This window comes from Sorangium sp. So ce1504 (genome assembly GCF_051521635.1).
Taxonomy (GTDB): domain Bacteria; phylum Myxococcota_A; class Polyangia; order Polyangiales; family Polyangiaceae; genus Sorangium; species Sorangium cellulosum_B.
In genome coordinates this window covers 5,424,455-5,840,000 of sequence record NZ_CP150365.1, presented here as the reverse complement: position 1 = coordinate 5,840,000, position 415,546 = coordinate 5,424,455, and the positions used below count along the sequence as shown (strand labels likewise).

Genomic DNA, 415,546 nt, shown 5'->3' with positions numbered 1-415,546 from the left:
CCGGAGTCGCTCTACCTCCTGCTCACCGCGGCCGCGCGCGATCGGCTGCGCGCCGTCGAGACCGTCATCATCGACGAGATCCACGCGCTCGTCGCGACGAAGCGCGGAGCGCACCTGGGCCTGTCCCTCGAGCGGCTCGAGGCGCTGCGATCCGCGCCGCGGCCGATGCAGCGCATCGGCCTGTCCGCCACGCAGCGGCCGCTCGACGAGGTCGCGCGGCTGCTCGGCGGCGGCGAGACCGACAGCGCCGGCGGGCGCTTCGCGCCGCGGCCGGTAACCCTCGTCGACGCGAGCGCCCCGAAGGCCCTGGAGCTCCGCATCGAGGTGCCCGTCGAGGACATGACCAAGCTCGGCGAGGCCGCCCGCGCGGGCGAGGGCCCGAGGGGGGCGCCCGCCGAGCCGGCGCAGCGCTCGATCTGGCCGAGCATCCACCCGCGCCTCGTCGAGCTCGTCCGCGCCCACCGCACCACGATGATCTTCGTGAACAGCCGGCGCCTCGCCGAGCGCCTCGCCGCAGCGCTCAACGACACCGCCGGCGCCGAGATCGCGCTCGCGCACCACGGATCGATCGCCCGCGAGCAGCGGCAGCAGATCGAGGAGCGGCTCAAGGCGGGCCTCCTGCCGTGCATCGTCGCGACCTCGTCGCTGGAGCTCGGCCTCGACCTCGGCTCCGTCGACCTCGTGATCCAGCTCGAGGCGCCGCCCTCTGTCGCGGCCGGGCTCCAGCGCGTCGGGCGCGCGGGGCACGAGGTCTCCGGCACGTCGCGCGGCGTCGTCTTCCCGAAGCACCGCGGCGATCTGCTCGCGTGCGCCGCCGCCGCGTCCCGCATGCGCGAAGGCAAGGTCGAGGCGACCCTGTACCCGAGGAACCCGCTCGACGTCCTCGCCCAGCAGATCGTCGCCATCGCCTCGATGGACACCCTCCACGTCGACGCGCTCTTCTCGCTCGTCCGCCGGGCGGCGCCCTTCGCCGAGCTGCCCCGCGCGAGCTTCGAGGGCGTGCTCGACATGCTCTCCGGCCGCTACCCGTCCGACGAGTTCGCCGAGCTCCGGCCCCGCATCGTCTGGGACCGGGTGGGCGGCGCCGTGCGCGCCAGGAAGGGCGCGAAGCGCCTCGCCGTCGTCAACGCCGGCACCATCCCCGACCGCGGCCTCTATGGGGTCTTCCTGGACACCGGCGGCGACGCCGCGCGCCCGGGCCGGCGCGTCGGGGAGCTCGACGAGGAGATGGTCTTCGAGGCCCGCGAGGGCGAGGTCTTCCTCCTCGGCGCCTCGTCGTGGCGGATCACCGACATCACCCACGACCGCGTCCTCGTCGTCCCCGCCCCGGGCGAGCCGGGCAAGATGCCGTTCTGGCGCGGCGACCAGGCCGGGCGCAACGCCGAGCTGGGCGCCTCCATCGGCGCCCTCGCGCGGCGCCTCGCCGCGCTGCCCGACGGCGAGGCCGAGCGCACGCTCGCGGACGAGCACGGCCTCGACGAGCGCGCGGCCTCGAACCTCGTCCGGTACGTGCGCGACCAGGCCGCGGCCACGGGCGACGTCCCGAGCGACCGCACCCTCGTGATCGAGCGGTTCATCGACGAGGTCGGCGACCACCGCATCTGCCTCCTCTCGCCGTTCGGCGGCCGCGTCCACGCGCCGCTCGCGACCTGCATCGCCGAGCGGTGCCGCCTCGAGCTCGGCCTCGCGGTCGACACCGTGTGGACCGACGACGGCATCGTCCTGCGGCTGCCCGAGTCGGAGTCGCCCCCCGACGCGAAGCAGCTCCTGCCGCAGGCCGATCAGGTGGAGGATCTGCTCGTCCGCGGCCTCGGAGACACCGCCCTCTTCGCCTCGCGTTTCCGCGAGTGCGCGGGCCGGGCGCTGCTCCTGCCGCGCAAGTTCCCCGGCAAGCGCTCGCCGCTCTGGGCCCAGCGCAAGCGCGCCGCCGACCTGCTCGCCGTCGCGTCGCGCTACGGCTCGTTCCCCATCCTGCTCGAGACCTACCGCGAGTGCCTGCGCGACGTCTTCGACCTCACGGCGCTCGAGGATCTCCTCCGGCAGATCGCCGCCCGAAAGGTCCGCGTGGTCACGGTCGACGTCCGCGCGCCCTCGCCGTTCGCGGCCACGCTGCTCTTCACCTACGCCGGCAACTTCATCTACGAGGGCGATCTGCCGCTCGCCGAGCGAAGGGCGCAGGTGCTCACCATCGATCACAGCCGCCTGCGCGAGCTGCTCGGCGAGGCCGAGCTGCGCGAGCTGTTCGACGCGGACGCCGTGCTGGCCCTCGAGGCGTCGCTCCAGCGCCTCGACGGCCGAGCGCCGCTCAAGCACGAGGACCAGGCGCACGATCTCCTGCTCTCGCTCGGTGATCTCACGCGCGACGAGATCGCCCGGCGTGCGGCCGGCCACGACGCGCCGCCCGAAGCGGCCCGCGAGCGCGCCGCCGCGTGGATCGACGAGCTCCTCCGGGATCGGCGCGCCATCGAGGTCCAGATCGGCGGCGAGCGCCGCGTCGCCGCCGCCGAGGACGCGGGCCGGCTGCGCGACGCCCTCGGCGTGGTGCCGCCGCTCGGCCTGCCGATCGCGTTCCTCGATCCCGTCGCGGACCCGCTCGGCGAGCTGGTTGCGCGCTACGCGCGCACGCACGGGCCCTTCCGCGCGGACGACGTGGCCCGGCGCTTCGGCCTCGGCCCTGCGCCGGTGCTGGCCGCGCTCGCGCGCCTCGCCGAGCGAGGCCGCGTGGTCGAGGGCGAGTTCCTCCCGGGCGGCCGCGGCCAGGAGTTCTGCGACGCCGAGGTGCTGCGCTCGCTGAAGCGCCGCTCGCTGGCCCGGCTGCGCGCCGAGGTCGAGCCGGTCCCGCCGGAGGCCTACGCCCGCTTCCTCGCAGACTGGCACGGCCTGCACCGCCGCCGGCGCGGCCTCGACGGCTTGCTCGCGGCGCTCGAGCAGCTCCAGGGCGCGCCCCTCTCGGCCTCCGCCCTGGAGTCCGAGATCCTGCCCGCCCGCGTCGAGGGCTACCGGCCCGGCGATCTCGACGCGCTCTGCGCGGCCGGCGAGGTCCTCTGGCGCGGCGTCGAGCCGGTCGGCGACGACGACGGCCGCGTCGCGCTCTACCTCGCCGAGGCCTTTCCGTACCTCGCCCCGCCGCCTGGCCGCGCCGAGGGGGCGCTCGCCGAGGGCATCCGCGCCGCGCTCGCGCGCCGCGGCGCGCTCTTCTTCTCCGACCTGTCGCGCGAGACGGGCGCCTTCGGCGCGGACCTGCTCGCCGCGCTCTGGGATCTCGTGTGGACCGGCGAGGTCACGAACGACACGCTCGCCCCGCTGCGCGCGCTCGGCCGCGCGTCCGGCTCGAGCGGCCGACGGCGCGACCGCGACCGCGCTGCGTCCAGCCGCGGCCTCGCGGCGCTGCGGGCGCGCCGGATCGGCCCGCCGGGGAGCGAGGGGCGCTGGTCGCTGCTGTCGTCGTCTCCCGGCGCGTCCTCCGGCGCGCCTGGCGAGACCGAGCGACGCGCGGCGCTCGCCCGCGCGCTGCTCGAGCGCCACGGGGTGCTCACGCGCGAGGCGGCGGCGGTCGAGGGGCTCGCCGGCGGCTTCTCCGCCGTCTACGACGTGCTCCGCGCCATGGAGGAGGCCGGTCAGGCGCGGCGCGGCTATTTCGTCGCCGGGCTGGGCGCCGCGCAGTTCGCGGTGCCGGGCGCCGACGATCGCCTCCGGGCCTGCCGCGAGCCGTCCGACGATCCGCGGACGCTCGTCCTCGCGGCCACGGATCCGGCGAGCCCCTGGGGCGCCGCCGTCCGCTGGCCCGAGCTCCCCGCGCCTGTTGACGGCGGCACCGAAGGCGCCGTCCGCGGCCCGGTCCGGCCGCAACGGGCCGCGGGCGCCCTGGTGATCCTGCACGACGGCCGGCTGCTCGCCTGGATGGGCCGCACCGAGCGGAGCCTCACCACGTTCCTGCCGGAGGCCGAGCCGGAGCGCGGCGACGCGATCCGGGCCATCGCGTCGGCGCTCGGGGCGCTCGTCGACGAGGGGCGGCGGCGCGCCGTGCTCGTGGCCACGATCGACGGCGAGCCTGCGCACAGCTCCCCCCTCGCGCGCGCGCTTTCCGACGCGGGCTTCACCTCCGGAGCGCACGGCTACCTCAAGCGGGCCATCACGCCCGAGGGGGGCGGGTGGCGGCCGCGGCACGTGCCGCCCGCGAACGCGCCCGACTGGGCTCGCCGCGCGGCGGCGGCGGGCCTCGATGCGCCGGAGGACGAGGCAGATGGCTTCAGGCCGCCGCCCGGGCTCCGCGCGTGGCCCTCCGGGCCTCCGACCGGTGGATGGAGGATGTCGCCCGCCGGCGCGACCGAGGGCGGCGCGCAGGCGGCGGACGGCGGCGCGCCGGACGAGAGCGACCTCGACGACGACGACCCGGCGATGTTCGAGGACGGCGCAGGGATCGACGACGGCTCGGAGTAGCCATCGGTCGGGGGCTGGAGTGGCCCTCTCCGAACCGGTGATTCCGCGTCCTGGCGTCTGCGTTCCAGTCATCACCCACCGTCGCCCGCGCGGCGGGCGCGGCGGAGGGAGCGCTGCGGCGTCGCGTGTCGACAGCGCCAAGAAGGACCGCCGAGCAACCGTGAAAGGGCGATACCTTTCGTGGTTCCTCGGCGGCTCTTCGTGGTCCTCGCGCCCTAGGGGGATCCCGAGCGGCGCGCCGGGACGGTTCAGCCCTGCTGGGTGTGCTCGTCCGCCTTCACATGTTGCTCATGGCTTCCGCCGCGGCCCTTCCGGCTCCGGCCCTCGCCGTTCGTCGCCAGACTCCGCGCCTCGGCGCCCTTGCGCCCGATCTCGGCCATGTGCTCGCGGTTCTGACTGACAGCCTCGCCGCCCTTGCGGCCCGCTGCGCGCGCCTCCTCGGACGTGAACTCGTGCGCCGTGCCCTTCTCATGAGCCGCCTTGCCGCCCTGACTCGCGATCTGGCGCTGCTGCTCCGCGTTCATCGCTGCGAAGCCTCGCTTGCTCTCGCTGGTCTGTCCCATGAATCACTCCTCGGATGGATTGCCTCGTGAACGCCACTCGACGACCGTGGCTACCTGCTGCTGCTTGGCCACATCAGGCCGGCGGTGCCGGCGACGCCGGGGCCATGCTGCAACGCGGGTGCCAGGCCGGGGAGCTCGGACGAATCTGCCGATGCGTCGAGGCCGGACAATTGATGACCATCAGGTCACCAGGGGTGCCGCCACGAGGGTTCGCTGTGGCAAATTGCCTCACTGTGCGCTCCGCCGTGTCTGGTCGCCCCAGTCTGCGGGCTCCGTCGTGACAGGCTCACTGGACGCGACCGGTCGTCCGGATCGTCTTCTGCCTCTGTCCTCTGACTCGAACGAACCAGCGAGATGACTGCCATCATCGCGCAACACAAGAGCTCACGGTGGCCCTTTCAGGGTTCACCTGCGCGGCCGCCGCTGCTCACGATCGAGCGCCCAGCACCTCCGATGGCTCCCTTGCGCTCTGTCCACTCAGGCGGATCCGCTGGATTCTCGTGTGGTTGTTATTTTGCTGTGACATGGCTGAATCTGGATGGCCGAGGGGCCACCTTGACGGTCTTGTGACGGCAGCCTTCAGGCGGGGCGTCGAAGGGCTGCGGCGCTGGCGCGTCGCGTCTTGACAACACGGTGCCGCTGCCGCTCTCGTTGCACTGCATCATCACCTTCAGCGCCCGGCCCGACGACGAGGCTTCCGGGCGGCCGGGGTGACGACATTGCAGGAGATTCACATGGCGCTTGCTATCCAGGGGGCTCGTCTCGATGGGGGCCAGCTCTGCCCACCGAACATGACATCATGGCCGCACCGCGCGCGCGGCCGCGCGCCGGGCTACGCGCGTGGCGCGGGCCTGGTCGCGCTCTCGCTGGCGCTCCTCGCGGGCTGCGGCGGCACCAGCGGCGCGGCGCCCGCGGAGAGCCCTGCGCCCGCGCCCGCGCCCGCGGCGAAGGAGCCTTTCGACATCGAGGAGGCGCTCGCCCGCGAGACAGGCGAGCTGCCCGCCCGGGAGCTCCGCGCCGCGGCCTGGTCGGCGCGCGCGTTCGGGGCGGGGGAGGCGAAGATCGAGCCGAAGGAGAAGCTCGTCGCGATCTCCATCCCCATCGGCACGGACACCCATGTCGAGTGCTTCGTCTACAACACGATGCTCGACTCGGGCGAGGTGATAAGGAACTTCATCGAGTTGCTCGACCCTGCGAAGGTGGAGGTCGCTCGCGTCGTTCCCTGGGAGGTGAGCGTGCACCGGGAGAGCCCCGCGGTGTTCGTGCAGGCCCTCTACCTCGTCCCGACCGCCGGCGGGAAGGCGGCCGGCCTGCTCAAGATCGCGCTGCACGCGGACAGGGCGCGCCCCATCGCCTGTCTGCATGACGAGGTCGGGTATGTCCGCACGTTCGAGCGGCTCGCCAAGGCGCTCTTCGACTCGTTCGAGTCGAAGAGCGCCGCGCCGAAGCCCGAGTACACGGACACCGTCATCCTGCGCCTCGACAAGCTCCCTGTCGGCTTCGAGACGAGCGATCTGCTCAAGGACGAGGGCGGCCAGCGGCGATGGTTCTCCCGCTCGGCCACCTTCGTGCCGCGTGACCCCAAATCGCTGCACATCGAGGATGAGGCGTCGAACGTGCTCATCGATCCTCAGGGGCAGATCAAGGAAGGCGTCTGGATCGAGACGTCGGGAGGCAAGGCGAACCACCGTATCGAGCTGTCCCAGAAGAAGAACTTCGAGTACGAGTACTCGGGAGAGGTCGAGGGCAAGAAGGTCCAAGGGACGTTCACGCCGGCGGCCAAGGCGTGGCTCGCCTCGCCCGTCGCCACCGCCTCGGCGCTCGCCCGGCTCCTCAAGAAGAAAGGCTCCTTCGACCTGAAGCAGCAGGAGTACATGCCCAGCGTCGATCCGACGAAGCCCGTCGACGTCCAGTACCTCCGCGACGCCTCGGGCGCCGTCACGGTCTCTCTGAAGACGATGCGCCTCGTCGGCAGCCTCGCTCCGGACGGCCGTCCGGAAGCGTTCGAGATCTCCGCCGGTCCTCCCAAGCTGACGATCCAGCGAGCCTACGTCAGGGGCAAGCTGTAAAACCGCCCGCGGATGCGCTTCCGGGCCTGTCCGGGAGCGCCAAGGCGCTCGCCGACGGCCATGCGCGGTGGGGCCTTGCTGCTCGGACACCATCGAGCGCAATCGCCAGCCGGCACCGTCGAGGGGGGGGCTTTTCTGTGAAATTGGAAAATTCCCGCGTCGACGAAACGTTGTCGGGTGTGCTGGATGGCTGCAGCGCTTGAGTCTCGTCGTCATTTTTATTGATTCACGACGATTTGGTGATCCTGCCCCGCTCAGATCAGGTTATATATCCTCGCGGTCGGCCGAACGACTCTTCGCTGGAACAAAGAATCATTTTTTCGAGCGGAAGGAGCTCTCAATGCGCTCTGTGAGATCGCGTAGATCGCGTGTCTGCGGCTCGGCCAGCTTCAAGCTTGGCGTAATGACCGCGGGTGTATTCGCGCTTACGGCCTGCGTGTCGGATCTCGAGGACGAGCCGGTCGAGGACGTCGGCGGTGGCCAGGAAAGCTTCGAGGCGTTCGAGAGGGCCGCGTTCCGCGAGCCTGACTCTGGTGTCTACATTGTCGATGGGGACACGCCCGTCGCGGACATCAAGCATCTCCGGGAGTTCTGGGAGACGTACGTACGGGATGGCGCCCTCATCGTGCAACGCAGCGGCGGCAGCGATGTCGTCTGGTCGGCGGCCCAGAAGAAGAGCATCACCTACTGCGTGAGCACGACCTTCGGCGCGCGCCATGCCGCCGTCGTGGCGGCCATGGCTGCCGCCACGGCTTCCTGGGAGAGCGCCGCGGATGTCGATTACATCTACCAGAGCGCTCAGGACGCGAGCTGCACTGCCGCCAACAGCAACGTCGTCTTCGACGTGAGGCCGAAGAACTCCGGCGGCCAGTACATCGCGCGGGCGTTCTTCCCCAACGATGCGCGATCGGTGCGGAACGTGCTGATCGACTTCAACGAGCTCGAGGTATCCGGCGTCGCGCTCGAGGCAGCCCTGCGGCACGAGCTCGGCCACACGCTCGGCTTTCGGCACGAGCACACGCGCCCCGAGGCGGGCGTCTGCTTCGAGGACAACGCGTGGCGCGCGCTGACCACCTATGACTCGGATTCCGTCATGCACTATCCCCAGTGCAACGGCACCGGCGACTGGGACTTCGTGCTGACCGCAAGAGACATCCAGGGCGCCCAGGCGCTCTACGGCCCGCCTGGTGGCGCCGGCGGTAGCGGCGGTAACGGCGGCGCTGGTGGCAGCGGCGGCGCTGGTGGCGGTAGCGGCGGCAGCGGCGGCGCTGGTGGCGGCAGCGGCGGCAGCAAGACAGTGACCGAGAACTTCAGCAGCAGCGTCAACGCAGGTGCGTTCGTGGACATCGGACCGAGCGCCGGTTTCGCCATCACGCCGGGGACGAGCCTCACGGTGGTGATGACCGGCACCGGCGATCCCGACCTCTACGTGGAGTTCGGATCGGCGCCGACGACGGCCTCGTACAGCTGCCGCCCGTACCTCTCCGGGGCATCCGAGACTTGCACGTTGACCGTGCCGACAGGGCAAACCAAGGCGTACGTCAAGGTCAGAGGGTACTCCGCGGCCACCTGCAACGTGGCGGTGACCTATACCCGACCGAGCGGCACCAGCAGCGGCGGCGGCACGGCCACGTCGGCCACCTTCAGCGGCAGCCTCGCGGCGGGCGCATCGGCGCCGCACGGGCCCCTCCCGGTGGTTCCTGGCACGAGCCTCCGGCTTGTGATGACCGGCAGCGGCGACCCTGATCTCTATGTGAGGTTCGGCGCCGCGCCGACCCTCACCTCGTACGACTGCCGTCCGTATCTGGACGGCGCCGCGGAGACCTGCAATCTGACGGTCCCGGCGGGGCAGACGCAGGCCTTCCTCTCGGTGAACGGCTTCGCGGCCAGCACATATCAGCTCAGCGCGACCTACACGGCTCCTTAAGAGCGGGGCCCGCTGACGCGCCGAGCCATCCGAGGGAATGGATTGGTCGAATGGTCGCCCAACCGGGTGTGCTCGCACCCATCGAGGGCGTCATTTCGACGTGACGCGACGCGCCTCTGCTGGCGGCAGCCTGGACACCACCGCAGACGAACCCTCGATACGGGGAGGTGGGTATCAGGCGCAGGATGAGCAGAGTACGGAGCGCCCGTCGTCCAAGCTGCGAGCGACATCTCGCACAAAAATCGTCGCCGAAAACTGGGCACCTCTAGCGAACCCTTCTTAGGGTGCTCTCATGGACAAGAAAATTTTAGCCGCAACTCTCCTGCAGGCTCTGGCCATGGCTCAACGCGAAGGACGCTCCGAGACACTCGACTCGCTGGTCGAGAGGCTGCGCGTTCGCCGCCGGGATATTCGCGGCACGCTGACCCTGCTCCACCGCCAAGGCATGCTGGACGTGCTCCACATGCGACTCACGCTCTCCGGGTTCGCCATCGGCTCGGCGCTCATCGGAAAGACGCTGCCGGCGCTCCGGGCGGCTCCGCGGGCTTCCACCGCGGCGGCGTGAGCCAGCGCTGCGCTGCACGCCGCGCGCGGTGAGGGCGGTGAGCGAGCTTCCAGCGCTCGCCAGGCGCTCCCGCGCGACGGCGCCGCCTAGGCCTCGACGAGGCCCGCTCGCACCGCGAGGCGGGTCAGGTCGGCCACGCTGTGCGTCGCCACCTTCGCGCAGAGGCGCGCCCGGTGCGTCTCGACCGTCTTCACGCTGATCGAGAGCTGGACGGCGACCTCCTTGGCCGAGAGGCCCATCGCGAGCAGCCGGAGCACCTGCCGCTCCCGGTCGCTCAGCGCGGCCACCACGTCGCCCCTGGCGGCGGCGTCGCGCCGCTGGAGCGCGCGCACCATCGCGGCGCTCACGTCCGGCGATACGGCCGTGCGCCCCCGGACGACGGTGCGCAGCGCCTCCACGAGATCGGCGAGCCGGCTCTGCTTCGACAGATATCCATCGGCGCCAGCCCGCATCGCCTCGGCTACCCGGAACTCGTCGCGGTGCATCGAGAGCACGATGACGCGGAGCTCCGCGATGCCCTTGAGATTCCGGATGAGGTCGACCCCGCTGCGATCAGCGAGGCCGAGCTCGATCACCGCCACCTGACAGCGGTGGATCTCCTGCGCTCGGAGCGCCTCCTGCCCACTTCCAGCCTGAACGACCTCGCTCACCCCCGGCTGCGACGTCAGCGCGTACGCCAGCGCTTCCCGGACGACGTTCTGGTCATCGACGAGCAGGATATTCATGTCGAAGGCCCCCCTTATCCAAGGGCCTTGTAACAGACTACTTTGAGCTCCATGAACCTGTTTTCTCGGTAAGGATTCGCCTGGCGACGGCGATTCGGTTCCTGTGATGCTGGACTGGGCTCCTCGCAAAGCGCCTTGGACGAGCGCAGGAGAGACATCGACGTCGGGACGATGGCGCTGGAACGTCGTTTCATCCGAGCGGGGCGTTGTGCCTCGGTGGGGGCGCACGCGCTCCAGGAGCCCGCAGCCCGCGCGTCTCGTGACGAGCCCTCGGCGGGCTTCGCCAGGGCGGCGCGGGGGCCGCGCTCGATGCCTCTCCCTCGGCCGTTATGTTTGCGGTAGATAGGCTGCCTGATGCCTCGCCCGCGCGGAGCGCTCTTCTCCGGTCTACGCCATGACTCGGCCTTCTGGCGCCGCGCCCTCGCCGCGGGCGTCAAGCGCGGGCCGGAGCCCTGGGTGCGCCATAGCCCTCCGGTCTTCGGCGTGCTCTTCGCGGCCGCGCTCCCCGAGCTGCGCCGGCGCGTCGAGCAGAACCTCCGCCGCGTCCGCGGGCCGCGGTCGCGCCTCGTCGACCTGCTCGACAGCAGCGCGGTGTTCGCCGCCTACGGAAGCTGCATCGCCGAGGCGCTGCTGCTCGCGAGCGATCGCGGTTACACGGTGGTGCGGCGCTCCCGGGGCGTCGAGCACTACCACGCGTGCGCTGCAGCAGGCCGGGGGGTCATCATCGTCACCGCGCACACCGGGGGCTGGGACATCGCCGGCCAGATCCTCGGCGCGGTGCATCCGGCGGGCGTCATGCTAGCGATGCAGCGGGAACGGGACGCCGAGGCGCGCGCGATCCAGGATGCGGCGCGGCAGCGCGCTGGTGTCCAGGTGGTGCACATCGGCGATGGGCCGCTGGACGCCCTGCCGCTCCTCAAGCACCTGCAGCGAGGCGGCGTGGTCGCGATGCAGATCGATCGCGCGCCGCCCGGGATGCGCAGCCGGGAGGTCACCTTTCTCGGCGGCCGCTGGCGAGCGCCCGAGGGGCCGATCGCGCTCGCCGCGATGAGCGGCGCGCCGATCTTGCCCGTGTTCACGCACCGCCTGGGCTTCCTCGACTACGAGGCGGTCGTGGCGCCGCCGATCCGGCTCGCCCGCCGGGCGACCGAGGAGGAGCGGGACGCGGCCGCGGCCGAGATGATGGGCGCCCTGGAGCGCTTCGTCCGGGCTCACCCGACTCAGTGGTTCCACTTCACCGGCGACGGCCCGGTCGCGCCGGCGGAGGACGGGACGGGTTGAGCTGAACAGCGGAGAAGACCGCAAGTGGGCCGATCAGCGCAAAGGCGGAGAGGCGGAGGCGAGCCGAAAGAACGCCGGAGACATCGAGAGCAGAGATTTCTCTCCGTGTCCTCTTGGCGTCTTTGTTTCTTGTTCCAGGGCGCCTTGCGCGGCGCGGCGCCGCTCTACAGCGGCCCTTCGGTCAGCCCGTGGACGAATTGCCTCACGCGCGGGTCGTCGCTCGCCTTCGCTTCTGCGGTGGTGCCGTCGAAGATGAGCCGTCCGCGGTAGAGCATCCCCACCCGGTCCGTGACCGTGAGCAGCCGGTCGAGATCGCTCGAGACCATCACCACGGTCGCGTTCATCGCCCTCTGCTCGGCGCGGAGCAGGTCGAAGATGCGCTGCGACGTGACCGGGTCGAGGCCGGCCGCGGGCTCGTCGTAGAGGACGATCTCGCCGCGAGCGATCGTGGCGCGGGCGACGCCCACGCGCTTCTTCTGGCCGCCGGACAGCCCCGCCGGCGTCCGTCCCTCGAAGCCCGCGAGAGACACCGCGCGGAGCCGCTCCGCGACCCGCTCCTCGATCTCGTCCTCGCTGAGATCGTAGAGCCGGCGCAGAGGGAACGCGATGTTCTCCCCGACGGTCATGTAGTCGAACAGCGCGTTGTTCTGGAACAGCATCCCGAACTTGAGACGGAACGTCTGGAGCTCGAGCTCGCTGAGCGCGTGGACGTCCTTCCCATCGACGAGCACGTGCCCGCGATCCGGCCGCAGGAGCCCGGTGATCATCTTGAGCAGCACGCTCTTGCCCGAGGCGCCCGGCCCGATGAGCCCGTAGAGGCAGCCTGCAGGCACGTCGAGGTCGACACCCCGGAGTACCGGCATGCCCCCGAAGCTCTTCGTCAGCTGCTCGATCTGGATCATCGGTCGCGTGGACACGGTCGACGGGGAGGGGCGCGCCGGCCTTGTGGCTCGGCGGGGAGGGGCGCGCCGGCCTCCTTTACTTGAACGTCGTCCGGGCGACGTCGAGCCGCGGGTGGGACGGGAACGACATCCCGCGGATTTGCCCGGAGATGCACGAAGCGACGCTCGGGTTCGACGGGCTCGTCGTGACGGTGACCCCCACGGCGCGGCCGTTCTGCACCGCGGCGCAGACGTTCACCTCCATGCTCGAGGGCACGTTGCACGCATTCAGGTACGTGCCGCGGTTCAGCACGTTGCCGTAGGCGCCCGCCGTGAGGTCGGCCGGGCCGTTGTTGCCCATCTTGTACTCCTCGACATAGCGCGCCTGCGCCGCCTCACAGCTCAGGCCAGCGCCGAGCGTCGGGTAGCTGCCGCCGCCGCTCGGCCGCGCCCCGCTCCCGGCGCGCCCGGTCTTGCCGCTGCCGAGGCCGGCGTCGACCTCGATCGCGACGCGGTCGGTGGCGCCCTGCACCGCGAGCTCCTGCTCCTTGTGGCTGCGCTCGCGGTACCACCAGCCCGCGCCCGCGGCGAGGATGACGCCCATCAGGGCGAGACCGAGGAGCGCCTTGTACTGCGTGCCCTGCTTCTCGGCCGACACGACAGCGTCGAGCGCGCGCTTCTCCTGCACGATGTCCCGATTCAGCTTCGCCTGCTCGGCGAACGGGGCGAACTCCTCCCAGTCCTGGATCGCGCGCTCCTCCGCGGAGAACGTGTCGCGCAGCACCTGATCCCCTGTGAAGGAGCCGGACGCGATCTGCTGGAGCAGCTCCACGGACGAGAACGGCCCATGGTCCATGCCGTCCTTGATGACGACGTACCGCGGCCGCGGATCGGACTCGAGCGCGGCCTTGAGATCCGCGAGCTTGCGGGTCGGATCGTTGCCGTGCAGGCGCTGCGGCTGGTTGACCGGGATGGCGACCGCGAACGGTCCATCCCCGGAGACCGCCTGGATCCTCGGCACGGACGGCGCCGACGGGACGCGCGCTTCCTCCTGGTGCCCGGTCGGCGGCATCATCGAGAGGTTGACGTCGACCTCGAACTCGCCGTCGGCATCGAGGTGCGACGTGTCGGCGCTCGGCGGCATCGACGAGGCGCTCGGGACGATCTGGTAGAGCGCCTGCGCGAGGGCGGCGAGATCCGCCGGGCGGTGCTTCGGATCGGCCACGAGCGACTTGCCGAGCACCGTTTCCAGCGCGGGCGGCAGGTCCGGGATCACGTCCGCCGGACGCCGCATCCCCGGGCCGACGCTGCTGTTCGTGAGCATCTCGTAGAGGATGGCCCCCACCGCGAAGACGCTCGCGCGCGCGTCGCCTTCGTTGCCCTTGCGCTCCTCGGGCGCCAGGCAGGCGCGGTCGCGCGGGAGCAGAGGAGGGGTGTGGGCGAGCTCCTCGATCAGCTGGATCGTGCCGTTGGCGTCGTGACCGAGGCACGAGGGGTGCACGAACATGGTCCGCCCCTGCGCGTGCAGCTCGTGCAGCTGGGTGCAGAGCGGCACGGCGAGGCCGATGGCCTCACGGATGTCGAAGCGGCGACCGGTCGCGCGGCGCGACTCCATCTCGGCGCGGAGCGTGCCGGCGGGGATGGACATGCCGGCCGGCAAGGGGGTGAGCAGGGGCTGGACCTGAGCGGACATCGGGGACGAACACTACGACAACACGCCGGGTCCGCTCAACGCCGCACCGCAACGTTGCAGTGTCGACGTGCGGCGAAGCCAGGTGCACACGTGGGACGAGCAGTGCGGGCGTGCGCTTGCGGCGTCAGCGTTCGTCAGCGCGCCTTCAGCGTTCGTCAGCGCGCCTTCAGCGCGTTTGCGCTGGTCTGCGCCCCCTGGTGTCGGTCTGCGTCCGTGCGCGTCCGCCAGCGCGCGTTCGCGCTGGTCTGCGTCCGGGTGCGTCGGCCGGCGTCCGTCAGCGCGTGTTGGTGCCGGTCTGCGTCCGCGGTCGCTCAGCGGTCTCGGCCGCGGCGGCGTCCGCGCCGAGCGCCAGGACGTGGCCTGCGAAGAAGCGGAGCAGGTCGGTCTCGCGCGACTTCGGCCAGCGGGCGTGGTTGATGGCGCCCTTCTTGGCGGAGCAGCGGTTCCGGAGCGCGCAGTGGGGCTCGTCCCTGCCGGCCTCGTCGAGGCGCAGGAACGAGGTGTGCGCGGAGAGCGCGTCGCGCGCGCGCAGCCATCGCTCGACCGATTCACACGGGAACGTGTCGTCGCACGCGCGGTAGACCGCCATCGCGGGCGGGGGAGGGCCGGGGCACGCCCACTCGGCGGGCGGCGCGTTGCTGCCGAACGTGGCGAACGCCGCGACGCGGTCCGCGCGCATCATGGCGTACGTCGCCGCCATGTGGCCGCCGTAGGAGCCGCCGAGCGCGTAGATGCGCCGCCGGTCGACGAGCTTCTTCTCGAGCAGCTGGTCGACGAAGGCGTCGGTGGTCGCGACGTCGACGTTGCCCTCGCCGGTGAACTCGACGTCGAACGGCGCGGTCGGCGTGTACATCTTCGTGCCGCGCTCGCGCTCGGCCTGGCTCGGCGTCTTGAAGGCGCGGCCCTGGGGCGCGAGGACGATGAAGCCCGCGTGGGCCGGGTCGCCGGTCAGGTTCCACGTGGCGCCGAGCTTGCGCAGGCCCGTCTCCTTGTCGACGCTCGTCGGGTTGTCGCCGTCGGCGTGGAAGAAGACGATGAGCGGCAGCGGCGCCCGCGTCTCCACGCCGCTCGGCGCGATCACGCAGGCGTAGCGGGGCGACCCCTCGGCGTCGCGCGTCTCCAGAACCTGGGCGCCGCGGCACGGCGGCCTGCCGAGCGTCTTGCGGAGCTCCCGCCCGGGGCGTCCCTGCTCGGCGACGCAGCTCCCTTCGCTGGGAAGCCTGGCCTCGGGCGGCTTCGTCGGCGGCGCGGCCGCGCTGGCCGGACCGGCCGCGCGGGCGCCCGCGTCCTGCCGGGCCGCCGAAGGCCGCGGCTGCCCGCCGTCGGCCGCGGCTGCGCCGGCGTCCTGCTCGAAGACGCCGAGCAGGTCACCGCCGTCGACCCCCGACGACGGCGTGGAGCACGCGGCCGCGAGCCACGCTGCGCCGCCGGCGAGCGCGGCGGCGAGCAGGGCGCGGCCGCGCCGGAGGCCGGGAAGGTCCAGCGTCGAGGTTCGGTGCGGGCGGCGCCGGGGCTGGGGTCGAGGCACGCGCGCACTGTAGTACGTACAGCTGTCGCGCTGAACCAGCCCGGCATGGCTCGACGGGTCGAGCCGGGCGCGAGCCGAGGTACACCGGACACCTCATGGCGCATCCCGCGGCTCACAGCTGGGTTCGGTAGAGCCGATTCCATCCCGAAGACCGGTGTCGCGGGCATCGAGCGCCTCATCGAGCTGGCCTCGCGCCTGCAAAACAATCGATATCGTGGTTCCCTGGCACCACGAAGAACCGCTCTTTCGGCGCGTGGAGCCGTCCGCGTGTCGCTTCCACGAACTCCGTCGCTGGCCCGTACTCCTCCCGGGTCCCGTGGTCGGCGACATCACTCGTGGAGCAGACGAGATCGATCGGTATCCCATCCTTCGCGAGAGCATCGAGGTTCCTGGCCCGTTGTCTGGATACGCTCAGAAGGAGCAGGCCGCGGGTCGCAGCGGAGGCAGGAAGTGCCACTGGAGGCGATCGGAGCGAGCTGGAACACGGCGCGGTGCCCCGCGGCGGCGAGCGAAGTAAGGTGTCTTACTATCGAGCGCGAGCGGGAGGCGATCGGAGCGAGCTGGGATGCGGCAAGTCGCCCCCGTCCGCCGGTGCGTCGGCTCCGTGCCCGCCGGGGACGAAAACGCTACGGCGGACGCCGCTGCCTTGCGGGGAGGCCCTTCATGGCTAGGCTGTCCGCGGCCCACCCATGACGCTCTTCGATATCCTCGTCGGCGCCGCGCTCGCGGCGGTCCTTGCTTTCCAGGTCTACGTCACCGTGCGCGTCTTCCGGAGCCGCGTCTACGAGCCCAAGCAGAAGGTCTGGCAAGCGCAGCTCGTCTGGCTCTTGCCAATCATCGGCGCCGGGCTTGTGTTCTCGATCCTCCAGGAGGAGGACCGGGCCCACCGCGACGCCTCCTCGCACCTCCGGAGCTGAGCCGTCGCCTCCCGCGCGGCCGCCTTGCGGCCACGTGCGGTCACGTTGAACGGTCGACCTCGCTCCCTTCTCCGTCCTCTACGCCCATCTGGTCACCCCGGCGCCTCTGATAACCCGGTGGACCTGGGACGATCGAACAGGAAAATTCGGTTTCACCCTTCGGTCCAGCGGCGCCGTGCGCTATGGCTCAGGGAGCATGGCGGACGACGTCTTCGGCATCGTCGGGACCACGCAGGCGGGTAATTTCCACGTCGAGCAGGTGGTCGCGGAGGGAGGGTTCGGCGTGGTGTACCGCGCGCTCCACGCCGGCTTCCGCGCGCCTGTCGCCTTGAAATGCCTGAAGGTGTCCGAGGCGAAGACCCCGCGCGAGCGGCAGCTCTTCCTCGAGAAGTTCCGCGAGGAGGCCCAGCTGCTCTTCCGGCTCTCGGCCTCGATCCCGGAGGTCGTCCGCCCGCTCCACGTCGACGTGCTGCACCTGAAGCGAGGGGAGTTCGTCCCCTTCCTGGCCCTCGAGTGGCTGGAGGGCGAGTCGCTCGACAAGGTCATCGATCGACGGAGGCTCAAGGGAGAGCCGCCGATCCCGCTCCACAGGCTGATGAAGATGATGCGCCCCATCGCGCAGGCGATCGCGCGTGCGCACCGCTTCCCGAGCCCGAACGGCACGGTGTCGATCATCCACCGCGACCTCAAACCCGAGAACATCTTCATCACGACGCAGGAGGGGACGGAGCGGCTCAAGATCCTCGACTACGGCATCGCGCAGGCGAAGACGCTGGCCGAGCAGGCCGTCGGACGGGTGACGAACGGCGACCCGCTGAACGCGTTCTCCCCGGCGTACGGCGCCCCGGAGCAGTGGGCGCCGAAGCGGTTCGGGCAGGCGGGAACTTGGACCGACGTCTGGGGTCTCGCGCTCACCATGGTCGAGGCGCTCGTGGGGCGGCAGGTGATCGATGGCGAGGCGCAGGCGATGATGGGGACGGCGCTCGACGTGACGCGCCGGCCCACGCCCCGGGCCGAGGGCGCCAACATCCCGCCGGAGGTCGACGCGGTGTTCGAGCGCGCGCTCGCGGTGAGCCCGCGCGACCGCACGCGCGACATCGAGGCCTTCTGGACGGAGCTGGAGGCGGCGATGGGGCTCCCGGCCACCTTCGGGCGGACCTCCGCGCAGGACGATGCGTACTCCGTTCCGCCGCCTCCGTCGTCGTCGATGCGTGCAGCTCCGCAGGTCAAGCGCGCCGCGCACGTGTGGCTCGACACGCCCAGCGACGCCGGGTCGCTCGAGCTCGATCTCGACGTGGCTCCGGCCTCGATGCGCTCGCCGAGGGGAGGGCGCCGGGACGGCCCTGCGAGCAGCGTGCGCCCGCCGCCGCCCTCGGATTCGGCCGGTCTCGAGATGGACCTCCCCGAGGCGCCGCAGAGCGCGCGGGGCAGAGGCATGGGCGCGCTCGTCCCGGAGAGCGTGCCGACGAGCGCGCGAGGCCGCGGCGGCTTCGCGGAGGCGACGCCCGTGGGCGCGCTCCCGCGCGGCGGCGGGATGGAGAGCGCCCCGCCGAGCATGCTCGCGCGCGGGGGCGGGATGATGGAGAGCTCGCCGCCGCTGGAGATGGCGCTCAGCGTGGCGCCGCGCACGACGTCGGTGGTGCCGGCCGCGGTGCGCGCGCTGTCGGACATGCCGTCGAGCAGGTACCGGCCGACGGCGCGTCCGCCGGCGGACGTGCGGCCGCGCCCGCCGGACCCGAAGCCGCTCGGCGGGCCGACGCTCCTCCAGCAGCTCGGGCTGCCCGTGGCCTGCATCGTGTTCGCGTGCGTGGTCACGGTGGCCGACCTCATCATGAAGCAATCGGGCGAGGCGCTGAGCTTCGGCCCGGTGCGCTCGTTCTGGGTCGCCGGCGTGCTGCTCCTGTTCGGCGTCGGGCTGTTCTTCTGGCGCATGCTCGGAGATGCTGGAGATGCCTGATCTGACGCACGGGAGCGCCGCCGCGGGCGAGCGCGCCGATCAGAGCGTGTCGGCCCGCTTCACGCGGCTGATGAACGCGTCGACCTCGCGGTGGGGCGTGCTCACCGATCCCCCGCTCGTGGCGCTCGCCTCCGGCGTCTTCCTGCTCGTCTTCCTCGGGGCGCTCGGCCGCGACGCGGGCCCTGAGGTCGCGCGCGCGCTCGGGGTCCTCGTGTTCGCGCCGATCTCGGTCGCGCTCGCCGTCAGCGTGGCGCTGCGCGGCGCGCGTCGCGCCGTCGTCGCGTGGCTCGCGCGCCAGCCGTTCCCGGTGGAGAACCTGAACGCCGTGCTGAACGGCCTGGGCGAGGCGCTGGAGGTCACCTTCGTCGGCGCGGCACCGGAGGCGACGGAGCTCAACGTCGAGCTCGACAAGGTGCACCCGGATGCGTTCGTGACGGGGGGCGTCGAGGACGCGCGCACGCTGGACATCCGCATCGGCGTCGTCGACTCGAAGCGCAATCCGGCCGCGACGAACCACCAGCGCTACGCGCGCGTCCGCGAGCTCGTCGAGCGCGTGCTCGTGCCGCTCGCGGAGCGCTATCCGATCCAGGTCGTCCGCGTGAAGTGAGCGCGCGCCGGACGCGCGCATCCAGACGGCGGGGCGTCGTGCGGTCGTCGCGCGCCTCGCGCGGGCGCTTGCCATGTCGCCCCGTTCCCCTGCTATCGTCGCGGCCCATGACCGCCTCGACCTCCGAGAAGCTCCTCTCCGATCTGGAAGCGCGGGGCATCACCCGCGCCAAGATCGGCGGCTTTGACATCGACGGCATCCTCCGCGGGAAGTACGTCTCCATCGAGAAGCTGAAGAGCGCGCTCAAGAGCGGCTTCGGCTTCTGCGACGTCATCTTCGGCTGGGACATCGCCGACGTCCTCTACGACAACGCGAAGGTGACCGGCTGGCACACCGGCTACCCGGACGCGCACGCCGTCCTGGACCCGAGCACGCTGCGCGACATCCCGTGGGAGCCTGGGACCGTCGCGATGCTCGCCGACTTCCGCGACGAGCGCGGCGGCCCGCACCCCGCGTGCCCGCGCTCGCTCCTCCGGAGCGTCATCGCGAAGGGCGAGCGGATGGGGTTCTCGGCGAAGTTCTCGTGCGAGTTCGAGTTCTTTCTCTTCGAGGAGACGCCGCGCTCGCTGCACGAGAAGCGGTTCGCCGGCCTGACGCCGCTCAGCCCCGGCATGTTCGGCTACTCGTGGGTCCGGGAGGGGCAGAACAAGAAGCTAATGGCCGCCATCCTCGATCAGATGCAGGCCTTCGACGTCGAGATCGAGGGCCTTCACACCGAGACCGGCCCGGGCGTGTACGAGGCGGCGATCCGCTACGACGACGTGCTCCGGGCCGCGGACAAGGCCGCGCTCTTCAAGGTCGCCATGAAGCAGATCGCCCACGAGCACGGCCTGTCGGTCACGTTCATGGCGAAGTGGAACGCCGATCTCCCCGGCTCGAGCGGCCACCTGCACCAGAGCCTCTGGAAGGACGGCCGGAACGTCTTCGAGGACGGGTCGTCGCCCGACCGGATCCCTCCGGCGCTGCGCCACTACGTCGGCGGTCAGATCGCTCTGATGCCCGAGCTCACGGCGCTCTACTCGCCGACGATCAACGCCTACAAGCGGTACGTGCCCGGCGTCTGGGCCCCGCTCACCGCCAGCTGGGGCGTCGAGAACCGCACGGCCGCGATCCGCCTCATCGGCCTCGGCACGCCCGGCGCGCGCGTCGAGTACCGGCAGACGGCGGCGGACATCAACCCGTACACCGCCATGGCCGCGTGCCTCGGCGCGGGGCTCTACGGCATCGAGAACGGCGTCGAGCCGCCGACGCAGGCCGCCGGGGACGCGTCGTCCGCCGAGTCCTCGCGCCTGTCGCTGCCCCGTACGCTCTCCGACGCGACCCGGATGCTCGCGGGTAGCAAGATGGCCCGCGAGATCCTCGGCGAGAGATTCGTCGAACACTATGTCCTGACGCGCGACTGGGAGGTGCGGCAGTACGAGCGCGCGGTCACGGATTGGGAGCTGAAGCGTTACTTCGAGGCGGTGTGATCATGAGCCAGTTCACGGTTTGGAGCTTTCCCACACGCATCCTCTTCGGCGCCGGCGTCGTCGAGCAGACAGGCGCCGAGGCGCGCCGGCTCGGCGCGGCGAGGGCGCTCGTCGTCACGGACAAGGGCGTCGTCCGCTCGGGGCTGCTCGAGCCCGTCGCCGCTTCGCTGCGGAAGGAGGGCCTCGAGGTGGCCGTCTTCGACGACGTGCTCGGCAACCCCATCGAGAAGAACGTGCACGATGGCGTCGCCGCGTTCCGCGCGGCCCGCGCCGATCTCGTCGTCGCCCTCGGGGGCGGCTCGCCGCTCGACGTCGGCAAGCTCGTGCGCCTCGGCGTGAACCACGATCGGCCGCTCGTCGACTACGACGACGCCACGGGCGGCGATCGCTTCATCACGCCCGACGTCCCGCCGATGCTCGCGATCCCCACGACGGCCGGGACCGGCAGCGAGGTCGGCCGCTCGGGCGTCGTGACGCTCGACGTGAACCACCGGAAGACGGTGATCTTCTCGCCGCACCTGCTCGCGAACGCTGCGCTGCTCGATCCGGTGATGACGCGGTCGATGCCGGCGTTCCTCACGGCGGCGACGGGCTTCGACGCGCTCACCCACTGTATCGAGGCGTACGTCGCGAAGGGCGATCACCCAATGGCCGACGGCATCGCGCTCGAGGGGATCCGCCTCGCCGCCGCGCACCTCTCGCGGGCGGTCACGCACGGCGACGATCTAGAGGCGCGGGGCGGCATGATGAAGGCGGCGATGATGGGCGCGGTCGCGTTCCAGAAGGGGCTCGGCGCGTGTCACTCGCTCGCGCACCCGCTCTCGAGCGAGTGCGGCCTGCACCACGGCCTCGCGAACGCCCTCTGCCTCCCGCCGGTCGTCGAGTTCAACGTCGTCGCGGCCGCGCCGCGCCTGGCGCGCGTCGCGGCCCTGCTCGGCGCTCCCGAGGACGCCGCCGCGTGCGCCGACGCCATCCGCGCCCTGCGCGCCCGGATCGGGCTCGCGGCCGGCCTCGAGAAGGCAGGCGTCCCCCGCGACAAGCTCGACGCGTTGGCCGACCTCGCCGCCCAGGACGCGTGCCACACGAGCAACCCGCGCCCCTGCTCGCGCGACGATCTCCGCCATCTCTACGAGGCGTCCTTCGCGAGCTGATCGCGCGCGCCTGCCCCGGGCCGGGCGCGCCACGGGGCTCGCGGCGGACGCCGGGCCGACGCGAACGCGTCGCCGCCACGGAAGGTTCGCGCCGGCGAGCGCCTGCCGTGACGGGATCATGGTCATTTCCCGGTGTCCAGCGGGCCGTTGGGCGCCGGCCTACCGCTGGCCGACAATGGATAAATGCGGTACCAGGGGTGCACGATGACCGTCACCTCCACCGAGCGCACCGCGCGTCCAGCGACATGCCAAATGTTCGAGACGCCGCTCATCGAGCGGTTTTCGCGGATCCATCCGATCACGCCGTTCGTCTTCTGGCTGCCGGTCTACGGCTATCTGGGCGTGCGCGCCGCCCGGCATGGTGTCGGCCTCCTGACCGGGCTCGGGCTCGTGCTGGTCGGCCTGTTTCTATGGACGCTCGCCGAGTATGTCCTGCACCGATACGTGTTTCACTACGTCGGGCCGCGCCTGTGGCAGCGCCGGATGCATTTCGTTCTCCACGGGGTGCACCATGATTTTCCGCAAGATGCCGACCGGCTGGTGATGCCGCTCGGCGCGAGCATCCCCCTCGGCATCGCGTTCTACACGCTGTTTCGCGTCGTCTTTGGCCCTGTTCCGGCGGATCCGCTGTTCATCGGCTTCGGCCTCGGATACCTGGCGTACGACGGTACGCACTATGCCATTCATCACTTCCGGATGAGCTCGCGCTGGGGGAAGTGGATCAAGCGCCATCACATGGTCCATCACCACACGGGAGAAAATGCCCGGTGGGGCGTGTCGTCGCCGCTCTGGGACTGGGTCTTCGGCACAATGGGCACGTCGCAGGCGGGAAAAGGCAGCTGAGCGGGACAGCGGCGCGCTCTGGAGCGCGCCGGCGCTGATCGTCGACAGGGGGGAATGGGCCCGGAGCGCGGCGGGTTGAGGGGCCATGAAGCGGTCGCGCCCGGACGCTCGTGCTTGCGCGGGAGATGCTGCGCAGCAGCGCCGCGCGGGGCGGTGCGGCCGCGACCGCACGGCGCCTGCCCAGGCTCAGGCGCGCGGCGGATGGATCTGCTCGACGCGCGGACCGAGGAGGTCGCGGCGCATCGTGGGCCTCACGGCGAGGAGGTGGTGCCGGGAGGAACGAGCCCTGCCGCAGGCGGTGCGCTCGCCGCAGGCAGCCGCCTCATGGCGCCCGCATCGAAGGTGCGGAGCGTGTTGCGCCCGCAGTAGGGGCACAACCACGCCACGTCGAACCGCTCGAGGTGAGCGTTGATGCTGTGCGCCGGCGCGAGCTCCTTGTCGGCTTCACCGGCGGCCGACCGGCCGCGGGGACTCCGGGTGGCCCACCCGGCGGTGACGTGCCGGTGCTCGTCCAGGGTGGCTGACAGGCTTGCCTGGCACTCGCAAGGAGTGGAGATGAGAAACCGACTCATGCGTGACCGTCCTTCGTAGATGTTTCCGTAGACCTTGCTGGCATGCCGCGTCGCGGCGTGCTTGCGGGCGCCGCGGCTGCGAACCGAGAACCGAGACGAACGAGAACCGACGAACGAGAACCGAGACGAACGAGAACGAACGAGAACCGAGAACCGGCGACGAGGAAAGAAGCGCGCCCTCATATAAAGGTTGGTCAGTTTGAGCTCAAGGGGTGTTAGCCTGGGACACGGTTGCCTTGGTGTAGCTGAGGAAGGGGAGTCCATGACCGTTCGACGTGCACCTCGTGAGTGCGAGACGCCGCCCTCGGGCAGGTTGCAGGTCGTCGAGGCCCGCCGGCCTGGGCCGCGCTCTGTGCGCGGCTTCAGGATCCTGCTTGCGCACGACGCCCGCGCCGCGACCTGCGACGCGCTCGCCCGCGCGATCGAGGGGGCGCTGACGAACGTCGAGATCGTGGACGCCTCGTCGATCGACGACGCCCTGCTCGCGTCGGCGACCGAACGGTTCGACGCGTGCCTCGTCTGCCTGGATCTTCCGCCGGCCCCGCTCGGCGGCGCGCGCCTCGCGAGCGAGCTCGTGGACAGCAACCACCCGGTCGTGCTCGTCACGCGGAGCCTGCGCTGGCTGCCGCCGGACAGGCCCATCCTGCACCAGCTGCCCTGGATCCCGCCGGACGCGGGCACGAACGAGATCTCCAGCGCGATCGCGGCGGCGACCAGCGACTGCGACAGCGCCATCCGCGCGCGCTCGCCGCTGCCGGGCGAGACGCTCGGCGCGCCGGCGCTCCGCGCGCGCCGGTAGCGGCGCGGCTGGGCCGGTGGCGGCGCGGCTGGGCCGGTAGCGGCGCGGCTGGGCCGGTAGCGGCGCGGCTTGGAGAGGGCGCCGAGTCCCGCCTCCGGTCGAACCGGTCGAACCGGGCGGAGACGTGAAGACGTGAAGACGTCGGGATCGAAAACGAAATGAAGGGGTTGCGAAGCGGCCCCGGATTCGGTAGAAGCTTCCTCCACCTCGCGCGGGACTAGCTCAGTTGGTAGAGCATCAGCTTCCCAAGCTGAGGGTCGCGGGTTCGAATCCCGTGTCCCGCTCCGAGGATCGCCGACCCCCTTTTTGCGCTGGCGATCCTCCTGCACCTCGGGTGCTTCGAGGTTGAGGGACGTCTCGCGTTGGAGCGCCTTTTCAAATGGCGCTTCGTGCTCGAGCGGCATCTCGGACGGCACGTCGCGCTGAGCTCGGGCTACGGCGCTCGCTGAGCGAGCGCCTGCGCTCGCGCCACCGGGCAGCGTTCGCTGCGCGAGACGGACGCGCTCTGGGGGCGCACGACGCTCGAATCGGGGCCGGTCCCGCTGCGCGGACGGCGGTGCCCGACAGCATGGGGACACCGGGAGGTGTTCATGAAGGATGGCCGGCGCATCGCGCTGAACGCGGCGCTGATGCTCCTGAAGCAGGCGATCATGGCCGTCCTTGGCGTCGTGTTCGTCGGCTATCTCGCGCGGAAGGTGGGGGTCGCCGCCTGGGGGGAGTTCCAGGCGTCGCTCGCGATCGCGGGGATCGTCACGATCGCCGCCGGCGTCGGGGTGAGGGGATACCTGGCCCGGGAGGTCGCCGTGAAGCCCGAGCTCGGGCCGCGTCACCTCGGCGCAGCGCTCGCCATCCGGGGCGTGACCGGGACGGTGGTGCTCGGCGCGACCGTGGCCGTCGTGCTGGCGACGCGCTCGGGGCTCGGCGCGCAGCTCATCGTGCTCGCCGCGGCTTCCCAGCTGGCGACGCTGCTCTACTCGACCATGTGGCTCTCGTTCGAGGCCCACGAGCGGTTCCAGTACATCCTGTACGCGGAGCTCGGCGCGCGGCTGTTCGTCATCGCGCTCTCGGCGGCCTTGCTCGCGCTCGGCTTCGGCGTCGTCGCCGCGGCCGTGGCGTTCCTGCTCGGCAACGTGCTGGAGCTCGCCATCACCTCGCACTATCTCCGCGCCCGCCTCTACCGGCCCGAGCTCACGACGCCGCCCGCCGAGCTCTGGCAGATCGCGAAGCGCAGCCTGCCGATCGGCGCGCTCGGGGCGCTCTCGAGCGCGCTGCTCCAGATCGACCGCGTCATGCTCCGCGCCCTCTGCGACGAGGAAGCCGTCGGGGTCTACAGCGCCGCCTTGGTGCTGAGCGAGAACTTCAGGATGCTCCCCGACGTCCTGCTCGGCGCCGCCTTCGCGGCGGGCATGCGCCTCTACGCCCAGGATCGCGACGCGTTCGGGCGCCTCTACGGCGGTTGCATGCTCGTCGCCGCGCTCTTCGGGCTGCCCGTCGCCGCCGGCATCTTCCTGCTCGCGCCGGACGTCATCCAGCTCGTCTACGGAGGGGCGGGCGACTACGCCCCGGCGGCCGACGTCCTCCGGATCCTCGCGTGCGGCGTCCCCGTGACGTTCGCGTTCCAGGTCGTGACGCTGCCGCTGCTCGCGGCGAAGCGCGAGGTCGCGATGGTGAAGCTGCTCGCGCTGGCGCTCGTCGCCGACGTCGCGCTGAACCTGCTCCTCCTGCCGCGCTACCGCGCCATGGGCGCCGCGTGCGCGACGCTGGCCGTGAGCGCCGGCGCGCTGATCGCGTCGTGGGGCATCTCCGCGCGCTGGGCCCACGTCGTGGAGCTCGGCCGCATCCTCGCGGTCCTCGCCGCGACGGCGGTCATGGTCACCGCGGCCTACGTCGCCCGCGTCCTCGCCGGCATGTGGGCGTCGATCGCGGTGGGCGTCGCCGTCTACGCCGTCCTCCTCCTCGCGTTGCGCGTCGTCTCCTTCCGCGAGCTGCGCGCGCTGCTCGCGCGCCGCGTCCGCGCCTCACCCGCCACCGTGGCTTGACCTGCGTTCCATCGCGGGCGGGCCCGGCGCTGCGCGCTCTTCTGCGCCGCTGTGGGGAACACGGGGCCATCGAGTTTTCCGCATTTTCCGCCGGGAGCAGCGCTCGCCGTGGGTCTCTGCGGCTGCCGACATGCGCTCTCATCCGGCGGGATCCACGCAGAACCGCGCGATGCCCATGGCTCGGAGGTGACGCTGCCGCGGCACTTTCCGTGGCATGCAGCGTGAATAGCGAAGGCGCGATGTGGCGGCGCGGGCAAGTCCGGGGGCTGGCCGGGGTGGGGCGACTCCGGCAGTGGATGGCGCGGCGGCCGTCCTCTCTTCGCGCGTTCGGGATGCCGGCGCGAAGCGAGGGGGGCGCGGCAGGGCTGCCGTGGAGCTATCGAGAGATGGACCTGCCCATGGGCGACGGCGGCTATGCGTTGCTCGCGCGCCTGTCGGCAGGCGGCATGGCGGAGCTGTTCCTCGCGTGCCGGCGCGGGCCGGCAGGTATCGCCCACCCCGTCGTCGTGAAGCGTCTTCGCCCCGAGGCGAGGCGAGATCCGTCGATCGTGCGGATGTTCCTCTGGGAGGCCTGGATCAGCGCCCGGCTCCAGCACCCCAACGTGATCCGGTTCCACGACTTCGTCGTTCACGAAGGACGCCATCACCTCGTGATCGAGTACGTCCCGGGCTGCGATCTGGCCGCCGCCGCGCGCTCTCTCTTCGCGGAGGGGCGGCCGTTCCCGCTCGAGGCGGCCATCGAGATCGGCCTGGGCGTGCTGCGGGCGCTCGGGCACGCGCACGGGCTCCGCGACGACGGCGGGAAGCTCGTCGGCCTCGTGCACCGCGACGTGAGCCCGCAGAACGTGCTCCTCTCGCTCGAGGGGGAGATCAAGCTCATCGACTTCGGCGTCGCGCAGATGACGGGGATGAGCGGCATGGAGGAGGCCGGCCCCTTCGGCTCCCCGTGCTCGTCCGACGACGCGGCCCCGTCGAGCGACGGCGGCACGGTGAAGGGAAAGCTCGGCTATGTGGCGCCCGAGCAGCTGCGCGGGCAGAGGGTCGACGCGCGGGCCGATCTCTTCGCGGTCGGCGTGATCCTCTTCGAGCTGCTGACGGCGCGTCGCCTCTTCCACCGCAAGGACGACGGCGCGACGATGGGCGCGGTGCTCTCCGGCGAGGTGCCGGCGATCGCGCCGCTCCGCCCCGCGTGCCCGGCGCTGCTCGAGGAGGCGATCCGGCGCGCGCTCGCGCGCGATCCCGAGGGCCGCTTCGAGACCGCGGCGCAGATGGAAGAGGCGCTCGCCGAGGTGCTCGCCTCGTTGCGCCGAGCGCCGAGCGGCGGCGACGAGCCGAGCTCGAGCGAACGCGGGCTGCTCGCGGGTCAGGAGATCGCCGCGCTCGTGCGCGAGGTTGCGAGCGGGCGCGATCGGCACCGGTCGCTGCTCGTGCGGGGCTGTCGGAGATCCGCCGGGTCTCGCGGGCGCACGGGCCCGCGGCGGATCGCCGCGGGCCGCTCCGGGGACGATCGCGGCGAGGTGACGCCAACGCTGCGCGGGACAGACGCACGCCCCTCTGCGCAGGAAGAAGGGGGCGAGCGCAGCGAGGCCAGGAGCGCCGTCACGCCGGACTGGAGGGACGCGCGCCCGCTGAGGCGCGTTCGACTCCTGCCCTGGCTCGTGATCGCGGCGGTGACCATCGCCGCAGGGGCGCTCGCCGGCAGGGCGATCGGCGCGTTCGACGGCGGCGTTGCGCCGGCGAGCCGCGGCGCGCCCCGCGACTGACGAGCGCTCCAGCGCCGGCGCCGCGGCGCGGAGAGCCGCGAGACCTGGGAGATCTCCATTCGGCGCCGCGGTCGTGAGGCGTCGAACGCGAACGGCCGTTGGTGTTGGCGCGGATAGCGACGGGCTCGCTAGCCTTGTCCGGCCTGATGCCCGTCCGGAATCTCCTGAGCCGTTCCCTCCCGATCGCTGCGCTGGCTGTCCCCCTCCTCGCGAGCTTCACAAGCAGGAGCGCGCTGCCGTGCCCGGTCGCCGGTGCGCCGGCGGAGCCGACGGAGCTCGGCGCGGCCATCGAGCGGCAGCCGATCTGTGTCGGATCGACGGTCGCGAGCGCGGGCGAGCTCGGCGACGTCCTGTACTACCGCAGCTCGGTCGGAGAGCACGGCGAGGTCTCCGTCGGTTATTACGCGTTCTTCTCGGAGGAACGGCCGTGGGGCAACAACTGGCTGACCTGGACCGTGCTGCCCGCGCTCGCGGTGGACCTCGTCTACACGCACGCGCTGCTCTTCGCTCCGGGAGTCCAGCGCGCCGTCTACGGCAAGGGCGATGTCGAGGGGTTCAGGATCGTCTACAGCGTTGGCGAGGGGGGCCGGCTCACCGCCAAGCACGGCGCAGCGGACCGCGATGATCACGGCGAGGTGCAGCTCGAGCGCTCGGATCTGCTCTCGATCGATCCCGAACGCCCTACCGTCTACTCGCGGTGGTGGAGCCACCAGCTCGGCGGGCGGGGCGCGGGGCCGGGCGATCTCGTCTATCACCGCTGCTTTGGCGCGGGCGCCATCCGGCCGCTGCCGCCGGACGTCGCGCTCGATTTCCGCCTGGATCGGCGCGCCGCGCCGGCCCGCGTGGTGCCTGCCGCCGCGCTGCTCGGGCAGCTCTCTGCCTCGCGGCGGGGCGAGCCCGTCGATGGCGGGAGCGCTCAGGGCCTCGTCGCTCGCCGGCCGATCGTCGCGTTGTAGATGGCGAGGATGACGATGGCGCCCAGGATCGACGTGAAGAAGCCGCCGCTCGACTGATACGACGGATAGAGCCCCAGCGCCCGGCCGACGAAGCCGCCGAGCAAGGAGCCGGCCACGCCCAGCAGCGCTGTGACCACGAAGCCAGCCGGGTCGCGGCCAGGGGTCAGCAGCTTGGCGATGACGCCGACGATGAGGCCAAACAGGATCCACAACAGCACGGACATGGTTCGCTCCTCTCGACACCGCGTGACGCCGAGGCCCGTCCTCCCGCGTCGATGTGGAGGCCAGCGTCCAGCGTTTCGTCCGGCTCAGCGTCTGCAGACGACGTGCCGCGCGCGGTGAGCTCCGTTCGCACCGCCATGAAGCGGAGACCCGGTGGCCAGCGTGAACTGCGTCGCCATCGGGCGCGCTGCGCTGGGCATCGGCTGTACATCGGCGCGCAGCGGCGCGCGCGAGATCGAGGATCGTGGCGCGCTCGGCGCGCTCGGGGCGCGGGGTGCGCGCTTCGTTCGCACCGCGCGCGCCTCAGCCCTCGCCGTCGGTCTGCTTGTTGTCGTTCCTCGATCGCACCGAGCTCGATCCGGGCGTCGCGTGGACAGGCGCTGGCGCGTCGCCCGGGCCCGTTGGCCCGCCGTGTCCCGCTGCGTACCCGCGCCCGCAACGCGCGCACACGAGCAGCGCCGCGGATCCGGCGTGCGGCCCGGCTGGGGCGTTCACCGTGGCGGTCTCGCAGGGCACGTGGGGTCCGGCTCCGGGGCGCGCGCCGGCCATGCGCGCCCCTCGGCGGTAGGGGGCGCCTCGCCGTCGCGCTCTGGGGATGGCGAGGTCAGCGTGGCGAGCGCGGCGCTTGCAGCGTTGAAGAGCAGGCACAGCGATCCGCCGAGCACCGTGGCAGCGACGGTGCCGATCACGACCGGAGCGAGACGCCCGCGCCGGCGTCGGCGCAGCGCGACCAGGCTCCGCGATCCGCTGGATCGGTGCGCTCGAAGCAAGAAGAGGGGCTCGAGCGCCGGACTGCGCTGGGCGCTGGCCGGAGCGTGCGCGGGAGGCGACGCCTCGGCGGGCGGGGGTGCCGCGTCCGCCGGCGGCGCGCCATCCGGCGCCGGGGGTGAGGCCGCCTCGACGAGCGCAGCCGGGGGGCAAGGCGTGGAGCGATGGCCGACCCACGTTGGAGCGGACGAGTCGTCTCGCCGCGTGGTCGGCGGAGAGCAGGGCCGATCGAGGTGCGCGCTCTCCGGCAGAGACGGCGAGCGATAGCCCACCCATGTCGAGGCTCCCGCGGAGCGCGCCGCGGCGGCGTCCTCCGCGGAGGACCTCCAGCGCGACGAGGACGCCGTCGCTGGGCGCGCGCTCTCCGAGGGGCGCGGAGAGCGGCTGAGCGCGGCGTGCTCGTCGGAGGCGGAGCGCGCCCGGCGAAGCGCGATGTGCCCGAGCGCCTCGCGCAGCGCGCGCGCGCTCTGCGGGCGATCCTCTGGATTTTTGCGCAGGCACTGGAGGATCAGCGCCTCCAGATCCGGATCGAACGCCGGATGGAGCGCGCTCGGTCGGGGCGGCGGAGACTCGACGTGCGCGGCGGCGAGCGCGACGGGCGTCGGGCGCTCGAAGGGGAGCCGCCCCGTCGCCATCTCGAAGAGCAGCACGCCGCACGCGTAGACGTCGCTCCGCGCGTCGACACGCTGCCCTGCGGCTTGCTCCGGGCTCATGTAGGCGGGGGTTCCGATGACGAGCCTGCCGCCGTCCTCGTCGGGCGCGGGGAGCAGGGGCGAGCCGCCGAACGCGCCGGACCGGTCGTCGTGGAGCAGCTTCGCCGTCCCGAAGTCGAGGAGCTTCACCTGCTCGAACGGCGCCCCGTCGTCGTCGATGCGGGGCACCAGGCGGATGTTCTCGGGCTTGACGTCCCGGTGGATGACGCCCGCGTCGTGCGCGTGCTGCAGCGCGGAGCACAGCTGGCGCATGATCGAGACGATGCGCTCCGGGGGCAGGATCGGCGCGGCGTTCAGGAGGTCGATGAGGTCCTCGCCGTCGAGGTGCTCGGTGACCAGGTACCACAGGCTGGGCGGGGTCGCCTCGTGTCCGTCAGCGCTCGCGCCGAGCGCGCCGTGTAGACTCACCGGCTCGCAGCCGAAGTCGAGGACGCGCACGATGTTCGGGTGATCGAGCCGGCTCGCCGCCAGCGCTTCGACATGGAACCTCAGCACCGCGTCTCCGGCGCGGACGCCGCCGGAGCGCGACCGCTCGTCGGAGCGCGACCTCTCGCTCACGCCGCTCGAGCCTCGGTGGACGGCGCCCTCTCCGCGCGGCGACGCGGCGACGCGCGTCGTGCAGACGCGGTGGCTCGCTCTTCGGCCCACGCGCGGCGCGGCGACGCGCTCGTGGATGACCTTCACCGCGCACGCGCGCCCGAGCCCGAGGTGCCGCGCGCGGTAGACGCGCCCCATCGCGCCGGCGCCGATCATCTGCTCGACGAGGTACCGCCCCCCGAGAAGGCGTCCCCTGAGGAATCGCTCCGAGGACGGGAGTCCCGCGTCGAGGGGCGCGGAGGCGCGGAGGCAATCCATGGCGCGTTCCACGCAGCAGAATGGGTGCCATCGCGCTGTGCGGACGGTTCACAGCGGCCGCGACACGGAGCGTCGGGCGCGGCCGCGCCGCGGGCGCCCAGCGCCGGCGCTCGCGGCGCGGCTCCGAGCGGCCCGCGCGCCGCGCGCATTTCGCCCAGGAAAACCCCGCCTCCGCCCGGGCAGCGGCGCCGCGAGGGCTGATTTGTTCCGTTGTCGACGGCGTGTGATAGCGTGGCGCGCGAGGAGGCCTGAGTGCTCTTGAGACGATGCGTTCCGTTCGCTGCGGCGCTGTTCCTGCTGCTCCCGACAGGCGAGGTACTTGCGCAGTCGGACCAGGACAGAGCAGCGGCCCGGTCGCTGGCCACGCAGGGCGCCGAAGCGTTCACGTCCGGCCGCTTCGAGGAGGCGATCGATCTGTTGGGTCGCGCCGAGGCGCTCGTGCACGCTCCGACGCACCTCCTGCTGATGGCGCGCGCACAGGTGCGCCTCGGTCGTCTCGTCGCTGCGAAGGAGACCTACCTGAGGATCGTCCGTGAGGAGCTCCCGCCCACCGCGCCGTCTCCCTTCAAGAGGGCGCAGCAGGACGCGAGGGAGGAGCTCGCCGGGATCGAGCCCAGGATCGCGTCGCTGCGCATCGCGCTGGAGGGCTCCGCCGGCCGGAAGATCGGCGTGAAGCTGGACGGCCAGCCGGTCGCGGACGCGCTGCTCGGCGTGCATCGCCCGATCGATCCGGGGAATCACGTGGTCGTCGTGGTTCCGCCGGGCCTCGCGCCGATCGAGCAGGGGGTGACCATCGGCGACGGCGAGCGGAAGGAGCTGAAGATCCCGGTCCCGGAAGGCCCGGCCGTGGTCCCCCCGCCGGGAGGCTCGGTCGAAGGGCAGGGCACCTGGGGCGGTGGGCAGACCGAGGTCCCCCCTGTCGCCCCGCCTGGCACCCCGGAGCGAAAGACGAACGCGGTGATGCTGGGTGGAGGCATCGCGGCCACGGCGCTCGGGCTCGGCGGTGTCGTGGTGGGCTCGGTGTTCCTGGCCAAGAGCAGCGGGACGCAGAAAGAAGCGAACGACCTCAGCGCCGCGCGTGGGTGCGAATCGCAGAGCATTGCCGGCGCGGAGTGCGGCCCGGCGATCCAGGCCCAGATCAAATCGCTCGACGCCGATGCTGCGTCACAGCAGACGATCGGTGTGGTCGGTCTCGTCGGGGGCGGCGTGCTGCTCGCCGGCGGCGTGACGCTGCTCGTACTGGAGCTGACGTCCAAGCCGGAGCCCTCGAGCTCCGCCTGGATCGCCCCCTACGTAACGCCGACCGGGCTCGGGGTGCGCGGCGCGTTCTGATCCGAGCGCTCTGCGTGGCGCCGGTGTCAGTAGCCGAAGTCGCCCGGTACCCCCGGCTTTTGCGGCTTCTGGGGCGACGTGCTCGGCTTCGTCGACGGCGTCGTCTGCGGCGGCTTCGTGACGGGCAACGGCTTCGTCTGAGGAGGCTGTGGGCGCGGCGGGAGCGGCTTCACCTGGGCCGAGGAGGCCGTCGGCGCCGCGACGGGCTCGGCGGTGACGGGCGGAGCGGGCCCTGCGGCCGTGGCGCTCGCGGTGACGATCGGCTCGGACGGCGGGGCGGTCGGCGGTGCGGGCGGAGGGGGCGAGGGCGCCGGGATGGCGGTCGCGCTGACCGCGCTCGGATCCGCGGTCGCCGCGCCCGTCATCCCGCTGTGTCCGAAGGCGAGCCAGACGGCGACGCCCGCGCCGAACAAGCTGGCCGCCCCGGCGATCGCGGCGAGGAGCGGCATCCTGGACGGCGGGCGCGTCGAGCGGCCCGTGACCCCTGACGAGGCGCCCCACGAGTTCGCGGTCAGCTGCGGCGTCTGGCCCATGCCGGGCACGGCCGGCGCATTCTGGCCACCCCACGGCGGCTCGGTGCGGGTGGGCGGAGGGGTGGCCGTCTCGGGCTGGGACGGCAGCGACAGCCGGGGGAAGGACGTCCGTCCCGTGGTCAGCAAGGCCAGGCTGGGCCGCGCTGCGGCCCAGGCGAGGAGCGCGTTCTTGAACTCCGCGCAGCTCTGGAAGCGGCCCCCCGGCTCGCGCGCCATCGCCTTCTGGATGATGCCGGAGAACTCGGCGTCGAGGTCGGGCACGAGCTGCTGGGGCAGGGGGGCCGGCTCGAGCACGATCTTGAAGAGCAGCTCGTTGAAGGTCGCCGCATCGAACGGCACCTGACCGGTCGTCGCCTGAAAGAGCAGAACGCCCATGGCGTAGATGTCGGTCCGCTGATCCACTGGGCTGGAGCCGCGCGCCTGCTCGGGCGACATGTAGTACGGCGTCCCGACCACCGCGCCCGTGCGCGTCATGCTCATCTCCGCGCCGGCGAGCGGCGAGAACTTCGAGACGCCGAAATCGAGCACCTTCACGAAGTTGCTGAGGCCGGCCTTCGACGGGATGACGAAGATGTTGTCGGGCTTGAGATCGCGGTGGATGATCCCCGCGGCGTGCGCGGCGCCGAGCGCCTCGAGCACCTGCACCATGATCGGCACGGTGATCTCGGGCCCGAGCCGCCCCATCCGCTCGATCTTGGCCCCGAGGGTCTCTCCCTCGAGGTACTCCATGACCATGTACCGCGTGCCGTCCGGCAGCACGCCGAGGTCGAGCACCTCGCAGATGTGATCGGAGCCGATGCGCGCCGCGGCCTGGGCTTCGCGCTCGAAGCGCGCGACGGACTCGGCCTGGCTCGAGATGTTCGCGTGCAGCAGCTTGATGGCGACGCGGCGCCGGATGCGCACGTTCTCGCCCTCGAAGACCGCGCCCATGCCCCCCTGGCCGAGCAGCCGGACGATCCGGTACTTGCCGTCGATGATCTCGCCGACCAACGGATTCATGACAGCGTTCCCGGTCCGGAGAAGCAAATCACGCCGCCAGGCTAGCACGGTCGCCCGAGGCCGGCCTACGCCCTCGCAGGGCGACGACGGGCGTCGCCTTCACCGGCCGCCGTGCGGCGTGGACGCCCCACACGAGGATCGATGGTGTGGGCGCGCGGCCGCCCGAGCGCCTGAGCGCCTGAGCGCCTGAGCGCCGGACAACGAACGCTCCGCTCCCGCGATCCCCGGGCCGGCGCAGGGGATCTTCGTGATAATGTCGCCCACGTATGCCGGTTTACGAGCTGTCCGTCGATGGTGCGCTGGTTCGCGAGGCGGAGAAGATCGTCTCCCTCGAGGGCCGCGCGTTCCCGACGCTCGTCATGCGCTGGGAATCGCGCCTCTTCGACCAACCTTGGCTCACGACGCTGGTGCTCGATTACGTGATCGCGTTACCGCCGCTCATCGTCGGGCAGGCGACGTTCAACGAGGTCAGGATTGCCGCCTTCACCGGGGGCGCCGGCACGAAGTTCATGTACTTCGGCACCGAGATGAGCGCGAGCGTGCCTCGCATCGCGCCCGAGATGGAGAACACGATCGCCCCGACCGCGCTCTACCAGGAGTTCCGCCTGGACGAGCAGGCTTGCCCGATCCCCTATCTGAAGCTGATCCAGGTCAGTCCGCGCATCTACGGTGAAGGGCTCCAGAACTACTACTCGCCGCCGATCAAGGTCGAGCGCTACGACGGGGTGGCCTCGTCGGAGCACATCGCGGACTTCTTCCCGAAGGTCGTGGCGAACCTCGAGCCGGTGAAGGGGACGACGCTGGTCGATCCCGCGCAGGGCTTCTGGACCGGCGCGCGCTTCCTCGGCGCGACGTCCATCGCCATCCTACGACAGGGCCGTGTGGTCGGGCTGCACCGCCGCACTGGAAAGACCGACAAGGACCCGATCCCGCCCGAGGTGAAGCGGCGCGATCCGCGGCTCGACGTGCGCGCCGACTGGGTCGCCGTGGACGTCGGCGCGGCGTCGACGGTCGTCGCCGTCCGGGGCGAGCGCGGGGGCGCCGAGTTCGTCCGGATCGGCGCCGACGCGCCGCTCCGGGTGTCTGCCGACAACGAGAACCCGAGCGAGGTGGCGTTCGAGGCGCTGGCCCGGACGACGAAGGCCTGGCGCGATCGGGTGATCCTGCCCATGACGCGCTGGGGCGACGTGCTCGTCGGGCACGCAGCGCGCGACATGCGCCTCCGGCCGGGCGCCGACGTCCACGAGCGCGCCGCGGCCTCCCTGCCGGCCCTCCCGCTCCTGCGCGAGCGGACCGAGCGCGGCGAGCCGTTCCGCCTCCGGGGCAGGAGCGACCCCGACACGACGGAGGCGCTGAAGAAGCCGGCGCCGCCCATCATCGACGAGGAAGGGATCGGCGCGCACGACCCGTTCGATCCGCTGGAGCTCTACGCGTACTACGTCGGCCTGCACCTGAACCAGCGCTCGCGGGGGCTCTCCACGCGCTACGCGATCACGATGCCGACGGGCTGGTCGCCCGAGCGCCGCGAGAGCGTGCTCGTCGCCTTCCGCCGCGGCATGTTCCGGAGCCTGCCCGCGGGCCTCTGCGAGTACCACGACCTGGACGGCCTGCAGGTCGTCGACGGGGGGCCGTCCGCGATCGCCTATGCGGTCCAGGCGTTCCGCATGTTCGGGATCCAGCCGCGGGACGGCGGCGTCCCGTTCTGCGTCATCGACGCCGGGGCCAGCGAGGCGGGGCTCGCCTTCGGCATCCTGCGGAGCGCGAAGGCGCACGAGGCCGCTCAGGGGCTGGAGCGGATGGTCGAGTACCTCGAGCCGACGGCGATCCCCTGGCTCGGGGGCGAGCGGCTCCTCCACCGGATCGCCTACAGGGTGTACTCGTCCAGCCAGGCCGCGATGCGCGATCGCCGGATCCCCTTCGAGCGCCCGCCCGAGGAGGAGCCGATCGACGGCGCGGAAGATCTGCTCGCTCCGTCCCCCGATGGGCGCGCCAATGCGTGGGCGCTCAAGGAGCTGCTGCGGCCTCTCCTCGAGGGGGGGCCGAGCGCGCCGGTCGCGGATCGGCTCTCGCTGGTCGGGCTCGACGGGGAGCCGGTCGTCGTGCCGCTCTCGATCGATCGCGGCGAGCTGGGCGGCGCGATCGACGCGTGGTTCCGGGACGGGGTCGAGGTGGTCCGCCGGCACCTCGAGGGCGCGGTGGCGAAGATCGGGCGGGAGCCGGATCCTTACCAGGGGCTCAGGATCCTGCTCGGCGGGCGCCTCGGGATGAACCAGCGCTTCGCGGAGCTGCTCGCCGGCGTGCTGCCGGCGGGCGTGCAGGTGCACCGCTTCAAGGAGCCGGACAAGGCCAACCTGGGCGCGCCCACCGTGAAGATGGCGGCCGCGCTCGGCGCGCTGTCGCTCCGGTTCGATCGGATCGGGGCCACGCTCCGCGCGGAGAAGCGCGACGCGTTCCGCTACCGCGTCGGGCGCGCGCGCCACGGGCAGCTCGCCGACGTCCTGGATCCGTCCGTCGACTACGACGTCTGGCGGGAGGTCGGCGCTTGCTTGAAGCCCGAGGTCGAGCTCCTGTTCATGGTCGCCGACGACGAGGGGGAGGTCGCGGCGGACGATCCACGCGTGCGCCGCGCGGTCTGCGCGCTCGGGCGCGGCGCCGTCGGACAGCGGCTCTATGTCCGGGCCGTCGGGCCGGCCCGCGCGGAGATCAGCGTGGGGCCGCCCGGCGGTGAGCCGGCCTCCGGCGCCGTCTGCTGGACGGTCCACCTCGAGAGCGGCGCCGCAGAGAAGACCGGCGGCTGAGCGCATGGGGGCTCCGCGGCTTCACGTGCCACACGACGATCTCGATCCCGAGGGACAGGTCCACGCCGGTGCAGCGCCAGGCGGCCTGGCCGAGGTCCATCAGGCCGAGGCCCGGCTGGCCGCGCACCTCGCGACGACGAGCGCGCTGTGCGAGGCGGCCTCGCTCGCGGAGGCTGCTCCGCGCGTGCTCGCCGCGCTGATCGACCACCTCGGCTGGGACGTCGCCGCGCTCTGGCTCGCGGAGCCGGAGCCGAGCGCCGCGGGCGACGCGCCGCGGTCCGCGGCGAGAGCGAGCGCGCTCCGCTGCGTCGAGGCCCGGTCGGCGGCGCACGGCGATCGCGAGGCGCTCGCGGAGGTGCTCCGCCAGGGGCCGACCCTCGCCGCCGAGTCCGATCTCGTCGGCGAGGCCTTCCAGCGCGGCGCGCCGGTGTTCCGCGCCAGCGTGGGCGGCGTCGTCGACGACGTCGACGAGCATGCCGCGCGCGCGCCGGGCTGGGAGCGCGCGGCGTGCGCCGTCCCGATCCCGTGCGGCCCCCGCGTCGCCGGGGTGATCGAGCTGAGGAGCCGCGCCCCGCACCGCGGCGACGAGCAGCTGCTCCGCGTCCTTGCGTCCGTGGGCAGCCAGATCGGGCAGAGCATCGAGCGGTGGCGCGCCGAGCGGGAGAGCGCGCGCGCCACGGGCGAGCTCCGCGCGCTATTTCACGCCATCCCCGATCTCTGCTTCCGCCTCGACGCCGAGATGCAGATCGTCGACTACAACCAGCCGCGGCTCTCCGAGCTCCACGTCGCGGCAGAGGCGCTGTCGGGCAAGCGCATGACCGAGGTGCTCCCCCTCGAGCTCGGGGAGCGGCTCGAGCGCGCGAGCCAGGAGGCTCACGAGGCGGGCGCCGTGGTCGCGCTCGAGCACGCCGTCGCGAGCGCCGGCGGAGAGCGGCACGTCGAGGCGCGGGTGATGCCGTTCCTCGAGGGGCACGTCCTCGTCCTCGTCCGCGACATCACCGAGCGGCGGCGCACCGAGGAGGCGCTCCGGCAGCGCGAGGAGCGCTCGCGCGAGTCGCAGAAGATGGAGGCGCTCGGCCGGCTGGCCGGCGGCATCGCGCATGACTTCAACAACATGCTCATGGTGATGCTCGGCTACGGCGAGCTCCTCATCCGCCGCCTCGGGCCCGACAGCGCGCTGCGGCGCGACGCCCTCCAGGTCACGAAGGCCGGGGAGCGCGCCGCGGCGCTCACGCGGCAGCTCCTCGCGATGAGCCGCCGCAAGGCGCTGCAGCGCGAGGTGCTCGACATCAACGCGGTGGTGCTCGACATGCAGACGATGCTGCAGCGCCTCATCGGCGAGGACATCGACCTGCAGACGAACGTCGGCCGGGATCTCGGCTCGATCAAGGTCGACAAGAGCCAGCTGGAGCAGGTCGTCCTGAACCTCGTCGTGAACGCGCGCGACGCGATGCCGAGGGGCGGCAAGCTCGTCGTCGAGACCTCCCTGGGCGAGCCTGGCGAGAGCCCAGCGGCGAGGTCCTTCGCGCCAGCGGAGCGGGACGACGACGACGCGCCCGCCGCTGGAGGCCCCCCCTACGTCGTGCTCTCGGTGACCGACAGCGGCAACGGGATGGATCACGACACGCTCTCGCACCTGTTCGAGCCGTTCTTCACGACGAAGGCGCGAGGCAAGGGCACGGGGCTGGGCCTCGCCACGGTGTACGGGATCGTGAGCCAGAGCGGCGGGCTCATCGAGGTCGAGAGCGAGCTCGGGCGCGGCACGACGTTCCGCGTCTACCTCCCGCGCGTCGAGGAGCGCGCCGAGGTGGCGCCCGCTCGCGCGCGGCCGTCCCCCGTGGGCGGCGACGAGACGGTGCTCGTCGTCGAGGACGACGACGCCGTCCGCAAGCTCATCGTCGATGTGCTCGAGCGGCGCGGCTACGGCGTGCTCTCGGCCGCGAGCGGTGAGGAGGCGCTGGCGATGCTCGCGCGGGAGGGGGAAGACGCGGTGGATCTCCTGCTCACCGATCTCGTGATGCCGGGCATGAACGGCCGCGAGCTCGCCGAGCGCGCCGTCGCGATCCACCCGCGCGCCCGCGTGCTGTACATCTCCGGCTATGCCGAGGACGTCCTCGCGGGCGCCGAGCCCGATCGCGAGCTCGCGCTGCTGCAGAAGCCGTTCACCCCCGAGACCCTCGCGCAGCGCCTGCGCGACCTGCTCGATCGCCGTTAGCGACGCGCGCTCTTCCGGGCGCGGCGAGGGCCGGTGGTCACCGCCCGCCGCGCTCGAGGACGTCGCTTTCGGGCGCCGGATCGGCGATCCCGAGCGGCGCCGACGGCCGACGGCGTCGCAGGTAGAAGAAGTCGCGCTGCGCCGGCTCCGCGACGTACTCCTCGGGCTTGAACTGCACGTCCGGGATCAGCGCCGAGCTGGCGCGCGGACCCGCGCCGTCCGCGCCGCGAGCGTACAGGAGGAAGCGCGGGTAGGCGTGGTTGACGTCGAGCTCCGCCACGTCGTGCGCGCCCGCGGCCTTCATCCCGCGGGCGAGGCTGCGGGCCGTGACGGCCTCGCCGAGCCCGTAGAAGAGCAGCTTGCCCGTCGCGTCGACGCCGAGCGCCGAGCGCCGGATCACCGTCTCGCCGCTCACCGTCGCGCCCCAGTCCCGGTTCGAGTCGTACAGCGCATGGTGGAGCTCGCCCTGCTCGACCAGGCAAGGCGGCGTCTGCCGGTACGCGGCCATGCGGGCCTCGCCGTCGCGCAGCTCGGGCCAGGTTCGGATCCGCACCGCGCCGCTGCGGTAGAGCGCGATCGTGCACGCCCTGTCGCGCGGCGGCAGGAACGTGTCGCCGTCGAGCATCATCCCGTAGTGGCCGTGCATCGCCTTGAAGCCCCCGTTGAAGGCGGCGACGAGCTCCGCGGCGTCGCCTCCTGGCACGAGGCCAGGGCGCCGCTCTGCCGGGATGTCCGGCGAGAACGGCTCCTTCGTGCCCGCGACCAGCCGGAGGTCGACGCGCCCGAGATCGATCGCCACCACGGCGATGGCCGCGAACACGCGCTTCGGGTCGGGGTGCACGACGCTCTTCCAGAGCACCTGCGCCTCGCCGGGCCGGGCGGCGCTGTCGGCGATCGGCGTCCAGACGCCGTCACCCGTGGCCGCGACCTCGGGGAAGGGCGGCTGGAACGAGGCGGGCGACGTGACCGTCTCCGCCTCCGGGCCCTCGGCGCTCTTCACGGCCTCCGCGGCGGCGGGCGGGGGCTCCCAGAAGGTCTTCGGGGCCGCATGGCGGTAGATGGTCCGGTTCAGCCGATCGGCGACGCCGTAGGCCACGTCCTCGGCCCACGCGACAGGCGCAGGGCCGACCACGGCGCGTACGCCGTCGGCGAGGGCCGGGCCGAAGCCGCGGACCTCGTGGATGCCGTACCAGAGCGCCTCGACGGCGATCGCGCAGATCGCCACGCAACGCAGCGCGCGCTCGGGCAAGCGAGCGCGGGATCGCCGCCTGCGCAGGGACCCGCTCGCAGAAGGGGGCGAAGGGTTGTCCAAGGCGATACCGAGGCTACCCGATCGCGCGGGCAGCCCCAAATTTCGGGCTTCGAGCGAGCGCGGCGGCGCTCGTTACGGCTGCCCGTGCGCCATCGTCCGAGGGCCATCCTTGAACAGGATCTCGATCTTGCCCCGATCGATGACCTTCGCGACCACGCCGTCGCCGAACTTGCTGTGGTGGATCAGCTCGCCCTCGCCGAAGGTCAGCGTGACGCGGTACGGCTTGAACGCCCCGGACGGCTTCCCCGCGATGGCGCGCTCCCACGCGAGCGTCTGATCGCGCTCGGCGCGCTGGGCGGCCGTGAGGCGCTCCGTGCCGCCGCGCGGCGAGCTCGACGCCGCCCGCGGCTCGCTGCTGCTCCGAGCGGAGGCGCGCGCCGCCGCGCGGTTCTCCCGCTCGCTCTTCGGCTGGCGGTAGAGGTGGTGCGACATGCATGTCTTGCACTCGACCTTCTTCACCACGTCGCCGACCATCGCGATGATCCGATGGGTAAGATCGAGGCGGCACTTGGTGCACCAGGCGTCGACTTCTCCGCCCGTCCTAAGCTTTTTCGTCGTCACTTCTCCTCACGGCGCCGGTCTCGCCCGGTCTCTTTGCTTCGGTCTTTGACGTTCACCTGAGCGGTGACCTCCGGCTTCGGCAACCCGGTCCTCGGCTCGTCCTGGCTGTCGTCTCTCTTGGCCGCTTCGTTGGGAATGAAGCGGATCTCGGTCTTGATCTCGAAGGAGAGCTTCGTCAGCACCTTCGTGATCTCGTCCGCGAACTGGGTGTGCTCGAGCACATCCCGGATCTCCTTCGCGACGACCCGGTAGAGACCGTTCTTGGTCTCGTCGATCTGGGTATAGAGGTAGTGGAGGACCTCTTTGGGCAGCTTGAGGTCGCCCACGAAGTGTCGGAGGTTCTCGGGCCCCTCGCTGAGCTTGTCGATGCCGCTCTCGACGGCCCGCTCGACCACGCGCTTGAAGATCTCCGGGATAGCGCGCTCGAAGAGGCGTTTCTTCTCGCCTTCGCCTTCCACCTTGTCCCCTTCGTCCTCGCGGAGCGGCTCGGTGTCGTCGGCCATGGCTCGGGCTCCCCTAGCGGGACGGGGCGGCCACGTCAATGCAGGGGTGCGTGCAGGGTGCCGGCGTCGCGCCATGGTCCATGGATCTGCCGGATTTTGATGACGATGGGGAGCCTTTCGCGCGCGTCCGGCAGACGAGAGAGCTCTGCCCTCGATCTCTCGGCAGCGGACACTGCAGTGACCCGGACGGAAGCCGTGGCGCCCGCGATGTCCGTGGATCGGGCGATGGTCGAGGCGGCGCCAGCTCAGAGCTCCTCGTAGGCGTCCGTCTCGTTGTTCATTTCGTACGTCTCGTCCTCTCCCGCTTCTGCTTCCGCTTCCGTGCCAGCGTCGCCTTGGCGCGCTCGTTTGTAGGATTTCAGCATCCAGACCTCCGCTGCGAACCGGCCACTGCCGCGGCGGGCGCTGATCTCCACGGTGGCGTTGTCGTCCTCGAGCGGGCAGAAGGGCCGATCCGGCTGGACGATCGGCCATGCGTCCTCGGTGCCGTCGCTGGCGATCATCGCCCCGCGGCTGCTCCGCACGGCGACGTCCAGGTTGAGGACCCCCGGTCCGCCGACGGCGAACACCCGGTAACATGCGCCCCGAACCGCCTGCAGCTTCTCCGTGACGATCGCGCCGCCTTCGGCCACCTGCCCTTCGATAGGCTTCGGCGAGATCCGGCGCATGCCGTTCTCCGGGCCGCAGAGCAGCGACAGGCGCGTCACGTCCTTCAGCGGATCGCCGCTGATCCTGAAGTTCCCATAGCAGCGTACCCAGGGACCGCCGACGCGCACCGGGAGGACCGGCAGATCGAGATCCGTGCGCGCTCCGGCGTCGCCGTCGCCCTGCCCCGCGTCGACGTCCGCGAGCCCGCCGGTCCCGATCGTCGCGGCTGGGTGCGGCGGCGCTGCCGAGAGCACGACCGCGGGGCCTGGCTTGCCCTCCCAGGGGCGCGGCTCGTCGCGGCACCCAGGCGCGACGAGCCCGAGGAGCAGCGCGGCGCAGAGGCGCGCTGCCCGAGGGAGCAGCTGGGGTGGGCAGGGGCGCCGGGACGACACCGCGGTCGGCTCTTGCGCTAGAGTCCCGCGCGATGGAAGCGTTTTCTGAGCACCGCGAGCGGCAGCCGCGCAACCTCGGCGATCCGTGCGACCTCGGTGATCCGCGTGGACAGCGCAGAGGCAGGGCCTTGTACGCGTGAGCACGACGTCCCGGCCGCCCGCGCGCAGCCGTGCGAGCGCAGACCAGCAACCCGCGCGCAGCCGTGCGAGCGCGGGCGAGGATGATCAGGCGCGGCAGCGCTCCCCGCGCCGCCGCTCCTCGTCCGGTGAGCAGGGCGCTGGCGCCCCTCCGCCCGCAGCGCCGGACCCGGGCGAGCGCGACCGGGAGATCGCGGCCGCCCTCGAGGCCTGGTTCGGCCGTGTTGCGCGCGACCTGCCGTGGCGGAGGACGCGCGACCCCTACGCGATCTGGCTGAGCGAGGTGATGCTCCAGCAGACCCGCGTCGAGACGGTGATCCCGTACTACGAGCGCTTCCTCGCCCGCTACCCGACGGTCTTCGCCCTGGCCTCCGCCGAGATCGACGACGTGCTCTCGCTCTGGAGCGGCCTCGGTTACTACCGCCGCGCCCGCGTGCTCCACCTCGCCGCGCGCGAGGTGACCGCGCGCCACGACGGCGCGCTCCCTCGCGACGTCTCCGCGCTGCTCGCCCTGCCCGGCGTCGGCGCGTACACCGCGGGCGCGATCGCGAGCATCGCGTACGATCAGCCGGTGCCGCTCGTCGACGGCAACGTCGCCCGGGTGCTCTCCCGCATCGAGGGCATCGACGATGACATCCGCAGCGCCTCGGGCACGCGCAAGCTCTGGTCCACGGCCGAACGCCTCGTGCGGGGCTCGGCGGACAGCGTCCATCCCGGACGCTTCAACCAGGCCTTGATGGAGCTCGGCGCCACCGTGTGCACGCCCCGGAATCCCCGCTGCGATGCCTGCCCCGTCGACGGCGCGTGCGTCGCGCGCGCCACGGGGCGGCAGGCGGAGCTGCCGGTGATCGCCCCGAAACGCGACGTCCCGGCGGTCGCGATGGTCGCCGCCGTGGTGCGGTCAGGCGATCGCGTGCTCTTCGTCCGGCGCGCCGAGGGAGGTCTCTTCGGCGGGCTCTGGGAGCCGCCCATGGTCGAGGCGCGCTCGCTCGCGGACGCCCGCGCGCTCCTGGAGCTCGTGGGCGTCGCGCGTGACGCGGCGCTCCGCGAGGTCGGCCGCGTGCGCCACATCCTCACGCACCGGCGCCTCGACGTGACGGTGGCGCGCGCCGAGGTGGCGGCCCCCTGGCGCTTCCGGGCAAAGCTTGCCTCCCCTTACGAGAAGGCGGCATGGCTCGATCCGGGCGCGCTGGATATCGGCGTTTCCAAGCTCGCGCGAAAGGTCCTGTCCGCGGCATCGGCGCCGGACGCCGGAACGGCGCGAAGACCGCGATGACCGCGCGCGGGCGGGCTGAACGCCTGCGTGCCTCGGCCGTCGGCGAGGCCGGAGACGGCTCGAAATCGAGGTGTTGCGGTGCTCCGGGCGCGCCGCGCTCCGCTGCGGGCGGGGAGCGGCGCCGCTTGCGGCTGAGCCGCAGCGACGCAGCGGCGCGGGCCAGGGCGAAAGCCATATGTCGCCGTGGAACGCCGCGGGCTCCGGCGCTGCTGCGCCAACGTCGTGGCATGGAAGGCGCTTGGTGAGATGACGGGCAGGCCCTCTAGCCTCGCGGCGCCGGCGGTGGCCGGAGCTCGATTCAAGCCTGGGAGCTCAAGCGACATGGATGCGCGACGACGGACCACAGAGACGCTGCCCACGGCGAGCGCACCTGTGCGATCCATGACGGTGATGGCGGACGACGGAGCGCTGTACGTGCTGCCGCTGTGCGAGCGGATCGTGCTCGATGTGCTGGCCTACGAGGACGAAGGCCTGCTGGCGTTCATCCGCATCGACGGAGAGGTGGTGGCGGAGCTGCCCGTGCTCGGTCAGGCGTGACCGGGCCAGACCTCGTCGCGCGCCGTGCGTGACGGCGCGCCGCGACCTCGCGCCGTCACGCACGGCGCGCGCTGCCTGTCAGCCCGCGTGCCGCCGCATCCGCTGGGTCACCGGTTGCTCGTCCTCTGCTTCGGCGTCCGGCTCTACGGACTCGACGTCCTCGTCTTCCAGGAGATAGGGCAGATCGCCGTCGTCGTCGTCGTGCGACATCACGACGTCGCTGACGTCCTGGCCCCTCGTCGCGCCTTCCAGGAACTCCGCTCCGAGGTCGCTCGCCAGATCGGCGGCGGCGTCGGCGGCGTCGGGGTTCACCTCGAACTCGGTGCTGCCGGCGTCGTTCGGGTGGTGGTGGTAGCCGCGGACCTCGTCGTCGAGCGTCGGGATCACGTCGCTGATCTCGCTGCGCGGGTTCACCTTGCCCCGCAGCGGCGGCGCCGCCGCGGCGTCGAGCATGTCGACGAACGGCTCGTCCAGCTCGCCCGCGCCGGCCCACATCGCGGCTTCATGGGCCGGCTTGAGCGGCCTTCCCGGTTCGCTGGGATCTTCTCGTTCTCGACGCCGCGTCGTGCTGGCGCGCGGCGCGCGCAGCGCCGACGGCTGTGCGGCGGTGCCTTGCCTGCCTCGGGTGCTTGAATTGCTCACGGTGGTCTCGCCATGCAGGGTCCGGTCCGCAGGTGAAGCGGGCGGATACGCAGCGGAGGCGAGCGCCGTGCCGGAGGCGCGCGGCGCCGTCGCCGCCGTCGCCGGGCGGCGATGCCGCGGAGAGGCTCGCGCGGCGCGCGGCCGGGACGCAATTGAGCGTGCCAGCGGGCGCTGCCTCGGGGTAGAAGGCTCGTGGCCATGCTGGAACTCCGGACCGGGCTCGCGCTGGTGGCGGTTCTGCTCGGGGCATCCTCGGGGCGCGCCGCCGCGGCCCAGCCCGCCGCAGACCGCGGCGCCGAGGGGGCTGCGGCGCCGCTGCCCGGCGAGGATCGCGGCGGCGCCGAGCTCGATGCGTACCGCGCGCTCGCGCGGCCACCGGCGACGGCGGGGCGGGTCGTGTCGACCGTCGCGATGGGGAAGGGGATCCGGTTCAACAACCCCTACCGCCTGCAGACGCAGCTCGGCGAGACGGCGGAGTCGCTCTCGCTCACCGCGGGGTACCTCGATCTCGGGGTCGCGCTCGCGCTGGGGCCGGCCGACGGCGTTCAGCACGGCGGGGCGCTGCGCTTCTCGGTCGCCGTCGGCGGCGTCCCGCAGGAGTCGCTCACGCCGAGCTACTTCGTCGCTTACCGCGGCCTCTCGCGTGTGCTCGGGTACGGGCGGCTCGGGGCGGCGATCCTGATCGAGCCCGACGTGAACGTCGGAGGCGAGCTCGCCCTGGGGCTAGGGTATTCCCTGCTCGCGGGCGTCGCGCTCTCGGGCGAGATCGTCGGGGATCTCTTCTATGGCGCCGCGACGTACGACGCGGCGTACACCGTCTACCCCGTCGTCTCGGCGCAGCTCGGGCTCATGATCGATCACGAGCTCCTGCCATGAGCTTGCCGGAGCGCGAGCGTCGAGGCGGGCGCCCCCGGGCGAAGGAGATCGCCGGCGTGGCGGCGCTGCTGCTCTTCGTGGGCATCGCGCCGGTGGTCGGCGACATCGGCAGCTGCGGGCAGGCGCCGGAGGAGCTCGACCCCTACAAGTTCTTCGCCCTGAAGGCGCAGATCGACTGCGCCCGGTGCGACGAGTGCGGCCTGCGCACGCGCGCCTGCGACGCCGCCTGCGCCTTCGAGGCTGCACCGGAGCTCCCGGCCGGCTGCTATCCGCTGGTCCACGACGGCGAGGTGTGCCTGCACAAGCTCAAGTTCGCGAGCTGCGACGAGTACCGCGGCCACATGGCCGACGAAGGCGCGTCGACCCCGACCGAGTGCAATTTTTGCCCACTGGAAGAGGCGCCATGAGCGGGCGTGGCGCAGTCGCTTCCCGCCGACGCCTTGCGACTTCCGCTCGGAACTTCTCGTTCGCGGCGCTCGTCGCGGTCCTGTCCGGGTGCGCCTCGAAGCCGGCGCTCCTGGCGAGCTACGACGACTACGCGGCGTACCGGGCGACGCGCGTGTCGAGGACCCTCGAGGGGCGGCTCTCGGCGGCGTCGGCCTACCTGGAGCGCCATCCGCGCGGGGCCTTCGCCGGCGAGGTGCGCGCGTACCTCACGCGGGCCGAGCCGATCTATTACGCAGCGAAGCGCAGGACGGCCGCGGGCCTCACCGCGTACCTCGCGACGTTGCCCAGGGGCGCGTTCCGCGATGAGGCGACCCACCGGCTGCGCGAGCTCGTCCGCGAGCGCAGCGCCGGCGACGTCCTCTCGCGCGCCGCTCAGGAGACGGAGGCGCAGCTCGCGACGCAGCGCGCGGATCGCGCGCGGGTCGGCGAGGAGGTCACCGCGTGGCTGCGCCGGTTCCTGGACAGGCGGGCCTGGGGGCGGCCCCTCGCAGAGGCGCCGGCGGAGGTGATCGTCCCGTTCAGCCTGGCGCTGCCGCCTCCCCGCTGCGCGCCCGCCGACGAGCGCGCCGGCCCGGGCGCAGCGGTCTGCGCGAAGCGGATCCCGCTCTGGTTCGTCGTGACGGCCGAGGGCGAGAGCGCGCCCCGGCAGGCGGAGATCGAGGTCGCCGTCCTCGAGGACGCGGCGGGCCGCCCGATCGAGGTCGCGATCCGCGGGCCTGCGCTCTTCACGCGCCTCGAGGAGGCGCGCTCGGCGCGCGAGGTCGCCCCGGACGACGCGATGGGCCGCATCGGAGGCATCGCCCTGGCGGTCGAGCTCGCGCGCAGCGCCTTTGCGGCGCGCGTCTCGGGCGATCCGTCGTGCGGCCGCCAGGCGGTGGCGCCCGTCGTGCTCCACCTCGAGTGCGAAGGCGCCCGCCTCGTGGCGCGCGCCGGGATCGAGGCGGGCGAGGACGACGTCCTGACGCTCACCGTCGCCCCGACGGCGCGCTAGCGCTGGCCCTCGGCGGTGCCAGCGCGCGGCGCTCCGCTCCGCGCGCTAGCACCGCTTGTTGCTCTTCTTCCCCTTGAGCTTCGCCGTGTTCTTCGGGCACACGTCCTTGATGGCCGCGGAGCGCTCCTTGTAGAGCGCCTTCATCTCCTCGAAGACCGGCGCCTGCGTTCGCTTGAGATCCTTCGTCTCCCCCGGATCCGCGACGAGGTCGAAGAGGTCGAACGCGTCGTCGTCGCCGTACGCGATGAGCTTGTACTGCCCGTGGATGAGCGCCCTGCGCCGGTCGTTGTCGCTCGTGCGCGGAAGATCGACGATGACGTCGCGCGGCTCCGGCGTCGCGCCGTGGAGCTCGGGCACCAGGCTCTTGCCCGGGAAGGACGGCTCTGCCGGCGCGCCGGTCAGCTCCAGGATCGTCGGCGCCAGGTCGATCGAGCTGCGAGGCACGTCGATCCGGCGCGGGGTGATCCCGGGCGCCTGGATCATCAGCGGCACGTGGGTGAGCACGTCCCACACCTCGAAGCCGTGGCGGAACATCTTGTGCTCGCCGAACGCCTCGCCGTGGTCCGCGGTCACGATGATCGCCGTGTCCTTGGCCCACGGCTGCTGCGCGACGAAGTCCAGCAGCTTGCCGACGTGCATGTCGGTGAACCTGACCTCCCCGTCGTACTTGTCGCGGGCGCGCTTGCCGAACGTCGGGATCCCCTCGTGCGTCATGTACACGTCGTGCGGATCGAGGAAATGGAAGTACGCGAAGAAGGTGCCCGAGGTGTTCGCCTTGTCGGAGAGCATCTTCATCGCGAGCTCGAGGTGCCCCGGGCTCGTGACGTTCCGGTCGGTCGTGTTGTCGGCCGAGAGCCCCGGCACGATCTCGTACACGTCGAAGCCCTGACGGAAGCCCGCCTTCTGGTCGAAGTAGAAGTGCGCGTGCGCGCTCATCGTCCGCACCCCGGCCCTCTGCAGGAGCTCCGGGAACATGAGGACGCTGTCGGGGTAGTTGCCGAAGAAGTAGCCGCTGCGATCGACCTCGCTCGGGTACCGGCCGGCGAGGAAGCCGCCGACGCTCATCGAGGTGTACGACGAGATCGCGTAGTGGCGCGTGTAGCTGACGGACTTCTTTTCGAACGCGGTGAGCACGGGCGCGATGTCGCGTTCGTAACCGTTCCACGGCATGTCCGCGCGCAGGCTGTCGATCGAGACCACGAGGACGTTCAACCTCTCGCGCTGCCCTGTCGGCGCCCCGGCGGTGCCGTCCTTCCTGTCCGTCGCGGCGGTCGTCCCGGCGCTCTCTGCCGTGGCGGCCGGCGCCGCCGCCGCGGGCTCCTGCCGTGCCGCGGGCTCCGGCGTGCGCGCGGGCGGTGGCTGGCCGTCGCCGTCGCGAGAGCAGCCCGCCCCGGCGCTGGCAAGCGTGAGCGCGAGCGCCGCCGCGAGGCGACGGCGGGCCAGGCGCGGGGGCGCCATGGACGAGAGGGCCGGCGAGGACGGCGCCCGTGGGCCTTCCGGTCCCCAGGCGCGCATGGGTGAAGCGAGCGTGTGCATGGCCGCGTGCATGGCCGCCGTCTTACTCCGACTCGCGCCGCTCCGCCAAAACCGCACACCACGGGCGAGTTCCGCTATGCTGTCGGGTCATGGCCCCGGTCCCTCGGAACCCTCCGCCGCTGCCGCCCTCGGGCCGATCGCAACCGGGGGGGAGGCCGGCGCACGAGCCGCCGAGGCCGCTCCCGCCCGACGCGCCGCGGCGCGTCGGCGAGCACGTCAGCCAGGCGCTGAAAGACCACATCACCGAGATGGCGCTCGGCCTGCTCGAGGAGCAGATGCAGGCCCGCATCGTCCACTACCGCGCCGATCTCGAGACCAACCCCGAGCTCGACGCGGTCACCGCGCAGGTCGTCGCCCAGCTGAAGGTGATCCAGGCGTCGGCGGGCGCCGGGGATCGCGGGGCGAAGAACCGCGACGCGATCCGTGACGCGCACGAGAAGACGCTCTGCGCCCTGCTCGAGCGGGTCATCCGCGAGGACGGCATCTCGCTGCTCGTCGAGCGGCGGCTCAAGAAGATCCACAGGAACCTCGCCCGCCTGTTCTTCCAGTCCGAGCTCCACGAGAAGACGCGCGGCCGCGACGGCGCGCCGAAGCTGATCCACCACGGCGAGCAGGCGCTCTTCTACGTGCTGACCCGCTACAAGAACCGGATCGAGGCCGAGCTCGACGGCTTCGAGTTCGCGTCGGAGGACGCGCGGGAGCAGTCGTTCGAGCTGCTCGCGAAGCTGACGAAGGACATGCAGGACGCCTTCCTCGCGCGCCGATCCAGCGAGCTCAGGCGCATCGTCTCGGTGGTCCACGCCGTGCTCGTCGACTTCTTCAGCGTGCAGCTCGCCCAGAGCCTCGGCGAGATCTCCGCGCGAGTCGTGCAGGACGCGCGTACGTTCGAGGGCAGGGCGTACGCGTACAAGCTGACGAGCGAGGCGTTCCCTCGCTTCCGCGCCGCGTTCGAGCGCCACCTCATGGTGATGCTCGTCGGCTTCGCCGAGGACGAGCTGGTCGCCCAGCTCGCCGACACCGCGGGCGCCGAGCGCGACGAGACGATCCTCTTCATCACCGATCCCCACCTCTTCAGCATGATCTGCGGCGAGGTCTGTGAGGGGCTCTACGAGTTCCTCTGCAACGAGGGCTTTCTCGACCTGCCGCCCGACTGGCGTCGCGCCTCGACGGCGCCCTCCGACAGCTGACGCAAGCGAAACCCAGGGACATTCATGAGACGGTACGACGTCGCGCGAGCGGGCTCCGGCCTGCTCCTCGCTCTCACGCTGCTCGCCGGTTGCGCGCGTGGCCCCGACATAGACGCCTCGGGGCTCGCGCTGCGGCGCGTGGTCATCTACAGGAACGGCGTCGCGTATTTCGAGCGCCGAGGGCTCATCGACGCCGATCAGGTGACCTTCCGGATCCGCAAGGAGAAGGTCGGCGACTTCCTCGCGACGCTCGCGGTCATCGAGGCCGGCGGCAGCAGCGTCCGGAGCGCGTCGTTCCCTGTCGAGGTCGACGACGGATCTGGCGAGGACGAGGCCCCGCCGGAGCCTGGGCCCGAGGTGACGCCGATGCCGCCGCCGAAGGGCAAGGGCGCGGCGGCGCGGGAGAAGAAGCGCGACGACGACCACGAGACGGTCAAGCTCACCCTCGACGGGCGGGAGCACGATCTCGTGATCGGCTACGTGGCGGAGACGCCGGTGTGGAGGCCGTCGTACCGGCTCGTGATGGGGGCGGGCGGGGCGCAGGGCGCAGCGCCGCGCGCGGACTCGAAGCAGGCGCACCTTCAGGCGTGGGGCATCGTGCAAAACCTCTCGGGCGAGGACTGGAAGGGGGTGAAACTGTCGCTCGTGGCGGGCGCGCCGCTCGCGTTCCAGGCGACGCTCGACCAGGCGGCGATCCCGCCGCGCCCTGTCGTCAGCGATCAGGGCGAGGTGATCGCGTCCGTGCCGACGAGCGAAACGACGCTGGCCACCGAGGCCGCGCCGCCGCCACCGCCGCCCGTCGCGCCGGCGCCCATGGCGCCGGGCGACGCCGCCGAGGAGTACGCGTCCGCAGACGAGGCCGAGGCCGAAATGGAGAAGGGCGGCGGCGGCAGGCTGCGGTCCGCGAGGCGGGGAGCGGTTGCCACGGTCCCCGCCGCGAAGCCGAGCGTGAGGCTGAGCGACCGCGAAGACGCGCGCGCCGGCGGGCAACACGCGGGGCCGCAGTGGAAGCGGTCAGCGCCGGCGGCGGCGCCGGCACCGCCGCCCATGGCGATGAACCCCTCTCCGCCGCGCAACATGAGCGCCCTCGCCGCGGTCGCGATGGAGGCGGGCACGACCCGCTACGACATCCCGTTCCCGGTCGACATCCCCGACAAGAGCGCGACGATGGTCCTGCTCCTGGCCAGGCAGGTCCCCGGCGAGTCGATCTTCCTGTTCGCGCCCGACGGCGGCGTGCCCGCGTCGAGCTCTCACCCGTTCCGGGTGGCGCGCTTCACGAACGACACGAAGGGGCTGCTGGAGCGCGGCCCCATCGCCGTCTTCGAGAACGGCGCGTTCCTGGGCCAGGGCATGGTCGAGCCGCTGCCGCCGGGGGCCACGACGACGGTGCCGTTCGCGCTGGAGCGGGGCCTCGCCGTCGACACGACGCGCGAGGAGAGCGCGGAGGGCGCGCGCATCGCGAAGATCGAGGGCGGCGCGCTCGAGATCGAGCGCGACTGGGTCACGCACACGAAGTACGCCGTCCGCAACGGCGCCGACCTCGCGGCGAGGACGCTCGTGAAGCACCCCCGCTTGCACGGGACGCGCCTGCACGCGCCCCCGAAGGGCACGGAGGACAACGTCGGCACGGGCAGCGCGCTCGTGCCGATCGACGTGCCGCGCCGGGGGACGGCGGTGCTCGACGTCGACGAGCGGCGGCTCTTCCGGCAGCAGATCGACTGGCTCGACCAGCTCGCCGACGACGCGGTGCAAGGCTACCTGAAGGACCCGCGCGCCGACGCGGCCGTGGCCAAGCAGCTCGGTCAGGCCTGGGACATCCGGGGCAAGCTCCGCCCGGCGATCGACGAGCGCGACAGGATCCTCGCCGAGCAGCAGCGCCTCGAGCAGCAGAGCCACGAGCTCCGCCAGAACCTCAGGGCCATCGAGAAGAACAAGACAGCCGACGAGCTCCGCCGCGACCTCACGGATCGGCTCGCGAAGGCGTCGGCGCGCCTCGACGAGATCACGAAGCGCGTCATCGTCCTCGAGATGCAGATCAACGAGCAGCAGATCCGCTTCCGCGATCTCACGAACGAGATCAAGCTCCTCGCCCCGCTGGCCCCCGTGCGCGCGGCTCCCTGAGCGCTGCTGTCCGGCTCCCCGGTTCCCGGTGGAAGGCGGCTCCCCGCTCCTGTGGGAGGCGGCCTCGCCACCGGGATCTCGGCCCGGCTACCTCGCTGGTTTGCCCGCGCTGGGCGGCTGCCGCACGGTGCCTGCGTGGGTCCAGCTCCGCTCCATGCCGGTCGCGAGCCAGGCCACCTCGACGCGCTCGCTCCCGAAGATCGCCGCGACGCGATCGCCCCACTGCGCAGGGGCGGGGAGCTCCACGCTCTTCTGGTCCTTGATGCTGCCGAGGGCCTCCGTGCCGACGAGGAACGTGGCGATCCCCTCGCTCGCGAACGCCGACACCGCGGTGCTCGGGACGAAGGGCGCGACCACCGCGCGCACCGTCGAGAGATCGGTCGCGCGCTCCGCGACCGCCCGCACCTCGTCGAGCGTCGACAGGACGAGCGCCACGCCGCCGGCTGGCTTGGCCTCCGCCGGCGCGGCCTGCCCCTGCTGGTCCGCGGCGGCCTCCGCGACCGGCGCAGGGGCGGCGCGCCCGCGCGCCCCGACCGCCGCGTGCCCGTTCACCTTCGGCACGCCGGCGAGCACGTCGAGCGTCAGCGGCCCCTTCCACGGCACCGCCGCGGGCGCTGGCGGCGGCTTCTTCGTGCTCACCTGCTCCCCCTTCTTGTCGCGGAGGATCAGCACGTCGTCGGTCGGCAGCGCCCGCGGCACCGTCACCCGCACCGGACGTTTGAACGACCGCGGATCGCCGACCGCGCCCGTGGCCACCGCGTAGGCCAGGGTCTCCGCAGAGGCCACGACGAACGACGGCGCCCCGGCGATGCGCGGCTCCGGATCCGCGGTGCGCAGCGAGAGGCTGCCGGGCGGCGGCGGGTAGATCTCCGACGTGACGACGCGCCTGTCCGGCTCGACGATGCGCGCGCCCGTCGCGACGAGATCGACGAGCGCGCCCGACTGCGCGAGCACCTCGAGCACCTGCCGCGACGGCGGCGCGACGAGCAGGTCGAGCCGCGACGGGACGCGCTTCGACTTGAGCAGCAGCGCCGCCGCGAGCATGTCGCGCAACGTCACGCCGGAGTCGCCCCCGAGGACGACCTGCGCCACGGGCTTGCCGGCGAGATCGCGGACGGGCCGGACCACGCCCTCCTCGTCCATGAGGAGCGGATCGACCGTGCCGAGATCGATCGAGACGACCTCCTCGCAAGGCGCGCCCGGGTCCGGCACGAGCGCGCGGTGGGCCTTCGACCTGCGCTGATCGCGGAGGAAGACCTCCGTCTTCTCGTCGCTCACGAACAGCGCCGCCGCCGCGCCGACCTGCGGCGCGATGCCGCAGAGCACCGCGCGGTCGCCCACGGAGAGGAGCCGCGCGCTCGGCCCGGCGAACTCGAGGATCACCGGCGCGTGGTGCTCGCCTTCGATGCGGCGCACCACCTCGTCGAGGTTCCTGCGGAGCAGCTCGAGGGCGACGTCCCGCGCGCAGACGAAGGGCCGCACCCTGCCCGAGAGGTGGATCTGCACGCTGCGGGGCGGCCGGAGCCAGACCGAGCCCGTGGCGAGCGCCTGCCCGAGCTGGCTCGGCGAGACGACGAGCGACAGCATGCCGATGCCGCCGACGGTCGTGAGGCGCGGGTCGTCCGTGAGGGCGAGCCGCGCCGGCGCCGCGAAGCGCTCCAGGTGAACGGGCGCAGGGAAGCCGATGCCGGGCCGCGCGATCGGGATGTTGTAGGTCGGGAACTCGGGCGACACCGAGTGCGGGCTGCCCTCGTCGATATCCGCGAGCGAGCTCGCGTCGGCCACGCAGGTGCCGTCGTAGGCGACGGCGACCTCGACCGGCGTCTTCTTCATGCCCGTGGCGATGGCCTCGGCCAGCGCGCGCGACGGCGCCCTGGAGAGGATCACCTGGTCGACCTTGACCTGGACGAGATCACCGCGCAGCTGAGGATCCGTCGCCCGCCCGGCGAGGATCTTCTGGGGCATCGTGCGGGGGGGATCCCCGGCTCGAGCACGCATAGATGTTGGGCCGTCCTTGTTTTTCTTGATGAGATGGCGGGTACGGCGCACGCCGCTCCCGACCACGTTTGACGTCGGCCCCCCGGCGAGACGCGCCGGTGGGATCCGCCTCCGGGCCTTGCCGCGAGGCGAAAGAACGGCCGCACGTTAGCCGCTCGCCTGGACGAGGGTCAAGGCGTGCTTTGGAGCGGGCCCCCAGGGGCGGGAATCGCCCGGCTGGGACCAGGATGCAAGAGGCAAAGCGCCCGCCCGGTCCAACGTTCCGCCGCGCTTCGCCTGTCGCGTCGTGTTGCGTCTGTTGCGCCTGTTGCGCCTGTTGCGCCTGTTGCGCTGGTTCACGATGGCAGGCGGCCGGTACGAGCTTTCGCGGCGCTGCCGCGCAGTGCCATCTGTCGTCAACGCCGTGCGCGCCCGTCTGCCATCGGCCTGGCCGCGCGCGGCCGAGCGGGTCGGGCGACGATGAGGAGCGCCGGCTCTCCCGGGCCGCGGCGCGAGATGCCGGGCCAGGTTCGTTTGTTTTCCCGATCGTGCCGCGCTTGGGTAATCTCGGCGCATGTTCCAGGCCGTGCTGAAGGAAGTCGTAGAGAACACCGAGGGCGGCATCGCGACCCTTCTCATGGATTTCGAGGGGATCCCGGTCGACAGCTACTCCAAGCCGGGGGCCGCGTTCGACATCACCACCATCGGCGCGGAGTTCAGCGTCGTGTTGAAGTCGATCCAGCGCGCCGCCGAGATGCTCGACGCGGGCAACGCCGCCGAGATCGCGATCCAGGCGGAGAAGGTCACGACCCTGATCCGCGTCGTGAACAACTCGTACTTCGTGGCCTTCTCGATGACGCCCGACGCGAACATCGGCAAGGCCCGGTACCTCCTGCGCACCAAGGTGCCGGTGCTGCTGAAGGAGCTCGCCTGAGCGGCTTCAGCATCTCGGTCATCTCCGGGCCGAACCTCGATCGACTGGGCAAGCGCGAGCCAGCGATCTACGGCACGGCCACGCTGGATGACGTTCACCGCGCCGTCGAGGAGGCCGCGAAGGCCCGCGGCGCCTCGGTGTCGTGTATGCAATCGAACTGCGAGGGAGAGCTCGTGACCGCGATCAGCCACGCTGGCGATCGCGGCTTCCACGGCATCCTCCTCAACGCCGGTGCGTACACGCACACCTCCATCGCGCTCTATGACGCGATCCGCGCGAGCGCGCTTCCTACCGTCGAGGTGCACATCTCCAACCCGGACGGCCGTGAGCCGTTCCGCCGTCGCTCCCGCATCGCGCCTGCGTGCATGGCGCGCGTCGCGGGTTTCGGTCCGAGCTCGTACGTCCTTGGGCTGATCGGGCTGCTCGGGCATCTGGAGAAGCTGCGATCCGACGAAAGAGGTTGAACATGCGCCGTCACTCTGGTTGAAAGGCGGCAAACATCGATGGCCGAACGTCCTTCCATGAACATCAACCTCAAGCAGTTGCGGGCGCTGGTACGCATCTTAGAGAAGCGCAACGTGAGCGACTTCGAGTTCGAGGACGAACACGTTCGCATTCGCCTCACGCGCGGAGGCGTTGTCCCGCAGGGCGCGGCGCCGCATCTCGCGCCCGCCGCCTTCCAGATCCACAGCGCGCCGGTCGCGCCGCCCGCGGCGGCGCCTGCGCCGGCCGCCGCGCCCGCGGCCCCTGCCGCGCCGGCGGCGGCGAGCGACGAGGGGATCTCCTATGTGACGTCGCCGTTCGTCGGCACGTTCTACCGATCGCCGTCGCCCGATGCGCCCCCGTTCGTCGATGTGGGCAGCGCGATCCGCGTGGGTCAGGCGCTCTGCATCATCGAGGCGATGAAGCTGATGAACGAGATCGAGGCGGACTCTCCGGGCACGATCGTCGAGATCCTCGTCGACAACGGCAAGCCGGTCGAGTTCGGGCAGCGTCTCTTCAAGGTGCGGAGCAGCTAGCGCTGCCCGGGCGAGGGTGCCGTGTTCCAGAAGATCCTGATCGCCAATCGCGGCGAGATCGCGATGCGTGTCATCCGCGCCTGCCGCCTGCTCGGCATCCGCACGGTAGCCATCCACTCCGAGGCGGACGCCGCGGCGCTGCACGTCCGGTTCGCGGACGAGGCCGTGTGTGTCGGTCCGGCCGAGGCGTCGAAGAGCTACCTCAACATCCCGCAGATCATCGCGGCGGCGGAGGTCACGGGCGCCGACGCGATCCATCCAGGCTACGGGTTCCTCTCGGAGAACGCGAAGTTCGCCGAGCTTTGCAAGAAGTGCCGCCTCACCTTCATCGGGCCGACCGCGGAGGCGATGCGGACCTGGGGCGACAAGGTGTCCGCGCGCGAGGTCGCCAAGCGCTTCGGCATCCCCATGCTCAGCGGCACGGGCGTGCTCAAGAGCGCGGCGGACGCGGCCGAGCAGGCCGAGCGCGTCGGCTATCCGGTGATCCTGAAGGCCTCCGGCGGCGGCGGGGGCAGGGGCATGCGCATCGTCCGCGAGGCCAGCGAGGTGCAGCGCTCGTTCGAGATCGCGACGCAGGAGGCCCTGAGCGGCTTCAAGAACCCGGACGTCTACCTCGAGCGCTACGTCGAGGCGCCGCGCCACATCGAGTTCCAGGTGCTCGCGGATCAGCACGGAGGCGTGTGGACGCTCGGCGAGCGCGAGTGCTCGCTCCAGCGCCGGCACCAGAAGGTGATGGAGGAGTCGCCCAGCCCGGCGATGGACAACGAGAAGCGCTCCCGGATGGGCGACATCCTCCGGGGTGCGATCCTCGAGACCGGCTACACCGGCCTGGGCACGCTCGAGTTCCTGATGGATGAGCGAGGCGAGCTCTTCTTCATGGAGATGAACACCCGGGTCCAGGTCGAGCACCCCGTCACCGAGATGGTGACCGGCGTCGATCTGGTCGCGCAGCAGATCCTCGCCGCTGCAGGCGAGCGCCTCTCGCTGCCCGACACGCGGCCCTGGAGCTTCCGGGGCCATGCCATCGAGTGCCGGATCAACGCCGAGGATGCGCGCTCGTTCGTGCCGTGGCCGGGCCTCATCACCGAGTACCACTCGCCCGGCGGCGTCGGGATCCGCGTCGATTCCGGCGTGTACGGCGGTTTTCGCGTTCCCAGCTCCTACGATTCACTGGTGGCCAAGGTGATCGCGCACGGCGCGAACCGGGCCGAGGCGATCGCCAGGCTCCGGTGCGCGCTCGACGAGTTCATCATCGGCGGCATCCGCACGAACATCCCGCTGCACCAGGCGCTGCTGCGAGATCCGGAGGTCGTCGCGGGCAACATCTCGACGCACACGATCGAGCGCGTCGTCTCGCAGGGGTTCTGACGCGATGCGCTGCCGGCTGCTCCGTCGAGGCCAGCGTCTCGGGGAGCCCGAGCGGGCCGGCGTCGTGCGGATGGCCGCTGCGGGGTGACTCCGCGGCGGCTGCTCGTGGAAGCGAGCGGTGCTCGATGGAGATCGCCGTGGAGCACGCAGCCGTTGCGCGTTCGCCGCGCTGGCAAACGCAATCCGATTGCGATGATTGTTGCCCGAGCGACAGGTCGAAGGTGCGGCCTGGTGCTACTTTACGTCGCTCTCACGGCCGCGTGGGCAGGCCATCGTCGGGCGAGCGACCCCCTTGAAATAGAAAGCATTTGCCGCGGGTATGGAAGCGAACGCTGGAGTGCAGGCTGACTTCTCTTCGTGGGTGCAGGCGACCTCCGATGCCTCCGAGCTCGAGCTCGGGCTCCCTGGTTTCGGCTACGCCGATCTCTTCGACCCCGCGAAGCTCGCCGAGCTGACGGAGCGCTTCGAGGAGTATTTTCACGCAGCGGACGAGGGCGCCTACGCGCGCTTCGACGCGTACCGGGCCTCGCTGCGCGCGGCGCAGGCGGAGGCCTCCGGCGCCGAGGGCGGCGGCGCGGGCCGGCCCGCGCTCACGCCGGAGCAGGTCTCCGAGGCGCTCCTCGCGGCCGCGCCCCACGTCGGCCGCTTCGTGGCGATGCTCTTCCGGGTCGAGCGGGAAACGCAGGCGCAGATCGACGCGACCCTCGAGCGGAGCGCGCTCTGGGACTTCAAGCGCGAGTTCTCGAAGAAGCGCCTGTTCAAGCCGAACCCCGGGAAGGCGTGGCGGGGCACGCACGTCGAGGCGGCGCACGCGGCGCGGCGGTCGCTCGCGGCCATGGGCGCGCCTGCGAGCGCGCTCGACGGCGGCTCCGCCGCGGAGGAGCTCGCGATCGCGCGCGCGACGCTCGCCCTGATCGAGGTCGACGAGATCGCGCGCAAGGCAGCGAAGGCCGGCGGCGCGAAGTGGACGGACGAGCTCCGCGAGCGGGCGGCGAAGGTGCGCGTGGCGCTGCGGGAGGACCCGGCGCTCGCCGAGGGTGTGGCGCCGGCGGCGGCGGTCGCTGGCGCGGAGCCGACGGAGGCCGAGGACGGGGCGGTCGTGGCGCTCGCGCTCGACGCCGTCGAGGCGTGGCTCGCGGCGCGCCGCGCGGACGAGCACGATCCGGCGCGGCGGTGGCCGACGCTGAAGGCGCCGCGCACGCTCGACTACCAGGAGCTCGTCCAGCTGCAGAGGAAGGGCGCGAACGGCAGCCCGGGCTCCGCCGAGCTCCTCGTCGGCCCCGAGCACGAGCGGAGGGATCGCGACGGCTTCGCGCTGACGGACCGCCGCGCGCCGCCCCGCGAGGTCGAGAGCCAGGTCGACTACTGCCTCTTCTGCCACGATCGCGACAAGGACTCGTGCTCGAAGGGCCTGCGCGACAACAAGACCGGGGTGATCAAGGCGAACCCGCTCGGCGTCGAGCTGAACGGCTGCCCGCTCGACGAGAAGATCAGCGAGATGCACACCATGCGGGGGCGGGGCGAGTCGATCGCCGCGCTCGCGCTCGTCTGCGTCGACAACCCGATGTGCCCCGGCACCGGTCACCGCATCTGCAACGACTGCATGAAGGCGTGCGTCTTCCAGAAGCAGGAGCCGGTGGACATCCCGCAGATCGAGACCGCGGCGCTCACGGACGTGCTGTCGCTCCCGTGGGGCCTCGAGATCTACGGGTTCCTCACGCGCTGGAACCCGCTCGACGCGCTGCGGCCGCACGCGCTCCCGTACAACGGCAAGAACGTGCTCGTCGTCGGCCTCGGCCCGGCCGGCTACACGCTGTCGCACCACCTCACGCGGCAGGGCTTCGCGTGCGTGGCGATCGACGGGCTGAAGATCGAGCCGCTGCCGGTCGAGCTCACGGGCGACGAGTCGCGCCCGCCGCGCCCGGTCAAGGATTTCAAGCGGCTCTACACAGAGCTCGACGAGCGCGTCCTCCTCGGCTTCGGCGGGGTGAGCGAGTACGGGATCACGGTGCGATGGGACAAGAACTTCCTCACCGTCCTGTACGTCACGCTGGCCCGGCAGCGGCTGCTCCGGATCTACGGCGGCGTGCGGTTCGGCGGGACGATCGATCTCGACGACGCCTTCCGGCTCGGGTTCCACCACGTCGCGATCGCGGCGGGCGCGGGGCGCCCGACGATCATCCCGCTCAAGAACAACCTCGCGCGCGGCATCCGCAAGGCGTCGGACTTCCTGATGGCGCTGCAGCTGGCCGGGGCCTACAAGCGCTCGGCGCTCGCGAACCTCCAGGTGCGCCTGCCGGCGGTGGTGATCGGCGGCGGCCTGACGGCGATCGACACCGCGACGGAGCTCGCCGCGTACTACGTCGTGCAGGCCGAGAAGACGGCCGACCGGCTCGACGCGCTGGTCGCGGAGCGCGGAGAGGCCGCCGTCCTCGCGATGTTCGACGAGGAGGAGCGGGAGTTCGTTGTCGAGCAGCGGCGCCACGCGGAGGAGATCCGCGACGAGCGCGCGCGCGCCGCGCGCGAGGGGCGCCCGCCGCGCTTCCAGGGCCTGATCGACGCGTGGGGAGGCGTCTCGCTGGTCTACCGGAAGCGGCTCATCGACTCGCCGGCGTACCGGCTGAACCACGAGGAGGTCGCCAAGTCGCTCGAGGAAGGGATCCGCTACGTCGAGAACCTCGCCCCGGTCGAGGCGGTGCTCGACGAGCGCGGGTGCGTCTCCTCGCTCGTCTTCGATCGGCAGGAGATCGTGGACGGCAAGTGGCGGAGCGCGGGGCAGGCGGTCTCGATCCCCGCCCGCACCGTGTGCGTCGCGGCCGGGACGAGCCCCAACGTCACGTACGAGAAGGAGCGCCCGGGCTCGTTCGTGTTCGACAAGTGGCGGCAGTTCTTCCAGCCGCACCGCGCGTACGTCGATGAGGGCGGAGCGCTCCAGGTGGAGCCGGCCAAGGCGAGGGAGGGCTTCTTCACGAGCTACAACGACGGCGAGCACGCGGTGAGCTTCTACGGCGACAACCACCCCCACTACGCGGGGAGCGTCGTGAAGGCGATGGCGAGCGCCAAGGACGCGTACCCGTCCGTCGTCGCGCTGTTCCGCCACGACATCGCCCGGCTCGGGGAGGAGCCGCAGGCCGCGCGCGACGCGCGTCGGCGCGACCTCTTCGCCCGCCTCGATCACGACCTCTGCGCGGTCGTCGAGCGGGTCCAGCGGCTCACGCCGACGATCGTCGAGGTGGTCGTGCGCGCGCCCGCGGCGGCGCGGAAGTTCGAGCCCGGGCAGTTCTACCGCCTGCAGAACTACGAGGTGCGCTCGCCCGTGATCCGCGGCACGCGGCTCGCGATGGAGGGCCTCGCGCTCACGGGCGCGTGGGTCGACAAGGAGAAGGGGCTGCTGTCGCTCATCGCGCTCGAGATGGGCGCGTCCTCCCGCCTGCTCGCCGCGCTGCGCCCGGGCGAGGAGGTCGTCGTGATGGGGCCGACCGGGACGCCCACGGACATCCCCGAGGGGGAGACCGTGCTGCTCGCCGGCGGCGGGCTCGGCAACGCCGTCCTGTTCTCGATCGCGAAGGCCCTGAAGGCGCGCGGCGACCGCGTGATCTACTTCGCCGGCTACCGGCGAGGCGAGGATCTCTTCAAGCAGGACGAGATCGAGGTCGCGACCGACCAGGTCGTCTGGTGCACCGACGGCGGCGCCGAGATCCCCCCGCGGCGCGCGACCGACCACCACTTCCGCGGCAACATCGTCCAGGCGATGAGGGCCTACGCCGAGCGCCAGCTCGGCGGCGAGCTGGCGGCCCTCTCGGAGGTCCGTCGCATCATCGCGATCGGCTCGGACAAGATGATGAACGCCGTGCGCGAGGCGCGGCACGGCGTGCTGGCGCCGCACCTGGATCCGAAGCACGTGGGCATCGCGAGCATCAACTCGCCGATGCAGTGCATGATGAAGGAGGTCTGCGCGCAGTGCCTCCAGCGGCACGTGGACCCGGAGACGGGCAAGGAGACGCTGGTCTTCTCGTGCTTCAACCAGGACCAGCTCATCGATCACGTCGACTTCAAGAACCTCGCCGCGAGGCTCCGGGCCAACACGGTGCAGGAGAAGCTGTCGAACGCCTGGCTCGATCACCTGCTGGCCGAGCGCCCCACGCTCCGGCACGTGTGACGCTGGCTCGGGCCTCGGCGATCCGAGGCCTCACCGCCGCGAAACGTGCGAAGGCGGCCTCGGCAGCGCCTCGTCGGATCGAGGCGCCCGAGGCCGCGCATGGTGGGATGCGCGGCCGCGCGCGCGTTCGCGATCAGCTGCCCGCGGGCAGCTTGATCTTCGGCTCCTTGGGGTGGCGCCGGTACAGCAGGATCGTCCGCCCCAGCGTCTGCGCGACGGCGGCTCGGAGCCGCTCGGAGAGGGTGTCGGCGACGTCGTCCAGCTCGTCCGGGCACTCGGTGCCCAGGCGTACCTTCACGAGCTCGTGCCGCTCCAGGGCGACGTCGACGGCCGCGACGACGCCGTCGGTCAGGCCGGCCTTGCCGAGCTGCACGACCGGGTCGAGGTGATGCCCCAGCGCGCGGAGGTGGCGGCGCTGCTTTCCTGTCAGATCCAAAGCGTTCGGCCTTTCTTGAGGCGGTCGCGCGATTCAGGCGCTCGATGGTCGAGGGGACGTCCCTGTCGCGGTCGCGCGCGCGGTCATACTGGCCTCCGGGCCAAGCGAAAAGGGCGCGCCGCTCGATCTCTTCGCACAACGCGTGAATCGCTCAAGCTCCAGCGCCGGCAAACCGGAGCATGTGGCATGTGAGGGGTGAACGTGTGTTTTCATGGGTAAATGTGAGATGATGGCCAGCGCGGCGCAAGCGGGCGGAGCTCACCAGGGGCCCGGGCGCTCTGGGTTTTGCTTGACGTGGCCGTGCAACAGGCATCCCCTTGATCTAGCGGCCGGCAGCTCGACGGGGGGCTCGAGCGCTCGGATCGACACCGACATGGGCTCATCGAGCGAGCGAGATGCGGTAGCGGGGCAGGACGCCGAGCTCCCTCGGCTGGATGAGGGAGCGGACCCGATCGAGCTCACGGTCCATGACGAGGTGAGCCCCTGTCCGTACCTGCCTGAAGCCGAGGCGCGGATGCCGCTGCGCGTGCCCATCCGTCCGCTCACGCGTGCGGAGTTCGACAAGCGGCTCGTCGGGGGCAACCGCCGCCATGGCAAGCTGCTCTACCGCACCCAGTGCCCCTCCTGCCGCGCGTGCGAGCCGATCCGGATCGTCGTTCGTGACTTCGTCCCCGGCCGCACGCAACGCCGGGTGCTCCGCCGCGGCGAGCGGGTGGTGGACGTCGAGATCGGCCCGCCCGTGACCACCCGAGAGAAGATCATCCTGTACAACCGGCACAAGCACGGCCGGGGGTTGATGCGCGATGACGGTCCGCTCGGCGCCGAGGGGTACGAGGCGTTCCTCGTGGACAGCTGCTGCGAGACGTTCGAGATGCGCTATCGGGTCGGCGGCCGTCTCGTCGGGGTCGCCGTCGTGGATCGGGGGCAGGATTCGCTGTCCGCGGTCTACTCCTTCTATGAGCCCGAGCTGGAGCCGCTGAGCCCCGGTGTCTTCTCGATCCTGAAGCAGCTCGAGCTGTGCCGTTCCTGGGGCCTCCGGTACCTGTACCTCGGCCTTTACGTCGAGCGCTGCTCGCGGCTCGTCTACAAGGCCCAGTACCTGCCGCACGAGCGGCTCATCGATGGCCGCTGGCGGCGCTTCGAGCGGCAGCCGCCTGCGGCGCCATGACAGGAGCACGCCGCTGGATTTCGCGAGCGCGCCGCTCGGCGTCTCGTGGCAAGGACGTACCCATGTGGAATCGCGCTCTCGCTTTCACCTCGTGCGCTGTGCTCTGGGCTCTGCTCGTCGTCGCGTGCGGCGACACGAGGCCGATCTTCGACACCGCCGCCGGGGGCGCCGGGGGCGCCGGCTCGTCGGCAGGCGGGGAGGGCGGAGCAGGCGGCGGTGAGGCCGGCGGCGGCGCGGCCGGCGGCGATGGCACGGCCGGCGGCGACGGTACGGCCGGCGGTGGCGGCACGGCGGGCGGCGGGGCGGGGTAGGCAGGCCGGCGCCGCATTGCCCGCGGGCCGGTTGTGTTCCGGCATCGCCGGGCCTAAGCCGCTCGCGTGCATCCGCTCGCAGACAAGGTCCTCGCCCGCGACATGCGCGCGACGGCGCGGGCCTGCCGGCTCGTCGACGACCGCGTCGGCGATTATGCCGCGATCCTGAAGGATCTCTTCCCCCATACCGGCCGCGCCTGGGTCCTCGGCGTGACGGGGAACCCGGGGGCAGGCAAGAGCACGCTCACCGATCGGCTGATCAGCGTGTTCCGGGGGCAGGGTCGCCGGGTCGCCGTGGTGGCGGTCGATCCCACGAGCCCGTTCACCGGCGGCGCGATCCTCGGCGACCGCATCCGCATGCAGGCCCATTTCGGCGATCCCGACGTGTTCATCCGGTCGCTGGCGACCCGGGGCGCGCTCGGCGGGCTGTCGCGCTCGGTGGTGGACGTCGTGCGGGTGCTCGACGCCTGGGGCGCGGACGTCGTGGTGGTCGAGACCGTCGGCGTCGGGCAGGACGAGCTCGAGATCACCCGGATGGCGCACACCACCCTGGTCGTCGCCGCGCCGGGGATGGGCGACGAGGTGCAGGCGATCAAGGCGGGCATCCTGGAGTGCGCCGACGTCTTCGCCGTGAACAAGGCCGACCGGGACGGGGCCGACGTGGCGGTGCGCGATCTGGAGCTCATGATCGCGCTCGGCGGCGAGGTGGCTGCGGCCTCTGGACGGGCGCGCGGGCACAGCGCCGCGGCGCTCCACGCCCGCGCGCAGAGGGCGCCCTCTCCAGGTGGCGAGCCCGTCGAAGGTCCGTGGGAGCCCGTGATCGCGCGGACCGTGGCCACACGTAACGAGGGCGTGGCGGCGCTCGTGGACAAGCTGGAGGGGCACCGGGTGTGGCTGTTCGGGACCGAGGCCGGCGCTGCGCGCCGAGAGGAGCGCCTGCGCGAGGCGATGCACGTGCAGCTCCGCGACGCGCTCACCGACGCCGCCGTCGCTGCGCTCGGTCCCGCGCTCGAGGCCGCGGTGCATGCCGTCGCGCGGCGCGAGGTCGACCCCTACACGGCGTCGGAGCGGCTCGTCGCGGTCTTCCGCAGCGCAGGCGCCGTCACGGCTGGCGCCGCCGTCGCGCCCGGCGGCGGGACTTGAGCGGAGGCCGGGCGGCCGGCTCAGGTCGACCGCGCGGCAGCGCTAGTCGATGCAGCGATCCAGCGCGTCTTTCTCGTATTTACAGGACGTACTCCACTTATCGTCGCGGTTGCAAATCCCGGTGTCGTCCTCGCACTCCAGGAGAGCGTCGTACTGGTCGACGCAGCCGCGGCGGTCGGCGTCTACGTACCTGTCATCGTAGCGATCGAGGCAGTCGCCGTACTCGCGGTCGCTGCACCCCTCGCAGTCGCACTTGTAGTCGCAGAGATCGTCCTCCAGAGGGCTGCACGCAGCGGTGAAGAGGCAGGCAAGGGTGAGGATCATGTGCGAAGCCTTCATTGGCCCAAGGTTATCCCGCGTCCTCGGCTCCAGCGCGATAAACAGCTCGCTGGGCGCCGAGCGACGATGAGCCGCGTTCGCCTGCTTCCCACCTCCCGCCGCTGCGCTCGACACCCACTTTGCGCAGCGCGGCTTGCGCTCATGGCGCGGCGCCGCGGCGCCGCGGCGGCTTGCGCCCCACGTTCTCTGCGCGGAACGCGCTCGGGCACGCGTCGCTGACCCCGCAACCTCCGCACGCTGGCTTCCTCGCGAAGCAGATCCGGCGGCCGTGGAAGATCAGCGTGTGGGACAGCATATCCCAGTCGCGCCGCGGGAAGAGCGCGACGAGGTCGCGCTCGATCTGCTCTGGCTTGTCGCTGGTCGTCCACCCGAGCCGCTGCGACAGGCGCTGCACGTGGGTATCGACCACGACGCCCTCCGGCGCTCCGAAGGCGACGCCGAGCACCACATTCGCCGTCTTGCGCCCGACGCCAGGCAGCTTCACGAGCTCGGCGAGCGTCCTCGGCACCTCGCCGCCGTGCCGCTCGATGAGGCCTCGCGCGAGCCCCACGATGTTCTTCCCCTTCTGGTTGAACATGCCCATCCCGAGCCGCTTGAGGAGCGCGCCCACCTCGGCGGCATCGGCGCTGGCGAGGGCGCGGGCGTCGGGATACGCGCCGAACAGGTGGGGTGTCACCTTGTTGACCAGCACGTCCGTCGTCTGGGCGCTGAGCACCGTCGCGACGAGGAGCTCGAACGAGGATCGATGATCCAGCTCGCAGTGGGCGTCCGGGTGCAACGCGCGCAGCCGCGCGAAGGTGGCCGGAGGCGTGCTCGGCGCTGCGCGTGCCGGCGTCGGACGAGCCGCGTCGGCGGCCGCTGCCGCCTTCCTGGGCCTCGGCTCGCGCGTCTTCGCCGCCATGGAAGCTCCCTTGCGAGCCGCCTTGTCCGGCCGCTTCACCGGTGGTGCGACGCCCTCGTCTCGATGTTGGTCTGCGGGATCGACAGCGACGGACGCGGGCGGTCGGCGCGCGCCTCGCCCAGTCGGGACGAGGTCTCGCGCGCGACCGCCCTCTGCCGTTTCAGCTGACGAAGGCGCGCTTCCGCGTCTCATGCTCATCGAGGAGCTTCTCGACGCTCGCGAGCGCGTTTTCCACCGACTCTTGCACCATCTGCAGCACCGTCGTCGCCGAGCCCTTCAGCGCCTCGTAGTAGCGCTGCCGCTCGGTCGAGTGGATGATCGACGGAGGCAGGCCCGTGCGGAGCAGCAGCATGTTCATGAACAGCCTCGCGACCTTGCCGCTGTCGTTCGGGAACGGGTAGACCCGCAGCAGATCGTAGTGCGCGCGCGCAGCGATCCGGATGCCGTTCCGCGTCTTCCGCGTCTCGGGGTCGTTCAGCCAGTCGACGATCTGACGCACCTTGTAGGCGATCTTGTCCGGCGGAGCGTACTCGTGGAAGTAGAGCCGGTGCTGGGGGATGTCCTTGCGGTATTTCACCGTCTTGAGATCCCCCTCCTCCGGATGGAGGATCAGGTACAGCTTCTTCATGCAGTCGAGCGTGAGCGGGGCCCGCTTGTTCTCGCCCTGCTCGCGCACGTACGCGATGGCCTCCTTGTGCCGCCGGATGTCATCGTACGTCGGCTGAAGGCTGGAGTCCGTCACGAGCGGCGCCGGGCCGGCGAGGGCCGCGCGCAGCTCGTCGAACGTGTAGACCACCCCTTCGAGCGCGCTGTCGTGGTAAATCCACGACATATCGAGGCTGTCGATGTAGCGCCGCCGGAAGTCCTCCGACTGCGCGCTCAACCGCTGCTCGATGATCGCGCTGCGCTCCTCGATGGTGGCGCGCCGAGGCGGCGGCAGCATCGGCAGGGGCAGGGTGACCACCCGCGGCGCCTCCCGGAGCGGGACGCGACCCGGACGGCGCTCGATCGACGCCCCCGCGCTCTTCCCCTTCGCAACGCCCGGCCGCGCGCTCTTCTTGTCGACGACCGGCTTCTCGCTCGTGCGCGACGGCCTGTCGCTCGTGCGCGACGGCCTGTCGCTCGCCCGGCGCGGTCGCTCGGCCTCGCCCGGCGCGGCCTGCTCCCTGACGTCCTTGAGCTTCAGCTTCTCCTTGAGCTTCAGCTTCTCCTTGGGCTTCGGCTGGTCGTCGAGCCTCAGCTTCAGCTTCTTGCGGAGCTTCGTCGGCTCAGCCGCCGGCGCCGCGATCGTCCGCTCGGAGCGCGCCGCGATCTTTCTCCTGACGAGCCTCGGCTTGGCGGCCTTGACCCGCACGAGCCTCGGCTTGGTGGCCTTGACCCGCGCGACCTTCGTCTTCGCGGCCTTCGCCTTCCGCGCCCGCCCGGCGACCGCCCTGGTCTTCGCGGTCCTGGCCTTCGCGGCCCTCGGCTTTGCGGCCCTGGCGCGGGTCACCCTGGCCTTCGTGGCCTTGGCCCTCGCCGTCTTCGCCCGCGTCGCCTTGGCCTTCGCCGCCCTCGCCTTGACCTTCGTCGCCCTGGCCTTCGCCCTGGCCTTGGTGGTCCTGAGCTTGGCGGCGGCGCGCGTCGACCTGGCCTTCGTCCTGGCCGCGGCCTTCTTTGCCTTGGAAGCGCTCGTTCGCTTCGCGGCCGCGCGGGTGGCCTTCTTCGCCCTCCCGACCGCCGCTTTCTTCCTCGCGCCCGTACGGGTTGCCCGCGCCGGTGCGCGCGCCGCCTTGCGCCGCGCCGGGGCCGCCGACTTGCGGGCGGTCGCCCGTTTTGTCGTGGTTTTCCGGCGCTTTGCCGCCTTTACGGCAGCGGTGCGTCGCGCAGCAGGACGAGAGGACGCGGCCTTCCGCTTCGGCTTGCGCGCGGCTGAGCGGGCGGCAGGCTTTGCCTTCCGCGTCCGCGCTGTCGAGGCTGCTCGCCTCGAGCTTGCCGCGCTGGCCTTGGTCGCTCTCTTCCGGTCTTTTTTCGAAGTTTTTCGGGTCTTCTTTGCCGCCATGGGCGTGCTTTCACACAATCGCTCAGGCTGCCCGCTGCCACGCTGCGGCGAGCTAACATACGATCGAAAAGGCCTAATGCCGGCCAGCAGCCTAGCAATTTGGGGATTTATCCGTCAACCAGTCCGGTGCGGAAGTGGGCAGGAAGCGACATCCTGCAGCTGGATCGTCGATGATCCAGTTGACCCGCCCTGCCAGATTGCGCCCGCGATCCTGGCAGGCGTAGCTCGAGGCCGGGCGCGAGCGCTCCGCGACCGAGGCGCCGGCCCTCAGCTGTCGATGTTGATGCCGAGCCGTTGCCGGATGGCGAAATACTCCTCGCTGGCCGCGTAGAGCGTGAGCTCCTTGAGCCTCTCCTTGTGGGGGAGGGCGGCGCTCGCCTCGTCGGTCGCCTTGATCATCTCCTGCGCCAGCTCGAGGTCGTTGGCGAGGAGGAAGCCCGCGCGGTCGGCCGTCAGGTCGACGCCGGACACCCAGCGCTTCAGGTCGATGGCGCCGGCCTGGAGCAGCTTCGTCACGGCGCTCGCGAGCTGATCGCGCGCCGGCCCGACGAGGATGGGCTCCAGGACCGCCAGGTCGTCCATCACCGGCCCCTCCAGCTCCTTCGTGATCGGGAACGTGGGCGAGATCAGCTTGATCGCCGCGAACAGCCAGGCGCGCAGGCCGGTGCCCGTCGGCACCAGGTGCCGGAGGTACATGCCCGGCCGGTAGTAGGTGAGGTGGCGGGCCGCGATGAACGCGGCGGCCTGCGTGGGCAGGTCCATCTGGAGCGCCGCGGCGCCGAGCACGATCGCCGGGACGTGCGCGTGGAGGAACGAGACGCCGCCGCCGTCGTTCGGATCCTGGAACGTGAGCGGCGGCGCGAGGCCCAGGACACCCGCCGCGTAGTAGAGCGTCTGCGACATCGGGTAGGGGTGGCGCGATAGATCGAGCTGGTAGGCGAGCTGGTAACCGAGCTCCTCCAGCGGCCGCCCGTTCTTCCTGAGCACGGCCGGCTCGATGACGCCGAAGACCGCGGTCAGGAGCGGATCCGCGTCGGGGTGGACGAGCGCGGCCGCCCACGCGTGGTCGTCGAGCGGCTGCTGCGCCGCCGCGGCCGTGTCGGGGCGCAGGCGCCGGAAGAAGCGCTCCTCGTCCGGCTCGGCGGCGCTGAGGCAGCAGAGCACCTGGCACAGGCAGAAGGCCGCGTCGGCGCGCTTCGCCTCGGTGTACATCTTCCGGAGCAGCCGGTACGCGTCCGGCTTGTACGGGTTGCGCCGCAGGATCGGGGCCTGCGCGGCCACCGCCTTGTCCAGGTACTCCGCCGGGTTGCTCGCGTAGAGGTTCGCCAGGAGCTCGTTCCGCGCCTCGCTGTCCGGATCGAGCGTCTGCGCCGCCTCGTAGGCGTCGATCGCCTCGCTCATCCAGCCGAGCTTGTCCTTGTAGAGGGCGCCCAGCCGGTCGAACGTCTCGAGCATCTTCGCCGTGTCGTTCCCATCGGTCGCCCGGTCGAGCTCGACCTTGAGCAGGCGCTCCACCTCCTCGTGGTCACCCTTCTCGCCGCGGAGGTCGATCGCCTCCGCGAGCGCGCGGGTGAGTGACGGGTCGAGCGCCAGCACCTCGTCGTAGAACGTGGCGGCCCGGTCGAGATCGCCGAGCTGCCGCGCGCTCACGATCGCCGCCGTGTGCAGGTACTTCGCCTTCTGCCGGCTGTCGTCGATCTTGGCGGCGAGCTTGAGGACGATGTCGACGAGCTTCGACCAGTCCTTCTCCTCGCTGTAGAGCTGCATCAGCTTGGTGAGGATCTTCCGGTCGTCCGGGCGCTCGTCCAGCGCCGCCACGTAGCTCTTCGCCGCCCGCGCCCGGTCGTGGAGGTGCGCCGCGAACAGGTCGCCGATCTCGAGAAGGAGCGCGCTCCGCTCCTCGCCGGTCACCACGTCGAGCCGCCGGTGCTTGACGAGCACGACCTCCCCCCAGTCCCCCTTGGCTTCGAAGACCCTGGAGAGCAGGGCGAGCGGGGCAGGGGACTCCGGGAGGAGATCGGCGGCGCCGTTCAGCGCGGCCACCGCGCCGTCCGGGTCGCCGGCCGCGAGCCTCGCCTCGCCGAGCCCGAGGAGCGCCTCCGCCCGATCGCGCTCGGGCAGGCCGGCGCCGAAGCGGTCCACGAGGCGGCCGTAGAGCTCCGCGGCCTCCTTCGCCCTGCCCGCGTCGAGGTTGACCCTGGCGGCCCGCGAGAGCGCCGCCGGATCGTCCGGCGCGAGCGCGAGCAGCGCCTTCACCGTGCCGATCGCCTTGCCGCTCGAGCCGCTCTTGCCGAGCGCGTCGACATAGCGAAGCAGGAGCTTGAGCCCCTGCTCCTTCGGCAGGACGTCGACCCGGCTCGCCAGGAGCTCGTAGTGCCGCGCCGCCTCGAGGAAGCGGCCCGCCTCGAACGCGAGATCGCCCGAGATCATGAGCCCGAGCACGCCCGTCGGATCGAGGTCGACCGCCCTCGTCGCCGCCTCCGCGGCGCGCTCGTCGTCCTTGAGGCGCTCCCGGAGGAGCAGCGCCATCTCGCCGTACAGGCGGCCCTTGGCGAGGTTGCCCTCCGCGACCTCGGCCTCGCGCGCGATGAGCTCGACGGCGCTCGTCGCGTCGCCCCGGGCGAGGTAGGCCGCGCGAAGCGCCAAGGACGCGCCCGCGTTTTGCGGCTGCGCGTCGAGGGCCATCTTGTAGCGCTCGATCGCCCCGTCCCGATCGCCCTTCTCCTCGAGCAGCTTCGCCGCGCGGATCCAGAGATCGGCCCTGCTCTCCGCGGTCTTCGCCGTCGCCGCGAGCGACTCGATCGCGCTCAGCGCCGCCGCGGCGTCGCCCGTCGCGGCCCGCACGTGCGCGAGCGACTCCAGGGCCCCGGCGTGGTGGGGATCGATCGCGAGCACCCGCTCGTAAGCCTTGCGGGCGCGCTCGGGCGAGCCGACCTGATCGAGGAGCACGCGCCCCATCGCGAGCAGCAGCTCCTCCCGGCGCTTGTCGTCGGACACGATGCCGAGCTGCCGCTCGTAGAGCGACACCACGTCCTCCCAGCGCTCGAGGGCGCGGTAGTGCCGCCCGAGCGCGGCGAGCGAGCCCTCGTGCGCGCTGTCGATCCTGAGGATCGCCTCGAGGGCCTCGGCCGCCTTCGCGTGATCGAGGAACTCCTCGTCGTGGATGCCGGCGATCCGCTCGTAGAGGTTGATCTTCTGGCGCGGCGTCGCGCTGACGTCGATCTGTCGCGCCAGGTTCTGGAGGAGCGCCACGTAGCTTCCGGCGCGGCTGTGGATGCGATCGAGCCCGCGCAGGGCGGTCAGGCTGGCCGGATCGAGCTCGAGCGCCGCCTCGTAGCGGCGCGTCGCCTCGCCCAGGTCGCCGAGCCGGTCCTCGTAGAGCTCGGCGAGCTTGCACATCGTGTCGACGCGCTCCTCGCCCCGCAGCGCCTCCGCGCGCCGCTCGAGGATCCTGGCGTAGCCCGCGTGATCCTCGGCGCGCCGGTAAATCCTGAGCAGCGCCTCGCACGTCCTCGTGTGCCCGGGGTCCTCGGTGAAGATCTGCTCGTAGAGATCGCGCGCGCGGCCCGCGTCGCTCAGCTTCGTCTCGAGGAGCTCGGCCGCCGCGGCGCGGAGGTCGCGCGCCTCCCCCGGGGTCGCGGCGCGATCGGCCCGCGAGAGCAGCACCTGGACGAGCTCCTGCCACTGCTGGGCGCGGCGGTAGACCTGCGAGAGCCCCTCCAGCGCCTCCTCGTTCGCGGGGTCGAGCCCGAGCACGAACTGGAAGCACGGGATCCCGAGGTCCGCCCGCGCGACCTTCTCCGCATACCAGGGCCCGAGCCGGTTGAAGAGCGCGAGCTTCGCCTCGGCGGGCATCGCCTCGTCGGTGCTCGCCTGGCTCAGGATCTGGAGCGCCTCGGACCAGACCTTCATGTCGCTGCCGGCCGCGCGCTCCAGGTCGACGGCGTACGCGTCCTGCTCCGGATCCTGGGCGAGCGCCTGGGCGAAGGCGAACACCCCCTGGTCCTTGTCGTCGAGCTCCCGCACGTAGAGGTGCCCGATCTCGTTGAGCGCCCGGGCGCGCTCGCCGGCGGTCTCGGCGCGCTCGCTCCGCTGGAGGAGCATCTCCACGAGCTCCTCGTGCTTGCCCAGCGCCTTGCGGAGCTCCTCGAGCGCGGTGAAGGCGATGTCGTCGCCCGGGGCGAGCTCGAGGAGGCGCAGGTAGACCGCCTCCGCCTTGTCGTGCAGCCTCCCCTTCTCGTAGATCCTGGCCGCCCGGAAGTGCAGGAGCTTCTTCGCCGCGACCGCCTGGTCGTCGCCCTGGCCGGGCGCCGAGCCCGCGTCGATCTGCTCCGAGGCCATCACGAGCGCCTCGGCCACGCGCCCCGGGTCCGCTCCCCGATCGACGGCCGCCTCGACGCCGAGCGCGAGCTCCGTGTCCGTGGGGCTGGCGACGAGCCGATCGATGAGGTCGTTCAGCTGCGCGCCCTCGATCGTCGCCTCGTGCTGCTGCGGCTTGCCGAGCGGCTCGATCGCGTCGAGCACCGCGCGCGTCCCCCTCGGCCGGGCGTCCTGCGCTTTCGCGAGCAGGCGCCCCGAGAGCTCGTCGATGTCCTTGCCCACCCAGCCGCGCGGCGCGACCGCGCTCGGCGGCGGCGGCGGCTCGATGAGGTGGGCGACGGCGATGTCGACCGCGGCGGCGCCCGAGAACACGGGCTTGCCCGTGAGGAGCTCGAAGAGCAGCGCGCCGAAGGCGTAGAGATCGCTCGCGGGGCCGACGTTCTCGCCGCGCAGCTGCTCGGGGCTGGCCGCCTCGACGAGCTCCAGGCTGGACCACCCGGCGCCGAGCCGATCGCCGCCGACGTCGACGAGGATCGGGAGCGGCTCCCCGTCCTCGCCGCGGGCCACGACGACGTTCTCGAGCTTGAGCGCGCCGTGGACCAGGCGCTGCTCGTGGAGCGCGGCGAGGCCGCTGAGGATCCCGCGGAGCAGCGGCTTCGCCTCGTTGATGTGGAGCGGCCCCGAGCGCGCGAGGCGCGCCGAGAGCGGCAGCCCGTCGACGTGCGTGTACGCCACGAACGCCCGGCCGCCCACGATCCCCGCGTCGACGCCGCTCGCCAGGTTCTCGTGGTGCACCTGCGCGGCCAGGCGGACGTGGGTGAGGTACCTGCGCACCGCCCGGCTGTCCCGGGTCGCCTCGCGCCGGAGCACCTTGAGCGTCCGCGGCTCGGTCCCCCGGGTCGCCGCGTAGACCAGGCCCCGGGGGCCCTCGCCGATTTTTCTCGTGATGATGTAGTCGCCGAACGCCTCGCCGGGCCCGATCTCCTCGAGCAGGCCGAGCCCATGCGCGCCGAGGGCGCGGACGCGCGCATCTACCTCTGCGCGCGAGGCGATGACGGCATCGATCAACGCGTCGATGGCGTCGAGCTCCACACAATGATCCGTGAGGGCGCGCGCGAAGGAAGCCTTGGAGGCGCTGCCCCCGATCTCGGCCGGGCTGAAGCCGAGGAGGTCGGACGACAGGGCCATCATTTCATCGAGCGAAAAGAGGCGCTCGAGCTCGCCTCGGACGATATCAATGGACATGGGACTCCTCGGGCCGAGCCCTCGTGCCGGCGTTGCGCGCGCAGCGGACCTGCCGGACGGCGGGGGACGTGGGGCATGCTAGCGAAGCTTGGGGCTCCATGCGACATCCGACGAACGCCTGTTTTGCAGGGCGATTCCGCGGCGCGCGGCGCGACGGCGGCGCTCGACGTGGGCACAATCGACGTAGATCGACGTGGCGCGTGGGGTCGTGCTCACCGCGCCTGCCCCGCCGAGAGGCCGGGTAGCCGGGTAAAAGGTAGCCGGGTAAAAGATAACGCGGAGTTGCAGGAACCCTGGAGGAAAGTTGACAGGAACGCGGAGGACGTGCGAGCGGATGTCTGTGCGTCGAATAGCGCAGTTCCTGGAGCGGACCCTCCCCATCGCGGTGCTCATCGTCGCCGTCGTGGGCGCACCGATCATGATCTTCTCGCCGCAGGGGCTGCCTCGCCTGCGGGAGCTCGAGAGAGAGCTCGCCGACGTCGAGGAGGAGAATGCCGAGCTCGGGCGGCAAATCGAGGCGCTCCGCGGCAAGGTGGCGCGCCTGCGCGACGACCCGACCGCCGTGGAGAGGATCGCGCGCGACAACCTGGGTCTCGTGCGGCAGAGCGAGGTGGTCTTTCAGTTCTCCCGCTGAGGACTCCGGGTCTCGGCCCTCCCCAGGCCTGTTGTCCTATCGGCCACAGGGCTCCGCCGCGGAAGCGCTGGACGTGAGGACGTGCGCCGCGCTCGGCGCCAGGACGTGAGCCAGCGCTCGGCGCGAGCGCATGAGCTCGCCTGGCTCGCTCCCTCGCCCCGCGCGCGCCACCCCGCCGCCTGGGGCGGCGAGGGAGCGGGCCCGCTGCCCGCTCGCCGCCCGTCCAGAAGGAGCAGCATCCGTCGTGACCGGATGCGGGGCGCTGCACGCTGGCAGCGTCCTTTCTGGTATTGTGCAGCCAGTGTCGCTAGACCTGGGCCGCCTCCTCATCGCCGCCGGCGCCGTCTCCAAGGCTGAGGTCGAAGCCGCCCTCTTCGTGGCGGTCCTGCGGGGCATCCCGTTCCCTCGCGCCCTCATCGACCGCGCCGCCCTCAGCGAGCGCGCCCTGGAGGAGGAGCTCGATCGCCACGGCGGCCTCGCGCTCCGGCAGGTCGTCGGCGCCCGCGATCTCGTCGCGCGCTTGCCGCGCGCCATGTGCCGCCGCCTCGGCGCCGTGCCGATCCGCATCGATCCCGGCGTCGGCACCATCGACGTCGCGGCGGCCGACCCGCTCGATCGCCACATCGCCGACGAGTTCAGCTTCCACCTCGGCGCGCCGGTGCGCATCTTCCGCGCGCCGATCACGGCGATCGAGGAGGCCATCCGCGCCCTCGATCTCGACGAGCGGGAGCAGGTCCCCTCCCGCGCGCGGCGCGCGACCCCGGCGTTTCCGCACGGCGCGCCCCAGTCGACCATCCCGCCGCCGCCGTCGTCCGAGGTGCCCATCCCGCTGATCCGTCGCGCCTCGGTACCCTCGTTCGACGAGGTGAGCCTGGTCGAGGCGCCGAGCGGCAAGCATGGCCACCGCGGAGCGGCGCACAACGGTCATGCTCAGCGCGCGGACACGCCGGCGGGGCACGAGGACGCGATCCTGCCGCTCCGCCACGCCAAGGCGGCCCCCGGCGCGCGCGGCTCTCCCTCGAGCCCTCGCCGCTCAGCGGACGCCGAACGCGGCGCTGGCGGGAGGGCGACCGGGCGTCAGGCGACCCTGCGTGCGGCGGGGGTCGAGCCGCCGGCCGTCTCCTTTCCGCCGCCTCCGCCCGTGGAGATCTCGCCGCCCTTCAAGCTGCTCGCCTCGATCCTGCCCCAGGCCTTGCCTGGCCCCGACCGCGCGCCGGACAGCGCCGGGCGGGAGCCGGCCCCCTCGACGCGGCGCCTCGGCCGGCTGCCGCTCGACGCGCCCTCCGGCCTCGCGCCGCGCTCGCGCCGCCGCTCCGTCGATGCGGAGGCCCCGCCGCCTGGAAGCGGCAGGGCTCGCCCGGAGAGCGCCGCGCCGCCGTCGAGCAGGCGCTCCGGGCGGCTCCCGGCGCTGCCCCCCGCGCCCGAGCCGGAGCTCGGCGATCCCCTCGACGACGATCCGCCGCCGCAGCCCTTCGTCGATCTGAGCGACGTCATCGACGCGCTTTACCTCGCGCGCACGCGCGACGACGTCATCCGGCTCGCGCTCCGGGGGCTGCGGCTGTTCGCCGGGCGTGTCGCCATCTTCGCCGCGCACCGCGGGGTCTTTCGTGGGTTCGCGTGCAACGCGGAGTTCGGCGACCAGGAGGCGCTGCGCAAGCTCTCCCTCCCGATGGATCAGCCGAGCGTGCTCGCCACGGCCGTGGCGACCCACCTCTACGTCGGCCCGATCCCCGGCACTCCCACCCACGCGCCGCTGCTCGACGTCATGGTCAACCCGAGCCTCGACGTCGCCGCCGTCGCCGTGCAGGTCGTCGGCCGGCCCGCGATGATCCTGGTCGCCGATCGGATCCTCGACACCTCGAGCGGCTCGCGCCGGATGGTCGAGCTCGCGCGCGCCGTCGGCGAGGCCTTCAGCCGGATCCTGTCGGCGCGCGGGTGAGCGCCCGCCGTCGTCCCGCGCGACGGGCGCTGCGCGCCGTCCCGACGCTGCCCTGAAGCATCGCGCCGCGCTCGGCGCCCGCGGAGATGCCCGCGCGCTGGCGGCTGCCGCGGCGCTCGCAGCTGCGCCCGCACGCGCCGCGTTGCAGCCGTCGCGTTGCATGCGTGCGTTCCGCGCCTTTCATCGGCGCAACGGAGGCAGGAGGATCCCGATGCCTGTCCTGGTGCAAGTACGCGTCGCTCGATCTCAAGATGTGTTGTTTTCCAGTGTGTCTGTCCGACCCGATCTGTTCGCTTCGCGTGTTGCAGGAATTTTCCTGTGACATGGGAACCATGTCCGCTCTCTTCGAAATTTTTTACAATCCTGAACCCTTTTTATGAACGGCGGTCAGATTTGGCTATCCGACTGAGGGTCAAATCGGGTTAAGGCATTTGGGTCTCATCGAGTTCGCGTGGACAGCGTGATTCGCCTCCCCCGAAAGGAGCTCCAAATGCATCCTGCAAAGCCGCACGAGAGCAATGTGATCGCCCGTAAGCTCGTTCTGGTGATCGCTGGTTTGACCGCTGCCGCGGCCGGTTGTTCGGCAGACGTCGGCGGCGCCGACATCGAGGAAGTCGGCAAGAATCAGCTGGGATTTGAGCGATTCGAGCGGACGGTGTTCCGGGAGCCTGACACCGGCATCTACATTGTTAACGGGGACACGCCGGTCGTAGATATCAAGCATCTGCGCGAGTTCTGGGAGGCGCATGTGCGCGATGGTGCGCTGATCGTCAACCAGGAAGGCGGGGAAGACGTCATCTGGACGGCGGAGCAGCGGCACAACCTCTCGTACTGCGTGAGCACGAGATTCGGGGACAAGTACGAGGAGGTCGTGACGGCGATGGCGGATGCCGTCAAGGCATGGGAGGACGTCGCGGACGTCGACTTCATCCATGTCGAGTCTTCCGACTCGCGCTGCACCTCGAGCACCAGCGAGGTCCTGTTCGACGTGAACCCCGTCAGCGCCGGCGGCCAGTACCTGGCGCGCGCCTTCTTCCCCGGCCAGTCGAGGTACTCGCGGAACGTGCTGATCGACAGGACCGCTTTCGACAGCACGCGGCCCACGATCACGGGCATTCTCCGCCACGAGCTAGGCCACACCCTTGGCTTCCGTCACGAGCACACCCGTCCTGAGTCGGGCACCTGCTTCGAGGACGACAACTGGCGTGCCCTCACCGAGTACGACGGCGCGTCCGTCATGCACTATCCCCAGTGCAACGGCACAGGCGACAGCACGCTCGTCCTCACGGAGAAGGACATCGCGGGCGTCCAGTCGCTCTATGGCACGCCGAGCGGAGATGGCGGAGATGGCGGAGGCGGCGGAGGCGGCGGAGGCGGTGGAGGCGGCGGGGAGCCGCCGACCGGGGAGCCGCCGGCCGGGGAGCCGACCACCGAGAACTTCAGCGGCCGCCTCGCCCGGGGAGCCTTCGATGCGGTCGGGCCCGCCGAGGGGTTCGAGGTCGTGGCCGGGACGACCCTCACCGTCGTCATGACCGGGACCGGAGACCCCGATCTCTTCGTGAAGTTCGGTGATGCGCCGACGGCGAGATCGTTCGATTGCCGGCCCTACCTCAGCGACGCCAACGAGACCTGCACGCTCGATGTGCCCGAGGGCCAGACGAGGGCCTTCGTCAAGGTGCACGGCTTCACGGCCTCGACCTACGACATCGAGGTGCGCTACTCCGCGCCGAAGGCGCCCGGAGGCGAGCCCGGAGGTGAGCCCGGAGGCGGCGGCACCGAGACGTCGACGAGCTTCGACGGCAGCGTCTCGCGGCGCGAGACGGCGTCCCACGGGCCGATCTCGGTGGTCCCGGGCACGACCTTCCGGGCCGTGATGAGCGGCACCGGGGATCCCGATCTCTACGTACGGTTCGGGGAGCAGCCCACCCTGAGCGCTTTCGACTGCCGGCCTTACCTCGACGGCGCGGACGAGACGTGCGAGCTGACGGTCCCGGAAGGGCAGTCGGAGGCCTTCCTCCTCGTGCAGGGGTACGCGGAGAGCACGTACACGGTAAAGGTCGACCACACGACGCCGTGACGCGGCGGACCCTCGGCCCGCAAAGGCGGAGAGGGCACCAGACGCAACCTGCGTAGAAGAAGTCGACGCGGCGGAGAGGCACCGAGGTGCACGGGCTCAACCCCACTCTCCGCCGCGCGTCGTTCTTCCATCATGCTCGCTTCGCCTCTCATGGGCCGACCCGCCCGCGCGGGCGGCGCGAACGCCGCCGACGCGGGCGCGGGCGCGGTTGCCCGCGCGCGGGCAACCGCGCCCGCGGGGGGAACTGAAGCGGGCGGCGGGCGGCGGGCGGCAGCGATGCGAGCCTGCGGCGCGAGGCGCTGCGAGGAAGTCGACCCCCGCGCCCCGGTGAATGATAGGCTGCTGGCCCGGATCCTCTCCTGGCGCCGCCGCTTGCCCATGCCGAACGAGACCCCTCACGCCCTTCGCTTCACCTGGCTGTTGGCCGCGCTGCTCGTGGAGTCCGTCACGCTCGCCGGATGCATCGGAGAGCCCTTTCAGCTCGGCAGCAGCGGCGGCGGCGAACCGATCGGCGGTGGCGGCAGCGAGCCGATCGGCGGCGGCGGCAGCGAGCCGATCGGCGGCGGGGGCGGCGGGGGAGGGACCGGCGGCGGAGGGCCGCCGCCCGTGCCGGTGACATGGCCGGACTCGCCGACCACGCGCTGCTCGAACGGGACCACCGTGCTGGAGGCGTGCCCAGGGCCCTCGGCGCCCTTCTTCGGACAGGACGGGAACTACGAGATCGCCGTCCCCTCCTACACAGAAACCGACGGCGCGGTAGAAGACTCGGTGACCGGGCTCACCTGGGAAAAGGTGGCGGAGAACGGGATGTTCACGCTGGTCGGCGCGCAGGAGCACTGCGCGGCGCTCAGCGCCCAGGGGATCGGCGGCCTCTCGGACTGGCGCCTGCCGACGCGGATCGAGCTCGTCTCCATCCTGGATTTCGGCCATCCCACGGCGTTTCCCGATATCTTCTTCACGTCCACCCAGGACAGCTTCTACTGGTCCGCGACCGACGTCGCCGCAGACAGCTCGTTCGCCTGGGGGGTGCTGGCCAGCGATGCGTCCCTCGGCTTCTTCGCGAAGGACGACACGGCCGGCGCGCGGGCGCTGTGCGTCGGAGGTGTGAAGGGGATCGCGCCGGCCGATCTCTCGCCCGGCGAGGACTGGGTGCTCGATCGCTCGAAGGGGCTCGTCTGGCAGCGCCACGCCTCCCAGACCCGGTTCATCTGGAGCGACGCGCTCGCGCACTGCGAAGACATCGACCTCGCCGGGAAGGGCGACTGGCGGCTGCCGAGCGCGAAGGAGCTGCTCTCGATCGTCGATGATCGGCGGTCCGGGCCGGCGATCGACCTGGAGGCCTTCCCGGGGACGCCGTCCGACGTCTTCTGGTCGTCGACGCCCGCCATCGGCAGCGCGGAGAAGGCCGTCCTCGTCAACTTCACGAACGGCGCATCGCAGGACCACACGGTCCGCGATCGGCGGCTCGTGCGCTGCGTTCGCTCCGACGGGTGAGCGCCGCCCATGCGCCGAGGGGCGGCTCCGATGGCGGATGGCATGCGCCGCCGCCGCTCACCCGCTTCCCGCGATGAGCCCAGGCCGCCGCGGCGGCTCAGCCCCCTGGCTTGACGAACTTCAGGACGAAGCGGTCGCTCGTACCCCGCTTGTCGCCCGCCACCATCGGCGAGGCGTTCCAGTCGCGCGTGTCCGCGGGGCTCCGGAGGAAGGTCGCCTCGGCCGCGAGCCGGAAGCCGGCCCGCTCGATCTCCTCGCGCACGATCTTCTCCTCGATGCGGTGGAGCGTCTTCACCTCGGTGACGCCCGTCCCGGCGCGCCCGGCATGATCGACGATCGCGAACACGCCGCCGGGCTTGAGCGCGCGGAAGACCGCGCGGTTCATCGCGGCCCGGTCCGCCTCCATCCACACCGTGTCGTGGTAGAAGAGCACGAGGAACACGGCGTCGAGATCCCGCGCCTCGGGCGGCAACGGGTCGTCGAGCTCGCGATCGACCCGGACCACCGGCTTCATCACGGGCTTCTTGAGCCGCTCGCTCCACGGCTTCTCGGCGAAGCGCTCGAGGACGAAGCGGTTGTTCTGTGCATAGACCACCCCTCCCGGCCCGACCGCCCGCGCCAGGAGCTCGGCCGAGTAGCCGCCCCCCGCCGCGAGCTCCGCGACCTTCATCCCCGGCTGAATGCCGAAGAATGTGAGCGTCTCCGCAGGCTTACGGCCGGCGTCGAGCGCCCGGTCGGCGTCCGCGCGATCGGCGGCGTCGACGACGGCGCGCAGGGCAGCAGGCACCTCGACCGAGGCGACCGATAACGGCGCCGGGGCGACCACGTCGCCCGGGGCGGGGGCCGCCGCAGCGGGCGGCGCGTCGGGCTGAGCCGGGGGCGCAGCCGTCGGAGGCGGCGGAGCTGCGGGCGGCGAGGCGCTACAGCCGGCGAGCGCGGTCAGGGCGAGGGCGAGGAGAACGTGAGGGCGTCGCATGCCGCGCTGCTAACCGAGCGGACCGAGCGCCGCAAGCGATGCGACTCACGGGGTGTCCGCGGCGGGGGCGGTGACCGCGGCCGGCGCAGCGCCCGCCGTGGTGCCCGCGGCCGGCGCGGCACCTGCGGTAGAGCCCGCGGCCGGCGCAGCGCCCTCGGCGGGGCTCGCAGGGGAAGGAGCTCTTCGCAGGGGCAACAGCGCGGCCTGCACGGCGGCGGTGATCTGCGGCTGCACTGCCCGAACGGCGCGCTGCACGGCCGCGGGGGAGGCTGCGCTCGGTCCGCCGCGGCCGACGCGCACGCTGGCGACCGCGATCCCCGCCAGCGCGGCGCAGGCGATCGCCCCCGCGAGCAGGCGCTGCCGCGTCGCCCCGGCCGGCGGAAGGACCGCGCCCGGCGCCGAGGACGGCGGCCGCGCCTCGTCGCGCGGCCTCGGCGTCAAGGAGACCGCCCCCCTCGGGCTCGACGCCTGGAGCGGATCGAGCGAGCTCTCCTCGCCGGACGCCGGCGCCACGACGTGGAACCCGCCGCTCACCGGGGCGCTCGACGGCGCCGGGAGCGCCGCGTCGATGCCATCGAGCGCATCGAGCGCCTCGGCCTCGCCGCCGAGCACCTGCGACGATGGGCCGGGGCGCCGCGTCGCGCGCAGGGTGAAGGGGCTGTCCGCGTCGGCGCGCGTCAGCTCGCCCCCCTCCAGGTCGTCTTCGTCCTCGGGGAGCTCGGGCGTGTGGGGGCCCGGCGGACGCGACTCCGGCGACTCCTTCAGCGCCGCGCTCACGAGCGCCCCGAGGTCCTCCGGCGCGCCGATCTCGTGGCCTGCCTCGCGCAGCGCCTCGATCGCCTCCAGCATCGCGCGCGCGTCGGGGAAGCGGTCGTCCCGGCGCGGCGCGAGCGCGCGCGAGAGGATCGCCTCCAGCGCGGGGCTCACCTCGGGGCGCAGCTCGCTCGCCCGCAACATCTGCCCCTCGCGCGCCGCCGCCATCCGCGAGGCGGCGCTGCTCCCGGGGAAGGGCCGCGTCCCGGTGAGCATCTGGAACAGGACCACCCCGAGGGCAAACACGTCGGCGCGCGCGTCGACGCGCTCGCCGTCGAACTGCTCGGGCGGCATGTAGCTCGGCTTCCCGACCAGGTCGCGCCTGGCGGCGTCCCCCACGTCGCCCCGCGTGGCGATCGCCACGCCGAAGTCCGCGATCTTCACGGCGCCGCTCAGCGAGATGAGCACGTTTCCAGGGCTCACGTCGCGGTGCACCATCAGCCGCCCCTCGGCGGCCGAGCGCTCGTGCGCGTAGCCCAGCCCCTCGAGCACCTGGGCGGCGACGAAGAGCGCGATCGGCACCGGGACGGACTCCCCGCGCGCCCAGAGCCCCTTGCAGAGTCGCCCGAGATCCGTCCCGGACACGAGCTCGAGCACGAGGTAGAAGTCGCCCGCTTCGTCGACGCCGAAGTCGAGCACCTCATCGATGTTGGGGTGCTTGAGGCGGGTCATCATGCTCGCCTCGGCGATGAAGAGCTGCCTGAGATCGTCGCTGCCGGCGTGCATCGGGACGATTCGCTTGATGGCGACCGGGACCTCCTCGCCGTCCGGCCCGAGCGCGACCGCGCGAAACACCTCGCCCATCCCGCCGCGCGCCATCCGCGGTCCAATGGCGTAACGCCCCAGAACAACCCCCCTCGATGGCGCGCTCTCCACGGTGCCCCGACTCTAGATTGCACCGAGGGGCGGGGTAAAGGGGCGACAGCGCTCGATCTCCAGAGACGCTGCGGTCGATTGCACAAATCGACTCGTGGTGTTCCCCTCCGCGCCGAAACATGGCTGTCACGATCGCCAGCGCGGGCGGCGGCGACACGTCCACGACGAGCGCCCAGCGCGAGCGTGGTAGGGGCTCAGGGGCGCAGAGCGAGGTGGATGTCGCTGGATCTGCGTGGGTCTGGTCGCCGTCCGCTCGGGACATGATGCGCGGCGCGCCGCGGCGAGCGCCCGGAGGCGCTCGCCGCCGGGCTCATGCCTGGTGGAGCAAGATCGCGAGGAGCCCGAGCGACGCGCGCTTGCGCTTCGCGTCGATGGTCTCCGTGGCGCCGACGCAGAGCGGACAGCCGGCCTCGTCGCAGCGGCAGCCGGCGATGAGCTGCCGCGTGCGCGCGAGGAGCTCGTCGCGCTGCTCGTAGATGCGCTCGGAGAGCCCGACGCCGCCTGGCACGTTGTCGAACAGGAACAGCGTCGGATCGAAGACCCCGCCCGCCTCTCCGCCGGCCGGGACCTCCCGCGCCTCGCTCCCGTCCTCGAGCGTCTGGCCGATGTCGCGCGGATCGCACATGAGCGAGAGCGTCGCGACCGTCTCCAGCGCCCGCGCGATCCCGCGCAGGCCGTCGATGGCGGTCGCGCGGCCGAGGCCGAGCTCCTCGCAGAGCGGCTCGGGCACGGTGAGCCAGAACGAGGTCGTGTGCATCTGGATGTCGGGCAAGCGCACGTCGCCGTATCCCGTGTTCTCGTGCGTGTAGAACTTGATCTTCTTGTACCCGACCACCTTCTCCACGATGCTCACCTCGCCGAAGGCGGCGGTCGCCCGGCCGAGCGGGGCGGCCGCGCTCTCGTCGAGGATGCTCACCTTCCGGTGGGTGAGCGCGGTCGTGAAATAGTCGGGGACGACCTTCGTCACGAAGGCTTTGTGGTTCTCGTAATCGAGCCGCTCGACCTGGTACTGCTCGCCGTCGTGCTGGTAGATGGCCTGCTCGTGGAGCATCGTCGGCGCCGCGCGCCAGTCGAGCTCCGCGAGCGTCTTGCCAAGGGCCTTGTCGATGATGACGAAGTTGTCCCAGCCCACCGAGCGCAGGCTCACGTGGTTCGCCGGATACGCGTCGGACGCCCAGTGGAAGCGATCGTTCGACTCGTGCACGACCCCGTTGTCCTGCAGGAAGCGCAGCGCCGCCACGGTGTCGTCCGGCGGCATCGCCGCGTAGGGCTCCCCCTTGAGGAACGGCAGCTCGAACGCCGCGCACTTGAGGTGCTGCACGAGGATCTCGGTGTTCTGCGGATCGATCCGGGCCGACTCGGCCCCGCGCTCCAGCAGGTAACCCGGGTTCCTCGCGAGGTACTGGTCGAGCGCCGCGCTGGTGGCGCACAGGACCGCGATGCTCGTCTTGCCGCGCCGGCCCGCCCGGCCGAAGCGCTGCCACGTCTCGGCGACCGACCCGGGGTAGCCGGCGCAGATCACCGCGTCGAGCTCGCCGATGTCGATGCCGAGCTCGAGGGCGTTCGTGGCCACGACGCACAGGATCTCGCCCTCGCGCAGCCCCCGCTCGACCCGCCGGCGCGTCTCCGGGAGGTAGCCGCCGCGGTACGCCATGATCGCGTCCTCCGCCCCGATCTCCTTGCCGACGCCCTCGCGCAGGTACTTCAGCATGATCTCGACCGAGTTGCGCGACTGGCCGAACACCAGCGTCGGCACGCGGGCGCGCGCGAGATCCCCGGCGAGGCGCACCGCGCTCTTCAGGGTGCTGGCGCGCACCCCGAGCTCCGCGTTCACCACCGGCGGGTTGTACAGGAAGAAGCGCCGCGGCCCCCGCGGGGCGCCTGACTCGTCGATGAGCTCGAGCTCGTCCTCGGCGACGCCCAGCAGGCGCGCGGCGTGCGCCCGCGGGTTGCCGATCGTCGCCGTCGCGCAGAGGAAGGTCGGGCTCGATCCGTGGAACGCGGCGACACGGCGCAGCCGGGCGAGGACGTGGGCGACGTGCGACCCGAACACGCCGCGGTAGGTGTGGAGCTCGTCCAGCACGACGTAGCGCAGGCGCTGGAACGTCCGCGCCCAGTGCGCGTGGTGCGGCAGGATCCCCGCGTGGAGCATGTCGGGGTTGGTCATCACGATGGGGCTGCGCTCGCGCGCCGCCCGCCGGGCGTCGCCCGGCGTGTCCCCGTCGTACACGATCGCCGGGATCGTGAGCCCCGCCTCGCGGATGAGCGCGTGCAGGCCGGCCTCCTGGTCCCGGGCGAGCGCCTTGGTGGGGTACAGGTAGATCGCGCTGCCGCCCTGGCCCGACGCGGCGCCCTCGGCGAGCGCGTCGAGCACCGGGAGATGGAAGCAGAGGCTCTTGCCGCTGGCGGTGGGCGTCGCGACGACCACGTGCCGCCCCGCCCGCGCCGGCTCCGCCGCGGCGCTCGGGCCCGCCGGCGTCGCGCGGGCCGCCGCGAAGGCCCGCGCCTGGTGGTCGTAGAGCCGATCGATGCCGCGCCGCTCCAGGGCGCCGCGGAGCGCCGGCGAGAGCGCGTCGGGCATCGGTGCGGTGCGCGCGTCGGCCGGCGGAAGCTCGCGATCCGCGGTGAAACAAGGGCGGACGTAGCCGGAGGCAAGCCACGACGAGATGACGGTCTCGACGCCGGTCTCGATCTTCCAGGGGGGCGACGGCATGGCGCAGGTATACTAAACAGATGCGCCGTGTCACTCAACCGGATCGGGCGCGACGCACACGTCGGCCGCCGTGACGCTGCGCTGGCCTGCGCGGCCGGGATCTCGGAGGGCGGCGCGCGGGTGAGGGGAGGGCGGCGCGCGGGTGAGGGGAGGACGGCGCGCGGGTGAAGGGCTGGCGCGGCGGATCGGCGCGGCAGGCGGGCGTGGCGGGCCGGCGCGGAACGCGGTCGCGGCGGGCTGCCGCGGCAGGCGGGCGTACAGCGGAGAGGGGGCCTCTCCCGTCCTCGAACGAGATCCGGTGTCTGCGGCTCTCCTGTGGTCCAGTCGCCGCAAGCGACGCACACGGGGGCTCCGGCGAATGGCTCGTTTGCGCGCAACCGATGGGAAGCGCGGATACGGCGCGTGAGGCGATGTCTCAGCGTCGTCGTGATTCCTTCTGCACCGACGGACGCAGGGCGGCGCTTCTCGTGTGCGCGCTCAGGCGCCGCCCCGAGGTCGTCGGCCCTGGTGTGCTGGTTGCCTGAGGACGAGCCGATCGACGACGGAGATCCGGAGTCGATGATCCCATCCGCTCTCTCACCCGCCTTCTCCGGGCGACATCTCGTCCGGGGCTGGCAACGAGGTGTCGCACATGAAAAATGCAGTGTTCTTGACGCTCTTCGGCGCGTCGATGGCGGGGTGCGCCGCGTACGCTCCAAGCTTCAGCGAGCGGCTCGGCGCTTCGGAGGCGATGATTCGAGCCGCCGAGGAGGTCGGAGCCGACGAGGACCCGCGGGCGGAAGCCCACCTCCGCCTCGCCCGGGAGCAGGTGCAGCGGGCGACGAGGCTGTCGGCCGACGGCGTGCCCGATCGGGCGCAGCGCATGCTCCTGCGCGCGCAGGCGGACGCGGAGCTCGCGCTCGCCCTCACGCGCGAGGCGCAGGCCCAGGCCCGCACGCACGAGGCGCTCGAGGAGGTCGGATCCATCCAGCGGCAGCTCCGCTAGGGCTCGCGGACAGGAGGCGCGGAATCATGCGAACCAATCACGGGACAGTGGCCATTCTGCTCGTCGGCGGTCTCCTGGGGTGCGCGAGCGCCCCGCTCCCGCCGAAGGAGCTCATCGAGGCGAGGAAGAGCTACGAGCGCGCCCGGGCGGGCGCGGCGGCAGAGCTCGCGCCCGCGGACCTGCGCGGCGCCACCGAGGCGATGGAGCGCGCGGAGCAGGCGTTCGCCGGGGGGAGCGAGCTCGCCGAGGCGAGGGATCTCGCGTACCTCGCGGGGCGCCGGGCGCAGCTGGCCGAGTCGCTGGGGCGCGCGGCGGCCACGGAGCGGCAGCGCGGCGCGGCCCTCCAGGCGTACGGCGAGGTGCACCTCGCGCTGCGAAGGAGGGAGGCGCCGGCGGTCGACCCGGCCGGTCCGACCGATCCTCCCGGACGGGAAAAGGCGCCGGTGCGATCGCGCGCCCCGGAGCGTCCGGTGGTGATCCTGAACCAACGGTGAACCGGCGCGGCGATCGGCGGAGGAGGCGCGGGCGAGAGCGGAAGACGGAACCGGAAGGCGCGAGGGGGGCAAACGGACGAACGGACGAACGGACGAACGGACGAACGGACGAACGGACGAACGGACGAACGGACGAACGGACGAACGGACGAACGGAAGAGCAGAAGACGACCGCCGCCGGGCATCGCTCTGCTCGAGGCTGTTTGCTCCGTGCCACGCCATCGCGTAGAAGCGAGGACGATGTCCTCGGACGCACCGCAAGCGTCGCCCGTCGCGCACCTTCCCGACGACCTCCCCAGCGAGGAGCGCGCCTCGCTCCGCTTCTTGGCCGTCGTGGCGCTCGTCTCGTGCGCCGCCGACCTGGTGACGAAGGGGTGGGCGCACGCGCGCCTCACCGGGTTCGACCCGAAGCGGTCGGGCGCGAAGGTCCTCACGATCATCCCGGACCACCTCGATTTCATCTTCGCGCAGAACCCCGGCGGCGCCTGGAGCTTCCTGCGCGGCCTCCCGGACGGTCTGCGGCGGCCGTTTTTCCTGTTCGTCTCCGCCGCGGCGATGGTCTTCATCTTCTCGATCTACCGGCGCGTCCACAGGGACCAGACGGGGATGAAGTGGGGGCTCGCGCTGGCGCTCGGCGGCGCGATGGGCAACCTGGTCGACCGGATCCGCTACGGCTGGGTGATCGACTTCATCGACATGTACGTGATCCGCGGCGGTCGGGAGTATCACTGGCCGACGTTCAACGTGGCGGACATCGCGATCGTCGCGGGGGTCATCCTGATGTCCAAGGACATGATCGTCGCGACCCGCAGCGCGAGCGCGCCGTCTCCAGACGCGCGCGGCGCCTCGGAGGGCCCGGCGGGCGGCGACCCCACCCCTCCGCTATCGACGGAAGCGCCTCCGCCTGTGCCGCCGGCCAGCTGAAGGATGCGAGCGGGCGGCTCGGCCGGAGCAGACGGCGCGTGGGGCGGCGCGGCGCGGCGCGGCGCGCCGCGGCGCGCGCAAGTCACGCACGTCACGTGACACGCGCAAGGCGTGAAAGACGCGCGCGGCGGCGCCTGCGGAGGGAAGCCTTTGCCGGAGCGCTCGGTTTGTCGTAGAGGAACGCGCTCCGCATGACTGAAGACGCGACGCCGCGAGACGCTCCCGTTGAGACCGAAGGTACCCATGCGGAGTCGCATCGCTCCGCGCCCCTGAACGCGCCGGCCGGCGAGCCGCCGGCCTCTGCCGGTGAACGCGACCACGAGGGGCGCGGCTCCTCGCAGGAAGGGGACGCCGACGACGTGGTCGCGCCGACGAAGCCCGCCTACCGGCCGTCGTACGTGTTCCTCATCGTCGTCTCGGCGATCACCCTGGCCGCCGATCTCGGCACGAAGTGGTGGGCCAAGGACCGGCTGGAGCCGCAGGCGCTCACGGACCTCACCGCCGCGCCGCGGCCGCTCTCGTTCCGGAAGATCGAGGTGATCAAGGATCACCTGAACATGATCTTCGCGAAGAACCACGGCGGGGCGTGGGGCATCCTGGGCGACGAGAGCGAGGCGATCCGCCGCCCGTTCTTCCTCCTGGTCTCGTTCGGGGCGATCGTCTTCATCGTCGCGCTGTACCGCAAGCTCCACCCCTCCCAGATCGCGCTCAGGTGGGGGCTGCCGCTCGTGCTCGGCGGTGCGCTCGGGAACCTGGTCGACCGCATCCGTTACGGGTACGTCATCGACTTCATCCAGGTCCGGCTCACCTCGACGTTCGTGTGGCCGACGTTCAACGTGGCCGACATCGCGATCGTCGCGGGCGTCGGGCTGATGGCGATCGACATGTTCTCCCCCCACCGCCCCGAGCTCGCAGGGAAGGCGTCCGGCGCGAAGGCGTCCGCGGGCTGATCATGCGGCCCGAGCTGTTCCGCCTGCTCGACGTCGCGTTCCCTGCCTACTTCCTGCTGCTCCTGACCGGCTTCCTCTTCGCGACGGCCATCGGCGCGCTGTGGGCGCGGCGGATCGGCGAGAACCCGGATGTGATCGTCGACCTGGGGCTCGCCTGCCTGCTCGCGGGCGTCGTCGGCGGCAGGCTCCTCCACGTCGTCGCCGACGGATACTTCTGGGATTACGTGCACCTGTGCACCGACCCGTCGCTTGTCGACTGGAAGGTCGAGCAGGCGCTCTGCGCGTCGCGGTACCACGGCGTGTGGGACGCGGCGAAGGGGGTCTGCCACCCGGTCGAGCGCGATTGCCTGGCGTGGGCGAAGTTCTGGGCGGGCGGCCTGACGTACTACGGCGGCTTCGTGGGCGCGTCGGCGATGGCGTACTGGCTGCTCAAGCGCGATCGGTTCCCGTTCTGGAAGGCGGCGGACATGGCGGGCTTCGCCGTCCCGCTGGGCCTCGGGTTCGGCCGGATGGGCTGCCTGCTCGCCGGCTGCTGCTTCGGCCTGCGCACCGACGGGGCGTTCGGGCTCTCGTTCCCGCCGAACAGCCCCGCGAGCGACGCGCAGTTCAAGCTGCTCGAGCTCACGAGCCCGCGCCTGCCGTCGCACCCGGTGCACCCGACGCAGATCTACGAGTCGGCGATGTCGTTCGCCATCGCGGCGATCTGCCTGCTCTACGTGCACGGGCGGAAGCGGTACGACGGGCAGGTCTTCGCGACGTTCCTCGGCCTCTACGCGCTCGGGCGCTTCGTGCTCGAGTTCGTGCGCGCCGACGATCGCGGGGGCTTCGTTGGCCTGTCCACGTCGCAGCTCATCGGGCTCGCGATGGCCGGCGCCGCGGTCGCGATCCACATGGCGCGGAGCCGGAAGGCCGCGCCCGCGGCGGCCGCGCCCGCCGCCTGACTGCGCCGCCGCGGAGGACGGCGCGCGCGGAAGGAGCAGCGCAGCGGTCTGCCGTGGGCGACGCCGCGCGGAGGACGGCGGGCGGAAGGAGCAGCGCAGCGGTCTGCCGTGCGCGACGCCGCGCGGAGGACGGCGCACGGACGACGCAGCGCAGGCGGCCCGGCCGGCGCTGCGCCGCCCGTCAGCCCTTGGTGACTTCCTTCTCCTTGCGCGCCTTGTACGCCGCGCGCTGGGCGTCGGTCGGCGGCTTGCCGAAGAGGTACGCGAGGCCGATCGAGAGCACGTAGAGCAGGCACATCGGCACGGCCATGACGAGCTGGCTCGTGATGTCCGGCGGCGTCAGGATGGCGGCGAGGATGAAGGCGCCGAACACGAACCAGCGGCCGAACAGGATGAGCTGGATGTAGTTGATGATGCCGGCGATGGAGAGGAAGAGCACGATGAGCGGGATCTCGAAGATGATCCCGAAGCCGAGCAGGAGCTGGGCGACGAAGTCGAGGTAGTCGCCCATCATCACGGTCGGCGTGATCGTCACCCCGTCGCCGCCGACCGTGCCGGCCAGGCTGAGGAAGTAACCGAACGAGATCGGGAAGGCCGCTCGCCAGCCGAACCAGCCGCCGCCGACGAACAGGATCGTCGAGAACAGGACGAACGGGATGACGTAGCGCTTCTCCTTGGCGTAGAGGCCGGGCGCGACGAACGCCCACAGCTGGTAGAAGATGAACGGCGAGGCCATCGCCGCGCCGCCGATCATCGACAGCTTGAAGTAAGCGACGAACGCGGCCGCGGGCGCGCCGAAGTGGAGCGAGGGGTTGCCGGCCAGGCTCTGCTCCCGCCACGCCTGCACGAACGGGACGGTCAGGAAGTGCAAGAGCTCCTCGCGCACCTCCCACCCCACGACGCAGGCCGCGAAGAAGACAAGGAGGCTCCGGACGAGCCGCTTTCTCAGCTCGTCGAGGTGCTCCCAGAACGACATCGGCTTGTCTTCGCCCGGATCCTCCGCGGCGTCGCTCGGCGCGCCCTCCGCCCCCGGGGAGCCGCTCTTCACCGCCGCCTGCTCCTGGCTCATCACGTCGCTCCGTTTCCGGTCGCCACGCCCTGCGTCGCCGCGGCGGTCTCTGCCGCCGCGGGCGCTATCGCCGCGGTGGTCTCTGCGGTCGCGGTCGCTGTCGCCGCGGTGGTCTCTACGGCCACGGGCGCTGTCGCCGCGGTGGTCTCTGCGGCCACGGGCGCTGTCGCCGCGGCGGTCTCTGCGGCCACGGGCGCTGTCGCCGCGGCGGCCTCGACGTCGACCGTGGCGTCCGCCGCGCTAGCCGTGGCATCTGCGCCGACCACACCGGTCGTGGCGTCCGCCGCCTTCGCGGTCTCCGTGGGGGCTGCGCTTTCCGGTGCGACCGGCAGGCCGGCGGCGCCGTCCGGGGCCGCGTCCAGCGTCACTCCGTAGGCGTCGCAGCCGAGGACGGGGTACTCGCGCTCGCGGGGCGGCTGCACGACGGGCGGCGGCGGCGGCTCGGGATCCGGCGGCCTCACGCGCGGCGTGGACGAGGCGATCGCACCGGCGGTCACGGCGCCGACGACGGGGTTCACCAGCGTCTCGATCACGTTGACCCGCGACAGGGCGCGGAGCTCGCGGAGCTCGCGCTCGAGCCCCTCCTGGCGGATCAGATCGTCGATGCCGCTCTGCGTCCGGAGCTCCGTGCTCAAGCGGCGGAGCTTGGCGATCCAGCTCCCCGCCGACCGCATCATCGCAGGCAACCGCCGGGGACCGACCACGATGATGCCCACGATGGCGAGCACCATGATTTCGCCGAAGCTGAAGCCGAACACGCGCGCAAGCTAGCGCGCGTGGGAGCAGGGATCCATAGCGACGCTCATGCTGGCCTGGGCGGCGCGCTCGGCCCGACGTCGGCCGCGCCCACGGTCGCCCCGGCGCGGGGCGGCGCCCGGCGGCCGCCCGGCCGCGGCGCCTCCGCCGAAGGCCGCGCTAGCTGCCCGCACGCCGCGCCGACGTCGCCCCCGCCCGAGTAGCGCACGATCGAGCCGACGCCGGCGGCGGAGAGGACCGCGCGGAAGGCGTCGAGCCGCGCCGAGCGCACGAACGGATCGGCCGACGCGCCGCGTTCATCGCCGCCGTCCGGCGAGGGCAGGGGATCGCCGGGCGCGCCGATCGCGTTGTAGGGGATGAGGCTGAGCCGGGGAGAGATGCCGTGCTGCGCCGCGAAGCCGCGGGCGAGCGCGGCCAGGCACGCGGCGTCCTCGTCCGTGTCGTTCCGGTCCGCGAGGAGCGTGTACGCCCACATCGGCGCGTGCCCGCTCGCGCGCGCGTGCTCGCCCACGGCCGCGAGGACCTCCTCGAGCGGGTGCGCGCCGTCGATCGGCATGAGCAGGCGCCGCTTGCCGGGGCGCACCGAGCCGAGCGACAGGCCGAGCCGGACCGCGGGGACCTCGGCCGCGAGCCGCCGGATGCCGGACGGGAGCCCCGCCGTACAGACGGTGATGTTGCGCATGTCGATGGCCTGCGCGCTCGGCTCGGAGAGCACCCGGATCGCCTGGATGACCCGGTCGGCGTTGGCGAGCGGCTCGCCCATGCCCTGGAACAGCACTCCATGGACGCGCGCGCCGCCGCCTACGGTGGCGTCGAGATCGCGGCGGATGAGCCGCACCTGCTCGACGATCTCCCAGGCCTCCAGGTTGCGCGTGAGGCCCATGCGTCCGGTGGCGCAGAACGCGCACGCGAGCGCGCAGCCGACCTGCGAGCTCACGCACGCCGAGTACCGGCCTGGCCGCTCGAGCGGGATGCGCACCGACTCGACCGTCGCGCCGTCCTCGAGGCGGAAGGCGTACTTCACGAACGGATCCTCGGCGCTCGCGCGCCGCTCGACGAGCGCGAGCGTCCTGATCTCGCCCGCCGAGCGCGCCGCGTCGAGCGCGGCGCGCCGGACGGTCGCGGGCGCGCGGGCGGGCAGCTCGCCGAGGCGGTGCGCCAGGGAGACGATGCGGCGCGCGTCGGTGAGGTCGATGCCGCACGCGCCGGCGAGCTCCTCCGGCAGCACGGCCTGGAGCGCGAGGCGGGGGCGGCGTTCGTCCGGGCTGCTTCGAGGGCTGGGATCCACGACGGATACCGACTAGCGCGCCAGGGCGGCCCAGTCTACGGCCGCGCGCGCATGTTTCGCGGGATCCGCCGGAGGGGGCGCGGGTTCGCACCGCTCCCTTACCGCGGGGCTCGCCCTCGCGCAGGGCGGCGCGGCGCAGGCGTCGCCGGAGGCCGGGCCGACGGGACGATGCTGAACCTGGGAGCGACGGTGACGGCGGCGTTCTGAGGCGGCGATGCGATGCCGTGGTCGCCGCCGGCGTCGCGCCCGCCGACGCCACGCTCCCGCCCCTCTCACGCGGTGAGCGCGAGCGGAGAGCGCCTCTGGCCCGACGCCTTGCCCCTCTCGCGAGCGCCTCGAGCGAGCCGAAAAACTTGCGTCCGGCCGCCCGCGACGAAACATAGGGGAGAGTGCCCGCCAGGACCACGGCGCCTCTTCCCTCAGCCTGACGAGCTCTCGCCAGAGAGGCGGACCATGGCGTTCAAAAGCGCAGTCATCGGACACACGACGCAGACAACCAGCAGGATCTTGGCCGTCTTCGAGAGGCCCAAGGGGAGGGCGAGGCTGGCGTTCGCGGACGACAACGGCGTTCGCACGCTCGACGTGCCGATCAGCAGCGCGCCGCCGTTCGGGCTCGCCACGTTCGAGCTGAGCGGGCTGAGCGGCGAGAGGGTTCGTTATGGCATCGTGGAGCACGACGCAGGAGATCCGCTCCCCACACCCGCGGACAACCTGAGCATCAACGGCTCCGCCTTCCGCACCGTCACGAACGGGCCGATTCGAATCGGCCTCGTGAGCTGCAACGACATCGACAACCACGAGTTTCCCAAGGAGCGGCGCGGGGCGATGTGGCGGGCGCTCAAGGCCCTCGTGGACGAAGGGAAGGTGAACCTCCTGGTTCACGCCGGTGACCAGATCTACGGCGACGGCGATCCCACGGGCTGGTCGGCCTCGGAGGGGCGCACCGCCGCGTACCGCAGGCACTACGTGCACACGTGGTCGCACCCTGACGTGGCGGCGGTCCTCGGGAGCTGTCCGAACGTCATGATGTGGGACGACCACGAGATCTACGATGGGTGGGGGTCGAACAACAACGACGGCTCCCCGCCGGCCGTGGAGCGCTACAGGGCCGCGGAGCAGGCGTTCAAGGAGTTTCAGGCGGCGCTGAGCCCGAGGGACCGCGTGAGCAGCTCGGGGTTCGGCTGGATCGCGAAGCACGGCGACGTCGCCATCCTCGCGGTCGATGGGCGGTCGCAGCGCTCGTGGAAGAACGGGACGATCCTCGGCAAGCAACAGCTCGACGACCTCGAGCTCAGGCTCAACGAGCTCGCGGCGCTCGATCTAAGGCACCTCTTCGTCGTGGTCGGCACGCCCGTCGTCTACCTGCCGCTCGCAGCCGCGGAGGCGCTCACGAACACGTTCAACATGGCCTCCGTCGATGACATCCGGGACGGCTGGGCTGCCTCCAACAACCAGAACGAATGCAGGCGTTTCCTGATGTCTCTCATGAATTTCGCCGGCTTCAGCCCTCGCACCCAGGTGACGCTCATGGGCGGCGACATCCACGTGGGCACGATGGCGCACATCGACACGGTCCTCGGGTTCGGGCAGCCGCGCTCGCGACCGCGCCTCTATCAGGTGACCGCGTCCGGCATCGCGCGCCCTGCCCCCAAGGGGATGTCCCGCATCATCCTCTCGCTGCTGACGAACGGCGGCAGTCAGAACCTGTTCAACGGCGACATCAAGGGGTTCCTCCGGGAGATCTCGGGGTCAGAACACAGGTACTGCGTCACGCATCGCAACTTTGCGATCCTCGATCCGAGCGACGGAGCAGACGACTGGGACAAGAACAACAACCTGGTGGTCCGCTTCCACGTGGAGAAGGACAACGGCGGCGTCGGCGTCCTCGAGCAAGTCCTCCCGAGAGTGCACACGTAAGAGCCGAGCGGCCATGCGCCGGCCTTTCGCCGGCGCCGGTACCCTGCTTCCGCAGGCCGGCGCCGGTACCTTGCTCCTGGCGCAGAGGGGTGAGTCGCCGCTTCAGAGGCTCAGGACCATGACGTCGATCCGGCGGTTCTGCGCGCGTCCGCCGGCGGTGTCGTTCGACGCCACCGGTTGCTCGGCGCCCATCCCGGCCACCTCGATGCGATGGGGAGCGATCTGTCGCGCGGTGAGCTCGTTGCGCACCGCCTGGGCTCGCGCCAGCGACAGCGATCTGTTCCCCTCGGCGCCGCCCACGGCGTCGGTGTGCCCTTCGATGCGCACCCGCGCGGAGGGATAGGCGCTGAGGATGACGGCCAGCGCTTCGAGCTTCGGCCGCGAAGCTTCGGTCAACTCCGTGGTCCCGAAGCGGAAGTTCACGCCTTCCATCGAGAAGCGCTTGGGGCCATCCGCGGCTCCGGCGTCGAGGTACCGCGCGATCTCCGCCTCGGAGCCGTGCTCGTCGACGGAGAGGACCTTGCCGCCCGGGAGCGTCATCTCTCCGGCCGTGATCCTGAGCTGCTCGACGATCTCCGGCGCGCTGGGGGGCGCCTCGCCGGGCGCGGCGGCCGTGGGCGCCTCGGCGCGCGGCGGCTCGACCTGCGGCGGCGGCGCGGCGGGCTGAGCGAGATCGTCCCTCGGAGCCGCCGCGATCGGCGCTTCGTGCGTGGGCTCGGCGGCGGTGCGCTCCGGCCTGCGTTCGCGGACGAACGCCCAGAGGCCTCCGAGGACCGCCGCTGCCAGCAAGGTCGGGAGCAGCCATTCTCGCGTCTGACGTTGACGGGCAGGCCCTTCACGCGAGGGAAGCGGGGTTGACGACTCCGTCGTTCGGGACGGGACGGGTGATACCGCATCATGCGGCCGTTCGCGCGCCGCCGCCGCGACGAAAGGAGCGCTCGCCGCCATGGAGGGAGCGAGGAATCCAGCGAGGCCCGCCGGGGCGCGTGGATCGTCCTTGAAGGCTTGCGTGTGATGAGAGAGCAGATCGGCGAGCCCTCGCGCGGTCAGCCCTCTCGACCTCACCTCGCGGCCGAGCACGCACGCGACGATCGGAGCGACCAGGCCGAGCATCGCGGTCGAGCACCGCTGCTCCACGCCGGAGGAGCGGGAGATGAGATCGATCATCCCGCTCGCGCGGTCGCCGAACAAGCGGGCGATCATCGACTGCCCATGGTGCGAGAGCGCCTCGGCCTGCTCGGCGCGGAGGGGCCCTGCTCTCCCGAGCAGACCTTCGTAGTCCCGCTCGGTGATCATCCTGAACAGCTGCGCTGCGCCGCTCTCCGAAGAGGCGACCTGAGCCATCCCGGCGAGCAGCGTCGGCACCGAGCTCTCCGCGGCGCCGCGCACGTTCGTCGGCGATTCATCGCTCAGGCCCAGCCCCTTCGTTGCGGCCGAGATGAGCTCGGGCGTCAAGAAGCCCCTGGTGGTGTCCAGCAACGACATGGTTCCGATCCCTCCGGGAAGTGGTCATCGGCGCGGGCGAAGCAGCGTCATCGCGCACGCGACCCTGCCCGCATGAGCGTCGATCCCGTGTCTGTCTTCCGTTGACTCCGCGCGATGCGAGCGACGTGCCGGCACGCCCGCGCGTCGCGCGCTGTGCCGCGGCTGCACACGGCCTGCCCCTGCCGCGTCCTGCCCCTCGCGCTCGGCGAGGCGAGCCGGCGCGATGGCGCGCGGCGCTCAGCGTCGTGCGAGCGCGGCCGTGCGGGCCTCGGCCGTCAGCGCGGCGAAGGCGTCCGTGCGCGTATAAACGTGGTTGCCAGCCGCGGTGCACCCCGCGCCTCGCGACGTGATGCCCACCACGTCGCCGCGGTCGGCGTCGATCACCGGACCTCCCGAGTCGCCGGCCCAGGTCGCCCCCTCGATCTCGAACTCGCGCGGACCGAGGACCTTGCCGGTCGCCGGATCGGCGCGGGGCCCGACGGCGGCGACGAGGCGCGGACCGCGCGCGGCGCGGACGCCGAGCCGGCTTACCGCTCCGCCGCCGTACCCGACGGCGACCACGCTGTCGCCTGGATCGAGCGCCCCGACCTCGCGCATCCGCAGGGGCGCCACGTCGGTGAGGGGCCGATCGAGCACCAGATAGGCAATGTCCGCATCGCAGAGGACGCGCTCTTTCCCGTGCAGCGTGGCCACGGCGCGCGCCCGCGCGGCGTCGCGGGAGACATCGATATGGTCCCCGGTGTAAATGGCGATCTCGGAAGGATCGATGTCTCCGCCGACGTGATCGCCGTTGTGCGACCTGCCCGAGCGATCGCAGCGAGGGGCCGCGGTCAGGTTGCGCGAGATGCAGTGACGCGCCGTCAAGACGAGGTTCGGCTCGACGAGCGCGCCGCTGCACAGGCTCACGCGTCGCTCGCCGCCCCGGGGATCGCGATGCGAGACGGCCACGGCGACGACGGAGCGCGCGGCGCCGTCGATGAGGGGCTCAGGCGCGCCCTTCGCGCGGGGCGGAACCTCTGTGATCGGCGCGACGGCCGCGACCGGAGGAGGCGAGGCTTCGGCCGGGATGACGGCGACGACGATGCGCGGGACGAGGGCCGCGACGAGGCAGCCAAGGCATCCCGCGAGGCGCGGGACGAGAGACGGGGACACCATGGATGAGGTCACCGACAAAGAGCATGTGAAGAGCGGCCGTGCAAGCCGACCCCTGGAGCTTTTCTCCAGCATCAGAAGGGGAGGTGCCCCCGATGGGTTGTTGTTCCCACCGAGGGGAATCGGAGATGGAAACCAGGTCAGCCAGGTGAGGGGCGCCCAGATGGAGGCGCGCTCTCTGGACTCCCGCGCTCGTCGACTAGCCCCGGCCCTCCAGCGCGCGCGCAGCGCCGGCGCTGCTCGACGCGCCGAGGGCGAGGTGTCGCTCGATCAGGAAGATCAAGCACGACGACGCGAGCGTGAAGGCGATCGCCAGCGCGGCCACGGCGCCCATGCCGTCGAGGCGCTGGTCGGGGAGCTCGTGCAGCATCCTGGCCGCGAGGAACGCGGCGAGCGCCGACGAGAGGTGATCCACGGCCGACTGGATGGATCCGAAGCGCGCCCGCTCGGAGGGGAGCGGGACCTTCGAGGCGAGCGTGCTGTGGGAGATGTTGCGGATCGCCGTCCCGGTCATGAAGGCGACGAAGACGACGAGCACGGGCAGCCCCGGCACGTACGAGTGGAACCCGCCATAGAGGACGGCCACGAGCATCGCCGCCCCGACCAGGCTCGTGCGGAACGCGCCGACGCGATCGATCAGCGCGCCCGCGGTGCGCATCACGACGAAGGTGAGCGCGCCGCCCACGAGGTAGAGCAGGCCGAGCCGCTCGCGCGGATAGCCGAGGTTGTGCTGCACGTAGGCCGAGATGTTCGGGATGACGAGGAACGACGCCATCGTCATGACTGCCGTCGTCGAGTACGAGAGCAGCACGAGCGGGCGGCCGACGAGCGCGCGGAGCTCGCGCAGGGCGGTCCCGGGCGCCCGCGCCCCGGCGAGGTGGCCGCGCATCGAGGGGAGCAGCAGCAGCGCGAGCCCCGCGACGGTGAGCCCGAGCGCCGCGACGGCAAAGAACGGCGCCTGGAAGCCGCCGCGCCGCGCGAGCTCGAGGCCGGCCGGCACCCCGAGCACCGCGGCCAGGGAGTAGGCGCCCATCACGACGCCCATCGCCTTGCCGCGCCGCTCCGGCGGGATCGCGTCCGCGACGAGGGAGAACGCGATCGAGGTCGCGGGCCCCCCGAAGGCCCCGGCGAGCACGCGCGCCGCGAGGAGGCTCGGCAGGCCGGTAGCGAGGCCGCCAGCGGCCGTGCCGAGGACGAGGCCGAGCATCGCGACGGCGAGCGCGCTGCGCCGGTCGAAGCGGTCCAGGAAGAACGCGCCGGCGACCCCCGAGACCGCCGCCGCCGCGGTGTAGCTGCCGCCGATCAGGCCGATGTCGGACATCGGGATGCCGAGCGCGACCGCGAAGTCCGGCCCGAGCGGCATGACGACCATGAAGTCGAGCAGGTTGACGAACTGGACCGCGGCGATGAGGAACAGGAGGGTCCGTTCGGAGCGAGCGTTCTGCACGACCGTGGGCTCAGCTCTGGGCCTTCGCGCCCGCGCCGCGCTCGATCACGCCGCGGCTCGCCAGCTCGAGCAGCGCGTCGTGCGCCGCGTCGATCGTGTGATCGATCTGCGCCTCGGTGTGCGCGCCGCAGAGGAAGTTGACGTCGCGCCGCAGCAGGACGCCGCGCCTCGCCATCGCGCCGACGAACGGCTCCATGCGCTTCGTGTGGACGGCCAGATCCTCGGCCATGAGGAAGAAGGGGATCGCGTCGTACCCCACGACGCGCAGCGGGAAGCCGCCCTGCTCCGCGCGCCGGTTGATGCCCTCGCGGAGCCGCTTCCCGAGCGCGGCGACCTTCGCGATGGTGTCGGTCTCGCGGTACTCGCGCAGCGCCGCCCTGCAGACCTCGAGCGAGAGCATCTCGCCGCCGAACGTCGTCGACACCTGGAGCTCCGAGAGCCGGCTCATCACCTGGCGCGGCCCGGCGATCGCCGACAGCGGCATGCCCGCGGCGATGCCCTTCGAGAAGCAGACGAAATCGGCCTCGATCTGGTAGTACTCCTGCGCGCCGCCGCGCGCGAGCCGGAACCCGGTGACGACCTCGTCGAGGACGAACAGCACGCCCTGGGCGCGGCACGCCTCGCGCACCTTGCGCAGGTACTCCGCCGAGACGCACCGCTTGTAGGGCAGCGAGAGCAGCACGAGCGCGAGCTCCGGGCCCTTGCTCGCGATGAGATCGAGCAGCGGCTGCTCGTCGGCCTCGGCCATGAGCGGCATGCGGTGGGTGTACTCGCGCAGCACCGCCGGGACGCCCGGGGTGTCGAACATGAAGTGGTCGTGCCAGCCGTTGTAGCCGATGGTGACGACCTTCTCCCTGCCGGTCACGTGGCGGGCGAGCCGGATGGCCGCGGACGTCGCGTCCGCGCCGGTCTTGAAGAAGCGGGCCATCTCGGCGCCCGGGGTCATCGCGACGAGGTCCTGCGTGGCGGTGACCTCGACCTCCGTCGGCAGCGAGTGAAGGATGCCCCTGTCGAGCCGCCGCCGGATGGCGTCGACGACCGCCGGGTGGTTGTGCCCCAGCGTGTTCGCCCCGAGCCCGCAGATGTAGTCGATGTACTGGTTCCCATCGACGTCGCGCACCAGCGCGCCCTCGCCGCCCTCGAGGTACACGGGGAACGAGCCGAGCGCGAACATCTCCGGCCGCTTCATGAGCGACTGCGTGACGCCGGGGATGAGCCGGCGCGCCTCGGCGAGCAGCGCGTTCGAGCGGTCGAGCCGGAGCCCCTCCGCGGCGCCTTGCGGCGCGCCGCCTCCCTGCTTCCTGTCCCGTGGGTCGATCGTCTGTGTGGTCATCGTGGTCGTTCTCTCTGGCTAGAGGTTCTCGTCCGTGAGCCGGTGTCATGAGGGGCGCGGCGCTCGCCGCGCCGCGCTGGAAGGGGGCGGCAGGAGGCCTTCCTCGACGCAGCGATCGAGGTAGCGGTAGAGGAGCGCGCGATCGATCGACGGGCACGTGATGCCGGTGCCAGCCAGGCCGCGCTCCAGGTTGTCGCAGCGCACGCGCCCGATGCCGAAGGTCGCCTCTCCGTCGGCCGGGGCCGACTGCAGATCGAAGAACGCGAGCGTGGCGCTGTCCGCGGCGTCGGCGCCGTCCTTCAGCCGCGCGCGCCACGCCGCGACCGGGCGCCGCTCGACCGGGTAGCCGTAGTCGCGCGCCCAGTCGAAGAGCTCCGTCAGCCGGACCTCGGGCGCAGGGGCGACGTTGACCACGGCGCCCGTGGTCTGCGCGGTAAGCGTGGTAAGCGAGAGCCGCACGATCGCGCGCCCGACGTAGTCGACGGGCGTCCACACCTCCCTCACGTCGAGATCGGGCAGGACGCCGGCGGGGATGCCGGCCCGCAGCAGCCGGAAGACCAGATCCTGCTCGTTGACGACGCCCGTGTCGGGCGCGCCGACGACGCGGCCCAGGCGGTACACGGCGACCGGCAGCCCGCGCTCCGCGGCCTGCTGCACCAGGCGCTCGGCCGCCCACTTGCTCTGCTGGTAGCCGTCGCGCAGGCCGGGGTGCGGCGGCACGAACGCCTCCGCGACCTCGGGGCTCGCCGCGATGCCCGGGGCCACGGCGAGCGTCGACACGTGGTGCAGCGGCTTGGGGCGCGCCGCCGCGGCCAGGCGGAGCGCCTCGCGCGTGCCGATCACGTTGGCGGCGCGCAGGCTGCGGTAGTCGCGCACGAGGCTCACCACCGCGGCGTTGTGGTAGATGGCGTCGCACTCCGCGGCGAGCTGGCCGAACCGCGCGGCGCTCAGGCCGAGGCGGGGCTGCGTCAGGTCGGCGGGCACGGCGAGCACCCGCGCGTCGATGCCGTCCACCGGCAGGCGCTGCTTCGAGAGCGCCTGCCGGATCCGCTCCGCTGCGTGCGCCTCGCTCGCGGCGCGCACCAGGCAGACCACGGTCGCGTCCGTCTGCGTCAGGAGCTCGTGGAGCAGGTGCGCGCCGACGAAGCCGCTCGCGCCGGTGAGCACGACCTGCCGCGGGCGACCGCCGCCGCCGGACCACGCGAGCGATCGGGGGACGACGTCCTCGGGGAGCTCGGCGTCGGCCAGCATGGCGCCGGGGGGCTCGCCGCTCGTCTGCGCCGCCGCCGCGCCCTGCGCCTCGTCGAGGGCGCGCGCGAGCGCCGCGACGGTCGGGTGGCGGAAGATCATCGCGACGGGGATCTCCCGTCCGAGATCGACGCTGAGCCGGTTGGCGACCTGGATCGTCTGCAGCGACTGGCCGCCGCGCTCGAAGAAATCGTCGTGCGCCGACAGGCCGCTCACGCCGAGCACCTGCTCCCAGACCTGCAGCAGCTGCCGCTCGAGCGCCGTCGCGGCGGCAGGCGGCTCCGCCGCCGCGGCGATCGGCGCCTCCCGCAGCGCCTTGCGGTCGATCTTGCCGGAGCTCGTCCTCGGCAGCCGATCGGTGAGCACGAAGGCCGAGGGGATGGCGGCCGCGGGGAGCAGCGAGCGCGCGTGCCGGCGGAGCTCGGCCGGCGACGGGGCGGGGTCTCCGGCGACGAGGAACGCGGACAGGCGCTTGCCGCCGCCGGCCGAGGCGTGCCCGATGACGGCCGCCTCCCGCACGGAAGGGTGGCGCAGGAGCGCGGCCTCGATCTCGAGCGGATCGACGCGGTGGCCGCTGATCTTGAGCTCGTCGTCGACGCGCCCGACAAAGACCATCTGCCCGTCGGCCCGCTGGAGGACCAGGTCGCCGGTGCGGTACGCGCGCGGGCGGCCCTCCAGCTGGTCGAGCACGACGAAGCGCGCGGCGTCGAGGTCCGGCCGCCCGAGGTACCCCCTCGCCAGCCCGGGCCCGATGAGGTGGAGCTCGCCCACGGCGCCCTGCGGGACCAGCCGGCCGTGCGCGTGCGTGTCGATGATGGCCGCGCGAACCCCGGGCAGCGGCGTACCGATCGGCGCCTCGTGTCTGTCCTCTTGCGCCTCGTCCGGCGCGTCGCCGCCGCTCAGCGTGGCGGCCGAGGCGACGACGGTCGCCTCGGTGGGGCCGTAGGTGTTGAGCAGCCGCGCGCGCCGACCGACGGCGCGGCGGAAGCGCTCGACGCGCTCGGGCAGCGCCGCCTCGCCGCCGATGATGACGGTGCGGACGCGCTCGGGGAGCGACGCCGCGCCGGTCGAGAGGCCGTAGGCGAGCTCGTGCCAGAACGCGGTCGGCAGATCCAGGACGGTGATCCGGTGCCTTTCGCAGGCGTCGAGCAGCCGCGGCACGGATTGCAGCATCTCGTCCGTGCGCAGCACCAGGGCGGCGCCCGCGCACAGGGTCAGGAAGATCTCCTCGACGCTGGCGTCGAAGTGCAGCGGCGCGAACTGCAGCACCCGGTCGTCGCGGCGCAGATCGTAGCGGTGGGTCGCGGCCGCCACGAAGTGGGCCAGCGCGCCGCGCTCGATCATGACGCCGTTCGGGCGGCCGGTGGAGCCGGACGTGTAGATGACGTACGCCAGGTGCTCCTCCGCGCCCTGGACCAGCGCCCGCGCCGGCGCGCCGTGGATCGCCTCGTCCAGGAGCACGAGGCGCGCCGCGCGATCGCTCCCCACCTTCGCGGCGTGCTGCGACGTCGTGACGACGATCGCCGGCCTGGCGTCGTCGAGGATCGCCGTCGTCCTCGGCTGCGGCCCGTCCGGATCGAGGGGGAGGTAGCCTGCGCCAGCGTAGAGCGCGCCGAGGATCGCGGTGATGGCGCCGATGCTGCGCGGCAGGAGCACCGCGACCAGCGTGTCCGGCCCGGCGCCGAGCGCGGCCAGCCGGGCGGCGAGCCGCCGGGCGGCGAGGTCGAGCTCGCCGTAGGTCACGCGCTCGAGGCCGTGGTGGACGGCGGTCGCGTCCGGCTGCTCGCGCGCGCGCAGGGCGATCTGCTCGACGACGGGGCGCGCCGGCGCGGGCAGCGGGCCCCCGTCGAGCAGCGCGCCGGGCTGCCCGGCCGCCTGCGCGCCGGGCGCGCGCGCCGCGGCCCGGGGGAGGTCGATCTCGGCGCGATCGAGGGCCTGCTCGGGGGCGGCGGCGACCGCCTCCAGGAACGCGAGGAAGCGCCGCTGGTGCGCCGAGAGATCCTCGTCGCCGTAGCAGGCCGGGTTGGCGTCGAGGTCGAGCCGCGGCCCGCGCCCGTCCGACCTCGCGTAGATGCCGAACGACAGATCCTCGACCGGGCCGGCGGAGATGTTGTGCGCGACGCCGCGATGCCCCGCGAAGCGCAGGTCGTAATCGAACGGCATGATGTTGACCACCGGGCCGAACAGCCGGCGGCCGCCGCCGATCAGCTTGAGATCCCGGCGGAGCTGCTCGTAGCGATACCGCAGGTGCGGCCGGATGGCCGCGAGCTCGGCCGCGACCTGCCGGGCGACATCGACCAGGCTCGCGCCCTCCGCGACCGGCACCCGGAGCGGGACGATGTTCATGACCATGCCCGGGATGCGCAGCGACACCGAGCCGAGGCGCCCCATCACGGGCAGCCCCAGGACGATCTCGGGCGCGCCGGTGAGCCGGTGCGCGTACGCCGCGGTCGCGGCGACCACGACGTCAGGCCAGGTCGCCTTCGCCTGGCGCGCCACGTCCTTCAGCCGGTCGACGGTGGACGGCGCGAGCGACGCCGTCCGGCGCAGGCAGGCGCGCGACGCGGGCGCCGGCTCGTCGCCGAGGCTCACCGGCTCGGGCCGGTCGGCGAAGCGCTGCGTCCAGAAGGCGCGATCGCGCTCCAGATCGGGGGAGGCGCGGTAGGCCAGATCCTCGTCGACGACCCGGCGCAGCGACCCGAAGGCGCCGCCTTCGCTCGATCGGCCCTCGACGCGCGCGGTGTAGATCTCGGCCACCCGCCGCGCGATCAGCGAGAAGCCGTAGCCGTCCAGCGCGATGTGGTGCGCGCGCTGGTACCAGAAGAGCCGATCGGGCCCCGCCGTGAACAGCGCCTCCGTGAAGAGGGGCCCGCGCGCGAGATCCACCGGCCTCGCGAGATCCTCGCGCATCCACGCCTCGGCCGCGGCGAACGCGTCCGGCGCCGCGCTGACGTCGACGCGGTGTACAGGGAAGTCAGGGGACGGGTCGAGGCGCTGGCGCGGCCCGTCCGCCTCGCTCGTGAAGCGCACGTGCAGCGCCTCTGCCTCCGAGACGGCAAGGCGTATCGCGGCCTCGAGGATCGCGCGATCGATGGACCCGCAGATCTCGACGCACTCGCCCGCGTTGTACACAGGGCTCGCGGGGTCGAGCTGCTGGCCTAGCCAGATACCGTGCTGCGCGGCCGACAGCGGCCAGCGCGCGTCCTGAGGAGCGACCATGACGACAACCCTCCTGGTTCAACCGGCGCTCGACGGGACAGCCGCCAGAGGCACGCTCGCGGCAGGCGATCCGCGGCCCGCGACGACGGCGCAAAGGCGGCCGTGACGCCCGCGCCAGCGCCGTTGGAACGAGAGCGGAGCCCGCCGGCGCAGCGGGGCCCGAGCCCCGAGAGCACGCAGGGCAGGGGCGCCGGACGTCGTCCCGACAGCGGACCTCGATGACGCCGCGATGGGCGTGGCCATCTAGGCGTCGACGAGCGAATGAAAATGAAAACTACTTTCAAGTTCGTTTATGGTGAGGTGGGGTGGGCATTGTCAAGAGAATTCGTTGGGACCCCCGCCGCGGGCCACCGTCCCGTGGTGGGCCTGTCCGCGCCAGCGAGGCACGGCGCCGGCGACCCGAGCGAGCGCGAGATCGCGCCGGTTTCGGCCGCGATCTCGCGCTGCTCGGACCTGCGGACGTCGCGACGTTTCGCGGACGCTCTCCGACCGCTTTCGCTTGACAACGCTGTTGGTAGCATGGCAGGTTCTCGATTGAAAGTGAAAGTGACTTTCATTATTGAAAGTGGGGTTCCACGATGGACAACCTGATGTCGAAGGCGACGGCTCCGCCCGACAGCCGGTGTGATCACTGCGGCGTTGCTGGACGTGCCGAGCCCAATTCCGTGCGCTGCGGCTGCGGCAGCCTTCTCGCCCGGTATGTGCCCGGCGGCGTCGAGCTGAAGTGCCGGCGGTGCAAGCGCGTCGTCGTCGTCCCGGTCCCGGCGGCGGCGGAGGACGTGAGCGGTTGAATCTCCCAGGGCGCTGACATGACAGCTCGCGGCGGCGACCCCTGGCCAGCGCGGTCTGCGCCATCCGAAGAGGCCTGAAGAGCCGGCGAGCGAGACGCCACGACAACCAGCTTGCGCAGAGCCGGCCAGAGCGCCGCTTCGTCACGCTCCGGTGAGCATGCCCGGTGATCTCATGATTCGATTACAGCCCTTGCGTTGCGCCGCGCTGGCCGGGACTCTGGTCCTCGCCCCCTGCGGTGCCCTGTTGGCCTTCGCAGCGGACGCGCGGGCGAGCGAAGAGGCCCCTGCCGACGAGGGCGACGAGGGAGCGGCACCCGGGGCCGAGACAGCGCCAGCGGCGCGCGCCCCGGGCGATGGCGCCGCGCTCGCGGTGCGCCCGCCCGAGCTCACGGGCGCCGTCGAGGCGGCGTATCCGCAGGCGGCGCGCGAGGCGGGGTTGGAGGGGAGCGTCGTTCTGCGGCTGACGATCGACGCGGAAGGGCGTGTCACCAGCGCAGAGATCGCCGAGCCCGCGGGCCACGGGTTCGACGAGGCCGCGCAGCAAGCGGCGCTGCGCTTCCGCTTCACGCCCGCCCGGCGAGGCGACCGGAGCGTCGCGTCGCGCATCCTCTACCGCCACGACTTCCGGCTGCCTGCGCCGACCCCCGCGGCCGCGCCCGTCGCGGGCGCCGCCGGTGCCGCGCCCGTCACACGACCCGTCGGTGCCGCGCCGGTCGCTGGCGCCGCAGGGCCAGCTCTGCCCGCGATCGAGGTGAGCGTGCGGGGGGCCTCCGAGGCCGAGCGGCTCCGTACCTCCGCGCAGGCGGTCCAGGTGATCGAGACCGTCGAGGCCAAGCGTCAGGCCGCGGATCTCGGCCAGGTGCTGGCGCGCGCCGAGGGCGTGAGCGTGCGCCGCCTCGGCGGGCTCGGCTCCGACGCGCGCTTCTCGCTGAACGGCCTCACCGACGACCGGATCCGCTTCTTCCTCGACGGCGTGCCGCTCGACCTCGCCGGGCACTCCTTCGGGGTCGCCAACGTGCCGGTCAACCTCGTCGAGCGCGCCGAGATCTACCGCGGCGTCGTCCCGCTGCGCTTCGGCACGGACGCGCTCGGCGGCGCGGTGAACCTGGTGACCGATCAAGACACGCGCGGCACGGGCGCGTCGGCGTCCTATCAGGTCGGCTCCTTCGGCACGTACCGGCTGACCCTCGGCGCGCGCCACGCGCACGCGCCGAGCGGCCTCTTCGCCCGCGCGAGCGGGTTCGTCGATCGCGCGCGGAACGACACCCCGATCGACGTCATGGCGTTCGACGAGAGCGGGCGCCTGTCGCCCGCGCGCGCCCGGCGGTTCCACGATGGCTACGTCGCGGCCGGCGGCGCGGCCGAGGTGGGGGTCGCCCGGCGGCCGTGGGCCGACCGCCTGCTCCTTCGCGCCTTCTTCACCTCGCACGACAAGGAGGTGCAGCACGGCCTGCTCGTCGACATGCTCGACGGCAGGGTCAAGTCGCCGCCCTTCGGAGAGGTCACCTTCGGCAGGCAGACCGGCGGCGCGCTGCTGCGGTATGCGCAGCCGTTCTCCGGGAGGGCGCGGCTCGACGCCCTCGCGGGGTACTCGTACGCGCGCACGACCTTCCTCGACGTGGCCACGTGCACCTACGACTGGTCGGGCGGCTGCGTGGAGCGCCCGTATCGGGGGGAGGTCGGGGACGACGCGAACGACCAGCAAGTCCGCCAGCACACCGCCTTCGCTCGCGTCAACCTGGCCTGGCACCCCGCGACCGAGCACCTCCTGCGCTTCGGGCTCTCGCCGAGCCACGTGACGCGCACCGGGAGGAACCTTGTCGTGGCCGAGCCCGAGAAGGACCCGCTGACCGCGGAGCGGGAGCTGTGGAGCGGCGTGGCAGGCGTCGAGTACGAGGCCAGGCCCCTCGAAGGCCGGCTCGCGAACATCGCCTTCGCCAAGCTCTACCTGCACGGCGTCCGCACCCGGGAGCACCTGCCGAGCGGCCGGATCGGCGACGTCGATCGAGCGACCCACCGGGTGGGGGCAGGGGACAGCCTGCGCTTCCGCTTCACCGACGCCCTCTACGCCAAGGCCTCGTACGAGTACGCCACCCGCCTGCCGACGCCGGAGGAGCTGTTCGGCGACGGAGGGCTCATCGTCTGGAATGTCCACCTGGAGCCGGAGGCGAGCCACAACGTCAACCTGGGCGTGACCCTGGAGCGCGCGGGGACCGGCGCGGGACAGCTCCGGTTCAGCGCCAACGGCTTCGGTCGCTTCACCGAGGATCTGATCACGCTGCGAAGGCACCTGGGCTACTCGGAGTACGGCAACACGCTGTCGGCGCGATCCGTCGGTATCGAGTCGACGGCCGGGTGGACCGCTCCGGGCGACTGGCTGTCGGTCGACGGTCACGTCACCTGGCAGGACTTCCGGGACGGCTCGACCGGCGTTCGCATCCAGAACCAGCCGTACCTGTTCGGCGGGGTCGTCGCGCGCGCGCAGTGGCCCGAGATCGCGGCGAGGCGTGATGTCCTGTCCATGACCTGGCACGCCGATTATGTACACGCCTTCTTCGTCGGCCCGGAAGGCCGCGGCGCAGCCGATTCCAAGGCGGAGATCCCGTCGCAGCTCGTGCACACGCTCGCGCTCACGTACCTGGTCGAGCGCGGCGGATGGACGGTGAGCTCGACCGTCGAGGTGCAGAACCTCACCGACGAGAAGGCCTTCAGCTTCTATGGCGTCCAGCGCCCCGGGCGAGCGGCGTACGCCAAGCTCGCCTTGAGCCTGTGAGCCGATGTTCGTGCGACAGCAGTTGAAACCCGACACAAGGAGATCCTTCATGTTATTTCGTGCGCGCTACGCGAATGCCCTCCTCCTGACCCTGCTCCTCCCGTGCTTCGTCGCCTGCGGCGACGACACGAGCGATGGCACGAGCAGCGGCGCGACGAGCGGCGGCACCGGCGGCGCGGGGGGCGCGGGGGGCGCCGGCGGTGAAGGCACCGGCGCCGGCGGAGCCACCAGCGGCACGGGGGGGACGCCCAACGCAGGGCCGGCGTACGCCCTCACGGTCCAGGTGTTCGGGCCGGACGGCGGCGACACGCAGAGCTACGTCATCGTGACGGACGACATCGACTCCGATGAGACGCTGTCGCTGGACGACGCCATCGAGGTGCAGGGGCGCGCCCTCGGCGTCGGGCTGGACGGCGGAGGCGCGGTGTTCGTGGCGAGCGACGCCGCGGCGACCGTGACCCGCTACGACCTGCAGGAGGACGGCAGCCTCGAGGAAGGGGACACCGTCAGCTTCCAGGGCAAGGGCCTCGCGAAGCTCGGCGAGTACGGCACCCAGTTCCACTTCGTCTCGGAGACCAAGGCGTACTTCTTCGATGGTCCCACCGCCCAGGTGGTCGTCTGGAACCCTCAGGAAATGACGGTCACCGGCGACATCCCGCTCGAGGATCTCGTGATCCAGGACGCCACCCTCACGTACTCCTCGTCGTCGCCGCTGGTCCAGGGCGACGACGTGATCACCTTCGGCGGCTGGCGGATCGGCCCGGAGGTCCCGAGCGTGGCCGCGGTCGTCGTCGTGGACAGCGCGACGGACGAGGCGGCCGTCGTCACCGACGATCGCTGCGGTTACGTGCGCGATGGGGTCGAGGGGCCCGACGGCATGATCTACGTGGCCACCGAGGCGTACGGCGCGGCGGTGCACCGGCTCAACCCCGACAACGCGGCCGCCCCGTGCATGCTGCGCTTCGACCCCGAGACGAGGCAGTTCGACCCCGAGTTCCACGTCGAGCTGAGCACGCTGTTCGACGGCGACGCCGCCGGCTCGCTCTTCGGCGGTCCGGACGGGAAGGCGTTCCTGCGCGTGCTCGACGAGAGCCTCTTCGCGATCGCGGACGACACCCACCCGCGCGTGCTGGCGAGCGCCGCGGCGTGGCGGTGGGCCAGCGTGACCCTCGGCGATACGCCGACCGCCACGGTGCTCGACGCCGCGCCCGGCGGCGGCAGCGTCCTGAGCGTCGCGCTCGGCGACCGCACCTTCCTGCTGGAGTTCGAGGGCCAGGAGTCGACGACGCTCCGCGAGATCGGCGAGGACGGGCCGGGCGAGGCGGGCGTGAGCGCGCCTGGGCTCACCTTCTCCGTCGCGAAGATCCGATGACGCTCGCGCCCGATCACGAAGGAGCGATGAGGGACGACGCCGCGCGAGGGCCCCGTTCGCCACGGGGCCCCCGCGGGCGGCCGCGTTACGGCGCGATCATGAAGGTCGTGCGGCGCGTGCACATGTACCTGGGCTTGCTGCTGTTCCCCTGGATACTGCTGTTCGGGATCAGCGGCACGCTGTTCAATCACCCGCAGATCGGGCGAGACATCGACAGCCGGCCGCTCTCGGGAGAGCGGCTGTCGGCGCTCACCGGGTTCCAGCCCTGGGCTCCCGGCGAGCTCGCGCGCCAGGTCGTCGAGCAGCTCAACGCCGGCTCGCCCTCGCGCTACACGCTCGATCCGGGGACCCCGGGCGCGTTCTCCGGGTGGCCCCTGCTCGCGGCGCCGCGCGCCGACGGGGGACGCCAGGTGGTGATCCTGCGCCTCGACGACGGCAGCGCGACGGTCTCCAGCCATCCTCCCGAGCCCGAGGCCCCCGCGCCCCCGTTCGCCGGCGTCGCGATCGACCTGCCTGGACACAGGATGGCGGCGGTGCAGGAGCAGATAAAGGATCTCCTGCCCAAGATCGGCGTCGACGCCGCGGCGCCGCTGCGCGCCCACCCGAAGATCAGCCCGGAGCTGCGCTTCGGCATGCGGGACGCGGACGGCCGCGCCTGGAACGTCACGTACAACCTGGGCACGGGGCGGCTCGACGGGCGGCCAGCCGGCGCGCGGGGGTGGCCTCGCTTCGTCGAGGTGCTCGAGACGCTCCACAAGACGCACCACTTCCCCGTGCACGGCGGCGTGGCGTGGCTCTGGGCGCTCTTCGCGGACATCACCGGGATCACGCTGGTCGTGTGGGCGCTCAGCGGCCTCGCCATGTGGTGGCAGATGAAGCCCTCGCGGGTCCTCGGCGCCCTCGCGATCGCCGCCGCCGTGGCGCTCGCCGCGGTGGTGATGGTCGGCGCGGCGTCGGACGCGCTGTTCGGAAACGTGGGCAAGGAAGGCCCGTGAGCGCGGCGCGCCGGTGTCCGCGCTCGCGGACATCGGCGCTCCCGCCGGGCCGGGCTCAGGCGCCCAGCGTGGCGCCGCCGTCGACGCAGAGGTCGTGCATCGTGATGTGCCGCGCCTCGTCCGAGAGCAGGAACAGCACCGCGCTGGCGACGTCGTCCGTCGTGGCGATCCGGCGCAGCGGGATGCCCAGCCGGAACGCCTCTGGAGCGCCGGCGATGACCGCCTGAGCGCCGCGATCATCCGCCCAGAGCGCGCGCTGCATCGGCGTGTCCGTCGAGCCAGGGGACACCACGTTGCACCGGATGTCGTGCTGCGCGAGCTCCAGACCGAGGCACTTCGTCCACTGGGCCGCGGCGGCCTTCGAGGCCGCGTAAGCGCCCATGTTCATCCGCGGCGTGCGCGCGGCGTTGGACCCGACCGTCACGATCGACCCCGATCGGCGCGGCACCATGCGGCGCGCCACCGCCCGGCTCACGTTGAACACCCCCCGGGTGTTGACAGCGAACGTGCGCTCCCAGTCGTCGTCGCTCAGCGAGAGGGCGCCGCCCACGCGCAGCACGCCGGCCACGTTGACCAGCATCTCGAGGGGGCCGAGCTCGCGCTCGATCCGCGCCACCGCGCCGTCGACCGCCTCGCCGTCGGCCACGTCCACCGCGAACGCCGCGGCGCGATGGCCGCTCGCCTGGAGACCGGCGACGACGGCGCCCAGGCGCTCCCGGTTCGCGTCCACCGCCGCCACTGCGGCGCCCCGCGCGGCGAGCCTCCGGGCGACGGCCTCGCCGATCCCCTGGGCCGCGCCGGTGACGAGCGCCGCCTTGTGCTTGAACTCCATCGATCGCTCCCGTCAGGCCCTGTCGAGCCCGTCCATGATCCGGTGCCGCTCCGCGTGGTACGCCTCCTCGGACTGGCTGGCCTTCCAGTAGGGGATCGCGTACAGCGCCTCGCGCCCGAGCCCGCGCTCGTCGAGCAGGTGATCGCGGATCGCGACGACGGACGACGACTCGCCCGCGACCCAGGCGAAGACGCGGCCCGCTGGCCACCCCAGGGCGCGGACGGCCGCCTCGAGCCGGGGGCCCGGGGCGTGCTCGCCCTGCAGGTAGATCCAGGTCAGCGCGACGTGCGGCGGGCGATCGATCTCCTGCACGTCCGCCGCGTCGGGGACCGCGACGATGGCGTGGCCGCGCACCGCCTTCGGCAGGGCCTCGAGCAGCGCGCCGATGGCCGGCAGCGCGGAGAGGTCGCCGGCCAGGAGGTACCAGTCCGCGGGGCCGAGCATCGGATCGGGGCCCCCCGGCCCGGCGATGCCGATGCGATCGCCCGGCCTGGCGCGGTGGGCCCACCGCGACGCGGGGCCGTCGTCCCCGTGCAGGACGAAATCCACGTCCAGCTCGCCGGCCTGCGCGTCGTACCTGCGCACCGAGTACGTGCGCGTGATCGGCCGCCGCGGCATCGGAGGCCAGACGGGGCCGTCCGGGCCCAGCGTGGGCAGCTCCGGCGCCGCCTGGTCGCCGCGCGGGAAGAAGACCTTGATGTGCGCGCCGCCGGAGCGCGCGGGGAACCCCGCGATCGCCTCGCCGCCCAGCGTGATTCGCCGCATGCGGGGGGAGATCGCGGTCGTGCGCAGCACCTCGAGGAGGCGCGGCGGGGTGCGCGCCACCGTCCTGGGTGGGGATGTCGCGACTCGATTCATGGTGACCTGTGCCATGGGGAAGCCGTCGTGGGGCAAGCTCGGCCGGTCAGCGGGCGGCTTCCTGGAGGGGCGCTTCCGCGCGGTGCCGGGGCGCTGGCCTCGCTTCACGCGGCAGCCGGGTCGACAGGAGCTCCCACCAGTGCCCGAGCGTCGGCAGCTCGGCGAGGTCCACGAACGCGACGTCGATCCCCGCGGCGCGCCACTGCTCGACGAGCGTCATGAGCCGTATCGAGTCGAGCCCCAGATCGAGGATGCCATCGCGATCGGAGATCGCCGAGGGGAGCTGGTCGAGGACCTCGGCGACGTCGCCGCGCAGGCGCTCGACCCACGGCGTCCGGTCCTGCGTCGCCCCGAGCTGCGCCGGCGCCGGCGCGTCGCGCTGCGGGGTGCTCGTCCGCTCGCGGGGCGCGAGCGCGGCCAGGACGTCGCTCGTCGGCAGCGCGACGCCGCACCGCTGCGCGACGTAGGCGATGGCCATGTCGTGCTGCTGCCGGGAGAAATCGGCGGTCCCGTCGGTCAAGAGGAACGGCTGGACGTCGTTCATGAACGCCTCGCACGCGGTCAGCAGGCACCCGATGTGCGCGTACACGCCGCACACGATCAGCTGATCGCGGCCCCAGCGGCGCAAGAGATCCAGGAGCTCCGTGCGCTGGAAGGCGCTGTACCGCCACTTGGTGAGGACGGTGTCGGCGCTTCCCGGCGCGAGCTCGCGCACGATCTCGTGTTTGTCGGGCTGCTGCGTCAGCCCGGGCCCCCAGAGATCCGTCAGCAAGCCGCGCTGGGCCCTCGTCTGCTCGGCGGGCTGCTTCGTGTAGACGACCGGGATCCCGCTCGCCGCGCACCGCTCCCGGAGCAGGCGGGCATTGGCGATCAGCTCGACCATCGGGGACGCGCTCGCGTCGTAGAAGCCGAGGAAATACTCCTGCATATCGTGGATCAAGAGGACGGAGCGCCCCGGGTCCGGCCGCCATGACGCCCGGCTCTCCGGGAGCTCCTCGGCTCGTGGCATGCGATAGGTCTGGATGCGGGGGATGGCCATGGTCGTTCCTCTCTTCTCTCTCTTCTGGTCGCAGCGCTCCTGTCGATGGAACGGGCCGCGGGCGTCGCTGCGCCGCCTGGGCCCGCGCTGTCCTCTCAGGCGCGCGCGCCCTGCGCGAGCCTGTCGGCGATCCACCGGCGGAGCGCCTTCTTGTCCACCTTGCCGACGCTCGTCGTCGGGAGGGCGTCGAGCCACTCGATGCGATCGGGCACCTTGAACTGGGCGACGCCGCGCTCGCGCAGGAAGGCGTTGATCTCCCTCGCTGGCGGCGGCTGCCCGCGGGCCACGAGGAACGCGCACGATCGCTCGCCGAGGTGCGAGTCCGGCATGGCGACGAGCGCCGCGTCGCGCACCGCCGGGTGGGCGAGGACGTGGTTCTCGACCTCCTCGGCCGCGATCTTCTCGCCGCCGCGGTTGATCTGATCCTTGGCGCGGCCCTCCACGACGAGGTAGCCCTCTCGGGTCCGCCGCACGAGATCGCCCGTGCGGTAGAAGCCGTCGCGCGTGAACGCCTTCTCGTTGTGCGCGTCGGCCCTGTAATACCCGCGGATCGTGTAGGGCCCTCGCGTGAGCAGGTGACCGACCTGTCCGGGCTCGACGTCGCGGTCGTCGTCGTCCACGACGCGGACCTCGTCGTGGGGCGAGATGGGCCGCCCCTGCGTCTCGAGCGCGATCGCGTCGGGGTCCTCGAGGCGGGTGTAGTTGACGAGCCCCTCCGCCATCCCGAACACCTGCTGCACCTTGCAGCCCAGGGTCGGCCCCACGCGGCGCGCGACCTCCGCGGGGAGCCTGGCGCCGCCCACCTGGAGCACCTTCAAGCTCGACAGGTCGTGCCGCGCCGTCCGGGCCGACTCCAGCCAGACCGAGGCCAGCGGCGGCACGAGCGCCGTCAGCGTGACCCGCTCCCGCTCGATCCACGGAAACGCCTCGTCCGGGCTGGGCCGGCGGCAGAGCACCACGCGGCCGCCGGCGTGGAGCACGCCCAGGCTCCCGGGCGAGCTGAGCGTGAAGTTGTGCGCGACGGGGAGGACGGCGAGGTAAACGCTGCCCTCGTCGAGCCCGCAGATCTCCGCGCTGGCCCGCACGCTGTAGAGGTAGTCGTCGTGCGTCCGCGGGATGAGCTTCGGTACGCCGGTGCTCCCGCCGGACAGCTGGAAGAAGGCGACGTCCGCCGCGGCGGGCTCCGGGAGCTCGACGGGCTCCCGGTCCAGGCCGGAGAGCGCGGTGTGCTCGCCCGGATCGCCGGCCACGAGCACGTGCCGCAAGGTCCTGACGTCGCGCCGGATCTGGCTCGCCAGCGCGCGGTAATCGAACCCGCCGTCCCGGTCGGCGATGACGTAGGCGACCGCCTCGGTGTGCTCGCAGAAATACGCGATCTCGGCGCGCCGGTGCGCGGGCAGGGCCAGCACGGGGAGCGCCCCGAGCCGGAACAGCGCGAAGCAGACCTCGAAGAACTCCGCGATGTTCGGGAGCTGGACGACGACGCGATCCCCCGGCCGGAGCCCGAGGTGCAGCAGGCCCGCGGCGAGGCGATCGGCGCGCCGATCGAGCTCACCGTAGCTCAGCCCGCGATCGCCGCTGACGAGCGCGATCCGATCCGGGTGCCGCGCGGCCCGCTCGCGGAGAAGGCGCCCGAAGGTCTCGCCGCGCCAGTAGCCGGCGCGCCGGTAGAGATCGGCCATCTCGGCCGGCCACGGAGTCCAGCCGTCGAGCGCCTGCGGTTGCGCCTGCGCGGGCGCCTGCCGGCTCTCCTCCGGAGCGCTCATGCCCTCTCCGGCGCCTGGTTGAGGCCGAGCGCGTTCAGCATGGTCCCGAGCTTGGCGGTGGTCTCGGCGAGCTCGTGCTCGCCGTTCGAACCGATGACGATCCCGGCCCCGGCATAGAGGCGGAGCGCCCGGCCGGCGACGTCGGCGCAGCGGATGACGACCGCCCACTCGCCGTCGCCGCTCGCGTCGGACCAGCCCACGAGCCCCGTGAAGAACCCGCGATCGAACCGTTCGATCGCCTCGATGGCGTCGCGGGCGCGGTCCGTGGGGTATCCGCACACGGCGGGGGTCGGGTGCAGCGCGGTGGCCAGCTTCATCGAGGAGATCGAGAGATCGCGCAGCTCCCCCGTGAGCCGGCTCGACAGGTGCCACAGCGTCGGGGTCTGCGTGAGCGAAGGCTCGTCGGGGACGCTCAGGCGCCGGCAGAACGGCCGGAGCGCGGCGGCGACGGCGTCGACGACGATCGCGTGCTCGTGCCGGTCTTTCTCGGACGCGAGCAGGGCGATCGCCCGCCGGCGGTCCTCGTCGGGGTCCGGGCTGCGGACCGCGGAGCCGGCGAGCGGGTTGGCGATCACCCGGAGCCCGGAGCGGGACAGGAGCAGCTCCGGGCTCGCGCCGATGAGCGTCCGCGCGCGCGAGGTCGGGACGCCGCGCTCCGCGCTGGAGAGCCCCGCGGTCGGATCCGAGAGGTTGGCGGCGAACGTGTAGCCGTTCCGGTTCTGCTGCGAGAGGCGCTGGAGGACGAGGCGGAGATCGACCGGCTCTCGCAGGACCATCTCCAGCATCCTGGAGAGGACCACCTTGCTCAGCGCCTCGGACCGCATCAGGCCCACCGCCGTCTCGACGCCACGCACGTAGTCGCGGGGCTCGGGGACCTGGCGCAGCTCCTGGACGGTGATCGGCAGGTGCGACCGCGGCGATTCCGACGTGTGGTTGAGCGGGCCCGCGCTCTGGATCGCCCTCGGCACGATGAGGTGCGCCGGCGATGTGCTGTTGAACGGCACCGCGCCGACCACCATGGGCAAGCCCTGGCCGGCCCTCGACGCCGCCGCGAGCACCCTCGTGACGCGGTCCGCGAGGCGATCGCCCTGATCCGCGCCGTTCGGCTCGAGGATCATGTCGTGTACGCCCTGCGCGAGGAGGGTGCGTGTCGGCGACGCGAAGAAGAACGCCGACTCAGGGGTGTATTGCTTCAACAGCTGCCCTGCATTCACCGCGGGCAGCGCGACAGAGGCCGGTATCGAGATGGAACTCGTCACATTCAGCTCCGATGGGCGTCGAGAGCCACGTGGGCTCGGATCATCGGGCGCTGGACGTCAGGTCTCGGGCCGCTCGTTTCTGATAACTGATAAAGAAAATCAGTTTCAAGTAAGTCATGGCACGCGCGTGCAAGACTGTCAAGGGACTCCCGGTTCTGTCTCGGGTGTGCGTCGCCGGTGGGCCGGTGGACGCGGCGCTCCGGGCCTTCGCTTCTGCGTTGACATCCTGCGTGACGGGTGCGACGAGTCGCCCCGCCATCGGTGCTCGTCCGGCGATCCCTGGCGAGCTGAAAAGGGAACCCGGTGAGAATCCGGGACTGCCCCCGCAGCGGTGAACGGGAACGACCATCACCAAGAAGCACTGGGCACGCACCAGAGCAGCCTGGGAAGCGGTGATGTGTAGGAGAGCGACCGGCGACGGCCGCAGCGCCCGTGAGTCCGAAGACCTGCCGAAGGTGCGCGCGCCGGTGCTCTGGCGCGCGCTGACCTGAGCCTTCGAGGGGAAGGCGCGCAGGCTCTCGACCACCTCGCTCGCGCGCGGTGCCGTGGCCCGTCACGCAGCCTCCTCGCTTCGGCTCTCAGCTCACCCGGAGCAGCGCTGGGTCGACGCGGGCAGGCGGCGCGTGAATGGTTGATTCCTCTGATCGTCGGTCGCGTCGGCGCCGGAGCGCCGGCGTGGCGTGCTGGCTCTGGCTCGCCGCCTGCAGCGCCGTGGCGGCCCTGCCGGCCGCCCGCGCCGACGATCCGCGCAGGCCGGAGGCCGAGCAGGAGGGCGGTCGGGCTGCCGCTCCGCCGGGGACAGACCCGCTGGAGGTGCGCGTCGAGGGGGATCACATGCGCGCGCCCGCGCCGCCCAAGGACAGGTCCGTCGCAGGGTCGGTGCTGGGCCGCGAGCGCCTCACCGGCGCGGGGCTCGGGGCGGCGGACGTGCTCCGCACGCAGCCGGGCGTCCTCATCATCGAGTCGGGCGGCTTCGGCGGGCCGGCGACCGCGGCCCTCCGGGGAGCGACCGCCACGCAGACGCCGGTGTACCTCGCCGGCGTCCGCCTGAACGACGACGTCGTGGGGACGGCGGATCTCTCCCTCGTGCCCCTCTGGCTCATCGAGCGCATCGAGATCTACCGCGGCCACGCGCCCATCGAGGCCGACCGCCTCGGCCCCGGCGGCGCGATCTTCTTCGAGCCGCGGCGGCCTTCCCGGACGACGGCCGGCGCGGGCGCCATGGCGGGCTCGCTCGGCGCGCGGCGCGGGTGGGCGTTCGCCGGCGCCAGCGCGGGCCCGGTGAGCGCGATCGTCGGGGTGAGCGCGGAGGCCGCGGAGAACCGCTACGCGTTCGTCAACGATGGCGGGACGCTCTTCGACGAGAGCGACGACACCCTGGAACGCCGGCAGAACGCCGACGTGCGCACGATCGACGCCTGGGCGCTCGCGCGCGTCGAGCTCGGGGGCGGCGCGATCGTCGACGTGATCGCGAACGGCACCGGCCGCGAGCAGGGCGTGCCGAGGCTCGCGCTCCTGCCGTCCCGCGAGGCGCGGGGGGAGTCGCGGCGCGCGCTGACGTCCGTCGCGGCGCGGGTGCCGTTCGGCGGAGAGGCGCAGCACACGCTCGAGGCGCGCACCTCGTTCATCGAGGCGCGGTCGGAGGTCCATGATCCCCTCTTCGAGCTCGCGCTGCTCACGCCGGAGCTCCGCCTCGCCGGCCGCCGCCTGGAGCAGACGCTCGGGGCGACGCTCTCCTTCGCCGACCGGCTCCGGGTGCGGCCCGTGCTCTCGGTCGCGCGCGAGGGCATCTCGCGCGCGCCGGACGACGTACCGCTCGCGCGGGCGCGGCGCTCGTTCGCGCGCGGCGCCGTCAGCGCGGAGGCGCGCCTCGGCGAGGGGCTCGCGCTGCACGCCCTCGCGAGCGGGGAGTGCCACGCCACCGGGGCGGACCGCGAGCGCCCTTGCGACGTGCTCGTCCCGACCGGGCGGGTCGGCGTGGAGGCGGGGAGCGACCGGCTCCGGCTCCTCGCGACCGTGGGCCGCTACGTCCGCGTCCCGACGCTCGGCGAGGTGTACGGCGTCTCCGGCGTCGTCCACGGCAACGCGGAGCTCGCGCCGGAGTCGGGCGCCACGATCGAGGCCGGGATCCGGGCGCAGACCGGGCGCGGCGCCGTGCTGCGCGGCGCCTTCATCGACGTGTTCGCGTTCGGGAGCGCGGTCTCCGGGCTCGTCGCGTACGAGCGCTCCGGCCAGGGCTACGTGAACCCGTACAACGTCGGCCGCGCCCGCGTCGTGGGCGCGGAGCTCTTGGCCGGGGTCGAGGTGACCCGGTTCCTCCGCGCCGAGATCGCGGCGACGCTGCTCGATCCGCGGGACACGACGCCGGGGCGGACGACGAGGAACGACCTCCTCCCGTTCCGCTCGCGCCTCGTCGTCGCGCCGCGCCTGCACGCCGAGTGGAAGCGCCCGGGCGGCGCCGTGTTCTCGGGCGCGTCGGGCGAGATCCGGGCCGTGTACCAGTCGAGCCGGTACGCCGATCCCGCCGGGCTCGGCGTGATCGCGGAGCAAGCGACCCTCGACCTCGACGCGGAGGCGAGGTGGCTCGGCGGGCACCTCGCGGTGAGAGGCCGCGTCGCGGACCTCCTGGACGCGCGGCGTACGGATGTCGTCGGGTTTCCGCTCCCGGGACGGAGCGTGTTTTTCACACTGGAGTCAACATGGTGAAGATCAGACTGTTTGCGTTCGCGATCTCGATTCCGATCCTCGGGTGCAACGTGGATTCGCCGCCGCCGTCGACGGGCGGCGTCCACGGCGGCGGCGACGGCGACGCGTGTGAGAGCGGCGTCGTCATCGTGACGAGCGACTACCAGTCGACGAACATCGCTGTGTCGGCGCTCGACGGGACCACCCTGTCGCCCTCCTTCGTGTCGAGCGGCGCGGCGAAGCCGGGGCTGAGCCTCGCGCTGTCCGGCGACGTCGATGTCCCGGGGGCGGCGCCGCCGTCCGGCCGCGTGGTCCTGCTCGATCGGTTCGGCACGAACGTGATCACCTGGATGGATCTCGAGACCGCCGAGGTCCTCGCGCAGCTCCCGGTCGGGCAGGGGTTCGAGTCGAACCCTCAGGACTACATCGAGGTGGGCGCGGACCGCGCGCTCGTGTCGCGCTACGGGAGCAACCCGAGCCCTGGCGTGGAGCCGTTCGACGAGGGCGGCGATCTCCTGATCGTCGACACGAAGGAGTACTCCATCGCGGGGCGCATCGCCCTGCCGGAGGAGGAAGAGGGGCTCCTGCCGCGCCCGTCGGGGATGGCGCGCGTCGGTGACGAGGTGGTCGTGGCCCTCGGACGGCTCGCCGCGGACCTCTCGACCGCGGGCGAAGGGCGCTTCGTGGGCGTCTCGCCGGAGCAGGGCGCCGTCACATGGACGGTCGACGTGCAGGGGCTCTACGGCTGCGGGCGTCTCGCCGTGTCGCCCTCGGGAGAGCGGCTGGCGGTCGCCTGCTCGAGCCGCTTCGACGCCGAGGCGATGGAGTACGACCCGGCGACGAGCGACATCGTGATCTACGACGCTCGCACCTCGCCCCCGGAGGAGATCGAGCGGCTCGGCGTGGCCAGGGCGCTCGGCGCCGCCGTCCAGCCGACGCTCGCCTTCGCCTCCGAGGACGTCCTCCTCGGGACGGCCTACGCGGGCGGTGCGTTCGCCGGGGACCGCGCCTTCTCCGTGAGCATCGCCACGGGCGAGGTCACGACGCTCGCCGAGGCGACCCAGTCCTACGCCTTCGGCGGCGTCCACTGCTCGCCCGGCTGCGGCGATGTCTGCCTGCTGAGCGACGCGGAGAGGAGCAAGCTCCGGCGCTGGAAGGTGGCGGCGAACGGCGCGCTCGAGCCGCTGGAGGACGCGACCGTCGACACCGAGATCGGGCTCCCGCCGCGAGGGATCGGCGGGCTCTGATCGGCCCCGCGGGCGGTACGTCGATCGACGTCGTGGAGATCGTTCTCGCTCACCGGCCCCGGATCCACACCGAGTTCGCTGTTGAGCCCCGGGCTGAAGCCCGAGGCGCCCACATGGGACACCACGTGTGGTGGTGCGGTGGGCCGGTCAAGCGAGATGTTGTGGTGAGCTCGTTTGCATGATTGCGCGGTGGACGCTGGCGGTGCGCGCCGTGGCGGGCCACAACCCGGGCATATGCCGCTCAGCGAAGCGCGTCCGGCCGATCCGCTCGACGACCTCGTCGCGCTCCTGCGCGGCAAGCGGATCGTGGCGCTGACGGGCGCGGGGTGCAGCACCGAGTCCGGCATCCCCGATTATCGAGGACCCGAGACGCGGCGCCGCGCGCGGAACCCGATCCAGGGGCGGGAGTTCTCCCGCTCGGCCGAGATCCGGCAGCGCTACTGGGCGCGCGCCGTGATCGGCTGGGAGCGGTTCTCCAGGGCCGAGCCGAACCCCGCCCACCGCGCCCTCGCGCGGCTCGAGCACGCGGGGCAGCTCGAGGGCCTCATCACGCAGAACGTCGACGGCCTCCACCAGGCCGCGGGCAGCCGTCGCGTCATCGAGCTGCACGGGACGCTCTCCGAGGTCGCCTGCCTCGCGTGCGGCGCGATGGAGCGGCGCGCCGCCCTCCAGGAGCGGCTCCTCGCGCAGAACCCCGGCTGGCTGCGCCGCGCGGCCGACCTCGCCCCCGACGGCGACGCCGACCTGCCCGCCGAGCACGTGGCGGGCTTCCGTGCGCCGCCGTGCCTCCGCTGCGATGGGCCGCTCAAGCCGCGCGTCGTCTTCTTCGGCGAGAACGTGGCCCGGCCGATCGTCGACGCGGCGTTCGCGCTCGTGGACGCGGCGGACGCGCTCCTCGTCGTCGGCTCGTCGCTGGCGGTCTTCTCGGGCTACCGCTTCGTGCTGCGCGCCGCGCAGCGAGGCACCCCGATCGCCATGATCAACCTCGGCTCCGCGCGCGGCGAGGAGCTCGGCGCGCTGAAGATCGAGGCCCGCGCCGGCGAGGTGCTGCCGCGCCTCGCCGAGGCGCTCGGCGCCGGCGCCACCGCGGCGCCGGGCTGAGACGCCGAGCGCCGGCGCACGCGCGGCGCTGGCATCACCCGCGCCGGAACATCACGTCGCTGCGGAGGACGTACTTGCTCCCCCGTGTCACGGCGGCGCCGCGGTGGAGCCGGCGGTGCTCGAACAGGAGCGCCATCCCGCGCCGCGGGGCGATGCTCCGGCCGCCCCAGAAATCGGTCGTGCCGCCCTCGAAGTCGTCGTTCAGGTAGATCATCGCGGTGAACAGGCTCCGCTCGCCGCCGGATCGCACGAACGAGCCGTCGCCGTGCCAGTTGAAATATTCGCCCTCGGTGTAGCGATAGTAGCGGAATCGCTCGTTCAGCCCGACGGCGCGGTGGAGGCCGAAGCTCGGCGGCGTCCAGGGCGCGAGCCGCTCCCAGAGGCTCGCGGCGAGGTCCGGGTCGTCGATCATGACGCGGCCGTTCTTGCGCACCTCGAGGTTGATCACCTCGCTGCCCCCGATCGGCGCCTGCTCGAAGCCTCGCGCCTCGGCGAGCGCGATGAAGCCCTCGCACTCCTCGGGCGACAGGACGTTCGTCACCGTGAAGATGCGGAGATCGTCGGTGTAGTCGGTGCACTGGGCGGTCCGTTCGGCGTGCAAGGTGCTCATGCGTGAAGCGTGGGTCCGGGCGGACCGGATCCGGAAGGGCGGGATCCGGGCAGGACCGGGCAGGACCGGGCAGCGCGGTGGACAGGAGAGCGCCGCATCGCCGATGATCGAGCGCTCGCACCGATGGCACGGGTCTCCAGGGCGGGCCGCGGCGCGGAGCCCGCGGTCCGCTTCAACCACACGCTCCTCCAGCGGGCGCGGCTCGATCTCGACCTGACGCAGGAGCAGGTCGCCGCGTCGATCGGCGTCGACGTGCGGACCTACCGCCGCTACGAGTCGGGCGCCGTCAACGATCCGCGGCTCGGCTTCTCGGTCCGGAGCCCGTCCCGGCGGCGCATCATCGAGCGGCTCGGCGCCGAGCTCGGCCTCGCCGAGGCGGAGCTGCTCGTCGTCGAGGCCGAGGCCGAAGCCGCGCCGGCGGCGGATCCCGCCGCAGAGGAAGCGGGTGCGGCGAGCCAGGCCGCGGAGGCGCCCGCCGGGGCGGGGAGGGCGCTCGCGGGGGCGGGGAGGGCGCTCGCGGGGGCGGGGGAGGCGCCCGACGAGGAGGCAGCGGAGAAGGCGCCGGCCGGCGCGCCCGCGCCGTCGCAGGGAGCCGCCCCGGCATGGCGCCCGCTGCACGCGCACACGCTCCAGCGAGCGCGGCACTTCGTCGGGCGCGCGGAGATCCTCGATCGGCTCGCCGCGTGGGCCGACGGCTCGCCGCCGCGCCCCCGGGTGATCGCGCTCCTCGGCGTCGGCGGGGCGGGCAAGACCGCGATCGCCGAGCGCTTCCTCCAGGGGCTCGGCGACGCCCCGCGGCCCGGCGGGGTGCTCGTCTGGAGCTTCTACGACGACCCCAGGACCGAGGCGTTCCTCGATCAGGCGGCGGCCTACTTCGCGCCGGGCGCGGGCGCCTCGGGCCCGGCGGCGCCGCGGCCTCAGGCGGCGCCCGGAGAGCAGCTCGCGCGGCTGAAGGAGGCGCTGAGGCAGGGGCCGCCGCACCTGCTCGTGCTCGACGGGCTCGAGACCGTGCAGGCCGAGGGGGGCGCAGGGCGCGCGCACGGCGAGCTCCACGACGCGCTCCTCCGGCGGCTGCTCTGCGCGATCGCATCCGGGCTCGGCGGCGCGCGGGCGCTCGTCACGTCGCGCTTCGAGCTCGCGGATCTGTCCGCCTGGGCCGAGGGCGGGCTCGCGACGATCCGGCCCGAGCCGCTCTGCGAGGGCGACGCTGCGTCGCTCCTGCGCCGCTGGGGCATCCGCGGCGACGACGGCGCCCTCGGCGCGCTGTTCGAGAGGACGGGCGGGCACGCGCTGTCGGTCGCCGTCGTCGGCTCCTACGTGGGCGCGTTCCTCGGCGGCGACGCGGGGCGGCTCTCCGCGGCGCAGGCGGCGCACCTCGCCGAGGCCGAGCAGGACGACGTCCTCGCCCGCCGCCTGAGCTCGGTGCTGTCGGCCTACGCGCGCGCGCTGCCGCCGGGCGAGGGGGATCTGCTCGCCCGCCTCTCGGTGTTCCCCGGCGGCGCGGGCGAGGAGGCGCTGCTCCAGCTGGTCCGGGCCGGCGGCGAGATCGCGGGCGCCATGGCGGGGTGGGGCGCCGCGGAGCTCGCGCGCGGGCTCGCCCGGCTGGAGCGGCTGGGGCTCGTGTTCGCGGCGCGCCCGGGCGAGCGCTGCTACTCGACGCACCCCTTCGTGCGGCAGCACTTCAAGTCGCTGCTCGGCGTGCCGCCAGAGCGCGTCCACGCCGCGGGGAGCGCCGCGCCGCCGCCGCGCCTCGACGAGGCGCCGCGCCGGGCGCCGCGGGAACGCGAGGCGGTCGACGCGTACGAGGCCATCCTCACCGAGCTGCTCGGCGCCGGGCGGGCGGGCGAGGCGTACGACATCTACGCGCTCGCCCTCGGCGGCTTCGCGCACCTCGGGCTCAAGCTCGGCGACATGGCCCGCGGCGCCCGTATCCTGCGCGCGTTCGCCGGCGGCGACGACCCCCGCGGCATGCCGGCCTCGCTGCCCGCGCGGGTGCGCGCGTCGCTCGCGTACGACGCGGGGCTCTATGCGGGCGCGCTCGGGGATCTCGCGTTCGCCTGCGCCTGCTACGAGGCGCACAACGAGATCGCCGGGGCGCTCGCCGACCCGGCGCCGATCGCGACCGGCCTGCGCACGCTGGCGTATACGGAGCGGCTGCGGGGCGACCTGACCGGCGCGCGCCGCCTGCTCGAGCGGTCGGCGGAGATCGCCGGCGGCGCCGCGGGGAGCGCACGCCGCGCCGCGGACCAGGGCCACGCCGTGCGCGCGCTGGCGCTGCTCGCCGCGGTGCTGCACGACCTCGGCGAGGTCGACGCGGCGGGCGAGCGCTTCGCGCGCCTGAGGGAGCTGGGCGACGCGCCGGTGGCGCGCCGCGCGCTCTGGGAGGCGGAGCACGCGCTCGCGCTCGGGCGCCGCGACGAGGCGCGCGAGGCCACGGAGCGGAACATCGCCGAGTGCAGGCGGAGGGGATGGGAGGGGCACGTCGCGCACGGCCACACGCTGCTCGGCCTCGCGCTGCTGGACGGAGGCGGCGACGGCGACGGCGACGTCGCGTCGGCCGAGGCGCACCTCGTCGAGGCGCGCCGCTGGGCTGCCGCGACGGGCGAGGTGGAGGTCGCGCTGCGGTGCCACGAGCTCGCGGCGCGGATCGCGCTCGCCGCTGGCCGGCTCGACGACGGCGCGCGGCAGGCGCTGGAGGGGCTGCATGTCGCGGAGGCGTGCGGGTTCGGCCCGTTCCGCGCCCGGCTCGCGCTCGTCGCCGCGCGGTGCGCGCTCGCGCGCGGCGCGGGGGCGGCGGCGTCCGCGACGGCGCTCGCCGACTCGTCGGTGGCGTGGGCGGGTGAGGACGCGTGGGCGAGGGCGGACGCGCTGCACTGGGCGGGCGTGGCGCGCGCGGCGGCGGCGCGCGGCGAGGAGCGCGCGCGAGGGCGGGAGCTGCTCGCCGAGGCGGCGGCGCTGCGGGCGCGCCTGCGCCACCCCGGGGCCGGAGCGTCGCGGGAGGCGCTCGCGCGGCTAGGCGGATGAGGGCGCGCCCCGCGCGCGCGCCGGCGACGAACGGAGCGCCGCGGGCGGACACTCCGCTGCTCGCTGTCGGGATCGTGCCCGCGAAGGGGATTTCTGGGCTCCGCGTTACGAGCGCGGGATAACGTGACGTGCCGTGAATCGCGGGTCGCATGCGAGCGGCCGCGTAGTTGCGCTGTTTTCCTTGCCAGGAGCGACCATGTTCCACCGACGTCCCAAGCTGACGATCTCTTTCGTGCTCGCCCTCTCCACGGCGCTGGGAGCACCGGGCTCCGCGAACGCCGAGCCAGTGATCATCGAAGGAGGTCCTGTAGCTCCGCTCCCCGCCGAGGCAGGTACGGGCCTGTGCGGCGCGCAAAGGCCATCGTCCGCGCCAGATGTCGACTTCTGGGTTCCGACGAGCGACAGGGCGGGCTTCATCGAGAAGATGAACACGTTCTTCGACGCGGGGCAGGAAGAACTCGTGAGCTCCGTGGTGCGCACACCGCTCGATCTCTCGAACAGGTACGACGCCGGGAGCGAGGCGAGCTTCGGTGATTTTCTGGACGCTCTCTCCGACTGTCCGGCAGGAGGGTGCGACTTCGTCGCGAACGAGCCCGACGTGGCGTTCGGCATGCGCCTGCGCGGCTACCTGGCCGTGCCGCCCGACTACGTCGAGCAGCCGGTCCACATTGGCATTTACGCCGACGACGCCGTGGCCCTCGTGATCTACGACTCGGCGCAGGCCCCCTATCCGGTGCTGGTGCAGCCACCCGCGCTCGGCGCACCCAGCTGGCGAATGACGAATACCGTCACGTTCGCCGAGGAGGGACTGTACCCCGTCGAGATCCTCTATGCCGCGATCGTCGAGCATTCAGAGCTCGAGGTGTCGCTCCTGGTAGGAGAGTTCGCGGATTTTCAGCTCAAGGCCGGCGAGGCCGGCAGCACGAACCTCGCCGAGTCCGGCTTCACGCTCCTCGAGCCGGCGGCGTTCCATCGGAGCGTGGCGGGCGACGCCCCCGCGTCGGCCGAGGACGCCTGTGCGCAGTGCGGCCGCGAGTTCATCGGCCAGAGCGGAAACACCGGCTGCGAGGCGGGCTCCTACTGCAACGACGCCGCGCTGTGTGCGCCGTGCGCCGTCGACGCCTTCTGCGGGCCTTCGTGCAACCCGTGCAGCGCGCAGGCGCCGCGCTGCGCCCTCGTGGAGGGGACGCCGGCGTGCGTCGCGTGCGTGGGCGACGCGGACTGCGATGACGGCGAGGTCTGCGACCTCGAGGCGCACGCCTGCGTGGCGCCGCCCGGCCCCGACGCGGGCGCCGGCGGGGGCGGCGGGGGCGGCGCGGGTGGGGGCGGCGGCGGCGCGGCGTCCGCGCCAGACGCGGAGGACGACGACGGCGGCTGCGGGTGCCGGGTCGGCGGCGAGGGGCGGCAGGGCGGCGGGCTCGCCTTCGCGCTCGCGGGGCTCGGGCTCGCGCTCGCGGGCGCTCGTCGCCGGACGCGCGCGGCCTCGCGGTGAGCGGGTCCACGGAGCGCGGCTCGCGCTGAGCTCCTGCGGCGCGGCCTTGCCGCGCGTCAGACGGCTGCCGGGCCGCGCCTCGGCAGCCGCTGAAGGATGTCCGTCGTCTCGGCGCTCTGCTTGAGCCCGGCGAGGCGCTGCACGATGTCGCGCCTCAGCACGGCCGCCATCACCGGCTCCAGCACCGGGGCGAGGGCCTGCGGGCGCGCGGTGAAGTTGTAGCGGAACGTGACGCGGGTCCGCTGCGGCGACAGCGCCTTGAAGAGCCATGCGCCAGAGAACTGGCGGAAGATCCGCGGCCCATCGACCATGGTGATCGCCACCTGCTCCGGCGGGTTCAGGGTGAGGTAACGCGCCTCCATGGACAGCCCGTTCTTCGCCCGCACCCACACCCGCACGCCGACGGCGGGCTCGGTCGCGCCGTCGCGGTAGCGCATCTCGCGGAGGAACGGGTCCCACTCGAGCCGGAGAGCGTAGTCCTGGGACAGCGCGAAGAGCTCGTCGGAGGCGGCGTCGATCTCGGCGGTGCTCTGGATCGTGGGCATGGCGCCGAGGATAGGGTCGTGACGCGCTGGCGTGGCATACTGCCGGACCATGAACGAGCCGGCGCGCAGGATCGTCCGGACATACGCCGAGTATCTCGAGCAGGAGCGGGCGAGCCCGACGAAGCACGAGTTCCTGAACGGCGAGATCTTCGCGATGGCCGGCGGGACGCCGGAGCACGCGCGCCTGTGCCTGAGCGTCGGTGCCGAGCTTCGGGCGCAGCTCCGCGGGCGGCCCTGCGCGGTCTACTCCGCCGACCTGCGCGTCCGCGTGCAGGCGACCGGGCTCGCCACGTACCCTGACGTCAGCGTCGTCTGCGGGAGGCTCGAGCGCGATCTCGCGGACAACGACGCGGCGCTCAACCCGATCGTCCTGGTCGAGGTCCTCTCCGAGAGCTCGGAGGCCTACGACCGTGGGCAGAAGTTCGCGCACTACCGGCGGATCCCCTCGCTCCGGGAGTACGTGCTCGTCTCGCAGCACGAGCAGCGCATCGAGGTGTTTCACCGCAACGAGGACGACTCGTGGACGCTCCGGGAGGCCCGCGCTGGAGGGGGCGTGCACCTCGAGGCGATCGGGTGCGCGCTGTCGGTGGACGAGGTTTACCGAGACCCGTTCGCCCAGGTCGCGACGGAGGCGGAGGGGTGACTCCAGTATTCGTGATGAGCCTCGCCACATCGGCTGGATGAGCGGCTTGCCCTGAAGTCGTCGCGCAGCGGGCCGATGTTGGCCAGACGGGGGCTCGCCGGCCCGCGGCAAAGCAGCGCGGCGAGGCCGAGACGATGCGCGACCGGTGCGAGTGACGGTCCGGGGGCGCTCGCGCACGCCGAGCGGCGGCGAGCCGGCGGGCGAGTCGATGCCGGCCGAGCCGTCCGCTCGCCCGGCGCTCGCCCTCCTGCGCATCGTCGCGGCACGCGGCTTGCGACGCGCGCGGGGTGGGGGACGCGGCCGCCGCTCATGGCGGGATCGCGCCACCCTGGAGCAGGGCAATGGATGGCGCAGCCAGGGATATCTTCGTCATCAGCGATCTGCACATCGGTGACGGCGGCGCGCGCGACAACTTCGAGGCAGGCAAGAAGACGTCGCAGCTGCGTGCATTCCTCGACCACGTGGGCAGCGAAGGAGGCGAGCTCTTCATCCTCGGCGACCTCTTCGAGCTCTGGCAGATGAACCTCAGCCTCCTGTTCGTGAAGCGGCGGGCGCTCCTCGACCAGCTCGCCGCGCTGAGGCTCGTCTACGTGCCCGGCAACCATGACGTCGATCTCGTGCACTTCATCGAGACGGACCTCCTCAATCACCCCTTCTTCGCGTGCATGCGCGCGCCGTTCACCCGGGAGCTCGGCGGCAAGCGGTTCCACTTCTGCCACGGGCACGAGACCGATCCGTTCAACGCCGGGGACGAGCCCGGCTTCGGCCGCATGTTCTCCATCCTCGCCGGCGTCGCCGAGGACGAGAACGGCTCTCCTCTCCTCAAGGGCGGCGAGAGCGTGGAGGACGTCCTCGAGCGATTCGGCGACTCGATACTGACGATCTGGAAACGCACCCTGGCGACGATGAGCCAGCGCGTGACCGAGGGGGACCCGTCCCCCCGCGGGGCATTGACGCCGGCGCAGAACCCGGACCGGCTCGGCGAGCACGTGGTCGGGGTCCGCGCGGAGCTCGACACGGGCGCATACGACGTGGCTGTCCTCGGGCACACCCACAAGGCAGGCTCTATCGGTGACTGGTATTTCAACAGCGGTTCATGGGCCGGGCCTCTCAACTCGTTCCTTCGCATCTCTCCGGACGGACATGTCCACTATCTGGAGTGGAAAGACGGTCGCGCCGTCGAGCGCGGGATGCCCCTCGTGCTCTCGGATGCGAAGCCCGATCGCGCACGTTCGGCGACGAAGAGCCCGGTCGCCGCGGCCCTCTCCGCCGCGAGGACGATCTTCCCGAAGCCGACGCGCCCGGAGCGCTCCCGATGGATCCTCATCGCGCAAGGCGCCCTCGCGCTCTCCGTGGGCGCCGGCGCGCTGACGATCTCCGTCGGTCAGGGGTCCTCCGCGGGGTGGCGCCTGCTCGTCTCGGCCTTCGCTGCCTACGCGCTCGTCGATGGCGCCCTGTCGCTCGTCGGTGCGTTGCGGGAGCCGCCCATCCGACGCCTCCTCTCCCGCGTGCGCGGCGTGGCGAGCCTCCTTCTGGGCCTCGTCGTGCTCCGTCGCGGTTACGTGGTCGAGATGTTCGTGGTCTTCGTGGGGTTCTTTGCGTTCATCTCCGGCGCGCTGCGCGTCGCGGCGTCGATCGTGCTCAAGGGAATGGTGGAGTCGAGGTGGCTCTTCGTCGTGGGCGCTGGCTCGACGCTCGCCGGCCTCGTCCTGCTGTTCTTGCCCGCGTCGGCGGTGCCTCTCAAGTTCGTGCTGGCCGGCTATCTCTGTTACTACGGGGCAGGGGAGCTCCTGGCAGGCGTCTTCGGGCAGCGGCTGCCCAGGGCGGCGGGCGTCCGTCCCTCCGCATGAGGCCGCTCCCGCGCCGCCGGACAACGCTCCTTCCTACCCGCGCGTAGAAACACCCCCTCTCCGGGCGCCAGTGATCTACGCTCCTGCGCGTCTGGCAGTCCGGCGGCCGATCGCGCGGGGAGGCGTTCTCGCGGCGCGACCAGGGCGCCGGGCGCTCTCGCGGCGCGCCTCCTCGCTCTCGCTGGCCTCCCGGCCGCCCCGCGCGCCTCGCAGGTCAAAGGCCCCTCGGAGCTCCAGCCATGAAGATCTCCCTCCCGATCCCGCCGTCCCGCCGCGCCCCGCTCGGCGCCCTCGCCGGGCTCGGCGCCCTCGCCGCCCTCGCCGCGGGCGCCGCCTGCTCGGCTCCGCACCCGCCTCTGCCGGCCGATCCGCCGCCGGCCGCGCCACCTGCGCCCACGCCCACCCAGGCCGCGCCCCAGGCCCCGCGCTTCGATCAGATCCCCCGGCTCGAGCTCAACCGCATCGCCGTGGAGCTCGATCTCCCGCTGTTCTGGATCGCCGACCGCAACGGCTCGGGCGCCGTCGACCCCGACGAGGTCTCCGCCCTCTGGCGCCACACCCCGGCGCCGACCTGGGTCGCCTCCGGGGCCTTCACCCCGGCGTTCACGTCGGCTTATGCCGCGATGACCAAGGTCAAGGCCGAGGGCCACCTGCGCGCTGGCCTCGAGGAGGCCGAGGTGCGCCGCCGCGATGCCGTCCTCGCGGAGCTCGCGGCCGGCCGCCCCTCGCTCCTCCGGTCCGACTTCCGCGGCGCGCCCGCCGAGGATCGCGCCATCGTCGGCCACCTGCTCAAGGTGGCCGAGCTCATCGAGCAGATCCACGCGAAGCAGCTCGGCTCCGTCGGCATGGCCGACAAGATCCCGGCCGACGACCCCGCCAGCCGGGCGTTGTTCTGGCGCAACCAGGGGCCCTGGTGCCAGCAACCCAAGACGCGCGACGATCCGAGCTGCAGCGCGCTGCCGAGCAGGCCGCCCCGCGTCACCGGCGTCTATCCGGCGCGCCTCCAGCAGGACAAGAAGTTCTGCGCCGCGCTCGAGGCGCGCCCGGATCAGAAGGCGCTCCTCTCTCCCTTCACCGTGGTGGTCGAGGAGCGCGGCGCCCTCAAGGCCGTGCCTTACAGCGAGGCCTACAGGCCCGAGATGGAGGCGGTGAGCCGGGAGCTCAAGGCGGCGGCCGAGGCGATCCAGAGCCCGAGCGAGGCCGCCTTCAAGGCCTACCTGCTCGCGGCGTCGCAGGCGTTCCTCGACAACCGCTGGGAGGTCGCGGACGAGCCCTGGGCGAAGATGAACGCCGAGAACTCGGCGTGGTACCTGCGCGTGGGGCCGGACGAGACCTACTGGGAGCCGTGCAGCCGCAAGGCGGGCTTCCACGTGAGCTTCGCGCGGATCAACCAGGAGTCGTTGACCTGGCAGAAGAAGCTCGATCCGGTGAAGTCCGACATGGAGACGGCCTTCGCGAGCCTCGCGGGCGCGCCGTACAGGGCGCGCAGGGTCGCTTTCCACCTGCCCGACTTCATCGACGTCCTCTTGAACGCCGGCGAGTCGCGCGCCGCGACCGGCGGGACGTCAGGGCAGAGCCTGCCGAACTGGGGACCGGTCGCGACCGAAGGCCGCGGCCGCACCGTGGTCATGGTGAACCTCCTGCAGGACGACGACAGCCGCGCCGCGCTCCGGGAGGCCGCCGCCTCGCTCCTCTGCAAGACCACGATGGAGAGCGTCTCCCTCGAGCGCCCCGTGGCCGCGCTCGGGACGGTGCTGCACGAGGCGGCCCACAACCTGGGCCCGGCGCAGGGCTACAAGGTGCAGGGCAAGACCGACGACGAGCTCTTCGGCGGGCCGCTCGCCGTGATGCTCGAGGAGCTCAAGGCCCAGACGGGCGCGCTCTTCTTCACCAGCTGGCTCGCGCAGAAGGGTGTCCTCGACCCGGCGCTCGCCCGCATGTCCGAGGTGAGGGACGTGATCTGGGCGCTCGGGCAGGCGGGGCAGGGCATGTACACAGCGGGCGGCGAGCCGCGGCCGTATGGTCACCTCGCCGCGATCCAGCTCGGCAGCCTGCTCGACGCAGGAGCGATCGGCTTCCACCGCGGCGAGACCGCGGCGAACGGCGCGGACAAGGGGTGCTTCTCCATCCAGTCGGACAAGCTGCCCGCCGCGGCGGAGGCGCTCGCGAGGACGGTGCTCGGGATCAAGGCGCGCGGCGACAAGGCCGGCGCGCTGCGCCTCCGCGAGACGTACGTCGAGAAGGCCGGCGCCTGGAAGGCGCTCCGCGGCGTGATCGAGGAGCGCATGCAGCGCATGCCGCTCGGCAGCGTCGTCTACGCGATCGAGCTGTAGCGGGTCGTCCCCCTGGGCTCCGCGCTGGCATCCATGCCGAGCCGCGCGCTGCCTGCCGCGCGCGCTCAGCGGACCGCAGCCCTGACCAGCCGCAGCAGATCGTCGAGATCGACGGGCTTGCGGACGATCCAGAGCGCTCCCTCCTTCGAGCAGCGCGCGGCGGCCGCGTCGGAAGCGTGCGCCGTCACCACGATGACCGGCAGGTTCGGGTGGAGCCGCTTCAGGGCGGCCAGGGTCTCATCGCCGCCCATGCCTGGCATCCGCAGGTCGGTGATCACCAGATCGAACGGCTCGCCCTTGACCTGCTCGACCGCCGCTTCGCCGGTCGCCGCGGTAGCGACGTCGTACCCCTCGAAGGACAGGACCGTATCCAGTGCCTCTCGGATCGCCGGCTCATCGTCGATCACCAGGACCCGCGGCCTGCTGCCCGGGGGCTCGCTCGGCTGGTCGTTCACGTCGTGTCCCCGTCGGGGCCTCGCGCGTGAGACGCGGGCAGCCACATGCGGATCGTCGTCCCCGCACCGAGCTCGCTCTCGACGCGGATGTCGCCGCCGTTTTCCTGGATGAACCGATGCGTCAGCGAGAGCCCGAGGCCGGTCCCCTTTCCCGGCGGCTTGGTGGTGAAGAAGGGCTCGAACAGGCGGTCCAGGTGTTCGGGGAGGATACCACAGCCGGTGTCGTGCACCTCGATCTGCACGCCCTCGATGTCCCTGCAGGGGAGGGGGTGAGCCTCGACCTCGACGGTGCCGCCGCGCGGGGTCGCATCGATCGCATTGCCGATCACGTTGAGCAAGGCGGAGTCCAGCTGCGCCGGATTCACGAGCACGGTGGGCAGCGGCGCCGCGGTGGAGCTGTTCACCTTGAGGTGGACGGCGCGCTCGCGCGCCCGCGGCGTGGAGAGCTCGTACGCGCGGCGGAGCGCGGTGGACATGTCGCACGTCTCCCGGCCGATCGTCTTGCCGCGCGAGTAATCGAGCAGCGCTCGCGTGAGGTCTGAACAGCGGTGGGCCTGCTGCTCGATGGTGCGCAGGACCTTGAGCAGCAGGCGCTCATCGGGCATCCCGTGGCCGTCGCGCTGCCGCTTGAGGACGAGCTGGGCGTTCATCAGGATGATGGCGACCGGGTTGTTCAGCTCGTGCGACAGCCCCGCGACCAGGGTTCCGATCGCCGCCATCTTGCCGGCCTGGACGAGCTCTTCCTGCGTCTCCGAGAGCCTCTTCAGGGCCGTCGCGAGCTCGCCGTTCTTCGCCTCGAGCTCCTGGTAGGCGCGGTGCAGGCGCTCGGCCGCGCGGACCCGCGCCTTGAGCTCCAGCGGATCGAACGGCTTGACCAGGTAGTCATCGGCGCCGACCTCCAGCCCCCCCACCGTCTCGGCGCGGCTCGCCCTGGCCGTCAGGAGAATGATCGGGATAGAGCGGAGGTCGGGCTCCCGCTTGAGCTGCCGGACCAGCTCGAAGCCGTCCATTTCCGGCATCATCACGTCCGATACGATGACGTCGGGCCGGCTCGCTTTGACCGCTTCGAGCGCCTCGCGGCCGTTGGTCACCAGCGTGATCTCGTACTCGGCCAGCAAGATGTCCTCGATGTAGGACCGCATGTCCGGGTTGTCTTCCACCACGAGCAGGCGCGGCGCGGGCTCGGTCCGCCGCACCCCGGCGCCGCTCGCGCTCGTGGTGCGCAGCTCGGACTGGGCGAAATCGCCCGCGCCGGCGCGCGTTCCATTCGCGCTCGTCCGCACCGGCGAGCCAAGGGGCGGCGGCGCGATCCGAGGGGCCGCAGCGCGCGGCAGCCGCACGAAGAAGCGAGAGCCAGCGCCGGGCTCGCTCTCCACGCCGAGGGTGCCGCCCATCAGCTCCGTGAGCTCTTTGACCAGCGACAGCCCGATCCCGGTCCCTTCGTGCTTGCGCGTCATCGACGCGTCGATCTGCTGAAACCTCTGGAACAAGAGGTGCATCTTGTCCGACGGGATGCCAGGACCGGTGTCCTCGACGCAGAGCTCGAAGACGCCGTCGCGCGGCCGCAACCCGACCGCGATCCGACCCCCCGGCGGGGTGAACTTGAGCGCGTTGCCCAGCAGGTTGAGCGCGATCTTCTCGAATTTGCGCCGATCGAGGGGGACCGTGTCCAGCGCGGGGTCGACCTCTAGCGCGAGCTGCAGGCGGCCCCGCTCCGCCGCTGGCCGAGCTTCTTCCACCAGGTCGGCGACGAGCGTCGTCACGTCGACCGCCTCCCAGTCGAGCACCATCTTGCCGGCCTCGATCTTCTGGTAGTCGAGCACGTCGTCGACAAGCCGGTGCAGCCGCCGCCCGCTGCGCTGAATGCGCTCCAGGTGCGTCCGCACCTTCGGCGACAGCGGCTCGTCCGGGCTCGACAGCAGCGACTCGAGCGGCCCGAGGATCAGCGACAGCGGCGTCCGCAGCTCGTGGCTCATCATCGTGAGGAACTCTCCCTTGGCGCGGGCAGCGGCGTCCGCGGCCTCCTTGGCCTTGTGCAGGTCGAGCTCCATCTGCTTGCGCTCGGTGATGTCGGCGTAGATCCCGAGCAGCCCCGTCACCTCGCCGCTCTCGTCGCGGATGGGCACCTTGCTGGTGAGCAGGACCCGCCGCTGGCCGTCCGGGCGGAGCAGGGGCTCCTCGATGTCGAGCATCGGGACGCCTCGCTCCATGACCTCGCGGTCGATCTTCACGAAAGCGGCCGCGTCCTCCCCCATGCCCCAGACGTCGAAATCGGTCTTGCCCACCAGGTTCTCCAGGACCCTTGTGTGGGTGTCGTTGAGGAAGTTCTGGTTTCCTCCGAGAAAGCGGCCCTGGCGATCTTTCCAGAAGATGGCGTGTGGCACATTGGCGATGACGTATTTCAGCACCGCTTGCTGCTGGTCGAGCGCGTCCAGCGCCCGCTGTCGTGCGGTGATATCGATGCACGTGGCGAGGGCGCCAGTGACCTTGCCGGCCGGGTCCCGCAGCGGGATGTAGCGAGCCTCCAACCAGCCTTCCGGCATCTGCCCGACGGTCGTCACCGCTCGTCCCTCGAGGGCATGGCGCGCGTTCTCGGTGACGCACGGGTAGGCGGCGAACACGTGGAACACGGAGCGGCCCACGCGCTCGCCAGGCTTCAGCCCCAGGGCTTCGAGCCCGCGCCCCTCGAAGAGGGTGATGATCCCGCGCTCGTCGAAGGAGAAGAGCGCGAGCGGCGCATGGGTGAGCACAGTGCGCAGTCGCGCCTGGACATCCACCGGCGTCGGGGCTCGGGAGTTCGATCCACGGGCGGCGCGCGTGCGGGGGAGGTCGACATGGCCGACCTCGGCGGGCTGGCGGGAACGGTACGACATGGTTTTGTGGGGTAACCAACATAACGCCGGCGCCAGGGACGTTTAAGCTCCACACCGCCAGAAAACCGGCCGCGGGGCAGGAGCCATCCGTCGCATTTCCTCCACGATTTCCATCGTGTAGGGCTACCGACGTGATGGACCTCATCCGCCGCGCCGCGCTCGCACCGTCGTGCTACAGGCCCGAGCCGGTGATCGCCGTCTCCGCGCTGCTCTTGCCGGCGGCACGCGCCGATCGGCTCGCCCGGAGGACGGCGTGACCTCGGCGCAGCTCCATGAGACGGCCCCGCCCGCGGGCGAGGCGGCGAGCGCGCGCGGCCGGCGCCGCGCCCTCGGCCTGCTCGCCCTCCTCGGCCTGCCGGCGCTCGGCCTCGGAGAGCTCGTGGCGCACGTGTACTTCAGCGAAAGCGCTCCGGATTTCGACGCCTGGCGCGAGGTGGGGGCGCCCCTCGCGGCGATGAAGCAGCCGGGGGACCTCGTGGTCGTCGCGCCTGGATGGGCCGATCCGGCCGCGCGCCGCGCGCTCGGGGACGAGCTGATGCCCTTGCGCGACGCCGCCCGGCCCGACGAGAGCCGCTACGCGGCCGCGGTCGAGATCAGCGTCCTCGGCCAGCGCGCCGAGGAGCTCGCGGGCTTCCGCGAGGAGGCGCGGCAGGAGCGCGGCCCCTTCGTGCTCCGGCGCCTCGTGAACCCGTCGCCCGCGCGCGTCGTCTACGACTTCGTCGACAACGTCGCGCCGGCGTCGGCCGACGTGCGCGTCACGGATCCTCCGGCCGCGTGCCGCTGGAACCCGCGCGCGCGGATCGTCGCCGGCGGGCTTGGCGGGAACCCGACGTTCTCCGCCGAGCGCTTCGAGTGCCCCGGCGGCCCGTTCTTCAACGTGGGCGTCACGGTGATCGCGGACGAGGAGTTCCGCCCTCGCCGGTGCATCTGGTCCCACCCGCCGAGGGACGGCGAGATCGTCACGCGCTTCCGTGGCGTCCCGCTCGGCTCGGTGATCCGAGGGCACGCGGGCATGTACTGGATGATCGAGCGGGAGCGGCGGGGCGCGCCGGTCACGCTGTCCGTGCGCGTGAACGGCGAGACCGTGGGCGAGGCGACGCACGCCGACGGCGACGGGTGGGCGGCGTTCGAGTTCCCGCTCGCCGCCCACGCGGGCGCGGCCGAGGCGGAGGTGGAGTTCGCCGTGAGATCCGCCGACTTCACGCACCGCCACTACTGCTTCGAGGCGGACACCCGATGAAGCGCTCGGCGCCACTCGCGCCCGCCGACGGCCTGATCGCGCTCGCGTTCGCGGCGGCGTACGTCGCCCTGCTGCTCGCGACCGCGGGTGATCTCGGCTATGCGCGCGACGAGGGCTTCTACTTCTTCGCCGCGAACCGCTACGGCGCGTGGTTCCAGGCGCTCCTCGATGCGCCGCGCGCGGCGCTCGATCCGCGGAGCGTCGACGCCGCCTGGTCGGTGAACCACGAGCACCCCGGCCTCATCAAGTCGCTCTTCGCGCTCTCCAACCTCGTCCTGCAGAAGCGGCTCGGGCTCTTCGCCATGGAGGGCACGAGCTACAGGTTCCCCGCGATGGTCCTGTCGGGCGTGGGGGTGGCGCTCGTGTACCTCTGGGGCACACAGGCGCGCGATCGGCTCGCCGGCGCGTCCGCGGCCGTGCTCTTCGCGATGCTGCCGCGGTACTTCTACCAGGCGCACCTCGCGTGCTTCGACGCGCCGATCGTGACGGTCTGGGCCCTGTGCGCCTACGCCTACTGGCGCTCGCTGCGGGACGGCGGGGCGCTGTGGCCCGTGCTCACCGGGGTCGCCTTCGGCCTCGCGCTCGACACGAAGCACAACTCCTGGTTCTTGCCGATCGTCTGCGTCTCGCACGCCGTCGGCATGGCGCTCAGGGACCGGATCGTCGCGCGCGCGATCGCGGCGAGGGCGGCGCCCGCGGCCGCCGCCGCGGCGTCGCCTGCGCGGCCCGGAGGCGTCCGGCGACCTCTGGCCGCGCTCGCCGCGATGGCGACGATCGGCCCTCTCGTCTTCTACGCGCTCTGGCCGTGGATCTGGCGCGACACGCTCCCGCGCCTCCGCGAGTACGCGTCGTTTCACCTGAACCACGAGTACTACAACATGGAGTTCCTCGGCCGGAACTACTGGACGCCTCCGATGCCGAGGGCCTACGCGCCCGTGATGACGGCGGCGACGGTCCCCGTCGTGACGCTGGGCCTCTTCGCCGCGGGGCTCTGCGCGGCAGCGCGCGAGCGCCTCCTCTATCCGCTCGCGTGCGCGGCGGCGCGGCTCGCCCCCGAAGGCGGGAGGCTCGCGCTCGCCGCGGAGCGGGCGCTCGCCGCGCGGCTCCGCCCGCCCGCGGACGATCCTGGCGGCACGGCGCTCCTCTGGTTCCTCGCCATCGCCGCGGTGTACGGCGCCTGGCTCTCCCCGAGCACGCCGATCTTCGGCGGCACGAAGCACTGGATGACGGCCTACCCGTTCATCGCCCTGTTCGCCGGCGCCGCGTTCTCCGCCGCCGTGCGGCGCGCGCGCGTCGGTCTACGCGCGCTGCTGCTTTCCCGGCGCGCGCGCGGATCCCGCGCGCGGACCAGCTTCGCCGCGCGCGGCCCGCTGGTCCCGGCGCTGCTCGGGGCGGCGGTGGTCGCGGCGCCCATCGCCGAGACGCTGCACGCGCACCCGTGGGCGCTCTCGAGCTACACGCCGCTGGTCGGCGGCGCGCCCGGCGCGGCGAACCTCGGGCTGAACCGCACGTTCTGGGGGTACACCACGGGCGCGGTCGTCGCGTACCTCAACGAGCACGTCCCACCCCGAGGGACGGTGTACATCCACGACACCGCTGGCCCGGCGTGGGAGATGTTGCTGCGCGACGGGCGCCTGCGAGAGGACATCCGCGGCGTGGGGGCGGTCGCGGGCGCGGACTTCGCCCTCTACCACCACGAGAAGCACATGCTGGGGCAGGCGTATCAGGCGTGGGTCGCGTTCGGGACCACGAGCCCGGATCACATCGCCGGACCCGATGGCGTGCCGGTGATCCTGGTCTACCGCAACCGCGCCCGCTGAGCGCGATCAGCGCTTCTTCGCCGCCGCCTTCTTGGCGGGCGCCTTCGCCGCCTTCTTGGCGGGCGCCTTCGCCGCCTTCTTGGCGGGCGCCTTCGCCGCCTTCTTCACGGAGGCCGGCGCCGCGGCCTTCCCGGTCGCCGCCTTCTCCGCCGGCGCGCTCGCCTTCTTGGTCGCGGCCGCCGGCTTCTTCGCCGGCTCCTTCTTCGCGCCTCGGACCGCCACGGCCCTGGGCTTGCTCGCCGCGGGCTGCTCCGTCGCCGGCTCGGCCGGCTTGCGGGGCTTCTCCCGCGGAGCGGCCTTCTTGGAGGGCGCCTCCTCCTCGTCGAGGTCCTCGTCCTCGTCGTCGAGGTCTTCTTCCTCCTCCTCGTCGAGGTCTTCTTCCTCCTCGTCGTCGAGGTCTTCGTCCTCCTCGTCGAGCGCCTCGCTCTCGTCCTCGTCGTCGAGGTCTTCGTCCTCGTCCTCGTCCTCGTCCTCGTCCTCGCTCTCGTCGTCGAGGTCTTCGCTCGCTTCCTCCACCGCCACCGGAGCAGGCTCGCGGCGTCGCGACGGCGGGGCGTCGTTGCGCAGGGGAGCGGCGGCCGGCTTCCGGGCAACGTCGAGCTCGTCGAGCGGTTCGCCGAGCACCACCGCTATCTCACGCTTGAAGTCGGTCATGTGACTGTCGACCTCGAGCGCATCTTGCTCGGACAGCGGCGTGAGCTTGAGCTTGAGGACCCGATCGCCCGCGAGCTCCCATGACGCGGCACAGCCGCCCTCGCGCAGCATCCTCGAGGCGATGGAGTCGATCCGCTGGCGCAGACCGCCGCGCGCGCCGGCCTCGATCTTGCGCTGCAGCTCGAAGCGGCGCTCCATCACCGGGAGCGTCACCACCTTCGCCTCGACGAGATCGGAGAGCTCGTCGGCCACCGCCTCCTCGATCTCGAGCCGCGCGTCGGGGTCGCTGCTCTCGAGCGAGAATGTCGCCTCGCGGAGCTCGGGATCGTAGCCCGTCAGCTTGCCGCCGGCGCTCTGGGCCGCGCGCGTCAGCGACTCGCGCAGCACCTGCGCCGGCGCGCGCTTGCCGACCGTCGAGGCGACGTACCCGAGCGTGTCCAGGCGCACGTGCACAGGGCCGTCGTCCTCGAGGCCGAGCTCGGGACGCGGCCCGAGCAGCGCGTCGCGCATCACGCGGAAGACATCCCGCTTGATCACGTTGTCCTCGGTGAAGATGTCCTCGACGTGCTCGGACTCCATCAACGTGCTCGTGAGGCTCGCCACGAGCTCCTCGACCTGGTCGTCGATCTCGTCGGTGCCGAACGTGGTCGTGGGCTCTCCGTCGACGAGGGCCCACGGCTCGAGCCGGGGCGTGATGGCCGCGATGTCCGCAGCCATCTTGTCCTCCAGCTCGCGCGCGAGCGCCGTCGCGCCGCCCCTGGCCACGAGGATGTGCCCGTGCGCCTTCAACGCATCAACGATGCTCGTGGAAAGTCGGCGGGAGAGATTGCGCTCGTTCACGAGGCGCGCAGCTTACACGGTTTGCGCGGCCTGGCGATATTTGAAGACCGCGGATCGGCCGTGCTCAGGGGTCGTTCTCGATCACCTTGATCAGCACGCCGCCGATGCGCTCCGGGATGACCGCGCGCGCCGCGTCGGCTCCTCCGGACCGGATGCTGACGCGGACGATGAAGCCCACCCCGTCCTCCCGCTCGACCCCGATGCCGACACACCACGGCTCGCCGCTGATCTTGGCCTTGAGCTCGTCCTTGGCCCGCCGGGCCGATCCCACGTCGCTCATCTCGTTCACCTCTCCTGAATTGGAGCGCGCTCTAGCAACCTCTCGCGCTCACTCGCTGGTTCCGACCGCCAAGACCTGCCACGTCGCGGGCGCGTCGGCGACGCCCGCGGCGCCCGCCTCAGAGGTGCCTGCGCGCGATCTCGGCCCACGTGCCGGTCGGCTCGATCTCGAGGTACCTGCGCCAGCACGGGCGCGCCTTCGTCGGATCGCCGATCTGCTCGTAGGCCATCGCGAGGTTGTAATAGGCGTCCGCGAAGCGCGGATCGCTCCCGATCGCGCCCTGGAAATAGCGGATTGCATCGGCCGCCTGGCCGCGCTCGAGCATCACGTAGCCGAGGTTGTACTGCGCCTCCGGCTGGGCCGCGTCGAGATCGAGCGCCTTCATGTAGAGCGCCTCCGCCTGCTCCTCGGCGTTGCGCCGGAAGCAGATGTTGCCGAGGTTCGTGTAGGCGATGGCCAGCCACGGGTCGATCTCGAGCGCGCGACGGTAGAGCGCCTCGGCCTCGTCCATCGTCGCCGGATCCTCATCGAGCTGGCTGGCCTGCATGTAGAGCTCGTAGGCCGTGCGCGCGCGCTCCCGAGCCACCTTCGGGCGGAGCACCCGCACGACGTCGTCGCGCAGCTCCTTCACCTCGAAGTCGAGCACCATCTGCCCCGTGAGCGGCTCGAACGCGCCCGACGCGCCCCGGACCACGACCGCCTTGCCGTCGAAGGCGACGCGGAGCTCGGCGAGGGGGCGCGTCACCTTGGGGAGCGCGGTTCGGATGTTGTCGATCGCCCGCGCGACGTCGCGCAGGCGCACCTTGCGGGCGATCAGGTCGCGCGCGGCGCGCAGCGCGATCAGGTCCGAGAAGGTGTACGCGCGCCGCCCCCGCCGCCGGCCGCTCGGCGCCGCGATGCCGGCGCGATCGAGCGAGCGCAGTCGCCCGGGCGAGATGCCGAGCAGCCGCGCGACCTCGGTGCCGGTGAACATGTCGGTGACCGGCTCGCGGGCGCCCGGCGCAGGGAGCGGCGCCTCTGTCGCGTCCGCCCGCGGCGCAGGCGGGGGCTGCGACACCCGCCCGCCACCAGGGCCGAACACGACGTGGATCACCTTGTCGGAATTTCCGGAGGCGGAACGGTCCTTCTTGCTCATCGCAGCGTCACCGGCTCCGCGCCGAGGATCGGCGGAGGCAGAGCGCGTCGTGGGGAGCGTACCCCGCCTCGCGCCGGAGTGCTCCCGTTCTCCACGTGGACACGCGCGTCAAGGGGGCACGGCCCGCGGTCGCGGTCTCGTCGGGAAGGTCCTTGCATCGCCGTCACGCGCGCGCCGTCCTGTCCGTCGTTATCAGCACGCGCGCCGTGACGTCCACGGTCAGCGCGAACGAGACCGCCGCGGCGTGCGGCGCGAAGCCGCAGCGGATCTCGGCCTGCATCGGCCCGAGCGGGCCCCCCGCGCGCGCGGCGGCTTCTCGGTGCGCCACGCGGAGCGCCCGCAGCCTGAGGTGAGGGTCGAGCGCGAGCGCCCGATCGAGCCGCGCCGCCAGCGGCGCGTCCGGCGGCAGCGCGACGTGCAGGCTGGTCGACCCGTAGTAGACGAGCGCGCCCCCCTCGTCGCGGGTGCTGCCCTCGCTCAGCACGTCGGCGCTGTCGAACAGCGCGTGGAGGCGCCCCGCCGAGCAGGTCACGAGCTCGATGTGCCTCCGCTGGAGGAGCGGTGGACGCTGGACCTTCGCCAGACCGGGACCGGGTAGACGCTCGCTGCGCGACATGGCGATCGCGATCGTGGCACCGCTGCGCGCTGCGTCCCAAAAGCGCGCGGAGATTCGCACAAAGTTGCTGCGGCACCTGATTTCGTGCGGGACGCCGGGGGCCGCGCGGCCGCGACGAATTTGGCCACGCGCGGCGCGCCTTGCCACGATGGGCGCCGCGCCGAAGGGCGCGAAGGAGCGAGTATGGACTACACCGGCACGGACCGCCGCAAGCACCGGGTCTTCATCACCCGCAACACGGAGTATCACGTCCGCGACGACATCTGCGTCGCGGTCCGCGATCGGGCCGCGCGCAAGTTCAGGCCAGCCCACCTCGCGCTGCACCTGAAGCTCCAGGGCGCGGTTCGGATCAACCCGAACGGCGTCGTGATCCCGGAGCCGCAGAACGCGCGCGTCGGCAGCCCCATCTATTTCACCCAGATGGATCACGACGGAATGGAGCGGCAGATCGTGACGAGCCGCGTGGAGGCGATCGAGCGGCCCGAGAAGGCCACGGTGCTCCAGTACCCCTCGTGACACAGCGGAGCGCCCGGCCGCGCGGCGCGGGCGCTCGTCGTCGTGGACGTGGTCCTGGTCGTCGTCGTGCACGCCCCGCCGCGCGGGCGCTCGTCGTCGAGCGCGCCGCGCGTGGCGCGTCCGCTCAGCCGAGCGCGCAGAAGCCTTCGTAGTCGATGTAGCTCGTGATGGTCGGCGACTCGCCGCAGACGGGGCAGTTCTTGTCGCGGCGCAGCTTGAGCTCGCCGAACTTCATCCGCAGCGAGTCGTAGGTGAGGAGCCGGCCGATGAGGGGCGCCCCCTTGCCGAGGATCAGCTTGACCGCCTCGGTCGCCTGGATGATGCCGATGATCCCCGGCAGGATCCCGAGCACGCCCGCTTCCTGGCAGCTCGGCGCGAGGTGGGCGGGCGGCGGCTCGGGGTAGAGGCACCGGTAGCAGGGGCCGACGCCCGGCATGAACGTCGTCACCTGGCCCTCGAAGCGGAAGATCGAGCCGTGCACGACCGGCTTCTTCTTGAAGACCGAGGCGTCGTTCACGAGGTAGCGCGTCGGGAAATTGTCGCACCCGTCGACGATGATGTCGAACTGCTCGAAGATGCGGTCGACGTTGCCGCTGTCGACGCGCTCCTGGAACTTCACGACCTTCACGTCGGGGTTCAGGTCGCGGATCGCGGTCTCGGCGCTGTCGACCTTGGGCTGGCCCACGCGCGAGGTCGCGTGGAGGATCTGCCGCTGGAGGTTCGAGTGGTCGACGACGTCGGCGTCGACGAGGCCGAGCGTCCCCACGCCGGCGGCGGCCAGGTAGAGGGCCGCCGGGCTACCGAGGCCGCCGGCGCCCAGCAGGAGCACCTTGGAGGCGAGCAGCTTGGCCTGCCCCGCCTCGCCGACCTCGGGCAGGAGCAGGTGCCGGGAGTACCGATCCCGTTGCGCGTCCGTGAGGTTGGGCGGCATCTCGACCGGGTAGGCCATGTCCTTCCAGCGGGAGAAGCCCGGGTTGGCGCTCTCCACGTTGGTGTAGCCGAGCTCCTGGAGCGTCTTCGCGGCGAGCGCCGAGCGCGTGCCGCCGGCGCAATAGGCCACGATGTGGGCCGACTTGTCCGGCAGCTTCTGCTCGACTTGGATCTCCAGAAAGCCTCGCGGGATCGAGATCGCGCCCGGGATGAAGCCGGCGCGGTACTCCTCCTTCTCACGCACATCCAGGAGCACCATCGGGACCTTGTCGTCGAGGCGGCGCTTGAGCTCAGTCAGCGAGAGCTCGCGGATGGACTTGCGGACGTCGGAGATGAGGTCGCTATAGGTCGTAGGCATCGTGGCTCCTCAGGGATGGAGAGACTTAGGTGCCCGGCGCTACGAGTCAACGACGGACGGCCGGCGGTCGAGAATTGTGGCCACGCGGGCAGAGCGAGCGCCGCGCCTGTCGGCAGGGGCGAGGCGCGTCGGCTCGGCCTGCCGGCGCGGCGCAGCCAGCCGCTCGGCGGCGGCCGGAGGGCTGGGCTCCGCCGGGGCGGAGCTAGCGGCTGCGGGGCAAGAGATCGGGCCGCGATCGGAGCGAGGCGAGGGGCTCCTCCTTCTGCATGCCCCCCTCGCACTCGATGCGCGCGACGCGACCTGCGGGCGGCACGTCGATGATCGTCGCTGGCTCGTTCTCCGACTTGCAGAGCGCGAGCACCTTGGTGCCCGGGGCGAGGCGCCCGCTGCGGAGCTGCTTGCGCGGCAGCTTGATCTCGGCGTCGTCGGCGAGCCGCCGGACGGTGATATCGGCTCCCTGGACGTCGCTCACCACGCCGAGCTCGAGCGTCGGCTGCTTCTCGCGGAGCGGGCCCCACACGCGCTCGCCCTTCAGCTGGTCGTTCGGCGGCAGCCAGTCGACGGTCGGCTCCTGGGCGAGGCGCGGCAGCGGCACCCACCCGATCGCGACGTCGAACGCCGCCGTGACCACGGCCGTGCCGGGGTCGACCTCGGTCACCAGCGCGCGATCCTTGGTCTGGCCGATGACCCACACGGGCGTCGAGGGCAGGAGGCTGCGCGTCGGCTCGCCGTCGCTGTCCGACGCGGGCGAGACCGCGACGGTGCCGTGAGACCAGCGCTTTTCCGGCTTCTTCATGGGCTTCATCCGGACCTTCCGCGCCTCGACCCACGCCGCGAGGGCGGCGCGCTTCCGCGCGAGCAGCTCGGGCAGCGCGCCGCTCCCTGGCAGCTCGGCCGCGTCGGGCGCGGGCGCCTCCCAGCGCAGGAGCGCGATGGTGGCGTCGAGCTGTTCGAGCGTGGCTGCCGCGTCCTGGGTGCCGAGCGCCCTGCCGGCGAGCTCGGCCAGCCGTGGCGCCGCGGCCGCGCGGACCCGCCCGAGGATCGCGCGCCCTTGCTCCTCGGAGGTGTCTCCACGCTGCACGGCGGCGTCGATCTTCTCGACCACGCTCGCCCAGCGTCCGGCCGAGACGTCCGCCTCGACCTGCCCATAGAGGACCTCGGCGATGGTGGCGTCGAGCTCCGCGGTGAGCCGGTCCGTGGCGGCGTCGCCGAGGACCGCCCTCGTCGGCGGGGCCGCGAGGAACGCGCGCGCCTCCGCGAGCTTGCCGGCGATGGTCGCGTCGTCGACCTTCCTGCTCGCGCACGCCGCGGCCTGCGACGCCACGAGCCGCCGGACCTCGTGGGTGAACGCCTCGCTCTTCAGCTCGTCGATCCGCGCCGACAGCTCGTGGAACGCGGCCTCGCACTCCTTCTGGTCGAGCAGCTCGGCCGCGTCGTTGGCCCAGACCTTCGCCTCGCGCCTGTCGACCTTCTCGCGCAGCTCGCCGATCTGGAACCGGTGCGAGTCGACGCCGAGCCCGCTCGCCTTGTCGAGCAGCCCGCGGGCGTCGGCGTACCGCTTGTCGGACAGCGCGCGGCTCGCCTCGTCGACGCGGCGCTGGCTCTCCGCGATGCGCGCCATCTCCGCCGTGACGGCGGGCTTCGGCGCCGGTCGCGCGGCCGGCTCGGCGGCGCAGCCGGCCGCGACGGGGATCGCGGCGAGGACGAGGGCGATGGAGACGGGATGACGGAGCAGCGGCCCTGCTGAGCGCATAGGGACAGGACTGTTCCACTTCCCCCGGAGGATCGTCAACATCGCCTCCGGCGGCGTTTCTTGACCCTCGTGCGCTGAGGCCTTACGTGAGCTCCCCGTGAGCGACGACGATACGCGCGGGACGGGTGCCCAGACGCCGGACGCCGGGGAGAGCGGCGGCGCGCGCGTCTTCAAGGCGCCGAAGATCACGATCAACCGCGTCTACACGCGGCAGGGGGACGGCGGGCTGACCCGGCTCGTCGGCGGGCAGCTCGTCCCGAAGGACGACGCGCGGATCGAGACCTACGGCACCGTCGACGAGCTCAACGCGCTCGTAGGCGCCGCCCGGCAGACGTTGATCGAGCTGCTCCCGGGGGCGCCGAGCGAGGGCGCCCAGCGCCTCGTGGAGCTCGGGCGCACGCTGCTCCGCGTCCAGCACGAGCTCTTCAACCTCGGGTCGATCCTCGCGACGCTCCCGGAGGACGTCCACCCGAAGCAGCCGCGCGTGACGCAGGCCGAGATCGATCTCCTCGAGGCCGAGATGGACCGCTGCCAGGTCGAGCTGCCGCCGCTGCGCTCGTTCGTCCTCCCCGGCGGCTCGCGGCTCAACACGGACCTCCACGTGGCGCGGACGGTGTGCCGCCGGGCGGAGCGCTGCTGCGTGCGCCTCGCCCAGGCCGGCCACGCCGATCCGCACGCGGTCCGCTACCTGAACCGCCTGAGCGACGCGCTCTTCGTCTGGAGCCGCTGGGCGGCCGCGCTCCTCGGCACGCCGGAGCTCCTCTGGGAGCCCGACGCCTCGGCGAGCGGCGGCAAGGCGCCGCCCGCCTGAGCCGCGCCGGCCTGGCCGGCATCACAGCGGCGCGCTCGTGGCCTTTCCGCCGCGGAGCAGGCGCGGGTGCTCTCCACCGGAGCGCGCGGTCGTCCTCGGCTCGCGCGGCGCCGCCGCGTCGGCCGCCGCGAGGGCGGCGCGCGTGCGCTGCACGAGCCGCAGCCCCGCGGCGAGGCCGACGCCTCCCACGAGGGCGAGACAGGCGAGCGTGATCGGGAAGGGGAGGGCGCCGGTCAGCCGCGTGGTCGGCACGGCCGGACCGAAGACGAGCGCCGCGACGAGGTAGGCGAGCCGCTCGTGCCGGCGCATCAGCCCGTCGGGCAGCGAGACCCGGTAGGCGTCGGCCTTGGCACGCGCGTAGCTCACGAGCGACGAGGCGACCATCGCGACGAGCGGGATCGCCAGCGCCGCGGGGTGCTCTCGGTAGAAGACGGCGAGGCCGATGAGCGGCGCGGCGTCGGACAGGCGGTCGAGGCACGAGTCGAGCACCGCGCCGGCGCGCGACGCCCTGCCGCCTTCGCGCGCCACCATGCCGTCGAGCGCGTCGAGGACGGCGCCGGCGATGAGCAGCGCGGCGCCGGACCGGAAGCGGCCGGCCGCGAGCAGCGGCGCGCAGGCGAGCGACAGGCCGAGCGAGAGGTAGGTGAGCGCGTCCGGCGAGACGCCGAGGCGCACGAGCGCTCGTGCCGGGGCGTGGAACGACCAGTAGAAGGCCTCGACCACCGGCCTGGGGAGCAGCGCGCTCCCAGGAGAGGCGCCGAGCCGCGGCATCGCGGGTCGGCCGCGGCGCGCGACGCGCACGGCGTAGGCGCCGAGCACGGCTGTGCAGATTAGGATCGCAAAGGCGCAGGGGAGGACGGCCACGCCGAGGGCGGTTGCAGGGTTCGATCCGGGGCCGCGTCAGGCGACGCGGGCGCATCGCCGCGGGCGATCGGGCTGCGCTGCTGCGAGCGACGACCTCGCGCCGTCGCGGGCGGCCTGGCCGCGTCCCCGCGCGCCGCCCGTGCGGGCGGGATGCGGTGAACGGTCGCGGAGGATCGCGCCGCGTGGGCGGGCGGAGCTAGGGGCAACTGGCGCGCGAGAGCCGGATGCCCTGGTCTTGCTCCGTGTAGGCGATACCGAGCTCCTGGCCTGTCCAGGTCAGCGCCGGGTACCGGGCGGTCGCGCCGCCGCTCGCCTCGATCTCGTCGCCCATGGGCTCGAGATCCCGGCTCAGCAGCGTGACGAAGACCCCCGGGGGACCGTCGCGGAACTGGTAGTACGCGACGGCAAGGCCGTGCCCTGTCCACGCGAGCGCCGGCCAGTTGGCGCTGTCTTCGCCGTGCGAGACGATGGCCTCGGGCGACACCTCGTCCTGCGCGGAGATCCGGAGCGCGCGGATCTGCTCCGCGCCGCTGCGGGTGTCCTCCCAGACGAGGAAGGCGTCGTCTCCGCCGAGCACGACGCGCGGCACCTTGGCGGTGACGCCCTGGTGCGCGATCGGATCGAGCGGAGCGCTCTCCTGGCCCGGCCTGGCGAAGCCGAGCGCGTCGCCCTGGCTCCAGACCAGCGCGGTCCTCTCACCGTCCGAAGCGACGGCCGGAAATTGCGCCTGATCCAGCGGCATCGAGCTGCTCAGCGCGCCGCTGTCGAGGTGGCCGAGCTGCGACCCGCCCGCATCCATCCACGCGATGAGCGTCCCGTCCTGGCTCGCCGCCGCGGTGGGCCAGGACTCGGCCGCTCCGCTCCTGGCCAGATCGAAGGCCGCGCCTTCGGCGACGCCTTCCAGCGTCGCGCGGCGGCCGCGCACGACGCTGCCCGCGCCGTCCTGATCCTGCCAGAGGACGAGCAGGCCCTGCCCGTCGCGGTGAACGCTCGGGTGGCTGGAGACGCCCGGCCCGTCGTCGATCACCTCTTCCCGCAGCTTGTTGCCCTCCGCGTCGACCGTGGCGAGGAGGATGTCGCCCTCGTCGGCCGCGCGCTCGTGCCACGCGATGGCGAAGCCCGCCCCGGTCCACGCGATCGAGGGCGTGATCCCGCGGCCGCTGCTCACCTTCAGGCCCTCGGCCGCGATCGTGCAGGCTGCGGCATGGCTCCCGGTCCCTCCGCCTCCCGCCGCGTGCCCGCCGCCTCCCGTCTCCGCTTGCCCGCCTCGTTCTCCGGAGCCGCAGCCCCATGACGCCGCGATGATCGCCGCGCTGATCGAGCCAAGAACCCAGTGCCTCATTGTTCCCCCGTCGTGGTGATGGGAGGCGCTCGGCGCGGCGCGCGCCGCGCGGAGATCGCACCGAATGCCTCGATTCACGGGTCCGGCGCGGCGACGTCCTCCGTCTCGGAGACGGCGAGGCGCAGATCGCCGTGCGGGACGACCGCCGTTTCTCTGTTCGATGTCCGGAGGGGCTGCGGGTCGCGGCCCAGCCCTGCGCTTCACGCAGATCACGCAGCGTGCGCCGAGCTTCAGGCCGCGAAGCGCCGTTCGCTCAGCGCGTCGCGGCTCCAGCGCCGTGCGCGCCTGCAGGCATTCTCCGATCGGCGCTGCCCTGACTGGATCGCGCGCCGCGCGCGCGGATCCGACCGGCGGCGCTACTCGTCGCCCTGCTGCGGTTGCAGCGCCTCGGCGACGGCAGCGAGCACGTCCTGCGCGGCGTCGAGCTTGCGTCGCGGCACCGACTTCAGCGCCTGTCGCACGGCCGCCTCCACCGTGCCGGTGCGGAGGCTGTCGAGCTCGCGTCCGCGCGCGGTGAGGCCCAGGAGCGCGCGGCGCCCGTCCTTCGGGTCGACCCGGCGCTCGATGATCCCGCGCTCTTGCAGCCGCTTCAGCACCCCCGTGAGGGTGCTCGGGTGCAGCTGCATGATCTCGGCCAGCTGACCGGCGGAGATCCCCGGGTAGCGCCCGACGATGCGGATGACGAGCCGCTGCGGGCCCGTCACGCCCATCTTCGCCTCCATGCGCTTCGACGTCGACTGCAGGCCGTGATCGACGGCCCACAGGAGCTTCATGAAGTCGAGCACCTCGCCCAGCCGAGAGCTCTTCTCTGAAGGGGGTCCGGCTGGAGACGAGCGCATCGCCGGTGCTTGCTAGCTCGCCCGGACGCGGGCGGCTAGTGCTGGTCGCAGCGAGGGCCGTCGGCCCCGGGCAGGCGCGGGGCGCGGCGCCGGTGCAGAACGCCGAGGAATTCGGGCTGGAACATCGCGGGAAGCCGCGGGCGCACCGGGACGCACCGGGAAGCGCGGCGATGTCGAGCAACCCACGGCGCCGCCGTTGTCTCCGCGCTTTGCCGTAGCGCTGGCGGGCGGTTTCGGAGCAAGATCCACGTCGATGAGCTGGGCACGGCGAGCCGCTCTGTGGACCGGGCTCGGCGCGCTGCTCTGCATCTCGGGCGCGGCCGTCGGCCAGGCGCCATCGGTGCGCGCGTCCTTCTCGGCGGCGTACCGCGCCTTCCGTGATCCCGGCCTGCTCGATCGCGCGCCCGCCCTCGCGGCGACGGCCGACGCCTGCCCTCCGCCCGCTGGCGACGCGCCGCCCGCCCTCACGGCGCTCCTCGTGCACGAGTTCCAGCCCGCGGCGGACGACGATCTCGAGGACCCCGACGGGGCGGTGCTGGCCACGCTGGCGATGCCGGACCTCGACGTGCCCCTCACGCGCCGCACGATACGGTTCGTCCGCTTCTTCGCCCAGTCCGACGAGGGGCGCGCCCTCTTCCAGCGGCGCTTCCGGCGCGCCGGCGCGTACCGCGAGATCATCGAGCGCTCGCTCCGCGAGGCGGGCCTCCCGGAGGATCTGCTCTGGGTCGCGGCGATCGAGAGCGGCTTCGACCCGCGGGCGGTCTCGCCGGCCGGCGCGGCGGGGCTCTGGCAGTTCATGCCGAGGACGGGCGAGGCCTACGGCCTGGAGCAGTCCGAGTGGATCGACGTCCGCATGGGCATCACGCGGGCCACGGACGCCGCGACCGCGCACCTGCGCGACCTGTACGAGCGATTCGGCCGCTGGGACCTCGCGCTGGCGGCGTACAACCTCGGCCACGAGGGCGTCCTCCGCGCGCTGTCGAAGGTCGCGGCGGCGCGCGATCCCGAGGCCCGCGGGCCCGTCGGGCTCGCTGAGCTCTCGCAGGCCGGCGCCATCCCCAAGGAGACCGCGGACTACGTGCCGCAGATCATCGCCTTCGCGATCGTCGCGGCGAACCGCGGGCGCTTCGGGCTGGACCTGCCCGACGTCGCGCCTCTCCCGCCGCTCGACCTCGGCGAGGTCGCGGTGCCGCCGGGGACGCGGCTCCGCACGATCGCGCGCGCCGCGGGCATCTCGACGGCCGTGCTGCGCGAGCACAACCCCGAGCTCCTGCGCGACCGTGTCCCGCCCGGCCGTGTCGACCACCTGATCTCGCTGCCCGCCGATCGCGTCGCGCGCGCCATGGCCCTCTTCCCCGCCTACCTCGACCACGAGGAGCTCGACGAGGACGAGGGCGACGGCGCGAGCGCTGGGCTGCCGCAGCGCGCTGCGATCGGCGAGCTCGCGCTGGACGGCGCGTCGCTGCCGCCCCGCCCCGTGTCGCTCGGTCGGAACCGGCTCCCCCTCTTCACCCCGCCCGGCCAGGCGCCGGCGCCCATGCCGCTCCTCGGCAACCCGGAGGCGCTCGATGCGAGGCTCCCGATCGTGATGGTCGGCGGCGGCGTCGGCTTTCGCCCTGCCTTCGAGGACGACCCGCTCGGCGTCCGGAGCGGGCGCCTCGTCCCGGTGTCGCCTTTCGACGACGTCGGAGGCCCGAGCGCGCGCCGCGCCCTCAAGGGGCGCGAGGCGGCGATCGAGAAGCAGATCGGGCTCCTCGCGGGCCTCGGCCAGGAGCACGTGCAGCGCTTCCGCCTCCCGAACGGCATCGCGGTCGACTTCCGGGAAGATCCCGCGGCGCCGCTCGTCTCGATCAGCGCGGTCGTCGCCGTCCCGGCGCGGTCCGCCGGCGACGCCGGCGACGCCGGCGCGGCGGGGCCCGCGCTCGCCAGCGAGGCGCGCGTCGCGATCACCGTGCCTCCGCGGGATCTCGACGTCGGCATCGACCTGGTCGCCGCGCGGCTCAGGATGCTGCTCGGCGAGGCGAGCGACGCGCGCGTGGCCGAGCTCAGGCGGCAGGCCAGCGCGGCCTCGCGGCGCGTGCTCGAGCGGGCGCCGTACGGCCCCTCGTGGCTGGCGCTCGGGGACGCGCTGTTCCCCGCCGGCCACCCGCTGGAGGGCACCTTGATAGGGGCGCGCGGCGACGCAGGCGCGGCGAGCGATCTCCTGCTCACCGAGTCGCTCCGGCGCGAGCGCGCCGCGGCCCAGGCGACGATCGCGCTCTCGGGCGACGTCTCCCGCGCGGCGGTCGAGCAGGCGCTCGCGCGCTCGCTCCAGCGCGCCGTCGAGGAGCCGGAGCGGCCCATCGGGCCGCATCCGCGCGAGGAGCGGATCGTCATCGAGGACGCGGTGCCGGCGCCGCGGCTGCTCTATGGCTGGATCGCGCCGCCGGAGGGAGGCACGGACGAGGCGCCGCTCCGGGTGGCGATGGAGATCCTCGTCAGCCCGCGCGTCGCGCGGCTCGCGAAGGCGCTCGTGGCCGAGGGGCAGCTCGCGTCGGAGGTGACGGGGCGCCTGTCGCTCGGCGCGCAGGCGAGCGTCGCGGCGGTGGAGCTCACGCCCGCGCCGTCGCGCAGCGCCGCCGAGCTGGAGCAGCGCCTCGACGCCGAACTCGCGTCGCTCGCGACGTCCGGGCCTACCTGGAAGGAGCTGGCCCTCGCGAAGGCCTTGCTCAAGCTGGATCTCGAGAGAGAGCTCACCCGGCGCGCGACGGTCGCGCCGCCGCCGGCGTCTCCTCGGCCGATCACCGATCTGCGGCTGCGCGCTGCGCTCGACCCGGGCAGCCTGCCGAGGCTGCTCCGCGCGCTCGAGGAGGTCGAGCCGGCCGATGTGCGCGCCGTGGTCGCGCGGACCTTCGGCCGAGAGCGTCGGGTGAGCGTCACGACCTGGCCGCGCGGCGGAAGCGGCGGAAGCGCCGTGGCGACCGCGGCACCCTCGACGCTCCCGCCGCTCGCTCCACCGCAGCAGCGGTGAGGCCGCTGGCGCTTGTTCAATCGGACGAACGCGGCCGAGCGTGCCCAAACGTGCCCGAACGCCCCTGAACAGGTCGGCGTGTAACCGGCGTCACATGTTCAGCACCCCCCCGCGCCAGCCGGCTTTTTTACCATGAACTTATGGACAGGTATGGACAGCTGGTAACGATTGGAGGTAGCACGGGAGAATGACGACCCCTGTGAAGCCGCTGATGGCTGCGGCACCGGTGAGCGAGCACTCCGGCCATTTCCAGGACGGTGTCTATCGGCCCTCTCTCTCGTCGCCCGCGGAGGCGCAGGCGCTGCGGGTGACGCGAAGCGGCGTCGTGGAGCGCGCGACGCGGACCACCGCGAGGACGCACTCCGGCGTGCGGTTCTCGGAGGTGTCCGAGCTGCCTTCGCTGCTCGACCACGTGCCTGCGGTCATCGCGCTGGAGCGGCAGCCGGTGCTGCGCAACCTGCTCATCACCCAGTGCTACTACGAGATCTCCGCGGAGCTCGTGAAGCTGCTCGGCGGACGCAACGCCCACTGGTGCACCTTCGCCACGTGGGCCTCGAAGACCGCGGGGCGGTTCATCCGCAACGAGGAGGTGCCGGCGGTGCTCCGGCAGCTGATCCTCTCGGACGAGGACGAGCGGGAGGTGATCTCGCAGCGCGCCGGCATCGCGACGGGGCGCGGCAAGGGCGAGCCCGAGCGCTCGCCGCTCGCCAGCGGCGTCAACCTGCTCACGCCCTGGTGGGGTCATGGACTCGATCTGATGGAGATCCCAGAGCGGATCTTGCGCGAGCTGAGCTCGGACATCGCCCTCGGCAATCTCAAGGTCTTCGAGGAGCTCGGACCCCTGTTCGTCCGCATGATCCACCTCTATCGAGAGTGCCCGCGGCCCGGCGACGCGCAGCTCGCCGCGCTGCTCGACGGGCTGCAGACAGGGCAATCTCGTGAGGGCGGACAGGGGCTGCTCCGCAGCGCCATGGCGCGCTACCACGAGGCGATGCTCACGGAGGAGAAGGACAGGAAAGCGGAGCTGGTCCTCCTCGCCAACGCGCTCGTCGGGCTGCACGAGCAGGTGCGGCTCCAGCCGTACATCGCGAGGGCGCTCAACGCGCCCGTCCGCTGCCTCCGCGACTCGATCGGCGTTCCCGGACGGCACCTGCCCGAGGCGCTCAGGTCCGTGGTCCGCGAGCAGGCCGAGAAGGTGCAGGCGGTCTGGCGTCTGCTGGCCACGAAGGAAATGATGACCATGCGCCTGCCGGACGAGCTCCTCGATCTCGGCTACGACCTGCCCGCGCCGCCCGGCTTGCCGCTCCACTGCGCGGAGCTCGCGACCATCGAGGATCGCGAGCTCTTCGACCTCCTGAGCGAGTACAACGCGCACGACCAGACGACGCACGGCTGCGGCGCAGAGGACTGGGCGTCGCTGCCCGAGCGCATGGGCTACATCCTCGAGCTGTTCCGCTCACGGCAGTCCTGCACGCGGCTCCTCGAGCGGCCCTTCAGCCGCGAGCAGCACGCCGAGATCGTCGCCTGGCGGGTGCCGATGCACGGCGAGCTCTAGCGCCGCGCTCCGGAGCTCCTGCGGCGTCTCCCGCGGTCGCCTCGCGGCGGGACGCGCCTCGCGCGCCGCCGAGGCGCGCTGCTCCTTCTCTTCCAGCGCGCCGCCCTCCGCTCAGGGGCGGGCCGCGCGGCGCTCTGAGAGCTGCGCCAGAAGGCCGAGCGCGCCCTGACCCTCCGCGATCTCGCGCCCGCGCCGGAAGGCCGCCTCGGCCCGATCCCGCGCCTCCGCGGCCGTCGGCGCGCCGCGCACGAGGGCGATCTCGCCCTCGAGACGGTAGAGCTCTGGCTCGAAGTAGCGTTCGTCGCTCTTCTCGACGAAGGCCAGCGTGTCGGCGAGCAGCGCGCTCGCCTCGTCGACGTTGCCCGCGCCGAGCTCCGCCTCGATGAGCGCTGACCGCCAGTAGGTGAGCGACACGCGGCTGCCGACGCCCGTCAGCATCGCCAGGCCTCCGCGGATGCGCGCAGCGCCCTCGGCATACCGCGCGCGCGCCGCCTCGCCGGCCGGCCCCTCGGCCGCGCGCGCCGCCGTCGCCCAGCCGAGGTCGATCTGGCTGAGCGCCGCCCAGTGGGGCATGCCCACCTCCTCGGAGAGCTTGCTGAGCGCGTGCGCGTGCGCCTCCGCGCCCGCGAGATCGCCGAGCAGGCAGCACAGCACGGCCGCGAAGTGCTCGACGAAGCCGCGGCTCACGGGCTGGTTCAGCTCCTCGCACAGCGCGATCGCCTCGTCGACCGAGGCCCTGGCGCGCTCCGGCTCGCCGAGATGGAACGCGATCCAGGCGAGGTGAGACAGGGAGAACGCCGCGGCGTCCTGGCCGAAGAGGAAGGCGAGCGGGAGGTGACGCGCGGGATCGTAGAGCGCGAGCACCTTGTTGAAGTGCTCGCGGGCCTCGCGGAGGTGCCCTCGGAGGAAGCGCGTCGCGCCGAGCGCCTGGTGGGCGCCCAGCGTGATGCCGGCGTCGCCCGTGCTCTCGGCGAGCGCGAGCAGCTGCTCGCCGTGCTGCTCCGCCAGCGCGTAGTCTCCGCGGACGTGGAAGAAGATCCAGAGCCCCCACAGCGCGGGGAAGAGCTGCGGCGAGGAGCCCGCCTCGCGGCAGAGCGCGTGCGCGCGCGCGTACGTCGCCTCGACCTCCGGGGCGGCGTAGCCGCGCGTGATCATTAGCGGGACGCCGAGCGTGGTCTGCAGCGTGATCTCGTCGCGCGTCCGCTCCTTGGTCTCCGGGAGCTGCTTGAGGAGCTCTAGCCCGCGGCTGAGCTGGCTGATCGCCTCGGCGTGCGCGGACGAGAACAGCGAGGCCTCACCCGCGCGCTGCCACGCCGCGATCGCGGGGCCGAGCAGCGCGGCCTCGGTGTAATGCCGCGCGAGCAGCTCGGGCGGCGTATCCGTGGAGCGCTCGGCGAGGACGGCGGCGATGCGCGCGTGGTACACCTGCCGGGTGCTGCGGAGCAGCGACTGGTAGGCGGCGTCCTGCACCAGCGCGTGCTTGAACGTGTACGTCGAGCGCGGGGGGCGCCCCCGCTGGAAGAGCAGCTCGGCGTCGACGAGCTGCGCGAGCGCCTCGCGCAGCAGCTCGGGGCTCGACGCCATGAGCAGCGGCTCCGCGCCCGCGCTGCCCGCCGCGCACAGCTCGAGCGCCTCGTAGCCGAACGATCGGCCGAACACCGCGGCGAGCTGCGCGACCTCCTTGGCAGGGCCCAGGCGATCGAGGCGCGACATCAGCGAGTGCTGGAGGGTGGTCGGGATCTCGGGCGCGCCCACCCCCTGGCGCGCGGCGCTCGGCGCGCCGGTCGACTCCTCTGCGGCGGCTTGCGCGGCGGCTGACTCGACCACCATGCGCGTGAGCTCCTCGGCGAACAGCGGGACGCCATCGCTGCGCTCCGCGAGCGTCCGGATCATCTCGTCTGGCAGCGACGCCTTCATGCCCGGCGCGCCGCTCGTCGCGTATTTGCCGGCCAGCTGCTGGACGAGCGCCCGCATTCGCTCGGCGCTGAGCGGGGCGAGGTAGATCTGGGTGAAGTGCGAACGCACCGGCCACGGCGGCGCGAACGTCGGGCGCGCGGTCAGGAGCAGCAGCAGCGGAGACGGCCGCCCCTCGTCGATGAGCCGGCCGAGCAGCTCCAGGGTCGACGGGTCGGCCCAGTGCAGGTCCTCGGCCGTGAGCACGAGCGGCTGCCGATCGGCGAGCCCGAGGAAGAGCTGCAGGAGCGAGGAGATGGTCTCCTGCCGCTGGCGCTGCGGGGTGAGCGCCGGCACGGGGTGACGTCCCTCGGTCGGGATCGACAGCAGCGCGGCGAGCAGCGGCACGGCGAGCGGCCCCGCCTCCGCCTCGGCGAGCAGCGTCTCCAGCCGCGCGAGCCGGTCTTCGCGCGGCTCGAGCGCTGCGCCGCGCTCCGTCGGCGGCGCGGCGCCGCTCAGCGTGCTCGCGCGCTCGCGATCGCCCGCGAGCAGCGCGTTGAGCAGCTCGATCACCGGATAGAAGGCGCTGTTCTGGAGCTGCGGCGAGCAGCGCGCCTCGAGCCACAGGTGCGGCGTCCCGGCCAGCCGATCGCGGAAGGCGCGCACGCTCCGCGACTTGCCGATCCCCGCCTCGCCCGTCATCAGCACGACCTGGCCCGCGCCCCCCGCGGCCCGCGTCCACCGGGCCGCGATCTCGTCGAGCTCGCTGTCTCTCCCGACGAGCGGCGTGAGCCCGTGCTGCATCCTCGCGTCCAGCCGGTCCCGCGCGGTCGTGCGCCCGTGCACCGCGAAGACCTCGATCGGCTGGCGCGCCTCCTTCGGGCTGATCTCGCCGAGCGCGTCCACGTGGTAATAGCCCTCGACGAGCTTCAGCGTCGCGCGGCTCACGAGCACCGTGCCCGGCTCCGCGTGGGCCTTCAGCTGCGTCGCGGCGTTCAAGGTCGGGCCTGCGAGCGATGGCGCGGCGTCGCTGTCCGCCACGACGACCATCCCGGTGTGCACGCCGACCTGCACGGACAGCGGCGTGGACACGAGCTCGCGCGCGTTCAGGCGGGACATGTGCTCGACCAGATCGAGCGCCGCCTGCACGGCGCGGAGGGCGTCGTCCTCCCTCGCGACGGGGTGGCCGAAATACGCGATCGTCTCCTCGCCTGGGGAGCGGAGGAAGACCCCCTCTTGCGCCCCGATCACCTGGGCGCACACCGCCTGATACATCTGGACGAGCTCGTGGAACGCCTCGCTGTCGACCGTGTCCGCGATGCGCTCGGCGCCGGCGAGCCCGCAGACCAGCACGGTGAGCTGGCGGCGCTCGCCGCGGCCGGTGGTGGACATCGGCCGCGTGCCGGGCGCGACGCTGGGGCGGGACGTGAAGCTCGTCGCCGGCGCCGTCTGCGGGCTCCCCGAGGCGCCGAGGTGGATCGACGCGTTGCGGATCGGCCTCGCCGGCGCCGCGGCGGGCGCGACATTGCGGCCTGGGATCGCGAGCGTCGGCGCGGCGCCGAGCCGCTCGTCCTGCCGCTGCTGCTCGGGGGATTTGCGCACCGTGCCCGGCGGCGGCTCGGGTTGCTCGGACGGCACGAGCTGGGTCTCCTGCTCGGCCTCGACCTGCCGCGCCGGTCGCGTCGCGATCGCCCGCTGCTCCAGGGCGCCGCCGCGCTCCTTCAGCGAGGCGGAGTGTCCAGGATCGGGCGGAAGCGGCCACGGGATCCCCGACACGTCGCACTCCTCCAGCAGCTCGTAGGCGTCGCGGGCGGACCGGAAGCGATGCGCCGGCGACTTGGCGGTCGCTTGCTCGAGCAGCACGCCGAGGGGGTGGCCGCGGAGGGCGCGGGGGATCGGCACCGGCTCGGGGCTCAGCTGGCGGAAGATGACCTCGGCGATCGTCGCCTCGTGCATCACGGGCGCGCCGATCAGGCACTCGAGAAAGGTGAGCCCCCATGCATAGATGTCCGCCGCTGTGGTCGGGGTGGACTGCACGAGCTGCTCCGGGGCCATGTAGGCCGGGGTCCCGTTGAACTCCCCGGTGGGGGTGAGCGCGCGGTAGTCGGCGGAGCGGGCCTCGCCGATGAGCGCGGCGATGCCGAAATCGAGCACCTTGGCGTGCGTCCGCTTGCCCGACCCGGCGACCATGATGTTGTGCGGCTTGAGGTCGCGGTGCACGACGCCGCGCTCGTGGGCGAAGCCGATGGCGTCGAGCACCTGCAGCATCAGCCGCTTCGCCTCGTTCGGCTCGACCCCCCTCGTGCGCTGGCAGCGCGCGGTCAGCGTCTCGCCGTCGACGTACTCGAGCGCCAGGTAGAGCTCGCCTTCGGGCAGGCGCCCGGCGTCGAGCAGGCGAACGATGTTCGGGTGGCTCAGCTGGGCGATGACCTGCATCTCCCGCTCGAAGCGCGCTTCCTGGGAGCTCGACTCGCGCGAGCGCCGCAGCACCTCGGGCCGAAGCAGCTTGAGCGCCACGCGCTGGGTGGTCACGATCTGGCGCGCATCGTAGACGACGCTATGGCCGCCGCTCCCGAGGTGGCCGAGCACCTGATACCGGCCGTCCACGAGCGCGCCGACCTCGAGCAATCCATCGCGAGCGGGCATCCCCTGATCTCTTACCGCCGAACGCCGCCGGAGTGGATCGTGAACGCCGCTGCCGGTCCAGGTTGATCGCTCGCGGCGCATCGCGAGGCCCGCTGAAGCGACGCGAGACAGGGCGCCGGGGCGAAGCGGCGCCCACCTCTGCCGGCCCTCCCGCTGTGTCGCGTGCCTGGCTGTCCTTCGCTGGGCGTGATGCAGGCAACCAGATTGCCTCGGCTTGAGCGCGTGGTGCAGGAGAACGAGGTCTGATACCCTCGCGCTTGATGGGCAATGCCCCGCACTCCGGCAGCATGCCGCCACCTTCGAGTGGTCGGGGCCAAGGAGCCCTCCTCTACGCCGTCGACGATGAGGAGCTCAACCTGGACCTCATGGATCGGGCGCTCCGCTCCGGCTACCAGGTCCGCACCTTCGGGGACCCTCGCCGCGCGCTGGCGGCCGCGGTGAAGGAGCCGCCCGCCGTGGTCGTCGCCGACTACCGGATGCCTCATTTCAGCGGGCTCGCGCTGCTGCGCGAGCTGCGCCGGCAGGGGCTGAGCTACGTCCCGGTGCTGGTCTGCGCCCCGACCGACGTCGAGCAGATCCAGAAGATCTCCCGGGAGAGCGCGGCCTTCCGGATCATCACGAAGCCCTGGATCGCCTCGGATCTTCGCCGCCAGGTCGACCTGGCGGTGAGCCTCCACCAGCTCCAGGTCGCGCGGAACCACCGCTGAGCCGAAGGCGCCCCGTGGCTTCGCCGTGCGCTGTCCGGGGCGATGCGACCGGATCGCCGGCGGGCGGCGCGGGAGCGTGCTCGCGGTGGGGGGGCGTCCGGTGGTGTCCTTGAGCGATCGCTCCCTCGACGTGGTCGCGCTCGAGCTGCCGCAGCGCTTCGGCGACCGAGGGGGCGCGCTTGCCGAGATCGACGGTCTCCTCGGCTCGCCAGCGCTTGCGGGGGCAGACCTGGTGCTGCTGTCCGAGCTCATCCTCACGGGATATGTCTCGCCGCGGGGCGACAGCGATCTGCGCCGCTTCGCGGAGCCGATCGACGGGGAGTCGGCGGAGCGTCTCGCCGAGCTCGCGCGAAGGCACGGGATCGCGCTGGCCGGCCCCCTCGTCGAGGCGAGCGGGGGCCGCTTTTACAACAGCTTGCTCGTCTTCGACGCCGACGGACGGCGCGTGGGCCATTACCGCAAGCGTCATCCGTGGTTCCCGGAGCGCTGGGCGGCGCCGGGGGATCTCGGGACGCCGGTCCTCGAGCTGCGCGGCGTCAAGCTCACCGTCGCGATCTGCTTCGATGTTCACTTCGTCTCCGAAGACGCGGGCGACGCGCTCGATGAGGCCGATCTGCTGCTCTTTCCTACGGCGTGGGTCGACTCGCCCGGGGAAGGGGACATGCGCGCCGATCTCCTGCCCGTGCTCGCCCGGCGCCATCGCATCTCGATCGTGAACGCCAACTGGGGGCCCTCCCGCCCTGCGATCGACGGCCAGGGCGGCTCGCGCATCCTCGACGCGCAAGGGCGGTCGGTCGCAGCGGCGCCGCCCGGCCCAGGGCCGAGCGCTGTACGCGCCGCCTTGCGCTTCGCGCGAGAGCGGCGCGGCACGTGAGCGTGGGCGCGGGGAGCGCCAGCGCGCCCTCGCGCGTAGGCTCGAACGCCTGAGCGCGCTCAGGTGAAGGTCGAGCTTCCCCGCGCGGGCGCGGCGAAGCTGGGAGCGGGCGTGGCTCCCGCGATCGCGCTCAGGTGAACGGGAGCCGGGTCAAATCGACGTTGCCTCCGCTCACGATGACGCCGATCCGCGCCCCGTGGACCAAGCGCCGCAGGACCGCCGCCACCGGGACGGCCGCGCTCGGCTCGATGACGAGCTTCATCCGCTCCCAGACGACGCGCATCGCCTTGACGATGTCCTCTTCGCTCACGGTGACGATCTCGACCCCGCGCTCGCGCAGGACCGCGAAGGTGAGCTCGCCGAGCGAAGTGCGGAGGCCGTCGGCGATCGTGACCGGGTCGTTCGAGGGGATGATCCTCCCCTCGCGCATCGATCGCGCCGCGTCGTCCGCGGCCTCGGGCTCGGCGCCGATCGTGCGCGCGCGCGACAGCGAGCCGGTGGCGATGGCGGTCCCGGAGAGCAGCCCGCCGCCGCCCACGGGCGCGACCACGGCGTCGAGATCGTCCACCTGGGCCGCGAGCTCCAGCGCGGCCGTGCCCTGGCCGGCGATGATGCGCGGGTCGTTGTAAGGATGGACGAAGATCGCGCCCGTCTCGGAGATCACGCGGGCGATCGTCTCCTCGCGCGACCGGAGCGTGGGGGCGCAGCTCACGACCCGGGCGCCATAGCCCTCCACGGCGGCGCGCTTCACCGCGGGCGCGTTCTCGGGCATGACGATGTACGCGGCGACGCCGCGGATTCGGGCCGCGAGCGCGAGCGCGGCGGCGTGGTTGCCCGAGGAGTGGGTCGCGACGCCGCGCCGCGCCTCCTCGTCCGAGAGGGACAGGACCGCGTTGCACGCGCCGCGGAATTTGAACGCCCCGACCCGCTGCAGGTTCTCGCACTTGAAGAAGACGCGCGCCCCCGCGATGCCGTCGATCGTGCGGCTGGTCATCACGGGCGTCACGTGGGCGTGGGGCGCGATGCGCACGGCGGCGCCGCGGATGTCCTCGACGGTAGGCAAACGGCTCATGGGACGCTCATCGGAGCGCGGTCCCGGCCCGGCGTCCACCGCGAGCCCACGTGACGCCCTCGCGGCGCTGCTTCAGAACAGGTCGGCCGCGATGCCGTCGGCGAAGACCCAGGCTGCTCGCGGGACGCGGACCCGCCCGCCGGCCATCTCCAGGCGGCCGGCGCGCTCGATCCGCTCCGCGGCCCGCCTCCGCGAGGGCGGCCACGCCGGCACCCCGAGCGCCGCCGCGGCGGCCTCGAGATCGAGCCCCTCGCGCAGCCGCAGCCCGAGCATGATCCGCTCGGACAGCCGCGTCTCCGGGTCGAGCCGCTCCTCGCTCTCCACGGCGATCGCCTCGCCGCCCTCGGCCATCGCAGCCATGTACCGTTCTGGACTCACGATGTTCCGGTACCGGACCGCGAACGCTTCTCCATGCCCCTCCGCGCCGGCCGAGCGCAGGCCCCAGCGCGGGTCCGGGCGAGACACCGTCCCGTAGGCGGCGCACCCGAGCCCTATGTAGTCGATGCCTTGCCAGTAACCCAGGTTGTGGCGCGCCTCGTGACCCGGCCTCGCGTAGTTCGACACCTCGTAATGGGCGAGCCCCTCGGCCTCGAGGGCCTCGTCGATGGCGAAGAACGTGTCCGCAACGCCATCGTCTCCGGCGAGCGGCAGGCGACCGCGCCGCGCGAGCTCTCCGAACGAGGTGCCGGGCTCGACCGTCAGGCTGTACGCCGAGATATGGGTCACCCCCGTCGAGGCCACGGCGCGCGCCTCGGCGGCGGCGTGCTCGGGGCGTTGCTCCCGCGCCGCCTCGACCGTTCCGACCGCGACACCGTAGATGAGATCGCCGCTCACGCGCGGCATCCCGGACCGGAGCGCCGCCGAGAGCGCGCCGAGCCCGCCGTCTGGGTCGTGCAGGCGCCCGAGGAACCGGAGGCGATCGACGTCGAGGCCCTGAACTCCGATGCTGAGCCGGTTCACTCCGATCGCTCGGAACGCTCGGGCCCGCTGCTCATCGAGCGAGGTGGGGTTGCACTCCACGGTCACCTCGAGGTCCGGCGAGAGCCGGCCGGCGGCCGCGGTGATGGCCGACAGCACCTTGCCCATCTCGTCCGGCTCCCACAGGGACGGCGTCCCGCCGCCGAAGAAGATGCTCCGGAGCTCGCGCTCGCCCAGCACATCCTCCCGCTTCCGGAGCTCGGCCAGCACGGCGTCGGCATAGCCGCGGTGGTCGATCGCCTCCCGCGCCTTCGCGAAAGACACGAAGTCGCAGTAGGGACACTTCTTGAGGCACCAGGGGAAGTGGACGTAGACGGTGATCGGCTCCATGGTTTTCATGAATCCGCGACAACATTCGACCCGACGCAAGCGGGCGAAGCGGAAACTCCGAGATGAACCGAGATGAGGACGACGTGGATGGCGACGAGGACGCGCGGCGGAGCGCGCGTGCCCTGCGCCGGGCAACGCGCCTGGGCACCTTACTCTGCGCGCGCGCGCCGCGCATGGTGACACAATTGCGGGGTCTAGATCGCGGTGTTAGCGTGCGAAAGGGAGGGGGCGCATTGCGCCCACCGAACTCTTCATGCTGACGTTGACGGAGCTTGTCGATCGCGTCCGGACCTATCAGCCCGCTGCAGACGTCGATCTCATCGCCCGGGCCTACGCCTACAGCTCTGATGCTCACAAGGGGCAGACCCGCAAGAGCGGCGACCCTTACTTTTCCCACCCGGCGAGCGTCGCCGCGATCATCACCGAGCTCAAGCTGGACACGGCGAGCGTCTGCGCCGGGCTCTTGCACGATGTCGTCGAGGACACGCTCGCGACGACCACCGACATCGAGAACAGCTTCGGCCAGGAGGTGGCGTTCCTCGTCGACGGCGTGACGAAGCTCTCGAAGATCAACTTCGCTTCCAAGGAAGATCGGCAAGCCGAGAACTTCCGCAAGATGCTGGTGGCGATGGCGCGGGACATCCGCGTGCTCCTCGTGAAGCTGTGCGACCGCCTCGACAACATGCGGACGCTCGAGTTCATGAAGCCCGAGGCGCAGGACCGGATCGCCCGGGAGACGATGGAGATCTACGCGCCGCTCGCCAACCGCCTCGGCATCGCGCGCTTCAAGAGCGAGCTCGAGGACCTATCGTTCAGGTACATCGAGCCGGAAGCCTGGTCGGACCTCTCGCAGAAGGTCAAGACGACCGCGAAGGAGCGGGACAAGTACATCCACGAGGTCTCGAAGGTGCTCGCGGGCAAGCTCGCGGAGCAGGGCTTCGCGGTCGACGTCACCGGCCGAGCGAAGCACCTCTACTCGATCTGGCGCAAGATGCAGGCGCAGCAGTGCGATTTCGATCAGGTCTATGACGTCATCGCGTTCCGGGTCCTCGTCGAGTCGGTGGCGGACTGCTACGCGACGCTCGGCGTGATCCACTCGCAGTGGACCCCGGTCCCCGGCCGCTTCAAGGACTACGTCGCGCTGCCCAAGCCGAACATGTACCAGTCGCTGCACACGACGGTCATCGGACCCGGGCGCGAGCGGATCGAGATCCAGATCCGCACCCACGAGATGCACCGCGTCGCGGAGCAGGGCATCGCGGCGCACTGGAAGTACAAGGAGAACAACTCCGGCGGCATCGACCCGAAGGACGCCGCGCGGTTCGGCTGGCTCCGCCAGCTGATGGAGTTCCAGAAGGAGCTCAAGGATCCGGCCGAGTTCCTGGAGAGCGTTAAGGTCGACCTGTTCCAGGACGAAGTGTACGTCTTCACCCCGAAGGGCGACGTGCGCGTCTTCCCCCGCGGCTCGACGCCCATCGACTTCGCGTACGCGATCCACACGCAGGTCGGCGAGCACTGCTCGGGGGCACGGGTCAACGGCGCCATCGTCCCGCTCCGATCGAAGCTCCGGAACGGCGACGTGGTCGAGGTGATGACCAACCCGAGCCAGCACCCCTCGAAGGACTGGCTCGATTACGTCTCGACCAGCCGCGCGCGCTCGAAGATCCGCAACTTCCTGCGCACGGAGCAAAGGGAGAAGTCGCTCAAGCTCGGTCGTGAGCTCCTCGAGAAGGAGATGCACCAGCGCAGCATGAGCCTGAGTCGCCTCACGAAGCACGAGGGCGAGCTGCGCAAGGTCATGGAGCGCTTCGGGGTCACCTCGGCCGACGAGCTCTTCATCTCGGTCGGGTATGGCAAGGTGAGCGTCCGCGCGGTGTGCGAGTTTCTCGCGCCCACGCCCAAGGAGAACGAGAAGGGCACGCCGACCCCGCCGCCCGAGTCGATCAAGGAGGGGCGCATCGAGTCGCTCGTCCGCAAGGTCACCGGGCGCGACAGCCACGGCATCCGGCTGAACGGCATCGACGACGTCCTCGTCCGCTACACGAAGTGCTGTAACCCGCTGCCAGGCGACGAGATCGTCGGCTTCATCACGCGCGGCCGCGGCATCACCGTCCACCGCCGCAACTGCGCCAAGGCGTTCGACACGGACCCGGAGCGCCGCGTGGAGATCTCCTGGGACTCGCGCGCGAAGATCAACCGCCCCGTGCAGATCAAGGTGATGACGGCGAACCGGCCGGGCATCCTCGCGACGGTCGGCCACACGTTCCACGAGCAGGGTATCAACATCAGCGAGGCGACCTGTCGCGCGGGCGACGACGGTCGGGCGATGAACACGTTCACGTTCCTGTGCTCCGACCTCGCGCAGCTGAAGAGCGTGATCCGGCGGCTGCAGCGGATCCCCGGCGTGATGGCCGTCGAGCGGACCTGAGCGGCGGGCCTCAGCGGCCACGGCGAGCGCGCGCCGAGCTGCTCGTCCTGGGCGGCGCGCCCGCGGCGCTCGGTCCAGCCTCCGCCAGGGCGCGGGTGAGCGGACGGCCGAGGTCGCCGCCCGGCTCGTGTCGTGCGGCGATCTCCTGCACCTTGCGGACGAGCCGGGTCACGTCGTGGTGGCGGACCGGGGATCCAGCGGAGGCGCGATCACAAAAGAACGTGCGGCACCCGAGGGGCCTCGCGGCGTAGATCGCGCAGCGGCCGGCGTCGGTGAGCATCGGGCACCGCCGCTCCGACGCCTGCGGCAGCGCGCGTCGCCGGCTCGGGCCGCCGGCGGACGCCCCCGGCTCGGGCGCTCCCGCCCCGTCCGCTCGCACGATCCCCTCGAGCGCTCGGCGGCCCCCGCGAGCCGCGATCGCGCGCCGGACGGCAGCGAGCTCGACGGACGTCACGTACGGTTCGCGGCCTGTGATCCCGAACCGACAGCACTCGGTCGAGGCCTCGCACGTCCAGCCACTGAAGACCTCTTCCGCCTCGCGGTACACGGCCGAGAGCTCGGTGAGCAGATCGGCTTCACGGACGGGTGGATCGAGGGTCGTGATTCGACGCATTCGTTCGGAGGCGCTCTCGTGGTGATCGGACGTACTGCCAGCCCGAAGCGGTCGCGATGCAAGGGGAGGGGTGCGGAGCCGGGCGGAGCTTCAAGCAGCGACCCTAGTGCCACGCAGCGCCGCTGCGAAGCAGCAATCCGCCATCCTGACGGGGGCTCTGACGCAGGGCACCAGCGCTGCGCTGTCCATTCTGGAGCGAGCTGCCGCTGCGACCGCGGGGGCGTCGGCGCTGTTCCCGGATGCGCGAGGCCGCGCGCTGGGCGGCGAGCGCGCACGCGCTATTCTCGCGCTGGATGCCGGTGCTGCGCCCGAAGCTTCGAGCCCTTGAGATCGTGGTCATCCAGGATGAGCGCCATGGCCGCGCGTTGATGCTGCGCGACACCGAGGGCATCGCGCCGTCTCCGGTCGTCGTTCCCGCCGCGAGCGCCGCCGTGCTCGCGCGCTTCGACGGGAGGCGACCGATCGACGAGATCGCGCGTGACGTCGCCCGGTCGACGGGCCAGCACGTGGACGCCGCCCACGTGTCGCAGCTGGCCGACGAGCTGGAACGCGCGTGGATGCTCGACAGCCCGCGATTCCAAGCGCGCCGGCGGAGCGTCGTGCAATCGTTCGACGCGGCGCCGATCCGGATGGCCGCGCACGCGGGCGGCGCGTACCACGGCGATCGGCGGAAGCTCGCCGACTTCATCGAGCGAAAGTGCCTCCAGGTCGCGCGGCCGCAGGGCGGAGCGACGCGCGCTGTAGCGCCGCAAAGCGCGCCAACGCGCATGGTCGGGCTCTGCGCGCCGCACATGGATCTCTGGCGCGCGGCGGCGGGCTACGGGCATGCCTATGCTGCGTTGGAGCAGGCGCTGGCGGGTCCAGGGCTCGAGCAGGTCGACACGTTCGTTCTGCTCGGGACGTCGCACGCCGCGATGCGCCGTCCGTACGCCGTCTGCGAGAAGACGTTCGCGACGCCGCTCGGTCCTCTCGAGCCGGATCGAGAGATGATCGCGGAGCTCGCGGCGGCGAGCCGCTTCGACGTGCGCGAGGACCAGTACCTGCACAAGAACGAGCACTCGATCGAGTTTCAGGCCGTGTTTGTGCGGCACCTCCTTGGCGGCCGCGCGGCGTCGATCGTACCCATCCTCTGCGGCCTCTCGGAGTGTCAGGCGCGGCGTCGCGACCCCGCGCAAGACGATGGCGCCGAGTCGTTTCTGAGGGCGCTCCGCGACGCCCTGGCGAAGCGCCCCGGTCGCGTCCTCGTCATCGCAGGAGCGGACCTCGCCCACGTCGGCCCGCGCTTCGGTGATCCCGCGCCCCTGGACGAGCGGCAGCGGACGGCGCTGCGCGACCGCGATCTCGCATCGATCGAGCGCGCGACGTCGATCGATGCGCCGGGCTTCTTCGTCGACGTCGCACGTGACCTCGCCAGCCGTCGCATCTGCGGCCTCGGCCCCATCTACACGCTGCTCCGCGCGCTCCCGCCGTCGTCACGCGGCGAGATGCTGCACTACGAGCAGTGCGTCGACCCCGAGGAGGGATCGATCGTCAGCCATACGTCTCTCGGATTTTATGGTTGAAGATCCGCGCCTGGGCGTCCGCCCGGCGCGCGCTGGCGCTTCGTCATCGAGCGCGCCGAGAGCCCCCCGCGCTGGCGCGACGCGAGGCTCCCGCAGATGAAACGGGCGTCACTCAGCCGCGCGGGACCCTGCGGCGCGCGATGTCGAGGCCGAGCCGGTCGGCCTCGCGGTAGATGGCCTGTCGCGACATGCCCAGGGCACGCGCAGCCGACGCGACGGAGCCGTTGGCCCGGGCGAGGGCGTCCTCGAGGCGGGCGCGCGCGAGCGAAGGATCCGTCGCGGGCGGGAGGTTCGGCTTCACCCGCGGGCCGCGCGCGAGCGATCCCGCGATCGGCGTGACGGAGAGCGGACCGTCCGGCGCAGCCTGGGCTGCGGTCACGATCGCGGACTCGAGCTGCGGGACGCCGCCCGGCCAGCCGGCGCGGACGAGCGCCTCCAGGAGCTGCGGAGTGAAGCGGTCGAGGCCGATCGCGTTGCGCTCCGCGATGTCGCGCACGATGAGCGGCACGTCCTCGCGCCGCATCTCGAGCGTCGGGATCGTGATCCGCTTGCCGGAGAAGAGCGAAGCGAACCACGGCGCCACGCGCCCGTCGCCGGCGGCACGGTCGAGCGGCTGTCCGGTCGTCGCGATGATGCTGACGCCGTTCGAGCGACCGACCGAGTGCGCGATCTCCAGCTGCTGCGGGCGCGGCAGGCGATCGGCGTCGAGGACGAGCCATGTCATCGGTCGTGCGCCCGGCGGAATGGCCGGCTTCGTCTCGGCGCTGCCGTCGACCACCAGCGTCTCACCCAGGCCCTCGCGCACCGCTGCGGCGAGGCGAGCCAGCGTCCGCTTCCCGACCCCGGGCGCACCCTCGATGCAGACGCTGGAGCCCGACTGCACGAGCTTCATCACCGGGTCGATCCAGTCCTTGCGCTGCTTCGAGCCGAACACCAGCGGCCCGAGCCGAGACGGCGCGCCGTCATACAGCGCGAGGTGCCGCTCGACGAAGACCCCGAGCTGATGCCCGAGGCGCACCACGTCGCCGTGCATCACGCCGATGCGCCGGGCGCGGACGCCGTTCACCCACGTGCCGTCGTGGGTGTCCATGTCCTCGATGTAGCAACCGTCGGAACGGACGCTGATCTTCGCGTGCTCCGGCGCGATCCCGTGGCCCTCAATGCGCCCGTCGCGCGCGGCGCTGCCGATCACGGCGCCGTCCATGAGGCTCACGATCCGCGGCGGAGCGTCGAGCCCGATCAGGACGAGCCCCCACCCGCCGTCGTCATCCTGTCGTTTGGCGTGGACTCCGGACCGGTACTCTTTCTGAAGGACCGGCGCCGTTGTCTCCGCAACGTCCACTCGCAAAGCAGTCTGTTCGTTCATGCTCCCCCCAAGTCCAAAGGACCTGCCTGGTCGACCCAGGCCAACCAAGAGCGCGCCGAGTGGCGGGCACCCCTTATGATGTAAGAGCCCCCCACACGGTGCCGCTGTCGCGAACGCGAAGGCTTTTGTGAGCGGCACCGTTCGTGGTGCTGCTTGGCGAGCCCCCTCGCTCGCAATGGCCACACAATACTCGACCAGAGCGGCCGTGCAACCTGCCGGCGACGGAAGTTTTGAGGTTTTGTTGTTGAGAGCTTGACTCCCACCACGCCGATTGGTACTCATCCGCCACGCATCGACGGAGCGAACCTCCGGTGATGACCCGGCGCGAATCAGGATTTTTCTGACAAACGCCTTTAGAAGTGGTTTCCTGAATTAAGTGATTGACATCTGCGGGAGTAACTCAGTGGTAGAGTGCAACCTTGCCAAGGTTGACGTCGCGGGTTCAAATCCCGTCTCCCGCTCCACAACATAGGCTCTGCGGCAGCGAGCAGACCCTGCGAGGCCGGTGTGACCCACCGGCCTCTGTGTTTTGTTCAACATTTTGCTCAACCGCTCGGCGCGCTGGCGTCGTGGGAACCCACGGGGCGATGCGCCGAACGGTGCGCCAGGCGGCGGGCCTGTGATACGAGGATTCGCCTCATGTCCGCTCCGCTCCACGAGCGCCTGCGCCTGCTTGCCCATAGCCTCGAGCGGCAGTTCCTAGGCAAGGACGAGATCATCCGCCTGCTCATGATCGCGGTCGTCGCGGGCGAGCACTGCGTGCTCCTCGGCCCGCCGGGGACCGCGAAGAGCGCGCTCATCCGCACGCTCGCCGAGCTGATGCAGGCGCGGTACTTCGAGTACCTGCTCACGCGCTTCACCGAGCCGAACGAGATCTTCGGCCCGGTCGACATCGGTGCTTTTCGCGAGGGCGTCTACCGCCGGAACACCTCGGGGATGCTCCCCGAGGCGGAGATCGTCTTCCTCGACGAGGTCTTCAAGTCGAACAGCGCCATCCTGAACGCGCTGCTCACGCTGCTGAACGAGCGCAAGTTCGCGAGCGGCGGCCAGGTGCTCCGCTGCCCGCTCATCAGCGTCTTCGCTGCCTCGAACGAGGTGCCCGGCGACGAGACGCTGACCGCGATCTTCGACCGCTTCCTCCTGCGGGTGCAGTCCGACAACCTCGACGCCTACCACTTCAGCGAGCTGCTCCAGCGCGGCATCCAGCAGGAGATCCGGCATATGGCCGGCGAGCCGCTTCGCCCGCTCGTCGCGGCGCGCGAGCTCGCCGAGCTCGGCCGAGGGTTCGGCGCGCGGATGAACTTCGGCGATGCGTTCCTGTCGGCCTACAAGGGGCTGGTGTTCCAGATCCGCGCCGAGGGGATATCGCTCTCGGATCGTCGTGTCGTGAAGATGCTCAAGCTCTTCGCGGCGAGCGCTTACCTCGATGGCCGCCAGACGACCGACGCGAGCGACTTCTTCGTGCTCAAGCACATCTGGAACAACCAGGATCAGGCGGCGATCCTCGAGGGCATCGTGCAGCCGGTGCTCGAGGCCTTCTTTCGCGAGCACCCGGATCGCCGCCGCGTCGGCGCGCTCGGCGTCGGCGTGGAGGCGCTCGCCGCGGAGATCGATCGGATCCGGCAGATCCTCACGGGCGGCGCCTCGCTCGGCGACGTCCAGCTGTTCAGTCAGCTGAAGGCGCTCGGCGAGATCAAACAGGCGCTCGCCGGCATCAACGACGCTCGCGCCCGCGAGCTCGAGGCGCGCGTGTCTCAGCTGCTCGAGGCTTCGTTTCGGAGCGGACGCTTCGCGCAGATCTAGCGGCGCCCGGTCCGGGCGTCGCGGGCGCGGCGGCGTCGGTCCTGGAGCGAGCCGTCCTCCCTGCCGGGCTCCGGGCGGGCGTGCTCGGGGCGGCGTCGGTCCTGGAGCGAGCCATCCGCCCGGCCGGGCTCCGGGCGGGCGTGATCGGGGTGGTGTCGGTCCTGGAGCGAGCCATCCGCCCGGCCGGGCCCTGACCAGGTGCGCTCGGGGCGTCGGCGTTGGTTCTGGAGCGAACCCTCGGCTGTGCCGGTCCCCGGCCGCGCGCGGCAGCACCAGCGGCTTCCTGTGTAGGCCGAGGTGACGCCTTCGCGCCTGACCGGGCCGAGCTGGCCGTGCGGCGGTGGTCGACCGGACCCGACGACGCGCCCATCACCGCGCCGCGGATCCGCTTGGGCACGCCGAACGCCTCGCGGATGTGGAGGAGCTCATCCACCGTCAAGGCGCGCCACTCTCCCGGCCGGAGGCCTTCCGAGCTCACGCCGGCGAACGTCGTCCGGGCCAGGCGCATCACGGGCCAGCCGGTCGCCTCGCCCATGCGACGGATCTGCTGGTTGCGGCCCTCGCGGAGGGTCACCTCGAGCCACGTCTTGTCGCCCTCGCGGCGGAGCAGCCGCGCCTCGGCCGGCAGCGTGACGCCATCCTCGAGGCGGATCCCCTCGCGCCACGGCGTGAGATCGTCCTCGCTCATGACGCCCTGGACCTTCAGGACGTAGGTCTTCGGCACGCCGCCGCGCGGATGGAGCAGCGCGTTGGCGAAGTCGCCGTCGTTCGTCATGAGGAGGATGCCGCTCGTCGCGAAGTCGAGCCGACCCACGGGGTAGAGCCGCGCGCCCGTGCCGCGCACGTGGTCGGCGACCGTCGGGCGCCCCTCGGGATCGCGCAGCGTCGAGACGACGTTCCGCGGCTTGTGCAGCGCGACATAGACCGGCGCCTCGGAGACGAGGCGCTTGCCGTCGACCTCGATGCGGTCCTTTTGCCGGTCGGCCTTCAAGCCGAGCTCGGTCACGACGCGCCCGTTCACGCGCACCCGCCCGGCGAGGATGAGCTCCTCCGATGCGCGACGCGAGGCGACGCCGGCGCGCGCGATGATCTTCTGCAGACGTTCTTCCATGGTGTGCTCGGGCCCTACGCCGACGCGATGGTGTCGGCCGACGGCACTGATAAGCACGCTCCTCGCGCCGCGTCGACCGACCTGGGCGGTACGCTGCTGGGATCCGAGGCAGGCGCCGGCGCGCCTGCGCTGGCGAACACCTGCGGCGGCAGGAGCACCTGTGCGCGCCTGCGCGGTCAGGGCAGGGGGCGAGGTTGACCCCACCTCGGCTCGAAGGAGGCGCGCTCTATTTCTTCTTGTCGCTGGGGGGCGCCGCGCTCCCGCTCTCGCCCACGGCCTCGTTTGCCTTGTCCGCGGCCGCTTGATCTTCCGCAGCCTTCTTCGCGGCTGCAGCGGTGGCCTCCTCTTCTTTCTTTCGCTCGTCGTCCTCGAGGCGGCGCTTCAGCTCGTTGTCGTGATCCCACCGATCGACCCGCTCGTCGGCGTCGATGTCCACGCCCATCCGCTCGAGCCGCCCCATGCGGTAGATCTCCCAGACGTCCGGCTTGCCGTCGCGGTTCGTGTCGCGCTTGATGCGCGCGAGCTTGCCGCCGCTGTAGTACTTCCACTCGTCGGGGTTGCCGTCGCGATCGGAGTCGACCTTCACCTCGGCCAGCCTTCCGCCGGCGAACGTGAGCCATGTGTCGATCCGGCCGTCGTAGTTCGAGTCGGACTCCTCGTGAAGGCTCTCGCCCTTGTCGTTGTACTTGCGGACGACGTCCTTCACCCCGTCGAAGTTGGTGTCGATCTCGCGGCAGACGAGCGCCCTCTGGCGGTCTTCGCCGGTGCCCACGATCTGCCAGACGCGCCTCACGTTGGGCTGGATCGCGCCTGGCCCGGCGGTCTCGCTCGTCTCGCGATCTTCTTTGCCCTTCCAGTCGCACATCGAGCGATCGTCGATGCTGCCGTCGGCGTTGCGAGCCGCCTCGACCCTCGGCGCCTTCGCGCCTTCGAACCCTGGATCCGAGCCGCACGCCGCGCCGAGCAGGCTGAGCGTGGCCAGCGCGATGAGCGCTTGTCTCCTCATGTCACGGTCCCTTCTTGGCGGCCGGCTGGCCGGGCGCGGAGCCCGCGGGCGCGGTGCTCGCCGATGCAGCCGCGCCGGCGGGGGCAGCGGTGGGCACGACGGTCGTCGATGCAGCCGCGCCCGCGGCGGGGGCAGCTGTGGGCGCGGCGCCCGGCGCCCCGGCGGCCGCAGGCTGCCCTGCGCCCGCCCCTCCCTCCACGGGCGCGGCGCCGCCCGGCGGGGGCACGGGCGCTTTCGGCGCGCCGTACGACTCGGCGCAGAGATCCACCACGCTTCCGGGATCGGCCTTGCCATCGGCGTTCTGATCGCTCGCCACGACCGCGCACTTCGCGTCGTTCGGGTTGTTGAACTGCCACCACTGGTCGACGATCCCATCGCCGTCGGAGTCGCGCTCGCGGCGCGCGAGGCGCGGACCCTCGTAGTAGTCCCAGGTGTCGAGCTTGTCGTCGAAGTTGGTCTCGCGCTCCTTCAACACGATGGCGCCGCGCTCGTAGTGAGCGATCTCGTCGGCCCGCCCGTCGCGGTCGAAGTCCGATTCGCGCCGCCGTTCCACCCCCTTGCCGTCGTAGTAGATGAAGGCGTCGATCGCGCCGTCCAGGTTCAGGTCGACGACCCGACAGACCTCCCGGCCGTCTTGCTTCACGTGGATGATGTCGGGTATCCGGTCGCCGTTCACATCGACCTTCTCCGCAGAGGCGGAGTCCTTGTCGCAGGGCTCGTGGACGACCGCCGTGTCCCGTTCGCTGGTGGAGCCCTTCGCGCTCGAGGGTTCCGGCGTCGAGGACGCGCAGGAGGCGGCCGAAATGGTGATCAGGGCCACAAGCGAGCACCTGGACGACCGCCAGGTGAGCGGGAATCGCGTCATCAAGAGATTCCTCCGGCCAGCCCGGAACCCTCGGGACAGAAGCTCGACGCGCCGGGCGAGCCGTCCCGACGCGGACCAGCTTCAAGCCGCAGTCTAGACCGCGGCCCGCGCGCACATCAAGAAGCCCACCAAACGCGACGGACGCGACGGACGCGACCCGCGGCTCAGCCCGGCCGATCCCCGAACCCCGGCGAGCGGGGTGGCGCCATTCCGATTGACATCATACGTACCGGCATCTAGGGTAACGTCTTGTCAGTCGTACCCTTCGAGACTGGCGGGTTACCCTCCCGGGCGTGACATGTCGCGGAAGAAAGTCTCGACGACCATCTACATCACGCCCGAGCAGGCCGAGCGGCTGAAGATCCTGCACGAACGCACCAAGGTCCCGATCGCGGTCTACATCCGCGAAGGGATAGATATGGTCCTCAAGCACTACGAGCACGTGCTGCCAGGGCAGATGTCCCTTGAGAGCCCGCCGGTCGCCGCGCCGCCGCTCCCGAAGAAATGACCGGCGCCGGGGGCCGCAAGGCTCTGGGCCCGGGGGTGCCGGACGCCTGGGCGCCGGTCGCTCGGGGTGGATAGCTTCGCGGCGCGGGTCGCGCTAGGAGCAGGCACGCCGCGGTCCTCCATTTTCCGCGGCGCTCGTAGAGCCGCGCGCCGCGGCTCGCTCCCCCTGAGGGGCCCGGACGTTCCAGTCCGCTCCCTCGCATCTCGGTCGAGGCCGCGCGCTGCGGCCGCTAACGCTGGTCAGGTCGCCGCGCCCTGAAGCTCGCTATGCCCGTTGATTCCAAGCTCATCCGCAACTTCTCGATCATCGCCCACATCGACCACGGCAAGTCCACGCTCGCCGACCGCATCCTCGACGCGACCGGGGCGCTCACCGCCCGCGAGCAGAAGGAGCAGTTCCTCGACAAGATGGACATCGAGCGCGAGCGGGGGATCACGATCAAGGCCCAGACCGTTCGCCTGGATTACACCGCGAAGGACGGCCAGACGTACCGGCTGCACCTCATCGATACGCCCGGGCACGTCGACTTCAACTACGAGGTCTCGCGCAGCCTCCAGGCGTGCGAGGGCGCGTTGCTCGTCGTCGATGCCACCCAGGGCGTCGAGGCGCAGACCCTCGCGAACGTCTTCCTCGCCCTGGACAACAACCTCGCGATCCTCCCGGTCCTCAACAAGATCGACCTCCCCTCGGCCGACGTCGAGCGGACGACCCGCGAGATCGAGGACGTCATCGGCCTCGACTGCTCCGGCGCCATCCCCGCCAGCGCCAAGACGGGGATCGGCATCGCGGAGATCCTCGAGGCGGTGGTCGCGCGCATCCCGGCGCCGAAGGGCGACCTGAACGCGGCGCCCCGCGCCCTCATCTTCGACAGCTGGTACGACAGCTACCGCGGCGCGGTCGTCATGGTGCGCGTCGTCGACGGCATCATCAGGAAGGGCCAGAAGGTCCGCTTCATGGCGACCGGCCGCGACTACGAGGTCACGGAGATGGGCGTGTTCACGCCCCACGCGACCGCCATCACCGAGCTCGGGCCAGGGGAGGTCGGCTTCCTCGTCGGCAACATCAAGAGCGTCGTCGACACGAAGATCGGCGACACGGTGACCGACGCCGTCCACCCCGCGACGACGCCGCTTCCCGGCTTCAAGGAGGTCAAGCCGATGGTCTTCGCCGGGATCTTCCCGACGGACTCGGCCCAGTACGAGGACCTCCGCGACGCCCTGTCGAAGCTCCACATGAACGACGCCGCGTTCGTCTTCGAGCCCGACACCTCCGAGGCGCTCGGGTTCGGCTTCCGGTGCGGCTTCCTGGGCCTGCTCCACATGGAGATCATCCAGGAGCGGCTGGAGCGCGAGTACAACCTCGACCTCATCACGACCGCGCCGAGCGTCGTCTACCACTGCTACCTGAACGACGGCTCGATGAAGTCGATCGAGAACCCCGCGAAGCTCCCGCCGCCGAACCTCACCGATCGCATCGAGGAGCCGATCTTCCGGATGACCGTCCACGTGCCGTCGACGTACGTCGGCGCGGTCCTCGCCCTGTGCCAGGAGCGGCGCGGGGAGCAGAAGTCGATCCAGTACGCCTCGTCCGACCGCGTGATCATCACCTACGACATGCCCCTCAGCGAGGTGCTCTTCGACTTCCACGACAAGCTGAAGAGCGTGTCGCGCGGCTACGCGTCGATGGACTACGAGCTCGTCGGGTACCGCGCCGACGACCTCATCAAGCTGGACATGCTGGTGAACGGCGACCCGCTCGACGCCCTCAGCGTCATCGTGCACCGGGACAAGGCGTACGCCCGGGGCCGGGACCTCGCGGTGAAGCTCAAGGACATCGTGCCGCGCCAGCAGTACGAGGTCGCGATCCAAGCGGCGATCGGGTCGAAGGTCATCGCGCGGACGACCGTGAAGGCGATGCGCAAGGACGTGACCGCCAAGTGCTATGGCGGCGACATCAGCCGCAAGCGCAAGCTCCTCGAGAAGCAGAAGGAGGGCAAGAAGCGGATGAAGATGGTCGGGAGCGTCGAGATCCCGCAGGAGGCGTTCCTCGCCATCCTGAAGATCGACTGACGCGCGGGGGCGCTGGTCACCGCGCGCCGTGCGGCCACGCGAGCGTGGCGGCGCGCGGCGCACGCTCGTATAAGCCGCCCATGCAGCCCGCCCCCGTCCGGCCGCGCGAGCTCCGCGCGGCGTTCTCTGCCCTCGCGCTCGCCCTCGCCGTCCTCGCGTGCGACGAGCCGCCCGCTCCGGCGCCTCGAGCGTCCACCTCAGCCTCCGCGCCGCCGGGCGCGGACAGCGCGGCGCCGGCCCCGAGCGCCGCGGCGACCCCCGCGGCCACGGAGGCCGCGAAGCGAGAGTTGCCGCCGCGGCCGATTCCGATCGGGTCGAGCGGGCCGATCCAGCCGAGCGCGCCGGCGGAGCAGCAGATGATGGCGATCCAGTACACGCTCGCCATGGTGTCGCCGCGGTCGACCGACCCGCTCGTCGACAAGCCCTACCTCGAGGGCATCCTGCCGAAGCTCGCCGCGGCGGTGCGCACCGCCGACAAGGGCAAGACCCCGCCGAACCCTGTCAAGGCAACCAAGGGGAACAGGAAGATCGAGGTCGACATGGGCAAGGGATGCACCGAGCGCACCCCGTCCAACCTGCTCGCGCAGCGGGCAGGCTCCTCTCTGAAGGAGGCGTACGACGCGGGGATCCTCGTCGTCTCCTGCCACGACGACCGATGGGAGTGCCACCAGTCGACGCGGGATCCGAGCGACGTCCTGTGCCACGCAGCGCCGCGGCGCTGAGCGTGGTATGGGCTGCGCCTGCCATGCAGGAGACGCTTGCCTACTCGGTCCCCGGCGCCAACGCCCTCCCTCGAACGGGTCCGCTCGCCGAGATGCTCGTCGAGCTGAACCGCGAACGCCCGCCGCTCGCCCGGCTGCGCCACGACGCCACCGTCGCGTTCGGTCCGACGATGCGCGTCGAGCGCTTCGCCCTCGGGAACGGGCTCAAGGTGCTCGTGCTCGTCGACCCCTCCGCGCCCGTGGTCTGCCTGCAGACCTGGTTCGGCGTCGGCTCGCGCCATGAGCGCGTGGGCAAGACCGGCATCGCCCACCTCTTCGAGCATCTCATGTTCGGCGAGACGGAGAGCGTCGCTCACGGCGCGTTCGACCGGATGCTCGAGGAGGCCGGCGCCGAGACGAACGCGGCGACGTTCCTCGACTGGACCTACTACCACACGAACCTGCCGAAGGACGCGCTCGAGCTCACCCTCCGCCTCGAGGCGCAGCGCATGGCGCGGCTCGTCCTCCGCGATCCGCAGGTGTCGAGCGAGAAGGAGGTCGTCGCCAACGAGCGGAGGCAGCGGGTCGACGACGACGTCGACGGGGCGGTGAGCGAGCTGCTCTACAAGGAGGCGTTCACCAAGCACGCTTACGGGTGGCCGACCATCGGCTGGATGGAGGACATCAAGGGCTTCACGACCGAGGACTGCGTCGAGTTCTACCGGACGTACTACGCCCCCAACAACGCGGCGCTGGTCATCGTCGGCGACGTCGCGCTCGACGAGGCGCTGCGCGGGGTGCAGGACCACTACGGCGCGCAGGAGCCCTCGAAGATCCCGGTCGAAGAGGTGTGCCCCGAGCCGCCGCAGATCGCGGAGCGCCGCGCCGAGGTGGTGAAGCCGACCGCGACGCACAAGGTCGCGATCGGCTATCGCGCGCCGGCGCTCGGGGATTTCGACCACGCGCCCCTCGCCCTGCTGAACGAGATCCTCTTCTCCGGGCGGTCGTCGCGCGTGCATCGCGCGCTCGTTCAGGAGCAGGAGATCGCGAGCGAGGTCCGGGGCTGGGTGGGCTCGTTCCGCGATCCTTCGCTCTATGACATCTATCTCTCGGCTCGCGGCGAGCACACGGGGGAGGCGCTGCTCGCGGCCCTCGATCCGCTCCTGGAGGCGGTGCGCCGCGCCCCCGTTACCGAGGCGGAGCTCGATCGGGCGAAGGCGCGCATCGAGCTCTCGGTCCTGCAAGGGCTCGAGACCGTCGCCGGCAAAGCAGAGCAGATCGGCTTCTACGAGACGGTGCTCGGCGATCCTGCGGCCCTGTTCGAGCGGCTCGCCGCCTACCGGCGGGCGACCGTGGGGGATCTGCTGCGTGTGGCGCGGCGCTACCTGGTGAGCTCGGCGCGGACCGTGATCCACGTGATCCCGGACGGGACGAGCGACGATGACGACGAGGACGGGACGGACGCGGAGAGCGAGGAGGCATCGTGAGCCAGAGCGTGAAGAGCGGCCTCGCCTGGGGCGCCGAGGGGCAGGGCAGGGGAGCGACGGGGGGTCGCGTGGCGCCCCGCGACGGCGCGGTGCTCGTGGAGACGAGCCACGCGCTCCCCATCGTCAGCATCGTGGTCGCGTTCCCCTCTGGCTCGGCGCACGATCCGGCCGGGCGCGAGGGGCTCGCGCGCGTCACGGCGCGCATGCTCCGCCGCGGCGCGGAGGGCTACAGCGCGAACGAGATCGAGGAGACGATCGACGCGCTCGGCGGAGAGTTCGGCACCGACGTGGCGACGAGCGCGACGACGGTGCATTTCGAGGTAATCAAGCGCTCGCTCGACCGGTTCGTCGAGCTCGGGGCCACGCTCCTCGCGCGCCCGATGTTCTCGCCGCCGGAGCTCGCGCGGCTCCTGCGCGAGGCCGAGGCCGAGCTCATCGAGGCGCGCGACAGCGATCGCTCGCTCTGCAGCCGCGCCTTCCGGCGGACCCTGTTCGCCGGGCACCCGTACGGCCGCCGCACCGCGGGCACCATCCCGACGCTGCGGGAGATCACGCGCGACGACGTCGCCGCGTTCTATGCGCGGCACTACAGCCGGCGCAACGCGATCGTCGCCATCTCGGGCGACATCGAGCCCGGCGAGGCGCACGGGGTCGCCGAGCGCCTCCTGTCCGGCCTGCCCGAGGGCGAGGCGATCCCCGATCCGGTGACGGATCCCGGGGCGAGGCCGGGGCGTTGCCTCGTGTTCGTCGACAAACCCGAGCGGACGCAGATGCAGATGGTCATCGGCGGGCTCGGCACCGACGCCCACGACCCCGATCACATGGCGCTCCTGGTCGCGAACACCGCCTTCGGAGGCACCTTCTCGTCGCGGCTGATGCAGGAGGTACGCGCGAAGCGTGGCTGGTCCTACGGCGCCTCGTCGCGCGCGGGCTTCGATCGGCACCGCGACGCGTTCACCATGTGGACCGCGCCCGCGGCGCAGGACGCCGCCGCCTGTCTCTCCCTGCAGCTCGGGCTGCTCGAGGCGCTGCGGCGCGATGGGATCACCGAGGACGAGCTCACGTTCGTGAAGCGCTACCTCGTCCGCTCGCACGCGTTCGAGATCGACACCGCGAGGAAGCGCGTGCACCAGAAGCTCGACGAGCTCCTGTACGATCTGCCGGAGGGGTACCACGAGACCTACCTGAAGCGGATCGAGGACGTCACGCTCGAGGAGGCGAACGCCGCCGTGCGGCGCCGGATCTCCGAGGACGATCTCGTGATCGGGGTCGTCGGCACGCACGAGGAGATCGGCGAGGCGATCGCCGCGGCCGTCCCGAAGCTGGCCGAGGTGAAGATCGAGCCGTACGATCTCGAGTAGCCGGCGCCGCGCCGAGGGCGATCACGTCGAGGCGCGCAGGCCGCGAGACCCGGGCGCGCGCCGTCTCGGGCGATCTCGCCCCGCGGCGGCGAGGCCTCGCGCTGGCGACGCCGGCGGCCTGACCGAGCGGCGTCGGACGATCGGGAGCGCGATCGGAACCGCCCGTCGGCCGCCGGCATCCAAGGCGCTGCTCCTTCGCGAGATCGTGGCAGGGCTCGCGGCCCGCTCCAGGATCATCGGCGCCTCCGGCCGCGATCGCTCAGCGCGCGCCGCGCGATGCCTGCCACGGCGCACCTGGCGCCGGCTCGCGAGGGCGAACGAGGGGAGCTCGCGATGAAGGCACGAACCATCCACGCGCCGGTCCTTGCGGCGGTGACCGCGCTGTCCGGGCCCGCTGCCGCGGCGGTCCCCGTCACGATCACCCACCAGGGACGCCTCTTCGATTCGGTGGGCCAGCCCATCGACGACACGCTCGACGTGATGTTCGCGTTCTACGACGCGCCCGACGCGCCCGTGCCCGTCTGGAGCGAGCTCCACACCATCACGTTCGACCAAGGTTATTTCTCGGTCGACCTCGGCGAGCTCGCGCCCGTCGACAAGCCGGTCTTCGACGGCGCGGCGCGCTACCTGGGGATCACCGTCGGGGACGACCCCGAGATGGTGCCCCGCGCCAAGATCGCGAGCGTTCCGTATGCGCTCCAGGCCAGCAACGTCGCGGGGGACATCACGCCGAACTCGATCTCCATCGGCGGTCGCGTCGTCATCGACAGCAGCGGCGTGTGGGTCGGCGATCCGATCGGCCTGCAGGGCGCGCCGGGGCCCGCGGGCCCTCCCGGCGCGGCCGGTCCGGCCGGTCCGGCTGGGCCGCCTGGCGCTGCCGGGCCCCCGGGTGCGCCGGGGGCGGAGGGGCCGCAGGGACCTCCTGGTGTCATCTCGAGCACCTACGTTTCCGCCGCGGGTGCCGCCCCTCAGAAACCGCTGCAGTTCCTGGCTGCGCCCGCGACCGTGAGCGTGACCGCCTCGGGGCAGCGCGTCGTCGTCGTCTCCAACAAGGCGCTCGGCGCCGCGTCGACCCCGGCGGACCAGCTCCACCTCTGGATCTGCTCTCAGCAGCTCTCGCCTCTCGGGGAGCTCAGCCCAGAAGGGACGGGCGTCTATGCGGTCCAGGTCCCGGCGCACACCCGCATCACCATGGGGCTGAGCGCAGTGCTGTCGCTTCCCCCAGGCCAGTACAACGTCGGCCTCTGCGGTAAGTCCGATAGCCCCTTCTGGACCAACAACGACTATTCGTACACCTCGGCTGTCGTCTCGATGCAGTAAGGTCGGGCTGGGCGGCCAACCTCGCGCGCCGCGAGGCGCGCGGCGCCTGCCCTCCGATCGCCACCATGCAGAAGGAGCTGATGACCCCCGCGGCGATCCTGCTCGGCAGCCTCTTCATCGCAGCAGGGCTCTACCTCGGGCTGCAGCGTCCGCCGCCACCTGCGCCTCCGTCGGCCAGCGTGGAGGCCTCGACAGCACGCGCGGGCGCGCTGCCTGCGACTGCGGGCGCGCGCGCCCCTTCGCTGCCTGTGCATCATCCTGCGTCGGCAGGGGCCTCGCCGCTGACGAGCGAGCTCTACAAGCGTGTCGAGGGGGATGCCGCCAAGGAGCTCGAAGCGCGCCGGTCGCTCTTCGTGAAGCAGTGCTGGGAGCCTTCGCTCAGGAAGAACCCGGCTCCAGCGCGCGCCAGGTACATCTTCAACATGACCTTCGATGCGTCCGGGGACGAGATCGCCCGCGGCATCAGCGAAGTGCGAGGGATGGATCGTCCCGACGCGGCGCAATGCCTCCGGATGATGCCGCTGGGGCTCGTCGTGTCGCCGCCCGGAACGCGCGTCTCCGTCGAGGTCGAGATGACCCTGCCGTAGAGCGCCGTGGCTGTGAGCGCGCCTTCACCGCGGCGGCCGCGCTGCAGCGATGCCTCTCTGCCGTTTGGTCCGCGATGGACGGTGGGCTAAGGTCACGCCGTGCCTTGGCTTGCCGAGCTCGCCCTGCACCTCTGCCGCGTGCTGCACCTGGTGGTCCTGGCGATCGCGCCCACGTCGCTCTCGCCTGAGCCGCTCCCGGCCGGCGCGCTCGCCCTCTCGGGATCGCTCTCGGCGGCCGCGCTCGCCGCGGCGCTCGGCCTGTCGGCGTGGTTCGCCGCGCGGCTCGATACACGGCTCGCCAGGAACGGCGCGGCGCTGCTGTGGATCGCGCTCGCCGCGGCGCTCGCGGCCACGCTCTACTACCGCGGGCCTCGCGCGCCGCTCGCGCAGGGGGTCGTGTTCGTCGCGGTTCCCCTGTGGGCGGCGCTCGCGACCCTCGCCGCCGCCGCCGCGGAGCGCTGGCTCGGATCGAGCTTCAAGCACCGGCGCATGGGGGCCGCGATCGTCGTGATCGGCCTCGGTGTCGTCCAGCTGAACGGGGCAGCGCCCCTGCTCGGGTCGCGCGAGAGGATGTGGTGGGCAGCGCTGCGCCGCGACGGCGCACACCTGCGCGCGATCGACGAGCTCACGAGGCCGCTCCGCGAGCGGCGCAAGGTGGACGAGCTTGACGGCGTCGCGGCGCGCTGCCTGAGGATGCACCCCGCCGCCGCGCCCGCCGCGCCGGCCACGTGCGCCTGCCTCGCGCTGCGCGCCGAGGCGAGGCTGCACGCCCGCAACGCTGGCGCCGCCCTCCGCGACGCGGAGTCCGCGCGCGAGCGGTGCCCGGAGCAGAGCAGCACGCGCGCGATCCTGGCCGAGGCGCTCGCCGTCGCCGGCCGCCCCGAGCGTGCCGAGGCCGAGGCGCGGGCCGCGCTGGAGGAGGGCGGCGACCCGTCGCGGCTCCGCTATGCGCTCGCGCTCGCGCTCGAGCGCGCGGGTCGCCTGGCCGAGGCCAGGGCCGAGGCGGATCGCGCGATCGACGCCGGTGCCGGCCGGAAGGCGCAGCTCCTTGCGGGAGCGCTCGCGATCCTGGCCGGAGATCTCGACGGGGGGAAGGCGCGCCTCACGCCGCTCGCCGAGCAGGATCCCTCGGACGCCGAGGTGCTCTACAACCTCGCGCTCATCGCCGACAAGCGCGGCGACTACAACGGCGCACGTCAAGGCTACCTCGCCGCCCTGAAGGCCGAGCCCAGGAGCGCCGATGCGCGCTACAACCTCGCGCTCCTGACGTTCCGTGCGGGCATCGCCGAGGAGTCGCGCCACCACGTCCGCAAGTTCCTCGATGCGTTCCCGGACGATCCGCGGGGCAGCCAGCTCGCGCAGACGACGGGCACGCCGCTCGACAAGACGTACACGACCGACAAGACGGACAAGGCCGACGGCGGCGGCGTGCTTCCGGGCCGGCCCGCCGAGCGGCGGTCTCTGCAGGAGCCCGCCGCCGCGAGCTCGGGTTCTCGCTAGCTTCCGCCGCGAAGCGTCGTAACCGACGCAACCGACGCAACCGACGCAACCGACGCAACCGACGCAACCGTCGCAAACGTCGCAAACGTCGCAAATGCAGGGCGCGGGGGATGGCGGGGCTTCTACGCCATTTCATGCTGTCGGCCCCAGTTCACTTTTGCATGGCGCGAACGTGACCCTGGACGACGACCTGTGTTATTCCAGAAGGTCTGGGAGGCTGCGTGACACCCGCCGCGGGGAACACCGTTGCCGATCGCTTTCGCCTGGTGCGTCCGCTCAGGCAAGGCGGGATGGGCTCGGTGTGGCTCGCCCAGCACCTCGGCCTCGACATCCCGTGCGCGATCAAGTTCATGAACGCGCAGGGCGTCTCCAAGGAGGTGCGGCTCCGGTTCGAGCGCGAGGCGAAGGTCGCCGCGCAGATCCGTAGCCCGCACGTCGTGCAGATCCTCGACCACGGCGTCTGGCAGGGGACGCCGTACATCGCGATGGAGTACCTCGAGGGGGAGGACCTCGACACCCGCATCCAGCGCGTGGGGCGGCTCGACCCGCACGACACCATGGCGATCACGGCGCAGGTGGCGCGCGCCCTCACCAAGGCTCACGCGAGCGGCCTGGTCCATCGCGATCTCAAGCCGGCCAACATCTTCCTCGTCCGGGACGACGACAGGGAGATCGCCAAGGTGCTCGATTTCGGCATCGCGAAGGACAGCACGCCGCAGGTCACCTCCACGACGAAGACCGGCTCGCTGCTCGGGACGCCCGCGTACATGAGCCCGGAGCAGGCGCAGGGCACCAAGAGCATCGATCACCGCTCGGATCTCTGGTCGCTCGCCGTCGTCGTGTTCGAGTGCCTCACCGGCAAGCTCCCGTTCAACAGCGAGGCGTTCGGCGATCTGCTCCTCAAGATCATGGTCAAGCCGCTGCCCGTGCCGTCGCAATTCGCCCCCGTGCCGCCTGGCTTCGACGCCTGGTGGGCCCGCGCGGCGTCGCGCGAGCCGGACGCGCGGTTCCAGAGCGCGAAGGAGTTCTGCGACGCGCTCGCGATCGCGCTCGACATCGCGAGCGAGAGCTTCGAGCCCAGGACGAGCATCATCGGCCCGTTCCGCGTGTCCGGCGAGCGCATCTCGGTGGAGCTCGGGTTCGCGCCACGATCGAGGGAGAGCGCGGCGCTCCCCGACGCGGGGCCCGACAGCGCGGCGCCTTCGTTCGGGGACGCGGTCACGCTGATCGCCTCGGCGGACGGCGAGGCTGCGCGGACCTCGGCTGGGCCCGGCGCGACGGTGGCCTCGCCAGGAGCAGCGGTGGGCGCGTCCGCGATGTCCGGCCGCCAGATGCGGCCGCAGACCACCAGCGCGCTGGTTTCGGTGGTATCTCCTCCAGTCCGGCGGCCTGTCGTCGGACGCGCGCTCGCCGCCGCGGCGGCCGGCGCGGTCGTCCTCGTGGCCATCGCGTTCTTCGTCCTGCGCGGCGGGAGCCCTGACGCGACGGGGCAGCCGCTCGCGCAGCCGGCCCCCACGGCTTCGGTGTCCGATGCGCCGCGGGGGCCCGACGTCGTGGCGCCGGCCACCGCCTCCGCGCAGGCGCCGGAGCCGCCCCCCTCTGTGGCCTCGACGGCTGTAGCCTCTGCGACGGCGTCCTCGGTCTCGGCGACGTCGTCCTCGGTCTCGGCGACGCCGGCGAGCGGCCCGCGTGCGCCATCGGCTCAGCCCGCTCAGGCGAAGCCGCGTTCCCCCGCGCCGCCGGGGAGCGTCCGCCGCAAGCCGAAGCCGACGGATTTCGGCATCTGACGTTCACCCGCAGCACTTCGCACGGACCTCCTTCGTATGGCTCGTCGACTAGGGATCGCTTCCTTGCTGCTCGCCCTGACCTTCACGCCCGCCGCGCTGGCCCAGGTCTCGGACGCCGATCGCGCGACCGCGCGCTCGCTCGCCGTGGAAGGGCAGGAGGCCCTCGAACGAAAGGACTTCGCGGCCGCGCTCGATCGGTTCAGCCGCGCCGACGCCATCATCCACGCGCCGACCCTGCTGCTCGGCGTAGCCCGAGCCCAGGTCGGCGTGGGCCAGTGGATCGCGGCCCAGGAGTCGTACAGCCGCATCCTCCGCGAGGGGGTGCCGGAGAAGTCGCCCGAGCAGTTCTTCGAGGCGATCGCGGCCGCTCAACGCGAGCTCGACGCGCTCGCGCCCCGGATCCCGCAGGTGCTCATCTCGGTGAGCGGGCCGGACACCGCCGCCGTCACGATCGACGACGCGCCGGTGCCGCGCGCCGCGCTCGGGGTCCGGAGGCCGGTCGATCCAGGCGACCACGTCGTCCGGGCGTCGGCCGCGGGGTTCGCTCCGATCGAGGTGAAGGTGACGCTCGCCGAGGGCGCCAGCGAGACCGTCGCGCTCCAGCTCAAGCCGCTCGCGCCGCCGCCTCCGGTCAAGCCGCGTCCACCGGCGGCGCCGCGGCCAGACCAGGGCGCTCCTGCTTCCGGTTCCGGCGGCAGCAGCCGCACGGTGCTGGCGATCGCCGCGTTCGGGCTCGGCGGCGCCGGGCTCGCGGCCGGCGCCGTCGGCGGCGTGCTCGCGTTCGGCAAGCACGGCGATCTCTCGGGGCGCTGCCCCGGCGGCCGGTGCGACCCGTCGCTCAAGGGCGAGATCGACAGCTATCACGCGATGGGCACCCTCTCGACGATCGGGTTTGCGATCGGCGCGGTGGGCGTCGGCGCGGGGGCGTTCCTGCTGCTCACAGCGCCGAGATCGCCGCAGCGCGCCGGGATATCGATCACGCCCGTGATCGGGCTCGGCTCCGCGGGAGCGAAGGGGAGTTTCTGATGCGCCAGGCGTTCGGAATCGGCTCGATGGTCTGCGTTGCCATCATGACCGCCGCGGCATGCACCAGCGTGCTCGGGGACTTCACGGTGAGCGAAGCCAGCACGAGCTCGGCCGGTGGATCCGATGCGTGCGCGACCGGCACGGCGGACTGCGACGGCAACCCCGACGACTGCGAGGTGAACCTGCTCGACAACCCCCAGAACTGCGGCGCTTGCGGCGCGGTGTGCCTGGACGGCGGGACGTGCAGCGCGACCGGCTGCAGCGGGGCCACGGAGATCGCGCGCGGGTTTCCCACCATCGAGGCTCCGAACGCGAACCTCCTCACCGTCTACCAGGGCGAGGTCTACTGGACCGCCGGCGAAGGCACGGACGGCAGCGTGCAAAAAGTGTCGATCCTCGGCGGAGCCGTCACGACGCTCGCCGTCGGCCAGAACGCTCCGTACGGGATCGCCGTCAACCAGCACGGCGTCTTCTGGTCCAACCTCAACGACAAGGACGTCTTGATGGTGGACCGCAACGGAGCACGCGCGCCAGAGGTTCTCTTCGACTCGGACTTCGCGACCCTCGGCGTGGCTGCGGACGACAACGCGGTGTTCTGGGCGCAGCGCGCAGCTGGCATCGGCACGCCGGGCGACGGGAGCCTCATCGGCCAGATCCTGATGCCCGGCGAATGGGCGGACGATGAGTTCCTCGAGGTCAGCAATGCTTCGCCGCACCTCATCGCGCTCGACCAAGAGCACGTGTACTGGGTCGACAGGAGCCTGCGCGGCACGGTGAACCAGGCGCATCGGCAGACCCGCGACACGAAGCGGCTGGCCGACGAGCAGCCGTTTCCGTACGCCATCGCCGTGGACGACGACCACGTCTACTGGACCAACAGCCCGCGCGGGGATCACGCCAGCGAGCTGTCTGCCGTCATGAGGGCGCCGAAGGACGGCTCGGAGGACGCGGTGGTTGTCTGGACGGCCGCCGAGGATGATGACGTGGCGCATGCGTCCCCCGACTGCATCGCCGTCGATGGGCTCGATGAGTTCGTCTACTGGACCGATCAGGGGTCGCCCCGCATGATGCGGAAGCTCAAGGACGGCACCGGCAGGGCTCGGCCGCTGTACGAGGGCGGCACCCCGCGCGGGATCGCGCTCGCAGGGGGGTTCGTGTACTGGGCGGACGAGAGCAGCGGCACGATACGCAAGCTCCCCCGCTGAGGGGCGGCGCACATGCGCCCCGCGGCGTCACGCCGCCGCTCAGCGCGGGGCCGAGCGCGGCCGGTCAGCCTGCGGCGTCGCGCACCCGATCGACGTCGACGCCCAGCCGGCCTGACGTGTCGTCGGCGGCCGAGACGACGCGCGCGCCCTGGAGGATGTCGCGCGCCATGAGCTGCGTGGAGAGGATCGCGCAGAACGCCATGTCGTCGGTGTTGCTCATCGATTTGCCGCCGGTCTTGCGGCACTTCGCGACGAGCGCCGCGACGGGCTGCGCCTGCCAGATGCCGGCGTCCTTGATGGCGTCCGGCGACAGGCACGCCTCGACATAGTCCGGCGTCCCGCTCCCGAAGAAAGGCTGCACCACGGGCGCGCGGTACGGCTGCTTCTTCCGCTCGAGGACGCCGGGCGGCAGGAGATCGCCCATCGCGCGCTTCAGCACGTGCTTCTCGTCAAGGGTGCGGAGCTTGAGCGCGTCCGGCAGCGCGTCCGCCACGTCCATCACGTTGGGATCGAGGAACGGGAAGCGCCCCTCGACCGAGTTCGCCATCATCATGCGCTCGCCCTGGGAGGAGAGCAGGTAGCCGGAGAGCAGCGTCGTGATCTCCAGGTACTGCGCGCGCGCGAGCGGCGTCCAGCGCATGAAGTCGCGCGGCAGCTGCTCCCTCAGGCGATCGGCCGCGGCGGTGTCGCCGATGCCCTCGCGCATCGCGGGATCGAGCATCAGCTTGATGCGGCTCGTGGCGTCCCAGCGCGGGCGGTGGGAGTAGAACGGGTCGTCCGTCTGCGCGAGGTTCCGCCCGAAGAAGGCCTTGGCCATCTCGACCTGCGCGACCGGCGACCGCTGCAGGTAGGGGTAGAGCCGGAGGAGGAGCTGCGGCCTGAGCTTGCTGTCCGGGTGGCGCGCCCAGAAGCGGCGTACCCGGTCCTCGCGGAAGATGTCGTAGCCGGCGAAGAACTCGTCGGCGCCCTCGCCCGTCAGCACCACGCGGTAGCCGCTCTGCCGGACGAGGCGCGCCAGGATGAACAGCGGCGCCGGGGCGGTGCGCAGGAGCGGGGCCTCGGCGTGGTAGACGACCTCCGGGAATACGCCGGCGATGTCGGCGTCACCGCACTGGATCGACGCGTGCGACGTGCCGAGGTGCGCTACGGCGGCGCGCTGGTACTCGGCCTCGTCGAACTCGCGCTCGGCGAACTCGACCGAGAACGTGCGCAGCGGCACCTCGCGGTTCGAGGCGATGAGCGCCGCGACGATCGTGGAGTCGAGCCCGCCGCTCAGGTAGCTGCCGACGGGGACGTCGGCGCGCAGGCGGATCGTCGAGCCGCCGCGGACCGCCTCGCGCACGCTGGACACGAGCCCCGCCTCGTCGCCGCCGGGCGCGCGCCCGACGGGGAACTCGGGGCGGAAGCGGACCGAGACGCGCGGCGCCACGTCGCGATCGAGGTCGAGCGTCGCCACCGCGCCCGGCGGGATCTGCTGGATGCCCTCGTACGGCGTGAGCGGGGCGGTCGGCGCCCAGAACGTCAGCGCCTCGTCGAGGCCCTCGCGGGAGATCGCGCGGGGGATGGTGGGGTCCTGGAAGAGCGACTTCACCTCGCTGGCGAACCGGAGGACGCTGCGGTGGACCGTCCAGAAGAGCGGGTTGATGCCGACGCGGTCGCGCGAGAAGAACGCGCGCCTCCGCTGGACGTCCCAGATGACGAACGCCCACTGGCCGTTCAGCCGATCGACCATGGCCTCGCCATACTCGGCGTAGGCGTGGATCAGCGCCTCGGTGTCGCTCTTGGTCCGGAAGTGATGGCCCTTCGCCGTGAGCTCCTCGCGGAGCTCGATGTAGTTGAAGATCTCGCCGTTGAAGCAGACCCAGAGCGTCTCCTCGGCGTTGGCCATCGGCTGCCAGCCGCCGTCGAGGTCGATGATCGACAGGCGCGAGTGGGCCAGCGCGACGTGGCGATCGCGGTAGATGCCGAAGCCGTCAGGGCCGCGGTGGCGGAGCGCCCGCGCCATCTTGAGGGCCAGCTCGCGGTCGGGGTTCGGCGCGTCGGTGCGTAGGTTGATGAGGCCGGCGATACCGCACATATCAGATGAGCTCGCTCTTCTTGACTTTGCCGCTCGCCGTCTTGGGGAGCGAATCCATGAACTCGACGAACTTGGGCACGGCGACCTCGTCGAGCTCGGCCCGCACCTTCTTGCGGACGTCGTCGGCGGTCACCGCGGCGTCGGGGGCCTTCACCACGGCGGCCTTCACCGCGACCCCGAGCACCTGATCCGGCACGCCGACGACCGCCGCCTCGACGACGCCCGGGACCTTGCAGATCACCGACTCGACCTCGAGGGGGCTCACCTTCTCGCCGCGGGTCTTGATGATGTCGTCCTTGCGCGCGACGAAGTAGAGGTACCGGTCCTCGTCCATCTTGAAGAGGTCGCCGGTGTGGAGCACGACCTCGCCCGGGAGGGGGCCCGGCCGGAGCGCGCGTGCGGTCGCGTCGGGGTTCCTCCAGTAGCCGCGCATCACGTTCGGCCCGCGCACGACGAGCTCGCCCACCTCGCCCGGCTCCGCGTGCGTGCCGTCCTCTCGCTCGATCCAGAGCTCCTCGTTCGGCATCGCGATGCCCACGGAGGACGGCCGCTCGAGCGCCAGGGAGGGCGGCAGGTAGCAGACGCGCGTACACTCGGTCTGGCCGTACATCGCGAAGAACGAGACGTTGGGCAGGAGCTCGCGGAGGCGAAGGAGCTGCGGCGCCGGGAGCCCGTACGCGGCGTTCGTCATGTACCGGAGCGCCGAGAGATCGGCCTTCGCGAAGTTCTTGAGCGAGAGCATCGACGCGAAGATCGTCGGCACGCCCGCGAAGCCCGTGGCCCGCTCCTCGGCCATCCGCTGGACGATGGGCCACGGCATGGAGAAGCCCTTCTCGAGCACGACGGTCCCGCCGAACGCGTGGGTCACGAGCAGCTGGAAGAGCCCGTAGGTGTGCGACAGCGGCAGCACGCAGAGGATCACGTCGTCCGCCGTGTGCTCGAGGTACGCGCCGATGGCCGCGGTGCTGTTGCGGAGGTTCTGGTGCGTCAGCATGACCCCCTTCGACTCGCCCGTGCTGCCGCTCGTCCAGCAGAGCGTCGCCAGATCGAGCTCGATCGCGCGGCGCGCGGGGGGCTCGCCGGGCGCGCCGGCCAGGGCCTCCTGGAAGTCGCGCCCGTCGGGCGGGGGCCCGGCCGCGGCCGGGGGAGCCGCGCCGCTCAGGAACGTCGCCCCCGGCCTCGCGCCGGTCGGGAGCTCGGCCACGGCGGCGAGGCTCTCGCGCATGCCGCGCGCCGCCACGAGCACGCGGGGGCCCGCGAGCTCCATCACCTGGCCGAGGCGCCGCGGTCGCATCGCGGTGCCGAGCAGCGACGGCACGCCGTCGGCCCGGAGCGCGCCGTAGTACGCGACGACCGCGTCCACGCCGTTGTCGAGCGCGACCATGACGCGATCGCCGCGCTGCACGCCCGCCTCGCGGAACAGGGCGGCGCAGCGATCGGCCAGCGCGTCCAGCTCCCGGTACGTGATCCGCCGTCCCTCGCAGACCAGCGCGACGTGGTCGGGGCGAGAGGCGGCGAACGATCGCAGCGCGGAGTCGATGAGGAAGCGATCCGAGCGCGGATCGCGACGAGCGGTGTGCTGCGTGCTCATGCGCCCCCCGGGGTTCGGGCTAGTTGCTGCTCTTCTTCCCGCTCACGTAGGTGACGAGCCTGGCGATCGAGCCGAAATTCTCCGGCACCATCTCCTCGTCGGCGACCTGGATGCCGAGATCCTGCTCGAGGAACTGAACGATCTCGAGGACGGCCGTCGAGTCCAGGATCCCTTGATCGAGCAAAGCGACCTCGGACCCGAGATCGGCGGTAGCGCCCCGGTATCCGAACGAGGTGACCAGGAAGTTGCGAATCGTCGATTCGATGCTGGAAGTGCTCATGGAGGTAGTCTCCACGTCTATCACCCCCCCGGCTTTCCTGTCGAGAACACTCCGCGGAGCGACGGCCAGCGAGCGGATCGCGGCAGAACGCGGTCGCGGTTCATCGTTCACGTTCACGTTCACGTTCACGCACGCACGCACGCGTCCGCGCTCGTTCGCGTGCGGTGTTCCCCGTGCCGTCCGTGTTCGAAAGCCGCCGCCAGGGCGCGCCGCGGAGGTGAGATTGGCGACTGACGATCTCGCTGTGAGCCCGTCCGCCACCGTCGTCAACGTGAGTGAATGTCAGCGAGGTTCCGCGCTGTTTCCGGCGGGTTTCACGACCGGGGAACGGCGTCCCAAGCTGAGAATGCCGTTGACAGCGGCGAGCGCGGTCTGAGGGCGCGGCTCGTCAGGCGTGGCCCTGATCGCGGACGAGCAGCGGCTGCGCGTGGAGGTACTGCGCCACCCGGCGCTTCGCTTCGATGTCCTTGAACACGCGCTCGACCTGCTGCGGCGTGATGCCGACGGCAGACGCCGCGTCCGCGGCGGGAACGTTGTTGTTGTAGGCGTACAGGCAGAGGTCCATCTTGTCGTAGGGGAGCGCGAAGTAGAACTCGTCCTGCCCCTGCGGCATCGAGAACGTGTCCGTCGTCGGCGCGCGCCTGCGGATGTCGGCAGGGACGCCGATGTACTCGGCGAGCGCGTAGACTTGGCTCTTGTACAGGTGCGCGATCGGCTTGAAATCCGCGGCGCCGTCGCCTTGCTTGACGAAGAAGCCCTGATCGTACTCGAGCAGGTTCGGCGTGCCGGCGACGGCGTAATTGAGCCTGTCCGCGTGGTAGTACTCCATCATCTTGCGGATGCGCTGCTTGAAGTTCGTCGCGGCGACGAGCTGCAGGTACGCGTTCAGGGGCATCCGCTTCACGCGCGGCTCTTCGCCGGGCGGCTGCGCCGTCAGCTGCGAGACGTTCAGCCTGTCGCTCTCGAGGATCGAGGGGAGCGTGATCTTGAACTTCCAGCTCTCGTTGTAGTCCGGGTAGACCATCCGGATCGCCTCATCCTGCCGCTCGTAGCAGCGGAGGCCGGTCAACGCGGGCTTGATGTTCTCGATGACCGCCTCGATGCCGAGCCCCTCGGCGAGCAACTTGCCGAGGCGGAGCGCGTCATCGGAGGTGTCGCGCTCGGGCATGAAGATGCCCAGCACCTTGTCCTTGCCGAGCGCGCGGACGCACAGCGTCGAGACGACCGAGCTGTCGATCCCGCCCGAGATCCCGACCACGGCCCCGCGCCGCCGCAGCGTACCGAACACCTGATCCCGGATGGCCTGCTCGATCTCTTGCGCTACCGCCGGGGCATCGATCCTGAGGACGTCTCGCGAAAACATGGTTGGCTCCACCCTTTCAAAAAGATGGACCAGCCTATTAAAACGGGGCGCAACAGGGAACCCTGTTCGCTGCCAGCGGGCGTATGCCAGGGGGGAGCCGCGCGCGGGGGCCGCGTCTTTCATGGTTCCGTGGGTTTCATGGGCCAGGGCGTCCGTCTGCCTCGGCTGCGCCGCCGCGCCCGGAGGGCCGGGGCGATCGTCAGGGCGCGGGCCGTGGCTCGCCGGTCGCGGAGAACTCGTTGGCCTCCGCGGCCAGGATCCAGAGCACGGCCATCCTGACCGCGACGCCGGCCTCGACCTGGTCGAGGATCACGCTCTGTGCGCCGTCCGCGACGCGCGGATCGATCTCCACGCCGCGGTTCATCGGCCCCGGGTGCATCACGATCGCGTCTGGCTTGGCGAGCGCGAGCCGGGCTGGGTTCAGCCCGAACGTGCGGCTGTACTCGCGCGTGCTGGGCAGGAAGCTGCCGCTCAGCCGCTCGCGCTGCACGCGCAGCATCATCACCACGTCGGCCCCTTCGAGGGCGGGCTCGATCCGATCGTAGACCGTCGCGCCGAGCGACTCGCCCGCGATCGGCAGGAGCGTGCGCGGGCCGGCGAAGCGGACCCGCGCGCCCATCGTCGTGAGCAGGTGCGCGTTCGAGCGGGCCACGCGGCTGTGGACGATGTCGCCGCAGATGGCGACCTCCAGCCCTTCGAGTCGTCCCTTGGCGCGCCGGATCGTGAACGCGTCGAGCAGCGCCTGCGTCGGGTGCTCGTGCGTGCCGTCCCCCGCGTTGACGACCGCGGCGCGCGTGTGCGCGGCGACATGGTGCGGCGCGCCCGACGCGGCGTGCCGGATGACCAGCACGTCCGGCTGCATCGCCTGGAGGTTCTGCACCGTGTCGAGCAGCGATTCCCCCTTGACCGCGCTCGAGGTGGAGACGCTGATGTTGATGACGTCGGCGCTGAGCCGCTTGCCCGCGAGCTCGAACGACGTCCGCGTGCGCGTCGACGGCTCGTAGAAGAGGTTCACGACCGTCTTGCCGCGGAGCGTGGGCACCTTGCGTACGCTCCGCCGGGAGACGTCGAAGAGCGACTCGGCGGCGTCCAGGAGGGCCACGATCTCGGTACGCGAGAGACCCTCGATGCCGAGCAGGTGTCGGTGCGGGTAGATCCTCCTCATGCGCTGGCTTACGTTCCTTCCGGTGGCGGGGGGGGCTCCGAGAGCTTTGTGCTGGCGGCGGTGACGAGAGCCCAGAGCTCGCCCGCGCGCTCCACGACGTCGATGCGTTGCCCGGGGGCGAGCTCGACCGCGCGGACGATGTAGTCGGGGTGAATCGGCAACTCCCTGCCGCCGCGATCGACGAGCGCGACGAGCTCGATCCGCTGCGGTCGCCCGTAGTCGAGCACCGCGTCGAGCGCCGCGCGGATGGTGCGACCGGTGTAGATGACGTCGTCGATCAGCACGATGCGCCGGCCGTCGACGGGGAAGGAGATGTGGCTTGGGCCGATGCGCGGGTTCGGCAGGGCGGTCGCGGCGTCGTCGCGGTAGAGCGTGATGTCGACGGCGCCGACCGGCGGCGCGTGCCCCTCGATCTCGAGGAGCAGCGCGGCCAGCCGCTTGGCCAGCGGCTCACCGCCCCGCCGGATCCCGATGAGCGCCAGATCTTCCACGCCGCGGCCGCGCTCGGCGATCTGGAGCGCGATGCGCCGCAGGCCGCGCCCGATGGCGGCCGGGTCGAGCAGAGCTTCCATGGCGCGGCGAGGGCTAGCACGGCGAGCGCCCTGCACCCAAGGCCCGCGTGCGCTGTCCGCCGGATCGCCCGTGCGCCCGAGGGCGCGCGGGCGATCCGGCCGTGCTGAGGAGGAGGAGCGCCGTCGGCGCGGCGTCGCGGCAGCGGCGCGGAGGCGCGGGCGGCCTCAGTCGGGCTGGTGCAGGACCCGCTGGGTGCGCTCGACGAAGTAGAACCGCTCGAAGCCCGCGCGCTGGAACGTGAGCGCGCCGAACCCGTTGACGGCGATCGCGGCCGCGCCGAGGGCGTAGAACGGCGCGCCGAAGCGGCGGCCGGAGACGGCGATCATCGCGAAGAGAAACGGGGCGAAATCGTTGGAGAAGCGGTAGCCGAACTGGAGCCAGCCGGTGTTCTGGTAGAGGAGGCTCGGCAGCGCGACCGCGGACACCGTGGCGGCGAGCGCCCAGAACGGGGGCGGCGTGCGTCGGGGCCAGAGGGCCCACGCGTAGATCGGCGTGGTCACCCAGAGCGCGAGCCCGTGGGCGTTGATCTGGAAGGGGGCGCCCTGCACGTGGGTGTACGGCAGGCCGGTGAGCACCACCGCGAGGTTGCGCGGCAGGTAGTGGTACGAGAAGAGCCCCCACTTCTCGATCCGCGCGCGCCACGCGATGTGGAGGTACCGGTGGCCGAACTCGGCCGCGTCGCCGAAGCGCGCGTGGTTGTGCCAGAGCAGCGCCGAGAGCACGAGCGCCGCCGGCGCGGCGAACAGGGCGAGCCGGCGCAGGAGGGCGCGCGGGTCCGATCGGTCCACGCGGAGCGCCTCGAACAAGAACAGCGGCAGGGCGAAGCCGAGCGGCGTGCGGGTCGCGAAGCCGAGGCCCAGGGCGAGGCCCGCAGCGAGCGGATGGGCGGCTTCGAGCGCGCAGTAGAGATAGACGCACGCCAGCGCGACGCCGACGACGTGCGCCGCGAACCACACCGTCCCTTGCACCGCGCTGAACCAGTAGACGCTCCCGAGCGCGAAGAGCAGCGAGAGCGCGACGTTCTCGGACTGCGTGCGGTGGCTGCGGCGCGAGGCCGAGAGCTTCTCCAGCGCGAGGAAGAGGACAGCGGGCCCGACGCCGGCGAAGGCCAGGAAGAACTGCCCGTCGCGCACGCGCTCCGCGCTGCCGGCGAGCTTGACGAGCGGCGCGATGAGGACCGCGGGGAAGGGGGGGAAGCTGACGTAGTAGCGGTCGCCGAACACGGCGAAGTCGTTGCCGCCCGCGTGCGCCGGCGGCGGTCCGCCGAGATCGAGGCGGCCGTGGAGCCACGCCTCCGCGAGCAGCGCGTAGTGGTTGTAGGGCGTGTGAGCCGCGAAGATCTCGCGGGAGGAGCTCGCGGCGTACACGAGCGTCACGAGCGCGTAGAGGGCGATCGCGACCGCTGCGCGGCGGCCTGCGCGCCGTGCTTCCCCTGAAGGTTTCGGCCGCCGATCGGCGGCGCCCGCGGCGCGGGCCTCGGGCGTGGCGCTACGGTCCATGCGCGGGCGACGCTACCATGCAGCCTGATGTGACGGCGGCCGCCGGTCGTTCTTGCGAGCCAACGCACCCCGCGCTAAACGCTCCGCTTTCACTGGCCCGGAACCCCATGTCCCAGTTTGCCGTCTCTGCCAATGACATCGACATCTCCGGTATTTCGCTGGACATGCCGCTGCCGCTCGACTGGATGAACGCGGCGCTCGCTGACGCCGACGTCACCGGGCGCGCGCCAGGTCACCTCTCGGCCCGCCTCTCGCGGACGGGGAACGAGATCGTCGTGCGCGGCCGCGTCAAGGCGCCCGTCGCCACGCCCTGCGCGCGGTGCCTTGCCCCTGCCACGCTGGACGTTGACGCCGAGCTCTCGCTCCTCTTGCGTCCTGCCCCGAAGGCGGACGGCCACGGTCACGGCCACCGGCGGGACGGCGCTGCCCGCAACGGCGCGGCGAAGCCTGGGGCGAGCAAGGTCAAGGAGGCCGAGTACGAGTTCACGGCGGACGAGGCCGACGTCGACACGTACGACGGCGAGACGGTCGAGCTCGATCCGTTCATCCGCGAGGCCATTCTCCTCGAGATGCCGAACTTCCCCTTGTGCTCGGAGGCTTGCCCGGGTATCGGTCCTGCCGCGTCCCGAGAGGACCGCGAAGGCGGCTCCTCGGCCCTCGTCCGCGGGGCGGCGGAGGAGGATGAGGCCGCTCCAGGCCTCGACCCGCGGCTCGCGCCGCTCAGCGCGCTCCGAGAGAAGCTTGGACAGAAGCCCAGCGGCTCTGACAGGCGCGCGCAACCTGCATCGCCCCCCCCGGCCAAGGCCGGGACACCGAAGAAGAAGACCAAGAAGGAGTAGTTCCGTGGCCGTCCCCAAGAGGAAAACCACCCCCAGCAAGCGCGACATGCGGCGCGCCAACCACGACAAGGTGACCCCCGTCCAGCTCGTCTCTTGCGAGAACTGCGGGGAAGCCCGGCTCCCGCACCGCGCCTGTGGCGCCTGCGGGCACTACAACGGGCGCAAGGCGAAGGCGACCAAGGCGACCGCGGCCTCATGACGGGCGCGGGTGCGCCGGCGCGCGCGAACGCTGCGCCCGCGCACCTGGGCGCGGCGCCGGCTCGCGCGGATGCGCGAGGGGCCGTCGCATGAGCTCCCCGCAGCCGAGGAGCCGCATCCTCGGGACGGGCAGCTACGCGCCCGCCCGAGTCGTGCACAACACCGATCTCGAGAAGATCGTCGACACCTCGGACAGCTGGATCAGCGAGCGAACGGGGATTCGTCGACGTCATATCGCTGCCGAGGGAGAGCTCACGAGCGACATGGCCGCTGCGGCCGGCCGCTCTGCGCTGGACGCCGCCGGGCTCTCGGCGGCTGACCTCGACATGATCATCGTCGGGACGATCAGCGGCGACACCCCGATGCCCTCCTGTGCCGTGTACGTGCAGCAGAAGCTCGGCGCTCAGGAGATCCCCGCGTTCGACATCTCGGCGGCCTGCGCCGGCTTCGTCTACGGCCTCACGATCGCCGATCAGTTCATCGCGAACGGTGTGGCCCGGCACGTCCTCGTGATCGGCGTCGAGCTGCTCTCGCGCATCCTGAACTGGAAGGATCGCACGACGTGCGTCCTGTTCGGCGACGGCGCTGGCGCGGTCGTGCTCGGGCCTGCGTCGGGCGACGGCAGGGGCATCATCTCGACGCGGATCTTCAGCGACGGCACGCTCGCGAACTCGCTGGTCATCCCGGGCGGCGGTACGGCCGAGCCGCTGACGCCCGAGGGCATCGAGCAGAGCCGCAACAAGGTCCACATGGTGGGGCAGGACATCTTCAAGGTCGCCGTGAAGAACCTCTCCAGCGCCTCGCTGATCGCGCTCGACACGGCGGGCATGGCGGCCGGCGACCTGGACTGGGTCGTCGCCCATCAGGCGAACCTGCGGATCATCAGCCAGGTCGCCGCGCGTCTCAGCCTCCCTCTGGAGAGGTTCGTGCTCAACATCGAGGAGTACGGCAACACGTCGAGCGCATCGATCCCCATCGCCCTCGACGAGGCGGTGCGCGACGGGCGCATCAAACCGGGGCAAAACGTCCTCTTCTGCGCGCTCGGCGCTGGCATCTCCTGGGGCGCGTCCGTCATCCGGATGTGAGCGGGCCATGCGCGTCTGCCTGCGTCGGGGTCGAGGTCTGCGCGTTCGCTTGAGCTCGCCGGGCGATCCTGCCTGAGGTAGTCTCGCGCGCGCCGGCCGCATGACGTGGTTCGGGGGACGGACGACGTCCGCCTCCCTGGCTTGGAATTGAGGGCAAACGTGAAAATCGCTTGGCTGTTTCCAGGGCAAGGGGCGCAAGAGGTGGGGATGGGCAAGGCCCTCGCGGAGGTCTCGGCGGCTGCGCGTGGCGCGTTCGCGCGGGCGGACGCGGCGCTCGGCGAGCCGATCTCGCGGCTTTGCTTCGAGGGGCCGATGGAGGCGCTGACGCAGACGAGCAACACCCAGCCCGCCATCGTCGCGACGAGCTGCGCCGTGGCCGCGGCCCTCATCGAGCACCTGCCCAACCTCGATCCGCCGCTGTACGCGGCCGGCCACTCGCTCGGCGAGTACAGCGCGCTGGTCGCCGCCGGCGCGCTCGAGATCGAGGATGCGGTAAGGCTCTGCCGGATCCGGGGCAGCGCCATGCAGGAGGCCGTGCCGGCGGGCGAGGGGGCCATGGCGGCGCTCATCGCGCTCGACCAGGAGGTGGTGCTCGCGATCTGCGCCGAGGCGGCGCAAGGCGAGGTGGTCGCTCCGGCGAACTACAACGGGCCGGGGCAGATCGTGATCGCCGGGCACGCCGGCGCGGTCGCGCGCGCGGGCGAGCTCGCCGTCACCCGCGGCGGCAAGGCCATCCCGCTCAAGGTGAGCGCTCCCTTCCACTGCGCGCTGATGCGGCCTGCGGCCGAACGCTTGCGTCCCGAGCTAGAGCGCACGCAGCTGATGCCGCTCGCCTTCCCCGTGATCGCGAACGTCGACGCCGCGCCGAACGCCGATCCGGAGCGGGTGCGGTCGCTCCTCCTGCGCCAGATCGATGGCACCGTGCAGTGGATGCGGACGATCGAGCGCATGGCAGAGGATGGCGTGACGCACGCCCTCGAGATCGGCCCTGGCAAGGTGCTGGCCGGGCTGGTGAAGCGGATTACGAAGCAGATCAAGGTGCTCAGCGTGAGCGACATGGCAGGGATTGAGCGCGTGAGCGCGTTCCTTTCGGAGGCATAGGCATCGATGTTCGACCTTACGGGCAAAGTTGCGATCGTCACGGGTGGATCGCGAGGGATCGGGCGTGCTGCGTCGGAGGCGCTCGCGGCGCAGGGCGCGCACGTGATCGTCAACTACGTGCGCGGAGAGGCCGAGGCGCGCGCGGTCGTCGACGCGATCACAGCGCGCGGCGGGAAGGCCGAGGCGCTCGGGTTCGATGTCGCGGACATGCCGGCGACCGAGGCCGCCATCGCCGAGGCGGCGAAGCGCCTTGGCCGGCTGGACATCCTCGTCGCGAACGCGGGGATTGCGATCGACGGCCTGCTCCTGCGGATCAAGGAGGAAGACCTCGATCGCCTCTTCGCCGTGAACGTGAAGGGCTCGATCGCGTCCGCGCGCGCGGCGACCAAGGTCATGATGCGCGCGCGCACAGGCCGCATCGTCTTCCTCTCCAGCGTTGTGGCGGAGATGGGCAACGTCGGCCAGGCGGCGTATGCCGCGACGAAGGCGGCCCTGCTCGGCGTGACGAAGTCGCTCGCCCGCGAGTACGCGGGGCGCGGCATCACGGTCAACGCCGTGGCGCCCGGGTTCATCGACACCGACATGACGACGACGATCAGCGCGGAGATGAAAGAGGGGCTGACGAGGATGGTCCCGCTCGGGCGCACGGGCCGAGCAGAGGAGGTCGCCGCGGCGATCGCATTCCTATGCTCCGACGAGGCGAGCTACGTGACGGGCGAGACGCTGCGCGTCAACGGCGGGATGTACGTGTGAGAGCGCTGGCTTGAGGACCCCGGCTGCCAGGCGTCACGCACAGCGGCAAACCAGGCGCACACGAAAAAAGCGGTCGCAGGTAATTCGATGGTGCAACGCTGATGGCGATGGGCTACTAGGGGTTCCGTTTTCCCGGGAGGAATACCATGGCTGAAGGTCGCGACATCACGGCCGAAGTAAAGCGGATCATCAAGGAACAGCTCGACGTCGACGAGAAGGACATCAAGCCTGAGGCGAGTTTCATCGACGATCTGGGCGCCGATTCGCTGGGCCTGGTGGAGCTTGTCCTCGCGTTTGAGGAGGCGTTCGAGATCGACATTCCGGACGAGGACACGGAGAAGATCCGGACTGTCCAGGACGCGATTGACTACATCGAAAGGAATGCCAAGGACAAGAAGTAGCGTCCCCACCGCCCTACCGGACGCGGCGTCACCATGGAGGTGGGTTGGCGCGTGAGCCAGCGAAGGCTCTGCTCTTCGCCGATGCACGCGCTCTCACCTCTGTGGTGGCGCTAGGGCAAGAAGAGCCATGGAACGCGTTGTCATCACCGGTATCGGGCTCGTCACGCCCAATGGCCTCGGCACCCAGGCCACCTGGCAATCTTTGCTGGCTGGTCAGTCTGGTATCGCGCCCATCACCCTCTTCGACGCGAGCACGTTTCCTACGCGCTTCGCCGGCGAGGTGAAGGGCTTCGTGCCCGAGGAGTACATCCCCAAGAAGAAGGTGAAGGAGATGGGCCGCTTCGCCCACCTTTCCATCGCCGCCTCGCAGATGTGCATGCAGGACGCGGGGATCGAGCTCACCGACGAGGACCGCGATCAGTGCGGCACGTTCATCGGTGTCGGTCTCGGGGGCCTCGAATACCTGTTCCAGCACTCGATCACGCTGCACGAGAAGGGCCCCCACAAGGTCAGCCCGTACTTCATCCCGACGGTCATCGCCAACCTCGCTGCAGGGCAGGTGGCGCTGGCGCTCGATCTGCGGGGCGCGAGCTACTGCAACACGAGCGCATGCTCGTCGAGCGCGCACTCGCTCGGCGAGGCGTTCGAGTGGATCCGCCGGGGTCGCTCGCACATCATGCTCACGGGCGGCGCGGAGGCGACGATCACCGGCCTCGGCATCGGCGGCTTCTGCGCGATGTTCGCCCTCTCGAGGCGCAACGACGAGCCGCAGCGGGCGAGTCGCCCCTGGGACAAGGGGCGCGACGGCTTCGTCTGCTCTGAGGGCGCCGGGTCGCTGCTGCTCGAGTCGCTCTCCCACGCGAAGAAGCGCGGCGCGAAGATCTACGCAGAGGTCGTCGGGTACGGCGCCTCGTGCGACGCGTACCACATCACGAAGCCGGCGCCCGACGGCGCCGGGGCGCAGCGAGCGATGAAGATGGCACTCGAAGACGCCAAGCTCGCGCCGGACGCGATCGACTACATCAACGCTCACGGCACCTCGACTCCGCAAGGGGACATCGAGGAGACCCGGGCGATCCTCAAGACCTTCGGCGATCACGCGGCGTCGAAGCGCCTCTGGGTTAGCTCGACGAAGTCCGCGATGGGCCACCTGCTCGGGGGCGCAGGTGGGGTCGAGGCGGCGGTCTGCGCCCTCGCGCTGCGCCACGGCGCGGTGCCGCCGACGCTCAACCTGGACGATCCCGATCCTGAGTGCACCCTCGACTACGTCCCGTTCACCTCTCGCGAGCGCCGCCTGAAGCACGTGATGTCGAACTCCTTCGGCTTCGGTGGCACCAACGTGTCGCTCGTCTTCTCCCAGTTTGACGGCTGATCGCGCGCCGCGCTGGATGGCTCGATGAAGTGCCCATTTTGCGGCCATCTCGAGGACCGGGTCATCGACTCCCGCGCTGGCGGCGCGGGTGAGGTGATCCGGCGTCGGCGCGAGTGCGCCTCGTGCGAGCGCCGCTTCACGACGTACGAGCGCGTCGAGGACATCCTGCCGACGGTCGTCAAGAAGGACGGTAGGCGCGAGTCGTTCGACCGACAGAAGCTCGTGCGAGGGCTCCGGATCGCATGCAACAAGCGGCCCGTGTCCACCGACCAGATCGAGGCCATCGCCGACGCGATCGAGCGCGAGGCGCAGGAGTCCGAGCGGCGGGAGATCTTATCGACCGAGCTGGGCGAGCGGGTGATGAACCACCTGCGTACCCTCGATGAGGTCGCCTATGTCCGGTTCGCGAGCGTTTATCGTTCCTTTCGGGACATTGACCAGTTCATGGTCGAGCTTGGCAAGCTTGTGAAGGCCAAGGCGCCCTAGTAGATCCGGCACTTCGATGTCTGCGAAGCCCCCCATCCCCGATCCCGAGCTCGACGCCGCGATGATGCGCCTCGCCATCGAGGAGGCGCACAAGGCGATGCCGTCGCCGAACCCCCCGGTCGGCGCGGTGGTGCTGAACGCCGCGGGGGAGGTCGTCGCCGTCGCGCACCACGCGCGCGCTGGTGAGGAGCACGCCGAGGGGCTGGCGCTCGCGGCCGCCGGCGACGCGGCGCGCGGAGGGACGCTCTACGTGACGCTGGAGCCCTGCAACCACGAGGGGCGCACGCCGCCCTGCGTGGACGCGGTTCTGAGCGCCGGCATCAAGCGCGTCGTCGTCGGCGCGCCCGATCCGAACCCCGCGGTGGTCGGCGGCGGGGCGCAGCGGCTCAGCGACGCCGGGCTCGCCGTGGAGCTCGGCGTCGCCGGCGCCGAGGCTCGCGCGCTGATCGCGCCCTGGACCAAGTTCATCACGACAGGCATCCCCCACATCGCGCTCAAGCTCGCCCTGTCGCTGGACGGTCGCATCGCGACCCGCACAGGCGCCTCGAAGTGGGTCACCGGCCCCGAGGCGCGCGCCAAGGTCCAGGAGCTCCGCTCGCGGCACGACGCGGTGGCGATCGGGATCGGCACGGCGCTCGCCGACGACCCTCGGCTCACCCTGCGCGAGTCTGCGCTCGCGCCCGGGGGGCGGAGCCCCATCCGGCTCGTCTTCGACACGCGGCTCAGGCTGCCGCTCCACACGCGCCTCGCCCAGACGGCGCGGGAGGTGCCGACGTGGGTGCTCACGGGCGCCGACGCGCCCGAGGAGGCGGAGCAGGTGCTCGTCGACGCTGGCTGCGTCGTCCTGCGCGCGCCAACCTCGGCCGAGGGCCGGGTCGACGTGACCGCCGCGATGCGCCTCTGCGCCTCGCAGGGGATCGTCTCCATCCTGGTCGAAGGTGGCGCCGAGCTCGCCGGCAGCCTGCTCGCGTCGCGCCTGCCCGACGAGCTGCACGCCTTCGTCGCTCCGATCCTGCTCGGCCCCCGCGGCCGGCCGGGCGCGGTCGACTGGGCGGGTCCGGACACGCCAGGCGACGCGCCCCGGATCGTCGATCCACGCTGGGAGCTCTGCGGTCGCGACGCGTACGTCAGCGGCCCGCTCGCCTTCCCGGCGCGCAGCTGATCGGCGCGCCCGGGCAGGTCAGCTCGCGGCTTCTGCGCCGCGCTTCTGCATCTTCCGCTGGACGATGCGCTTCTTGAGCGTGCCCATCCGGTCGATCATCAGCACGCCGTCGAGGTGATCGAGCTCATGCTGGACGGCCACGGCGAGCAGGCCGTCGGCCGCGATCTCGAACGTCGCGCCGTCACGCCCGCGGGCGCGGACGGTGACGCGCTCGGCCCGCTTGATGTCCTCGCTGATGCCAGGGAACGAGAGGCACCCTTCGGGGCCGGTCAGCTGCCCCTCTTGCCGCACGATCTCCGGGTTGATGAACACGAGGAGGTTGCTCGGCTCGTTGTCCGCGGCGATGTCAACGAGGAAGACGCGGTGTGGCTCCCCGATCTGCGTGGCCGCAAGGCCGACGCCGGGCGCCGCGTACATGGTCTCGGCCATGTCGTCGATAAGCTTCGTGATTTCGGGCGTGATGTCCCCGACCGGCTGTGCCTTCTGACGCAGGCGCGGGTCGGGATAGTGGAGGATGGTGCGGATGGCCATGGCTACTGAGCATCATAACCTCCGTTCCTAGCTGGCGCCCGTCAAGACGCTCTCATCTCGTGGGTTGCGCGTGCCTCGCGCTGGCCACGCTGGCCAGCCTTCGCGCGGACAGCCGCTAGCGATTTCGCCGGAACGAGGTCGACGTATCGACGCTGACCCCGCGGGACTGAAGATCTTCCACGATGTCCGGCACCAGCCCGGAGGGGTGAAACGTCCCCTCGAGCGCGCCGCCGGCGGCCGTCCGCTCGACCACGAACGTGAAGACGTCGCGAATGGCGATCTGCCCGCCCTCCACCCCGAGCTCCGCAATGCGGAGCACCCGGTGGCGACCGTCGCGGAGCAGCGCGATCTCGATCGCGAGGTCGAAGGACGAGGCGAGCCACTCGCGCGCCGTCTCCGGCGTGATCCCGGGGCGGGTCGCGGCGATGTCGGCGGGGAGCCTCGTCACTGCTTGCCGCAACGTCGGCGCGCGGGAGGCCGCGAGCACGCCGTCCATGCCGCCGCCGATGGCGTCCACGACTTCGGCCGCGACGTGGCCCGAGAACGAGCTCACCGCGACCCGCTCCGGCCGGATGCGTACGGCCGCCCGCACGGCCCGGGTGCGTTCGTCCGTCGTGGCCCCGAGCGCGATGGACAGCGTGTTCGGCTGATCGAGGGCGAGCTCGTCCTCCTCCTGGAGCACCACGAACCGGTCGTCGGGCTGCGCCGCGGCAGCGAGCGCGCCGAGCAGCCAGCCCGTCCCGGCGTCCCGCGTCCCGGTGACGAGGAGGTTGCCGCGACCGAGCACGCACTGGGCGAGCAGCCCGGCCATCGCGCGCGAGATCGTCCCGTTGCGCACCAGGTCGTCCAGCGTGACGTCGGGGCGCTGCGGCTTCCGGATCACCAGGGTGGAGGTCGCGGCCGGCGGCAGCACCGCGAACAGGCGGCGCCCCTTCGGCAGGGTCCGCTCGACGAAGCTCGCGCCCGCCTCGATCGGCTGGCCGGCCGCCATGCAGAGCCGGCGGATGGCCCGGCCGACCGCGCGCTCGCTGCTGAACCCGACCTCCGCGATGACGCGCCTGCGCCCGTGCATCGCGATCACGTGGTCGTAGCGGAACACCTGGATCTCGCTCACCTCGGCGTCTTCGAGCAAGCGGTCGAGCGGACCGAGCGAGAGGAGCTCCCGCTGCGCGTCGGCCACGAGCGCCTCGACGTCGACCTCGGGGGGGAGCTCGCCCGCCGCGCGCAGCGCCTCCGCGCCCGCGGCGCTCGCCTGCGCGATGCGCTGGGCGAGCGCGCTGTCCGGCGGCGCGCCGCTGTCGAGCGGCGTGAGGTCGACCAGGTCGGCGAGCCGCTCCATGAGGCGCCCGAGCGCCCGGCGGTGCGCCACGGCATGCGCCGAGTCGCCCTGTCCCCGGTCGACCCGATCCGAGACGGGCGGGATGGCGCGCCGGCTCGGGATGGGGACCACGCTCGGATGGACGGCGACGTTCGAGGCGCCCTGCGGCGACACCGCGGCGGTGCTCGTTGTGCTCTGTGCAGGCAGCGGGGTCGCGGTCGCGTACGGGCGCGGCGCCTGTGGGGGCGGGGTGGCGGCGTTGACGGCGCGGCCGTCGCGCGCCGGCGGTGCGGTGGTCATCGCCGGGTGCGCAGGCAGCGGCGGGACGGACGCACCGCCCTGCGAGCCCGGCGTGAGCGGCGGACGAGGCGAGGGGATGCGCGGCGGACCGGGGACGGGGATGGCCGCGGCCGCGTCGACCGACTCGTCCGGATCGTTCTCGAGGGGGAAGTGGCTGATCACGCCCTGGCTGGTGCGCGACGGCTCGCCCCTCTCGTTGATCAGCGGCAACGGCGCCGACCGGTGCAGCCCTTTCTCGGCGGACGGCGGCGGCCCGCGATCGGGCAGAGGTCCCGGCTCGCCGGACATCTCTTCCGGCGCGCGCGGAGGCGCCGTGCTGTCCGGAGGGGCCGTCCCGGCCGCCGCCGTCTCGATCCGCAGCACGAAGTCGCCGATGTAGATCTTGTCGCCTTCGCGAACGATCGTCGCCTGAGCGATCTTCCGGCCGTTGACGTACGTGCCGTTCGTGCTCTTGAGATCGGTGACGATGAAGCGCCCGTCGCGGAAGAGCAGCCGAGCGTGTCGCTTCGACACGTTGCCCTTCGGCAGCATCAGGTCGTTGCCCTGCACGCGGCCGACGTTGATCTCTGTCCGGTCGAAGGTTTCGCGGCGCTCCGCGCCCCCTTTCTCGCTGATGATCACCGAGAACATCTCGTCGCCTCGCGGGGCCAGGGCGGAGGTGAGACCCGATGCCCTCGCCACGCCATACGAGCAAGCTCGAACAGACATGTCAACGAGATGCCTTCGATTCCTGCTCCCGGGCGGCGAGCGGGCTCGAGCCCGGGACTGCGCCGCCCACGCCCCCTGAGCGCACGCACCGGGCGCGGTGCAGGTCGAGCGCGCGATGCCGGTCCGGGGATCGATCCGCCGAGCTGTCGCGCCAGCGCGCAGGGGGAACGTCGGCGAACAGGCTGAGCCGGCGCCGCCAGGTGCGTGATGTCCTCCGAGCAGGTCGCCTGCTCCGCTGCAACGCTCGATCGATGTTCTCGGCAAAAGCTCCGCAAGCGCCTGGCCCGCGCTCGGAGAGCGCCCGGAGCGCGCTGCGTCGCTCGCTCCCACGACGCGCGCAGCACGAGGAGCGCGCCCGAGTCGCCGCGCCATTGCGGCGGAGGCCAGGAGATCGCTGCCCGACGCGCGAGGCTCGCTGCGTGACATGGCGAAGCCCTCACGGACCACGACGCCCTGCGCGGGCCGAAGGACAAAGTTCTTCGATAAAAGCGCAAATCTTGACGGTTGCGCGAATTCTGCTTCGCACCCTACGGCGCGCCGTCACCGCGCGTGATCGTGTACTCGCCGTCAGGATCCGCTGTACGACGCGAAATTCTCATCGGAGGCTGCTGCAACCGGAGACTGCCGGTGAAGCGGTACTGCCTCGCGCAAGCGCCCGCCGAACCATCATCGCTGCTTGACCTTGGCGCATCGAGCCGTTTACGTTGGCGCCCGCTCGGACCGGGGAGAATCGTCGAAGTCGCCGCGCACGCACATCAACCAGCGGCTGGGCAGCCGCCCTGCGCAAGCTGGATCTGTCTACGAGGGGGGTTTGCTGCATGCAGCCAAGCCCGCATCGGAATCAGGGACCGCAGCCGTGGTCACCTCCCGACTGCCAGCCTGCGCGCCTCGGGTATCGACGAGCTCTGAAGTGGAGGAAATATGGCAGTTGGCAAGGTTAAGTGGTTCAACGACGAGAAGGGTTGGGGCTTCATCAAGCAAGAGACTGGCCCCGACGTCTTCGTTCACTATTCGCAGATCAACGGGGAGGGGCGCCGTCGTCTGTTCGAGGACGAGACCGTTGAATTTGAGATCAAAGAAGGTCCCAAAGGTCTGCAGGCGGTCAACGTGATCCGCGCCACCGCCTGACTTTCCTCCTGACCAGAGCCCCACCGGACTGCCCGCGCAGCGCCCCCGCTGCGCTCGAGTCACGGCACTGCCGAGCCCCGAACATCGCGCGCCCGCCTGGACGGTCCTGCGTGCGGCGGATGGATTGCGCGCGGCTCCGGTGGGGCGCTCGGCGGAGCGCCGAGCGCGCGGCGGGCTCATCGCTCGGGGACCGGGACCTCGCGGAACGCGTCTTGACCCGGGACGAAGCGGTGCGACGTGATGCCCCCGATCGTCCCCGCGTCGTCGATCTCGTAGACATTGAACCCGGCCATCCGTTCGTCGCTGTCGTGAAGGAGCGAGGCGCTGGTGGCGCCCACGGCGTCGATGTGACCCCGCTCGGTGTGCAGCTTGCGGTGAATGCGCCGGTGCAGGTGCCCATGCAGCAGCAAGCCGCGGCGCACCTGCCGCAGCAGCCGCCCCTCTGCCGCGGCATCACCCAGGCCTTCCAGCAAGGTCTTCGCCCGGCTCGCCGGGTTATGGAAGGGGTGGTGCTGAAGCACGACCGGCGTTCGCCGCCGCACCTCCGGGTGTTCTAGCGCTCGCTCGAGCGCGCGCAGCTGGACCGGGCCGAGCCGCCCCGATGCCACCAGCGGGGGACGCGGCCAGGCGGTCGAGAGGCCGATGATCGCGACGGGCCCGCGCAGGTGCACGAAGGGGAACGCCGAGCCTCCGCCATCGCGGGTGGCCCCACCGTCGCCGCTCTTGCCAGGCGCGTCGAGGACGATGTCGGAGCGCAGGTACGGCGCGAAGTACTGAGAGAAGCGCTGCGAGCGGTGCGCGCCCTTCGTGTACGCGTCGTGGTTCCCCGGGACGATGCTCACCCGCTCGGGCGGAAGAGCGAGATCGCTCTGCAAGAAGTTGCGGACCAGGACGAACTCTCGTTCGAGCGCGAGGTTCGAGACATCGCCGGTGATGACGACGTGGTCCACGCCGAGCCGCCGTATCTCCCGCGCCGCTGCGTGCACCGCGTGCGGCTTGTGGATGGCGTGGCGCCGGAAGCGGAGGTTGAGGTAGCCCGTGAGACGCTTGTTCAGGAGCCGGAACGGGAAGGCCCCCTCGAGGGAGAGGAGGTGCAGGTCAGAGAGGTGCGCGATCCTCACGGGCGCAGTATGGGCTCTTCCGGCGCGGCGGCCAACCGCCGCGCGCCTCAGCCCGCGCAGCGGCCAACCGCCGCGCTCCTCGAGCGCTCGTCGCGCGCGCCTCGGCTCGAGCGTCGCCCGCCGCGGCTCAGGCGTCGCGCGCGCAGCGGAAGCCGCGCCACGCGCGGCGGCTGGTCGGCGAGTCGTGCCCCCGCGCGGCGCCACGCAGCCAGGGCCGACCCAGGATGTAGCTGCCGCCGCGCAGCACACGCTCCTCCCCCATGTCGGGCCCCCGCGGGTTCTTCGCGCTGCCGCTTGGATACTCGGGATGGTAGTAGTCAGCGACCCACTCCTCGACGTTGCCGGCGAGGTCGTCGATGCCATCGGGGGTGCGGCCGGCCACGAGCGAGCCGACGGGCGCGAGCTCGAGGAAGCCGTCGCCGTCGTCGAGCTCGTCGAACGACAGCCTCCCGTGGTTCGCGTGGAATGGGTTGTAGACATGACCCCAGGGGTAGCGGCGCCCGGCCACGCCCCGCGCCGCCCGCTCCCATTCGGCCTCGGTCGGCAGGCGACCGCCGGCCCAGACGCAGTAGCGCTGCGCGTCGCTCCACGAGACGAGAACCACCGGAACCTCGGGCCGATCGAAGCGCTGCCCGCCGGAGGCGTACGGAGGTTCGGCGCAGACGCCGGCCGAGACGCACCGGCGGTAGCTCGCGACGGTCACCTCGGTTCGGTCGATCCAGAAATCCGACAGGTACACCTCGTGGGGCACGAGCTCGTTCGCGAAGCTCGCCTCGGTCTCGTCGACGCACAGCTCACCGGCCGGCTCGAGCTTGCAGAGCGTCACCGCGTGCGCGATCTCGACCTCGCTCGATCCCATCGTGAAGCTCCCCGCGCGCACGAGGACGGCAGGCGGACCGGGCGCGCGCAGCGCGACGACGCTCGCGGGCGAGCGCGCGCGCTCGCCAGCGGCGGCCGCCGGGAGCGCGGCCTCCGAGCAGCGCGCCGGGAGGCGCGGGGCGCGCCGCGCGCGGGGTGGTGGAGCGGCCACGCCGGCCAGGGAGAACGCGACGAGCGTGGCCACCGTCGCCAGCGTGAAGAGGGCCGCCGGGCGCATGTCGGAGACGTAGCATGCTCCAGCCTCGCGGACTGTTTCCGCCTCTTCCGACTTCGCTCGATGCGGCGGTCAGTCGTCTCGGACGTCATGACCGCAGCGGGCCGCCTGGTCGAGCGTTCGACCCTGCGCCGCGCGGCGCACTTTTGCGGCGCGTCGCGCGACGCGCGGCGAAGGCGCACCACGCGACGCGCCGCAAAAGTGCGCTGCGCGCCGAGGAGCGATAGACTCGAGGGGCTCGATGTCAACCCTTATGGACAACGCGAACACGGTGAGCGCGGAGGTCGACGCCGCGGTGATCGAAGCGCTGCATGAGGCGCTCGAGAGCGGAGAGCTCGTGCTCTTCGTGGGGGGAGGCATCTCGGCCGCGGCCGGGCTGCCGACGTGGCGTCAGCTCGTCGACCTGCTCGTCGAGAGGGTGCGCGAGCAGACCAGCGACGAGGTCGCGATCGCCGAGGTCGCGTCCCTCGCGCGATCGCAGCGCTACAGCGAGGCGCTGGGCGCGGCGGAGCAGGCGCTCGGCCCAGCGGAGTTCAACGCGTTCGTCGAGGATGCGCTCGACGACGAGGGGCTCGATCCGCCGCGGATCGCGATCGCGATCGCCGCGCTGCGAGACAAGCTGCGCGCCGTGCTCACCACGAACCTGAACCACCTGCTCGAGCGCGCCTTCGGCTTCGAGTGGGACACCATGTGGCGCGTCACCGACGAGGTCGCGTGGCGGCGGCGGTTCATCCTCAAGCTGCACGGCACGCTGAAGGAGCCGCACAGCTGGGTGTTCGCGCGCGAGCGCTTCCTCGCGTCGATCGCGCCGCCCGACGTGCGCAAGTCGCTCACGACCGTGCTCTCGCGGTGCCCCGTGCTCTTCATCGGCTTCGGACGCGCCGACGGGAACTTCGACGAGATGCTGACGGACATCCACGCGCTCTCGGGGGCCTCGCCGCCGCCTCGCTTCGTCATCGCCCCGGGCTCGAGCCTGACGCCGCTCCGCCGCAAGACGCTCGCGGACATGGGGTTCCTGCTCCTGCCTTACGACACCCCCGACGGCAGCCACGACCGGGTGCTCGCGATCCTCGAGCGCACGTGCGCTCCCCGGCCGCGCGCGATCACGTCGCGCGGTCGCTCGATCCTTCCGCCCCCGATCCCCGATCTCGAGCTCCCGCCCTCGTCGTCGTCGCTCGGCGCGCTGTACGATCTCCCGCCGGACTCGGCCCCGTACGACGACACGGTCACGATGACGGGGGCGCTCGAAGCGTCGCGGCGCGAGCGCGTCTCCGCGCCTCCGGCGAGCCCGATCGAGGTGTTCTTCTCGTACTCGGAGAGCAACCGCGAGCTGCGCGACAAGCTCGAGACGCACCTCACCATCCTCAAGCGGAAGGGCGTCATCCGCGGCTGGCACGACGGCGAGATCGGCGCTGGCGAGGAGCGCGACACGGCGCTGGCCGAGCACCTCGAGACCGCGAAGGTCATCCTCCTGCTCATCAGCGCGGACTTCCTCGCGTCGGACTTCTGCTACGACGTCGAGATGCAGAAGGCGATCGAGCGCCACGAACGGGGTGAGGCGCGCGTCATCCCCGTCATCCTCGACGCCTGCGACTGGGAGGGCGCGCCCTTCGGCAGGCTGGCCAGCTTGCCGCGGGGCGGGCGCCCGGTGACGAGCTGGGTCAACCAGAGCGAGGCGTTCACCGACATCGCAAAGGGCATCCGAAAGCAGGTCGAGCAGCTAACCCAAAACCCCTCCTGAGCTCACCGAGCGCCGGCGCCCAGCCGGTGAGCCATTCAGAGGTGCCACCGCCGCCCGGGATCTGGAGCGTCCCCGCGTCGACCAGCCGGAACCTGGCCGCGCGCGACGATCTGCTCGCCGAGATCGGCGCCGCGCTCGCCAGGCGCGGCGTGGCGCCGCTCTGCGGGCTCGGCGGCACCGGCAAGACCAAGCTCGCGATCGAGTACGCGTACCGCAACGCCGGCGCCTACGACACCGTCTTCCTGATCGACGGTCAGAGCCAGGCGACGATGGACGCCTCTTTCGTCACGCTCGCCGCGGAGCTGAGGCTGCCCGAGCACGAGCAACTGGATCCCGCTCGCGCAGTCGGCGTGGTGCGCAGCAAGCTCGGGCGCCGCGGTCGCTGGCTCCTCCTCTTCGATGGCGTGCGCGACCCGAGCGAGGTCGAGCCCTACATCCCGAGCGTCTCCCACGGCGGCCACATCCTCACGACGTCGCAGAACCCTATCTGGCGCGGTCTCACGACGGTGAACGTCCGCGGCATCGAGCGCGCCGAGTCGGTGCGCTTCCTGCTCCAGCGCACGGGCGAGACCGACGCGGAGTCGGCCGACGCGCTCGCAGAGGAGCTCGGCGATTTGCCGCTCGCCCTGGCGCAGGCCGGCGCTTACATCGAGGAGACCGGACGCCCGCTCGCGGAGTACCTCGCCCTGTTCCGGCAGCGGCCGGCCGCGCTCCTGGAGCGCCCCGTCAGCTTCCCGGTGACGGTCGCGACCGCCTGGGAGAGCTCGCTCGCGGCCGTGTTCAGCCACCAGGCAGCGGCGGAGCTCCTCAGCTTGTGCTCGTTCCTGCCGATGGACGCGATCCCTCGGCGGTCGCTCAGCGAATACGATCCGCTCGCGCTCGACGACGCCATCGCGATGCTGCGGCTGCACTCGCTGATCGAGGTGCGGCCGCACGCGCTCAGCGTCCACCGCCTCGTGAAGATCGTCGTCCGCAACCAGCTGCGGCGGGACGATCGGCGGCGATGGATGGATGCGGCGCGCCGCATCGTTCAGGCTTCCGGCCGGATTTCCCCGAGCACGGAAGAGGAGCGCGAAGGTAGGACGGAGCCGGAGTCGGGGTAAGGCAAGCCCCTCACGAGACGATGGAGGTTCGACCCGCATGTATCCGAGAGCGTCAACTACCGTCTCTTCCTGGGTCTTTTCCGACCGCGTATTCTCGTTGCGCGTCAGGTCGGTCGTGAGACTTTAAGGCCCGCGAGAGGAACTATGGTTGCCTTGGCGACGAGCCCCGCCGATGTGTTCTTCTCCTACTCTCCGAGGGACGAGGACCTGCGGCCCAAGATCGAGACCCACCTCGACGCGCTGAAACGGCAGGGGGTCATCCGGAATTACCAGGGCTTCGCGCTCGGCGGAGGGAGGGAGCGGCGAGAGGCGACCGCGGCGAGGCTGCGCGAGGCGCGGGTCGTGCTGCTGCTCGTGAGCGCGGATTTCCTCTCCACCGACGCGTGGCTCTCTCCGGAGATGCGAGAGGCGATCGCTCGCCACGAGGCCGGCGAGTGCCGGGTCATCCCCGTGATCCTGCGGCCCTGCGCCTGGGAGAAGACGCTGCTCGGCGAGCTGCAGCCGCTGCCCAGCCGCGCGCGGCCCGTGACGAGCTACCCCAACCAGAGCGAGGCGTTCACGGAGATCGCGAAGGGGATCCGGAGCGCCGTCCGCGAGACGGAGCCGCCGACGCAACGGCCGGCCGCTCGAAGGCCGTCGAGCTCGCCCGACGCGGAGCCTCACATCAAGAAGCTGCCGCCGCGCAACCCGGGCTTCACCGGGCGCGACCAGCTTCTGAGCGAGCTGCGGAGCACGCTCACCACGGGGGGGCCCGCTGCGCTCACGCAGTCCATCAGCGGCCTCGGCGGCGTCGGCAAGACGCAGCTCGTCGCCGAGTACGCGCACCGGTACGCGAGCCAGTACAACGTCGTCTGGTGGATCCGCGCCGAGGAGCCGGCCACGGCGGCCGAGGACTTCGCGCGCCTCGCCGCGGCCCTCGACCTGCCAGAGCAGAACGAGGCCGACCAGCGGATCGCGATCGAGGCGGCCCTGTCGTGGCTGTCGCGCAACGACAGGTGGCTCCTCATCTTCGACAACGTGAACGACCCGCAGGACGTCGCCCCGTACCTCCCGCACCCGCGCACCGGGCACATCGTTATCACCTCCCGGAACCCGAGCTTCCGCGGCATCGCCACCCCGCTCACCGTGCCGGCGCTCGATCGCGCCGACTCGGTGAAGTTCCTGCTCGATCGGACCGGGCAGAGCGACGCGCGCGCCGCGGAGAAGCTCGCCGAGACGCTCGGGGATCTCCCCCTCGCGCTGGTGCAGGCGGCGGCGACCATCAAGGAGACGGGATCGTCCATCGCGACCTACCACGCCGCCTTCGGTGATCACCAGCGCGGGCTCCTGCTCCGCGGCATGCCGATGGACTACCCGACGCCGATCGCCACGACCTGGGGCCTCGCGTTCCAGGAGGCGCAGCGCCTCTCGCCCGTCGCGGTCGACCTCTTGAGCCTGTGCGCGTACCTGGCGCCCGATGACATCCCGCGCGAGGGCCTCGCCGACGCCGCGCCGCACCTGCCGGCGGCGCTCGCCGAGGCGCTGAGCGATCCGCTGATGCTCGACGAGGCGGTCGCCGCGCTCCGCCGCTACTCGTTCATCGACGTGCACGAAGGCGCGCTCTCCGTGCACCGGCTCGTCCAGGCGGTGGTCCGCGATCGCCTCTCGCCCGAGGACCGGAAGGTGTGGGCCGAGGCGGCGGTACGGCTCGTCGACCACGCGTTCCCCGAGAGCAGCGACGAGGTCGAGACGTGGCCCTTCTGCGCCCGATGGCTGCCGCACGCGCTCGCCGCGGCGAGCCAGGCCGAAGCGCACGACGTCGCGAGGGAGGTGCGCGGGCGGCTCCTCGCCCGGTTCGCCGTCTACCTGCAGGGGCGCGCCGCGTTCGCGGAGGCGAAGGGGTACCTGGAGCGGGCGCTCGCGCTCCACGAGGCGGTGTTCGGCCACGACGATCCGAAGGTCGCGGCCGTGCTGCGCAGCCTCGGCAGCGTCCTCCACGACCTCGGCGATCTCGGCGGCGCGCGGGCGCACCTGGAGCGCGCGCTGGCGATCGACATCGCGAGCTTCGGCCCCGATCACCCGGACGTCGCGCGCGACGTGAACGACCTCGGCAGCGTGCTCATGGATCAGGGCGATCTGCCGGGCGCCCGCAAGCACCTGGAGCGCGCCCTCGCCATCGACGAGGCGACGTACGGCCCCGACGATCCGAGCGTCGCGATACGGCTCAACAACCTGGGCGCCCTCTTCCGCGACCTCGGCGACTTCGCGGGCGCGCGCGTGCACCTCGAGCGGGCGCTCGCGATCGACATCCGCGCCTACGGTCCGGGCCACCCGACCGTCGCGATCGGACGCACGAACCTCGGTCGGCTGCTCCACGATCTCGGCGACCTCAAGGGAGCGCGCGAGCAGTTCGAGGAGGCGCTCAAGATCGATGAGCACAGCTACGGCCTCTACCACCCGCGCTTCGCGCTCGCGCTGAACAACCGCGGGCGCGTGCTGCGCGATCTCGGAGACCTGGCCGGGGCGCGCGCCGACTTCGAGCGGGCGCTCGCGATCGTCGAGGACACCTACGGGCCGGATCACCCGGACGTGGCGCGGGACATCAACAACCTCGGCAGCGTGCTGCGGGACCTCGGCGATCTCGAGGGCGCGCGCGCGAACTTCGCGCGCGTGCTTAAGATCGCCGAGGCGACCTACGGCCCGGACCACCCGGCGGTGGCGATCGGCTGCAACAACCTCGGCAGCGTGCTGCAAGCGCTCGGCGAGCTGCCCGGGGCGCGCGAGCAGCTGGAGCGCGCGCTCGGCATCGCGCAAACCACGTACGGTCCGGATCACCCGGTCGTGGCGAGCATCGTGAACAACCTCGGCCGCGTCTTGCAGGCGCTCGGCGATCTGTCGGGCGCGTGGCAGCAGATCGAGCGCGCCGTGGCGATCGCCACGAAGGCGCTCGGGCCGTCGCACCCGTCCGTGCAGATCTTCTCGCGGAACCTGGCGCGCCTCGGCGACGCCCTGGGGAGCAGCGCCGAGGCGACCTGAGCTAGCCGATCAGGATCTGCGTCGGGTGCTCCAGGAGCTGGCGCAGGACCTTGAGGAAGGTCGCGCCGACCGCGCCATCGACGACGCGATGATCGCAGGAGAGCGTCATGCTCAGGCGGCGGCCCGGCACGATCTGCTCGCCGCGCACGACGGGCTCGCGACGGACCTGGCCCACGGCGAGGATCGCTCCCTCGGGCGGGTTGATGACGGCGCCGAAGTTGTCGATCCCGTACATGCCGAGGTTCGAGATCGAGAACGTGCCGTTCGCCATCTCCTCGGGCCGCAGCTTCTTCGCCTTGGCTCGCCCGGCGAGCTCGCGCACCTCGGCCGCGATGTCGAGCACCTGCTTGCGATCGACGTCGCGCACCACCGGCGTGACGAGGCCCTCAGGGACGGCGACCGCGACCGAGATGTCGACGCGCTGGTGAATGAGGATGGCGTCCGGGGTGAACTGCGCGTTGCACTCCGGGACGCGCACGAGCGCGATGGCGCACGCCTTGACGAGGAGATCGTTGAAGCTGACCTTGGCCGGCTTCTCCCCCTCGGCGGCGGTCGCCGCGAGATCCGCGTTGATCTGCTCGCGAAGCGCGTTCAGCGGATCGGCGTCGACGTCGATCGAGAGGTAGAAGTGCGGGACCGTCTGCTTGGACTCGGTGAGGCGCCGGGCGATCGCCTTGCGCATCATGCTGAGCGGCCGCACCTCCGGCGCAGCGAGCTCGCCGGGGGCGGTCGCCTTGGCCGCCCCGGCGGCCGGCGCCGGCTTCAACCCCTCGAGGTCGCGCGCGACGATGCGCCCGCGCGGACCGCTGCCGGCGACGCTGCTGAGGTCGAGCCCGCGCTCTCGGCCGAGCTTCCGCACGTAGGGCGACGCCTTCACGCGTCCGTTCGACGACGGCTGCGGCGCGGCTGGCTGCGTGGGCGGCGAGACCGCCTCGCCGCGCGCCGCGGGCGGCGGGCTCGTCACGGGCGCGTCGCCGCCGGCCGGCGGCGCGGCGCGCTCTCCCTTGGGCTGAGCCTCCGCCGCGCTCGGCTTCGCCGCGGCAGCGCCGCCGCTCCCGCCGGCGAGGGCGCTTACGTCCTCGCCCGGGGTGCCGATGATCGCGACAGGCTGGCCGAGCTGAACCACGCTGCCCGCAGGCACGAGGATCTTGAGCAACGTCCCTCGATCGAAGGACTTGTACTCCATGGTCGCCTTGTCGGTCTCGACCTCTGCGAGCAGATCGTCGATGTCGATCGCGTCGCCTTCCTTCTTGTGCCAGGCACTGATCTGCCCCTCCTCCATGGTCGGGGACAGCTTCGGAAGTTCCAGAACCTTCGCCATGGGTCTATCAACCTTGATCGGGGATGTGGGTCCGCTCAGTCAGCTTTTGTAGAGAACGCGGTGAACATTTTCGATGATCCGCGAGGCCTGCGGGATCACGTATTGCTCCAGCCGCGCGTTGTAGGGCATCGGGACGTCGAGCGTCGTCGCGCGCAGCACGGGCGCGTCCAGCTCGTCGAACGCGAGCCGCTGGATGCGATCGGCGATCTCCGCGCCGACGCCGCCGTACGGCCAGCCTTCGTGCGCCACGACCGCGCGGTGCGTCTTCGTGACGCTCTGCACGATCGTCTCCTCGTCGAGCGGGCGCAGCGATCGCAGGTCCACGATCTCCGCGCTGATGCCCTCCTTCTCCAGCTCCGCCGCCGCCTCGAGCGCGACGTGCACCATCCGGCTCCACGCGATGATCGAGACGTCGGTCCCCTCGCGCACGATCGAGGCGACCCCGAGCGGCACGATGAAATCCGGGTCGTCGGGCACCTCGCCCTTCACGCCGTAGAGCGTCTCGCTCTCCATGAAGAGCACCGGGTTGTCGTCCCGGATCGCCGACTTGAGGAGACCCTTGGCGTCCGCCGGCATCGCGGGCGCGAGGACCTTGAGGCCGGGGACGTGCGCGTAGAAGTGCTCCATCGAGTGTGAGTGCTGCGAGCCGACCTGCTTCGCCGAGCCGTTCGGCGCCCGCAGCACGAGCGGGATGGTGAGCTGCCCGCCGGACATCTGCCGGAGCTTCGCCGCGTTGTTGAGGATCTGGTCGAACGCCACGGCGGAGAAGTTCCACGTCATGTACTCGACGATCGGCCGGAGCCCGACCATCGCCGCGCCGATCGAGATGCCCGTGAACCCGCTCTCGGTGATGGGCGCGTCGATCACGCGCTTGCTCCCGAACTTGTCGAGCATCCCCTCGGTCACCTTGTAGGCGCCCTGGTAATGCCCGACCTCCTCGCCGACGAGGTACACCCGCTCGTCGCGCTCCATTTCCTCGATCATGGCGGCGCGAACCGCCTCACGGAATCTTAGGACGGTCATCGCGCAAAAGGTCCTGCATAGGTTGTGGGCTCGAGCACCTCGGGCCCGGGTTCGGGGCTCTCCTCGGCGAAGCGGATCGCGTCGGTGATCTCGTCTTCCACCTCTTTCTCGATCGCCTCGAGGGCGGCCTTGTGGCCCTTCTCCTCGAGCTCGATGCGAGAGCGAAGGAGCACGTCCTTCTTCTTGCGCTCCTCGAGCTCCTCCTTCGTCCGGTACTTGCCGGGATCGCTCATCGAGTGGCCCCGGAAGCGGTACGTCCTGATCTCGACCAGCGTCGGCTCCGACTGCGTGCGCGCCCGCGTGACGGCCTCGGCGAGGCGATCACGCACCTGGAGGACGTGCTCGGAGTTGAAGCGATCGCGCTCCATCCCGTAGGCGAGCGCCTTCAGCGAGACGTCCTCGACCGAGAGCGTCCGGGAGAGCGGCGTCCCCATCGCGTACTCGTTGTTCTCGCAGACGAACACGATCGGCAGCTTCCACAGCGCTGCGAGCGACATCCCTTCGTGGAAGTCGCCGATGCTCACCGCGCCCTCGCCGAAGAACACCATCGAGACCCGGTCCTCGCCGCGGTACTTCGACGCGAACGCGGTCCCGACGGCGATGGGGATGTGCCCGCCGACGATGCCGTAGCCGCCGAGCATGTTGTGCTCTTTGTCGAAGAAGTGCATCGAGCCGCCGAGCCCCTTCGAGCACCCGGTGACCTTGCCGTAGAGCTCGGCCATCGCGGCGCGCGAGCTCATCCCGCGGGCGAGCGCGAGGCCGTGATCGCGGTAGGTGGTCATCACGTAGTCGTCGGGGCGGAGCGCCGCGGAAGCACCGACGGCGATGGGCTCCTGACCGATGTACAGGTGAAGGAACCCGCCGATCTTGCTCTGCGCGTACGCGCGGGCCGCTTCTTCCTCGAAGCGGCGTATCTGAAACATCTTTCGGTAGAGCGACAGATGGAGATCGTCGCCGTTTGTCAGGGTAGTCATCGCGGAGATCTCAAGGGGCAGAACAGCAATTCAGACAGTCGCTAGCGCAGCGATCGGCGTGATTCCAGGGCGCCCTCTCCGGGGCTTGCGATGGACCCAGCGAGGCGCTTGGCGTCGGCCGTGCAGGACAGCGACGGTGCTTACTCGGGCTCCTTTACGGGAGTTTTTTCCGCGTGACAACGCATCCGCGATGTCACCCGTTCAACGCGCAGCAGCATCGGCACCACCGGCGTCCTGCGTGCCGGGCTCTGTGGTCTCTGGCACGCCGAGGTCGTCGGTCTCCGGTGTTCCGGCGTCCGCGCCTTGCTCGTCCTCGGGAAGCGCGGTCGGCACGGGCGAGGTCGTGGCGCTGCCCGGCGCGCTGGCGCTGGGCTCCGCGGCGCTGGGCTCCGCGCTGACCGTCGCGCGCGCCGTGGTGTCGGCGGGGTCGTGCTTCGGGCGCGCAGGCCGCGTCGACGGGATGGCGCGCGGTCGCGGCGCCGTGGTGGCCGACGAGGCGATCGGCGCTGCTCCGACGGCGGGCTCCTCGGCGGGCGCGTCTGCAGATCGCAGCGCGGTGTGGAGGAGCAGCGCGGCCGTGGCCACGACCACGGCCGCACCCACGGCGATCTGCCCCGCCTTCCGCTCGCGGGGAGGGAAGTCAGCGTCGAGCGGATCTGCGCGCACCGCGGCTGGCTCGGCGGGCAGCGCCGGCGTCGCCGTGACGGCGCTGTCCAGCATCCGCCTCGGCATCTGGCTGGAGACGGCCCACTCGAGGCTGTTCGCGAACGCGGCGCCGAACTCGTCGCAGCTCGGGTATCTGTCCTCGGGTCGCTTCGACAGGCCGCGCGCGAGCACCTGATCGAGCGACGGGGGGAGGCCGAGCTCCTTCGCGATCGGCGGCGGCTCGTCGCTCGCGATCTTCGAGGCGACCGAGACCGCGTCGTCGCCCGGGAACGCGCGGCTCCCGGAGATCGCCTCGTACATGACGGCGGCGAGCGAGAACTGATCGCTCTCGGGCGAGAACTTGCCGACGCGGAACGTCTCCGGCGCGCTGTACGCGGGCGTCCCCATGAGCCCTCCCTGGTGCGTCAGCGTCGAGTCCGGGATCCGCGCGATGCCGAAGTCGGCGATCTTGCCGCCGTTCGCGGAGAGGATGATGTTCTCCGGCTTGATGTCGCGGTGGACGATGCCTGCCCGGTGCGCGATCGTGAGGGCCTCGCCGAGCTCGCACGCGAGGCGCGCCGCCTGCGACGCCGAGAGCGGCCGCCCGAGGAGGTGCTGCTTGAGCGTCGGCCCCTCGACGTACTCGAAGACGAGGTAGAGCCCGAAGTCCGGGTCCTCGCCGACGTCGTGGAGCGTGACGAGGTTCGGGTGGGTCACCCGGGCGGCGGCGCGCGCTTCGTGGCGCATCCTCACGATGAGCTGCTCGCGGACGTCGCGCGGGATGCGCAGGTCGTCGCGCAGGTGCTTCAGCGCGACGTCGCGATCGAGCAGCGGATCGTGCGCGAGCAGCACGCGCCCCATCGCGCCCTCGCCGAGGAGGCGCTGCACGTGGTAGCGGCCGAGGGCGGCGGGCAGCACGGAGCTATCGCTCGGCTGTGCGAGCGCGCCGCCGCCATCGGAGGACGAGGATCGAGGCACGTCGCGTCGGTTCTATCCGGCCGGCGGCCCCGGCGGAAGGCCTGGCCGGCGTCTCGCTTCCGGTTATGCTCTGCCGCAGCGCGCCCCGGGTCCACGAGCGGCGCTTGCGGTTCTGCGGAGGCGGTTCCCGCAGGGGCCTGGCGGCGTGCGGCATCCCAGAGAGGGCGCAGCGAGCACAGATGAGCACCGAGAGCGCGTCGAAGCCGGTCCAGGTCGCCGGCGCTACGAAGAAGCGAGGCAAGGCCAAGTACATCGTGCTCGCCGGCTTCGTGCTCATCATCGTCCTCGCCCAGCAGACGGGGCTCCTCGGCTTCGGCGTGGCGCACCTCCGCGCCGCAACCTTCCCGAGAGACGAGTCGCTGCTCGAATATGTCCAAGGCAACGTCCCCGGCGTGGTGATCGTCGACCCTCACCAGATCGATCTGCAGGCGCTCGGCGCGGAGGGGAGCGCGGTGCGGCTGCACATCGAGCGCACCCGTGACGACATCAAGAAGGCGACGGGCATCGATCTCGGGTTCGACGTCGACAAGCTGGTCGTCGCCCCGTCGCTCGTGGTCGCGCGCGGGCGTTTCAACGAGCAGAAGCTCGCGGAGCGCCTGGCGACGCACAGCTACGTCCAGGCGGAGTACAAAAGCGTGAAGTACCTGCTCCGCGCCGGCGAGGACGCGATCGCCGTGCGCGACGGGTCGATCCTGCTGTATGGCGCCGAGCCAGAGATCCGCGCCAGCATCGACGCCGAGGAGGCCGGGACGTCGCTGGCGAGCAGGGACGAGGCGACGTCGCGCCTCGCGCACATCGGGTGGGATCGTCCCCTCCTGGGCGTCGCCCTCCTTTCCGAGAGCAAGCCGAGCCTCCGCGCGATCCTCACCGGCTCCACGGGCCCGCGCGCCGTCACCGTCGGCGTCTCGACGAAGGGCGGGCTCTCGGCGACCGTCGCGATCGACGCCGCGTCGGCCGACGCGGCCGAAGAGCTCCGGAAGCTCCTCGAGGAGAAGCGCGCGAACGTCGATGCGCTGAAGGCGCTCGTTGGCCCGGAGCCCGGGGCGGCGCTCGCCGAGATCGCGAAGCGCGCGACCCTCACCGTGGAGCCGGGCGCCGGCCGGCTGACGGTGCAGGTGGAGGTGCGCCCCGAGGAGATCGAGCTGCTCGCGAAGGCCGGCCATGCGGCGGCAGGCTCGCTCGGGGATATGTACAAAAATGTGCGGCTGCTTCAGCTCCTCGCGCCGGGCCCGTGAGGTCACCGTCTGAGCGGAAGGCGCGCTCGGCCCGTATCGAGGTGGGCACAGCTGTGCGCGACGGCAGCACCGCTCATGTCGAGCTGGAGCGGCCGGCGGGGCGTCCCTGGTCGAGGCTCAGAGCTCGGCGCAGCGCGGGCACCGCGCCTCGACCCGGTCTGTCGCGCTCTTGACCCGGGCGCGTGCGGAGTCGCACCGCTGGTCCGCATCGCCGGCGAGCCCGCAGAGGTGCTGCGCGGCGCGGCTCATGGACGCGAGCGCGCGGCACGCGGTTTCGCACGGCGACGCGGACGTCGGCTCGGCCTCGATCTTCTTGGCAGGGGGCTCGCCGCCGGCGGCCGTCGCCCGCGGTGACGGCGCGGCGCGGCTGTCGGGTACGCTCGGACTCGGCGGCGAAGCCGCCGGCGGCGGCGCTCCCGGCTGCGCCGCTTCCGCCACGGTCCGGCCCTCGTCGCGCTGCGCGGGCGCGCCGATCGCCTGATCGAGCTCGTCCTCCGCGCGCTCGAGCTCCGCGAGCGCATCATCGGCCGTCTCGACGGCGCTTCCCTTGTGCGGCGACATCGAGGTCGCAGCGGCGGGCTCCGGCGCCACCGGGGCTTGCGCGACGGAGGCGCCGCCGCAGCCAGAGAGCGTGGCGGCGCTGATCCACAGGGTGGCGGCGGCGGCAGACCAGGCACGGTGTCTGTTCATCGGTCCTCCTGCGCCTGACGCCCGGCGCCCAGCTTTCGGCTCATCGCGGCGCCGCGGCGTCGCGGACAGCGCGCCGAGATCTTGCGTGCGGCGCGGCGAGGTTGACCCCCTCGCCGTGCGCTATGCTCGCGGCGATGAATCTGCTTCGACCGATCGGCGCCCTCGTTCTGGCTCTCGGACTGGTCGCAGGCTGTCAGCGAGGCAGCTCGCGCCGGCCTGCGTCTCAGCCGTCGTACGGCCAGGCCTATCCTCCGTACGGCGCGCCCCAGCAGGGTGCTCCTCCACAGCAGCCTGGGTACCCGCAGCAGCCCGGGTACCCGCAGCAACCCGGGTACCCGCCGGCGCAGACCGGGCCTGTGCCGGCGCCTACCTTCAACGTGCCCACGATGCCGGGGCTGCCGGTGCTCGGCGATCCCATAAACGACATCAACGTCAGCTGGCTCCAGTCCGAGGCCGGCGTCGTCATGGGCGCGTTGATCGGCGCGCTGCCGGCGGCCTCGCAGCAGAAGGTGAGGGGCATCCCGTTCATCGCCGATCCGACGGTGGGCGAGGTGAACGCGTTCGCCGGCTGTGACGACCAGCGGATGCCGTTCATGGCGATCACCGACGGGCTGCTCGAGGTCGAGGCGCAGATCGCGCAGTTCAAGGCGACCGACGAGGTCTTCGGGACGAGGAAGCTCGACGAGTTCCTGCGGATGCTCGCGCAGCGACAGCGGCCTGGGCAGCCGATCGTCCGGCCGCCGGTGGGCTTCGTCGATCCGGTGCAGCACACCGACGCGCGCAAGGTCGAGCGGCAGCGCCAGCTCTACCACGAGCAGCTCGCGTTCGTTCTCGGCCACGAGCTCGGCCACCATCACCTCGGGCACACGGGCTGCGCGAACGGGCAGGGGGGGAGCCGGGGCGTCACGCCCGCGGATCTCGGGCGGATGCTGTCGCGCACGCTCCCCATCTTCAACCAGCCGAACGAGATCGCGGCGGACGTGGCGGGCGTGAACAACCTGCTCGCCGCTGGCGCGCGGCAGCAGGGGTACCGCTGGACCGAGGGCGGCGCGATGCTCACGCTCGGCTTCTTCGCGTCGCTCGATCAGCTCACGCCGGCCACGATCCTGTTCGCCTTCGAGCAGACGCACCCGCACCCGCTGCTGCGGCAGCCCGTCGTCCAGCAGACCGCCAACACCTGGCGGATGACCGGAGGCGCGCCCGTGTTCACGTTCCCTGGTTTCGGCGGCTGAGCCACGATTACCCGGGCGTCTTTGCGCTCGCGGGCGCTCGTCCGGAGGGCTCATCTGCTGCTTCGGCTTGACGCGACCGTGCAGCGCTCCTCCCATCGCGCCGAAAGGAGTCGACCATGCAAGCAGAGCTCGGGATCGAGGACCTCAAGGAAGGCACAGGCGCGGAGGCGAAGCACGGCCAGCTCGTGACGGTGCACTACGTCGGCACGCTGACCAACGGCGACAAGTTCGACAGCTCGCGCGACCGCGGCCAGGGATTCTCGTTCAAGCTGGGGGCCGGGCAGGTGATCAAGGGATGGGATCAGGGGGTCGCCGGCATGAAGATCGGCGGCCTCCGCAAGCTGACGATCCCGCCGGAGCTCGGCTACGGCGCTCGCGGCTTCCCGCCCGTGATCCCGCCGAACTCGACCCTCGTCTTCGAGGTCGAGCTGCTCGCGGTCAAGTGATCTGTCGCGTCGCCCCCGCGCGTCGGTCGCTGCTCGCGACCGGCGCTCGGGGCGGCGCGCAGGTCGACGCCGACGCGGCCGCCCCGAGCGCGCCCGCGGCGCGGCTCACGGCTTGATGGGGGCGCCACACTCGACGCAGAACCGGTTGCCGATGAAGAGCTCGTGCTTGCAGTGCGCGCACCGCGCGACCCGCACCTCGGTCGCGCGCTTTGCGGGCTTCGATGGCGGGGCTTCCTTCACGGGAGGCCTCGCCGCCGTCGTCACCGCGGTGTAGCGACCGGAGCCAGCGGCGGCCCGCGAGCGCCGATCCGTGAACGGCGCGGCGGCCATGCGCGCCACCGTGCCTGGCGCGCTGTGGGCCTGGCTCCGCAGGCCGCTGTCCGCGATGGAGTGGACCTGCTGCGCCGCGATGTCGAGATCGACCTCGTCGACCGGGGGCTGTCCGTCGTGGACCGCCGCGGGCGGAACCGTCTCGCCGAACTCATCGACGTGGAGGGGCCGGGTGTCGTCGAGCTCGGCGCTGTTCGGTTGCCGCTCGTCCTGCGCGTCGAGCTGGATGCGGACGATCAGCGCCGAGATGTTGTCGGTCCCGCCCGCCTCGTTGGCCATCTCGATGAGGAGCTCGCAGGCCTCGTGCGGATCCTGGGTGATGTCGAACACATCGAGCATCTGCTGCTCCGAGATCATCCCGCTCAACCCGTCCGAGCAGAGCAGGAAGACGTCGCCGGGCTGGGTGGGCTCCGAGCGGATGTCGACCTTCACGGCGTCCTTCATGCCGAGCGCGCGCGTGATGATGTTCTTCGGGAGCCTCGCCAGCTCGTCCTGGCTCAGGTCGGGCTTGAGCGCGAGGGCGTCGTTGATGAGCGAGTGGTCCTTCGTGAGCTGCTCGATCTCGCCGTGTCGGATCCGGTAGCAACGGCTGTCGCCGACGTGCCCGACATGGATCTGCTCCGTTTCGCACGACACGTAGGCGGCGACCACCGTCGAGCCCATGCCCTGGTGCTGGGTGTACGTGTTCGAGATGACGAACACATCGTGGTTCGCCTTGCGGATCGCCGCGACGACGCGGCGTGCTTCCGGATCGAGCTCCTGTTCGTCGGCCGGGACGGGGCCTGGCAAGCTGCCGGCGCGGGTCGCCTCGAAGAAGTTGTCGAGCGATTTGGTCGCGAGCGCGCTGGCGACGTTGCCCGCGTTGTGCCCGCCCATGCCGTCCGCCACGACGAAGAGGCCGAGATCGGACTTCACGAGGACGTTGTCCTCGTTGTGCTTTCGCTGGCGACCTACGTCGGTCACGGCAGCCGCGACGGGTCGGGTGCGGCTGCTCGTCCTGAACTCGCCCATTCGCGGCAGATTATACCTGCCCCTCGCTCTGGACCGCCCACATTCCGGCTGCTTTAGCGGCGGGCTGCTCCCTGGAAGCCGGTCGCTTGAGCGGCGATCCTCGGTGACGTACCGGCCGAGGCTGCCGGTGGTCGCGTGCCCCGGGGTAGGGGATCCAGCGCGAGGCGCACACCGATCTGGAAGAATCCGTAGGCCGTGGGGTCGGAACCCTCGTCGGGGCGCGAGAGGTAGGTGCCGGCGTCGAGCTCTGCGAACACACCGACGCCAAGGATCGGCGCCGGGTAGAAGTCGGCGCCCAGCGCGATGCGGGCGACATCGAGACCGTGAAACACGTGATCGGTCCCGGTGGGACCGGCCGCCGAGGCCTCCGGCCATGTGAAGACCGCTCGCCGGTACCCCACGCCGTAGCTGATCCACGGGTCGACCGCGATCCCCTGGGCGACGTGGTAGACGAACCCCAGACCCAGATCGAGGCTTCGGCCGGAGCAGTCGCTGCAGCCTGCCGCTGCCGGGAGCAGGGTGTAGGAGCCGCTTGCTTCCAGGACGGTCACGCGGCTCAAGCCGATGCCGAGGTTGGCGCCGAAGGCGAACCCGCCAGAGACCGTGTCGGCGACCGGTTGGCCGGCGGCCATGCTGCCGAAGGGCTGGCTGTACCCGGCCCGTCCCTGGAGCAGGAGGTGTCCGCTTCGATCGTCGGGCCCGGCGGGGCGCTTCACCCCGGCTTCCGGCCCGGCCTCCTCTTCTTCTTCGGCCGCGGCCGTCTCCTCGGCTGCGGCCGTCGCCTGATCTGCGGGCTGGGCGAGGGCCTGGTTGGCCGAGAGCACCCAGCCCGCTGCCGCCACGCCGAGCAGCGGCGCGGTCCACCTTGTCGAGCGCGATCTCACGAACGGCCTCTAGAACAGCGCGGTCCAGAGCGCAAAGGGGGCGCGTTCCGACGAGCAGGAATGTCGCCCGGGCGACGCAACTGCGCCTCGCGTGCCGACGACAAACCTCCTGGACATGGACGACGCACAGATCCGCAGCGACCACGACAGCCCTTCCAGACCCCTCACCTCGGCTCACGGCGGTATGGCGGCGTCAGCGCCGCCTGCGGCGCCAGCCGCGCCCCTCGTGGCGCTGCCGGGAGCGCTCGTCGGAGCGCCCGGCGGTCGATCGGACCCCGGCGCGCGCGGCGGTGAGCCCCTCTCGACCCGGGACGTCACCGTGGAGATCGTGGACGATAGCGACGCGCTCGCCACGGTGTGGCTCCGCTGCGAGCATCCCAGCGGAGGCGCTCCAGTGCGCATCGCCGTCGCGCCGGGGGCCGAGCTCATCCTGGGAAGCGCTCCGGCTGCAGACGTGAGGCTTGATGATGCCGCGGTGAGCGCCCGGCACTGCCGCGTCGCGCACCGCGGCGCATCGATCGAGGTGACGGACCTCGGCTCTCGCAACGGCGTTCGCGTCGGTGGCGTCCGTGTGCGGCAGGCGATGCTCGTTCCTGGCGGCTGCTTCGAGATCGGTCGCACGGCGATGTGCGTCGAGGCGGCCCGAAAAGTCCCGGTGATCGAGGAGGATGGGCCGCCGCTCCCCGGGCTCATCGGCCGCTCGCGGCCCATGCGGCAGCTCGCCGCGGCGGTGCGGCGGGTGGCGCCGCTCCAGCTCCCCGTGCTGCTGCGCGGCGAGTCGGGCACGGGCAAGGACCTCGTGGCCCGGGCGATCCACGCGGAGAGCCCCCGGGCCGACCGGCCGTTCGTGGTCCTGAACGCCGCCACGATCCTGCGGGAGCTCGCCGAGTCCGAGCTGTTCGGCCATCGTCGGGGTGCGTTCACCGGCGCGGTTCGGGAGCGTCAGGGGGCGTTCGTCGAGGCCAGCCATGGGACGCTCTTCCTCGACGAGATCGCGGCGCTCTCGCTGGAGGTCCAGGCGAAGCTGCTGCGCGTCGTCGAGGAGGGGATGGTCCGCCCGCTGGGCGCGGAGAGGGCGACGCAGGTCAACGTGCGGCTCGTCGTCGCCACCTGCGAGCCCCTGGAGACCCTCGTCAGTGAGCGTCGCTTCCGCGCGGATCTTTACGAGCGCCTGGCGGTGTGCCGTCTTCAGCTCCCCGCGCTGCGCGATCGGCCCGACGACATCCCGCTCCTGGCCGAGCACCTCCTGGCGAGCTCCGAGATTGGCCGGCGCCAGCTGTCCCCTGGGGCGCTCGCAGCGCTGAGGGCGCACCGCTGGCAAGGCAACGTCCGGGAGCTGCGGAACGTGCTCATTCAAGCCGCGCTGCGCGCGCATGGCCGTGTGCTGCCCGAGCACATCACGGCGGTCATCGCCGATCGCGAGCCCCCGGTCCGCCGGAAGATCACGCCCGCCGATGCGCTCCGCGCCTTCGAGGAGGTGGGCGGCAACGTCAGCGCCGCTGCCCGCCTCGCGGATGTCCCGCGGTCGACGATGCGGGATCTGCTTCGTATCGCCAGGGATACGTGAGCTCGAGCCGCGGCGCCCGCGCACCGGACTGCAGCGCTAAAAGGCGCCTGCGACGCTGAGCGTGGCCTGACCTGGCGCCACGAACGGCGCGATCGCGGTGATGCGCGGCCCGTCGGCCGCGGTCTGCTGCTTCTGCGGGTACCAATCGATCATGGCGTAGGTCGCGGTGCCGACGACCCCGACGCCGAAGAGGACCCACCCTGTGATCGCCCAAGGGACCGCGCCGTCAAAGCGGTCGAGCTTCTCGCGGAGCTTTCCGCATGCGTTCCTGAAGTCGGGGAGGTCGCCCGACGGATCTTCGCGCGCGCCACAGGGCTGAGACCTGCGGTTCGCAGGGATCGCGCTCTGGTGACCCGCGACGTACGTCTCGATCTGCTGCCCGATGTCGTCGGCGCTGCTGCGCGCGTCCACCGTGATGGCCGAGCCGACGATCCCCATGACCAGGCCGACCCCGGCGACGCCGGTCCCTGCCCAGGCGAGCGGCTTGCGAGCGTACCAGTGGAAGAACGGCTCGCGTCCGCCGGAGGCCTGCGCCGGGCTCATCGAGCCCATCGTGCTGCTCGTCGAGACGCTGACGGCGCCCGAGCTCGTCGGCGCTGCGGGTGACGGTGAGGGGCTCGGCGCGGCTGCGCCCGGAGCCATCGCGCCGGGAGCGGTCGCGCCCGGCGCTGGCGGCGCGATGTTCGTCGCCGGAGGCTGTGCCGGCGGTGGCGGCACGGCGCCCGGGGGGGCTGAGGTGGGCGCAGCGGTCGGCGTCGCCGGGGGGGGCGCGCCGACAGGCGGCGTCGCGGGCGTCGCACCGCTCGTGCCCAGGGTGAGCGTCGCGGGCGTGGCTGTGCCGATCTTCGCGTCCACCTGCGTGGTCGCTGATCGGTCCAGGTAGGTCGCGAACAAGGTGTGCTTGCCGGGCGTCACGAACACCGGATCGAGCAGCGGCGCCTTGCCGATGAGGACGCCGTCAACGCTGATGTCCGCGCCATTCGCGTCGGCGGTCACGACGAGGAAGCCGGTCTTCCGTTTCACATCGGCGATCGCCTTCTCCGCTGCCGCGCGCTGCTCCGGCGTCGCCGCGGCGTGCTCGCGCAGGAACTGCTGCAGGTGCTTGCCGGCGTCCTGGAGGTGATTGGAGCGAAGCTCGCTCTGTCCGAGGTTGAGCAGCACTGCCGGGTGTCGCTTGAGCGCGTAGACCTGAAGGAACGCGGTGCGTGCCTCCTCGAACCGACCGGCGTCGTACGCCTTGACCCCTTCCTCGTAGCGCTGGCGCGCGACCTCGGTCACGGGATCGGACGGTTGCGCGAAGCTCAGCGGTTCGCTGAAGAGAGAAGGGGGGAGCCCGGCCTCCGTGAGCACGGCGGGAGCGATCAGCGAGAGCAGGAGGACTGGGGCGCAGGCGCGTGTTTTCATGGCTCCTCAGATCGGGCTTCGCCTCGTCGGCGTCCGCGAAAGGATACGATTGCAGCAGGCCTCGCTGCCGAGGCGAGAAAGAGGTGCGCTTCAGAACGGCGCATCGCGGATGATGCCGCCGCCCTTGCTGCCTCCGGTCGAGCTCGTGCCACGCGGCGCCGGTGCAGGAGGCGCGGGCCTCTGTGCAGGGGGGGCAACCTTCGGCCTGGTCGCTGGCACCGCGGGCGTCGCTGCGCTCCCGGCGGAAGCGGGCGCCGTGGCAGATGCAGGCGCCGTAGCCGCAGGAGGCGTCGTGACAGAGGTAGGCGCCGCCGCGGCGGCAGATGTTGTCGCCGTGGGAGCCGGAGGCGACGCTGAGGCGCTCGACGCCGGCGAGACGCCGTCGTCCCTAGCGGTGGCGGCGGTCGAGGCGGCGGGGGGCGCCTGCGAGGCGGCGGAGGGCGTGGTCGCTACGGCGGGTGTCTCCGCCGTCGACGATGCCGCCGGGGGCCTGGGATCCTCGCCGGCGTCGTCTTGACGCAAGGTGCGAACGACGACGAGCAGCAAGGCCACGCCCGCGAGGGCGAGCACGACCCGCAACGCCGTCTTGTTCGGCGTGGACACGGGGATCTCGATCGGATCGTGGTCCTCCGTGCGGATGCCGGACGCGGCCACGGAATCAGCGCTTTCCCTGGCTGGATGCGCCGCGCGGGAGCCCCTGCGCGCCGGCCGTGCCGACGGCGGTTCATTCTCCGGGGGCGGGGAGGGCGACCGGTCCACCCGCGGCTGCGGCTCAGCGGCGTGCGCGCCGGCCGCGGCGCCTGGCGGGCCGGCCGCAGCCGCCGGCTCACCCATTCCTACCTGTGTTTTCCCTGCGGGCGCGGGGGGCTGGTCCCGCGCCACCGCGCCGCCCTCCAGCGCGATCGGGGCGCTCGCGTCCGAGGCGCCTCCGGCCGTCCGGGCGTCGATGACCGGCTGAGGCGAGGGGCTGGCCTGCTCACCGGCCCCTGCCATTCCCGCGTCGCGGGACGTGGCCCCCGCCGCGGGCGGTCCCGGCGGGTCCTCGCCGATCGCGATGGTCGGGACCCCCTCGATCACGGTGTCGGACACGCCGGACGCGCCGGCTGGTGGGGCCTCGATGACGCGCGTCGTGGGCGCCGCAGGTGCAGCAGGAGAAGGCGCCACCGCGGGTCCAGGCTTCACCGCCGGCGCTTCGGCGGGGGAGGCCGCCTGGGCTTCCGACGATTTCGCAGCGGATGCGCCGGGCTCCTGAGCAACGGCGCCGCCGCGCGCGTCGCCTCGGGCGCCCGACAGCTCGTCGAACCCCTCCCAGGATGGCCGGATCGACGACGCGATCCGTTCCGCCTCCTCAGCAGAGAGGGAGCGCTCACCAGGTTCCGCGGTCGTCGGTTGCTCCCCCGCAGTCATCGCGGTGAGGAACTTACCACCCGCGTCTGCTGCACCGCAATCTCGCGACGGATCGGCGCATCACGGGCTGCCGCGCACGGCGGGAGCGCGCGCCCCCCGGCGCCCCCGGAAACCACCGCGAACGGCTCACCCGCCGCGCACATCGCGCAGCAGCGCGTCATCCCAGGTGTCGGCGACCTGGCTCACCGTCGTGACGATATCCTCGAACTCTTCGTACTCGAGCGCGCTGAGGCGCCGCAGGCAGCGCACCACCACCTCGTTGCGCGACTTGTCGATCGCGAAGGCCGCGTCGGAGGTGGTGATGAAGCTGAGCTCCAGGAGACGTCTATAGAAGGCCTCGCGCCCGCTCAGGGGGACGGCCATGATGGGAGAAAAGACCATCAGGACGCCTTGAGCCTCCAGCACGTTGACGCCGATCGTCGCGCTCCCGTGCTGAAGCTGCGCGTACCCCGTCTCGTCGAGCGTGCTGGCGCCAACGCCGCTCGGCGCTCTGGCCCCGCCTTGAGAGCTCGCGTTGTACCGGGCGAGATACGCGTTGACCATGCTCGTCGCGTCGGCAAACCTCTCCCCCGACGCGCGGTCCGCGTAGAGGGGTCCTGTGGATGAAGTGGGCGTGAGGTCGGGCACGTGAAACCTCCTGGACGCATCGCCAGTCGCTCGGCGCGCGGGGCTGAACTGGCGAACCGACAGCACACCAGCCCGGCGTGGTTGCATCGTAGCGCTCCGGCGTTCGCGGCGATCGCGCTTTTTGCAGTGGTGGCGCACGCCACCCTCGGGTGCAGCGCGGAGGGCGGCGCGCCGGCTGCGCCCGCCGGCATCTCCGACGAGGAGCGCGCCGCCGCGCTGCTCGATCCGGCTGCGCTCCTCCCACCCCGCGCTGAGACGGTCGCCCTCGCCGATGCCGTCGCCATCGCGTCATCGCGCGCCGGGGCGCCGGCGCAGGCGGCCTCGCTCGCGGAGCTGGCCGGCGACCTTCGCGTGCGGCTCTTCCGCCTCGATCAGGCGGTCACCGACGCGCGCGAGGCGATGGAGCTCTACAGCGCGGCGGCGACGGCCTTCCGCGCCTCGGCCGATCCGGCCCACGTCGAGCGCGCGTGCCAGGCCGAGCGCCGCCGCGCGCTGCTCGCCGGCGAGCTCGCTCACGACGCGGCCGTCGCGTACCGCGAGCTCTACCTGGTCTCGCGGCGCTACGCGGCCCTCGCCCCGCCCGCGCCGTCCGGCGGCGCGCCGCGCTCGCAGTGCCTGGGCGCGCTCGCGCTCGCGCTCGCGCAAGCCGCTGCCTACCGGCCGAGCGGGGATGCGCTGCGCGCCTTGGAGCAGGAGGGACACCGCGTCGAGGGCGTCGCGCTCGCGCTCGCCTCGGGGCCCGCGCCGGGCTCCTCCGCCGCGCCCGCGAGCTCCGCGGGCGCGGCGCCGGTGCAGGTGACGACCGCCGAAGCCACCGGCGACGTCGTCGTCGCCCCCCGTGCGCCGGCCGCGCCCACCGGCCCGGTGAAGATCACCTCGATCGAGCGGCACGGCTCGGACAAAGGGGCGCGCGTCGTGGTCCAGCTCTCCGCGCCGACGACGTTCGACGTCGGCACGCTCGCGGCGGACGAGAGCGCCGGCAAGGACGCGCGCGTGTTCGTCGACATCGCGAGGGCGACGTCGCGCGGCATCGCGAGGGAGATCGAGGTCGGCGGCGTCCTGCGGCGCGTGCGCGTCGGCGTCCAGCCGGATGGAACGCGCGTCGTCCTCGATCTCGCCGCCAACCTGCACCGCCGGATCTTCTACCTCCCCGATCCGTTCCGGATCGTCGTCGACGTGAGCACCCGCCCTCCGTTGCGCGATGACAAGGACAACCCCAGCGGCGCGCGAGAGGTCCGGCGCGTCGCGATCGACCCGGGGCACGGCGGCAACGACACCGGCGCCGTCGGCCCGACCGGGTTGAAGGAGAAGGACGTGACGCTCGACGTCGCCCACCGCGTCGCCCCGCTCCTCGCGCGCGAGCTCAAGATCGAGACGCTCCTCACGCGGGACAGCGACACCTACGTCCCGCTGGAGCTCCGCACCGCGCGTGCGAACGCGTTCCACGCCGACCTGTTCGTGTCGATCCACTGCAACGCGAGCGAGAACGGCCGCGCTCGTGGGGTCCAGACGTTCTCGCTCGCGGCCCCTCACGACGGCGAGGTGACGTCGGCGCAGCTCGCGGCGCGCGAGAACGCCGCCCGCGCCGGGCGGGCTGGGCAGGGCGTGGACCCAGGTGATCCCGGCGCCCGCCTCGAGGTGGCGGCGATCCTGTCGAACCTCAACGTCGGCGACATGGCGGCCCGCTCGCGCCACTTCGCCGAGCTCCTCCAGCGGTCGTCGCTCGCCTCGCTCTCGCCCCGCTACCCCGACACGAAGGATCAGGGCGTCAGGGGCGCGGGCTTCTTCGTCCTCGCGGGCGCCGACATGCCGGCCGCGCTGTTCGAGACCGCCTTCATCTCGAACCCCGAGGACGAGGCTCGCCTCGCGACCGCCGACTTCCGGCAGAAGATGGCGGACGCCATCGTGAACGCGATCCGCGCCTACCGCGAGGGCAAGTGAGGGGCGCCGCTGGCCTGCGCGGGCGTCGCCCGCTCAGGCGTCACCCTCGCTCGAGGCCCATGAGCCGCTCGAGCGAGTCGCGCAGCTCGCCGGCCTCGCCCTTCTTGATGAAGTCGTAGGCGCCGGCCTCGGTCGCGTTCTTCTTCATGTCCTCGTGGTTCGAGTACACGATGCAGCGGATGTGCGAGGTCGCGTCGATGGAGCGGAGCCGCTCCAGGCAGCGCACGCCGTCGAGGCCCGGCATCATGATGTCCAGGATGAGCGCGTCGGGCTGGAGGTTGCCCACCGCGACGAGCGCGTCGAACGGATCCTGGAACGTCGTCAGGTCGAACCTCCGCGACAGCGTCTTGCGGAGCGCGGCGAGGACGGAGGGGTCGTCGTCGACCACGACGACCTTCGGCTTGCCCATCCGGAGGATCTCCGGGATCGGGTAGCCGTACTTTCGGAGGAAATCGAGCACGTCCAGCCGCCGGAAACGGAGGTGCCGTCCGGGCGTGCGGAAGTGGCGGATCTCCCCCTTGTCCGCCCAATTGTGGATGGTCTTGAGGTCCACCTGACAGAAGCGCGCGACGTCGCTCGCGGTGAACAGCTCAGGCTGCGTCGTGTTCTCTTTCGGGTTCGTTTCCATGGCTCACTCCTCGAGATCAGGCGTCGCCGGCACGGAGGGGGCATTCGTCTGGGGGGTGTCGAAGCTGGTCGGCACGGGTGGATCTGGCTCTCGTTCCTGTTTGATGTGGATCAGGGATCCATGTGCGCAGCATTCTTCGGCGACGAAGCGCCCGTTGCGCAGGACATAACGGGTCGGACCCTCGGTGGGCCGATCGCGGGCCTCGTGCGAAGGGTCGCCTGGCAGCGCCAGGTAGGGTGGCTCGGCCCCATCGCCCGGGACGAAGCGCGGACAGATCGGCAAGAGCGACTGGCGTTCCGCGAGCGCCACGGCGCTGCGCACGTCTGCGACCGCGGCGAGGAGATCGAGCGTGCGTGAAGTCGGCGGAGCGAGAAGGATCTCCCCACGCGCGGCGCGCTCCAGGACCTCGGACGGCGCTGCCCAGAAGCTCATTGTCGTCTCGTGCCCGTCGTGTCGCCCGATCTGGCCTGGCGGTAGCGGTAGCAGGAAGAAGCGCGCGTCGAAGCGCCGCGCCTCGGCGAGGGGCGTGATCCACCGCGCCCACGGGACGAGCGCCGCGAGCGCGAGCTTCAGGCCGCGCCGCGCGAGGACCGCATCGAGCGGCGCCCCGGCGGCGAGCTCCCGCCCCACCGCGTCGACCTCGTCGCCGGGCAGCGGAAGATCGGTCGGCAGAATGCCCCCTTCCTCCAGCGTCTCGCGGCACGCGGCCACGCACAGCGCTCGCGCCGGCGTCTCGCCCGTCGCGAACGCAGCGGCGCGCGCCGGTGGCTCGGTCGCCCGATCCGCCCAGACTTCCGCGCCGTCCTGCGCGTCCACTTTCCCACCAGGGAACACCACGGCGCCCCCCATGAAGCTCGAGCTCGCGTGGCGGCGAACGCAGAACACCTCGATTCCAGCGCGACCGTCACGGAGGACGATCACCGTGGAGGCATCGCGGGGACGGACCGGGGTTCGGTTCTGATCGAAATCCAGCAATATGGGATAAATTTGTTCCACGTGAGCTGCCTTTCGTCAAACCGTCCGCTGCGTCTCATTTCCGGCGTGCTCTGGGGTGAGCATGCGGGTTTGAGGCCAAGTCCGCCGCCTTTTCCGGCGGCTCGGGGACTTCCCGCAGATGCTTTCCACGCTGTCCCGACAACCGATGCCAACCGATGCCGCAGCGTGCGGTCGGTCGCGGGCGTGATGGTGCTCGATGGCGAGCGATGGCGAATCGAGAGGCGTCGGCTGCAATGAGCTCGGGCGATCTCTGCCTACGACGGAGGCGTCGTTGACGGGCTCGGCCCCCACGCCTAGAATCCCGCGCCTCGCAATTTCGGGGGGTTGTCTGGCCTCTTCGGACATGTCGCGGAGCCGTAAGTCCCGGCAGCCGGGGTCAGCGCCCCGCGGCTTGCATGCGCCAGGGAGCTCAGACGGCAGCGCCGAACGGCGCATTCGACGCGAGAGGACCTATGAACAAGGCCCAGCTGAAAAAGTTCAAGACCCTGCTTGAGACGAAGCGCGACGAGATCGTCAAGAAGGCCAAGCAAACGCTGACCGAGGACATGATGCTCGACGCGAACGATCTCCCTGACGAGATGGACCTCGCGTCGAGCGAGTACCTGCAGTCGTTCACCTTCCGGCTCCGTGGCCGCGAGAAGTCGTTCCTCGACAAGATCCAGAAGGCGCTCGTGAAGATCGAGGACGGCTCGTTTGGCAAGTGCGAGGAGTGTGAGGAGGAGATCTCGGCGAAGCGCCTCGAGGCGCGCCCCGAGACGACCCTGTGCATCCGCTGCAAAGAGGATCAGGAGAGGGTCGAGAAGGACTACGGCTGACGCTGCGCCACGCGAGGAGGCCGGCCGTCGGTCGCCTCCTTGCGCGAGGGTGCCTCGGCGCCGTCGGGCGTGCGCTCCTGCTCCCGGTCCACGTCGCGCGGACCGGGCGGGGCCACGCCCGTTCTGCTATTTACGGGCGGCTGCGCGGCTGCGCGGCTGCTGTGGGGTGCGACGCTTCGACGCTGCGAGCACCTCGCGCAGGTACGCGCCGGTGAATGACGCCTCCTCCTGCGCGATGTCCTCCGGGGTGCCAGCAGCGACGATCGTCCCGCCGCGCTCGCCGCCCTCGGGGCCCAGGTCGATCACCCAGTCGCTGCATGCGATCACGTCGAGGTTGTGCTCGATCACGAGGACGGTGTTCCCGGCGTCGCGCAGGCTCATCAGGCTCCCGGTGAGCACCTCGATGTCAGAGAAGTGCAGGCCCGTCGTCGGCTCGTCGAGCACGTAGAGCGTGCGGCCGGTGGCCTTGCGCGCGAGCTCGCGCGCGAGCTTCACGCGCTGCGCCTCGCCGCCCGAGAGCGTCGTCGCGGGCTGCCCCAGGGTGATGTAGCCGAGGCCGACCCGCGCGAGCGCGGCGAGCCGCTCCCGGACGCGGGGGAGCGCCTCGAACTGGTCAATCGCCTGCTCGACCGTCAGGTCGAGCGCGTCGGCGATCGACATCCCGCGGTAGAGCACCTCGAGCGTCTCGCGGTTGTACCGGCGGCCGCCGCACGTCTCGCACGTCACGAAGATGTCGGGCAGGAAGTGCATCTCGATCCGGAGCACGCCGTCGCCCTGGCAGGCCTCGCACCGTCCGCCTTTCACGTTGAACGAGAAGCGGCCCGCCTTGTACCCGCGCGTCCTCGCCTCCGGGAGGCCCGCGTAGAGCTCGCGGAGGAGCCCGAAGACCCCCGTGTACGTCGCCGGGTTCGAGCGCGGCGTGCGGCCGATCGGGGCTTGATCGATCGAGATGACCTTGTCGATGTGCGAGAGGCCCTCGATGCCGTCGCACGCGCCGATCGGGGCGGAGCTCCTGTACAGCTCGTTCTTCGCGGCCGGCAGCAGCGTGTCGACGATGAGGCTCGACTTGCCCGAGCCCGACACGCCGGTGACCGTGCAGAAGAGGCCGACGGGGATCTCGGCCGTGACGTTGAGGAGGTTGTGGGCCCGCGCGCCGCTGACACGGATGAAGCGCCCGTCGGGGCGCTGGCGCTTCGTGGGGATCGCCAGCTGCTTCTTGCCGCTGAGGTACGGGCCGGTGATCGACGCCGGATCGGCGCTCAGCTCCTCCGGCGTGCCCTGCGCCACCACGTTGCCGCCGTGCACGCCGGCGCCCGGGCCCATGTCCACGATGTGGTCGGCCGCGAGGATGGCGTCGCGGTCGTGCTCGACGACGACCACGGTGTTGCCGAGGTCCACGAGCCGCCTGAGCGCCTCGAGCAGGCGCGTGTTGTCGCGCGCGTGCAGGCCCACCGAGGGCTCGTCGAGCACGTAGAGCACGCCGACGAGCGCGGCCCCGATCTGCGTCGCGAGGCGGATGCGCTGGCCCTCGCCGCCGGAGAGGGTCTGCGCGGAGCGGTCGAGCGTGAGGTAGTCGAGCCCGACGTCGATGAGGAACCCGAGGCGGGCGATCACCGCCCGGAGCAGCGGCTCGGCGATCGCGCGCTCGCGCGGCGCGAGCGCCCCGTCGACGTGGGCCTCGCCCGCGGCCTGCCCATCGGCGGAGGCCCGCGGCGCCCCCTCCTTCGGCGGCATGAGGCCCTCGAGGAAGACGCGCAGCGTGCGCAGCGGCAGGGTGCCGACGTCCGCGATGTTGCGATCCCCGAGGCGCACGGCGAGCGCCTCCGGGCGCAGGCGCCTGCCGTCGCAGGCGTCGCACACGCGCGTGATGACGAAGCGGCCGATCTCGTCGGAGAGCGCGGCGCTGTCCTCGTCGGGATCGGCCTCCTCCTCGTCGGCGAGGGCGGGCTCGCCGCTGCTCAGCAGGCGCTCGAGCCGCGGGATGATCCCCTCATAGGCGGCCCTCTTCTTCCCCCGGCCGCCGGCGCCCTGGGCGTCGCTCCCCTCGAGGATCGCCTGCCGCACCGCCGCCGAAAGCTTCGCCCATGGGACGTCCGGATCGCAGCCGAGCGTGCTGACCGCCCGCTCCGTCTCCGTGGCGAGCGAGAGCGAGCCGCGGCGCCCCCAGGCCACCACCGCGCCCTCGCGGAGCGTGCGCCGAGGATCGGGGACGACGCGGTCCGGATCGATGCGGGTCCTCGCGCCGATGCCGTCGCAGGCCGGGCACGCGCCGTGCGGGCCGTTGAAGGAGAACATCCGCGGCTCGATGGGCGGCAGCGAGATGCCGCAGTCGATGCACGCGAAGCGCTCGCTCATCCAGAGCGGCTCGATCTTCATGCCGTCGCTGGAGATGTCGACGAGCAGCCTGCCCTCGCCCAGCTTGAGCGCGAGCTCGACGGAGTCGGTGAGCCGGCCCTTGATGCCGTCCTTGACCACGATCCGGTCCACGACCACATCGAGGTCGTGCGCGCGCGTTCGGTCGAGGACGATCTCGTCGCCGAGATCGACGATCTCGCCGTCGATGCGCGCTCGCACGAAGCCCTCCCGGCGCAGCCGCTCGATGTCGAGCTTCAGCTCTCCGCGGCGGCCTCGCGCGATGGGCGCCATGATCGTGACCCGCGTCTTGTCCCCGAAATCGAGGATGCGGTCGACGATCTGTTGCACGGTCTGGGCCTCGATCCGCTTGCCGCACGCGGGGCAGTGTGGGGTGCCGACCCGCGCGAAGAGCAGGCGGAGGTAGTCCGAGATCTCGGTCACCGTGCCGACGGTCGAGCGCGGGCTCTTCGCCAGCGCGCGCTGCTCGATCGCGATGGCGGGCGAGAGGCCCTCGATCGACTCGACGTCTGGCTTGGACAGCTGCTCGAGGAACTGCCGCGCGTAGGCGGAGAGCGACTCGACGTAGCGGCGCTGCCCTTCCGCGTAGATGGTGTCGAACGCCAGGGACGACTTGCCCGAGCCGCTCGGGCCGGTGATCACCACCAGGCGGTCGCGCGGAAGCGACACGCTGACGTTCTTGAGGTTGTGCTGCCGGGCGCCTCGAACGACCAGTCGATCCATAGGGGGAACCGGAGAGCTATCACACACGGAAGCGGGCGTGGCGCCGCTCCTGCTCGCCGCTCGCTGCTCAGTTGGCTCTGTTGCCCCTGTTGCCCCTGTGGTCCCGCCCCGTCGCGCGCCGCGCCCGCGACGCGCCCCGCACCGCACCGCGCGCGCCAGGTCTTCCGGTTGTCTTGCAATTCTTCTCACGTCGCTGGGCTGCGAGCTGGACTATGAGAGGGCGCGCAGGTGGAAGCGCGTGCAAGGAGTGTCCTGATGGCGGTCGGCGCCGGCGCTGCGCTCGGCGTGGTCGCGCTCCTTGCGCGGTACGCCCCTGAGCTCGACGCGCTGCTGCTCGCGCCGCCCTCTCCGTCCGGGCGCTCCGAGCCCGGCCCCGCTGCGGCGCGTTCTGCCGGGCCCGCGGCAACAGCATCGCCCACGCCTGCACCCGCCACGGCCGCTGGTCAGGAGGAGGCAGCAGCGCCCGCTCCGGGCTCGCCTCCCGGTGCGGCCCCGGTTCCGCGAAGCGCGAGCCTGCAGGCCGCCGCGGCGGCCCCGCTGGTCGATCCCTTCGCGGCGGATCCGGTGGCGCGCGCTGCGTGCCCCGCCGACATGAGCCTCGTGGAGGGCGATTTCTGTCCATCCCTCCCGTATGTCTGCACCCGCAGCGGCGATGGAGCCGGCCATGGCTGCCCCGAGTACGGGCGCGGCGCCCGCTGTCGGGCTCCGGTGGATCACCGGCGCTTCTGCATCGACCGCCACGAGTGGCCGAACCGGGTGGGCGAGCTCCCGCGCGTCTACGTCGACTGGTACGAAGCGAAGTCGCTCTGCGCCTCGATCGGCAGGCGGCTGTGCCGGCGCTCCGAGTGGATGCTCGCTTGCGAAGGACCGAAGCGCCTGCCGTATCCTTGGGGCTTCGTGCGCACGCCCAGCCCTTGCAACATCGACCGCGCCGCGATCGAGTTCGACATCGACGCCATGGTGGACGAGGCGACCCGCGAGGGCGAGATCGCCCGGCTGTGGCAGGCCGATCCCATCGGATCGCACCCGAACTGCATCAGCGCCTACGGGGCGTACGACCTCTCCGGCAACGTCGACGAGTGGACCGACAACCTCGCCGACGATCCGGGCACGTCGCGCCCGGCCACGCTCAACGGCGGCTACTGGGGTCCTGTTCGGAACACCTGCCGCCTCACGACCGGAGGGCACGGGCCGACGTTCAAGTTCTACCAGGTCGGCTTCCGCTGCTGCGCGGACACGGTCGACGGCGTCGTCACGCCGCCGCCGCGGCCCTTCATCGAGCGCGACCGCGAGAAGGACGGCGTGTACGACTGACATGCGCGAGCGCATCGCCTTCATCGCTGCCCTCGTCGTCGCCGCCCTGGTGAGCGCGCTCCTCTTCGCCCCCCGCTTCCAGAGGCCGCCTGGGCCGCTCGACGCGGCGAGCGCAGCCCCGGCTGCGAGCATCGCCCCGCCAGAGCCGGCCCCGCCCGCGCCCGCGGTGGCGCCGCCGGCGCCACCGCCGCTGCCTGCGTACGTGCGCGTCGACCCGGAGAGCCGCGCGGCGTGCCTCGGCGGGATGGTGCTCGTCGACGGCATTTATTGCCCGTACGTCGGGCACCACTGCGCCGCTTACATCGACGAGGAGAAGGACATCTGCGCGCGGTTCGAGCCGGAGGTCCTCTGCGAGGGGCGCCTCCAGCACCGGCGCTTCTGCATCGACGTCTTCGAGTACCCGAACATCGAGGGCGTCCGCCCGGTGGTGATGGTCAACTGGCTGGAGGCGAAGCGCGCCTGCGAGATCGAGGGCAAGCGGCTCTGCTCCGGCGAGGAGTGGGAGTTCGCGTGCGAGGGGCCGCAGATGTGGCCCTATCCTTACGGGATCGCTCGCGATCCCGAAGCCTGCAACATCGACAAGAAGATCTCGATGCCGGTGCTCGAGACGTTCGCTGACCCATGGAAGATCTCGGCGGAGGTCGAGCGGCTCGATCGCCGGGTTGCGTCCGGGGAGATGCACCGGTGCGTCAGCCCCTTCGGCGTACGCGACATGACCGGCAACGTCGACGAGTGGGTGAACAATGAGCTCGGCACGCTGGACGAGAAGCCGTTTCGATCGACGCTGAAAGGGGGCTACTGGGGGCCGATCCGCTCGCGATGCCGCCCGGTCACGTCGACGCACAACCGGTGGTTCCGCTTCTATCAGGTCGGGTTCCGGTGCTGCTCCGACGCCCTCGACGGGGGCAAGGCCGTGACCCCGGCGGCCAAGACAGCGCGCATCCCACGCCGCAGCCCGATGGTCGATCCGGGCGGGCGGCAGGGGCCGTGAGGGGCCGCAGCCCGGGCCTCTGGCGTGGCCTCTGGCTTGGACTGACCGCGCGCGCCGGCGCAATGTCCCTGCGCCATGCCCGGCGAGGCCCCCCTCGCGCTGCGCCTGGTCCGCGAACGGGCTTCCCTCACGGCCGAGCCACCCCTGACCGCCGTGGCGCCATCGTCGAACCCGGTCCGGCCGAACCGCTCCCCTTCCAACTGCGCGCCGCTTGGACTACGTTGTCCGCCGGTACGAAAGTGGGCGGCCCCGATCGGGGGTTCGCCCTTGTACCAGGGCCTATAGCTCAATCGGTCAGAGCCCCCGGCTCATAACCGGGCTGTTCCTGGTTCGAGTCCAGGTGGGCCCACGAAAGCCACGAAACAGAAGGAGACAAGGAAGCACGTGAGCATCCGCGAGCAGATCGCATTCCTCGAAGAGCTGTCGGCCATCGACAGCGAGATCCGCCGCATCGATGAGCAGCTCGACAAGCAGCGCGGCAGCCTGGAAGGGATGCGGTCCGACCTGAAGCGGCTAGAGGAGCGGCTGAAGGGCGATCGGGAGACCCTGGCGGCCATGGAGAAGACGCGCTCCGAGCTCGTCGTCGAGCTCCGACAGATGTCGAGCCAGATCGAGCGCTCGCGGGAGAAGCTGCAGCGCTCCCGGAACGAGCGCGAGTCCAACGCGGCGCAGCGCGAGATCGAGGAGCTGCGCAAGCTGCACCGCGATCGCGAGGAAGAGATCGAGCGGCTGAACTCGGCCTCCGAGGGGGCGCGCTCGGCGATCGATGTGGCGGAGGCGAAGCGCGTCGATCTGGCGGGGGCGATCGACGGCAGCGCGCCGGGGACGCAGGCGTCGCTGGCCGCGCTCGAGGCCGAGCGCGCCCAGCGCGCCGAGGCGCGCGAGCAGGTGGTCCGCAAGCTGCCGGTCGTCCTGTACCGCCGCTACGAGTCGATCCGGACGCGCAGGCCCGTCGCGATCGCCCGCACCTACGACGGCACATGCCTCGGCTGCCACCTGTCCGTGCCGCCGATGATGTTCCAGAAGATGCGCCGCCAGGAGGAGTTCGAGCGGTGCCCGAACTGCAACCGGATCCTCTACTACATGCCGCCGGAGCCCGCGACGGGCAGCACGCCGGCCGCGGACCCCTCCCGCGCCTGATCCCGGGTGCGGCTTGAAGACGTGCTCCGCCTGTTTCAGGCTCTTCTCGCACGACAGCGGCTTCTGTCCCGTCGACGGGCAGCGCCTCATCCCGGTGGCTGAGGTAGCGCCGCCGGTCCACCCGGAGGACAGGCGCGTCGGCGCGACCCTTTGCGGCGGGCGCTACCAGATCTGGCGGATCGTCGCTGACGGGGGCATGGGGCGCGTCTACCAGGCGCTCGATCTTCGGACCGGCCGCAGCGTCGCCCTGAAGATCCTCCACCCCGAGGTCGCGCTCGACGAGGTGAGCGTCGAGCGCTTTCACCGCGAGTTCGAGGTCAGCGCGTCGCTGCCCCACGAACAGATCGTCGACGTGCTCGCCTTCGAGAAGACCGAGGACCACAGCTTCGCGCTGGTCATGGAGTACCTCGAGGGCGAGGAGCTCCGGACGGTCCTCAAGCGCGACAAGGTGCTGCCCCCCGAGCGCCTGGTGCGGATGCTGTCGCAGATCGCGCTCGGCCTCGAGGAGGCGCACAAGCGCAAGGTCGTGCACCGCGATCTCAAGCCGGACAACATCTTCCTGGTCGGCACGCACGACGGCGACATGGTGAAGATCCTCGACTTCGGCAGCGTGCGCGACAACAGCGAGGGCGCGAAGAAGCTGACCGTCGTCGGCACGACGATCGGGTCGCCCTTCTACATGTCCCCCGAGCAGGCGCAGGGGCTGCTCGCGCTCGACCATCGCGCCGACGTCTGGTCGGTCGCGGCGATCGTGTTCGAGTGCGTCACGGGGCAGGTCCCGTTCCACGCGCCGACCGGTCCGATGATCCTCGTGGCCATCATGGGCAACAATCCGCTGCCTCCGAGCGTGGCGGGCAAGGCGTACGGGGCGCCGGCCTCGCTCGATCCGGTGATGGAGGAGGCCTTCATGAAGAGCCCGGAGGCGCGCCTGCCTTCCGTCGGCCTGCTCGCCGATCGCGTGGGCCAGGCGTACGGCCTCGCGGGGTCGCACCGCGACTGGGCGTACCTACCGCAGAAGGAGCTCGCGGCCCGGATCCGCGCCGCGCTGCCGTCGGTCCTGGCCCGCCAGCCGCATGCCTCGGCGAGCGTGGGCGCGGTCCCCGCCGGCGCGAGCGGCGGGTCGATCGCCGCTGCGGTCATCGCGCCCTCGCCGGACGCTTCCGAGGCGTTCGCCGAGGACATCGTGATGGGCGTGCCACAGCGCTTGCCGCGGTGGGTCATCCCCGCGGTGGCCGGCGTGGCAGTGCTGCTCTGTGCGCTCGTCGCGCTGCTGATTTCGCGCTGACGGCGGCGCCGGGCCGTGCGCTCGTGCGACGTTGCGCCTTACGCGCGGCGGCGGCAGCGCAGGACGAAGGCGCGCGCGCTCCGGTTCAGTGCGCCATCGTCCTGGGCGCCGGGGCCCCGCGTTCGCGCTGGCGCCGCCGCTGTGTTATTTGTGTTGACCATGAGCACTCATCCTTCAACTCGGACCGGCAAGCCCCTCTCCGCCGCGATGTGCCTGATCGCGCTCTCCGGGCTCCCCGTCCTCGGCTGTAGCCAGAGCGAAGCGGCGACCTCTCGCGGCGCCACCGAGGCAGCACCTGCAGCCCCACCCCAGGGCGGAAAATCGAAGGTCGAGGATGCGGTCTACACCCTCGAAATGAAGCCGACAGGGACGTACAAGGCCGGCCAGGAGGGGCTCGTGGAGGTGTCGCTCCTGTCCAAGGGCGACTACCACATCAACGACAAATACCCCATCAAGTTCAAGGTCACCGAGGCGGCCGCCGAGGGCGTTTCGTACCCGAAGCCCTTGCTCAAGCGCGAGGACGGCGCGTTCGAGGAGACCAAGGGCGTCCTCAAGGTCCCGTTCGTGGCGGCCAAGAAGGGCAAGACCAAGGTGGCGGGCGTGCTCTCCTTCAGCATCTGCAGCGCCGCGAATTGCCTGATGCAGAAGCAGGAGCTCGAGGCGGTCGTCGACGTGCAGTAGGCAGAACGGTAAACTCAGCCTCACGTGAACAACGACACCTCCGGTTACCGGGGGGGCCAGCCCAGCGAGGTCGGCCCCAGCCAGACGGTCCAAGGCAGTGCGGCTGAGCGGGCTCGAAAGGCCCTCTCCGAGCTCGATGCCATCGCCTCCTCGATGGCCAGGCGGTTCAACGAAGAGCAGCGGGTCCTCTCCTTCCAGCAGTACCTGGAGCTCTTCGCTTCCAATCCGGTCCGCTTCGGACGCGACGCGGCTCGCTACGTCCGCGACATGTTCGACCATTTCGGCACGCGGACGATCAAGAAGCCCTGGGGGGAGCTGACCCGGTTCCAGCTCTTCGATCTGCCGTGGGAGCTGCCCGTAACCGAGCCCGCGCAGCAGGGCGCGCCGGCCGCGGCTTCGTACCACGGGCGGGACTTCGCGCTGATCGGCCATGAAGAGCTGCAGGCCGAGGTCTACCGGGTGCTCTGCAACTTCGTGCGCGAGGGCAGGGCCAACAGGCTCGTCCTGATGCACGGGCCGAACGGCTCGGCGAAGAGCACGCTCGCCGCCTGCATTCTGCGCGCCCTGGAGCACTACTCGACCCTCGATGAGGGGGCCGTGTACCGCTTCCACTGGGTGTTCCCGAGCCGCAAGACGATGCGCGGCTCGATCGGCTTCGGCGGCGACGTGAAGGCGAGCGCCGCGGACGGCACGAGCTACGCCCACCTCGAGGACGATCAGATCGACGCCCGGCTCGTGATCGAGCTCAGGGATCACCCGCTGTTCCTGCTCCCGGTGCGCGAGCGGCGGGCGCTCATCCTGAAGCTTTACGAGGACGCCGGCGCGACGGAGCCGCCGCCCGAGTGGCTGATGAGCGGCAAGCTGTCCCACAAGAACCAGCAGGTCTTCGAGGCGCTCCTCGTGGCGAGCGGCGGCTCGCTCGTCGAGACGTTGCGGCACGTCCAGGTCGAGCGGTACTTCATCTCCCGCCACTACCGCGTCGGCGCCGTCACGATCGGCCCGGAGCTCTCGGTCGACGCCGGCGAGCGGCAGATCACGGCAGATCGCTCGCTCGCCTCGCTCCCGACCTCGCTTCAGGCGACGACGCTCTTCGAGGCGCACGGTGAGCTGATCGAGGCCGCCGGGGGCGTGCTCGAGTTCAGCGATCTCCTCAAGCGACCGCTCGACGCTTTCCGGTACCTCCAGCTCACGCTGGAGACGGGGGAGGTCAGCCTGCCGCAGCAGACGGTGCAGACGAACGTCGTGATGATCGGAAGCGCCAACGACGTGCACCTCAACGCCTTCCGGGAGCACCCGGAGTTCCCGAGCTTCCGCGGGCGCTTCGAGCTCCTGCGTGCGCCCTACCTCCGGAGCTACCCCGACGAGCAGGCGATCTACGACACGCAGATCGTCCCGTTCGTGACCCGCCACGTCGCCCCGCACGCGACGCGCGTCGCCGCGCAGTTCGCCGTGCTCACCCGCATGCGGCAGCCGGAGGCGAAGCGGTATCCCGACGCGCTCGCGCCGCTCGTCTCGAGCCTCACGGCCGTCGAGAAGATGGAGCTGTTCGCGACGGGCACGGCGCCGGAGCGGTTCGACGCGGAGGCGCAGAAGGTCCTGCGCGCGGGCATCGAGGCGATCTACCACGAGAGCGACGCGTCCGTGGACTTCGAGGGGCGCCTCGGCGTCTCGCCGCGGGAGGTGCGGACGCTCCTGCTCGACGCGGCGCAGAGCGAGGATCACGCGTGCCTCTCCCCGTTCGCCGTGCTCTCGGAGCTCGACGCGCTCTGCAAGCGGCAGGCGGAGTACGACTGGCTCAAGGAGAAGCAGCTCGCGGGCGGCTACCACGATCACCGGCTCTTCCGCGAGGTCGTGCGCACGCGCCTGCTCGACACGACCGAGGAGGAGATGCGGACGGCCAGCGGCCTCGTCGACGAGACGCGCTACGCCGAGCTGTTCGATCGGTACGTCTCCCACGTCGGCGTCTGGGTGAAGGGGGAGAAGATCAGGAACCCGCACACCGGCGACTTCGAGAACCCTGACGAGCGCATGATGCGCGAGGTGGAGGCGCTCCTCGGGGTCCGCACGAAGCACGACGATCACCGGCGCGGCCTGATCTCGGCCATCGCGGCGTGGGCCATCGACCACCCTGGGCAGAAGATCGTCAACGCGGTCGTGTTCCCGCAGCAGATCCGCAAGTTGCGGGAGGCGGTGTTCACGGAGCGGCGCAAGGGCGTGGCGCTCCTGGTTCGCGATCTCGTCGCGCTCCTCCGCGACGCGCAGAGCGACGGCAAGTCCGAGAAGGGCTGGGGCGAGCTGCGCGAGGAAGAGCGCAGGAACGCGACGCGCGCGCTCGAGCGGCTGCGCGGGATGGGCTACTGCGACCGCTGCGCGCTCGACGCCGCGAGCGCGCTGCTCCGCGCGCGCTTCGCTGAGCTCGTCACCTGAAGCGAAGCATGATCATCGACTCGCACTGCCACGTCGATCCACGTCATTTCCGCGAGGGAGCCGATGTCGTCCTGGACCGCGCGCGGGCCGCCGGCGTGGACGCGTTCGTGGTCGTCGGCGTCGACGCGGATCTCTCCGCGGCGCGCTTCGCCGCGGCGCTCGCGGCGCGGCGTGCCGACGTGCACGCCGCGGTCGGCGTCCATCCGCACGATGCCTCTGCCTTGGACGACCGGATGCTCGCGGAGCTCGAGGTCCTCGCGCGCCTGCCCGAGGTCGTGGCCGTCGGCGAGATCGGCCTCGACTACCACTACATGCACTCGCCGAAGGACACACAGCAGCGCGTCTTCGCCGACCTCGTCGCCCTCGCTCGGAGGGTGGAGAAGCCCATCGTCGTCCACACGCGCGAGGCGCCAGAAGACACGCTCGCGATCCTGGAGCGCGCCCAGGCGAGCGACGTCGGCGGCATCATCCATTGCTTCTCCGAGGATCGCGCGTTCGCCGAGCGGGCGCTCGCGCTCGATTTCGACCTCTCGTTCTCGGGCATCGTGACCTTCAAGACTGCGCGCGCGATCCAGGAGGTCGCCGCCTGGGCTCCGGCGGATCGGATCCTGGTCGAGACGGACAGCCCTTACCTCGCGCCGGTGCCGTTCCGGGGGAAACGGTGCGAGCCAGGGCACGTGCTGCACACGGCGCGCTTCGTCGCGGAGCTCCGGGGCGAGCCCTTCGAGGCGCTTGCCGCGCGCACGGCGGAGAACACCCGCAGGCGGCTGCGGCTTCCGCAGGACGGCGCGCTCACCGGCTGAGACGAGCGCGCGCGGGTCCGCGCCTGCGGGCTCGCCCCGGGCACGTTTCGAGGCATAGTGACAGCACGATGGCGCAGAGGTCTCGCGACGGTCGCCGGATCGCCTCCGCGTGGGCGCTCTCCGTCGCGGCCCACGCAGGGCTGGTGGGCGCAGGCGCGCTGGTCGTCGCTGGCTCGTTCTCGGCACGGGACGTAGCGCGCGCGCGGACGGTCGGGCCGCCAGCCCCGATGAGCGCGCCGATCGAGATCGAGCTGCCCGTCGTCACGGACGGCACGCTCGACCGCGCGGCGGCGACCGCGTCCGAGCTGGCCGTCCGCCTTTCGCGCGGCGGAGGGGAAGACGCACCGCGGCCGGACACGGGGACGAGCGGGCGTGGCGGTACCGACGCGGCGGAGCTGCCTGCGTTGAACCTCGCCGACAGGGACGACGCCACCTATCTGTCTCCAGAGATCCGTTCGCGCCTCGACAGGAGCCAGATCCAGCGCATCCGCTCGTCGTCCCAGCGCGCATCGCGCGAGGACTGGCGCGCCAGCCGGGAGCCCATGGAGCTCACGTTCCTCGCGGGGGGGCGGGTAGGCCGTCGGGCCGAGCGACGCGCGTCGGCCGAGCGCGATCCGTCGCTCGGGGCGCGCGATGGAGGCGCGCCCCAGCGTCGCGGCGGTAAGCTCGGCGCTGCGGCCCAGCCTGCAGGTATCGACGGCGCGACCGACGCGTCCGCTGCGCGCGACGCGACGCTTTCCCTGGGGGCGAGCCCGCGCGCCACAGGCGGTGCCGTCGAGGGAGGCGAGCGCGCGTCCGCGGGGCTGGGCGTTCGCGACGGGCGGCCCGGCGAGGATCACCGCGAGAGCGCGGCGGTTCCGCTGGCGCGGCCGATGGTCGCGGTGGGCACGCCATCCGTCCCCGCCGACGCCATGGGGCACCCGAACGACACGGTCGACAGCGAGCAGGAGGTGGCGACGGCGATCCAGTCGCTCGTTCACGCCAGCTCGGCCGGAGGGGCGCGTGGGTTCGGGCCAGGCGGACAGGCAGGACCGGGCGCGACTGGCGCGGGTGGCGTGGCGGGCGGCGGCGCGCGTTCCAGCGCGCTCGGTTCAGGGCGCGGCCGGCTGCTCGACAACGATCCGCTCGATCGCAGGCGCAGCCATTACATGAGGCAGGTCATGGCCAAGCTGCACCCGCTGTGGGCCGACGCGTTTCCCAAGTGGGCCGCAGGCGAGGGGCTTCAGGGGACCGTGATCGTGACCTTCGTGATCCACGCCGATGGGACCGTGGGGAGCGCGTCGGTGACGCGGCCGAGCGGCATCCCCGAGTTCGATGAGAACTGCCGGCGCGCGGTGCTGCGCGGTTCGCCGTACCCACCGGTGCCGCCCGAGCTCGGCGAGAGCTTCCGGTGGTCGATGCCGTTCGAGGCGAGGAACCCCGCGGTCCTGCCGAAGCACTGAGAGCGTGAACGGTGATCCAGACCAATCTTCTGGGACGACTATGATTACCGAGATGACTGTGATGACCGAGAAGGCGGAGATGAGCGCGACGATCACGCGTCGAAACGCGCACGACCTCGCTTGACAGAGCGGAGACGGGGCGGTACTAGTCCGCCCTCACTTTTGCCGAAGTAGCTCAGCTGGCTAGAGCAGGCGTTTCATACGCGCCGGGTCGGGGGTTCGATTCCCTCCTTCGGCACCAGCAATGGTGACAGTCGGCCGCTGGCCTCTCTTGGAGGGCCAGCGGTGGCTGCGTGAACATCAAGGCCGCACGTGGACGAGGGTTCCTTCCTCGTCGTTGCTGTACACAGCGTGCCAGCCTTCGGGGAGCTCCGGCTCGGCCCACAGAAAGATGCGCCGCGCATCGATGGGCGTCAGCGCGATGTCGTGGAAGCCTTGCGCTTCGCCGACCCCGGCGCCCCAGTACATGCCGGTGATCGCCTGGCTCGGCGCGAGGTCCATCACCCACGGGGCGTCGGTGACATCGAAGCTGTCGGCGACCTCGCGCGGATCGATGTTGCGCGTGACGTGCTTGCTCCGCACGCGGAAGGTGCCGCGCGCGGTGGACGCGGTCGATTCAGGGTCGCGCAGCTGGTCGCGTCCGGACGAGATCAGCGTGGCGTAGATGGGCTTCTGCCCCTCGTAGGCCGTCAGGGTCTGGTTCACCACGCTGACGTCGAGCCAGCGCTGCGTGCCTTTGGCGAAGTCGGGGAGCTTGGTGCGACGCACGACGACGACAAGGTCCTGCGCGCGCATCCAGAAGCCGTCGCGCGCCTCCTCGAAGCGGACGCCGTCCACCGTCCTGAACCTGCCCGTGAGCGGCACGCCCGTGTGGCGCTCGAGCTCCTCGTCGTTCGCGTTCGCCTTGCCGCGGCTGAGCGACCAGGTGTGAACGTCGTGGCGATGGACGAACGCCACAGGCAGCCCGAGCTTCTCGACGTCGAGGCCGTGCCACGGTGATCCGAGCGCGGCCTGGAGCCGGTCGGTCGGGACGAGCCGTCCTTCCGGCGTCACGCCGAACCTGCGTCCGTCGGTCGCTCCCGCCGTGAACGTGCGGGTGATCGCGACCCCGCTGCCTTTGCGCAGCGCCACCGTCTTCAGCGCGGCGCGCAGATCGACGCGGGCGCCGCCCGTTCCGCCGATGTCGATGCCGAGCGCGGCGACAGGCGGGAGCGGCGCGATCGCGTCGGCGATGGGGAAGAGGAAGTATCCGGCCTCGGTCCTGCGCCCGTCCTCGCCGATGCCGTCGCCTCGCGGCAGCAGCACCGGGGGCCCGGAGGAGACGCCGCGCGCGTCGAGCGGGACGTCGTTGGCTGACGCGCCGAGCTGCGCGTCGCTGCGCTGCACACGCTCGAGATGGCGATCGAGATCCGGCTCGGCGTGCTGCAGCTCCTCGCGGCTGGGCACCCCGAAATACATCGGAGCGCCCTGGGTTCGCGCGCGGCCATAGCGGTAGGGGAGGGGCCGCGACGTGTCGGGCAGAGCCGGCAGGAGCGCGAGCACGTCGGTGTTCAGCGTCGCGCCGTCGCCTGCGCAGACGAACCCGCGAGGGCGGATCGCATACCAACCGCCGCTGCACCCCGCGCGTCCGTACGGCTCCGAGGACCTCACGACGGCGGCGCCAGGATAGAGCTCGCCGAGCTTGCGTGCGCCCGCCTGCGGACGCGCGAGCACGGGCGTCCCTGCGCGAAGCGCGACCAGCTTGGGGCCGTCCGCTGGCAGCGCGGCGACCTCGAGCGCATCGTCGCTCACCCCCTCCTTCGACAGCTCCACCGCCGCGCCTGCCGGCTTGCATCCGCACACGGTCAGCGCGACGAGCAAGCTTGCGAGCCGCCCATCGACGCGTCGCGAGCGGGGGCCGCCGTCGAGGCGCCGTGGCGCGCAGGGCAGCGGCGTCCGGAGGCGCGGAGGCGAGACCGAGCGGGAGAGATCCGTCGGCAAGGAAGCGAGCGGCATCTGCCGATGCATGCCCGGTTCGCGCGCGCTGGGCCAAGTTCCGTGGCGTCGCCTGCGCATCGTCGGTGCGCTCGGTGCGCGTGTCGTGGGCGTGCGTCATCGGCGCGCGTGCCGCCAGGCCGCTGGCGCGAAGCGAGCGTCGACGCCATGAGGTGCGCGTGCGCTTTCGCCCTGCGGTGGTGTTCCTCCTGCTCGCGCCGTATGCCCTCGTTTTCTATGCATTCCTGGCGTTGCGCCGCGCCTCCGCGTCGCTCCGGCCGCGGCACCCGTGGCGCACGTGGGTGAGCCCGAACCTCCTGATCGGGGGGTTCCTTCTTCCAGGCGACGTCGTCGAGCTTCGTCGCCTCGGCGTCCGCGCCGTGATCAACGTTTCGCGCGAGCTGTACGATCCGGTGCTCGCGCTGCGCGCGGCGGGGGTCGAGTACCTGCGCATCCCCTGCTGGGACATGTGCGCTCCCACGCTCGAGGAGGCCGCGCGCGGCGTGGCGTTCCTCGAGCGGCATATCGTCGCTGGCCACCGTGTCCACGTCCATTGCGCGAGCGGCGTGGGCAGGAGCGTCACGCTCGCGCTCTGCTACCTCGCCACCCGCGGCGGCGTCGAGGTGGGCGAGGCGCTCGCCCTGATCGAGCGACGGCGTCCGCGCGTCGCGCTGCGCCCCGTGCAGCGAGCGTTCGTCGAGCGCTACGTCGCGTGGCACCGTGCGCACGCGGAGCGCCGTGCGCGCGCAGCGCCGCCCGTGATCACCTCCGGCGCAGGAGGGACTTCAGGCTGAAGAGCCCGAGCGCAGGCGCTGCGACGGCGAAGGCGCCGCCGCACGCAGCGAGGATGAGCGCGGCACCCCAGGGCGCCGAGGCCACCGCCTCGGGCAGCGCCGCCTTCGACGCGGCGCCGCAGCCGACCGATATCGCCGCGAGCAAGGCCACGCGGCCGATCCGTATCTGATCCAGCCCGAGCCCGCCGATCTCGCGCCGCACGCGGTACCCGAGGGCGATCGCCTCGACCCATCCCGCGATGACGGCGCCGAGCACCACGCCGAGCACGTCGAGCCGTTGCATCAGGAGGAGCGCGACGGCGGTGCTGACGACCACGCGATAGAGCGCGTAGCGGGCGGGGGTCCTCGTGTCCCCCAGCGCGAACGACGCGGTGATCAGCACGCGCCCGGCGGCGTTCCCGAGCAGCGCTAGGCCGTAGGCGCACACGAGCGGCTCGACCCTCGCCGTCGATTCCTGGTCGAACGTCCCGGTCTGCAGCAGCAGCGTGATGAGCTCCCGCCCGAGCACCATGAACACGGCCGTGGTCGGCACGGTCAGCACCGTGATCCGCGCGAGCGACGCCCCGAGTCGGCGCGACAGCGCCTCGTTGCGCCGCGCGACGTCGGCTTCGGCCGTGTCGCGCGCCATCTCGGGCAACGCGACCGCGGCCTCGCCGGCGCCGAGGATGCTCATCGGCAGGAGGTAGACCGTCTGCGCGTAGCTGAAGGCCGCGTTCGCGCCGGCGCCGAGGAAGCTCACGAGGAGCGTGTCGACGAGCCCGGACACCTGGATGATCCCGCGGCCGAGCAGCGCGGCGGGCAGCTTGCTGCCGGCCTCTCGGACGCTCGGGTCGCGCGCGTCGAGGCGCGGCCTGAGCCCGCCGAGCAGCGAGCGCGCCGATGGGAGCAACAGCGAGAGCTGCAGCGCCGCGCCCGCGAGCGCGCTCCACGCGAGCGCCTCGGCGAGCGGCTCCCCGCGCATGCCGAGCCACGCGCCGCACGCGAGCAGCCCCGCGATCTGGGCGGCGCTCCACGCGACGGGCGCGGCGTACGGGAGGAAGAACCGCCGGTGCGCGTTGAGCACGCCGAGCCCCCACGCGGACAGCACGAGCAGGCCGGTCATCGGGAAGATGATCCGGACGATCCGGGTCGTGCTGGCGAGCTTGTCGTCGTCGAAGCCCGCCGCGACCAGGAAGGACAGCCACGGCGCCGCGAGCACGCCGGCGAGCGACGCGGCCGCGGCGGCGACGAGCAGGATCCCGAGGGCGGAGAGCGCGAAGTGCGCCGCGCGTCGCGCGTCGCCGGCCGCGCGGAGGCGCGCGTAGACGGGGATGAAGGTCGCGGAGAGCGTCCCCTCGCCAAGCAGGTTCTGGGTGATGTTCCCCGCGCGGAACGCCGCGGCGAGCACGTCGGCGAGCTCGGATGTCCCGAAGAAGTGCGCCGTCACCCGCTGGCGGAGCAGCCCGACGAGCCGCGAGAGGATGATCCCAGCGGTGACCATCGCCGACGAGCGCGCCGCGCTGGTCGCCTTCTCCTGCCCGGCCGCCGGCGGGCCTGCGCTGGTCGCCGGGGGCGCGCCCGGGGCTGCGCTCGCCGGCGTGGTCCCTGCCTGGTTGGCGGCGGGCGGATTGAGATCGGGCGGCACGGCGGCGCTTCTATCAGACCTCCTGCCCCCGGGCGACCTCGGCGCCGGCTGGCCGGCGCCTCAGTCCCTGAGCCTCGCCGTGCCGAGCCGCTCCGCGTGCGCCAGCACCCGCCGGGCGATGGCCGGTCCCTCATCCCGGCGATCGAGGTGCCGCGGGATGAGCCCACGCTCGGCGGCCTCCCACAGCTCCGGCTGAGAGATCCCGGACTCGGTGCGCGAGCGCAGCCGCGACAGGGAGATGTCCATCTCGGGCAGCAGGATCGGCGCCTGAGGAGCGCGGAGGAGCGCCGGATCGATGCAGCATGAGAGATCGTTCGTGCCGGCGGAGCGCGCGTTCAGCGAGGGGAGATCGAAGCGCGCTTCCAGCGTGCGGATCACCGACGCGTGGTCGAGCACGGTGCTCACCGCGCAGCCCCTCCGGACGAACGGGCCCGCCACGATCGACGGCACCCGGAACCCGAGCTGGGTGAACAGGGGATCGTCGTCCGTCGTCGACGGCGGCGCGACGTGGTCGAAGAATCCCCCGTGCTCGTCGTAGGTGATCACGAGGAGGCACTGGCCCCACTGGGGGCTCTTCGCCAGCGCGTTGTAGATGCTGGCGATGAGCACCTGCCCGAGCTGCACGTCGTGGTCCGGGTGATCGTCGTTCGCGGTGGCGCCGAAGAACTGGGGATCGATGACGGAGAACGAGGGGAGGATCCCCGCGGCCGCGTCCTCGAAGAAGCGCTCGATCCCGGAGACGCCCTTGAATTTGAAGTACGCACCCGAGCACCACGGGACGTCGTGGAAGTAGTTCCTGCTCGAGATCCCTGCGTCGCTCAGCAGCTCGAACACGCTCGTGAAGCCGGTGACCGGCACGTTCCTCGAGACGCCCCTCGACGTGGCGCCGTGCAGGTAGAACCGGTTTGGCCAGGTCGGGCCGAGCACCGAGGAGAACCAGCGCTCGCAGATCGTCGACGCGTCTGCGAGCGCGTAGAGGACCGGCAGATGCTCCCGCACGTGATAGCCCATGACGTCGCGCTGGTCCGGCCCTGCGTGCGCGATGACGAACCCATCGTTCATCCCTTGATTCCACTGCGTGTGGGCAGCGTCCCAGCTGTGCGGCGGGTCGGCGGGCGTGAAGTTGTCGAGCTGGAAGGGCGAGATCCGCGTCCCATCGAGCGCTCGGTTCGACTCTGTGCCTGTCAGACCGTCGATCTGCCGGCCCTCTTTCAGCAGCAACGAGCCGAGATAGTGGTCGAAGGAGCGGTTCTCCATACAGAGAACGACGATGGTGTTGATGGGCGCCAGCAGCTCCGCCGGGCTCAGACCTCCCGTCTCTGCGCACCGATCCGGAGCGCCGCCGGCCTCCCCACCTTCCGGCTGTCCTGAGCCGAGCGCACCTCCTGAGCCACCCGCGCCGCCGGCTCCGTCGCTCTCGTCCGCGCTGCCCGCGCTCGGCGGGGCGTCGCCGAGCAACATCGCGCCCTCTGGGGTGCTGCATCCGAAGGCCGAGGCGCCGAGCGCAGCGCCGAGCCCGGTCAGCACATGGCGGCGGGTCAGAGGATCACGGGTCGAACCATTCCGTTTGTTCATCACGCACAGGATTCCCATGAACGCGGGTCCGAGGAAGGAGTTTTGGTCTCCTCCAGAAGGTGGCGAATCGTCCGCTGCGTAATCGATGTAGCGGACGTAGCGGACGTAACTGAAGCGGATGTAACCGATGTAATGGACATAACTGGTGTGATGGGCATGACACGCTCAACGGATGTGACGGACATGACGGATGTGGTCCACGTAATCGTAAAGGGATCAGCCGATGAAGCCGAAGTAGCGGGAACAGTCGGCGTAACCGGCGTAACCGGCGTACCGGAGAAAACCATTCTTTTCGCGAGGTCAGAGGGGTGGTATGGGTAAAAAACGCGGGGGTTTACGTCTGCGAACTGTCACCTTCCGATGAGCTCGAATCCACTTCCACCTACTCCCGGCCGGCAAGCTACCGTCGCGAACGGCCGGCCGCTGCGGTTGTGCATCGTGGACATGAACAATGGCCACGTGAACCAGGCGATGCGCTGTCTACGCGGGCTCGCCGCGGGGTTCTTCGAACGCGTTCAGGCGGGCAATCCGGGCCTATCCTGCGAGGTCGTCGAGGTGTCTCCCAGAGACACCAACGCACCCATCCCTACGGACTGCGATCTGTACCTCGCGTCAGGGGGGCCCGGCTCTCCCTTCGATGGGGAGGGCGAGCCCTGGACGCGGGATTTTGCGCGCTTCGTGGACGGCGTGGTCGAGTCGGCGATCCAGGGGGGCGCGCACCGGCGTGCTCTCTTCGCGATCTGCTACTCGTTCGAGCTCGTCGTCCATCACTACAAGCTGGCCGACGTCGTGCCCCGCGCCGAGCGCAAGTTCGGCGTCATGCCGATCTACACGACCCCCGTCGGCCAGCAACACCCGCTGCTGGCGCCGTTTGGGGACCGTCTCTTCGCGTTCGAGCACCGCAACTGGGAGGCGGTGAACCTCGACGAGCGCCAGCTGAGCTCCCTCGGCGGCCAGCTCCTCGCTCGTGAGAGCCGTGACGGCATCTCCAAGGGGCGGGCGATCCTCGGGTTGCAGGTCGCGCCCGGCGTCGAGGCGGTCCAGTTCCACCCAGAGGCGGATCGCGCCGGCGTCATGAGCTGGTTGGCGCGCCCTGAGCAGGCGGCTGCCTTCAAGGCGACCTATGGAGAAGTGACCTACCTTGCGATGCTGCGCACACTGGACGATCCTCGACGGCTTGCGCGCACCTATGCGCTCGTCATTCCGGGCTGGCTCGGGCGCTGCTTCAACGAGATCGCCGGTCCCCGCGGCTATGCGGAGCTTCCATCGCTCGAGGACCTCCCGTGCTCTCGCTTCAGCGCACACTGCAGCGCCGAGGAGCCATCCGCGCGATCGCTCGCCTCTGGCGAGCGCGTTGTGCGCCAGATCTGAGCGGAGCGCCGAGGTGGCCTGCTGAGGATGCGTCCGAGGGCTACACTGCAGAAACGAAAGAGAAAGAACTGGGATGTAGAGGCAGCAGAGGCAAAGGCAGCGAGGCTGCGAGGGAGAGGAGGAAGCAGAGGTAGAGGAAGCGGAGGAAGCGGAGGAAGCGGAGGAACCAAAGCTTACCGCCGCAGCGCCGACGAAGTGCTGCTCGCGCCTTGCGCGCCGGGCAACCTCTGGCTTATGGTCATAGGATAACGGGACGAGCGCGAGCAGGGCTCGCGGGCCAACATTTGGAGCCGGAGGCTCCTCGGGCACGCATGAGAGAGAACGCATGAATCACTCGCGTCCGGCCGCTCCGACGACTCCATCTTCGCCGGACGTCCGCGAGCCGGGCGCGTCTGAGGAAGGCCACGCTGGCGTCGACTTGCCTGTGGAGCCCAAGATCGCACGGCCATCCATGCTGCACGACGACCTCGGAGCACAGGAGGTCCAGGTTGAGTCGCAGCTGGGCGTGACGGACCCGATCGCCATGTCGCAGGTCCGTGATGCGTTGACGCAGCTGAGCCGCGAGCGCGGGACGCAGCCGCACGTGCTGCTCATCATCTACCACCGGCAAGGCGCCGAGACGGTGCGGCTGATCGAGGGGGTCGGCGTCGTCATCGGCCGCGATCCGAGCGCCGACGTCGCGATCCCCGAGCGCAGCCTGTCGCGACGCCACGCGCGCTTCACGTTCCAGCGCGGCGACGTGCTCATCCAGGATCTCGGCTCCACGAACGGCACCTTCCTGAGCGGGCAGCGCGTCGAGCACGGTGTCTTGAAGCCCGGCGACGAGGTGATGCTCGGGGAGATCACGGCGTCGCTGCGCGTGATCGCGAGCGCCGAGCTGCCGGTGCTGAACCTCGACGCGCTCGACGGGCGTCGTGGCGCCTCGGAGCGGAGAAAGATGCCGAGCATCGAGAACCTGGTGGGAGGATCCACGCCGGTGGGTGGGCTGCGCACGGTCGGCGACGAGGGGCTCGTGATGCGCAGCCCCGCGATGCGCCCGGTGCTCGAGACCGCGATGCGCCTCGCGCGCTCGTCCGCGCCCGTGCTGCTCCAGGGCGAGACGGGGACCGGCAAGGACGTGCTCGCGCGGCTGATCCACGAGGCTGGCCCCCGCCACAAGATGCAGATGATCCGCGTCGGATGCAGCGGCGTGCCCGCCCAGCTCCTCGAGAGCACGCTCTTCGGTCACGAGGCCGACGCCTTCCCCGGCGCGGTCCACGCGCAAGAGGGCGTCTTCGAGACGTGCGCGGGCGGCACCCTGGTGCTCGATGAGATCGGCGATCTCCCGCCCTCCTGCCAGGCCGCGCTGCTGCACGTCCTCGACACCGGTCGCATGGTCCGCCTCGGCTCGACCAAGGAGATCGAGGTGGACGTGCGGATCGTCGCGACCACGTACCGCGATCTCGAGGCGATGTGCGAGGCGGGCACGTTCCGTTCGGATCTGCTCTACCGGCTCAACGCGGCGCCGCTGCGCATCCCGCCGCTCTGCGAGCGGCGGGAGGACATCGGACCGCTGGCGCAGCGCTTCCTCCGGCAGGCGAGCGAGGTGCACCGCAGGAACGTGCGCTCGCTCGATCCGGAGACGCTCGCGCTCCTGGAGCAGTACCCCTGGCCGGGCAACGTACGCGAGCTGCGCAGCGCCATCGAGCGCGCCGTCGTCATCGCGCGGGGGCATGTCATCACCCCGCTCGACCTGCCGGAGAGCATCCACTCCCTCTCGGCGCCCAAACGCTCCACGCCGCCGCCTGATCGGACTCCCGTCGAGCTGGCAGGGCCGCCCAGCTCCGCGCCGACGATCGGGCTCAAGGCGCAGATGGACCGTCTGGAGACGGAGATCATCCTCGATGCCCTCCGCGGCACCAACGGCAACCTGGCGATGGCCGCTCGGCGGCTCAGGATGCCGCTGCGCACGCTCCAGGAGAAGATCGCGAGCCACGGCCTGAAGCGCTCCGACTACCGGGACGGCCCGTCGTCGCGGTCGAAGTAGCGAAGCGCGGCGCCTCTGGCGCGGGGTGCAGGTCCGTGGGATGCGGGCTCGGCCGCCAGACGGGCGAGTGAGGCATACGAAAGTACGCCGCAGCGAGCCGAACGACGCGGCTGAGCCCGTAGCGCACGAAGATGCGCCGCGCGCTAGCCTTCGTCCTCCAGCACCGCCAGGGCCGCATTGCGCCCGCACGCGCCGTGGACGCCGGCGCCGGGGTGCGCATAGGACGAGCCTAGATACAGGCCGCGGAGCGGCGTGCGGTAGCGGAAATAGGGGAACACCGGCCGGAAGATGAGCTGGTGCCGGATGTCGGCCGAGCCTCCGCCGAGATCGCCGCCGATGAGGTTTGCATCCATCGCCTCGAGATCGTCCGGCGCCCAGATCTTCCGGGCGATGATCCTCTGCCGGAAGCCAGGGGCGAGCTCCTCGATCCGCGCCTCGATGCGATCGGCGAAGCGCTCGCGCGAGTCCGCCCAGCCGCCCTCGATGGAGGAGGGGACGCGGGAGTAGGCCCACAGGGTGTGGCGGCCGGCCGGCGCGCGCGTCGGATCGACCAGCGACTGCTGCCCGATCACGAGATAGGGGTGCTCGGGGAGCGCCCCGGCGCGCACCTGCCGCGTGAAGGCCGAGAGGTCGTCGAGGCTGTCGCCCGCGTGCACGACCGCCGCGCGCGCGGGATCCTCGTGGGACCACGGCGTCGGGCCGTCGAGCGCCCAGTCCATCTTGAAGGTGCCGAACCCTTGGCGGAACCGGCGCATGGCGCGCTGCACCCGCTCGGGAACCAGCTCTGACGCGAGCAGGCGGAGGTAGAGCGTCGGCGCGGCGAGGTCGGCGACGATCGCGCGGCGGGCGCGGAGCTCCTGGCCGTCCTCGAGCCGGACCGCGACCGCTCGTCCCTCCCTGGCGATGATCTGGTCGACGCGCGCGCCGCAGCGGAGGGCGCCCCCGCGCTCCTCGACGCGCCTGAGCAAGGCGCTCGTGATCGCGCCGGCGCCGCCCTCGGGCACCGCGAAGCCGCCGCTCGAGGCGAGCACGGTGAGCATGAAGCCGACGATCGCTCCGCAGGGATCGTCCGGGCCCACGTCGGTGTGGAGCGCGAGCCCGGGGACAACGCGCCGGGCCGCCTCTGTCCGGAAGGTGCGCGTCGCGAAGCCACGTCCGCTCGAGAGGACCACCTGCGCGAGGCGGAGCAGGTTGAGGGGCCCGAGCCGGAGCAGCGGCCCGAGGGCAGGCGGCGTGGACAGGAGCGCGTTCAGCAGCCGCTCGCGCGTGGCCGCGTGCCAGCCGGCGATCCGGCGCCACGCGGGGCCATCTTCGCCGAGCGACCGCGCCGTTGCCTCGACGTCCCGCGCGATCGAGGCGCACGTCCCGTCGGGCGCCGGGTGAGCGCTGTCGATCGGCGCGTGCCGCCACACGAGGCCGGCCCCCGGCAAATCGAGCGGCACCAGCGCGGGGCTCGTCTGCCCGAAGGGGAAGAACGCCGCGCCGAGATCGTGGCGGAACCCGGGGAGGGTCACCTCGCGCGTGCGGACCGCGCCGCCCGGCTCTCGCTCGGCTTCCAGCACGAGCACCGAGAAGCCCGCGCGGGCGAGGTACGCCGCCGCCGTGAGGCCGTTCGGTCCCGCGCCCACCACGATCGCATCAGGGTCTCCACTTTGCATCGTCGTCTGCGGCTCCTCAGCCCACGAGCTGCGCGCTTGCCATGGTGCGGTTCGAGGCGATCGCCTGGCCGCTCCGCCCCACCACGAGCACGCCGACGGCGAGCACGTCGGGGAACATCGCGACGCCGCGCTGCGCGGCGCGCGCGGGCGCGACGCCATCGGCGACCCAGTCATAGACGGTCCGCGCTAGGAAGCGGCGCGCAATCTCCTCGCCGACGCCGGTCGCCGCCACGGCGCCGTGGGGGCCAGCGTAGATCCCTGCGCCCAGGAGCGGCACGTCCCCGATGCGGCCGCGGAGCGAGTAGGTCGACCCGCCCGTCGACGCCGCGGCGGCGAACCGGCCGTGCGTGTCGCGCACGACGGCCCCGACGGTGTCGCACTCGATCGGCTCGGCGTCGAAGTTCCAGAACCGCGTCGCCGTGAGCGCACGGAAGCGCGCCGCGTCGTTCGTGGTTTCGTCGTCTCCGCCCTCGCCGCGGAGCGCGGCGAGGGCGCGGGCGTGCTTCCGGCGCGCCTCCTCGGTGACCGGATCATGGTCGGCGAACCCCAGCCGGCGAGCGAACGCCGTCGCGCCGGCGCCGGCGAGGAGCAGGTGCGGCGTCTCCATCACCTTCGCGGCGACCAGGACGGGGTTCTTCACCCGCTCGATGCACGCCACTGCGCCGAACCGTCCATCGCTGGCCATCACGGCCGCATCCATCTCGATCGTCTGCCCGTCGAGGCGGAGGTTCGAGCCCGTCCCGGCGTTGAAGCGTGGGTCGTCCTCGAGGCGCACAGTCGCCCCGATCGCCGCCGCGAGCGCCTCTCCGCCCCCGTCCAGCGCGCGGCGCGCCTCGTCGGCGGCCCTGGCGCAGCTCTCCGAGCCGCTCTGCGGCGCGGTCACCCCGCCGTGCGTGAGGATGACGTAGTCCACGTCGTTCTCCTGCGCGTACCACGACGGCGCGCCGCCGCGAAGGCAGCCTGGCGCGCGGCGGCCGGTGGGGCGAGCGGCATCGCTCCAGCCAGCGGGAGGGCGGCGCGGCTCCGGCGCTGGGACCGCTGCGCTCGACACCCTGCCGCGCTCCTGATACGTCGCGCGCTCAGCCCGGAGCGGGGCCGGCGCCAGCCGACCGTCCGCAGCGGGACGAAGGCGGCCCGGTCGACGGCCGCCGGCCAAGCCGCCCATCGAGGAGAGCAGAGACCGTGGCCAAGAACGAAGCGCCGAAGACCGCCATTACGCCCACCCGCAACGAGGACTACCCGGAGTGGTACCAGCAGGTCGTGCGCGCGGCCGACCTCGCGGAGAGCTCCCCGGTCCGCGGCTGCATGGTCATCAAGCCGTGGGGCTACGCGATCTGGGAGAACATCCAGCGCGAGCTCGACAGCATGTTCAAGGCGACCGGCCACAAGAACGCCTACTTCCCGCTGTTCATCCCGAAGTCGTTCCTTGAAAAGGAAGCGGAGCACGTCGAGGGGTTCGCGAAGGAGTGCGCCGTGGTCACCCACCACCGGCTCGTCCCCGGCCCTGGCGGCGGGCTCATTCCCGACCCTCAGGCCCGGCTGGAGGAGCCGCTCATCGTGCGCCCCACGTCCGAGACGATCATCGGCGCGGCGTTCGCGAGCTGGGTGCAGAGCTACCGGGATCTCCCCTTGTTGATCAACCAGTGGGCGAACGTCGTGCGCTGGGAGCTCCGGACGCGCCTGTTCCTGCGGACGGCGGAGTTCCTGTGGCAGGAGGGGCACACGGCGCACGCGAGCGAGGCCGAGGCGCGCGAGGAGACGCTGCGCATGCTCGGGGTCTACGCGACGTTTGCGCGCGACTTCATGGCGATGCCCGTCCTCGAGGGGCCGAAGACGGCGAGCGAGCGCTTCCCCGGGGCGGTCGACACCTATGCGATCGAGGCGATGATGCAGGACCGGAAGGCCCTGCAGGCCGGGACGAGCCACTTCCTCGGGCAGAACTTCGCGAAGGCGAGCGGCATCAAGTTCCAGACCAAGGAGGAGACCGAAGAGCACGCCTGGACGACGTCCTGGGGCGTATCGACGCGCCTCGTCGGCGGGCTGATCATGACCCACAGCGACGACGACGGCCTGGTGCTCCCGCCGCGCCTCGCGCCCGCGCACGTCGTGATCCTGCCCGTTTACCGGGGCGACGACACGCGCGCCAAGATCGACGAGTACATCGACGGGCTCGCGAAGGAGCTCCGGGCGCAGCGCTTCGGCGAGCGCCGCGTCGAGGTCGAGATCGATCGGCGGGACATCCGCGGCGGCGACAAGCAGTGGGAGTGGGTGAAGAAGGGCGTCCCCCTGCGCATCGAGATCGGGCCGCGCGACGTCGACGCCGGCGTGGCCATGGTGATGCGCAGGGACCGCTCGCCGAAGGACAAGTCGAGCATGGCGCGCGGGGAGCTCGTGGGCCGCATCACGGAGATCCTTGGCGACATTCAGGCGACCCTCTACGCGCGCGCGCTCGCCGTGCGCGACGGCAACACGCACGTGATCAACAGCCGCGCAGATTTCGACGCGTTCTTCGCGTCGACCGGGGGCAAGGAGGCGCAAGGCGGGTTCGCGCTGGCGCACTGGTCCGGCGATCCGGAGATCGAGACGGCGGTGAAGGATGCGCACAAGGTGACCATTCGCTGCATCCCGACCGGGGGGTTCGAAGGGGCGCCGTGGGCCGACGCGCTGACGGGTGAAGGGCAGTGCATCTTCACCGGCAAGCCCAGCCCGCGGCGCGTGGTGTTCGCGAAGTCGTACTGAGCCGCGGCGGTTCGCAGGGCGCGCGCCGACGCGTCGGCGCGTTCCCTCACCGAAAAGACGCCGCGCGCTTCCTCGCAGCAGCGGCACCTCAACGGCGAAGGGCCGGGAGCACGTGCTCCGCCAGGATCGCGGGGAGCAGCCGCAGCTGCGCGCAGTGCTCCCCGGGGCCCGCTCCCGCGTAGCCGCGCACGTAGAGGCTGCCGCCGTCGTACATCCGGGTGAGCCGCAGCGCGTCTCCTGCCTCCGCTGCGCGGTCGCCGGGCGCGGCGGAGGGGGCCTCGTCCCCGCTCGAGGTCACCGCGATGGGGGTGGCTCCGAGCTCGCGAAGAAGGAACGTGGCCGCCTCTTTCGTGGACGCGTAGCCGCTGGTCGGGATCTCGGTGTGCGTCAGGTAGAAGACCGGCGCGCCGCGCGCGGCGGCGTTGGCCAGCGCAACGTAAGGGGCGAGCTGCCCCTGCGCGAGCGACGTCTGCCCCGGCATGTAGGAGCCATAGAGGGAGTCGAGCAGGATCAGCGCATCCACGTGGCTGCTCCCGCGCTCGATGATCCTGCCGATCGCGCCGGACCCAGCGCTCCAGGACGACAGCACCAGGCGGCGCATGTGCGCGCCCGCGCTCCCGGATGCGCTCTCGACCTCGCGGTCGATCGTCTGGAGCAGCGCGTCCCAGCCGCCGCCCTCGAGCGCGCGCGCGTATTCGCTCGATCGGGTCCCCACGTCGATCCCGGCGATGACCAGATCCATGTCCCTGGGAGCCAGCACCTTCCGGACAGGCTCGGCGCCGTGGAAGTGGATCAGAAGATCGTAGCCGCCATCCGAGCGAACCGCGTGCGCAGGCGGGACGAGGAGCCTTCCGAGCGGAAGCGGGCGCCATCGCTCATAGGCGCCGAACCCTTGGTCGGCAAAGCCGCACCCCGCTTGCGCTTCGTGCTGCGTTTCGTGCTGCGTTTCGTGCTGATCGAGCGCCGCGCGCTCGGGCTCACCGCCCCTGGGCAGGGGCGACGGTTCCGCGGACGCGCTCGCCTGCGCCGGGGTTGGCGAGGCGCTGGACGCTCGGCTCCGTCGCAACAGCAGGGCGCCGCCTACGACGCCCAGGCTTGCTGCCAGGAGGAGCGCGTCGCGGAGCTGCCGCGCCCTGCGGCCGCTCAGAACCCGGGGTTGGTCACGGTCGGTACCCACTTCGTCGAGGGACGCTTGCCCGGGGTTGTTCTGCGCGCGCTGGTGGCGCTCGATCCAGCAGCCGTCGCGCTCGGCGTCGCGGCGGTCGTTGCGCCTTTGGCCGTCGGGTCCGGAGCGCTCGCCCCGCGCCCCTCCGGGTCGCTCGCCTCGGGGGCGGGCCGAGCACCCACGCCGCCGTGGTCGGCCAGGAGCGTGGGCGCGCCGTCCGGCCTTGGCGCTGCGCCCGTCGTGGCTTCGGTCGCCGCCGGGCCAGCGCCGTGGGCGTGCACCGTGAGCTCCTCGGACATGCTCTGCTGCGGCGCGGGCCGCCGGAGCCACATCACCCCGGCGCCCAGCAACGTGATGAGCGCGAGCGCAGCGGCTGCCACCCGCGTCCCCGAGCGGCGGCGCGCCGCCGGGACCTCGATCGGGCCCAGCTGAGTGTCCTGGCCAGGCGAGCTCGGGATCAGCGACTCGGACAGCAGCGATGGCAGCGCCGGTCGCGAGGGCGCGGGGGTGCTCCGGCGAGACGCGGGGAGCTTTGCGCTCGGGTGACCAGGAGGGAGCTGCGTGAAGAAGAGCTCGCTGATGCTGTCGCGAACGAGCATCACCTCGGGCGGGTGGGAGGCGCGCTCGTCGAGCATGCGGACCGTGTCGCGCAGCGCTGCGCGCCGGCGCTGGTTGCGCTCTCCCAGGAGCCCGCGCACGAACGCCCCGACGTCGTGGTCCGTCACCGTCGGCTCCTTGGCCAGCACGGTCTCCAGGGCGCTCTCCAGCTCGAGCATCGTCTGGTATCGCCGCTCCGGCTCCTTCTGCAGGCACTTCATCAGGACCTGGTCCAGCTCGGGCGGGAAATCCGGGTTCTTCAGGCGAGGCGAGAGCGCCGGTCGCGAGGTGATGTACTTGAGCGTGAGGAGGTCGTTCTCTGCGGCGAAGGGGTGCTCTCCCGTCGTCAACTTGTAGAGCACGATCCCCATCGCGAAGACGTCGGTGCGCCGATCGACCCGCTCGCCTCGCGCCTGCTCAGGGGACATGTACGGCACCTTGCCCTTGATCTGTCCCGCGGTCGTGTCGTTGTGCGTGCGATTGGTTGCCTTGGCGACCCCGAAGTCCACGAGCTTCACATGGCCGTCGTACGTCACGAGGATGTTCTGGGGTGACACGTCGCGGTGCACGAGCCCGAGCAGCTGGTCGTCGTTCTGCGGGTCCCGGAGCTCGTGCGCGGCGTGCAAACCGAGGCAAGCGCGGCCGAGGACGCGGAGCGCGATGCGCAGCGGGATGGCCACGCCGCTCTTGTTCGCCGCCTTCGCGATGACCGACAGCGCCTCGCCGTCGACCCACTCCATCACGATGTAGAGGACGTCGTCCTGCTCGCCGAGGTCGAGGATCTCGGCGACGTTCGGGTGATGGATCCCCGAGGCGAGCCTCGCCTCCTCGAGGAACATCTTCTCGAACTGGGGATCATCCGAGAGCGACGGCAGCATCGTCTTGATGGCGACCGTCTTCTGGAAGCCACGACGACCCTTGTGGCGCGCGGCCCACACCGTGGCCATTCCCCCCTGCGCGATGGGCAGGAGGAGCTCGTAGTGCCCGAGCTCCTTTCCCGGCAACAGCTGGGGTTGGGGGATCATGACGTCGTGCGGCGCGCTCCTGACCGATACACGGGGACCTCGGAAGCTCGATCAAGTCTAGCCATCCGGACCCTGCGGTCACGATATGTGGTGTTGATTACAAATTAGGCCAGCGGAGCTCCTCGCCGCGGCAGGGGATCACGCGCCGGGCGGGACCGCCTGTCCCCAGAGCTGCTGGTAGATCTCGCTCAGCTTCTGGTGGGTCTCGGCCGAGAAGCCGTTGGTCGCGTAAGGCCAGCGGAAGCCGTCTCCCATGGCCTGGTTGCACGAGAAGGAGACGAGCAGGTCGACAGGCGTGGGGTTGTTCGGCCGCACCATCGAGATGCCCAGGCCGGGATAGAAGCAGTTGCCGCGGTCCGCGGTGAAGCTGTCCTCGTCGCCGAAGACGTCGAGGATCTGGTCCTTGAGCTCCGCGTCGGCGTCGCTGGTCGTGAGCTGACGCTGCTGGAGGATGACGAAGTTCTTGAAGCGCGGCTGCGCGGGGAGGACCGGCGTGCTGGCGGTCTGCCCCGGGATGAGGTTGGGCGGGATGAGCCCGGGCAGCGCCTGCTGCAGCCCCTGAAGGGCTGCCTGCCCCATCTGCTGGAGCTCGGGCGGGATGCCCGGGATGAGGGTAGGGGCCCCGGTCGTCGCTACGGGCGTCGGGGCCAGCTCCTGCCCCTGGAGGCGGAGGACCGTGATCTGCGCCTTGTCCATCTCGTCGAACGGCGCCGTACGGGCCGCGCAGCCGAAGACGAGGGGGGCCAGCAAGGCGATGCCTGCGAATGTACGGGTGGTGAGGTTCATGTTCACTTTGACGGTCGTCTAGCACGGCTATGCGCCGGAAGGTGAACAGCGACCGCACACGGCAGGCGCTCGCGCCAGCGCCGCCTCCAGGCGGGCTTCACATGGTGCTTGCGCCGAACTCGTACAGCGCCCGGATCTCGGTCAGTCGCGCCGCGATGTCGGCTCGAGTCACCGTCGCGATCCGCCGCGTGCCAACCGCTTCGACGCAGAACGACGCCGTCGCCGTCGCATGGAGCATGCCGCGCCGGAGCGCGAGCGGCGTGATCTCCGGCTGGCACGCCAGGTAACCGATGAGCCCGCCGGCGAAGGCGTCGCCGGCGCCCGTGGGGTCGATGACGTCCTCGAGCGGGAAGCCGGGCGCGGCGAACACGCCCTCCTCGTCGAAGAGCAGCGCGCCGTGCTCTCCGCGCTTGATGATCAGCCGGCGCGGACCACGGGACAGGATCTCCTTCGCCGCGCGGCGGATGTTGTACTTGCCCGAGAGCTGGCGCGCCTCCTCGTCGTTGACGACGAGCGTGTCGATGCGGCGCAGCATCGCCGCGACCGCCTTCGGCTCCCCCTCGATCCAGAAATTCATCGTGTCGGCGAGGACGAAGCGCGGCGCGCGGACCTGCTCGAGGACGTCGAGCTGGAGCGCGGGATGGATGTTGCCGAGCAGGAGGAAGGGCGTGTCGCGGTAGGTCTCCGGCAGCTTCGGCGCGAACGACGCGAACACGTTGAGCTGCGTGTCCAGCGTCGTGCGATGGATGAGATCCACGTCGTAGCGCCCGGCCCAGCGGAACGTCTTCCCGGGAGCGCGCTCGACGCCCTCGATCGAGATCCCTCGAGATCGCATCGCTGCGAGGGTCTCTTCGGGGAAATCATCGCCCACCACGGCCACGGTGCGCACCGGAGCGAAGCACGAGGCAGCGAACGCCGAGTAGGTGGCAGAGCCACCGACGACGTCTCTTTCGTTGCCGGCGGGGAGCTCGAGGTCGTCGAACGCCATCGAGCCGATGATGAGGATCGCGGATGAGGTCGTCACAGGACGCCTCTTAGCCAGGTTTGTGCGTAGCCGCTAGCCGCGCGTTTCGTTTCTGCGACGGCGCCGCCGGGCCGCAGGCCGCACCCGACCCCAGCAGAGCCCGCCTTGCCCCTCGCGCCCGCTGCGCCCCCTCCCGCCCGTTGCGCGGAGGAGCGGGCGCGAGGGGCCCTGAGGTCAGCTCAGTCGGCCTTGCGCCGAGGGCCGATGAGCCACTCGAGCCGCGCCTCCGCGTCGGGCGATGACGCGCCGGCCGTGGTCATGATGCACTTCTCCAGCGCGTGACGGGCCGGGCTCTGCGACACATCGGGGAGATTGCGGGCGAGCGACTTCGCGACGTCCCGCGCATACCCGATATTGCGGTTGAGTACGGTGATGACCGTCTCGACGCTCACCGCCTCCTCGCTGACGTGCCAGCAATCGAAGTCCGTGGTGAGCGCGAGCGTGGCGTAGGGGAGCTCCGCCTCGCGGGCGAGCTTCGCCTCGGGCAAGTTGGTCATCCCGATGACATGTGCGCCGAACGTCCGGAACATGCGGCTTTCGGCCCGCGTCGAGAACTGAGGGCCCTCGATGCAGACATAGGTGCCGCCGCGGTGGACGCGCGCGCCGGTGGCGAGCGCCGCGTCGTGGACCGCGCTCGCCAGGATCGGGCACACCGGATCGGCGAACGGCACATGGGCGACGAGGCCTTCGTCGAAGAACGTCGAGATCCGCCGCTTCGTGAAATCGATGAACTGGTCGACGACGACGAGGTCGCCAGGCACGATGTCCTCGCGCAGGGATCCGACGGCGCTCACGCTGAGCACGTGCGTGGCGCCGAGCATCTTCAGCGCGCAGATGTTCGCGCGGTAGTTGATCGTCGACGGCGAGAAGCGGTGCCCGCGGCCGTGGCGCGGCAGGAAGAGCACCGTCGCGTCGCCGTCCTTGACCTGCCCGCGCAGCACCACGTCGCTCGGCAGCCCGAAGGGGGTGGAGACCGAGACCTCCTCGACGTCCTCCAGCCACCCCATCTCGTAGACGCCGCTGCCGCCGATGATGGCGAGTACGTCGCGCGTCGCGCCGGCGCTCATCGCTCGAACCTCCGCTCCGAGAGCAGCCGCTCGCAGAGGGCCGCGCGCCGCTGGCGGCGGCACCGCTCGGCGAAGACGAGCGACCGCAGCTGCTCGTAGGCGCGGTTGATCTCGTCGTTCACGATCACGTAGTCGAAGAAGCCGTAATGCTCGATCTCGCCCTTCGCGTTGCGGAGGCGGCGGAGCGTCGTGGGCTCGTCCTCGGTGCCGCGCCCGCGCAGGCGCCGCTCGAGCTCGGCGAGCGACGGGGGAAGGATGAACACGGCGACCGCCTCGGGCAGGCTTGCCTTGATCTGCCGCGCGCCCTGGTGGTCGATGTCGAAGAGCACGCCGCGCGCGGTGGCGCGGGCGATCTCGATCTCCTTCAGGCTGGTGCCGTAGAGGTGATCGTGCACCCTGGCCCACTCGGCGAACGCGCCGATGCGGATCATCTGCTCGAACGTGTTCGGGTCGACGAAGTGGTACTCCCGGCCGTCGACCTCGTTCGGGCGCGGGCGCCGGGTCGTGTGGGAGACCGAGAAGCGCAGGTCGGGGAACTCGCTGCGCAGCCTCCCGCAGAGCGTCGTCTTCCCCGCGCCGGACGGGGACGACACGATGAGGAGGAGGAAGTCGTCACTGAGTGCTTCGGTCGACATGCTCTCCTGTCACTCGATGTTCTGGACCTGCTCCCGCAGGCGTTCGAGCTCCACCTTCATCGCCACGACGTGATGGGAGATGGCGGCGTCCTGCGCCTTGGAGCCCAGCGTGTTCGCCTCGCGTACCATCTCCTGAAGCAGAAAGTCGAGCCTCCTTCCGCAAGGGTCGCCGCTCGGGGCCGCGAGCGCGCCGCCGAACTGGTCGAGGTGGCTCCGGAGGCGGGTGACCTCCTCGGTGATGTCGCTGCGCTCGGCGAGCAGCATCACCTCCGCCTCGATCCGCGTCGCCTCGAAGCCGGCCTCGACCCCCTGGAGCAGGCGCTCGACCCGCTCGCGCAGGCGGCGCCTGAGCGCCTCGCGCGCCTCGTCCGCGCGCGCCACGACCTCGGACGACAGCGCGCGCAACGTGGCCACCCGCCCGCGCATGTCGCCGGCGAGCGCCTCGCCTTCGCGCAGGCACATGCCCTCCATCGCGTCGATCGCGCGCTCGATGGCCAGCTTGAGCGCGGCGCGGACGGCCGCGATCTCGTGGCCGCCAGCGGGCGCGAAGAGGTCCGGCACGGCGCAGAGCAGCGAGAGCGGCACGTCGGCGCCCGGCGCGAGCTCGTCGCGGAGCTCCGCCAGGGCGCGGAACGCCGCGCGCGCCTTCGATTTGTCGAGCGTGCTCGGGGCCAGCACCGCGCCCTCGGTGCGCACGATGATCTCGATGCGTCCCCGCCGCAGGCGCTCGCGCGCCACCTGCTCGGCGAACATCGTGAGATCGACGAGCTCGCGCGGGAGCCGCGCGCGCACGTCGAGGAAGCGCTGGTTCACCGAGCGGATCTCGGCGACGACGCGCCCATCGGTGAGCGAAGCGTCACCGAGCCCGAAGCCGGTCATGCTCCGCACGAGCCGCCCCGCTCTACCTAGCTCGCCTTTTGTCCGCTGTCCGAGGCCCCTTGGGCCTTGGGCAGCGGAACCTTGCCACAGGTCACCGTGGCCGACGCGGCCGCGGGGCCCTTCTCACGGAGCGTCCGCAGGTACGTGACCGTGGGGACGATGCCGTCCTCCCAGCGTACGCGGGGCTCGTACCCGATGAGCTCGGCCGCGCGCGAGATGTCGGCGAGCGAGTGACGGATGTCCCCGGCGCGGGCGGGGAGGTGCTCGACCGCGACGTCCCGCCCGAGGGCCCGCGAGATCTCCTTGCAGAGCTCATTCAGCCCGATCCTGCGTCCCCCGGCGATGTTGATGACCTCACCCTTGAACTTCTTCGACGACGTCGCGCCGAGGAGGTTCGCGAGGACGGTGTTCTCGATGAAGCAGAAGTCGCGCGTCTGCTCGCCGTCGCCGAAGATCGGGATCGGCCGGTTCTGCAGGGCGGCGTCGACGAACCGCGGGATCGCCGCGGCGTAGGCGCCGTCCGGCGTCTGGTTCGGCCCGAAGACGTTGAAGTAACGCAGGCTCAGGGTCTCGATGCCGTAGATGCCTGCGAAGACCTTCATGTAATGCTCGCAGGCGAGCTTCGTGACCGCGTACGGCGAAAGCGGCATCGGCTCCATGCCCTCGTGCTTCGGGAGGACGGGCGTCTCGCCGTACGCGCTGGACGACGCGGCGAAGAGCACCCGGCGCACGCCCTGGCGGCGCGCCACGTCGAGCACCGTGACCGTGCCGCCGACGTTGACGGAGTTCGACTCGACGGGCGACTCGACGCTGCGCGGGACCGAGCCGAGCGCGGCCTGGTGGAGAATGACCTCGACCCCCTTGGCCGCCGTCGCGACCGCCGCCGCGTCCCGGATGTCCCCCGTGATGCGCTCGATCAGCGACTGGTGGGGGAGCCCGTCGAGGTTCTCCCATCGGCCAGTCGCGAGGTTATCGAGGACGCGGACCCGCTCGCCGGCGGCGGTCAGCGCCGCGACGAGGTTGCTTCCGATGAACCCGGCACCGCCGGTGATCAAGTAGCGAGGCGTGGACATGTGCGTGCTCCCCCGGCGGGCGCCTACTTCTTCTTGAAAAGGTTGTCGAGCTTGGAGCGAGAAGCCGCGATGCGCTTCGAGTTGTCTTCCGGTACGCCGTTCTTGAACGTGAAGAAAGTACAATAATTCGCTCTCTCCCGATCCGGGATGTACTCGGCGATGTGCTCCTTGCACTGGTTGTGCGCGGCCGGGTCCCAGTTCTCGCAGTTCCTGCAGCAGTGGAGGTCGACACCGCAGTGGGGACAGGTGTCCGCGCGCTGGAGCTTCACCTCGAAGATGAGCTCGTTCTTGCATTTATGACAGAAGTGGCGCTTCGCCTCGACCTTCGGAATCCAGCTCATGATGTCCTCCGGTACCACGACGAAGCCCGATCCGGCAGAAGGAACGCTCCGCCGCGGGCATGGTCGCAGATGGTACGCGTTTATCCCACAGGCGATATCCCTGCGGATCGGGCACCGAGGCCATGGGGCGGAGGCGTCTCGCTGGACCGGCAAACGCCGCAGACGGTTCGCTTGCTCGGCTCAGAGTCCGCCTGCCTGGCGGCGGCGATTACAGCAGCCCCTTGCGTCGCTGGATCTCGCCCATGACCCGCTGGTATTCGATTTCCCAGGTGCGGGAGCCCTCCTGCACGTGGCGGAGCTTGCCGCGCACCTCGGTGTCGAGCGCCTCGTCCATCTCGAGGTACTTCCGAAGGATGGGCCTTATCCGGCGGCGCAGGTCGTGGTCCTCGACGAACACCTCCTCGACGTTGTTCGAGTGCATCAGCATCTCGAGCAGCTGGTCGAGGAGATAATCCATCGTTTCCTCGCCGGTCTTGATCCCTTTCTGCTCCGCGGCCAGGCGCTTGACCCGGTTGAACTCGCCCTGAGGCAGTCCGCGTGCCTGGAGGATCTCTTTCGCCCGCTCGGTCGCTTCCCGCTCTGCGTGCAGGTAGCTCGTGAAGACCGACTCGACGTCGAGCGCGACCTCTTTCTTCGATTCGCACTCGATATCGCGGTTGTCCACGAGCGCGCGGACGAGTTCTTCTGTGAGGGGAGTAATTTTGCCGCTAAAGAGGCGCATCCAACGTCCGTAGCTGGAGGAGCGGTCGAACTGGCTCCCCCGTGCAGGGGTTCATTCACGGGGCGTGCCCGGCTCGAACCGAAAGGTACGGGCCGGGTATCCAGGATGTCAACGCAAGTGGGAGGTTCCGGCACAAGTCGGGCCCCCCCCAGCCGGTGGGGCCCCCCGGAACAGTAGGACCGCGACACCGCAAACCGCAGGAGCAGCCGCGATGATGATGGGTAAGGATGCGATGGCACGGAGCGTCAGGGTCCAGCCTGGCGCGCTCGGGAACGACGGTGGACTCGACCTGGACTCCCGCAAACGGCGGGTTGTCCGGCGCGGCGCGATCGGCAACGCGGCCTCTCCGGCCACGCAGTCGGCGCTGGCGGACGGAGGGACGATCCAACGCGTCGCGAAAGGGCGTCACCTGGTGACGCAGGGCGACGCCGCGACCGCGCTCGCCATGCTCAGCCTCGGCCGAGTCCGGCTGGTGCGTGGGATGAGCGACGGGCGCAGCCTGTCGCTCGGCTACAGAGGGGCCGGCGACGTGCTAGGCGAGGCTGCGCTCGGGGGCGTCACGGCCCACCGGGAGAGCGCGATCGCCACGGAGGACGTCGAGGCGCTCCTCATCCCCCTCGCGACGGTGCGCAACCTGATGGCGAGCGACGCCAACTTCGCCGCCGCCATCGTGACCACGCTGGTCGAGCGGCACACGGACACCGAGGAGCGCCTGGCGTCCATGCTCTTCCGCAATGTGGAGGCCCGCCTCTGTGAGTTCCTGCTCAAGGCCGCGACGCGCTGGGGCATCCCCGATCCGCGCGGGGTGCTCATTTCCGCGCCGTTCACCCATCAGGAGATGGCGAGCATGATCGGCTCCACGCGCGAGACCGTCACGCTCACCCTGGGCGATCTCCGTCGCAAGGGGGTGATCGAGATCGATCGCCGCCGGATCGTCGTCCTCGATCGCGACGCGCTGAAGGGCCGCATCTGAGCCCGCTCGTCCGGCGGTGTCATTGAGGGGCCGGCAGGCCTCCTCGATCGAGCGCCGTCGGTCACCGTCCAGGCTGTTCGCTCGGCGGCCTCTGCTCCGATAGCCCGACTGCTCCCGGCGTCGCAGCGGCGTTCGCCGCCCTGCTCACGCGTGCCGCTCTCCGGGGACCCACCCCGGATGTCTCGCGGATCTCCCCGGTCTGCCCGCTCGATTCGTCGCGGTGTTGCCCCACGCATCCGCCGCAGCCGTGACCGTTCTGTCCGTGCGCTGCGCGGTCTGGCCTCGCCACCGCGGTCCAGGCTCGCTGCGCGGTCCAGCGTGCTGCGCGCCAGCGGCCTCGTCGTTACGGCGTCTGGATGGCGACTCGCGCCGACCGCGGCGCTAGCGATCTCGCTTGGGTCCGCCGCTCGCCGGATCACGGGTGGAGCGGACCCCGAGCTTGAGCCTGCGCATGACGGCCTGCTTCTGCCGTTCCTTGTACCTGGCGTGGCTCGCCTCGCCGACCTCGTTCGCCGCCTCGGTCTCGCGGTCGATCAGCTGGAACTCGCACAGGACGAAGATGATCGGCCCGAGCGCCCAGGCCGCGGGCGGCGCCATGTCGAGGATCTCGGCGGGGAGCCGCACCGGCAGATCGACGACGAAGTGGATCACGCGGTAGCTCCGATCGCTGAAGCTGTTGTCGCCTGCCGTGAGCCCGTCGTCGACGTCGGTCTGCAACGCGTCGAGCATCGGCTGAAGGAAGGGCCGCGTCTCGCAGTAGCTCCGGAACCGCAGGATCGTGTTGGTGCTCTCGCCTGGCACGACGTAATTGAACGGAAACAGCCGCTCGGACAGGTACAGGAGCACCGGCAGCAGATCGTCCACGGTGCGGCAGACGATGCGGAAGCGGAGCTTGTCGTAGATGGCCGCCGCGGTCGTGTCGGTCTTCGACAGGAGCTTCGTGTAGAGCGAGTCCTTGTTCTTCCGCCCGCCGATGAACTCGGTGATCGGGAAGCCCGCCGCGAGCATGCCGCCGATCACCCGGTACACCTTCTCCTCGACGAGGTGGAAGACGTCCTGGTCCGACATGGGGATCGAGAAGAGGAGCTCGCGCCCGGCCAGGTGATGGATGATGTGCATCGCCTTGAGGATCGTGCAGGCGCAGAGCTGGCGGTGGCCCTTGCCCGAGGCGAGCAGCAAGATCTCCTCGACCGAGGCGCGTGCGACCGGGCTCGGGATCGGGAACTCGAAATGGCGGCGCAGGTACGCGATCGCTTCGTTCTTGACGCTCTCGAGGTGGGCGCGATCCCCCGGCTCGTCCGGGCGGAACTCCTGCGCCAGCAAGAGATCCCGCGCCGCCTGCTCGCCCTGCAGGTTGAGCCTCCTCCAGTCGATGACCGAGTCGCCGCGCAGGATGAGGTGCACGGACTCCAGGTCCATGAGCGTGAACTCTTCGAGCCGCTTGAGCCGGCCGACCGAGGCGTCTTGCGTCATGACCTCACGCTCCCCGAGCGTAAGCGCCAGCGCTGTCGCGCGCTCGGGAAACCCTCGCGTCGAGGTGCAGCAGGCGGCAGCTGGGCGAGAAAGTCAGGAGACAGGGGCGTTCGGCGGGGCGGGGCTCGAGCTCGGGGTACGGCCGAGCGAAAGGGTCCCGAGGAAGATGCCGATCGTCAATGCGACGACAGCGGCGTGGCCGAGGTACGCGCCACTGCAACCAATGGCGGCGAACGGGGCGAGCGCAGCCAGATACCACGGGGTGATCCTCATCGGTTCTCCTTCTCCGCCTCCAGCGGCACTGTACAGGCCGCATGGTCGCTCCCTCCGGGGGGGCACCAAGATGCACCACGATCGTCCCAGTCAGAGCGTGTAAGTGGTTGTAGGATAAGGTGCCACGCCCTGCTTCCGCGGGCCAAGAAGTAGCGGTTTCGGGGGGAACGCATCAAGGGAATTCGTTCTCACATTCCATTCCCACCCGAAACGCTGCCACTGGAAGCGAAAAAATATAAACAATAACAATGACTTGTAGCTAAGGACGAAGGTCTTTCATCAAGGGCTGCGTGCGGCTTGCTGGACGCGAGGTGGTACCTCAGAGACACGCGTCCAACTCACGGCGCTGCCTTGCTTGTCGGTTTCCGGGCGTCAACGGTCTCGTGCGCCGGGCGGCCGCAATGAGCGGCGGCAGGTCTCCGGCGCATCCGGCTGCTGTTGGGCTCGCTCCAGGAGCGCCGGCCGAAGCGCGCTCCGCGAGGCCGGCGGGAGGCGCGGGGCGCCGTTCAGTGCACGAACAGCGTGATCCGGGACTCGTCCGCGAGCGTGATGGCCCGGCTCGTCACGTCGTGCCCGCCCTTCCTGCCGACCGTGATCTCCACCTGGTAGAGGCCGTCCGGGAGCGACACCTTCGTGAGGACAGCCCGTGGGGCCGTGCCCTCGGCGAAGCGCCATGAGCTGTCGATGACCGTCGCCGTGTCTTCCGCGCGGTCGCCCGACGAAGAATCCGTCCACGTCACGTCGAGCTGCACGACCGTCGCTGCGTCGTCGAGACGCAGCTCGACCTCCCGCTCCTCGGGCAGGCGCTTGAAGAGGATGCTCCCCGCAACCAGCGCACCCAGCAGGAGGATCGCCGGCGCGAGACGCCGGAGCCACGGCGGCCGGCCCTCCGGCTCCGCAGGCCTCTCCTCCGGCGCCTCATCGAGATCGTGCTGCGGGGTCGAGCTCATCGAGCTTCAGCGCGCTCGGTTGGTGCGGACGCGCTTCACGAGGCCCTCGATCACCGGCTGCGGCAGGTCGAACGCGGGCATCTTGTTCTTGCCCTTCCTGATCGTGTCGGCCATCTGGGCGTCGGTCACCCGATCCTGCCACGCCGCGTCGGTGAGGTCCGGGGCGCGGACCATCGGGCCTTGCGGGCCGTCGCCTCGCCCGGCCCTGCCGTGGCAGGTGGAGCAGTTTCGCTGCCAGGCGAGCTCGATCAGCCCTGGATCGGTCTCATCGGACGCGACCGGCCGAGCGGCTACCTTGCCGCCCTGCCCCTCGCCGGGGTTCGGCGGATCGTGGTCGTCCCGCGTCCACGGGCGGACGTCGCCCGCCCCGGAGTTGCAGCCGAAGAGGCCGATCGCGAGGAGGGCGATGGAAAGGAAGCGACCCAGGGACCTGTCGTGACGTCTCCGCATGTCGTGGAGACGTACGGATAGTGAAGCTGGTGGGGGAGGCAAGAAAAGAAGGATCTCAGGGCGGCGTCGGCCGCCGGCGCGTGGAGAACGCAGCGGCGCCGGTGGCCGGCGCGCGCCGGCCGCTGGGCTCCGCCGTCAGCGGAAAGGGAGTGCCCCGACGTGCTCGGGCCCGCGGTGAGCGCGGCGCGCGGCACGAAGCGCGCCCGGGCGCAGCGGTGTCATTTGCAGGCGTCGCCGGCGACCTTGCCGCCGCCGTCCACGGGCTGCTTGTCGACCGCCTTGCCCTTGATGGCCGCGATGAAGAACCCGGTGCGGCGGTTCTGGGCCTTGCCCTCGGGCGTGTTGTTGTCGGCGACCGGCTTGGTCTCGCCGAACCCGACGGCGATGAAGCGCTTGCAGTCGTTCCCCTTCGCGACGAGCCAGCGAGCGACCGCCATCGCGCGCTTCTCGGACAGCGTCTGGTTCGCGGCGTCCTCGCCATCCGAGTCGGTATGGCCCTCGACGCGGAGCAGGCTGACATCCTCCCGCTGCTTCAGGAAGTCGTCGACGAGGTTGAGGACCTCGTCGCTCTCGGGCAGGAGCTTGTCGCTGTTCGTCTCGAAGACCACCGGGCCGGGGAGAGAGACCTCGTTGCCCTTGAGCTTGAACGTCAGCTTGAAGCGCGGGCGGGGCTTCTTCTCCTCCTTCGGCTCGGGCTTCGGCTCCGGCGGGGGCGGGGGCGGGGGCTCGGCCACCGGCTCCTTGCCGGCGTTGAACGAGGCGCTGGCCGTGCAACCCGCCGTCGCGGCGGCAGCGCCAATCATCATCACGGCGCACAGAACGGAAGCGACGTATCTACGCATGGACCTTGTTCTCCTCTGAGGGGCACGAGCCAGAGCTCGCATCGGCGACCCGCCGGGCTGACGCCCTTGGACGGCAGCTCGCCATGAATCTTCACCGCCATCGGGTACTTGCGTGGTGGACGCTCGAAGCGATGCCGACTTCTAGCGAAAAGTCAGGACGAACGAAACCAGGAAGAGGGCGCCTCGCGGCCCGCCCACCAGCGGGCGGACCGAGAGAGCGCGCTGGCAAGACCTCCCTTGCCTCAGCGCGTACCCTGGACGGGTGGGGTCGCTCCTTGAGACGCTCGCGGGGGGCGCGACGGCTCAAGCGCGAGCACGATCTTCGCGGGTGGTCGGAGCCAGCGGAGCAGGCTGCACGTCGCAGGCTGTGGGGATTCCGGCGGGCGCGGGCACCCGGGAGGTGCCCGCGGAGCCCAGGAGGCGTGCGCGACGCAGCGGCCGCCTGTGGATGGGAGTCGCGCGGCGATCAGCCTTCGTCAGCGGGCGCCGGCTGGCACGGCACGCCGGTCGTCTCGGCAGGCGGCGCGATCTCGCCCAGCTGGACCGCCTTCGCGGTGAACCCGATGCCGATGGAGATGGCGTCGCACTCCTTGCTCGGGTCCTGGCTGCCATCCTTCATGATGTCCGAGGCGCGGCGGACCTGGTCGAGGATCGTCTCCAGCGCGGGGCTTTCGCAGAAATTCGGCTGTACGGCGCCGATGACGCCGCGGAGCTCCTCGACGAGGACAGCCGTCTCGAGCACGCCCGCGATGGTCCCTTTGACCACCGAGTTGTGATCGGGCGCGAGATCCATCGCGATCCTCACGTTGCGGATCGTGAGACCGATGATGGTGTCCGAGACCGTCAGGTTCAGCTGGAACGTGACCTGTGAATCCGGGCCCGAAACCCATGTGTCGTCGACGACGTAGCTGGCCGGGAACACCACCTTGGAGCTCTCGACGTCCTGAGCGTCGTCGAGGAGCTCCGGTACGACAGGCCACCGGTCGGCGCCATCCCAGGTGGGCGCCTCGCCCAGCGTGGCGCCGCCGTAGAGCTTCGCGGTGAGGGGGTTGTAGGACGACCGCTCGCCGAGCCCGTCGACCTTGAAGATCACCGTGAAATCGCCCTTGCCGATGGCGTCGCTGACCCGGGTCGACGGGTCGGTCAGGAGGTTGGAGATGAGGCCGACGAGCTTGCTGCCAAAGGCGTTGTCGATCCCATCGGCGCCGTCCGGATAGACCTCCGAAGGGGCGGTGTCATCCACCGGCTTGCACAGGTCCTGTGATACGGTGCTGGACACCTTGCCGTCGAGGTTGAATCCGTACTGCTTCCAGCTGCCGGCCGCCTTCTTCCCGTCGCGATCCGTATCGCCGAGGAAGAGCCGGTCGATCGCGAACGCGACGCTCTCGCCATCCCCTGCCTGCTCCGGCCCCGGCGCGGGCGGCTGGCCGAGGTCGACGTCTTGAACGACAGGCGCCGTGGCCTCGGAGCCACAACCGGCAGCGGACACGAGCGCGGTCGCCAAATACACCGCGACGGCGATACGGGATTGACGCATCATCGACCTCACTTTCTGGAAACCCCACCCCGGATCAGGCAAGTGCTCTCAGACGGGCGCACATGCTAGCGCCGGCCTGCGCGGCTCATCAAGGGCGATCCCCGCTGCGCAATGCGCTATATGTGAGCCCGCCGGCGAGCGTTGGTGGATTGTCCCAGCGCCTCCCGATCTCGCGCTCCGCACCCTCTCCCGGATTACCGGTCTTTCCCGACTACCACCACGATGAGAAGCCCCCTGGAAGCCTGCTGTGACCGCTGAGTTCATCCACCTCCACGTGCATTCGCAGTACTCGCTCCTCGACGGCTCGCTGCGCGTCAAGGATCTGGCCGCGCGCGCCAAATCGCTGGGAATGCGCGCCGTCGCCCTGACCGACCACGGGAACATGTTCGGGGCGATTCAGCACTACAAGGCCTGCAAGGACCAGGGCATCGGCGCGATCATCGGCTGCGAGGTCAACGTCGCCCGCAGCTGGGGCGCGGCCGCGGGGCAGGTGTCGCGCTCGGGCGTGGACGAGACGCCCGTCGATCACCTCGTGCTGCTCGCCGCGTCCGAGGAGGGCTACAAGAACCTCGTCCGCATCGTCTCCCAGGGGCACGTCGATCCCGTGAGCGGGCTCGCGCCGAGCGTGCGGCTCGACACGGTGGCGCAGCACAGCGCGGGGCTCATCGGCTTGACCGGCTGCATGGGCGGCGTGGTCGCCCAGCGGATCCTCGAGCAGGGCGAGGGGGAGGGGCGCGAGGCGCTCAGCCGGCTCAGGGACTGCTTCCAGCCGGGGAGCCTCTACGTCGAGCTGCAGGACCACGGGCTGGTCGAGCAGTCGGTGCTCAACGGCATCCTGGCGCGGGCGGCGGGTGACCTGGGGCTTCCGCTCGTCGCGACCAACGACGCGCACTTCGGCGCGCGCGAGGACGGCGAGGGGCAGCTCTACCTGTCGTGCATCGCGGCCAACCGCACGTTCGCGGAGGCGAGCGCCGCGCACCACGGCAGCTTCGAGATGTTCCTCAAGCCCGCCGACGAGATGATGCACCTGTTCCGCGACCACCCGCAGGCGGTGCGGTCGACGCTCGAGATCGCCGAGCGGTGCTCGACGCTGAAGCTCAAGCTCGGCAAGCCGATGCTCCCGACGTTCCCGCTGCCGGGCGGGTTCTCGGACTCGGCGTCGTACTTCCGGCACGTGGCGCACGACGGCCTCACGAAGCGGCTCGCCCAGATCGCGCAGACGGGCAGGAGAGTGGACGAGGCGACCTACCGCGCGCGGCTCGACGTCGAGCTCAACGTCATCGTCCAGATGGACTTCCCGGGCTACTTCCTCATCGTCTGGGACTTCATCAAGTACGCCAAGGACCACGGCATCCCGGTCGGGCCGGGCCGCGGATCGGGCGCGGGCTCGCTCGTCGCCTATGCCATGGAGATCACCGATCTCGATCCGCTGCCGTACAACCTGCTGTTCGAGCGCTTCCTGAACCCGGAGCGCGTGAGCATGCCCGACTTCGACGTCGACTTCTGCATGGACCGGCGCGACGAGGTCATCTCCTACGTCACCAAGAAGTACAGCAAGGAGGCCGACAAACCCTCCGTCGGGCAGATCGCGACGTTCCACGAGCTCAAGGCGCGGAGCGTGATCAAGGACGTCGCGCGGGCGATGGCGTTCCCCGCGAACGAGGCGCAGAAGATCGCGAGCCTCATCCCGCAGAAGAGCCCGGGGATCATGTACACGATCCCCGAGGCGCTCGAGATCGAGCCGAAGCTCAAGGCCCTCAAGGAGAGCGACCCCACGGTCGCGGAGCTCCTGAAACAGGCGCAGAAGCTCGAGGGGCTGACGCGGCACGCGGGCATGCACGCCGCCGGCGTCGTGATCAGCGAGGGGCCGCTCTGGGATCACGTCCCCTGCTTCAAGAACGGCGAGCAGCTCGTCACGCAGTACTACAAGGACGACGCCGAGCTGGCCGGGCTCGTGAAGTTCGACTTCCTCGGGCTGAAGACGCTCACCGTCATCGACATCGCGGTGCGGCTCGTGAACGCGCGGCCCGACCTAGCGGGCAACGAGGGCAAGCGCTTCGACGTGAACACGGTGCCGCTCGACGACACCGCCACCTACGCGCTCCTCCAGTCGGGCGAGACCACCGGGGTGTTCCAGCTCGAGTCGAGCGGCATGCAGCAGCTCTTCAAGGACCTCAAGCCGGACGCCTTCGAGGACATCGTCGCCGCCGTGGCGCTCTACCGGCCCGGGCCGCTCGGCACCGGCATGGTGAAGGACTTCGTCGACTGCAAGCACGGCCGCAAGCCGATCGAGAAGATGCACCCGCTCGTCGACGAACTCCTCCAGCCGACGTACGGCGTCATCGTCTACCAGGAGCAGGTCATGCAGATCGCGCAGAAGCTCGCGGGCTACACGCTCGGCGGCGCCGATCTGCTCCGGCGCGCCATGGGCAAGAAGAAGCCCGAGGAGATGGCGAAGCAGAAGGCGACGTTCGTCGACGGCTCGCTCAACAACGGGGTGAAGGCCGAGGACGCCGAGCGCATCTTCGGGCTCCTCGAGTACTTCGCGGGCTATGGCTTCAACAAGAGCCACTCGGCGGCATACGCGCTGCTGACCTACCAGACGGCCTACCTCAAGGCGCACTACCCGGTCGAGTTCCTCTGCGCGCTGATGACGGCCGACCGCGACAAGATCGAGAAGGTCGTGCGGATCATCGCGGAGGGGCGCGCGTGGGGGGTCGAGATCCTCCCGCCCGAGATCAACGAGTCCAAGACCGACTTCACCGTCGTCTACAGCGCAAAGCCGGCGACGAACGGCAAACGCGTGGCCGGCACCCGGCGCGGAGGCTCGCGGCTAAGGGACCCGTACGATCCGAAGATCCGCTTCGGAATGGGCGCGATCCGCGGCATCGGCGAGTCGGCGCTCGAGGCGATCCTCGAGGCGCGGGACGCGGGCGGCGCGTTCGCGGATCTGTTCGACTTCGCCGAGCGGGTCGATCCGCGGCGGGTCAACAAGGGCGTGTTCGAGGCGCTCGTGCAGTGCGGCGCGTTCGACGCGAGCCTCCACGCGCGGGGCATCTCGCGGGCGCGGGCGTTCGCCGGCATCGACAGGGCGCTCGAGCGCTCGCGCTCCGCGAGCAAGGAGCGGAACAGCGCGCAGATCGGCCTGTTCGCGGCGGTGGCGTCCAAGAGCGAGGTGAGGCTGGACGATTACCCGATGGTCGAGGACTGGGATCTGCGCGAGACGCTCTCGCGGGAGAAGCAGTCGCTCGGGTTCTACGTCTCGGGTCACCCGCTCGATCGGTACGGCGTGGATCTCAACCGCTTCGACGTGACCGCGGTGAGCGCGCTGGCCGGCATGGATGCCTGGGCCAGGGTGCGCGTCGGCGGGATGGTCGAGGGCTACCGAGAGCGCATCTTCAAGGGGGGCGGCGGCAAGATCGCGTTCTTCGTGCTCGAGGACACGACGGGCCGGGTCGAGGTCAAGGTGCGCGAGAAGCAGATCGAGAGCTATGCGGATCTCTTGAACCGGGGGGAGCCGGTCCTGATCTCGGGGAAGATCAGCTTCCCGATGGTGGAGGAGGGGGCCGAGGAGGCCGAGGCCGCGCCGCGCGAGCCGACCCTGCTGCTCGACGAGGTGCAGCCGCTCGCCGACGCCATCCTCGCGCAGACCCGGAGCGTGGCGATCACGCTGAAGTCGCGCAGCGCCAGGCGCGAGCACATCGATCGGCTCGGGGCGCTCCTGCGGGCGAGCCCCGGGGTGTGCCCGGTGCAGCTCGTGATCCAGCTCGACGACGGGGCAGAGGCGGTGCTGTCGCTGGGGCGTGATCTGCGCGTCGAGCCGAACGACGCCATGCTCGGGCGGCTCGAGAAGCTGTTCGGCGAGAAGGTGGCCGAGCTCAGGTAGCCGGCTCGTCCGCGCCCGCGTGCTCGGCGGCACGCACGAGGGCGCCGAGCTTCGCCTCCGCGTCGCCGCGGTCGCTCTGGTGCTTGAGCAGGACGCCGAGCGTGTCGCGCGCGAGCTCCGGTGTCACCGCGCGCTTGCCGAGCAGGAGCAGCGCGCGGGCCCAGTCGATCGTCTCGCTGATCGCGGGCGATTTCCGCAGATCCATGGCCCGCAGGGCGCTGACGAACGCCACGATCTGCGCCGCGAGGCGGGGCTCGATCCCCGGGAGGGCGACCTTCAGGATGGCGACCTCGCGCGACGGAGGCGGGTAGTCCAGGAACGCGTGCAGGCACCGGCGGCGCAGCGCCTCGGTCATCTCGCGCGTCGCGTTCGTCGTCAGCAGGACGAGCGGCGGGTGCGCGGCGCGGATGGTGCCGAGCTCGGGGATCGTGACCTGCATGTCGGAGAGCACCTCGAGCAGGAACGCCTCGAACTCAGGGTCCGCGCGATCGACCTCGTCGATGAGCAGGACGACCGGCGCGGCGCTCCGCAGCGCCGCGAGGAGCGGGCGCGCGATCAGGAAGTGCTCGCTGAAGAACGACGCCTCGCTCCCCGCGATCGCGCGCGCGGCTGCGGCGAGGCTCGCCGCGCCGGCGATCTCCTTCGCGACGGCGTCGCGGAGCAGCTGCGTGTAGAGCATCTGCTTCGCGTAGTCCCACTCGTACAGCGCCTTCGCCTCGTCGAGGCCCTCGTAGCACTGGAGCCGGATGAGCCCTCGGCCGAGCCCCTCGGCGGCGGCGCGGGCGAGATCGGTCTTGCCGACGCCGGCCGGCCCCTCGATCAGCAGCGGCCGCCCCATCCGGAGGGCGAGCCAGAGCGCGAGTGAGGTCGCCGGATCGGAGATGTAGCGGGCCGCCGAGAGGCGAGCGTCGAGCTCGGCCGCGGTGGCCGGGGTGTCGTCGCGGGCGCCCCGATCGTCGAGCGCGCCGCCGTCGTGATCCGGAGGAGGCGTCACGGCGGGACGGTAGCACGCCGCGCGCGGGCCATCGGGCGGCGCGGCACGGCCTGGCGCGCCAGAGTCCGCTAGCCGCGCGGCTCGGCGAGGATCTCGGCGGCGAGGAGATCGAGGCGCGGCGCCGCGCGATCGGGACAGGGGAGATCCGCCTCGCCGCGGAGCGGGCACAGCTCGCAGCGGCGTCCATCCATGACGAGGCCCGCCCGCATGCCCGCCGCGCGCGCGGCCGCCACGTCGCTCGGCGCGTCGCCGATCATCCAGCTCGCCGCGACGTCGAGATCGAGGTCGCGCGCGAGCGCCGTGAGCATGCCCGGCTGCGGCTTCCTGCAGTCGCACGGGCCGATGAGCGCCGGATCGCCGCCCGGCCCGCCCTCGGGGTGGTGCGGGCACACCGCGAGCGCCGCGATCGCGACGCCGGCCTCGCGGAGCCGATCGACGAGCGCGCGGTTCGTGCGCTCGATCGCCTCCCACGGGACCTGGCCCTTCGCCGCGCCCGGCTGGTTGGTCGCGATCGCCAGCAGGAACCCGGCGTCCGCGAGGCGCCGCAGGCCCTCGATCGCGCCGGGGAGGAGGCGGATCTGATCCGGATGAAACGCGGTCACGACGACGCCGAGCTCGTGATCGCGCACCACGTCGATGAGCGTGCCGTCGCGGTCGAGCAGGATCCCGCGCTTCGCCACGCAGGGCTCAGCTCTCGGCCACGAGCTGGAGGAGCCGCTCGCAGATGAGGTGGTGGTAGACCTCGTGGAAGCCCTCCACGTGCGGCGTCGACGTGTAGCCCGCCCGCGTCCTCGGCACGATCACGCTGGCGTCGGCCATCTGGCGCAGGGCGCCGCCGTCGTAGCCGACGAGCGCGACCACCTTGGCCCCCGTCTTCTTCGCGAAATCCGCGGCGGCGACGAGGTTCTGCGACCATGGGCCGGCGCGATCGGCGCCCGAGCCGCCGTGCACGCTCAGGCACACGAGCACGTCGCCCGCGATCATGCGGCCGTCGAGCTGCTCGAGGAAGATCCGGTTGAAGCCGACGTCGTTGGTGAGGGCGCTGAGGAGCGCTGCGTTGTCGCAGAGCGAGGTGCACTTGAAGCGCCGCTTGCCATCGACCCACGTGAACTTGGCGATGTCGCAGGCGAGGTGGCTCGCGTTGGCCGCCGAGCCGCCGTTGCCGCACGTGTAGATGGTGCGATCGCTCCGGTACGCATCGAAGAGGATCTCGATGACGCGAGCCATGTCGTCGGGGCTCGTCGCGAGGGCGATCTCGGACGTCTCGCGGAGGTACTTTTCGACGAAGTCGTGCGTGCTCTGAGGCATGGCCGATCTATAGCCAGAGTCCCGTTGAAATGCCCAGCACGAGGGGTGCGCCGGCGCGCCCGCTCACGATCGGTGCAGGTTCGCGACGATGCGTGCGCCGTCGAGATCGAAGCGGAAGCGCAGGACGCGCAGGCCCTTCGCGGCGAGCGCCTCCAGCACCCGGCGCCGCTCCGCCGGCCGGACGTAGAACATGAAGAAGCCTCCGCCGCCGGCCCCCATCAGCTTGCCGCCGAGCGCCCCCGCGCCTCGAGCGATCTCGTAGATCTCGTCGAGGACCTCGTCGGTCATCTTGGACGCGAGCTTACGCTTCTGGGTCCAATGGGCGTGGAGGAGCTCGCCATAATCGTCGAGCCTGCCCGTGACGAGGATGCGGTGCACGTCGCGGCCGATCTCCCTGATGCGGTGCATCCGCTCGACCACCGCGGGCTCCAGGTCTTGCAGCCGCCGGCCCTGCTCCGAGAGCACGATCCTGGCCGCTCTTTCGACGCCGCTCCACACGATGAGCAGGTTGCTCTCGAGCTCGTCCAGCACCTCGTCGCGGACCGGGACGGGCTCGACGTGCACCGAGCCGTCCGGAGAGAACGTGAACGCCGTGACGTTGCCGTAAGCGGCGATGTACTGGTCCTGCTTGCCGATCGGCTCTCCGAGGCGCTCGATCTCGATGGAGCAGGCCTCGCGAGCGAGCTGCTCGGACGATACGAAGTCGCGCTTGTACGTGTGCAGGGCGTTGAGGAGGGCGACCGTGAACGAGCTCGACGAGCCGAGGCCCGAGTTCGCGGGGAGATCCGCGACGCTCGTGAGCTCGATCGAGTGCTCGATTCCCATCATCCGGAGCGCTTCCCGGAAGATCGGGTGCTCGATCGCGTCCACCGAGGGGACGATCTCGGTCTTGGAGTACGCGAGGCGGATGTCCCGGTGGAAGCGCTTGTTGGCCGTCACGTAGATGTACTTGTCGATGGCGGCCGACACGAGGTAGCCGCCGAAGCGGCCGGAGTACGCGGGCAGATCGGTCCCGCCGCCGCCGAGGGAGAAGCGGACCGGGGCGCGAGAGACGATCATCCCCGCTCCTCCGCCGCGGCCGCGGTCGTGAGGGCGGCCTCGAGATCGCGGAGGCCCTGCTCCGAGCCGATCTCGTGGAAGCGCGCCGCGACCGCGAAGGCCCGGAGGAGGCCGCGCGCCGCGAGGTCGCGCTGCACCACCTCGAAGCCGAGCGGCGCGTCGGCTGGCAGCGCCTCGACGACCTCGCGGCGGAGCGCGGTGGCGCCGTAATCGATGTGGTCGAGCGCAGGGTCGGGCGGCGCGCCCGCGCGCCGCTTCTCGTAACGCACCACCAGGTCGCCCGAGACCGCGGCGTTCGACGCATCGAACCGACCCTCGTTCCGGTACACGGCCATCGTTCCGAGCGCGCCGGGGTGTGTGCAGAGGTCCCGGAGCGGGGCCAGGTAGTCGAACGGGAGGTAGGAGTCGCCGTAGGTCATGAGAAACACAGGAGCCAGCTGGGGCAGCGCGCGGCGCAGCGCGCCGGCCGTGCCCAGGAGATCGGGGCCGTCGTCGGCATAATGGAGCGGCAGGCCCGCGAACCGGTCGCCCATCGCCCGTCGAACGGCGTCGCCGAGGTGGCCCACGCAGAGGACCACCTCACCAAAGCCCGCTGCGGCGAGCCGCTCGAGGAGCCACGCCCCGAACGGCCGTCCGGCCACGGGCAGCAGGAATTTCGGGGTGCGCTCCGTCCGGGGGCGCATCCGGGTGCCGAGTCCGCCGGCGAGGATCACGGCTTGAGGAGGTGAGGCGTCGGAGCGCACGGGGAGGACCTACCATAGACGACGGTCGCCTTCGGGGCGTCTCCAGCGCTCCCCGCAGGCGACTCGGAGAAAAACGCCGCGACAAACTGTACGGCCGTTCAGCAGGCGGTTACGGTACGCGCCATGACCAACAAGGACCTCGCGCCGCATCTTCTCCGGACGCTGGTTGCCCTCCAGAGCGAGGGCAAGACGGTGACCCTCGACACATTGACCACGGCCCTTCAGGTGCGTCGGACCGACGTTCGCCGGGCGATCACCGCCCTGCACCGCGAGGGGTATCTCGACGTCCTCCGCATGCGGCTGACGCTCCGCGGGCTCGCCCTCGGCGCGGCCTTTGCGGCGTCGCAGCTCCGCCCGTTGCGCCGCGCGTCGCTCCGCGCCGTCAAGGCTGCTTGAGCACACCCACAGGGCCGCCACCCTGGCGCGGCCGTGAGCGGCGAGTCGATCTCTGCCCGAGCGCGAGGCCCATGCGTGCGGACGGAGGGTCCCGACATGATCTCTCGATGCGTTTCAGATCTTGCCAGCATTTCATTTGATAAAACGGCAAATTCACACCGAACGCGCGCGGCCCCAGCCAGGGATCCGGCGCCCGGTCGCGAGCCCCGACCGGCGCAGGAACACCTGGTTTCTCCGGCCTGTGCGGGCCACTGTGCGTGGAAGACGTTGACATTCCGAGGGATTCATGAGACGGCGGCTGCGTGATATCCGATGTCGAGATCGAGAATGAGATTCGCGCTTCCGTGGCCGAGTTCTTGGAGGGCATGAGAGCGCTGGTCCGTAAGGACGTTCTCCGGACCGCCGCGCGGTACCTGCAAGTCGACATCAGCGCCGCTGGGATATCGACCGGGCCGGCCGCGACTCCCGCCAAGCCGATCCGGAAGGGCGAGCGCGCTCCGGCGCCGAGCCGCCCGGCCGCGCCTCCCCGCAGCGCCCCGTCGCCCAAGACGCCGACGCGCGCTGCGCCGCGCAAGAAGGCGGCCGCGCCGCGGACGAGCGGAGGTGGCGCGCGTCCGGCCGTCGCTGCGCCGAAGTCGCGCGCCGCGCGCACCCCGGCGCCCGCCGTAGCGGCCCCCGTGAAAATCGCCGAACAGGCCGCTCCGGCGAGCCCGGTGAACCCCGCGAGCCTGTCGTCCGGGAGCTCCGGGGACGAGATCGCCGAGGCGCTGCTCGCCCATGTGGAGATCGAGCCTGGGCAAGGGATCGACGACCTTGCGTTGGCGATGGGGACCCCTGCGGCGGAGCTCCAGGAGCCGCTCAAGAAGCTCCTTGCGGAGAACAAGATCACCGAGGAGCTGCGTCAAGGCCAGGCGTCGTACTACCCGGCCTGAGCGACCTCGGTGGGCCGGCCAGCCAGGCACGGGCGTTGCTTGGAGCCGGCCGTGGGCCGTCCGGTCGGCGCGGGCACGGGCCGGGCGACGCCCTGCGCGATGCGGACGATTGACCGAGCGAGCCCTGCTGGCGCTGTCCGGTCGGAGCTCGGCGGTTTCCGCCTCACAGCTGGCGAACCCGGCGATGCCGTCGCCGCGTACTCGACGCGGACCCGGGGCCCCGGTACCCTGCCGGTCCAGGCGCTTTCCGGATGACTCCCGCGCACGAACAGATTCTCAACGTCCTGCTCGGCTATCTCTCGGCGATGAACGCAGAGGGAGTCTTGCTCCGGGCCATGCGGGAGGCGGAGATCCAGCCCGAGGCGTTCTCGCTCGACGACCTCCCCGACATCCTTCCGAGCATCGAGCGCCGAGCCCGCCTCTATGTGGATCCGACGCGGCTCGGTCGGCTCAGGTCGGAAATTTCGGCGATTGGCGGCGAACGACCTTCGCGACGCTCGAAGGTCATGGTCATCAACGTGGAGGCCGACATCAGCGAGGCGCGCCTGAGCGCGAAGGCCGTTTGCGATGCGGCCGGCGCAAAGAGCTTCACGTCGCACAAGGTCGCGACCATCGTCAGCGAGCTCGCGCGAAATATCGTCCATTATACCCCTGGCGGGACGATCGAGCTCGCGGTGCAGCGCGACAGCCCGGTCCGCTTCCTCATCGTCGCCGTGGATGAGGGCGCAGGCATCCAGAACCTGCAGGAGATCCTCGCCGGGCGCTACAAGAGCAAGACCGGTATGGGGCGCGGCATCATCGGGGTCAAGCGGCTGGCCGATCGCTTTCATATCGACTCGGGGCCGAAGGGCACGCGGGTGGAGATCGAGGTCCACCTGTGAAGCTCTCCGTGGAGTACGCGATCCTCCCCAAGGACGGAGAGCTCGTGAGCGGCGACGCCGCGTTCGTGCGGGCCGGGGAAGACGGCGTCCTCTTCGCGGTCATCGACGCCCTCGGCCACGGCGAGCACGCGGCGGCCGCGGCGAACGTCGCGCTCAAGGCGCTCGCCGACGCGCCGAGCGGCGAGGACGTCCGCGCCCTCATCGATCGCCTCCACGTGCGGCTCCGCGGCACCCGCGGCGCCGCCGGCATGATCTGTCGCTTCCGGGAGGGGCGGCTCCAGGGCTGCGGCATCGGCAACGTCGAGCTGATGTCGCACGGCACGCGCGTGCAGTGGCTCCAGAGCCCGGGCATCCTCGGCGCATCGCTCAGCAAGGTCCGGATCTTCGATGCGCAGCTCGCGCGGGGCGACCGGCTCGTCGTGTTCACCGACGGGGTCTCCCCTCGCTTCGATCTATCGCTGTTTCGTGGAATGAAGGCCGCGGATGCCTGCCGCGCCCTCATGAGCCGACACCGGCGCTCGCACGATGACTCAACGGTCTTGATCGCCGACATCGAACCTTAGGATGACCATGGAGCTCAAGCGCCTTCCCATCATCAACCTGTGGGACCGGATCCTGGTGCCCATCCAGGGGGACGTGACCGATGACCTCGCGGAGCAGCTGAACACCGAGGTGCTGCGGGCCATCCACGAGAGCGGCGCGAAGGGGCTGGTCATCGATCTCACGGCCGTCTGGATCATGGATAGCCACCTGTGCGCGGTGCTCTCGAACCTGGCGTCCGCCGCGCGGCTCATGGGCACACCGACGATCCTGTCCGGGCTGAGCCCCGAGATAGCGATGACGCTTCAGGCCATGGGGGTCGAGCTCGAGGCCGTGAAGACGGCGCTGACGCTCGAGCAGGCGCTCACGATGCTCGGGCTCGAGGTGCGCCGGGCCGAGGCGCGCGACGAGGACGACGACGAGGACGACGACGACCTGTTCGACGACGAGGACGAGGAAGACGAGGAAGACGACGGGTGGGAGGCGGACGACCGCGGCGACCCCCGGCGAGCGCCGACGAACGGGCGGTCCGCTCGGCCCGCGACGAGCATCGATCGGCGGCAGAGCGCGAAGAGCCGGCTCAGGCGTCGCTGAGGCCGCGCGTGCGCGTCCACGACGGTGACGACATCGACACGCCGAACGCGCCCTCCTGACGGCGGGGTGACGGTGATTGTCCGGGTGGGCAACGCCGTGGGTCCCTGGTATGCCTCACGACCGCTCTCCGGGCGATCACCATGGACAAGCTGGATTGCCTCGCCGCCCCGCCGCCCAAGCAGCGGGGGATCTTCTGCAACCGGACGCTGAATCTCCGTTCGATCAAGGCGATCGGATACGACATGGATTACACGCTGATCCACTACCGGGTGGAGGCGTGGGAGCGTCGGGCCTATGAGCACCTCCGGCATCTTCTGGAGAGCGAGGGTTGGCCGGTCGGGGACCTGACGTTCGAGCCGGACCTCGTGATCCGAGGGCTCATCCTGGACACCGAGCTCGGCAATCTGCTCAAGGTGAATCGGTTCGGCTACGTGAAGCGGGCCTTCCACGGCACGAAGCCGATCGACTTCGAGACCCAGCGCGCGACCTACGCGCGGACGATCGTCGACCTCGCCGACGGGCGCTACGTCTTCCTGAACACGCTCTTCTCTCTGTCGGAGGGGTGCATGTACGCGAAGCTGGTCGATCTGCTCGATCAGCGCCGGCTTCCCGAGGTGCTCGGCTACAGCGACCTCTATCGCCGCGTGAAGGATCGCCTCGACGCGACGCACATGGAGGGGCAGCTGAAGGCCGAGATCATCGGGGATCCGGACCGGTTCGTGCTGCTCGATCCGGAGATCCCGCTCACGCTGCTCGACCAGCGGGAGGCGGGCAAGAAGCTCGTCCTGATCACGAACTCGGAGTGGGTCTACACGCGCGCGATGATGAGCTACGCGTTCGACCGCTTCCTGCCGGGCGGCATGACGTGGCGCGACCTGTTCGACGTGGTCATCGTCTCCGCGCGGAAGCCGGAGTTCTTCTCGAGCCGCAGTCCGCTCTTCGAGGTGGTCACGGAGGACGGCCTCCTGCGCCCGGCCGGCCGGTTGCGCGTGGGCGGGCACTACCTGGGCGGCAACGCGGGGCTCGTCGAGCACCACCTGGGGCTGTCCGGCGACGAGATCCTCTACATCGGCGATCACATCTATGGGGATGTGCATGTGTCGAAGAGCGCCTTGCGTTGGCGGACGGCGCTCATCATCCGGGAGCTCGAGGACGAGATCCTCGCGATCGAGGAGGCGCGCGGGGCCGAGGCGCGCCTCGATCTCTGGATGCGGGAGAAGGAGGACGCGGAGCGCGTCTATGCCAGGCTGCGCCTGGAGCTCCAGCGGATGCGCGCCGGCTACGGGCCGGTCGCCGGGGCGACGGAGGGCGAGATCCAGGCGAAGATGAACGAGCTCAAGGCGAGCCTCGCGGCGCTCGACGCGCGGATCGCGCCGCTCGCGAAGGCCTCGGCCGAGACGTTGAACCCGAGGTGGGGGCTGCTCCTCCGCACGGGCAACGACAAGAGCCACCTGGCCCGGCAGATCGAGCGCTCGGCGGACATCTACACGTCCCGCGTCTCCAATTTTCTCCTGGCGACGCCTCACGTGCTGCTCCGCTCGCACCGCGGGAGCCTGCCGCACGATCCCATGGGCGCGCCGCCGGGCGCCGAGCCGCAGAACGGCGAGCCCGCCCCGGTCGACGACGCGACGCCCGTGGGCATGTAGGCGGCGCGGCCGCCGGCCTGCCGCGCCTCAGGCCGCGAGCCGCTGCGCGGCGCTGTCGAGGATGTCGAGGCACCCCGACAGGCTGTCGCAGAAGAGCAGCTCGCGCCGGAGGGCCGACGCGCCGGGGAGGCCGCGGAGATAGCCGGTCAGGTGGCGCCGGGTCACGCGCACGCCGTGCGGCTCGCCGCGCGCCTCGGTGTTCGCGATGAGGTGCGCGCGGCACAGGGCGAGCCGCTCCTCGGCCGTCGGCGGCGGGAGGTGCACGCCATCGTCGAGGAGGGCCCGGGCCTCGCGGAAGATCCAGGGGTGGTCGATGGCGGCGCGGCCGACCATCACGCCGGCGCAGCCCGTCTCGCGGAGGGCGCGGTCCGCGTCGTCGGCGGTCTTGATGTCGCCGTTCACCACGACAGGGATGGACACGACCTCGCGCGCCCGGGCGGCCCAGCTCCAGTCGGCCGCGCCGCTGTGCCCCATCTGGGCCGTGCGGCAGTGGATCGTGAGCGCGGCGACGCCGGTGTCCTCGAGGCGGCGCGCGAGGTCGACGATCGGCATATGGGACTCCGGTCCCCAGCCGATGCGCGTCTTCACGGTGACCGGGAGCGCGACCGAGCGCGTCACGAGGCGGGCCATCGCCACCATCGCCTCCGGATCGCGGAGCCAGCCCGCGCCCGCGCCTCGTCCGGCGATCTTCGGCACCCAGCAGCCGCAGTTGATATCCAGGAACGCCGGTCCGGCCTGCTCGGCAACGCGCGCGGCCTCGGCGAGGCGCTCCGGGTTGGCGCCGTAGATCTGGATCGCCGTCGGCTGATCGCCGTCGGCCAGGGCGAGCTTGCGCCGCGCGGTCTTGCACCCGCGCAGCAGCCCCTCGACGTTGACGAACTCCGTCACGCACAGCTCGGCGCCGAGCTCCCGGCCGACGCGGCGGAACACGGCGTCCGTCACGTCCTCCATGGGCGCGAGGACGACGGGGCGGCTTGCGAACAGCCGGCGAAAGCTTTCGGGCGAGAGCGGCACAGTGGCGAGCTTTCAAGCATGGATCCGGCCGGTTGACCAGGGCGACCGCCGCGGCCCGGGGCGTGACGGCCCGCTGAGCTCGAGCCCGCGGCGCCGAGGCGCGAGCGGCGCCTGGCGCCTGACCCGCGCCGCGGGCCGGCGGCCAAGGCGACGAGAGCCCAGCCCCCAGGCGCCCCGGTCACCTCGCCGCGCCTCGGCGTCCCGCCGCGCCGCTCCCCCGAGGCGCTGACAGGATTCATGACCTCACGGGCATGTGTGTGCACGGCGGACGAACACGGCATGTGGGGCGGCGAACGGTCATGTTGGTACGACATCCGGGGTGGGAGACGGCGGGCAGCGCAGCCCGGCATCGTGGCCGAGGAAACCTGCCGCACGAGAAGAGAACAACGCTCGCTTGACGTTCGGCGTGGCTCTGGCGACCCTCGAGATTGCCATGAAGCGTGCGCTGCTCCGAGAGGCTCTCCGCGCTGAGCGATCGGCCGCGGCGCGCATGCTCAGAGAGCGCGAGACTCGCCCGCTCGGCACGCGGCGCAGCGCGCCGGGCGCCCACGATGCGGAGAGCGTTCGTCGCGCGGTCCGCCGCGCTTTCCGGGTCGCGCTCTGGATATGGCCGGCGTTCACGCTTGTCGACGTGTTCATGGCGACCGTGCTGTACCCCGCGGCGCCGGTGTGGCGCTGCATCGTCCTGCGCGTCCTCGAGCAGGCGCTCTCCCTCGCCGTGTACCGGCTCTCGGGGCGCCCGACGCTCTCGGGGCGCGTCGTGCTCCTCGGGTACGAGGCCGCGTTCCTCACCGCCGCGATCTTCATCTCGTTGATGGCGCTCGATTTCGGCGGTCTGACGAGCGCGTACATGCACGGGCTCTCCATCGTCGTGCTGCTCCGCACGGCGCTCGTGCCCGCGCCGTTCAGCAAGGCGCTCCTCGCCTCCGCGCCGATGTTCCTCGCCTTCCCGGCGACGATGGGCATCGCCGCGATCTTCTCCCCGTCCATCCAGGCGGCGTGGCTCGATCCGACGACGCTGCTCACGGCCGCGAGCCATTACATCTTCGTCCCTGCCTCGGGGGTGATCGGGGCGCTGTCGAGCCACGTCGTGTGGGCCGCGCAGCAGCAGGTGTATCAGGCGCGCAAGCTGGGCAGGTACCGGCTCGAGGCGCCGATCGGCAAAGGGGGGATGAGCGAGGTCTGGCTCGCGTGGGACGAGACGCTCCACCGCGATGTCGCCCTCAAGCTCCTGAGGACGCGGGACGCGCCGGACCCGGCGGTGCCGAAGCGCTTCGAGCAGGAGGCGCACGCGGCGAGCAAGCTCAGCGATCCGCACACCATCCGGATCTTCGACTTCGGAGCGAGCGACGACGGCATCTACTACATCGCCATGGAGCACCTGCGCGGGGCCGATCTCGCCGCGATCGTGCGCAGCTACGGCCCCATGCCCGTGGCGCGCGCCCTGCGCTTCGCCCTGCAGGCCTGCCGCTCGCTCATCGAGGCGCACGAGGCCGGGATCATCCACCGGGACATCAAGCCGCAGAACCTCTTCGTCACCCGCGTTGGCGACGATCACGACTTCCTCAAGCTGCTCGACTTCGGGGTCGCGCGGATGGTCGAGGGCGGCCGGGACGCCGAGCTCACGAACAGCGGAATGCTCTGCGGGACGCCCGCCTACATGGCGCCGGAGGTGTGTCGTGGCGATCGGGCGGATGCGCGCAGCGACATCTACTCGCTCGGCGGCACGCTCTACTTCCTGCTCACCGGGGAGCTGCCGTTCGAGGGCTCGTCGTCGGGGCAGCTCTTCGTCGCGCACATGACGAAGGCGCCCCTCGCGCCGTCGGTGCGGCGCGGCCCCACCGTCCCTCGCGCGGTCGACCGCCTCGTCCTGCGGTGCCTCGCCAAGGACCCGCGCCACCGTTTCCAGAGCGCGCGGGCGCTGTTCGATGCGCTCCTCCCGCTGCTCGATGAGTCTGCCTGGACCGCGGCAGACGCGGAGCGCTTCTGGGTGACCGAGCGCGCGGAGAAGCTCGGCCGCCCGGAAGCGCCGCTCGAGCGGCCCACCGCGGCGCGCGGGGGCTCGACGCGGACCGCCTCCGCTCGATAGAGCCAGCGCACCGTCGCGCCGCGCGCGTGACTTTTATCTCACCTGCATGGGGGTCACGTGGTGGTGCTACACGAGGACCCGCTTCCCCGTAAGCCGCGTCCCGAGCCTCGCCGAGGCCGACGCTCGATCCCGGGTACCCCGGACCGCTCGCAAACCCGTGCGGGCGATCCGGGTGCACCGCGGTGGCGGTCGAGGCCCCCTCCGCGGCCGCGTGAGGGAGCCTCGACCCGTCAGAGGGCCCGTCGCTTCATCGTCCGCTCATGACCCCTTACCGGCGCCTTGCCGTGGCGAGGACCGAGCCGCGGCGGCGCCGCATCGGGGGCGCGGAGCGGGCGTCAGCAGGGCCTTCTCAAGCGAACCGTGTCAGCGCGGCGTCCTACCAGCCGCAGCCGCCGCCCCAGCCGCCCCAGCCGCAGCCGCCGCCCCAGCCGCCCCAGGGCCGGAAGCCCCAGCCGCCGCCCCAGCCCCAGGGCCGGAAGCCCCAGCCGCCGCCCCAGCCCCAGGGCCGGAAGCCCCAGCCGCCGCCCCAGCCCCAGGGCCGGAAGCCCCAGCCGCCGCCCCACCAGCGGGCCGCATCGGGCTTCTCGCCGACGCCCTCCTCGCCAGTCGGGTTCGTCGAGCCGGGGTCCGCGGCGCCGACATCGGGCGCGCCGGGGGCCGGCGCGCTGGCGCTTGCTGCGCCGGGATCCGTCGCTCTCTCGTCCATCGCCGGATTCGCGCTCGACTCCTGATCAGCGGAATCCATCTCTTCGGCCTGGAACGCCTGCTTCGCCTCGTCGGTCTCGCTCATCACGTCGTCGGTGGGCGCGTCCGACGTCGTCGCCTCGGCCATGCAACCGGCCGCGGAGAGGGCCGTCGAGAGGGCGATGAGCGATGCGAACTTCGTCAATTGGCTCATGTTCCCGTTCTCCTGTGCACATCAATCCATGTCGAATGGAGTCATCGCCCGTCATGGCGACGAGCTTTGACACGCGGGGACCTGAGATCCCCCGCCGCACGATCATGTGTGGTGTTCGGGAGGTGATGTCGATTACCGCATAAAGGACACCTGAGACACCATGGACGCTTTCTGCGAGGCCGTGCGCGCCGCGAGGGAGGCGTCACGCGCTCCTTCCGGGGAGAGCGAGCCGCGGCTGCCTGGGAGGGCGCGAGCCGCGGCTGCGCGGCGCTCGCCGGCCTCCCACGTGCTCCGGCGGCTGCGCGCGCTCCTCGCAGATCCCGGGCGCCGGACGCCGCGTCATCGCTCTGGCTGGCCAGCGCAGAGGAGCGCAGGCGCGCCGGACTGCGATGCTACGAGGACCGGGCGCGGGAAGGCCTGTCCTTATGAGGCTTCGGCAGTGGTGCCTAGAACGCGAACAGCTCGATCAACGGAGATGGATCGGATGGCGCGGAGCACCCGGGCGTCGACCGCGAGCGACCGCCGCGCGGCGAAGGATGCTTCATGAAGGCTCGCGCGATCGTGTCGTCCGCCAGGATCTCCAGCGTGAAGGCCGATGGGGGAGATCCGCGCGACTGCGTCTCCGGAGCACATGCTCCCGCGGTTCACACAGGAGATCGTCAGGGCCACCATCGGACCCGTCCACGACACATACCGTCCCGTCCTGGTCGATGGTCGGGGGCGAAGAGCGATGGATTCGAGCGAAGAAAGCGGTGGACTGGACAGCCTGGGAGCAACGCGTAGGAGCGGCCTGCGAAGGGGCCTTGTGTCCACACGTCGATGGCCGTGCAGGGAAGGGGGCGAGAAGAGAGCGATCGCGCCGTAGATTGCGCGCGGCGAGCCCCGGTGAGGGGCTCGCCCGAGGCCGCCTGGAGGGAGCGTTCAGCCCGCGAGCTTCGCGCGGACCGCCTCGCCCATCCCCTGGGTCGACAGCTTGCCGCCGAGGTCCGCCGTCCGTGCGCCGCTGGCGATGGCCTGCGCCACCGCGCGCTCGAGCACGGCCGCCTCCTTGTCGAGCCGCAGCGAGTGCCGGAGCAGCATCGCGGCGCTCAGGATCGTCCCGATCGGGTTGGCGAGCCCCTTGCCGGCGATGTCGGGCGCCGAGCCATGGATCGGCTCGTAGACCCCGCGCGTCCCATCGCCCAGCGACGCGCTCGGGCAGAGCCCCAGCGAGCCGGCGAGCACGGCGGCCTCGTCGGTCAGGATGTCGCCGAACATGTTCTCGGTGACGATGACGTCGAACGCCGCGGCCGAGGTGATGAGCCGCATCGCGCACGAGTCGACGAGCTGGTGCTCGATGCGGATCTCCGGGTGGCGGGCGGCGACCTCGGTCGCCACCGTGCGCCAGAGCCGCGACGACTCGAGGACGTTCGCCTTGTCGACGGACGTGACGAGGCGCCTGCGCGAGGCCGCGAGGCGGAACGCGAGCTCGACGACGCGCTGGATCTCCTCGTCCGTGTACTCGAGCGTGTCGACCGCGCGCCGGCGCCCGTTGACCTCCTCGCGGAGGCGGGGCTTGCCGAAGTAGAGCCCGCCCGTCAGCTCACGGACGACCAGGATGTCGACGTCCGCGAGCCGCTCCGCCTTGAGGGGAGAGGCCTGGATGAGCTCCGGGAACAGGCGGATCGGCCGCAGGTTGGCGTACAGGCCGAGCCCCTGGCGCAGCGCGAGCAGCCCCTGCTCGGGGCGGACGCTCGCGCTCGGGTTGTCCCACTTGGGGCCGCCGACGGCGCCGAGCAGGACGGCATCCGCCGCGCGGCACGCGTCGAGCGTCTCCTGCGTCAGCGCCGTGCCGGTCGCGTCGATGGCGCACCCGCCGATGAGGTGCTCCGAGTAGCTGAAGCTGTGGCCGAACTGGGCGGCGACAGCGTCGAGGGTGGCGCGGGTTTCGGCGACCACTTCGACGCCGATGCCGTCGCCGGGCAAAAGAACGATATTGGCCTTCATGCGACCTCGCTGGCAGGCAACGTGGATGTGTACTGCTGTGGCTCTCTCGCTGCGAGCGTGAGCCCATACTCGATCCCGTCCGCGAGCGCATGCCAGGACGCATCGATGATGTTCGTCGACGCGCCGACGGTGCTCCACTGGCGATGCGCGTCGCGGCTGTTGATGAGCACGCGCGTCGTCGCCGAGGTGCCGTCGCGCCCGTCGAGGATACGCACCTTGTAGTCGACGAGCTGGATGTCACGCACGGCCGGGAACACGGGCGCGAGCGCCTTGCGGAGCGCGCCGTCGAGCGCGTTGACGGGGCCGGACCCCTCTGCCGCCGTGATCACCACCTCGTCGTCGACCGCGATCTTGATCATCGCCTCGGCGAAGGTGCCGACTCCTTCGCGCTGGCCCGCGATGACCTTGAAGTCGAGCAGCCGGAACGGCGGCTTGTAGCCCGGCGAGCTCCGGCGGAGCAGCAGCGCGACGGACGCCTCGGCCGCCTCGAACGACGAGCCTCGCGCCTCGCGCTCCTTGATCTGCTCCAGCACCTCGACCTCGGCGCCCGTCGGCACCTCCAGCCCGAACTCCTCGGCCTTGCTGAGGAGGTTGCCTCGGCCCGACAGCTCGCTGACCACGGTCCGCATCGCGTTGCCGACGAGCGCGGGATCGATGTGCTGGTAGGACGCAGGCTCGCGCCGCATCGCCGCGACGTGCACGCCGCCCTTGTGCGCGAAGGCGCTCCGCCCGACGTAGGCCATGTGATCGTCGGGGGAGAGGTTCGCCACGTCGGCGACGTAGTGCGAGAGCTCGGTGAGCCCGCGGAGCGCCCCGTCCGGGAGCGCCCGGAGGCCGAGCTTCAGCTCCAGGTTCGGGATGATCGCGCAGAGGTTCGCGTTCCCGCAGCGCTCGCCGTAGCCGTTGATGGTGCCCTGGACGTGCCGGGCGCCTCCGCGCACGGCGGCGATCGAGTTGGCGACCGCGCATTCACCGTCGTTGTGGGCGTGGATGCCGAGCGGGTGGCCCAGCGCCGCCTTCATCTCGGCCACCACCGCCTCGATCTGCCAGGGCATCGACCCGCCGTTCGTGTCGCAGAGCGTGACCACCTCCGCACCGCCGCGCACGGCGGCGCGCAGCGTCTCGGTCGCGTACGACCGGTCGAGCGCGAACCCGTCGAAGAAGTGCTCGGCGTCGTAGATCACGCGGCGGCCGTGCGCGCGCAGGAAGGCGATCGTCTCCTCGATCATCCGGAGGTTCTCGTCGAGCGTCGTGCGCAGCACCGCCGTCACGTGCTGGACCGAGCTCTTGCCGAAGATCGTGCAGACGCTCGTCCCCGCTGCGAGGAGCGCGCGCAGCCCGGGGTCGTCCTCGGGGGCCAGCGAGGCCCGGCGCGTCGAGCCGAACGCGGCGATCTTCGCGTGCTTCCACTCGATGTCCTTCGCCCGCTCGAAGAACTGCGCATCCTTCGGGTTCGAGCCAGGCCACCCGCCCTCGATGAAGGTCAGGCCGAACGCGTCGAGGTGGCGCGCGATGCTCAGCTTGTCCTCGCACGCGAGCGAGATGCCCTCGCGCTGGGTGCCGTCGCGTAGCGTTGTGTCGTAGACGTCGACGCGGTCCGAGGGGCGGGCGCCCTGCTCCGCGCCGTTATGAGGCGGATTCATAAGGTTCGACTTCCTTGTGCAGCGAGATCGGGTCGCCGAGCTCGTCGCCCCCCTGGGGGGGCCTCCTGCGCTCGGCGCACGGCCCTACCTCGCGGTCTCGACGGCGGCGCCGTGGCCGCTCTGGTTGCTCTCTGACGCCGCCGCGTCGTCCTTGGGCTCGACGCCGTAGGTCGCGAGGAGCCGGTTCAGGGCGGTGAGGTACGCCTTCGCGCTGGCCACCAGGATGTCGGTGTCGGCGCCGTGGCCGTGGAAGACGCGCGCCGCGGCGTCGTGCTGCGGGTGCCGCTTGCTCGACGTCGCGTCCGCCCGGACGCGGACGCTCACCTCGCCGAGCGCGTCGATGCCCTCGGTCACCGCGTGCACCGAGAACTCGAGGAGGCTGCTCGGCACGCGGACGATCTCGTCGATCGCCCGGTAGGCGGCGTCCACCGGCCCGGTGCCGATCGCGGCGCGGACGTGCAGCGCCCCGTCCGGCCCGCGGAGGCGGACGGTGGCGGTGGGCATGCCCGTGGTCCCGCAGGCGACCTGGAGCGCGTCGAGCGTGTAGAGATCGTCGGCCTGCGCCCGCGTGGTCGAGACGATCGCCTCGATGTCGGGATCGGTGACGTGCTTCTTCTTGTCCGCGAGCGCCTTGAAGCTGGCGAACGCCGCCGCGAGCTGGGCCTCGTCGAGGTGGTAGCCGAGCTCCTCCAGCCGGTTGCGGAGCGCGTGCCTGCCCGAGTGCTTGCCGAGGACGAGCCGGGTCTGCGTCACCCCGACCATCTCCGGCCGCATGATCTCGTACGTCTCCTGGTGCTTCAGCATCCCGTCCTGGTGGATGCCGGACTCGTGCGCGAAGGCGTTGGCGCCGACGATCGCCTTGTTCGGCTGGACGTTGAAGCCCGTGGCCGCGCTGACGAGGCGGCTCACGGTGGCGATCTGGGTCGTGTCGATCCCGGTGCGCAGCCCGAAGACGGCCCGGCGCGTGGCGAGCGCCATGACGATCTCCTCGAGCGCGGTGTTGCCGGCGCGCTCGCCGATGCCGTTGATGGTCACCTCGGCCTGGCGCGCGCCCGCGCGGATGCCCTCCAGCGCGTTGGCCGTCGCGAGCCCGAGGTCGTTGTGGCAGTGGACCGAGACGATGGCGCGGTCGATCCCCGGGACGTTCTTGCGGATCCCCGCGATGAGCGCGCCGAACTCGCTCGGGATGGTGTACCCGACGGTGTCCGGGATGTTGAGCGTGGTGGCCCCGGCGGCGATCGCGGCCTCGAGCACCTGGTAGAGGAACTCCGGCTCGCTCCGGCCGGCGTCCTCGGGGCTGAACTCCACGTCGGCGCACATGTCGCGCGCGTACGCGACCATGGCCCGCACGCGGTCGAGCACCTCCGCCCGGGTCATCCGGAGCTTGTGCTTGAGGTGGATGTCGCTCGTGGCGAGGAAGGTGTGGATCCGGGGGTGCGCGGCCCGGGCGACGCCCTCCCACGCCTTGTCGATGTCGACCTTGGTGGCGCGGGCGAGGGCGCAGATGATCGGCGGGGTCGCGGCGGGGCGGCCGGGGACCGCGGCCGCGCCCACGCGCTCGGCGATCGTCTGGACGGCGAGCAGATCGTCGGGGGAAGCGGCGGGGAAGCCCGTCTCGATGACGTCGACGCCGAGCTTCGCCAGCGCGAGCGCGATCTCGAGCTTCTCCGACGATGTCATCGTCGCGCCCGGCGACTGCTCGCCGTCGCGCAGCGTCGTGTCGAAGATGCGGACGTAATCGGACGGGGGCATCGCTTGATTCGCAATGATCTCAGGCATGGTGTTCTCCGCCGCCTCCCACGAGTGGAGAGGCTCAGTCGCCGGGCTTGATGGTGACGGGATCGATGAACGGCATCATCTTGCGCAGGTTGGCGCCCACGATCTCGAGCCGCTGCTCCCGCTCCTTCGCCCGCGTCGCCTCGAACTTCGGCCGGCCCGCCTCGTTCTCCGCGATCCACTTGCGCGCGAACTCGCCGCTCTGGATCTCGGCGAGGATGCGCTTCATCTCCTCGCGCGTCTTGTCGGTGATGACCCGCGGGCCCGACACGTAGTCGCCGTGCTCGGCGGTGTCGCTGATCGAGTACCGCATGTAGTTGAGGCCGCCGCGGTACATGAGGTCGACGATGAGCTTGAGCTCGTGCAGACACTCGAAGTACGCGATCTCCGGCTGGTAGCCGGCGTTGACGAGCGTCTCGAAGCCGGCCTTCACGAGCTCGCTCGCGCCGCCGCAGAGCACCGCCTGCTCGCCGAAGAGGTCGGTCTCGGTCTCCTCCGCGAACGTCGTGAGGAGCACCCCGGCGCGCGTCGCGCCGATGCCCTTCGCGTAGGCGAGCGCCTGGGCCTCCGCCTTGCCGCTCGCGTCCTGGTGGACGGCGAGGAGGGCCGGGACGCCGCCGCCGGCCTCGAACGTCTCGCGCACCCGGTGGCCGGGGCCCTTCGGGGCGATCATCGACACGTCGACCGACGGGGGGGGCGTGATCGTGTTGAAGCGGATGTTGAACCCGTGCGCGAACATGAGCGTCTTGCCCGGGCCGAGGTGCGGCGCGATCTGCTCGTTGTAGATGCGCGCCTGCGACGTGTCGGGGGCGAGGATCATGATGACGTCGGCGGCCTTCGCGGCCTCGGACACCGTGGCCACCTGCAGCCCCGCGGCCTGCGCCTTGGGCCGGCTCTTGCTGCCCTCGGGCAGGGCGACGATCACCGTGACGCCGCTGTCGCGCAGGTTCAGCGCGTGCGCGTGCCCCTGGGAGCCATAGCCCACGATCGCGACCTTCTTGCTCTGGATGAGCGAAAGATCCGCGTCGTTATCGTAAAAAATCTTAGCCATCTCTCTCTCCTTACAACCGGGACCCGCACCTCGCGGCTCCCGTCCTTCACGTCGTTCACGTGTCGCGCGCGCTCTTTACACCGTCGCTACACCGTCGTCATACCGTCAGGAGGCGCCGTTCTCGGCGGTGCGCACGGGGATCGAGTCGAACCTGGCCTCGGCCTCCTCGGCGCCGCGGGTCATCACGATCATCCCGGTCCGCACCATCTCGATGATCCCGAACGGGCGGAGCACCTCGAGCAGGCCCTCGATCTTGTCGCCGGTCCCGGTGATCTCGATGGTCAGCGCCTCGGGGGCGACATCGACGGTGCGCGCGCGGAACACCTCACAGAGCTGGAGCACCTGCGCCCGGCTCGTCGCGTCCGCCTTCACCTTGATGAGCGCGAGATCGCGCGCGACCGAGGCGGTGTGGGTGACGTCCCGGACCCAGAGGGTGTTGACCAGCTTGTAGAGGTTCGCCTCCAGGCGCCGCGCCCCGTCCTCGTCCGCCTCGAGGACCAGGGTCAGGCGCGAGATCCCGGCGATGTGGGTGCGCCCGACGCTCAGCGACTCGATGTTGTAGGCGCGCCGCCGGAAGAGGGACGCGACGCGGTTGAGCACGCCGGGGCGGTCTTCGACGTAGGCGATGAACGTGCGCAGGATGGGTCGATCCATGGATGCCTCTTGAAAGTCCCTCTTGTCTATGGTGCGCCCGGCTCCGGCCGCGGCGCGCTCGGGCGCGCCCCGCCCGTCCGACGGGCGCACGCTCACGCTGGAGCGCGCGCCCAGGGCGCGTGGGTCTGCTGGCGCGTTCACGGGTCCTCCCCGGTCTCCACGATGGGGCTCGGGCGCCGGATCATGTCGTTGAGGTCGGCGCCGGCGGGGACCATCGGATAGACGCTATCCTCCTGCTCCACACGGAAGTCGACGACCACGGTGCCGGGCGTGGCGCGGGCGCGCTCCACGGCCCCGGCGATCTCCTCGCGCTTCGTGACGCGGATGCCGGTCAGCCCGTGGGCCTCGGCGAGCTTCACGAAATCCGGGCTGCGCATCGGGGTCGCCGAGTAGCGCCGGTTGTAGAAGAACTCCTGCCACTGCCGCACCATGCCGAGGTAGCCGTTGTTGATGACGGCCACGTGGACCTTGAGCCCCTCCTGCGCGCAGGTCGAGAGCTCGCACGCGGTCATCTGGAAGCCGCCGTCGCCCACGACCACCCAGATCTCATCCTCCGGCTTCGCGAAGCGCGCGCCGATCGCCGCCGGCAGGGAGAAGCCCATCGTGCCGAGCCCGCCGGAGGTGATGAGCTTCCGCGGGTAATCGTGCTTGTAGTACTGCGCTTCCCACATCTGGTGCTGGCCGACGTCGGTTACCACAAGCGCCTTGCCGTCGGTGAGCCGCCAGAGGTCGTGCATCACGTGCGCGGCGTACAATTTGTCGTTGTACGGCAATTGTTGAATGTCACGGACCGCCGAGTCGCCCTTCAACAGGTTGATGCGGTCGACCCACGGGCCGCGGTTGCGCTGCTTGCACCCGGGGATGAGCGACAGCAGCGTGTCCCGGACGTCGCCGACGAGGCCGACATCGACCTTGACATTCTTGTTGATCTCGGACCGGTCGATCTCGACGTGGATCTTCTTCGCCTTGACGGCGTAGGTCTTGAGGTTGCCGGTCACGCGGTCGTCGAAGCGCATCCCGAGCGCGATGAGGAGGTCGGCCTCCTGGATAGCGTTGTTCACCCACGCCTCGCCGTGCATCCCCATCATGCCGAGGCTGAGGGGGTGCTTCGCCGGGAAGCCGCCGAGGCCGAGCAGCGTGGAGGCGACGGGGATCCCCGTCTTCTCCACGAAGGCGAGGAGCTCGCGCGTCGCCTCGGCCCTGACGATGCCCTGACCGGCCAGGATGAGCGGCCGCTCGGCCTCGTCGATGAGGTCGATCGCCTTCTCGATGTCCGTCTGGACGGCGTGCTGCGAGGGGCGGTAGCCGGGCAAGCGGACCTCGCCCTTCGGCGGCTCGAATTCGATCGACGCCTGCTGGGCGTCCTTGGTGATGTCCACGAGCACGGGGCCCGGGCGGCCCGAGCGCGCGATGTAGAACGCCTCGCGGAGGGCGGGGGCGATGTCCTCCACGTCGGTCACGAGGTAGTTGTGCTTGGTGATGGGCAGGGTGACGCCCGTGATGTCCGTCTCCTGGAACGCGTCGGTCCCGAGCAGCTTGGAGGACACCTGCCCGGTGATACAGACGATCGGCGAGGAGTCGAGCATCGCCGTCGCGATCCCGGTGACGAGGTTCGTCGCGCCCGGCCCCGAGGTGGCGACGCACACGCCGACCTTGCCCGAGGCGCGGGCGTACCCGTCCGCCATGTGCGCCGCGCCCTGCTCGTGCCGGACGAGCACATGGCGGATCGGGTAACCGAGGATCGTGTCGTAGGCGGGCATGATCGCGCCGCCCGGATAGCCAAAGACCACGTCCACGCCTTCGCGGACGAGGACTTCCCAGATAATCTGTGCACCGGTTCGTTTCATAATTCCCGACTCCATCGAGTCACGCGGGTGAAGGTGGGGCGCATGGGGGCGCCTTGGCCGCGGGGTTCCGCCGTTTCTCAGAGGCTCAGCAACTTAGGCGATCGCGCGCTGCAGATCCTCCCGAGGGCCGTCGCCGCTGCTCTCCTCGCGGCGGATCGCGTCGAGCACCCTGCGCGCGTCGTCGAGCGACACGACGCGCGAGCTGCCCGGTGCGCTCGCCGGCTTGGCGCGCAGATCAGCGCGCTGGTCCACGTTGGAGCGCGCGGAGGGCGGGTCAGCATGGAACTCGAACGATGCCTCCGCGGCGTCGCCGTGCGGGCGCGCGCCCTTGAGGTGCGTCGAGGAGCGCTGGGGCGCGCGGACGGCGCCCCCGCTGGCTCGGGCGCGGATCTCGTCGACGAGCGCCTCGAACTCCTCTCGCACGGCGCTCGACGCGACGGGCACCCCACATCCCGCGGCGACGAGCTCGGCGAGCTCCGCGATGCGCTGGCCGACGGCCTCGATTGAGGCGTCCTCCCGATTTTTCCTCGAATGTTCCTTGCTCACCTGATCCTCCTTCGACGACGGCTGCTCTCCGTGAACCCTCAGGCCGAAAAAAACGAAAGCCCCCGGACCATCTCGGTGCGGGGGCCTATCTCCATGCTGTTTCAGCTCAGAGCGGCGGCCCGCACCCGTTCCCGACGCGAATCAGCCCGACGACGTCAACTAGGCTGATGAGCGCAGGAATGGCTAGGCCCGCTAGGAGCCCGACGGACACGCCGCCTTCGACGACGACGAACGAACGCGCCGTCGAGGACGCCAACGAAGCACGGTGCACAACCTTCTCAGCGAGGGTCCCATCGCCGGAGGCGTGGGCGCTGGCGGTGCACATCGGCTTCTGCATGGCGTAGATGCTTCTACCCTACAGAGCTGCTGCGTCGCGTCAAGTTGTTTCTTTACAGATCGCTTGTTTCTGCGGCATTTCGTGCAGTTTTTTGTTCGAGCGCGCGCACGTGAACCGCGTGATGTTCAGCACGGACCGGCGCTGTCCGGGAGCTTGGTCTGCGGTGTCTCGAACGGCGATTCACTGCGCTCGATGTGCACGGATGCGTCGCTCGAGCGCGACGCCGGGCGAGTCGAGCGAGGCGCGCCGAGCGCGTCGCGTGGCGCGCGCGCAAGCGAGGGCGCGGCCAGGAATGCTGGGGTGCCGGGGAGAGGTGCGCAAACACCGGACGTCGGCTCATGCGCCGCCGAAGTGCAGACTGCTGTCTTGAACTGACTGCCGCCAGATCGCGCGACACACCCATGAACCCGGCATGCAAGCGCATCGCGTCGCGCAGGCGCGCCCTGCCGATCGAACGGTCTCGCCCTGGGGTCTGCAGCGCCGCCGCGTGGCCTCGCTCGGCACGGTCGGGCTCCTCGCGCTGAGCGGCGCCGCCGCGGCCCGCGCCGATCCTGCGCAGCCAGGGGATCCCACGGCGCTCGCCGGTGCACAGCCCGCGCGGCCGTCGCTTCCACCCGCGCCGCCTGCGCAGCCACCTGCTGCGCCGGAGCGGCCCGCCGCTGCGGCGCCCCGGACGCAACCGAGGGCGGCCGCCAACTTCAGCACGTTCCTCGAGCTCCGGAACGATTACTCGAGCGGCAAGAACGGCTTCTTCAACGCAGCGGTGCTCCGGGGGGACTACGCGTTCACCAGGACGTTCTCGCTGCGCGCAGACCTGCCGCTCGCGTACGCGGGGGACATCGAGGGCCAGCGCGACGTGGGGCTCGGCGACATCCTGATCCGGCCGCTCGTCCGCGTGGTGGGCACGCCGCGGTTCGCGCTGGTCCTGGGCACGGATCTCCTCCTCGACTCGGCGACGAAGCGCGCGCTCGGCGCGGGAAAGAACCAGGTGGCGCCCCTCGTCCAGGCGTACGTCCGCGTGGCGCGGCCCGCGCGGCTCGGGGCCCAGCTGCAGCACGCGGTGTCGTTCGGCGGCGACCCGGGGCGGAACGCCATCCAGAAGTCGACGATCAGGGAATTCGCGATCATCGAGCTGCCGCACGGGTTCTGGGTGAGCCCGGACCAGGCGTTCTCGATCGACCACCGCGGAGCGCACCGCGTCGTGTCGACGAGCGTGCTGGAGGTCGGCGCAGAGCTCAGCGAACGGGTGCAGGTGTACGTCGATCCCGGCGTCCAGGTCGATGACCGGGGGGCGGTCGACTGGCTGGTCACCGGGGCGGTGCGGTGGGCCTTCCCGCAGCGAGCGCGGGCGCGCGCGGTCGCCGCCGCGCGGGTGCAGCGCGCGGGTACGGAGCAGGCCGCGGGCGCGGAGCAGGCCGCGGAGGAGTAGGCGGCTCGCGCCTCCGGCGTCCAAGAGGACGCCCGGCGAGGGCCGCGCGCGTCTCGCGCCCGGGATGGGGCGGGGGCGATCGACGGACCCGGGGTGGCGGACCCTTGACCTGGGTCGTCGTCCCGAGCCTGATCCTCGGTCGCACGCATGCTGTCACGAGATCCGCTGCTCCTGCTCTCCGCGACCCGGCTCGCCGCGCTGATCCGCGAACGCGCCGTGACGTCGGCCGAGGTCGTGGAGGCCCATATCCGGCACATCGAGCGCGTGAACCCGACGCTCAACGCGATGGTGGCGGACCGGTTCGAGGCCGCCCGCGCCGAGGCGCGCGCGGCCGATGCCCTCCTCGAACAACGCGGGGCCGCGGGCGCGCCGCCGTTCCTCGGCGTCCCGTGCTCCATCAAGGAGAGCTTCGCCGTCGCCGGCATGCCGAACTCCGCCGGGCTCGTCGCACGCGCCGGCGTGCGCGCGGAGGAGGACGCCGTGACGGTCACGCGCCTGCGCGCGGCCGGCTTCATCCCGCTCGGCGTCACCAACGTGTCGGAGCTCTGCATGTGGATGGAGACGAACAACCGGCTCTACGGCCGGACGAACAACCCCTACGACCCGGCGCGCACCGCGGGCGGCAGCTCGGGCGGGGAGGCCGCGGTGGTCGGCGCGGGCGGCGCGCCGGTCGGGCTCGGCTCGGACATCGGCGGATCCATCCGCATGCCCGCGTTCTTCAACGGCGTCTTCGGCCACAAGCCGACCGGCGGGCTCGTGCCGACCTCGGGCCAGTTCCCGCTGCCGGGCGAGCGAGGGCTCCGCTTCATGACGACGGGGCCGATCGCGCGGCGCGCCGAGGATCTCATGCCGGTGCTCCGCATCCTCGCCGGCCCCGACGCGCGCGATCCGGGCTGCGCGCCGCTGCCGCTCGGCGATCCGGCCTCGGTCGATCTCGGCACGCTGACGGTGCTCTCCGTCGAGCACGACGGGGTGCGCCGGGTGAGCGCCGATCTCGTGGCCGCGCAGCGGAGGGCGGCGGAGGCGCTCGCCGCCTGCGGGGCGACGGTGATCGAGGCGAAGGTCGACCTCCTCGCGCGGGCGCTCGACATCTGGACCGCGATGGTGGGCACGTCCGGGGGCGTCACGTTCCGGGCGTTGCTCGGTGATGGCCGCCCGGTCAGCCTGCCGCGCGAGCTCGCCCGCTGGTCGGTCCGCCGCTCGACGCACACGCTGCCGGCGCTGGGGCTCGCGTTGCTGGAGGACGTCGGCGGGCTGCTGCCGGCGCGCGTCGAGCGGGCCCTGGAGCTCGGCAAGGCGCTGCGCGCCGAGCTCGTGTCGCGCATCGGCGAGCAGGGCGTGATGCTCTACCCGTCCTATCCGAGCCCCGCGCCGCGGCACTACGCGCCGCTCCTGCCGCCCTTCCAGTGGACATACACCGCGGTGCTCAACGTCATGGAGATGCCGGCGACGCAGGTGCCGCTGGGCCTCAACGGCGAGGGGCTGCCGCTCGGCGTCCAGGTGGCGGCGATCCACGGCAACGATCATGTGACGATCGCCGTGGCGGAGCACCTGGAGCGCTCGTTCGGCGGCTGGGTGCCGCCGTCGCTCTCGTGGTGCCGGCGATGACGTTCCCGCCCGCGGTCGTGGTATCAAGGCTGCCCCCATGACCAGCGACCGCGCGTACGACGTGATCGTCTTCGGAGCGACCGGCTTCACCGGTCGCCTCGTCGCCGAGTATCTCGCCACCAAGGGCAAGGACGCCTCTGCCCGCGGCGCAGAAGAGCGGCCCATCCGCTGGGCGATCGCTGGCCGGAACGCGGGGCGCCTCGCCGAGGTGAAGGCGGCGATGGAGGCGATCGATCCGGCGTGCTCCTCGCTGGGCGTCATCGAGGCGGCGTCGGACGACGCGGCGTCGCTCGAGCGCATGGCCCGGAAGGCGCGCGTCGTCATCACGACGGTCGGTCCTTACACGGCGCTCGGCGAGCCGCTCGTCGAGGCGTGCATCCGCGCGGGCACGGACTACGCGGATCTCACCGGCGAGCCCGGGTTCGTCGACCGCCTCATCGAGCGCCACCACGAGGCTGCCCGCGCGCGGGGCGTGCGGATCGTCAACTGCTGCGGCTTCGACAGCATCCCGCATGACCTCGGGGTGCTCTTCACGGTGACGAAGCTCCCCGCGGGCGAGCCGATCGTGGTGGAGGGCATCGTGCGCGCGCACGGCAGCTTCTCCGGCGGCACCTGGCAGTCGCTGCTCGAGATCATGGCGCGCCCCGGCCCAAGGAAGGGCGCCGCGCGCGGCGAGGACGCGCACGGGGCGCGCAGGGTGCGGGGGCTCAAGACGCGCATCCACTACGAGAAAGGGCTGCGCGCATGGCTCTGCCCGATGCCCAGCATCGATCCGCTCGTCGTGCTGCGGAGCGCGCGGGAGCTCGACGCCTACGGCCCCGACTTCCAGTACAGCCACAACGTGCAGGTCAAGTCCGGGCTGCAGCTCGTGATGGGGATCGCCGGCTTCGGCGCGGTCACGGCGCTGGCCAAGGTGGGACCGACGCGGGAGCTGCTCCGCAAGGTGCGGAGTCCGGGGGAGGGGCCGAGCGCGGAGGAGCGGGCGCGCAGCTGGTTCCAGGTGACCTTCCAGGGGAAGAGCGCGTCCCGCAAGGTGGTGACGCGGGTGAGCGGCGGCGATCCCGGTTACTCGGAGACGGCCAAGATGGTGGCAGAGTCGGCGCTCTGCATGGCGTTCGACCGCGAGCGGCTGCCGGCGCGCGCCGGGGTCATCACGCCGGTCGTCGCGATGGGGGAGCGGCTCATCGAGCGGCTTCAGGCGGCGGGGATCCGGTTCGAGCTGCTCGAGGGGTGAGCTGCGGCGGCTGACGGCCGGCGCGGTTTGGTACAATCGCCCCGTGCACCGCGAGACGTGGATCTTCGGTTACGGCTCGTTGATCTGGCGGCCGGCCTTCCGCTTCGAGCAGATGGTGCCCGGGTACATCACGGGGTGGGCCCGCCGCTTCTGGCAGGGGTCCACCGATCATCGGGGCGTCCCTGGGGCGCCCGGGCGGGTGGTCACGCTGATTCCGTCGCCTGGCGCGCGCTGCTGGGGGATGGCCTATCGCGTTGCCGAGGCCGAGCTCGACGAGGTGCTCCGCGCGCTGGACCACCGCGAGAAGGGCGGCTATGCGCGCCACGACGTGCCGCTCCACCTTGCGGACGGGGCGGCGGTGCGCGCGGAGATCGCGGCCCGGTCGGCCATCGTGTACCTGGCCACGCCGGATAACCCCGACTACCTGGGCGCTGCGCCGCTCCCCGAGATTGCCGCTCAGGTGCTTGCGTCGGACGGCCCGAGCGGCTCGAACGTCGAGTATGTACTGCAGCTCGCCGACGCGCTCGTCGCGATGGGCGCCCACGACGAGCACGTGACCGAGTTAGCGGGCCTCGTTGGCCACCGAGCTCCCCGCCCGGTCGACCTCTAGTTGACCTCGCTGCTGCCGTTCTCGCCCGCGTGATCCGCGACCCCGTTGGTCCCGTCCACGCCCGCACCCGGCGGCGTCGAGCCGCCCTCCTCGGCCTCGGCCGCGTCCGCCGCGAAGGCCTCGACGGCGACGACCCGCTCGTCCTGGCCGACGTGCATGATCCGCACGCCCTGCGCGTTGCGCCCCGTCTCGCGGATCTCGCTCGTCTTGGTGCGGATCATCTGCCCGCGATCGGTCACGATCAGCACCTCGTCGCTCGGGCTCACCATGGCGACGCCCACGACCGGCCCGTTCCGCTCGCTCGCGTCGATGAGGATGACGCCCTTGCCGCCGCGGCTCTGGAGCCGGAACTCCTCGAGCGGCGTCTGCTTGCCGTACCCGCGCTCGCACACCGCGAGCACCCGGTCGCGCCCGTCGCCGCTCACGCCGAGGCCCACCACCACGTCGCCCTCGTCGAGCTCGATGCCCTTCACACCCATCGTCGCGCGGCCCGTCGGGCGCACCTGGTCCTCGGGGAAGCGGATGCTCATCCCGCTCCGCGTCGCGATCACGAGCTCGCGCTTGCCGTCGGTGAGCGCCGCCGTGAAGAGCTGATCGCCCTCCTCGATCCGCACGCCGATGATCCCCTTGTCCCGGTAGTTCTCGTACTCGTTGAGCGCCGTCTTCTTGATCTGCCCGCGGCGGGTCAGCGTCACCACGAACGTCTCGCCGTCGAAGCTCGGCACCGGCGTGATCGCCGCGACCTTCTCCCCCGGCTCCATCCCGACGAAGTTCACGATCGCCCGGCCCTTCGCGTTCCGAGGCGCCTGCGGGATCTCGTAGACCTTCTTGACGAAGACCTTGCCCTTGTCGCTGAAGAAGAAGACGTACGAGTGCGTCGACGCCACGAAGAGCTGGCTCACCCAGTCCTCCTCGCGCGCCTCCATCCCCACCATCCCCTTGCCGCCGCGGCGCTGCGCCCGGTACGTCGAGGTCGGCGTCCGCTTCAGGTAGCCGGCGTGCGAGATGGTCACGACCATGTCCTCTTCCTGGATCAGGTCCTCCATCTGGATCTCGGCCTCGGCCGGGACGATCTCGGTGCGCCGCTTGTCGCCGAAGCGCTCCTTGATCTCCTCGAGCTCCATCACGATCACATTCATGAGCAGCCCCATGTCGGCCAGGATCGCCCGGAGCCGCTCGATGGTCTGCGACAGCTCGCCGTACTCCTTCGCGAGCTTCTCCCGCTCGAGGCCGGTCAGGCGCGACAGCCGCATCTCGAGGATCGCCTTGGCCTGCCGCTCCGACAGGAAGTAGTCGCCGCGGCCGTCGGCCTCCGCGCATTCGGGCTCCGGGCGGCCGGCGCGCCGGAGGAACTCGCCGAGCCCCCGGAGCGGCAGCTTCTGCAGGTTCTCCCGCGCCTCCTCCGGATCGCTCGAGGCCCGGATCGTCGCGACGATGCGATCGATGTCGCTCGTCGCCATCCCGAGCCCCTCGACGAGCTCGCGCTGCGCCTCGGCCTGCCGGAGCTCGAACCGACAGCGCCGCGTCACGACCTCGCGCCGGTGCTCGATGAAGTGCGAGAGCGTGTCCTTCAGGCTCAGCACCGCGGGGCGCCCGTTCGCGATCGACAGGTTGATGACCCCGAACGTCGCCTGGAGGTCCGTCAGCCGGTAGAGCTGGTTGACGACCACCTGCGGGAAGATGTCCTTCTTCAGCTCGATGACGATCCGCATCCCCTCGCGGTCGCTCTCGTCGCGCACCTCGCTGATCCCCTCGATGCGCTTCTCCTTCATGCACTCGGCGATCTTCGCGACCAGCCGGGCCTTGTTCACCTGGTAGGGGATCTCGGTGAAGACGATCTGCTCGCGGTCGCCCTTCATCGTCTTCTCGACCTGGTGGCGCCCGCGCATCGTGATCGAGCCGCGGCCGGTCGTGTACGCCTGCACGATCCCGCTCTTGCCGTAGATGAGGCCGCCGGTCGGGAAATCGGGGCCCGGGACGAGGTGGAGCAGCTCCTCCAGGGTGATGTCGGGGTTGCGGATGATGGCGATCGTCGCGTCGATGATCTCGCCGAGGTTGTGCGGCGGGATGTTCGTCGCCATGCCGACGGCGATGCCGCCGGATCCGTTCACCAGGAGCTGCGGGAACTTCGCCGGCAGGACGCTCGGCTCGAGCTCCGAGTCGTCGTAGTTCGGGACGAAGTCGACAGTGTCCTTGTCGAGATCGGCGAGCAGCTCGACGGCCATCCGCGACAGGCGCGACTCCGTGTACCGCATGGCCGCGGGCGAGTCGCCGTCGACCGAGCCGTAGTTGCCCTGCCCGTCGATGAGCGGGTAGCGCAGGCTGAAGGTCTGCCCCATCCGGACGAGCGCGTCGTAGACCGCGAGATCGCCGTGCGGGTGGTACTTGCCGAGGACGTCTCCGACGACGCGCGCGCACTTCTTGTGCGAGCCGGTGGGGCCGATCTTCTGCTCGTTCATCGAGTAGAGGATCCGGCGGTGCACCGGCTTCAGGCCGTCGCGCACGTCCGGGATCGCGCGGCCGATGATCACGCTCATCGCGTAGTCGAGGTAGCTCGTCCGGAGCTCGTCCTGGATGCTGACCGGAACCTTCTGCTGGATGTTCGACGTCTCTTCCATGGGGGACCTGCACCCGAGGCGCGGGGGGCGGGCGCGGCGCGCGCTCGGCCCCCGTCGTAGAGGCCCATCCCAGCGCGGCTCGAGCGTCGAGCGGAGCAGCAGAAGCGGCCCTGGCCTCGAACGACGAGCGACGAGGTGGAGTCCGGCCTTCGCCGCCCGCCCTATGACCCACGCTGTTCAGGGGATGCGACGGATGCGTTCAGGTACTCCAAGGGGCAGGCCGGCGCAAAGGGTTTGCCGGCCTCAGAGGGCGTTCCTGACCACGCGCGCGGGCGCGGATCGCGGCCTGCCGCCGGCTCCTCGCCGGACGCCGCGAGGCGTCTGGCGAGGGCGCATCAGGGGGGCCGGACAGCGCAGCGAGAGCGCGGGAGCGTCCTGGGCGGGGGAGCTGGACGGCGCGGTGGGAGCATGAGGCGACACACCGGGGGCGCCGGAAGGGTCAAGGCTCGACGCGGGTGGGCTTGGCGCACGTCCGGACGACGATTTCTACGTCCTTCTCCGCCACGATCGAGCCGGCGCCGTCCGGGGCGTCGGGGTCGGGGCACTCCCACGTCCAGATCGGGTCGGCCTTGTCACCGTTGGGGAGCAGCATTTCGGGGTTTCCGGAGGTCTCGCCACCTTTGGGCGTGAGCTCATCGGCGAACTCCCCCCCGTAGCCGTCGATCCTGACCGTGTACTCGTGCCCCTCGACGACGGAGGTGAACGACACGCTCCACGCACAGGAGATTGGCGGCGACGAGGCGAGGGGGGACGGCCCGCCCTCCGCGCTGTTGTCGGTGAGCGTGGCGACGTAGCTGCGGATGGCTTCCAGCTCGTCCGAACCCGAGCACTGGACGTCGCCCAGGAAGGCGAGCGGGTCGATGGTCATCGACGTCCCGAGCTGCACGTCGTCGTCGCCGTTGGACCCGTCGGCGCAGGCCGTGAGCGCGAGGACGGCGAGCGCCAGGGCGCACCGTCCGGCCCGGAGTCGCGGGGAGCGCCCGCGCGCGTGATCCGCAGCGAACAACGTTCCGAAACCAGCTCGAGCTCGGCCCATCGGCAGGGGGCACTAGTCCAAGCCGGGGAACGGCGCCACATGAAACGCGGCCCAGCTGCGCGGGCGCGGCGCCGGGCACGGCGCGCGGCCGAGCGAAGCCCGCGAGAGGAGGCGCCGGCGGAGGCGGCGCTCGCGGGCGAGCTGCCCGATGCGCCGCTCGCGCTCGCGAGGCGGTGATGAGCTCGCGGAAGCTGCGGGCGCCCGCTCTCTACGGGAACCGACCCCGCAACGCCTCTTCACGTCGATGGAGCGCCGCGGGCACGCTGTCGCCGCTCATCGCGTCAGCGCAGGCTCCTTCCGCAGCTGTATTAGGACCCGCCGGAGCCGCCGGAGCCGCCGTTGCCGCCGCCGGAGCCACCGCTGCCCGCGCTGCTGCCGCCGGAGCCGCCGCTGCCGCCGCCGGAGCCATCGCTGCCGCCGCCGTTGCCCGCGCTGCCGCCGCCGGAGCCGCCGCTGCCCGCGTTGCCAGAGCTGCCGCTGCCGGCGCCGCCGCTGTTCGGGGCGGCGACGAACGCGCAGGCCTCGAGCGCCTCCGCCTGCGCGGTGATCACCTTGCAGGGGGTGATCGCGCGGTCCACGCCCGCGGCGAGCGGCGCCGCAGAGCACTCCGCCATGGACGCGACCTTGGCGCTGGCGCAGGCGCGCGCCTCGCCGACGGCGGCAACGCAGGCATCGACCTGGAGGGTCGTCGGCTCTGCCACGGTCTGGCCGCCGCCGGCGCCGCTCTCGAAGCCGTGCAGGCACTGGTCCCAGTAGAACTCGACGCAGGTGTTCACCCGCTCTTCGGCGTCCCCGGAGCCGATCCACTCCGGGCACACGGCGGCCGCCTCGCACCGGGCCTGCTCGATCCGCCGGCAGGCGTCGACGCCCACAGCGTCGTTGCCGCAGCTCGGCGCTGTGATGAGGGTCACGGCGCCGAGGCCGAGCAACGCGGCCGCGGCCCAGGGCGCGGAGCTCCGCCTCGCGGCGGAGAGGACGGCGAGCGCAGAGAAACCCACCCGGCGGAGCTACCACGCGGCCGCCGGAGGCGTCGAGTTTTCCGGCACACACCAGCTGCCCACCCCACCTCGGGGGGCGCGAACGGCGACCGGACAAGGCCCGGTCCGATCTATGCTCCCAGGGCCGCGATCACCCTATGGATCCGCCGAGCCTCGCGCAGCTCCGACCCGACACGCCTTTCCATGGGCGGTACCGCGTCGTGCGCCCCATCAAGACGGGCGGGATGGGGGCGGTGTACGAGGTCGTGGACGTGGTCACGGACCGCCGCCGAGCGCTCAAGGTGATGCTCCCCGGCTCCATCCAGGACCCGGCCCAGCGCGCCCGGTTCGCCCAGGAAGCCAAGATCACGGGCGGGATCGAGAGCGACCACATCGTTCACATCTCCGATGCCGGCATCGACGCCGACTCGGGGATGCCGTTCCTCGTCATGGACCTGCTCCAGGGTGAGGAGCTCGCGAGCCTGTCGGCTCGCCGCGGCCCGCTGCCGCCGGCCGAGGTGGTGCTCTACCTGGGCCAGGTCGCGCGCGCGCTCGACAAGATGCACGCGGCCGCCATCGTCCACCGGGACCTCAAGCCGGCAAACCTCTTCCTGACGAGGCGGGACGACGGCTCCCCTTGCGTGAAGGTCCTTGATTTTGGGCTGGCGAAGGTCGTGGCGCACCGCAGCATGGCGGACCGCACGGCAATGGTCGGGACGCCCCTCTACATGGCGCCCGAGCAGATCCGCGGCGACGTCGCCGTCGGGCCGAAGACCGACATCCATGCGCTCGCGCATGTCGCCTTCGCGCTGCTCGTGGGCAGCCCGTACTGGCTGACCGAGGCCAACGTCCTGCCGTCGGTCTACGCGCTCCTCCAGCGGATGGTGGCGGGGTTGCCCGAGCCTCCGAGCGCCCGCGCCGCGCGGCGCCGCAGCAGCATCCGGCTGCCGCCCGCCTTCGACGCGTGGTTCCAGCAGGCGACCGCGATCGACCCGAAGGACCGCTTCGAGCGCGCCACGGCGGCCGTCACGCTGATGGCGGAGGCGCTCGGCGCGCCCGCCCCGTCGACGCCGCCCCCGCCCGAGCGGCCCACGAACCCGCCGCCGTCGTCCCGCCGCGGGGTCGAGACCCGCGGGGTCGACGCGGACGACCGGCGCGCCGCCGACGACCGGCGCGCCAGCTCGCCGTCGGACCCCGGGCCAAAGCCTCCGGAACCAGGGCCCAAGGCCGGCGAGTCACGCCAGCGCGACGAGGACCTCGCCGCGGTCGTCCACGAGGAGCGGCTCCGGGCCTTCCTGAAGAAGGAGGTGCAGCGCGCCAGGGAGCAGCGGACGAGGAGGCTCTCGCTGCTGCTGCTCAGCGTGGAGGGGCTCCAGGGCATCGAGGAGACGCAGGGCCGAGCCGGGGTCGATCGCATCCTCGGCGATCTCGCGCGCATCGTCAGGATCTACGTGCCGGAAGGCGGGCTGCTCGGGCGCTACCGCCGCGACACCCTCGCGATCGTCTGCCCCGGGATCGGCCGGACGCGGGCGTCCGCGTTCGCGAAGGTGCTCGGCGAGAAGGTGCGCCAGCACCGCTTCCGGCGAGCGGCCACGACGCCCTTCCGGATGACCCTCCGCATCGGTGTCGCGCACATCGAGGAGGGGGACGCGACGGGGCACGAGCTGCTCGAGCGCGCGGCGCGGGGGCTGCCCGAGCGGGGGGAGTGAGCTGAACGAGGGATCGGGCCGATGGCCGCGATCTCCGCTGGCGCCGTCGCGCGGCTGCGCGGTCGCGCCGTGGCGACCTCGATTTCTTGAACGTTCCCCGTGAAGGGGCGATCCTCGCGGCCATGGCCTCTGCCATGATCCTCGCGGCGGGGCTCGGGACCCGGCTCCGCCCGCTCACGGACGAGATGCCGAAGCCGCTCCTGTGGCTCGGCGATCGGCCGCTCATCGCGCACATCGCCGAGCGGCTCGCCGCGGGCGGCGTCGTTCGCGTCGCGGTGAACAAGTCCCACCTCGCGGAGCGATTCTCGCGCGATCTGCTCGCGGCGTTCCCGGTGCCCGTCGAGGTCCTGCACGAGCCGGAGCCCCTCGGCACCGCCGGGGGCCTTGCGAACGCGGCGGGCGCGCTCGGCGAGGGCGACGTGGTCCTCTGGAACGGCGACATCCTGATCGATCTCGACGTGGCGGCGCTCTCGGCGGCGCACGGCCATCACGGCGCGGGCGCGACGCTCGCTGTCGCGCCGCGGCCGGCCGGGGAGGGGACGGTCGGCGTCGGCGCGCGGGGCGAGGTGGTGCGGCTCCGCGGCGAGCGCTTCGGTGACGAGGTCGCGGGCGGCGATTTCGTGGGCGTGCACGTGGTCGGCGGGGCGCTCCGGCGAAGGCTGCCGCCGCGCGGGTGCATGGTGGGGGACGTGTACCTGCCGTGGCTGCGCGAGGGGCGCTCGCTCGCGACGTTCGCGGCGCCCGCCGTGTGGCACGACATCGGAACGCTGGCCGCGTACCTGGCGGCGAGCGCGCGCTGGCTCTCGCAGCGCGGCTTGCGGAGCTACATCGGCCCGGGGGCGTCCGTCGCCGAAGGCGTGGACGTGGCGGGCAGCGTCGTCGGGGCGGGGGCGCGGGTCGAGGGGGCGGGCGCGGCGCGCGGGTGTGTGGTCTGGCCGGGCGCGCAGGTGGTCCTCGGCGCCGGCGCCCCGCTCGAGCGCGCGGTGGTGACGGCGAAGGGGACGGTTGCGCGCGCGGCGGCGTGACGGCGCCGGCGCGGCGGCCTGACCGCCGGCGCACGTCTCACTTGCCGAGGTCGGCGAGCGCGGCCTTCGCTGCGTTGTGCCCAGCCGCGCCGATGACCGACCCGGCCGGGTGCGTCCCCGCGCTGCACGAGTAGAGCCCGGCGAGCCCGAACCGGTAAGGTACGCGATCGGCGAAGCCGAAGCTGTTGTCGATGTGGTGGATGTGCCCCTTCGTGATCCCGAAGTGCCGCTCGATGTCCGGCGGCGCCAGCGTGAACGTCTCCAGCACGAGGTCGCTCATCCCAGGCGCGAAGCGATCGCAGATCGAGAGGAGGTGCTTCACGTAGCGCGGCGCGGCCTCGTCCCACGTCTCGCCGCCCGCGAGCGCGTAGGGCACCCACTGCACGAAGAGCGCCGCGTTGTGGTGGCCCTCCGCGTCGCGCAGGCTCGGGTCGATCGGCGTGTGGAAGTACCACTCGATCGCGGGGAACTCCGGGAGGCGCCCGCTCATCGCGTCGCGGTGGGCCTGCCGCAGCGTGTCCATCACGACGTCCTCGTCGGGCAGAAGGTGGATGGTCGGCCCGAACTGCCCGCGATCCTCCGGGAGGCACGTGAACGTGGGCAGGCCGGTCAGCGCCATGTTGACCTTGAGCGTCGAGCCGTCCTTCGCGAGCGCGTCGAGCCGCGCCGAGAGCGAGGCCCCGATCGCCGCCTCGCCGGCGAGCGCGCGGGTGCGGTACGGATCGGCGTTCGAGACGACCACCTTCGCGGCGATGCGCGTGCCGTCCTCGAGGAGCACGCCGGAGACGGCGCCCCCGGACGCCTCGATCCGCGCGACGCGCGCGCCGGTGACGATCGTCGCGCCCTCGGCCCTCGCCTTCTCGGCGAAGAGGCGGGAGATCGTGCCCATGCCGCCCTCGACGATCATCCAGGTCCCGTCCGCGCCGGGGAGGCGGCACATGTTGTGGATGAGGAAGTTCATGCCGGTGCCGGGCGACTCGAAGCCGCCCGCGAGCCCCGAGAAGGCGTCGGTCACGGCGTACATCGCCTTGAGGAGATCGCTCTTCCAGCCGAACCGCGCGAGGTAGTCGGAGATCGTGCCCCGGCAGAGCGCCACGAACGTCTGCCGGAGGGCGGGCCGCACGTAACGCTCCGCCGTCTCCTCGATGGAGAGCGGCTCCGCGAGCCACGTCGGGGCGATGTCGTCCCGGAGCGCGGCGAGCTCGGCCTGGAGCGCGCTGTTCGCGTCCCAGTCGTCCTGGGAGAAGAACTCAAGGAACTGCCGCTTCATCGCGGCCTGGTCCGAGCCGAAGAGCAGGTAGCGCCGGTCCGTGGTCGGGAGGAAATAGTGCGGATCGCGCCGCCGGAGGGGGAGGGCGACGCCGACCTCGCGGAGCAGCTCGGGGGGGGCGAGCCCGAGCAGGTAGGCGCCGCTCGAGACGCCGAGGCCCGGCGCCTTCTGGAAGGGGTGCTCGGTCTTCACCGCGCCGCCGACCGCGTCCTTCTCCTCGAGCACCACCACGTCGAGCCCGCGGCGGGCGAGGAGGACGGCGGCGACGAGACCGTTGTGGCCGGCGCCGACGATGACCACATCGGCGCGGGCCGGAGCTTCACTGCGTTTCACTGGGCACCTCCAAGCGCTGTGCGCGTCCTCTGCCGCGGCCGGCGCGCCGGCGCTCGGGCCATGGCGCACGAGGTGTTGCACGAATGGTACGGCGAGGAGAGCCCTTTTCGCGCGCGGTGGCGGGGAGGGGCGCGCCGCGCGGCCCCGAGGCTGCCCGCACGGCGACCCTTTCCAGCCTGTCCTCTCCGCGGCGCTGGCGCGCGCGTCGCGCCGGCCCGCTCCGTCCTGCCCTGGTCGGGCTCACCCGCCGGCGGTCGTCGTGGGCGCCGTGGGCTCGCGCCACGCTGCGGCGACCTCCTCGGCGATGGCGCGCACGGTCAGGGGCGCCGAGCCCTCGGCCTTGTTGTTCACGAGCGTGAAGCTCTCGATGCGCAGCGCCGCGGCCTCGCAGAGGATCCGCGCGACCTCCGCGCGCATCTCGGGATCCGGCTCGACCACCCGGTTGAACGGGTGGAACCGGCGCTTCTCCGCCTCGTAGCGGCGACCGGGCTTGAGCGAGAGCCGGACGACCGCGAACGGGGCGTTCGAGACGGGCACCACATCGGCCTGGGCCCCGGGAGACGGCATGTTGCGCCAGTAGCTGTAGGCGTGGGCGACGCCGCGCGCGCCAAGGATCTCCCGGTACTCGCCGGTGAAATAGGCGCGCTCCCTGAGCTCGACCGCGCAGGAGAGCTCGCGCGGCAGCGCGCCGAGGAACGCGTCGAGCCGCTCGAAGAACGCGGCCGGCGGGAGCCGGTGGGGCGGGCCGACCGGGGGCAGCTCGAGCAGCACCGGCCCCGCGTGCGCCCGGAACACCGTGAGCAGCGGCGCGGCGACGCGCGAGAGGAAGAGCGGCACCGAGAGGAAATCCGGGTTCGGCTCGAGGCGAGCGGGGCCCGCGCCGCGCCCCTCGTCCTCGTTAGGCGGGGTCTGCGATCGCTCCAGCGTCTGGGACACGACGGCGTGCAGCGCCTTCGATACGCAGCGGAAGCCGTCCGGCAGCTGCGCTCCGTAACGGCGGAAGTCGCTGTCGGGGACGGGGGCGTAGAAGCTGCGGTCGATTCCGACCGTCGTGAGCAGCGGGTGCCGGGCGTACTCGGCGAGGCCATCGCGCGCGAGCTCCTCCGTGCTCTGCCGCGCGGCGTAGACGAGGCCCTGCCAGCCGGGGAAGCTCCACGAGCTCGTGCCGAGGTGGAGCCCCGGCGGCAGCCGCGCCGCCAGGCGGGCGGCGTCGTCGTAGACCGCCGCCATCGCGTCGCGCTCGCGCGCCGCCTCGGCAGCGGCGGGCTCCGGCGCTGCACCGAACAGCGAGAGCTGCGATGGGTTGGGGCCACGGCGCCCAGGGGAGCGGCTCACCCGGTCGAGTCTACTGCTTCCGGCGCGCTCCGCGACACCGGCCACGCGGGCGGGGACGACCGTCGCGCTGGCCAGCGCGGTAGGGGGGCGGCGCGGCCGCCGCTTCCGGTCCGGATCCATCGCAACAGGACACCGTCGCGGCGAGGGGATCCGCTCCCTCGCCGCGATCGGCTCGTGGAGCGGCCCCGTCATGCGCTTCCGATGGGGAGCATCCGGCCCGCCGTGGGGTACAAGCACGTGACGTGCTGCGCCGCTTCGCCCTCGTCGTGCGCGTCCTGGTCTCGACGGCCGGGAAGGACGCCTTCGCGCGCGCCATGCCGCTGTACATGGGCATGGGCCTCGTCGCGGCGGTCGTGTTCGGCGGCAACGGGATGCACCCCTCGCAGCTCACGGGCCTCGCGGGTGAGTCGCCCCTGTTCCGGGTCGCGCTGTGGGGGGCGTGGTTGCTCGTCGGGACGCCGGCGGCGCGCGCGCTGCTCCGCGCTCCGGCGACGTTCTTTCTCCGCGCGCTGCCGGTCCCGCGCCGCGAGCTGCTCTCGGCTCACGCGCTGCTCCTCGCCGTCGCCGAGCTCCCGTGGGTGGCGCTCTGGGCGGTCGGCGCCGGCGCGCTCGCCGGCTGCGCCGCCGGCGCCGCGGCGCTCGCGGCGCGCTGCATGCTCCTCGCCCGTCCGCGCGGCGCGCGCGAGCTCTCGGCCCTCGCGCTGCTCGTGGGCGCCATCGCGCTCGGGGCCCCGGCGTCGGTGCTGCTCGCGTGCGCCGCGCCCGCGCTGGCCGTCGGGCTGCGCGCGGCCGTCGCCCGCGCGCCAGAGATCCCCGCCGGCCGCGAGCGCTCGATGATTCCATCGGCGGCGCCTGCGCTGGTCGCGCTCGCGCTCGCCTACCTGGCGGCGCTCGTCCGTGGCCACCGCGCGGTCCTCGTGCGGGGCCTCGCGCTCGCGGCGATCGGCGCGCTCGCCGCGGCGGCCTGGGCCCGGAACAGCGGGCGGTTCGGCGGCGGGTCGCTCGCCGCGGCGTCGCTCGTCGCGCTCGCGCCGGTCGTGCTCTGCGCGGGCGCTGGCCTCTCCGGTCCGGTCCTGCGCGAGGAGCGGCGGCTCGCGTGGCTCCTCGACGCGTGCGGCGCGGCGGCCCGGCTCCGCGCGGGCGCCGTCGCCGCGGCGGTGGCCGCGCCGCTCGTCGCGCTCGCGCTCGGGCACGGCGCGGTGGTCGGCGCGCTCACCGGCGCGGCCCCCTCGGTGACGTTGCGCCTGGTCGGTGGCGCGGGGCTCGCGGGGCTGCTCCTCGCCGCGATCGCGCTCGGCTGCGTCCGGTGGTCCGTGCGGCAGGACGGCCGCGACAGCAGCCGGGTGCTGCTCTCGGTGCTCGCGGCGATCGCGGCGTCGATCGCGGCCGCGTGGACGCTGGGTGATCTCGCGCTCGCGGCCTTCGCTCCGGCGGCCGCGCTGCTCGCGGGGCCCGCCGGCGCGCGCTGGCTCTCGCCGGGGCGCGGGCGCGGCGCGGCGGCAGGAGAGGGGAGGGCGCTGTGACGCTGGAGGCGATGGGGATCCACAAGCGGCTCTCGGGCAGGGACGTGCTCTCGGGCGTCGAACTCCGCTGCGGACCTTCGGAGGTGGCGGTCGTGATGGGCGAAAACGGCGCCGGCAAATCGACCTTGCTGCGGGTCGTCGTCGGGTTGCTGGAGCCCGATCGCGGCGCCGTGACGCTCTCGGGGGAGGCCGTCCACGGCGCCGCGGCCTCGGCGCGGCGCCGGCTCGGCTACGCGCCCGACGCGACCGAGGCGCTGCCCGATCTCCAGGTCGCGGAGCTCTGCGCCCTCGTGCGCGCGCTCAAGCAGGCGCCGCCGCTCGACGGCGCGTGGCGCGCGTGGATCGAGCGGCTCGGCGCGGCCGCCTTCTACCGACGGCGGCTCTCCGGCCTGTCGTTCGGTCAGCGCAAGCGCGCGCTCGTTCTCGCGGCGCTGGTGGGCGATCCTTGGCTGCTCGTGATCGACGAGCCGACCAACGGGCTGGACGCCGAGGGGGCGCGCACGGTGCTGGAGCTCATCGAGCAGCGCCGCGCGGAGGGGAAGGCGACGCTCCTCACGACGAACGACGCGGCCTTCGCGGCGGCGACCGGGGGGCACGTGCGCCGGCTGAACGGAGGACGGCTCGGCGCGGAGTAGTAGGCGGCGCCTCGGCCCGTGAGGCGCCGCGCCTCCGGACGCCGCCTACCGGCCGGGCTGCCTCCCCTCGCGGCCCGAACGGCGCGGCAGCAGCCGCAGCACCCGCGTCTCGCGCTGCTCGCGGCCTTCGAGGTCGAGCGACGTGGGGACCTGGTACCGCGCGAGCTCCTCGACCGCCTCCGAGGGGCAATAGGCGCGCCCGGGATCGCCGACGATCGCCGCGGTGGCGCGCGCGGCCTCTCGGCGCAGCCACGGGAGCACGCGGTCGACCATCGCGCGCTCGTAGCAGACGTCGCCCGCCACGATGACGTCCCACGCGGCCGTCGCGGTGCTCGCCGTGAGGTCCTCGGTGATCACGTCGACGGTGACGCCGTTCAGGCCCGCGTTCAGCCGGAGCGCCGCCGCGGCGAACGGATCGATGTCGGCGGCGCTCACGCGCGCGGCGCCGGCGAGCACCGCGGCGATCGCGACGACTCCGCCGCCGGAGGCGAGGTCGAGGACGCGCTTGCCCGAGACCGTCGCGGGATGATCGAGGAGGTACCGCGCGAGCGCCTGCCCGCCCGCCCACGCGAACGCCCAGTACGGCGGCGGCACGCCCGCGCGCGTGAGCGCCGCCTCGGTCGCGTGCCAGAGCGGCGTGACCTCGGTCGCCAGGTGGAGCTTGACCTCGGGGACGAACGGCGGGCAGGCGACGGCCGTCTCGCGCGCGACGAACGCCGCGGCGCGCTCGGCGGCGGAGGCGTCCTCCGCGTCGGCGTCGGGGTGCGGCGCGGGCGCGAGCCCCCTCGTCACGGCCATCGCTACCGCTTCGCGACGCGCGCTTCCGCGGCGCGCAGCGTCGTCTCGAGCAGCGAGGCGATCGTCATGGGGCCGACGCCGCCGGGCACCGGCGTGATCCAGGCGGCCCGCTCCCTGACGGCGTCGAAATCGACGTCGCCCACCAGCTTGCCCGCGTCGTCGCGGTTCATGCCGACGTCGATCACCGTGGCCCCTTCCTTGATCCAGTCGCCGCCGATGAGCTTCGCCTTGCCCGCCGCCGCCACGAGGACGTCGGCCTCGCGGCAGAGCGCCTTCAGATCGCGCGTGCGCGTGTGGGCGATCGCGACCGTCGCGTGCCGCGCGAGCAGCAGCTGCGCCATCGGCCTGCCGACGAGGTTGCTCCGCCCCACCACCACCGCGCGGGCGCCGGCGAGCTCGACGCCCGCCTCGGCGAGCAGGCGCATGCAGCCGACCGGCGTGCACGGCGCGATGCCGCCCGGGCGGCCCATCGCGAGCAGCCCTGCGTTCACCGGGTGGAGGCCGTCGACGTCCTTCGCGGGATCGATGGCGTCGAGCACGGCGTGCGCGCGGATGTGCGCCGGCAGCGGCAGCTGGACGAGGATCCCGTCGACGGTGTCGTCCGCGTCGAGCTCCGCGACGCAGGCGAGCAGCTCGGCCTCGGTCGTCGCGGCCGGGAGCGCGCGGAGCCGTCCTCGAATGCCGACCTCGTTCGACATCCGCTCCTTGCTCCGCGTGTGCGTCACGCTGGCCGGGTCCTCACCGACGAGCACCACCTCGAGGCCGGGGGGCCGACCGTGGGCGGCCACGAAGCGCGCCACCCCCTCCCGCACCTCGTCGCGGACCTTCTGCGCGATCGCCTTGCCGTCCAGGATCTTCGCCGCCATGGCCGCGGAGCTTAGTCCAGCCGCGGCCGTCGCGGGGGGCTGCCCGCGGCGGCCCGGGGAGCGATCGTGAGGATGGCCGGCACACCGCCTCACGCCACGCGATCTTCCGGTTGACCCGTACGTCCAGCGTCTCTAGCCATGATCTGTGGACGCGCTGCACACCGATCTCTACCAGCTGACCATGGCGGCGGGCTATTTCCACCGCGGCATGGCCTCGCGCGTCGCGACGTGCGAGCTCTTCGTGCGGCGGCTGCCCCGGCACCGGCGCTTCCTTGTCGCGATGGGCCTCGCGCGGGTCATGCGCTACCTCGAGGAGCTCCGCTTCACCGAGGAGCAGATCGCCTACCTGAGCGCGCTGCCCGCCCTCGCGGACGCGATGACGCCGGCGTTCTGCGGCTACCTGCGGGACTTCCGCTTCCACGGCGACGTCTGGGCCATCCCCGAGGGGACCGCGTTCTTCGCGAACGAGCCGGTCCTGCGCGTCACGGCGCCGCTCATCGAGGCGCAGCTCATCGAGACGTTCGCCCTGTCCGCCATCAACCACGCTACCGCGATCGCATCGAAGGCCGCGCGCGTCGTCCTGGCCGCCGGCGACGCGGGGGTCATCGAGTTCGGCAGCCGCAGGGCACACCCGGAGGCGGCGATCGACGCTGCGCGGGCCGCGTACGCGGTCGGCTGTGTCGGCACCTCCAACGTCGAGGCCGGGATGCGCTTCGGCATCCCTGTGCTCGGGACGGCCGCGCACATGTGGACCATGGCTCACCCGACGGAGCAGGCCGCGTTCGAGGCCTACGTCGCCGTCTTCCCGAGCGCGGCGATCCTGCTCGTCGACACCTACGACACGCTCGTCGGCGCGGCGCGCGCCGCGGCGATCGCGCGCGACAAGCTGAAGGGGGTCCGGCTCGACTCCGGCGACCTCGCCGCGCTCAGCGTGGCCGTGCGCAGGATCCTCGACGACGCAGGCTGCACGTCGGCGAAGATCGTCGCCTCGGGCGATCTGAACGAGCACCGCATCGCCGAGCTCCGGCGCGCCGGGGCGCCGATCGATCTCTACGGCGTCGGGACGGACCTCGTGACGTCGATCGACGCCCCGGCGCTGGGCGGCGTCTACAAGCTCGTGGAGATCGGCGACGTCGAGCGGGGCGCGGGCGGAGAGCGCACGCCCATCGCGAAGTTCTCGGAAGGGAAGGCGACCCTGCCCGGCGCGCACCAGGTGCACCGCTTCCGCGATCGATCGGGGAAGCTCGCCCGCGACGTGATCTCGCTCGAGGCCGAGCCGATGAGCCCCGACGCCGAGCCGCTGCTCGTGCCCGTGATGGCGCGAGGCGCCCGGGTCGCGCCGCCCGAGGGGCTCGACGCCGTCCGGCTGCGCGCGCGCGCGCAGCTCGCCGGGCTCCCGGACGCGCTCCTCTCCATCGACGACGAGCCCGAGCAGGGCGCGCCCTTCGCGGCCGACGTGTCGCCGCGGCTCGGCGCGCTCGTGGAGGCGGTGCGCGCCCGCGTCGTCTCTGGCGCAGGACAGCGGTAGCGAGCGAGCCCCCTGGCGTGCGCGGCCGCGAGAGGCCGCGCGCCCCCCACGACAGGAGACGACGACATGGCGAGCGGTAAATGGCCCCGACAATCTTCGCCCCCGAGGGTGTTCGTCGACGTCGACGTCCAGCGGGACTTCTGTGAGGAGACCGGCGCGCTGTACGTGAAGGGCTCGCCGAACGCGCTGTTTCGGAGGCTCACCGAGCACGCCGTCGCGCACGGGATCCCCATCGTCGGCTCGGTCGACTCGCACGCGTGGGACGCGTGGGAGTTCGCGTCGAACGACACGCCGGCCCCCGAGGGCGGCAAGCCGGGCTTCCCCGACCACTGCGTGAAGGGGACGCCGGGCTGGCTGAAGGTCGAGGGGACGCTGCCGCCGCGCTACCGCTTCCTCCCCAACGTGGAGCGCGCGCCGATCGACGCGGCGGTGCGCGAGCTCGCGGCGCGCAGGAGCCACGCCGTCTACTTCGAGAAGGAGGTCTACAGCCTCTTCGCGAACCCGCTCGCCGAGGCGTTCCTGCGCGAGCTCGCCGCGGCGCTCGGCGACGCGCCGGAGCTCGTGGTCTACGGCGTGGCGACCGACTACTGCGTCCGCGCCGCAGCCCTCGGCCTCGCCCAGCGCGGCTACAGCACGGTGCTCCTGACCGACGCCGTCGCCGGCATCACCGAGGCCGGGGTCGCCGCCGCGCTCGCCGAGATGCAGGCCGCCGGCGTCACGCTCACGACGTCGTCAGCGCTTCTTTTCTAGGGAGGATCCAGCGGATCGCGCGGCGAGCGCGGCCGGGCTCCCGCCGCGATCGCGTCAGCGGCCTTCCGGCGAGCCGGTCGCGTCCGGGATGCTCGGCTCGCCCTGGGCGCGCAGCGACCCGCAGAGGTCCACGAGCGGCTGCGGCTTGTCGAAGTGCCACCCCTGCGCGTAGTGGATGCCCATCGACGTGAGCAGATCGGCGATCTCCTGGTTCTCCACCTGCTCGGCGACGGTCTTGATGCCGAGCGTGTCGCCGATGCGGTGCACCGACTCCACGATCGCGCGGTGGAGCGAGTTGTCCTTCAGATCGCGCACGAACATGCCGTCGATCTTGACGTAGTCGACCGGCAGGCTCTCCAGGTAGCCGTACGACGCGTGCCCGCTGCCGAAGTCGTCGATCGCGAACCGGCACCCCATGGCGCCGAGCTCCTGCATGAACCACAGCACCTCGCCGAGGTTGGCGAGCGCCGCCGTCTCGGTGATCTCGAAGCAGATCTTGCTCGGCGGCACCTGCGCCCGGTGCAGCTGCTCGACGATGAAGTCGAGCAGGCCCTCGCGCAGCAGCGACACGCCCGACAGGTTGATCGAGCACGTGTCGAGGCGCCTCAGCGCGTGCTGCGGCAGCGCGCCGATGAGCCGGAACGCCTGGCGCGCGACGTAGCGATCGATCACGTGGATCAGGCCGCTCTGCTCCGCCGCCTGGATGATGCCGACCGGCGAATAGAACCGGCCGTCCTCGCCGAGCTGCCGCACGAGCACCTCGAAGTGCGCGCCGTGGGGCGTGTGCGCCGCGCCCGGCTTGATGAGCGGGTGGATGCCCTGCGAGTAGAGCCGGAGCCGCCCCTCGGCGAGGTGGCGCTGCAGGCTCGCGACCCACTGCATCGAGCGCCGGCTCGTCGTCATCTGCTGGTCGTCGAGGTAGACCTGCAGCCTCCCGCGCCCGTTCTCCTTCGCGATGCGGCACGCGTGATCGGCGGCGCCGAGCACGTCGACGGCCCGCTCGAAGTGCGGGGTCAGCACGACGAGCCCGATGCTCGCGCCGATCGAGAACGTCTTCTCCGCCCACCCGAACCGGAACTCGAGCAGGCAGATCTGCAGGTCGCGCGCGATCCGCTCCGCTTCCCGCTCGCTCTTGTCCGCGAGCAAGAGGACGAACTCGTCGCCGCCGATCCGCCCGGCCGCGTCCTTCGGGCCGACGATCTCGTGCACGCGCGTCGCGACCCACTGGAGCAGATCGTCGCCCGCCTCGTGCCCGCACGTGGCGTTCACGAGCCGGAAGCGATCCAGATCGATGTAGCAGAGCGCGTACGGCGTGTTGTTCGCCCGGCAGTCGTTCAGCGCCTCCTCGATGCGATCGATGATCGCGTACCGATCGAGGAGCCGCGTCAGCGCGTCGTAGCGGGGCTTGGCCGGGTGGATCGGCAAGGGCCCCGGCGCGCCGAGCTCGCGGAAGAGGATGAGCTGCCCGGGGGCGGGCGGCGGCCTCGAGTCGCGCTGGCTCTCGCGCGTGGGCCGCCCCGTGAGCGTGCCGATCGTGTGGACGACGGGGATGACCGAGCCGTCGCGGCGCTCGAGCAGCGCGGTGTACCGCGCGGACGTCGGTCTACTCGCCGCAGCTGCCTCGGGCGCGGCGAGCGGCGCGCCCGGCGTGCGCAGCGCGCCCTCGTCGATGATCACCGGCGCGAGCGGCGCCACCGGCTCGCGCCGCGGCGTGAGCGCGGGCGGCGCGGCGGCCTTCGCCGGCGCGCCCTCGTCGAACAGCTCCGTCATCTCTCCGACGTCGATGTCCGGATCTCCGCTCGTCGTCCCCGCCGCCGGGATCAGCCGGAGCACGCGATCGAGCAGCGCGCCGCGCGCCTCGACGATCGACCAGCCGGTCAGCCGCTCCGCTGCCCCGTTGACGCGCACCACGCGCTGCTCGGCGTCGACTTCGATCACGCCGACGTCGAGCTCGGACAGCCACGACGCGAGCTGCTTGTCCGGCGAGCCGCGGTGCGCGTCCGAGCGATCGAACGCGGCGTGCAGGCTCGACTCCGGCCGGTCATCGATCTTTGCCACCACCCCGTTATGGTAGTTGCATTCCCGGAGAAGCGGACTTCTTAAGCGCCGACGGCGAGGAAACTCGACGGTCGCAGACCCCCCTTCGAGGTAGGCTCGGGTCGTGGTGGTCACGAGGCGGGCAGGCGCTCCGGGCAGACGTGGGCGCCGGCGCAGGTCGCACCTTCTTCCGACGCCGGCCGCGCTCGACCGCAGGGGCGACAAAGGTAGGTTTTGACGCGATGCGTTGTGATGCTGGGTCGAGATCAGGCAGCGGAGAGGCGTGCCGGTCGCTCCAGGGAGGGGGCTGAGGCGGCCATGGGGATCGTCCTGTTCGGGCTCACCGGCGGTCTGGGATCCGGCAAGAGCACGGTGGCGGCTCATTTTCGCGCGCGGGGGCTTCCGGTCATCGACGCCGACGCGCTCGCCCGCGAGGTGGTGGCGAAGGGTACCGAGGGGCTCGACGAGGTGGTGCGCGCCTTGGGCCCGGAGGTGGTCTCGCCGGACGGCTCGCTCGATCGCGCGCGTGTCGCAGCGGTGGTGTTCGCCGATCCGGACAAGCGCCGCCAGCTGAACGCGATCGTGCACCCGCGCATCACTGCGCTCACGCTGGAGCGCGCCGCCGAGCTCCAGGCTCAGGGTGAGCCGCTGGCCTGCTACGAGGCGGCGCTCCTCGTCGAGAACGGGGTCGCCGATGCGTTCCGCCCGCTCGTCGTGGTCGCTGCGCCCGAGGCGGTCCAGATCGCCCGCGCGATGGCGCGGGACGGCGCGACCGAACACCACGTGCGCGCCCGGCTCGCCGCGCAGCTCCCGCTCGCCAGCAAGGTCGCGATGGCCGACTACGTCATCGAGAACTCCGGCGATCGCGCCGCGACCGAGCGGCAAGCCGACGAGGTGCTCGCCTCGATCCGGGCGAAGCTCGGCGTCGGTCCCAGCGCCGCGCGCCAGAAATCGGGCCAGGATCCCTGACGCGGCATCCGCTGGATCACTGACTTGATGCGCAGTGCCCGGCGTGGAAACCTCGCGACCGGCCGATGACGTCGTTCAAATCGAAGCTCGCGCGGCTCGGACCGCTCCCGGCGGAGCGGCGCGGCGCTGCGCCGCTCGCTGTCGCGCAGGCGTCGCTCGATCGCGGTCCCGCCGTGGACGGCGTCGGCCCCTCCGAAGCTCCTCCCGCACTGGCGGCCGCGGCGCCGGCTCCGACCGACGCGGCGCCGGCCGCGGCGTCTGCATCGCCCTCGACGGGCGTTGCTCGACCGTCGCTCGATGATCTGCGCGAGCGCATCTCCCGCATCGTCGCCCGGGGCGCGCCGCCGACCCCCAGGGCCGATCCCGCGCGCGGCGAGCTCCCCTTCCATATCGAGCAGACGCCCGGGGGGCCGCTCTATGCGAGCCGCACCCGCTCGCTCGCGGCGGCCCGCGTCGGCCGCGCGCCGCTCGTCGCCGCGCGCGACGCCGACCCGGCCATGCTCGCGCTCCTCTCGCTCGATCCGGCGCTCGCCGGCTGCGACGTGCGGCGGGCGCTGTTCCTCGATACGGAGACCACGGGCCTCGCAGGTGGCACGGGCACCGTGCCGTTCCTGATCGGCCTCGCCTGGTTCGACCCCGGGGCGGACAGCGCGGGGCCGCTCGGCGAGCCTCCGTCCGACGGCTTCGTCATGGAGCAGCTCCTCCTGCGCCGCCTCGGCGAGGAGGAGCCCATCCTGCGCCGCCTCGCCGAGCGCCTCGCCGACGCCTCGATGATCGTCACGTACAACGGCAAGGCGTTCGACATGCCGCTCCTGCGCACGCGCTACGTGATGAACCGCCTGCCGCCGCCGCCGGAGCTGCCGCACCTCGATCTCGTCCACGTCGCGCGCCGCATCCACAAGGCCCGCCTGAAGAGCCGCACCCTCATCGCCCTCGAGCACGACGTGCTCGGCCGGGTGCGCGTCGGCGACGTGCCCGGCGGCGAGATCGTCGCGTGCTACGCCCACTTCCTGCGCACCGGCGACGAGGAGGCGCTGCTCGGCGTCGTCGAGCACAACGCCGCCGACGTCCTCGCGATGGTCGCGCTGGTCGGCCTCTACGGCGAGCCGCTCGGCAGCCTCGCCGCCGGCGATCTCGCCGGGGCGGCCGCGACGCTGCGGCGGGCGGGCGCGCTCGAGCGCGCGGCCGAGCTCGCGGACGCGGCCGTCGAGCGCGGCGGCGGCGCGGTCGCGCGGCGGGCGCGCGGCGACATCGCCAAGGCGCGCGGGGACAAGGCGCGGGCGCTCGCGGACTACGAGGCCCTCGCGGCCGAGCTCGACGATCCCTCGGTGCGCCTCGAGCTCGCGAAGCTCTACGAGCACCACGTGCGCTCCTTCGCCCGCGCCCTCGAGCTGGCCGACCAGGGCACCGCGGAGCCCGAGCCCGCGCAGGCCCGCCGCCGGGCCCGCCTGCAGCGCAAGGTCGATCGCAGCGCCGCAGCGCTCGCGCTGCCGTTCGGGCAAGCCGCTGGCGCTGGCGCGGGTGCGGTCGACGGCGCTCCTGCGCGCCCGTGCTCCGAGCCAGCGGCGCCGCAGCGCGAGGGGGACGCGAGGGGGAGGGAGGAGTGAGCGGGCATCCACTACGTCCTCGCGCCCCCGCGTCATCGTTTGGGCGCCCAGGCGAGCCGATCGAGAAATCCATCGGTCTGGCTTCTCGCCAGCGCGCGCGTGGGCTAGGGTGGGGACGATGATTACCGTCGGCTGCGCCGGTTTTCCCGTCCCAGCGACGCGCTATTTCCGCGAGTTCATGTTCGTGGAGGTGCAGGAGACCCATGTGTCCCTCCCGGGACCTGGAACGATCCGGCGCTGGCGGCGCGAAGCTCCAGGCGGCTTTCGCTTCGCCCTGCTCGGTCCGCGCGAGATAGGGCAGGAGGGGTTTCGGGACGGCAAGGTCATCGAGACGGCGCTCAAGAGCATCGAGGCGGTCGCGGATGAGCTCGAGGCGAAGCTCGCCGTCTTCGTCGGCCCCCCGGAGTTCACGCCGACGCGCGCGAACAAGGCCATCCTGCGCGACTTCCTCGTCAACGTGAAGAAGCGCTTCGAGCGCGTCGTCTTCGAGCCTCCGCCCGGGTGGGATCTGGACGAGTGCGACGAGCTCACCCAGGAGGTCGGCGCGCTCGCCGCGCGCGATCCGCTGAACGCGGGGCTCTCGCGGCTGAAGGTGGCCTACTACCGCCTGCACGGTCCCGCGGGGCACAAGTCGCGCTACGAGGATCCGGCGATCGAGCGGCTCGCGGAGATCGCGCGCGGCGCGAAGCACGACGACGCGACGTACGTGTTCACGAACGTCGACATGTTCGCCGACGCGAAGCGCTTCAAAAAGGCGATGAAGCTCTAGAGCGGGGGTCACCCGCTTCGGAGACGGGCCCATCTCGACGTTTTCTGTGCTCAGCGTACGTGAGTACGCTTCCGCGCAGAAAACGCCGATCTGGGCCCGTCTCCGAAGCGGGTGACCCCCGCTCTTGGGTCGCTCGAGCGTCCGCCGCGCTGCGCGCGGCCGGCGTCGGCGTGTGCCACGCGAATGCGCGGGCGGCTCAGCCTTCGCCGCGCCGGAGCCGCCAGCGCTTCGGCCGCGTGAACAGCGCCATGGCGGCGCTCGCGACCGCGGCGACGTACCAGGGGATGTCCTTCACGGTCCCGTAGACGGTCTGCGCGCGCATGAACCGGGCCTCGCCGAGGAGCGACTGCTCCTTGAACGTGTCGCTGTGCGCGACGACCCGCCCGACCGGGTCGACGATCGCGGAGACGCCGCTGTTCGTCGCGCGCACGAGGTAGCGGCGGTGCTCGATCGAGCGCATCTTCGCGAGCGCGAGGTGGATCCACGGCTCCGTCGAGTCGCCGAACCAGGCGTCGTTCGTGAGGTTGACGAGGAGGTCGGGGTCGCCCTGGGCGACCAGCTTGTTCACGAAGTGCGGCAGGATGTCCTCGTAGCAGATCATCGTCGCGAGCCTGTGGCCGTCCCACTCGAGCGGAGCGAGCGACGTGCCGGGGCTGAAGCGGCCCGAGTTCGGCGACAGCTTGTAGAGGTACGGGACCAGCTCGCCGAACGGGAGGTACTCGCCGAACGCGAGCAGGTACTGCTTGTCGTATCGACCGAGGATCTCGCCGTCCTTGCCGGCCATGAGCGCGGTGTTGAAGCTCACGCCGCGCTCGTTCCGGTCGGCCGGCAGCCGGTGGATGACCGTGCCGACCACCGTGGGGACGCCGAGGCGGCCCGTGAGCGACCGCTGGACCTCGCGCTGGTAGGCCGACTCGCGGAACGCTTGCGGCACGCCCGCCTCGCTCCACACGACGAGCTCCGCGCCCTGCTGCGCGAGCTCCCGGGTCCGGCTCACGTGGATCTTGAGCGCGTTCCGCCGGTCGAAGAGCGCGAGGTTCGGCTGGACGATCCCGATCTTGATCGGCTCGGCCGCGGCGACGGCCGCGTCCACGGCGCGGATCCGGAGGACGCCATACACGGCGGCGAGGGCGGGGGCGGCGATCCCCACCGCGACGACCGCGCGGTTCAGCGGGCGACCGCGTCGCGGCGGGGCGGCGTCGCGGCCGGCTTCGCCCGGCGCGGGGCGCGCGCGATCCAGCCGGAGCATCACGAGCTCGGCGAGCGCGAGGTTCGCGGCGACCAGCACCAGGCCGACGAGGTAGGGGCCGCCGAGATCCGCGACCTGGCCCATCACCGGCGCGTTGTGGACCGAGGCGCCGTAGTACCAGGGGAAGAGCAGCGGAAAGACGAGCTCGCTCGTCACGAACGCGAGCGCGAAGGCCACCGAGCCTGGCCATCCGCGCGCCTCGGCCCGCCCGTAGAGCCAGCCGCACAGGGCGATCCTCCCGGCCTGGTAGCCGCAGAGGATGGCCATGAAGAGCGCGCAGAGGATCGTGGGGAATCCGCTGAACACGCGCAGCATCTCGAGCAGCCAGTAGAAGCCGGTCATCGTCATGACGAAGCCGGCGATCCAGCCGAGCAGCGCCGCGCGCCTGGGCGTCTGTCCGCGCAGCGCGACGATCAGGGGGACGAGGCCGAAGAACGAGATCGGCCAGAGATCCATCCCAGGAAACCCGAGGAAGTAGAAGAGCCCGCTGAGGGCCGCGAGCGCATAGGCGAGGCGCGCGGGCAGCGCGCGCGCTGCTCTTCCCGCGCTCGCCGGGGGGTCGCCCGCGCTGCGCGGCGCGTCCGGCAGCGGGAGGCTGGCGGTCTCTCCACCCCCGGTGTCTGCGACGGCAGCCTCGCTCTCTTGCTGGTGCGCGGTCGTCATCGGGAGCGCCCGGGGAAGGGAAGGCAGCGCGCCGTCGTGACGGCGGCGCGATGGAACCTGGAAGGGCCGAGCATGGCGGCCCCCGTATTGAAGGGACGCTGTCGCTCCGTCAACCCGCTCGGCGCGAGCCTGGCAACCCGCTGGGCGCGAGCCTGGCAACCCGCTGGGCGCGAGCCTGGCAACCCGCTCGGCGCGAGCCTGGCAACCCGCTGGGCGCGAGCCTGGCAACCCGCTCGGCGCGAGCCTGGCAACCCGCACCGCAAACGAGCGCTCCGAGCGGACGGCCCCGGCGCTGCGCGCGCCCGCGCAGCCTGGCCAGGCGGTGGAAGTTCGCGCAGAACGTGCCTGAACCCCCACGATCGCGACTACTATGCGCACGCAGAGCCCATGTCGAAGATCCTTCACATCGAGGACGATCCCGCGAACCGCCTGCTCGTCCGCAAGCTGCTCCAGAACGCGGGCTACGAGGTCCTAGAGGCCGCCGACGGGCTCGAAGGGGTACGTCTCGCCTGTACGCAGCACCCCGACCTCGTCCTCGTCGACCTGAACATCCCGGGCCTCGATGGATTCGAGGTCACCCTGCGCCTGCGCGGCGAGGCGTCGCTCGCCGGCGTCCCCATCGTGGCGATCACCGCGGAGGGCGACCGGGACACGAGCCTCGCCGTCGGCTGTGACGGCTTCCTCCAGAAGCCGATCGACGCGCGCTCCTTCCCGTCGATCATCGCCCGCTACCTCAGCGGCGCGCGCGAGGAGCTCCCCGCGTCCCAGGGGCCGCTCCGGCTGCGCGAGCAGAGCCAGCGCATCGTCGCCCACCTGGAGCAGAAGGTGGCCGAGCTCTCGCGCGCCAACGCCCGGCTCCGCGAGCTCGACGCCGCGCGCACCGAGTTCTACCGCAACATCTCCCACGAGCTCGCGACCCCGATGACCCCGATCGTCGGGTACGTGAAGCTGCTCGCCGACGAGGAGCTCGGCCCGCTCAACAAGGCGCAGAAAAAGGCGCTCCTCGCGATGGAGGACTGCGTCCGCAGGCTCCGCTCGCTCATCGACAACCTCCTCGACGTCACCGGCATCGAGACGGGCCGGATGCGCTTCATGCACTCCGAGTACGACTTCCTCGACACCACGCGGCGCGCCCTCGCCCAGGTCGCCGACCGCTTCGCCGAGGGGAAGGTCCAGCTCGTCGAGGAGCTGCCGCGCGGCCCGCTCCCCGCGTGGGGCGACGCAGGCCGCCTGCAACGGGCGATGATCCAGCTGTTCGAGAACGCGGCGAAGTTCACGCCGGCCGGCGGCACCGCGGGCGTGCGGGTCACCGTGCTCCAGTCGGGGCACTACGAGCTCTGCGTCGCCGACACCGGGCCTGGGGTCAAGGCGGACCGCCAGTCGCGCATCTTCGAGCCGTTCTACCAGGTCGACGGCTCGGCCACGCGCGCCTACGGCGGCGTCGGCGTCGGGCTCGCGATCGCGCGGCGCACCGCCCGGGGGCTCGGCGGCGACGTGCGCGTCGCGTCTCCCAGCAACGAGGTCATCGAGGGGGAGACGCTGACCGGGGCCGCGTTCTACCTGACGGTCGCCCGGCGAGCGCCCTTCCAGGACGATGGCAGCTCCCCCGGTCGGCTCGGCCCGCCCTCGTCGCCTCCCACCGATCCCTCATCGTCCATCTGATGCACCCGGCCGCTCGCGCCATCTACCTCGACTGGAACGCCACGACGCCGCCGCACCCCGAGGTCCTGGCGGCGATGCAGTCCGCGGCGGAGGTGGCCTGGGCCAACCCTGCGAGCGTCCACGAACCCGGGCGTCGGGCGCGCGCGTTCATCGAGCAGGCGCGGGAGGCGGTCGCCCGGCTGACGGGCTTCGACGCGCGTGACGTGATCCTCACCTCGGGCGGCACCGAGGCCAACAACCTCGCGCTCTGCCACGCGTTCGACGAGCGATCCGGGTCGCTCGTCGTCTCGCGGATCGAGCACCCGTCGGTGACCCGCGCCGCCGAGGCGCTCTCCGGACGCGGCGTGCACGTCGCGTGGATCGATCCCGAGCCGTCCGGCCGGGTCGCGCCGGAGGCGATCGCGGCCGCCGTGGATCGAGCGGCGGCCGTCGCGCCCGTGCGGCTCGTGAGCCTCCAGGCGGTGAACCACGAGACGGGGGTCGTCCAGCCGATCGCCGAGGCGGCGGCGATCGTCCACGCCCGCGGGGCGCGCCTCCATGTGGACGCCGTCCAGGCGGTGGGACGCCTCCCGCCGGAGGCGTGGGCCGGGGCGGATCTCGCGTCGATCGCGGCCCACAAGATCCGCGGGCCGAAGGGGATCGGCGCCCTCGCCGTCCGGCCGGGCATCCGGCTCCGGCCCGTCCTGCTCGGAGGCGCCCAGGAGCGCGGGTTGCGGCCCGGGACGCAGGACCCGCTCGCCGCGGCCGGCTTCGCCGTGGCCGCCCGGCGCGCGATCGGTGGTCCTGCCCGCTACGCAGCGCTCGCCCCGCTCCGCGATCGCCTCGAGGCCGAGCTCGTCGAGATCGGGCGCGCGGCCGGCGCCGCGCCGATCCGCAACGGGGACGGCGGCCGCGCCCCCCACATCACGAACCTCTCCTGGCCCGGCTGGCGCGGCGACGAGCTCTGCGCCGCGCTCGACCTGGAGGGCGTCGCCGTGTCCAGCGGATCGGCCTGCAGCGCCGGGACCGCCGAGCCTTCCCCGGTCCTCACGGCGATGCTCGGGCCAGAGCGCGCGGCGTCCGCCGTGCGCTTCTCGATCGGCGAGGACACGGCCGAGGCCGACCTCATCGAGGCCACGCGCCGCGTGGCCCGCGTGCTCTCCCGCCTGCGATCGCTTCGAGCCGGAAGCTGAGCCGATCCCGTCGCTTACCGGGAACCCGTCGATTCTTGAACCATCCCTCGAGCCATTCCGGATAAGCGCGCAGAGAAGGGTGAGTCCACAGGGGTATCTCTTCGTAGCGATTGAGCTTTTCGAGGGGGCTGTGGATTCTTTAGGTCGATCCATTGAATGGATCGAATCGGTCGTCTTGCTGTGAGCCTGTTCAGCGTTCGACGAGCTGCTCGACTTCGCTTCAGGTTCTGGTTGTATCCATTCGAATTTGTTGTCAATTTTCTTGATGTAAGGAGTCGGCCTGCGGCGCCGCCCGGCGACCTCGCGGCGCGCGATCACGCCGGCTCCGGACGCATCGATCGAGGGCCGTCCAGGCCAGCTCTCGGATGAGCTCGCGCTCGACGCGCGGTGGTGCTGCCAGGCCACGTCGCGGCGCGCGAGCGCGCTGGTGACCGGGACCTGGAGGCGCGCCGCGAGAGGCCGAGCGCGCTGTCCGGCTACGCGCTCGATGCGCGGCGCTGCCGGACGACTTCGTAGAGCGCGATCGCCCCTGCGACCGAGGCGTTCAGCGAGGCGATGGGGCCGGTCATGGGGAGCCGGGCGACGTGCTGGCAGACGCGGCGGACCGAGCGGCGCGTGCCCTTGTCCTCGGCGCCGATGACGATCGCGACAGGGCCGGTCAGGGGCAGCTCGCCGAGCTCCACCGGACCCTGGGCGTCGAGCGCTATCGCGGCGACGCCTCGGGCGGCGAGCGCCTCCAGGGCGTCGGGCAAGGAGGGGACGCGGCACAGCCTCGCGTGCTCGATCGCGCCCGCGGACGCACGGAAGGTCGCCGGGGTGAGCGGCGCCGAGCTGTGCTCGGGCCACAGGATGGCCCGGGCGCCCAGGGCGACGGCGCTGCGGATCACCGCGCCGAAGTTCTGCGGGTCCATGACGCCGTCGAGCGCCACCGTGATCGTGCCGGCGCCGGGCTGGCCCTCCTCGACGACCGGGATCTCGTCGACACCGACGATCTGGAGCTCGGGCGCCGAGGCCACGGCCCCCTGGTGGCGCCCGCCGGCGCTGCGGCGATCGAGCTCGTTGCGGGGCGCGCGCTCGGTCGGGATGCCCTGGCCCTCCGCGAGGCGCGCGAGCGCGTCGAGCTTCGGGCCGCCGTCGCGCTGGACGAGGACCCATCCGACGCGCGCTCCGTGCGCGCGGATCGCCTCACGAACCGGCTGGAGACCGTAGACGAGGCGGCTCACGGGCGCGGAGGGTGGAGCGTGTGCGCGATCTCCTGGACGATCGAGCGCGCCGTGGCGAGCGGATCGGCCGCGTCGCGGATCGGGCGGCCGACCACGAGGAGATCTGCGCCGGCCGAGATCGCGGCCGAGGGCGTGGCGATGCGCTTCTGATCATCGCCTTGTGTGCTGCCTGCGCCTGGACCGAGGCGGATGCCCGGCGTCACGATGAGCTCGCCCCGCCCGAGCGCCTCCCGCAGCGCGGGGACCTCGTGCGGCGAGGCGACGAACCCGTGGACGCCGGCGCCGCGCGCGAGCTGCGCCAGCCGGACCACGTGCTCGGACGCGCTCCCCTGCACGCCCTGCGCGGCGAGATCGCCGTCGTCGAGCGACGTGAGCACGGTGACGGCGAGCAGGATCATGTCCTGAGAGCGCGCCGCCTCGTGGGCCGCGCGCCTCAGCATCTCGGCGCCGCCGGCGGCGTGCACCGTCAGGTACCGGACCCCGAGCGCGGCGGCGCTCGCCACGGCCCGCGCCACCGTCTCGGGGATGTCGTGCAGCTTCAGATCGAGGAAGACATCGAGCCCGAGCGACTTGCCGATCTCGACCGCCCTCGGCCCCTCGCGAACGAACAGCTCCAGGCCGACCTTGAGCACGCCGATCGAGGGGGCGATGCGGGTCGCCGCCGCCCTGGCCTCGTCGAGGTTCGCGTAGTCGAGCGGGAAGACGAGCCTGCGGCGCGCCTCGTCGAGCGAGCCGCCGCCGAGGCTCGTTCTCTGCCTGACGGAGCTGTGGTTAGCCATTCAGGGGACCCCGTTCCGCGTCAGAGGCAGCTGCAGAGCGGATCGCCAGGGGCACAGTTGCAGGGCGCCTTGGCGCCGCCGCCGCTCGCCGGCGCGCCGCCCGCGGCCGGGCGTCCGCCGCCGCCGCGGCGCAGCTGCTCCTGCTTCTGCTGCTCGGCCTCGAGCTGCTTCTGCAGGGCAAGGCGCGTCGCCTCGTCCTTGGCGGTCGCGAGCTGATCGCGCAGCCCGGCCATCTTGCCCTCGGACTCCTTGAACTGCGCCTCGAGGCGCTTGTTCGCCTCCTCGAGCTCGCGGGCCCTCGCGGCCTCGGCCTGGATGCGCGCCTCGTTCTTCTGCGCCGAGTCGACGGCGACGACCGTGACGATGCCGATCACCAGCACGCTCGCGATGGCGCCGCCGATGAGGAGCTTGCGCAGCTTCTTCTTCGACTCGTCCTGCTGCAGCGCCGCGAGCGAGCGCTCGTGGTGCTGCTGCGCGGCCATCGCCTCGAGCCGCGCCTTCTGCTCGGCCTCGACGCGCGCCTTCTCGATCTCGGCCTGCCGGATCGCCTCGAGCCGCGCCGCCTCCTCGCGGGACCGGCGCTCCTCGTTGCGACGGCGCTCCTCCTCGGTGCGGATGCGCTGCTCCTCGGCATCGCGCGCGGCGCGCTCGGCCTCGACGCGCGCCTTCTCGGCGGCGGCGGCGGCGGCGGCCTTCTGGGCCTCTTCGCTCTTGATGCGATCCTCCTCGAGGTTCATCAGCTCCTTGAGCGAGAACAGGACCGAGCTTTCCTTCTGTTCCGACATGACCTCGTGGCTCCTTCGATCGAGCGCGTGCGGTTGGGCTACCAAGGGGCGGTGCGGGGACCTGCAGGTCGCCCTCGGAGGGCCACCGAGCAGGACGATTGTGACCCGCAGAGCGGCTTTGACGCAATTATTCGCGAACGCCACGACCCTCGTGATGTCGAGGCGCCGCGGAGCCGCCAGCCAGAGTATCGCCGTGGTGCACCGCAGGTACCAGCGGAAATCGTTGCGCTTCGTCCCTTCCACCTCACCTCCACGTGTTCACCTCGGTCACCGAGGTCACCTCGGTCAGCTCGCGTGCCCTCGGTTCTCCTTGGTCTTCCTTGGTTCACCTCCGTTCCCCCCGGCTGTCAGCGCGCGCCTGCGCCGTCGCCGGACGAACTGGTCCGTCGCGGAGGGCGCCCAGGGCATGATGGAAGAAGGGGCCGCCCGAGGGCGGGCACCCGTCGCTCACAACGGCCCCGTTGGATTCTCTGTGGCTCTCCGGTAGCGTCGCGCGCCCATGGCGAACGTCATCAAGGCGCACATCACCGGTACGGTCTGGAAGATCGAGGTCAAGCCGGGCGACGAGGTCGAAGAGGGGACCGTCGTCGTCATCCTCGAGTCCATGAAGATGGAGATGCCCGTCGAGGCTGAGGAAGCGGGGACGGTCGAGGAGATCCTCGTCACAGAGGGGGCCGCCGTCACCGAAGGCGCCCCGCTGGTCAAGCTGGCCTGAGCGGCCGTCAGGGCCGACGGGGACCCGACGGCCCACGGACGTACATCGCGCTCACGCCCGGGTCATCGGCCCGGCGCGCGGGGCGCGGTCGCGCGCCCTCGCAGGACGCGCGCGGCGCCGCTCACTCGCGCCAGAAGAACTTCCAGGGGTTGTGCTTGAGGTCTCGCGCGAGCTCCTGCAGGTCGTCGAACAGCTGCTCATCCATCACGAGCGCGCCGACCGTCCCCTTGCCGCGCTTCACGTGGGCGAGGACCTCCTGGGCGTCGGCCGTCGCAGCCCTCGCCCTGCCCGCGATCTCGGCGATGTCGTCGAGCGTCTTCCTGATCTTGACCTGCTCGGTCTCGCCGCCCACGGTCGTCGAGAGGCGGCGCGCGTTCGCCAGCGTCTCGCGCGCGTCCGCCATGAGCGGCGGCAGATCGCGCGCGGCCGTCCCGGTCAGCTGATCGGTGTTCGCGAGGATGCGGTCGATCTGCGGGTTGTTCACGTACCGCTGCCGGGCGTCCTTCACGAGATCGGTGCCGTCGACGCTCATCTGCTCGACGTTCTCGGCGATGCGATCGAGCCGATCCTGGTTTCGGTGCATGAAGTCGCCGGTGCCCTTCAGCGTCTTCCGGAGCCCGTCGAACGCCTCCCCGACCTCTTCGCGGTGCTCGCGCATCGCCGAGACCGTCGCGTGCAGGAGCTCGTATCCCTCGGCGAGCAGCATGTCGAGGCGCGGCGGATCGAGCCCCCGGACGACGGCGTTCGGCGGGATCACCGGCCGATCGGTCGAACCGGGCTCGATCGCGAGGAACTGCTCGCCGAGCACGCCCTGCGTGGTGACGTAGAACGTGGCGTTGTCGTGGATGCTCTGCTGGTAGCGTTCCTCGAGGCGCAGCTGGATCCGCACGAGCGGCTCGCGCTTGCCGTCCTTGCCGAGCTTGCCGCCGCTGAAGTGGATCTCGCTCAGCTTGCCGATCTCCACGCCGGCGATCTTCACCGGCGCCCCGGTCTGGAGGCCGCCCGGGTTGTCGAACTCGACGTAGATCGAGTACTTCGGCTGGAAGTTGACCCCGCCCATCACGAGGATGAACGTGGCGAGGAGCCCGAGCGCCGTCAGGATGAGGATCCCGACCTTGACCTCGATCGATCGCGGGCTTGCCATGAGTTCGTTATCTTCTCCGATCTGGCGGCGGCCGGGGGAGGGAAATAGGCCAGGATCCACCTGCCGCGGCGCGATATTCCAGCGGGCGGCGTGACGCTTCGCGCAGCCATTGCTTTGACGCAACCGCGCTTCTCTTGGTTCTGCTCGTTTCTTCGCTTCTCCTCGTCTCGCCTCTCCTCGTCTCGTCTCGCCTCGCTTTTCCCCGCTTCTCTCCTCTATCCACTATCCCCAGACCGCGATGATTTCGTTCCGAAATGTCCGAAAATCCTTTGGCCCCAAAGATGTCCTCAAGGATGTCTCGTTCGACGTCGAGGACGGCGAGGTGTTCTTCATCATCGGGCAGTCGGGGGTCGGGAAGAGCGTGCTCATCAAGCACCTCGTGGGGTTGCTCTATCCGGACGGCGGGGAGATCTGGCTGGACGGAGAGGAGGTGAGCCGCTTCGACGAGGCCCGGATGTACCCGGTGAGGATGAAGTGCGCGATGGTGTTCCAGCACTCGACGCTGTTCGACTCGATGACGTGCGCCGAGAACGTCGCGCTCCCGCTCCGCAAGCACAAGGGGCTCAGGCCGAAGGAGGCGCTCGCGGAGGCGCGGAAGCGGCTCGAGCAGGTGCATATGCGCGAGTTCGGGGACCGCTTCCCGCCGGAGCTCGGCGACGGGATGCGCAAGCGCGTCGCCATCGCCCGCGCGCTCACGCTCGACCCGCGCTACGTGCTCTTCGACGAGCCGACCACGAGCCTCGACCCGGTGAGCGCGCGGCGCGTCGACAAGCTGATCCGCGAGCTCAGCGACACGCTCGGCGTGACGAGCATCGTCGTGAGCCACGACCTCGTGAGCATCTTCACGATCGCCGACCGCGTCGTCATGCTCTATCAAGGTCTGGTGCGCCTGCTCGGGGATCGCGCGGCGTTCCAGGGCTCGCCGGATCCGGTCGTGCAGCAGTTCATCACCGGCAGCGCCGAGGGGCCGATCGAGTGAGGCGCCGGCGCGGCGCGGCGGGGCCGCCCGCCTAGCGGAAGATCAGGAAAGCGGCCGCCGAGATCAGCATGTTGAGCACGATGACCGCGAGCGAGGAGTTCACGACCGCGCGCGTCGTCGCCCAGCCCACGCCCTCGCTGCCGCCGAACGTCGACAGCCCGGAGTGGCCGGAGACCACCGGGATCGCGGCGCCGTAGGCCACGCACTTCGCGAGGCCGGTCGCGAGATCACCGGCGTCGACGAGGCTGACGTTCATGAACGTCTCGGGGCTGACATCGAACATGCTGTACGCGGTGACCATCCCGGTGGTGAAGGAGACCGCGGCGCTCCAGACGATGAGGCACGTCGTCATGAGGAGGCTCGCGATGAACCGCGGCTTGATGAGGTAGTCGATCGGATCGGCCGCGCACATGCGGAGGGCGTCGACCTGCTCGGTCACCACCATCGAGCCGATCTCGGCGGCGATGCCCGCGCCGACCCGCGTGGCGAGCATCAGCGCGGCGATCGACGCGGCGAGATCGCGGACGAGCAGCTCGAGGTACGTCGCGCCGAGCATGGTCAGATCCGGGATGACCCGCTTCGCCTGCTGGCCGGCCTGGAAGACCATGATCATCCCGATGAAGCCCATCACGACCGTCAGGAAGAACAGCGATTTGTTGCCGATCTCGTACATCTGTTGGAGCACCGCGCCCGGCTCGCGGCGCCCCTTCGCGCAGTAGTAAAGCGTCCTTACAAATACCGAGTAGAGCTCGCGCGCCGACTGGAAGAGGGACAGCGCGGCGGCGCCGATCGCGGCGACGCCGGACGCCTCCGGCGCGAGATCCCTGAGCTCGCTCGAGGGCGGGCCGGCGCTCGGGCGGTCGGAGGAGCTCTTGTCCGGGGAGGGCATGCGCGGCGCCGCCGATCAGTCGAGCGTGAAGGAGACGAAGTAGTCGAGGATGAAGATGCCGGCGGCCGAGGCGACGACGGTCGCGTTGACGGCGCGGCCGACGCCGGGCGCGCCGCCGGTCACGCCGAGGCCGTACTGGCAGCTCGAGAGCGCGAGCACGACGCCGAAGACGACGCTCTTGACGAGGCCGCTCATGACGTCGCCGATGTCGAGCAGCCCGCTCGTGAGGCCGTTGTAGAAGACGGCCGGGGCGACGCCGAGGAGGAGGTCGCCGGTCAGCGCGGCGCCGAGCAGGGCGAGCGCGTCGGCGAAGATCACCGAGAGGAGCAGCGTCAGCACCATCGCGAGGAAGCGCGGGGCGATGAGGAAGCTCACCGGGTCGATCGCGAGGACGCGGAGGGCGTCGATCTGCTCGGTGACGACCATGGTGCCGAGCTCGGCGGTGTTGTTGGCGCCGACGCGGCCGTTGATCATGAGCGCCGTGAGCAGCGGGGCGATCTCGCGGAGCGTGCCGAAGCCGGCGCCCCAGCCGAGCAGGCCGTGCGCGCCGAAGCGCTCGACCAGCGGCGCCGCCTGGATGACCATGATCGCGCCGGTGAAGAGGGCGGTCACGACGACGATGGGCATCGACTTGACGCCCATCCGGTAGAGGTTGCGCATGAACTCGGCGCCGTCGACGCGGAGCGTGGCCACGCGCGCCGCGATCTTGCCCGCGAGCACGGCCATGCCGCCCACCGTGGCGGCGATCTGGAGGAACGAGCCGCCGAGCTGGTGGACGCCGGAGGGCTCCTGCGCGATCGGCGCGCGCGGCCGCTTCACGGGTGGCGCGGGCGGCGCGCCGGACGAGGCGAGCGCGCCGCCGCCGTGAGCGCGCGCGGCGGTGCCTGGGCCAGCAGGAGACGTCATGGGAGACGGGAGCTTAGCCCAAGGCTCCCGGGGAGCGCGGCGCGATCTGGCGTCCCGAGAGGCCGGCGCCCGAGAGGTCGAGACCGCTACCCAAGCAGGAGATCGTCCTCTACGTGGAATGTGCCCGCCTCACCCCGAGGCAGTCTCGTGCGGTGGCAAACGCGCGCTCCTGCGCGCAATGCCGGCGCGCCTCCCGCGGAGGAGCGCGCCGGCCCGGAGGCGGGCTGTCGGCGACGATGTCCGGTCCCCTGGCGGAGCGAGCCTGGTGAAGAGCAGAGAAGCAGATGGGATGTCCCCTCATGAGAGCGTGGGCGCGTTGACGGGCGAGATCCGGACCGGCCTCCTCGACGACGGCCGGACGTTCGCCGTCCTCTCGGCGGCGACGTTCGCGCTCAAGGCGATCTTCGTGAAGCTCGCCTACGCCGCGCACCCCGTCGACGCGGTGACGCTGCTCGCGCTGCGGATGAGCATCGCGCTGCCGTTCTTTCTGTGGCTCGCCCGCAGGGAGCGCGGCGCGGCCGAAGGGCCCCTGACGCCTCGCCTCTGGGGAGGTGTGCTGATCGTCGGGTTCCTAGGATATTACCTCTCCAGCCTGTTCGACTTCATCGGGCTCACGTACATCAGCACCGGCCTCGAGCGTCTGATCCTGTTCGTGTATCCGACGCTCGTCCTCCTGATCGGCGCGGTGTGGCTGAAGCAGCCCGTGCACGGCAAGGCCTGGGGAGCGCTCGCCGTGTGTTATCTCGGGCTTGGGGCGGCCGTCTGGCACGATCTCGAGCAATCCGGGGACGTGCGGGCCGTCGCCATCGGCGGAGCGTGGGTGTTCGCGAGCTCGGTGACCTACGCGCTCTACTACATCGGCGTCGGCAAGCTCGCCTCCAGGGTCGGCTCGACGCGCCTCGCCGCGTACTGCGGGGCGGCCTCGTGCCTGATGGTGCTCGCGCACTACGCGGCGACGGTGAGCCCGGTCAGGCTGGGCGAGCTCCCGGCGTCGGTGTGGGGGTACGCGGCGGCGATGGCGACGATCAGCACGGTGCTCCCGATCGTGCTGCTCGCCGCCGCCATCCGGCGTCTCGGCGCGGGCCGCGCGGCGACGTTCTCGACGCTGGGCCCGGTGCTCACGATCGCTTTCTCGTGGGTCATCCTGGGCGAGCCGGCCACGTGGCAGCAGGTCGTCGGGCTCACGCTGGTCGTGGGCGGGGTGAGCTGGCTCGGCAAGTCGAAGTGAATCCGCGCCCCGCTCGGGAGCGCCGGGGCCGCGGGGCGCGGCGCATGCCCGCCGCGGGGTCAGGCGTCGTGCACCGCGGGGCGAGGCCCTGGTGAGCCGCTGCCGAAGAGCTCGCTCCGGACGCGATCGCGCTCGCGTTCGAGCTGCTCGGACGTCGCGCCCAGCCGCACGAGGAGGCGCTCGGTCATCGAGAACGCGACCTCCGCCTCGCCGGTCACCACGACGTCCGCGCCCGCCTTCTTCAGCGCGGTCACCTCGCGCAGGTAGAAGGCGCGGGCGAGGACGAACAGCCGCGGGTTCACGCCCTTCGCCTGCTCGATCACCCCGTCCCCGGGCGCGCCGGCCGCCGTGAACAGCAGGCTGTCCGCCGTCCCGACCCCGGCCCGCTCGAGGATTTCCCGCTGCGTGGCGTCGCCATAGATCGCGCGGATGCCCTGGTCCTGCAGCTGCTTCACCGTGTCGAGGTTCAGCTCGACGACGGTCGGCGCGATGCCGTTCTCACGGAGCAGCCGCGTCAGCGTCTTCCCGACAGGGCCGTAGCCCACCACGACGGTGCGGTGGGCGTGCTCGTCCAGCGAAGCGGCCTCGGCCTCCGCGAGGGCGGCGTCGCGCCGCTGGAAGAGCGCGGACGTCCATCGCGCGAGGCGATCGCGGACGCCGAAGAGCACCGGGTTCAGCGTGATCGACACGATGGCGGCGACGACGAGCGCCTGCTCGGCCTCGACCGGCAGGACGCCGAGCTTCTTGCCGAGCGCCGCGAGGATGAACGAGAACTCCCCGATCTGCGCGAGCGAGAGGGCCACGGCGAAGGCGGTCTGGAGGGGGCGGCGGAGCAGCACCGTCACCGCGAGCGCGGCGAGCGGCTTGCCGATCAGCACGACCGCGAGCGTCCCCGCGGCCAGCTGCCAGCCCACGGCGAGCTGCGCCGGGTCGAGGTGCATCCCCACCGAGACGAAGAACAGCACGGCGAACGCGTCGCGCATCGGGAGCGCCTCCGACGCGGCGCGCGAGCTGAAGTCGGACTGGCCGACGACGAGGCCGCCGAGGAAGGCGCCGAGCGCCATCGACGATCCGAAGAGCATGGCCGAGCCCACGGCGACGCCGAGCGCGACGACGAGCACCGTCAGCGTGAAGAGCTCCCGCGAGCCGGTCTTCGCCACGTACCCCAGCAGCGCGGGGATGAAGCGCTGTCCGACGATGAAGACGAACGCCACGAGCCCGGAGAGCTTGAGGATCGCGATCCCCACGGACGCGGCGACGCCCGCCGCGCCCGCGCCCGCGGCTTCGCCCATCACGGCGGGGAGCAGCACGAGCACCAGCACGGTGAAGACGTCCTCGAGCACGAGCCAGCCGATGGCGAGGTGGCCAGCGGGGGTGTGCAGGACGTCGTTGTCGCTGAGGACCCGCGTGAGCACGACGGTGCTCGCCACCGAGATGGCGACGCCGAAGACGACCGCCGCGCCCCACGTCCAGCCCGCGGCGCGGCCGATCAGGGCGCCGAGCACCGTGGCGACCGCGATCTGGATGAGGGCGCCGGGCACGGCGACCTTGCGCACGGCGAGGAGCTCGCGGACGTGGAACTGCATGCCGACGCCGAACATCAGCAGGATGACCCCGATCTCCGCGAGCTGGTCTGCGAGCCGCTTGTCCGCCACGAACCCCGGGGTGAAGGGGCCGACGAGGATGCCGGCCAGCAGGTAGCCCACGATGGGGGATAGCCTCAGGCGCTGGGTGACGAAGCCGAGCGCCAAGGCTGCGGTGAGCCCGCCCGTGATCGTGAGGATGAGGTCGAGTTCGTGCGGCATGTCCGGGCCTAGCGCCTTCCGTCGCCGGCCGCCGCTTCGTGGTGCGGCGCCGCCGGTGATCTCGAGCGAGGCGTGGGCCGCGCTCGCCTCTACTTACTTGTTACTTGTTGACGTGTTACATGCCCACGACGCCGATGGCCTCGTACTCCTCGATGATGTGCGGCTCCTCCTTGGCCTTCGCGATCCACGCCTGCATCGCGGGCAGCGCGAGGATCGACGCCACGTAGCGCCGGGAGACCGCGTCGAGCTCGACGCCGTACGTGTCGAACCGCGTCGCGACCGGCGCGTACATGGCGTCCGCCACGCTGAAGCGCCCGAACAGGAACTCGCCTCCCTGGCCAAAGCGCGATCGGCAGTCGTTCCATATCGCCTGGACGCGCGCGATGTCCTGCGACGCCGCGTCGGTGAGCGCCACGCCCTGGATCTTCCGCCGCACGTTCATCGGCAGCGCGGTGCGGAGCGCGGCGAAGCTGCTCGCCATCTCGGCGCTCACCGATCGCGCGACGGCGCGCGCGTCGCGCGCCTCCGGCCAGAGCTTCGCCGCGGGGAAGAGCTCCGCCGCGTACTCGGCGATCGCGAGCGACTCCCAGATCGTGAGCGCCCCGTGCTGCAGGGCCGGCACCTTGCCCGACGGAGAGTAACGCTGGATCTCCAGGGTGCGTGTGCCGGGCGCCCGGAGAGGGATCACCACCTCTTCGAAATCGGCGCCAGCCTGCTTCAGGACGAGCCAGGCCCGGAGCGACCACGATGAATAGGTCCTGTTCCCGAGATAGAGGGTGAGCTCAGCCATGCGTGGAGTCTACCACCGCGGCCGACCCGCGCGGCGGCGGCGCGCTCACTGCGCTCGTCGCGCCAGCTCGCCCCCGAACACCTCGCTCGCCAGCGCCTCCACCGCCATCCGGACCGCCTCGTCGCTCGTGTGGCGCACCCGGAAGCCCAGCGCCGCCAGCTTGCCAGGATCCATCCGCGATCGCGGCACGTCGCCAGGCCAGCCGCGCTCGCCTCCCTGATACCGGATCACCGCTTCCGGATAGGGCGACGCCGCCACGCACAGCTCCGCGATGCGCGAGACGCTCGTCGCGTCCTCGGGCGCGAGGTTGTAGAGGTTGAGCCGCTCCCTGGCCTGGTCGAAGCCGAACAGGATCCCCTCCGCGCAGTCCCGGACATCGAGGTACGGCTTCGACTGGCGCCCGTCGCCGAGCACCTCGAGCTCCGTCCGCCGATCGCGCAGCTTCTTCAGGAAATCGAGCGCCGCGCCGTGCGTCCCGCGCGGCCCGACGACGTTGCCGAAGCGGTAGATCCACGCCGTGAGGCCGAAGCACTCGACGTAGGCGCTGATGAGCGCCTCGCCCGCGAGCTTGCTCGCGCCGTAGAGCGAGATGGGCAAGGCGCCGAGATCGCCCTCCGCGCACCGACGCGCGGTGTCGCCGTAGACCGTCCCGGAGGACGAGAAGATCAGCCGGCTGACGGCCGTCCGTCGCATCGCCTCGAGCACGTTGTACGTCGCGATGGTGCCCTGATCGAGGTCGAGCCGCGTCCGCGCGAGCCCCCAGCGCGCCTCGGGGTTCGCCGCGAGGTGCACGACGAGGTCGTGGCCCGCCATGGCCTCGGTGAGCCGCTCCAGATCGAGGGCGTCGGCCTCGACGAGCGTCGCGCGACCGGAGGCGAGGTGCGACGCCACGAACGCGCGGCGCCCGACAGAGAGGTTATCGTAGATCGTCACGGGGCCGCGCTCGACCAGGCGATCGGTGAGGTGGCTCCCGATGAACCCGGCGCCGCCGACGACGAACGACCTGAGCTCCGTCATCGCGCGTCTCCCGCGGTTCCCGCGATTCCCGCGGCCAGGCGCTCGATCCGCGCCGCGAACTGGAGGCGATCCTGGGTCACGAGGCGGAACGGCAGATCGTGGATCCGGAGCGGCCACTCGAGGCCGGTGATGCGGCCACCCGCGCCGCGCACGAGCGCGACGAGCTCGCCCGGCGTGAAGTACGTGCCCCGCACCTCGACGCCGGGCGCGGCGTTGCCGGCGAGATCCATCCAGAGCAGCACGCGCTCCGAGACCGGGCCGAACCGGAAGTGATCCTTGAGCGCGACGACGCGCGACGCGACCCGGAGCGCCTCGGCGAGCAGCGCGCCGGGGCGCGCGGCGTGGTGCAGCACGTCGGAGAGGAGCACCGCCTCGAACGCCGCGTCGGGGAAGGGGAGGCGCTCGCCGTCATAGCCGATGACCGGCAGCGCCGCCCCGGGACGCGCCTTCACGTCCACGCCGACGACGCGGAGCGCCCCGACCAGGCGCGCGACCTCCAGCGCGACCGTGCCGTCGCCCGCGCCCACGTCGAGCAGCGACGCCGCAGGGCCCACCTGCGCGGCGAGCGCCCGCGCGACGCGGCCCACGCGCGGCACGTGGACCAGGCGATGGTGCAAGGAGAACAGGGCGCGCTCGAGGACCGTCATCGTGCATCCGAGCCCCGGCGCCGCCCGCGCCGGAGAGCCGCGCCACGCTAGTCGAGCGCTCGAGGACCGGCAACGTCCGGGGCCGTCCCCGCGCCGCCGGAGGCCGAGGCGGCCTCGTGAGCGCGACGAGCTCGTACGCCGCGGCATGGCAGGACAGCGACGACATCGCGAGATAACGACCTCTCGAGGGCGCCCTGGGCTCCGTGACCACCGCGCCACCGCGCCACCGCGCTCCGTCGCGCGTGGCAGGGCCACACAGCGCAACTCTCGTTACGCCCGACCCGAAAGGGCGGCTGCTCTGAAACAACCACTCTTCCATGGTCTGCGACAATGACGGTCCGTGGCGCGCGCCGCCCTCCGCTCTCGCACCGCTCGCGCTTGACCGATTCGCGTCATCGAACATAGCTGAATCGATGATCGGAGCGCGCGGGAAGGGGCTTGTGAGGTGCGGTGGTTGCCGGCTCGTTCTGGCATCTCTCTGGTTCGCCATTTCAGGGTGCAGCGGAGAGACTGGAGACAAGGAGGCGGGCCGGGACACTGTCCCTCCGGACGACTCGGAGCCAGGCGAAGCGACGTTCGCGCCGGAGGAGGCCACGGAGCTCTGGTTCGTGGAATTCGAGCGAGCGCCGGCCGCGAGGGGCAGCGGGAGCGACCGCGTCAAGGGCCTTGTCGAGGAGGAGCGGGAGCGCTTCCGGCGAGCTGCAGCGACCCGCGGGCTCCGGTACAAACAACGATTCTCGTTCGAGGAGCTCTGGAACGGCCTCTCCGTCCGGGTCGCGCAGGACGGCTCCGCCGCGCTCCCGGACATGCCCGGGGTCAAGGCCGTCTACCCGGTGGTGCCGGTGGAGCTCGACACCACGCGCGCCGCGCCGACGGTCGACCCGGACCTCGCCGTCGCAGGCGAGATGTCGGGCGCGGACGTCGTGCGCCGAGAGCTTGGCGTGACCGGCGAGGACATCCGCGTCGGCGTGATCGACAGCGGCGTCGACTACCATCACCCCGATCTCGGAGGCTGCTTCGGCCCGGGCTGCCGCGTGGCGTTTGGCTACGATTTCGTCGGCGACGATTTCGTCGCCGGTGACGCGACCAAGCCGCCCGTGCCCGACGGAGAGCCGGACGATTGCCTGGGCCATGGCACGCACGTCGCCGGCATCATCGGGGCGAACGGGGTCGTGCAGGGCGTGGCCCCGGACGTGACCTTCGGCGCTTACCGCGTGTTCGGCTGCCGCGGCGGCTCGCGCGCCGACATCATCCTCAAGGCGATGGAGCGGGCTGCCAGCGACGGCATGCACGTCATCAACATCAGCATCGGAACGCCGTTCCAGTGGCCTGACTATCCGACGGCGACGGCGGCGAGCGCGCTGGTCGGGCGCGGCGTCGTGGTCGTCGCGTCGATCGGCAACAGCGGTGAGAAGGGGCTCTGGGCCGCGGGCGCGCCCGGCGTGGGTGAGGCGGTCATCGGCACCGCGTCCGTCGACAGCACGCGCGTCACCACCCTGTCGTTCACCGTCGCGCCGGGCAACGCCGTGATCGGCTACACCCGCGGCGCCGGGAGCCCGCCCGCGCCGCTCTCGGGGAGCGCCGCCCTCGCGCGCACGGGGACGACCACCAGCGCCCGCGACGCGTGCGCCGAGCTCCCCGCCGGCAGCCTCGCGGGCCAGATAGCGCTCGTCCGGCGCGGCGGCTGCTCGTTCCACCAGAAGGCCGCGCACGCGCAGGCCGCGGGCGCCGTCGGCGTCCTGTTCTACAACGACCGGTCCGGGGCGATGAGCCCGTCCGTGGAGGGCGACCCTCCGATCACCCTCCCGGTCGTGGGGATCGCGCAGGCCGACGGCGAGCTGCTCAACGCGCGCCTCGACGCCGGGCCCGTGACCCACAGCTGGACCCACCGGGCCGTGGCCGCGCGGAACAGCACCGCGGGCCTCGTCTCCCGCTTCAGCTCGCACGGCCTGAGCGCGGCGCTGTCCTTCAAGCCCGATCTCGCCGCGCCCGGCGGCACGATCTACTCGACGGTGCCGATCGAGCAAGGTTCGTACGACACGCTCAGCGGGACGTCGATGGCGGCGCCGCACGTGGCCGGGGCCGTCGCGCTCCTGCTCGCCGCGCGCCCGGAGCTGTCCGCGGCGCGCGTGCGCGACGTCCTCCAGAACACCGCGGTCCCCGCGCCGTGGAGCGGCGATCTGGGCGCCGGCGTGCCGGAGAGCGCGCACCGGCAGGGCGCAGGGGTGATCCGCGTCGACCGGGCGATCCGCGCGACCACCGTGATCAGCCCCGGAAAGCTCTCGCTGGGAGAGAGCGAGGCCGGCCCCGCCGCGCGTACGCTGACGCTCGAGAACTCGAGCGGGCGCGACGTCATCTACGACCTGTCGCACGCGCCCGCGGCGTGCGCGACAGGGGGCGACCACTGGGCGCCGGCGAGCGCCACGACCGGCGCGGCGCGCGTCGATTTCAGCGCCGCGAGCGTGACGGTGCCCGCCGCCGGGAGCGCGACCGTCTCCGTCACCGTCACGGCGAGCGACGCGCTCGCGGAAGGCGGCCTGTTCGGCGGCTACCTCGTGTTCACGCCGCGGGGCGGCGCGGCCGACGGCCTGCTGCGGGTGCCGTATGCGGGCTTCAAGGGCGATTATCAGAGCCTGCCCCTCCTCAAGCCGTCGGGGTCCGGGGCTCCGTGGCTCGGCAAGCTGAGCGGGACGCGCCTGACCCAGCAGCCGCGCGGCGCGGCCTACACGCTGGCGTCGGACGACATGCCGTATGTGGTCGTCCACCTCGATCACGGCGCGGAGCTCCTGGCGCTGGACATCGTCGACGCCGCCACGGCGAAGCCGTGGGGGCGCGCGCTGATGCTGTCCCACGTCGGTCAGAGCGCGTCCGCGACGGCGGTCACGCGGTACGGATGGAAGGGCACGACGAAGCTCGACGGGAGGCCCACCGTCGTCCCGGACGGGGATTACCTGATCAAGCTCCGCGCGCTCAGGGCGCTCGGCGATCCGGACAACGAGGCGCACTGGGAGACGTGGACGTCGCCCGTCGTCACCCTCGACCGGCCGTGACGGGTCCGCTCATGGCGCCTTGTAGACGAGCACCGGCCAGAGCCGGCGGACGACGCGCACGAGGTCGCGTTGCGCCCGCATGACCGCGCCGATGTCCTTGTAGGCCGAGGGCGCCTCCTCGCGCAGCCGGTCCGCGAGGCGGTGATCGAACCACACGCCCTCGGCCTCGCGCAGCAGCTGCCGCGCGCCGATGCGGCGGCGCGCCTCGCCCCGCGGCAGCGCGCGCCCGGCGCCGTGCGCTGACGAGCCGAGCGCCTCGGGGTGGCCGCGCCCCTCGACGTGGAAGCTCGGGCTCCCCATCGACCCGGGCACGACGCCGGGCTCCCCCTCGCGGAGCCCCATGGCGCCCTTGCGGTGCACCCACAGCGCGCGTCCGCCGTGCTCCTCGCGCCGGACGTGGTTGTGATCGATCTCGATGCGCGACGACGCGTCGGCGTCGATGCCGAACAGCTCGGCGAAGAGCGAGAGGGCCTCGGTGACCATCCGCGCGCGGCTCGCCCGCGCGTACCTCGCTGCCCAGGCTGCATCATCGAGGTACGCGCGCCCGGCCTCGCTCTCGGCGTCGAGGAAGCGGACGCCCGACGGGTCGCGCGCCGCGAGCGCCTCGTGGTGCTGCCGGATCGCCGGGCCCATGGCGCGCGAGCCGCTGTGGAGGAGCAGCCACAGCGCGCCCTCCTCGTCGCGTTGCACCTCCAGGAAATGGTTGCCCCGGCCGAGCGTACCCAGCTCCATCCGGCCCTCGCGGTGCTTCATCGCCTCGAGGCGAGGCGCGCCGAGCCGCGCCTCGGCGAGATCGCCGGGCAGCGGCGGAGCGCCGGCGGCCGGGCGCAACAGGTGCGGGACGCGGCGGCACAGCGCGGAGAGGAGCTGCGCCGCGCGATCGCGATCCGCGAGCAGATCGGCGTCCGCGCGGAGCCGCAGCGCGACCATGCCGCAGCCGATGTCGCCGCCGACCGCCGCCGGCAAGAGGCGATGGGTCGTGGCGGTCACCGTGCCGACGCACACGTCGTCGGCCACGTGCGCGTCGGGCATGACCGCGATGTGCGCGACGTCGTCGGTGCGCGCGAGCCGCGAGAGCGACGCGCTGAGCGCCGCGCTCGCGCCGTCCGGGAGCCACGCGGAGATGCGCGCGCTCACGGCTCTCCCTCCGGCGGCAGCACCTGAAACGCGAGCGTCGGCGCGCGCTTGCGGGTGATCGCCCCCGCGACCTCCGCGCGCACGTAGCCCGCCACCTTCTCCAGCCGCGCCGCCGCCACCTCCGGCGGCGTGCCAGGCCTGACCTGCACGACCACCGCGAGCCGGCTGGCGTCGGGCGCCGGCTCCACACCCATCACCCAGACGTCCTGGAGGACGTCGTCGCGGAGCGCGGCGAGCGCGTCGCTCACCGCCTCCTGCACCTGACGGCAGAGCTGGCGCTCCTTGCGCTGCGCGCTCCGCGCCGCCGTCCCACCGAACAACGAACCTGCATCCACGACGGAGCGCGCGCGTTCGCGGCTCCGCGATCGATCTTTGCCCATGCCATGCTCCCGAGGGCGCGGTGACGCACCTACGCGTCGGCCGCGCGGTTCCAGCGACACGCGAGATGAGCTCGGGGATGTGAGCCTCGCCGGCGCGCTCAGCGGCGCGTCAGGCCGAGGCTCGTCGATGCAATGGGGTGCATGGCGGGCCTCCTTCGCCGCGTAGGGTGCACGAGCGAGGGCCGCGGCGCAAGGCGCGCCCCGGCAGCGCTCCCGGCGGGGGCGCGAGCCGCGCGCGCCCGCTCGTGGCCGGCGCGCGGCCGGCGGCCCGCGCCCGGCACACCGAGGGGACTACGTGGCCTGGCGGTACGTCGGCTCGGCGCACTGGCGCTCGGCGACCCTCGCGATATAGCGGAGCATCTGACGCGAGAAGCGCGTCATGAGCGGCGCTGTCAGGGCGTCCAGGAGGAACAGCCGCCGCCTCGTCCGCGTGTCGGTCGCGCGGATCCGTACCTCGTACGAGAGCATCGTCCGACGCTGGCCGTAGGCCGTCACCACGTAGCCCCCGACCGCCTTGATGTGCCCGGGGCAATCGAACGCGATGAACTCGGCGGGAGTCCGCCTCGTGAACAGGCTCTCTGTGTTCAGCAGGCGCTCGATTGTGCCGATGGCGATCTCGGAGCCCTCCCGCTCTGCCAGCTTGATCTCGCCGTAGTCCTCGACGTTCTGGAGCGTCATCCGCGCGCGCGCGGGCAGCGGCGCGAGGCGGAGCCTGCTCCGGGCGCGGCGCAGCTTGGCCAGGTGGAGCGCGATGACCGCGCGCATCAGGAGAGAGCGGCTCTTCGCGAGATCCGCCCTCTTCAGCGTGGCGTACGTCACCTCCGGCGTCGCCATCACCACGATCTTGTGGGTCACGACGATGTCGGCCTCCGGCAGGAAATATTCAAGCAGCGTGGGGCAAGCTCCGGAGCGCTGCTGGCCCTGGGGCGAGGCGCCCGTCATGGCCTGTCCCTCTCCCTGCCGGAACTCACCCTGTTCTCTCGATATGGTCTGCATGGCGAACTACCCCCTGCGGTGATCCATTGGGGTAGTCTCGACGGATCGCCAGTGATCGCGCTACGTGGCCTGCTGGCGATGATGATGCGCCGGCGCCGCGCACTGGTACTTGGCGACCCTGGCGACGACGCGGAGCATCCGGCGCATGACGAGCCTCCCGAGCGGCGCCGTCAGCGCGTCCAGGAGGAACAGCCGCCGCCTCGTCCGCGTGTCGGTCGCGCGGATGCGGGTCTCGTAGGCGAGCAGCGTCCGGCGCTGTCCGTAGGGCATCACGACGAAGCTCGCCGCCTCCTTGAAGTGACCCGGGCAGTCGAACGACTTGAACTCGGCGGCGGTCCGCCTCGTGAACAGGCTCTCGACGCTGAACAGGCGCGCGATCGAGCCGATGACGACCTCGGAGCCCTCCTTTTCGGCAAGCTTGGACTGGCCGTAATCCTCGATGTTCTGGAGCGACATCCGCACGCGCGCCGGGAGCGGCGCGAGGCGGAGCCTGCGCCGGGCGCGCCGCACGGCGGCCAGGCGGAGCGCGAAGACCGCGCGCAGGAGGAGAGAGCGGCTCCTCGCGAAATCCACCCTCTTCAGCGTGGCGTACGTCACCTCCGGTGGCGCCATCACCACGATCGCGTGGTTCATGACGATATCGGCCTCAGGCAGGAAATGTTCGAGCAGCGTGGGGCTGGCGCCGGAGCGCTGCGGGCACTCGTGCGAGGCATCCGTCGCGGCTTGCTCTCCGCCCTGTCGGCTCTCACCCTGTTCCGTCGAGATGGTCTGCATGGCGAACTACCCCCTGCGGGTGTTCATTGGGCAGTCTCGACGGAACGCCAGCAGGAGACTCCTGCCCTCGACTCAGCCCTTCGCGCGCCGGGAGGCCTCCGCCATGCGGTGGGCGATGCGGAACGCCATCTCGAGCGACTGGCGGTAATTCAGCCTCGGGTCGCACAGGCTGGCGTAGCGCTGGTCGAGATCGGACTCCGTGAGCCCCGCCCCGACGCACTCGGTGACATCGTCGCCCGTGAGCTCGAAGTGGACGCCGCCGAGGTGGGATCCCATGGATTCATGCACCTCGAAGCTCGCCTCGATCTCGGTGAGGATATCCTCGAAATTCCGTGTCTTGATCCCGCTGGACGTCGTCTGGGTATTGCCGTGCATCGGATCGGACATCCAGAGCACCTTGCGCCCCGCGGACCGCACCGCCTCGATGAGCGGCGGGAGCCCGTCGCGCACGCGGCCCGCGCCCATGCGCACGATGAGCACGATCTTGCCCGGCTCGTCCGCCGGGTTGAGCCGGTCGAGGAGGCGGATCACGTCGTCGCGGAGCGTCTTCGGGCCGAGCTTGATGCCCAGCGGGTTCTCCACGCCGCTGAAGAACTCGACGTGGGCGCCGTCCGGCTGCCGCGTGCGCTCGCCGATCCAGGGCAGGTGGGTCGTCAGATCGTAGAAGCCAGGCCGGCGCGCGACCTTCCGCGTCTGCGCGGACTCGTAGTGCAGGTGGAGCCCTTCATGGCTCGTGAAGAACTCGACCCGCGAGAGCTCCCCGACCGGCACCTCCGCGAGCGCCTCCATGAACCGAAGGGCCTCCCCGACCTGCTCCGTCATCCGCTGGTATCGCTCGCGCAGCTCCCCGGGCAGGTCCGCCCGCTCGAGGAAGCTCAGGTCCCAGTACTCCGGGTGGTGCAGATCGGCGAAGCCGCCCTCCGACAGGGAACGGATGAAATTCAGGGTGATCGCCGCGTGCTGGTATCCCGCGATCATCAGGTTTGGATCGGGGCGCCGGGCGGTGGCGTCGAAGGGAGCGCGATTGATGAGATCCCCGAAATAGCTGGGCAAGCTCACGCCGTCGCGCGTCTCGACCGGGCTGGAGCGCGGCTTGGCGTACTGCCCGGCAAAGCGCCCGAGGCGCACCACCGGCCGGCGGGCGCCGTGCACCAGCACGAGCGACATCTGGAGCAGGATCTTGAGCTTGTTCGTGACGATGTTCGGGCGGCAGTCGTCGAGCGTCTCCGCGCAGTCTCCCCCCTGGAGCACGAACCGGCGGCCGAGCTGCGCTTCGGCCAGATAGCCTTTGAGTCGCTCGACCTCCCACGAGGTCACGAGCGGCGGCAGCGCCCGGAGCTTTTCGACGGCCACCTGGACGGCGTCGGGATCGTCATAGGGGAGCGGCGCAGCGTTGAACCGTTCACGCCATGAGTCCGGCGACCAGGGTTGAGCAGGAACGTACATGAGTTGAGCCCTACTATGGCAAGGCTCCCACCTGCGCAACCCTCGGTCAACGTCATCGATTCGAGCGTGAGACGATGGGCTCGCAGGCGCGGTCATCGGCTCGCAGGCGCGGTCATCGGCTCGCAGGCGCGTCGGCCGCCCGGGGCGCTGGCCCGGTGCGCGTCTCGATCGCCTGGATCGCCGCCTTGATCTCTCCCGCGATCGAGGCGCACGCCGCCGCGCACCGGCTCATGCCCAGGAAGCCGCACCCCTTGCCCTTGCTGGTGACGAGCGGCGCGAGGACATCGACGGCGCGCCGATCGCCATCGGTCGTCGCGCGCGCCAGCAAGGCCTGCCTCGCCTTGCAGGAGGGCGCGATCCGGAGCTCGTGGGCGATGCGCAGCGCGGGCGTCGCCCGCCCCAGGACCGCGGCCTCCGCGAGCCGCTTCGCGGCGCGCTCCTTCAGCGCGGAGCTGCCCACCGCGAGCTCGTAGAGCAGATCCGCCCCGTGGCTCCCCATGCCGGTCGCCATCAGGTCGAGCGCAGCCGAGGCCGCCTCGGGCGGTCCGGCGGCGGCGCTCGAGACGATGCGCTTCACGTCGTCGTCGGCCGCCGCCCCCGGATCGAGCTCCAGCAGCCGCTTCGCCGCGGCGAGCGCGGCGGCGTGATAAGGCGGCGGGAGCGCGTGGCGCAGCATCAGCGCGCGGAAGATCACCGGATCCTTCGGGTAGCGCGAGGCGAGCGCCTCCAGCGCGAGCACGCCGCCCGCGGTCGCTGTGGCGAGCTCGTCGGCGGGGACAGCATCGGAAGGTCGCGGCGCGACCGGACGCCGGAGGCCGGAGCTCGACGGCGGCGCGCGCTCTGCGAGCGAGGCCGCCTCGAGCCGGGAGAGCGAGACGCCGTCGCGCAGCAGCGCCGCGGTGAACACGACGGCGACGAGCGCAGCCGCGCCCGTGACGAGCCAGAGCGCCGCGGGCGGCGTCCGCGCCAGCAGGGAGGCGCGCGAGCCCGAGGCGTTGCCGCCTGCGCCGAGCACGGTGGTTGTTCCCGCCTGTGTGCCCGGTCTGCCGGGGGTGCTGGCCTGGCGGGCGCTCGTCCCAGATGCCTGCGCTGGCATGGCCTGCTCCCCTAACACACGCCCGGACAGCGGCCCATGGCCCGCGTCCGGCGGCCCGGCCGCGGGCTCATCGCCGCTGTCCTCGCCACTGGAACAGGGCGGCAGCGCCCGCGGCGAGCACGCTGATGAGGAAGAGCAGCGCGTCCCAGACCGGCCATGCGATGCCGATGGCGCGCTGCAGGAGCACGGCCTCCACGAGCCGCACGAGCAGCGACGCGGCCCCGTAGGCCACGAGGGCGAGCACGACGGGCGTCGTGAGCCGCGGCGCGAGCGCGCTCATCCGGGCGTCGTCCCGCCAGACACGCCGAAAGACATAGAAGCCGCCGAGAAGCCCGACGCCGAACAGGGCGCACAGGATCCCGAGCGTGAGCAGGGTGGCGCCCTGGCCCGACAGCGCGGCGGCGTCGCCGCGCGCCGCGCGCGCGAAGCCGGCGAGGCAGCTGACGAGGCCCGCGCCGAGCCACCCAAGGCCGAGGCTCACCGCGAGGAAGACCATCTGCCGCGTCAGGTACGCCTCGGACGACGCCGAGCCGGGCAGGCCGAAGGCGTGCGAGAGCGCGTAAGGCCGCCCGAGCACGACGGACGCGCGCGCGAGCGACGCGCGAGCGCTGGGCGGCCCGGGCGCGGCCGCTTCCTCGTAGGGCGCGAGCTCGCTTGCGAGCTCGCCCATCGAGGCGTGGCGGTCCTCTCTCTGCTTCGCCATGGCGCGCTGGACGACGGCCTCCAGGCCCGGCGGGATGTCCGGGTTGAGCGATCGCGGCGGCGGCGGCTCCTCCGTCATGACCGCGAGGAGCACTGCCGTCGGGTCGCTGCGCTCGAAGGGGCGCTGCCCGGTGAGCGCGTGGTAGAGGACCGCCCCCACCGCGTAGATGTCGGCCCGAGGGTCGATCTCGTCCCCCTTCGCCTGCTCCGGCGCCATGTACGCCGGCGTTCCGAGCACCATGCCGGTCCTCGTGAGCGTGGACGGCGCGGAGGTCTTCGAGATGCCGAAATCGAGGACCTTCACGGTCGGACACGCGGGGTCGCCCGTGAGGAAGATGTTCTCCGGCTTGATGTCCCGGTGCACGATGCCCGCGGCGTGCGCGGCCGCGATGCCGTCGCACACCTCGCGCGCGATCCGCACCGCGGCGCCGGCCGACAGCCGCCCTCCCGACCCTGCGAGGAGCTCGTCGAGGCCCTTGCCATCCAGGTACTCGGCGATGATGCACGGCCGGCCGTCGCTCAGCCGGTTCACGTCGAAGATCTCGACGATGTGCGGGCTCCGGATCGACGCTGCGGCTTCGGCCTCGCGCTGGAACCGCGCGAGGACGGTGGGCTGCTGGGCGAGCTCGGGGTGGAGCGTCTTCAGCGCGAACCGCTTGCCCGGGATGCGGGTGTGGTGCGTCTCGTAGACGCGGCCCATGCCGCCTTCGCCGAGCAGGCGGATGACGTGGTACGCGCCCGCCACCGTGGTGCCGACGAGCGGGTCCGCCTCCGCCGGCTGCCCGTCCGCCGCGCTCTCCGCGCTCCCCGTGGGAGGAGCGGGTGGACGGACCGTGTCGGCGGTCGCGTCGTGCGCAGCCGCCGCTGCGAGCCCCTTGGGGAGCGCAGCGGGGCGGACCGTCTCGGCGGCCAGCTCGTGCGCCGCCGCGCCCGACGCGGAGGGAGGGGGCGGCGGAGGGCGAACCGTCTCCGCGGTCGTAGAGGTGACCGCAGCGGCGGCGGCCGCCGCCTGCGCTCCGCGCACGGCGGCAAGCGCGGCCTGCCGCTCCGTGTCGCTCATGACGCGGGTGGGTCCGTCGCCTTCCTCGCCCCCTGCAGAGCGAGACGAAGGCACGGCAGGAGTGCCCGAGCGACCGGGCGAAAAGCTCGAATCCGACACGCTCAGGGCCTCGCTCCCATGGATCCGGGTCGAACCTCACCAGAGGTGAGGATCGACGAGTCGTCGCCAACGCGCGGGCGAACACCGCGAGGCGACGCTACCACGGATCGCGCCGCGCGAGGGCGCCGACCTGCGGAACCGCGATCGGCACGTGATGTCGAGGTGTTCGCGCGGCCGGGCTGGCAAGTGTCGCGCGGTGCGTAACGGTGGTCAGCCGGTCAGCTCGCGGGCTGCTCGACCTGGACGGGCTTCTGCTTGGCAGCCTTGCGCTGCTCCGCATCGAGCAGGCCGATCCGCGCCTTCTGGCAGCGCTTCAGGCGCTTCTTCTTGAGCGGGGTGGCGAGCCATTCGTGACGCAGACGGACATTCCACTTCGGAGTATTGGCCATGATCGTAGGACTTTCTCTGCGAGGGCGGCGGAGACTACACAAACGTGCGGGGGCGTCAAGCTGTCAGTGGGGTCGCCCGCTTCGTATTCTTCGCCTCGTCTTACCGTCTCGTCTGCCGTCGCTTGGTCGCGTGGGTGTGTGCGGCGCCGTGCGTGGTGCGTTCTGTCCCTATCGTCCGTGCATTGGTGGCGCTGGCTCGCTGGTCCTTACCACGGCGCCGGCGGGGCGGTCCTGGCAATGGCAGCGCGCTCGTCGATCCGCTGCTGGAGGCGGCGCCAGAGCGCGCGTGCAGCGGGCGCGGGGACGGGCGGGAACGCGCGCACGGTGTGGAGCATGGTTGCGGCGCTCGTGTGGAGGGGGCGCTCCGACGCGGTGAGGGCGCACAGGGCGCTGCGGCGCTCGGCCGACTGACGCGCGACGGCGGCGCGGAAGTCCTCGCGGGCGAGGCGCAGGCGGGAGCGGACCGTGTTCTCGTTGAGCGAGAGCTCGCCGGCGATGTCGGCCACCGCGACGCCGAGGAGATCGTACATGACGAGGATCACGCGCCGCTCGGGCGCGATCTTCAGCAGCAGCGCCGTCACGATCTCGGCGCGGTCCGCGCCCGCGAGCGACTGCTCCGGCGTCGGCGCCGGGGCGCGCTCGTCGAACGGCCAGGACACGCCGGCCCCGGAGGGGATCTCGCGACGCCGGTGAGCGCGCGCGTGGTAGTGGCTCGTCTTTCTCCATGCGATGCCGAACAGCCATCGATGCAGCGCCGCCTCGGGCGTGATGCGAAGGGGCGGCGGTCCTGCCGCGGCGAGCCCGCCCGCAGGGGCCGCGTGGAAACGCCATGGCTCGTAGCTCGCCAGGCCCCGATAGGCCGCGAGGAAGACCTCCTGGAGCATGTCGTCCAGATCGTTCACCGAGACACCCAGCCAGCGGAGCGCGTGATGAAGGAACGGCAAGCCCACGGCATAGACCGTCTCGAACGACGGGCGCGCCGGCGCGGACGGCGGCGCGGACGGCGAGGAGCGCGGCGGCGTCATCCGGAGCCTCGTGGCGCCGGGAGCTCCGCGCCGGCGCAGGTGGGGTAGGGGCGCGGCGCAGGTCGTCCGGATGGCACATCGAACGCCAGCGGCGGCCGGAGCCAGCGCTCGACCGGCTCGAGCTCGACGAGCATGTCCAGGGAGGTCCGGAGAGAGAGGCGAAAGTCGTCGTCCTCGGCGGCTCGAGCGCTGTGGAATGCGACATAAAACAGCACGGTGCCCAGCTGCATCGCCCGCGGATCTCCCCGGCGTTGCAGGAAGCGATCGGCGAGATCGCACAGGGCGTGAAACAGGCGGCCTCCCGGACGACAGCTCTCGGGGCCGCACACCTCGAGGGTGGCGCACCGGCGGGCGCGCCGAGCTGATTTGTTCATGGAAGGCGCGCGCGTCTTCGTCACGCGCGCCTTCGGACGGCTCCGATTCGGCATGATTCGGTCCCCCGTAAAGTGGAGATCGGGATGGATGCCGCGTGCATCCACCACATGGATTACGGAGACCGCGTGGAGATGATTTCGTCCTGTGCTCTCGCGCGTGCGCCCCGGTGAGGGTGCGGCTGCGCCAGGGCCGGCCGGTGCCAGCCCCGCGAGGTCGTCAATCCGGCACGGGCGTGAGCTGCACCTGGAGGTGGATCGGCGGAGCGCCGCTCCTGGCCTCGACAAGGCGGTCCCAGGCGAAGTAGCCGGCCTTCTCCACGGTGATCCGGTGCGCGCCGGGCGGCAGCGCGACGCCGTGGGCGGCGACGTAAGCGAGCGCGCCGATGTACTGGTCGTCGATGGTGACCGACGCGTCGGGCACGTTCCCCTTCACCCGCAGCGAGACCGTCGCCGGAGCCCGCGCGACGCACGCCGACAGCCCGAGCATCAGGAGCGCCGCCGTGGCGCGCATCCGCTTCGCGCTCGCGCTGGCCATCGTCACTCCCATTCGATCGTCGAGGGCGGCTTCGAGGACACGTCGAGCACCACGCGGTTCACGCCGCGCACCTCGTTGATGATGCGCGAGCTCACCCGGGCGATGAGGTCGTAGGGCAGCCGCGCCCAGTCGGCCGTCATCCCGTCGGTCGAGTGCACCGCGCGGAGCGCGATCGCCTCGTCGTAGGTGCGCTCGTCGCCCATCACGCCCACGGAGCGCACAGGGAGGAGCACGCAGAAGCTCTGCCAGAGCGACTCGTAGAGCCCGGCGGCGCGGATCTCCTGGTCGAAGATGGCGTCGGCCTCCCTGAGCACGCGGAGCTTCTCCGGCGTCACCTCGCCGAGGCACCGCACCGCGAGCCCCGGGCCGGGGAACGGCTGGCGGTACAGGATGTCCCGCGGCATGCCGAGCGCCTCGCCGGCGGCCCGCACCTCGTCCTTGAAGAGCTCCCGCAGGGGCTCGATCAGGCCGAGGTTCATCCGCTCGGGCAGGCCGCCGACGTTGTGGTGGCTCTTGATGACGGCGCTCGGCCCCTTGAACGAGACGCTCTCGATCACGTCGGGGTAGAGCGTGCCCTGGACGAGCCACTTCGCGCCATGGACCCGCTTCGCCTCCTCCTCGAACACCTCGATGAAGAGGCGGCCGATCACCTTGCGCTTCTGCTCGGGATCCACGACGCCGCGCAGCCCCTCGAGGAACCGCGCCGACGCGTCGACGGCGTCGAGGTTCATGTGGAAGTGGCCGCGGAAGGTCCGCTCGACGCTCTCCGCCTCCCCCTCACGAAGCAAGCCGTTGTCGACGAAGATGCACGTCAGCCGGTCGCCGAGGGCGCGCTGGCAGAGCACGGCGGCGACCGACGAGTCGACCCCGCCCGAGAGGCCCAGGATGACGCGGTCGCTCGGCCCGGCCTTCTCGCGGACCGCGGCGATCGCCTCCTCCACGAACGACGCGGGCGTCCAGGTCGGTGACAGGCCGGCGACGTCGAACAGGAAGGACTGGAGGATCTCCTTGCCGCGCGGCGTGTGGACGACCTCGGGGTGGAACTGGAGGCCGTAGAGCTTGTCGCGCTCGCGGGCGACGGCGCAGAGCGGGCTGCCGGTCGTGGTGCCGAGCGACACGAACCCCTCCGGCATCGCGGTGAGCCGATCGCCGTGGCTCATCCAGACGTCGATGGCGTCGCCCTCGGCGAAGCGCGAGAAGATGCCCGTCGGGCGCTCGACGCGCACCGCCGCGGGGCCGTACTCGCCCCCCGTGTGCGCGCGCTCGACCTTGCCGCCGAGGTGATACGCCATGAGCTGGAGCCCGTAGCAGATGCCGAGCGTCGGGACGCCGAGCTCCAGCACCTCCCGGGAACAGCGAGGCGCGTTGTCTCCGTACACGCTGGCGGGGCCGCCCGAGAGGATGAGCGCCCGCGGGGCGAGCCGGCGCAGCTCGGCGATGGGCACGTCGAAGCGGTGGATCTCGCAGTAGACGCCAGACTCGCGCACGCGCCGGGCGATGAGCTGCGTGTACTGAGAGCCGAAATCGAGGATGACGACGAAGTCCCGCCGGGGTGAGAGCATGGCTGCCGCTAGCATGGCGGGGCTGGATCCGCCAGAGTCGCGCGGCCGAGGCGCTCGCCGCACGCCCGCTCGCGGCGCACGGCGCTACGGCTGCGTGGGCGGCGGCGGCGGCGTCGTGGGCGGCGGCTGCGTGGACGCGGGCGGCGCGCCCGGCGACGGGGCGAGCAGCGGCGCGCCCGGCGTCGCGTCGGTCGCATCCGTCGCACCCGGCTCGTCCGACGGCGCTGCCGGCGCGTCGCCGACGCCGCCGTCGTACACGCGCGGGCGCTCGTACTCGGGCGGCGGACCGGGCGGGAGCGGCTTCGGCGCGGCGGAGGAGCACGCCGCGGCGAGGTGCGCGGCGAGGATCGCGGCGAGCGCGGCGATCGGCGAGGCGTGGCGGGCGCGTGTCATAGCTCCACTCCGCTCCCCCCGGTGTTCCCGGGAGGAGCACGATACGGCGGTATTTCGGGAGGGCCGGCCGGATCGGGCGGGACCTGGAGCCCCTCCGGATCGGCGAACGGCAAGGAGGGGACGGAGGGGGCCGCCGGCGGCGCCTCGAGCGGCGCCCCCAGCGCGCCCGGCGCCGCGAGGGGGATGCCGGTGCTCGCCGTGGCGGGCGCGTCCGCGCCTGCGTCCGAGCCGCGGCACGCCGGCGCGATCACGGCGAGGAGCGCCCCCGCGAGGAGCGCCGCGCCGCGCCGCGGGCGGGCAGCGGCGCTCCTCGTGGGGGCGCGGCGGGCGTCTCGGGAGCGGGGTGCGAACGACGCCTGGCTCGAGCTTCGGAGATCGCCGGACACGGCGGGTACGCTAGCATGGACGCGCAGGAGAACGGTTGGCCCGCGCAGGGAGGCGAGCTAGGTTCCCGCTGTGGAACAGAGCAACATCGATCTAGAGGGCACGCTTCGCGCGCTCTGCCAGCGCGCCCGGACGGCTGCTCGCGCCCTCGCCCCGCTGGACAGGGCCCAGAAGGACCGCGCGCTGCGCGCCATCGCCGAGCGGCTGCGCGCCGAGGCCGGCGAGGGCAAGCGCTCCGCGGTGCTGGCCGCGAACGCCGAGGACGTGGCCGCGGCGCGCGCCGCCGGCGTGTCCGAGGCGCTCGTCGACCGGCTCGTGCTCGACGAGGCGCGGCTCGTGGCGATCGCCGGCGCGGTGCTCGAGGTCGCCGCCGCCAGCGACCCGGTCGGGCAAGTCGTCGGGATGGAGCGGCGGCCGAACGGGCTCCTCGTCGGGCAGGTGCGCGTCCCGCTCGGCGTGATCGCGATGATCTACGAGTCGCGCCCCAACGTGACGGTCGACGCCGCGGTGCTCTGCCTGAAGAGCGGCAACGCCGCGATCCTCCGGGGCGGCAAGGAGGCGGCGCGCTCGAACGCGGCCCTCGGCGAGCTGATCTCGGACGCGCTGCGCTCGGTCGGGCTGCCGGCCGACGCCGTGCAGATGGTCCCCTCGCTCGACCGCGAGGCCACGCGGATCCTGCTCGGCCTGACCGGCATGATCGATCTGGCCATCCCGCGCGGCGGCGAGGGGCTCATCCGGTTCGTGGCCGAGAACGCGCGCGTCCCCGTGATCCAGCACTACAAGGGCGTGAACCACCTCTACGCCGACGCCGGCTGCGACGTCGAGATGGCCTGCCGCCTCGTCGAGAACGGCAAGCTCCAGCGCCCCGGCGTCTGCAACGCGCTGGAGTGCCTGCTCGTCCACGAGAGCGTCGCGGCGCCGCTGCTCGGGCGCGTGGCCGCCCTCTCGGAGCGCGGGCTCGAGCTGCGCGGCGACGCCGCCACCTGCGCGCTCGTGCCGTCGGCGCGCAAGGCCGCGGAGGACGACTACGGGCGGGAGTTCCTCGCGCCCGTGCTCGCGGTCCGGGTCGTGAGGTCGCTCGACGAGGCGATCGAGCACATCGGCCGCTACGGCTCGATGCACACCGAGGTGATCTGCACGCCCCGCTACGACCACGCGCAGCGGTTTCTGCGCGAGGTCGACGCGAGCTGCGTGCTCGTGAACGCGTCGTCCCGGTTCAACGACGGCGGCGAGCTCGGCCTCGGCGCGGAGATCGGCATCTCCACGACGAAGCTCCACGCCTACGGCCCGATGGGGCTCGCGAGCCTGACGACGCTCAAGTGGATCGCGTACGGCGAGGGCCAGACCCGCTGACGCGGGCGAGACGAGTGGCGCCCGTCATCAACGGGCGCAAGAAAGCGAGAGAACGTTGGCGAGCAAGAAGGACGCAGGCGAGGGGAGCGGCAAGCCGCGGGCGAAGTCGGGGTCGAAGGCGAGCGAGGGCGCGCCGGCGCGCGCGCCGGCGCGGAAGAAGGCGACCACGGCCAAGGCGGGCGCGGCCGGTCGAGCGTCGTCCGCGGCGAAGCCGAAGCGGCCGGCGTCGCCCCGGATCCGCGCCTCCCACGCGGGCGTCGGCGAGCCCGGCGCGAAGAAGGTGGTCCGCGCGCGCCGCGCGGGCGGCGAGGCGGAGCCGCTGGAGCGCGCGGCGCGGCCGATCCCGGCGGATCGGCCGGCTCCGAGGGCGCGGCGTCCGGCGCGCGACGACGGCGACGCGCCGGCCCCGCGGGCCGCGCGGGGCGGCGGCGAGGGCGGCGCGAAGGCGGTGCTGCCGCTCGCGGGGCGGTCGCCCGCGCGGAGCAAGTCGCCGCTCGCGGGCCCGAAGCGCGCCGGCTCGCGCCGGAGCACGCCGCCGCCCGTCCCCGAGCCTTCGGCCCCCGCGCGCGAGCTCGCGCTGACGCTGGCCGCGGCGGGGCTCGACAAGAAGGCGATCGGCGTCGAGATCCTGGAGGTCGTGGGGCGCGTCGACTACGCGGACTACCTCGTGATCATGACCGGCCGCTCGGACAGGCACGTCCACGCGATCGCGACGGGGCTGGAGGAGGCGGTGCGCAAGCAGAAGCTCGCGCCGCTCTCGATGGAGGGCCTCGCCGCGGCGACCTGGGTGCTCATCGATTTCGGCGACGTGGTGGTGCACGTGTTCCAGGAGGATACGCGCCGCCTCTACGACATCGAGGGGCTCTGGATCGACGCGGGGCGCGTCCCGGTCCCGGAGGAGAGCCTGCCGCCGGGGGCGCAGCCCGCCCCGCGGTTCGATCCGAGCTGAGCGCGCCGTGCGACTCGTCGTCGCCGCCGTCGGGCGCGTGAAGGACAAGCCGCTGCGCGCGGCGATGGACGAGTACCTCGGCCGCATCCGCCGCTACGTGGCGTGCGACGAGATCGAGATCCAGGACGGCCCGCCGGCGAAGGTCGGGCCGCTCCTTGCGCGCGCGTCGGCGGGGGCGAGCGTCATCGCCATGGAGGTGGGCGGCAAGGCGCTCGGCAGCGAGGCGTTCGCGGCCGGCGTCGAGCGCTGGGGCTCGCGCGGCAAGGGGGTGGTCGCGTTCCTGATCGGGGGTGCGGACGGTCTGCCGCCCGACGTGTCCGCCGCGGCGGACGACCGGTGGAGCCTGTCGCCGCTCACGTTCCCGCACCGCCTCGCGCGGCTCGTGCTGATCGAGCAGCTCTACCGCGCGATGACCCTGCTTCGCGGCGAGCCCTACGCCCACTGAGACGGCCGCGCCGGCCCCTGCGGCCGCCGCCCGACGCGGCGGCCGATGCCCGACGCTGCGGTCGATGCCCAGCGTGGCGGCCGCTGCTCGAGGCGGCGGCCGCCGCGCCGTTCACTCCTTGGGCCAGTCGGGGCACGCGAGCTCCATCGGACCGTTGAACCAGCTGGCATAGGCGGCCTCGCCGGCCCTGTTGTACCTGCCGAGGGTCCGCTCGAAGTACTCGCCCCAGTGCGGCTTCCGCCCATCGGCGTCGGTGAAGCCGTACTCCCTCGCGAGATCCCACGAGCTGAACACGCGGCCGGACTTCGTCGCGACGTGCGGATCGGCGGCGAGCGCCGCGACCGCGCGGCCGACGTAGAACGGCGTCTCCGATTCGATGAAGTGCGGGTCCTTCTCGGCGGCGTCTCGCCAGTTCGCCTCCGTGACGCCGAAGTGGTCGAGCATGGCCTCCGAGCGCAGGAAGCCGGGCGTCACCGCGAGCGCCGTCATGGCGGGGTGGCGGCGCAGCTCCCAGGCCATGGCGAAGGCCAGGCGGATGACCGACATCTTTGCCAGGTCGTAGAAGAGGTTGCCGCGGTAGCCGAAGTGGTCGCCGTCGGTGATCTCGACGATGAGGCCGCGATCGCGCTCGAGCATGAGCGGCACCGCGTGGCGGCTCGTGATGATGTGCGAGGTGACGGCCCGCTCGAGCAGGAGCTTCCCGCTGGGCAGGGAGAGCTTCCAGAACGGCTGGCCGAACTCGGTGAGCTCATCGCCGCCCCACACATCGTTGACCAGGACGTCGAGCCTCCCTTGCTCCTGCCGGATCCGGGCGCAGAGCGCCTCGACCTGCTCCTCGACGGTGTGGTCGACCTGCGCGGCGACGCCGCGCCCTCCTCCCGCGGCCACGAGCTCGGCCGTCTCCTCGATGGTCTCGGGGCGCTGGCCCGTGGCGGGCCGACCCCGGACGCTGCGTCCTGTGCAATAGACCGTGGCGCCGGCCTCGCCGAGCGAGCACGCGATGGCGCGCCCCGCGCCGCGCGTGGCTCCGGCGACGAGGGCGATCTGTCCTTCGAGCGGTCTCATACGGTGTCTCCTCCTTGGGGACCGGCGGCTCGGCGGGCGCGCGGGCTCCTGCGGCGCGCGCCCTTGCATTCCGGCCTGCTCCGGTCGTCCTGCGACGCTACGGGCGAATTCCTGACATCTCCTGTCATGAATTGCGCGTAGCCTCTCGGGCGGGTCATTTCGGGGTCGGGAGCCACGGACGGTCATGCGCGCGGATCGGCTGCTCAGCTTGATGTTGCTCTTGCAGCGGGCGAAGAGCCGGCAGCTGACGGCCGAGGACCTGGCGCGCCGCCTGGAGGTCTCCGCGCGGACGATCTACCGGGACCTCGACGCGCTGTCGTCCGCGGGCGTGCCCGTCTATGCGCAGCGCGGCCCGAGCGGCGGGATCGCGCTGGCGGAGGGGTGGCAGACGAGCCTGACCGGGCTGACGCAGCCCGAGGTGCAGGCGCTCGCCGCGGTCGCTGCGCCCGGGGCGCTGGCCGACATCGGGCTCTCGGCGGCGCTGGAGAGCGGGCTGATCAAGCTGTCGGCGGCGCTGCCGGCCGTGCACCGGTCGCTGGCCGAGCACGCGCGGCAGCGGCTCCACGTGGACGCGTCGGGGTGGTTCCAGGGCAGGGAGGTGGTGCCGCACCTCGACGTCCTGCGGGAGGGGGTCTGGCAGGATCGCAAGGTGTGGCTCGCGTACCGGGACTTCGACGGGGAAGCGAGCGAGCGGGTGGTGGAGCCGTATGGCCTCGTGATCAAGGCCGACCGCTGGTATCTCGTCGCCGGGACGGAGCGGGGGCCGAGCATCTTCCGGGGAGCGCGGGTGGCGGGCGCGCGGCTCCTCGAAGCGACGTTTGCGCGGCCGGAGGGGTTCGACCTGGCGGCGTGCTGGAAGGCCTTGAGCCGGCGGTTCGCGGAGCAGAGGGCGAGCTACGTTGTGACGTTGCGCGTGACCGGGGAGGGGGAAGAGGCGCTCCGGCGGGTCCGGCCCGGCGGCGAGCACGAGCGGTGGGGGCGGGGAACGTGCGGGCGCGAGGGGACGAGCGTCGTGACGGTCGACTTCGAGCGGGAGTCGATCGCGGTCTCGCAGATCGTCGGGCTGGGCAGGGGCGTCGAGGTGCTCGAGCCGGCGGCGCTGCGGGCGCGGCTCCGGGAGATCGCGAAGGATCTACGAGCGGTCTACGGGGCGCGCCGCGCGGCCGCGCCTCAGCGTGGGGGCAGGAAGAGGTGAGCCGACACCGGAGGGATCGCGAACGTGTCCAGGCTCATTCCACGTCGGGACACGAATACCCGATCTCCCAGTCCTGCACCTGGACTCCGCCGGCGCCGTCGCTCGTCGGATTCAGCGTCACCTGGAGCTCGAGGTAATCCGCTTGCGCTCCCGGCAGCGCGCCGAGATCGACGGCGCACGACGGCGTCGAGGTGCCGTCGCACACCTGGGTATCGGCCGGCGTGGCGTGGGCGGTCGCGGCGAGCGTCACGGCCGCTGCGCCGAGATCGGCGGTGTCGTCGGCCGATCGCACGAAGAACTCGACGCTCGAGTCGCCCGGCGTGGTCGTCCTGTACGTGAGGTATTCCCACCGGGCCTTGGTCCCGGGCGGGCAGGCGCCGTGGTAGCGCTCCCAGCTCGTGGTGATGGGCGAGAGGGCCTCGTCAGCGCACGGGACGGTCGCCTGGACCTTGCCGCCCGGGTTCTCGCGGACGATGGAGCAGGTCTCCGGGCAGAGCTTCACGCGCGTGTTTCCGGACTCGAAGTACCAGCCCCCCGCGCCGCAGCTGCCGACCCCGGCCCGGGGCGTGAGCGTCGTCTCCACGCCGGCGGCGTTCTCGTAGACGACGGACACCGACGCGGGATCCGAGACGCCCGCGAGGGGGACGGCGACGTCGCAGGGCAGCGCCTCTCCGCGGATCGAGACCAGCGCATTGAGGAGGTTACCTTGCAGCGTCGAGCCGGCGCTGAGGTTGTGCGCCTGCCCTCCGCCTTGAGCCGCGATGAGGTTGATGAGCTCCGCGTTCGAGTTGCCGAAGCCCACCGCGTGCACGCGAACGCCGTGGTTCACGAAGGCGTTTCGCGCCAGGTTTCCGATCGCGTTGGGGACGGTGTTGCAGCTCGACGGGATGCCGTCGGTGATGAACACGACGGCGACCTCCTCCTCGGGATGGGCGTCCTTGTAGTTGTTCGCCCAGGTGGTGGCGCCGTCCAGCGCCGGGTACATCGGCGTTTCGCCGTTGGGCGTCGGGAAGTTGATGAAGGCCTGCATGAGCTTGATCTCTTGCTGGTCCCCCATCGCCGCGGACTCCTCGGTCAACCTGTCGGCCGCGGCGCCGTTGAACGGGACGAGCGGCAGCGCACAGCCGCCGCCGCCGGCAGGCGGACAGGAAGGGGTCTCGTTGCACGGGCCCGGGTTGTCGAGCGGCCAGAACCGGAACGCGACACCGAGCCCCGCCGACGCCGGATCCTGGAAGAAGGACTTCAGCGCGTTCGTCGCCGGAATCCATCGATCCGCGCTCACGTCCACCCCCGACAGCGTCTGCCGCATCGAGGTGGATCGATCGAGCGCCACGAACAGGGTGACCGGCCTGGACGGCGAGGTGCTGGCCGTGGCGGTGCAGGCGGGCGACCCGCACTCGCCCGATTGATAGACGCTCCCGTTGTTGCCGCACTGGCACTCGGCGATCTGCCCCGCGCCAGGGGGATTGACGATGAGCTCCATCCCGTCGGTGACGCCGGTGCAGCCTGCCACGCTGATGCACTCACCCGGCTCGATCGGCTGCGCCGTCGTGCAGGCGAGGGTGCCGCCCGTCGGGTTGCACGCGTTCAGGACCCGGCTCGGGGCGGAGGATGGCAGCTGGTTGGCGGTGGAAGCATACCGGTGGATGGCGATTCCCGCCGGGGCCGGGGTGGTGCCGCGGTTGCAGACCGGGATCGTCCCGCCGCAGGGCACGCCGATCGTGAGGTCCGGGAGAGAGCATTCAGGGTTCGTCTCGCCCGGCAGGTAGGCATTGCAGAGCCCCTGCTGCGGGCAGGTCTCTCCGCAGACGCTCTCCACGAGGTCGACGCAGCTCTGTGTCCACGCACCGCCCGGCGCGCAGCAGCTCGGCGACACATCGCAGATCTGCGACACGCACGAGTCGCACCCTGCGTTCAGCCGCTCGCCGGTGTAACACTTGTCGTGCGCGCAGCCCGGATCGGTCTCGCAGCTGGAGCCGCACAACGATCCGGCCAGGGCGACGCAGCTCGCGTCCCATTGCGGGGCGACCGAGCTGCACGTCTTGGGGGCGCACTCGGTGGCGACATAACCCGCGCAGGTCGCGCTCCACGTCCCGGTGCACCTGCCGCCTGAATTGACCGTCCCTGGGGGACATATGCCGCCGCTTGGCGGGGTGCAGCGACCTGGGAAGGCGCAGATGCTGCCCGTGCCGATGATCGCAGTGCACTGCGCGGTGTTCGTGCACGTGATATCGCAGCAGCGCGGATGGTTCGCGCAGATGGTCGCGATGCACGCGTCGCCGCAGGTCGTGTTCATGTTGGTCGCGGCGCCGGGAGCCGCCACGCAGGCGTCGTGCCCGCAATCGCCCGGTACGGCCGTCGGCGTGCAGCAGTTCGGGTTGGCGTCGCAGACCTTCGTCACGCAGCCGCTGCACGTCGACATCAGCGAGTCACCCGTCGCGCACGGATCGTGGGCGCACGCGCCCTGCGCGGGGTTGTCGCAGTGCTGGTCGAACTGGCAGTCCTCGCCGGTCGTGCACGGCTCGTTCGTGCCCTGCCGCGCGATGGACTCCGGCAGCTCGTCGAGATCACCGACCGACCAGCCATAGGTCGCGCCGGTGCCCTCGAGGTCGACGGGGCTCCCGCCCGGCGGCCCCTCGAACGACTCGCCGCCGCAGGGCGCGCACGGGCCCCCGCAATCGACGCCGTTCTCGCTGCCGTTCTGGATCCCGTCGTCGCACGTGACGTAGCAGACGTCGAGCTTCGGCCGGCTCGCGATCTCCGGCCGCTCGCTGCTCTTGAACTCACTCCTCACGACCGGGTCTTCCTCGATGAGGACGCCGTGGTTCTCGGCCTCGCCGCTCACCCACGCGCGCGCGAGCGCGGTGAGGTCGGAGGAGCGGACGCCCGCCGCCCCGCCGCCGGTGAACGACGCGACGATCGCTGGATCGAAGGACTCGCCGAAGCTCCCCCAGGTCGCGGTGGACTCCGCCCAGGCGCTCGTGACGCGGTGGACGCGGACCGTGCTGGTGTCCGCCTTGTAGATCTGCGAGAGCGACAGGTTCGCCGACACGACCTCGGCGTTCGATGGGAGGCCGGAGAGGTCGAACCGGAGCAAGCTGCGCCGGATCCCGCCGCTCGCGCTCGTCCCCGAGCTGAGCGCCACGTTCGCGCCGTCGTTCCACGTCGGCGCGTTCTGCCAGAGCACGACGTCATCCACGCCCGCTGGTCCGGCGCCGCGCTGGACGGTGCTGCACAGCTGTCCTTCGGTCGATAGTGCCTGCGCGGCGCGCGCCACGCTCTCGTCGCCGTCGTCGCCCGCGCCGCCGGGATCGGCGCCGCACGAGGCCGCGAGGGCGCTCGCCAGACCAGCGCACAGGGCGCTGAGTATTTTCATTTTATCTCTCATACAAAGATTCTCCGTGACAGACGTTGTGGTTCGCCGCGCAAGGCTTCGCCGCGCGCAAGGCCAGTGTCGTGTAGCCCCACGGTCATGAGCGCTGGGTACGAGGCGAGGTGCGGCGTGAGTCGCTGCAAAAGCCCAAGACAAATATCCATCCATGGTCCGCCGCTCACGCATGCATGTCAAGTCGTGAAGACGACGATTCCGTGGTTCGGACATAGGATGCCGACTCCCGCCGGCTCGTTCATCGTTGACGTTTTTTGCAATTGTTTGCGTGGTCCGCAACAACTGCGTCACGCCCGCATTGGCCGCAATATTTGCGAATTGCATTGTTTGCGCGGTCTGCACCGACTGCGTCGCATCTACATCGCTCGCAACATTTTGCGAAGCTGTCATCACGGCGGCGGTGGATGAGCCGCGTGCGAGTCTCACCGGCCGATCAATGGCCGATCGATGGCCGACCGGACGGTCGGTTGTCCTTTGATCAGGCAGGTTCACGGCGTGGCCGCCCGCCAGGAACTGCATGGAACCTGGAGGGCAACATGCGGCGACACGAGCTGTGGGGGGCGCTGCCGCTCGGTGCGCGAGAAGGCAGGTCGGAAAGAGTGCCGTCGGCCAGGCCAGGGCGGTTACGTTGAGAGTCAATTCCAGGGGCTCGGGTCGGGCCGAGCCGTACGATCCCGCGAGGACTGTGCGAGACGCGGGAACCGTGCGAACCGTGCGAACCGGTGCGAACCGGTGCGAGACAACCGCGCGGGCGCGACGATGGGCTTGACTTCCAAGAGGTCGTTTGCTCTTCCTGGTAGATTCCCCTGGTCGACTCGTCGCACCACGCGCCTTCCCGGCTGGCACCTCGGACGACCGTGCAGAAGCCCATCGACGTATTCATCTCCTACGCGCGCAGGGATGAATCCGCTCTACGGGAGCTCGTTTCGCACCTGGCGCCCATGCAGCGACAGGGGATCCTGCGGGCGTGGCACGATCGGGAGCTCGAGGCCGGAGCCCGATGGGAGGAGGAGGTGCGCGAGCGCCTCGAGGCGGCGCAGCTCATCTTGCTGCTCGTCAGCGCGGATTTCATCGCCTCGCCGTCCTGCTGGGACGTCGAGATGGAGCGCGCGATGGCCCGACACGCGGCCGGCTCGGCGCGCGTCATCCCGATCCTGCTCAGGGCGTGCGACTGGAAGGGCGCGCCGTTCGGTCACCTCGCGGCGTTGCCCGACAACGAGCGCCCCATCCAGGGCCGGGCCGATCGCGACGAGGCCTGGACCGACGTGGCGCTCGGCATCCGCGCCGCGCTCGAGAAGAACGAGAAGAGCGACAAGAAGCGCCTGCGCGCGCAGAGCCACAGGCCGATCTACCCGGACGCCGAGACCCGCAGGCTCGCCCAGGAGCTGGAGCGCGCGCGCGTGCGGCTCGGGGCGCTGCAGCTCGCGGGCGGCGACACGGCCGAGGCGCAGCGCGAGGTCCTGGAGCTCCGGCGGCAGCTGCGCGAGGGAGGCCAGCTCCGCGCCGGCGACAGGCTGGGGCAGCGCGGCAGGTACCTGCTCCTCGATCGCGTCGGGCGAGGCGGCTTCGCGAACGTGTGGCGCGCGCGCGACGACGAGCAGGGCCACGTCGTCGCCATCAAGGTGCTGCACTCGAGCCTCGCGGAGGACGCGATCCGGCGCGAGCGCTTCTTCCGGGGGGCCCAGCGCATGGCGGGGCTCGATCACCCCGGCGTCGTGCGCGTGATCGAGCCGCACGGCGAGGACGGGGGCTTCCAGTTCTTCGTCATGGAGTTCGTCAGCGGCGGCGACCTGCACCAGGCGGTCCTCCAGCAGCGCCTCCCGGCGGCGCAGGTGATCCCCCTCGTCCTGCGCGTCGGCGAGGCCCTGCGCGCGGCGCACGCGAAGGGCCTCGTGCACCGCGACGTGAAGCCGGCGAACATCCTGCTCGAGCCGTCGGGCGAGCCGCGGCTCACGGACTTCGACCTGGTCGCGGCCGCGGACACGACCGGCGGGACGCGGACGGGGGCGCTCGGCACGTACGTGTACAGCGCGCCCGAGTCGATGGACCGGCCCCAGGACGCCGACGCGCGGGCCGACGTGTACGGCCTCGGGATGACCGCGCTCTTCTGCCTCCACGGCGCCCAGCTGCCGGCCGAGGCGGTGCACGACCGGGCGGCGTTCCTGCGGGAGCTCTCGTGCGACGGCACGGTCAAGGCGGTCCTGGAGCAGGCCGTCGCGTGGAAGCGCGAGAAGCGGTACGCCAGCATCGATGACCTGTGCGCGGCGCTGAGCATCGCCAGCCGGCCGCGTGGCGCGCTGCAGCCCCGGCGCGGCCCGTCCGACTCCCCTCCGGCCGCGCCGCCCGTGGCGGTGGTGCCCTCCGCCACGGCGACGCCGGCGACCGGGATCCCTGCCGTCGGATCCGCGGCCTTCACCGCGCCGGCGGGGAGCCCGGGGGCGATCGTGGCCCGCGCCGTGGACGCCGAGGATGACGCCGGCCGCGCCGGGAGCGCGCCCAAGATCGAGATGGCCGTGATCGTGGGCGGGCGTTTCTGGATGGGCAGCGCGGACGACGACGTGTCGGCGAAGCCCGATGAGCGCCCGCGGCGGCAGGTGCTGGTCGCGGCGTTCAGGATGGGCGTCTATCCGACGACGCAGCGGCTCTACCGCGAGGTGATGGGCACGAACCCGGGGCTTCCCGCGAGCGACGAGCTCCCGGTGAACAACGTCAACTGGTGGGACGCGATCGAGTTCTGCAACCGTCTGTCCGCGCTACGAGGGTTCGGGCCCGCATACCAGCTCGAAGGAGAGGGCGTGATCTGGAATCGCGAGGCGAACGGCTATCGGCTCCCCACAGAGGCAGAGTGGGAGTACGCGGCGCGGGGGACCCGCGGACGCATGTATCCGTGGGGTGATGAGCCGCCGTCGGACCAGCTCGCCTGGAGCGACGCGCGCATCAAGAGCCCGGTGCTCGCCATGCGGGCCGGACCCAGCCCCGTGGGGTACTACCCGAAGGGGGCGTCGCCGTTCGGGATCCTCGATATGGCGGGCAACGTCTGGGAGTGGTGCTGGGACTGGTACGGCGATTACCAGGCCGTCGAGGGTCCGGTGAGCAATCCGGTCGGGCCTTCCATCGGCTACGGGCGCGTGCTCCGCGGCGGTTCGTGGCGGGTGGTCGCGAAGAACCGGCTGCGGGCCGCGGCGCGCCACTTCATGTTCGCCAGCGCGAAGAACGCCGACGTCGGCTTCCGCTGCGTCCGCGGCTCGATGCAAGCCCACAGCGCGAAGCCGCCGGCCGGGCAGCCCGCCCGCTGACGGCGGCGCCGCCCGCGAGGGCCCCTCGCGCCGGTTGCTGTCCGCGCCGACGGGCCGCGCCGGGAAGAGCTGCGCGAGGGCGATCGAGCGAGCCCTGCGCAGCGCCCGCGAGATCGTCCTGAAAGCGCCGCACCCTCCGGCGCACCGCTCACTCCGGGAAGAACGTCTCGATCGTCAGCGCCGGCGTCCCGTCCGCGTGGACCCCGCCGAGCACCGCGAGCGTCCCGTTCGGCGCGGGCACCACGGCCGCGCCGCGCCGCGGCTCCCGCAGCGGCAGCTCCTCGACTTGCGCCGCCGCGACGTCGACGATGAAGCTCCGCGTCAGCCCGTCCTCGCCCGCCTCGGAGCCCACCGCGAGGATGCGCCCGCCGGGCAGCGCGAACGCGGCGACGCCCCCGATGGCCGCGGTCAGCGCGGCGCCCTCGACCTCCACCGCCGCGCAGGTCGCGGCGCACCCCGGCGCGAGCCGCCGCGTCGGCGCCGCGGCGCCGCCCTGGACCCCGCCGACGAGCGCGATCTCCCCGGGACCGGTCACCGCGGCGCCCGCCCCCTCGGAGGCGTCCGGCGGAAACGGCCTCGGCGAGAACTCGGTCGCGCCGTCGCCGAGCACCTCCAGCCCCGCGCCGTCCGCGCTCCCGCCCGCGACGACCAGGCCCAGACCTTCCACCCACACGGCCGCGGCGCCAGCCCGCGCGTGGCGGAGCTTTGCCACCGAGAGCGCCCCGTCCGCGCCGACGACGAGCACCTTGTCCGAAGGCGCGCCCGGCGCCCCCGCGGCCGCGCCCGCGCGCGTCGCGCCGACCACGAACGAGCGCCCGTCCGAGGCCTCGACCGTCCGGCCGCCCGCCACCTCCGCGAACGAGCCGAGCCCCTCGGGCAGCGACGCCTCGGCGCTCTGCCCCGCCGCGACGTCGGTCCAGCTCGCGCCCTCGTCGTCCAGGGTGAGCAGCAGGTCTCCCCGCACCACGAGCGACCGCGCCGCCCGCGGGAGCGCGCCGCTGGAGGCGCTCCCGCCCCACGCCGCGAGGTCGTACGCGTCGAGCCGCGCCGGGTCGACGTCACCCGCCGCGGCGCCCCCGGCCGCGACCCCGCCGGTGAGGATCAGGTAGCGCTCCGCGAGCGCCGCCCCGGGCGCGCCGGCGCGCGACGCCGCGAGCTCGCCCGGCGGCCGCGCCCACCGGCCGGTCCGCTGGGCGAAGAGCGGCAGCACGTCGCCCGTCACCGCGGCGAGGTAGATGCCCGCCGCGGAGCGCCCCCGCACCACGGTCGCGCCGCCCGCGTCGAGGCCGCGCACATCGAACGTGTACGCCCGCTCGGCCGGGATCTCGCCGAAATCGAGCTCGCCGCCCGGCGCCGCCGCCGCCGACACGGTGACGTCTCCCTCGGCCGCCGTCGCGGTCACCTCGATCCGGGCGACAGGCGGGTCGTCCTGGAACGCGGTCGCCTCGTGCCCCGGCACGACCTCGACCGTGAGCGTCCGCGGCCCTTCCGCGCAGCCGAGGAGCGACAGGCCGAGCGCGGGAAGGACACGGCCCAGGAGCGGGATCTTCATGAGGGCCGAGTCATAGCGCCTCGAGCGCGCGAAAGCCCAGCGGAGGTGGGCCGATCGCGCCGCGCGCCGATCTCCACCGCCCGCTACAGGTCGACCTGCACGCCGATCTCCACCACCCGCTCCGGCGGCAGCCTGAAGTAGTCGGGCACGGCGCCGGCGTTCCGCGCCATCACCGCGAAGATCGTCTCCGTGATCCTGCCCATCCGGCCCCTGTCGGTGGCGAGGATCGTCTCGCGGCCGAGGTAATACGCCACGTCCGCGAAATCGATGGGCAGCGCGTGCGCCGCCGCGGCCCGCCGCAAGAGGGCCGGCACGTCGGTCGACTGCATGAAGCCCGATCGGATGACGACCTGGTGAACCCCCTTGTCGAGGCTCGTCACGTCGAGGCGCTCCCTGTCGGCGACCCGGGGGACGTGCTCCGTCACCACGGTCAAGATCACCACCGTCTCGTGGAGCACCTTGTTGTGCTTGAGGTGGTGCGTCAGCGCGTAAGGTATCTTGCCCGCGCGCGCGCTCAGGAAGACCGCCGTGCCGGGGACCCGCGCGCGGCATTTCGCGTCGAGATCGCGCACGAAGGCGTCGACTGAGGGGGCCGCCCGCGTGAAGCGCTCGGCGAGGATCGTGCGGCCTCGCTTCCAGATCACCATCATGGCGAACAGGACCGCGGCGATGACCGCCGGCACGTACCCGCCGTCGAGGAACTTGATCAGGTTGGCCCCGAAGAACGGCAGATCGAACGAGAGGAACAGGATCAGCAGCGGCAGCGCCTTCGCGAGCGGGGCTCGCCACGTGTGCCGCATCACGACGAAGAAGACGATCGACGTGATCCCCATCGTGCCGGTCACCGCGATGCCGTACGCCGCGGCCAGCCGGCTCGACTGCTGGAAGATCAGCACGAGCGCGAGGCACCCGGCCGCGAGGGCCCAGTTCGTCAGGGGGATGTAGATCTGCCCCGCGGCCTCGCTCGAGGTGTGGCGCACCTGGGTCCGCGGCAGGTACCCGAGCTGGATCGCCTGGTGCGTGAGCGAGTAGGCGCCCGAGATCAGCGCCTGCGACGCGATCACGGTGGCCATGGCGGCGAGCGCGACCAGCGCGTAGGTGAGGGGACCCCTCGGCACCATCGCGAAGAACGGGTTCGCGGCGGCCTCGCGCTCCTGCAGCAGGAGCGCCCCCTGGCCGAAGTAGTTGAGCACGAGCGCCGGCAGCGCGATCGCGTACCAGGCGAGCCGGATCGGGCCGCGCCCGAAGTGCCCCATGTCCGCGTAGAGCGCCTCGCCCCCCGTGATGACGAGGACGACCGACCCCAGGATGGCGACCCCATGGAAACCGTGGGCGGCGAAGAAGCGCGCCGCGTACACGGGGTTCAGGGCGGCGAGCACCGCCGGGTTCCTGGCGATGAACACGAGCCCGAGCACGGCGAGCGCGGTGAACCAGAGGACCATGATGGGGCCGAAGACCTTGCCGACGCGCGCCGTCCCCCAGCGCTGCACGCTGAAGAGCCCGACGAGGATCGCGCAGGTGAGCGGCACGACGAACGGCTTGAGCCCGCTCGTCGCCACCTCGAGCCCCTCCATGGCGCTCAGCACCGAGATGGCGGGCGTGATGACCCCGTCGCCGTAGAGGAGCGCGGCGCCGAGCACCACGAGCCCGGCGAGCCACCCGACGCCCTGCGTCCCGCTGGCGCGCAGCCGCTCCGGCACCAGCGCGAGCAGGGCGAGGATGCCGCCCTCACCGTCGTTGTCGGCCCGCGTGATGAAGGTGACGTACTTGACCGTGACCACCATCATCAGCGACCAGAAGAGGAGCGAGAGCAGCCCGAGGACGTTGTCGGGCGTCGGCGGGACGCCGTGCGTCGCGCTCACGCACTCCTTGAGCGCGTAGAGCGGGCTCGTGCCGATGTCGCCGAAGACGACCCCGAGCGCGGCCAGGGCGAGCGCGGCCTTGCCGCCGTGGTGGCCGTGCGCCGCGTCCGCGTCACGCCGAGCCGCGCCGGCCTGCGACGAGCCGTCTCGGGGCGCCGCGGGATCCGCCGCTGCGCGGAGGGCAGGCCGAGCGCCGGGAGGGCGCGGCGTGGTGTCGGGGTGGTCCATGGGGCGGAGTCATAGCGCGTCGGCGGCGCTCCGATGGATCGAATCCTCCGCGGCGGCTCGCGGGGGCCGGCGCATGATGCGTTGAGGTGAAGCTCTCGTCGCGAGACCGAAACCATCAGCGCGGTTGCGTGTCGCCGCGCGGGTCCGCGGGCAGACCGAGGTGGACTGGCCAGGTTCGTCGACCTCGACCTTCAGTCACATTCGTACTTCCACATGCAGAAGCCCTGTTCGTCCCGGAGGCCAGGCCCGTGGAACATGTGCCAGCACTCCATGCCGCTCGGGCACGTGGTGCTCTCGTCGCAGGGCAACTCGCAGACCGAGTTGCACACCGGCGTGGCGGTGCCGCTCGGCGGCCGCGGGCAGTCCTCCGCCGTTTCGCACTCGTAGTTGCATTGCGCCGCCACATCGCACCACGTCGATCCATCGTCTTGTCGCTCGGCGACGTACGCCACCCTGCACCTGCGCTCTTCACCGCTCGGTTCGGGATCCGGGCAATGCATACGGCCGAAGCCCCCGCCCTCGGGGGGAATGCAGGCAGCCCACGGCCCTTCGGTGGCCGCCTCGACGGTGGTCGCCAGGTGGACTTCCACGATCGGATCGACATGGCGGTCGCCGCACGCCGCCGGTGCGGACGCGAAGGCCGTCGACAAGCCCAGAGCCCAGAGCTTCGTAGCCGTGATCTTCATTGGGTCCTCCACGCCGCGCGCCGACGCGCCCGGCGTCCAGATTGTCTGCGCTGAGGTCACGGCAGCTGCCCATTTCGGCTCATGGCAGCACGAACTCCGCCCCGAGAGACGCGCCCAGGAACGGCCGGCCGCGGACGAAGCCCGCGGGGATCGGCTGGCCAGCGCGCGCCCGGCGCCAGCCGAGAACTTTCTCCGCGCGCGCCGCGCATGCGAGGCTGCCCAGCCCCGCCGAAGCGCGCGCTCGCCCGAGAGCGCTCGTCCAGCCACCGGACCCATCCGGGAGATGTAGGATAAAGTAGCACACGAAAGTTGTGGGTCGACGGCCGGGCAGGGTAGACGGGGCGAGGAGGACGCATGAGGCGCAGCAAGGGCGAGAGCATGGACACCGGGGCGGTGCGGAACCTCGAGGAGATCCAGGAAGAGGATCCCGGGGCTCGCCCGTCGCGCGCGGGCGCGCTGGTGCTGGCCTCGCTCGGCGGGGCGTGCATCGTCTTCGCGGCGGTGGCGCTCCTGCGCGCCCCGCACCGCGAGCGGCCGGTCACCGCCGATCCGCTCGGCGATCTGGTCGCGCGCGCTCACCCGGCCGGCGTGAAGCCGGCCCCGCGCCCTGCCACGATCGGGGAGGACGTGACCTTCCCCGCGGTCCTCTCGGACGCGGAGCACCCGACGACCGCGCTCGAGGCCGTGCGCGATCCGCGGGCGGCCAAGGCGGCCACCTCCGCCGAGGCGCCTGCCGGGGAGCCCGTCCCGCCGCCTGCCGCGGACCGGCTGCCCGTGGTCCCGCTGCCGGCGCAGCACGTGCTCGGGCGTCCCGGAGGCGAGGTCGCCCCGAACGACACGCTCACCGCGATGGCTCGTCACGTGTCGCGCGAGGAGGGGCCCGAGACCGAGCGGGGGGGGCCTGGCAGCTACCAGCTCCAGGTGAGCTCGTTCAAGGACCCCACCGACGCCGAGAACTTCGCGGCGGCCCTGCGCCGGCGCGGGCACAAGGCGTACGTCGAGCCGGCGTACGTCAAGGGCCGCGGCCTCTGGCACCGGGTGCGCGTGGGCCCCTTCAAGTACAAGCGCTCGGCCGTGATCTACCGGCAGGAGTTCGAGGCCAAGGAGCGCCTCGTGACGTTCATCGTCGACCCGCCCAAGACGACGGTCAAAGTGGCCGAGACCCCGGACGACGCATGACGTCCATCATCCCCCCGCGGGCGCATCACGTACCTGCGGTAGACACCTCGACACGTACCTGCGGTAGACACCTCGACGGGGAACCCGCCTGCCCCGCGACCCGCGTCTCTGTCCGCCGAGCGCTCCCTGCGCTCGCCTCAATCGACTCTGGCCGCGCGTGACGTCATCCGCTCTGCGGGCGGTACCTCACTGGACCGCTACGGGGTCACGTCAACGCGAGGCCGCGATGCCGGCAAACGCTGGCGATTGAAGCAAGACGTCGAATCGATCACGCGCCTGCTCGCCTCGGTACGCCGAGGGATCCGCCGGGTGCTGGTAGGGGACACCCGCGAGCTCTTGAAGAAGGTAGATCATGTAGCAGTCAGCAATACGCTCTCCGGCCATTTGTGTGACCCCCGTGTGGCCGGTCCTGAGGAGGGCTCGACCCGCGGCGTCTCTCCGCCTCATGACATACCTGGTTACCTGGTAATGCATGTCCACAAGGTGCCCGAACTCGTGAAGGAAGGTGATGTTGAACTCCCGTCCAGGAGTGTTGTTGAGCCGAGCGCGCACCGATTCATGGCTAAGTCGAATCACGTGGCCGTTGTTTCCACCGCCGCTGCGAGGCTGCTGACCGCGCCCGCGGAACTCGACGTGATCGATGATGGAACGGTGCTGGGATGGAATGAGCCAGAACGTGTTCTCGAGGATCCGGAGATGACTCTCCTCGGGCCAGTCCCGCTCGTGCGTCGTCGTCCAGTATTCCAGACCTGGCGGGACCGATGTGAGCCGTTTGTGAATCCAAGCCATACATCCACCTTACGCTGATCCAGCCCTGATTTCAGCTGCCCACGGGCGTTCGGCCGACGATACCAGCCAATCGCCCCCTCGTACAGGCGCTGGCGTCGCCACGATACGAGCCCCCCGGCCATGACGCGATCTCGAGAGAGCGCGCTCATGGCACGAGCCTTGCGTTGTTTCCCTCTTGGCCTCAGCGGGCGCCTGGCCAGATCGCCGTCCTCCCCCGAAGCGCGAGAAACTGGCCTCCTGGATCGATCCGGTCCACCATGTACACTTCCTGTCGCAGGATCGGAGGCAAACTGCTCGAAGGCTTTCATCAAGTCTTCGGAGCGGCTTCTGTCTGCGTCCAACAACGAATCCGATCAGGACATACGGCGCAGTCATGACTCACGCTAGAGCCCTCCAGGGGAACCGCCTCGCGCTCACGGTCAGATCTGGCGAGCGCTTCGACGTACGACGTTTCTCCGTCTCGGAGCAGATGTCATCTCTGTTCAACGTGAGGATTACCGCGTTGAGCGAGAACCCCGCCATCGACCTCGATGCGGTCGTGGGCGTGCAAGCGCGCTTCACCATGACAAACGGAGTGTGCGAGCGGTTCTGGTCGGGCATCTGCAACGAGCTCCATCAGATCGGCGTCGAGGACGAAGGACTCTCTACCTATGAGATCACCATCGTTCCCGAGCTTTGGCTCACGACCCAGCGCCGCAACTACAGAATTTTCCAGCAGATCTCGGAGCCGGACATCGTGCTCAAGCTCCTCTCCGAGTGGGGCATCCAGAACGAGCTACGGCTCGCGGATAGATACAAAAAACGCAAGTATCGCGTCCAGTACGCCGAGTCGGATTACAACTTCATGAGTCGGATCCTCGCGGACGCGGGTATCTCGTTCTACTTCGCGCAGGTGGAAGACGAAACCAAGCTCGTGCTCACCGACGCGCCGCACCGGAATGACCCGCGTGCGGAGAGAATTCCGTTCAGAGACGACGCCACCATGATGACCGGCTGGTATGTCACCAACGTGTGTGTTGGCCAGCGGGTGCGGCCTGGACGGTACACGATGCGCGACCACGATTTTCGCCGCGCGCCGGTCAACCAGCCGCTCGCGAGCGTCGAGTCGGCGCGCCTTGACGTCGAAAGGCGGCTGGAGCGTTATCATTACACGCCGGGTGCGTTCCTTTTCGGCACGGACAAGGGCGAGGGGACGCCGGTCGCCGACGATCGGGGCAGGACGCGGGTGGACGACGCCGAGGCAGCGCTGCGCGCGCAGAGGAGGCTTGAAGCGAAGCGGACGGGCGCGAGGGTGTGCATGTTCGAGACAAACGTCGTCGACCTCGCCCCAGGGGTGGTCATGAGCATGTCGGATCACCCGCGGGCTGATCTCACTGATAAGGCGCTCTTGATCGTGGAGGCGACGCACGCAGGGACCTCGTCCGGCGAGTGGTCGCACTCCTGCGGGGCGCGCAGCGCAGAACAGCCCTATCGTCCGCCGCTCGGAGCGCCGAAGCCGAAGACGCTCGGCCTGGAGAGCGCGACCGTGGTGGGGCCCCGGGGAGAGGAGATCCACACGGACGAGTTCGGGCGGGTGCGGGTCCATTTTCATTGGGACCGCGAGAGCAGGATGGACGAGACCAGCTCGTGCTGGATCCACGTGAGCCAACCTTGGTGCGGCACGGGCTACGGCGGGACGAGCTTGCCGCGCGTCGGCCAGGAGGTGCTCGTGGACTTCCTGGGCGGCGACCCGGATCGGCCAGTCATTGTAGGTCGTGTGTATACAAGCCTGCAGAAGACACCCTACAAGCTCCCGGACAACAAGACGCGAAGCGGCTGGAAGAGCAACTCGACAGGCGGCGGGGGCGGATACAACGAGATCATGTTCGAGGACGCACAAGGGCGAGAGCTGGTGAATATCCAAGCGCAGAAGGACCTGAGAAAGCTCGTCAAGAACAATGAGGCCGTGAGGATTGGAAACAACCGAACCACGAGCGTCGCGGGCAACGACAGCCTCACGGTGGGCGGCAATCGGACACACCGGGTCCAGTTGAACGAGCAGATCTCGGTTGGGATGAGCCAGACGGTGTCGGTCGGAATCAACCGCGTGGCTCACGTGGGGCTCATCGATTCGACGACGGTCGGCGAGAAACACGTCGTGACGGTCACGCCGCCGGGGGAAGGCTCGCTTGGCGGCGAGAATACGACGATTGCGATGCAGAACGAGCACGTCGTGCTGGATACAGGGGCTGGCGCGTCGATCACGATGCAGGGCTCCAAGATCAAGATCGTCGCGGACACCATTTGTCTCTGGGCGAAGAACGCCGTCAACATCACATCCGAGGGCAATACGACCGTGGGAGGCATCGCGCAGCTCACGCTCGGATCGACCAGTGGCGATGTGGTCATCTCCGGTGGCCCGATGGTGAAGATCAATACTTGAGCGGGATCGCCATCAATGCCTGAGCCCGACTGCCACGATTGTCCTGCCCACGGGCGCGGTCCCATAGTAGAGGGCTCGCCTACCGTGCGGGTCGACGCGCTCCCCCTCGCTCGTCGCGACGATCGGACAGTCTGCGACGGCGTCGATGATCCGCTCGTCACCGGCGCGGCGACGGTGATGGTCAATGGTCGTCCTGCAGCGCGCGTCGGCGAGCTCACGTCCCATGTCGGAGTCGTCGCGACAGGGTCACCCAACCTCTTGATCGGAGGGCCGTCGACCTTGGCGGAAGTGATGACGCCGTTAGGAAGGCTGTCGTTGGTTCCGCCGGCAGACGGCCGTCCCTTGCGCGGAAACATGATCAGCCGTGATGAGTACCTCGGCCTCTTGGCCGAGCGCAGGCTTCCGAATCATGATTGGACCGGCTGGGACGTGATCAGGTGGAAGGCGCCCGAGTGGCTAGGCGGAGGCGCGCAGCACCTGTTCGATTACAAGGACAATTGGATCCGCGATCATAGCACCGCGATAGGCGTCGTGGCCAGGATGAACGATCTTCCTCCCGAGCTCGTGGCCGGGGTCGCCCACATCGAGGTGGGGGGCGACCCGACGTTCGTCGATGGAGTGGCGCACGACGTTCGTTCATTCGACCACATGGCCGATCCGTTGCTAGAGCCAATGACGGTCACGAGGGCGCCGAACCTCACGTCCGCGGGCGATGTGAGCATCCAGATTCGCAGAGCCGCGGAGACTCTAGGGATGGATGCAGACAGCTTGAGCTATGATGAGCGCCTCAGGATCATGAACTTGCTAAAAGACGATCAGGTGAATCTCGCGATTGTCGGGGCCCATCTGCGAGCGCTCGCGGACGTCGACTTCGCCGGTCGGGAGATCGGCAGCGAGGAAATTCGTGTAATCGGGGCGAGGTACAACCGTGGCCCGGATCTGAGCCTGGAGGATATCTACAGGAACACGAGCTACGGCGATGTGATTTTGCGTAGAAGAGACAGGCTGCTTGAGCTGCTCGAGGAAGGGCGCGCGAGGCGCCCTCGGACTGGAGTCAGCGGCGGCGTGCAGCCGGCATCGAGAGGGAATCTCTGAGTGGGCCGAGCGCGGGTCGTGTCAACGGGGCTGCTCGTCGCTCTCCACGCAGCCAGCTGCCTGTTTTTCATGTGGCTCATCTGTGTGGTGCCCGTGAATGAGTACGATGGGATGAAGTCGAGCCCTCAGGGGGACTCGCTGGATGTGCCGACCCACGCGAATGCAGGCTTCTTCCTCCTGTTCACGTGCGTCTGCTTCGCGATCTACTCCATGGTCGCTCATGCGATAGCGATCCGCGTGTGGCGCGAGCGGCGTGCCCTCAGCGTCGCCGCGATCTGGGTCCCGTGTGTGCTCGGCGTTCTGACCGGAGGTGTCAGAGGCCTGATGTAGCGCGCTCTAGCCGTCGTGGCCGGCGGTGCCCACTCCGACCTCAACGTCTCGCCGCGTCCAGCGCTTCGCCAACCTGCTCCTCGAGATCGTGGTTCTTCACGAATCGCTGGTTCCAGACCCGCTCGATTCGCATGGCGGCGCCGTGCGGCAGCCGCAGCTCCTTCAGCACGTTGTCGGTCGTGCCTCGCTCCGCGGCGACGATCAACCGCGCATAGTCCCCCACCGCGATCGTCCCGCGATCCTTCTCGATCTGCTCCACGTACGCCGCATCGAAGCGATCCAGCAGCGATTTACCACCCTTCTTGGTCTCCGACCGGATCGCGTCTGCCCAGCGCCTCTCGATCGCGGCCCAGCGCTCTGGCGACAGCGCTTGCTCCTCGAGGATCCGCGCCTTGTCCGCCTTGCTCTGCGCGATGCGCGCCGTGAGCGCTGCGCACCGCTCGATCGTGAGGTCGTCCAGGTGCGGCTTGTGCTCGTCGGATGTCACCGGTCTTCGATGCGCCGCCGCCGGCGACGCCACCTCGACCCTGCTGGCGCTCGGCGCCGGAGTTCCGGGGTCCGCCGTCACGTCCCCCGTCGCGAGCGGTCCGATCCTCGGAGGCGGCGCCACGCCGCCGGCCCCTCGCGCATGCCCTTTGACCGCGAGCCGTTCGCCCTTCGAGCTTCCGGGCTCGTCTTCGATTTCAGGCGCGATGTGCGAAGAAGCCGGGGCCAAGCCGGCCTCCCTGGGCGGCACCGGAGCCACGGGGGACTGAAAGGGCAGCGGCCTAGCCGCCCGCGAGGGGTCTGGCTCCACGCCGGGCGCAATCGTTCCCGTCCCGTCGTCGCACGCTCGCGTCGCCTCCGACGCAGCGGGCCGTCCATCGTAGGCGATCGGTGGCGCTCCCTTGCTCTGCGAGAAGGGCAGCGGATCCTCCACGGGCGCAGCCATGGAAGCAAGGACCGTCCCTGTCCCGTCATCCTGCCCCGCGGCCTCGCCGAGCGAGTCAAACCGGTCTGGCGGTGAGTTCAAAGGGCCACCCGCGCGCGGCTGCGCTGGAGCCGCTGCTGCTGCAAGGGACAGCGTCTGCTCCACTGCAGCGTCATGGTCAGGCGAGCGAGCGCTCGCTTCGTCGCCTGTCCTTTCTCGGTAGTTCTCCTGGGAGCTCCAGCGAGGGGGGCTAACCGTCGAGGCTGCGCTTACCGGCGATCCGGTCGGGCGCCCGTCGACCCAGAATGCGACGCGGCCCTCTTCACGAGGATGTCTCAAGCCGAGCTTCCCTCGCCATACGACGGTACAGGTCCCTCGATCCGTGTCGATCCACAGCGTATCCGCCGCCAGCGCGATCTCCGTCCGCTGGCCCGTCGCTCGATCCACGATCGCCCTTGGCTGGATCCCTGGGAGCCGTGTCATCAAGTGTTCGTGCTGCGGGTGCAAGTTCTCGAGCAGGATTTGCTCGTCCGGGCGCAGCTCGGCGAGCTGCTGGTCCCGCGGCGCGAGGTTGAAGTAACTGTAATCGAAGCCTGCCGGCACCGGTTGCTCCTCCCAGCCCTGGAGCGCGAAGCTCGCCGCGCGCTGGTCCAGCCGCTGCCCGGACGCCGGCCGTTGCGACGTGACCGGTCCGTATCCGGTGAGCGTGAGCTTTCGCCTCAACTCGGCGGCGCTCGGGTCCAGCGGTCGCGAGCCGCTCGGGTCGAACCGCACCGCGACGCGCTTGTCGATCTGGCCGACCGCGAGGCGTGCCGTGAAAGATCCCGTGGATTGTTGTCTGGGTGCATAAGCGTGTCCCACGAGGACCACGTCTGCGCGCGGCTTGTACGGTACCCGGTCCCTCGGCAAGACCACGCGGCGGTAGGGGTCCTCGCTCCACTGCATGTCTACGTCGGGAGGCTCTTCTTGCGTGGTGGCCAGGACGCATCCGCCAGGACGCAGTTCGAAGACGGCCTTGCAAAATACCGTCATCGCATATGTACCGGCCCTGGGGCACCACTCGACCCCTGATGCCCGTAAGGCGCAGAACGAAACGACGTCCATCGAGCGCAGGGTACCAGGTTCCGTCGCTGCAGCTCGCGGGTCGATCCGCGGAGCCGCGCCGCCGCGGATCGACCAAGCGAGCCTCCGGGATGCCAGCTCTGGCTCGCCGGGAAGGACGTATGGGCACCGGGACGCCCCGCCGCCTCGATGGCGGGCTGGCGCCGGCGGGCCGCGAGCCAGGTGCGTCCTGGCGGACTTCGTTCGCCCCACGGCTCCAACTCCCCATGGCTGGCCCCGCTCCCGTTTCTGCTCACGACCACGGAGGGAGCCTCGAAGCACCGGGTGCGCGTCGGCCCCTTCAAGTACAAGCGCGCGGCCGTGATCTGCTGGCAGGAGTTCGAGGCCAAGGAGCGCCGCGTGACGTTCATCGCCGACCCGCTCAAGACCGCGGTGAAAGTGGCTGACAGCCCTGGCGACGACGCGTAAATCAGGAGCTCTGGAGAGCCCTCGTCCGATGCCTGCACGAACGGCGCGGCGCCTGTCGCCGCCGCCCGCGGTGACGTTCCTCGTCGCGAGCCTCGGAGCGCTGTGCGGGTGCAACGCGCTCTCGGGGCTCGACGAGCTCCGGTTCGACGGCGCAGGGGCCTCGGGCGGGTCCGGTGGCGTCGGCGGCTCCGGTGGCGTCGGCGGTTCCGGTGGCGTCGGCGGTTCCGGTGGCGTCGGCGGCTCAGGGGGGCTGGCTGGCTCCGGCGGGTTAGGCGGCTCCGGCGGCGGGTGCCCGATCGGCGTGTGCGCCCCCTTCGTCCTGGCCGAGGGCCAGAACCGGCCGGTCAGCATCGCCGTGGACGCGACGCACGTCTACTGCGTCAACCGCGGCACCCCGGAGACGAGCGACGGCTCCGTGTTCAGGGCGCCGCTCGACGGCAGCAGCACCGCGCCTCCGCCGCTCCAGGACGGGCTCGACGAGCCGGTCAGGATCGCCGTCGACGCGAGCTGGGTCTACTGGACGAACTACGCGGGGAACAGGCCCGACGAGGGCGCCATCATGAAGGTGTCGCTCGACGGCAGCGAGAAGCCGGACCCGGTCGTCACCGGGCGGCACGGCCCCGTGGGCCTCGCGGTCTCCGGCGGCGACGTCTACTGGACGAACCGCGGGACCAACCACGTCCAGGCGCTGCTGATCCAGACGCCCGGCGTGATCCATGTCTGGGAAGGCGCGAACGACCCGACCGGCGTCGCGGTGAAAGGCCAGAGCATCTACTGGGCGAGCGCGGGAGACGACGCGATCCGGGCCTGGTCGTTCGTCGACGAGACGTACCGCGACGTGGCCACGGAGCAGGACGACCCGCGGGCCATCGCGGTCGACGACAGCTCCGTCTACTGGACGACCAGCGACGGCGGCACCGTCATGAAGGCGCCGCTCGGCGGCGGCGATCCGGTCGAGCTCGCGTCCGGCCAGGATCACCCCGGGTTCCTCGCCGTGGACCGCGACCACGTCTACTGGACGAACGCCGGCGCCGAGGGCTCGGCGAACGGCGCGGTGATGCGGGTGCCCATCGCGGGCGGAGACGCCGAGGTGCTCGCCTCGGAGCAGGACGGCCCGAGCGGGATCGCGGTCGACGACAGCTACGTCTACTGGGCGAACCAGGGGGCCGGCACGGTGGTGAAGCTGCGCAAGTGACGGCCGGCGTCCCGCCGCGTCGGCCCCGCGGCCGGCGCGCCGCCCCCCGCTACCGGCGCGCCGCCCCCGGGAGCGCCGCGGCCGGCGTGAGCGCGCAGGACAGGACCCCCTTGGCCCCGGCGAGCTGCCCGGCGAGCTCGGACAGCTCCTGCCCGCGGCCCTTCAGCACCATTACCTGGAGCAGCCGGGCCGCGTCGAGGCGGACCAGCAGGCTGGAGACCAGAGACCCCGCGCGCCGCTCCTCCAGCTCGGAGATCCGCAGCACGAGCTCCCGCACCTCGGGCTCGTAGACGAGCGTCAGCGTGGCCGCCACCTCGGCCCCCTCGTCCAGCGCGGCGCGCGTCAGGTCCGCGCGGACCAGATCCCGCAGCGCCTCCGAGCGGTTCTCGTAGCCCTGCGCGGTGATGCGCCGATCGAACTCGGCCAGCAGCGCGCGATCCATCGCCACGCCGAAGCGGACCAGGTCGCTCATCGCTCGTCCCCCGTTCAGCTCTTGCGCCGCTCGAGGTGCCGCCTCGCGGCGTCCTTCACCGGCGACGTCACGTTCTTGCTCTTCGCGATGCCCCGGAGATCGGACTCGCGCAGGTGCTGGACCAGCCGCGTCGCGACGAGCACCGGCGTCCTCGGGTTCTCGACGAGGTTCCGCTTCACCGTGTAGCTCTTCAGCCACTCGGGCGTCGTCGAGATGATCCGCAGCACCTCGTCCGAGATGTTCCGGTTGCGGCTGATGAGGACGACCTCCTCCTCCTGCATCTGCGGGCTGCGCACGGCGGCGCTGGCCACGAGGCGGTTCGAGTCGCGCACGAGCAGCATGCGCTCCTCGCGCGAGCCGAGCATCGCCCGCCGGATCCGCTGCGACATGGTCATGTCGGCGAGCCGCTTGTAGAGCGGGACGTACTGCTCCTTGATCGCCTCCTTGCCCTCCTCGTCCTCGACGTGCGTGTCGACCGGCTCGTCCGCGGCGAGCGCCTCCGCGAGCGCCTGCGTCTCGCTGAACAGCACGTCGTCCGGCGTGGGCTCGGGCGACGGCTCCGCGATGAGCTCGTCCTTGATCGCGGCGCTGACCTCGCGCCACGCCGGGATGCCCGTGAGCTCGACCCCGTTGCGGGACGCGAGATCGACGAGGCGGTCGGCGGTCGACATCCGCGTGTTCTTGTTGAGGTAGAGCTTCTCGATGACGCGCGGGTTCTTGAGCAGCCGCTCCTCGTTGACGGCGATGAGCTCCGTCACCGCCTCGCCCCCGGTCCGCGCGAGCTCCTCGAGCGTCTCCGCGGCGACGCCCGGCATCGCGCAGAGCCTCTCGACGACCGGGAGGCGGTCCGCGTACGCGCGGGCCAGCCGATCGATGACCGGCGGCTGCAGATCCGCGCCGAGCGCCCCCTGGAGCAGCGGCTCGGGGAGCGCCGCCAGCGTCTTCTCCGCGGCCTCGCGGGTCGGCTCCTCGTCGCGCGACGCGAGCAGCACGAGCACCGTCACGACGTCGCCCGGCTTGAGCCCGGGGGCGATGCCGCGCGCCGCCATCTCCCTGAGCTTCTGCGGCGCGCCCGGCTGCGCCAGCTTCTGCGCGGGCGCCGAGAGGGCGCTGATGTCGATTGGCGCGGTCATCGAGGCGCCCTCGCCAGCGCGGCCCCATGCCAGGAGGACGAGCGTTTCGGCTGCCGCACGGCGGAGCTCGGGATCCCGAAGGACGCGGGTGACACGGCCGACGCGGGTGACTCGGATGACTCGGATGACTCGGATGGCGCCAGCGGCTCGATCAGAGCTAGCAGAGCGAGCGGAGCAACGGGCATACGGTCCTCCCGGCGGGCATTGCTGCCCTGCGATCTGCGGACTATCCTGAGGCCGCTGTGTGCCTGAAAGGCGCGGCGACCGTCAACGGAGAACGAACGGCGCGGACCCTGCGCGCCGTCTGCCGGAATGAAACCCGAGGTCCCGGGGGGCAGGGGACCGGCAGATCCGTCACACCCAGCACACCGAAGAGGAGCGCGACATGGGGATTTTCGATTTCGTGAAGAGCGGCGTCCGCGAGATGATGATCGCGCGCCCGGACGCGGCGAAGCATCTCATCGTTTACAAGCACCCGGACCAGAACATCCCCTTCTGGTCGCAGCTGACGGTCGACAGCGATGAGTGCGCCCTCTTCTTCAAGGATGGCAGGTACATGGGTTACCTGCCCACAGGGCGCCACACCCTCCAGACCCAGAACATCCCGTTCCTGAACAACCTCGTCAACAAGTTCACGGGCGGGGACGTCTTCATCGCCGAGATCTTCTTCGTCAAGACGCAGCCGGTCCGCGGCGTGCCGTTCGGCGGGCCGCTGGAGTCGATGGAGGATCCCACCCTTTACGAGTTCGTGACGCCGCGCATCTTCGGTGAGTTCTCGCTGGTCGTTGTCGATCCGGTGCGGTTCGTCGTCGGGTACCACGGGCAGTGCGGCGGCAGCGGCGACAACGACGTCGTCCTGAGCTGGATCAAGGGCAAGTTCTTCATGAGCGTGAAGACCGTGATCGGCCAGGTCTGCGCGCAGCAGCAGAAGAGCCTGCTCAACCTCGGCGGCATGAGCATGGAGCTCGGCGCCCGCATCGTGCAATCCGCGCCGAACCTCGAGGAGATCGGCTGCAAGATCCTCGAGATCGGCAACTTCAACATCAACTTCTCGGCCGAGGACCAGAAGCTCCTCCGCGAGGCGAACAAGGCGCGCGGCGAGGCGCGCCGCGGCATCGGGGTCGCGCAGGACACCGCCCGCGCGAAGCAGTTCGAGCTCGATCAGCGGTTCCAGCAGGACGCGCGGTACGTGCAGCAGCTGGCGGGCAACTGGCAGAACTACGCCGCCGGCCAGGCGATGATGGGCGCCGGCCAGGGCATGGCGCAGGGCGGCGACGGCAGCGGCGTCGCGGGGCTGGGCGCCCAGGTGGCGATCGGCGCCGGCCTGGCGCAGGCGATGAACCCCGCGCTCGCGGCGCAGGGCCAGCCCCAGTTCGTGCCGCCGCACATGCAGCAGCCGGGGGCGCCGCAGGGCTACCCGGGCGCGCCGCAGGGCTACCCGGGCGCGCCGCAGGGCTACCCGGGCGCGCCGCAGGGCTACCCGGGCGCGCCGCAGGCTGCCCCCGGCGCAGCGCCGTCGATCGAGCAGCGCCTGGAGCGCCTCGGGGAGCTCAAGAGCAAGGGCCTCATCACCGACGAGGAGTTCCAGGCCCGCAAGGCGAAGATTCTCGAAGAGATCTGAGTCCTTACAAGGCGGCGCTGGCCGCCGCGCGCGGCGACCCGCGGGGAGGCGCTCCACCGCGGTCGCCAAACTGGCGCCATCTGATCCGAACCACCGAGCGCGCTTTCGGCTAGACTCGATGGGGTGCCAGTGACGCTCCGCATGGCCGGGGATGCTCAGCCCGAGATGACCGCCGGCGAGTCCGAGGCTGCCGAGCTGTTCCATCGGGAAGACATCCCGCGGCTGCACGGAGACGAATCATTTGCTCAGCCTCCGGCGCGCAGCGATGTGCCGCCAGCGCGCAGCGATGCGCCGCCAGCGCGTAGCGACGTGCCGCTGCGCAGCGACGCGCCGCTGCGCAGCGACGCGCCGCCGCGCAGCGAGTTGCCGTTCCGCAGCGACGTGCCGCCGCGCGGGGAACCACTGCCAGCGCACGTCGACGCGCGCCCGGCGATCCCACCGCTGCCGGCGCGCTTCGACGGGCCGGCGCGCCGGGGGAAGGCGAAGCAGACCCCGCGCGCGCGGCGCTGCCCGACCTGCAACCAGACCTTCTCCGGCGACTCCCGCTTCTGCCCGTTCGACGGCGATCCGCTCGCCGACGCGCCCGACTGGAATCCATCGGCCGATCCGATGCTCGGGCGCACCATCGACGGCCGCTACGAGGTGCAGGCGGTCGTGGGTGAAGGGGGGATGGGGACGGTGTACGAGGTGCGCCACAAGTCGCTCGGCCGCCTCTTCGCCCTGAAGGTGCTCCGGCGCGACATCGCGCAGGACGCCGAGCTCGTCGCCCGCTTCATCCAGGAGGCCAAGGCGGCCGCGGCGATCGGCCACCCCAACATCGTCGCGGTGAGCGACTTCGGCGCGATCGAGGTCGAGACGGGGCAGGCAGAGCTGCCGTTCTTCGTCATGGAGTTCCTCTCCGGGACCTCCCTCGCGTCGCTGCTGCGCACCGAGAAGACGCTGCCGGCCGACAGGGTCGGGCAGATCATGCTCCAGTGCGCCGCCGCGCTCGGGGCCGCGCACTCCGCGGGCGTCATCCACCGCGACCTGAAGCCCGACAACGTGTACCTCGTCCGCAACGGCGATCAGGAGTTCGTCAAGCTGCTCGATTTCGGCGTGGCGAAGGTGACCGGCGGCAAGCGGCTCACGCGCATCGGCATGGTGTTCGGGACGCCGCATTACATGAGCCCGGAGCAGGCGGAGGGGAAGCGCATCGACGCCCGCGCCGACATCTATGCGCTCGGCGTCCTCATGTACGAGTGCTTCGCGGGGCGCGTCCCCTTCGAGGCGGACACGTACATGGGCGTGCTGACCAAGCACATGTACATGTCGCCCGAGCCGCTCGAGCAGGTGATGCCCGACGCCACCGCGCTCGGCGCGTTCGGCCCGATCGTCATGCGCTGCCTCGCGAAGAACCCCGAGGAGCGCTTCTCCTCGATGGCCGACCTCGTCGAGGCCATCGAGCTCGCCCTCGATCCGCCGGGCCGCGGGGTCTCCGTCGCGCCCCCGGGCGAGCTGCCTCGCCACGAGTCGGTACGGCCGCGCGCGCACGAGTCGATGCGGCCGCGCGCGCGCGAGTCGATACGGCCGCTCGCGCACGAGGAGGTGCTCGCCCCGGTCCAGGCGCCCGCGGAGCCGTCCGAGCCGCTCTCGATGGCCGCGCGCGTGGCGATCGCGCTCGCGGCGGTCCTCGTGCCCATCGTCATCGCCCTCGGCGTCCGCGCCTTGCGCGCCTCGGCGCCCGAGGAGCAGCCCCAGGCCGCCGCCGACGACGCTCCCGGCGGCGCCCTCCCGGCGGAGACGGCGCCCGCCAGGGCGATCGACGAGCCGCCCGCCGCGCCCGCGGCCGCGACGGCGGCGCCCGCGCCGACCGCGCAGGAGCCGCCCCGCACCCAGGGCACAGCCGCCCCGATCCCGGCGAAGCCGACCGCGGCGACGGCCCGTCCGTCGGCGACCGCGGCGCCCACGGCCTCCATGGTAAGGCCGCAAGCAACCGGCGATATCGTCGATCCCTGGAAGCGCTGATCGCCCGATCGGCGCGCGACGAAACCTGGCCTTCCCAGCCGTCCTGTGTGCACGATGGACGACGTCGAGCACCGGGCCCGCGGCCGCGGGACAAGCGATCGACGGCAGCGGCGACGCTCAGGGCGGAGCGCTTGACAGCGTCCGTTCGGGCTCGCCATCCTTCGCGAGGCGGAAACCTCTAGTGGCCAAGCAACAGCTCCTCCTGGTCGACGCGGATCCGCGCAGCGTTCGGGTCCTCGAGGTCAGCCTGAAAAAGGCCGGTTACAGCGTGACCACCGCGAAGGACGGAGCGGACGCTCTCGCGAAGCTCGAGGTCTCCACGCCGGACCTCGTCCTCAGCGACACGCGCCTCCCCAACGTGGACGGATATGCCCTCGTCCGCAAGATGAAGGAGCACGCCGACTGGGCCTCGATCCCGGTCGTCTTCCTCACGAGCCAGCGGTCCATCGAGGACAAGATCCGCGGGCTGGAGCTCGGCGTCGAGGACTACCTGACCAAGCCGATCTTCGTGCGCGAGCTCATCGCGCGCGTGACGCTGCTCCTCGCGCGGCGGACGCGCGAGGGGATCACGACGCGCCACTTCTCGACGACGGGGCGGACCAGGTTCTCCGGGTCGATCCTCGACATGAACGTCGTGGATCTGCTGCAGACGTTCGAGGTGAGCCGGAAGAGCGGGATCGTCCACCTGTCGCACGCGGACAACGAGGCGCAGGTCTACTTTCGCGAGGGCAAGGTCGTCGACGCGACGCTCGGCCGGCTCTGCGGCGAGGAGGCCGTCTACCGCGCGCTCCTGTGGAACGAGGGGACGTTCGAGGTCGAGTTCTGCAAGGTCGACAACCCCGACGGGATCGAGACGTCGACGCAGGGCCTCCTCATGGAGGGCATGCGCCGCGTCGACGAGTGGGGCCGGCTCCTCGAGGCGCTGCCGTCGCTCGCGACCGTCTTCGAGGTCGACAGCGAAGAGCTCCTGGAGCGGCTGAACGAGATCCCCGACGAGCTGAACGGGATCCTGCGCCTGTTCGACGGCAAGCGCACGCTGATGCAGGTGGTCGACGCGTCCCCGTTCGAGGATCTCTCGACGCTCTCGACCATCTCGAAGCTCTACTTCGAGGGGCTGCTGGTGCCCGCCGCCGCGCTCCCGCCCGACGACGTGGTGCCGAGCGAGCCGGAGGCGGCGTTCCACGACGAGTTCTCGCCGCTCTCGTCGCCGTCGAGCGCGCGGCGCTCCAACTACCCCGAGGGGAGCCCGGGGAACGCCGGCTCCGACGACCTCGAGGACGCCGCCGTGGTCCCGGCGCCGCTCTCGACCCGGGTCTCTCCGGCGGTGCTCCCGCGCTCCCGGCCCGGTCACGAGCTGCACGCGCCGGCGGGGGACCCCGACGCGGAGTCCCCCGGGCGCCCCGTGACGACCCGCAGCGCGGTGCACGGGCCAGGGGCGGTCGGCCGAGCGGCCAGCGCGAGCGCCGCCGTGGCGCGCTCCGCGCCGGAGGGGGCGCGCGCGCCGTCGGAGCCGCCGCGGAGCGCCGTGTCGGCCGCGACGGCGCGCTCCGGCGCGGCGGGTGGCCGCGCGCCGTCGGAGCCGCCGCGGAGCACCGTGTCGGCCGCGGCGGCGCGCGCCGGCGCGACAGAGGGCCGCGCGCCGTCGGATCCACCGAGGAACGCCGTGGCGCGCCCCGTCGCGGCGGGTGGCCGCGCGCCGTCGGATCCACCGAGGAACGCCGTGGCGCGCCCTGTCGCGGCGGGTGGCCGCGCGCCGTCGGAGCCGCCGCGGAACGCCGCATCGCCTGCCGAGGCCGCCCGGATTACGCGGCCGCGCGCCGAGGTCGATCTCGACAAGGACACCACGCTCGCGAGCAGCGATGAGGCCCCGCTCACGCGACCGCTCGTGACGCCGCGCAGCTTCGCGCAGAAGCAGCGCTCCACGAGGAGCGACAGGCCCGTGGCCGCGGCCGCTCCCGCCGAGCAGCGCGTTCGCTCCACGCCCCCCGAGGCGCCCGCAGCGGCGCTGCCCGAGCCCGCGGCGCTGCCCGCGCCTGCGGCGCCGCCGCCTGTGCTTGCGGCGGCAGCGGGCGTCGCGTCGCCCGCTGGCGAGGAGCGCACCCCGGCGGTGTCGACGAGCCCCACGCTGCGCCCCCGCCCGCCGAGCGACGCGCCGCCGCCCGTCGCCGTCCCGCGCGCGGCGGAGCGTGCGCAGGCGCCGCAGCCCGTCGAAGCGAAGGCCGGGGAGGCGCGCCCGATCGAGGCCTCCCCGCCGCCGCTGCCGGTGCCGGACGCCGCCCCGGCGGCGAGCCTCGCGGCGGCGCCGGACGACGCGCCTCCTGGCGACCGCGGGCCGATCAGCGAGAGCGAGCGCTTCTTCCTCGGTGGCGGGGTGGACGCGCCGGAGGGGATGGCGGCGCGGGAGCATCCCTCGGCCGAGGACGCCGACACGACCGCCGGCGCGGTCGAGGCCACGCTCTTCGGGCCCCGCCACGAGGAGCGCCGGGCCCGCATCGCGCGGATCGTCGCCGGCCTGGTCACGGCGCTCGCGCTCGGGGCCGCCGGCGTGTGGCTGGTCGGCCAGACGGGGCGCCCCGTGCCAGCGGCGCCGGTCCATGCGCCATTGCCGGAGGAGGGGCCGGCGGGGCAGCACTCCGCGGCGGTGCCCGCGGCGGCTCTGGCCGCGTCGGAGCCGGAAGGAGAGCCGGCGGCCGCTGCCGCGGCGGGGCTCTCCGCAGCGACCCCCGCCGACGCCCCGGCGGGTCAGCCGGCCGCGCCAGCCTCGGCGAGCGCGCGGGCGAAGCCTGCCGCGGCGAGCCCCGCGCCGGCCGGAGCGCCTTCCGAGCACGCTTCGCACGCGCCGCCCACCACCGCCGCGCCGCCGAGCGCGGCGGCGACCGCGGGCCAGGCCGCCGCGCCGACGCGGGAGCCGGAGCCCTCGGCTGCCCCGCCCGCGTCGGCGCCTGCCGCGCCCGCGCCTGCCGCGCCGGACGAGGAGGGCGGGCCCCTCTCGACGCGCGTGATGCGCGCCCTGGAGTCGGGGCAGACCGGCAAGGCGGTGCAGCTCGCGCAGCAGCTCACCGCCGCCTCCCCGGGGAGCGCCGCGGCGTGGCACCTGCGCGGCGCCGCAGAGCAGGCGGCCGGGCGCGGCGGGCGGGCCTCGTTCCGCAAGTGCGCCGAGCTCTCCTCGGCCGACTCCCCGCTCGGCGCGGAGTGCCGCGCGCTCGCCGGCATGCCGTGAGCGTGCGGTCCGCGCTCAGCGCGACCGCGACCTGAGCCGGGGATCGAGGGCCAGGGCCGCCACATCGAGCGCCACGGTGGCGAGCACGATGGCGGCCGCGGAGAAGAGCACCGTCCCGACGATGAGCGGGCCGTCCCGGTTCTGGAGCGCCTCGACCGCCATGCTGCCGACGCCGGGCCAGCGGAAGAGCTTCTCCGTGACGATCGCGCCGCCCGCCAGCGCCCCGAGGTCGAGCGCGGCGAGCGTGGCGAGCGGCAAGAGCGCGTTGCGCAGCGCATGGACGACGAGCGCGCGCAGGCGAGAGGCGCCCTTGGCCCGCGCGGTGCGGATGAAGTCCTGGCGGAGCAGCGTCCGGAGCTCCTCGCGGACGATGCGCGCGTAGAGGGCGCTGCCGAACACGCCGAGCGTCAGCGCCGGCAGGACGAGGGAGCGCAGGTGATCGGCCGCCGTGGCGCCGTACCCGTCGTACGGCAAGAGCCGGAGCTTGTAGGCGAGCACGTACTGGAGCGCGGGGCCGATCACGAAGGTCGGCGCGCTGGCGCCGAGCAGGGTGGCGCCGAGCGCCGCGTCCTCCCAGGCCGTCCCGCGGCGGACCGCGGCGACGATCCCGAGCGAGAGGCCGAGCAGGAGCTGCACCAGCAGGGCGGCCAGCGCGAGCTCGACGGAGCGCGGCACCTTCGCCTCGAGCAGATCCACGACCGGCTTGCGGTAATGGAAGCTGTAGCCGAGGTCGACGTGCAGGCCGAGCGGCCCCGTCGCGCAGCTGCGGTGCTCCGGATCGGCGCGCGCGCCCGCGTGGGCGCCAGGGGCGCTGTCGTCGCCGCCCCCCGCGGGGCCGACGTGGACGAGCCGCCGGACGAACCGAGCGAACTGCACGGGGACCGGGCGATCGAGCCCGTGGATGGCCCGCGCGCGCTCGAGGTCCGCCGCCGAGGCCTGCGGTCCGACGAGCATCCGCGCGGCGTCTCCCGGGAGGAGGTACGCTATCCCGAACGAGACCGCGGTGACTCCCGCGATGACGATCGCGGCCCAGCCGAGGCGCCGGAGCAGGCGCGCGAGCGCGGAGCCCACCGCGGAGGCGCGGCCCGGGCGGGGCGTGAGGGCACGGCGCGCGCGCGGGGTGCTCATCGGGAAAGGGCCGCGCGCGCGAGCAGCGCGCGGAGCGGCGTCGCGGTTCGTGGCGCGGCCGCGCGCGGCCCTCCGCCGGCCCCGGGCCGCGCGGACGGGTCGAGCCAGACCTCGTGCAAGCGGGACGTGAGCGCGGCGGCGCCCTCGTGGCCGCGCACGTAGGGGTGCCATAGCTCGAGCTGCCGCGCCGTGTACGTGGGCACCCACGGCGCGCGATCGCGGACGATGCGCTCGGCGCGGTCGTACAGCGCGAGGCGCCGCGCGCGATCCTGCTCGGCGTGGGCGGCGTCGAGCGTGCGATCGAGCTCCTCGTCGCTGAAGAAGGCGTAGTTCTGCGAGCCCTCGTCGCGGATGGCGCGCGTCGAGAGCGTCGGCTCGAAGACGCTCGCCGGGTCGGGGAAATCGGCCTGCCACCCGACCCAGCCCATGGGGACGGCGCGGCGCCGCGAGGCCTCGGCGAGGTAGGTCGCCCAGCTGACGAGCCGCAGGCGGACGCGGAGGCCGATCCTGGCGAGCTGCTGCTGGACGATCTCGCCGATCGCCTGCTCCAGCGTGTCCGGGACCGCGATGTAGTCGATGACGCCCGGGTAGCCGCCCCTCCCGGTCGCCGGGTCGTACGGGTAGCCGGCCGCGGCCATCTGCTCGAGCGCGCGCGGGAGGTCGTGCTGCCGCATCGGCGCGTCGCGCGGGGGGCCCGGGATCGACGGCGGCAGCACCCGGTCGAGCGCGAGCAGATCGGGGCGCACCTTCTCCAGCACGGCGGGATCGAGGGCGAACGCGACAGCGCGCCGGACGGCGAGCTGGTCGAACGGCGCGAGCTCGGTGTTGAGGAAGACGGCGTTGGTCCTGTCCCGCGTCACCCAGCGCCTCTGCCCCTCCCACCCGGGCGCGGCGCGGTAGGCCGCCGCGTCGATCGCGGTCAGATCGCGCAGGACGTCGAGCTCGCCCTCCTCGAACTTGTAGCGCTGGGTCGTCGCGCGCACGCCAGTCTGCCACGCGATGGCGTCGAGGTACGGCAGGCCCGGGCGGAAGTACCCCTCGTGGCGGGCGAGCCCGATGGTCCCGTCCTGGTCCCACCGCGCGACGCGGAACGGGCCGGCGCCGCACGGCGGCGGCGGGCTCGCCGCGTCGACCGCGGCCCCGGACGAGGGGCACACCGGCGCCATGAACGCGAGCGTCATGAGGGGCAGGAACGTCGCGTCCGGCGCGCGCAGATCGATCGCGACGGCGTGATCGCCGAGCACCCGCACGCCGGCGAGGTGCGGCGCCGCGCCCGCGTGGTACTCGGCGAAGCCCTCGATCATGTCGTACTGGCTCGCGCCCGGGCTCGGCGTCCTCGGGTGGAGCGTCCGCTCGATCGAGCGCTTCACGTCGGCGGCGCGGAGCTCCGCGCCGTCGTGGAACCGCACGCCCTCGCGCAGCGTGAAGACGTACGTCCGCCCGCCGCGCTCCACCTCGATCGCGCGCGCGAGATCGGGCGTGATGCGGCCGCCCTGGTCCCACGTGACGAGGCGGGCGAAGACGAGCTCCGCGACGGTGCTCGAGAGCTCGTCGTAGGCGAGCGCCGGATCGAGCGCGCGCGCGTTGACCGTGGTCGCGAGGCGCAGCGTCCCGCCGCGCACGGGCGCGCCGGGCGCCGGCTCGCCGCCGAGGGGCGCGCGGACGCCGCCCGCCGAGCCGCCCGAGAGCAGGAGCAGCGCCGCGCCCGCGACGAGCAGATCGACCGGCAGGCGACGGCCGCGCGGGAGCGCCGCGCCGGCCGGATCGAGCGCGTCGCGGAGCCCCTCGCTCGCGCGGTGGAAGCCGAGCACGGCGAGCACGATGGCGAAGCCCGGCGCGGCCACAAGGAGCGGCCTTACCCCGAGGTACGGCTCGGCCTCGTGCAGCATGCGGCCCCAGGTCGCGGTCGGCGGCTGCGCGCCGACGCCCAGGTAGCCGAGGGCGGCCTCCGCGAGGATCATCTGCCCGGCGCTGATGGTCGCGAGCGCGAGCAGCGTCCCGCCCACGTTCGGCAGGACGTGCCGCCGGACGATGTGCAGCGGCCCCGCGCCGAGCGCGCGCGCCGAGGCCACGAAATCGCGCTGCGCGAGCTCTGCGGTCTTGGCCCGGACGACCCGCGCCGCCCCGGTCCACCCCGTGAGGCCGAGCACGAGCAGGATCGTCCCCACGTCCGCGCGCCCCACGGCGACGCCGATCGCGGTCACGAACAGGAGGTACGGCAGGGCGAGGATCACGTCGACGAGCCGCATGAGCGCGCCGTCGAGCGCGTCCGCCCGCGTGCCGGCGGCCATGCCGGCCGTGACGCCGACGAGCGCGCCGAGCCCCGTGGCGAGGGCCGTGGACGAGAGCGCGACGGCGAGCGAGAGCCGCGCGCCGTGCGCGAGGCGCGCGAGCAGGTCGCGGAAGAGCGGGTCCGTCCCGAGCCAGTGGGCGGCCGACGGCCCGGGCGGCGCTCCGGAGGCGTCGCGGGCCAGGGTGAAGTCGCTCGCGTTCGGGTCGTGGGGGATGACGGCCGGCCCCACCGCGGCGAACAGCGAGAGCAGCGCGACGATCCCGAGGCCGAGCAGCGCCGAGCGGTCCCCGAGGAACCGCCGCGCCGCGTCCTCGCCGAGGACGGCGCGCCCAGCGCGCCCGGCCGCTCGCGCCGCGCCGCGCGAGAGCCGAGCCCAGCGCGCCGTCGCCGTCACCGCTTCCCTTCGAGGAACTGCGTCACGAGCGCGACGAACTCCCCCGGCCGCTCCTCGTGGGGCGAGTGCCCGGCGTCCATGATCTCGAGCATCGCGCCGGAGATCTCGCGGGCGAGCCGCTGCGCGCTCGCCGCCGGGAAGATGCGATCGTCGCGCCCCCACACGACGAGGGTCGGCGCCGTGATCCGGGTGAGGCGCGCGACGACGGGGCGCGCGTCGAGCACCGCGCGCATCACCGCGTGGGCGCTCTCGCGCGCCGAGGGGGCGTTGAAGAGATCGTAGTGCCGGTCGACGCGCGAGAGCGGCACGGCCGCGTCCGCCCGGAACACGTCGTCGCGGAAGTACGACCGGAACGTGCCGCGGCCGTGGAGCTGCTTGAAGACGATGCCGCCCACGACCGGCAGGAGCGGGAGCTTCATCTTGAAGCTCATCGGGAACGGGTAACAGAGCGCGTCCTCCAGGACGAGCCGCTGCACGAGCTCCGGGTGGTTGGCGGCCAGCGTGATCGCGACGGCGGCGCCCATCGCGTGGCCGACGAGGTGCGCGCGGCCGACGCCGAAGGCGGCGATGAGGTCGGCCACGGCCTCGGAGAACGTCTCGATGCCGTAGGCGTACCGCGCCGGGCTCGGCTTCTCGCTCTCGCCGAAGCCCGGCAGGTCCGGGGCGATGACGTGGAACCGCTGGGCCAGCGTGTCGATCACGTCATCGAACTCCAGGTGGCTGACGAGGAAGCTGTGGATCAGCAGCAGCGCCGGGCCGTTGCCCGCGCCGGCGACCAGGACCCGCATCCTGACACCCCGGGCGGTGACATCCCTGATGACGCGTTCGACGGGTCGGGGGGCGGCGGGAGAGGCCGAGCCCCGACCCTCGCTGGCGAGGGCTTTGGCCATGGTGGCGGCGAGACTATCAGCCCTTTTGTCTGAAAGGACCGATGTGTGTCAGGGTACGGGGCATGCCGCTCCACGAGCCCCGCTGGGTGTCGGGCGCCCCCCTGCTCGCACCCATTGCACCGAGCGTCGCTTTTTTCCCCTCACGGCCCCCGACCCGCGTCGTGCCGAGCGGGCCGACGCGTCGCTCCGACGGACGAAAAATGTCCGAGGTATGTCAAGAACCCCGGCAAAGCACCGCGTCTCGCGACAGCCACACAATAATCGTAGTCGCGTCAATTGACTGTATTCCATTCAGTGGAATAGAGTCGCCCGCGTCGGTTGGGTAGGGCCTCCGGCAATCGATGGGAGGACCGGTGCAGAGGATCCCTGAGGAGGTGCTTGAGCGCATCGAGCGGGAGCACGCCCAGGGGATCACATCGAGCGATATCCTCGAGCTGTTCGCGGCTCATGGCATCAAGTTCAGCGAGGCGACGCTCCGGAAGTATGTGCAGCTCGGCTTGCTCCCGCGCAGCGTGCGGGTGGGGCGCAAGGGCAAGCACCAGGGCTCGCAGGGGATGTATCCGGCCACGGTAGTCCGCCAGGTCCAGCGCATCAAAGAGATGATGGCCCAGGACTACACCATCGAAGAGATCCAGCGTGAATTCCTGTTCGTGAGAGGTGATATCGAGGAGCTCGAGCGCACGATGGCCAAGGTCTTCAATGCGCTCAGGGATGCCGCCAAGGAGAGGCGGAGCGAGACGAGCGGCAGGGCGATAGCCCAGGACCTCGCGAGCGCAGAGTCGCTCGCGCGGGAGCTCGTCGCCAAGCTGGCGTTGATAGAAGAGCGCTTGATGGCGCAAGCGCGGCTCACGAAACAGGCGGCTTCCTCTTGAGGGGCCGAGTCGCGGGGCTTTCGTCGTCGTGAAGTACATGGGGCCGCGGGCGCGGCCCCGCCTGGGTTTGATGCGATCGACGGGACGAGCATCGGCTCGTTTCGTCGCAATTTTTTAGGGACGGCATCCGGCTTTACGTCGGGCTTAAGGAGCGGATCCCTCTGCGTTCGAGCTGGGACTCGGACGTACGGGGAGAGACGCGCGCGCTTGAGAGCGGAGACGCTACCAAACGGAGGCAGCGCATGGCGACGGTGTCTGACAGCGAGCTCGAGATCTTCGGCCTGGACGGTGCGGATGCGGCGGAGGGCGATCGCGACCCAGCGGGCTCAACGGAGCCCGTCGTGGAGGGCGCGCTCGCGCTCCAGGCCGACCCCGCGGAGTCGGGGAACGCCATCACGCGCGAGCAGCGCAGGTCGCGGCGGAAGCGCGAGATCCGGGCGCGGACGATCAGCGTCAAGCGCATGACCAAGCGCGAGCTCGAGATCGGCCGGATGCTCTACCCCGAGACCGACTACTACAAGCCGCGGGCCCGCGCCGAGTGCGTCGACGGTCCGAGGCCGTGCCCGTACGTCTCGTGCCAGCACCACCTCTATCTCGACGTCTCCGCCAGGACGGGCGCCATCAAGCTGAACTTCCCCGATCTCGAGGTCTGGGACATGAACGAGACGTGCGCGCTCGACGTCGCGGATCGCGGCGGCACGACGCTCGAGGACGTCGGGGCGATCATGAACCTGACCCGCGAGCGGATCCGCCAGGTCGAGGTCAAGGCGCTCGCGAAGCTAGAGGCGCTGAAGGACATGATGGCGCTGCGCGATTTCGTCGACGAGGGTCCGGTCGGCAAGCGCCGGCTCCCCGTGCTGACCCAGCCGGACGACGACGAGGACGAGGACGAGGTCGACGAGGAAGAGGCCACGGGCGCGGACGGCGACGCCGAGGACGAGGGCCCCGAGGCGACCCGCGCTGGGCGGCCGGCCGAGCTCGAGGACGCCGGCGACTTCGACGGCGGGGAGTGATCAGTCGGGCCGGGCCTCGACGGTCACGATCGCGTCCGCGCCGAGCGCGCCCGCCAGGAAGGCGCGCCACGCGGCCAGCGTGATTTTCGCAGCGGCCGCGCGGGAGGGGCGGCCGTTGAACAGGTGGATGAGCCGGCGCCTGGGCTCCGCGAGCGCGTCGCGCTCCCGCCGGGCGAGGTGGGCCTCGGCGCGGCCGAGATCGGCGTCGGTCACCCGCTGCGCCAGGCCGGCGAGGAGCTCCTTCACGCGGGCCGAGGCCTCGCTCAGCTCTCCGGCCTCTGCCCTGATCTCGACGGCGAGCGCCGCGGCGCGTGTCCCGCCGAGGACGCGCGCGCTCGCGCGGGCCGCGAGCGGCCGCTTCGTCGGCGCTGCGCTGGCTGGAGCCGGGGACGCCGTGCTCGCCGCGGGAGAGAGCGCGGCCGCGAGCAGTCCGCCTTCGCCGTTGAGGGCGAAGGCCGTGAGCTCGGCGAGCTCGCGCGCCGTGGGAGAGGCCTCGCGCGCCGCAGGGAGCCGCGCGCCGACGACGGCCTGCGACAGGGCCGCCCCGGCCGGCAGGCGGGCGTCGTGGTGACCGAGCCGGGGCACCACCGCGCCGTCCGGTGAGCCGCACCCGCGCGGGGTGAGCCGCGGCGCGAGCCAGCGCTCGGCGGCCTCCGCAGCGGCGGCCGCCTGGGAAGCGTCGGCGTTCGCGAGGACGGCGAGCCGGAGCGGGCCGGTCGCGAGGGCCTGCCAGCGGAGCTGCACGGTCTCGAGCGCGCCGCTCGCCACCCGGTCCCAGACGCCGAACGGCTCGATCCAGGACGGGTGGTCGGGCGCGATCGCGGAGGCGAAGGCCTCGAGCGCCGCGGCCCGCCCTCCGGAGAGGTGCTCCAGGTGCTGGAGCGCCGCGGCGCGCGCCAGCGTGAGCGCCTCGGGGCCCAGCGTGGTCGCCGCGACCGCGCGCGCGGCGGCGTTCGCCACGCGGCGCCCGAGCTCGGCCGGGGTCTCGCGCTCGTCGCGGAACGGCGCGTGCGCGATCACGCCGACGGCATCCGCCGTGACCCACGGCTCGATCGTGACGTCGAGCTCGCGCCGCCGGGTCTGCACGGCGGCGAGCGCGGCGAGCGCCGTCGCGCCGGCGTCGTACAGCCCCTCCTCGGCGACGCCGCACGGGCTCCCGAGCAGGACCCAGACCTCGCCTTGCCCGCGCTCGACCAGCGCCCGCCGCTCCAGGGAGGGCTGGGCTCCCGGCGCGAGCGCGCGCGAGAGCTCGGCCTCGAAGCGCCGAGCGCCGGCCTCGCCCGGCGCCGCGGGCTTCGGCGGGTCGGCGCTCGGAGGGAGGCCGAGCGCCGTCGCCCACCGCTCCGGCGGCGCGCCCGGGGCGCTCCCCGAGAGCGCCCACCACGCGGCGCGCGCGCCGGCGTCGCGGGGGTCCTGCGCGGTGAGGACCTGACGCGTGGCGACGTCGGGGTTCGGCGGCGCCGAGAAGCCGCGGCGGATCTCCTGCCGCGCCACCGCGGCCGCGAGCGCCGCCGAGGCCTCGACGGGCGGGGCCGTGGGCAGATCGGCGGCCTCGATGGTCACGCTCACGCAGCCGCCGCGCGGGCGGGCGACCCCGAGCACCTCGACGGCGCGAAATGGGGAGGGGAGCGCCGAGAGGCGCGCGCGGAGCGGGGACCCAGGCGCGCCGAGCCGCTCCGCCGCGGCGACGGCCGCCTGGGGGCTCGCGACGCGCGCGGCCACGGTCACGCGGGCGGCGCGCCGTCCGAGCTGGTTCGTCGTGTACACGCCGACCGTGTCCGCCGCCGGCCAGGGGTCCGTGGGCGGGCCGCCCGCCGGCCAGGCGTCGATGCCCTCCGCCGCGCGCGCCGCCTCCTCGCAGAACGCGGCGGGGCCGACGGCGGCGATCGAGGTGCGCCCGGCGTGCAGCGCCGCGGCGCGCCACCCCTCGAGCTCGCGCGCGCCCGCGGGCGTCGCCAGATCGACCACGGGCGCGGCGCCCGCGAGGCCCAGCTGGCCGGTGCAGGCCGCGATCGGCGAGAGCTCCGGCGCGTCGAGCGGGCTCGATCGGAGCGCCTGCGTCCGCTCCGCGGCCCGGGCGACCTCCGGGCTGCCCGCCGCGATGGGCTGCGCGAACGCCGCCGACAGCGCGCGCAGGAACGGCGTGACGCGCGCCGCGTCCCTGACGAGCAGGCGCACGCGGAAGGCGCTGCGGTCGATGCGCGCGTCCACGTCGAAGCCGGCGGCGAGCAGGCGCGCCTCGACCACGCTGGCGAGCGCCGTCGTCGCGACCGAGCCGAGATCGGTCGCGACCGAGACGACGAGCGCCGGCGCGGGATCGCCGTCGCGCGAGACGAGCGCGAGCCGCGGCCGGGCGTCGAGGTGGCGCACCTCGATGCGCCCGACGCTGCCCTCGGGCGTCGAGGCGAGGGCGTGCCCTGGCGCCGGCGGGCCGCCGGGCGCCGCGCCGCGGCAGGCTGCGAGCAGGACGAGCGGCGAGAGGAGCGCGGGCCTCAGGGAGCGCATGCGTCGTCGGAGGGCAGCGGCGCGCCTTCCAGCTGGAAATCGGCCGGGCAACGCGGGGCGATCTTGAAGCCGTAGAAGTAGGTGAGCACGCCGGTGACGGACCGGAAGGAGGCGCCGTCCGCGAGCGGCGGCCCCTCGCGCTCGAGATCGTAGAGCTCGTTCGAGAGGCGCGGGACGTCGGCGGGGCGCACGCCGGCCCCGACGTCGATCGACGCGGCGTAGCGGCCGTCGCGGTTCGAGGGGTCGCCGGCGATCCTGACGCCCTCGACCCGCACGAGCATGCCGATGTACGGGCGCGCCGACGCGTAGCCCCTCAGGTCGTCGAGGGGCACGCGGATCGGGACGGCGGGGCGGTCCTCGAAGCGGAAGCTCATGGTCCCGCCGAGCTCGGGCAAGGTGCGGCAGCCGCCGAAGCGGCCGGCGGAGGGGCCGAGGAACTCGGTGAGCTCGCCGAGCACGTCGACGACGTCGCCGGGGATGAGCCGCAGATCCGGGGGGTCGAACGCGGGCTGGAAGACCGTCATCCCCGAGTAGGGGACCGGCTTGTCGGCGCTGTCTTGCACGTAGTGGTTGCCGCGCGCGCCCTCGCCGGTCTCGTCGAAGCTGTCGATGGCGACGAGGGTGGCGCCGGTGACGTGGGCGCGGCGAGCGGGCGGCGCGGCGCAGCGCCGGCTCTCTTCGTCCTCCGGGTCGAGCCACCCGGCGTCACCGATGATCTCGGCGACGCGCGCGCCGCCGCCGCGCTCGTCGGCGAGGGGGATCGCGGGGGCATCTCCGTCGCCGCCGCCGCACGCGCCGAGCAGCGGGGCGGCGGCCGCGATGAGCGGGAGCGCGGAGGAGGTGCGAGGCGGGCGAGCCATCCTCCTCGGCTCATACCACAGGGCCGACGGCCGCCGAGCCCCCTTCGGGGGAGGGAAACGTCACGCCGCGAGGCTGACGCTGGACAGCATCGCCTCCAGGCGGCTCTGGATCTTGTGGCGCTTCGAGTACACCGTCTTCACGCTGATCCCCATCCGCGCCGCGATCTGCTCCGGGGGCAGGCCCTCGGCGAAGTAGAGCGCGACGAACTCGCGGTCCTTGTTGGAGAACGCGTGGAGCACCCGCCCCACGAGCGCGGCGCGCTCGCGGCGCTCGGCCTGCTCCTGCGGCGAGGGGCGCTCGCAGGGGAGCTCGACCGCCGCGTCGTCGAGCGGGGCACAGCGCGGCGCGCGCCGCCTCGAGCGCAGATGGTCGTACGCGCAGTGGACGGCGAGCGTGCCGATCCAGGAGCTCAGCCGCGACCCGCGGCCTGCGTCGAAGGTCCTCAGCTTGCGCATGTCGTTCGAGAGCAGCTGCACGAGCAGCGTGGCGTGGATGTCGCGGATGTCGTCCTGCGCGACCACAGCGGAGAAGCGGGCGATCACGCCGCTGATGCAGCGGTGGACGAGCCGATCGTAGCGGGCGTGGAAGGCGCGCCAGGCGCGCTCGTCCCCCGCGATCATCGCCTCCACCAGCGCACCTTCGGCGAGCTCGCCGAGGTCTTCGCGTCCGTTGTCGCCGAGAAGCAAGTCGTTGGGCATGCCTGGCTCCTGTGCACCCGACGTGCCAGCGAGGACCGATGCGCGGGGCGTCGCGTCGCTGCGCGGCGTCCTCGCCCGGCGGCGGCCGTCGTCGCGCGATCCGCCGCGCAGCGCCGGCGCGACGCGCGATCTCCAGAGCCGCGGAGCTCGGGCGACGAGCGCGCGTCGCAGGGGTCATCGCAGCGGCGGCGGGTCGTCGCGGACCTGCGCGTGCCCGAGGCGCTGTTAACGCGGGTTCACGCGCCCGGCGCCGTTCTGGAGACCCCGCGCGCATCGGCTCGGCGCGCGGGCCTGTTTCGGGTTATGGACGGATCGTGCTCTCCGGTCGTGCCCTGGCCCTCGCGGTCCTCGCGTGGTCGCTCCTCAAGGTCGCGGTGCGCCGTCTCTTCGACGACGGTCCGAGCGGGCTCGCGCTCTTCCGCGAGAACTACGATGCCGATGGCCTGCCGCCGCTCTCGCCCGCCGAGCGCGCGGCCCTGCCCCGCTTCTCCCGCTGCATCGCGTGCGGGCGCTGCGACCTCGGGGAGGCCGAGCGCATCGCGGCCTCCAGGGGGGCTTACCGCGGCCTCATGACCGTCGTGCTCGCGTCGTCGCGGAGCATGCCGGACTTCGACGCCGCGGCGCTCGCGCTCGCGCACGTGCCGGAGGAGGTGCTCGCCGAGAAGGAGAGGATCTGCCCGACCGGCGTGCCGTTCCGCGAGCTGGCCGGGTTCGTTCGGGCCAAGGCCAGGCCCCAGGCGGCGCCGTCCGCGGACGGGGCGGGGAGCGGCGAGCCCTCGGCCCTGGCCCTGGTCGCCGCGGTGACCTCGCCCGCGGCCGACCTCGACCCCTCGTCGGCCGATCGCGCCGCGCCCGAGGCGACGTGATGACGCCCGGTGGACGCCGCGGCGTGGCGAGGACGCTCGCCTTCCTCCTCCTCTTTTGCACCCCCGCCTGCTCCGCTCACCAGCCTGCAGCGCCCCGCACGGGAGCCGACGCGCCGATCGCGCTCGGCGTCGCGCCGAGCACCCCGCCGGCGCCCCCGCGGCACCAGGCCGAGGACGACGATCCGGACGACATCGACAGCGTCTCCACGCCGATCGCGCCCGCGAGCGCGCGGAGCGCGGCGAAGGGGACGCCGATCCAGGGCGGGCGCGCCACCTACTACGCCGACAAGTTCAACGGCCGCCGCACCGCGAGCGGCGAGCGCTACAACCCGCGCGCGCTCACGGCCGCGCACCGGACGCTGCCCTTCGGCGCCGTGGTCGACGTGGTCCGCCGGGACGGCCGCCGCGTGCGCGTGCGGATCAACGACCGCGGCCCGTTCAAGCGCGGCAGGATCATCGATCTGTCGCGCAGGGCCGCCGAGCGGATCGGGCTCATCGAGGACGGCGTCACCCAGGTGACGCTCGAGCTCATCTGGAAGCCGGCGCGACGGCCGCGCTGACGCGCGCCGCCGCGGCTACTGGACGAGGCTGAGCCGCGGGGCCGCGGCGAAGGCCGCGAGGTGGCCGCTCTCCTCGGCCACGTAGACGTCGCACCGCTCGTCCACCCGCAGGAGATCCGGGATGAGGTCCGTCGGCACCTTGCCGAGCAGCGCGCCGTCGCGCGGCCGGACGACGTGCACCTCGCTCTGCGGCACGAACAGCGCGCCCGAGCGGAGCACCGGCTCGAGGCGCCGCGGCCTGTCGCCCTCGACGCCGCCCGCGATGACGTGCCGGTACCGGACCGCGCCGTCGTGCGCGCCGACCCCGACGATCTCGCCTGCCTCGCTGTTCACGACGACCACATCGTCCACCATGAGGCACGAGGCCGTCGACGCGCACGCGGTCAGGTCGAAGCGCGTCGCCCCGGTGCGGCGATCGATCCCCACGAGCCCCGTGCCGCGCCGCCCGTGGGTCACCACGCACACCGTCTCGGGCCCGAGCAGCGGCGCGCCGACCGGCGCCACGTGCTTCGGCAGATCGACCGTCCACCGCGCCTCGCCGGACCACGGGTCGAGGTGGTGCAGCCGCGCCCCGCCGCGGCCGACGAAGGCGCCGTCGCCCGCCAGCGCGAAGAGCGCGTCGTGATCGACCGCCACCGGCGACGCGAACGGGAGCCGGTCGCAGAAGCGCCACACGACCTCGCCGCTCAGCACGTCGAGCGCCGCGAGGGCCGGCTCGCCGCTGCCCACGAGGACGAGCTTGCCCGCGCGGCGGAGCCGGAAGTTCTCGCCGCGCCGCGCGGCGTAGCGCCAGCGCACCTCGCCGGAGTAGAGGTCCACGGCCGCGAGGTGGCGCGTCCCCTCGCTCACGATGAGCATCCGCGGCAGCCCGGGGGCGCTCACCACCGCGCCCGAGGCGTTCGCGCCCACGCGCGGCGAGAGCCGCGTCGACCAGGCGACCTCGCCGCTCGACAGATCGTGCAGCTGCAGCGTGCCGTCGGGCAGGAGCCGCCCGAGGCCGACCGGCGTCATCACCGAGACCGCGCGCGGCGCAGGCTTGCGCCACAGGCACTCGCCGGTCCGCCGATCGATGCACGTCAGCTCGCGGGTCGAGCCCACCACCAGCACGTCGCCGCAGAGGAACGTGGCGCGGAGATCGATCGACGGGATCGCCGCGATCCACCGGGCCGTGAAGCGCAGGCGCGTCCGCCCGAACGTGTCCTCGGCGGCGGCCTGCGGGCGCGCCGCCGCCGCGAAGGCGCGGTACGTCTCCGGGGCCACGTTGATCTTCGCTTCGTTGCGCGTGAGCTCGCGGAGCCGCTCGGCGAGCTCGCGGACGCGCGCCCGGAACTCGAACAGGCGCAGGTTCGACGTCTGGCCGCGATCGCGGCGCACAAGGCTGCGCGCGAGCGCACGCCCGAACGCGACCACGCCCTGGGCGAGCGCCGCCACGTCGACGGCCGGGAAGGTCCAGGTCTGCGCCCGCTCTTCGGCGGCCGCGAACGAGGGTACGCGGCCAGCGCCGGGCGCGCGGGGATCCGCGGAGGGGACGCGGCCCACGCGGGGCACGCCGAGCGTGAGCGACAGCGCCCCCTCGCTGTGCAGCCGGACGCCGAGGATCGCGCCGCCGACGGTCAGCCGCCGGTGGTAGGGCTGGCGCCGCGCCCACGCGTCGAGCGACTCGAGCGACAGCGACGCGAGCTGCTCGGCGAACGGGAAGACGAAGACGTCGGGCAGCTCCCGCGCCTCCTCGCCCACGAGCACGCGGATCTTGCCCCGGAAGAGGAGCGAGAAGAGGTCGGCCCGGAGCACGGCCGGCTGCGTGAGCGCCGCGCCCTGCGACGTGCGCAGGAGCGCCTCGGCCGCGATGGCGATCGGGATCTCGCCGGTCGGCTCGACGCCCACGATCGCGGGCTCTCCTCCCGCCTCGTCGGGCGAGAACGGCAGGGAGGCCGCGAGGCACCGCCGCGCGGCCGGGAGCCGCTGCTCGCCGATCCCGCCGAGATCCGCGTCGTTCTCGGCGAAGGCGGCGTCGCGGCGCGCGCCCGGGCCCCTGCGCGAGGCGAACCGGTCGATGGCCGCGAGGAGGCGCGCGCAGAGCGCTTCGCCGTCGAAGCGCCGCTCGTGCAGGGCGACCTCGGGCACGTCCCCGCCCTGGAAGACGGTGACGAGGAGGTCGCGGCCCACGCGCTCCAGCCCGAGCTCCCAGGGGTCGGGCTCGAGGCACAGGCGCACGACCGCGCGCGCGCGGCGTCCGGAGGCGAGCTCCGCCGCGGCCTCGGCGAGCTCGCAGAGCAGCGGCAGCGCCTCGGCCTCGGCGCGTAGCGGCAGCGCCGCTCCATCGAGCGGAGGAGACGCGTTGCGCGCCCCCTCCAAGACGAAGTCGAGCACATCGTGCAGCGACGTGCGCTCGGGCTCCGATGAGCAACGGGTGTTGTCGGCGACAAGTGACAGTCCGGGCATCCGCCGACGGATGCTAGGCAGCGCGCGGCCCGGTCCTAAGTTTTGTGCGCGGATCGCCGCGGAGTGGACAAGCACGTGCCACCTGGCTAGACGGCGCCGGCGCCGGGCGCGCCGCGGCTCGAGGCGCCCTGCGCTGCGAGGACGCCCCGAGAACGGCGACGTGCGCCGCGCAGAATGGTTGGCAATCGAACCGGACGTGCGACACTGCGCACCCCGAGCGCCATGCCTGCCGAGAGACCGCCCCATTTCTCGATGCTCCGGTCGTTCGCGCTCGCCGACTTCGTCACGCTGGCGAACGCGGCGAGCGGCACGCTGAGCATCCTGCTTTGCCTGAACTACGTGGCCGAGCGCGAGCGCATCTATATCTGGGTGGCGTTCGGGCTCCTGCCGTTCGCGCTGGCGTGCGACGTCCTCGACGGCACGATCGCGCGCTGGCGCCGCAAGCACTCGCCGCTCGGGGCCGATCTCGACTCCCTCGCCGACGTGGTCTCGTTCGGCGTCGCGCCCGCGGTGCTCGGCTACGCGCTCGGCCTGCGCGGGCCGTGGGACGCCGCCGCCCTCGTCTACTTCGTCGCCTGCGGGATCAGCCGCCTCGCGCGGTACAACGTGACGGCGGCCGAGCTGTCGGACGAGCGAGGAAAGGTGCGCTACTACGAGGGGACGCCGATCCCCACGAGCCTGCTCATCGTGCTGCTCTTCGGGGTGCTGTTTGCCAAGGAGCGCGTGCACGAGCAGCTCTGGCTCGGGTCCATCGCGCTCGGCCCCTGGGCGTTCCACCCGCTCAGCCTGGTCTATGTCGTGAGCGGCAGCGCCATGGTCAGCGGCACGTTGAGGATACCGAAGCCGTAGCGGGGAGGGGCGGGCGCGCGCCGGGGAGGGGCAGGCGCGCGGCGCCGCGCGAGCGTTCAGGTTCGGCGCGCCACACACCCTTGCCTCTTCCTCGGCGTCCAGGCAGCCTCCGGTCATGGGTCAACCCGCCGAGAAGGAGCCCCGCGCCACGTACGCCGACCTCGAAGCCGTCCCGTCGAACAAGGTGGCGGAGCTCGTCCGCGGCACCCTGCACGTGTTCCCCCGCCCGGCGCCGCGGCATGCGCGAGCCGCGTCCCGGCTCGGGGGGAAGCTGTCCGGCCCCTTCGACCTGGGCGAAGGCGGGCCCGGCGGCTGGACCATCCTGGTCGAGCCTGAGCTGCACCTCCCCGACCCGCGCACGCCTGGTGAGTTCGACGTGCTCGTGCCCGACCTCGCCGGCTGGCGGGTCGAGCGCATGCCCGAGCTGCCCGAGACGGCCTTCTTCCCGCTCGCTCCCGACTGGATCTGCGAGGTCCTGAGCCCGTCGACCGAGGACGTCGATCGCACGGAGAAGATGCCCCTCTATGCGCGCGAAGGCGTGCTCCACGCGTGGCTCGTCGATCCAATCCGGCGCACCCTCGAGGTCTTCTCGCTCGCCGCGGACAGGGGCTGGGAGCCCGGCCCCGTCCACCGCGACGCGGCGCGGGTCCGGGTCGTGCCCTTCGAGGCCATCGAGATCGATCTCTCGGTGCTCTGGGCGAAGTAGCGGAGGCGAGTCCCCGGTCCGGCGGGCCGCGCACGGTCGCTCTCGATCACGGGCACCCGGCGGCGATAGACTGTCCGGATGCGGCCCTGCTGGAGCTGTGGTGCCTCGCTGGAGGCAAGTCGTGATGGGATCGCATGCCCGCGCTGCGGCGCAGATGCCCCCGGCGTCGCAGGCGCGGCTGCGCCGCGGGGCGCGCCCGCGCCCGCGCCGGGGCCATCGCGGGCGACGAAGGTGCTCCTCGCCGCGGCGATGGCCGCGGTCGGGATCGGCTTCGCGGTGATGTTCTTCGCGCGCGTCGACCCGCCGCAGGAGCCCGCGCCGCGCGCGCGCCCGCTCTCCACGCAGCTCGACGCCCTCTGCTTCGTGGACGCGAACGGCGACGACGCGCCCGACCCGGTGCTGTGGCAGGACGGCAAGACCCGCGGGCGCGTGGTGGCCGTCGATGGGCGCAGCGGGCAGGGGATCTGGGCCTCGCAGCAGATCGAGGAGCCGGACGCGCTCGCCTGCGCGGACCCGAACATGGTGCTCGCGGGCGGGGGCGACGCCGCGCTGCGCGCGCTCGACGCCCGCACGGGCAAGGAGCGCTGGGTGGCGAACCTCCCCGGGGTCCCCGACGAGATCGCGGGGGGCGACGGCTGCGCGACCGTGGTGATGAAGGACGGCACGGCGACCGGGATCAAGCTCGAAGGGGGCGGGGCGGCCGACTGCCCGACGGCGCCGCAGCCGTCGGCGATCACGGGGCACTTCTGGGAGCGCAAGAAGAACCCCCAGGTGGTCCAGGCCGGCGGCGTGGAGGTCGTGCTTGCCGCGCCGGCCGGGGGCCCGCCGCGGCTCACCGCCGAGGGGCGGCGGGGCAGCGAGTCGCTCTGGAAGAAGGAGCTCGCCGCGCGCGCGCCGCTCTCCGGCGGGCGGCCCGACCTGTTCCTCGTCGCGAGCGGCGGCGCCGCCGTCGTCGTCGGCGTCGACGTGGTGAACGGCACCGAGCCGCGGATCATCTCCCTCGATCCGGTGTCCGGGGCCGCGCGGTACGAGCGCGCCGCGGCCTACCTCGGCGACCGGCTCACGGCGGCGAAGGCGTCCGGCCCCTACGTCTACGTCATCAGCGGCGCCGCGGTGAGCGGCGCCGCGCTGCGCGCGATCGATCCGGCGACCGGAGAGACCGCGTGGCGCGCGACCACGCCGCCGTCGCCGTGAGCCGGTCGCCGGCGTGGCCCGCGGCGCGCCCTCAGCAGAGGCAGCCCACGAACGTGCCCGAGAACAGCGGTCGCTCCATCACGGCGGCGCCGCACGTCGGGCACGTATCGCCGAGCTTGAGCTCGCGGGGCTGCGGCGCCGGCTTCGCCGGCTGCGCGGAAGGGGACGTCCCCACGACGGCGAGCGGCTGGAACTCCACGATCGACACGCGCGAGAACCCCTGCCTCGGCGTGGCGCTGCGCTGCGGCGACGTCAGGAGATCCTGCTTGCTGCGGACCGGCAGGATGGGCCGCGACATGTTGATGTACGCGAGCTCGATCGTGTAGAGCGCCGGATCGAGCATGCGCGGGTCCTCCGGCTGGACGATCCCGTGCTGGAAGGCCTCGATCAGCATGTCGACGTCCGTCCTCGCGTTGCGGTTGCGCGCGGCGTCGACCAGGAAGAGGCCATTGCCGTAGTAGGCGGCGTTGAGCCAGAAGCCGGTGCCCGCGGTGTGGTAGCCGCCGGTCGCCCACTTGTACCCGCGCAGCGAGCGCACGTGTGTCGTCAGCGCGTTCG

At 71.9% G+C, this 415,546-nt stretch carries 327 protein-coding genes, 4 tRNA genes, 1 pseudogene and 1 riboswitch (2 of these 333 cut by a window edge); of the genes and pseudogenes, 165 read left to right on the top strand and 167 right to left on the bottom strand.

Annotation, left to right across the window (positions count from 1 at the left end; genetic code table 11):
• Positions 1-4,440 carry the 3' portion of an Lhr family helicase gene (locus WMF39_RS21940; RefSeq protein ID WP_437747411.1) on the top strand. It extends 447 nt beyond the left edge of the window, so only the last 4,440 of its 4,887 coding nucleotides appear in the window; the start codon falls outside the window, past its left edge; its stop codon occupies positions 4,438-4,440.
• Positions 4,441-4,688: 248 nt separating this feature from the next.
• On the opposite strand, the gene WMF39_RS21935 is transcribed toward WMF39_RS21940, so the two are convergent.
• Entirely contained in the window at positions 4,689-5,003 is a 315-nt protein-coding gene (locus WMF39_RS21935) for a KGG domain-containing protein (protein WP_012236599.1), read from the bottom strand.
• A gap of 734 nt (positions 5,004-5,737) precedes the next feature.
• Here WMF39_RS21935 and WMF39_RS21930 point away from each other — a divergent pair.
• From WMF39_RS21930 to WMF39_RS21920, 3 genes are all read left to right on the top strand, one after another.
• Positions 5,738-7,072, top strand: a complete 1,335-nt coding sequence (locus tag WMF39_RS21930) for a hypothetical protein (protein WP_437747410.1) — start codon at positions 5,738-5,740, stop codon at positions 7,070-7,072.
• A 436-nt stretch (positions 7,073-7,508) separates the two neighbouring features.
• On the top strand, positions 7,509-8,999 hold the full coding sequence (locus WMF39_RS21925) for a pre-peptidase C-terminal domain-containing protein (RefSeq protein WP_437747409.1): 1,491 nt from the start codon (positions 7,509-7,511) through the stop codon (positions 8,997-8,999).
• A 292-nt stretch (positions 9,000-9,291) separates the two neighbouring features.
• Entirely contained in the window at positions 9,292-9,564 is a 273-nt protein-coding gene (locus WMF39_RS21920; RefSeq protein ID WP_437747408.1) for a hypothetical protein, read from the top strand.
• Positions 9,565-9,650: 86 nt separating this feature from the next.
• On the opposite strand, the gene WMF39_RS21915 is transcribed toward WMF39_RS21920, so the two are convergent.
• Positions 9,651-10,289: a response regulator gene (locus WMF39_RS21915; RefSeq protein WP_437747407.1), complete on the bottom strand. Its 639-nt coding sequence runs from the start codon at positions 10,287-10,289 to the stop codon at positions 9,651-9,653.
• 354 nt (positions 10,290-10,643) lie between these two features.
• Between WMF39_RS21915 and WMF39_RS21910 the strand changes: the two genes are divergently transcribed.
• A complete protein-coding gene (locus WMF39_RS21910) occupies positions 10,644-11,570 on the top strand; it encodes a lysophospholipid acyltransferase family protein (protein ID WP_437747406.1) in 927 nt (308 codons plus the stop codon).
• Between the two features lie 164 nt (positions 11,571-11,734).
• Here WMF39_RS21910 and WMF39_RS21905 read toward each other — a convergent pair whose 3' ends face one another.
• The 3 genes from WMF39_RS21905 to WMF39_RS21895 form a co-directional block, all read right to left on the bottom strand.
• Positions 11,735-12,487 (bottom strand): ABC transporter ATP-binding protein, encoded by a 753-nt coding sequence (locus tag WMF39_RS21905; RefSeq protein WP_437747405.1) that lies wholly within the window; start codon positions 12,485-12,487, stop codon positions 11,735-11,737.
• A gap of 61 nt (positions 12,488-12,548) precedes the next feature.
• Entirely contained in the window at positions 12,549-14,144 is a 1,596-nt protein-coding gene (locus tag WMF39_RS21900; protein WP_437747404.1) for a hypothetical protein, read from the bottom strand.
• A gap of 274 nt (positions 14,145-14,418) precedes the next feature.
• On the bottom strand, positions 14,419-15,672 hold the full coding sequence (locus tag WMF39_RS21895) for an alpha/beta fold hydrolase (protein ID WP_437747403.1): 1,254 nt from the start codon (positions 15,670-15,672) through the stop codon (positions 14,419-14,421).
• 689 nt (positions 15,673-16,361) lie between these two features.
• Here WMF39_RS21895 and WMF39_RS21890 point away from each other — a divergent pair.
• The 6 genes from WMF39_RS21890 to WMF39_RS21865 all read left to right on the top strand — a co-directional run bounded on the left by WMF39_RS21890 (position 16,362) and on the right by WMF39_RS21865 (position 22,616).
• Positions 16,362-16,589 (top strand): hypothetical protein, encoded by a 228-nt coding sequence (locus WMF39_RS21890; RefSeq protein WP_437747402.1) that lies wholly within the window; start codon positions 16,362-16,364, stop codon positions 16,587-16,589.
• A 196-nt stretch (positions 16,590-16,785) separates the two neighbouring features.
• Positions 16,786-18,546: a serine/threonine protein kinase gene (locus WMF39_RS21885; protein WP_437747401.1), complete on the top strand. Its 1,761-nt coding sequence runs from the start codon at positions 16,786-16,788 to the stop codon at positions 18,544-18,546.
• Positions 18,539-19,153 carry a hypothetical protein gene (locus WMF39_RS21880; protein WP_437747400.1) on the top strand — a complete coding sequence of 205 codons (615 nt, stop codon included), beginning with the start codon at positions 18,539-18,541 and terminating at the stop codon, positions 19,151-19,153. The genes WMF39_RS21885 and WMF39_RS21880 overlap by 8 nt, the downstream gene beginning before the upstream one ends.
• A gap of 107 nt (positions 19,154-19,260) precedes the next feature.
• On the top strand, positions 19,261-20,622 hold the full coding sequence (locus WMF39_RS21875) for a glutamine synthetase family protein (RefSeq protein ID WP_437747399.1): 1,362 nt from the start codon (positions 19,261-19,263) through the stop codon (positions 20,620-20,622).
• Positions 20,619-21,773 (top strand): iron-containing alcohol dehydrogenase, encoded by a 1,155-nt coding sequence (locus WMF39_RS21870; protein WP_437747398.1) that lies wholly within the window; start codon positions 20,619-20,621, stop codon positions 21,771-21,773. The genes WMF39_RS21875 and WMF39_RS21870 overlap by 4 nt, the downstream gene beginning before the upstream one ends.
• A gap of 204 nt (positions 21,774-21,977) precedes the next feature.
• Positions 21,978-22,616: a sterol desaturase family protein gene (locus tag WMF39_RS21865; RefSeq protein WP_437747397.1), complete on the top strand. Its 639-nt coding sequence runs from the start codon at positions 21,978-21,980 to the stop codon at positions 22,614-22,616.
• A 251-nt stretch (positions 22,617-22,867) separates the two neighbouring features.
• Here the strand turns inward: WMF39_RS21865 and WMF39_RS21860 are convergent, their stop codons facing one another.
• Positions 22,868-23,188, bottom strand: a complete 321-nt coding sequence (locus WMF39_RS21860; protein ID WP_437747396.1) for a hypothetical protein — start codon at positions 23,186-23,188, stop codon at positions 22,868-22,870.
• 262 nt (positions 23,189-23,450) lie between these two features.
• On the opposite strand from WMF39_RS21860, the gene WMF39_RS21855 reads away from it, so the two are divergent.
• The 5 genes from WMF39_RS21855 to WMF39_RS21835 all read left to right on the top strand — a co-directional run bounded on the left by WMF39_RS21855 (position 23,451) and on the right by WMF39_RS21835 (position 28,745).
• Entirely contained in the window at positions 23,451-23,987 is a 537-nt protein-coding gene (locus WMF39_RS21855; protein WP_437747395.1) for a hypothetical protein, read from the top strand.
• A gap of 211 nt (positions 23,988-24,198) precedes the next feature.
• A tRNA-Gly gene (locus tag WMF39_RS21850) sits at positions 24,199-24,271 on the top strand.
• A 306-nt stretch (positions 24,272-24,577) separates the two neighbouring features.
• Positions 24,578-26,026: a flippase gene (locus WMF39_RS21845; protein WP_437747394.1), complete on the top strand. Its 1,449-nt coding sequence runs from the start codon at positions 24,578-24,580 to the stop codon at positions 26,024-26,026.
• 332 nt (positions 26,027-26,358) lie between these two features.
• On the top strand, positions 26,359-27,789 hold the full coding sequence (locus WMF39_RS21840) for a serine/threonine protein kinase (protein WP_437747393.1): 1,431 nt from the start codon (positions 26,359-26,361) through the stop codon (positions 27,787-27,789).
• A gap of 146 nt (positions 27,790-27,935) precedes the next feature.
• Positions 27,936-28,745 carry a hypothetical protein gene (locus WMF39_RS21835; RefSeq protein WP_437747392.1) on the top strand — a complete coding sequence of 270 codons (810 nt, stop codon included), beginning with the start codon at positions 27,936-27,938 and terminating at the stop codon, positions 28,743-28,745.
• Here the strand turns inward: WMF39_RS21835 and WMF39_RS21830 are convergent.
• Together WMF39_RS21830 and WMF39_RS21825 are read right to left on the bottom strand one after the other, a co-directional pair.
• Positions 28,706-28,969, bottom strand: a complete 264-nt coding sequence (locus WMF39_RS21830) for a GlsB/YeaQ/YmgE family stress response membrane protein (RefSeq protein ID WP_437747391.1) — start codon at positions 28,967-28,969, stop codon at positions 28,706-28,708. The genes WMF39_RS21835 and WMF39_RS21830 overlap by 40 nt on opposite strands.
• Positions 28,970-29,458: 489 nt before the next feature.
• The gene (locus WMF39_RS21825) at positions 29,459-31,303 is read right to left on the bottom strand and encodes a serine/threonine-protein kinase (protein WP_437747390.1); all 1,845 of its coding nucleotides are present in this window, start codon (positions 31,301-31,303) and stop codon (positions 29,459-29,461) included.
• A gap of 252 nt (positions 31,304-31,555) precedes the next feature.
• Here WMF39_RS21825 and WMF39_RS21820 point away from each other — a divergent pair, with 252 nt between their 5' ends.
• Positions 31,556-32,635 (top strand): tetratricopeptide repeat protein, encoded by a 1,080-nt coding sequence (locus WMF39_RS21820; RefSeq protein ID WP_437747389.1) that lies wholly within the window; start codon positions 31,556-31,558, stop codon positions 32,633-32,635.
• A 26-nt stretch (positions 32,636-32,661) separates the two neighbouring features.
• Here the strand turns inward: WMF39_RS21820 and WMF39_RS21815 are convergent, their stop codons facing one another.
• Positions 32,662-34,167: a protein kinase domain-containing protein gene (locus WMF39_RS21815; protein ID WP_437747388.1), complete on the bottom strand. Its 1,506-nt coding sequence runs from the start codon at positions 34,165-34,167 to the stop codon at positions 32,662-32,664.
• A gap of 266 nt (positions 34,168-34,433) precedes the next feature.
• Between WMF39_RS21815 and WMF39_RS21810 the strand changes: the two genes are divergently transcribed.
• A complete protein-coding gene (locus tag WMF39_RS21810; protein WP_437747387.1) occupies positions 34,434-36,965 on the top strand; it encodes a hypothetical protein in 2,532 nt (843 codons plus the stop codon).
• A gap of 25 nt (positions 36,966-36,990) precedes the next feature.
• The gene (locus WMF39_RS21805) at positions 36,991-39,180 is read left to right on the top strand and encodes an ATP-binding protein (protein ID WP_437747386.1); all 2,190 of its coding nucleotides are present in this window, start codon (positions 36,991-36,993) and stop codon (positions 39,178-39,180) included.
• A 37-nt stretch (positions 39,181-39,217) separates the two neighbouring features.
• Here WMF39_RS21805 and WMF39_RS21800 read toward each other — a convergent pair whose 3' ends face one another.
• From WMF39_RS21800 to WMF39_RS21785, 4 genes are all read right to left on the bottom strand, one after another.
• A complete protein-coding gene (locus WMF39_RS21800) occupies positions 39,218-40,405 on the bottom strand; it encodes a phosphodiester glycosidase family protein (protein WP_437747385.1) in 1,188 nt (395 codons plus the stop codon).
• 159 nt (positions 40,406-40,564) lie between these two features.
• The gene (locus tag WMF39_RS21795; protein ID WP_437747384.1) at positions 40,565-41,053 is read right to left on the bottom strand and encodes a hypothetical protein; all 489 of its coding nucleotides are present in this window, start codon (positions 41,051-41,053) and stop codon (positions 40,565-40,567) included.
• Positions 41,050-41,556, bottom strand: coding sequence for a hypothetical protein (locus tag WMF39_RS21790; RefSeq protein WP_012236567.1), 507 nt, complete (start codon positions 41,554-41,556; stop codon positions 41,050-41,052). The genes WMF39_RS21795 and WMF39_RS21790 overlap by 4 nt, the downstream gene beginning before the upstream one ends.
• Positions 41,557-41,801: 245 nt before the next feature.
• On the bottom strand, positions 41,802-42,596 hold the full coding sequence (locus WMF39_RS21785; protein ID WP_437747383.1) for a hypothetical protein: 795 nt from the start codon (positions 42,594-42,596) through the stop codon (positions 41,802-41,804).
• Between the two features lie 136 nt (positions 42,597-42,732).
• Here WMF39_RS21785 and mutY point away from each other — a divergent pair, with 136 nt between their 5' ends.
• Together mutY and WMF39_RS21775 are read left to right on the top strand one after the other, a co-directional pair.
• Complete coding sequence (gene mutY / locus WMF39_RS21780) at positions 42,733-44,010, top strand: A/G-specific adenine glycosylase (RefSeq protein WP_437747382.1); 1,278 nt, start codon at positions 42,733-42,735, stop codon at positions 44,008-44,010.
• Between the two features lie 381 nt (positions 44,011-44,391).
• A complete protein-coding gene (locus WMF39_RS21775; RefSeq protein ID WP_020736650.1) occupies positions 44,392-44,547 on the top strand; it encodes a hypothetical protein in 156 nt (51 codons plus the stop codon).
• A gap of 78 nt (positions 44,548-44,625) precedes the next feature.
• On the opposite strand, the gene WMF39_RS21770 is transcribed toward WMF39_RS21775, so the two are convergent.
• A complete protein-coding gene (locus WMF39_RS21770) occupies positions 44,626-45,042 on the bottom strand; it encodes a hypothetical protein (RefSeq protein ID WP_437747381.1) in 417 nt (138 codons plus the stop codon).
• 345 nt (positions 45,043-45,387) lie between these two features.
• Here WMF39_RS21770 and WMF39_RS21765 point away from each other — a divergent pair, with 345 nt between their 5' ends.
• From WMF39_RS21765 to WMF39_RS21755, 3 genes are read left to right on the top strand one after another with little or no spacing between them, the layout of a single operon-like run.
• Positions 45,388-46,065 (top strand): hypothetical protein, encoded by a 678-nt coding sequence (locus WMF39_RS21765; protein WP_437747380.1) that lies wholly within the window; start codon positions 45,388-45,390, stop codon positions 46,063-46,065.
• Positions 46,062-46,472: a hypothetical protein gene (locus WMF39_RS21760; RefSeq protein ID WP_437300945.1), complete on the top strand. Its 411-nt coding sequence runs from the start codon at positions 46,062-46,064 to the stop codon at positions 46,470-46,472. Before WMF39_RS21765 ends, WMF39_RS21760 begins: the two co-directional genes overlap by 4 nt.
• Positions 46,469-47,503, top strand: coding sequence for a hypothetical protein (locus WMF39_RS21755; RefSeq protein WP_437747379.1), 1,035 nt, complete (start codon positions 46,469-46,471; stop codon positions 47,501-47,503). Before WMF39_RS21760 ends, WMF39_RS21755 begins: the two co-directional genes overlap by 4 nt.
• Before the next feature lie 45 nt (positions 47,504-47,548).
• Here WMF39_RS21755 and WMF39_RS21750 read toward each other — a convergent pair whose 3' ends face one another.
• Complete coding sequence (locus WMF39_RS21750; RefSeq protein WP_437747378.1) at positions 47,549-49,039, bottom strand: sulfatase; 1,491 nt, start codon at positions 49,037-49,039, stop codon at positions 47,549-47,551.
• A gap of 89 nt (positions 49,040-49,128) precedes the next feature.
• Here WMF39_RS21750 and WMF39_RS21745 point away from each other — a divergent pair, with 89 nt between their 5' ends.
• Together WMF39_RS21745 and WMF39_RS21740 are read left to right on the top strand one after the other, a co-directional pair.
• Positions 49,129-50,226, top strand: coding sequence for a hypothetical protein (locus WMF39_RS21745; RefSeq protein WP_437747377.1), 1,098 nt, complete (start codon positions 49,129-49,131; stop codon positions 50,224-50,226).
• A gap of 24 nt (positions 50,227-50,250) precedes the next feature.
• Entirely contained in the window at positions 50,251-52,347 is a 2,097-nt protein-coding gene (locus WMF39_RS21740; protein ID WP_437747376.1) for a hypothetical protein, read from the top strand.
• Positions 52,348-52,434: 87 nt separating this feature from the next.
• Here the strand turns inward: WMF39_RS21740 and WMF39_RS21735 are convergent, their stop codons facing one another.
• The gene (locus WMF39_RS21735) at positions 52,435-54,312 is read right to left on the bottom strand and encodes an aconitase family protein (RefSeq protein WP_437747375.1); all 1,878 of its coding nucleotides are present in this window, start codon (positions 54,310-54,312) and stop codon (positions 52,435-52,437) included.
• Between the two features lie 586 nt (positions 54,313-54,898).
• Between WMF39_RS21735 and WMF39_RS21730 the strand changes: the two genes are divergently transcribed.
• The 5 genes from WMF39_RS21730 to WMF39_RS21710 all read left to right on the top strand — a co-directional run bounded on the left by WMF39_RS21730 (position 54,899) and on the right by WMF39_RS21710 (position 61,804).
• Positions 54,899-55,258, top strand: coding sequence for a roadblock/LC7 domain-containing protein (locus WMF39_RS21730; protein WP_012236555.1), 360 nt, complete (start codon positions 54,899-54,901; stop codon positions 55,256-55,258).
• On the top strand, positions 55,255-55,722 hold the full coding sequence (locus WMF39_RS21725) for a type II 3-dehydroquinate dehydratase (protein WP_437748006.1): 468 nt from the start codon (positions 55,255-55,257) through the stop codon (positions 55,720-55,722). Before WMF39_RS21730 ends, WMF39_RS21725 begins: the two co-directional genes overlap by 4 nt.
• A 57-nt stretch (positions 55,723-55,779) precedes the next feature.
• The gene (accB, locus tag WMF39_RS21720) at positions 55,780-56,277 is read left to right on the top strand and encodes an acetyl-CoA carboxylase biotin carboxyl carrier protein (RefSeq protein WP_437747374.1); all 498 of its coding nucleotides are present in this window, start codon (positions 55,780-55,782) and stop codon (positions 56,275-56,277) included.
• Between the two features lie 21 nt (positions 56,278-56,298).
• Complete coding sequence (gene accC, locus WMF39_RS21715; protein ID WP_437747373.1) at positions 56,299-57,645, top strand: acetyl-CoA carboxylase biotin carboxylase subunit; 1,347 nt, start codon at positions 56,299-56,301, stop codon at positions 57,643-57,645.
• 319 nt (positions 57,646-57,964) lie between these two features.
• Entirely contained in the window at positions 57,965-61,804 is a 3,840-nt protein-coding gene (locus tag WMF39_RS21710; RefSeq protein WP_437747372.1) for an FAD-dependent oxidoreductase, read from the top strand.
• Between the two features lie 133 nt (positions 61,805-61,937).
• On the opposite strand, the gene yhbY is transcribed toward WMF39_RS21710, so the two are convergent.
• Positions 61,938-62,240 carry a ribosome assembly RNA-binding protein YhbY gene (gene yhbY / locus WMF39_RS21705; protein WP_437747371.1) on the bottom strand — a complete coding sequence of 101 codons (303 nt, stop codon included), beginning with the start codon at positions 62,238-62,240 and terminating at the stop codon, positions 61,938-61,940.
• Positions 62,241-62,613: 373 nt separating this feature from the next.
• Between yhbY and WMF39_RS21700 the strand changes: the two genes are divergently transcribed.
• From WMF39_RS21700 to meaB, 3 genes are all read left to right on the top strand, one after another.
• Positions 62,614-63,408 (top strand): arginyltransferase, encoded by a 795-nt coding sequence (locus WMF39_RS21700; protein ID WP_437747370.1) that lies wholly within the window; start codon positions 62,614-62,616, stop codon positions 63,406-63,408.
• A gap of 62 nt (positions 63,409-63,470) precedes the next feature.
• Positions 63,471-63,719 (top strand): hypothetical protein, encoded by a 249-nt coding sequence (locus WMF39_RS21695; RefSeq protein WP_437747369.1) that lies wholly within the window; start codon positions 63,471-63,473, stop codon positions 63,717-63,719.
• A 66-nt stretch (positions 63,720-63,785) separates the two neighbouring features.
• Positions 63,786-64,862 carry a methylmalonyl Co-A mutase-associated GTPase MeaB gene (meaB, locus tag WMF39_RS21690; RefSeq protein WP_437747368.1) on the top strand — a complete coding sequence of 359 codons (1,077 nt, stop codon included), beginning with the start codon at positions 63,786-63,788 and terminating at the stop codon, positions 64,860-64,862.
• 42 nt (positions 64,863-64,904) lie between these two features.
• Here meaB and WMF39_RS21685 read toward each other — a convergent pair whose 3' ends face one another.
• From WMF39_RS21685 to WMF39_RS21675, 3 genes are all read right to left on the bottom strand, one after another.
• Positions 64,905-65,186 carry a hypothetical protein gene (locus WMF39_RS21685; RefSeq protein ID WP_437747367.1) on the bottom strand — a complete coding sequence of 94 codons (282 nt, stop codon included), beginning with the start codon at positions 65,184-65,186 and terminating at the stop codon, positions 64,905-64,907.
• A gap of 154 nt (positions 65,187-65,340) precedes the next feature.
• Positions 65,341-66,102 carry an endonuclease III gene (nth, locus tag WMF39_RS21680; protein WP_437747366.1) on the bottom strand — a complete coding sequence of 254 codons (762 nt, stop codon included), beginning with the start codon at positions 66,100-66,102 and terminating at the stop codon, positions 65,341-65,343.
• 160 nt (positions 66,103-66,262) lie between these two features.
• A complete protein-coding gene (locus tag WMF39_RS21675) occupies positions 66,263-67,456 on the bottom strand; it encodes a Fic family protein (RefSeq protein WP_437747365.1) in 1,194 nt (397 codons plus the stop codon).
• Between WMF39_RS21675 and WMF39_RS21670 the strand changes: the two genes are divergently transcribed.
• The gene (locus tag WMF39_RS21670; RefSeq protein ID WP_437747364.1) at positions 67,437-68,474 is read left to right on the top strand and encodes a hypothetical protein; all 1,038 of its coding nucleotides are present in this window, start codon (positions 67,437-67,439) and stop codon (positions 68,472-68,474) included. The two genes, WMF39_RS21675 and WMF39_RS21670, sit on opposite strands and share 20 nt — an antisense overlap.
• Here the strand turns inward: WMF39_RS21670 and WMF39_RS21665 are convergent.
• Positions 68,411-73,708: a protein kinase domain-containing protein gene (locus tag WMF39_RS21665; protein ID WP_437747363.1), complete on the bottom strand. Its 5,298-nt coding sequence runs from the start codon at positions 73,706-73,708 to the stop codon at positions 68,411-68,413. The two genes, WMF39_RS21670 and WMF39_RS21665, sit on opposite strands and share 64 nt — an antisense overlap.
• A 334-nt stretch (positions 73,709-74,042) precedes the next feature.
• Here WMF39_RS21665 and WMF39_RS21660 point away from each other — a divergent pair, with 334 nt between their 5' ends.
• The 4 genes from WMF39_RS21660 to WMF39_RS21645 all read left to right on the top strand — a co-directional run bounded on the left by WMF39_RS21660 (position 74,043) and on the right by WMF39_RS21645 (position 79,852).
• Positions 74,043-74,342, top strand: coding sequence for an FtsB family cell division protein (locus WMF39_RS21660; protein ID WP_437300928.1), 300 nt, complete (start codon positions 74,043-74,045; stop codon positions 74,340-74,342).
• Between the two features lie 301 nt (positions 74,343-74,643).
• Entirely contained in the window at positions 74,644-76,281 is a 1,638-nt protein-coding gene (locus WMF39_RS21655) for a hypothetical protein (RefSeq protein ID WP_437747362.1), read from the top strand.
• A 490-nt stretch (positions 76,282-76,771) separates the two neighbouring features.
• Entirely contained in the window at positions 76,772-78,358 is a 1,587-nt protein-coding gene (locus WMF39_RS21650) for a pre-peptidase C-terminal domain-containing protein (protein ID WP_437747361.1), read from the top strand.
• A gap of 327 nt (positions 78,359-78,685) precedes the next feature.
• Complete coding sequence (locus WMF39_RS21645; RefSeq protein WP_437747360.1) at positions 78,686-79,852, top strand: DUF1566 domain-containing protein; 1,167 nt, start codon at positions 78,686-78,688, stop codon at positions 79,850-79,852.
• Positions 79,853-79,949: 97 nt separating this feature from the next.
• Here the strand turns inward: WMF39_RS21645 and WMF39_RS21640 are convergent, their stop codons facing one another.
• From WMF39_RS21640 to WMF39_RS21630, 3 genes are all read right to left on the bottom strand, one after another.
• Positions 79,950-80,828: a class I SAM-dependent methyltransferase gene (locus WMF39_RS21640; RefSeq protein ID WP_437747359.1), complete on the bottom strand. Its 879-nt coding sequence runs from the start codon at positions 80,826-80,828 to the stop codon at positions 79,950-79,952.
• Between the two features lie 45 nt (positions 80,829-80,873).
• A complete protein-coding gene (locus WMF39_RS21635) occupies positions 80,874-82,460 on the bottom strand; it encodes a protein kinase domain-containing protein (RefSeq protein WP_437747358.1) in 1,587 nt (528 codons plus the stop codon).
• A 367-nt stretch (positions 82,461-82,827) separates the two neighbouring features.
• On the bottom strand, positions 82,828-85,230 hold the full coding sequence (locus WMF39_RS21630; RefSeq protein WP_437747357.1) for a DEAD/DEAH box helicase: 2,403 nt from the start codon (positions 85,228-85,230) through the stop codon (positions 82,828-82,830).
• Between the two features lie 631 nt (positions 85,231-85,861).
• Here WMF39_RS21630 and WMF39_RS21625 point away from each other — a divergent pair.
• The 5 genes from WMF39_RS21625 to WMF39_RS21605 all read left to right on the top strand — a co-directional run bounded on the left by WMF39_RS21625 (position 85,862) and on the right by WMF39_RS21605 (position 89,524).
• Positions 85,862-86,215, top strand: a complete 354-nt coding sequence (locus tag WMF39_RS21625; protein ID WP_437747356.1) for a DUF4398 domain-containing protein — start codon at positions 85,862-85,864, stop codon at positions 86,213-86,215.
• A 26-nt stretch (positions 86,216-86,241) separates the two neighbouring features.
• On the top strand, positions 86,242-86,709 hold the full coding sequence (locus WMF39_RS21620; protein ID WP_437747355.1) for a DUF4398 domain-containing protein: 468 nt from the start codon (positions 86,242-86,244) through the stop codon (positions 86,707-86,709).
• Positions 86,710-86,949: 240 nt separating this feature from the next.
• A complete protein-coding gene (gene lspA, locus WMF39_RS21615) occupies positions 86,950-87,633 on the top strand; it encodes a signal peptidase II (protein ID WP_437747354.1) in 684 nt (227 codons plus the stop codon).
• A gap of 191 nt (positions 87,634-87,824) precedes the next feature.
• On the top strand, positions 87,825-88,583 hold the full coding sequence (gene lspA, locus WMF39_RS21610) for a signal peptidase II (RefSeq protein WP_437747353.1): 759 nt from the start codon (positions 87,825-87,827) through the stop codon (positions 88,581-88,583).
• 2 nt (positions 88,584-88,585) lie between these two features.
• Positions 88,586-89,524, top strand: coding sequence for a prolipoprotein diacylglyceryl transferase (locus WMF39_RS21605; protein WP_437747352.1), 939 nt, complete (start codon positions 88,586-88,588; stop codon positions 89,522-89,524).
• Positions 89,525-89,705: 181 nt separating this feature from the next.
• On the opposite strand, the gene tatC is transcribed toward WMF39_RS21605, so the two are convergent.
• The 3 genes from tatC to rlmN are packed head-to-tail and all read right to left on the bottom strand — an operon-like array spanning position 89,706 to position 92,637.
• Complete coding sequence (gene tatC, locus WMF39_RS21600; RefSeq protein WP_437747351.1) at positions 89,706-90,593, bottom strand: twin-arginine translocase subunit TatC; 888 nt, start codon at positions 90,591-90,593, stop codon at positions 89,706-89,708.
• Positions 90,593-91,351, bottom strand: coding sequence for a twin-arginine translocase TatA/TatE family subunit (locus WMF39_RS21595; RefSeq protein ID WP_437747350.1), 759 nt, complete (start codon positions 91,349-91,351; stop codon positions 90,593-90,595). The genes tatC and WMF39_RS21595 overlap by 1 nt, the downstream gene beginning before the upstream one ends.
• A 44-nt stretch (positions 91,352-91,395) precedes the next feature.
• Positions 91,396-92,637 (bottom strand): 23S rRNA (adenine(2503)-C(2))-methyltransferase RlmN, encoded by a 1,242-nt coding sequence (gene rlmN / locus WMF39_RS21590; protein WP_437747349.1) that lies wholly within the window; start codon positions 92,635-92,637, stop codon positions 91,396-91,398.
• A gap of 453 nt (positions 92,638-93,090) precedes the next feature.
• Between rlmN and WMF39_RS21585 the strand changes: the two genes are divergently transcribed.
• Positions 93,091-94,554 carry an alkaline phosphatase D family protein gene (locus tag WMF39_RS21585; protein ID WP_437747348.1) on the top strand — a complete coding sequence of 488 codons (1,464 nt, stop codon included), beginning with the start codon at positions 93,091-93,093 and terminating at the stop codon, positions 94,552-94,554.
• A 102-nt stretch (positions 94,555-94,656) separates the two neighbouring features.
• Here WMF39_RS21585 and WMF39_RS21580 read toward each other — a convergent pair whose 3' ends face one another.
• The 5 genes from WMF39_RS21580 to mxcG all read right to left on the bottom strand — a co-directional run bounded on the left by WMF39_RS21580 (position 94,657) and on the right by mxcG (position 104,438).
• A complete protein-coding gene (locus WMF39_RS21580; protein ID WP_437747347.1) occupies positions 94,657-96,039 on the bottom strand; it encodes an OmpA family protein in 1,383 nt (460 codons plus the stop codon).
• Positions 96,040-96,276: 237 nt separating this feature from the next.
• Positions 96,277-97,194: a trypsin-like serine protease gene (locus tag WMF39_RS21575; RefSeq protein ID WP_437747346.1), complete on the bottom strand. Its 918-nt coding sequence runs from the start codon at positions 97,192-97,194 to the stop codon at positions 96,277-96,279.
• 196 nt (positions 97,195-97,390) lie between these two features.
• Complete coding sequence (locus tag WMF39_RS21570) at positions 97,391-98,638, bottom strand: MFS transporter (protein ID WP_437747345.1); 1,248 nt, start codon at positions 98,636-98,638, stop codon at positions 97,391-97,393.
• Between the two features lie 10 nt (positions 98,639-98,648).
• Positions 98,649-99,971 (bottom strand): aminotransferase class III-fold pyridoxal phosphate-dependent enzyme, encoded by a 1,323-nt coding sequence (locus WMF39_RS21565; RefSeq protein ID WP_437747344.1) that lies wholly within the window; start codon positions 99,969-99,971, stop codon positions 98,649-98,651.
• A 45-nt stretch (positions 99,972-100,016) separates the two neighbouring features.
• A complete protein-coding gene (mxcG, locus tag WMF39_RS21560; protein WP_437747343.1) occupies positions 100,017-104,438 on the bottom strand; it encodes a myxochelin non-ribosomal peptide synthetase MxcG in 4,422 nt (1,473 codons plus the stop codon).
• A 578-nt stretch (positions 104,439-105,016) separates the two neighbouring features.
• On the opposite strand from mxcG, the gene WMF39_RS21555 reads away from it, so the two are divergent.
• From WMF39_RS21555 to WMF39_RS21540, 4 genes are all read left to right on the top strand, one after another.
• Positions 105,017-105,229, top strand: a complete 213-nt coding sequence (locus tag WMF39_RS21555) for a hypothetical protein (protein WP_437747342.1) — start codon at positions 105,017-105,019, stop codon at positions 105,227-105,229.
• Between the two features lie 244 nt (positions 105,230-105,473).
• Positions 105,474-108,002, top strand: coding sequence for a TonB-dependent siderophore myxochelin receptor MxcH (mxcH, locus tag WMF39_RS21550; protein ID WP_437747341.1), 2,529 nt, complete (start codon positions 105,474-105,476; stop codon positions 108,000-108,002).
• Positions 108,003-108,051: 49 nt separating this feature from the next.
• Positions 108,052-109,374: a hypothetical protein gene (locus WMF39_RS21545; protein WP_437747340.1), complete on the top strand. Its 1,323-nt coding sequence runs from the start codon at positions 108,052-108,054 to the stop codon at positions 109,372-109,374.
• A gap of 98 nt (positions 109,375-109,472) precedes the next feature.
• Positions 109,473-110,369 (top strand): PepSY domain-containing protein, encoded by an 897-nt coding sequence (locus WMF39_RS21540; protein ID WP_437747339.1) that lies wholly within the window; start codon positions 109,473-109,475, stop codon positions 110,367-110,369.
• Between the two features lie 55 nt (positions 110,370-110,424).
• On the opposite strand, the gene WMF39_RS21535 is transcribed toward WMF39_RS21540, so the two are convergent.
• The 5 genes from WMF39_RS21535 to dhbC form a co-directional block, all read right to left on the bottom strand.
• Complete coding sequence (locus tag WMF39_RS21535) at positions 110,425-111,201, bottom strand: 2,3-dihydro-2,3-dihydroxybenzoate dehydrogenase (protein WP_437747338.1); 777 nt, start codon at positions 111,199-111,201, stop codon at positions 110,425-110,427.
• A 12-nt stretch (positions 111,202-111,213) separates the two neighbouring features.
• Positions 111,214-112,059 carry a siderophore-interacting protein gene (locus WMF39_RS21530; protein WP_437747337.1) on the bottom strand — a complete coding sequence of 282 codons (846 nt, stop codon included), beginning with the start codon at positions 112,057-112,059 and terminating at the stop codon, positions 111,214-111,216.
• 46 nt (positions 112,060-112,105) lie between these two features.
• Entirely contained in the window at positions 112,106-113,098 is a 993-nt protein-coding gene (locus tag WMF39_RS21525) for an isochorismatase family protein (RefSeq protein WP_437747336.1), read from the bottom strand.
• Positions 113,099-113,193: 95 nt separating this feature from the next.
• A complete protein-coding gene (locus tag WMF39_RS21520) occupies positions 113,194-114,864 on the bottom strand; it encodes a (2,3-dihydroxybenzoyl)adenylate synthase (protein ID WP_437747335.1) in 1,671 nt (556 codons plus the stop codon).
• A complete protein-coding gene (gene dhbC, locus WMF39_RS21515; protein ID WP_437747334.1) occupies positions 114,861-116,123 on the bottom strand; it encodes an isochorismate synthase DhbC in 1,263 nt (420 codons plus the stop codon). The genes WMF39_RS21520 and dhbC overlap by 4 nt, the downstream gene beginning before the upstream one ends.
• Positions 116,124-116,365: 242 nt before the next feature.
• Positions 116,366-116,591, top strand: a riboswitch (cobalamin riboswitch).
• 207 nt (positions 116,592-116,798) lie between these two features.
• Here dhbC and WMF39_RS21510 point away from each other — a divergent pair.
• The 3 genes from WMF39_RS21510 to WMF39_RS21500 all read left to right on the top strand — a co-directional run bounded on the left by WMF39_RS21510 (position 116,799) and on the right by WMF39_RS21500 (position 121,156).
• Positions 116,799-118,829 carry a TonB-dependent receptor domain-containing protein gene (locus tag WMF39_RS21510; protein WP_437747333.1) on the top strand — a complete coding sequence of 677 codons (2,031 nt, stop codon included), beginning with the start codon at positions 116,799-116,801 and terminating at the stop codon, positions 118,827-118,829.
• Complete coding sequence (locus WMF39_RS21505; RefSeq protein ID WP_437747332.1) at positions 118,823-120,055, top strand: YncE family protein; 1,233 nt, start codon at positions 118,823-118,825, stop codon at positions 120,053-120,055. Before WMF39_RS21510 ends, WMF39_RS21505 begins: the two co-directional genes overlap by 7 nt.
• A gap of 234 nt (positions 120,056-120,289) precedes the next feature.
• Positions 120,290-121,156 (top strand): NAD-dependent protein deacetylase, encoded by an 867-nt coding sequence (locus tag WMF39_RS21500; RefSeq protein ID WP_437747331.1) that lies wholly within the window; start codon positions 120,290-120,292, stop codon positions 121,154-121,156.
• 34 nt (positions 121,157-121,190) lie between these two features.
• Here WMF39_RS21500 and WMF39_RS21495 read toward each other — a convergent pair whose 3' ends face one another.
• Entirely contained in the window at positions 121,191-121,766 is a 576-nt protein-coding gene (locus WMF39_RS21495) for a prolyl hydroxylase family protein (RefSeq protein WP_437747330.1), read from the bottom strand.
• 123 nt (positions 121,767-121,889) lie between these two features.
• On the opposite strand from WMF39_RS21495, the gene WMF39_RS21490 reads away from it, so the two are divergent.
• Positions 121,890-124,790: a helix-turn-helix domain-containing protein gene (locus WMF39_RS21490; RefSeq protein ID WP_437747329.1), complete on the top strand. Its 2,901-nt coding sequence runs from the start codon at positions 121,890-121,892 to the stop codon at positions 124,788-124,790.
• A 196-nt stretch (positions 124,791-124,986) separates the two neighbouring features.
• Positions 124,987-126,282, top strand: coding sequence for an outer membrane exchange protein TraA family protein (traA, locus tag WMF39_RS21485; RefSeq protein ID WP_437747328.1), 1,296 nt, complete (start codon positions 124,987-124,989; stop codon positions 126,280-126,282).
• 56 nt (positions 126,283-126,338) lie between these two features.
• Here traA and WMF39_RS21480 read toward each other — a convergent pair whose 3' ends face one another.
• Entirely contained in the window at positions 126,339-126,827 is a 489-nt protein-coding gene (locus tag WMF39_RS21480; protein WP_437747327.1) for a type II toxin-antitoxin system RatA family toxin, read from the bottom strand.
• Between the two features lie 49 nt (positions 126,828-126,876).
• Between WMF39_RS21480 and WMF39_RS21475 the strand changes: the two genes are divergently transcribed.
• The 3 genes from WMF39_RS21475 (at position 126,877) to WMF39_RS21465 (ending at position 131,653) form a co-directional block, all read left to right on the top strand.
• Positions 126,877-127,470: a Uma2 family endonuclease gene (locus WMF39_RS21475; RefSeq protein WP_437747326.1), complete on the top strand. Its 594-nt coding sequence runs from the start codon at positions 126,877-126,879 to the stop codon at positions 127,468-127,470.
• 341 nt (positions 127,471-127,811) lie between these two features.
• Positions 127,812-129,320, top strand: coding sequence for a metallophosphoesterase (locus WMF39_RS21470; protein WP_437747325.1), 1,509 nt, complete (start codon positions 127,812-127,814; stop codon positions 129,318-129,320).
• A gap of 239 nt (positions 129,321-129,559) precedes the next feature.
• The gene (locus tag WMF39_RS21465) at positions 129,560-131,653 is read left to right on the top strand and encodes a hypothetical protein (protein WP_437747324.1); all 2,094 of its coding nucleotides are present in this window, start codon (positions 129,560-129,562) and stop codon (positions 131,651-131,653) included.
• Positions 131,654-131,718: 65 nt separating this feature from the next.
• On the opposite strand, the gene WMF39_RS21460 is transcribed toward WMF39_RS21465, so the two are convergent.
• Together WMF39_RS21460 and WMF39_RS21455 are read right to left on the bottom strand one after the other, a co-directional pair.
• A complete protein-coding gene (locus WMF39_RS21460; RefSeq protein WP_437747323.1) occupies positions 131,719-132,108 on the bottom strand; it encodes a response regulator in 390 nt (129 codons plus the stop codon).
• Positions 132,105-134,981, bottom strand: coding sequence for an ATP-binding protein (locus WMF39_RS21455; RefSeq protein ID WP_437747322.1), 2,877 nt, complete (start codon positions 134,979-134,981; stop codon positions 132,105-132,107). Before WMF39_RS21455 ends, WMF39_RS21460 begins: the two co-directional genes overlap by 4 nt.
• A 131-nt stretch (positions 134,982-135,112) precedes the next feature.
• On the opposite strand from WMF39_RS21455, the gene WMF39_RS21450 reads away from it, so the two are divergent.
• Genes WMF39_RS21450 through WMF39_RS21440 form a run of 3 tightly spaced genes read left to right on the top strand, consistent with a single transcriptional unit; the run spans position 135,113 to position 138,041 of the window.
• On the top strand, positions 135,113-135,238 hold the full coding sequence (locus tag WMF39_RS21450; protein ID WP_437747321.1) for a hypothetical protein: 126 nt from the start codon (positions 135,113-135,115) through the stop codon (positions 135,236-135,238).
• Positions 135,235-136,221: a hypothetical protein gene (locus tag WMF39_RS21445; protein ID WP_437747320.1), complete on the top strand. Its 987-nt coding sequence runs from the start codon at positions 135,235-135,237 to the stop codon at positions 136,219-136,221. Before WMF39_RS21450 ends, WMF39_RS21445 begins: the two co-directional genes overlap by 4 nt.
• Complete coding sequence (locus WMF39_RS21440) at positions 136,218-138,041, top strand: ArnT family glycosyltransferase (RefSeq protein ID WP_437747319.1); 1,824 nt, start codon at positions 136,218-136,220, stop codon at positions 138,039-138,041. Before WMF39_RS21445 ends, WMF39_RS21440 begins: the two co-directional genes overlap by 4 nt.
• A 6-nt stretch (positions 138,042-138,047) precedes the next feature.
• Here WMF39_RS21440 and WMF39_RS21435 read toward each other — a convergent pair whose 3' ends face one another.
• The 4 genes from WMF39_RS21435 to WMF39_RS21420 all read right to left on the bottom strand — a co-directional run bounded on the left by WMF39_RS21435 (position 138,048) and on the right by WMF39_RS21420 (position 141,566).
• Complete coding sequence (locus tag WMF39_RS21435; RefSeq protein ID WP_437747318.1) at positions 138,048-139,535, bottom strand: hypothetical protein; 1,488 nt, start codon at positions 139,533-139,535, stop codon at positions 138,048-138,050.
• Positions 139,536-139,599: 64 nt separating this feature from the next.
• On the bottom strand, positions 139,600-139,815 hold the full coding sequence (locus WMF39_RS21430) for a hypothetical protein (RefSeq protein WP_272099673.1): 216 nt from the start codon (positions 139,813-139,815) through the stop codon (positions 139,600-139,602).
• A 118-nt stretch (positions 139,816-139,933) separates the two neighbouring features.
• Positions 139,934-140,950: a tetratricopeptide repeat protein gene (locus tag WMF39_RS21425; protein ID WP_437747317.1), complete on the bottom strand. Its 1,017-nt coding sequence runs from the start codon at positions 140,948-140,950 to the stop codon at positions 139,934-139,936.
• A gap of 163 nt (positions 140,951-141,113) precedes the next feature.
• Positions 141,114-141,566 carry a hypothetical protein gene (locus tag WMF39_RS21420; protein ID WP_437747316.1) on the bottom strand — a complete coding sequence of 151 codons (453 nt, stop codon included), beginning with the start codon at positions 141,564-141,566 and terminating at the stop codon, positions 141,114-141,116.
• Between the two features lie 183 nt (positions 141,567-141,749).
• Here WMF39_RS21420 and WMF39_RS21415 point away from each other — a divergent pair, with 183 nt between their 5' ends.
• Entirely contained in the window at positions 141,750-142,082 is a 333-nt protein-coding gene (locus WMF39_RS21415; protein WP_437747315.1) for a hypothetical protein, read from the top strand.
• Positions 142,083-142,206: 124 nt separating this feature from the next.
• Here the strand turns inward: WMF39_RS21415 and moeB are convergent, their stop codons facing one another.
• Both moeB and WMF39_RS21405 read right to left on the bottom strand, forming a co-directional pair.
• On the bottom strand, positions 142,207-143,370 hold the full coding sequence (gene moeB / locus WMF39_RS21410) for a molybdopterin-synthase adenylyltransferase MoeB (protein ID WP_437747314.1): 1,164 nt from the start codon (positions 143,368-143,370) through the stop codon (positions 142,207-142,209).
• Between the two features lie 202 nt (positions 143,371-143,572).
• On the bottom strand, positions 143,573-145,123 hold the full coding sequence (locus tag WMF39_RS21405) for a hypothetical protein (protein ID WP_437747313.1): 1,551 nt from the start codon (positions 145,121-145,123) through the stop codon (positions 143,573-143,575).
• A gap of 97 nt (positions 145,124-145,220) precedes the next feature.
• On the opposite strand from WMF39_RS21405, the gene WMF39_RS21400 reads away from it, so the two are divergent.
• Positions 145,221-145,934: a cob(I)yrinic acid a,c-diamide adenosyltransferase gene (locus WMF39_RS21400; RefSeq protein ID WP_437747312.1), complete on the top strand. Its 714-nt coding sequence runs from the start codon at positions 145,221-145,223 to the stop codon at positions 145,932-145,934.
• Between the two features lie 21 nt (positions 145,935-145,955).
• Here WMF39_RS21400 and WMF39_RS21395 read toward each other — a convergent pair whose 3' ends face one another.
• From WMF39_RS21395 to WMF39_RS21385, 3 genes are all read right to left on the bottom strand, one after another.
• Positions 145,956-146,753: a CDP-alcohol phosphatidyltransferase family protein gene (locus WMF39_RS21395; protein WP_437747311.1), complete on the bottom strand. Its 798-nt coding sequence runs from the start codon at positions 146,751-146,753 to the stop codon at positions 145,956-145,958.
• Between the two features lie 241 nt (positions 146,754-146,994).
• Positions 146,995-148,140 (bottom strand): hypothetical protein, encoded by a 1,146-nt coding sequence (locus WMF39_RS21390; RefSeq protein ID WP_437747310.1) that lies wholly within the window; start codon positions 148,138-148,140, stop codon positions 146,995-146,997.
• A 356-nt stretch (positions 148,141-148,496) separates the two neighbouring features.
• Complete coding sequence (locus tag WMF39_RS21385) at positions 148,497-148,979, bottom strand: MarR family winged helix-turn-helix transcriptional regulator (protein WP_437554343.1); 483 nt, start codon at positions 148,977-148,979, stop codon at positions 148,497-148,499.
• A 253-nt stretch (positions 148,980-149,232) separates the two neighbouring features.
• Between WMF39_RS21385 and WMF39_RS21380 the strand changes: the two genes are divergently transcribed.
• Both WMF39_RS21380 and WMF39_RS21375 read left to right on the top strand, forming a co-directional pair.
• Entirely contained in the window at positions 149,233-151,989 is a 2,757-nt protein-coding gene (locus WMF39_RS21380) for a transglycosylase SLT domain-containing protein (RefSeq protein WP_437747309.1), read from the top strand.
• A 187-nt stretch (positions 151,990-152,176) separates the two neighbouring features.
• Positions 152,177-153,544 carry a hypothetical protein gene (locus tag WMF39_RS21375; RefSeq protein ID WP_437747308.1) on the top strand — a complete coding sequence of 456 codons (1,368 nt, stop codon included), beginning with the start codon at positions 152,177-152,179 and terminating at the stop codon, positions 153,542-153,544.
• A 111-nt stretch (positions 153,545-153,655) separates the two neighbouring features.
• Here WMF39_RS21375 and WMF39_RS21370 read toward each other — a convergent pair whose 3' ends face one another.
• Positions 153,656-158,083 (bottom strand): protein kinase domain-containing protein, encoded by a 4,428-nt coding sequence (locus WMF39_RS21370; RefSeq protein ID WP_437747307.1) that lies wholly within the window; start codon positions 158,081-158,083, stop codon positions 153,656-153,658.
• A 260-nt stretch (positions 158,084-158,343) separates the two neighbouring features.
• Between WMF39_RS21370 and WMF39_RS21365 the strand changes: the two genes are divergently transcribed.
• Positions 158,344-158,790: a response regulator gene (locus WMF39_RS21365; protein WP_012236479.1), complete on the top strand. Its 447-nt coding sequence runs from the start codon at positions 158,344-158,346 to the stop codon at positions 158,788-158,790.
• Positions 158,791-158,893: 103 nt separating this feature from the next.
• Positions 158,894-159,664: a carbon-nitrogen hydrolase family protein gene (locus WMF39_RS21360; protein WP_437748005.1), complete on the top strand. Its 771-nt coding sequence runs from the start codon at positions 158,894-158,896 to the stop codon at positions 159,662-159,664.
• Positions 159,665-159,794: 130 nt separating this feature from the next.
• Here WMF39_RS21360 and WMF39_RS21355 read toward each other — a convergent pair whose 3' ends face one another.
• Entirely contained in the window at positions 159,795-160,736 is a 942-nt protein-coding gene (locus WMF39_RS21355) for a pyridoxal-phosphate dependent enzyme (RefSeq protein ID WP_437747306.1), read from the bottom strand.
• Positions 160,737-160,808: 72 nt separating this feature from the next.
• Positions 160,809-162,053 (bottom strand): radical SAM family heme chaperone HemW, encoded by a 1,245-nt coding sequence (hemW, locus tag WMF39_RS21350; protein ID WP_437747305.1) that lies wholly within the window; start codon positions 162,051-162,053, stop codon positions 160,809-160,811.
• 244 nt (positions 162,054-162,297) lie between these two features.
• Here hemW and WMF39_RS21345 point away from each other — a divergent pair, with 244 nt between their 5' ends.
• Positions 162,298-164,472: a RelA/SpoT family protein gene (locus WMF39_RS21345; RefSeq protein ID WP_437538533.1), complete on the top strand. Its 2,175-nt coding sequence runs from the start codon at positions 162,298-162,300 to the stop codon at positions 164,470-164,472.
• A gap of 10 nt (positions 164,473-164,482) precedes the next feature.
• Here the strand turns inward: WMF39_RS21345 and WMF39_RS21340 are convergent, their stop codons facing one another.
• Positions 164,483-165,085, bottom strand: coding sequence for a YkgJ family cysteine cluster protein (locus WMF39_RS21340; RefSeq protein WP_437747304.1), 603 nt, complete (start codon positions 165,083-165,085; stop codon positions 164,483-164,485).
• A 332-nt stretch (positions 165,086-165,417) separates the two neighbouring features.
• Here WMF39_RS21340 and amrB point away from each other — a divergent pair, with 332 nt between their 5' ends.
• Positions 165,418-166,647 (top strand): AmmeMemoRadiSam system protein B, encoded by a 1,230-nt coding sequence (gene amrB, locus WMF39_RS21335; protein WP_437747303.1) that lies wholly within the window; start codon positions 165,418-165,420, stop codon positions 166,645-166,647.
• A 112-nt stretch (positions 166,648-166,759) separates the two neighbouring features.
• On the opposite strand, the gene WMF39_RS21330 is transcribed toward amrB, so the two are convergent.
• A complete protein-coding gene (locus WMF39_RS21330) occupies positions 166,760-167,989 on the bottom strand; it encodes an FHA domain-containing protein (RefSeq protein WP_437301585.1) in 1,230 nt (409 codons plus the stop codon).
• A 413-nt stretch (positions 167,990-168,402) separates the two neighbouring features.
• Between WMF39_RS21330 and WMF39_RS21325 the strand changes: the two genes are divergently transcribed.
• Positions 168,403-168,477 (top strand) — tRNA-Gly (locus WMF39_RS21325).
• Between the two features lie 175 nt (positions 168,478-168,652).
• A complete protein-coding gene (locus WMF39_RS21320) occupies positions 168,653-169,816 on the top strand; it encodes an AAA family ATPase (protein WP_012236471.1) in 1,164 nt (387 codons plus the stop codon).
• Here WMF39_RS21320 and WMF39_RS21315 read toward each other — a convergent pair.
• The 3 genes from WMF39_RS21315 to WMF39_RS21305 form a co-directional block, all read right to left on the bottom strand.
• Positions 169,728-170,927, bottom strand: a complete 1,200-nt coding sequence (locus tag WMF39_RS21315; RefSeq protein WP_437747302.1) for a pseudouridine synthase — start codon at positions 170,925-170,927, stop codon at positions 169,728-169,730. The two genes, WMF39_RS21320 and WMF39_RS21315, sit on opposite strands and share 89 nt — an antisense overlap.
• A gap of 226 nt (positions 170,928-171,153) precedes the next feature.
• Positions 171,154-171,933, bottom strand: a complete 780-nt coding sequence (locus WMF39_RS21310; protein WP_437747301.1) for a hypothetical protein — start codon at positions 171,931-171,933, stop codon at positions 171,154-171,156.
• Position 171,934: 1 nt separating this feature from the next.
• Positions 171,935-172,798 carry a hypothetical protein gene (locus tag WMF39_RS21305; protein WP_437747300.1) on the bottom strand — a complete coding sequence of 288 codons (864 nt, stop codon included), beginning with the start codon at positions 172,796-172,798 and terminating at the stop codon, positions 171,935-171,937.
• A gap of 298 nt (positions 172,799-173,096) precedes the next feature.
• Between WMF39_RS21305 and WMF39_RS21300 the strand changes: the two genes are divergently transcribed.
• The 11 genes from WMF39_RS21300 (at position 173,097) to WMF39_RS21250 (ending at position 186,349) form a co-directional block, all read left to right on the top strand.
• Positions 173,097-173,306 carry a ribbon-helix-helix domain-containing protein gene (locus WMF39_RS21300; RefSeq protein ID WP_437747299.1) on the top strand — a complete coding sequence of 70 codons (210 nt, stop codon included), beginning with the start codon at positions 173,097-173,099 and terminating at the stop codon, positions 173,304-173,306.
• Between the two features lie 266 nt (positions 173,307-173,572).
• A complete protein-coding gene (lepA, locus tag WMF39_RS21295) occupies positions 173,573-175,375 on the top strand; it encodes a translation elongation factor 4 (protein ID WP_437554314.1) in 1,803 nt (600 codons plus the stop codon).
• A gap of 80 nt (positions 175,376-175,455) precedes the next feature.
• A complete protein-coding gene (locus WMF39_RS21290; protein ID WP_437747298.1) occupies positions 175,456-176,097 on the top strand; it encodes a hypothetical protein in 642 nt (213 codons plus the stop codon).
• A gap of 23 nt (positions 176,098-176,120) precedes the next feature.
• Positions 176,121-177,563 (top strand): M16 family metallopeptidase, encoded by a 1,443-nt coding sequence (locus WMF39_RS21285; protein WP_437747297.1) that lies wholly within the window; start codon positions 176,121-176,123, stop codon positions 177,561-177,563.
• Positions 177,560-178,924, top strand: a complete 1,365-nt coding sequence (locus WMF39_RS21280; protein ID WP_437747296.1) for a M16 family metallopeptidase — start codon at positions 177,560-177,562, stop codon at positions 178,922-178,924. Before WMF39_RS21285 ends, WMF39_RS21280 begins: the two co-directional genes overlap by 4 nt.
• A 333-nt stretch (positions 178,925-179,257) precedes the next feature.
• Positions 179,258-180,244: a collagen-like protein gene (locus WMF39_RS21275; protein ID WP_437747295.1), complete on the top strand. Its 987-nt coding sequence runs from the start codon at positions 179,258-179,260 to the stop codon at positions 180,242-180,244.
• A 65-nt stretch (positions 180,245-180,309) separates the two neighbouring features.
• Positions 180,310-180,831 carry a hypothetical protein gene (locus WMF39_RS21270; protein WP_437747294.1) on the top strand — a complete coding sequence of 174 codons (522 nt, stop codon included), beginning with the start codon at positions 180,310-180,312 and terminating at the stop codon, positions 180,829-180,831.
• 99 nt (positions 180,832-180,930) lie between these two features.
• Positions 180,931-182,331, top strand: a complete 1,401-nt coding sequence (locus WMF39_RS21265; protein ID WP_437747293.1) for a tetratricopeptide repeat protein — start codon at positions 180,931-180,933, stop codon at positions 182,329-182,331.
• Positions 182,332-182,552: 221 nt separating this feature from the next.
• Entirely contained in the window at positions 182,553-184,118 is a 1,566-nt protein-coding gene (locus WMF39_RS21260) for a protein kinase domain-containing protein (RefSeq protein ID WP_437747292.1), read from the top strand.
• A 63-nt stretch (positions 184,119-184,181) separates the two neighbouring features.
• Positions 184,182-185,144, top strand: coding sequence for a hypothetical protein (locus WMF39_RS21255; protein WP_437747291.1), 963 nt, complete (start codon positions 184,182-184,184; stop codon positions 185,142-185,144).
• Complete coding sequence (locus tag WMF39_RS21250) at positions 185,144-186,349, top strand: lipoprotein receptor (RefSeq protein WP_437747290.1); 1,206 nt, start codon at positions 185,144-185,146, stop codon at positions 186,347-186,349. The genes WMF39_RS21255 and WMF39_RS21250 overlap by 1 nt, the downstream gene beginning before the upstream one ends.
• Positions 186,350-186,413: 64 nt before the next feature.
• Here WMF39_RS21250 and asnB read toward each other — a convergent pair whose 3' ends face one another.
• The 7 genes from asnB to WMF39_RS21215 form a co-directional block, all read right to left on the bottom strand.
• The gene (gene asnB, locus WMF39_RS21245; RefSeq protein WP_437747289.1) at positions 186,414-188,426 is read right to left on the bottom strand and encodes an asparagine synthase (glutamine-hydrolyzing); all 2,013 of its coding nucleotides are present in this window, start codon (positions 188,424-188,426) and stop codon (positions 186,414-186,416) included.
• 1 nt (position 188,427) lies between these two features.
• The gene (locus WMF39_RS21240; protein WP_437747288.1) at positions 188,428-190,017 is read right to left on the bottom strand and encodes a class I adenylate-forming enzyme family protein; all 1,590 of its coding nucleotides are present in this window, start codon (positions 190,015-190,017) and stop codon (positions 188,428-188,430) included.
• A gap of 19 nt (positions 190,018-190,036) precedes the next feature.
• Positions 190,037-190,297, bottom strand: coding sequence for an acyl carrier protein (locus WMF39_RS21235; RefSeq protein WP_012236454.1), 261 nt, complete (start codon positions 190,295-190,297; stop codon positions 190,037-190,039).
• A 388-nt stretch (positions 190,298-190,685) separates the two neighbouring features.
• Positions 190,686-191,660 carry an NAD(+) synthase gene (gene nadE, locus WMF39_RS21230; RefSeq protein ID WP_012236453.1) on the bottom strand — a complete coding sequence of 325 codons (975 nt, stop codon included), beginning with the start codon at positions 191,658-191,660 and terminating at the stop codon, positions 190,686-190,688.
• 199 nt (positions 191,661-191,859) lie between these two features.
• A complete protein-coding gene (locus WMF39_RS21225; protein WP_272099608.1) occupies positions 191,860-192,825 on the bottom strand; it encodes an aspartate carbamoyltransferase catalytic subunit in 966 nt (321 codons plus the stop codon).
• An 8-nt stretch (positions 192,826-192,833) separates the two neighbouring features.
• A complete protein-coding gene (gene pyrR / locus WMF39_RS21220) occupies positions 192,834-193,397 on the bottom strand; it encodes a bifunctional pyr operon transcriptional regulator/uracil phosphoribosyltransferase PyrR (protein ID WP_437747287.1) in 564 nt (187 codons plus the stop codon).
• Between the two features lie 165 nt (positions 193,398-193,562).
• Complete coding sequence (locus WMF39_RS21215; RefSeq protein ID WP_437747286.1) at positions 193,563-194,897, bottom strand: hypothetical protein; 1,335 nt, start codon at positions 194,895-194,897, stop codon at positions 193,563-193,565.
• Between the two features lie 107 nt (positions 194,898-195,004).
• Here WMF39_RS21215 and WMF39_RS21210 point away from each other — a divergent pair, with 107 nt between their 5' ends.
• From WMF39_RS21210 to ribD, 9 genes are all read left to right on the top strand, one after another.
• Positions 195,005-195,736: a YceD family protein gene (locus WMF39_RS21210; RefSeq protein WP_437747285.1), complete on the top strand. Its 732-nt coding sequence runs from the start codon at positions 195,005-195,007 to the stop codon at positions 195,734-195,736.
• A 4-nt stretch (positions 195,737-195,740) separates the two neighbouring features.
• Positions 195,741-195,935 carry a 50S ribosomal protein L32 gene (gene rpmF / locus WMF39_RS21205; protein WP_012236448.1) on the top strand — a complete coding sequence of 65 codons (195 nt, stop codon included), beginning with the start codon at positions 195,741-195,743 and terminating at the stop codon, positions 195,933-195,935.
• 88 nt (positions 195,936-196,023) lie between these two features.
• Entirely contained in the window at positions 196,024-197,019 is a 996-nt protein-coding gene (locus WMF39_RS21200) for a beta-ketoacyl-ACP synthase III (RefSeq protein WP_437747284.1), read from the top strand.
• A 159-nt stretch (positions 197,020-197,178) separates the two neighbouring features.
• Positions 197,179-198,120 (top strand): ACP S-malonyltransferase, encoded by a 942-nt coding sequence (gene fabD, locus WMF39_RS21195; protein WP_437747283.1) that lies wholly within the window; start codon positions 197,179-197,181, stop codon positions 198,118-198,120.
• A 6-nt stretch (positions 198,121-198,126) separates the two neighbouring features.
• The gene (locus tag WMF39_RS21190) at positions 198,127-198,873 is read left to right on the top strand and encodes a 3-oxoacyl-ACP reductase family protein (RefSeq protein WP_437747282.1); all 747 of its coding nucleotides are present in this window, start codon (positions 198,127-198,129) and stop codon (positions 198,871-198,873) included.
• 146 nt (positions 198,874-199,019) lie between these two features.
• On the top strand, positions 199,020-199,274 hold the full coding sequence (gene acpP, locus WMF39_RS21185; RefSeq protein ID WP_012236444.1) for an acyl carrier protein: 255 nt from the start codon (positions 199,020-199,022) through the stop codon (positions 199,272-199,274).
• A gap of 127 nt (positions 199,275-199,401) precedes the next feature.
• Complete coding sequence (gene fabF / locus WMF39_RS21180; RefSeq protein WP_437747281.1) at positions 199,402-200,646, top strand: beta-ketoacyl-ACP synthase II; 1,245 nt, start codon at positions 199,402-199,404, stop codon at positions 200,644-200,646.
• Between the two features lie 24 nt (positions 200,647-200,670).
• Positions 200,671-201,132 (top strand): transcriptional regulator NrdR, encoded by a 462-nt coding sequence (nrdR, locus tag WMF39_RS21175; RefSeq protein ID WP_012236442.1) that lies wholly within the window; start codon positions 200,671-200,673, stop codon positions 201,130-201,132.
• 16 nt (positions 201,133-201,148) lie between these two features.
• A complete protein-coding gene (ribD, locus tag WMF39_RS21170) occupies positions 201,149-202,294 on the top strand; it encodes a bifunctional diaminohydroxyphosphoribosylaminopyrimidine deaminase/5-amino-6-(5-phosphoribosylamino)uracil reductase RibD (protein ID WP_437747280.1) in 1,146 nt (381 codons plus the stop codon).
• An 18-nt stretch (positions 202,295-202,312) separates the two neighbouring features.
• Here the strand turns inward: ribD and def are convergent, their stop codons facing one another.
• Positions 202,313-202,825, bottom strand: a complete 513-nt coding sequence (gene def, locus WMF39_RS21165) for a peptide deformylase (protein ID WP_272099591.1) — start codon at positions 202,823-202,825, stop codon at positions 202,313-202,315.
• A 115-nt stretch (positions 202,826-202,940) separates the two neighbouring features.
• Positions 202,941-205,151: an ATPase, T2SS/T4P/T4SS family gene (locus WMF39_RS21160; RefSeq protein WP_437747279.1), complete on the bottom strand. Its 2,211-nt coding sequence runs from the start codon at positions 205,149-205,151 to the stop codon at positions 202,941-202,943.
• A 921-nt stretch (positions 205,152-206,072) separates the two neighbouring features.
• On the opposite strand from WMF39_RS21160, the gene WMF39_RS21155 reads away from it, so the two are divergent.
• Complete coding sequence (locus WMF39_RS21155) at positions 206,073-206,279, top strand: cold-shock protein (protein ID WP_012236438.1); 207 nt, start codon at positions 206,073-206,075, stop codon at positions 206,277-206,279.
• Between the two features lie 176 nt (positions 206,280-206,455).
• Here WMF39_RS21155 and WMF39_RS21150 read toward each other — a convergent pair whose 3' ends face one another.
• Together WMF39_RS21150 and WMF39_RS21145 are read right to left on the bottom strand one after the other, a co-directional pair.
• Positions 206,456-207,400 carry a metallophosphoesterase family protein gene (locus WMF39_RS21150; protein WP_437747278.1) on the bottom strand — a complete coding sequence of 315 codons (945 nt, stop codon included), beginning with the start codon at positions 207,398-207,400 and terminating at the stop codon, positions 206,456-206,458.
• Between the two features lie 127 nt (positions 207,401-207,527).
• On the bottom strand, positions 207,528-208,496 hold the full coding sequence (locus WMF39_RS21145; protein ID WP_437747277.1) for a formylglycine-generating enzyme family protein: 969 nt from the start codon (positions 208,494-208,496) through the stop codon (positions 207,528-207,530).
• A gap of 238 nt (positions 208,497-208,734) precedes the next feature.
• On the opposite strand from WMF39_RS21145, the gene WMF39_RS21140 reads away from it, so the two are divergent.
• From WMF39_RS21140 to fxsT, 3 genes are all read left to right on the top strand, one after another.
• On the top strand, positions 208,735-210,234 hold the full coding sequence (locus WMF39_RS21140; protein ID WP_437747276.1) for an SIR2 family protein: 1,500 nt from the start codon (positions 208,735-208,737) through the stop codon (positions 210,232-210,234).
• 26 nt (positions 210,235-210,260) lie between these two features.
• Entirely contained in the window at positions 210,261-211,337 is a 1,077-nt protein-coding gene (locus WMF39_RS21135) for an ATP/GTP-binding protein (RefSeq protein ID WP_437747275.1), read from the top strand.
• Positions 211,338-211,481: 144 nt separating this feature from the next.
• Entirely contained in the window at positions 211,482-214,352 is a 2,871-nt protein-coding gene (fxsT, locus tag WMF39_RS21130; protein ID WP_437747274.1) for an FxSxx-COOH system tetratricopeptide repeat protein, read from the top strand.
• Between the two features lies 1 nt (position 214,353).
• On the opposite strand, the gene WMF39_RS21125 is transcribed toward fxsT, so the two are convergent.
• From WMF39_RS21125 to WMF39_RS21110, 4 genes are all read right to left on the bottom strand, one after another.
• Entirely contained in the window at positions 214,354-215,673 is a 1,320-nt protein-coding gene (locus WMF39_RS21125; RefSeq protein ID WP_437747273.1) for a pyruvate dehydrogenase complex dihydrolipoamide acetyltransferase, read from the bottom strand.
• 39 nt (positions 215,674-215,712) lie between these two features.
• Positions 215,713-216,696 (bottom strand): pyruvate dehydrogenase complex E1 component subunit beta, encoded by a 984-nt coding sequence (locus WMF39_RS21120; protein WP_437747272.1) that lies wholly within the window; start codon positions 216,694-216,696, stop codon positions 215,713-215,715.
• The gene (gene pdhA, locus WMF39_RS21115) at positions 216,693-217,670 is read right to left on the bottom strand and encodes a pyruvate dehydrogenase (acetyl-transferring) E1 component subunit alpha (protein WP_437747271.1); all 978 of its coding nucleotides are present in this window, start codon (positions 217,668-217,670) and stop codon (positions 216,693-216,695) included. Before pdhA ends, WMF39_RS21120 begins: the two co-directional genes overlap by 4 nt.
• A gap of 201 nt (positions 217,671-217,871) precedes the next feature.
• The gene (locus WMF39_RS21110) at positions 217,872-219,293 is read right to left on the bottom strand and encodes a protein kinase domain-containing protein (RefSeq protein WP_437747270.1); all 1,422 of its coding nucleotides are present in this window, start codon (positions 219,291-219,293) and stop codon (positions 217,872-217,874) included.
• Positions 219,294-219,472: 179 nt separating this feature from the next.
• Here WMF39_RS21110 and WMF39_RS21105 point away from each other — a divergent pair, with 179 nt between their 5' ends.
• Complete coding sequence (locus WMF39_RS21105) at positions 219,473-220,528, top strand: hypothetical protein (RefSeq protein WP_437747269.1); 1,056 nt, start codon at positions 219,473-219,475, stop codon at positions 220,526-220,528.
• Positions 220,529-220,645: 117 nt separating this feature from the next.
• Here the strand turns inward: WMF39_RS21105 and WMF39_RS21100 are convergent, their stop codons facing one another.
• Positions 220,646-221,218, bottom strand: coding sequence for a hypothetical protein (locus tag WMF39_RS21100; protein WP_437747268.1), 573 nt, complete (start codon positions 221,216-221,218; stop codon positions 220,646-220,648).
• A gap of 356 nt (positions 221,219-221,574) precedes the next feature.
• Between WMF39_RS21100 and WMF39_RS21095 the strand changes: the two genes are divergently transcribed.
• Complete coding sequence (locus tag WMF39_RS21095; RefSeq protein ID WP_437747267.1) at positions 221,575-222,450, top strand: M48 family metalloprotease; 876 nt, start codon at positions 221,575-221,577, stop codon at positions 222,448-222,450.
• A gap of 116 nt (positions 222,451-222,566) precedes the next feature.
• Positions 222,567-222,896 carry an FKBP-type peptidyl-prolyl cis-trans isomerase gene (locus WMF39_RS21090; protein ID WP_012236426.1) on the top strand — a complete coding sequence of 110 codons (330 nt, stop codon included), beginning with the start codon at positions 222,567-222,569 and terminating at the stop codon, positions 222,894-222,896.
• Between the two features lie 105 nt (positions 222,897-223,001).
• Here the strand turns inward: WMF39_RS21090 and WMF39_RS21085 are convergent, their stop codons facing one another.
• Positions 223,002-224,237, bottom strand: coding sequence for a Stp1/IreP family PP2C-type Ser/Thr phosphatase (locus WMF39_RS21085; RefSeq protein WP_437747266.1), 1,236 nt, complete (start codon positions 224,235-224,237; stop codon positions 223,002-223,004).
• A 53-nt stretch (positions 224,238-224,290) separates the two neighbouring features.
• Positions 224,291-225,121, bottom strand: a complete 831-nt coding sequence (locus WMF39_RS21080; protein WP_437747265.1) for a hypothetical protein — start codon at positions 225,119-225,121, stop codon at positions 224,291-224,293.
• 115 nt (positions 225,122-225,236) lie between these two features.
• Here WMF39_RS21080 and WMF39_RS21075 point away from each other — a divergent pair, with 115 nt between their 5' ends.
• Entirely contained in the window at positions 225,237-226,688 is a 1,452-nt protein-coding gene (locus tag WMF39_RS21075; RefSeq protein ID WP_437747264.1) for a sigma 54-interacting transcriptional regulator, read from the top strand.
• Between the two features lie 36 nt (positions 226,689-226,724).
• Here the strand turns inward: WMF39_RS21075 and WMF39_RS21070 are convergent, their stop codons facing one another.
• Positions 226,725-228,092: a hypothetical protein gene (locus WMF39_RS21070; RefSeq protein ID WP_437747263.1), complete on the bottom strand. Its 1,368-nt coding sequence runs from the start codon at positions 228,090-228,092 to the stop codon at positions 226,725-226,727.
• Between the two features lie 292 nt (positions 228,093-228,384).
• Between WMF39_RS21070 and WMF39_RS21065 the strand changes: the two genes are divergently transcribed.
• On the top strand, positions 228,385-228,609 hold the full coding sequence (locus WMF39_RS21065; protein ID WP_437747262.1) for a hypothetical protein: 225 nt from the start codon (positions 228,385-228,387) through the stop codon (positions 228,607-228,609).
• 1,016 nt (positions 228,610-229,625) lie between these two features.
• Here the strand turns inward: WMF39_RS21065 and WMF39_RS21060 are convergent.
• A complete protein-coding gene (locus tag WMF39_RS21060; protein ID WP_437747261.1) occupies positions 229,626-230,042 on the bottom strand; it encodes a YbjN domain-containing protein in 417 nt (138 codons plus the stop codon).
• Between the two features lie 213 nt (positions 230,043-230,255).
• Between WMF39_RS21060 and WMF39_RS21055 the strand changes: the two genes are divergently transcribed.
• Entirely contained in the window at positions 230,256-232,067 is a 1,812-nt protein-coding gene (locus tag WMF39_RS21055; protein WP_437747260.1) for an N-acetylmuramoyl-L-alanine amidase, read from the top strand.
• A 40-nt stretch (positions 232,068-232,107) separates the two neighbouring features.
• Here WMF39_RS21055 and WMF39_RS21050 read toward each other — a convergent pair whose 3' ends face one another.
• Both WMF39_RS21050 and WMF39_RS21045 read right to left on the bottom strand, forming a co-directional pair.
• Positions 232,108-232,695, bottom strand: a complete 588-nt coding sequence (locus tag WMF39_RS21050) for a response regulator (RefSeq protein ID WP_012236418.1) — start codon at positions 232,693-232,695, stop codon at positions 232,108-232,110.
• A 3-nt stretch (positions 232,696-232,698) separates the two neighbouring features.
• Positions 232,699-233,616 (bottom strand): NUDIX hydrolase, encoded by a 918-nt coding sequence (locus WMF39_RS21045; protein WP_437747259.1) that lies wholly within the window; start codon positions 233,614-233,616, stop codon positions 232,699-232,701.
• A 527-nt stretch (positions 233,617-234,143) separates the two neighbouring features.
• On the opposite strand from WMF39_RS21045, the gene WMF39_RS21040 reads away from it, so the two are divergent.
• Entirely contained in the window at positions 234,144-234,506 is a 363-nt protein-coding gene (locus WMF39_RS21040) for a TraR/DksA family transcriptional regulator (RefSeq protein ID WP_012236416.1), read from the top strand.
• Positions 234,507-234,632: 126 nt separating this feature from the next.
• Here the strand turns inward: WMF39_RS21040 and uvrA are convergent, their stop codons facing one another.
• Complete coding sequence (gene uvrA, locus WMF39_RS21035; protein WP_437747258.1) at positions 234,633-237,602, bottom strand: excinuclease ABC subunit UvrA; 2,970 nt, start codon at positions 237,600-237,602, stop codon at positions 234,633-234,635.
• 255 nt (positions 237,603-237,857) lie between these two features.
• Between uvrA and WMF39_RS21030 the strand changes: the two genes are divergently transcribed.
• The 10 genes from WMF39_RS21030 (at position 237,858) to WMF39_RS20985 (ending at position 247,926) form a co-directional block, all read left to right on the top strand.
• Positions 237,858-238,916: a formylglycine-generating enzyme family protein gene (locus WMF39_RS21030; protein ID WP_437747257.1), complete on the top strand. Its 1,059-nt coding sequence runs from the start codon at positions 237,858-237,860 to the stop codon at positions 238,914-238,916.
• Between the two features lies 1 nt (position 238,917).
• Positions 238,918-239,907 carry a formylglycine-generating enzyme family protein gene (locus WMF39_RS21025; protein WP_437747256.1) on the top strand — a complete coding sequence of 330 codons (990 nt, stop codon included), beginning with the start codon at positions 238,918-238,920 and terminating at the stop codon, positions 239,905-239,907.
• A gap of 275 nt (positions 239,908-240,182) precedes the next feature.
• Positions 240,183-240,256 (top strand) — tRNA-Ile (locus WMF39_RS21020).
• 35 nt (positions 240,257-240,291) lie between these two features.
• Positions 240,292-241,047, top strand: a complete 756-nt coding sequence (locus WMF39_RS21015; protein WP_437747255.1) for a zinc ribbon domain-containing protein — start codon at positions 240,292-240,294, stop codon at positions 241,045-241,047.
• A gap of 13 nt (positions 241,048-241,060) precedes the next feature.
• Positions 241,061-242,332, top strand: coding sequence for a serine/threonine protein kinase (locus WMF39_RS21010; RefSeq protein ID WP_437747254.1), 1,272 nt, complete (start codon positions 241,061-241,063; stop codon positions 242,330-242,332).
• A 159-nt stretch (positions 242,333-242,491) separates the two neighbouring features.
• On the top strand, positions 242,492-243,013 hold the full coding sequence (locus tag WMF39_RS21005; RefSeq protein ID WP_437747253.1) for a hypothetical protein: 522 nt from the start codon (positions 242,492-242,494) through the stop codon (positions 243,011-243,013).
• Positions 243,014-243,037: 24 nt separating this feature from the next.
• On the top strand, positions 243,038-245,440 hold the full coding sequence (locus tag WMF39_RS21000) for a PrkA family serine protein kinase (protein ID WP_437747252.1): 2,403 nt from the start codon (positions 243,038-243,040) through the stop codon (positions 245,438-245,440).
• Between the two features lie 8 nt (positions 245,441-245,448).
• The gene (locus WMF39_RS20995) at positions 245,449-246,243 is read left to right on the top strand and encodes a TatD family hydrolase (protein ID WP_437747251.1); all 795 of its coding nucleotides are present in this window, start codon (positions 245,449-245,451) and stop codon (positions 246,241-246,243) included.
• A 68-nt stretch (positions 246,244-246,311) separates the two neighbouring features.
• Positions 246,312-247,685 carry a TonB family protein gene (locus tag WMF39_RS20990; protein WP_437747250.1) on the top strand — a complete coding sequence of 458 codons (1,374 nt, stop codon included), beginning with the start codon at positions 246,312-246,314 and terminating at the stop codon, positions 247,683-247,685.
• Between the two features lie 164 nt (positions 247,686-247,849).
• Positions 247,850-247,926: transfer RNA gene (locus tag WMF39_RS20985), tRNA-Met, on the top strand.
• Between the two features lie 59 nt (positions 247,927-247,985).
• Here the strand turns inward: WMF39_RS20985 and WMF39_RS20980 are convergent.
• The gene (locus WMF39_RS20980; RefSeq protein WP_437747249.1) at positions 247,986-249,680 is read right to left on the bottom strand and encodes a L,D-transpeptidase; all 1,695 of its coding nucleotides are present in this window, start codon (positions 249,678-249,680) and stop codon (positions 247,986-247,988) included.
• Between the two features lie 158 nt (positions 249,681-249,838).
• On the opposite strand from WMF39_RS20980, the gene WMF39_RS20975 reads away from it, so the two are divergent.
• Entirely contained in the window at positions 249,839-250,453 is a 615-nt protein-coding gene (locus WMF39_RS20975; protein WP_437747248.1) for a protein-tyrosine phosphatase family protein, read from the top strand.
• Here the strand turns inward: WMF39_RS20975 and murJ are convergent.
• Together murJ and WMF39_RS20965 are read right to left on the bottom strand one after the other, a co-directional pair.
• Positions 250,422-252,077 (bottom strand): murein biosynthesis integral membrane protein MurJ, encoded by a 1,656-nt coding sequence (gene murJ / locus WMF39_RS20970; RefSeq protein ID WP_437747247.1) that lies wholly within the window; start codon positions 252,075-252,077, stop codon positions 250,422-250,424. The genes WMF39_RS20975 and murJ overlap by 32 nt on opposite strands.
• 60 nt (positions 252,078-252,137) lie before the next feature.
• Positions 252,138-253,652 carry an alkaline phosphatase family protein gene (locus WMF39_RS20965; protein WP_437747246.1) on the bottom strand — a complete coding sequence of 505 codons (1,515 nt, stop codon included), beginning with the start codon at positions 253,650-253,652 and terminating at the stop codon, positions 252,138-252,140.
• 444 nt (positions 253,653-254,096) lie between these two features.
• Between WMF39_RS20965 and WMF39_RS20960 the strand changes: the two genes are divergently transcribed.
• Positions 254,097-255,023, top strand: coding sequence for a hypothetical protein (locus tag WMF39_RS20960; protein ID WP_437747245.1), 927 nt, complete (start codon positions 254,097-254,099; stop codon positions 255,021-255,023).
• 451 nt (positions 255,024-255,474) lie between these two features.
• Positions 255,475-257,049, top strand: a complete 1,575-nt coding sequence (locus tag WMF39_RS20955) for a sigma 54-interacting transcriptional regulator (RefSeq protein WP_437747244.1) — start codon at positions 255,475-255,477, stop codon at positions 257,047-257,049.
• Positions 257,050-257,192: 143 nt separating this feature from the next.
• Here the strand turns inward: WMF39_RS20955 and WMF39_RS20950 are convergent, their stop codons facing one another.
• A complete protein-coding gene (locus tag WMF39_RS20950) occupies positions 257,193-258,707 on the bottom strand; it encodes a phytoene desaturase family protein (protein WP_437747243.1) in 1,515 nt (504 codons plus the stop codon).
• Positions 258,708-258,723: 16 nt separating this feature from the next.
• Positions 258,724-259,620 carry an isoaspartyl peptidase/L-asparaginase gene (locus WMF39_RS20945; protein WP_437747242.1) on the bottom strand — a complete coding sequence of 299 codons (897 nt, stop codon included), beginning with the start codon at positions 259,618-259,620 and terminating at the stop codon, positions 258,724-258,726.
• A gap of 269 nt (positions 259,621-259,889) precedes the next feature.
• Between WMF39_RS20945 and proS the strand changes: the two genes are divergently transcribed.
• Positions 259,890-261,446 (top strand): proline--tRNA ligase, encoded by a 1,557-nt coding sequence (gene proS / locus WMF39_RS20940; RefSeq protein ID WP_437747241.1) that lies wholly within the window; start codon positions 259,890-259,892, stop codon positions 261,444-261,446.
• 88 nt (positions 261,447-261,534) lie between these two features.
• Here proS and WMF39_RS20935 read toward each other — a convergent pair whose 3' ends face one another.
• The 10 genes from WMF39_RS20935 to WMF39_RS20890 all read right to left on the bottom strand — a co-directional run bounded on the left by WMF39_RS20935 (position 261,535) and on the right by WMF39_RS20890 (position 270,759).
• Complete coding sequence (locus tag WMF39_RS20935) at positions 261,535-262,188, bottom strand: hypothetical protein (RefSeq protein ID WP_437747240.1); 654 nt, start codon at positions 262,186-262,188, stop codon at positions 261,535-261,537.
• Between the two features lie 401 nt (positions 262,189-262,589).
• On the bottom strand, positions 262,590-264,233 hold the full coding sequence (locus WMF39_RS20930; RefSeq protein ID WP_437747239.1) for a serine/threonine protein kinase: 1,644 nt from the start codon (positions 264,231-264,233) through the stop codon (positions 262,590-262,592).
• 138 nt (positions 264,234-264,371) lie between these two features.
• Positions 264,372-265,019 carry a hypothetical protein gene (locus WMF39_RS20925; RefSeq protein ID WP_437747238.1) on the bottom strand — a complete coding sequence of 216 codons (648 nt, stop codon included), beginning with the start codon at positions 265,017-265,019 and terminating at the stop codon, positions 264,372-264,374.
• 97 nt (positions 265,020-265,116) lie between these two features.
• Positions 265,117-266,043, bottom strand: a complete 927-nt coding sequence (locus tag WMF39_RS20920; protein WP_437718701.1) for a PfkB family carbohydrate kinase — start codon at positions 266,041-266,043, stop codon at positions 265,117-265,119.
• A 179-nt stretch (positions 266,044-266,222) separates the two neighbouring features.
• Positions 266,223-267,110: an S-methyl-5'-thioadenosine phosphorylase gene (gene mtnP / locus WMF39_RS20915; RefSeq protein ID WP_437747237.1), complete on the bottom strand. Its 888-nt coding sequence runs from the start codon at positions 267,108-267,110 to the stop codon at positions 266,223-266,225.
• Positions 267,107-267,745 carry a guanylate kinase gene (gene gmk / locus WMF39_RS20910; protein ID WP_012236392.1) on the bottom strand — a complete coding sequence of 213 codons (639 nt, stop codon included), beginning with the start codon at positions 267,743-267,745 and terminating at the stop codon, positions 267,107-267,109. Before gmk ends, mtnP begins: the two co-directional genes overlap by 4 nt.
• A gap of 9 nt (positions 267,746-267,754) precedes the next feature.
• The gene (locus WMF39_RS20905) at positions 267,755-268,624 is read right to left on the bottom strand and encodes a YicC/YloC family endoribonuclease (protein WP_437748004.1); all 870 of its coding nucleotides are present in this window, start codon (positions 268,622-268,624) and stop codon (positions 267,755-267,757) included.
• A 26-nt stretch (positions 268,625-268,650) separates the two neighbouring features.
• A complete protein-coding gene (locus WMF39_RS20900; RefSeq protein WP_437747236.1) occupies positions 268,651-269,697 on the bottom strand; it encodes an SDR family oxidoreductase in 1,047 nt (348 codons plus the stop codon).
• Between the two features lie 23 nt (positions 269,698-269,720).
• On the bottom strand, positions 269,721-270,038 hold the full coding sequence (locus WMF39_RS20895) for a hypothetical protein (RefSeq protein WP_437747235.1): 318 nt from the start codon (positions 270,036-270,038) through the stop codon (positions 269,721-269,723).
• Between the two features lie 208 nt (positions 270,039-270,246).
• The gene (locus WMF39_RS20890; RefSeq protein ID WP_012236388.1) at positions 270,247-270,759 is read right to left on the bottom strand and encodes a DUF507 family protein; all 513 of its coding nucleotides are present in this window, start codon (positions 270,757-270,759) and stop codon (positions 270,247-270,249) included.
• A 232-nt stretch (positions 270,760-270,991) separates the two neighbouring features.
• Between WMF39_RS20890 and WMF39_RS20885 the strand changes: the two genes are divergently transcribed.
• Positions 270,992-271,732 (top strand): Crp/Fnr family transcriptional regulator, encoded by a 741-nt coding sequence (locus WMF39_RS20885; protein ID WP_437747234.1) that lies wholly within the window; start codon positions 270,992-270,994, stop codon positions 271,730-271,732.
• 381 nt (positions 271,733-272,113) lie between these two features.
• On the opposite strand, the gene WMF39_RS20880 is transcribed toward WMF39_RS20885, so the two are convergent.
• The 6 genes from WMF39_RS20880 to WMF39_RS20855 form a co-directional block, all read right to left on the bottom strand.
• Positions 272,114-273,205 carry a TIGR04552 family protein gene (locus WMF39_RS20880; protein ID WP_012236386.1) on the bottom strand — a complete coding sequence of 364 codons (1,092 nt, stop codon included), beginning with the start codon at positions 273,203-273,205 and terminating at the stop codon, positions 272,114-272,116.
• 93 nt (positions 273,206-273,298) lie between these two features.
• A complete protein-coding gene (locus WMF39_RS20875; RefSeq protein WP_012236385.1) occupies positions 273,299-273,478 on the bottom strand; it encodes a hypothetical protein in 180 nt (59 codons plus the stop codon).
• 506 nt (positions 273,479-273,984) lie between these two features.
• A complete protein-coding gene (locus WMF39_RS20870; protein WP_437747233.1) occupies positions 273,985-274,428 on the bottom strand; it encodes a hypothetical protein in 444 nt (147 codons plus the stop codon).
• A gap of 6 nt (positions 274,429-274,434) precedes the next feature.
• Positions 274,435-274,878, bottom strand: coding sequence for a c-type cytochrome (locus WMF39_RS20865; RefSeq protein WP_437747232.1), 444 nt, complete (start codon positions 274,876-274,878; stop codon positions 274,435-274,437).
• 218 nt (positions 274,879-275,096) lie between these two features.
• Positions 275,097-275,684, bottom strand: a complete 588-nt coding sequence (locus tag WMF39_RS20860; protein WP_437747231.1) for an OmpA family protein — start codon at positions 275,682-275,684, stop codon at positions 275,097-275,099.
• A gap of 502 nt (positions 275,685-276,186) precedes the next feature.
• The gene (locus WMF39_RS20855; protein ID WP_437747230.1) at positions 276,187-277,257 is read right to left on the bottom strand and encodes a hypothetical protein; all 1,071 of its coding nucleotides are present in this window, start codon (positions 277,255-277,257) and stop codon (positions 276,187-276,189) included.
• A 247-nt stretch (positions 277,258-277,504) separates the two neighbouring features.
• On the opposite strand from WMF39_RS20855, the gene dnaE reads away from it, so the two are divergent.
• On the top strand, positions 277,505-281,143 hold the full coding sequence (gene dnaE / locus WMF39_RS20850) for a DNA polymerase III subunit alpha (RefSeq protein WP_437747229.1): 3,639 nt from the start codon (positions 277,505-277,507) through the stop codon (positions 281,141-281,143).
• Here the strand turns inward: dnaE and WMF39_RS20845 are convergent.
• The 5 genes from WMF39_RS20845 to WMF39_RS20825 form a co-directional block, all read right to left on the bottom strand.
• Positions 281,136-282,137: an AAA family ATPase gene (locus tag WMF39_RS20845; protein WP_437747228.1), complete on the bottom strand. Its 1,002-nt coding sequence runs from the start codon at positions 282,135-282,137 to the stop codon at positions 281,136-281,138. The two genes, dnaE and WMF39_RS20845, sit on opposite strands and share 8 nt — an antisense overlap.
• Before the next feature lie 68 nt (positions 282,138-282,205).
• A complete protein-coding gene (locus tag WMF39_RS20840; protein WP_437747227.1) occupies positions 282,206-282,817 on the bottom strand; it encodes a D-glycero-alpha-D-manno-heptose-1,7-bisphosphate 7-phosphatase in 612 nt (203 codons plus the stop codon).
• Positions 282,818-282,824: 7 nt separating this feature from the next.
• On the bottom strand, positions 282,825-283,445 hold the full coding sequence (locus WMF39_RS20835; protein WP_437747226.1) for a D-sedoheptulose-7-phosphate isomerase: 621 nt from the start codon (positions 283,443-283,445) through the stop codon (positions 282,825-282,827).
• 63 nt (positions 283,446-283,508) lie between these two features.
• The gene (locus WMF39_RS20830; protein WP_437747225.1) at positions 283,509-284,504 is read right to left on the bottom strand and encodes a GHMP family kinase ATP-binding protein; all 996 of its coding nucleotides are present in this window, start codon (positions 284,502-284,504) and stop codon (positions 283,509-283,511) included.
• Positions 284,501-285,247, bottom strand: coding sequence for a nucleotidyltransferase family protein (locus WMF39_RS20825; protein ID WP_437747224.1), 747 nt, complete (start codon positions 285,245-285,247; stop codon positions 284,501-284,503). Before WMF39_RS20825 ends, WMF39_RS20830 begins: the two co-directional genes overlap by 4 nt.
• Positions 285,248-285,370: 123 nt before the next feature.
• On the opposite strand from WMF39_RS20825, the gene WMF39_RS20820 reads away from it, so the two are divergent.
• The 6 genes from WMF39_RS20820 (at position 285,371) to WMF39_RS20795 (ending at position 290,236) form a co-directional block, all read left to right on the top strand.
• Positions 285,371-285,643, top strand: coding sequence for a hypothetical protein (locus tag WMF39_RS20820; protein ID WP_437747223.1), 273 nt, complete (start codon positions 285,371-285,373; stop codon positions 285,641-285,643).
• A gap of 677 nt (positions 285,644-286,320) precedes the next feature.
• Positions 286,321-286,575 (top strand): hypothetical protein, encoded by a 255-nt coding sequence (locus WMF39_RS20815; protein ID WP_437747222.1) that lies wholly within the window; start codon positions 286,321-286,323, stop codon positions 286,573-286,575.
• Between the two features lie 305 nt (positions 286,576-286,880).
• On the top strand, positions 286,881-287,456 hold the full coding sequence (locus WMF39_RS20810; RefSeq protein ID WP_437554160.1) for an ATP-binding protein: 576 nt from the start codon (positions 286,881-286,883) through the stop codon (positions 287,454-287,456).
• Positions 287,453-288,019 (top strand): SpoIIE family protein phosphatase, encoded by a 567-nt coding sequence (locus WMF39_RS20805; RefSeq protein WP_272099468.1) that lies wholly within the window; start codon positions 287,453-287,455, stop codon positions 288,017-288,019. Before WMF39_RS20810 ends, WMF39_RS20805 begins: the two co-directional genes overlap by 4 nt.
• Before the next feature lie 7 nt (positions 288,020-288,026).
• Positions 288,027-288,590, top strand: coding sequence for an STAS domain-containing protein (locus WMF39_RS20800; RefSeq protein WP_437747221.1), 564 nt, complete (start codon positions 288,027-288,029; stop codon positions 288,588-288,590).
• A 140-nt stretch (positions 288,591-288,730) separates the two neighbouring features.
• Positions 288,731-290,236 (top strand): HAD-IG family 5'-nucleotidase, encoded by a 1,506-nt coding sequence (locus WMF39_RS20795; RefSeq protein WP_437747220.1) that lies wholly within the window; start codon positions 288,731-288,733, stop codon positions 290,234-290,236.
• 27 nt (positions 290,237-290,263) lie between these two features.
• Here WMF39_RS20795 and dusB read toward each other — a convergent pair whose 3' ends face one another.
• Entirely contained in the window at positions 290,264-291,250 is a 987-nt protein-coding gene (gene dusB / locus WMF39_RS20790; RefSeq protein WP_437747219.1) for a tRNA dihydrouridine synthase DusB, read from the bottom strand.
• 490 nt (positions 291,251-291,740) lie between these two features.
• On the opposite strand from dusB, the gene WMF39_RS20785 reads away from it, so the two are divergent.
• A complete protein-coding gene (locus tag WMF39_RS20785; protein WP_437747218.1) occupies positions 291,741-293,339 on the top strand; it encodes a serine/threonine-protein kinase in 1,599 nt (532 codons plus the stop codon).
• 376 nt (positions 293,340-293,715) lie between these two features.
• Here the strand turns inward: WMF39_RS20785 and WMF39_RS20780 are convergent, their stop codons facing one another.
• From WMF39_RS20780 to WMF39_RS20740, 9 genes are all read right to left on the bottom strand, one after another.
• Complete coding sequence (locus WMF39_RS20780; protein WP_437747217.1) at positions 293,716-294,237, bottom strand: hypothetical protein; 522 nt, start codon at positions 294,235-294,237, stop codon at positions 293,716-293,718.
• A 921-nt stretch (positions 294,238-295,158) separates the two neighbouring features.
• The gene (gene leuB / locus WMF39_RS20775; RefSeq protein WP_437747216.1) at positions 295,159-296,223 is read right to left on the bottom strand and encodes a 3-isopropylmalate dehydrogenase; all 1,065 of its coding nucleotides are present in this window, start codon (positions 296,221-296,223) and stop codon (positions 295,159-295,161) included.
• Entirely contained in the window at positions 296,220-297,866 is a 1,647-nt protein-coding gene (gene cimA, locus WMF39_RS20770; protein WP_437747215.1) for a citramalate synthase, read from the bottom strand. Before cimA ends, leuB begins: the two co-directional genes overlap by 4 nt.
• 84 nt (positions 297,867-297,950) lie before the next feature.
• Positions 297,951-299,645 (bottom strand): 2-isopropylmalate synthase, encoded by a 1,695-nt coding sequence (locus WMF39_RS20765; RefSeq protein WP_437747214.1) that lies wholly within the window; start codon positions 299,643-299,645, stop codon positions 297,951-297,953.
• Positions 299,646-299,679: 34 nt separating this feature from the next.
• Entirely contained in the window at positions 299,680-300,693 is a 1,014-nt protein-coding gene (gene ilvC, locus WMF39_RS20760; RefSeq protein ID WP_012236362.1) for a ketol-acid reductoisomerase, read from the bottom strand.
• A gap of 105 nt (positions 300,694-300,798) precedes the next feature.
• The gene (gene ilvN / locus WMF39_RS20755) at positions 300,799-301,347 is read right to left on the bottom strand and encodes an acetolactate synthase small subunit (RefSeq protein ID WP_012236361.1); all 549 of its coding nucleotides are present in this window, start codon (positions 301,345-301,347) and stop codon (positions 300,799-300,801) included.
• 137 nt (positions 301,348-301,484) lie between these two features.
• Complete coding sequence (gene ilvB, locus WMF39_RS20750) at positions 301,485-303,194, bottom strand: biosynthetic-type acetolactate synthase large subunit (protein ID WP_437747213.1); 1,710 nt, start codon at positions 303,192-303,194, stop codon at positions 301,485-301,487.
• 93 nt (positions 303,195-303,287) lie between these two features.
• Positions 303,288-303,740 (bottom strand): hypothetical protein, encoded by a 453-nt coding sequence (locus WMF39_RS20745; RefSeq protein ID WP_437747212.1) that lies wholly within the window; start codon positions 303,738-303,740, stop codon positions 303,288-303,290.
• A 106-nt stretch (positions 303,741-303,846) separates the two neighbouring features.
• Positions 303,847-304,077 carry a hypothetical protein gene (locus WMF39_RS20740; RefSeq protein ID WP_437747211.1) on the bottom strand — a complete coding sequence of 77 codons (231 nt, stop codon included), beginning with the start codon at positions 304,075-304,077 and terminating at the stop codon, positions 303,847-303,849.
• Between the two features lie 412 nt (positions 304,078-304,489).
• Here WMF39_RS20740 and WMF39_RS20735 point away from each other — a divergent pair, with 412 nt between their 5' ends.
• The 4 genes from WMF39_RS20735 (at position 304,490) to WMF39_RS20720 (ending at position 308,958) form a co-directional block, all read left to right on the top strand.
• A complete protein-coding gene (locus WMF39_RS20735) occupies positions 304,490-305,506 on the top strand; it encodes a hypothetical protein (RefSeq protein ID WP_437747210.1) in 1,017 nt (338 codons plus the stop codon).
• A 147-nt stretch (positions 305,507-305,653) separates the two neighbouring features.
• Complete coding sequence (locus tag WMF39_RS20730) at positions 305,654-307,114, top strand: amidase (protein ID WP_437747209.1); 1,461 nt, start codon at positions 305,654-305,656, stop codon at positions 307,112-307,114.
• Between the two features lie 37 nt (positions 307,115-307,151).
• The gene (locus WMF39_RS20725) at positions 307,152-308,348 is read left to right on the top strand and encodes a saccharopine dehydrogenase family protein (protein WP_437747208.1); all 1,197 of its coding nucleotides are present in this window, start codon (positions 307,152-307,154) and stop codon (positions 308,346-308,348) included.
• Between the two features lie 43 nt (positions 308,349-308,391).
• Positions 308,392-308,958 (top strand): gamma-glutamylcyclotransferase, encoded by a 567-nt coding sequence (locus WMF39_RS20720; RefSeq protein WP_437747207.1) that lies wholly within the window; start codon positions 308,392-308,394, stop codon positions 308,956-308,958.
• On the opposite strand, the gene gyrA is transcribed toward WMF39_RS20720, so the two are convergent.
• From gyrA to WMF39_RS20705, 3 genes are all read right to left on the bottom strand, one after another.
• Positions 308,955-311,576, bottom strand: a complete 2,622-nt coding sequence (gene gyrA, locus WMF39_RS20715) for a DNA gyrase subunit A (RefSeq protein ID WP_437747206.1) — start codon at positions 311,574-311,576, stop codon at positions 308,955-308,957. The two genes, WMF39_RS20720 and gyrA, sit on opposite strands and share 4 nt — an antisense overlap.
• A 439-nt stretch (positions 311,577-312,015) precedes the next feature.
• Entirely contained in the window at positions 312,016-312,582 is a 567-nt protein-coding gene (locus tag WMF39_RS20710) for a hypothetical protein (protein WP_437747205.1), read from the bottom strand.
• A gap of 338 nt (positions 312,583-312,920) precedes the next feature.
• Positions 312,921-313,610, bottom strand: a complete 690-nt coding sequence (locus WMF39_RS20705; protein WP_437747204.1) for a hypothetical protein — start codon at positions 313,608-313,610, stop codon at positions 312,921-312,923.
• 137 nt (positions 313,611-313,747) lie between these two features.
• Between WMF39_RS20705 and WMF39_RS20700 the strand changes: the two genes are divergently transcribed.
• Together WMF39_RS20700 and WMF39_RS20695 are read left to right on the top strand one after the other, a co-directional pair.
• Entirely contained in the window at positions 313,748-315,298 is a 1,551-nt protein-coding gene (locus tag WMF39_RS20700; protein WP_437747203.1) for a protein kinase domain-containing protein, read from the top strand.
• 86 nt (positions 315,299-315,384) lie between these two features.
• The gene (locus WMF39_RS20695) at positions 315,385-316,323 is read left to right on the top strand and encodes a sugar phosphate nucleotidyltransferase (RefSeq protein ID WP_437747202.1); all 939 of its coding nucleotides are present in this window, start codon (positions 315,385-315,387) and stop codon (positions 316,321-316,323) included.
• Between the two features lie 37 nt (positions 316,324-316,360).
• Here the strand turns inward: WMF39_RS20695 and WMF39_RS20690 are convergent, their stop codons facing one another.
• Positions 316,361-317,926: a phytoene desaturase family protein gene (locus tag WMF39_RS20690; RefSeq protein ID WP_437747201.1), complete on the bottom strand. Its 1,566-nt coding sequence runs from the start codon at positions 317,924-317,926 to the stop codon at positions 316,361-316,363.
• A 240-nt stretch (positions 317,927-318,166) separates the two neighbouring features.
• Entirely contained in the window at positions 318,167-319,261 is a 1,095-nt protein-coding gene (locus WMF39_RS20685; protein WP_437747200.1) for a DUF72 domain-containing protein, read from the bottom strand.
• A gap of 242 nt (positions 319,262-319,503) precedes the next feature.
• On the opposite strand from WMF39_RS20685, the gene WMF39_RS20680 reads away from it, so the two are divergent.
• Together WMF39_RS20680 and WMF39_RS20675 are read left to right on the top strand one after the other, a co-directional pair.
• Complete coding sequence (locus WMF39_RS20680) at positions 319,504-320,784, top strand: hypothetical protein (RefSeq protein WP_437747199.1); 1,281 nt, start codon at positions 319,504-319,506, stop codon at positions 320,782-320,784.
• Positions 320,781-321,419 (top strand): ATP-binding cassette domain-containing protein, encoded by a 639-nt coding sequence (locus WMF39_RS20675; RefSeq protein ID WP_437747198.1) that lies wholly within the window; start codon positions 320,781-320,783, stop codon positions 321,417-321,419. The genes WMF39_RS20680 and WMF39_RS20675 overlap by 4 nt, the downstream gene beginning before the upstream one ends.
• 45 nt (positions 321,420-321,464) lie before the next feature.
• Here WMF39_RS20675 and WMF39_RS20670 read toward each other — a convergent pair whose 3' ends face one another.
• Together WMF39_RS20670 and folD are read right to left on the bottom strand one after the other, a co-directional pair.
• Positions 321,465-322,217: a class I SAM-dependent methyltransferase gene (locus tag WMF39_RS20670; RefSeq protein ID WP_437747197.1), complete on the bottom strand. Its 753-nt coding sequence runs from the start codon at positions 322,215-322,217 to the stop codon at positions 321,465-321,467.
• A 2-nt stretch (positions 322,218-322,219) separates the two neighbouring features.
• Positions 322,220-323,083 carry a bifunctional methylenetetrahydrofolate dehydrogenase/methenyltetrahydrofolate cyclohydrolase FolD gene (folD, locus tag WMF39_RS20665; RefSeq protein ID WP_437747196.1) on the bottom strand — a complete coding sequence of 288 codons (864 nt, stop codon included), beginning with the start codon at positions 323,081-323,083 and terminating at the stop codon, positions 322,220-322,222.
• 145 nt (positions 323,084-323,228) lie between these two features.
• Here folD and WMF39_RS20660 point away from each other — a divergent pair, with 145 nt between their 5' ends.
• Both WMF39_RS20660 and WMF39_RS20655 read left to right on the top strand, forming a co-directional pair.
• A complete protein-coding gene (locus WMF39_RS20660) occupies positions 323,229-324,611 on the top strand; it encodes a nicotinate phosphoribosyltransferase (protein ID WP_437747195.1) in 1,383 nt (460 codons plus the stop codon).
• A 66-nt stretch (positions 324,612-324,677) separates the two neighbouring features.
• On the top strand, positions 324,678-325,361 hold the full coding sequence (locus WMF39_RS20655; protein ID WP_437747194.1) for a cysteine hydrolase family protein: 684 nt from the start codon (positions 324,678-324,680) through the stop codon (positions 325,359-325,361).
• Between the two features lie 54 nt (positions 325,362-325,415).
• Here the strand turns inward: WMF39_RS20655 and WMF39_RS20650 are convergent, their stop codons facing one another.
• Positions 325,416-327,419, bottom strand: a complete 2,004-nt coding sequence (locus tag WMF39_RS20650) for a putative bifunctional diguanylate cyclase/phosphodiesterase (RefSeq protein ID WP_437747193.1) — start codon at positions 327,417-327,419, stop codon at positions 325,416-325,418.
• 297 nt (positions 327,420-327,716) lie between these two features.
• On the opposite strand from WMF39_RS20650, the gene coaE reads away from it, so the two are divergent.
• From coaE to WMF39_RS20635, 3 genes are all read left to right on the top strand, one after another.
• The gene (gene coaE / locus WMF39_RS20645; protein ID WP_437747192.1) at positions 327,717-328,367 is read left to right on the top strand and encodes a dephospho-CoA kinase; all 651 of its coding nucleotides are present in this window, start codon (positions 327,717-327,719) and stop codon (positions 328,365-328,367) included.
• A gap of 65 nt (positions 328,368-328,432) precedes the next feature.
• Entirely contained in the window at positions 328,433-329,974 is a 1,542-nt protein-coding gene (locus WMF39_RS20640; protein WP_437747191.1) for a ribonuclease H-like domain-containing protein, read from the top strand.
• Between the two features lie 118 nt (positions 329,975-330,092).
• A complete protein-coding gene (locus tag WMF39_RS20635) occupies positions 330,093-330,743 on the top strand; it encodes a DUF72 domain-containing protein (protein WP_437747190.1) in 651 nt (216 codons plus the stop codon).
• 196 nt (positions 330,744-330,939) lie between these two features.
• Here WMF39_RS20635 and lnt read toward each other — a convergent pair whose 3' ends face one another.
• Complete coding sequence (gene lnt / locus WMF39_RS20630) at positions 330,940-332,655, bottom strand: apolipoprotein N-acyltransferase (RefSeq protein ID WP_437747189.1); 1,716 nt, start codon at positions 332,653-332,655, stop codon at positions 330,940-330,942.
• Between the two features lie 387 nt (positions 332,656-333,042).
• Between lnt and WMF39_RS20625 the strand changes: the two genes are divergently transcribed.
• Both WMF39_RS20625 and WMF39_RS20620 read left to right on the top strand, forming a co-directional pair.
• Positions 333,043-334,317, top strand: a complete 1,275-nt coding sequence (locus WMF39_RS20625; protein ID WP_437747188.1) for a hybrid sensor histidine kinase/response regulator — start codon at positions 333,043-333,045, stop codon at positions 334,315-334,317.
• Positions 334,317-335,489 (top strand): cysteine desulfurase family protein, encoded by a 1,173-nt coding sequence (locus tag WMF39_RS20620; RefSeq protein WP_437747187.1) that lies wholly within the window; start codon positions 334,317-334,319, stop codon positions 335,487-335,489. Before WMF39_RS20625 ends, WMF39_RS20620 begins: the two co-directional genes overlap by 1 nt.
• 476 nt (positions 335,490-335,965) lie before the next feature.
• On the opposite strand, the gene WMF39_RS20615 is transcribed toward WMF39_RS20620, so the two are convergent.
• Genes WMF39_RS20615 through WMF39_RS20605 form a run of 3 tightly spaced genes read right to left on the bottom strand, consistent with a single transcriptional unit; the run spans position 335,966 to position 338,519 of the window.
• Positions 335,966-336,712 carry a TrmH family RNA methyltransferase gene (locus WMF39_RS20615; RefSeq protein WP_437300742.1) on the bottom strand — a complete coding sequence of 249 codons (747 nt, stop codon included), beginning with the start codon at positions 336,710-336,712 and terminating at the stop codon, positions 335,966-335,968.
• A complete protein-coding gene (gene pyrF, locus WMF39_RS20610) occupies positions 336,709-337,491 on the bottom strand; it encodes an orotidine-5'-phosphate decarboxylase (RefSeq protein ID WP_437747186.1) in 783 nt (260 codons plus the stop codon). The genes WMF39_RS20615 and pyrF overlap by 4 nt, the downstream gene beginning before the upstream one ends.
• Positions 337,492-337,511: 20 nt before the next feature.
• Complete coding sequence (locus WMF39_RS20605; RefSeq protein WP_437747185.1) at positions 337,512-338,519, bottom strand: hypothetical protein; 1,008 nt, start codon at positions 338,517-338,519, stop codon at positions 337,512-337,514.
• Positions 338,520-338,775: 256 nt separating this feature from the next.
• On the opposite strand from WMF39_RS20605, the gene WMF39_RS20600 reads away from it, so the two are divergent.
• Positions 338,776-338,991: an acetyl-CoA carboxylase biotin carboxyl carrier protein subunit gene (locus tag WMF39_RS20600; protein ID WP_012236329.1), complete on the top strand. Its 216-nt coding sequence runs from the start codon at positions 338,776-338,778 to the stop codon at positions 338,989-338,991.
• A 121-nt stretch (positions 338,992-339,112) separates the two neighbouring features.
• Here WMF39_RS20600 and WMF39_RS20595 read toward each other — a convergent pair whose 3' ends face one another.
• Entirely contained in the window at positions 339,113-340,135 is a 1,023-nt protein-coding gene (locus WMF39_RS20595) for an MlaD family protein (RefSeq protein ID WP_437747184.1), read from the bottom strand.
• A 238-nt stretch (positions 340,136-340,373) separates the two neighbouring features.
• Between WMF39_RS20595 and WMF39_RS20590 the strand changes: the two genes are divergently transcribed.
• The gene (locus WMF39_RS20590) at positions 340,374-341,114 is read left to right on the top strand and encodes an ABC transporter ATP-binding protein (RefSeq protein WP_437747183.1); all 741 of its coding nucleotides are present in this window, start codon (positions 340,374-340,376) and stop codon (positions 341,112-341,114) included.
• 31 nt (positions 341,115-341,145) lie between these two features.
• Here the strand turns inward: WMF39_RS20590 and WMF39_RS20585 are convergent, their stop codons facing one another.
• Both WMF39_RS20585 and WMF39_RS20580 read right to left on the bottom strand, forming a co-directional pair.
• Positions 341,146-342,003 carry an MlaE family ABC transporter permease gene (locus tag WMF39_RS20585; protein ID WP_012236326.1) on the bottom strand — a complete coding sequence of 286 codons (858 nt, stop codon included), beginning with the start codon at positions 342,001-342,003 and terminating at the stop codon, positions 341,146-341,148.
• A gap of 15 nt (positions 342,004-342,018) precedes the next feature.
• Positions 342,019-342,909, bottom strand: a complete 891-nt coding sequence (locus tag WMF39_RS20580) for an MlaE family ABC transporter permease (protein WP_012236325.1) — start codon at positions 342,907-342,909, stop codon at positions 342,019-342,021.
• Between the two features lie 289 nt (positions 342,910-343,198).
• Here WMF39_RS20580 and WMF39_RS20575 point away from each other — a divergent pair, with 289 nt between their 5' ends.
• A complete protein-coding gene (locus WMF39_RS20575) occupies positions 343,199-344,137 on the top strand; it encodes a DMT family transporter (protein WP_437747182.1) in 939 nt (312 codons plus the stop codon).
• A gap of 59 nt (positions 344,138-344,196) precedes the next feature.
• On the opposite strand, the gene WMF39_RS20570 is transcribed toward WMF39_RS20575, so the two are convergent.
• The 4 genes from WMF39_RS20570 to WMF39_RS20555 form a co-directional block, all read right to left on the bottom strand.
• Entirely contained in the window at positions 344,197-345,942 is a 1,746-nt protein-coding gene (locus WMF39_RS20570; protein WP_437747181.1) for a cation:proton antiporter, read from the bottom strand.
• Positions 345,943-346,057: 115 nt separating this feature from the next.
• Positions 346,058-346,732 (bottom strand): glutathione S-transferase family protein, encoded by a 675-nt coding sequence (locus tag WMF39_RS20565; protein WP_437747180.1) that lies wholly within the window; start codon positions 346,730-346,732, stop codon positions 346,058-346,060.
• 45 nt (positions 346,733-346,777) lie between these two features.
• Positions 346,778-347,749: an NAD-dependent epimerase/dehydratase family protein gene (locus WMF39_RS20560; protein ID WP_437747179.1), complete on the bottom strand. Its 972-nt coding sequence runs from the start codon at positions 347,747-347,749 to the stop codon at positions 346,778-346,780.
• Positions 347,746-348,396, bottom strand: coding sequence for a class I SAM-dependent methyltransferase (locus WMF39_RS20555; protein WP_437747178.1), 651 nt, complete (start codon positions 348,394-348,396; stop codon positions 347,746-347,748). Before WMF39_RS20555 ends, WMF39_RS20560 begins: the two co-directional genes overlap by 4 nt.
• Before the next feature lie 608 nt (positions 348,397-349,004).
• Between WMF39_RS20555 and WMF39_RS20550 the strand changes: the two genes are divergently transcribed.
• Positions 349,005-351,446: a S8 family serine peptidase gene (locus WMF39_RS20550; RefSeq protein ID WP_437747177.1), complete on the top strand. Its 2,442-nt coding sequence runs from the start codon at positions 349,005-349,007 to the stop codon at positions 351,444-351,446.
• 9 nt (positions 351,447-351,455) lie between these two features.
• Here the strand turns inward: WMF39_RS20550 and WMF39_RS20545 are convergent, their stop codons facing one another.
• The 14 genes from WMF39_RS20545 to WMF39_RS20480 form a co-directional block, all read right to left on the bottom strand.
• A complete protein-coding gene (locus WMF39_RS20545; protein ID WP_437747176.1) occupies positions 351,456-352,583 on the bottom strand; it encodes an RtcB family protein in 1,128 nt (375 codons plus the stop codon).
• Positions 352,580-352,903: a ribosome-binding factor A gene (locus WMF39_RS20540; RefSeq protein WP_231864927.1), complete on the bottom strand. Its 324-nt coding sequence runs from the start codon at positions 352,901-352,903 to the stop codon at positions 352,580-352,582. Before WMF39_RS20540 ends, WMF39_RS20545 begins: the two co-directional genes overlap by 4 nt.
• 351 nt (positions 352,904-353,254) lie before the next feature.
• Complete coding sequence (locus WMF39_RS20535) at positions 353,255-353,905, bottom strand: hypothetical protein (RefSeq protein ID WP_437747175.1); 651 nt, start codon at positions 353,903-353,905, stop codon at positions 353,255-353,257.
• 114 nt (positions 353,906-354,019) lie between these two features.
• Positions 354,020-354,733, bottom strand: a complete 714-nt coding sequence (locus WMF39_RS20530) for a hypothetical protein (RefSeq protein WP_437747174.1) — start codon at positions 354,731-354,733, stop codon at positions 354,020-354,022.
• A gap of 72 nt (positions 354,734-354,805) precedes the next feature.
• On the bottom strand, positions 354,806-356,179 hold the full coding sequence (locus WMF39_RS20525; protein WP_437747173.1) for a 3-deoxy-7-phosphoheptulonate synthase class II: 1,374 nt from the start codon (positions 356,177-356,179) through the stop codon (positions 354,806-354,808).
• Between the two features lie 112 nt (positions 356,180-356,291).
• A complete protein-coding gene (locus tag WMF39_RS20520; protein WP_437747172.1) occupies positions 356,292-357,275 on the bottom strand; it encodes a hypothetical protein in 984 nt (327 codons plus the stop codon).
• 67 nt (positions 357,276-357,342) lie between these two features.
• Positions 357,343-359,037 (bottom strand): serine/threonine-protein kinase, encoded by a 1,695-nt coding sequence (locus WMF39_RS20515; RefSeq protein WP_437747171.1) that lies wholly within the window; start codon positions 359,035-359,037, stop codon positions 357,343-357,345.
• A gap of 317 nt (positions 359,038-359,354) precedes the next feature.
• Entirely contained in the window at positions 359,355-359,525 is a 171-nt protein-coding gene (locus WMF39_RS20510) for a hypothetical protein (protein WP_012236312.1), read from the bottom strand.
• Between the two features lie 206 nt (positions 359,526-359,731).
• Positions 359,732-360,550: an RNA polymerase sigma factor gene (locus WMF39_RS20505; RefSeq protein ID WP_437747170.1), complete on the bottom strand. Its 819-nt coding sequence runs from the start codon at positions 360,548-360,550 to the stop codon at positions 359,732-359,734.
• Entirely contained in the window at positions 360,547-360,924 is a 378-nt protein-coding gene (locus tag WMF39_RS20500) for a hypothetical protein (protein ID WP_437747169.1), read from the bottom strand. Before WMF39_RS20500 ends, WMF39_RS20505 begins: the two co-directional genes overlap by 4 nt.
• A gap of 217 nt (positions 360,925-361,141) precedes the next feature.
• Positions 361,142-361,459, bottom strand: a complete 318-nt coding sequence (locus WMF39_RS20495) for a PEGA domain-containing protein (protein ID WP_437747168.1) — start codon at positions 361,457-361,459, stop codon at positions 361,142-361,144.
• A 2-nt stretch (positions 361,460-361,461) separates the two neighbouring features.
• Positions 361,462-363,036, bottom strand: a complete 1,575-nt coding sequence (gene guaA / locus WMF39_RS20490; protein WP_437747167.1) for a glutamine-hydrolyzing GMP synthase — start codon at positions 363,034-363,036, stop codon at positions 361,462-361,464.
• A 69-nt stretch (positions 363,037-363,105) separates the two neighbouring features.
• A complete protein-coding gene (locus WMF39_RS20485; RefSeq protein WP_437747166.1) occupies positions 363,106-363,414 on the bottom strand; it encodes a hypothetical protein in 309 nt (102 codons plus the stop codon).
• Positions 363,411-363,800 carry a hypothetical protein gene (locus WMF39_RS20480; RefSeq protein ID WP_437747165.1) on the bottom strand — a complete coding sequence of 130 codons (390 nt, stop codon included), beginning with the start codon at positions 363,798-363,800 and terminating at the stop codon, positions 363,411-363,413. The genes WMF39_RS20485 and WMF39_RS20480 overlap by 4 nt, the downstream gene beginning before the upstream one ends.
• 70 nt (positions 363,801-363,870) lie before the next feature.
• Between WMF39_RS20480 and WMF39_RS20475 the strand changes: the two genes are divergently transcribed.
• From WMF39_RS20475 to WMF39_RS20465, 3 genes are read left to right on the top strand one after another with little or no spacing between them, the layout of a single operon-like run.
• Positions 363,871-365,151 carry a glutamate-5-semialdehyde dehydrogenase gene (locus WMF39_RS20475; RefSeq protein ID WP_437747164.1) on the top strand — a complete coding sequence of 427 codons (1,281 nt, stop codon included), beginning with the start codon at positions 363,871-363,873 and terminating at the stop codon, positions 365,149-365,151.
• Positions 365,152-365,206: 55 nt separating this feature from the next.
• Positions 365,207-366,100: a ribosome silencing factor gene (gene rsfS, locus WMF39_RS20470; protein ID WP_437747163.1), complete on the top strand. Its 894-nt coding sequence runs from the start codon at positions 365,207-365,209 to the stop codon at positions 366,098-366,100.
• Between the two features lie 7 nt (positions 366,101-366,107).
• Entirely contained in the window at positions 366,108-366,545 is a 438-nt protein-coding gene (locus WMF39_RS20465; RefSeq protein WP_012236304.1) for a 23S rRNA (pseudouridine(1915)-N(3))-methyltransferase RlmH, read from the top strand.
• Between the two features lie 111 nt (positions 366,546-366,656).
• Here WMF39_RS20465 and WMF39_RS20460 read toward each other — a convergent pair whose 3' ends face one another.
• Positions 366,657-367,610 (bottom strand): SDR family oxidoreductase, encoded by a 954-nt coding sequence (locus tag WMF39_RS20460; RefSeq protein ID WP_437747162.1) that lies wholly within the window; start codon positions 367,608-367,610, stop codon positions 366,657-366,659.
• A 184-nt stretch (positions 367,611-367,794) separates the two neighbouring features.
• Here WMF39_RS20460 and WMF39_RS20455 point away from each other — a divergent pair, with 184 nt between their 5' ends.
• Positions 367,795-368,805 (top strand): helix-turn-helix transcriptional regulator, encoded by a 1,011-nt coding sequence (locus WMF39_RS20455; RefSeq protein WP_437747161.1) that lies wholly within the window; start codon positions 367,795-367,797, stop codon positions 368,803-368,805.
• 34 nt (positions 368,806-368,839) lie between these two features.
• On the opposite strand, the gene WMF39_RS20450 is transcribed toward WMF39_RS20455, so the two are convergent.
• Positions 368,840-372,181: a DNRLRE domain-containing protein gene (locus tag WMF39_RS20450; RefSeq protein WP_437747160.1), complete on the bottom strand. Its 3,342-nt coding sequence runs from the start codon at positions 372,179-372,181 to the stop codon at positions 368,840-368,842.
• 869 nt (positions 372,182-373,050) lie between these two features.
• On the opposite strand from WMF39_RS20450, the gene WMF39_RS20445 reads away from it, so the two are divergent.
• The gene (locus WMF39_RS20445) at positions 373,051-375,489 is read left to right on the top strand and encodes an SUMF1/EgtB/PvdO family nonheme iron enzyme (RefSeq protein WP_437747159.1); all 2,439 of its coding nucleotides are present in this window, start codon (positions 373,051-373,053) and stop codon (positions 375,487-375,489) included.
• A 148-nt stretch (positions 375,490-375,637) separates the two neighbouring features.
• Here the strand turns inward: WMF39_RS20445 and WMF39_RS20440 are convergent, their stop codons facing one another.
• The 3 genes from WMF39_RS20440 to WMF39_RS20430 all read right to left on the bottom strand — a co-directional run bounded on the left by WMF39_RS20440 (position 375,638) and on the right by WMF39_RS20430 (position 379,817).
• Entirely contained in the window at positions 375,638-377,041 is a 1,404-nt protein-coding gene (locus tag WMF39_RS20440) for a hypothetical protein (protein WP_437747158.1), read from the bottom strand.
• Between the two features lie 83 nt (positions 377,042-377,124).
• On the bottom strand, positions 377,125-379,131 hold the full coding sequence (locus WMF39_RS20435; RefSeq protein ID WP_437747157.1) for a potassium transporter Kup: 2,007 nt from the start codon (positions 379,129-379,131) through the stop codon (positions 377,125-377,127).
• A gap of 191 nt (positions 379,132-379,322) precedes the next feature.
• A complete protein-coding gene (locus WMF39_RS20430; RefSeq protein ID WP_437747156.1) occupies positions 379,323-379,817 on the bottom strand; it encodes a hypothetical protein in 495 nt (164 codons plus the stop codon).
• Positions 379,818-380,171: 354 nt separating this feature from the next.
• Here WMF39_RS20430 and WMF39_RS20425 point away from each other — a divergent pair, with 354 nt between their 5' ends.
• From WMF39_RS20425 to WMF39_RS20405, 5 genes are all read left to right on the top strand, one after another.
• Positions 380,172-380,996, top strand: a complete 825-nt coding sequence (locus WMF39_RS20425) for an SPOR domain-containing protein (protein ID WP_437747155.1) — start codon at positions 380,172-380,174, stop codon at positions 380,994-380,996.
• Positions 380,997-381,242: 246 nt separating this feature from the next.
• The gene (locus tag WMF39_RS20420) at positions 381,243-381,803 is read left to right on the top strand and encodes a hypothetical protein (RefSeq protein WP_437747154.1); all 561 of its coding nucleotides are present in this window, start codon (positions 381,243-381,245) and stop codon (positions 381,801-381,803) included.
• A 355-nt stretch (positions 381,804-382,158) separates the two neighbouring features.
• Positions 382,159-384,207: a type VI secretion system Vgr family protein gene (locus tag WMF39_RS20415; RefSeq protein WP_437747153.1), complete on the top strand. Its 2,049-nt coding sequence runs from the start codon at positions 382,159-382,161 to the stop codon at positions 384,205-384,207.
• A gap of 15 nt (positions 384,208-384,222) precedes the next feature.
• Positions 384,223-385,302, top strand: coding sequence for a PAAR domain-containing protein (locus tag WMF39_RS20410; protein WP_437747152.1), 1,080 nt, complete (start codon positions 384,223-384,225; stop codon positions 385,300-385,302).
• Between the two features lie 111 nt (positions 385,303-385,413).
• Positions 385,414-385,632, top strand: coding sequence for a hypothetical protein (locus WMF39_RS20405; protein WP_437747151.1), 219 nt, complete (start codon positions 385,414-385,416; stop codon positions 385,630-385,632).
• A gap of 40 nt (positions 385,633-385,672) precedes the next feature.
• Here WMF39_RS20405 and WMF39_RS20400 read toward each other — a convergent pair whose 3' ends face one another.
• Positions 385,673-386,119: a hypothetical protein gene (locus WMF39_RS20400; protein WP_437748171.1), complete on the bottom strand. Its 447-nt coding sequence runs from the start codon at positions 386,117-386,119 to the stop codon at positions 385,673-385,675.
• Between the two features lie 786 nt (positions 386,120-386,905).
• Positions 386,906-387,574: pseudogene (locus WMF39_RS20395) on the bottom strand (DUF2169 domain-containing protein); the annotation flags it as partial.
• Positions 387,575-387,793: 219 nt separating this feature from the next.
• Here WMF39_RS20395 and WMF39_RS20390 point away from each other — a divergent pair.
• Both WMF39_RS20390 and WMF39_RS20385 read left to right on the top strand, forming a co-directional pair.
• On the top strand, positions 387,794-388,072 hold the full coding sequence (locus tag WMF39_RS20390; protein ID WP_437747150.1) for a hypothetical protein: 279 nt from the start codon (positions 387,794-387,796) through the stop codon (positions 388,070-388,072).
• A 28-nt stretch (positions 388,073-388,100) separates the two neighbouring features.
• The gene (locus tag WMF39_RS20385) at positions 388,101-389,267 is read left to right on the top strand and encodes a hypothetical protein (protein WP_437747149.1); all 1,167 of its coding nucleotides are present in this window, start codon (positions 388,101-388,103) and stop codon (positions 389,265-389,267) included.
• Positions 389,268-389,316: 49 nt separating this feature from the next.
• Here the strand turns inward: WMF39_RS20385 and nikR are convergent, their stop codons facing one another.
• Entirely contained in the window at positions 389,317-389,739 is a 423-nt protein-coding gene (nikR, locus tag WMF39_RS20380; protein WP_012236284.1) for a nickel-responsive transcriptional regulator NikR, read from the bottom strand.
• A 14-nt stretch (positions 389,740-389,753) separates the two neighbouring features.
• On the bottom strand, positions 389,754-390,872 hold the full coding sequence (locus WMF39_RS20375; protein ID WP_437747148.1) for a hypothetical protein: 1,119 nt from the start codon (positions 390,870-390,872) through the stop codon (positions 389,754-389,756).
• A gap of 385 nt (positions 390,873-391,257) precedes the next feature.
• Between WMF39_RS20375 and WMF39_RS20370 the strand changes: the two genes are divergently transcribed.
• The 3 genes from WMF39_RS20370 to WMF39_RS20360 all read left to right on the top strand — a co-directional run bounded on the left by WMF39_RS20370 (position 391,258) and on the right by WMF39_RS20360 (position 397,717).
• Complete coding sequence (locus WMF39_RS20370) at positions 391,258-392,493, top strand: SPFH domain-containing protein (protein ID WP_437747147.1); 1,236 nt, start codon at positions 391,258-391,260, stop codon at positions 392,491-392,493.
• Positions 392,494-392,616: 123 nt separating this feature from the next.
• Positions 392,617-394,497, top strand: a complete 1,881-nt coding sequence (locus WMF39_RS20365; protein WP_437747146.1) for a protein kinase domain-containing protein — start codon at positions 392,617-392,619, stop codon at positions 394,495-394,497.
• Positions 394,498-394,678: 181 nt separating this feature from the next.
• Entirely contained in the window at positions 394,679-397,717 is a 3,039-nt protein-coding gene (locus WMF39_RS20360) for a response regulator (RefSeq protein ID WP_437747145.1), read from the top strand.
• A gap of 15 nt (positions 397,718-397,732) precedes the next feature.
• Here WMF39_RS20360 and WMF39_RS20355 read toward each other — a convergent pair whose 3' ends face one another.
• The 3 genes from WMF39_RS20355 to WMF39_RS20345 are packed head-to-tail and all read right to left on the bottom strand — an operon-like array spanning position 397,733 to position 402,320.
• The gene (locus WMF39_RS20355) at positions 397,733-398,845 is read right to left on the bottom strand and encodes an ABC transporter permease (RefSeq protein ID WP_437747144.1); all 1,113 of its coding nucleotides are present in this window, start codon (positions 398,843-398,845) and stop codon (positions 397,733-397,735) included.
• On the bottom strand, positions 398,842-401,532 hold the full coding sequence (locus WMF39_RS20350) for an ABC transporter substrate-binding protein (RefSeq protein WP_437747143.1): 2,691 nt from the start codon (positions 401,530-401,532) through the stop codon (positions 398,842-398,844). Before WMF39_RS20350 ends, WMF39_RS20355 begins: the two co-directional genes overlap by 4 nt.
• Positions 401,529-402,320: an alpha/beta fold hydrolase gene (locus tag WMF39_RS20345; RefSeq protein WP_437553997.1), complete on the bottom strand. Its 792-nt coding sequence runs from the start codon at positions 402,318-402,320 to the stop codon at positions 401,529-401,531. The genes WMF39_RS20350 and WMF39_RS20345 overlap by 4 nt, the downstream gene beginning before the upstream one ends.
• A 455-nt stretch (positions 402,321-402,775) precedes the next feature.
• On the opposite strand from WMF39_RS20345, the gene WMF39_RS20340 reads away from it, so the two are divergent.
• Both WMF39_RS20340 and WMF39_RS20335 read left to right on the top strand, forming a co-directional pair.
• Positions 402,776-403,294, top strand: coding sequence for a MerR family transcriptional regulator (locus tag WMF39_RS20340; RefSeq protein WP_272099309.1), 519 nt, complete (start codon positions 402,776-402,778; stop codon positions 403,292-403,294).
• Between the two features lie 242 nt (positions 403,295-403,536).
• Positions 403,537-404,307 (top strand): sigma factor-like helix-turn-helix DNA-binding protein, encoded by a 771-nt coding sequence (locus WMF39_RS20335; protein WP_437747142.1) that lies wholly within the window; start codon positions 403,537-403,539, stop codon positions 404,305-404,307.
• Here the strand turns inward: WMF39_RS20335 and WMF39_RS20330 are convergent, their stop codons facing one another.
• From WMF39_RS20330 to WMF39_RS20320, 3 genes are read right to left on the bottom strand one after another with little or no spacing between them, the layout of a single operon-like run.
• Positions 404,308-406,812: a hypothetical protein gene (locus WMF39_RS20330; protein WP_437747141.1), complete on the bottom strand. Its 2,505-nt coding sequence runs from the start codon at positions 406,810-406,812 to the stop codon at positions 404,308-404,310.
• A complete protein-coding gene (locus WMF39_RS20325) occupies positions 406,800-407,672 on the bottom strand; it encodes a hypothetical protein (RefSeq protein WP_437747140.1) in 873 nt (290 codons plus the stop codon). Before WMF39_RS20325 ends, WMF39_RS20330 begins: the two co-directional genes overlap by 13 nt.
• 60 nt (positions 407,673-407,732) lie before the next feature.
• Positions 407,733-408,371, bottom strand: a complete 639-nt coding sequence (locus tag WMF39_RS20320) for an RNA polymerase sigma factor (RefSeq protein WP_437747139.1) — start codon at positions 408,369-408,371, stop codon at positions 407,733-407,735.
• Positions 408,372-408,685: 314 nt separating this feature from the next.
• Here WMF39_RS20320 and WMF39_RS20315 point away from each other — a divergent pair, with 314 nt between their 5' ends.
• Together WMF39_RS20315 and WMF39_RS20310 are read left to right on the top strand one after the other, a co-directional pair.
• Positions 408,686-409,237 (top strand): hypothetical protein, encoded by a 552-nt coding sequence (locus WMF39_RS20315; RefSeq protein ID WP_437747138.1) that lies wholly within the window; start codon positions 408,686-408,688, stop codon positions 409,235-409,237.
• A 191-nt stretch (positions 409,238-409,428) separates the two neighbouring features.
• Positions 409,429-409,797, top strand: a complete 369-nt coding sequence (locus tag WMF39_RS20310) for a septal ring lytic transglycosylase RlpA family protein (protein WP_437748003.1) — start codon at positions 409,429-409,431, stop codon at positions 409,795-409,797.
• 15 nt (positions 409,798-409,812) lie between these two features.
• Here WMF39_RS20310 and WMF39_RS20305 read toward each other — a convergent pair whose 3' ends face one another.
• Positions 409,813-412,239: a PQQ-binding-like beta-propeller repeat protein gene (locus WMF39_RS20305; protein ID WP_437747137.1), complete on the bottom strand. Its 2,427-nt coding sequence runs from the start codon at positions 412,237-412,239 to the stop codon at positions 409,813-409,815.
• A 222-nt stretch (positions 412,240-412,461) separates the two neighbouring features.
• Here WMF39_RS20305 and WMF39_RS20300 point away from each other — a divergent pair, with 222 nt between their 5' ends.
• From WMF39_RS20300 to WMF39_RS20290, 3 genes are all read left to right on the top strand, one after another.
• Positions 412,462-413,088, top strand: a complete 627-nt coding sequence (locus WMF39_RS20300) for a CDP-alcohol phosphatidyltransferase family protein (protein ID WP_044965217.1) — start codon at positions 412,462-412,464, stop codon at positions 413,086-413,088.
• 115 nt (positions 413,089-413,203) lie between these two features.
• Positions 413,204-413,794, top strand: coding sequence for a Uma2 family endonuclease (locus tag WMF39_RS20295; protein ID WP_437747136.1), 591 nt, complete (start codon positions 413,204-413,206; stop codon positions 413,792-413,794).
• Positions 413,795-414,025: 231 nt separating this feature from the next.
• A complete protein-coding gene (locus WMF39_RS20290) occupies positions 414,026-414,988 on the top strand; it encodes an outer membrane protein assembly factor BamB family protein (RefSeq protein ID WP_437747135.1) in 963 nt (320 codons plus the stop codon).
• 31 nt (positions 414,989-415,019) lie between these two features.
• Here WMF39_RS20290 and WMF39_RS20285 read toward each other — a convergent pair whose 3' ends face one another.
• Positions 415,020-415,546, bottom strand: the 3' portion of a protein-coding gene (locus WMF39_RS20285; RefSeq protein WP_437747134.1) for a hypothetical protein. Its footprint extends 208 nt past the window's final position; only the last 527 of its 735 coding nucleotides appear in the window; the start codon falls outside the window, past its right edge; it ends in the stop codon at positions 415,020-415,022.

What these genes read in the sequence shown, in the direction of transcription:
- WMF39_RS21390 (WP_437747310.1), bottom strand. Translation starts at nt 148,140, where the DNA reads ATGAGGCACTGGGTTCTTGGCTCGATCAGCGCGGCGATCATCGCGGCG.
- guaA (WP_437747167.1), bottom strand. Translation starts at nt 363,036, where the DNA reads ATGCTAGCGGCAGCCATGCTCTCACCCCGGCGGGACTTCGTCGTCATC.
- accB (WP_437747374.1), top strand. Translation starts at nt 55,780, where the DNA reads ATGAACATCAACCTCAAGCAGTTGCGGGCGCTGGTACGCATCTTAGAG.
- WMF39_RS20325 (WP_437747140.1), bottom strand. Translation starts at nt 407,672, where the DNA reads ATGGCTCGCCCGCCTCGCACCTCCTCCGCGCTCCCGCTCATCGCGGCC.
- WMF39_RS20865 (WP_437747232.1), bottom strand. Translation starts at nt 274,878, where the DNA reads ATGCGGAGACGTCACGACAGGTCCCTGGGTCGCTTCCTTTCCATCGCC.
- WMF39_RS21855 (WP_437747395.1), top strand. Translation starts at nt 23,451, where the DNA reads ATGACCGTTCGACGTGCACCTCGTGAGTGCGAGACGCCGCCCTCGGGC.
- WMF39_RS21005 (WP_437747253.1), top strand. Translation starts at nt 242,492, where the DNA reads ATGAGCACTCATCCTTCAACTCGGACCGGCAAGCCCCTCTCCGCCGCG.
- WMF39_RS21085 (WP_437747266.1), bottom strand. Translation starts at nt 224,237, where the DNA reads ATGGGCGAGTTCAGGACGAGCAGCCGCACCCGACCCGTCGCGGCTGCC.
- ilvB (WP_437747213.1), bottom strand. Translation starts at nt 303,194, where the DNA reads ATGAAACGAACCGGTGCACAGATTATCTGGGAAGTCCTCGTCCGCGAA.
- WMF39_RS21455 (WP_437747322.1), bottom strand. Translation starts at nt 134,981, where the DNA reads ATGTCGTACCGTTCCCGCCAGCCCGCCGAGGTCGGCCATGTCGACCTC.
- pyrF (WP_437747186.1), bottom strand. Translation starts at nt 337,491, where the DNA reads ATGGCTAACCACAGCTCCGTCAGGCAGAGAACGAGCCTCGGCGGCGGC.
- WMF39_RS21200 (WP_437747284.1), top strand. Translation starts at nt 196,024, where the DNA reads ATGAGCTCCCCGCAGCCGAGGAGCCGCATCCTCGGGACGGGCAGCTAC.
- WMF39_RS21190 (WP_437747282.1), top strand. Translation starts at nt 198,127, where the DNA reads ATGTTCGACCTTACGGGCAAAGTTGCGATCGTCACGGGTGGATCGCGA.
- WMF39_RS21930 (WP_437747410.1), top strand. Translation starts at nt 5,738, where the DNA reads ATGGCGCTTGCTATCCAGGGGGCTCGTCTCGATGGGGGCCAGCTCTGC.
- WMF39_RS21250 (WP_437747290.1), top strand. Translation starts at nt 185,144, where the DNA reads ATGCGCCAGGCGTTCGGAATCGGCTCGATGGTCTGCGTTGCCATCATG.
- WMF39_RS20585 (WP_012236326.1), bottom strand. Translation starts at nt 342,003, where the DNA reads ATGCCCTCCCCGGACAAGAGCTCCTCCGACCGCCCGAGCGCCGGCCCG.
- WMF39_RS20895 (WP_437747235.1), bottom strand. Translation starts at nt 270,038, where the DNA reads ATGAGCTGGATTCCGAAGGTCGAGGCGAAGCGCCACTTCTGTCATAAA.
- WMF39_RS21815 (WP_437747388.1), bottom strand. Translation starts at nt 34,167, where the DNA reads ATGAATCCGTTGGTCGGCGAGATCATCGACGGCAAGTACCGGATCGTC.
- WMF39_RS21290 (WP_437747298.1), top strand. Translation starts at nt 175,456, where the DNA reads ATGCAGCCCGCCCCCGTCCGGCCGCGCGAGCTCCGCGCGGCGTTCTCT.
- WMF39_RS20640 (WP_437747191.1), top strand. Translation starts at nt 328,433, where the DNA reads ATGACGTCGTTCAAATCGAAGCTCGCGCGGCTCGGACCGCTCCCGGCG.
- WMF39_RS20425 (WP_437747155.1), top strand. Translation starts at nt 380,172, where the DNA reads ATGAGGCGCAGCAAGGGCGAGAGCATGGACACCGGGGCGGTGCGGAAC.
- lspA (WP_437747353.1), top strand. Translation starts at nt 87,825, where the DNA reads ATGACTGAAGACGCGACGCCGCGAGACGCTCCCGTTGAGACCGAAGGT.
- gmk (WP_012236392.1), bottom strand. Translation starts at nt 267,745, where the DNA reads ATGTCGACCGAAGCACTCAGTGACGACTTCCTCCTCCTCATCGTGTCG.
- WMF39_RS21585 (WP_437747348.1), top strand. Translation starts at nt 93,091, where the DNA reads ATGGCGTTCAAAAGCGCAGTCATCGGACACACGACGCAGACAACCAGC.
- WMF39_RS20935 (WP_437747240.1), bottom strand. Translation starts at nt 262,188, where the DNA reads ATGGATCTGGTCATCGCCGGGATCGACGTGGGGACCCGATCGAGCGAA.
- WMF39_RS20590 (WP_437747183.1), top strand. Translation starts at nt 340,374, where the DNA reads ATGATTTCGTTCCGAAATGTCCGAAAATCCTTTGGCCCCAAAGATGTC.
- WMF39_RS21120 (WP_437747272.1), bottom strand. Translation starts at nt 216,696, where the DNA reads ATGACCGTCCTAAGATTCCGTGAGGCGGTTCGCGCCGCCATGATCGAG.
- WMF39_RS20370 (WP_437747147.1), top strand. Translation starts at nt 391,258, where the DNA reads ATGGGGATTTTCGATTTCGTGAAGAGCGGCGTCCGCGAGATGATGATC.
- WMF39_RS20965 (WP_437747246.1), bottom strand. Translation starts at nt 253,652, where the DNA reads ATGAACAAACGGAATGGTTCGACCCGTGATCCTCTGACCCGCCGCCAT.
- WMF39_RS21470 (WP_437747325.1), top strand. Translation starts at nt 127,812, where the DNA reads ATGGATGGCGCAGCCAGGGATATCTTCGTCATCAGCGATCTGCACATC.
- WMF39_RS20535 (WP_437747175.1), bottom strand. Translation starts at nt 353,905, where the DNA reads ATGACGGGCGCCTCGCCCCAGGGCCAGCAGCGCTCCGGAGCTTGCCCC.
- WMF39_RS20655 (WP_437747194.1), top strand. Translation starts at nt 324,678, where the DNA reads ATGGCGAGCGGTAAATGGCCCCGACAATCTTCGCCCCCGAGGGTGTTC.
- lspA (WP_437747354.1), top strand. Translation starts at nt 86,950, where the DNA reads ATGTCCTCGGACGCACCGCAAGCGTCGCCCGTCGCGCACCTTCCCGAC.
- nadE (WP_012236453.1), bottom strand. Translation starts at nt 191,660, where the DNA reads ATGTTTTCGCGAGACGTCCTCAGGATCGATGCCCCGGCGGTAGCGCAA.
- WMF39_RS20595 (WP_437747184.1), bottom strand. Translation starts at nt 340,135, where the DNA reads ATGGCAAGCCCGCGATCGATCGAGGTCAAGGTCGGGATCCTCATCCTG.
- WMF39_RS20620 (WP_437747187.1), top strand. Translation starts at nt 334,317, where the DNA reads ATGCACCCGGCCGCTCGCGCCATCTACCTCGACTGGAACGCCACGACG.
- WMF39_RS21355 (WP_437747306.1), bottom strand. Translation starts at nt 160,736, where the DNA reads ATGAGCCGTTTGCCTACCGTCGAGGACATCCGCGGCGCCGCCGTGCGC.
- WMF39_RS20555 (WP_437747178.1), bottom strand. Translation starts at nt 348,396, where the DNA reads ATGACGGTCCTCGAGCGCGCCCTGTTCTCCTTGCACCATCGCCTGGTC.
- cimA (WP_437747215.1), bottom strand. Translation starts at nt 297,866, where the DNA reads ATGAATCCGCCTCATAACGGCGCGGAGCAGGGCGCCCGCCCCTCGGAC.
- WMF39_RS21210 (WP_437747285.1), top strand. Translation starts at nt 195,005, where the DNA reads ATGTCCCAGTTTGCCGTCTCTGCCAATGACATCGACATCTCCGGTATT.
- WMF39_RS21475 (WP_437747326.1), top strand. Translation starts at nt 126,877, where the DNA reads ATGAACGAGCCGGCGCGCAGGATCGTCCGGACATACGCCGAGTATCTC.
- WMF39_RS21520 (WP_437747335.1), bottom strand. Translation starts at nt 114,864, where the DNA reads ATGAGCGCTCCGGAGGAGAGCCGGCAGGCGCCCGCGCAGGCGCAACCG.
- WMF39_RS21755 (WP_437747379.1), top strand. Translation starts at nt 46,469, where the DNA reads ATGAGCGGGCGTGGCGCAGTCGCTTCCCGCCGACGCCTTGCGACTTCC.
- WMF39_RS21580 (WP_437747347.1), bottom strand. Translation starts at nt 96,039, where the DNA reads ATGTCGTTGCTGGACACCACCAGGGGCTTCTTGACGCCCGAGCTCATC.
- WMF39_RS21240 (WP_437747288.1), bottom strand. Translation starts at nt 190,017, where the DNA reads ATGAGCACGCAGCACACCGCTCGTCGCGATCCGCGCTCGGATCGCTTC.
- WMF39_RS21215 (WP_437747286.1), bottom strand. Translation starts at nt 194,897, where the DNA reads ATGGACCGTAGCGCCACGCCCGAGGCCCGCGCCGCGGGCGCCGCCGAT.
- WMF39_RS21745 (WP_437747377.1), top strand. Translation starts at nt 49,129, where the DNA reads ATGGCCCCGGTCCCTCGGAACCCTCCGCCGCTGCCGCCCTCGGGCCGA.
- WMF39_RS21840 (WP_437747393.1), top strand. Translation starts at nt 26,359, where the DNA reads ATGCCGGCGCGAAGCGAGGGGGGCGCGGCAGGGCTGCCGTGGAGCTAT.
- WMF39_RS21665 (WP_437747363.1), bottom strand. Translation starts at nt 73,708, where the DNA reads ATGTCCATTGATATCGTCCGAGGCGAGCTCGAGCGCCTCTTTTCGCTC.
- ilvN (WP_012236361.1), bottom strand. Translation starts at nt 301,347, where the DNA reads ATGGATCGACCCATCCTGCGCACGTTCATCGCCTACGTCGAAGACCGC.
- WMF39_RS20810 (WP_437554160.1), top strand. Translation starts at nt 286,881, where the DNA reads ATGAACGCAGAGGGAGTCTTGCTCCGGGCCATGCGGGAGGCGGAGATC.
- WMF39_RS21565 (WP_437747344.1), bottom strand. Translation starts at nt 99,971, where the DNA reads ATGACCACACAGACGATCGACCCACGGGACAGGAAGCAGGGAGGCGGC.
- asnB (WP_437747289.1), bottom strand. Translation starts at nt 188,426, where the DNA reads ATGTGCGGTATCGCCGGCCTCATCAACCTACGCACCGACGCGCCGAAC.
- WMF39_RS21865 (WP_437747397.1), top strand. Translation starts at nt 21,978, where the DNA reads ATGACCGTCACCTCCACCGAGCGCACCGCGCGTCCAGCGACATGCCAA.
- WMF39_RS20835 (WP_437747226.1), bottom strand. Translation starts at nt 283,445, where the DNA reads ATGCCTCAGAGCACGCACGACTTCGTCGAAAAGTACCTCCGCGAGACG.
- WMF39_RS20885 (WP_437747234.1), top strand. Translation starts at nt 270,992, where the DNA reads ATGGCACGGAGCGTCAGGGTCCAGCCTGGCGCGCTCGGGAACGACGGT.
- WMF39_RS20415 (WP_437747153.1), top strand. Translation starts at nt 382,159, where the DNA reads ATGACTCACGCTAGAGCCCTCCAGGGGAACCGCCTCGCGCTCACGGTC.
- WMF39_RS20510 (WP_012236312.1), bottom strand. Translation starts at nt 359,525, where the DNA reads ATGGCCAATACTCCGAAGTGGAATGTCCGTCTGCGTCACGAATGGCTC.
- WMF39_RS21730 (WP_012236555.1), top strand. Translation starts at nt 54,899, where the DNA reads ATGTTCCAGGCCGTGCTGAAGGAAGTCGTAGAGAACACCGAGGGCGGC.
- WMF39_RS21750 (WP_437747378.1), bottom strand. Translation starts at nt 49,039, where the DNA reads ATGCACACGCTCGCTTCACCCATGCGCGCCTGGGGACCGGAAGGCCCA.
- WMF39_RS21315 (WP_437747302.1), bottom strand. Translation starts at nt 170,927, where the DNA reads ATGGAAGAACGTCTGCAGAAGATCATCGCGCGCGCCGGCGTCGCCTCG.
- ilvC (WP_012236362.1), bottom strand. Translation starts at nt 300,693, where the DNA reads ATGGCTAAGATTTTTTACGATAACGACGCGGATCTTTCGCTCATCCAG.
- WMF39_RS20800 (WP_437747221.1), top strand. Translation starts at nt 288,027, where the DNA reads ATGGAGCTCAAGCGCCTTCCCATCATCAACCTGTGGGACCGGATCCTG.
- WMF39_RS20855 (WP_437747230.1), bottom strand. Translation starts at nt 277,257, where the DNA reads ATGCGTCAATCCCGTATCGCCGTCGCGGTGTATTTGGCGACCGCGCTC.
- WMF39_RS21040 (WP_012236416.1), top strand. Translation starts at nt 234,144, where the DNA reads ATGAACAAGGCCCAGCTGAAAAAGTTCAAGACCCTGCTTGAGACGAAG.
- WMF39_RS20950 (WP_437747243.1), bottom strand. Translation starts at nt 258,707, where the DNA reads ATGCAAAGTGGAGACCCTGATGCGATCGTGGTGGGCGCGGGACCGAAC.
- WMF39_RS20725 (WP_437747208.1), top strand. Translation starts at nt 307,152, where the DNA reads ATGACCAGCGACCGCGCGTACGACGTGATCGTCTTCGGAGCGACCGGC.
- WMF39_RS21465 (WP_437747324.1), top strand. Translation starts at nt 129,560, where the DNA reads ATGAAGATCTCCCTCCCGATCCCGCCGTCCCGCCGCGCCCCGCTCGGC.
- WMF39_RS20455 (WP_437747161.1), top strand. Translation starts at nt 367,795, where the DNA reads ATGCGCGCGGATCGGCTGCTCAGCTTGATGTTGCTCTTGCAGCGGGCG.
- WMF39_RS21160 (WP_437747279.1), bottom strand. Translation starts at nt 205,151, where the DNA reads ATGTCTGTTCGAGCTTGCTCGTATGGCGTGGCGAGGGCATCGGGTCTC.
- WMF39_RS21845 (WP_437747394.1), top strand. Translation starts at nt 24,578, where the DNA reads ATGAAGGATGGCCGGCGCATCGCGCTGAACGCGGCGCTGATGCTCCTG.
- WMF39_RS20960 (WP_437747245.1), top strand. Translation starts at nt 254,097, where the DNA reads ATGAACAATGGCCACGTGAACCAGGCGATGCGCTGTCTACGCGGGCTC.
- WMF39_RS21050 (WP_012236418.1), bottom strand. Translation starts at nt 232,695, where the DNA reads ATGGAAACGAACCCGAAAGAGAACACGACGCAGCCTGAGCTGTTCACC.
- WMF39_RS20900 (WP_437747236.1), bottom strand. Translation starts at nt 269,697, where the DNA reads ATGTCCACGCCTCGCTACTTGATCACCGGCGGTGCCGGGTTCATCGGA.
- WMF39_RS21425 (WP_437747317.1), bottom strand. Translation starts at nt 140,950, where the DNA reads ATGAGCAAGAAGGACCGTTCCGCCTCCGGAAATTCCGACAAGGTGATC.
- WMF39_RS21480 (WP_437747327.1), bottom strand. Translation starts at nt 126,827, where the DNA reads ATGCCCACGATCCAGAGCACCGCCGAGATCGACGCCGCCTCCGACGAG.
- WMF39_RS21235 (WP_012236454.1), bottom strand. Translation starts at nt 190,297, where the DNA reads ATGAGCACTTCCAGCATCGAATCGACGATTCGCAACTTCCTGGTCACC.
- WMF39_RS20990 (WP_437747250.1), top strand. Translation starts at nt 246,312, where the DNA reads ATGGCGCAGAGGTCTCGCGACGGTCGCCGGATCGCCTCCGCGTGGGCG.
- WMF39_RS21300 (WP_437747299.1), top strand. Translation starts at nt 173,097, where the DNA reads ATGTCGCGGAAGAAAGTCTCGACGACCATCTACATCACGCCCGAGCAG.
- WMF39_RS21405 (WP_437747313.1), bottom strand. Translation starts at nt 145,123, where the DNA reads ATGCGCTCAGCAGGGCCGCTGCTCCGTCATCCCGTCTCCATCGCCCTC.
- lnt (WP_437747189.1), bottom strand. Translation starts at nt 332,655, where the DNA reads ATGACGACCGCGCACCAGCAAGAGAGCGAGGCTGCCGTCGCAGACACC.
- WMF39_RS21100 (WP_437747268.1), bottom strand. Translation starts at nt 221,218, where the DNA reads ATGAACAGACACCGTGCCTGGTCTGCCGCCGCCGCCACCCTGTGGATC.
- WMF39_RS20785 (WP_437747218.1), top strand. Translation starts at nt 291,741, where the DNA reads ATGCTCAGAGAGCGCGAGACTCGCCCGCTCGGCACGCGGCGCAGCGCG.
- pyrR (WP_437747287.1), bottom strand. Translation starts at nt 193,397, where the DNA reads ATGGAAGCTCTGCTCGACCCGGCCGCCATCGGGCGCGGCCTGCGGCGC.
- WMF39_RS21270 (WP_437747294.1), top strand. Translation starts at nt 180,310, where the DNA reads ATGCAGAAGGAGCTGATGACCCCCGCGGCGATCCTGCTCGGCAGCCTC.
- WMF39_RS21830 (WP_437747391.1), bottom strand. Translation starts at nt 28,969, where the DNA reads ATGTCCGTGCTGTTGTGGATCCTGTTTGGCCTCATCGTCGGCGTCATC.
- WMF39_RS21635 (WP_437747358.1), bottom strand. Translation starts at nt 82,460, where the DNA reads ATGGCGCGCGGCGGGATGGGCGAGGTGTTTCGCGCGGTCGCGCTCGGG.
- WMF39_RS21530 (WP_437747337.1), bottom strand. Translation starts at nt 112,059, where the DNA reads ATGAATCGAGTCGCGACATCCCCACCCAGGACGGTGGCGCGCACCCCG.
- WMF39_RS21340 (WP_437747304.1), bottom strand. Translation starts at nt 165,085, where the DNA reads ATGCGTCGAATCACGACCCTCGATCCACCCGTCCGTGAAGCCGATCTG.
- WMF39_RS20830 (WP_437747225.1), bottom strand. Translation starts at nt 284,504, where the DNA reads ATGATCGTCTCTCGCGCCCCGGTCCGCTTCTCCCTCGGCGGCGGCGGG.
- WMF39_RS21385 (WP_437554343.1), bottom strand. Translation starts at nt 148,979, where the DNA reads ATGCGCTCGTCTCCAGCCGGACCCCCTTCAGAGAAGAGCTCTCGGCTG.
- WMF39_RS21365 (WP_012236479.1), top strand. Translation starts at nt 158,344, where the DNA reads ATGGGCAATGCCCCGCACTCCGGCAGCATGCCGCCACCTTCGAGTGGT.
- WMF39_RS21320 (WP_012236471.1), top strand. Translation starts at nt 168,653, where the DNA reads ATGTCCGCTCCGCTCCACGAGCGCCTGCGCCTGCTTGCCCATAGCCTC.
- WMF39_RS20670 (WP_437747197.1), bottom strand. Translation starts at nt 322,217, where the DNA reads ATGGCCGTGACGAGGGGGCTCGCGCCCGCGCCGCACCCCGACGCCGAC.
- WMF39_RS21825 (WP_437747390.1), bottom strand. Translation starts at nt 31,303, where the DNA reads ATGGATTGCCTCCGCGCCTCCGCGCCCCTCGACGCGGGACTCCCGTCC.
- WMF39_RS21500 (WP_437747331.1), top strand. Translation starts at nt 120,290, where the DNA reads ATGCCGCTCAGCGAAGCGCGTCCGGCCGATCCGCTCGACGACCTCGTC.
- WMF39_RS21765 (WP_437747380.1), top strand. Translation starts at nt 45,388, where the DNA reads ATGCTGGAACTCCGGACCGGGCTCGCGCTGGTGGCGGTTCTGCTCGGG.
- WMF39_RS20765 (WP_437747214.1), bottom strand. Translation starts at nt 299,645, where the DNA reads ATGCCTGAGATCATTGCGAATCAAGCGATGCCCCCGTCCGATTACGTC.
- WMF39_RS21125 (WP_437747273.1), bottom strand. Translation starts at nt 215,673, where the DNA reads ATGGCGAAGGTTCTGGAACTTCCGAAGCTGTCCCCGACCATGGAGGAG.
- WMF39_RS20530 (WP_437747174.1), bottom strand. Translation starts at nt 354,733, where the DNA reads ATGCAGACCATCTCGACGGAACAGGGTGAGAGCCGACAGGGCGGAGAG.
- WMF39_RS21370 (WP_437747307.1), bottom strand. Translation starts at nt 158,083, where the DNA reads ATGCCCGCTCGCGATGGATTGCTCGAGGTCGGCGCGCTCGTGGACGGC.
- WMF39_RS20565 (WP_437747180.1), bottom strand. Translation starts at nt 346,732, where the DNA reads ATGGCTGAGCTCACCCTCTATCTCGGGAACAGGACCTATTCATCGTGG.
- folD (WP_437747196.1), bottom strand. Translation starts at nt 323,083, where the DNA reads ATGGCGGCGAAGATCCTGGACGGCAAGGCGATCGCGCAGAAGGTCCGC.
- nth (WP_437747366.1), bottom strand. Translation starts at nt 66,102, where the DNA reads ATGGCGGCGAAGACGCGCGAGCCGAGGCCCAGGAAGGCGGCAGCGGCC.
- WMF39_RS20575 (WP_437747182.1), top strand. Translation starts at nt 343,199, where the DNA reads ATGTCCCCTCATGAGAGCGTGGGCGCGTTGACGGGCGAGATCCGGACC.
- acpP (WP_012236444.1), top strand. Translation starts at nt 199,020, where the DNA reads ATGGCTGAAGGTCGCGACATCACGGCCGAAGTAAAGCGGATCATCAAG.
- WMF39_RS20870 (WP_437747233.1), bottom strand. Translation starts at nt 274,428, where the DNA reads ATGAGCTCGACCCCGCAGCACGATCTCGATGAGGCGCCGGAGGAGAGG.
- WMF39_RS21640 (WP_437747359.1), bottom strand. Translation starts at nt 80,828, where the DNA reads ATGCGACGCCCTCACGTTCTCCTCGCCCTCGCCCTGACCGCGCTCGCC.
- def (WP_272099591.1), bottom strand. Translation starts at nt 202,825, where the DNA reads ATGGCCATCCGCACCATCCTCCACTATCCCGACCCGCGCCTGCGTCAG.
- WMF39_RS21535 (WP_437747338.1), bottom strand. Translation starts at nt 111,201, where the DNA reads ATGGAGTTCAAGCACAAGGCGGCGCTCGTCACCGGCGCGGCCCAGGGG.
- WMF39_RS20795 (WP_437747220.1), top strand. Translation starts at nt 288,731, where the DNA reads ATGGACAAGCTGGATTGCCTCGCCGCCCCGCCGCCCAAGCAGCGGGGG.
- WMF39_RS21860 (WP_437747396.1), bottom strand. Translation starts at nt 23,188, where the DNA reads ATGAGTCGGTTTCTCATCTCCACTCCTTGCGAGTGCCAGGCAAGCCTG.
- WMF39_RS20345 (WP_437553997.1), bottom strand. Translation starts at nt 402,320, where the DNA reads ATGCGGGTCCTGGTCGCCGGCGCGGGCAACGGCCCGGCGCTGCTGCTG.
- WMF39_RS21685 (WP_437747367.1), bottom strand. Translation starts at nt 65,186, where the DNA reads ATGATCCTCACCCTTGCCTGCCTCTTCACCGCTGCGTGCAGCCCTCTG.
- WMF39_RS20305 (WP_437747137.1), bottom strand. Translation starts at nt 412,239, where the DNA reads ATGCCCGGACTGTCACTTGTCGCCGACAACACCCGTTGCTCATCGGAG.
- nrdR (WP_012236442.1), top strand. Translation starts at nt 200,671, where the DNA reads ATGAAGTGCCCATTTTGCGGCCATCTCGAGGACCGGGTCATCGACTCC.
- WMF39_RS21620 (WP_437747355.1), top strand. Translation starts at nt 86,242, where the DNA reads ATGCGAACCAATCACGGGACAGTGGCCATTCTGCTCGTCGGCGGTCTC.
- WMF39_RS21875 (WP_437747399.1), top strand. Translation starts at nt 19,261, where the DNA reads ATGACCGCCTCGACCTCCGAGAAGCTCCTCTCCGATCTGGAAGCGCGG.
- WMF39_RS20520 (WP_437747172.1), bottom strand. Translation starts at nt 357,275, where the DNA reads ATGCCAGCGCAGGCATCTGGGACGAGCGCCCGCCAGGCCAGCACCCCC.
- WMF39_RS21695 (WP_437747369.1), top strand. Translation starts at nt 63,471, where the DNA reads ATGTGGAATCGCGCTCTCGCTTTCACCTCGTGCGCTGTGCTCTGGGCT.
- WMF39_RS21555 (WP_437747342.1), top strand. Translation starts at nt 105,017, where the DNA reads ATGGACAACCTGATGTCGAAGGCGACGGCTCCGCCCGACAGCCGGTGT.
- hemW (WP_437747305.1), bottom strand. Translation starts at nt 162,053, where the DNA reads ATGAAAACCATGGAGCCGATCACCGTCTACGTCCACTTCCCCTGGTGC.
- WMF39_RS21700 (WP_437747370.1), top strand. Translation starts at nt 62,614, where the DNA reads ATGGGCTCATCGAGCGAGCGAGATGCGGTAGCGGGGCAGGACGCCGAG.
- WMF39_RS21070 (WP_437747263.1), bottom strand. Translation starts at nt 228,092, where the DNA reads ATGAAAACACGCGCCTGCGCCCCAGTCCTCCTGCTCTCGCTGATCGCT.
- WMF39_RS20625 (WP_437747188.1), top strand. Translation starts at nt 333,043, where the DNA reads ATGTCGAAGATCCTTCACATCGAGGACGATCCCGCGAACCGCCTGCTC.
- WMF39_RS20450 (WP_437747160.1), bottom strand. Translation starts at nt 372,181, where the DNA reads ATGAAAATACTCAGCGCCCTGTGCGCTGGTCTGGCGAGCGCCCTCGCG.
- WMF39_RS20905 (WP_437748004.1), bottom strand. Translation starts at nt 268,624, where the DNA reads ATGACCGGCTTCGGGCTCGGTGACGCTTCGCTCACCGATGGGCGCGTC.
- WMF39_RS20515 (WP_437747171.1), bottom strand. Translation starts at nt 359,037, where the DNA reads ATGAGCGACACGGAGCGGCAGGCCGCGCTTGCCGCCGTGCGCGGAGCG.
- nikR (WP_012236284.1), bottom strand. Translation starts at nt 389,739, where the DNA reads ATGAGCGACCTGGTCCGCTTCGGCGTGGCGATGGATCGCGCGCTGCTG.
- WMF39_RS21710 (WP_437747372.1), top strand. Translation starts at nt 57,965, where the DNA reads ATGGAAGCGAACGCTGGAGTGCAGGCTGACTTCTCTTCGTGGGTGCAG.
- WMF39_RS21490 (WP_437747329.1), top strand. Translation starts at nt 121,890, where the DNA reads ATGGCACGGGTCTCCAGGGCGGGCCGCGGCGCGGAGCCCGCGGTCCGC.
- lepA (WP_437554314.1), top strand. Translation starts at nt 173,573, where the DNA reads ATGCCCGTTGATTCCAAGCTCATCCGCAACTTCTCGATCATCGCCCAC.
- fabF (WP_437747281.1), top strand. Translation starts at nt 199,402, where the DNA reads ATGGAACGCGTTGTCATCACCGGTATCGGGCTCGTCACGCCCAATGGC.
- WMF39_RS20335 (WP_437747142.1), top strand. Translation starts at nt 403,537, where the DNA reads ATGGCGACGGTGTCTGACAGCGAGCTCGAGATCTTCGGCCTGGACGGT.
- WMF39_RS20780 (WP_437747217.1), bottom strand. Translation starts at nt 294,237, where the DNA reads ATGAGCCAATTGACGAAGTTCGCATCGCTCATCGCCCTCTCGACGGCC.
- WMF39_RS21415 (WP_437747315.1), top strand. Translation starts at nt 141,750, where the DNA reads ATGGACTACACCGGCACGGACCGCCGCAAGCACCGGGTCTTCATCACC.
- uvrA (WP_437747258.1), bottom strand. Translation starts at nt 237,602, where the DNA reads ATGGATCGACTGGTCGTTCGAGGCGCCCGGCAGCACAACCTCAAGAAC.
- WMF39_RS20485 (WP_437747166.1), bottom strand. Translation starts at nt 363,414, where the DNA reads ATGACACGCGCCCGCCACGCCTCGCCGATCGCCGCGCTCGCCGCGATC.
- WMF39_RS20740 (WP_437747211.1), bottom strand. Translation starts at nt 304,077, where the DNA reads ATGCAGAAGCCGATGTGCACCGCCAGCGCCCACGCCTCCGGCGATGGG.
- WMF39_RS21140 (WP_437747276.1), top strand. Translation starts at nt 208,735, where the DNA reads ATGTCAACCCTTATGGACAACGCGAACACGGTGAGCGCGGAGGTCGAC.
- WMF39_RS21760 (WP_437300945.1), top strand. Translation starts at nt 46,062, where the DNA reads ATGAGCTTGCCGGAGCGCGAGCGTCGAGGCGGGCGCCCCCGGGCGAAG.
- WMF39_RS20295 (WP_437747136.1), top strand. Translation starts at nt 413,204, where the DNA reads ATGGGTCAACCCGCCGAGAAGGAGCCCCGCGCCACGTACGCCGACCTC.
- WMF39_RS20860 (WP_437747231.1), bottom strand. Translation starts at nt 275,684, where the DNA reads ATGATGATTGGCGCTGCCGCCGCGACGGCGGGTTGCACGGCCAGCGCC.
- moeB (WP_437747314.1), bottom strand. Translation starts at nt 143,370, where the DNA reads ATGCCTACGACCTATAGCGACCTCATCTCCGACGTCCGCAAGTCCATC.
- WMF39_RS20925 (WP_437747238.1), bottom strand. Translation starts at nt 265,019, where the DNA reads ATGAACCTCACCACCCGTACATTCGCAGGCATCGCCTTGCTGGCCCCC.
- WMF39_RS21075 (WP_437747264.1), top strand. Translation starts at nt 225,237, where the DNA reads ATGGACGACGCACAGATCCGCAGCGACCACGACAGCCCTTCCAGACCC.
- WMF39_RS20525 (WP_437747173.1), bottom strand. Translation starts at nt 356,179, where the DNA reads ATGTACGTTCCTGCTCAACCCTGGTCGCCGGACTCATGGCGTGAACGG.
- WMF39_RS21505 (WP_437747332.1), top strand. Translation starts at nt 118,823, where the DNA reads ATGGTGAAGATCAGACTGTTTGCGTTCGCGATCTCGATTCCGATCCTC.
- WMF39_RS20500 (WP_437747169.1), bottom strand. Translation starts at nt 360,924, where the DNA reads ATGAACAAATCAGCTCGGCGCGCCCGCCGGTGCGCCACCCTCGAGGTG.
- ribD (WP_437747280.1), top strand. Translation starts at nt 201,149, where the DNA reads ATGTCTGCGAAGCCCCCCATCCCCGATCCCGAGCTCGACGCCGCGATG.
- pdhA (WP_437747271.1), bottom strand. Translation starts at nt 217,670, where the DNA reads ATGACTACCCTGACAAACGGCGACGATCTCCATCTGTCGCTCTACCGA.
- WMF39_RS21310 (WP_437747301.1), bottom strand. Translation starts at nt 171,933, where the DNA reads ATGAGGAGACAAGCGCTCATCGCGCTGGCCACGCTCAGCCTGCTCGGC.
- WMF39_RS21880 (WP_437747400.1), top strand. Translation starts at nt 18,539, where the DNA reads ATGCCTGATCTGACGCACGGGAGCGCCGCCGCGGGCGAGCGCGCCGAT.
- WMF39_RS21345 (WP_437538533.1), top strand. Translation starts at nt 162,298, where the DNA reads ATGCTGACGTTGACGGAGCTTGTCGATCGCGTCCGGACCTATCAGCCC.
- WMF39_RS20460 (WP_437747162.1), bottom strand. Translation starts at nt 367,610, where the DNA reads ATGAGACCGCTCGAAGGACAGATCGCCCTCGTCGCCGGAGCCACGCGC.
- WMF39_RS21145 (WP_437747277.1), bottom strand. Translation starts at nt 208,496, where the DNA reads ATGCGCCCGGCGGCCCTCTTCACGCTGGCGACGGTGGCCACGCTCGTC.
- WMF39_RS21740 (WP_437747376.1), top strand. Translation starts at nt 50,251, where the DNA reads ATGAGACGGTACGACGTCGCGCGAGCGGGCTCCGGCCTGCTCCTCGCT.
- WMF39_RS21770 (WP_437747381.1), bottom strand. Translation starts at nt 45,042, where the DNA reads ATGTGGGCCGGCGCGGGCGAGCTGGACGAGCCGTTCGTCGACATGCTC.
- WMF39_RS21575 (WP_437747346.1), bottom strand. Translation starts at nt 97,194, where the DNA reads ATGGTGTCCCCGTCTCTCGTCCCGCGCCTCGCGGGATGCCTTGGCTGC.
- WMF39_RS21420 (WP_437747316.1), bottom strand. Translation starts at nt 141,566, where the DNA reads ATGTCGCGCAGCGAGCGTCTACCCGGTCCCGGTCTGGCGAAGGTCCAG.
- WMF39_RS21275 (WP_437747295.1), top strand. Translation starts at nt 179,258, where the DNA reads ATGAAGGCACGAACCATCCACGCGCCGGTCCTTGCGGCGGTGACCGCG.
- WMF39_RS21060 (WP_437747261.1), bottom strand. Translation starts at nt 230,042, where the DNA reads ATGGTCAACGCGTATCTCGCCCGGTACAACGCGAGCTCTCAAGGCGGG.
- WMF39_RS20375 (WP_437747148.1), bottom strand. Translation starts at nt 390,872, where the DNA reads ATGACCGCGCCAATCGACATCAGCGCCCTCTCGGCGCCCGCGCAGAAG.
- leuB (WP_437747216.1), bottom strand. Translation starts at nt 296,223, where the DNA reads ATGAAGGCCAATATCGTTCTTTTGCCCGGCGACGGCATCGGCGTCGAA.
- tatC (WP_437747351.1), bottom strand. Translation starts at nt 90,593, where the DNA reads ATGAGCCAGGAGCAGGCGGCGGTGAAGAGCGGCTCCCCGGGGGCGGAG.
- WMF39_RS21890 (WP_437747402.1), top strand. Translation starts at nt 16,362, where the DNA reads ATGACGCTCTTCGATATCCTCGTCGGCGCCGCGCTCGCGGCGGTCCTT.
- WMF39_RS21090 (WP_012236426.1), top strand. Translation starts at nt 222,567, where the DNA reads ATGCAAGCAGAGCTCGGGATCGAGGACCTCAAGGAAGGCACAGGCGCG.
- WMF39_RS21790 (WP_012236567.1), bottom strand. Translation starts at nt 41,556, where the DNA reads ATGGCCGACGACACCGAGCCGCTCCGCGAGGACGAAGGGGACAAGGTG.
- WMF39_RS21285 (WP_437747297.1), top strand. Translation starts at nt 176,121, where the DNA reads ATGCAGGAGACGCTTGCCTACTCGGTCCCCGGCGCCAACGCCCTCCCT.
- fxsT (WP_437747274.1), top strand. Translation starts at nt 211,482, where the DNA reads ATGGTTGCCTTGGCGACGAGCCCCGCCGATGTGTTCTTCTCCTACTCT.
- gyrA (WP_437747206.1), bottom strand. Translation starts at nt 311,576, where the DNA reads ATGGAAGAGACGTCGAACATCCAGCAGAAGGTTCCGGTCAGCATCCAG.
- WMF39_RS21380 (WP_437747309.1), top strand. Translation starts at nt 149,233, where the DNA reads ATGAGCTGGGCACGGCGAGCCGCTCTGTGGACCGGGCTCGGCGCGCTG.
- WMF39_RS21495 (WP_437747330.1), bottom strand. Translation starts at nt 121,766, where the DNA reads ATGAGCACCTTGCACGCCGAACGGACCGCCCAGTGCACCGACTACACC.
- WMF39_RS21105 (WP_437747269.1), top strand. Translation starts at nt 219,473, where the DNA reads ATGAGCACCGAGAGCGCGTCGAAGCCGGTCCAGGTCGCCGGCGCTACG.
- WMF39_RS20930 (WP_437747239.1), bottom strand. Translation starts at nt 264,233, where the DNA reads ATGATCCCCCAACCCCAGCTGTTGCCGGGAAAGGAGCTCGGGCACTAC.
- WMF39_RS20410 (WP_437747152.1), top strand. Translation starts at nt 384,223, where the DNA reads ATGCCTGAGCCCGACTGCCACGATTGTCCTGCCCACGGGCGCGGTCCC.
- WMF39_RS21625 (WP_437747356.1), top strand. Translation starts at nt 85,862, where the DNA reads ATGAAAAATGCAGTGTTCTTGACGCTCTTCGGCGCGTCGATGGCGGGG.
- WMF39_RS20875 (WP_012236385.1), bottom strand. Translation starts at nt 273,478, where the DNA reads ATGAGGATCACCCCGTGGTATCTGGCTGCGCTCGCCCCGTTCGCCGCC.
- WMF39_RS21935 (WP_012236599.1), bottom strand. Translation starts at nt 5,003, where the DNA reads ATGGGACAGACCAGCGAGAGCAAGCGAGGCTTCGCAGCGATGAACGCG.
- WMF39_RS21225 (WP_272099608.1), bottom strand. Translation starts at nt 192,825, where the DNA reads ATGAGGAGGATCTACCCGCACCGACACCTGCTCGGCATCGAGGGTCTC.
- WMF39_RS21915 (WP_437747407.1), bottom strand. Translation starts at nt 10,289, where the DNA reads ATGAATATCCTGCTCGTCGATGACCAGAACGTCGTCCGGGAAGCGCTG.
- WMF39_RS21920 (WP_437747408.1), top strand. Translation starts at nt 9,292, where the DNA reads ATGGACAAGAAAATTTTAGCCGCAACTCTCCTGCAGGCTCTGGCCATG.
- WMF39_RS20995 (WP_437747251.1), top strand. Translation starts at nt 245,449, where the DNA reads ATGATCATCGACTCGCACTGCCACGTCGATCCACGTCATTTCCGCGAG.
- WMF39_RS20435 (WP_437747157.1), bottom strand. Translation starts at nt 379,131, where the DNA reads ATGGACCACCCCGACACCACGCCGCGCCCTCCCGGCGCTCGGCCTGCC.
- WMF39_RS20390 (WP_437747150.1), top strand. Translation starts at nt 387,794, where the DNA reads ATGGCGGGCTGGCGCCGGCGGGCCGCGAGCCAGGTGCGTCCTGGCGGA.
- WMF39_RS21030 (WP_437747257.1), top strand. Translation starts at nt 237,858, where the DNA reads ATGGCGGTCGGCGCCGGCGCTGCGCTCGGCGTGGTCGCGCTCCTTGCG.
- WMF39_RS20405 (WP_437747151.1), top strand. Translation starts at nt 385,414, where the DNA reads ATGAAGTCGAGCCCTCAGGGGGACTCGCTGGATGTGCCGACCCACGCG.
- WMF39_RS20890 (WP_012236388.1), bottom strand. Translation starts at nt 270,759, where the DNA reads ATGCGCCTCTTTAGCGGCAAAATTACTCCCCTCACAGAAGAACTCGTC.
- WMF39_RS20700 (WP_437747203.1), top strand. Translation starts at nt 313,748, where the DNA reads ATGGATCCGCCGAGCCTCGCGCAGCTCCGACCCGACACGCCTTTCCAT.
- WMF39_RS20955 (WP_437747244.1), top strand. Translation starts at nt 255,475, where the DNA reads ATGCTGCACGACGACCTCGGAGCACAGGAGGTCCAGGTTGAGTCGCAG.
- WMF39_RS21605 (WP_437747352.1), top strand. Translation starts at nt 88,586, where the DNA reads ATGCGGCCCGAGCTGTTCCGCCTGCTCGACGTCGCGTTCCCTGCCTAC.
- mxcG (WP_437747343.1), bottom strand. Translation starts at nt 104,438, where the DNA reads ATGGTCGCTCCTCAGGACGCGCGCTGGCCGCTGTCGGCCGCGCAGCAC.
- WMF39_RS21885 (WP_437747401.1), top strand. Translation starts at nt 16,786, where the DNA reads ATGGCGGACGACGTCTTCGGCATCGTCGGGACCACGCAGGCGGGTAAT.
- WMF39_RS20600 (WP_012236329.1), top strand. Translation starts at nt 338,776, where the DNA reads ATGGCGAACGTCATCAAGGCGCACATCACCGGTACGGTCTGGAAGATC.
- WMF39_RS20980 (WP_437747249.1), bottom strand. Translation starts at nt 249,680, where the DNA reads ATGCCGCTCGCTTCCTTGCCGACGGATCTCTCCCGCTCGGTCTCGCCT.
- coaE (WP_437747192.1), top strand. Translation starts at nt 327,717, where the DNA reads ATGGGGATCGTCCTGTTCGGGCTCACCGGCGGTCTGGGATCCGGCAAG.
- WMF39_RS20580 (WP_012236325.1), bottom strand. Translation starts at nt 342,909, where the DNA reads ATGACGTCTCCTGCTGGCCCAGGCACCGCCGCGCGCGCTCACGGCGGC.
- mtnP (WP_437747237.1), bottom strand. Translation starts at nt 267,110, where the DNA reads ATGAGCGCCGGCGCGACGCGCGACGTACTCGCCATCATCGGCGGCAGC.
- WMF39_RS21430 (WP_272099673.1), bottom strand. Translation starts at nt 139,815, where the DNA reads ATGAGCGACGTGGGATCGGCCCGGCGGGCCAAGGACGAGCTCAAGGCC.
- WMF39_RS20320 (WP_437747139.1), bottom strand. Translation starts at nt 408,371, where the DNA reads ATGCCCAACGACTTGCTTCTCGGCGACAACGGACGCGAAGACCTCGGC.
- WMF39_RS20880 (WP_012236386.1), bottom strand. Translation starts at nt 273,205, where the DNA reads ATGACGCAAGACGCCTCGGTCGGCCGGCTCAAGCGGCTCGAAGAGTTC.
- traA (WP_437747328.1), top strand. Translation starts at nt 124,987, where the DNA reads ATGTTCCACCGACGTCCCAAGCTGACGATCTCTTTCGTGCTCGCCCTC.
- WMF39_RS20730 (WP_437747209.1), top strand. Translation starts at nt 305,654, where the DNA reads ATGCTGTCACGAGATCCGCTGCTCCTGCTCTCCGCGACCCGGCTCGCC.
- WMF39_RS20440 (WP_437747158.1), bottom strand. Translation starts at nt 377,041, where the DNA reads ATGAAGATCCCGCTCCTGGGCCGTGTCCTTCCCGCGCTCGGCCTGTCG.
- WMF39_RS20330 (WP_437747141.1), bottom strand. Translation starts at nt 406,812, where the DNA reads ATGCGCTCCCTGAGGCCCGCGCTCCTCTCGCCGCTCGTCCTGCTCGCA.
- WMF39_RS21835 (WP_437747392.1), top strand. Translation starts at nt 27,936, where the DNA reads ATGCCCGTCCGGAATCTCCTGAGCCGTTCCCTCCCGATCGCTGCGCTG.
- WMF39_RS20820 (WP_437747223.1), top strand. Translation starts at nt 285,371, where the DNA reads ATGACCAACAAGGACCTCGCGCCGCATCTTCTCCGGACGCTGGTTGCC.
- WMF39_RS21810 (WP_437747387.1), top strand. Translation starts at nt 34,434, where the DNA reads ATGCCGGTTTACGAGCTGTCCGTCGATGGTGCGCTGGTTCGCGAGGCG.
- WMF39_RS21525 (WP_437747336.1), bottom strand. Translation starts at nt 113,098, where the DNA reads ATGGCCATCCCCCGCATCCAGACCTATCGCATGCCACGAGCCGAGGAG.
- WMF39_RS21735 (WP_437747375.1), bottom strand. Translation starts at nt 54,312, where the DNA reads ATGCCCCAGAAGATCCTCGCCGGGCGGGCGACGGATCCTCAGCTGCGC.
- WMF39_RS21660 (WP_437300928.1), top strand. Translation starts at nt 74,043, where the DNA reads ATGTCTGTGCGTCGAATAGCGCAGTTCCTGGAGCGGACCCTCCCCATC.
- WMF39_RS20560 (WP_437747179.1), bottom strand. Translation starts at nt 347,749, where the DNA reads ATGACGGAGCTCAGGTCGTTCGTCGTCGGCGGCGCCGGGTTCATCGGG.
- WMF39_RS20300 (WP_044965217.1), top strand. Translation starts at nt 412,462, where the DNA reads ATGCCTGCCGAGAGACCGCCCCATTTCTCGATGCTCCGGTCGTTCGCG.
- WMF39_RS20570 (WP_437747181.1), bottom strand. Translation starts at nt 345,942, where the DNA reads ATGCCGCACGAACTCGACCTCATCCTCACGATCACGGGCGGGCTCACC.
- WMF39_RS21775 (WP_020736650.1), top strand. Translation starts at nt 44,392, where the DNA reads ATGACGGTGATGGCGGACGACGGAGCGCTGTACGTGCTGCCGCTGTGC.
- WMF39_RS21900 (WP_437747404.1), bottom strand. Translation starts at nt 14,144, where the DNA reads ATGTCCGCTCAGGTCCAGCCCCTGCTCACCCCCTTGCCGGCCGGCATG.
- WMF39_RS20385 (WP_437747149.1), top strand. Translation starts at nt 388,101, where the DNA reads ATGCCTGCACGAACGGCGCGGCGCCTGTCGCCGCCGCCCGCGGTGACG.
- WMF39_RS21375 (WP_437747308.1), top strand. Translation starts at nt 152,177, where the DNA reads ATGACGACCCCTGTGAAGCCGCTGATGGCTGCGGCACCGGTGAGCGAG.
- WMF39_RS21305 (WP_437747300.1), bottom strand. Translation starts at nt 172,798, where the DNA reads ATGACGCGATTCCCGCTCACCTGGCGGTCGTCCAGGTGCTCGCTTGTG.
- WMF39_RS20495 (WP_437747168.1), bottom strand. Translation starts at nt 361,459, where the DNA reads ATGGCCAGCGCGAGCGCGAAGCGGATGCGCGCCACGGCGGCGCTCCTG.
- WMF39_RS21025 (WP_437747256.1), top strand. Translation starts at nt 238,918, where the DNA reads ATGCGCGAGCGCATCGCCTTCATCGCTGCCCTCGTCGTCGCCGCCCTG.
- WMF39_RS21650 (WP_437747361.1), top strand. Translation starts at nt 76,772, where the DNA reads ATGCATCCTGCAAAGCCGCACGAGAGCAATGTGATCGCCCGTAAGCTC.
- WMF39_RS20430 (WP_437747156.1), bottom strand. Translation starts at nt 379,817, where the DNA reads ATGAAGATCACGGCTACGAAGCTCTGGGCTCTGGGCTTGTCGACGGCC.
- WMF39_RS20505 (WP_437747170.1), bottom strand. Translation starts at nt 360,550, where the DNA reads ATGACGCCGCCGCGCTCCTCGCCGTCCGCGCCGCCGTCCGCGCCGGCG.
- WMF39_RS20735 (WP_437747210.1), top strand. Translation starts at nt 304,490, where the DNA reads ATGCAAGCGCATCGCGTCGCGCAGGCGCGCCCTGCCGATCGAACGGTC.
- WMF39_RS20355 (WP_437747144.1), bottom strand. Translation starts at nt 398,845, where the DNA reads ATGAGCACCCCGCGCGCGCGCCGTGCCCTCACGCCCCGCCCGGGCCGC.
- WMF39_RS21630 (WP_437747357.1), bottom strand. Translation starts at nt 85,230, where the DNA reads ATGCCGTCGCCCCCCTGGAAGATCGAGACCGGCGTCGAGACCGTCATC.
- WMF39_RS21910 (WP_437747406.1), top strand. Translation starts at nt 10,644, where the DNA reads ATGCCTCGCCCGCGCGGAGCGCTCTTCTCCGGTCTACGCCATGACTCG.
- WMF39_RS21440 (WP_437747319.1), top strand. Translation starts at nt 136,218, where the DNA reads ATGAAGCGCTCGGCGCCACTCGCGCCCGCCGACGGCCTGATCGCGCTC.
- WMF39_RS20635 (WP_437747190.1), top strand. Translation starts at nt 330,093, where the DNA reads ATGATTACCGTCGGCTGCGCCGGTTTTCCCGTCCCAGCGACGCGCTAT.
- WMF39_RS21155 (WP_012236438.1), top strand. Translation starts at nt 206,073, where the DNA reads ATGGCAGTTGGCAAGGTTAAGTGGTTCAACGACGAGAAGGGTTGGGGC.
- WMF39_RS21540 (WP_437747339.1), top strand. Translation starts at nt 109,473, where the DNA reads ATGAAGGTCGTGCGGCGCGTGCACATGTACCTGGGCTTGCTGCTGTTC.
- WMF39_RS21545 (WP_437747340.1), top strand. Translation starts at nt 108,052, where the DNA reads ATGTTATTTCGTGCGCGCTACGCGAATGCCCTCCTCCTGACCCTGCTC.